The sequence below is a fragment of the Cognatundibacterium oligocarboniphilum genome, assembly GCF_013377855.1.
GTDB lineage: Bacteria > Pseudomonadota > Gammaproteobacteria > Burkholderiales > Burkholderiaceae_D > Undibacterium > Undibacterium oligocarboniphilum.
Genome location: NZ_JABXYJ010000001.1, coordinates 57,672 through 519,044, shown reverse-complemented (window position 1 = coordinate 519,044; position 461,373 = coordinate 57,672). Strand labels below are relative to the sequence as shown.

The following is a 461,373-nucleotide window of genomic DNA, read 5'->3' as shown; positions in this document are numbered from 1 at the left end:
GCCGGTGCAGCTGGATTGACAACAGAAGCCTTAACCACGGCTGCGTTGCTGCTGGCCGGCTTGACGAGTGCTTCGTTCAGTACGCGACCGTCGGCTTGCGGCATGGACTGGCCCAGAATGTAGGCAACAGTTGGCGCCACGTCGACGTTACCAGATGGATTGTTGATCACAGTCGATGTTTTGAAGGCAGGGCCGGCGGCAATCAGCGTATTGTGTACGTCGATCGGACTGAAGCTGCCGTGCATACCACGGTTGCCGCCAGTGCTTTCAAATTCAATGCCTGGCAGACCGTTAACCAGTTGTTGCGCATCCCAGTTGAAACTGACCACAATATCTGGTTGTCCCTTACCGGAGCGGACTGCATTTTCCAGATTGATCATTGACATTGGCAGTGTGCCGGGGATCACGCCATAACGGCTATCTACGAAAATCGCACCGTATTCTTCGCGTGACTGCAGGAAGCGTACAACGGAAGCAATTGTGCCAGCATCGTGATCAGGTACATACAGATAGTCTGAACCACCGTTAGCCGCAATCACGATACCCTTGGCAGGCAGCGTCGCAGGAACCTTGAAACTGGCAACAGGCGTTGGCAAGCTAGAGCTGATTGCCTGGTACTTAGCATTGGCTGAACCGCACAGCGTGCCGCTGGCATCTATGCCGACTGGCTGAACGTTGCTGCCATCTGCTTTAATCCCGTACATGGCGGAAGTGCTGCAGCCATTACCGTCATACGCATTGAAACCGGCATAGGTCAGCAAATCTGCAGTACGCACGTCACCCGATACCGAGAAACCATTGATGGCATCACGATTGCCCAGTGTAGCATTGGTGACGCCGTTGCTCACCGAGGTGCTGGCTGTGATGGCGCGCAGCGGATAGATGCTGGTTGGTCCAGAAACATTGCTGTGCGCATGATCAGAAACCACGATGATGTTGGTGATGGTGTCCATATTATTGGCCTTCAGCGCTGCCTGTAATTCGCCCAGTCGCGCGTCCTGCGAAGCCAGTGCCTTACGGTAGTTTGCTGAGCCCGGTCCATAGGCATGCTCGGTATTGTCCGGAGTACGGAACCAGATCAGCGACAGGTCAGGCAATTTTTTCGGCAGGATGAAATCGGTGTAGACCTTCATCATGTATTTGTTGGCAGCATCTTCAGGATTACCTTGCGTGGTATCGGTCGCATCTCTTGCCATCAGGCCGTTTGGCAATGCGAATGTCAGCGCGCCTGCACGGGCTGTCGGATCTCCATTAGTCGCAGTGAGGGTGACTGTTCCGGATGGATAGGCGTAAGTTGTATTTTTTGGCAATGCGAAATTAGCAGCCTGAAGATCGGTGACCAGTGAAGCGGGCAATACCGCATTTTCGTCAAGGAAAATTCCACCACGCCCCAGATCCTGGATGAACGCGGCACCGGATTTACCAATTGTCGCGGTTTTCAGACCTGCATCCTGAGCAGTTTTGAACAGCGACTTAACCAGCAGTAATTGGCTGCCGTAATAGTCGTTCAGTGTGGTGAGTACTGCGTAGTCTTCGGTAAATACCGGGGCGACATAATCCTGATTATTACCTGATGCAGTCTTGCCGACTGGAATAGGTTGGGTAACACCTGCTTGTGGCGGAGTCCAGAATGTATTGCCATAAAACCCGCTGGTCTTAGGGAATGAACCGGTGGCGAACGACGAACCATTCATCATCGTGAAGGTCGGATAAGTCGAATGGTTGTCGATAAAATGTACGCCAGCCTGACGCAATGCATACAGGTTTGGTGTATCGGTCGGATTCACGGAGTCAGGACGTAAACCATCCCAGACCATAATGATGGTGCGCTGGACTGGTGCTGCAGCCGGCGTTGATGCAGGGTTGCTTGAGCTGCCACATGCGGACAAAACTGCCAGTGCGGCAGCCATGCTCAGAAATAGTGGAGAAATGCGCATATTCATATCTCTTTTCATTAAAGTTAGCGGAATTCACGTGCGCGCTCACTATAAAAATTGAAAATGACATCGGGATGACCCGGCCCTGAAAGAGTTGTATCAGTATGTATAAAAAATTCTGGGGAATGAGAGTTTTAAAACTGGCGGGCAGTTTTCATCGGGCTCATCAGAACTGAATTTAACAAAAAGACGTGATGAGCAAGGAATTGCTTAATATGGAATTGGCAATAGCATTCATGAGAAAACTTGACACAGAACATGAATTATCGTGAAGCAAGGATGATCTTCATAAAAGTAGTGTATCCGCCTCATCTACACGATGCAAATTAGTTGACCAAGCGAGTCAACTTCCGCTGTAAATCGATGTTCATGCCTGCATAATAAGACTTGCATCATGAAACATGATGGGGGCAAGCTGCGATAACTCCTGTTTAAAAAAAAGGAACAGCGGATGAATAATAATTTTTCACAATATTGGAAAAACAATAGAAGGCTACTTATTCCTTTATTTATTTCTCTGCTGATTGTCCATATCCTTCCACCTTTTAATCTTTTTGAGGATAGATCTTCCTCTTTGCTGCAAGTGCATTTACTGCTTGAGTTATTTGCGGTGATTGTCGCGATTCTGATTGCAATTGTTTCCTGGTATGAGCATGAAATGCATGCGCATCCGGATTCCGCTATTTTGCTGATTGGTTTCAGCACGGTGGCGGTTGTGGATCTGCTGCATGCATTGACCTATGATGGAATGCCGAAACTGGTCACGGAAAATTCGACTCAGCGCGCTATTTTTTTCTGGCTTGCCGGGCGGACACTAGTGTTGCTGACATTGGCACTGCTGGCTTTTCAGATAAAAATCAAAATCAGTAACTGGCTTGGATTGCTGTTCGCAGGCAGCTGCGCCAGTTTGATTTTTTGGTTTGGAACTTTTGAAATTAGTAATATGCCGGTTCTGTACATTAAAGGTACAGGCGTAACTGGGTTCAAGTCAGTCTACGAATACATTTTATTTGGATTGAATGTTCTGCTGGCAGGTGTTTTTATCCGGAAGGCAGACTGGCGAGATCCGGTAAAAAATAGTGCATTTGCAACCTCATGCCTCATTATGGCGTTAGGTGAAATTGTTTTTTCAAATTATATCGCGCCATCTGACTTTCTGAATAATTTCGGGCACCTCTTTAAAGTGCTGTCTTATTATGTTTTATACCAGAGCGTTTTTGTCTCCGCGATCAGGCAACCTTACCAAAAAATTCGTGAAAGTGAAGAAAGATTCCGGACATTAACAGAATTATCTGCCGACTGGTTTTGGGAGCAGGATGCGCAGCTTCGTTTCAGTCAGATTTCGAAGGGTGTTTCTCCGGCATTTTATCAATTCCTGATCAGGATCCGGCCATGGGAAATTGATGCGCTGATTCCAGTAAATTTTGAGTGGAGTGACTACCGCATGAGGTCGTCACGAAGAGAACCTTTTAAGGATCTGATTTGTAAAATTGAGAAAAGTAACCAGATCTACTGGATTTCTTCCAGCGCTAGTCCTGTCTATGACGAACAGAGAAAATTTGCGGGATACCGTGGTGTAACCAGTGATATCACCAAACGAAAAATGTCTGAGCTGCAAATTGAATTTCTGGCATATCATGATTCGCTCACAGCACTCCCAAACCGGATTATGCTGCAAGACCGATTTGAGCAGTTCAAATCATATGCAATCCAGAAAAAAGTGAAACTTGCCTTGTTGTTTCTGGATCTTGATCACTTTAAAAAAATTAATGATTCGTCCGGACACGACATTGGTGATGCAATGTTGAAGGATGTTGCCAAGCGTCTCGAAGAATGTGTACGCAAGATCGACAGTGTCGCCAGGATTGGCGGAGATGAATTTTTAATCCTGATTCCTGACCTGACTAAAACAGAAGACGTTGTTCAGGTAGTCGAGAAGATTATTGAAAATCTGCAGAAACCTTTTTACGTAAATCATCGGGAGCTGACCACATCCGCATCTGTCGGGATTTCAATTTTTCCTGATGATGCCGAGAATTTTGAAAGTCTCAGGAAAAACGCAGATATCGCGATGTATCGCGCTAAAGATTCAGGGCGAAATATATACCGTTTCTTTGATGATGGTATGAATGCAGACGCAACAAATTATATGGTATTACGCAATGGTTTAAGACACGCTATCGAACGGCAGGAGCTGGTGCTGCATTATCAACCTCAGCTTAATCTGTATACCGGAGAAATCATTGGCGTAGAAGCGCTGATAAGATGGAATCACCCGGAAATGGGAATTGTTTCCCCTGCAAAATTTATTCCTATTGCTGAAGAGAGTGGCCTGATTATTCCGATTGGAGATTGGGTGTTGAAAGAGGCCTGCAGGCAAGCCGTAGCTTGGAACATGGGAACTGCATCCCGAATTCAGATGGCGGTGAATTTGTCCGGAGTCCAATTCAGACGCGGTGACGTAGAGCAATCTGTATTCGCTGCACTGGACGAGAGCGGACTTGACCCTTCTTTGCTGGAGCTTGAACTGACTGAGTCCATCCTGATACAGAATGCAGAACATGCACTTGCTTGCGTTAAACGCCTGAAGTCACGGGGTATCAAGTTATCTATTGATGATTTTGGTACAGGGTATTCGAGCCTTTCGTACTTAAAGCGTTTTGATATCGATAAACTGAAGATCGATCAATCGTTTGTACGGGAGTTGAATACGAACGAAAATGACGCCACCATTGTGCGGGCGATTATACAAATGGCTCATGGCTTGAATCTGGTGACAATTGCAGAGGGAGTGGAGATAACTGAAATCTTGGAGACTTTGCGCTCTTTCGGTTGTGATCAGGTTCAGGGATACCTGTTATCAAAACCATTGCCTGCTGCTGGACTTGAAAAATTCATGTCGGCATATACTGCCAATCCTCAGGGGGAGTTGGTCTCTGCAGCTGAAGTAGATTGACTCATATCAATAATCACTGATGGATTTTCGATAATATATCGACATACTGCATACTTATTTTGACATCATGATGGCAATGACTCTTCCTGAATGGCTGAGCAATTTATGGACTCCCGCCAAAAATAAGACAGAGAAAATCACTTGCTATCATTGCGGTGAGAGATCCTTTCCCAAAAAAACGCTTTATGTGGTTTTTAACGGGACAGAGCAACCTGTCTGCTGCCATGGTTGCCTTGCAGTTTTAAAGACCATCGAAAAAAATCACTTAATTCCTGAATATCTCCAGACAAGAGCAGAGCGGGAAATGGAATAGATTGTGGATGCTCAGGGTACTAATCAAATTAATCACCACATGCCGAATCGTCACGACGAAAAAGACTTTTTAGAACATGAAAAACTGAATTTGTCCGGTATGCATTGTGCAGCTTGTGTGCAGCTGATTGAATTCCGTCTAAAGCAACTTGCTGGTGTACATAGTTTCAGGATCAATGCTGCAAGTCACAAAGCTGACGTATCCTGGGAATCAGGCAAGACCAATCTCAAAAATATTCTGGAAGCCATTACACAGCTTGGCTATGGAGCATTTCCCCTGGCTCAGTCGGATAGCGAACAGGAGCGGCAGGAAAAGAAGCTGGCGTTATGGCGTTTGTTTGTTGCTGGTTTTGCGATGATGCAGGTGATGATGTATGCCTTTCCGGCCTATCTTGTACCGGTACCGCAGATTGATGGTGATCTGACTCCCGATCTGGATAAATTGTTGAAAATCGCCAGCATGGTGATCGCCGTCCCGGTAATGGGATTTTCTGCCATTCCTTTTTTTCAGTCCGCCTGGCGGGATATCCGCAACCATCATGTTGGAATGGATGTTCCGGTTTCTCTGGGTATTTTGCTGACGTTTTTTGCCAGCGTCTGGGCCACATTCCATGGTGGTGCTGTTTATTATGACTCTGTAATCATGTTTGTTTTTCTCCTGCTGGGAGCGAGACTGATTGAGAACCGGGTACAAAAAAAAACTACGGCTGCCTTGCGCATACTGACCGAATTGAGTCAGGTAAAGGCACAGCGATTGCCAGATTATCCCGCTTCAATGCAGATCGAAGAGGTTGATGCAGGCCAGTTAGCTGCCAATGATGTATTGCTCATCACTCCCGGGCAGAATATTCCTGCAGATGGCATTGTTCTGGAAGGCAGCAGCGACTGTGATGAAGCGCTCATGACGGGAGAGTCGCAGCCCGTTGCAAAGACTGCGGGTGATGAACTGATTGCCGGGGCGATGAATGTCGGTGGCAGGTTGATCATGCGGGCAGACAAAACAGGAAATCAGACCCGCTTGTCATCATTGATTGAGATGATGGAAACCGCTGCGACTGAAAAACCACCGATCGTCTTGCTGGCCGACCGACACGCGAGCAGATTCCTGACCTTGATTTTACTGATCGCTCTTATTACAGGTTTAGTCTGGGCATATATCGAGCCTGCACGCGCACTCTGGATTGCGATCAGTGTGATTGTCGTCACTTGTCCTTGTGCGTTGTCGCTGGCAACCCCTGGTGTTATGTCTGCTGCTATTGGATTAATGGCAAAAAATGGCGTACTGATTAAACATGGCAAGGCAATTCAGACCTTATCTAAAGCGACGCATATTATTTTCGATAAAACAGGTACGCTGACTGTTGGCAAGTTACGTTTGTCAGACACTATCCATCTCAGCACACAGGACGAATTGCTGGCGGAGAAATTGGCTTTTCTGCTGGCATCGGGTTCTTCGCACCCAGTGGCGCGGGCAATTGCGGATGGCTTTGCAAAACATGCTGGCGCTGTATCGGACATGGAAGTCACCGGATTACGGGAAATCGCAGGCGGTGGCGTGGAAGCTTGTGTGAATGGACGCCTCTATCGTCTGGGAAGTCTGGCATTTGCCGAAGAAATGAACCATCTTTCCGTCACACTTGCGGAAAATTTAAGGAATAGAACTATTTCTGTTTTGGCAGAAGTCAGCAGTAATTTATTATTGTTTGCTCTGGAAGATGTTCTACGGAATGATGCCGTCGACGCCGTTCATCAGCTTCAGCAATCGGGAAAAAAGGTGATGCTGATGTCTGGCGACCGTCGGGAAGCTGTTGCAGAGGTAGCCGAGCGTTGTGGTATCAACGATGTATGGGCTGAGCGTAGCCCGGCCGAAAAATTTGCCCAGATCAGACAACTTCAGGAAGCGGGAGCCATTGTCGCAATGGTTGGCGATGGCATGAATGATGGTCCTGCGCTGGCACTCGCCGACGTGGCCGTGGCGATGGGGCAGGGTGCTCCCATTTCTCAGACACGCAGTGATTTGCTGTTAGTGTCCAATCGTTTGAGTGATCTGGTTTTTGCCTTCCGCATAGGCCGTCAGTCATTTCGCCTTATCCGTGAAAATCTGGCATGGGCGATTCTTTATAATGTGCTTGCAATTCCTGCTGCAGTGGCTGGCTGGCTGGAACCATGGCATGCAGCTTTAGGAATGTCGCTCAGTTCATTAATTGTGGTACTCAATGCGCTGCGTTTATATCTTTTACCCCAGCCGGAATATGCAATGGCTGCTGATCAGACCTGAATATGGACATCTTGTATTTGCTTGTACCTTTAAGTTTATTGCTTGTTTTTGCTATCGGGGCAGTATTCTGGTGGGCCATCAGCCACCGCCAGTTCGATGAACTCGATCAGGAAGGACAGCGTATCGTGGACGATATTGATAGCTGATGCCTGATTTTTATTGATGAAGCTCAGGTGTTTTTACGGATAAAATCTGCAGCCTGTTGTAAATTTTCTTCCGTCAGACGCGCCAGGTTAATACACGTAGCATGGGGAAATTGAATAAAATTCCTCCTGATAGATTTGTTATAACCAGGGTCATAGTGGAGTTGAAGTAAATCGGTGACCAGCTTTTCGATGGTGCCGGCATGTGCCCATTCTTTCCATTGCTGGATTTTTTCTTTGCCATGCAAATGCGTCAGATAGTCGAGTTGCTGATTGAGTTTCTCAGGTTGCTGAATAAAGTGTGGGTAATCTTCCATCAAAAACTGAACACGATATTCAATCGATGGTTCAAGTGAAATACAGGCAGCTTTCCTGATATTTGTCATGATGGATTCCGGAACGCGAAGATTACCCACCTTTTTACTTTCGGCTTCGACATAAACTTTTTTTGTTTTATCGAAGGTTCTGAGCTTTTCCCATAGCAGCGTTTCAAAATATTTTTGAGATGGCTGCTTTTGACTTGGAATATCTCCCAACACTGAACCTTTATGGCAAGCCAGTCCTTCCAGATCAAGTACCTGTTCTCCCATTTGTTCCAGACAATTCAGTAAACGGCTTTTTCCACTACCTGTTGGGCCGCATAAAACACGCCACTGAATACCGTCCACCAACTCTGTTAACTGTTGATTGACCAGATTCCGGTATGCTTTGTAACCACCGTCAAGCTGCGTTACTGGCCAGCCAATTTTCGCCAGTATGTGTGCCATGGAACCGCTGCGGTTGCCACCTCGCCAGCAATAAATCAGGGGGCGCCATTGACGCGGTTGCTGCGCTAGTGTCGTAGCAAGATGTTTACTGATATTCATTGCAACTAGGCCGGCACCGAGCCTTTTCGCTTCAAAGGAGCCTACCTGTTTATAAAGCGTTCCAACCCGAACCCGTTCCTCATCGTTCAAAACTGGGCAATTGATTGCACCGGGCAAATGATCTTCGGCGTATTCAGAGGGACTCCTGACATCTATGATGGTATCAAAATGCGCCAATTCGGAGATGACCTGGTCGATAGTGGAAATTGCAGGATATTTCATAACTTATTTCTTGAGTAAGGGGTGCAGCTGATCCCATATGTTTTGCAAAATAATTGGATGTGCTGCTGCAACAGGGTGAATTCTGTCAGATTGGAATAGTTGATTATTATTTGCAACACCTTCGAGCAAAAATGGCACCAGCCGGATTTTCTGTTCCTGCGCAAGCTTCTGATACATCGAGAAAAATTGTTGGGTATATGTTTTTCCGTAATTTGGCGGAACCTGCATTCCGGCAAGCAGCACTTTTGCGTTCTGATGTTTTGCGCTGACAATTATGGTGCGGAAATTGTCTTCAGAATTATTCAGCGGTAATCCTCTCAATGCATCATTTCCACCCAGTTCGATAATCACAATATCGGGATGATGCTGATTTAACAGATCCGGTAAGCGATTTTTACCACCAATCGATGTTTCACCGCTGATGCTGGCATTAATGACTCTGGCAGGTATTTTTTCTTCGGCCAGTTTTTTTTCTAGCAAGCTGACCCAACCTTGTCCTCGTGCAAGACCGTATTCGGCAGATAAACTATCTCCCAGCACCAGAATTGTTTTTGATGCAGAATAAGCGTCAGTGACCAGTAAGAATGAAAAAAGCAAAAACGACACTTTGAACAAGTTCAGAGTTATCCAGCGAACAGGCAAAAAAGAATTCATGGAACATCCTATGCAAGCAGCAATTACAGTGAGTGGCCTGACCAAGCAGGTTGAGGACGCATCGGGACATCTCACTATTTTGAATGGTATCGATTTTACAGTGCAGCCGGGAGAAACGCTTGCAATCGTTGGTGCATCGGGATCAGGTAAATCCACTTTACTGGGCATACTTGCAGGCCTGGATACGCCCAGCAAGGGGACTGTTCTGCTGGATGGTGTCGATATTTTTACCCTGAACGAAGATCAGCGTGCAAAATTTCGCAAGGATAAACTGGGTTTCGTTTTCCAGTCCTTTCAATTATTGGCGCATCTGAATGCTCTGGAAAATGTGATGCTTCCTTTGGAATTAAAAGGAGATAAATCCGCAAAAGAAAAGGCTGAACAAATGTTGACACATGTCGGCCTTTCTTCCAGGTTGCGTCATTACCCTAAATTTTTATCTGGCGGCGAGCAGCAACGAGTGGCATTGGCGCGTGCATTTGTCACTGAGCCGCCTTTACTGTTCGCTGATGAGCCGACCGGCAGTCTTGATGCCACAACGGGGGAGGCTATTATTCAACTGATGTTTGCACTGAACCGTGAACGCAATTCCACATTGGTTTTAGTCACGCATGATATGTCTATCGCTGAGCGTTGTGGCAGAATACTCACGATTACTGCAGGTCATTTATCCGAAAGTGATTCCGGTAGCAGAGGATAAGCGATACTCAGGCTGAATTAGAGGATAGAAGACTGGTCCAGCGTACAGGGGATTAGTTTACCGTCGTCATACAGCTCAAGCCAGCCACCTCTTGGATTTGCGGAGTCATAATCCCAATCCGGCAATACCAGTCTGCGGTAATTGTCCCCGATGTGTTCAGCTGGTCTGTGTGTGTGACCGTGGATCACCAAGTCTGCTCCGGCAGAGCGAACGAGCCGTGCTATCGCGTCCTGATTCACATCCATGATGTGCATACTTTTTTTCTGTTGCTCAGCCTGACTGCTTGCGCGCATTCCTTGTACCATAGATTTTCTTTGCTCCAATGGCAGCGCTAAAAAATTGTTCTGCCATTGAGCATGGCGAACCTGCTGACGGAAAACCATATAATCAGTGTCATCAGTACACTGGGCATCACCATGACATAAAACGATTTTATGTCCTGCTGCCTGTAGCAGATATGGTTCCTGGAGAATTTCTGCGCCAGTTACTTTTGCGAATTTATCTGAAATCAGAAAATCCCTGTTTCCTGCTATAAAATAAATGTCAGTACCGCTGTTTTTTAATTCTCGCAGTGTTTCAACAATGCGCTGATGATACGGATCGCCAATATCATCGTCGCCGATCCAATATTCGAACAGATCTCCAAGAATAAACAGCATTGATGCCTTGGGCGCATGTTGGCGGAGGAAATCCAAAAAAGCAGCAGTTGTTAGGGGCAGGGTGGGGTTGAGATGAATATCAGAAACAAATAACGCAACCGGCGCCGGTTGCGTTATGTCCAGGGAAGAATGCAGAGGTGTTGCCATCAAAAATAATCAGACAATTTCTGCTTTTTCGATGACGACATCTTCGACTGGCACATCCTGGAACATGCCGGAACGGGATGTTTTAACGCTTTTAATTTTATCGACAATTTCGGTACCTTCGCTTACACGGCCAAATACGCAATATCCCCAGCCGTCTTGTCCAGGATAGTCTAGGAAACTGTTGTTAGCAGTATTGATGAAGAACTGAGCGGTTGCCGAGTGTGGCGCACCTGTACGAGCCATTGCAATAGAGTAGCGCTCATTTTTCAGGCCGTTATTGGCTTCATTGTCAATCGGTGCCTGAGTCTCTTTTTGATTCATGCCAGGCTCAAAGCCGCCACCCTGAATCATAAATCCATCAATCACGCGATGGAAAATCGTGCCTGCATAATGCCCCGCTTCCACATATGCCAGAAAATTGGCGACAGTTTTGGGAGCTTTTTCTGCGTTCAGCTCGATTTTGATGGTACCTAAATTGGTGGTCAGGATAACAGCCATGATAGTCCTTGTTGAGTAGTAGATAATTAAAGATAATTTATTTTATTACAGTCGCGGATTGAATAATGATCGGCTTTTGTGGGACGTTTTGCATCATATAAGCATCGCCTGTTGGGACGGACTTGATTTGCTCTACAACTTCCATTCCTCTGATCACTTTGCCGAAAGGTGTGTACCCCGCAGTGACAATTAATGCTTTGTTTCGCGGCGCTTTGACCATATTGCCACGATAATTAAATTCAACAGGATCCCCTTCTGGCAATACCTGATGATTCAGAAAGTCATTATCTCTCACATTAATAAAAAACTGTGCCGTTGCTGAATTGGGGTCTTCTGTTCTTGCCATCGAAATCGTACCCAGATCGTTCTTCAGGCCTTTTTCCAATGCTTGCGCTGCCTCCAGAGGAATCGGTTTGCGGGTTGGCTTTTCTTTCATGTTTTTATCGTAACCACCACCCTGAATCATAAAATTATCAATGACCCGGTGAAAAATGGTTCCTTTATATTGGCCTGCTTTGACGTAGGATAAAAAATTTTCCACTGTTTTTGGTGCAGCATCCGGGTATAACTCAACAACAATTTCCCCTAAATTCGTTTTGATTGAAACCTTCGGTAAGCTCTGTGCCATCGACTGTCCGGGAAGCAGTGTGATTGTCAATGCCAGAATAAGTCCGCTTAAAAAAGCTTGCATAAATAAACCTTTCAGACGTTAATTTCGTAAATGATGCGCCATTTAGAGGCTTCTTTGATCCAGTATTGACGTTTTCTATTACTTGATTTTATTTTTCCGCTCAAAACTTCCTGGGTAAATGTGCTGACAATCATTTCATCGTTGCCAGGGTAACGGAAATGCGTGACATCGCGCAATCTGATGACGGGCATCGTGCCGCCATCTAATCCCGTTTTCTGCTTTATGAACCAAGAGTTCAGGGTATCGCCTTGTATGGTCTTAAAGTTACGTGAATAGTTTGCCAGAATCCGGTTCATATTCTGGCTTTCCAGATCCAGACGCCAGTCTTCCAGCAATTTATTCGCTAATTGTTTTTCTGTATTTACTTTTGCTGCACTAATGAATTCAATCTGTTCCGCGATGATGACTGGAGTTTTGCCAATGTCAACGGAAGCGGCGATTTTCAAAAAATCCGGATTGGTTAACACTACGCAACCATCCGAAGCCAGGGGGGGGCGGCTAAAACTGGCAGATGGCACGCCGTGCAGCCAGATACCAGAGCCGCCGCGGTCATTCACTTTATCCCAATCATTGGGATAGTTCAGAGGAAGCGCCCCGGGGCCATAAAAATCTGGCAATTTGCTTCCGGATAAGTGACTGGTAATGTAATAAACTCCTATCGGTGTTTTTTGGTCGCCTTCTTTTAATTTGTTTATACCGAATTTCCCGTGACTGATGTAATGATCGCTCAGTAATTTCAATTGCCCCGCATCATTCTTATACAAATATAAGCGGGATTTTTTGGTATCTATCAGAATGACTTGTTTTTGATCATCGCGAAGCTGGAGTACGGGACGCGGAATCAATCCAGGAACTGGTTTTTCTCTGAACGCATGAATTCTGGCTGCAGCTTCGTCACGCAACTCTTTTAATTTTTCACCTTGTGTCGCGCCGAGCCCTGCACCGAAACTGGTAACAGGGCGCGTATGCATTAATAGCAAGTCTCCTTTAATGAGCTGGGCTAACTGAAAGTTTGGATAAGCCTCGATTAGCTCATCAATTTTCGTCTGTGCTAATTGTAATTTGTTCTCAGAGAGATTTTGATAAACCTCAATCAGCAGCGAATCGGGATTCACAGATACAGCGCCAGATTCAGCAGGAATAATTCTGGATGAGCGCATCTTCGTCGCAGCATTGGCAACGGATATGATGAAAGGAAAAATAGTCAGGCACAAAAAAAGGAATAAAGCACCTGCCTGCCTCGAGTTCTTTCTGAGACCCGAAGTCATCATAAGCACGGCGAAAAACATCAGCTACCCGCGCGCTCCTGTTTGATGAGCCACTTTCCATCCTGTTTAATCATGAGGATAGTTTTGCGGCTATTCGCAGTTAACTGGTCGGAAGTATAAATCTGACGAAATTTCACGGTGGCACTATTTCCATCCAGGTTTACTTTCGGCGTTTCTATTTTTACGCTGATTCTGCCTTTGCCTTCAATCCGGTTTCGGCGTTCTTCTGCCCATGCTTTTCTGGATTCGCCTTTGGGTGTTTGGAAATCTTTTGCGTAATGAGCGAGATACGTATTGGTGTCTTTGTTGCTCCAGGCTTTTGCCCAGTTTTCGATTGCTTTGATTACCTCGTCATCTTCTTTATCCTGAGTTTGCTGGACCTTAGATTTAGAAGGGTTGGTTGTTTCAATTGATTTTGCGGTTTCCGGTTCAATCTTCTCTATTTTGCTGGTGGCAGCAGGTTTTGGCTGCGCAGAAAGCTGGGCGACTTGTGTTGCAGGAGAAGGATTGTTTTTTGGATTTGTTCCACCGGTAGTATTTCCAACCAGATTGCGAACCAATGTCAATTTCAGCTTGGCGTTAGTATTTCCTGAATCAAGCTGTAATGCTTTGTCGTACGCCTGGCTGGCTAATTTTGCGTATACGTCACCCAGATTTTCGTGCGCTGTCCCGTAAGTAGGATTGGTGCGGATTGCCATTTCCAATGACGCGCGTGCCTTATCATATTGTCCGGAAGACGCATACAACACCGCAAGGTTGTTATATGGTTCGGGCAACTCCGGATAATCGTCTGTCAGCTTCATAAAAATATTAATCGCTTCAGTCGTTTTGTTCTGCTCAGTCAGAATTAACCCTTTCAGAAAACGCATCTGAGCGTCTTTTGGACGAATTGCCAACGCAGCATCTACTTTTTGCAAAGCTTCAGAAGTTTGGCCGGATCGCAGTAATTTTCCAATGTCCGCAGCATCGTCAGCATATGCAGCCATTGATAAAAAAGCAAAAGAGAGGCTGGAAATGATAATAATTTTTTTAAAAGTCTGGCGCATGGTGTTCGAGCTTAGAATTATCTGAGGTTGACTGAACAGGAAGGCAGCAATGGTATACTAAAACTGGTACGGCATCATCTTATCAAAGATGTGTTCATTTTGGTTTCGTTATCCGAGATAACATATCTGCTTTCAGTAGTTTTATCAGACAGAAAATATCCGTAATTGGCGACATATACCGATGAGTGTTGTTTCGACAGGTAATTAAAAATAATCAGTCGTGCTTTTCTTGACTGTGAATAAAAATTCTGCTTTGGATTCTGGGAAAAATAATACTAAAACTGGACAGAGTGACTGGTTTTGATATTTAATCTGCCCCGTTCTGATATTTTTCCGGAAATTTGCACACGTAGTCGGAATTTTTATCTGGTGATGTCTTGCTTTGCATTCTTGTCATACGTATCGCGCCGCCATGGCGGCAGCAAATACTCTGCATTGGCAATGGCGAGGCAGGAATATTTTAAACTCGTGTGGACTTAAGGAGGCACGATGACTAAAACGACATTTTTGAGCTTTGAGCAACCAATTGCCGAGCTTGAATCCAAAATTGAAGAATTACGCTTTGTCCAGGATGATTCAGCGGTTGATATTTCAGAAGAAATAGACCGACTCTCCAAAAAGAGTCAGATGCTGACAAAAGATATTTACACAAAGCTGACTCCCTGGCAGGTTTCACAAATATCGCGACACCCACAGCGACCGTATACACTGGATTATATTAACCAGATTTTTACTGATTTCCATGAGTTGCATGGTGATCGTAGTTTTGCTGATGACTTGTCTATTGTGGGCGGTCTGGCTCGGTTTAATGGGCAATCCTGCATGGTGATTGGTCATCAGAAAGGACGCGACACCAAAGAACGTGCTATGCGTAATTTCGGTATGCCAAAACCGGAAGGCTATCGTAAAGCGATGCGTCTGATGAAGCTGGCTGAGAAATTTGATATTCCGGTATTTACCTTCATCGATACAACTGGTGCATGGCCAGGTATTGATGCTGAAGAACGAGGACAGTCCGAAGCAATCGGTCATAATCTCTATGTCATGGCAGAGCTGAAGGTACCTTTGATTGCTACAATTATCGGTGAAGGCGGCTCTGGCGGAGCGCTGGCATTGGCTGTCGGAGATGCTGTTCTGATGTTACAATATGCAACGTATTCCGTGATTTCGCCGGAAGGTTGCGCATCCATTCTTTGGAAGACTTCGGATCGCGCTGCTGATGCAGCAGAGGCTCTGGGATTGACTGCGCACCGCCTCAAGGCAATGGGGCTGATCGATAAAATTATCAATGAGCCTTTAGGGGGGGCACATCGTGATCCGAAACAGATGTGCGCACTGGTTAAGCGCGCATTGGCAGATACCCTTCGCCAATTTCAAGGTGTTAAGACCAGGGATCTGCTCAGTGCCCGTCATGAGAAACTCATGAGCTATGGTAAATTCAAGGAAACCAAGATTGCCGAATGAAATCGGATCCTTATCGCAGTCATTTGTTCCAGCGTTTTACCAAAGAACTGGACCTTTATTTTGATCAATTGAAAGTCCAGTCCCTTCAGCAGGGCATAGCGATCGCTTATAGCGGTGGTCTTGATTCAACAGCATTGCTGCTTCTAAGTAAGGCTTATTGCCAGCAACGCCATATTCCCCTACATGCAATTCATATCCATCATGGTTTGAGTCCCAATGCAGATGCTTGGCTGACACATTGTCAGTCAATGTGCAATGACTATGGGATTCATTTCCATTCCAGGAAAGTTAATCCGGAAAATATTGCCACCACTGGTCTCGAAGCAAGTGCAAGAGAGGCGCGCTATCGGGCGTTGGGAGATGTTTGCGATTCACTCCAGATACGCCATGTAATGACTGCGCATCATCAGGATGATCAGGCAGAAACTTTGCTGATGCAGCTGCTCAGGGGATCCGGTGTGGCTGGAATGTCGGGCATGGACTGCTTTAATTTCGCCCCATCTTTGCTGGGGACACCGGACTTGATGCTGATGAGACCACTGCTTGCCGAAATAAGGGAAAGCCTTGAAGAGTGGGTCCGAGCAACCGGTGTTTCCTACATAAGTGATGAGTCAAATTCGGATACGCGTTTTTTGCGTAACGCACTGAGACATCAGGTGATGCCTGTTTTAGAGAAAATTTCCCCTGGCTTCCCCAAACGAATTGCAAGAACAGCTTTGCACATGCGTTCAGCGCGAAAGTTAATTGATGATTTGGCAGAGAAAGATTTTCAATGTTGCTATACTGAAAATGTTTTGCTTGTTCCAAAACTTGAATCCTTGAGTGTTGAGAGAGCAAATAACGTATTCCGGTTCTGGTTGGCGCGATTGGATTCAAAAATGCCGACAACATCTCGGTTGAATGAAATTCGCAAGCAATTGTTTGAAGCACGTTGTGATGCAAAAATTACTGTATATCACGACAATCTCGCATTTCACCGTTATCAGGACAGGATTTATATTGTTGCCTCGATCTCCCGGGCGGAAAAAGAGGAAATCCCTCAGTTTCATTTTCGATGGTCAGGGGAGTCTTCACTGGATTTTGATCAATTCGGCGGTACTCTTTTTTTCAACAAGACAGATTATGGGCTGGAGCCTGACTGGCTCAGCCAACAAATGCTGACATTGCATTTGCGACGTGGTGGCGAAAAACTGAAGCTGGCTGAAAATCGTCCAACCCGCGACATTAAAAATCATTACCAGTCAATGAAAATTCCATTTTGGATCAGGGAAAAGTTACCCTTCGTTTCTTTTGGGGGAGGGCTGTTATTTGCTGCTAACGTTGGAATGCAGTCGAGTTACTGTCATTTTTCTGAAGGTAACCAGATTCAATTAGAATGGGTCGAATACAAAACGACCGAAAGAACAATGAGCAATGGATAAAATATTAAGACAGATCGTACTTGATACTGAAACAACAGGTTTGAGTCCCAGAGATGGAAATCGTATTATTGAAATTGGGTGTGTTGAGCTAATCAATCGAAAGCTAACTGGAAATAATTTCCACCAATACATTAATCCTGAGCGTGATTCTGAGGAGGGAGCGTTGGCTGTTCATGGGCTGACGACAGAGTTTCTGCGTGATAAGCCTAAATTCAGTGAGATTGCGATCGAATTTCTGGCATATGTCAAAGGTGCTGAGGTCATTATCCACAATGCCCCTTTTGATCTTTCATTTCTGAATGCAGAATTGAATTTACTAGGGCTAGGCAGTTTTTCTGATCACATTGACACTGTTACGGATACCTTGGTTCAGGCGAAAGAACTTCATCCTGGGAAGCGTAATTCCCTTGATGCTTTATGTGATCGTTACGATGTTTCTAATTCTCATCGCAAATTACACGGAGCGTTGCTGGATGCGGAATTACTGGCAGATGTATTTCTGGCGATGTCGCGAGGGCAGAATAGTTTTGAAATTGAGTTGCCGGAAGACGAGCCTAAAATTGTTGAAGAAACTGTAATCATTGATGTTGATTTGTCGGACATTATTGTTCAATCAGCTACTGCTGAAGAGATCCTTGAGCATAATACGGCATTAAACGGACTTGATAAACAATTAAAAGAAAGTTGCATTTGGAGAAGTAAGCAAATATCTCCGGTTTAATCAGATCCAGTCAATTTACCCCCTTCGTAAATAGCGATACGCAAGTTTACACAATTTTCTTCTTGGTAATTTTTATGAACTTGTGCGTTGTCGCTTTTCCACACCAAAGCTAAAAAACTTAAATTCCAAAATAAAAAATTAAAGTTTTTTGAGACTTTGCCGTTACGAAATGTAGGAAAAATATTTTTAAAAATATTTTCCGAAAACCCTAAAGTTCTGAATTTTCGTGCCGTTAATAGTTACGAAGTAGATAAAAATCAATAGGATTTTTTACCTAACCTATTGATTTTAAGTGGTTTTTAAATTTGAAGCGCAAGTCTTTAAATTATTTAAGTCGCAAGTTGTTTCTTTTGCGATTTTCAATACTTATTGTCTCGTAAGATTTTGTCTTACGAGGCGCTTAGTATTTTTCTGAATTAAAATCCCTCGTCCCGCCTATATCGACCAATTTTGTGCTCACTCACAATCTGTCTCATCGGCAACAAACGTTGCTTGGGAAATAGACTGGAGGGTACAAACATGACACAAAATGACATGATGGCTGAAATCCGCGATGCTAATTTGAGCTATCTGATGCTGGCTCAACAAATGATTCGTGCGGATAAAGCAACCGCTATTTTCCGACTTGGGATCGGTAAAGAAATTGCCGATCTGATCGAGGGGCTGAATAATTCGCAAATTCTTAAACTGGCAGGATCAAATATGATGCTGGCCCGGTTTCGTTTCGAGGATAGCTCAATTCTGTGTATGTTAACCAACTACAATAAAGAACGTGCACTCGCTCATTCTCATGCTGCCATTTTAATGGCCGGTCAGCCTGTTGAAGAAATCCATTAATTAAACGTTTAATGATTGAGTGACAGGAGTTAAATATGGCTGGCAAAAGTGTTGTTAATGAAGCAAATGAAATTCAATTGGCGATTGAGCTGGTCAATCTCGGAGCCAGATTGCAACTGCTTGAGTCTGAAACATCCCTGTCTCGCGAACGATTACTGAAGATCTACAAAGAATTAAAAGGAGTCTCGCCGCCAAAAGGAATGTTGCCATTTTCAGCGGACTGGTTCACCACTTGGCAACCCAATATTCATTCTTCTTTATTTATGAATATTTATAAATATCTGAATGATCACGCTGGAATATCTGGAATTGACGCGATAATTAAAGCTTATCGTCTTTATCTTGAGCAGGTAGGCTGCTCGCAACCTGATGAGGCTGTCTTATCTTTGACGCGCGCATGGACTTTAGTGCGGTTTTTTGAAGGCAAAATGCTAACTTTTGCAAAATGTTCTGAGTGTGGTGGGCATTTTGTTGCGCATTCACTCGATTTGAATAATCATTATCAATGTGGTCTTTGTCATATGCCGTCCAGGGCGGGGAAGACCAAAAAAATTAAAGAAATTGCTACTGAATTAGAAATGGTGGCTTGATATGTAGCGGAGGTTTGTTTGAGTTTGTTGTTTGTTGATGATCGTAACGAAAAAGAAGCTCGATTTCCAGATGTTGCCTGTTTCGTTGTTCTTAAAGCCATGATTATACAGATCATGGCTTTTTTATTTACGTTCTTTCTGCTCTTTCTTTTAAAGCATCAATTTACTCAGATATTCATCACGTACCCGATTTTTTTTCTTCCATCATTATCAGCTTTATGGCTTTCTATTCGATTTAAACTCGAATGGTGGTGGCATGTATTGAATTTTGCTTTTCCGGCTGCGTTGATCTTTGCACTTTATATGGATTTCCCACCCCTTCTTAGCTTAGGTATTTTCTTTGCTCTGTTTTTAGTTTTTGGGACTACTTTGATGACAAGAGTTCCATTTTTCCCTTCCAGTAAATTTTTGCCATACGAAATTGTGAATATCGTTTCAGATGAGAGAGATATTTGTTTTCTTGATGTCGGGAGTGGATTTGGTGGGTTGAATTTTCAACTGAGTATCTTAAGAGAAGGGTGGAGATTTTATGGCGTTGAGATTGCCATTTTACCTTGGCTGTATAGTGTCATTAAATCAAAATTTTACCTAAATAGAAATTTTGTATTTCATTTTGGGAGATATGAAAATTTAAATTTTGAAAAATTTAATGTTGTTTTTGCCTATTTGTCTCCGATTGTGATGCCCCAAATTTGGAAAAAGGTGCAAGATGAGATGCAACCGGGGAGCATATTTATGAGCTACGAATTTGCGGTAGACGGGTTTGCTCCGGACGTTAAAATAAAGTTTAAAAATGACGATCGTATTTTGCATGTCTGGTATTTGTAAATATGTTGTGGCTTCAGATATTTTTTAAAAGAAATATATATCAGTCTCTCGATTTACATCAATTTGTAATGAATCCTATGAAATGGGCTGATATGATTGGCGTAAGATATTCAAATATGATTTTCCAATCAAGGAGTGTAATTCCGTGTTAGTCATCGTCGGCTATATCGTAGTACTTGGCTCAGTATTTGGTGGCTTTATCATGTCGGGCGGTCACTTGGCTGTTCTGATTCAGCCATTGGAATTGCTGATGATCGGTGGTGCTGCCATTGGTGCCTCATTGGTTGGGAATAACGCCAAAAGTTTAAAGGCCACGCTCAAAGCAATTCCTGCTGTCTTTAAGGGCTCTAAGTACAACAAAGCCCTGTATATGGAATTGATGACGATGTTGTTTGATGTGCTGACGAAAGTCAGAAAAGAAGGTTTAATGTCTATTGAGGGTGATATTGAAAAGCCTGAAGAAAGCCCTTTGTTCAGTAAATACCCTGCCATCGTTCATGATCACCATTTGATGGAGTTTCTTTGTGATTATTTGCGTCTGATGGTATCTGGCAATATGGACGCATTTCAAATCGAAAATCTGATGGATAACGAACTCGACACTCATCACCATGAAGGTGCTGTTCCTTCGCACTTTATTGCAAAGCTAGGCGATGGTTTGCCTGCGTTTGGTATTGTTGCCGCAGTGATGGGAGTCGTTCATACGATGGAGTCAGTTGGCATCCCACCTGCGGAGTTGGGGATATTGATTGCACATGCGCTGGTGGGGACCTTCCTTGGTATTTTGCTGGCTTACGGTTTTGTTGGTCCCTTGGCCGGTTTACTTGAACAGCAACTGGACGAGTCCTCAAAAACTTTTCAATGCATCAAAGTGACCTTGCTGGCTAGCCTCAATGGTTATGCGCCTGCGTTAGCCGTAGAGTTTGGACGCAAGGTTTTGTACTCTACGGAGCGCCCGGCTTTTGCTGAACTGGAAGAACATATTAAACAATCAAAATCTAAATAATTGAATTGTTAGGTTTTCAAATGGCAAATGAAGAATTACGGCCGATCATCGTTAAGCGGATAAAAAAAGTAGCTGGCGGCCATCATGGCGGTGCCTGGAAAATCGCTTATGCTGATTTTGTCACTGCAATGATGGCATTTTTTTTGCTGATGTGGCTCTTGGGCTCCACTGCAAAAGGAAATCTTCAAGGGATTGCGGAGTATTTTCAAACTCCCCTCAAGGTTGCTATGGCAGGCGGAGATGGTAGTGGAGATAGTTCCAGTGTCATTAAAGGCGGAGGCAAAGATTTGAGTTTGCGTGAGGGACAAAATCGTAAAGGCGACATTGAAGCACAGCGGAAATCCTATAATTTGCAGGCTGCAGAGGCCGCCCTAGCTAAGGCTGATGCTGAGAGGTTGAAAGGGTTAAAAAGTAAAATTGAAGCTGCAATTGAGTCGAATCCAACATTAAAACTCTATAAAAAACAATTATTGCTCGATATTACAACAGAGGGGTTGAGAATTCAGATGGTTGATGAGCAAAATCGACCTATGTTCGCTTCCGCGAAAGCAGACTTGCAGCCATATACGAAAGAAATTCTCCATGAAATCGGAAAAGCATTAAACGAAGTTCCTAACAAGATCAGTTTATCTGGACATACTGATTCTGCTCCCTATGGCATGGGGGAAAAGGGATATAGTAATTGGGAGCTATCTGCTGACCGTGCGAACGCATCAAGAAGAGAGCTCATTTACGGTGGTATGGATGAGGCTAAAGTGCTGCGTGTCGTCGGATTGTCGTCGTCTGTTCTGTTTGACAAGCAGGATCCGCTTAATCCTATTAATCGACGCATCAGTATTATTGTTATGAATAAGAAGGCAGAGGAATCTGCATCTCAGGATGGCGGCTCTGTCGAGGTAACAAGCCAGACGAATGCTGAGACTGAGGTTTCTGTTAAACAGTCAGGTAAGTAGCGCATGATGAATGGCGTCAGTGATAAAACTGAACAAATAGGATACTGAGATGTCCCCCAAAAAAATGCTAGGGTCTCATGTAAAGCAGTTGTTATCAGGAGTCTCTGACCACGGAAATGCGCATTTGTCTGAAGTAGAAACTGATTTGGCTCAGACAGCTCTTTTGTTGGGAGAAGCGATTGAGAAATTGGGGGTCAGTTTTCTCTCATTACATTCTGCCGTATTGAAGGAGCAGGATGAAATTAATCTGATTATTGACACGGGATTAATTCCTCCTGAGAGCATTGGCCGAATCAGAGCGATCCAGGCCGAGATTTCTCAGCATGTCAATGCAGCAGTGACTTCTCTGCAATTCCAGGACCTAACCAGTCAGTTAATTTCAAGAACACTAGAAAGATGCAATGGCCTGAGGGAGGTTTTGACTACGCTCGGTGTCGTCGGAAACGATATTTCACATGATGCGCCAAGCGATGATATTGAATCCCTTCTGAAAGAGACAATTCTCCGTCTTGAAAAGCAAAGTATTGACTTGCAAAACTTGCTCAGGAAGGCGGTTCATCAAAAGCATTTAGATAGTGGTGATATTGAATTATTTTAGTCTGTAACAGTGTTATGAATGTATTGCGTTTTATTCGGAAAACGGGGTAATTATGGCTAAAACAATTTTAGCGGTGGATGATTCTGGTTCTTTGAGGCAGATGGTCGCGTTCAGTCTGAAAGCTGCTGGATATCAGGTCATTGAGGCGGTTGATGGGCAGGACGGTCTGGAAAAAGCCAGGATGCAGGTTGTTGATCTGGTGCTGACTGACCAAAATATGCCACGAATGGATGGGCTGACTTTGATCAAGTCGTTGAGAGGTCTTGCGACTTATCAGCGTGTACCTATTTTGATGCTGACGACTGAGTCCAGTGATGATATGAAGGCCAAGGGGCGGGCTGCGGGGGCGAATGGTTGGTTGGTGAAACCCTTTGATCCACAAAAATTAACTGAAGTCGTAAAAAAAGTTATTGGTTGAGTTGGGAAGTTGCCAGTTATTGCTTGTGCTAATTATGTAAATGCCGGAGTTAAATAATGACGATTGACATGAGTCAGTTTTTCCAGGTTTTTTTTGATGAGGCAGATGAACTTCTTGCCGAGATGGAAAAATTGCTGCTTGCAGTCGATGTTTCTGCACCTGACGCGGAAGATTTAAATGCGATTTTCCGTTCCGCGCATTCTATTAAAGGTGGTGCATCTACGTTTGGCCTGAACGATATGACTGAAGTCACTCATGTACTTGAGTCATTGTTGGACAAAATCAGAAAAGGCGAGATGTCGCTGACATCGGAGCATGTCGACGCATTTTTGAGCGCTAAAGATATTCTCAAAATGCAGCTTGACGGACATCGTCTGGGAAGCGTGGTTGATCAGGACGCAGTAGGTGACGTACGGATGCTCTTGCAGTCGCTGTCGGATGAATCTGATCACACGGCCAGATCGGCAGACCCGGTTGTGGTTGATCATAGTGATACACATTTTCAGCAGACATTTAAAGTTGAGATTGCAGCGATCAACGATGCTGATACCAGTGCTTTAATGTCGGAGCTGGGATTGCTTGGCTTGATTTTCAAGGAAAATTGCGATCCAGGAAAAGCGATTTTTCATCTCCAGACAAATGAATCTAAAGACGATATTATTTCAATTTGCTCCTTCATTCTGGATCCGGATAATCTGAACATCACGCTTGAGTCATCCGTTCCTCGTTTAGTTGCAAAAAAGACGCAGAATCAGACCGAGGAAGATCTTGGGTACGGTTTTTTTGAGCCTCTTGATGCCATGTTTCCACCTTTGGATGCAGCTACAGAGGCGAACACTAAAACAGAAGCACCCGCGCCGATGCCGGTATTGACACAAGAAGGTGCTGTCGATAAAAAAAATCCAGCAACGAAAAAAGAAACAGAAAAACATGTCGCATCCCAGGAGTCGTCCACTATCCGGGTCGGTATTGAAAAAGTTGACCAATTGATTAACCTGATAGGTGAACTGGTCATTACACAGGCAATGCTTGAACAGCGGACTCGTGATTTAGACCCCATTCTCAATGAGCGTCTGTTAGGTAGTGTTGCTCATCTCACGCGCAATACACGCGACTTGCAAGAGGCGGTTATGTCCATCAGGATGATGCCGATGGACTATGTATTCTCCCGTTTTCCAAGGATGGTTCGGGATCTTGCTACCAAATTGGGAAAACGCGTCGAGCTAATTACTTACGGTGCCTCCACAGAGTTAGATAAAGGGTTAATTGAGCGGATTGTAGATCCATTGACGCATCTGGTTCGGAATAGTATTGATCACGGCATTGAGTTGCCTGCCACTCGCGTGCAGGCGGGCAAAAGTGAAGTCGGTAAATTGTCGCTCTCCGCAGTTCATCAAGGCGGCAATATTGTCATCGAAGTCAGTGACGATGGCGGTGGGTTGAACAGAGAAAAAATTCTTACCAAGGCGCGTCAAAATGGATTGACTGCCCCAGATTCAATGCAAGATGCCGAAGTCTGGCAACTGATTTTTGCACCTGGTTTTTCTACAGCAGAAATTGTCACGGATGTTTCTGGTCGTGGTGTGGGTATGGATGTCGTTAAGCGAAACATCACGGCCATGGGTGGGGTGGTTGATATCCGTTCTGCTATGGGATTTGGAACGACGATCACGATTTCATTGCCGTTAACTTTGGCTATCTTGGACGGTATGTCCATCAAACTTGGCGATGAAATCTATATCTTGCCGCTTGGTTTTGTAATGGAGTCATTGCAGCCAGCACGATCCGATGTAAAAGAGGTGCATGGCAAGGGAACTGTCATTAAAGTCAGGGATGAATACCTGTCTCTGATTCCGCTTTACCAACGTTTTGATCTGGAACCCAAATTTACCCATCCTTCAGAAGGTATTGTTGTGATTGTTGAGGTCGATGGAAAAAAAGCAGCCTTATTTGTGGATGATTTGGTTGGGCAGCAGCAGGTTGTCGTAAAAAATATTGAATCCAATTATAAAAAAGTCCCTGGAATTTCAGGCGCAACTATTTTAGGCGATGGTAGTGTCGCCTTGATTTTGGATGTGTCCGCATTACTTCGCTCAAATAAATAATTCGTTAAAAATAGATATTAAGGATCATATATGGCACAACTACTCCAATCATTGAATGATCAGACTTCCAATATAGAAAATGGGAACGCAGATATTGCCGGGCATGAGTTTCTTGCTTTTACGCTTGGCAATGAAGAATATGGAATTGATATCCTGAAAGTACAGGAAATTCGTGGTTATGAAGCGGTGACCAGAATCGCCAATGCGCCTGATTTCCTAAAAGGAGTCATTAATCTGCGGGGTATTATTGTTCCCGTCGTTGATATGCGTATCAAGTTTAATCTGGGAACACCTACCTACGATCAGTTCACCGTTGTGATTATTCTCAACATTGAAGGAAGAATCGTTGGTATGGTGGTTGATAGCGTTTCCGATGTCACGACATTGACTCCTGATCAGGTACGCCCTGCTCCAGAGATGGGAACAACATTCAGCACAGATTTTTTGATTGGTTTAGGAACTTTAGAGGACAGGATGCTGATTTTGGTTGATATTGACAAACTGATGTCCAGCCCGGAAATGGGATTGGTGGATGAGTTAGCTTAAATGAATTACCAGAAATTATCATAATAAAAAGGTAATGATTCACTGTAGTGAGGAGATATATCTATGAATTTGCGTAATTTTAAAATCGGAACCCGTTTAGCTATTGGATTTGCTTTAATCCTGCTTGGTCTAGTCATTGTTTTGTTATTGGTAAATAGCCTGAGTGCCGGCGCCCGCAAAGAGTTAGCTGATAATTCCGGGTTGGCAAATCAAAAGCAGATCTTAGCGAACACAATGAAAAGCTCTCTTTATGAAGGTGGCATTTCAATGCGCAATATTGGCATTCAATCCGATGTGAGCGAGATGCAGAAAGAGGAAGGTAAAGTTAAATCGCAACGGCAGCTTTATGAGGATTCTAAAAATAAGTTGATCGCTTTAGGATTGACCGAGGATGAAAAAAAGGTTCTCGCAGAAATTGCGAAACTTGATAAGGACATGGAGCAGCCGTTTAAAGATGCTGTAGGGCAGGCGCTGGCGTTTAACGGAGAAGGCGCCGTTAAAATCATCTCCACCGTCCTTGAGCCAATCAACAAAAAGCAGATTTCTGAGATTAATAAACTGGTTGATTTGCAGACGCTCACTTCCAAGAATATTTTTGATGCGGCGGCGGCGGCAGGAAAGCGGCTTTCTTATATTTTGTACGGCATATTGACTTTAGCGGTTGCCATTGCAGCATTATTTGCATGGCTGCTCACCAATAGCATTACCAGACCATTGTCTGAGGCACTGGGGGTGGCTGAATCAGTTGCTAGCGGTGATTTGCGCAGTGATATTGTAGTTAGTGGTAACGATGAGGTTACTTCGCTTTTGTCCGCCTTGAAGAATATGAATAGCAATCTGGCTGCCACGGTGGGACGAGTCAGGGAAGGCACCGAGACTATCACAGTTGCGGCTCAGGAGATCGCTTCCGGCAATGCTGATTTGTCGAGAAGGACGGAGTCACAGGCAAGTTCCCTGGAGGAAACTGCGAGTTCTATCGAAGAGTTAACTGGGACTGTCCGGCAAAATGCTGATAATGCACGTCAGGCTAATCAACTGGTTGTTTCTGCAACCAATGTTGCGGTGAAGGGCGGTGCTGTGGTGGGGCAGGTTGTTGAAACTATGGGATCGATTAAGGAAAGCTCCCGGAAAATCGTGGATATCATTGGCGTGATTGACGGTATTGCATTTCAGACCAATATTTTGGCTTTGAATGCGGCAGTTGAGGCCGCGCGTGCTGGAGAGCAGGGACGTGGTTTTGCCGTGGTGGCTGCCGAAGTGCGAAATCTGGCACAACGTAGCGCCAGCGCAGCGAAAGAAATCAAATCATTGATTGGTGATTCAGTTGACAAAGTTGATCAGGGTAGCAAACTAGTCGACGAAGCTGGCAAAACAATGGATGAAATTGTTACCAGTGTTCAGCATGTCGCAGACATTATGAGTGAAATTACAGCCGCAAGCCAAGAGCAAAGTGCAGGTATTGAGCAGGTGAATCAGGCGATTAATCAGATGGATGAGATGACTCAGCAAAACGCAGCTTTAGTTGAGCAAGCTGCGGCAGCAGCGGAAAGCATGGAGGAGCAATCAATTGTCCTTGCGGAGGCAGTTAGCGTTTTCAAACTGAGTCAGCAGTTTTCAACTGGTCTGGATCAGCAAAGATTCGAAAAGCCGAAAAACGTTCTCAGAATTGAAAAGGTGACTTCAATTGCTCCAAAAACAGCTGCTTCAGATAAAAAGCAAACTCCGAAAATTGCAAACAAACAATCTGTTGCATCTGCTGAGACTGACGACTCCTGGGAGGAATTTTAAAATCCTGACGCTCTTATAAAGTACGGTCAACCTAACCTGGACATCTTGATGAGGCAACCTGGTTCAAGCGATAAATCGGAAACGTCGAAAGAATTTGAATTTAACTCACAAGATTTCGATCGGGTCAGAAGCATGATATACCAACGTGCCGGTATATCTCTGGCTGACAGCAAGCAAGAAATGGTTTACAGCCGGTTGGCACGGCGTTTACGTGCAACGGGAATTAATTCATTTTCAGATTATCTGAATACTCTGGAAAAAGAGCAGGATAGCGATGAGTGGGAGGCGTTTACAAATGCTTTGACTACCAACCTGACTTCGTTTTTCAGGGAAGAGCATCATTTTCCGATTCTTGCTGAGCATGCCAGAAAATGCCAGCCGCCAATTCAGGTATGGTGTTCAGCCAGTTCGACAGGTGAAGAGCCCTACTCAATTGCGATGACACTTTGTGAAGTATTTGGGACGCTAAGGCCACCTGTACATATTATTGCTACCGATATTGATACGAATGTCCTGAATACCGCATCAAAAGGAATTTATAACATTGAGCGAATTGAAAAACTATCTCCGGAACGGGTTAAAAAGTTTTTTCTTAAAGGTAAAGGGAATCAAGAGGGGCTGGTCCGGATCAGACAGGAATTGCGCGATCTGATCACATTTAAACAGTTGAATTTATTGGCTAATAATTGGCCACTATCCGGTGAGTTTGATGCCATATTTTGCCGTAATGTGATGATTTATTTTGATAAGCCGACGCAAGGCAAAATACTGAAAAAATTTGTCCCTTTGATGAAACATGATGCCTTATTGTTTGCCGGGCATTCGGAAAATTTCTTGTATGTAACAGACGATTTTAAGCTAAAGGGAAAGACAGTTTATGAATTGTCGCAAAATAATGCTGCCAGGCACAAAGGCATGACGAATCATCTGCACAAAGGTGGCTTATGAGTCAATTAAGTGAAGAGCATTTTGCAACCAACGTCTATTTTGACCGAATGTTTGATTGTGATGCCGCAAAAATTTTGCCCGGCGAGTTTTATTTCACTAATAAAGACATGCTGATTGTCACGGTACTTGGTTCTTGTGTGTCCGCATGCATTCGGGACAGGGTTTCCGGTGTTGGAGGAATGAATCATTTCATGCTGCCTGATACAGGGGGAGATGCGGATAATCCTGTGTCAGCATCCATGCGATATGGCACGTACGCCATGGAAGTACTGATTAATGAGTTGCTCAAGGCCGGTGCGAAAAGGGAAAATCTGGAGGCAAAGGTTTTTGGTGGTGGGAATGTGCTCAGAGGATTTACTGCGATCAATGTTGGTGAAAGAAACGCAAAATTTGTTCTTGATTATTTAAAGGCAGAACGCATGCGGGTCATTGCGGAAGACCTCAATGATATTTATCCAAGAAAAGTTTACTTTTTTCCTAAAACAGGAAAAGTGTTGGTGAAAAAACTCAAAGTCGAACATAACGATACATTGAGAAAACGTGAGCAGGATTATGCAAGTCGTTTAAAAACAACATCAGTGGGTGGAGAGGTCGATCTGTTCTGAGACGTGCGAGGCATGGATCTAAGATTGATGGATATGAGGTTTTTGAATGAAAATTAAAGTTTTAGTGGTAGATGATTCTGCGTTGATACGCAGTGTGATGAGTGAAATTATCGGTAGCCAACCTGATATGGAGGTGGTTGGCGTCGCACCTGACCCGCTTGTTGCCAGAGAAATGATTAAGCAACTCAATCCTGATGTGTTAACACTGGATGTAGAGATGCCGAAAATGGATGGTCTGGACTTTCTGGAGCGCTTAATGCGGTTGCGGCCTATGCCGGTCATCATGGTTTCCTCGTTAACGGAACGTGGTTCTGAAATCACGATGCGTGCACTCGAACTTGGTGCGGTTGATTTTGTAGCTAAACCGAAATTGTCTATTCAGAGTGGAATGCTGGAGTATTCTGATTTGATTGCAGACAAAATCAGAATTGCATCGAAAGCCAAAATTCGGCCGCGCCATATCGCATCTGCGGAACATAATAAAATATCAGCAGAAATATTGCCTCTTGTGCGGAATCCTTTAACCAGTAGTGAGAAACTGATTATTATCGGTGCATCTACCGGTGGAACAGAGGCAATTAAAAATTTCCTGGCTCAGATGCCATCGGACTGTCCAGGTATTTTGATTACTCAACACATGCCGGAAGGATTTACCCGGTCATTTGCAAAACGTCTGGACGGATTGTGCAAAATCTCTGTTTCCGAAGCAGTGGGTGGTGAGCGGGTATTACCCGGCCATGCTTACATTGCTCCGGGGCATTCTCATTTATTGCTGGCCCGAAGTGGTGCTAATTATGTAACCCAGCTTGATGCGGGTGAACCTGTTAATCGCCACAGACCTTCGGTTGACGTGTTATTCCGTTCAGCCGCAAATAATGCAGGTAAAAATGCAGTTGGCGTTATATTGACTGGAATGGGGAAGGATGGCGCTGCGGGAATGCTGGAAATGAAGAATGCCGGTGCTTATAATTTTGCGCAAGATGAAGCAAGTTGTGTAGTATTTGGAATGCCTAGGGAAGCTATTGCCATTGGTGCGACCCATGAAGTTGCACCACTCAATGAACTGCCGGCAAAAGTGTTGCATTATTTGACAACACATGGCAGCAGGGCATTGAGGGTTTGATTACCAAATCGTGCTTTATTGCAATTTTAGTCCCCTTTGTTCTTAATTTGACCGATAATATTAACAACTGTATTTGAAGAAATAATGGAGTGATTTATGGCCGATCAGAATCTTAAATTTTTAGTTGTTGATGATTTTTCCACGATGCGTCGTATTGTCAGAAATCTGTTGAAAGAATTAGGCTACTCCAATGTTGATGAGGCAGAAGATGGTGCAATGGGACTGGCAAAATTAAAAAATGGTGATTTTGATTTTGTGATTTCTGACTGGAATATGCCGAACATGGATGGTTTAACCATGTTGCAACACATCAGGGCTGATCCAGAGCTGTCAAAAATGCCAGTGCTGATGGTGACCGCGGAGGCCAAAAAAGAGAATATTATTGCTGCTGCCCAGGCTGGTGCAAACGGATACGTGGTCAAGCCTTTTACAGCAGCAACTTTGGACGAAAAACTGTCCAAAATTTTTGAAAAGTTGGGTAAAAGCGCATAACAACTGTATGTCGATTATATAACCGACTGAACACATGACAGATCAATCTATTCACCAACATATGCAACAAGACGAACTCATCTCGAGAGTTGGACATATGACGCGTCTGTTGCATGATAGTCTACGTGGGCTGGGCCTCGATAAGCTGTTAGAGCGAGCCGCGGAAGATATACCTGATGCCAGAGATCGCTTGGATTATGTCGCTAAAATGTCTGAGCAAGCTGCGCAAAGAGTATTAAACGCGACAGATATTGCAATTCCATTGCAGGAGAAGCTGGATTCGGAAGCTAAAAAAATTCGTGAGTCTGTTGCCTTGATTAGCCAAGGTGCTGTCAGTATTGAACAATATAAGCAGGTCATGAATGACATCTCAAATTATCTGACGATGGTGAGCAATCATAGTATGGAAACCAAGTCGCACCTGATGGACATAATGATGGCTCAGGATTTTCAGGATTTGACCGGACAGGTTATTAAAAAGGTGACATCGCTGGCTCAGAATCTGGAGCAACAACTGGTTCAGTTACTGATCGATTATTCTCCGAATGATCTCAAAAAGGAAGTTGTTGACGGTCTTCTCAATGGGCCTCAGATTAATCCCGAAGGCAAGACTGATGTTGTTGCCAATCAAAGTCAAGTAGACGATTTGTTGGATAGCCTCGGCTTCTGAGTATTTCGATCTCGGCAATCAAATAAACAAAAAAGTCGTATGATTGAAAATAATTTTATCTTAAGAGAGCCTTTGCTTGATCCTAAGCAAAAAGTAATCGGCTTTCAATTCTCCTGGCAACAAACCAATTCTGAATCTAAGCTGGATGCTGAAAATCTAGACTATTTATTAGAATTTGTTGCGGGTCATCTCAATGATGAAGATGGTTTTTTAATCGGAAACAGTCTCGTTTTTTTGGAGGCATTACCAGAGTTATTGCATTCCGAAAGCCTGAAGTTATTTCCAGCAAAAAATACTGTTCTTATCCTGCATAAGAAATATTTCGCCGATGAGTCCGTTTTAAACGCAGTCAAGCAATTGCGGGCCGATGGCTTTGGTATTTGTCTGAGAGGAGCAGAGGTAAGCACGTTAGAGCGTTCTTTTTTCACCTTTGTTTCTCATATAGAAGTCAAACTGAATGCATCTAATTTTGCTTCTCAGGCAAAAATCTATGGCGCACTAAAACAGTCGTCAATTCGGATGGTCGCGCGTGATGTTGCAACGTGGCAGGACTTTGATGCCTGCTCTGCTTTGGGGCTGGAAAGCTTTGTTGGAAAACTGCATTTGACCCCCCGACCAGGTTCTGCACAGAAAAGTCTGAATCCATCTCAAACAACGATCTTGCAATTAATGGAGATGGTCAGGAAAAATGCAGATATCCAGCAGCTTGAGCTGGTTGTGAAGCGCGACGCTACCCTTGCTTATAAGTTGCTGCGGTATATCAATTCTGCCGGATTCGGTTTGCGCACTGAAATACAGTCTTTAAAACATGCGGTTCAGATGTTGGGATATAGTCCGCTTTACCGTTGGCTGACTGTGTTACTGGCGTCGGCAAATACGGGCGGATATTCGCCGGTATTACTTGAAACCGCAATTGTCAGAGGGCGTTTTGCTGAGTTGCTGGGGCAAATGCAAATGCCTAAAGCAGAAGCAGAGAACCTCTTTGTCGCTGGTATGTTTTCGCTGCTGGATCGTCTGTTGGGATTGCCAATGGAAGAGGTTCTGGAGACGATACAGCTTCCGGATGTAGTTACAGAAGCTTTGCTGACAAGAGGCGGTATTTATGGTCCCTATCTTGCCTTGTCCGAAGCGTGTGAGTTGAATAGTATGTTGGTCGGTTCTCTCGCCGAGTCCCTGAAAATTGCAGCTGAAGATGTTAATGCAGCACATCTGGCAGCGCTGGTTTGGGCAAAAAATGTTGCTGATGCAGCCTAAATAATGCTCCGAAAAAAACGGCAAGCAGTGATTGCTTGCCGTTTTTTTATATGTTTTTATCAAAAAAATACTCAAATGCAACAACGACATATCGCACAACTTCCAGCTATTCCTTTGTGGCTGGTTTGGATCGCCGCCATCTATTTTGTCGGATATCGATTGGGTGCGTATCCTGTTCTGAATAATAATGAAGGTCTTTATTCAGAAATTCCGAGAGAAATGTTGCTGGCAACCAACTGGAAAGGTTGGGCCATCCCCCATCTGAATGGTCTTGCCTACATGGAGAAGCCCCCCTTGCTGTATTGGCTGACAGCACTTTTCTTCGTCATTTTCGGAGAACAGGAGTGGGTTGTCAGACTGGTGCCGGCGCTATCTGCACTTGGCTGTGTCGGTCTGATTTTATGGTTTTCCACACGTTTGCAGCGATTTGAAGCTGGCCGCCTGGCAGCGCTTATGTTCGTCAGTTCTTTGGGGGTGACGCTCATGTCGAGAACTTTAATGTTCGATATGTTGCTGACTTTTTTTCTCGCTGCTGCCCTGATGAATGGTTACCTTTTTGTTGAATACAACGACAGACGGGCGCATCATCAGTCTATGGTTATGTTGGCATTCGCGTTATTGGCGAAAGGCTTTGTTGCGTTGATATTGTTTGCGATTGTTATGTTTTCCTATATCGCATTGCGATCAGTTTCGGTAAGAGATTTTTTTACAAAGATTCGTGCCTGGTTTTATTGGAAAGCTGTATTGCTCTTCCTGCTGATTGCTGCCCCATGGCATATTGCAGCCATGATCGCAGAGCCTATTTTTACCTGGTTTTATTTCATCAACGAACATATTTTACGTTTTCTGGGTAAGCGGGAACCGCACGATTATTATGCCGGGACTTGGTGGTATTACTTGCCACGGGCACTTCTGTTTTTATTTCCATGGTCTTTCTTCTTACCTCTGTTGCTTGTGCGGCGACTTAAGATAATGTTGAATGAGAAATTCCAGTTATTTCTCTTTGTTGCATGGCTCATGCCGTTATTGTTTTTTTCTGTGTCGAGTGCGAAGGCAAATTATTATCTGGTGACTATCATGCCATTTGCAGTTCTCCAAATGGCTTTTATATTGGACGAGATGCAATTTGTGCGGCGTTGGGTGTTGGCAATACCTGGAGTTTTAATTGCATGTGTCTCTGTCTTTGCTTTATGGTGGCTGGTGGGGAATACCACTCTTCCTGAGTGGATAATACTTGGATTGCCGCTTAAAAAATTTGCGCTTTATGCGACATTGATTCTCTTGATAACGACATTAATCGTATCTCTGATGTCAATCCGTGCTTCTGGGGCGAGATTTGTCAGCTACTTATTAATCCCGGCTGTATGTTTGCCACTGTTATTGGAAACTGTAATTGCTCGAGGCAATTCGATTTCAACAAAAGTGCTTTCTCAAATTCTGGTGAGAGATTTTCCTGAAAGAAACGTATTTACATATCGTTTTTTTGAGCAACAATCTTCGCTTCCATTTTATTTAAAAAAAACCGTTCAAATTATTGATAGTCGCAGCAGTGATTTATTCTGGGGAAATAAATTACATCAAAATCAGATTGTTATAGATGATGCCGAATTTATTGAATTGACTAGGACTTCCAAAATATCTTTACTTGTTTTATCAGATGATTTATCTGACTTTTACCAAAAAAAGTATGCCTCCGCTTTTCAATTGATAAAGCAATCTGGAGAGGTTTCGATTTTCAATAATTGACGTGCACGCGTTTCAAATTGTCAGAAATTCGCCACAGTACAAAATACTGATTGTATGTACAGTATTTTGTGTTAAAGTACTCTCATCAAATGCATATTAAATGAAGTACCTTGATACCTGACTAGGAGATTTTAAAATGGCATACCTTGAACAATCTTTCGATACCCGCTTTAGTCTTCAGTTTTCCCCCAGGTCTTTTTTAGTGCGCCTTGGCCGTCGAGAAATGTTTGTCTGCCGAGATTTTCGCCAGCGAGCGTATCGAGTTAATCCTATTCTGGATTGCTCTACAGGTGTTCAGGCTGGTCACCTGGAAATGTTGGTATTGAAAAAATGGCTGATTATTTTGTCCAAGGCAAGTTGGTAATCAATTGAGCCTATTCTAATTCTGGGAATAGCGGCTGATCGGTAATTTTCTTGAATGAGAAAAACCCTTGATGACTTAAGGGCTTTTCTAAATTAAAACAATGGGTATCGCTAGTCGCGCAATATTTGTTCGATCACCTTCAGCCTTGCCCCCGACTTCCTGAGCGATGAGTCAGGGCTGGTTTCATGGACTGCCGATTAGTGCCTTGACGAGGATTTCCAGTATGCGTCTTGTTGGCTGCCAGTTGTGCGGGTTTGTTTCCGGATTGTGCTCGTGGCGGACGTTTACCTGAAGAAGGTGGGCGTCCTTCAAAACTGCGGAGTTGTATTGGTTGAGCTTTGGCGTTTGGATCCGGAATAAATCCATCGACAATTTCTTTCGGAATCTGGCGTTTGATGAATTTTTCAATATCGGCAAGCAATTTAAATTCATCAACACATACCAAGGATACCGCTTCTCCGGTGGAGCCCGCACGGCCAGTGCGACCTATGCGATGGACATAGTCTTCCGGTACATTCGGCAGGTCATAATTCACAACGTGCGGTAACTGATCAATGTCAATGCCGCGTGCCGCAATGTCTGTGGCGACCAATACAGGCAGGCTGCCGTCCTTGAATTCAGTGAGTGCCTTGGTGCGGGCTGACTGACTTTTATTCCCATGGATTGCCATGGCGCCAATGCCATCTTTACCCAATTGCTCTACCAGCTTATTGGCACCGTGCTTGGTCCGGGTAAATACCAATACCTGGGACCATTGGTGTGTTTTGATCAGGTAGGCCAGCAGCGGATGTTTTTTGTCCCTGTCCACTGGATGAATTTTCTGTCCGATCACTTCCACCGTTGAATTGCGTCGGGCAACCTCGATCATCGCAGGATTGTTTAATAAGCGATCTGCCAGTGCTTTGATGTCATCGGAGAACGTTGCGGAAAATAACAGATTCTGGCGTTTGGTCGGCAGAATGGCGAGAATTTTCTTGATGTCGTGAATGAAACCCATATCGAGCATACGGTCAGCTTCATCCAGCACCAGTATTTCAATATGACGCAAATCAATGGTACCTTGCTGATGATGATCCAGCAAACGTCCTGGAGTGGCGACCAGAATATCCACGCCATGTTTTAATAATTTGATCTGCGGATTAATTCCGACACCGCCAAATATGACACCGGAATTCAGCGGCAGATATTTACTGTACAAAGCAATATTTTCCTGTACCTGTGCCGCCAGCTCCCTGGTAGGCGTCAACACCAGAACGCGAATGACGCGTCGGGTAACTTTGTCCTTGGATGTGGTAGTGCTGGCTAAACGCTGCAGGATAGGCAGTGTAAAACCCGCTGTTTTGCCGGTTCCGGTTTGTGCTCCAGCCAATAAATCTCCGCCACGAATGACGGCAGGAATTGCCTGTTGCTGGATTGGGGTGGGGGAGATATAACCCTGTTCGCTGACTGCGCGAACAATATCCTCGGACAAACCGAGTTCGCTAAATGATGACATGGATTTCTACTGGATTACTGAAAACACGGATTCATTTTTCGTGAATCCGGAAAGGAGCCTGCATGCCAGAGCATGGCAGGCCATTATGTTTATTTTGGTGCTGCTGCAAAGGGTTGGAGTACATTCACCATTTGCGCAAATACTTTAGGCGTCCCAGCCAAGATATCACCCTTATACAGGTAATCGGCATCGCCAGAGAAGTTGCCCACGATCCCACCTGCTTCTGTAATTAATAAAGAGCCTGCTGCGATATCCCATGGTGCCAGGCCTTTTTCAAAAAAGCCATCGAGGCGTCCTGTCGCCACGTAAGCCAGATCCAGTGCTGCAGAGCCTGGTCTTCTGAGTCCCTGGCACTTACCGGTCATGACTTTAAACATTTCCAGGTATTGATCGAGTGCCGACAGGTCTCTGGACGGAAAGCCGGTTCCGATCAAAGAGTCGGCCAGTTTATCGCAGCGAGTGACACGAATCCGTTTTTCGTTCAGAAATGCACCGGCTCCTTTGGTGGCAGTAAACATTTCATTACGAGTAGGATCATAAACTACGGCTTGGGTAATGACACCGCGGTGCTGCAAAGCAATGGAGACGCAATATTGCGGGAAACCGTGAATGAAGTTAGTGGTACCATCGAGCGGATCAATAATCCAGACATAATCATTTTGGTCATGCAGATTAGCGGATGCACCAGATTCTTCAGCCAGAATCGCATGATCTGGGTAAGCGGTTTTTAGCACCTCAATAATGGCAGCTTCTGCGGCCTGATCGACCTCAGTCACAAAGTCATTGAAATGTTTTTCTGTGATGCTCACGCGATCGAGATCAAAAGAAGCACGATTAATCAGTGTCGCGCCACGACGAGCGGCTTTTACCGCAGTATTCAGCATTGGGTGCATAAGGTTTCCGATAAAATGACGGCAAACAGATCATCATGCCTCTGGGATGAAGGATCATATTGCTGGACAAAAATGATAAAGAGCGTGCGCTGCTGTTTTTCAGGAATCGCACTTAGCAGAAAAAAACAACGCAAATTTATGGCTATTTTAAATGAACTTGACACAAACTGACACATCTCTTTTTAATCGCTTGCGGTTTGTTCTGGTGGAAACCAGCCACCCGGGAAATGTCGGTGCGGCTGCACGGGCGTTAAAAACCATGGGATTTTCCCAGCTTTATCTGGTGCGGCCGCGGTTTGCAGATGTACTCAAGCATCCTGAGGCAATCGCCTTTGCCAGCGGAGCTCAGGATATTCTGGATAACGCCCGTATTGTTGATACCGTGGAGGAGGCTCTGATAGGTTGTGATCTGGTGGCTGCGGTCAGCGCCAGGCTGCGTGAATTCTCTCCGCCATTGATCACTCCGCGGGAGCTGGCGAATCAGGCAGCAGGGAATCTGGTCAATGCGGCACTGGTATTCGGTAGTGAGCGTTATGGCTTACCTAACGAAGTAGTGATGAATTGTCAATGGTTGATTCATATACCAGCCAATCCTGAGTATTCATCGTTAAATCTGGCGCAGGCAGTTCAGTTGCTGGCTTACGAAGGACGTATGGCTGCAGGGCAGAATCCAATATCTGATGCTGAAAAAAATGTTCAGATTGGATTCCGCGGACAGTTGGCAACCAGTGATATGCTCGATGGCATGTATGCGCATCTGGAGCAGGCCTTGATCAAAATTGATTTTTTGCACCCGGATCAGCCGAAGAAGTTGATGCCTCGATTAAAACGTTTATTTTCCCGCACTCAGCTGGAAACTGAGGAGGTCAATATATTGCGTGGAATCGCAAAAAAAATCATGGACATGCCGAGCAAGTAATATCAAAACGGGTTTGTCGATAATAAATCCTTCGGAATTGTTGTTTAAATTGATAAATATGATGAAATCGATTGTATTGCAATTAATTTATTTCTCTTTTGGCATTTTCAGTGACATCCTATTTGTTGTAACCTCAGTAAGATTGCAATGTGGACACATTGCTTATTCAAAATAATTCTGACAATTAAGAAGGTGTCATTATTTCTGCTTTATTCAGACGATCTGTTATTTCCCGTTTCTGTGCAGGCTTGTTTGCCATCTGCCTGGCGGGTCCCGTTGCCGCATTGGGCGTTGGCGGGCTGCGTATGCAGTCATCACTTGGTCAGCCTCTGAAGGCACAGTTGGAAGTCACCGGCGCGGAGGCTTTTGATATCGATCTGAATTGTTTCAAAGCTTCAGTGGAGGCTGCAGATGGCACCTTGCTGGCGCCTGTTGCATTAAATTTTATCTCACAGGGTGACAGGCGCTTCCTGAAGCTGGGAACACGAAAAAGTCTGCTGGAGCCGGCTGTTAAAGTCGTGCTGAAGGTGAACTGTGAAATTCAGTTTCATCGCGAGTATCTGGTGTTATTGGATCCGCCCGAATTATCGACTGCTTCTCCAATAGAGCAACCTCGTACTCAACCTGAAAGTGAAACATTCAAAGCAAATATTTCTACTTCTGAAAGACTGGCAAAGAAAGATCAGGGGCGGCAAGTAATCAGTTCGGTCACATTGACGCGTCAAGTGTCAGAGGAGCCTGTCGCACATAAGAGAAAAAATACGCCACAGCAAAAAATGTCGCCTGAACTGTTTTTGCCGAGACCTGCCAATACCGGAAAAGATACGCTTAAATTGTCCAGGGATGGGGAAAATCTAGTTTTTGGCTTAAGGTCGTCCGACACATTGTCACTCCCTGATCAAGGAGGTACTTCTGCCGACGTAGATATCGAAGCAATCCGGCTGGCCCAGACGCAGTTCGCGGCAATGCTGCGTGATGAAAAATTACCAATAGCGAATACAGAAAAAAACAATGCAGAACAACAAAAAATACAGAGCCTGCAACATGAAGCTATCCAGCTGAAACGCCAGATTCAACTCGATAAAGCTGCTGTCGAAGAGCTGAAAGACACTTCAGTCGCTAAAAACTGGTTATACCTTCTGCTGGTTCTGATGTTGGGTAGTGTAGCGGTATTGCTGACACTGCTCGCTTACGTCCGGCGGCTACATAAAAAAACTGCATCCACCTGGTGGGAGCAAAAAGAATCGAAGACGGCGGAAACCAGACGCAGTGTCGAAGAACTGGTTGATCATGTTCAGGCTTCTTATGGACCAGCCACGACTGCAGGTGAGCATTCTCAGTTGATGGAAAAAACGTTTGTTACCAGTGACCTGGCGCATGTATCAATTGTGCCGAAAAATAATCGAGGGGAATCGGCTTCACTGGGAAACCTGGAAGCCAATTCCGTGTTTAGTCGCAGCTACACGCCATCACTGGAAGATACCAACAGCAGCACTTTTAACTTTTTCTCTTCACGAGGACATTCCCTCAAGGTCGAAGAGATTTCAGATGTGACTCAGGAAGCTGAATTCTGGATGTCGGTGAATGATCCTGAGCGGGCAATTGAAATTCTTGAGCCGCAGGCCGATCAGACGCAGCCGGAATCTCCCGTGCCCTGGCTGTATTTACTTGATCTGTATCGTATGACTGGCAACAAGGGAAAATACGATGCACTCAGAGATCGTTTTGTCGTGTATTTCAATGCGAATGTGCCTGAGTTTGAGGTTGATCCTGCTAGTCTGACGGTGCGTCATCTGGACGATTTCGAACATCTGATCCAAAAAATATGCGGCCTCTGGCAGACCAATGATATTTTGCCTTTCCTGGAAAGTTTGCTGATTGATGATCGTGATGGTAAGCGTATAGGCTTTGATTTACCGGTCTATCGGGATATCCTGTTGCTGATTTCGATTGCCAATGAGCTCGACAGATTAAAGTCAATGGGTGAACAGATCAGTGGCTGGAAAGCGGCAACGGATATTCCTGTGGCAGAGTCAGGGGAGGATTCAGCAGATCAGTCTCACGTTATTAATTTTGAAGCTATCGACTTTCACACCAAACCCTGAAAGATGGCCCCGATACTCCGATCAAATCAAATGCCATCATTTTTACGCCTGTATCTCAATTTAGCGGAAGGTAGTCACTGATGATTAAGCTTTGTGGTTTTGCCGTAAGCAATTATTACAACAAGGTCAAACTGGCTTTGCTGGAAAAGCAGATTCCGTTTGAAGAGATTCTGATATGGACTGACCGTTCGCCGGAGCTGATCGCGAGATCGCCGCTTGGTAAGATACCGTATATTGAAACTCCGCATGGTGCTTTATGCGAGTCGCAAGTGATTCTGGAATATCTGGAGCAGGTTTATCCTGATCGCCCCTTACTTCCTGAGGATGCTTTTGCGGCAGCCAAGGTTCGTGAATTGATTGTGTTTCTGGAATTGCATCTGGAACTGGTTGCACGCGAATTGTATGGGCAGGCATTTTTTGGTGGCAGTATTTCGGATGAGATCAAAAACCGTACGGAAAAGCAACTGACCCGCAATATTGCAGCTTTTGCGAAGCTGGCGAAGTTTGATGTATTTATCGCAGGCGCTGAATTCAGCATGGCGGATTGCGCAGCAGTTGTGCATTTGCCTTTGATCACACTTGCGACAAAGATTATTTATGGCCGCGATTTTCTGGCAGAGTTGCCAGTGAAGGAATATCTGGAACGTCTAGCTACGAGACCCCATGTCCAGAAAGTGAATGCCGACCGGAAAGAAAATCAGGTGCTGATGATGAGTCGTAAAAAATAAGATCAGGACAGCGTACGATATTCATAAAAATGGGGAGCTGTGCTTCCCATTTTTCATACTGCCCGGCGCATTTTCTGTACGGTATAATTTTTGATTTCTTTCGGCGGCTCAACCAGTTTCACGATGGCGAATGTACAGTTGTCGCCGCGCGGAGCACCCCGGTCCCGTGCTTTCCGGATCAGCAATTCAGATGCCTGTCGTGGTGAATTCGCGGCGACCGCGGCAGATAATTCAGCATCATCAAAGTAATGCCAGAGTCCATCGGAGCACAATAAGAAACAGTCGTTGACCTGAAGATTATCGCGTTGTCCGAATTCAATATAGGGCGGGGAAGTCGTTGAACCAAGCACGTTCACGAGAATATTGGCTAATTTGTGGGTTTTGGCTTCTTCCGACTGGATTTTTCCTTCATCAACCAGTTTCTCAACATAAGAGTGATCCCGGGTTCTTTCGGCAAAATTAGGTCCGCTGAAGCGATAAAGGCGAGAGTCGCCTGCATGTGCCCAGATTGCCTGCTGCTGAGGGGTGATCACCATAGCGACTAATGTACTGTGTGGCTCTTTTTCTGCCGAGACTGCGGTCAGCTTGATCACAGTGTGCGCTTCCTGCAGGATGGATTCGAGCAGGTGACGAACATCATTGCCAGGATAAAAGTCATCAAACAATTGTTTTGCCGTACGTACTACCTGTTCTGCAGCCAGTGCGCCACCGCTTTTTCCGCCCATGCCGTCAGCCACCACAGCCATCATATAGCCAGGTGCATTGGGGGCGGCAAAAAGTCCGACCCTATCCTGTTGTTCTTGCCTGTCGCCGATATGTTGTCCGGTGCCGGCTTCGATCTTATATTGGCTCATACGTCTCGGTAGATTACACTAATGAAAAGTCAGCCTCGTAAGACTTTCCCGAAATTAATACTATTCTACTGTAAGCTGAAGGCTATGAGCCATCCTGAACAAGTACGACAACGAATAATTGAGTTGGAAGTGGAACACCGGGATCTTGATGTCGTGATTAACACACTACTCAAGGACCCTGCTCATGATGAGCTGCAATTGCGTAGATTGAAAAAGCGTAAATTACAGCTCAAAGATCATATCACTTTACTCAAAATGCAGCTGACTCCCGATGTACCAGCCTGAGATCATCCTGCAGAGAAAGACTGCTTTTTGCCTTTGAATGACCAATTTTGACTGATATATCTCCCCCGAATACGACGATTGCCCCTGATCAACACGATACTGAAATCGCACATCTGTTTGGCTCTGACGGTCCTTTAAGTCAGGCTATCCCCGGGTATCGTCCGCGGTCGCCGCAGATTGAAATGGCAAAAACCATCGCCAGTGCAATTGCCGGACACGGCACTTTGCTGGCGGAAGCGGGCACCGGAACCGGGAAAACTTACGCTTACCTGATCCCTGCATTGCTGTGGGGCGGGAAAACGATTGTTTCAACTGGTACAAAAAATTTACAAGATCAGTTGTTTTTACGTGACATTCCAACGATCCGGAAAGTGCTGAAAGCCCCTGTATCCGTCGCTTTGCTGAAAGGGCGTGCGAATTATCTGTGCCATTACCATCTGGAACGTACTCTGCAAAATGGCCGTCTCACTTCGCGTGAGGATGTCGGCTATCTGCGGGATATTTCCCGCTTCATCAAAACGACTGCTAGCGGTGATAAGGCGGAATTATCGCGTGTGCCAGAAGGTGCATCGGTCTGGAGTCTGGTGACATCGACCAAGGAAAACTGCGTTGGTTCTGAATGCCAGTATTATCAGGATTGTTTCGTGATGAAAGCGCGCAAAGAGGCGCAGCAAGCCGATGTGGTGGTGGTGAATCATCATTTGTTTTTTGCCGATGTTGCGCTGAAAGATACGGGCATTGCCGAGTTGCTGCCTTCGGCCAATACGGTCATTTTTGATGAGGCGCATCAATTACCGGAAACGGCGACTTTGTTTTTTGGTGAGACGGTTTCCACATCCCAGGTGCTGGAATTATGTCGTGATGTGCTGGCAGAAGGTCTGTCGCATGCACGAGATGGCGCGGAGTGGGCCAAACTGGTTGCCCCGGTCGAACGGGCAGCGCGTGATTTGCGACTGGCCTTTCCGCAGGATATTGTGCGTTTGTCGCTGGATCAGATCGCGCCATCGAGCCCATTTTTTGAGGCGCTGGAAGCGCTGAAGCGCGGTCTGGATGACATGATAGCCGTACTGGAAAAACAGGCGGAGCGTGCGGAGACACTGGAGCAATGCCGCGCTCGGGCCATCCTGTTGCTGGACCAGATTGAGAAATGGAATGCGGCCCTCGATCTTAAAGCCAATGATGGCGAATATGTACTCTGGGTGGAAGCATTTTCCGTATCTTTGCAATTGCACCGCACGCCCTTGTCGATTGCGCCTATTTTCAATAAACAGCGCGAAGGAACGCCAAGAGCCTGGATTTTCACTTCAGCAACGATGGCGGTGAAAAATGATTTCACCCATTACGTCTCTCAGATGGGCTTATGGAATGAACCGGCACACACCTGGCCCAGCCCCTTTAATTATCAGGAGCAGGGATATCTGTATGTGCCGGACCGGATGCCCGACCCAAATTCGCGCGATTACACAGATGCAGTGATTGACGCCGCCTTGCCGGTGATTACTGCTGCCGGTGGTAGGACATTTTTACTGTGCACAACCTTAAAGGCCGTCAGGCATTGTGCTGAACGTCTGAAGTCGGAGTTTGAGCAGCGTGGTCTGGATTTTCCCTTGTTTGTGCAGGGTACCGCCGGACGGACAGAATTGCTGGATCGTTTCCGTGCCGCAGGAAATGGTGTGCTGATCGGTAGTCAGAGTTTTTGGGAGGGGGTCGATGTCCGTGGCGAGGCATTGTCATTGGTCATTATCGATAAACTGCCTTTTTCGCCGCCGGATGACCCGGTGCTGGCTGCGCGTATCAGCGCCATGGAAAAAAAGGGATTGAATGGTTTTGTACATCACCAGCTTCCCGAGGCTATCATCAATCTGAAACAGGGGGCGGGGCGTCTGATTCGTGATGAAACGGATCGCGGAGTGCTGATGATTTGTGATCCGCGTCTTATTTCTAAGCCATATGGCAAGCGTATCTGGCAAAGCCTGCCTGGTTTCGCCAGAACGCGTGTGGAAGCAGACGTGGTGGCATTTTTCGGGCAACTGAAACAAAATAATGCTGCGTCTGCGGAATGAGGATTTTGTATCCACTCCCAGCTGATTTTTTTGGGGGAGTATCTGGCATTTTCGCCTTATCCCCCCTTAAATATAAAGGACGTTAAAATATACTCCCCTCAGTATAAAAAAGATGAATAATCATGGAAAGGCTTCTCTGCGTCTTTGAGCTCGGTGGCGACGGTCCGGAAACGCCGGCGAAATGAAAAAAAGCTGAATATCCTGCGATATTCAGCTTTTGGTTACGTACCGGAAATGATTCCGGATGCGTTGATTACCAGATGGAAACCCGTTCCGATGTTGGCAGATACATTTTGTCGCCGGCTTTCACACCGAAAGACTCGTAGAACGGCGTCATGTTGCGCAAAGACCCATTGGCCCGGAACTCGCCAGGAGAATGCGGGTCTGTTTTGATGCGGACAATCGCTTCCTGTTCACGCATTTTTCCGCGCCACACCTGGCCAAAGCCGGTGAAGAAGCGCTGCTCACCAGTCAGTCCGCCAATGACCGGCGCGGGTTTGCCACCCAGCGACAGACGATAAGCTTTGTAGGCAATTGCCAGACCTGAGTTGTCTGCAATGTTTTCACCCAGTGTCAGCTCACCGTTCACGTTATAGCCCGGAACCGGGCTGAAGGCATTATATTGTTTGACCAGCGCTGCCGTCTTGGCGGCGAATTTCTCATGATCTGCCTTGGTCCACCAGTCGCGCAGATTGCCGGCACCGTCATATTGCGAGCCTTGGTCATCAAAGCCGTGACTGATTTCGTGGCCGATCACAGCGCCGATACCGCCATAGTTCACGGCATCGTCAGCTTTTGGATTAAAGAAGGGCGGCTGCAAAATCGCTGCAGGGAACACAATCTCATTCATTTCAGGATTGTAGTAGGCGTTAACCGTCTGCGGCGTCATCCCCCATTCTTCACGGTCGATTGGCTTGCCCAGTTTGTTCAGTTCGGTTTGCGCTGCAAAACTGCGTATTGCCCGTAGATTGGCAACGGCATCCCCCTTGGTGATCTGTAATGCGGAGTAGTCTTTCCACTTGTTCGGATAACCGATCTTTGGCATGAATGTGGAAAGTTTTGCCTGCGCTTCCTTTTTCGTTTCCGGACTCATCCAGTCTAGTGTATCGATGCTTTTCTGATAGGCGAGCAGCAGATTTGCTACCAGTTTTTCCATCCGTGCTTTGCTGTCAGCCGGAAAATATTTTGCAACATACAGTTTCCCCAGACTTTCGCCCATACCGGCATCGACCAGACGTACGCCGCGTTTCCAGCGGATTTCCTGTTCCGGCACACCACGCAGCGTTTTACCAAAAAATGCAAAGCTTTCCTCGCTGAATTGCTTTGGAAGTTGACCAGCAGCAGAGCTCAGCACATGCCATCTGAAATAGGCTTTGATCGTATCAAGCGGCGTTGCCTGCAGGATGCTGTTCATGCTGGTCAGGTAACTGGGCTGTGCAACAATCAGGTAGCTGATTTTACCGGTCACGCCCAATGAATTCAGATAGGCGTCCCAGTCATAGCCGGGCATGAGATCGGCCAGTTTGCTTAGTTCAATTTTGTTGTAGGCTTTGACCGGATCACGCAACTCGACTTTGGTCCACTGGACTTTCGCCAGTTCCGTTTCAAATGCCAGAATGGCCGCTGCATTTTTGACAGCCTCTTTGTCGCCCGCCATACTTAGCATGGTTTCGATATGTTTCAGATAAGCGACGCGGATGTTTTTCAGCTTGGCATCGTCATCTTTCAGGTAATAATCGCGGTCTGGCAATCCCAGGCCGGACTGACCGATATCGAGCACGTATTTGGTGGAGTCTTTATTGTCCTGATGCACCTGAATATCATACGGTGCCGTCACGCTGATGCGGTTGACCCAGGCCATGAACGCTGGCAGCTGTTTTTTATCCGTGAGGCTGTCTACTTTAGCAAAGTCCGCCTGCAGCGGTTTTAAGCCCTGTGTCTCAATGTTTTTAGTATCCATAAAACTGGAATACAGGTCGCTGATTTTTTGAGCATCACTGTCAGCAGCATTTTTATTTTTTGCCAGACCCTCGATAATCGCATGCAGGCGCGGAACCACCGCTTCACGCAGATCCATAAATGCGCCAGCAGAGGAGCGATCGGATGGAATCTGTGCGGTTTTCATCCAGGTGCCGTTAACGTGACGATAGAAATCTTCCTGAGGTTTGACGGATTTATCGGCGTACTGCGTGTCAATTCCGGATAACAAAACGCCGCTGGCGGCAGCTTTGGCTGGTTCCGCAGCATAAACCTGGGCGGCGCCGGTGGTTCCGGCGATCATCAGCGCAATGGCGCTTAAAACGGTGGCTTTCACTTGTTGGGGTCTCCTGAGTGTGAAATACTTGGTTAACATGCCGTCTGATTGAGGTGGCACGACGGGACAAACGGAATGGACGGGATTCGCCATTCTGAAAATAGAAGCGGCAAATCGCTCATAATAAATTAAATAATTTTTTCATTTTATCAAGCATTGTCCTGTTAGTGAATGGAGGCGATGCAGGTTTTTTTGACAAGATCATTGTGTGCCGCACTTTCATTTCAATGGCGTCAGGATTCCCTGCAAGCGGTCCGGCATGCCTTCAATGCGCTGCAGGCGTGGATAGTGAACGTATCGCTGGTGCTGATAGGACAGGTGGGATTGCCTATGCTGTATGCGGGCAGGGATAACAGGAGAAGGCTCAGCAGGGTGGTGCCGAAAAAGAGTCGTGCAAAGCTTGATTTCATCCGTGATTATCTCGTTATATCATCGAAAATTGCTTATTTAGGATGATAGACAATCTGACTGGCATTAAGTTGCACCAATCCGGATGAAAGTCTGCCAACTACGCTTACTGGTTCTCGATATGTTCAATCAGCATCTGCACACGGGTCACGCCGTTGTATTCGTTGGCGTCGAGCCTGAAGGCAACCCGGCAGCGGGCTGATAGCTGATCGGTATGCCCAAACCAGATCGCGTCGTATCGGACGCCTTGTTTTTCCAGCACCAGCTTGAGATGGCGCTCCTTGAGAATACGCTGGGAAATAACCATAAATTCATCACAAAATACGGGGGGAGGAAAACCCTGACCCCAGACCTGGCTATCGATTAGTTGAATGAAGTCAGTGGTGAAATAACTGTTTTCCAGTTCACCATCGGTTTCAATCACCCGCTCGAGCTGCTTCTTTTGTAGCCATGCCTGTCCGACAGTTTCAAATGCCTGCTGAAACGCAGGAAAATTTTCTTCACGGATCGTCAGTCCGGCTGCCATGGCATGTCCGCCAAACTTTTCGATCAGCTGCGGTGCGTGTTTTGACACCAGATCCAGCGCATCCCGTAAATGAAATCCTGGAATGGAGCGACCTGAGCCTTTGAGTGTGCCATCTCCGGCTGGCGCAAATGTGATGGTAGGTCGGTAGAATTGATCCTTCAGGCGCGATGCGACGATGCCAATGACGCCTTGATGCCAGCTTTCGTCGGAAACGGTAATCGTGTGGCTGGACTCCGGCTGAAACTGATCCAGATGCAGTAAGGCGACATCCTGCATGTCACGTTCGATGTCTTTGCGGTCGGCGTTAATACTGTGCAGCTCCTGAGCAATCTGCCAGGCTCTCCCTGCATCATCCGTTGTCAGACATTCGATGCCCAAGCGCATATCCGCCAGCCGGCCGGCAGCATTCAGACGTGGACCGACAGCAAAGCCAAGATCGAAAGGGCTGGCAAGCCGCAATTCCCGCCCGGCTACCTGAAACAGGGCAGTAATTCCGGCGCAGGCCCGGCCAGCCCGCATTCGTTTAAGTCCCTGTGCCACCAGGATACGGTTATTGACATCGAGCCGGACAACGTCGGCAACCGTCCCCAGTGCAACCAGATCAAGCAGATTGTCCAGTTTCGGTTGCGTTTCCAGACTGAAAACATTCCGTTGCCGGAGTTCGGCCCGCAATGCCAGCAGGACATAAAACATCACGCCGACTCCGGCCAGATGTTTGCTGGGAAATCCACAGCCAGGCTGATTCGGGTTCACAATGGCGACGGCAGCAGGCAGTTGTTCGCCCGGTAAATGATGGTCTGTAATCAGGACCTCAATACCTTGTGCTGCGGCAGCTGCCACACCATCAACACTGGCGATGCCATTGTCAACCGTGACAATGATATCCGGTGCTTTTTCACGCACAGTCAGTGCGACAATTTCCGGGGTCAGACCGTATCCATACTCAAAACGGTTGGGCACAATATAATCCACATCCGCACCAAGCATACGCAGCCCACGTAAGCCAACAGCGCAAGCTGTGGCGCCATCGCAATCATAATCGGCTACGATCACGATTTTTTTGTGTGCGGCGATGGCCTCCGCCAGAAACTGCGCGGCTTCGCGCATCTGATGCATCCCGGAAGGCGGTAGCAGGGCATGCAGCCCGGTTTGCAGTTCGCCGTCATGTTTGATGCCGCGCGCTGCATACAGGCGTGCGAGCACCGGGTGCATACCGCTTTGCCGCAGCATTTCTGATTCTCTCAGTGAGTAGGGGCGGGTACTGATGCGCGTCATGGCTGAACAGATGGAAATAATTTTTGCAGATGTGGGCGGCGCCAGAACTGATAGAGCGACCACGGGCTGAGGCGATAGCCGAGCAGTTGCCTGTGATCGGAACAGATCAGGGTGACTTGTTTCAACTGACGCTGCCGGAGTGCGCTGTAAAGAGGCGCAAACCAGTTTTCTTCCAGACGGATGATTTCCTGCAGCCAGGTACCCCAGTCATTATTCAGCGCAGACTCAATCAGTATATCTGCCAGGACGCAGGCTGTCTGATCGCTGGTGGCGGAAAGCTGGCTGAATCGCTCTTTTTTTTGCACTACTTTGAAACTGTTTGCTTTACTGTCGCTGCCACCGGACAGCCAGACCGAATTCACGCTTTTTTTTCCGATGCTCTCCCGTTGTTGATTGATATCGTGGGTGAACCACAGCATCTGGATTTCATTCTGGAATTTTCTCCAGGCACGGGCTTCCTGTCCTTTCGGCATCCAGATATCAATATTGTGACCGCAGGCCGCATCAGGTGTCGCTGTCCGCAACCCTGACCAGCTGTCGGCCCGTAAAAACCAGTGCTGTGCGTCGCCATATACCAACGAAAAACCAGATTCTGTCGCGACGGTTCTGGCGATATCAAACAATTCCCTGGATTCCTGGTCGCTGAGATCCAGTCTGCGCTGATCAGTCAGCACCAGATGGTCGCGGGCGATATGGATATGTACCGGTTGCAGCAAAAACCAATATCCGTCATCAGCTGACAAATTGTACGTCCTCATTTTGTGCAGGCTGATTGCCGGACTGTTCGCTGGATTAGCTGGAGCCGGATATCCTGCCAGCCAGTATTCATGCGGAAGCGCGCTGGAAAATCCATCCGCAGCTTTTGATTGTACCGTGGTGCTGGCCGCCAGCAGGTTTGCTAATGCCGGAGCCTGTATGGCCTTGATCAGGTCGTTTCTGAGTTCTGCGGGGGGGAGGCTGAATGGCAGCAGGAGTTCTAAATTCTTCATAGATGTCATTGTATGGCAAATGTGTGGCAAACTTCTGGCTGCCTTATTTACTTGAAATGAATTTGCGGTGAAAAATCTCTCTTTTGAATGGTTGGTCGGTCTGCGCTATACGCGGGCCGGGCGTCGCAGCGGCAGAAACAGTTTTATTTCTTTTATCTCCATGATTTCTATGGCAGGTATCGCACTCGGGGTCGCTGCATTGATTATTGTTCTGTCAGTCATGAACGGTTTTCAGAAAGAAGTCCGGGATCGCATGCTTTCCGTGCTGGCACATATAGAAGTGTTTGATCCCAGCGGCACACTGGTCGAGTGGCAGAAAACAGCCCTGGAGGCAAAGAAAAATCCCGCCGTGACAGGTACCGCTCCGTATGTGGATGGCCAGGCGATGATTATCCGGGACGATGTGATGCACGGTGTCATTGTGCGCGGCGTATTGCCGGATCAGGAGCGTTATGTGTCGGAGGTATCCGAAAAAATTAAAGCAGGCAGATGGGTTGATCTGCGTCCGGGTGAGTTTAATATTATTCTCGGGTCTGCACTGGCGGCCAATCTCCATGTGCATGTCGGCGACAAAGTCACACTGGCGGCGCCGGAAGGGCAGATGACACCGGCAGGTGTCGTTCCCCGGCTCAAGGCATTTACAGTGGCGGGCATTTTTGATGCCGGGCATTATGAATTTGACTCTGGCATGGCATTCATGCACATTGCCGATGCCCAGAAATTTTTCCGCTTGAGCGGACCCTCAGGATTGCGGCTGCGGATTAAGGAGATGCTGAAAGCGCCGCAGGTTGCGCTTGAATTATCGCGCACCTTATCTGGCGATCTGCTGATTCGTGACTGGTCGCAGCAAAACCGGAATTATTTTTCAGCCGTCAAGACAGAAAAAACCATGATGTTCATCATCCTGGCGCTGATTGTTGCCGTGGCTGCGTTTAATCTGGTCTCGACTCTGGTTATGACTGTCACGGATAAACAGGCGGATATTGCGATTCTCCGCACACTCGGAGCATCGCCCGCTTCAATCATGAAAATTTTTATGATTCAGGGCGGTATCGTCGGTCTGATCGGAACCGGGCTGGGTGTGGCAGGTGGCGTCGTGGTCGCTTTGAATATTGACGTGATCGTTCCTTTCATTGAGCGCTTGCTGGGAGTCGATTTTTTACCGAAGGATCTGTATTTCATCAGTGCATTACCGTCTGATCTGCGGTGGCCCGATGTGTGGCAGATCAGTGTCATGGCGCTGGTTCTGGCGTTCGCAGCAACGATTTACCCCAGCTGGCATGCCGCCCGCGTGAAACCAGCGGAGGCATTGCGCTATGAGTGATGAGATGAATGTACAGACAAACGAACGGGAAGTGATCCTGAGCTGTCAGAATCTTGGAAAGACCTTTAACGAAGGTGCGGAAGCCGTTTCAGTTCTGAAAGGTATTACGCTGAATGTCAATAAAGGAGAGCGGCTTGCCATTATCGGCGCTTCCGGTTCCGGTAAATCCACCTTGCTGCACTTACTCGGAGGGCTGGATACGCCGACCACGGGCACAGTCTGTTTGCAGGGCGAGGATATCAGCAACATGAGCGAATCTGCCAGAGGAGCGATGCGCAATCGCTCCTTGGGTTTCGTTTATCAGTTTCATCATTTGCTGCCTGAATTTTCTGCGCTGGATAATGTGGCCATGCCATTGCTGATCCGTCGTGTGCCCCGTTCAGAGGCGCAGCAAGCGGCACAGCAAATACTGCAAAGGGTCGGGCTGGGACACAGAGTCAGACACGTTCCAGGAGAATTGTCTGGTGGCGAGCGTCAGCGTGTCGCCCTGGCGCGTGCGTTGGTGACCCAGCCGGCTTGCGTTCTGGCGGATGAGCCGACTGGAAATCTGGATGGTGGCACCGCCCAGCAGGTATTTGCGCTAATGCTGGAATTATCCAGAACGCTTGGCACCGCCTTTGTAATCGTGACGCATGATGCGGAGCTGGCCAGCCGTTGCGATCGGATATTCAGACTCTCTGATCAGGGTCTGTTGCAGCAATAGGCGGCGCATGACTGACCGGCATTTTCCTCCGTTTTTGATACCTGCATTCCGGCAGATGATGTTGCTGGGAGGGGTGGCCTGTTGTGCTGCTACTGCCAGCGCCAGCAATGATCTGGCTTTGCAGCTCGAAACATCTTTGCTGACTGACAGCAATCCCTTTCGGTTTTATGACCATCAGACAGATGCACGGCGCCTTGAAATCCAGCGCCTGACAGAGGTGATCAATGCCGCCGATGTGCGGGGCGGTGCGATCATCCCGCTGTTTTCAGAACAGACCAGACTGATCCTGGCCGGGTCATTGGGAAACCGGCATTATAAAGACTATCGCCAGCTCGATCATCAGCAGGCCGCTGGCGATGCGGTGCTGGAGTGGCATGCTGGCAAAGTGCTCGACGGCAGGGTGACGGCAGGTAAAGACAAACGCTTATTTCAATACATTAACGGTACGCTGACCGAGCGTGATCTGGCACACCAGACGACCGGAAGCGCCGATATCAATCTCAAAATCAGTGATGAATGGCAGCTACGGAGCCGCTGGTTCCGCTCTGAATTGGCGTATGATCTGCCGGTCAATCAGCTGTATAACTTTACAGAACGCGGACAGCAGGCGGGCGCGCTATACCTGTCGCCAACGGGTTCCAGTATCGGTGCGGGAGTACGCCATTCCGATGTGTATTATCCGGACCGTACACCGCAACAGATCGCCGATCTGGACCGGCATTATCAGGAGAATGAATTTTTTCTGGACGCAGAATGGCAATACAGTGTCAAAACCGCCACCAGCGCGCATCTGGGCATGATTCGTCGCCGTTATACCGTTTTGGATGAACGTAACAGTAATTTATTCAATGCAATCTGGCGTGGTGTGTATCGTTATTCTCCTAAACTCAGACTGGATATGCAGTTATATAACCGGCCATTTTCAATTGTCGATCCGGCCGTGCTGTATGTGACGAGCAAGGGTGTGCGTTTTGATGCGCTCTGGCATTGGTCAGATAAAACCAGATTTAATTTCTCGACACTCTGGCAGACCAGTGATCAGCAATTGATTCCGCGCCTGACGCTGCCCGGGAATACATCACGGAAGGAAAACCTGCAACGGATCGGTGTCGGTGCGAGTTATCAGCTGGAGCGGGGCTTCAGAGTTTTTTTCGACAGCTTTTACGAAAAGACCACCCGGAAAGCGGATGACCAGCAGTTAAAGCAGGCGGTCATGAAGTTAGGGCTGGAATACACTTTTGAAAATCTGCCGGGAAGCGCAACGAAAGTCGGATTGCTGCGTTATCAGCAATCGCTTAGTGCTTCCGATCCTATACGGGAATAATGAGCCCATGTCTTTAATCCGGAAAATCAGCCGCTTGTCCGCCCGCCATCTGGCCTGTCACTGGATTCCATTACAGCAGGAGCGCGGCGTCATCAGTTTTTCATTCGATGATGTACCTGCCAGTGCCTGCCATCAAGGAGCTGCCTTGCTTGAGCAATATCAGGCTCGCGGTACATTCTATGTCTGCGGTGGTTTAACGGATGGTATTGAGCAATCTCAGCCATGTCACAGCGTACAGGATTTGCAAAGACTGGCGTGCAACGGACATGAAATCGCCTGCCATACGTATGCGCACCGAAACTGCGCTGATACAGCAATCCCTGTCCTGCAGACAGACTGGGAGCGTAATCAGGCATTTTTTAAGACGCATCAGTTGCCGAGCACTGGCTTTGCATTCCCTTTTGGCGCTTACGGCTTACTCAGCAAAATTGCTGCATCGCGCCGGTTTGCATACAGTCGCATCACTGGCGGCGGATTACAAACCGGACGTGCCGATCTGGCTGCATTGCGGGCACAGGCCTTGTATGCCAACACCATGACTACGGAACAGATTGCCGCGTTGATCCGGCGGGCAGATCAGCAGCGTGGCTGGCTGATTTTCTATTCTCATGAAGTCAGTGCGCAGCCCGGACCATGGGGAACCAGTCCGCAACAGTTGGAGACCGCATTGCGTCTGGCTTCGGAGTCCCGCTGTCGTTTGCTTACGGTACAGAAGGCGATTCATTATTTTCAGCATGGAGACGAGGGCGACTGATACTTGCCAGATTTCACAGCAGATTTTTGCCGGGTGACTTCAGTTATAATTTTCGCCATACTTTTTGATTTTCGAGATCGGATACGATTTATGGGCCAGCACAGCCAGTTCGGACTGTTGAAACAACATCGCTTCGCACCGTTTTTCTGGACGCAGTTTTTAGGGGCATTCAATGACAACGTCTTTAAAACTGCATTGCTGACGATTCTGACTTACAACACGCTGGAGTGGACCAAGTTGGATATCGGTTTGCTGAATAATCTGATTCCCGGATTATTCATTCTGCCTTTTGTCCTGTTTTCTGCCACAGCAGGTCAGTTGGCCGATAAGTTTGAAAAAGGGGTGATGGCACGCAGGGTCAAATTGCTGGAAATTTTCATCATGCTGATTGCCGCATATGGCTGGTGGAATCATCAGCTCTGGCTCTTGATCGCCGCAGTGGCTGGCATGGGGATTCATTCGACATTATTCGGACCGGTGAAATACGCATATTTACCTCAACATCTGCAAAAAGATGAATTGATCGGTGGCAATGGCCTGATTGAAATGGGGACTTTTGTCGGCATTCTGGCGGGCGAAATTCTCGGAGCGATGCTGGTGGTACACCAGCCATGGGGATTGCAGCTTGTCGCTACCGGAACCATCATCGTCGCGGTTCTGGGTTACATTGCCAGCTTGCGTATTCCTTATTCACCGGCACCAGAACCAGCATTGCCGGTTAGCTGGAATCCCTTGAGTGAGACGGTGCGAAATATCCGTTTCAGCAAAAAAAACCGTCCGGTGTTTTTATCACTTATGGGAAATTCCTGGTTCTGGTTTTATGGCGCCATCATTCTGGCTCAGTTCCCTCAGTACGCAAAAAATTATCTGCACGGTGACCACAGTGTTTTTGTATTGCTGCTGACGTTTTTTTCTTTTGGCATTGGTACTGGTTCACTGGCGTGTGAAAAATTATCGGGGCATAAAATTGAAATCGGTCTGGTGCCATTCGGTGCGATCGGTTTATCGGTCTTTGGTTTTGATCTGTATTTGTCCAGCAATACTTATATGAACACGCAGATAGTCGATCTGTGGGGTTTCCTGCAACAGGCTGGCGCTGTGCATATCCTGGCTGATATCGTGATGATCGGTGTTTTTGGTGGCTTGTACATCGTGCCTTTATTCGCCCTGATTCAGACGCGCTGCGATCCTGCCCATTTATCCCGCACTATCGCCGGCATGAATATTCTCAATGCTTTATTCATGGTGGTGGCATCACTCGCTGCCATGCTGATGCTGAAACAGGGTTTTACCATTCCGCAGATATTTATGGCCACCGCGATGTTGAATGCAGTCGTGGCGCTTTATATTTTCAGCCTGGTTCCTGAATTCTTAATGCGCTTCATCGCCTGGCTGCTGATTCATACCGTGCATCAGGTCAGGACTGTCAATGCTGAACGTATTCCAGCGGAGGGAGCAGGTATATTGGTCTGCAATCATGTCAGCTACATGGATGCTATCGTCATCATGGCCTGCAGTCCACGTCCTATCCGCTTTGTGATGGATCACCAGATTTTTAAAATTCCGTTTTTGTCCTGGATTTTCCGCACAGCCAAAGCGATTCCGATTGCGCCTGCCAAAGAGGATCCGTGGCTGACAGAAAAATCGTATGTCGATATTGCGCAGGCTCTGCATGAAGGCGAGCTGGTTTGTATCTTCCCTGAAGGCAAACTGACCAGCACCGGCGATATCAATCAGTTTCGCGGCGGTGTGATGAAAATACTGGAGCGCTCGCCGGTTCCGGTTTATCCGATGGCATTGCGGGGGTTATGGGGCAGTTTTTTTACCCGCGATCAGGGAAATCCGTTTGAACGGGCATTCCGGCGCGGACCTTTTTCCAGACTGGAACTAGTCGTTGGAGAAGTTATGCAGCCATCGCAGGTATCCCCAATCGTATTGCAGGAAAAAGTAACGCAGTTACGCGGTAACTGGCGTTAAAAAAAGGCCAGCTCTTATGTAACGCAAGACTGGCCTGATTGGATTCAAAAGGGAGATGGGGTCAGTGCGCACCGCCGGCATCAACCGGGATGGATGATTTTTTCGGTTTAGTCAGCCAGACCAGGCCAATCAGTCCGAGGAACATAAAGGCTGCCATATAAAACAGATCGGTTGCAGCCATCGTGCTGGCCTGTACGCTGATGATTCTGTCGATGAGCGCGTAAGCTCCTGCATCAGGAATACCTTGCTGGTTCAGTCCCTGAACGGTCTGCACGAATAACTGGGAACTACTGCCTGTGTGCTCCGTAATGTGTGCGTGATGCATAGTGCTACGGCTATCCCACATGGTGGTCATGATAGATGCCCCCATACCGCCACACATGATCCTGACGAAATTCGACAAACCGGATGCCGCGGGAATCTTATCGGGTGGTTGACCAGATAAGATGATGGATGTCAATGGAATAAAGAACATCGACATCGCAGCGCCTTGCAGCAGGGTCGGTATCAGCAGGGTGATCGTATCGACTTCGGTGGTAAATCCCGCACGTAAAAAGAACACCAGCGCAAAACCAAGAAAAGCCACAGAGGCAACCTTGCGGGCGTCGACTTTCGGTAAAATCTTACCGATCACGGGCGACAGTAAAATCGCAAAAATACCTACTGGCGCCATGACTTTTCCGGCCTCTGTCGCAGTATAAGACAGCTGAGTCTGCAGCCATAAAGGCATGATGACCAGACTGCCAAAAAACAGCCCGTAACCAATCGAAATGGCAACGACGCCAGCAGAAAAATTACGGCCTTTAAACAAGGACAGATCAACGACCGGATGGTCTTGTCCTGTTTCCCAGATCACGAAATAAATAAATCCGATCACTGCAACGACGGTCAGCAGGATGATCTCCCCGGAACTGAACCAGTCAAGTTCTTTACCTTTGTCTAGCATTAACTGCAACGCACCAACCCAGACTACCAGCAAAAATAAGCCGACTTTATCAATAGGCAGTGCCTTGATCGCAGATTCACGCTTCCGGTAAATCGACCAGGTCGCCCATGCCGTAAATAATCCGACCGGAATGTTGATGTAAAAAATCCAGGGCCAGGAATAATTATCCGAAATCCAGCCACCAAGCAGTGGGCCCATGATGGGAGCAACCAGCGTCGTCATCCCCCATAAAGCCAGCGCCATCGAGCTTTTTGCGGGTGGATAACTCCCGAGCAGCAGGGCTTGCGAAAGCGGAATCATCGGGCCGGCAACAGCTCCCTGCAAAATGCGGGCAGCGATCAACATTTCGATATTCGGCGCCATCCCGCACAGCCATGATGAAATGACGAACAGCAGAATGGATGCCATAAATAAACGGACCTGGCCAAACTGCGTGGTAAGCCAGCCAGTCAGAGGCACAGAAATCGCATTGGCTACTGCAAACGATGTAATGACCCAGGTACCCTGTTGCGGAGAAACACCCAGATTTCCCGAAATCGCCGGAATCGAAACGTTGGCAATCGAGGAATCCAGGACATTCATAAATACCGCCAGCGATAAGGCCAGCGTGCCCATAGCCAGTTGCGATCCCTTTAATGGCGCATACGGAGCGCGGGAAGCTGTGCTCATTATTTTGCTTTCGTATCCGCGGTATTTTTTACGGTTGCTGGAGTACTGTTCTGAGCATTGGATAAGTTGATCTGAATAATCTGGGCAATACGCTGGTCGGCATCCTTGGCAGCCTGTTCAAATACCTGCGTTTGATATGCCGGCGTTACTCTTGCTGGCTGACTGGCCGTGACAGGTGCACCCTGTTGCTGAGAGATATTCACCTGTACCTGCATCGATACGCCGATACGCAAAGGATGGCTTTCGAGTTCTTTCGGATCAAGGGAAATACGCACTGGAACACGTTGTACAACCTTGATCCAGTTACCGCTGGCATTCTGTGCCGGCAGCAGCGCGAATGCGGCACCTGTACCGGCAGACAAACCGACAATTTTTCCGTGGTATTCGACGTCGCTGCCATACAGATCGGCGTGCAGTGTTACGTCCTGACCGATGCGCATGTGCGCCAGTTGTACTTCCTTGAAATTGGCATCCACCCACAGCGAATTGAGCGGTACGATCGATAGCAAAGGCGCACCTGGAGCGACTCGCTGACCGACCTGAACGGCGCGCTTGGCCACATAGCCGGTTGCTGGTGCAGGTAAGGAGGCACGGCTGTATGCCAGCATCGCTTCGCGTAATTTTGCGGCTGCGCGTAATACATTCGGGTGCTGGCTGACGCTGGTATTGTCTGTCAGCGCCCGGTTGGCGCCGAGTTGTTCACGTGCCGCAAGCTGGGCAGCCTCTGCTGTTTTGAGTGCATTCTTAGCATGTTCCAGTTCTTCAGCAGAAATGGCGCCGGTACTCAGCAATTGCTGACGTCGTGCCAGATCGGACTTGGCACGCTCAACGTCACTGTTACGGACATCGATATTAGCCTGCAAACTGGCATTGTTAGCGAACAGAACACGGACTTCGCGTACCGTCTGCGCCAGTTGCGCCTCGGCCTGCTCCAGAGCGACTTTGGCGTCAGTTTTATCCAGATCAATCAACGGCTTGCCAGACTGCACCAGATCTGTATCGTCCGCATGAATGGCGACGACTGTACCTGCAATCTGTGGCGTGACCTGAATCACATTGCCGGCGGCGTAGGCATCATCGGTATGTTCATAGTTACGGGCGACCAGCGCCCACCATGCGCCATAGGCGATGCCCGCCAGCAGAATGATGCCGGAGACAATCAGCAACAGTCCCCGACGTTTGCTGTTGTCGGAAGCAGGTTCATTAGGAGTAGATGGCGTGGAATTTTGTACTGGAGCGTTCATTACGCTACCTCCGGAATGTTGGATACTGAATGATTTTTTGTTGTGAGTCTGGATGTGCTGCTGTCTGGCACAGCATGGCTGTCATAGCCGCCACCGAGAGCCTTGATCAGATTGATCTGACTGTCTATGTGCCGCAAATGGATGTCCAGCGATAATTTTTGCTGGGAGAGCAGGGCGCTTTCGGCCATCAGCACAGGTAATACGTTGGCTGTACCTGCCAGCTGACGTTGTTGAGCGAGCTTCAGGGCAGTCCAGGCTGCCTGTTCGGCTTGCTGCTGCTGCTTTGATTGTTCATTGCATACCTGAATAATCTGAATCTGATCTGCTACTTCGTGCAAGGCATCGGTCAGGCTTTGATTGTAGGTGGCGACTGCGACATCATAGCCGGCAACCCGGTTTTTTAATTGCGAGCGTAAGCGGCCGCCTTCGAATACAGGGAGATGTATTGCAGGACCAATGCCGTTGATCATGCTGCCCGATCGAAGTAAATGATCCAGTCCGAGACTTGAAAGACCAACGAAACCGGAAATATTCACGTTCGGATAAAATTGAGTTTTGGATAATTCAATCTCACTTTGCCCCGCTTCCACACGCCAGCGTGCGGCAGTGATATCTGGCCGACGGCTGATCAGCTCTAGAGGGAGGCTGGCAGGTGCTGTGATGTCGCCAGGCGGCTGATATTGTGGAACAGGAATTTGCTGACCGCGTTCAGGTCCGGCACCGATCAAAGCAGCCAGCTGATTTCGGGTCAGCATAATATTTTCTTTCCAGTTGCTGATTTCATTTTTGAGATTGGAAATCTGAATCAGACTTTGCTGAATCTCGGATTTGGTATCCAACCCGGCTTTGACGCGCTGGCTGGTCAACACATCCAGCTTTTCCCGGATAGCCAGTTGCTGTTCACTGATGGCCAGTTGCTGATAGCCACGAATCAGTTGTATCCAGCTGCGGGCAATCGCGTTGCTGAGCATTAAGCGTGCACTCTGCTGTTCTGCTTCTGCAATTTTTTCCTGAGACAGAACAGCGCGCATTTCAGTACGATGTTTGCCCCAGAAATCCAGTTCGTAAGAGGCACTCAGTGCCAGCTGATTATCGGTGTCGTAAGTGCCGGCCAGCGGAGGAGGGATGAGACCATGCTCGGTAAAACGTTGGTAGGTCGTACTGTAATTACCGTTCACAGAAGGCAGGGTGTTCGCTTTGGTAATCCCTGTTGCTGCCTGCGCTGCCTGAATACGGGCTGCCGCCGCTTGCAGACCAGGGTTATCACGTAGGCCGGTTTGAATCAAGGTTTGCAAATCGCCGCCGCCGATTTGCTGCGCCCAGTCGGCTGCCGGCCATTGCCCGTGTTGATTGGCAAAGATGCCGGAATTAGCCTGATCAGCGATGGTTTTTAATTGCGCCTGGCTTTGTATGCCGTCGTAACTCACACAGGCAGACAGCATCGTGACAGCACTGGCTATCAAACTGGCTGACATTAAGCGCCTGAACAACCGCTGGGAGCTGTTGTGTTTTTTAGATATGGATTTCATGGGGGCGATATCTTTAAAATGGGATGAAACAAGATAAATTAATTGTCTCAGCAATGATTATTTTTTTCTTCAAGCAAGGGCCGGTTAGCTAATAACTTTCGCAACAGGCTTTTCAGAAAACCGATTTCTTCCTGAGTGAATCCGGTAAATCCGACATTCAGCACTTCCCGGTAAAGCGGAGGCAATTGTTCTGCAAGATGTTTCCCTGTCTCTGTCAGCTCCAGCTTAAACAAGCGTTTATCGGCAGGATCAGCGATGCGCCGGATAAAGTTTTTCGCTTCCAGCCGGTCTACCGTGCGCTTCATTGCTGCGGAATCGATGAACAGATCTCTTGCCAGTTCTGCCGCCGTGCTGCATTTTCCAACGTTAATCAGCAGGAAAACACTGGCCTGAGCATGCGTCAGACCCAGCGAGCGCAAGGAGTCATCCACCGATCTGGACAGCATAGTCCGCGCTCTGGCAAGTAAATAGCCGACACTATCCTCCAGATGGGAAACATCGAACTTCAGTGAGGAATCTTGAGTATTCATGATCATAAAAAATCATTGACTAGGCAATATTTTATATCAAGTCATAAATTTTTGCAGACCATAAAAAAGGCGCTGCAACGCAGCGCCTTTATCTGTGAAATAAGTTATCAATTACAAAATTTCACTCGCATGATCTGCCAGACGAGAGCGTTCGCCGCGCGCCAGCGTCACGTGACCGCTATGTGCCCAGCCTTTGAAACGGTCAACTACGTAAGTCAGACCACTGGAGCCCTCAGTCAGGTAAGGCGTGTCAATCTGGGCAATATTGCCAAGACAGACAATTTTTGTTCCCGGACCAGCACGGGTGACTAGTGTTTTCATTTGTTTGGGCGTCAGATTTTGTGCCTCATCAATAATCAGGAATTTATTGACGAATGTCCGCCCCCGCATGAAGTTCAGAGATTTGATCTTGATTTTTGACCGGATCAAATCCTGTGTTGCAGCTCGCCCCCAGTCGCCGGCATCGTTATCAGACTTATTCAGTACTTCCAGATTGTCGTCAAACGCTCCCATCCATGGTGACATTTTTTCTTCTTCCGTACCCGGGAGGAAGCCGATATCTTCACCAACAGGAACGGTGACGCGCGTTACGATAATCTCGTTATAGGTCTTGCTTTCGAGAACCTGGGCAAGACCAGCTGCCAGTGCCAGCAAGGTTTTTCCGGTACCGGCCTGACCCAGCAGGGTGACGAAATCACATTCAGGATCCATCAATAAGTTCAGTGCAAAGTTTTGTTCGCGGTTGCGCGAGGTAATGCCCCAGACGCTGTGCTTGACATGCCCGTAATCCCTCAGTGTTTGTAAAACAGCTGTTTTACCGTTGATTTGTCTGACTTGTCCATAAAATGAGGCTTCCCCATTTTTAGGCTCCAGATACACGAACTGATTGACCAGTAAAGAAGGGATAACCGGACCGGTAATCCGGTAAAACGTGGAGCTGAGACCATTTTTATTCTCTTGCCAGGTTTCAATTCCCTTGCCGTGCCGGTTCCAGAAGTCATCAGGTAATTGGACAATTCCGGAATACAGCAGATCAGAGTCTTCGAGGACGTGATCATTGAAATAATCCTCTGCAGGCAGCCCCAGGGCACGTGCCTTGATACGCATATTGATGTCTTTGGACACCAGTACAACCGGTCTGCCGGGAAATTCCTGCTCCAGTGCTTGCACTACGCCCAGAATCTGATTGTCAGCCTTGCCCTGAGGTAAGCCGCGTGGCAATTCATTGACATGCAGCTTGGTCTGGAAATAGAGATGGCCTTTCGCATCTTTATTACCTAATTTTGATAAAGGAATCCCTTTTTCAATCGCGTGATGATCAATGTCTCCGACCAGTGCATCCAGAGAGCGCGATACCTGGCGTGCATTGCGCGCCACTTCTGACATTCCTTTTTTATGATCATCCAATTCTTCGAGTGTGATCATCGGCAGATAAATATCGTGTTCTTCAAAGCGGAACAAAGAGGTCGGATCATGCATCAGCACATTGGTGTCCAGCACAAACAGCTTGGTCGTACCGGATTCATCTGCTGCTTTGCTGGTGCTGGATTTGGCGCGATGTTCCGGCACCTTTTTTTCTGTCGCAGCAGCAGGAGTCGCCTTGGCAGACTTTTCAGAGTTTGCTCTGGCAATCACTACTGGTGTCTTATCCGCTGCAACTGGCATTTTTCTTCTGGCGGGAATAACGCTGCCGGCAGAAGGTGTTTTCATGTGCTCCGGGGGCGTCGCTTTGACTGTTTTTGCAGCCGTTTTGGTGTTCTTTACTGTTTCTGTTTTTGGATAGTCTTTGGGAGACAGTAAGGCGGCTGGTTTTGCCGGCATTTTAGGCAATGGCATGAATACCTCAGTAAAAAGTGAGAGCTGGAAAATTAAAAAGCCGCTGTGGCTTACCCGGCATTAATGCTGGATTGACCATCTGCGGCTTTGAAAAATAAAAAATCGTTTGAGTCCAATTATGTTTGTGCGCTCACAAATTCAAGTACTTCATCAACGTGACCTGCGACTTTGACGCCTCTCCATTCTTTCACCAATTTACCTTTGGCGTCAATCAAAAATGTGCTTCGTTCTATGCCGCGGACTTGCTTGCCATACATATTTTTCATTTTCATCACATTAAACAGCTGGCACAAGGTTTCGTCAGGGTCGGAAATCAGATCAAACGGCAATGCCAGCTTGGTTTTAAACCCTTCATGAGAACGCAGACTATCGCGACTGATACCAAAAATTTCAGTATTCGCTGCCGAAAATCGGGGATGGAGATCACGGAAGGCTATTCCTTCCGTGGTGCAGCCAGGGGTGTTGTCTTTTGGGTAAAAATACAGAACGATATTTTTACCCGCGAAATTGCTGAGTTGAAAGGTATTGCCGCCCGTCATGGGAGCGGAAAATTCGGGAACCTGGCAGTTAAGTGCGGAAGGGGTTTCAGCCACTACAATCTCCTTGATGTGTGAAGGGAGAAAATGCTGCTGCCACAGGTTTACATCAGCGCAACCAGTTCTCCCGAGCGTCCTGGCAGGCTTGCCCATGTTAGCGGTGCAACAGGCAATGACTGGTCTTTGATGGACGCATAAAAATCAGCCATCGAAATACAATCGTATCCCTGCCCGATCCAGCCAATCAGCAATTCCTCGAATATGGGGGCGAGTTTTTGCCCTTCAAGCTCTGCGTGCAGGGTAAATACATGGTCTCTGTGTGTCTGCGTCAAAGTCAGAATATGTGCAGCGATGTTACCGGTCGTAATTTCCTGTCCATTGATCTGTCGCCCAAGCAATTCGTCCAGCGTTGGCAATGTTGTCGGCATCTGTATGCATGCACCATCCTGCAGGCGGTAAGGACCTGCCCCCGGATTCGTCAGGCTGCCATCTTCATTCAGCATTGCCCGGCCATCAGAAGCATAACGCATACCGAACTCATTCAATTGCTGAAAGGCATATTTATTCATTTGCCAGCCGGCAGCGCCATGTGTATTTGGCGGAGCACCAAAAATCTGCTGAAAACGCTGATATGCCTGTTGCAGTTGATGGCGAGTCCATTTTTCGCCGCGCTGGCGGACATTGTCCTGCCAGACTACATGATCCCAGGTGTGAATGCCGCACTCAAAGCCCGCTGCCTGAACCGCCCGCATTTCACTGGTACAGCTGCCAATATCCGGAGCAGGCAAAAAAACACCATACATCAGTGTTTTAATGCCGTAATGCTTGACAACTGAAGTACGGGACACTTTCTGAAAAAAACCCGGCCGAAAAGCCCTGCGCAAGGCCCAGCCAGTGTGATCTTTTCCGAGTGAAAACAGAAAAGTTGCACCGGCACCATGTTTTTTCAGCAGCCTGACGAGATTCGGGACACCCTCGCGTGTTCCCCGATAAGTGTCAACGTCGATCTTCAGAACAATGGATGACATGGATTGACTTAATCCATCAACGCGCGGGCTTCGGCAACCTGAGAGCGATATGCGTCAAAAATATTACGCATGGTGTCTTTCATGGTGGTCACCGGTTTCCAGCCCAGCTCTTCGCAGGTATTGGTAATTTTCGGCACGCGGTTTTGCACATCCTGATAACCTTTTCCGTAATAAGCGGCAGATGTGGTCTCGGTCAGCTGAACTTTTTTTGCTGTTTCCGCATATTCAGGATATTCGGCTGCCAGATCCAGCATCATGTGGGCGAGTTCGCGGATCGAATAATTATTGGTTGGATTACCGATGTTATAAATTTTTCCGGAAGCAACGCCGTTCTTGTTATCGATGATGCGCATCAATGCGTCGATACCATCGTCGATATAAGTGAAGGCACGTTTCTGCGCACCGCCGTCGACCAGTGAAATGTTTTCACCGCGCACGATATGGCCAAAGAACTGCGTCACCACACGGGAAGAGCCTTCTTTTGGCGTGTGAATATTGTCCAGACCCGCACCGATCCAGTTAAACGGACGGAACAGGGTAAAGTTCAGGCCTTCCATGCCGTAGCCCCAGATCACGCGATCCATCAATTGCTTCGCGCACGAGTAAATCCAGCGCGGCTTATTGATCGGGCCGCAGATCAACTCGGATTCTTCCGGATCGAATTCTTCGTCGTGGCACATGCCGTAGACTTCGGATGTGGATGGGAATACCAGATGTTTGCCGTACTTGGCGGCAGAGCGCACGATGGGCAGATTGGCTTCGAAATCGAGTTCAAATACACGCAACGGTTGTTTCACGTAAGTCGAAGGTGTTGCGATCGCGACCAGCGGCAGGATCACATCACATTTTTTAACGTGGTATTCGACCCATTCTTTATTGATGGTGATGTCACCTTCAAAGAAATGCATGCGCGGATGGTTGATCAGTTCGCCCAGACGTTCTGTCTGCATATCCATGCCATAGACTTCCCAGTCGGTTGTTTCCAGAATGCGTTTAGACAGATGGTGGCCGATAAAACCGTTCACGCCGAGAATGAGGACTTTTTTCATAATGAGTTCTTCTTAAAAATTAGGATTGCAGTTTGAATGAGCGGCAGAAATATCCGTGATTCAATGCAGGCTGTGCAAATCGCTCGCTGTGACAGTCTTGCCGTCACGATTCAGTTCAATGATACGCAATGCGCTGCCATCTCCGCATACGCCAAATAGCGCATTATCCACTACATGCAAGCCTGGCGGCAAATCTGAAAACGACAAATCTGATAAGCGTGCTTTTATGATAATAAAGTGATGCCCGGATTGTTCGAAAAAAGCGCCCGGATAAGGTGGTGCGACGGCACGATGCAAATTGTAAACTTGCTGCGCAGGTTGCGACCAGTCAATCCGGCCGTCTTCCGGTTTGCGTCCGCCAAAATAACTGCCGGCAGCCAGATTATTAGGTTGTACCTGAATTTTTCCGGCGATCAGGTCGGGCAGGGCACGCCACAAAGTCTGCTCTGCAGCCACGGCCAGTTTACCAAAAACTTCATAAGCAGTGTCGTCAGGCAGGATTGGCACGCTGGTCTGCCCGACGATGCCGCCTGCATCAGGCTTGGCAGCCATTTCATGCAATGTTGCACCAGTCTCAGTTTCTCCGTGCAGCACAGCCCAGTTTACCGGAACGCGACCACGGTATTTGGGAAGCAGCGACCCATGTAAATTATAAGCACCACGTTTTGCCAGTGCCAGCAATGTGACTGGCAGCATATGACGGTAATAAAAACTGAAAATGAAATCGGGAGCAACAGATGCCACTCGCTGATACAGCTCTTCCGATTTAGGGTCGGCTGGCGTAAGCGTTTCTATGCCATGCTCTTTGCACAGGTCGGCAACCGATTCAAACCAGATCGTTTCGGCAGGATTATCCTGATGTGTTACCACCAGGGAGATATGGATTCCCCTGGCCAGCAAGGTCTTAATGCTGCGGACGCCGACGTTGTGATAGGCGAATACAACGGCGACAGGTTTTTCAGAAATCATCTTAGTTACTTTCCGGTGCGTCGCTGGAATGATTTTCCAGAATGGTTTGCACCACATAACGCGGTCTTCCCCGGACTTGCTGATAAATGCGGCCGACATATTCTCCCAGCAAGCCAATACCAAACAGGATCACGCCCATCAAAAAGAATGCGATCGCAAACAAGGTAAACAGTCCTTCGGCTTCCGCACCGAATATAAAACGCCGCACCAGCAGAAGGCTGACGAGTCCGCCTGACAGGATGGACAACATCATGCCCAGCATCGAGAACCATTGCAAAGGCATGATGGAAAATCCGGTCATCAGGTCGAAATTGAGGCGGATCAGACTATAAATAGAATATTTGGACTCGCCGGCAGAGCGTTCTTCATGTTCGACGATGATTTCAGTAGGCTTGCGTGAAAAGGTGTAGGCCAGTGCCGGAACGAAAGTGTTGACCTCGCTGCACTGATTGATCAGATCAATCACGTTACGACCATAAGCACGCAGCATATTTCCCTGATCGGTGATTTTGATGCGGGTGATTTTTTCACGCAGGCGGTTCATCGCCTTGGAGGCATAGGTTCGCCAGGCAGAATCCTGGCGTTTGCGGCGGATGGAGCCCACATAGTCATACCCCTCACGCATTTTGTCTACCAATGCGCCGATTTCCTCTGGCGGATTTTGTAAATCAGCATCCAAAGTGACCACGATATTGCCGTGGGTGGCATGGAATCCGGCCAGAATCGCCATGTGCTGTCCATAATTGCCGTTGAACAGCACAACGCGCGTCACATCTGGCCGCAAACGGAACTGATCAGACAGGATCAGCGCAGTATTATCCCGGCTGCCATCGTTGACAAACACAATTTCATAGCTGATGCCGCGCCCGGCTAATGCATCCAGTGCTGGATACAGGCGGGCGAACAGTTTGGCCAGACCGGCTTCTTCGTTATATACAGGAATGACGACAGAGAGTTCGGGTTTCATCATTTTTAATTGACCGGTTTCAGAGAAGGCGGGATTTTACCGCAGACACGATGCGTTCGACATCTGCTTTTGTCATTGTCGGGAACAACGGTAAGGTCACGATTTGTTTGCCGATGCGTTCGGCAACCGGGAACATGCCTTCCTTGAAACCGCGATTACGGTAATAGGTGAACAAATGAATCGCGCGGTAGTGATAACCCAGGCCGATCTGGACGTCTAACATCTGCTGCATGAATACAGCGCGGTTGATCCGTTCCGGCAGAACCAGATGGAACATGTGCCAGTTAGAATTTTCAAAATCCGCCACTGGCAGCTCCGCACCTGTCCGGGTTTCAAAGTCACTGCCAAACTGCTCGAAATAATACTGCGCCAGTTCCAACCGTTTGGCGTTGAATTCGGTCAAGCGTTTCATCTGACCCAGGCCGATAGCGGCAGCGATATCGGTCATATTGTATTTGCCGCCCAACACATCGACATCAATGCCATCGAGACCGTTGCGGGTGACGCCTTGTAAACGATATTTTTCCGCCAGACGCGCTTCTTCCGCGTTATTCAGTACCAGGCAGCCGCCTTCACCAGTCATGATGTTTTTATTGACCTGAAAACTGAATGACACGAAGTCACCGAATGCACCGATACGCTTTCCCTTCCAGCTGGAGCCGATTGCCTGAGCCGCATCTTCAATCACTCGCAGTTTGTATTTGCTGGCAATTTCGTACAGGTTATCCATGTCGCATGGCAGTCCGCACATGTGCACGGGAATGATGGCCTTGGTGCGTGGAGTGATGGCCGCCTCCACTTTATCCAGATCAATATTGTGCGTTTTGGGATCGATGTCGGCGAAGACCGGAGTTGCACCTGTTTCGATAATGACGTTGGCAGTTGCCACCCATGAATTGGGGGTTGTGATGACTTCGTCACCTGCACCGATGCCAGCGATACGCAAGGCGATTTCCATGGTGCAGGTTCCTGAATTGAAAGTACGTACCGGACGGCCGCCAAAATACTCAGACAACTGCGCTTCGAGCGCCTGCACTTTCGGGCCGCTGGTCAGCCAGCCAGACCGCAGTACATCCGCTACCGCTGCGATGGTTTCCTCGTCGATAGTCGGTTTGGTGAATGGCAGGAAGTTTAAAGACTCACTCATGGTCATCTTTCATTAACAGTTAATAGGTCGGGGTTGGTTACCCCATATACTCTGGGAGAGTATTTAAAACTCACCTTTTAAATTAGAGGAAAATAGGGAATTTTTTATCTATACTCCCCCAACTTTCCGGATTTAGCGTTCTAGCTTTTTACCAGCAGGGCGACGCCGATGATGATAATGCCGATCGCCAGCAAGCGCTGTAATGACATGACCTCGCCCAGAAAGTACCAGGCGCCGAGTGCGTTCACGATATAGCCGATCGAGAGCATCGGGTATGCGATCGATACATCAACGCGGGATAAACCGATAATCCAGACCACCACCGAAATCACATAGCACGAGAGGCCGCCGATAATCGGCAACTGGGTTGCCAGCTGCACGCCGGTGTGGAACCAATTTTCAGCATTCAGGTGAATGGCGCCGACTGCATTGGTACCTTTTTTCAGCAGTAACTGCGCCAGCGCATTGAGCAAAATACCGGTAATAATAAAACCAAAAGTATTCAGATTCATAAAAATTTCAGGCCAAAAGTGGTTATTGTGTGACTGCGGGCAGGGCGATGATGACCCGTTTGGGGTCTTCGCCGATGACGCGCATCGGGAGGTGCTGATTTTGAAAGTCGTGATAAATATCCGTGCGCAAAATAGCCACCGCTGCTTCCCCATTTTGCTGATGCTTCAGCCAGCGGGTAACGAAGTCCTCCCGTTTGGGAATCCATAATTCCGGTTGTTGCTGGAGGCCAAATTCCATTTCGTCAGGAAATTCAACCAGAATCAACTGATGCCGCAGATAAAACGGCAGCGCCTGTTCGTAGCGACCTACCGCATAAACCGGCGTATCCGGATTTTTCAGCTCAGCCTGTATGGCTGGGATATACGCCGTTCCGGCAATATACTTTCCCCATGGATCGTGGCCGAGAAAGGTAATTTGACCAGCCAGAAAGCCACTTGTCGCCAACAGGACGACGGCCCAGTCTTTACCCGCCTGCCTGCTGGCAGCCACTCTCCATGCAGCGAGACCGCCTGCGAGTGTCAGTCCGCTGGCAGCCAGCAGCCACGGTAGATACTGCTGATACAGCGGAACTTCGATTGCAGGTTTGTTCTGAACCAGCTTTGTCATCAGAGAAGGCAGCCCCAGCAATCCGGTCAGGCCAATTGCTGCGAACAGAATTGCGGCCAGCCTGATGTGACGTACCGTGCTGTTTTCAATCGCAACCGCAATCAGCAGAGCCAGTGCGGGGAAAATCGGCAAAATATAACCTGGCAGTTTGGAGCCGGAAATGCTGAAAAAGAAGAAAAAGAAAACAGACCAGATCAACAGCAGTTTCAGAGGCTGAAAACCTTGTGATTTTTCACTGACGCCCGCCCACAATCCTTGCAGCAGTAAACCCAGCCATGGAACGATGCCCAGCAACAGGAAAGGGAAAAAATAGTACCAGGCGCCGCCCCGTTTATGAACTCCGCTGGTGAAGCGGTCGAAATGCTCGTGGATGAAGAAAAAATGTGGATGCTCAGGGTTTCGCAGGGCAATCAGTATGAACCACGGGGCAGTGATGATCAGGAATAGGGCCAGGCCCTTCCAAAAATGCAGGCGTGTCCACAATTTCCAGTCGCGCATCAGCAGGGTGTAAATCACCAGCACAGCACCGGGCAGCACAAAACCAATCAATCCTTTAGACAGGGTGGCAAGTGCCATGCCTGCCCAGCACAGCAGCATGAAATTACGCTGTTCATGTTCACTGGCGTCGTTGCGCTGGCCCAGCAACAGGCCGCACATGGAGATGGTCATCATACCTGACAACCCCATATCCAGTGAGTTCACATGCCCCATTCCGGCCCAGTAAAAGCTGGAGCCCAGTACCAGGCCTGCCATGATACCAGTGCGTCGACTGAAAATACGCGTTCCGGTGAACACGATCGACGCGATACCGATCAGGCCGCACAAGCCGGTCCATAGTCTGGCCTGCCAGTTGCCGAGTCCGAAAACGGCAAAGGTCAGCGCATTCATCCAGTTTTGCAGCGGCGGTTTTTCAAAATATTTAATGCCATTCAGACGCAGGGTGATCCAGTCCCCGCTGGCAAGCATTTCACGCGCCATTTCGGCATAGCGACCTTCATCTGTCGGAACCAGGGTCCTGGCTCCCAACATCGCCATCCAGACGATTAAAAAGCCGATACTCAGCACCCACAGCGTGCGGGTTGACTCAAAAGGGGAGCGTGCATTCATCGTCAGGCGATTTCCATGATGAGTGCCAGAGCGACTTTGCGGCCTTCTGCCATCAGAATATTGTAAGTGCGGCAGGCAGCCTGGTTATCCATGCATTCAACGCCGATCCTTTGAGACGTCAGGCTGCTGATCAGTTTAGGATGAATGAAGCGCTGACGATTTCCCGTCCCGAGGATCACTACATCCGGGCGGGTTGCTTCAATTTGTGCAAAATCTGCTGCATTCAGATTGTCAAAGCGCTCTACCGGCCAGAGGACGGGCTTTGTTTCGGGCAGCACGATCAGGCTGTGCCGGAAAGGGATGGCATTAATTTCAACGCTGTCAGCATCGTAAGCCGTGATGGTCTGATATTGCTGGGTGGGTGTGGAGTGCAACTTCATGTAGGTATTTTATGCAAAGGAGTATCTTTGACGGAGAACTTTCAGTGCGGCATTGTAACTTTTTTTTCATGAATGTCATGCCCGCTCTGGCATTGGTATGAAATTATTCTGTTGAGCGAATCGCCATGATCATAAAAAAGGCTCCCGCAGGAGCCTTGAAGGAAGGATTGCCTGCGATGCGCATCTCAGAATTCTTCCCATTGGTCTTCTGTTTTTTGTTGAGGTTTGGCATCGATTTTCCTGATTTTGACAGGTAAGGCTTTTTTAGGAGCTGCCTGCATGGTCCGCTTGCCGTGAACGGCAGTCGTAGCGGCAGTCCGTACCGGGGTCAGGGTTTTCTTCTCAGAGGTTCTAGCCTGCGGCAGGTCATTCTCTTTGAGCTTAAATACACTGACTGTTTTCAGTAAATGTTCCGTCTGATCTTGCATTGCCGCTGCGGCTGCCGCTGCTTCTTCGACCAGTGCGGCGTTTTGCTGGGTCACATTATCCATTTCGGTGATGGCCAGATTGATCTGACCAATGCCATGGCTTTGCTCCGTGGTTGCCGCAGTAATTTCAGCGATTACATCGGTCACGCGGCGTACGCTGTCTGATATCTCGGTCATGGTCTGTCCGGCTTTGTCCACCAGCTTACTGCCGTGATCGACGCTCTCTACGGAATCATTAATCAGAACCTTGATCTCTTTGGCAGCAGTCGCAGAGCGTTGCGCCAGATTGCGCACCTCTGAAGCTACCACGGCAAATCCGCGCCCCTGCTCCCCGGCGCGTGCTGCCTCAACAGCCGCATTCAGCGCCAGGATATTGGTCTGGAATGCAATCCCGTCAATGACGCTGATAATGTCGACAATTTTTTGGGAAGATGCATTAATCAGGGTCATGGTCGAAATGACTTCAGATACCACGGCGCCGCCTTTGACTGCCACATCCGTTGCCGACGCCGCGAGCTGATTGGCTTGCCGTGTATTGTCTGCATTATGTTGGACGGTGCTGGTCAACTCCTCCATTGAAGAAGCGGTTTCTTCCAGTGAGCTGGCCTGGGATTCGGTACGGCTGGATAAATCCATGTTGCCGGAGGCGATTTCCTTTGATGCGCCGGAAATGGCATCGGTGCTGGTTTTCACCTCTCCGATCAGGTGAGCGATGCTGTCACGCATGGTTTTGATCGAAAACAACAGGCTGGAATTGTCTTTGTCGCGTAAAACAATGTCCTCTGTCAGGTTGCCTGCGGCAATGTGGCGCGTCATGGTTGCCGCATAATCAGGTTCTCCACCGAGCTGCCGTATCAGCCCCCGGACAATGAACAGGGACACGGCGACCAGCAATGCCGTCAGAATAGCGGCTCCTGCGGTTGCTTCCATTAGCCGCTCGTAAAATGTGGCATTGATTGAGTCGATGTAAACGCCGGATCCGATGACCCACCCCCACGGGGCAAAGCCTTTGACAAAGGAGACCTTTTGCACAGGCTCTGCATTTCCAGGCTTGGGCCACATGTAGTAGACATAGCCTTCGCCATCTTTTTTGACGATGTCGACCATTTCAGAAAATAAATGTTTTCCGGTCGGATCCTGCGTCGCGGATTGATTTTTCCCTTCCAGCTCCGGTTTAATCGGATGCATGACCATCACAGTCTGCATATCATTGATCCAGAAGTATTCCTTCTGACCGTAACGCAATACCCGTAACGCATCTTTGGCGGCCTGTTGTGCGTCAACCTCGGTCAGTTTTCCACTCTTGAACTGGCCATAATAAAACTCAACCAGTTTTTCGGTGGTTTCTACGGTTTGCCGGACGTTGCTCTGCCTTTCCTGCAGAATCAGCCCTTTTTCTGAAGTCAGGAAAGTGGCTGTCAGCAAAAAAATACCAATCACTGCGCCAATGATGAGAATACCAAGACGCCGGCTGATGCTGAGCCTCTGGAGTGCGAGAAAAGCAGACATGATTGCCCCTAGTTTATATTTTATGGATGAATTTTTACTTAATATCCTCGCATATAAGTATTTGCTTGAATAGTGAAATATTTCCATGTGGAAAATTATTTGCTTGCGCTAAATTATTTTTTGTATTTGTTTCTTTCCATACTAGTCTTTTTTTCTCTTAAGTAAAATTCCCCCGAACTGTGCGAATCGGCAAACAAATCCGCCATAAATCCGATAATTACGGAAAACGAATTGATTAAACACAATTCCTTGTGCAAAATACTTTGTTCGGCAGTGCAGCAAATAGAGGTGGTATTTCATTTGCTGACCGTTTTCAGGCGATCGTTTAAGGGAATTTGCTGGTGCGTCCAATACTCAAATCACAGAAATTAGCTGACGTCTGTTATGACATCCGTGGGCCTGTTATGGAAAAGGCTAAACAGATGGAGGACGAAGGGCATAAGATCATTAAATTAAACATCGGCAACCTGGCTGTATTTAACTTTGATCCGCCTGATGAAATTGTCCAGGACATGATCCGGAACATGCAGAACGCGGCCGGGTACACTGACTCCAAAGGCATGTTCGCGCCGCGCAAGGCAATCATGCACTACACCCAGGAAAAGCATATCCATGGCGTGACGATTGAAGATGTGTACATCGGCAATGGCGCTTCCGAGCTGATCGTGATGGGAATGAATGCGTTGCTCAACGGCGGTGATGAAGTGCTGGTGCCAGCTCCGGATTATCCTTTGTGGACTGCGGCAGTCAGTTTGTCCGGCGGTAAGCCAGTGCATTATATTTGCGATGAGACAGCCGACTGGATGCCGGACATTGATGACATCAAGAGCAAAATCACGCCGAATACCAAAGCCATCGTCGTGATCAATCCAAATAATCCGACCGGGGCGCTGTATCCGGTTGAAGTGTTGCAACAGATTGTTGAGGTTGCACGTCAGCATCAGTTGATTGTCTTTGCCGATGAGATTTACGACAAAACCCTGTATGACGAAGCCGAACACACCTCGATTGCGTCGCTGGCGGATGATGTACTGTTCCTGACCCTGAATGGTCTGTCAAAAAATTACCGCTCCTGCGGTTATCGTGCCGGCTGGATGGTCGTCTCCGGTGAAAAGCGGCATGCTAAAGATTATATTGAAGGTCTGAATATGCTGGCATCCATGCGTCTGTGCGCTAATGCGCCGGGACAGTTTGCGATTCAGACCGCGCTGGGAGGCTATCAGAGTATTCAGGATCTGGTCGGTCCCGGCGGGCGCTTGCTGAAACAGCGCAATCTGGCCCATCAGCTGCTGACCGAGATACCCGGGGTAACTTGCGTCAAACCCAAAGCAGCACTGTACATGTTTCCGAAGCTGGATCCCAAGATTTATCCGATCGCGGACGATCAGCAATTTATTCACGAGCTGCTGACCGAGCAGCGCGTTTTGTTAGTGCAGGGGACTGGTTTTAACTGGATCAGACCTGACCATTTTCGCGTGGTGTTCCTGCCTAATACGGATGATTTAACCGAAGCATTCGGACGGATTTCGCGTTTCCTAGAAGCGTACCGAAAACGTCACGGCACCAATTAATCCAATTACTGTTAGAAATCATATGAAACCCATCAAAGTAGGTCTGTTAGGCATAGGTACTGTCGGTTCCGGCACTTTCAATGTATTAAAGCGCAATCAGGAAGAGATTACGCGCCGTGCGGGCCGCTCTATTGAAATTGCCATGGTGGCAGATCTGAATGTTGAGCGGGCGCGTGAATTGACGCATGGCGAAGTAGAAGTCGTCAGCGATGCGAACCTGGTGGTGAGTCATCCGGACATCGACATCGTGATTGAACTGATTGGCGGTTATGGTATTGCCAGGGAATTGGTTTTAAAAGCGATTGCTAATGGCAAGCATGTCGTTACGGCAAACAAGGCGTTGCTCGCGACGCATGGAAATGAAATCTTCAAAGCGGCACAGGAAAAAGGCGTGATGGTGGCGTTTGAAGCGGCTGTTGCTGGCGGCATTCCGATTATCAAGGCACTGCGTGAAGGTCTGACTGCTAACCGGATTCAATGGATCGCCGGCATCATCAACGGCACAACGAATTTCATTTTGTCGGAAATGCGTGACAAGGGATTGGACTTCAGTACTGTGTTGAAACAGGCGCAGGAATTGGGTTATGCCGAAGCCGATCCGACCTTTGATATTGAAGGTGTGGATGCGGCGCATAAAGCGACGATCATGGCATCGATTGCCTATGGTATCCCCATGCAGTTCGACAAAGCCTATGTCGAGGGAATTACCCGCCTGGAAGCCAGTGACATCCGCTATGCAGAAGAGTTGGGTTACAGAATCAAATTACTGGGCATTACCAAGCGCACCCCTGAAGGCATTGAGCTGCGCGTACACCCGACCCTGATTCCCGAAAAACGCCTGATCGCGAACGTTGAAGGTGCCATGAATGCGGTACTGGTGCAAGGTGATGCGGTAGGTGCAACGCTATATTATGGAAAAGGCGCGGGTTCCGAGCCGACGGCGTCTGCCGTGATTGCCGATCTGGTTGATATTACACGGCTGGCGACAGCGGATCCTGAACACCGTGTGCCACATCTGGCTTTCCAGCCCGGTTCTATCAGCAACCTGCCGATTCTGCCGATGACAGAGATCGTGACCAGCTATTATCTGCGTATGCATGTCGAAGACAAGCCGGGCGTACTGGCTGATGTCACCCGGATTCTGGCTGATTTCTCGATCTCCATTGATGCGATGTTGCAAAAAGAGCCTGGTGAGGGCGAAACCCAGACGGATATCATCATCCTGACCCATCAGACGAAAGAAAAAAATATTGTTGCTGCAATCCAAAAAATTGAGGCACTTAATGCGGTATCTGGCGATGTCACCAAATTGCGCCTGGAAGATCTGAACTGAACGACATGTTGTCATCTGACATTTCGATGCCGGATGATCAGTGAGGAATATAAAAACGCGATCATTGATTGATCGCGTTTTTTATTTTAGCTATTTGGGGGATGAGAACTGGCGAAAGATTGAGGGTACACATTCTGAATATAGAAACAGCTACCATTCCGGAGAATTTTGGAAATTGACTAACGCAATATTTTCTCTTTCAATTCTGCCGCATGATGCTGATGTACTTTGACCAGCGTTGAAACTCTTGTCCCGTAATCGCTGGAGACAATGCACGGCGATGACAGCAGCCGTTCCATTTCAAAAGAAACACCGGTATCGGGCAAGCGGCAATCTGGCGCCTGATTCGTATTGGCCAGCATTTCAAAAAAAGCGTCTTCAGGCGCAAGTTGACACAGCAGGCTGGCAAATTCCGCCTTGGTTTTCACGACTTTATGCCAGCAAGTATCGAGTGCGGCATTCGATAGCCCATAAATTCCGGCCGGAAGCGAGACGCCATTGAGTGGATTATCCTGATGTCGGTTAGAAAACCAGATCAAATCCTGCTGATCCCCCACCAGCAGATTAAAGCCATTGTAATCACCGACAGTATCCCGCAAATCAGCAATGTAATCCTGAGCAGATACATTGCTTTGCAGATAATTTGCAACCAGCTCACCACGTGAGGGTGCTGCATCACGCTTGTCAGCTGGAGCGCGGACATTGGTGATTGCCGCAAATTTCCTGGCTGGCGCGTCAGTATTTTCTCCTGCCTGAATACCGAGCCAGGTGCCGCCAGACTGCAAATCCCGTCCGGCATACACGCTGGGAGCTTCAGGCCACCAGCTGGCTGGAGCGGCTGGCCGGTCATAAAATTCGTCTCGGTTAGCGGCCGCCAGCAAAGGTGTTCCGGGGATCAGCTTCCAGGCAAAAACAATCAGGCACATACATCCACATCCAGAAAATATTCAATATGCCTTTCACTGTACTGCAAATCGGCAAACAGCGTTTGCTCAAGCACCCGATTCAGCAGGTTATCAAAACCGACAGGGACGTCATGATAAACCTCCATCCAGGTGTGCGGCTCACCTGTCGCGGCCGGACGGCGCTGCACCCTGCTACGGATCTGATGCTGCGACATCAGCAATTGCTGCAGTTGCTTTTCTGCTTTCAGGATATCCGCTTCCAGGCTTGAGTCTGCTTTAAAATAAATATAACAATTCATCATTTAAGTAAGAAAAACATGCTCTTTTTCAGTCTGTATGACCATGATCAGTCACAGCAAAAGATACGCCAAAGCACATACATCCGTAAATCCATCAGGGATCGGATATCTGATCATCAGGCAGTAATGTCGGTGATCGGGTAGGGCAACGACAGTAGTTGTGCGACCGGTCCGTCAGGCGCTCCACAATGAATGACGCCATGCTCCTGATCGGCAATGGTCATTTCGATCAACGCCAGACTGCTGGCAGCGTTGACGGGTTCTGCATTCACGATTACTCCGCATGGCTGTGCCTGATCGTCTGCACGATAGACATCCATGCCTGCCTCCATTCCCGTTGCAGGAATAGATGCCAGAAAAGTACGGCGCTTCAGTTTCCCCAGATACTGGCTGCGTGCGACGATTTCCTGACCGGGATAGCAACCTTTTTTGAAATTGACTCCTCCGATCAGTTCAAAATTGATCATTTGCGGTACAAATTTTTCCTGTGTTGCAAGATGAATATGCGCGATGCCGGCTTCGATTTCACCCAGATTCCAGTCTGCCGTATTCGTCAGCTGCAACTGTTCACTGAGGACAGACCATGCCTGAACTGCGAGCTCCTGCGGGCAGACCCACTGATAGCGGGGAGATGAACGCACATCGCTGCAACGGATTAACGTCCCCGCTGCATTGCTGATCTGGGTTCCGGCTGCTGCAGGCAACTCCGGGAACCAGGTGGTGAGCGCCTTTCCAGCCTGTTGCCCACCAAGACCAAATACGACAAATTGTGAGGTCACATCATGCAATTTAGCTTTGGCGCGCAAAATAAACATACTGAGTCGCTTCAGTACCGTTGTCTGAATCGAACCGGACATCATCAGGTAAATTCCTGCGTCCGCCCTCCAGTATTCAAGGCTTGCCAGCATACGGCCTTTTGGGGTGCAGTACGCAGCACGCCTGACCTCGCTGGCATTCAGATTTTCAACGTCATTGCTGAGCTGATTGTGCAGAAAATGAGCAGCATCCTCACCATCCGCAAGCGCCAGCCCGGTATCCGGCAATAGTGTGAGGTAACCGTTTTTCCAGGCAACGTTGTTCCAGGCTGAGTGGTAGCCACTGAGTTTATGGTGGATGACCGTAAGTTTCTGTTGCTCTGCAAATTGTTGCCACATAATTCTGACTTTCTGTTGGTTCAGTTAATCCGGATGATCATGGGAAGCGTATTTCATTCCACGCCGGATATGCGTCCTTTGGAATGGCTTCTGAATGGCTGAGAATTATAGTAGTCTCTGAAGATTCTGGTGTGGAACAGGTTTTCTGCCCAACATGGCATGTCAGGAACGGAGCGACTTGCGCTACACTACGTCTTTTTCGGCCGATGTGACGCTCGCATTATTGACTGATTTTTTATTTGTTGCATTATGAGACTCATCCGATTGTTATTCATCCTGCTGGTTTTTGCAGCAGTTGCTGCCAGCGCAGGGTTTCAATTCTGGACCGGGCAGGTGATTGAAGTCGGGGAGACTCCGGTTGAATTTACCATTCGCCCTGGCAGCAGCGTCAGAAGCGCCACGAGACAGATGCATGATGCCGGACTTCCGGTGCAGCCTTTACTCATGGAATTATTGGCCCGTCTGTCCGGTAAAGCCAATCAAATTAAGGCAGGTTCCTACGCACTGGAGCAGGGGAAAACACCCCTGCAGTTGCTGGATAAAATAGTCAATGGCGAATTCTCGATGGGATCGGTAGTTATCATCGAAGGGTGGAATTTTTCCCAGATGCGCAAGGCAATTGATGCACAACCCGCGTTGAAACACGACAGCCAGAATCTCAGTAATGCAGCGCTGATGAAAAAAATCGGCTCAGATTACAGCAATCCCGAAGGCCTGTTTTTCCCTGATACGTATCTGTTCCCTAAAGGCAGCAGCGATCTGCTGATCTATCAGCAAGCGCATGCTGTGCAACTGAAGCGTCTGCAGGATAGCTGGAGCGGTCGCGCTGAACACCTCCCGTATAAGAATCCGTATGAAGCACTGATTATGGCATCTATCATTGAAAAGGAAACCGGCCAGAAATCAGAACGACCGCTGATTGCCGCAGTATTTGTGAATCGTCTGAAAGCCGGCATGCTGCTGCAGACAGACCCGACGGTAATTTATGGAATGGGCGAGCAGTATCAGGGGAAAATTCACAAACGCGACCTTCAGACAGATACGCCTTACAACACATATACCCGTGCAGGCTTGCCACCAACCCCGATTGCTTTGCCTGGACAGGCGTCCCTGTCTGCTGCTTTAAATCCGGCACAAAGCGATGCCTTGTATTTTGTTGCAAAGGGGGATGGTACCAGCCATTTTTCTGACAATCTCGATGCGCATAACCGTGCCGTCAATCAATTCCAGCGCTAAAACGGCCAGATCAGAACACAATGACATTTTCAGGAAAATTAATCAGCTTTGAGGGTATCGACGGTGCCGGAAAGTCGACCCATATCCACTATGTTGCAGACCGTTTGCAGGCGGCACTGGCATCGCAAAACAAACAAGTAATCTGCTCCCGCGAACCGGGAGGAACCCCGCTGGGAGAAACTTTACGTCAGATTTTACTGCAACAAAAGATGCACCTGGAAACCGAGGCATTGCTGATGTTTGCTGTTCGCCGCGAGCATATTGCACAAGTGATTGAGCCTGCCTTAAAGCGAGGTGACTGGGTGATTTCAGACCGTTTCACCGACGCCAGTTTTGCTTATCAGGGCGGAGGACGTCATCTGTCGCTGGAAAAGCTGAATGTGCTGGAGCAATGGGTGCATCCGCACTTGCAGCCAGATCTCACGCTGCTATTCGACGTACCGTTGGAAGTTGCGCGAGCCCGGCTGAATGCAACTCGTGATCTCGATAAATTCGAACAGGAAAAAGCAACTTTTTTTGCAGATACCCGTAACGAATACCTGCGTCGCGCCGCTGAATTTCCACAACGTTTCCGCATCATTGACTCCACCCGTTCTATAGACGAAATACGCGTGCAGATTGATGTGCTGATTGATACCTTACTCGGTAACGGCGGAGTATCTGCTCAATGATACATCCTTTGTTCGACTGGCAGGATCAGGCATGGCAGGCATTCCGCGCGCTGCGTACACGCATGCCACATGCATTCCTGATCCACGGTCCGCGCGGCATCGGAAAAACAGTGTTTGCAGAACACATGGCGCAGTCACTGTTATGCGAGCAGCCGGATGCGCATGGTCACGCTTGTCAGCAATGCGCTTCATGCGGATGGTTTATCCAGTACAGTCACCCTGACTATCGTCGCGTCAGACCCGAACTGATGGATGAAGAAAATGCCACCACAGAAGCAGACGGCAATGCCCCTGACGTAATTGCAGGTACTGGAAAATCATCGAAAGCGAGTAAGGCACCATCGAAAGAAATCGTGATTCAGCAGATCCGTGCCTTGTCTGACTTCATGAATATTTCAACACACCGGCAAGGCAAAAGAGTCATTGTGTTATATCCGGCAGAAGCCCTGAATATTCCTGCAGCCAATGCCTTGTTGAAGTCGCTGGAGGAGCCTGCCGCGGATACGGTTTTTATTCTCGTGTCTGACAGTCTGGACCGGTTGTTGCCGACTATCCTGTCGCGGTGCCATAAATTCCCACTCGGAATGCCGGAATACCGGATTGCTCTGGATTGGCTGAAAAAACATGGCATCCGCGATGCAGAAACCTGGCTGGCACAACAAGGCGGAGCACCATTAGCAGCATTGATGATGGCTCAATCAGATACACATGCTGATCTGGAGGATTTCCTCCGGCACCTCAGCATGCCAGGAGTCGATGGCAGTCTGAAACTGGCTGACAAAATGCAGAAAATGGAAATGTCTGTCTTAATTGGCTGGATGCAGCGCTGGTTATACGATATATTCTCTTATAAACAAAGTCAGAGAATCCGGTATTATCCCCGCTACGAAAAAGAGATAAAGAGTCTGGCCGCACGCATCGGAACAGATATCTTGCTGAATTTGCTGAAAAATATGAATGAACGCCAGGCAATCGCGAGCCATCCTTTATCGCCAAAATTATTCTTAGAAGATATGTTGCTTGAGTATGCTGCCGTCTTCGCCTGAACCAGCGAAAGCATGACTATGTCAGATTTATCAACTGAATCCGGTATTCCTGCCGTACCCAATCGTCCTTCAGTCCTGTCGCTGGCGATTAAAGAAAAAGCATCTTTATTTGCGGCGTACATGCCATTCTTACGAAATGGCGGAATTTTTGTTCCTACGAATAAAAATTATCGTCTTGGAGAGGAAATTTATCTGATCCTGACATTGCTGGATGATCCCGCCAAATATCCTGTTGCCGGGAAAGTCGCATGGATTACGCCTCCGGGGGCCGGCAATAACAAATCCCAGGGTATCGGGGTTCATTTTCCCGATGATGAAAGCGGCACTCGTATCCGCTTACGGATTGAGGAAGCGCTGGGGGCTGCCATCCGCTCTAACCGGGCAACTCACACTATTTAATTTATGTCAGAAAATTTTTCATACCGGTTTGCACGCTTTGAAGATTTGCCACAGATTGTGGCCATTTACAATTCGACCATTGCGTCACGCCAGGTCACCGCTGATACTGAACCGGTCAGTGTTGAATCACGTCATTCCTGGTTTCACGAACACAGGCCTGATCGTCGTCCTTTATGGGTCAGCGAACAGGATGGTGAAATCACTGGCTGGCTTTCCTTTTCCAATTTTTACGGACGTCCGGCATATGCAGGAACAGCCGAGTTGTCGATTTATCTGCATGAAAATGCCCGAGGCAAGGGATTGGGCAAGCAGTTTCTGAGGCTGGCAATGGTACATGCGCCGGCAATTCAGGTGCATACATTGTTGGGCTTTATTTTTGGGCACAATGTGCCAAGCCTGAAATTATTCGAGCATTTCGGTTTTGAAACCTGGGCCAATCTGCCCAGAGTTGCAACGCTGGACGATATAGAGCGCGATCTGATTATTCTCGGCAAACGCGTCGCCTGAATCCTGCAAACAGTCCGGTATCAGATCTACATGGCAACCTGCTTAAACAGGTTGCCTTTCATTTTTTAGGAATTTCATTATGCTGAGTTACCGTCACGGTTTTCACGCGGGCAATCACGCCGATGTATTAAAACATTTTGTCCTGGTTCAACTGCTCCAGTACCTGAACCAGAAGGATACCGCCTACACCTACATTGATACGCATGCCGGTGCCGGTTTGTATGCCCTTGACAGCGGTTATGCCACCAAAAACGCCGAATTTGAAACCGGGATTGGGCCGCTCTGGGAAAAGAAAGACTTGCCACCAGCTCTGGCTGATTATATGGCGCTGGTCAAAGAGCTTAATCCCAGTGGAAAGATGCGCTATTACCCTGGTTCGCCATACTGCGCCAGCAAAATCATGCGTGAGCAGGATCGTTTACGTCTGTTTGAATTGCATCCCAGTGAAATTAAAGTATTGAGTGAAAATTTCCGGAAAATGGATGCCCATGCGGCTGAACAGGGGCACCGACCGGCGGTAAGGGGAAAACGCATCATCATTTCTGATGCTGACGGTTTTGAAAGCCTGAAGGCCTTATTGCCGCCACCTTCACGTCGTGGCATCGTACTGATCGATCCACCATTCGAGGTGAAAGATGATTATCGCCGTGTCAGGGTGGCGCTGGAAGACGCAGTCAAACGTTTTTCTACAGGAACCTATGCAATCTGGTATCCGGTATTGCAACGCCCCGAATCACGCCAACTGCCGGAAAAGTTGAAACGCATTGACTGTAAAGACTGGCTGAATGTCACCTTATCAATCAGCGGACCGTCACCAGACGGATTCGGTTTGCACAGCAGCGGCATGTTCATCCTGAATCCTCCCTGGACACTGGCTGCGACACTGAAAGAAGTCATGCCTTATCTGGTCGCCACGCTGGGCAGGGACAAGGGTGCGCATTTTGAGCTGGAAACCGGAATACCGGTTTCCTCCGGAGGAAGTCGGCCGCTAAGGACTTAATCCCGGAGCCTTTCTTATAGTCGGTTATTCTTCAATTCTTCAATAACGGAAATCGGGCAGTAATCGCGCTGTCGGTTTCCGTTTTTTTCGCTTGCTGTTGCTTCATCTATAGCGTCATTTTTGCGCATTGCAATAATATTTTTTTTCTCGATCATTCTACATATATGGAGTAAAAATCACATTTTCGAACACATTATGCTGCATCGCATTAGAAATAGTGATTGACGGATTAGTACGGTCGTACAAAAATCGTTCAAGAATAAAATTCAGCAAACTCTGAAAAAAACAAATAAACCACCAGGCAGTTAATTTCAGGAGAACAAATGTCAGCTTACCCGATGAGTCCGTTAATGGGCCAAATGATGCATAAGCCTTTGCTGATCTCCAGCATTATTCAGCATGCGGATCGTTATTTCGGAAAAAATGAAATTGTTTCGCGACGTGTTGAGGGCGATATTCACCGCTACAACTACACCGAGTGCCACCGGCGCGCCAAAAAACTGGCCAATGCATTTGCTGGTTTTGGTATTCAGATCGGTGACCGGATTGCAACGCTGGCATGGAACGGTTATCGTCATCTGGAAGCTTATTACGCCGTATCGGGTTCCGGGGCGGTTCTGCACACCATCAACCCCAGGTTACATCCCGAGCAAATCAGCTATATCGTCAATCACGCAGAAGACCAGTACCTGCTGTTCGATATCACTTTCCTGCCAATTATCCAGGCGATCGCAACACATTGTCCGACCGTCAAAGCATTCATCATGATGTGCGGCCGCGATCATTTTCCTGCTGATTCCGGCATTCCGAATCTGCTATGCTATGAAGATCTGATTGAGGATAATTCCGATCAGTTTATCTGGCCTGAATTCGATGAAAATTCCGCCTCCAGCCTGTGCTACACATCCGGAACGACCGGACATCCGAAAGGCGCCCTGTACTCCCATCGATCTACGATTCTTCATTCTTATGCTTCGGCTATGCCGGACGGATTAAATGTTTCTGCCCGTGATTCAGTGCTTCCGGTGGTGCCCATGTTCCATGTGAATGCCTGGGGATTACCGTATTCCGCACCACTGACTGGCGCAAAGCTGGTTTTCCCCGGCCCTCATCTGGATGGCAAATCCTTGTACGAATTATTTGAACAGGAACAGGTAACTTTTTCAGCCGGAGTCCCAACCGTCTGGCTCGGTCTGCTGACCTATGTAGGACAGAACAATCTGAAGTTTTCCAGTTTCAAACGCACGGTGATTGGCGGTTCTGCCTGCCCGCCAGCAATGATGCGCAACTTCCGTCATAACTATAACGTCGAGGTTGTGCATGCCTGGGGAATGACCGAAATGTCGCCGCTGGGCACGGCCTGTACATTGTTATCTCGGCACAGTGCGTTAAGTGAAGAAGATCGGGAAAAAATCCTGACCAAGCAAGGCCATGTGCTATACGGTGTTGACATGAAAATTGTAGATGATGCCGGCAAAGAATTGCCTTGGGATGGCACCACCTATGGGAATTTATTGGTCAAAGGACCGTGGATCATTAACTCCTACTTTAAAGATGAGGGTGGCGATGTACTGGAAGACGGTTGGTTCCCAACCGGGGATGTAGCGACGATAGATGCTGATGGCTATATGCAGATCACTGATCGTAGCAAAGACGTGATTAAGTCAGGCGGTGAATGGATCGGCACGATTGATCTGGAGAATGTCGCGGTATCGCATCCAGCCGTGCTGCAGGCGGCGTGTATCGGCATTTACCATCCGAAATGGGATGAGCGCCCGTTGTTATTGATTGTCAAAAAACAGGGCGCAGAAGTCACAAAAGAAGAGCTTTTACATTTTTTTGAAGGTAAAGTAGCTAAGTGGTGGCTGCCCGATGATGTAGTGTTTATCGACGCTTTACCATTAGGGGCGACAGGTAAAATTTTAAAAAACAAACTCAGAGAACAATTTAAGGAGCACAAACTGCCAACAGCCCAGCGCTAAAAATTCAGCAAGATCATGATGAAGACCGCATTAGACGGTCAATGCCAGACAAGTTCGCAGGGTACATAATTTCCAACTCAAAAAATGGAGAGAGACAAATGAAATTTCAATCATCCCCACTACGTGCATCTTTCGTCGCAGCCGCATTATCCGCCATTCCATTCGCGTTGACAGCTCAGGTATCCATGGCGGATACGATCAAAATTGCTTATATTGACCCGTTGTCTGGGCCATTCGCCCCGGTTGGGCAAAATATTCTGAATTCATTTCAATATATTGCCGAAAAAGCAAATAATGAAAAGTGGGCAGGCAATAATACATTTGAAGTTGTGGGGTTCGACAATAAGGGCAGTCCGCAGGAATCGCTGAATGTATTGAAAACCGTGATTGATAAAGGATTCCGTTACATCACCCAAGGGAATGGGTCCGGCGTCGGCTTGGCATTGTTGGATGCGGTAAATAAACACAATGAGCGCAACCCCGGTAAAGAAATTATTTATCTGAATCACGCTGCCGTAGATCCTGATATGACCAACAGCAAATGCAGCTACTGGCATTTCCGGTTTGACTCCAATTCGGATATGAAAATGGAAGCGCTGACCACCTACATGGCAGCAGATAAGAATATCAAGAAGGTCTACATCATTGGTCAGAATTATTCCTTTGGCCATCAGGTAACCCGCGCGGCTAAAGAATATCTGGCACGCAAACGTCCTGATATCCAGATCGTGGGCGATGATTTGCATCCTATCGGGCAGGTTAAAGATTTCTCCCCATACATTGCGAAAATCAAATCTTCCGGAGCGGATACGGTCATCACCGGCAATTGGGGCGCAGACCTTGCTTTATTAATTAAGGCAGCCAAAGATGCCGATCTGAAAGCCAATTTCTACACTTACTATGGTTCGACAACCGGTGTTCCTACGGCAATGGGGGCGGCTGGTATGGATCACGTAAAGTATGTCGGTTATTGGAATGTTAATAACGAAGCCTTTACCGGAAAAGATATCGTCGAAGGATTTAAAGCCAAATATAAAGACGATTATTATTCGATGGCGACTTACTCCATCATTACTGCCATGTCACAGGCAGTCAAAAAAGCGCAATCTACAGACCCAGTGAAAGTGGCACCGGTACTTGAAGGCGCCACCTTCAAGAGTCTGAACGGTGAGGTCGTCATGCGTAAACTTGATCACCAGTTGCAGCAACCTTTATATATTGCAACCTGGGTCAAGGTGAATGGCAAAGATGTGAAATACGATCAGGAAAATACAGGTCTGGGCTGGAAAACAAATCAAAAAATTGATGCGTTTGTCGCTTCTCAGCCATCTTCATGTCAGATGAAACGCCCTGGTTAATCGGCATTCCAGAAGAGAGTCAATCCGCACTGACTCTCTTTTTTTGCCTGAAAATAGTACGGTCGTTCATAGGAAAACGCTGAAAAGGATCACGCTGTGGAATTTACCCTCATTACCCTGTTGAATGGCGTCAGCTACGGGTTGCTGCTGTTTATGCTGTCATCGGGACTTACCTTGATTTTTAGCATGATGGGCGTACTCAATTTTGCTCATGCCAGTTTTTATATGCTGGGTGCTTATTTCGCCTATATGCTGAGCAGTGTTTTAGGTTTCTGGGCAGCTCTTTTCCTGGCGCCGCTGCTGGTTGGCATACTGGGCGCACTGGTCGAGCGATATGGTCTGCGTTCGGTGCATAAATACGGACATATTCCAGAACTGCTTTTCACATTCGGGTTGTCATATGTGATTGTGGAAGTGGTTCAACTGATCTGGGGGCGCGCCGGCGTACCTTATGCCATACCTGCCTCGCTGGATGGGCCGCTGTTCACACTCTATACAACGACCTTTCCGATTTACCGGGGATTCATGATGCTGGTGGCATTGATCATGCTCCTGTCAATTTATCTGGTATTGACCCGCACGCGTATTGGATTGGTGATTCAGGCTGCACTCACGCATCCGGATGCCGTAGAAGCGCTGGGGCACAATGTCCCGAGGGTCTTCATGCTGGTGTTTGGCGGCGGCTGCGCTCTCGCGGGTCTGGCTGGTGTCGTCGGGGGAAACGCGTTTGTTACTGAGCCGGGTATGGCAGCAACATTAGGCAGCATTATTTTTGTCGTCGTCGTTGTCGGAGGAATGGGGTCTCTGGCCGGTGCTTTCGTCGCTTCGCTTTTGATCGGTGTTTTACAGACATTTGCGGTTGCGCTGGATTATTCGTTTGCCAGCCTGCTGTCGAAATTCGGGGTGCTGGTCAGTGCCACGTCACCGCTATACGCACTCTTGACGCTGACCATCGCGCAAATTGCGCCAGTCATGCCATATTTGCTACTGGTTCTGATCCTGATTTTCAGACCTCGTGGTTTACTCGGAACACGTGAGGGCTAAACAATGAATAATACGCTTCACTATAAACCTCTTTATCTTGGCCGCTGGTTAGTCTGGAGCAGCTTTGCTCTGGTGTTGGTCCTGGCTCCGGTTATTTTTCATGAAGGTGCAGCGCTATCTCTGTTGTCGCAAATGGGTACGCTGATGATATTCGGACTATCGTTCAATATGCTGCTCGGACAAGGGGGGATGCTGTCTTTCGGTCATGCGGTCTATTCAGGTCTGGGAGCCTTTTTTGCAATTCATGCGATGAATCTGGCAGCAGATGGTAGTCTTCCGATTCCTGTAACGCTGATTCCGCTGATTGGCGGAATCGCAGGTATGGGTTTTGGCATTCTGTTTGGTTATGTCACTACCAAAAAGTCAGGTACAACCTTCTCAATGATTACGTTGGGGATGGTGGAACTGGTGTTTGCCTGCTCACTGATGTTTCCGAAATTTTTCGGAGGGGAGGGGGGCATATCGACCAATCGCGTGATCGGGAACGCTGTCATTGGCATTACCTATGGTCCGCAGATTCAGGTTTATTACCTGATCGCATTCTGGCTTTTTATCAGTGCGGTTGCCATGTTTGCGTTTACCCAGACTCCGTTGGGTCGCATGATTAATGCGGTACGCGACAATCCGGAACGTGCTGAATTTGTCGGTTATGACACGCAATGGGTACGTTATCTGACGTTGATTCTGTCTGCGTTTTTTGCCGGTATTTCCGGCGGATTATCGGCGATTAACTTTGAGATTGTGACCGCCGAAAATGTCAGTGCAATTCGTTCAGGAGCCGTATTACTATTCACCTTTATCGGTGGAGTCGGGTTCTTTTTTGGCCCACTGATCGGTGCGGTGCTCGGTGTTTTCCTGACCGTGATGCTGTCCGATTTTACGAAGGCCTGGCAACTTTATCTGGGAATCTTTTTCATCCTGATCGTCATGTATGCGCCGGGCGGTATTGCCAGTATCCTGATGTTGAATGTGCGGTTGGTTAAATTTTCTAAATTTGGTCGTGTCTGGCCAACACTCTGGAAATTGTTGCTGTCGACGTTGATTGCTCTGGCGGGATTGATTATGTCGATAGAAATGTTGTACCAACTCTCTCTCGAATCAATGCAGAACCCGGTGATTGCCTTGTTTGGCTTTCAGGTAAATTCAGCTGCGCCGGCATCGTGGGGTATTGCCCTTTTGTGTATTTTGGTTGGAGCGATTGGTTTCATCCGGTTTAAAGCACCATTTCAAAAAGTATCCGGTGAAGTCAATACGGAAATTGAGGAAGCAATGCGGAGGGCGCAGGTATGAGTGACTTTTCTCTCGAGTTAAAAGACGTGCGAAAAAATTTTGGCAGTGCTGAAATTATTCGCGGCGCCAATCTGCAAGTTCCGAAAGGCGAGCGCTTTGCGATCATTGGTCCGAACGGCGCTGGAAAATCCACTTTGTTCAATCTGATCTCGGGAAGATTCGGCATCAGTTCCGGCGATATCCTGCTGAATGGCGCAAGTATCAGAAATCTTCCTCCCTATGTAATTAATCGTCGTGGATTATCGCGCAGCTTTCAGATTACGAATATTTTCCACCGCCTCAGCGTCTATGAAAATCTGCGTTGTGCCGTACTCTGGTCTCTCGGATATAAATATTCCTTCTGGCAAAGACTCAATGGGCTAAAGGATGCGCACGAACGCGCAGAAGCAGTATTGGAGCAAATCGGGTTGAAACGTCGCCGGGATGTTATAGCAGGGCTGCTGACTTATGCGGAACAACGGGCATTGGAAATTGGCATCACGATCGCTGGCGGTGCAGATGTGATTTTGCTGGATGAACCGACCGCCGGTATGAGCAGGTCGGAATCCGATGCGGCCGTTGAACTGATCCGCAAAGTGACTGTGGGAAAAACCTTACTGATGGTAGAGCATGATATGAGTGTGGTTTTTGGGCTCGCCGATAAAATTGCTGTGGTCGTGTATGGAGAGGTCATTGCTTGCGACACGCCACAAAACATACGGAACAATCAAAAAGTGAAAGACGCTTATCTGGGCGGCCATGCGCCGGTGGAGGTGAACGCATGACCGCATTACTCGAGATTAAAGATTTAAATGCTTTTTACGGCAAGAGCCACGTGCTGCACGGTGTCGATTTGCACGTCAATCAGAGTGAGATAGTCAGTCTGCTCGGACGCAATGGTGTCGGTCGCTCCACCACGGTCAAGGCAACAATGGGGCAAGTACATGCAACAGGCTCTGTCTTATTCAAAGGCGAGCAAATGATCGGCCTGAAGGCGTTTCAGATCGCCCATAAAGGACTGGGTTATGTACCTGAAAACAGGGATATTTTCCCCACGTTGACTGTGGAACAAAATCTGATTCTCGGAGAAAAGTCAGGTCAGAACAGAACGCCACGCTGGAGTATGGAGGATATGTATCAGATGTTTCCGAGACTGAAAGAGCGGCGGAATACTCCGGCAGGAGTGATGTCCGGAGGCGAACAGCAAATGCTGACGCTGTGCAGGACGCTGATGGGGGATCCTGATCTGATCATGATTGACGAGCCGACTGAAGGGCTTGCACCAAAAATTGTCGAGCTGGTTGGCGAGTATCTGAAAGAGCTGAAAAACCGGGGTGTTTCGGTTTTGCTCGTAGAGCAGAAACTGGCGATTGCACTTGAAATTTCTCAGCGCGTCTATGTGATGGGACATGGAAGTATCGTATTTGAAGGTACGCCGGACGATTTGCGCGCCAACGAAAAAATCCGACAGGAATGGCTGGAGGTTTAGAGCGGTTGTGGGGTTTTTCAAGAAAATTCAAAAAAATAACACGATCGTACTATTTTTGAGTTATAGTCAGGTTCGTGTGTGACATCGCCCACTCGGCTGACGCCTGGCGTCAGACAATCATTCCATCCGTATTTCAACCTTAGGAAGAGACATGAGCGCAGAATACAAAGTTGATGGCAGTATCGCCATCATTACCATGAATAACCCTCCCGTGAACGGTCTGGGTCACGTCACAAGACATGCCATCGTTGAAGGTGTCAGGCAGGCATTGAATGATCCGGCAGTTAAAGCGATTGTCATCACTGGCGCAGGGAAAGCGTTTTCCGGTGGTGCTGATATCAAAGAATTCAATTCTCCAAAAGCTTTTGCGGAACCAAGTCTGCACACGGTGATTAATGTGATTGAATCGGCAGACAAACCAGTCATTGCGGCGATTCACACTGTCTGTATGGGTGGTGGACTTGAGCTGGCACTCGGCTGCCATTACCGCATTGCCAGTCCAGGCGCCCAAATCGCTTTGCCTGAAGTGAAACTTGGAATCCTTCCTGGTGCCGGTGGTACACAGCGCCTGCCTCGTGTCGTCGGACTGGAACTGGCGCTCAATATGATCGTTTCCGGCACGCCGGTGGCATCAGAGAAACTCGCTAAAACGGCTCTGTTCAACACCGTTGCAGAAGGTGACCTGATGACAGCTGCCACTGCGTTTGCACATCAGGTCGCAGATGTCCGGCCTTTGCCTAAAGTACGCGATATCAAAATTGATTATCCAAATTACGAAGCTTTCCTCCAGTTCAGCCGCAATACAGTCACAGCAATGGCTGGTCCGTTCCCGGCGCCGTTGAAATGCGTAGAAGCAGTTGCAGCAGCAGTCACCAGAAAATTTGACGATGGCATCCGTTTTGAGCGAGATCTGTTTTTAAATCTGGTGCAAACCACTGAATCAAAAGCATTGCGTCACGCCTTCTTTGGAGAGCGTGCAGCCAGCAAGTTGCCGGATGTCCCGGAAGATACGCCAATTCGTCCGATTAAATCTGTTGCCGTGATCGGTGCTGGTACGATGGGTGGTGGTATTGCGATGAATTTTGCCAATGCTGGGATTCCCGTCAAAATCCTTGAAATGAAACAGGAGGCGCTGGATAAAGGGCTCGCAACCATTCGTAAAAATTACGAGAATACCTTCAGAAAAGGCAAACTCACGCAGGAGAAATTCGATCAGCGGGTCAGCCTGATTACAGGCTCCCTGAGCTATGATGATATTGCCCAGGCGGATCTGGTGATAGAAGCAGTTTTTGAAGATATGGGCGTTAAAGAACAGGTATTTAAAAAACTGGACTCCGTGATGAAGCAGGGCGCGATCCTTGCATCGAACACGTCAACACTGGATGTCGACAAAATTGCTGCATTTACTCAACGGCCGCAGGATGTTGTCGGGATGCACTTCTTCAGCCCGGCAAATGTGATGAAATTACTGGAAATCGTTCGCGGTAAAAAAACTGCCAAGGATGTGCTGGCAACAGTATTAGCGATTTCTAAAAAAATCAAAAAAACCGGCGTGGTTTCCGGAGTGTGTGATGGATTCATCGGTAACAGGATGATTGAACAATACAGCCGCCAGGCAGGTTTCCTGCTGGAAGAGGGCTGCACACCGGAACAAGTAGATAAAGCAGTAGAAAAACTCGGCTTCGCCATGGGTCCATTCCGCATGGGTGATCTGGCAGGTAATGACATTGGCTGGTATATCCGTAAGCGTCGCTATGTTGAAAAACCACATATTACCTACTCCAAAACAGCCGATTTATTGTGCGAAATGGGGCGTTTTGGTCAGAAAACCGGCGCAGGCTGGTACGACTATAAACCAGGTGATCGTAAGGCTTATCCATCTGATGTGGTAAACGAGATGATCGTGAAGCATTCAGCAGATCTCGGAATCACACGTCGCAAAATTTCTGATCAGGAAATCGTTGAACGTTTGATCTATGCATTGGTCAACGAAGCGGCTTATATCCTGGAAGAAGGAATTGCAACCCGGGCTTCGGATATCGATATGGTCTATCTGACTGGCTACGGATTCCCACTGCACACTGGCGGTCCGATGTTCTATGCCGATACTGTCGGGCTTCCTAACGTTGTCATGGCAATGGAAAAATATGCTAAAGGTCGTCATGGCGACGCTTGGAAACCTGCGCCATTGCTAGCCAAACTGGCAGCAGAAGGAAAAACGTTTAACTAACAGGGTTCGTAAAACGGAATGGACAAGGCAATATTCCGTTACTGATAAGCTATGATCATCAGTGGCGGAATGTTTGCTTAGTCTGATAAGATCGTTACGCAAAAAATAAAAAAACGCGCAGTCAATAAGCGCAATTGGGAATTGCGTTTTTTTATTTTCACAACGATGCAATCTGATTCCTGCCCGTTTGCTTTGCCTTGTACAAGTACTGATCGGCCTGTTTGACTGCCATTTCAGCATCTGACTGATCCAGTGCTGCAACTGAAACACCAATACTGACTGTGACCTTTCCGACCGGATCAACAGGACTCGATTCAATATGAGCACGCACTTTCTCCGCAATACTCATTGCGCCGGCATGATTTGTCATAGGGAGGATCACCAGAAATTCCTCTCCGCCGATGCGCCCGACGAAGTCTGTTTTCCGAAGCGATGCCTGGACCTGCGTTGCGACATGCGTCAGCACGGTATCGCCGGCCGCATGTCCGTAAGTATCATTCACCCGCTTAAAGAAATCGATATCCATCATCAGAACAGCGTAAGGTTCCTGACTGCGCATCATCCGGTTAAATTCATGCAAAAGCTGCTCTTTTGCGGCAAGGCGGTTGGGTAAACCAGTCAGTGTATCGCGCCGGGCTAGTTGCCTCAGCTCATTGTTAGCAGCTTCCAGTTCTGCCGTTCGTTCTGCAACAGTTGACATCAGATCGTGATTCGCGTCTTCCAGGGCATGCTTCCGTGCCAGGAGCGTGACGGCCATATTTTCAATGGCAGAATTTAATTCCTTCAGTTCACGACTGTTTACAGAAACATTGAACTGAATTTTTTCATCGCCTCCAGATACTTGCTTAGCTATTTTTGCCAACTGAATAATTGGACGGCTGATGAAATGGCCAAGTAACCAAGCTAGTGAAACGAATATCAACCCAACGGCAACAAGACCCAGAGTGATATCTTTTTCCAGGTTATCCACTTCAGACAATACCTGGCTCCGTGGTTGACGCACCACGACTTTCCAACCAAGTGGCCATTTTCCATCGACTACTGGCTCACCGACGGTTGCAACAGTCGTCAGATAACTGTCTTTTCCGCCCCAGTTATCAAAGGTGGAGTCGTCACCTTTCAGTTCTTTGGGTGCCATTGGATTGCCAGGCATTTTTTCAGGATGGTCTGGATAGATGATTTCGTTATTACCATTGACGATGAAGATCTCTATTTTCCGCTTGGCGGCACCCTCTGGCATAACTTCACTGATGGCTTCGGCGGTCCAGCGCCAATGTGCATGAGCCCCCAATACTGCCCGCAATTTACCACCCTCATCGTAAACCGGAGAAGCAAAGTCAATGAAACGAACAGGCCACTCATGGGTTTTATTAGGTAGCAAGCCTGCAAGCAGCTTTGCTTCATGTAAATCACCCACATAAACCTCCTGGCTGGCATGCTGAAACCAGGGTCGGGCGCTCACATCCGCGCCCAGCAAATTATCATTTGTCGCATGCAAGACTTTGCCTTGCGTATCAGTCAGTCCGATCCATGAGTAATGGGCGTAAGAACGATGTAACCGCGCCAGACTGGTATCAAACTCCTTACTGTCCAGTGGTGCATGCACAAACAACGGAGTTTGGGCCAATAGTTCGACCTCCCTGCGTCGTTCTTTCATGTTTTTTGCCAGCACAGTAGCCGTACCTTTGGCCAACGTGCGTAAAACTGCGCCACGATCACTGATCAGTTGATCGGTATGAATTTTGTTGATATAGAGATAGGCCGAAAAGCCTAGCAACAAAACCAAGGCAATAAACGAACCGACAATGATAGTATGTAAAGGATACGGCTTCAGTTTCACCAGATTTCTCCTGATGTTTTTCTCACATTATGATAATCGAAAAATTTAATTTAAATTTCACTACATTAATATTTTGCAGCAAATTAATGGGGCGGACTGAATAGTCGGTTCTCGTTTTTACTTATAAATATCTTTCGGTTATTTTTTAAAAAACACATTGTTTGCTGCCGAACTGATTTTTTTATCACTCTCCTGATTACAATACTTAGGTTATCTGCCTGGGCGACTGAGCAAGTCATTTTTCAGTTTGTGCTGAATGGTATAATGTCCGGTTAATTATTCATTTCTCTTCACAAAAGGTTCACAGTGTTATCGACCGCAAATATCACCATGCAGTTCGGCCCCAAGCCGCTGTTTGAAAACATCTCTGTCAAGTTTGGCGAAGGCAATCGTTATGGCCTGATTGGTGCTAATGGTTGCGGCAAATCGACCTTCATGAAAATCCTGGGTGGCGATCTGGAACAATCATCCGGTACCGTGATGCTGGATCAGAATGAACGGCTCGGTAAATTACGCCAGGATCAGTTTGCCTATGAAGACATGCGTGTACTTGACGTTGTCATGATGGGACATACAGAGATGTGGGCAGCGATGTCTGAGCGCGATGCTATTTATGCCAATCCGGAAGCGACCGACGAAGATTATATGAAGGCTGCAGATCTGGAAGCCCGGTTTGCAGAATATGATGGTTATACTGCAGAGGCCCGGGCTGGTGAACTCTTGTTGGGTGTCGGCATTCCTATTGATCAGCATCAGGGAACGATGAGTGCTGTCGCACCAGGCTGGAAACTGCGTGTTCTCCTGGCGCAGGCATTGTTCTCGAATCCGGATATTTTGCTGCTGGATGAGCCGACGAATAACCTCGATATTAATACCATTCGCTGGTTGGAAGATATTCTGAATCAGCGAAATTCAACCATGATCATCATTTCCCATGACCGCCATTTCCTGAATCAGGTATGCACCCACATGGCAGATATGGATTATGGAACGCTGAAAATTTATCCGGGCAACTATGACGACTATATGTTGGCATCATCTCAGGCCCGGGCTCAGCAAATGGCGAATAATGCTAAAGCAAAGGAAAAAGTAGCTGAGTTGCAGGACTTTGTGCGCCGCTTTTCTGCCAATAAATCCAAAGCACGTCAGGCCACGTCCCGTGCGAAGCAGATCGATAAAATCAAGATTGAGGAATTCAAACCATCAAGCCGGCAGAATCCGTTCATCCGTTTTGATGGTGAGAAAAAGTTGCATCGTCTTGCCGTCGAAGTGCAGGGGTTGACCAAAGCCTATGATCGTACTTTGTTCAAGAATATCGATCTGATGGTGGAAGCCGGTGAAAAAATTGCGATTATCGGTGCAAACGGTATTGGTAAAACTACCTTGCTGCGCTGTATTGGCGGTAATGAACTCTGTCATCTGCAGGCTGATCACGGCGTAGTTAAATGGGCTGAAAATGCGAATGTCGGTTACATGCCGCAAGATCCGACGGAAGAATTTTCCGCCGATAAAAATCTGACCGACTGGATGGGACAATGGACGCAGGAAGGGGATGACGATCAGGCAGTGCGTTCGATTCTGGGGCGTTTATTGTTTGGCGGCGACGATGTGAAAAAATCGGTGAAAGTCCTGTCGGGTGGTGAAAAAGGACGCATGATGTACGGCAAACTGATGCTGGGGCGACATAATGTGCTGCTGATGGATGAGCCAACAAATCATATGGATATGGAATCGATTGAATCACTGAACATTGCCCTCGAAAAGTATGCCGGTACCTTGATTTTCGTATCTCATGACCGGGAATTTGTTTCTTCGCTGGCGACCCGTGTGCTGGAGATCAAAGAAAATGAAATTATTGATTTCCATGGTAGTTACGAAGAGTATCTGACCAGTCAGGGTATCGAATAAAATCAGGCCACATAATGAAAAAGCCAGGAAATTTCCTGGCTTTTTTTATAAAATGATTGCAATGCTCTATGCCTTACTAACTCAGATTGAGATCACTGTTATTGAGCAATGTGTCCGTTTGCTGTTTGCCCTCATAGAGTAAAAAATCCAGCCGGTCGCGCAAACTGCGCGCCATTTCACGCCCTTTGTGTTTCAGTATCGCCTCAACATACCCTTGCCTGAGATTTTTGAAATCATCCAATGTGGTAGCGCGCTCTACTTTCATCTGAAGTGCAAAGCCGCGTAATCCCAATGTGCTTTTGATGGTCTCGTTAAAGAAGTGATATATCGCTTGAAATTTCTCTGCATCAGATGCAGATGCACCTAGACTGGTGCGGGCAGCAAAGACTGTATCGTCGGTGGGTGTGACGGAGGCTGAGGCGTCTGCTGCCAGCGTATCGATCAACGGAGCAGGGGAGAGCTCTGTGCTGACGGTTACACCGATTAATTCCTGATCGATTAGATCCTGAATACTATTTTCATCGAGCCCCAGAGTGGCTACTTTTTTCAGCAGATCTGCTGCCGTCTGCTTTCCATCCACCATCACCAGTAAGCTGCGCAATCGGCTGGGCAAATGATATTTGCGGGTTGCTATTTCTTCCCGACCTTTATCCGTTTTATCATAAATACTATTCAACATATTGCGCGTGAGTCTCCGGATGATTTTAGACGTCAATAAAACCGACTATTCTTTTTCTGAAGGATACCTCACCGTTACCTGACTGCCTAGAGTTATTCACAGGAAGCGTTGCGCTGTTATTGATTTATTTTATTTTCCTGATAAATATTACGGGCTTCTGGTCTATTGTCTGCCCGGATGTTTTTTGCGCATCGCAGCCATGGCATGATGAAGAACATGAGCTGTCACACGCTTTGGTCGCGCTGACCAGATGAGCTGCGATTACCGGGTATTTTTGTTCCACCCTGCGTATGATGCCCTGCTGAACAGACGACGGCATCCACTTCAGTAAGAGGTAGCAAGCTGCTATGAGCAACAACATCAGGGTTAAAACCGTTTGCATAACTAATTCCCTATAAAATAGCTTGCCAGATGATAGGTCAGCAACGAAGCCAGATAAGCAAGGCTGAACAGATATCCCGCCATCAGCAGAGGATAACGGAAGGTGTTGGTTTCGCGCCGGACTACACTAAGCGTTGCAATACACTGTGGTGCAAACACATACCAGGCCAGCAGGGACAATGCAGTCGGCAAACTCCAGGACTGCGCAATCAATGGTTCCAGCGCGCGATTAAGCTCTTCTCCTGATTGTGATAACGCGTAGACAGTGCCAAGCGCCGCCACAGCAACTTCCCGTGCTGCCAGCCCTGGCACCAGTGCAATACAGATCTGCCAGTTAAAGCCGATAGGTGCAAAAATCACCTCCAATAAACGCCCCAGTCTGCCAGCAATGCTGTAATAGATTGCAGGTTGTGTCGCGTTGTCCGGGGCGCCCGGAAAACTGCTGAGGAACCAAAGTAAGACCATCAGCGCCAAAATAATGGTGCCAACGCGTGTTGTAAAAATCTTGACCCGCTCCCATAACCCCAGCACTAAATTTCTGGAATTCGGCAGGCGATAATCAGGCAATTCGAGCATTAACGGATGCTGTTCCGCTTTTCCCCATTTTTGTTTGAAAACCAGTGCTACCAGCATCGCAGCAACGATCCCGGCAATGTATAAAGCGAACAGCACCAGTCCTTGCAGGCTAAGTATGCCGAGCACAGTTTTTTCGGGAATAAATGCCGCAATAATCAGCGCATACACGGGTAATCTGGCGGAACAGGTCATCAAAGGTGCAATCATGATCGTCACCAGACGATCCCGGGGATTCTGTATCGTCCGCGTTGCCATAATGCCGGGAATGGCGCAGGCGAAACTGGATAACAGGGGAATAAAAGCTCGCCCGGATAAACCTACTTTCCCCATGATGCGGTCAAGCAGAAAAGCTGCGCGCGGTAAATAACCGGAATCTTCCATCACGAGGATAAAGAAGAATAAAATCACGATCTGAGGCAAAAATACCAGTACACTGCCAGCGCCTCCAATCACGCCCTTCACCAGCAATCCCTGGAGCATGCCTTCTGGCATATTCGCCTCCACTAAACTGCCTAACTGCTCCATCGAGGATTTGATGATTTCCATCGGGAGTTGGGCCCAGGCAAAAACAGCCTGAAATACCAAAAACATGAGTGCTGCAAAAATAGCAGGGCCTGACAAGGGATGCAAAATCCAGCGATCAATCCGGTAGCTTAGTGGAAGCGTTTCCTCAGTCGTCTGAGTTTCAGTTTTAACACAAACCTCCAGAACCTCATTTACAGCAGTTTGTATTTCTTCCGGAGATTGCACCGGCAACCGCTTTTGCGGCTCTGCAGAGACTGTCAGCGATTGCGCCAGGCTTTCCAGTTGCACCAGCAGAGCATCAACACCTTTGTTGTCCACAGCAATCGTCTCAACAACCGGAATACCTAACAGGCGATGCAAGGCGGTGATATCAATATGAATATGGCGCTTCCTGGCAACATCCATCATATTTACGGCCAGGATCACAGGTAAATCAAGCTGTTTCAACTCGAAGACCAGACGCAGACCACGCTTCAGGTTGGTGGCATCAACCACGCACAAGACGGCATCTGGCAGGGATTCATCAGCACGCTGTCCGGTAATAACTTCTTCGGTAATTTTTTCATCAGGGGTAATCGCATGCAGGCTATAGGTTCCAGGCAAATCAAGAACATGCCAGTGACGTCCATTCGGCGCGGTAAATTTTCCTTCTTTGCGCTCAATGGTGACACCGGCATAATTCGCAACTTTCTGCCTTGCCCCTGTCAGACGATTAAATAGTGCCGTTTTCCCGCAGTTTGGATTGCCAACCAGCGCGATTCTTGGGGATACTGATAAAAGCGAAGTCATCTGATACGTCCGTGCCTGATTACACCTACGAGTGCGGCTTCAAAATTTCTGAGTGCAAAAGTGGATTGCCCGACCCGCACTGCGACCGGTTCGCCGCCAAAGTAACCTTTGTGCAGTATTTTAATTTTCTCGCCATGTACAAATCCGAGCTCCTTCAGGCGACGTGTGATATCTGCCATGGCGCCGGGAACCGATTGCCCGCGCCCGGATACGTCAGTCACCTCGGCAGAGTCCCCGACCTGAAGGCGATCCAGCGTAGTGCATCCGTCGGCATGATTGGATAGATCTGTCATGGTATATGAAAGCGTGAAGATAAAAATCTTGAATGATAATGAGAATATATATCAATATCGATTGTGATTCAATCATTACCGGCAATGCCCATGGGTAAGGAAGGAGGATCCCTGATCTCGATTAAACTATCAGAACTGAAAAATAATATTCATGTTCCTGGTGTAATTCTTGCTTATGCTTGCCTTCGTCTGTGCATTGTAATCTCAGTGACTGTCGCCAACATGAAACCACCACCAAACGGGACGCCATCATCTTCACCAGGCCTGAGGATTGTCGTCGTCAATACGCTGCCACCGCAACAGGATGAGCATGATGTCGGCGTTCAGGAGCAACTGGCTCGTTCACGGACGCTACGCATTGGTTTGCTGGAAGCCGGATACAACATCGTTGCCTCGATTCCCGGAGATATTTATCTGATAGACCGAATCGCACAATTGCAGCCTGACATGATCATTATTGATGCAGAATCCGATGCGCGGGATGTGCTTGAGCATATGGTGGTGATTACCAGCGAAGCGCCACGTCCTATTGTTTTATTTACCGAAGATGGCAATCCATCACAACTGGCTGCTGCCATGCGGGTCGGGGTTTCTGCATATGTGGTTGCAGGCTTGCAGTCTGAGCGCATTAAACCGGTACTGGACGTTGCAATCGCCCGCTTTGAGGCAGAGCAGAAGCTGCGTAACGAATTATCGGATACCAAAGCGCGTCTTGCTGAGCGTAAAACCATTGAGCGCGCCAAGGGCTATCTGATGGAGCGCCATCAACTTTCAGAAAATGAAGCTTATCAGCGGCTTCGCAAACAAGCTATGGAGAAAAATCTGAAATTGATCCAGGTAGCTGAAAGAATTCTGGATATTGCCGACTTACTCGGTTGATTCGTTTATCTAATTAAATTCCCACCATTTTTGGGCTAACTCTGAACGCATGCGATTTAATACGCCGCACAATTCCGGTGCGCATTACCGAATCGATCCTCGCAAAATACGGTATGTCAGCCTCCGAATTCACGTCCCGAAGCTGGCACGCCAATTGCTGTAATCGGATTGATCCTAATAATGATCAGTGCGTAGCACGACTAACGGTGGCAGCCTGATTCAGACGAACGTGTCTCTTTACTGGTGATGTCGGGCAAACAAATACATTTTTGTATTTCGAAAGCATATCCACATGGAGTACAGAAATGAAAAACCCCCAGTTATCTCCACAGCACCCTATTCAGAGTGATATGCAGTCAAATCTGTCGGATATTGATCAGCAGCGTCGCAGCATAATTCATAGCACAGGAGTACTGGCAGGAGCAGGCGCCATGGGATTACCGAGTGGTGGCGCCTGGGTAGCCGGCTCTGATAAACCTGAAAAAGAAGAGATAAAGATCGGTTTTATTCCATTGACTGATTGTGCCCCCGTGGTGATGGCTTCCGTTCTGGGATTGGATAAAAAATACGGTATTAAAATCATCCCGACCAAAGAATCATCCTGGGCCAGTGTCCGCGACAAACTAATTAACGGGGAACTGGATGCAGCTCATGTGCTGTACGGTTTGCTGTATGGTGTGCAAATGGGTGTGAGTGGTACAAAAAAAGATATGTCGGTACTGATGACGCTCAATAACAACGGACAAGCCATTACCTTATCCCGGCAACTGGCAGAGCAGGGGGCGACCGATGGCGCCGGGCTGGCAAAATTGATGGCCCGTGAGAAACGGGAATACACTTTTGCCCAGACTTTTCCGACCGGTACACATGCGATGTGGTTGTACTACTGGCTGGCTGCACATGGAATTCATCCTATGATAGAAACCAAAGTCATCACCATCCCGCCGCCACAGATGGTCGCCAATATGCGCGTCGGCAATATAGATGGCTACTGCGCGGGGGAACCCTGGAATCATCGTGCGATTGTTGATGGTATCGGTATTACTGCGACAACATCTCAGAAAATCTGGAGAGATCATCCGGAAAAAGTGCTCGGCACCACTGCCGATTTTGTCCACAAATATCCCCATGCTGCACGTGCTGTTACCGCTGCGGTTCTCGAAGCCGGGCGCTGGATTGATGCTTCCTTTTCCAATAAGACCAAAATGGCTGAGACGATTGCCGATAAAACCTATGTCAATACCTCGGTGGATGTGATTAAGCAAGGCATTATGGGCAATTATCAGAATGCCCTGGGTAAAACCTGGGATGATCCGGATTGCATGAAATTTTTTAATGATGGAGCCGTAAATTTCCCTTACCTGTCTGATGGCATGTGGTTTCTGACTCAGCATAAGCGCTGGGGTTTATTGAAAACTGATCCGGATTATCTGGCCATTGCCAAATCAGTTAACAGGATCGATATCTATAAAGATGCCGCAGCGATGGCGAAAGTGGATGTGCCAAAAGACGCAATGCGCAGCAGTAAACTAATGGATGGCTCGATATGGGACGGCAAAAATCCAACAGACTATGCAGCTTCTTTCAAAATCAGAGCCGGATAATCTTCACCCAAAAAACACGATCTATTGAACTGATCGTCGGTCTTCTATGACCAACTATAGAATCAAATGATCAGCGGACTTGATGCTTGGTGCGGCAGCTCCTCCGGCTACTGTCTGCTTTGCTTTACCCAAATCAAAGTGTGAGTATCAAAGCCAGCTTGTCTGGCTTGGCTGAGCAGATGGTCTATGGTGGTCTGCGGCAGTTGTTTGTCGCGCGCCAGAATCCACAAATAGCTGCGGTCATTACCGGCCACCAGCGCCCAGCGATAATCCGGGTCAAGTGCAATTACATGATAGCCACCGTAAAACGGTCCAAAGAAGGATACTTTGAGCGAGGCGATATCGGGGGTGCTGTTGAATAAGGCGCGCCCGATCGCTTCCTTCCATTTTGATTCAGATTCCTGGTAGCCGCGATTCAGAACCTGAACACTGCCGTCCTGTTGCAAGGTATAGGTCGCACTGACATCGTTCATGCCGCGTTCAAAGCTATGATCCAGCCTCGCAATTTCATACCAGCGTCCGGCATAACGCTGGACATCGAAATGATCGACGATTTGCAGACCGGGCGACGGGTTGGTCGAGCAGGCGCTAAGCCAGAACAGCAGACTAAGGCAAAACAGACGGCGTAGTATCGGCATTTGATTTCTCCTTTTAATCCCGTCATCAGAATAGATGGCGCCGGATGCGGCCTGGCAAACATGCTGCTTCATAGCGTATTCAGATTCTGTTTCAGATAGCCTGCACGTTCTTTTATCGCGTCCAGCTCGGTTTGGCTGAATTGCTTGAGTTGCTTATAGACGAAAGCCAATCTTGGATTATGTTCAAAACGCTCAAGGTGGCGCGCAAAAAAATCCCAGTAAAGTGCATTGAACGGACAGGCATGCTCGCCGGTACGCTGTTTGGGTTGGTAGGAGCAATCACTACAGTAATTGCTCATGCGCTGCAAATAGGCCGCCGAGGACACATAAGGCTTGCTGGCCAGCTTGCCGCCATCGGCGAACTGACTCATGCCGAGCGTATTGGGTAACTCGACCCATTCGAAGGCATCAATATAGATACCCAGATACCATTCGTGGAGTTGTTGCGGATCAAGTCCGGCCAGCAGCGCAAAATTCCCGGTGACCATCAGACGCTGGATATGATGTGCGTAGGCGGTTTGCAGCGATTGTCCGATCACCGCCGACAGGCAGCGCATACGGGTTTGGCCGCTCCAGAACCAGAGCGGCAGTGGTAACTGGTGTTGCAAGCTATTTTGACTGACGTATTCCGGCATGCTGGCCCAGTAAATGCCGCGTATATATTCGCGCCAGCCCAGGATCTGGCGGATGAATCCTTCTGCTGCTGCCAGCGGCACCCGTCCGGCATGCCATGCCGCGGCAGCCGCCTGTACGACTTCGGCCGGATCAAGCATTTTAAGATTCAAGCCGAAGGACAACAGGGAATGAAACAGAAACGGCTCACCGCTATGCATTGCATCCTGATAATCACCAAAAAACGGTAGTTGGCGTTCGATAAAATAGTCGAGCTGCTGCAGTGCTTCAGCACGGTTCAATGGCCAGCGAAAATCATCTGCGCAGGCCTCACCGAAACTCGTCACACCGGCATCGCAAATGGTTCGCCATAATGCGCTATGGTCATGCCGGAGACGCTGATCGATAGCCGGCAGCGGCTGGCCCTTCCATACCCGGCGATTATCGGCATCAAAATTCCACTGACCACCAGCAGGCTTATTATCGGCAGTTATCAGTACGGCATGTTTTTTGCGCATCGCACGGTAAAAATATTCCATCCGCCATTGCTGTTTGCCTTTGAAAAATTCCGCCGCATCTTGCCTTTGAGTAAAAAAATGCTCGCTATCGACCGCAACGGCAGGAATGCTCAGTTGGCTGGCCCACTGGCGCAAAGCCTGATCCAACCGGAACTCGTCAGGCTCCTGCCAGAGCAGACGATCTGCCTGATAGTGCGTAATCAGGGCATCCAGATTAGCGCATAAGTCAGGCCGGTTGCTGACCTCATCGATTTTTACGTAACGTACCCGGTGTCCGGCCTGACGTAGTTGCGCTGCGAAATCGCGCATGGCGGCAAAAATACCGAGAATCTTTTGTGCATGATGCAGCACATAGCTGGTTTCCTGGTGCAGTTCCAGCAGAAGATAGACCACATCCGGCCGGACTTCGGTAAACCAGCTATGCCGCGGGTTTAGCTGGTCACCCAGGATCAAACGCAATTCCGTCATTGCCCAGACTCCGTTAAAGAACGGCCGGGCAGTGCGCATGGCGGACGCAGTATCAGCATGCGATCCAGACATGAGAACAGCCGGTATCCGGCCGCTGCCGCATTATGCTGAGTGAGGTAATGATCAATTTTCATTGCTTGCGCTCTCTTTGCTGACGACACCGGTTGGAACAGAATTTCACCTGGGTCCAATTCCCCGCCCACTTCTTGCGCCAGCTCATTGGCCTGCCGCAAGCCTGACAAGGTTTGAACGGCAAATAAGATTTATTGCCCTTAAATTCACTGCGCACGTTTACCTCCTGAAAATGCCTCAGTCTGGCACCTGCACGGCAGGGCATTTCGCTTTACGAGACAAACCGGCAGACATCACCACCAAAATTGACTTTGGAGTACTTAAAATGACCAGCCGGTCATATTTTAAATCAATCTGCTGCTTTTGTATTGTGAAGATGGGGTAATTCAGGCATGAAATTACGATCATGGCGACATCGCGTTTATTCACTGGATTGCTTTTGACTCGGATTTATCGCTCGACAGAGCGTGTGCTGATTCGGCGCGATTTATCACTTATATTTCATTGCTTATGGATGTTGTTTAAGCGATGGGACGCTTAAGGCATCATGACCGACGGCTGGGTGACGAGACTATTTGTCAATGCGTTGTGCGAAATCGAAGCAGGCTTTTGTTTGCCAATCATCCGGATCGCGGCAGTGGTAATATTTTGATAAAAATACGTTGGCTATTTCTTCCCATTCCCAACCTGCCATTGATGAACGCTATCGCGGTCATCAATGGCACATTAAGCAGCGGTTAAGATGCTCAATGCCCAACAGATGCGGTATCGTGAACTTGAACTGAGCCGCGCGGCCGCCGCATCAGCCGATATGCCGCCGGAATCACGAACATCGACAGCAACGGAGCGGTGATCATGCCGCCCACCATCGGCGCGGCGATACGACTCATCACCTCGGAGCCGGTGCCGCTACCAAACAGGATAGGCAGCAAACCAGCCAGGATCACTGCCACTGTCATCGCCTTGGGTCGCACGCGCAGTACCGCACCCTGACGGATTGCCTGATCGAGTACATGTTCGCTCATTTCCATACCGTGCTCCTGCCGCTCGGTCATTGCCTGTTTGAGATACAGCAGCATCACCACGCCGAATTCCGCTGAAACGCCTGCCAGCGCGATGAAGCCTACTCCGGTCGCCACTGACAGATTGTAGCCAGCAAGGTAAAGGAACCATACCCCGCCCACCATTGCGAACGGCAGGGTTGCCATGATGAGCAGCGCGTCATCGAAGCGGCGGAAGGTCAGATAGAGCAGGATGAAGATGATTAGCAGGGTCGCTGGCACCACCAGCTTCAGCCGTGCATTTGCGCGCTCCAGGTACTCGAACTGGCCTGAGTAGGCGAGACTCATTCCCACTTCCAGCTTCACCTTGGAGGCAACGGCAGAGCGCAGGTCGGCTACTACCGAAGCCAGATCGCGCCCGCGTACATCGACATACACCCAGCCGGAAGGTCGCGCGTTTTCGCTCTTGAGCATTGGCGGGCCATCGCTGATCTTGATGCTGGCGACGGTGCCTAACGTGATCTGCTGACCAGTATCCGTCAGAATCGGCAGATTGCGCAGGCCATCGAGCGAATCGCGCAGCTCGCGCGGGTAGCGTACGCTGATCGGATAACGCGCCAACCCTTCAACTGTCTCGCCGACGTTCTCGCCGCCGATGGCGGACGAGACGATGGACTGCACGTCGGCGATGTTGAGGCCATAGCGCGCGGCAATCCCCCGATTGATGTTGACATCGACATAGCGCCCGCCGGTCAACCGTTCGGCCAGCACCGAGCTGACGCCGGGCACGGTCTTAGCGACTTGCTCGACCTGCAGGGCCACCCGATCGATTTCAGCCAGGTCGGTGCCGGACACCTTGACCCCAATCGGACTCTTGATGCCGGTCGCCAGCATGTCAATACGGTTGCGGATCGGCGGTACCCAGATGTTGGCCAGTCCAGGCACCTTGACCACGCGGTCAAGCTCATCGACCAACTTGACCGGTGTCATGCCGGGCCGCCATTGATCGCGAGGCTTGAACTGGATTGTAGTTTCAAACATTTCCATCGGTGCCGGGTCGGTCGCGCTCTCAGCCCGTCCCGCCTTGCCGAACACGCTGGCGACTTCGGGCACGGTCTTGATGAGCCGGTCGGTCTGCTGCAATAGTTCACCGGCCTTGGCTGCCGACAATCCCGGCAGCGCGGAAGGCATGTACAGCAGATCGCCTTCATCGAGCGGAGGCATGAATTCGCCGCCGAGCTGGCTGATCGGCCAGACTGTGGTCAGCAAGGCCAGCGCAGCGAGTGCGAGCGTCGCTTTCGGAGCTTTGAGTACGTGGTTGAGCCAGGGACTGTAGCGGCGGATCAGCCAGCGATTGAGCGGATTCTTGTGCTCGTCCGGAATACGCCCGCGTATCCAGTAGCCCATCAACACCGGAATCAGTGTCACTGACAGGCCGGCGGCGGCAGCCATCGCGTAGGTCTTGGTCAGCGCCAATGGTCCGAACAGGCGACCTTCCTGCGCTTGCAAGGTAAACACCGGAATGAAGGAGAGGGTGATGATGAGCAACGAGAAGAACAGCGCCGGGCCGACTTCGGCTGCCGCTTCACCTATCACCCGCCAATGCGCCTCGCCGTGCAGGTGCTCGCCCGGATGGTGGTGCCGCCAGGCTTCGATGCGCTTGTGGGCGTTCTCGATCATCACCACTGCTGCATCGACCATCGCGCCTATAGCGATGGCAATGCCGCCCAGCGACATGATGTTGGCGTTGACGCCCTGGTAGCGCATCACGATGAAGGCCATCGTCACGCCCAGCGGCAGCGACACGATGGCGACCAGCGCCGAGCGCAGATGCCACAGAAACACGCCGCAGACCACGGCAACGACGATGAATTCCTCAAGCAGCTTGTGCGAAAGGTTGTCAATCGCGCGGTCAATCAACTGGCTGCGGTCGTAGGTCGGCACGATCTCGACGCCGGCTGGCAGGCTTTTTTTCAGCTCGGTGAGTTTGCTCCTGACCGCCGCGATGGTTTCGCGCGCATTCTTACCGCTACGCAAAATCACCACGCCGCCGCCTACTTCTCCTTGTCCATTCAATTCTGCGATGCCCCGTCGCATTTCCGGTCCGAGCTGGATCGTCGCCACGTCGCCCAGCGTGACCGGCACGCCGCCTTGTGCGGTAGCGAGCGGAATGGTCCGGAAGTCGTCCAGCGTCTTCAGATAGCCAGCTGCCCGCACCATGAACTCAGTTTCCGCCAGTTCCAGTACCGAGCCACCGGTCTCCTGGTTGGCCTTCTGGATCGCGGCTATCACCCTGGCCTGCGGGATGTGGTAGGCGGCCAGTTTCACCGGATCGAGCACGACCTGATACTGTCTGACCATGCCGCCGATGGAGGCGACCTCCGATACATTGGGCAGGCTCTTCAGTTCGTACTTCAGGAACCAGTCCTGCAAGCTTCGTAGTTGCGACAAGTCATGCTTGCCCGTCTTGTCGATCAGTGCGTACTCGTAAACCCAGCCGACGCCCGTCGCATCCGGTCCGAGCGATGCGCGCGCACCGGCCGGCAGGCGGCCTTGCACCTGGTTCAGGTATTCGAGCACGCGCGAGCGTGCCCAATACAGATCGGTACCATCCTCGAACAGGACATAGACGAAGGAGTCGCCAAAGAACGAGTAGCCGCGCACCGTCTTCGCTCCCGGCACCGACAGCATGGTGGTCGCCAACGGGTAAGTGACCTGGCTCTCGACGATTTGTGGTGCCTGACCGGGGTAGCTGGTGCGGATGATGACTTGCACGTCCGACAGATCCGGTAACGCATCGACGGGTGTGCTCTGTACCGCCCAGATCCCCCAGGCCGCGAAGAACAACGTTGCGAGCAGGATCAGGAAGCGGTTGGCAATCGACCAGTGAATGAGTTTTTTTATCATGGCGCGCTCCCGGTCTTGCTGAGCTGCTCGATGACATAGTCGCCATCTGCTTTCCGGAAACCAAAATGCACGCGGTCGCCTGGTTTCACGCCGGCCGCCAGATCGGAGTTCGCAAGCTGGAACGGCATCGTCATCGCGCTCCAGCCCAGCGACTTGACCGGGCCATGCGACAGCGTGATTTCCTTGTCCGAGACTGATTCCACCTTGCCGTCAGCTTCATTGAGGGCGGCGGCGCTCTCTGTTGCAGGTGGCGCGACCGACGGTCCGCTAGCGTCCCCTGACAAACGAGCCAAGACACCTTTCAGACTGGCTTCCGAGTCGATCAGGAACTGCCCGGAGGCGACCACACTTTGCCCCTCGTGCAAACCGTCGAGCACCGCGATCTTGTCTCCTGTTTCCTGGCCGAGCTTGACCTCGACGGGTTGATAGCGTCCGCCATCCAGCGACAGTAGAACAAGGCTGCGCATGCCAGTGCGAATTACGGCTTCACTGGGCACCAACAACGCTTGTGCGTTGCTGGCAGTCGTCAAGCTGATTTGCGCGAACATGCCCGCCCGCAGACTTCCGTCATGGTTGGGGAGCTCCACGCGCACCCGCACGGTGCGGCTGTCCTGGTTGGTTTCCGGCAGGATCGCAGTCACTTTGCCGGAGAGTTGCCGGCCCGGATAAGCCATGAGTGTGATGCTGACCGGATTCCCGATGGCAATGTTACCCGCCTGGGATTCGGGTACAGCTGCTTCGATCCAGACAGGATCGAAGCCATTGATCTTGGCTAACGACATACCCGCTGCGAGTGACATACCGGCACGCACAGCCAGCATCTGGATGACGCCGCCTATAGGAGCCGAGATCGTGACCACCGGGTGCGTTTTGCCCGTCGATTCGACTTGCGCAATCAGCGCGACTGGCATCCCCAAGAGCATCAGGCGTTCCCGTGCCGCTTCCATCAACCCGGCATCTCCAGCGTGCAGCAGCGCCAGGAATTCAGTCTGTGCCCCGGCCCACTCTGGAACCAACAGATCGGCCAGCGGTGCGCCCTTGGCGACGACATCGCCCGGCGCACGGGCATAGACGCGCTCGACGAATCCGGCTGTGCGAGTCTGCACCACGGCGACCTGACGCTCGTTCCACTGCACGTTGCCAACTGCGGTCACAGGCGCAGTCAATGCCCCGCGTTCTACCTTTGCCAGTCTCAGACCGAGGTTTTGCGCGATGGACGGGTCGATTGTGATGCCGGCCGCATCATCGCCTTCATTGGCATACTTGGCGACCAGTTGCATGTCCATGAAGGGCGATTTGCCCGGCTTGTCGAAGTGCTGGTTCGGCACCATCGGATCGTACCAGTACAGCGCCTTACGGCCATCCGACGTGCTGGCTGCGACGTCGTTGGTCAAGTCGTCACCGGTTGCCGGTACGTGGTGCGAAGCAAGCCAGTAGCCTACACCACATCCAATACTGACAAACAGTGCCGCCACAATGGCGAGCACGACTGTCGATCGGTTTTTTTCGTTCATTGCCAGTCCTCCCCATAAGCGTAGTGAAGTCGCGCTGCAGTGCGTGTTAGGCCGGCTTCCAACTCGACGATACGCATGCGCTGCTCAATACGTTCACGGCGTGCGGCCAGCACGGCCGAGAGATCGCTTTTGCCGGCTTGATAACTGGCGGTTTGCAGCGATACCTTTTGCTCGGCCAACGGCAGAGCGGTTTGCCGGGCACGCTCCAACTGGCGGGTGAGTGTCGCGTATTCGGCGAGCAGACTTTCCAGCTCGGCGGTGTGGCCGCGCACCATGCTATCCCGCTCGGCATCAATACGATCCAGCTCACGTTGCTTAGCTGCAATCAACGGGTCTTGCCGCGTGGCAGGCGACACGGGCAGATCAAAGGTGAACTGGATCGACACCATGTTGCCGAACTGCGGCGCACGACGCTGGTAGGCCAGTTCGACACCCCAGTCGGACTTTTTCATGGACTGGGCTTCCGCGACTTCGGCTTCGGTCTTACGTGTCTCGGCGGCAAAAGCCATCAGCTCCGGATGTTGGTGCAAATGTCCGCGCAGGTGCTGCGCATCAATGTCGAAAGTTGGTGGATCATCGGACAGGCCGTCGTCAGCAACTACGCCGATGAACTGTCTTAGTCTTGAGCGGGCTTGCTCCTCGTCACGCGCGAGGTCGTCGCGCCGGTCAGCGAGTTGTACAGCCTCTTGCTTTGGCGCTAACGCGTCAGCTACCTGAGCCCGACCATTGGCGATCTGCGCCTGTACGACTTGACCTAATAAAATGTTTTCGTGATCTAGCTCGATGAACAGCGCTTTCTTGCGTTGCAGGTAGTACAGATTAAGCCAGGCCAAAGCGGTCTCTCGGCGCACACTGAGGTGATCTACTCGCTGCTGGGCGGCGGCTACGCCCACGCCAGCTGCCGCTACCGCCTCGCGGGCATGGCGTTTATCCGCGTTGGGCACCTCTTGTATCACGCCGATCTTCTGCATGGTCATGAAGTCGGCTTGCAAACGCCCGGCATCGGGGCCGGATACAGGAAAATTATCGATGCCGGCGAATACCTTGGGATCAGGCAATGTACCGGCGGGGACGACCGCTGAACGGGCGGCGGCCATCATGGCGGTGCTGGCCGCCAGCCGGGGGGAATGGCGCTCGGCAAGATCGAGCGCTGTGGCGAAACTCAAAGGGGCGGCCTGTACAAGGTTCGCCAGTCCTGCCAGTATGGTCAGGACGGTTCTTCGTATCAAAGGGGACATACGTCAACTCCATGAAGGATCGATGCGCAACAAACGCACGCATACCCTGTCGGCCCAAGCCGCAGGGCTACCAAATCAAGAAATCAGAGCGAACGCGGAGGTCGCCACAACCCGCGCAGGTCGTGGGATGGGAGTCCCGAGTCGGGCAACGCAACAACGAATTGGGATGCAGGCGGGAGGTAATGCGCATCCGATATCGCAGGAACCAAAGCACAGACATTGCATACCTTGCATTCCTGACCCGGTTTGCAGGCGTGAGGCTTGGCGTTTCCCGACGAGCCATGCGTCATATGTTTCGTGTCGCAACAGTCATGCATGGTCATCGCTTTCATGCTGTCGCCACTGGTCTGCATCGGGCATTTCTCGACAATCTGGGACGCAATAATTCCTGCCGTTGCCACGAAGGGCAGGGCAAAGGACAGAAACACGACCAGGATAAGCCGAAAAAGAGTCATATCCAAGTATTATAGAGGCGGAGTTCCATATTCGGAAATTTGTCTGAAAATGAAATCACGAATCGACGTGAAATCCAGCAAATTTTTCAGATCATACCTTGAGTGGCAGCTGACGCCAGCTTGATGCAAATTACCCTCCGGCAAGATATGCCAGTACAAGATTCACCTTGTGGTACCAAGCTCTTTGTACAGTATTCCTACCCCAACAGATCCTGTATTTGATTCTTCTGTTGAGAAGTCAGGTCTTGTAGTGACATCAATCGCTGAAGATGCCACTTACGTTTACGAAAAAATTCGATCATTTCGGATTGGAATGCTACTGCTTTTTCATGAATATAAGTCCATGGATCGCGCTGAATTTGTTGCCAGATGCCAAATGGCACGTGACAATCTATTAAAGGCATCTAGTCGCGGAGAATTATTAATTGAAAAATTAAGATTACGAGCAAATCAAAAACCATTTTGGAAATTTGGGATGCGCTAACCGATGCCATTAAGAGGGCACCAGCGAAATATTGCGTCGGACGCTGCGATTTCGACATTTGCCCCAATTCCTTCTGGAATTGGGGCGATAGTTGTAGCCCCCATTCCCACGATAAGGTAAAAGTTTGCCGAAAGGACGAATGGCGAGCGTACAAATGACATGCAATGTCGAGCCAAACAAGAATGAATGTCACTTCGTGAGATTGAAAAATAACAACGAAGCAGGTTACTTCAAGAAACTTTTACCTTATCGGGGGATGGACAGAAATAGCTAAAATAGATCTCAAAACGTGGTGTTAAGGATCTGAATCATGCGTTCAAACAAACACTGTTTAATGACGTTTCAGCCGAAGTGCATTCCCAATGACGGAGGCAGAACTGAAACTCATCGCCAGCGCGGCTATCATGGGTGATAACAACCAGCCGGTCAGTGGATATAACACGCCGGCGGCAACCGGAATGCCTAAGGCGTTGTAGAGGAAGGCGAACATCAGGTTTTGCTTCATATTGCGTATGGTGTCTTCGGACAGAGCACGCGCAATCGCAATACCACGTAAATCACCCTTGACCAGGGTAAGTTGGGCGCTATTCATCGCGACATCCGTGCCCGTTCCCATGGCGATACCCACGTCGGCCTTAGCCAGAGCCGGTGCATCATTGATGCCGTCACCCGCCATCGCAACAATTTTTCCCTGATTTTGTAGTTGCTGTACCAGATTGAGCTTATCGGCTGGCTTGACTTCGCCATGCACTTCGTCGATGCCCAGTCGGGTGCCAACCGCACGCGCTGTAGTCAGGCCGTCACCGGTTGCCATGATAATGTGAAGACCTGTTGCTTTGAGCGCAGCTAATGCTTCAGCGGTGCTGGATTTGATGGGATCGGAGACTGCGAGAAGCCCAATAAGCTGCCCATTCAGCGCCAAATGCATGACGCTGGCCCCTTCAGAGCGCAAAGTCTCGGCTTGTGCCGCCAGTGATTGAACGGATATGCCGAGCTGATTCATCAGAGAGGTATTGCCAAGCGCGAGCCGACGCCCACCAACTAAGCCTTGTACCCCGATTCCCGAACCAGACTCAAAATTTTCTGCTTTCTCCAGCTGCAACCCACGTTCGCGGGCCGCGTGCACTATGGCGTCCGCTAGCGGATGCTCGCTCCCCTGATCCAGGCTGGCAGCCAGGCGCAGTATTTCGTCAGCCTCATACCCCTGCACCGGTACAGAACGGTGGAAGCTGGGTCGTCCCTCCGTCAGCGTGCCGGTTTTATCGATGATCAGCGTGTCGATTTTGCGCAGATTTTCGATGGCGGCCGCGTCGCGGAATAGAACACCATGCGTGGCGCCGCGCCCGGTAGCAACCATAATCGACATGGGGGTTGCGAGGCCTAAAGCGCAAGGACAGGCGATGATCAAAACGGCTACCGCATTAATCAGACCGTAAACCCAGCTGGGTTCGGGACCAAACCAACCCCACCCAAAGAACGTCAGCAGGGCGATGGAGACGACTGCCATCACAAAATAGCCGGCAACCTGATCAGCCATGCGTTGCATGGGGGCTTTGGAGCGCTGAGCCTGAGCGACCATCTGCACGATTTGTGCCAGCATGGTAGCGGAACCGACGCGCTCGGAACGCATCACCAGGGCGCCATTGGTATTGAGCGTTGCGCCAATTATGGTATCGCCTGTGCGTTTGCTGACCGGTAACGGCTCACCCGTCAACATGGACTCATCCACGGCGCTGCTGCCCTCAATAACGATGCCGTCTACTGGTACTTTTTCTCCGGGACGGATGCGCAGCAGATCGCCAATATGCACATGCGTCAGCGGCACATCTTCCTCTCGACCGTCGTCGAGAATGCGTCGCGCTGTCTTAGGCGCCAGTCCGAGCAGGGATTTAATGGCTGCGGATGTTTGCGAGCGCGCCTTCAATTCCAGTATCTGGCCGAGCAGGGTGAGCGAAATGATGACCGCCGTGGCTTCAAAATAAACACCTATTCGCCCCATCGATCTGAATGAGTCAGGAAATACTTGCGGAGCCATTGTTGCAACCACACTGTAGATAAAGGACGCTCCGGTACCTAGTCCGATCAATGTCCACATATTGGGACTGCGATGAACTACCGATAACCAGCCCCGTGCAAAGAAGGGCCAACCGGCCCACAACACAACAGGCACAGACAAAAGCAGTTCAATCCAGCTTTGCGTCGACATATCGAACCAGGCAAGCCGATGGCCTGCCATCGCCAATACCGTCACAATCACCGTCAGCGGCAATGTCCACCAGAATCGTCGACGAAAATCGGTCAACTCGGGGGCGTCGTTCTCATCCAGTTCCGGCAGCACGGCTTCCAGTGTCATGCCGCACTTGGGACAGGAGCCCGGATGATCCTGCCGGATCTCGGGATGCATCGGACAAGTGTAGACGGCTCCATCCGAACGTGCAGGTTCAATTGCAGCATGATCATGCAAGTCCAGGTGAGCTGCATGTTCGGGCACCGCGGTTTTATTTACGTATACATACTGCGTCGGATTAGTCACAAATTTTGTCCGGCATTTGTCGCTGCAGAAGTAATAGACAGCTCCGTTGAATTCTTCATGATGATTTGAATTTTCTGTCACAGACATGCCGCAGACCGGATCTTTCAACATCCCCGGCATGTCTGTATGGTGTTCCGCATGTTGTCGATGTTCCATAGATGGTCTGCCTGTCTATTCCTATGTCGGACTACCTGTTTTAATGATGTGCGGAATAAATCTTGGTGTTCGCTGCGCGTAGCTGTCATAGGCTGCACCGAATTCCTTGCGCATTTGGTTTTCCTCGGTAACGGCCAGTCGCCCATACATGAATAGCAGGACAGGAAACATCAACAAGGTCAGCAGTGTAGGCCATTGCAGAAGGAAACCCAGCAGTATCAATACGAAAGCAATGTACTGTGGATGGCGAACACGTTCATAGGGGCCGCTGGTCGCCAGCGTATGACGCCTTTGAGCGTGGTACAAGATATTCCATGCTGCGGACAATAAATAGAAGCCATATCCGAGGAAGATGTAGCTGGCAATATGCAGCGGTGAGAAATGCGGATCTCCTTTTTCACCTAATAACGTTGACCACAGGTGCCCAGTGTTATGAGACATAAGATCAAGTCCGGGGTACCGTGTTTGAAGCCAGCCGGATAACAGATAGATCGTCAGCGGAAAGCCATACATTTCAACAAACAGAGCCACTACAAACGCCGCAAAGGCTCCAAATGTCCGCCAATCCCTTGCGCTTGCCGGTTTGAAAAAACTGAAGGCAAACATGATGAAGATCGCCGAATTGATTATCACCAGCGACCAAAGCCCGTAAGCTGCTTCCCCGTGATTCATGACGGATCTCCTGGTTTACGAGGATTACTGTCATCCGCATTGTCGTGCTTACTCTGATGATGATGCCCATGTCCTCCATGACCGCCGTGCATGAAAACATGCATCAGCGGGCAAGCGAGCAGCAACAGATAGGGGAGCGCGCCAACTACATGCGCCAGATGTTCGGTCAGCAGAAAGTAGACTGCTACAGCGCCGATGATGAGCAGACCTATGGCGTAGCGCGAAGACCAGAAACTGGGCGGGCCGTCATGCCCTTCATGTTGATGATTCATGATAACGCTCCATTGCTAGTGACTATTTGGCTGGCGTAGCAGGCATTTGATCCATCATCATCTGCATCATGGACTCCATCATTTCCATGCGCTTTTCCATCATTTTATGATGATCGGCCATATTCATACTCATGTCTTTGGTTTTTTTTGCGGGCATGGAGGCCATGTCAGGCATTCCAGACATGCCTTCCATCCGCTTCATCATCGCCATACCCTCCTGCATCACCTTTCTATGCTCGACCATCAGTGCCTGCCGTTCTTCCGGAGTTGTTGCCGAAGCCATTTTTTCGTGCATGGCCTGCATAGCCTTCATTTGCTGCTCCATTTCCCTCATCTTGTCGGTTCCTGCTGAGAGAGAGGTTTTTTGATTTGTCACAGCGGGTGGCGCGACAGTTGCCGGATGGTGTGTATCGTCCGCAAGGGCGGGCATAGCCAGTACAAAAGTGGTAGCAAGTACAACAAAACGCATGGTTTTCATTTCAAACTCCCTATCGTAGAAGTAAATGTAGTACAGGTTTGCGTATTTCTGTTTCACTGTAGGCCTTGATACTTAACAGTAACATGACTCAAAAATGACAATTTTGTTATCTTCGCTTAATGTTCCATGTGAGCGGCGTACTCATCCGATTTAGCTCAGGTATTTGACAGTGGCGTAAAGCGCGCCTGTTCTGTAGCTTTACCGGCCAGCGTGACAGAAACGACCGCTTTCATCTCCGGTGCTGAGGCATAATTGCCGCTGGCTTTGAGCGCATTTTCACCATCTGGTGTCAGGTTAAGCGTTGTTTTGGTTTTACCAACGAGTAGTGTAACTGTTCCTGTAGCACCCGCAGTAGAGATTTTGGCCCCGGCATGATCTGTCACATACACAACGACCGGATTGCCTTTCGATTGCTTGCTGTCTTTGGCGACGACCAGCTCAAAATGATATATCCCAGCCATGCGGAGCTGCCCGCCATGGGGCGCTTTTTGAGTATCCAGGTATTCGTCCGTATGTGCGTAAGCGCCGCCCGCTACCAGCACGCTGGCGAATGCGAAGAACTGGATCAGGATTTTGCGTAGTTGCATGGTTTTCTCCAATGTTGAAAAGCGTGGTTGGTTAAAAGCTTTCGTTACTATGTTCGGCGAGTAGTTGCCGCAGGGGTTTCTCTCCCCAAAGCCAAAACATCAGTGGTGTCAGCATGGTATCGAGCAAGGTAGAGCTGATCAGGCCACCGAAGATCACTACGGCGACCGGATGCAGGACCTCTTTGCCGGGCGCATCGGCTGACAGTAAGAGGGGCAGCAGTGCGAAGGCTGCAACCAGAGCCGTCATGAGTACCGGCGTCAGGCGTTCGAGCGAGCCGCGCACGATCATGGACTGACCAAAGGTTTCACCTTCAAGGGAGCACAAATTGATGTAATGGCTGATCTTCAGGATACCGTTGCGCGTCGCGATGCCAGTGAGGGTGATGAAGCCTACCAGCGCGGCCACCGATAAGGGCTGACCTGAAATCCAGAGCGCAAGTACGCTGCCGACCAGTGCCAGAGGAATATTGCCCATGATGATCAACACGAGTCTGGTGGAGTGATAGCGGCTGTAGAGCACCATGAAGATCATCGTAAGAGATATGAGTGCCAGTACCGTAATGAGTCTGGCCGCTTGCTCCTGAGCCTGAAATTGCCCTTCGAGTGCGGTGAAGTAGCCTTGCGGCAGCGGTTTGGCGGATAGTTCGGTACGAATATCCGAGATAACGCCGGCCAGGTCGCGGCCATCGGTATTGGCTGACAGCACAATACGCCGCCGCGAATTTTCCCGGGCAACCTGATTCGGGCCTTCGCTTTCTTCAACGTTAGCGATCTTCGACAGGGGAATGAAACCAGTCGGTGTTTCAATCAGCAAGTCGGCCAGCGCTTGCGGTCCACGAGCGTTTTCGGGCAAACGCACTAACAGATCGAAGCGCCGGTTTCCTTCAACGATCTGCGTAATTTTTTCACCGTCGATCATTTGTTCTAGGCTGCGTAAGAGGCTGCCGGGCGCTGCGCCATAGCGCGCTGCTTCGGCATAATCCAGATGAATCTTGACCTGTGGGATCAGCACCTGCTTTTCGATCTGCAGATCGGTGATACCCGGAATTTTTGCCAGACGTTCGCGTAATTCAGCCGCCAGTCCGCGCAAGGTATCAAGGTCATCACCGTAAACCTTCAATGCAATCTGCGCCCGCACACCGGAGAGCAGATGGTCGAGACGATGCGAAATCGGCTGGCCGATATTCGACACCGCCGACAGCGTGGAAAGACGTGCGCGAATATCGGTAATAATGGCTTCGCGACTGCGACCGGATGGCTTTAAATCGACATCCATTTCGCTGGAATGTACACCTTCGGCATGTTCATCAAGTTCCGCACGCCCAGTGCGACGACCGACCTGAGTGACCTCTGGCACCTGTCTGATGAGTTCCTCGGCCAGAGTGCCAATGCGGTTGGATTCGGTCAATGACGTGCCTGGATTGAGCATCAATCCGATGGTCAGCGTGCCCTCGTTGAACGACGGTAGAAAAGCACGCGGAAAGAATGGTACGCTGGCCCCTACCAGGATCACGATCAGCAATGCGCCGGCCAGAAGCGGGCGCGCATGGGCGAATGACCATTTGAGAAGTTTTGCATCCTGACGTTTGAGCCAGCTGACCAGCGGGCTGTCCTTCGCATGCAATTGCTTTATCCGGGGCAGCAGGTAATATGCCATAACGGGAGTCAGCGTGACCGAAACCATCATGCTGGCGAGGATGGAAACGATATAGGCCACACCCAACGGCGTGAACAATTTACCTTCGATACCTGGCAATACAAACAGCGGTACGAATACCAATACGATGATGACAGTGGCGTAGACGATGGCGGAACGCACTTCCAGCGTGGCGGCGGCAATGACTTCAATAAGCGGTTTCGGGGCGCTGTCGGACCGGTTTGCTTTGAGGCGGCGCAGTACGTTTTCAACGCCGACCACGGCATCGTCCACCAGTTCGCCGATAGCAATGGCTAATCCCCCCAATGTCATGGTATTGATCGATAAACCGAAGTAACGAAACACCAGTGCCGTCACCAGCAGCGATACAGGAATCGCCATCAGTGAAATAATCGTGGTACGTACGTTGAGTAAAAAAAGGAACAGAATCACCGCCACCATGATTGCGCCGTCACGCAGCGCTTCTTCAACGTTGCTGACCGAGTGTTCGATAAAATCCGCCTGCTTGAACAGAAAAGCCGGTTCTGCCACCCCGGCAGGGCGGTTTTTGGCAAGATCGGCGACCGCTTTCTCAACTTCGCGGGTCAGCGTGACGCTGTCCGCCGTAGGCTGCTTTTGCACGGACAAAATCACCGCAGGCTTACCTTGATAGCTGCCATCTCCGCGTTTGACGGCTGCTGCCAGCGTCACGTTGGCAAGCTGTTTGAGCAGTACCGCCTGGCCGTTCTTGACTGTGACAACCAGGTTCTGCAAATCCTCAATGCGACTGGTGCGCCCGATCGCACGAATCAGGTATTCACGCCCCTGAGCCTCAAGAAAGCCGCCGCTGGTATTGGTGCCAAAGTCACGCAATGCGGCATCGAGTTTGTCCCGCTCTATACCCAATGCCTGCAATTGGGCGGGCAGCGGCTCTACGCGGTATTGGCGTACCTCGCCACCGATGGGAATGACTTGCGCTACACCGGGGATGGTGAGCAGACGCGGCCGCATGACCCAGTCCGCATACTCGCGAACGGCCATGGGGCTGACAGCGCTTGACCCGACTGCCTTATTTACCGATGAGTCGATAGGGAGGGCAATCAACAGGATTTCTCCCATGATCGACGAGATGGGTCCCATCTGCGGTACCACGCCAGCCGGCAGTTGTTCGCGCACCAGATTCAGGCGTTCGGCAATTTGCTGGCGATTGCGATAAATATCCGAGCCCCATTCGAATTCGACATAGACGACAGACAAACCAACTCCGGAAACCGAACGTACGCGACTGACGCCCGGCATCACGTTCATGCTGGTCTCGATAGGCAAGGTGACGAGCTGCTCGACTTCTTCGGGGGCCATGCCGCCAGTCTCCGTCATCAGTGTGACGGTGAGCTTGTTCAGATCGGGGAACACATCGACAGGCATATCGCGCAGAGTGAATATGCCGTAGATCATTAACAGTAAAGACGCGCCTAATACCAAAAGACGCTGTTTCAGGCTGGTGTGAATGATGAAATCGAACATGATCAGCGCACCTGTGAAAGCAGGCTTGCGCCATCGGTAACCACACGCTCGCCGTCATGCAAACCGTCGACGACGGCGATATTGACGGCATCCAGTGCTTGCGTACGAATTTTGCGCACAGCAAAGCGCTCGGGGCCGGTGTGCACCCATACGGCAGTTTCTCCGGAACTCAATCTGGTGACCGCTTGCAGCGGCACCGCTGCTCCCTGGATTCCGTGCGAGGTGCGCACGATCACTTTCACCGGTTGTCCGATGACCAGCGTTGCATCAGGCCTGGTTACGCGAAACAGCAAGGGGAGCGCCTGCTCCCGCAACTGGCGGCCGCCGCCGACGAAATTCAATTCAACGGCGATGTCGCCCGCCCGGGCGCTGGCGGATTGCAGTGTGCCGACAATGCCGGGGTCATAGGCCAGCGCTTCCACTGCCAGACGGTTAGGATCGACGATTTCAAACAATACTTCACGGGCATCGACGATTTGGCCGGCTTGCAAACGATTCGATGCGCTCAGTATGCCGCTGACTGGCGCACGCAAAGGGAGGGCACTGTTTACACTGGTCGCCACGAAGCTGCGCCGCTGGCGTAAAGCGTCGCGTTCTATACGGGCACTATCGATTTCCTTTTGAGGGACTGCCCCTTCGAGTTGTTCGTAGCGCTTGAGCTTGCGTTCAGCAATAGCGAGTTGCGCCTCAATTTCCGCCAGCTGTGCTTTTTGGTTACCCTGTTCGATCGCGCTGGCAACGGGTTGCAGATAGGCCAGTACTTCACCTTTGACGACTTTCCGACCGTCGACGGGCATACCCTTGGGGCCCGGTTGAACACTACCGGAAAACGGCGCCTGAATACGGCCGCTGGTTTCAGGATCGGCGATAAGCGTGCCGTTGAGTTCGATGCCGGCTGTCAGCTTACTGGTCTGAATCTGGACGGTGCGAATACCAAGGCGGCGTTGAACCGATTTCGGCACAAACAGGCTCGCATCGGCCAGACGTTGCGGCGCTTCCTGAACGATATTTATCGCTGCAGTTGTCCCTTTTTTTGATATGGCTGACGGTGTTTGTTCATCGTGGTCGTCGTCTCCATGCGCGAACACCCCGGCGCTGCTGATGCTCATCAGGGAAAACAGGATGAGTGCCATGGGTTTAACGGTGAGCTTCAACATCATTGCGCTCCTTTTTTGGGATGGCGGCGACGAGCGATTAATACGATGATTGCTGCCAGTATGAACGCGGCGCCGACACCCCACGCGGCATATCCCGTATTGCGATGACGAGACTCGGCTTCATTGAGTGGGGCGGCAGGAATTTCCAGGTCTGCACTCAGCAGGTCGGAGGTGTCGTTTGTTTCGAGCGAGATCGTCAGCGGCAATTTGCTTCCTGCCGTCAGCTTGTTCAATGCCGCGAAACTCGCTACATACACACCGGGATTGTCTTCTGTGGCGGAAGTATTCTGTCCTCCGGCATCGATCTCCAGTTTGGCGCCGGACACCGGTTCATTGGTTTTGAAGCGATCCACGGTAATGAGCAAGCGGCGATTCTTCGGCTGGCTTTCATCCAGCACGGCCACTAACTCGAAATCTTCACTTTGCGCCGTTGCTCTGGGAGTGATAGCGATGGCTGGCGGCGGAGTCTTTCCTGCATCGCCGTGGTCTTCACCACCGTGAGCGTAGACTGACGCGCCAGAAAGCAAACCGATACCCAGCATGCTGAGCATAATGAAAGAACGATGTATCCAGGTATTCACGGCAAAATTCCCTTTGCTTGATTGAGTTGAGCTCGCGCCGCGCCCAAAGCGACTTTTGCCCGCAGTAATTCCAGACGTACCTCGTTGACGCTGGCCCGTACCCGCATGAATTCAGTCAGACTCAGTTCGCCGAGCGAGAACGCTTTTTCTTGCAGCGCCAATCGTTCGTCGGCCAATGCGGCACGTGTTTGCGCGATTTGACTGATCGACTCAGCGTTGTCGAGTGCTACCTGCGCCTCGCCTTGTTCTGCCGCGATTTCAGCCGTCGTTTGCCTGAGTTCTGCTTCGGCCTTTACCCATGCGGAATTTGCTGTTGCCAGTTTGGGCGCGTTCCTGGCTTCGCTGCCAAACGGGATACGGATGCCGACACGCAGGGTGCTGTAAGCGGGAGTCGCGTAGGCGTCGCGCGTTTGCACCACGCCGACAGACAGCTCGGGCGGATTACGCCTGTCTTCGCGTATCATCTGCATGTCGGCGCGCGCACGTTCCATAGCGGTTTCGGCAAGCGCTATGCGTGGATGGTGAGCAGGGGCAGGAAGGAGCATGGACTCGTCGACGGCGTCGGGTATATCGTCAAGCCCGGTCAGCAGGTGTAAGCGTGCCAGCGCCTGCCGTTCGCGTGTTTGTGTTTCGGCCAGGGCGTTTTTGGCTGCGAAGGTTTCTTCTTGAGCGAGCAGCAGATCGGTGCGGGCGAGCTCTCCTGCTTGCTGCCGACGACGAACATCAGCTTCGAGTTTTCCGGCGGTGCTCAGGCGTTCCACGGCGATACGGGTGTCCGCCCGTGTTGCCGCCACGTTCCAGACGGCGGTACGCAACTCTCCGGCCAGTACGAGGCGGGCCGCTGGTAGCATGGCTTTTGCATCTGCTGCATCTCTGAGAGCAAATGCTTCGCGCGCGGCACGCTGGCCGGGCAGTAAAAGCGGCAGTACCAAGTCGAATTCGCGTTCTCTGACGCCCAGTCTATCGTTGAAGCGATCATTCTTTTCGGATACGCCAATACTTGGCGGTTCGGCCAGCCAGCTATCTGCTACGGCACGACTGGCCTGAGCCTCGCTCTGTCGCGATTCAGCTACCCGCGCTTGTACTGCGCGGTCCCACGCTTTATCGAGCGCTTCGTGCAAGCTGGTATCTGCCCGCACCTGTGTGCTCAGCAAACTCAGCGTCAGCACACAAAGGCTATATTGCAAAGGACGGTACATATACGCTTCCTTAGCGATAGGACTGAAAAACGACAGCCTGACTGTCCTTTTTGACCAGGAATACATCGAACGGATCTTTCCGGCCTTGATATTCCGGCCCGTCCATACCGGGCGATCCCATTGGCATGGCTGGAACGGCAAGTCCGATAGCATCGGGGCGTTCTTTCAGCAGGCGCTGGATATCCCGGGCCGGTACGTGGCCCTCAATAGCGTAGTTACCGACTTTTGCCGTATGACAGGAGCCGAAGCGTATCGGCATACCCAACTTTGTCCGGATATCAGAATTCCCTATATCAAATGTTTTAACGGTGAAGCCATTGGCTTCCAGGTGACGTATCCAGTCTTTGCAACATCCGCAATTGGGGCCTTTCCATACTTCGATAGCGGTTGACGTATTGGCTGCAACGGCATATGGAACGGCGGTGACCAGAAGAAGCAATCCGAGTAGCAGGGGGCGGCGGCGGTCAGTGGATGTCATGTCGGGCTCTCATTCTGGATTGAATTGAATGAGTCGATTGTGCGGTATGCTGCCTGACGACAATCTGTCTGCCAGATTACATTCTTGTTATCTGCGTGCCAGACTCGCCGAAAACCGTCACACTATCGGCAGACATCAATCTAACGAAAGCACGATCATGAAAATTCTCATCGTCGAAGATGAACCCAAGACCGGCGAATACCTTCGTCAGGGGCTCAGCGAGGGCGGTTTCGTCGTTGACCTGGCGCAGGATGGTAACGATGGATTGCATCTTGCATTGCAAGGCGGCTATGACCTGATGGTGCTGGACGTGATGTTGCCCGGTTTGAACGGCTGGCAGGTACTGCAATCTTTGCGTCGGCGCGGGGTGGAAATGCCGGTGCTGTTTCTGACTGCGCGAGATCAGATTGAGGATAGGGTGAAAGGGCTGGAACTGGGGGCTGACGACTATCTGGTCAAACCTTTTTCATTTGCCGAATTGCTGGCACGTATTCGTACTATCCTGCGCAGAGGCCGCAACGGACCTGAAATCACGACACTCAGTGTGGCCGACCTGGAAATGGATTTGTTGCGCAGGCGTGTATCGCGTGCTGGCAAGCGTATCGATCTGACGGCGAAAGAATTTGGTCTGCTGGAATTGCTGATGAGGCGCCAGGGCGAGGTGCTGCCCAGATCTTTGATCGCTTCTCAGGTATGGGATATGAATTTCGATAGCGATACGAATGTGATTGAAGTAGCCGTGCGCCGATTACGTACCAAGATTGATGAAGGACAAGACGTCAAACTGATACAGACGGTGCGGGGTATGGGCTACGTTCTGGAAAATCCGGAGGAAGCCTGAAATGATGCGAGACTTTTCATTGACGAGTCGCCTGACTTTTTACTTCACTGGGTTGGCCGCGGCTGTGGTGTTAGGATTCGGCTGGCTGTTTATGGCAGCGGCGGATCAGCATTTCATCGAACTCGATCAGGCAGCGCTATCGGACAAGAAGCATCTGATTGAAGATGTGCTGGCGAATGCGAATTCTGCAGACGATACTCGCTGGCGACTCGAAGAGGCACTGAGTCATCATCACGGGCTCTTTGCCGCTGTAACGAATAGGAAAGGCATTCCATTGTTCCAGTCTGCAGGGTTCTCCATGCCGCTCAGTAGCGTACCGGCTTCCGTCGATAGTCAGACACCGGTCTGGCAGGTCTGGTCGGTGGATGGACGAGAGCAGCGCGTACTCCGCTTCCAGACCAAACCCGGATATGCCCCGGCGGAGGAGCTTACCGTCACTATCGCGATGGATACAGCGCATCATGCGCAGTTTCTGGCGAGTTTGCGCCACAGTCTGATCATCTACGCGATTGCCGCTACGCTGGTCAGTGGTTTGTTAGGCTGGTTTGCAGCGCATCAGGGGCTGGCTCCGCTGCGCGCCATGAAAACGCGCGCGGCCGGCGTCTCCGGGCAGCAGCTTGATGAGCGCATGCCGGTCGACGCAGTACCGGTAGAAATGGCGGAATTAGCGAAAGAATTGAATCGCATGCTCGACAGGTTGCAAAGCGATTTCAGCCGCTTGCAGGAGTTTTCTTCGGATCTGGCACATGAATTACGGACGCCGATCAGTAATTTGCTGACGCAAACACAGGTAACACTCTCCGCTGCACGGGATGAGGCAACCTATTGCGACGTACTCGCTTCCAATGCTGAAGAATTGCAGCGTCTGGCCCGTATGGTGTCCGATATGCTGTTTCTGGCGAAGACCGAACGCGGCGTCGATTTACCAGGTAAGGAATGCTTTCCGGCCATTCTTGAAGTACAGGCGCTATTAGAGTTCTACGAGGCCGTCGCCGACGAAAAGCATATCAAATTGCGTGTCGACGGGGAGGGCGATATACATGGCGATCGACTGATGTTTCGTCGTGCAGTGAGTAACTTACTCTCTAATGCATTACGACACGCGCCAGAGGGGGGAGATGTTCATGTAGTGATCTCAGATTCACCCCATTTCACCGAAGTCACGGTGGAAAATACCGGCGAAGACATAGCCCCACAAGTTTTACCACGCTTGTTTGATCGTTTCTTCCGTGCAGACCCTGCCAGATTGCATGCCATGTCCACTGGAGCGGGCTTAGGACTCTCCATTACTAAAGCCATCGTAGAAGCTCATAGCGGTACAGCTCAGGTTCGGTCTGAGCACGGTAAAACGAGTTTTACCCTGATGTTCCCCCATTAAAAAACGCATTATTTTAAGTAATAACGGGTCAGCGAGGAGCGCGATATCTACAGAGCCGCTTTAAAAAAAGCCTCCACGTACTTCGCCAAACTGTCCGGGTGAAGTACGCGTTCGTGCAAGCACAGCAGTCTGACTATCCAGTGCGCCGTCTGTGCAAAGTGATGGAAATTCACCCAGCGGTTATTACGCCTGGCTGCACACGCCAGAGTCAGAGCGACACATAGAAGACCAGCGCTTGCTTGGACAAGTAAAACAATCCTGGCTGGAAAGCGGCTCTGTCTATGGCTATCGCAAAGTCTGGCAAGACTTGCGTGAGCTGGGTGAAGTCTGCGGTGTTAATCGTGTGCACCGGCTGATGCGTCAGGCACATCTGAGTTCGCAGACTGGCTACCATCGCCGGCCACGCGCCCGTAGCGGCCCAGTTTCGGTGCATGCGCCCAATCATCTGCAAAGACAGTTTGCACCGACCGAACCGAATCGCGTGTGGGTCACCGACATCACCTATATTCGCACCCATGAAGGCTGGCTGTATCTTTCGTTGGTAGCCTTGATGCCGCGGTTGCCTGTCAAGATGTTTTCAGGACGGACATATTCGCTCTTCCTTGTTCACTAACGGCTAGATAACCTGGCCCGCCAGCTTTTTAATTCGATGTCCTTTTTGACATTTTTCGTAGTTCATCCTTAACACGCTTGGCAACCTCACCGCGCCAGCCTCTTGCATGTGAAAGAAACTGCCCAATCACCCCATAGCCATTACGATCAAGATAGTACGGGTTGTCGGGATCATCAATCTCGTCCATGCAATCAAGTGCTTCTATAGCAGCACGATTGGGAATGTTTTTCCAGTCGTCCCTGATTTTTTAACGTAAATGTGGCGTAGAAAAAAAGTACATTCAGATAATTATGTAAAGGTAGCGGCGAAAGGCAGAAAGNGTCGCGGGTTCGAGCCCCGTCCGCTCCGCCAGTGTTAGAAGGTCTTATAATTCAATGAATTATAAGACCTTTGTCTTTTTGGCTGGTAGCAATCTATGCTCAATTTGCCAGTTTATTTTCGAAATTCCTTCTATTATTTCCATAGCCAATCGCGCTGTGCGGTCGTTGTTCATTATAATTCTGATGCCATTCGTCGATGACTGCCTTGGCGTAGTGCATCAATATCAACCAATGCTCATTTAAGCATTCGTCCCTGAATTTACCGTTGAAACTCTCAATGTAGGCATTTTGCTGTGGCTTGCCCGGCTCGATAAAATGGAGCTTTACACCTTTTTCATAGACCCATGCCTCTAGGGCTTTACCGGCAAACTCAGGGTCGTTATCGACTGTAATTGATTGCGGCAAACCTCGGTTTTTCGCCCCCCCCCCTTTCCAGTACGCGAACTACCCGTTGCCTTGGCAGCGAACGATCGATTTCTATCGCCAGACATTGTTTCGTAAAATCATCGACGATATTCAGGTAGCGAATTCGTCTGCCATTCACCAGACCATCTGAGACGAAATCCATCGACCAGCTTTGATTGGGCGCGGCAGCAGGCGCTTTCTTTTCGCGTTCGATACCAGCGATGCGTTTGCGTTTTCTCCTGCGCACCAGTAATACTTACTTTCCAGATAAACGAATTGCAACGCTAATAATCAGAGCTATTATTCCAACAATAGCGGAATAGCGTTTAAACAGACCTATTGTTTTTATATTTTTAAAATCTATTGATATAACTGTCAATAATATTCCAAGAAACATAAATAGATCCGCAAAAAAAACCTCATCGGCCACAAAATTCATAAAAACATCCTAAGTAAAATCTCACACAAATTTAATTAAATTATCAAATTTGTGTGACGTGGATTTTATTTCTTTTGAGAGAATAATTAATTAAAAATATCTTGTATTGCGTTATTCCTTCAGCAAAACAGAGACAGCGCGATTCACAATGAAGAATATCAAGAGAACACAAACTTATCTGAATGACTTAATAAAATTAAAGCACACATCATTGCGAGAGGTGAAACAGTAGAAATTGCGCTGATACAGCCGGGCATAATAATCCCAGCCGTATTCTGAAAGCCGGTGTCGCGTCTTATGCAGCTTGCTGGCTTTCCAGTTCTCCATCCAGCGCGTAGACCACGTCGTTCAGCATTTTGCTCAACTCTGCCGTCATCAGGGAAAAGTCGGCATCAAAACGTTCTTCTTCGTTTGTTCCTTGATCCTTGCCTTCGTCCAGAATATCCAGAGGCTTGATACGCTTGATAGTCAGGGTGTCTGTCAGCACAAAACTGATTCTGTCATCCCAGGTCAATGCGAGCTTGGTGCATTGTTTGCCTGCCGCGATATGCTTTTGTACGTCGTCCGGATCAATCGTATGCCGGACGTAGCGCACGGTAGCTTTGTCTTCAGTGGACGACTTTAACTCGGTATCCTGATCGATGGTGAAGCTCTTGGGAGCCTCATTGGCAGCCAGCCAGCCGGTCATTGCAGCCTGAGGAGAGGATTTCACGCGCAAGCCCTCCAGCGGCAGCTTGTCGCAACATTTCAGCAACAGTTTGATCACCTCGTCTGCCCGCGCGGGACTGGACGCATCAATCACCAGCCAGCGATTTTGCGGATCAATCCAGACCAGGGTGTTGCGTCTGACGCCAAATGCGCGTGGTGTCAACTCATCAATGACACGTTCTTTGAGGTCTTTCATTGCTTTGCGACCAGGTGCAAAGCCTTGCTGTTCTTCGATTTCTGCGGCGCGTGCCTTGGTAACCTGATTCACGACGCTGGATGGCAACAGTTTTTTCTCGGTAGCCAGAGCAATCAGAAACTGATGATTGACACTGTGTACCAGTAAATCGTTGTTCCGTGGTGAAGTCCAGCCCTGACTTTGCATTTCATTTGATGCACATTGTGAAAAGGCAATTTTTGATAATTGCGCATGTAATTCCTCTGCACTGATTTTCCATGGTGTTGCAAGGCGGAAGATCTGTAAATTCTTAAACCACATAAGCTATCCCGACGACGAAAACTGCCTATTCTACACGTCAGCTGCGAGCGGTTCGCGTCCAGATTCGAGGTATTCACGCCATCGTCCTGCAGTTTGTCGCAAACGCCTCGTCACTGCTCCTGACCGGTTCCATACTGCATACATTGCAGTCGCCAACCAACGAAAGGAGGCACCATGTTGCAACAAATTCTGACACACACGCCCGTCTGGGTCTGGGTCTTGCTTGGATTTCTAATCTACCGCGGCATCAAGGCGAGCCAGGATCGCGAGATGAGTTTCTGGGCGCTGACTATTATTCCGGTAGTGATGTTGCTGCTGTCTTTGCAGGGGCTGATACAACATTTTGGCCTGCAGCTGCAGTTATTGGGGCCGTGGATGCTGAGTTTGTTGCTGACGGGGGCGCTGGCTATGAAATACAGTACACCGGACAGCATCCGGATCTTGCCAGCCAAAATAGTGTTCCTGAAAGGCAGCTGGCTGCCGCTGATTCTGATGCTCAGTATTTTTACACTGAAATATGCAGAAAACATCCTCATCATCATGCAGCCGGCGTTACGCGGCGATTTGATATTCACTCTGGTATGCAGCATCGTGTTTGGCATCACGAATGGATTATTTTTTGGAAAAGTTTTTGCAGCATTCTACTTGCTGTCACAAAAGGACGGCATGCAGGCCGCATAAAATCGGTGATCTGCTCGGTAGCACGGACATGGCGCAGGGGAGACAGTATAATGACCGCTGTCCATATTTAGTATTCTTGCCAAGATGCAAGAAAAATCCGCGCCATGTTAGCTGAACAAAAACAAGAAATCCTGAATCTGATCGAAAAAGCAGTTGCACCTTTGCTGGCAGGCAGTGAGCTGCAGACTACGGTCTTGCTGGAACGGCCACGTGACCCGTCTCACGGGGACATTGCCTGCAATATTGCGATGCAGATTGCTAAACCAATGCGTAAAAACCCACGTGAACTGGCTCAGGCAATTGTGGCTGATCTGCAGGCGCAAAATCATCCGCTGATCGCATCGGTCGAAATCGCCGGGCCGGGATTTATCAATATCCGCATTGCCACTGCCGCCAAACAAGCCGTTGTGCAGACCGTGTTGCATCAGGGCGAGCAGTTCGGTAGAAGCCAGCGTGGCGTCGGGCAGAAAGTGGTGGTGGAATTTGTATCTGCCAACCCGACCGGACCATTGCATGTCGGCCACGGACGGCAGGGCGCACTGGGCGATGCGCTGGCAGCGTTATTGGATGCACAAGGCTATGCGGTGAGCCGTGAGTTTTATTATAACGACGCCGGAGTCCAGATCGGGAACCTGGCGTTGTCTGTGCAGGCACGGGCGAAAGGCTATGCGCCGGGCGATGCTGACTGGCCAGAGTCTGCCTACAATGGTGACTACATTGCTGAGATTGCACGTGATTTTCTCGATAAAAAGACGGTCGCTGCCAGTGACGGCGTGCCTGCCACAGGCAGTGGCGATGCTGAGGATATCGCATCCATCCGCCAGTTTGCGGTCGCTTACCTGCGCCGGGAGCAGGACACCGATTTGCAGGCGTTCGGAGTGAAGTTCGATAACTATTATCTGGAAACTTCCTTATACACCGATGGCAAGGTCGAAGCGACCGTGGCTGCCCTGAAGGCTGCCGGTAAAACTTATGAGCAGGATGGCGCGCTCTGGCTGCGTACCACGGAATACGGTGACGATAAAGACCGTGTCATGAAAAAGTCGGACGGTACTTACACTTATTTTGTCCCCGATGTCGCCTACCATGTGACCAAATGGGAGCGTGGTTATCGCAAAGCCATCAACATTCAGGGCAGTGATCACCACGGTACGATCGCGCGGGTGCGGGCAGGTTTGCAGGCACTGAATGTCGGGATTCCGCAAGGCTATCCGGACTACGTACTGCACAAAATGGTGACCGTCATGAAAGACGGCGCCGAAGTCAAAATTTCCAAACGTGCCGGTTCCTATGTCACTGTGCGTGATCTGATCGAATGGTCAGGAAACGGGGATGTCGTCAAAGGGCGCGATGCCGTGCGTTTTTTCCTGATTTCACGCAAGGCGGATACCGAATTTGTCTTTGATGTCGATGTGGCACTGGCCCAGTCGGATGAAAATCCTGTGTATTACGTCCAGTATGCGCATGCCCGGATCTGCTCCGTGCTGGCACAATATGCGACAGACGAGGCGGCTTTCGCGCCGCTGGCCAACGTTGATCTGTCACCACTGACCGCGCCGCGCGAAGCCAGTCTGCTGGCAAAAATTGCGGAATACCCGGAAGCGCTGGAAAAAGCGCTGGATGAACTGGGACCGCATCAGGTCGCTTTTTATCTGCGCGATCTGGCAGCAGAGCTGCACAGCTATTACAACGCCGAACGCGTGCTGGTCGATGATGAGGCAACGAAACTGGCGCGTCTGGCATTGATGTTGGCAACCCGGCAGGTGTTGCGCAATGGCCTGACACTGATTGGTGTTTCCGCGCCAAACAAGATGTAAGCGGAAACGGTTTCTGCCATATTCCATGGCTGCAGAAACCGTATTGTGTGAGACAGTGAGATTATTTTTTGCCGGAGACGCATGAAAACACCTTCTACGACATTGCAGCATCAGCGCGGCAACACGCTGACCGGAATCATTATCGGACTGGTCATCGGACTGGGAATCGCGGTAGCGGTTGCCTTGCTGATTACCAAATCATCTACGCCGTTTACCAACAAGGGTGGTAAAAGCGATAAATCTGATCAGCCCGTGACGCAGTTGCAGGATCCGAATAAACCTTTGTACGGCAACAAGGATGCGGTGAAGGAAGCCGCGAAAGACGTTGCCAAAGCGCCTGAAACGGTTACACCGGCGAACAGCGCCGCACCCGTGAAAACCGCAGAAGTTAAAACAGAGAGCAAACCTGCGGCGGATAAGCTGGCAGACAGCGCCAAGGCCGACAGCGCTGACGACAAATACATTTACTTCCTGCAGGCCGGAGCATTCAAGGAGCAGGCCGATGCAGAAAGCGCGCGGGCCCGACTGGCACTGATCGGCTTTGAAGCGAAAGTCAGCGAAAAAACTTCTGATACCGGCACCATGTATCGTGTACGGATCGGCCCTTTCAGCAATATTGAAACAATGAACCGAATCCGTTCCAAGCTGTCAGAAAACAGTATCGACGTGGCAGTGGTCCGTACCGCGAAGTAATGGCTGACAGGAATTTTTCAGTAACCAACATACAGAGAGAAAAAAGATGCGTGGATTGGCTCAGGTAATACGGGGCGTGTTATTCGTCGGTTTGGGATTGCTGGCCAGCGGTGCCGGTGCTTCGCCCGCGATGCCGCAAAATGGCACCGAGTATCGCGTGCTGGGGCGGCCACAGCCGACCGAAAGCGGCAAGAAAGTGGAAGTCGTTGAATTTTTCGCCTACTTCTGCCCGCATTGCAATGCGCTGGAGCCTTTGATCGCCGAATGGGTAAAGAAACAGGGTGACAATATCGTCTTCAAACGGGTGCATGTGAATTTCCATAATCTGGTGACGCAGCAAAAGCTGTATTTCACACTGGAAGCGATGAACAAGACTGATGAGTTCCATGTCAAGGCTTTTAACGCTTACCACATTGACCGCAACCGTCTGGCAACCGATGCCGATGTGATGAATTTTGTTGCCAAGTCCGGTCTGGATAAGCAGAAATTCAGCGATGTTTATAATTCCTTCACGATTCAGAGTAAACTGGCCCGTGCCAATCAGATGATGGAAGCCTATCAGATTGACGGCGTACCGACGATTGCGATTGATGGTCGCTACGTGACTTCACCGGCTCAGGCCGTGGCAACGCTTGGACGTTCGACCGAAGACATGCAGAACCGCGCGGTATTGCAGGTGATGGATTTTCTGGTAGCCAAGGCGCAGAAAGAAAAAACAGCCGGTGGCGCGCCGGCTGAGCCAGGCAAGAAAAAATAAACGCACACGTGCATCATTCAGTCCGCCTTCGGGCGGACTTTTTTTATGGGCAGATAACGGATGGAAAATGTGTTTATCACCGGCGCATCGTCCGGTATCGGCGCGGCGCTGGCACGGGTGTATGCCGGACGGGGAGCAACACTGGCACTGGTGGCGCGGCGGCAGGCGCAGCTGGAGCAATTGCGCCACAGTCTGCCCAATCCGCAGCAGCACCACATCTATGCATTGGATGTGACCGATCATGCCGCTCTGGCGCAGGCGGCGGCTGATTTTTTGCAAAAGACGGGTACAGTGCATACCGTGATTGCAAATGCCGGTATCTCGGTCGGCACCCTGACCGAATGCGAAGGTGATCTGCCCGTGTTTGAGCGCGTGCTGCAGACGAACCTGATCGCTACCGCAGCGACATTTGCACCGTTTATTCCGGCAATGAAAACCTGCGCCCGCCAGCAGAAGTGCCAGCTGGTCGGCATCGCCAGCGTAGCGGGGATACGGGGATTGCCAGGAGCCGAAGCCTACAGCGCGTCGAAAGCGGCCGTCATCAGTTATTGTGAATCCCTGCGGGTGGAGCTGCGTTCCAGCGGTATTCGCGTGGTAACAATTGCACCAGGTTATATCGATACGCCGATGACGCAGGTGAATACCTATCCTATGCCGTTTCTGATGCCGGTGCCGGATTTTGCGCGCAAAGCTGTGCAGACGATTGATGCCGGGCGTTCCTACCGCGTGATTCCTTGGCAGATGGGCATCGTCGCCAAGATGCTGCGCCTGCTGCCGGACTGGTTGTACGACCGGGTATTTTCCCGCGTTCCGCACAAGGCACGCACACCGGGCCACGATCAATGAACAGCATGATGTCTGCTTCTCGGGTGCTGACGGATGCCGCTGGATGTGTGCATCAGCCGGTGCCGGCGGCAGAGGCGCGCATCGTCAGTCTGGTACCATCGATTACGGAGTTGATCTGTGATCTGGGATTGTCGTCCCGTCTGGTCGGTCGTACCGGTTTTTGTATTCATCCCGCTGCGCAGGTGCAGCGCATTCCCAAAGTCGGCGGTACCAAGGATGTGAATCTGGAAAAAATCCGGCAGCTGGCGCCGACTCATCTGGTGGTCAACATCGACGAAAATGAAAAGCCGGTAGTGGATCAACTGGCAGCGTGGATTCCGCATGTGATCGTGACGCATCCGCTGGCACCGGACGATAATCTGGTGCTGTACCGTCTGCTCGGCGGCATTTTCCAGGTGCCGCAGGCGGCAGAGCAATGGTGCGCGGCGTATCTGGAGGCACGCACCGCGCTGACACCGGTCACGCGGCGGCAGCGGGTGCTGTACTGTATCTGGCAAGATCCGTGGATGACCGTCTCGGCACCGACCTACATCGCAGCGATGTTGCAGCTGGCAGGCTGGGATTGCTGGAGCCCGGACGGGAATCTGGCACGCTACCCGGCTTTTGACTGGACGCCCGCCATGCTGGAGCAGATTGACCTGATCCTGCTTTCCACTGAACCTTATCGTTTCACGGAGCAGCATGTGGACGCATTGGAACGCCAGACCGGAAAACCGGTCATGCTGGTGGATGGGGAAATGATCAGCTGGTATGGCAGCCGTGCTGTTGCTGGATTGAAATATTTAGAATCATTGCGTCATTGGGCGTGAAAAAATATTTCCATTTTTATGTAATTACGCATAAATGACACACTCGTGACATAAAGATGTCACTCACCGATTGACACCCCTTCCTACTCGCACGGATACTGAAATTCCTTGGAATCTGTCTGACAGCCACATACCGCATGCACCATTTTGTTCTGTTGATAGTATGGTCTGGTTGTCGGGAATGATGGATTTCTGACCCCATTCAACGCAAAAATTCATAGGAATTTCATTCATGCCAATCATGCGCAGGGCAGTGTTGCTCGCTCTTTATGGTGCCAGTGGTATGGCCGCCATGTTTCCCGCCGTTGTTTCCGCACAGACAGCCGGTGCCGACAAAGCACAGGATGCTCCGATGCAGACCATGACGATTGTCGGTTCACGCCGCGTGAATTCGTCAGCGACCGAAACTCCGTTGCCGGTTGACTTCATTGCCGTGAATAAGGCAGCCGAGCAGGGTGGCCAGTTCGATCTGGCGCAGACGCTGGCGAATATCTCACCTTCTTTCAATTCTACCCGCCAGACCGGTGCCGATGGCGCTGATCTGGTGGATTCGGCGGCATTGCGTGGTCTGGGTTCTGACCAGACGCTGGTGCTGGTGAATGGCAAACGTCGTCATACCGTGTCACTGGTCAATCTGTTTGGTGCGCGCAACCGCGGCAATACCGGCACCGACATGAATGCGATTCCGGTGATGGCGATTTCAAATGTGCAGGTATTGCGCGATGGTGCAGCGGCACAGTACGGTTCCGATGCGATTGCCGGTGTGATTGATATCACGCTGAAAAAGACGCTCGGTTGCGAAGCGACATTCGGCTATAGCCAGTACTCTGCTGGTGATGGTAAAAACTACGCGCCTGCTGCGTATTGTGGTGTGAAAATTGGTGAAAGCGGCGTGCTGGGCATCACCGCCGAATACACCGACCGCGGCCGCTCCAACCGTGCCGATCCGGGCAATCCGCGCACGATTGGCGATACCAAAGTGACCGGCCCGACGGTATACTTGAACGGCGAAGTGCCGAATGGCGGCACCGACAAGTTCTATTTCACGCTCGGCAACCAGCAGCGCCACGCCTCTTCCGCTGCCTGGGCGCGCGGCGGCATCGGCTCTGACGACATTCCTTCCCGCAATTCGGCAGCGATGTATCCGAACGGTTTTGTGCCGTATATCAACGGCGATATCAACGATATCTACGGCACTGCGGGATACCGCTGGAGCATCGGCGAATGGCGTGCCGATCTGTCCCAGACCTACGGTTATAACGAGCTGAAATACAACATCAGCAATACGCTGAATGCTTCGATTGCCAATAAGGATTTACTGGCTGGCGGCAAGGGCATCAGCCCGACCAGTTTCGATGCCGGTGGATTTTCTTTTTCGCAGGCGACCACCAATCTGGATTTCAGCCGCTTCTTTGACGGCTTCATGCAGGGTGTGAACGTGGCATTCGGCGGCGAATACCGGCGTGAAAATTACAAGATTTTTGCCGGCGAACCCGGCTCCTATATCGATGCCGATGGCGTTGGTTTTGGCGGCAATGCCGGAAGCCAGGGTTTCCCGGGTTTTCAGCCTGGCGACCGGACTGATCGCAGCCGCAGCAGCGTTGCGGCGTATCTGGATATTGAAACCGATGTCACTAACCGCCTCAAAGTGCAGACCGCAGTACGCGGCGAGCATTACAGCGATTTCGGCTCCACCCTGACCGGTAAGCTGGCCGGCAGCTACAAGGCGACAGATACCGTGAATCTGCGCGGCTCGCTGAGCACCGGCTTCCGCGCACCGTCGTTGCAGCAGGTGTATTTCTCTTCCACCTTCACCGATTTTATCAGCGGCGTGCCGATGGATGTGGTGCTGGCACCGAATGGCGGTGCGGTGGCGAACGCCGCAGGCATTCCTAAGCTGAAGGAAGAAAAATCGAAAAACTACACGTTCGGTCTGACCTATAAACCGAATAACGTGTTCTCTATGACGGCCGACCTGTACCGCATCGATATCTCCGACCGCATCGTGCTGTCGGGTCGTTTCGACGCCACCAACTATCCTGCACTGGGTGCAACCCTGTCGGCGCTGGGCGTGGGGCAGGCGCAATTTTTTGTGAATTCGATCAATACCAAGACTCAGGGTCTGGATCTGACGGCATCGCATAAAACCGCGCTTGGCGCAGGCAAGCTGACGACTTATCTGGGCTTCAATTACAGCAAAACCGAAGTCACCAAGGTGCAGGCGCCGCCTTCATTGCGGGGTTATGAAGATGTGTTGCTGTCTGAGCGTGAACGGCTGTTTATCGAGCAGGGTGGTCCGCGCATGAAGGGCACGCTGACTTTCGATTACGAGCAGGGTCCATGGACGAATGAATTCAAGATCATTCACTACGGCTCCCAGACGCTGGGTACTTTCTCCGGCACGGCAGCCGGTGTGCCGAATGCGTATTATTCGCCAAAGACTTCGGCGGATTTTGCGATCACATACGCGTTTAACGACACCACCAAGCTGACTGTCGGCGGCAATAATATTTTCAATGTGAAGCCGACCCGTCAGGATCCGAACGAAACCGATAACGGTTTTTACTACGACAGTGTGCAGTTCGGGCTGAACGGCGCGTCTTACTTCGTGAAACTGTGGAAGAAGTTCTGATGTCCGTTAGTGTCTGACGCCGGCGACATGACGATTGACAGCGCCTGCTGTCAGAAAGAAAGGGAGGCTGCGGCCTCCCTTTTTATTTGCTGATGGCTGGCGGTGTTCAGCGATTGGTCAGCGAAACGCCTGCGATCACCAGCAGGCCGCCCACCAGCATCGACCACAGCACCGGCTCACCCAGCAGCAACGCACCGAGGCTGATGCCGAATACCGGCACCAGATTGTTGAAAACGGCGGTGCGCGCCGGGCCGATGGCTTTGACGCCTTCGTAATACCAGATAAAGCCGATGACGGTGCCGAATGCGCCGAGATAAATCAGCGCGGTGCCGGTTTGCCAGCCCAGTTGCTGCCAGTGAAATTGGGGCAGTTCCAGCAGCGCGCCGCAGCTCAGTAACAGCAGTCCCCAGAGCGCCGCATAAGTGGTGGCGGCGATCGGCGACAAGCCTTTGAGCGCGTGTTTGCCGATGATGGTATAGGCCGCCCAGGCGCAGACGGCGCACAGCATGAATAGCTCGCCCCGGCCGACTGACTGGGAAATATCGTGCAGCGCTCCGGCCAGATCCCCACGGGTAATCACGATCGCGGCACCGGTAAACGCCAGTGCGATACCGGCCCAGCGGCGCGCACCCAGCCGTTCACCGAACAGGGCGGCCAGCGCCAGCGCGGTGACGATGGGGTTGAGTGCCACGAACAGCGCCGTGCGCCCCGCCGGCATGCGTTCCAGCGCTGAAAAAAAGCAGATGTTGTACAGAAAAATCCCGGTCGCACCGAGCGCAAAAGTCGCCTGCATCTGCGACCGGGTCAGTTTTGGCAGGCCGCCTTCCAGCTTCCATGCCAGCGGCAGCAGCAGCGCGCAGGCCACGGCAAAGCGCAGGGCGGCGGCGATCATATGCGGGATTTGCTGCGCCACCAGTCGGCCAGCGATAAACGTGCCACCCCAGAACAGCGCGACGGCAACCAGTTTCAGATAAGTAGAATAAGGAGGACGGTTCACAATCGGGATTCCATGCAGAAAGCCTGCAAGGGTACACCAAAAGCGAAATGCCGTTCCGTCACTGGCCATATAGCCTCGGGAATTTTAAAAAATAAGGGGAGTATCTGCCATTTTAGACCTGATCACCATACATTCAAAGGGCTATAAAATATACCAGGGGGGAGTATATGGAAGGAGAAATATCCTTTGCATGTGCCGGAACGCTCGCCCCGACAAGCGCTGCCGGATTGCAAAACTGTCACGGCTTGCGTATGGTTACAGCATGATTAATGATATCCGCTGTGCAGCGGCTTCATGCCATGTCTTCTTTTGAGCATTTGCAACTGGAAACGGCACGCTTGCTTTTGCGGCCATTGGAAAGCACAGATGTGCCTGTACTGTATGCGATTTTTTCCGATCCTGAAGTGATGCGTTACTGGAGCACGCCGCCGTGGACGTCGGCGGAAGCGGCGCGCGAGCTGGTCGTCCGCGACCAGGCAGCGATGGCAAAACAGGATTACCTGCGTCTGGGGCTGGTGCGTAAAGAAGATCAGCAGCTGATTGGCCATTGCTGCCTGTTTCAATGGTCGCATACCTGCCGCCGTGCCGAGATCGGTTACGGCATGGCGCGCGCAGCATGGGGGTGCGGCTATATGCACGAGGCTTTGCAGGCGATGGTTGACTATGGATTCACGGCGCATCATCTGAACCGCATCGAGGCCGATATCGATCCGCGCAATACCGCTTCGGCCCGCAGCCTGGAACGGCTGGGATTTATTAAGGAAGGCTACCTGCGGCAACGCTGGATCGTCGCTGAAGAAGTATCGGATTCAGCCTTATACGGATTGCTGCGCAGCGACTGGCTGGCGCAGTCCGTGCGTACCGGATCAGCCTGAACAATACTCAGAAATTCAGAACCGCCAGAACCCGGAGGAAAACCCACCATGCATCCAGCCAAAGTCCGGCGCGATCAGTTGCATCAGCTGACAGACCTGCCGAATATCGGCTCTGCCTGCGCAGCCGATCTGGCCTTGCTCGGCATACAGACACCGCAGCAGTTGATCGGCGCCTGCCCGTTCACGCTGTATCGTCAGTTGTGCGACATCACCGGCATGCGCCACGACCCTTGCATGATCGATGTACTGATGTCCGTCACCGATTTCATGAACGGCGCACCAGCCAGATCCTGGTGGGATTACACGGCAGCGCGCAAGGTCTGGCAGGCGGCGCAGCATGAGGATGCTGCCGGCAGCCTGCCGCTTACCGCGCCGGTGCGCTGATCTGCAGAATCAGCGCTGAACGGGGCGGCACGGTGAGCTGCTGGCGCAGATCATATTGCTGGCCGTTCAGTACATCCGTACCCCGCGCACCGGCTGGCAGAATCTCGGCAAAGCGCGCGGTGGGCAGCGTGGTGGCGCTGCGGTTTTTGTTCAGCACCACCATGACCTGTTCCATGTCGTGCGCGGTTTCCTGATAGCGAAAATAGGTGTAGGTTCCCTGATCCGGTGCGAAGTGCATCAGTTTGCCGTGATGAATCACCGGCTGGGTTTTGCGCCAGTTCAGCAGGCGGCGCATGAATTGCTGCATGGTGCGCTGCTCTGCCGTCAGCCCTGCGCCGGTAAATGCATTCACTTTGTCGCCCGTCCAGCCACCGGGGAAATCGCGCCGTGCCGCACCGTCGTCGCGCTGTTTCCGGCTTTGCATCAGCACCTCGGTACCGTAATAAAACTGCGGCGTGCGCGGCATGGTGGCGATGTAGGCCAGCGCCATTTTCACCAGCGCCGGGTCGTTATTGAGCGCTGTGTACAGGCGGCTCATGTCATGATTGCCTTCAAACAGCACCATCGCTGATGGATCGGGGTAAAACTGGTCGTTCACCAGCATTTCATACAAAGCCGTGAGGCCGCCGTTCCATGAGTCTTCCGCCACCAGCGCCTGCCGCAGTGCGTCCTGCAGAGGGAAATCCATCATGGCCGGCATCGATGAGACATAGCCATCCGGATTGTGTTTGCCGCGCAGCCAGCGGGCGACCACATTCGGATTGGTGCTCCATTCTTCCCCGACCATGCTGAAATGCGGATATTCCTCCAGAATCCGGCGCGACCAGGCGGCGAGGAAAGCCGGTTCCGAATAGCTGTAGGTATCTGCCCGGATGCCGGACAGGCCGGCGTATTCAATCCACCAGATGCTATTTTGAATTTGATAGGTGGCAACCAGCGGATTGGCCTGGTTCATATCGGGCATGTGCTCACTGAACCAGCCTTCGGTGAAATTCCGGTGGTCGGTGCGCGACGCATAAGGATCGCTGACGGTGGTGCGGGCATGGCGGGTCGGCACAAATTGTCCGTTGAACGTGATCCAGTCGGCAGACGGCAGATCGCGCATCCACCAGTGATGATCGCCGATATGATTTAACACGATATCCTGAATCACGCCCACACCTTTGCTGCGCGCTTGTGCCACCAACTGGCGATAATCTTCATTGCTGCCGAAACGGGCATCGATTTTGTAATGATCGGTGGTGGCGTAGCCGTGGTAGGAATAAGCTGGCTGGTTGTTTTCGATCAGCGGGGTTGGCCAGACCATGGTGTAGCCCATGCCGGCAATGTAATCCAGATGATCTGCTATACCGCGGATATCGCCACCGTGCCGGCCGGCGCTGTCGTCGCCGCGATTGAGCCGGTCAGGAAATCCGGTCACCGTGTCGTTGCTTTGATCGCCATTGGCAAAGCGGTCCGGCACCAGATTCAGGATCGCATCCGCAGAGCTGAAGCCGCGTCGCTCGGCGGAGTCTTTGTCTCTGGCCTGCAGGCGGTAGCGGTAATGCAGGGTGGCGCTGGCCGGCGCGGCTGTGCCAGCATCATGCAGCGGTGAAAAAACAAGATCCAGTTCGCCCGGCTGCGTGTCATCGGCAATGTCGAGATCGACGAACAGATAATTCGGATTGCTGACGCGGCGGATTGCCGTAATGCGGACACCGGGGTAATCCAGCTGCGGACTGCTGGTACCGATGGCCGGACCATGTACCATCAGTTGCAGGCTGTGTTGCCGCATGCCGACCCACCAGAACGGCGGCTCGATGCGTTCGATGCCTTCCCGGGCTTTTGGGTTGATACTGGCGGCGGTATGGTTCTGTGCGCAGGCCACAGTGCTGATGACCAGCAGAGGCGACAGGAAAAACGAGAAAGGGCGAGAAAACATCAGATCTCCAAATTAGAGTAGTTTGACTACATCGATTGGATCATTTTCCATTCTATATTTCAATGCCAAATCACATCATATTCTGGTTAACGCAACGACTCTGCGCCGGACGGCGCCCGTCGTACCGGCTGTACGCCTGTTCAGATACGTCGGAGATGTCAAGCCGGGCATTTGTATGCGGATGTTTCACCGCTTGACCGCACAGGATTGGAATTGTAGATTCTTTATTCTTCTGAATATACCGGTCTGCGCTGGCACGGTTAAATGAGGAATCCGATCGTGGAAACAAGAGGGGGATTATGTCATCGTCTTTGACTGTTGAAAAAATACCCGCCGGGGAAGCCCGCCATATCAAAGATCTGCTGCAACACATACAGGCAAAGCTCCGGCAACGCTACAGCAAAGGCGTGATGCTGCGCCATGATCACCCGAAAATGCATGGACTGGTACGCGCCTATCTGATCGTTGAACCAGGCTTGCCGGCAGAATTGCAGACACCGGTTTTTCAGCCGCACCGGCGCTATCGCAGCTGGGTCCGTTTTTCCAATCTGCATCCGGTGCCGCGGTCTGATCTGCACGGTGATCTGCGTGGTATGGCGATCAAGCTGACCGGTATTGCCGGAGACAAGCTGAGTGCAGATGACAGCGTGGAACAGACTCAGGATTTCCTGCTGCAAAGCGCGGAAACCTGTGTTGCGCCGGATGTCGCGCATTATGCGCGCTGGCACCGTGCAATGAGCGGTGGTACCTGGAGCGCCTTCTGGTATTGCCTGCGACACTGGAAAACAGCATTTCGCGGCTGGCAGATGATGCTCAAATGCGCCAATCCATTACATATTGCCTATTTCAGCGTCACGCCCTTTTTGTTCGGCAGGGAGGTGGTGAAATTTGCCGTGGTGCCGGCAATCCGTACTCTGGACAGTCTGCCGGATCATCCTGCCGATGATTTTTTGCGCAGCGCCATGCTGGAGCAACTGGGGCAGGAAGACGTGGTATTTGATTTCATGGTGCAGGTGCAGACCGACCCGGTACGGATGCCGGTGGAAGATGCCAGTGTGTTATGGCCGGAATCGCTGTCGCCGTTCCGCAAGGTGGCGACAATCCGTATTCCGCGCCAGGAATTCGACAGCGAAGAGCACGCGATTATGGCGAGCAGATGATGTTCAATCCCTGGAATGTGATTGCCGAACACCGGCCTGTGGGGGGCATCAACCGGGCACGGAAAGCGATGTATGAAACCCTGGGGGCGTTACGCCGCCAACATAATCACACCAGTCAGCGCGCTGTCGTGACCTGGGATATTCCCGGTCAGGAGCAGGACAGGCCGCAGAACAGTCGCCTGCAATGGGGCAATACTACCCAGTTCCGGCAATAACCAGATTAGCGGGCAGTATTTACTGACCGCTAATCGTTCCTGCACAGGTCATATCAGGACGCGATTCTGACGAAACGGAATACGCCGTCTTCACCGGCGATGCGTTGCAGCTGACCGTCAAACCACAGCTTGTGCAGATGCGCCAGCGCTTCGCCGATAGCAAAGGTCAGCTGATGCGCATCCAGCGGACGCCGGAACATGACCGGTACGATGTCGCAGGCAGATTGCGGAGTGCTGCAGACCGCCAGTACCTCTGCCAGCCGCTCGGCGTGATGCTCCTGTAGCTGAGTGACCCGGGTATGCAGACCCTGAAACGGTTTGCCATGCGACGGCAGGATCAGTACGTCCGCCGGCAGCGGCAGATATTTTTGCAGCGAATCAAGGTATTGCTGCACTGGATTGGCTTCCGGTTCGATCGCAAACACCGACACATTGGTCGAAATGCGCGGCAGCAGCATGTCGCCGGAAATCAGCAGATTTTTTTCCGCGCAGTACAGCGAGGCATGTTCCGGTGAATGACCAAAGCCGGTAATGACCTGCCAGCACTGGCCACAGATTTCCAGACCAACGCCTTCCTGTATGCGGCGATAGGCAACCGGTACCGTCGGCACCAGCCGGGTGTAATGCGATTTGCGTTCCTGAATCTGCTCTTGCATCGCCGGATCGGTCAGACCGTGACGGCGGAAATGCGGGAACATCGCCGTGCCGTCGGCACCCGGCAAGCCGGCCGACATCATGCGGGCAAACGCATATTCGCCCGCCGTCATCCAGAGCGGCACATTCCACAGCGTGCACAGCCAGTCCGCCAGCCCGATGTGGTCGGGGTGGCAGTGCGTGGCAATCACCCGCACCACCGGCAGGCCGCGCAGATGGTTGCTGAGGTCGCCGAATAATACTTCCCAGGCATCGCGCGTGGCATCGCTGGCAATGCCGCAATCGACCACTGTCCAGCCATGCACCCGTCCCTGTGCTGTCTCGACCTCGTCTTCCAGCAGCCACAGGTTGATATGGTTCAGCGCAAACGGCAAGCCCATACGCACCCACAGCACACCCGGCGCAATTTCGAAGGTCTTGCCGGTATCCGGCAGGGTGTCGGCGAAAGGATAGTGCAACTGCTGTTCCAGAGAATTCATGCTTGTCCCGATTAGTTTGTTGTTCTGTATTTGCTGCACTGTTCAAAAATTTATCACTCCGGAATAACAGGTCGCCCGGAATAGCCTACAATGCCCTGATATTCAGTTGACGTTAACGTTAACTGCGAATTGTAATCAGAAAATCGTTTTTGTGTTTGATAAAGACCATGGCTACTTACACCATCACAGAACTGGCACGCGAATTTGACATCACCCCGCGGGCAATCCGTTTTTATGAGGATCAGGGTCTGCTGAACCCGACCCGTGAAGGACCCAGCGGGCGCAACCGGGTGTACACCGCGCGCGAACGCACGCACCTGAAGCTGACGCTGCGCGGCAAGCGCCTGGGCCTGAGTCTGTCGGATATCAAAAGTCTGGTCGATATGTACCGTTCCCCGAAAGACACCACGGTCCAGCTGCAAAGCTTTCTGGAGGTGCTGGCGCGTCACCGGGCGGCGCTGGAACAACAGCGGGAAGACATTGAAGTCATGCTGGCAGAGATCAGCGCACATGAAGAAGAAAGTCGCCGCCTGCTGGCGTCCGATATCCTCCGGATCTCTGACGCTACACCGTAAAACTACGGGGCTGTCGGCAAAAAACAGAATTGACGTTTACGTAAACGTCAATTAGACGTATTATTTCTGTCGCATAAAACAGGCTCAGGATACAGAATTACCAGGACGGGGCAGGGTCTTATGAACGATCACGCGATATTGGATCACAAGCTGGCGCTGATGCTGCTGGAGAGTTTTAATGCTCAGGGCGCATTGATGGCATGGGATGCCCGTCTGACCAGCATCACCCCCGGTGCCTGCGAGATCAGCCTGCCATTCAGTGCCGCTGTCAGCCAGCAGCACGGTTATTTTCACGGTGGAGTGATTGGCACCATCGCCGATGCTGCCGGAGGCTATGCCTCGAATACGCTGCTGATGCCGGTCAGTGAGTGCTTAACTGCGGAGTATAAGATCAACATCGTCGCACCCGGCATCGGCGATACCCTGATTGCACGAGGGAAAGTATTAAAAACCGGAAAAACGCTGGTGGTGTCCAGCGCTGAAGTCTTTGCAGTACAACACGGCAAGGAACAACTCTGCGCCATCATGCAACAAACTTTATTTGTCATCGATAAAAAATAAACTATCCATAAGATAGTCATTTTGCAAACAAAGGTATTTTACTAATTCAGTGAGGACGACATGCTGCATCTCCCAGGTTTAACTTTCAATCATGGCGACGATATCGCCGCTTTGCGTGAAGCCGTACAACAATTTGCTGCTGCCGAAATCGCACCGCGTGCGGCAGAAATCGACCGCAACGACCAGTTCCCGATGGATCTGTGGCGCAAGATGGGCGATCTCGGCATCCTCGGCGTCACCGTCAGCGAAGAATACGGCGGCGCGAATATGGGTTACCTCGCCCACATCATTGCGATGGAGGAGATCTCGCGCGCTTCCGCCTCCGTGGGTCTGTCCTACGGTGCTCACTCGAATCTGTGCGTGAACCAGATCAAACGCAACGGCACTGAAGAGCAAAAACAAAAATACCTGCCGAAACTGATTTCCGGCGAACACATCGGTGCGCTCGCTATGTCCGAGCCGAATGCCGGTTCCGACGTTGTCAGCATGAAGCTGCGTGCCGATTTCAAAGGTGACCGCTGGGTGTTGAACGGTACCAAGATGTGGATCACCAATGGCCCCGATGCCGATGTGCTGGTGGTATATGCCAAAAATGATCTGGAAGCGGGACCACGCGGCATGACTGCTTTCCTGATTGAAAAAGGATTCAAAGGCTTCAGCATTGCCCAAAAGCTCGACAAACTCGGCATGCGCGGTTCCCATACGGGCGAATTGGTGTTTGAAGACTGCGAAGTGCCTGCTGAAAACGTGCTCGGCGGCCTTGGCAAGGGCGTCAATGTACTGATGTCCGGCCTTGATTTCGAGCGCACCGTTTTGTCCGGCGGCCCGCTGGGTATCATGCAGGCTTGTATGGATGTGGTCGTGCCGTATGTGCATGACCGCAAACAATTCGGCCAGCCGATTGGTGAATTCCAGCTGATGCAAGGCAAGCTGGCGGATATGTATTCGACCATGATGGCCTGCAAAGCCTATGTGTATGCGGTGGGGCAGGCTTGCGACCGCGCTACCAATCCGGAACAGGTACGCGCCTTGCGTAAAGATGCAGCTGGCGCGATTTTGTACTCGGCAGAAAAAGCGACCTGGATGGCAGGCGAAGCGATACAAACGCTGGGTGGCAATGGTTACATCAACGAATACCCGGTTGGTCGCCTGTGGCGCGACGCCAAGTTGTACGAAATCGGCGCTGGCACCAGCGAAATTCGCCGCATGCTGATTGGCCGTGAACTGTTTGCCGAGACGAAATAAGCAAACAGAGAAGGTAATGGGCTGTCATTGTACCGATGACACAGATGTCTGCTCAGTCAGGTCTCTGGCGTAGGATCAGGTGTACTTTTCGCAGGGCTGTTTCCGTATCTGATGTCAGGATTCAACACGATGTCGCATTTACATATCACGACCTCCTTGTTGCAGCATCGCCGCCTGTCGGCGCAGCTGGGACAGGCCGTGTGGCTGAAAATGGAAAACTGCCAACCGTCCGGCTCCTTCAAGCTGCGTGGTATCGGCCTGATGTGCCAGCGTGCCGCAGAGCGCGGCGCCCGGCAGTTCGTCTGCCCTTCCGGCGGCAATGCCGGTTTTGCTGCCGCTGTGGCGGGCGTAGCGCTCGGTATTCCGACCACGATTCTGGTGCCGCAGACTACGCATGAGAGCGTGCGTGTGGCGATCCGCGCTATCGGTGCCACGCTGGTCGTGGAAGGCTGCGTCTGGGATGAAGCCAACCAGGCAGCGTTGCGCCTGTGCGAGCAGCCGGGCGCTGTGTATATCCCACCATTCGATCATCCGGATATCTGGGACGGCAACGCAACGCTGATCGATGAAGTTGCCGGACGACATGATTTTGACGTTGTGCTGTGCTCGGTTGGTGGCGGTGGTCTGCTCAGTGGTGTGGTGCTCGGTCTGCAGCGCAACGGTCTGGCGCATATCCCGGTGATTGCGGCAGAAACAGAAGGGGCGGCGTCTTACGATGCGGCGATCCGGGCGGGCGGCCCTGTCAGTCTGCCTGCCATTACCTCGATTGCCAGTTCGCTCGGCGCACGCCGGGTGGCGGATCATGCTTTTGCACTCAGTCGTGAGCACGATATCCGTCCGGTGGTGGTGACGGACGCACAGGCCGTGCAGTCCTGCCTGCGGCTGGCGGACGAGATGCGGGTGCTGGTCGAGCCGGCATGCGGCGCGACGCTGGCCGTGGCTGAACAGCAACTTCCTGTGCTGGCGCAATTTAAGCGTCCTTTGATTGTGGTTTGTGGGGGAATCGGCGTAGATTTAGATAAACTGGCAGTCTGGAAAAATCAGTTTCATCTGACCTGAGACGCTTACCATTATGCCCCACACCTATTTTCCGAAATTACTGTCTTCCCAGATCGCATTTGACATTGCGCGCATGATCCTGGATGGCTTCGACAAGCACTACCTGCTGTTCCGGGTGTCAAGTCAGCGTGCGAAGCAGTTTTTTGAAACCGGTGACTGGAAAGCGGCGCAGCTGGCAGCACGGGAACGTATCCAGTTTTACGACATGCGGGTGCGCGAATGCGTGCAGGCGCTGGAAGACGAGTATGGTGAGGACGATCTGACCGATGAAGTCTGGCGCGAGGTCAAATTGCACTACATGGGATTGCTGACTGATCATCTGCGCCCAGAACTGGCGGAGACGTTTTTTAACACGGTCTGCACCAAACTTCTGCACCGCACGTATTTTAACAATGACTTTATTTTTGTACGTCCGGCGACATCGACCGAATACATCGAGCGTGACGACACCCCGCCGACTTACCGCGTGTATTACCCGCTGACAGACGGCCTGAATTACACCATCAAGCGCATTGTCACCAATTTCCGGCTGAATGCCGTGTTTGAAGATCTGGATCGCGATGTGGCGCTGGTTGAGGCACGCCTGAAAAAAAATTTCGGCGGCGAAAAGCTGGAGCCTAACCACCAGATCCAGGTACTGGCTAATTTGTTTTACCGCAACAAATCGGCCTATATCATCGGCAAAGGCATTAACGGCAACCGTGAATATCCCTTCGTGATCCCGATCATGCACAAGCGCAAAGGCACGCTGATGCTTGACACGATACTGTTCGACTCCATGCAGATCACGGTGCTGTTTTCGTTTACCCGTGCGTATTTTCAGGTCGATATGGAGGTGCCGTCGGCGTATGTGCAGTTCATCCGCAGCATTCTGCCGAAAAAACCGCGTAGTGAAATATACACCATGATCGGCTTGCAAAAGCATGGCAAAAATCTGTTCTACCGCGATTTCCTGCAGCATTTGCGCTACTCGTCCGACCGTATTGAAACTGCGCCGGGTATCCGTGGTCTGGTGATGCTGGTATTTGCGCTGCCATCGTTTCCTTATGTGTTTAAACTGATTAAAGACAGCTTTCCGCCGCCCAAAGAAACTACCAAGGCACTGATCAAGGAAAAATACCTGCTGGTGAAAAACCATGACCGTGTGGGGCGCATGGCGGACACGCTGGAATACTCCGATGTGGCATTTCCGCGCGCCCGTTTTTCCGAGGCACTGCTGGCAGAAATCCGGCAGTTTGCGCCGTCGCTGCTGGAGGTCAATGACGAAGAAGTCGTCATCAAGCACCTTTACATTGAACGTCGTATGACGCCATTGAACATCTGGCTGACCGAAGCCGAACAGTGCGGTGACATGGCCGCGATGGAGCACGGCGTGCGCGAATACGGCAACGCGATCAAAGACCTGGTAGCCGCTAATATTTTTCCTGGCGACATGCTGTATAAAAATTTTGGCGTCACCCGTCATGGACGGGTCGTGTTTTACGACTACGATGAAATTGAATACATCACTGATTGCAACTTCCGCCGGATACCCGCGCCGCGCAATGAAGAAGACGAAATGGCTGCCGAACCCTGGTATCCGATTGCAAAAAACGATGTATTCCCGGAACAGTTCGGCACTTTCCTGCTGGGAAACCAGAAAGTCCGCGAATTTTTTATGAAATACCACGCCGACCTGCTGACCGCAGAATACTGGCAGGCCCGCAAGCAGCGCATTGCGGCTGGCAAAGTCGACGATGTCTTTCCGTATCCGCAAGAGATACGGTTTAGTTACCACCCATCCGCAACATAATTTCTAACTGGAGAATCCCATGACAGATCCTATCGTAATTGTTGGCGCAGCCCGTACCCCTATGGGGGCATTTCAGAGCGATTTCGCGTCTCTGACGGCAAGTCAGCTCGGTGCTGTGGCAATCAAGGCCGCGGTTGAACGCGCTGGCGTCAAGCCGGAACTGGTGGAAGAAGTCCTGTTTGGTAACTGCCTGATGGCAGGTCAGGGTCAGGCACCTGCGCGTCAGGCATTGCTGGCGGCAGGTTTGCCGATGTCCACTGGTGCAGTGACCTTGTCCAAAATGTGCGGTTCCGCGATGAAGGCGACGATGATGGCATTTGATTCCATCAGCGCAGGCAGCAATGAAGTGATGGTGACCGGCGGTATGGAGTCCATGACCAACGCGCCTTACATTATTCCTAAAGCACGTGGCGGCTACCGTATCGGCCACGGCATGATTTACGATCACATGATGCTCGACGGTCTCGAAGACGCGTATGACAAAGGTCGTTCCATGGGTACTTTTGCCGAAGATTGTTCCGACAAATACCAGTTCAGCCGCGAAGATCAGGATGCATTTGCGATTGCTTCCGTCAAGCGTGCGCAGGCAGCAACTGCAGACGGTTCGTTCGCGTGGGAAATTGCACCGGTTACCATTTCTGGTCGCGGTGGTGACGTTGTGATTGATAAAGATGAAGGTCCGCTGAAAGCCAAGCTCGACAAAATCCCGGCATTGAAACCAGCCTTCAAAAAAGACGGCACAATTACTGCTGCATCTTCTTCTTCCATCAACGATGGCGCTGCAGCACTGGTGCTGATGCGCGAGTCCAAAGCCAAAGAACTTGGTCTGACACCGATCGCCAAAATCATTGCTCACGCATCGCATGCACAGGAGCCAGGCTGGTTCACCACAGCACCGATCGGTGCGATTCAAAAGCTGTACAAAAAAACCGGCTGGACCACAGATACAGTTGACCTGTTTGAAATCAACGAAGCGTTCGCCGCCGTACCGATGGCTGCGATGAAAGACCTTGGCATTTCACACGACAAAGTCAACGTCCACGGTGGCGCCTGCGCGCTGGGCCACCCTATCGGTGCTTCCGGTGCCCGTATCATCATCACGCTGATCGGCGCGCTGAAAAAACAAGGTAAGAAGCGCGGTGTGGCATCCTTGTGTATTGGTGGTGGTGAAGGCACCGCGATGGCCATCGAACTTTTTTAACACTGATTAAGCTACTGCGCGGCGCACTCTTGAGCCTGTGATGCTCGTCGTACTCAAGTACGACTGCGCTTCTCAACTCAATATTGCGTCGCTCGCTACGCTTACTCAGCGTTAAAACTATAGGTACAAAATTTTATTTTCATCAGGACGCCCTTGCAGGCAACACCGCTGTGGGGCATTTTGAAATGCAATCTGACATACGCAGAACTGACAACAAGGAAGCAAGATGCCCACAGCATTGATTATCGGCGCGTCACGCGGTATCGGTCACGAGCTGGCCTTGCAATATAAGGCGGCTGGCTGGCGTGTGATTGCCACGGCGCGTAAGGCCGTTGACCTGACGACGTTACAAGCGCAGGATTGTGAAGCTATCCCTTTGGATGTCACGAACATCAACGATTGCGGTGGTCTTGGCTGGCGATTGGATGATGAAAAAATCGATGTCGCTATTCTGAATGCCGGTGTGTATGGCCCGCGCACAACAGGATTGCAGACGCCGCATGACAAGCAGTTTGATGAGGTGATGCACACTAATGTGCTGGCAGCGATGCGGATCTTACCCATCGTGTTGCCATTGGTCGAAAACGCTCATGGACGTCTTGCTGTCATATCGTCGATGATGGGCTCCATCAGTGAACGTAACGGCAGTCACGGCTGGTTATATCGTGCCAGCAAAGCCGCGTTGAATTCTGTACTCAAGGATGTGTCTTTGCAGACGCAAAAGGCCATTTGCGTGGCACTGCATCCGGGTTGGGTCAAAACAGAAATGGGCGGTGTCGGTGCTGAACTTCCGGTGGCAGACAGTGCGCATGGCATACGCAAAACACTGGCTGGTCTGCGTGCTGACGACAATGGCCAGTTTTTCAATTACAACGGCACCAGCCTGAACTGGTAATCAGACAAAACAATCGACAAAACAACCGACAAGATAACATCAAGACGAGACCAAACATGTTGCTCACAGCAGAACACGAAATGATCCGCGATGCGATTCGCGCATTTGCACAGGAAAAACTGGTGCCGCATGCGGCACGCTGGGACAAAGAACACCATTTTCCGGCAGCAGAATTAAAAGAACTGGCGCAGATGGGCGCGTATGGCGTTGCGGTGCCGGAAGAATTCGGCGGTGCCGGGATGGATTACCTGTCGCTGGCGCTGGTGCTGGAAGAAATCGCTGCTGGCGATGGCGGTACATCGACCGTCGTGTCCGTAAATAACTGCCCGGTGTGCAGTATCGCGATGATGTATGCCAATGATGCGCAGAAACAGCAATGGCTGCGGCCGCTCGCACAAGGTGAGATGCTGGGTGCATTCTGCCTGACCGAGCCGCATGCAGGCAGCGATGCGTCTGATCTGAAAACCACAGCACGTCGCGAAGGCAATGATTATGTACTGAATGGCGTCAAACAATTCATCACCAGTGGTAAACACGCGGATGTCGCAATCGTCATGGCCGTGACCGATAAAGCAGCAGGAAAAAAAGGGATCAGCGCATTCTGGGTGCCGACCAAAACCCCGGGTTACATCGTCGCCGGGCTTGAAAACAAAATGGGCCAGCATTCTTCTGATACCGCGCAAATCCTGTTTGAAAATTGCCGTATCCCGGCTGAAAACCTGATCGGCGAAGAAGGCATGGGCTACAAGATCGCGCTGTCCGGACTCGAAGGCGGCCGCATCGGTATTGCCTCGCAATCGGTAGGCATGGCGCGCGCAGCGTTTGAAGCGGCGCTGGCGTATGCCAAAGATCGCAGCAGCTTCGGAAAATCGATTTATGAACATCAGGCGGTGCAATTCAAACTGGCTGACATGGCAACTCAGATCGAAGCTGCACGTCAGCTGATATGGCATGCAGCGAGCATGAAAGACGCTGGTAAGCCTTGCCTGAAAGAAGCCGCGATGGCGAAATTATTTGCCTCAGAAATGGCAGAAAAAGTTTGTTCCGATGCGATACAGATACACGGTGGTTACGGCTACGTCAGCGATTTTCTGGTGGAAAGGATTTATCGCGATGTGCGCGTGTGCCAGATTTACGAAGGCACCTCAGAGATACAGAAAATCCTGATCAGCCGCGCGCTGGCCTGATGTAAAGTGCTTGCCACATTGCTCTTTAATGAGATTCTGATTACCGATATCACCTACAAAAGGACGCCGTGATGAAAGCACCTGTCGAATTCTGGTTTGATTTTGTTTCACCGTATGCGTATATCGCTGCGCAATCCATAGAACAGCTGGCGGCCCGGCATGGGCGTGAAGTGAGCTGGAAACCGATGTTGCTGGGTGCCGTATTCAAAGTGACCGGCTCCAGTCCGCTGACCATGCGACCGCCGGTGATGGCAGATTATTTCAAGCATGATTTTTTGCGCTCTGCGCGTTATGCAGGGGTACCGTTTGTTTTGCCGGAACCATTTCCTATTGCAACACAAAATACCGCACGGGTGTGTTTGTGGCTGCAAGATATCGCGCCGCAACGCACTGGTGAATTTGTGCGCCAGGTCACACGCGCGTATTTTTCCGGACCGGCAGCATTGAATGACACTGACTGGCTGGCGGCGCAGATAAGCGCGATCGGGCTGGATGGTGCCGCAGCAGCGGCTGCCTGCGAAGATCCGCATTATAAGCAGGCGTTGAAAGCGCAATGTGAACAGGCGATAGAAAAAGGTATCTTTGGTGCACCCTGGATCATCGTTGACGGTGAATCGTTCTGGGGCAATGACCGCCTGCCGCAAGTCGAGCAATGGTTGAAGCAGGGTGGTTTTTAATCAGCACCGCATGGTAAAAATCTTGAATCCATCAAAAAATAATCGAGGAGCAAACGCAGAATTTTTCTGCGTTATCAGGGGAACAGCATGTTAAAAAAAGGCTATCAGCAGTTGGTAGACGAAGCGTATGCGCAGATCAAGACTTATAGCGTTGCAGAAGCGCTGACCAAGCTGGATAAAGGCGACGTGCAATTCATTGATGTGCGCGACATCCGTGAACTCGAGCGCGAAGGCGTGATCGCTGGCGCATTCCACGCACCACGCGGCATGATCGAATTCTGGGTCGATCCGGATTCGCCTTACTTCCGTCCTGTCTTCGGTGAGAAAAAAGAATTCATTTTATTTTGCGCCGCAGGCTGGCGCAGCGCCCTGACCACCAAGACTTTGATGGATATGGGACTGGATAACGTGGCCCATATCGAAGGTGGTTTCACTGCCTGGAAAGCCGCGGGAGCGCCTACTGTCGCTAAGGAAATCAAGAAAGTTGTATGAGTCGTCAAGAGCAAAAAAATCTCAGTCTGTGTCCCTGTGGTTCAGCAAAAAAGTATGAACAATGCTGTGGCGTGTATATCAGCGGAGCTGCTGTAGCACCAACCGCAGAAGCGCTGATGCGCTCGCGTTACAGCGCTTACACGCTGAATGACGAAGCTTATCTGCGCGCAACCTGGGATGAACGCACCTGTCCGTCAGAGCCGATTACACATGATGAGCCGACTAACTGGCTGGGGCTGGACGTCAGGAAACATCAGCAGGGCGGCGACCAAGCCATCGTGGAATTTGTCGCCCGCTACAAAATTGCAGGTAAGGCGCATCGCCTGCACGAAGTCAGCCGTTTTGTGAAATATGACGGCAAATGGTTGTATGTCGATGGCAGCTTTCCTCAAAAATAAATCAATACCGGAATCCAAATAATGACAATCCTAGAATCCAAACTGAACCCACGTTCCGATGATTTCAAAACCAATGCCGCTGCGATGCAGGCAGTGGTGGATGATCTGAAAGCCAAAATAGAGAAAATTGCGCTGGGTGGCGGAGATGAAGCACGCAGTAAACATCTGGCTCGCGGCAAACTATTGCCACGCGATCGTGTGCAAATGCTGCTGGATGCCGGCACGCCGTTTCTGGAATTTTCCCAGCTTGCGGCCTACGGTATGTACAAAGAAAAAAACGGCAATGATGCGGCGCCATCGGCGGGCGTGATTACGGGCATCGGCCGTGTGGCCGGGCAGGAATGCGTGATCGTCTGTAACGATGCGACCGTCAAGGGTGGTACTTATTATCCGATGACCGTCAAAAAACATCTGCGTGCACAGGAAATCGCCGAACAGAATAATCTGCCCTGCATTTATCTGGTCGACAGTGGTGGCGCGAATCTGCCGAATCAGGACGATGTGTTCCCCGACCGCGATCACTTCGGCCGCATTTTTTACAATCAGGCGACAATGTCGGCCAAAGGTATACCGCAGATCGCGGTGGTGATGGGTTCCTGTACTGCTGGTGGCGCGTATGTACCGGCGATGAGTGATGAATCCATCATCGTTAAAAATCAGGGCACGATTTTCCTCGGCGGCCCGCCATTGGTGAAAGCGGCGACTGGCGAAGTCGTCAGCGCCGAAGATCTTGGCGGCGGTGACGTGCATACGCGTTTGTCAGGTGTGGTCGATCATCTGGCGCAGAACGATACGCATGCGCTGTCGCTGGCGCGTACCATCGTCTCGAATCTGAATCGCCAAAAACCACAGACTGTGGTGCTGAAAGAAGTTGCAGAACCAAAATATCCGGCCAGTGAATTGTATGGTGTGATTCCGGTCGATACGCGTAAGCCATTTGATGTACGCGAAGTGATTGCGCGGATAGTCGATGGCAGTCATTTCGACGAATTCAAAGCACGCTACGGCACGACTTTAGTCTGCGGTTTCGCGCATATTCACGGCATGCCGGTGGGCATTATTGCGAATAACGGTATTTTGTTTTCTGAGTCCGCGTTAAAAGGCACGCACTTCATCGAACTGTGCTGCCAGCGCAAAATCCCGCTGGTCTTTTTGCAGAACATCACCGGCTTCATGGTCGGACGCAAATATGAAAACGAAGGCATTGCACGTAACGGCGCGAAGATGGTGACGGCCGTAGCGACTGCGAATGTACCGAAGTTCACCGTGATTATCCGTGGTAGTTTTGGTGCTGGCAATTATGGTATGTGTGGCCGCGCTTTCTCGCCACGTTTTATGTGGATGTGGCCGAACGCGCGTATCAGCGTGATGGGTGGCGAACAGGCCGCCAGCGTGCTGGCCACCGTGAAACGCGATGGTATAGAAGGTAAAGGCGGCAGCTGGAGTGCGGAAGAAGAAGCCGCATTCAAACAACCGGTCAAAGAGCAATATGAACATCAGGGGCATCCGTATTACGCCTCTGCCCGCTTGTGGGATGACGGTGTGATCGACCCTGCCGATACCCGTATGGTGCTGGGGCTGGGCTTGAGCGCCGCGCTGAATGCGCCGATTCCGGATGTGAAGTTCGGTTTGTTCAGAATGTAATCACCCTTCTCCTGCGAAAACCCGGAACGGATCGCGTGGCCACATCATGCGCAGTTCCGGATTGAATCTGGCAACAGAAATAGAAACAGAAGTAAAAGGAATACCATGTTTGAAACTTTGTCTGTCGAACGTCGCGGTCTGAGCACCACCGTGACTCTGAATCGTCCCGATGTGCGCAATGCGTTCAATGAAACCATGATTGCTGAAATCACCCAGATGTTTCAGAAATTGGATGCCGATGCGACGGTACGTGCCATTGTGCTGGCGGCAAACGGTCCGGCGTTTTGTGCCGGTGCCGATCTGAACTGGATGAAAAAGATGGCGGATTACACGCATGCCGAAAATCTTGCTGATGCCGGGCAACTGGCGGCGATGCTGGCCGCGATTTATCGTTGCAGCAAGCCGGTGGTCGCTAAAGTGCAGGGAGATTGCTATGCCGGTGGCATGGGACTGGTGGCTGCGTGCGATATCGCAGTGAGTGTCGATAGTGCGAATTACTGCCTCAGTGAAGTGAAGCTGGGCCTGATTCCGGCGACGATTTCGCCCTATGTGATCAAGGCGATGGGTGAGAGCGCGGCGCGGCGCTACTTCATCACAGCCGAGCGTTTCAGCGCGGCAGAGGCACAGCGCATCGGTTTTGTGCATGAAGTAGCAACGGCAGAGGCGCTGGACGACACGGTGGCAGGGATCGTCAAGGCGCTGGTATCGAACAGTCCGAATGCCGTACGTCAGGCGAAACAGTTGGTGCAGGACGTTGCCAGCCGTCAGCTGACGCCGGAACTGATCACCGCCACCGTGGAAGGTATTGCACAAATACGCGCTTCCAGCGAAGGGCGTGAGGGTGTGCGTTCTTTCCTGGAAAAACGTAAGCCAGCGTGGTTAAACTGAAACCGGTCCGGTGCCGATTTGCTGATGGCATGTGCTTTTGCTGGTGGCGTTCGGTAGCCTTGCAACCGGGAGTCTGTGAAAAGTCGCATAAAATAGGCGCCTTCGTCAGTAGTCTGGAGTTAATTTGAATACAAAAAATGACTGGGTTACACGCAGCCTGCAACATGTCTGGCATCCGTGTACTCAGATGCAGCATCATGAGACGGTACCTCTGATTCCGGTCAGTCACGGGTGCGGTGCATGGCTGTACGATATGGATGGCAAACGTTATCTGGATGCCATCAGCTCATGGTGGGTGAATCTGTTTGGTCACGCCAATCCACGTATCAATGCCGCATTGAAGGATCAGCTCGATCAGCTGGAACACGCGATGCTGGCGGGCTTTACGCATACGCCTGTCATTGAATTATCAGAAAAATTAACCGCGCTGACCAGTCATCAGCTCGGCCATTGTTTTTATGCGTCTGATGGCGCGTCGGCTGTCGAAATTGCGCTGAAGATGAGTTTTCATTCGTGGCGTAATCTTGGAAAAACTGACAAGCAGGAATTCATCTGCATACAAGGCAGCTACCACGGTGAAACCGTCGGTGCGCTGGCCGTCACGGATGTCAGCCTGTTTCGCGAAGCCTATGGCCCCATGTTGCAAAAAGCGCATGTGGTTGCTTCACCGGATGCACGTCTGGCGCAGGAAGGCGAAACGGCTGCCGATGTTGCCTTGCGTGCTGCCGCTGATCTGGAACGTGTATTGCAGCAACGCGAAGGTAAAGTGGCCGCTGTCATCATCGAACCACTGGTGCAATGCGCGACCGGCATGGCGATGCATGATCCTGTGTATCTGCGCCGTCTGCGCGAGTTGTGCGATCAATACCATGTGCATCTGATCGCCGATGAAATTGCGGTCGGCTGCGGCCGCACCGGCACTTTTTTTGCCTGTGAATCGGCACAGATCTGGCCTGATTTTTTATGTCTGTCGAAAGGTATCAGCGGCGGTTATCTGCCCTTAAGTCTGGTAATGACGACTGATGCGATCTATCAGTCGTTTTACGACGCAGACGTGCGGCGCGGCTTTTTGCATTCGCATTCTTACACTGGCAATCCGCTGGCCTGCCGTGCAGCGCTGGCGACGCTGGCGATTTTTACAGAGGATGATGTGCTAGTGCAGAACCGCCGTAAAGCACAGATGTTTGCCGATGTTTTTGCATCATTGCGCGATGATCCGCGGGTACGGCATGTGCGCCAGCAGGGAATGATTTTTGCGTTTGATGCGATCGTCGCTGACGCTGAAAAAGCCGCGACATTTTCACGCCGTTTTTTCAGCGCCGCCTTGCAGCAGGAATTATTGATGCGCCCGATCGGGCGCAGTGTCTATCTGATGCCGCCGTATATCTTGAACGATGATGAAATCGCTCTGCTGGCACAGAAGACCATGAAAGTATTTGAACAGGTGATGGCATGAGTAGCATGCGTGATATGAAAGAAAATAGTAACAACCATTTCTCGACTGTAGACAAGCCGATGCAGCGGATGCCTTTATTACAGGCTCTGCAGGATGAATTAAGCGAACTCGATCAGCAGCACCTGATTCGTCGTCGTCGTACTGTGGACAACGCGCATGGCGCGAATCTGTGTGCTGATGGTAAAGACCTTATTGCGTTTTGCAGCAATGATTATCTGGGACTGGCGACACATCCGCAGGTCGTACAGGCATTGCAAAAAGGTGCCAGTCTGTACGGCGCAGGCAGCGGTGCTTCGCATCTGATCAGTGGTCACAGTCGTGCCCATGCACAATTGGAGCAACGTCTGGCGGAATTCATGGCGCCGGATATTGCCAATGCGCGTGCGCTGTATTTCTGCACCGGCTACATGGCGAATCAGGCCGTGATCACTGCACTCGCGGGCAAAGATGCTGCCGTGTTTTCAGAGGCACTCAATCATGCTTCGATTATTGATGGCGTGCGTCTTGCCCGTGGCACGACGAAAGTATTTCCACACAAGGATTATGCCGCGCTGGAAACCATGCTGAAAGAATGTACTGCGCCAAAACGTGTGGTCGTGACTGACAGCGTATTCAGCATGGATGGCAATATCGCCGATCTGCCGCCCTTGCTGGCGCTGTGCGAACAATACGATGCCTGGCTGATTGTGGATGATGCCCACGGTTTTGGCGTGCTCGGCGAACACGGTCGAGGCGTGCTCGAACACTTTGGTTTGCAATCGTCGAATCTGGTCTACATGGGGACGCTGGGTAAGGCAGCGGGCGTTGGCGGTGCGTTTGTCGCCGCGCATGAAACCGTGATCGAATGGCTGATCCAGAAAGCACGCGCCTACATTTACACTACAGCCGCTGCACCGGCGCTGGCACACGCGCTGCTGACCAGCATCGACATCATTAGCGGTAATGAAGGACGCGAACGTCGTGCGCATCTGAACAAGCTGATCAAGATGTTCAGCCACGGTCTGAATCTGCAAATGTGGGAGCTGATGCCCTCTGTCACTGCGGTGCAGCCGGTTGTGATCGGTGGGAATGCCGCGATGTTAAACATCGCCGGTAACCTGCTCGATCAGGGTTACTGGGTCGGTGCGATTCGTCCGCCGACGGTTGCCCCCGGAACAGCACGTCTGCGCGTGACATTGTCGGCAGCGCACAGCGACCTCCAGGTACATCAACTCACGCAGGCAATTAACCGGCTTGACCAGATGAGCCATGTCGCTCAATGTTTTGCGGAGGTGGCCTGATGACGATGACAGCATCGGCACGTCCGCATGATTTTTTTGTTACCGGCACCGATACCGAAATCGGTAAGACCTTGTGCAGCAGCGCCTTGCTGCACGCGCTGGCGCAGCAGAGTTTGCGCAGCCTTGGTCTGAAGCCGATTGCCTCGGGCGCTGAACTGCGCGACGGCATCTGGCACAACGACGATGTGGACAGTCTGATTACCGCTTCCAGCGTGCAGGCAGAGCGCAGTCTGGTGTGCCCATATCTGATGCAGACACCCGCAGCCCCGCATATCGTCGCCCGTAATGAACACGTCACGATTTCCTTACCGCAGATTGTGGCTAACTATCAGCAGGCGACGACGCTGAGCGATGCCGTGATCGTGGAAGGCGTGGGCGGATTTTGCGTGCCGCTCAACGACGATTGCGATACTGCCGACATGGCACAACAACTGGCATTACCCGTGATTCTGGTGGTGGGTTTGCGTCTGGGCTGCATCAGCCATACGCTGCTGACCGCCGAAGCAATCCGCAGCCGTGGCCTGCGCATTGCAGGCTGGATTGCCAATACCGTTAACCCCGATATGCTGTACCTGCAAGACAACGTCGCCGCGCTGGAACAACGGCTAGGCGCGCCACTGCTGGGCCAGATACCGCGTCTGACAGGTAGCGCGACAGAGCAGGTCGCTGCTGCGGCCGCCTGTCTTGACCTGACAATTTTGAAGTAAAGGAAGATATATGCAAGCCAATGACACTCAGCAACACGCCGTACAGTTTCAAGCGTCCGTCAAAAAAATCGAAGCCGAAACCTGGCCGGTCGACGATGTACTGGCGCTGTTTGATCTGCCATTCAACGATCTGATGTTCAAAGCACAGACCGCCCATCGTGCCAATTTCCCGGACGGTGATGTCGAGCTGGCGACGCTGCTGTCGATCAAGACCGGTGGCTGCGAAGAAGATTGTGGCTACTGTCCGCAAGCCGCGCGTTACGACACCGGCGTCGAGGCAAAAAAAATGCTGGATGTGCGCGAAGTGCTGGATGCGGCCAAAGCCGCCCGTGAAAACGGCGCGACCCGTTTCTGCATGGGCGCAGCATGGCGCTCGCCAAAAGACCGCGACATGGAAAAAGTTGAAACCATGGTGCGCGAAGTCAAAGCCATGGGGCTGGAAACCTGCGCCACGCTCGGTATGCTGAAAGAAGAACAGGCGCAGCGTCTGGCTGCTGCCGGTCTCGATTACTACAACCATAATCTCGATACCGCGCCGGAGTTTTACAGCAATGTGATTTCCACCCGCGAATATCAGGATCGCCTCGATACGCTGGGTCATGTGCGCACTGCTGGTCTGAAAGTCTGCTGCGGCGGCATCGTCGGCATGGGCGAATCACGCCGTCAGCGTGCTGGCCTGATCGCGCAATTGGCGAATCTGAATCCGTATCCTGAATCGGTGCCGGTCAATCATCTGGTGCAGGTTGAAGGCACGCCTTTGCACGGGCTTGATCCGCTTGACCCGCTGGAATTCGTCCGCACGATTGCGGTGGCCCGCATCACCATGCCGAAAGCGCGTGTCCGTTTGTCCGCAGGCCGCCGTCAGATGGGCGAAGCGGTACAGGCGATGTGTTTCCTCGCAGGTGCGAATTCGATTTTCTACGGTGATAAATTGCTGACGACAGAAAATCCGGAAGCCGCGGATGACCGCGTTCTACTCGATAAATTAGGTTTGAAAACCCGTGGCAAAGTCGAAGCAAAAGCGGGCAGTTGCAGTTAATGCAGGTTTAAGAATGCGGATGTTCATTACGCGATGCCAAACGATCAAAAATCATGCGGCTCGCGTTCATTCTTGCAAATAAATAGGACTTACGCAAAACCGTCCCAGCGGCGTTATGGTTCCTAGTCGTACTATTCGTATTGTCTTCGTCGCCATGTCTTGCCGGAGCAACTTTGCGTAATTCCTAATAAAGAACGCTATTTCCAATTCACTATAACTAAGAGCGAAGAGACATGTTCACCAAAATCCTGATCGCCAATCGTGGCGAAATCGCTTGCCGTGTCGCTGCTACCGCACGCCGCATGGGTATCAAAACCGTCGCTGTGTATTCCGCAGCAGACGCCAATGCGAAGCATGTTGCTGTCTGCGATGAAGCTGTCCTGATCGGACCGGCTCCTGCCAAAGAAAGCTATCTGCGCGCTGACAAGATCATCCAAGTCGCACTGGCGACGGGTGCCCAGGCGATCCATCCGGGTTATGGTTTCTTGTCTGAAAACAGCGAGTTTGCTGATGCCTGTGCCAAAAACGGTATCGCTTTTATCGGTCCGCCAGCCTCTGCAATTCAAGCGATGGGCAGCAAATCGGCCGCCAAATCGCTGATGGAAAAAGCCAATGTGCCGCTGGTGCCTGGCTATCACGGCGACAATCAGGATGCCGATTTTCTGCAGAACGAAGCCGACCGCATCGGTTATCCGGTTTTGCTGAAAGCCAGCGCCGGCGGCGGTGGCAAAGGCATGCGCGTGATCGGACACAGCAAGGATTTCAAAGAGGCGCTGGCGTCCTGCAAACGCGAAGCGATCAATTCTTTTGGCGACGATAAAGTACTGGCAGAAAAATATCTGCAACGTCCGCGCCATATCGAGATTCAGGTGTTTGCCGACACTCACGGCAATTGTGTGTATCTGTTTGAACGCGATTGCTCGGTACAGCGTCGCCATCAAAAAGTATTGGAAGAAGCACCGGCACCCGGCATGACGCCAGAGCGCCGCGCAGCGATGGGCGAAGCAGCCGTCGCCGCAGCCAAAGCGGTTGGCTATGTCGGCGCCGGTACGGTTGAGTTCATTGCGAATCAAGATGGCACTTTCTATTTCATGGAAATGAATACGCGCTTGCAGGTGGAGCATCCGGTCACAGAAATGATTACCGGCACCGATCTGGTCGAATGGCAGTTGCGCGTCGCAGCAGGGGAAGCCTTGCCACTGCAACAGGAACAATTACAGATACACGGCCATGCGATTGAAGCCCGCGTATATGCTGAAAATCCTGAAAAAGGTTTCCTGCCGTCGATCGGCACTTTGCGCCATGCGCGCACTCCGGCAGCGGTGAATTTTGAACTCGGCGGCAGCGCAGAGCCTGCCGCATTCCGCATTGACAGCGGCGTGCGCGAAGGCGATACGATTTCTCCTTTTTACGACCCGATGATCGCCAAAATGATCGTCTGGGGCAAAGACCGCACCGAAGCACTGGCACGCATGGCACAGGCATTGTCGCAATATCAGATCGTTGGTTTGTCGTCGAATATTGCTTTCCTGTCGCGCCTGATTGCCAGCGATGCCTTTGCCAATGCCGATCTCGATACCGGTCTGATTGCACGTAACGAAGCACAGTTATTTCCAACTGAGCAACCTGCAGTAGTGGATGTGATTGCATTGGCGGCGGTGTCGCTGTTGCTGTCTGAAAAATCCGCTGGCAGCGACCCGTGGCAAAGCAGCCACGGCTGGCGCATGAATAGCCTGATGCAGCGCGCCTTGCAGTTCGCGGAAGAACATCACCAGCATAAGGTGCAGGTCACGTATTTGGCCGATGGCTGGACATTACGCACCGACGCTGGCGCGGTTGGGATCAGACTCGCGTCTGTCAGTGGTAGCGGCGGCAACGATCTGGTACTGAAAATCGCAGACCGCACCGTCAGCGGTACCGTGGTGCGCGATGGTGAACACTTCCATGTTTTCAGCCAGGGTATGCATACTGATCTGCATTACAGCGATGCACTCGCCCATGCCGGTGAAACCGAAGCCGAAGGCGGTCGTCTGACCGCACCGATGCCGGGCAAGATTGTCGCGGTGTTGGTCACCAAAGCGCAGGAAGTCAAAAAAGGTGACGCGCTGCTGATCATGGAAGCCATGAAAATGGAACACACCATTTCTGCGCCGCACGATGGCGTGATTGATGATGTGCTGTATGCGATCGGCGATCAGGTCACCGAAGGCGCGCAGTTACTTGCGTTCGCGCAGTAAGTCAATCCAGCCGGAGCTTTTTTCGTATCTCGCGGAATAGACCGGCCGGAGCATTGAGTATGTAAATTTTTTACAGGTGAAGTGATGACCCTGCTCTCGATCAATATTAACAAAATTGCCTTGCTCAGAAATTCGCGCGGCCGCAATTATCCTGATGTCGATGCGTTTGCCGCGCGTTTTCTCGATCTCGGCGCAGCAGGTATCACGCTGCATCCGCGTCAGGATCAACGCCACGCACGTTATTCGGATGTCGAAAGTCTGGGGCAGTTATGCCAGCAGCGCGGTGCAGAATTAAATGTTGAAGGTTACCCGGCACCGGAATTTATGGACGTCGTGTATCGCTACCGCCCCGCGCAATGCACATTGGTGCCGGATGCGCCGGATCAGCTGACCTCCGATCATGGCTGGGACATGCGCAAAGACACCGCCTTATTGCAGCCAGTGTTGGCGGGCTTGAAAGCCGCTGGCATACGCAGCAGCCTGTTTGTTGATGCCGGTATCGGCGATGCCGATCTGGCGCTGGCAAAACAAATGGGTGCCGACCGCGTTGAGTTATATACCGAGCCGTATGCAGAAACCTATGGCACACCGCAAAATGATGCCGTGCTGCAGACCTTTGCCGACACCGCTTTGCGCGCGCAACGCGCCGGTCTGGGGGTGAATGCAGGGCATGATCTGAATCTGCAAAACCTCGGCAAATTTTTGCAGATCAAAGACATACTCGAAGTCTCCATCGGCCACGCCGTGATCGTTGAAAGCCTGGAACAAGGTATGGACAATATCACGCGCCAGTATCTCGACATCATCCGTCGCGCAGTACAGGCATAAGCCAGCCGCCATCCACAGACTATGCAGGCAAAAGGAAAACAGATGACTACATCACTACCGCAACAAGTCAAGATCGTCGAAGTCGGCCCGCGTGACGGCTTGCAAAACGAAAAAGAAAACATCCCCGCCGACATCAAAATCGACCTCGTCAATCGCCTCACTGCGGCTGGTTTTGCGAACATCGAAGCCGCCTCTTTTGTGTCGCCCAAATGGGTGCCGCAGATGGCGACTTCGGCCGAAGTCATGGCAGGCATCAGCCGCAAACCCGGCGTGATTTATTCGGTGCTGACGCCCAATATGAAAGGCTTTGAAGCCGCACTCGCTGCCGGTGCTGACGAAGTCGTGATTTTCAGTTCTGCCTCCGAAGCCTTTGCACAAAAAAATATCAATTGCTCGATAGAAGAATCGATAGAACGTTTCCGCGATGTCGCGCTGGCAGCCAAACAAAATAACATCCGCCTGCGAGGCTCCATCAGTTGCGCTTTCGGTTGCCCGTATCAGGGCGAAGTCGCACCTGCCAGCGTGGCCGATGTCGTGCGCCGTCTGCGCGATCTGGGCTGCGATGAAATCGACATCGCCGACACCATCGGCGTCGGCACTGCAAGACAAGTGCAACACGTGATGCAACTCGTCGTGCAGGAATTCCCGCTGCAGAGTTTATCCGGCCATTTTCATGACACCTACGGCCAGGCGCTGGCGAATATCTACGCCAGTCTGGAAGTCGGCATCAGCATCTTCCATTCCAGCGTCGCCGGCCTCGGCGGCTGCCCGTACGCCAAAGGCGCGACCGGCAACGTCGCCACCGAAGACGTGTTGTTCCTGATGCAGGGATTAGGCATCCACACCGGCATTGACCTTGATGCCGTGGTCGACGCTGGACAATTCATCTCCACCCACCTCGGCCGCAAAGCCGTCAGCCGCGCAGGTAATGCGATTGCGGCGAAACGGGCGAGGTGACTAAGCTAAAACTTAATCTGTGCTTTATGTGTCTTGTTCTCGGGATAGGTTATGGAACATGGTGGCATAGGTGATTTTTAATCTGGTCTGGCATGTAAATGACAAGTCAATAAATCTGACACTGGATCCAGGACGATTTCTGGAAAAGACTCTGCTATACAAGTTTTGATTAATACACTAGCTTCCGGGTCTACAGACGGGGCATTAAATGCGAGTGTTCGTGCTTCGGCATCAGGCCATTGGGCATAGCTGTACCAGATACCATCAGACCCTCGATGCAATCTTGAGCCTAACGAACCGTGGTGAAGGTAAAAAAGTTCGGATATTCGTGTCCAGGCTGTAACGAATTCATGTTCTTTACCTTTATGCAATCTCCATCTGTAGATGACGGCGAAATGGGCCTGTTTGTGATTGTCGTCGCTGAATAGCGTGTTTTTCGATGTATGCACTATAACTCCTTGATGAAAAATGTTTGATTGAGAATGTAATGTATGGTTTTGAAATGACAATTTCTCTCCCTTTTTAATAACACCTGAGTTCCAGATTTTCTACTTGTCCCGATCCTGAAGCGCAGTTGCATCCATGTTTGCACTTTCTCCTGTTTTTGCTATAACGAACTCAGAGGCTTTGTGTTTGCAGCCAGCTGGTCTGTCAAACATTGATCTGGCATTTCTTTGGTAAGTCGTCTGCAATGACAAAACCTCCGGTGGAATTTTTTGCTGACAGAACAGGGGGTTATCATGCGGCAACGTCTCTATTTCATGCTTCCCGATATTCCACAGGCTCGCGCGACGCTGGATGAGCTATTGCTGGCGAGAATAGAGGAACGCCATATTCATTTCATCGCGAAAGACAATCTTTTGCTGCCGGATATGCCAGGAGCGAATCTGTTTCAGCGCACCGATCTTCTGCATGGACTGGAACTGGGAGCATTGATCGGTGCTGTTTCCGGTGTGCTGGCCGGTAGTTTGTTGCTGATTTTTCCTCCGGAAAATCCAGAGTTGAAAATGATGGCATTACTGGGATCGGGACTTGGCGGTGCATTGCTGGGCTCCTGGTTGTCCGGGCGGGCGGCCAAGTCGATACCGAGCTCGCGGCTGGAAGCCTATTTTCCTGAAATCGATGCCGGTAAAGTTTTGCTGATCGTGGATGTACCATTGCATAAAGTCCTGTCGGTAAAACAGATGCTGTGCGAAAAACATCCGGATCTGCGTTTTGCGGGGCTGAGTGTGTCGTATGCGCTGAATTGAGCGGCACACAGTTTCAGGTGTGGGGCGAACGCGCCAGCCGCAGGCCGGTCAGCTGCCAGCGGGTGCTAGCGGGGAAGAAGTTGCGGTAGGTGGCGCGGCTGTGTCCTGCCGGGGTGAAGGCGGAGGAGCCGCGCAGTACGTACTGGTTGATCATGAATTTGCCGTTGTATTCGCCGACCGCGCCGGCGGCGGGGGCAAAGCCGGGGTAGGGGGCGTAGGCGCTGCTGGTCCATTGCCAGCGGGCGCCATAGAGGTCGTGCAGCAGCGCGGCCTGTTCCGAGGTGGCGGCGTATTCCCATTCGGCTTCAGTCGGCAGGCGGGCGTCGCACCAGCAGGCAAAGGCGGCGGCTTCAAACAGGGACAGGTGGGCGACGGGTTGCTCCGGCGCCAGCGGCTGTCTGCCATGCAGCGTGAAGGTGGACCAGCTGCCGTCTGGTTCGGGCAGCCAGTACAGCGGGTGGCGGATCTGCTGCGTGCGGATCCAGTCCCAGCCTTCGGCCAGCCAGAGCCGGTGATCCCGGTAGCCGCCGTCTGTAATGAATTCAAGGTATTCGCGGTTGCTGATCAGGCGGTCGGCCAGCGCAAAGGCTTCGGTGAACTGGCGGTGGCGCGGGGTTTCGTTGTCAAAACAAAATCCGTCGCCGTGATAGCCGGTTTCGGACAATGCGGCTTCGTAGCTGATCCACTTCAGCGGCGCAGGGTCGGGTGTGGATGCGGGTGCCGTTGCTGTTGTTACATACAGCGCCGGGGACAGCGGGTTGCAGGACAGCAGGTGCTGGATGTCGGTCAGCATCAGTTCGTGGTGCTGCTGCTCATGCTGGATGCCGAGTTCCAGCAGTTGCCGCAGGCGTGCTGCGGTGGCTTCTGAGGTGGCTGACATGGCGCTGATGCAGCGCCGGATGCGGGCATCGACCTGAGCCCGGTAGTCGAGCATGGTGTCGAATGCCGGTCGTGTCAGCAGGCCGCGTTGCGGACGCGGATGTTTGTCGCCGATGTCGTTGTAGTACGAATTGAACAGCATGCGGAAGGCCGGGTGATACGCCTGAAACTGCTGCTCGTATTGTTCCAGAATAAAGGTTTCAAAAAACCAGGTGGTATGCGCCAGATGCCATTTCACCGGGCTGGCATCAGGCATCGATTGCACGCAGCAGTCTTCGGCAGACAAGGGGGCGATCAGGTCCAGCGAGTGCTGCCTGACAGCCGCCCAGCGTTGCAGTAAGTCTGTGCTTGTCATGCCTTGTCCCCGTGCTTAATCAGGTGGTTTGCGCGTAGATCACGGCAAACCATTCGTTGCTGTCGGTCCAGTGATGAGCAGCGGTGAAGCCAGCCTGTTCCAGCAGTGCGGTAAAGTCGGGAATGCTGTACTTGTAGCTGTTTTCGGTGTGGATGCTTTCGCCCTGCCGGAAATCGCGCCCGCCGCCGGTCCAGCGCACCTGCAGATCCTGCCGCGCTTCGAGATGCATTTCAATGCGCGACTGGCCGGTGTTGAAAAATGCCCGGTGCCGCCACTGGCCGAGTGTAAAGTCGCTGCCCAGCAGACGGTTGATATGACGCAGCAGATTCAGGTTAAATGCCGCTGTCACGCCGAGATGATCGTCATACGCGGTCGCCAGAATCTGCGCATCCTTGATCAGATCGACCCCGATCAGGATGCCGCCGTCGCTGCCGCAACACAGTCGCAGATGCCGCAGAAAATCCAGCGCCTGCGCCGGTTCAAAATTCCCGATCGACGAGCCGGGATAAAAAAACAGCCGGCGTTCATGGCGCACTTCCGGCGGCAGCTGCCAGTCCTGTGCCAGATCGAGACTCAGCGCCGTCATTTCGATGTGTGGAAAGCGCTGTTGCAGGCGGCCGACGGCATCGTTCAGATGATCAGCAGAAATATCGATCGGCACATACTGATGCGGATGCAGCAGCGGAAACAGGCGCGCGGCCTTGGCGCAGTTACCGGCACCCAGATCGATGATGGTGCCGCCGGTGCCGATCACCTCTGCCATCTGCGGCAGGTGGGTGCTGAAAATTGCGGCTTCGGTGCGGGTCGGATAATACTCCGGCAACACGCAGATTGCCTCAAACAGCACCGAACCCATGGCATCGTAAAAATACTTGGGCGAGGTATGAGCGCGGCTGGCGAGCAAACCGTTGCGCAGCTCGCCATGTTCAGCGGAGTGCGGCAGAAGCGGGACAGGATGCAAGGTGGTGCCGGCAACACCGGTATGGTGCGTTGGCAAGGACGAACTGGCGATGACAGACATAAGTGCTTACTCCCCAGAATACGGCGGCCGTCAGGCCGTGATCCGCTGGTGTGACTGCAATGCTGCTGGCGTTAAGTCGTGTGGCTGGTACGTATTTCCTGATGCAGATTAACTGATATGATGCTGCAACAGCATCGCTGATCCGGCAGAACCGGACTGGTAAATGCCGCGATAGTGTACAACGCTTCGGAGATGTGTGTTGGTTGTTGAACCGGAACGATGGTTCACCCCAGCGTCTGCCGTATCACCCAGTCAGGATCATCCAGCGGCAGGTCGTGACCGGCGTCGGGATGGATGCGCAATTCAGTTTGCCAGCGGGTGGCGAGGGTGGTGGAGCATTGCGGATTCACCAGTGCATCTTTGGCACCGGCCAGCATCAGCAGCGGCACTTGTGGTGCCTGTGCGGGTGCACGGTAGCGCATCGCGGCGACCAGCTGGCGCAGGATGTTGTGGCGGCGGATAGGATATTGCTGCGCGTAGCTGATCCAGTCGTCGAGCAGACGTTCGGCATTTGCTGTGTCGCTCTGGTGGCTGGTCAGACGCAGGATCAGCTGTTCGCGCTGGCGCTGTGTGCCGGTCAACATGGTGCTGATGATGGTGGGATAGTTGGCAGGGCGCAGCCGTTGATAAAAAGGGTTGTGCGGCGCGAGGCTGGTGTTGATCAGCACCAGGCGTTGCAGCTCATGCGGATAGCGTTCTGCCCATGCCACTGCGACCATGCCGCCGAGCGAGATGGCGAGCAGTTTGATGTTGCCTTCGATTTGCTTCTGTTGAAGTTGCCCGCGCGCCTGTTCGACCATCGCACCGATACTGGTGGCGCTGGCTTGCTGATATAAAGCGCCATTGCCGGCGAAGTCGAGGGTGATGATGCGTTCGTGCGGATGGGCTTGCGCGAACTGTTGGGTGAAGCTACCCCAATGCCGCTGTTCGCGCATCAGGCCGCGCAGCAGCACCCAGGTCATGGGCGGTACCAGCGTTGTACGGCGCGCTCCTGCAAGCGCAGCCGGGTTGGTCCCTGCGCCAGCCATTCCTGATAGCCGCAGGTGGCACGCATCAGAAAATCCAACCAGGAATTATGTCGCCGCAGCACGCGGTGCAGGCGATGTTCCGCCACCGGATTGAACATGCCGTGGCGTGAAAATAATTGACGCGGATTTTTTTTAACCCACAGCCAGGAACCCATTTCCAGCGTCAGCGGCAGGAAAGTTTTTCCGGATTGTTGCTGCGCCTGCAGATACAGGTAATCCCAGATGTCGCCATGCGTGCGGTATTGCAGACTTTGCGGTTCAAACAGGTAGCGATGGTTAGGATGAGTTTGCTGGAACAATTCTTCCAGCGACAGGATATCGGCCAGATGCGGAATCGGATGCACGCTGTGGGCATGCGGAAACCAGACCCGGTCGCGCAGGCCGAAACCGGAATGGCAGTCGATCGCGATGCTGAACCGGCGCGGCAGTAATTCTTCCTGTACGGTGCGGCACAGGGCGAGATTTTCGGCTTCCATTTCGGTGTCGGCCGGGCCGCGGTACCACGGCAGGTAGCGGCTGATGCGGTGCCCGCCAAGCAGGAAAGGCACCTGATCGGTGGCTTCCACCGGCGCATTGCGCATCAGGTCAACGCCACGCGGATTGCTGCGCGTGGCCTGCCACATGCCGCCCGGATTAATCAGCGGCATGAATACCAGACGCACTTCCTGCAGCATGTGCTGCAGGCTTTTATCCCATGAGAGACGGGTCAGCAGGCCGCGCAGGAAAGACAGCAGCACTTGCGAGCCGATGCGCTCGAGCCCGTGAATGCCGCCGAAAAAGCCGATCGCCGGCAATGCCGGATCGGGATTGCCGAGCGCGAGCCGGTACACCGGAAAGCGTTTATGCTGGACATCGACTTCGCATAACACATCGACTTCAAGATATTTCTGGCCGAGCTGGATGATGCGTTCGAGTTCTTTTAATTCAGGCAAGGCGGGCATGGCGTTCTGCTTGGAAAACGATGCGGCAATGCTATTGGAGCTATGCGCAGAAAGCAAGCATTCCTGCTATCGTGCCACCGCCGGAATGGCGGTGGCACCGGAAACATACGACCGTGCCGGTTTTCCGTATCAGTTTTCGCAACAGAGCTGGCTGGAAGTGCGGGAACGGTAGTCGGTGATGAATTCATCGAAACTGCCGGTCTGGGTATTTTCCATGTGTTGCTGTTCGGCGATGGATTGCTGTGCCATGTCGCGGAAACTGCGCAGTTCTTCCGCACCCGGTGGACGGGCGCGAAACTGTGCGGCCAGCTGCTGGCTTTGTTTCAGCGCAAAGCGGGTGAACGATCCGCCTTCGGTATGGATGGCCTGCATGACCTGCGCGGAAGGTGTTTTTTCTGCATCCAGCAGTCTGGCGCGCTGCGTTTGCAGCGCATCATGGTGAACGGTGTCGCCGCGCTGACGGTCGAGCAGGGCGGCGACCGGGGCGATTTTGTCGAGTAATTCCAGCCCCCAGTCTTGCAGTGCAACCGGCTGGCTGTGATGCTGCAGCATCAGACCCGGGCGGCGGCCTTCTTTTACGGTCAGGGCGAAATTCTGCCCGTTTTCCTCGCCTTCTTCAGGATTGGTCAGCGGGCTGTCTTCCAGCGCGCAGTACATCAGGAAGGCATCGAGGAAACGCGAGGTTTCCAGGTTGATGCCGAGCGGGTCAAACGGATTGACATCCATGCAGCGCACTTCGACATACTGCACGCCGCGTGAACACAGGGCTTCGATCGGACGTTCGCCGCTGCGGATCACGCGCTTGGGCCGGATGGTGGCGTAAAACTCGTTCTCGATCTGCAGCACGTTGGTGTTGATCTGTACCCATTCGCCGTTGATCTTCGTGCCTAGTTTTTCATATGGCGGATACGGTTTGCGGACTGCCAGCGACAGGCTGCGCATGTAGTCGAGCAGGCTGTTGTAGGGCGGCACCAGTCCGTCCTGGGCATTGTTCTGATAACCCAGATCGCTCATGCGCAGGCTGGTGGCATACGGCAGGTACAGCGTGTCGGCAGACAGCACATCGAGCTGGTGCGGACGGTCGCGCAGGAAGGTGGTCGCCAGTGCCGGCGAGGCACCGAACAGGTACATCAGCAGCCAGCTGTAACGGCGGAAATTGCGGATCATCGCAATATAGCTTTCCGATTGCACATACATGGCGTCGCCCGGCGTCTGCTCGGCCCGGTGCAGGATTTTCCAGAGGTCTTCCGCCACTGAAAAATTGTAATGAATGCCGGCGATACATTGCATGCTTTTGCCATAGCGCAGTGCGAGTCCGCGCCGGTACACATGCTTGATCATGCCGATGTGCGAAGTGCCGTACCAGGCGATCGCGATGTCTTTTTCGTCAGGCAGCGGGCATGGCATGGACTGGTTCCACAGCATTTCGTCGCCCAGCTCGGTGTAGGCAAAGCGGTGAATCCGGTCAAGCTGCTCTAAGGCCTGTGCGATGTCCGGTAACGCAGGGGTGATGAATTCGAGCAAGGCTTCGGCGTAATCGGTGGTGATCTGCGGATGTGTGAGGGTTGCGCCCAGCGCGGCCGGATGCGGGCGCTGCGACAGATGTCCCTGCTGATCGACGCGCAGGGTTTCCCGCTCGATGCCGCGTAAGCCCTGAGCCAGCAGGGGTCTGGTGGTCTCTTGATCAAGCAGTGCAAGACGCCGGTTCAGTAAATCGCTCACAGGTTTTCCTTCAAAAATGATGTCAGCACAAAAACAAATGCGTGAAAAGTCGAGCAAGCATAGCCGAAATTTGAAACAGGCACCGGCAGCTGCATCAAACCGGAGTCAGTTAAAAAAAGCAGCGGCAAAAACACTGTTAATATTGTTTTTTAGGTAATATTCGCATCAGTGCATACGCAGCCAGTGTAAAGTGCCACTGTGTCAGGCGTATTTTCGGGAGTTTTACTATGCAATTTGCTTACACCATCATTTATGTCCCCGATGTGGCGGCGTCGCTCCGTTTTTTCGAGGCCGCATTTGGCCTGACGACCCGTTTCCTGGATGACTCCGGCATGTATGGCGAACTCGATACCGGCGCTACTACGCTGGCATTCGCCGCGCATGAAATGGGTGACTTCAACTACCGTACCGGTCATGTGGCGGCGCACAGTTCACCCAAACCGCTCGGGTTTGAAATTGCGCTGGTGACTGACGATGTGCCAGCTGCCCATGCGCATGCCCTGCACACCGGCGCGGCCGAGCTGGCGGCACCGGCGCAGAAACCCTGGGGCCAGACGGTGTCTTATCTGCGTTGCCCGGACGGCATCATGGTCGAACTCTGCACGGCCATGCCGGCATGAGCGAAGGCGATCAGCTGCGCCGGGTTCTGTCAATAGCGGCGGAGACAGGCTGAATCGGCTGGTTCTGTGAAAACGGAGAATCTGGCATGAGCAAGATCGTGGTGAAATGGCTGCTGTCCGGAATCTGGCTGGCGGTGGCGACGATGACAGCACAGGCGGCGGATCAGCCGGGCGACGCGCTGTGGAGAAATGTGCGAGTGGTGACCGAAGATCTGGCGCCGCTGGCTTATCTTGATCCGCGCGATCATACCCTGAAAGGCAGCACCGCCGTGCAGGTACAGGCCGCAATGAAGCAACTGGGAATGACTTCTGCGATCGAAGTGCTGCCCTGGGCGCGGGCGCTGAAAACGGTTCAGGATTTTCCCGATGTGTTCATTTTTAACCTGAGCCGCACTGCCGGACGCGAAAATACCTTTAAGTGGGTGTACAAAACCGCCAGCAAGCGGGTCGGAGTATTTGCCCTGCGCAGCCGCAGCGATATCCGCATCACCGCGCAGGCAGACCTGAAAAAATACCGCATCGTCGTGCTGAACCAGAATATCGTGCATCTGACCTTGCTGGAGCGCGGCTTTGTACAGACCGGCAATCCGGATTTTTATCCGATGAGCTATGAAAAAAACATCCTGCCGTTTTTGCTGGCAGGGCGCGCTGATGCCTGGGTCCGCACCTATCTGAATGAACACGATCTTGATGAACAGATGCGGGTGCTCGGTGAAGACCCGCAGCGCATCATGAAAGTAGCGGATCTGGACGACATCCGCATCGACTTGTATCTCGCCACCGGCCTGCAGACCAGCGATGAAAAAGTCCTGCGCTTCCGGGAAGCCATGCAGGCAGCACACTGAACAGACACCGTTACTGGCATCAGTCAGGAAAATGGGGAGTATCTTTCATTATCGCCAGTTTATCTAAATAAAATAAAGGATATTTTTTTATACTCCCTCTCAGTATATTTCATGACTGCTGATTTCGGTAACGCTATGCTCCCGCAGCGTCGGTTTAGCGCAGAAAAACTTGCACATCTGCCGGTTTAGTACAAAATACAGTGTTGCCCCCTGTCATTCCTGCCGCTAATCCGGCGAAGGAGCCTGCCATGATCAGCGTACCGGTTGTGATTGATTTTGAAGCCTCAGGTTTTGGCCGGGGCAGTTATCCGATCGAAGTCGGATTTTCTCATCGCCACGGCGAAGGCTGGTGCACCCTGATCCGGCCGGAAGACGACTGGGAGCACTGGGATGAACGCGCTGTCGGCGCGCACCGGATTCAGCGCGAAATGCTGATCGCCCGCGGGCGGGCCGTGAATCAGGTGGCCGACCAGCTGAACCAGCTGCTCGGCGGGCAGACGGTGTACACCGATGGCTGGGCGCATGATTACGTGTGGCTGGCGCGCTTGTTTGATGCGGCGCAGCGCTCGCCGCAATTCCGGCTGGCGGATTTGCGGGAAATCATATCGCCGCGCCAGGAAGCCGTCTGGCATGCCACCAAGATACAGGTGGAAGACGATCTGAATCTCACCCGCCACCGTGCCAGTAACGATGCGCGCATCCTGCAGCTGACCTGGCTGCGCACCTACGACGCCAGCAAAATCCTGCATTAATGTGATGCAGAATCATCATGCAGATTGGCTGGCCCGGATGCGTGCCGAAGTGTGATGACGGCAACCTGCGATTGCACAACTGCCGGGGTGTTTGTTGTTTCTCATCTGGTCTGCCTCAGGTCTGAGGCCACCAACTCCCCGGCGCACTTGCGTTGGCACACCTTGCCGTCTTGCGTCGTCCGCAGTGTTTTCGCTTACCGGAACAACTTGGCGCAAGCCTTGCCAGTATGCGAAGATGCTTCTGTATTAACATTTTCAGGAGCGTAGCGGCGGCGCGCCGTCGTTATCCGCTTTCCGGACAGGCAGACACAACAAGGAGACTGACGTGCTGAAAACATGGTGCTGGCGCATTCTGGGCGGTTTGCTGTTATTGCTGACACTGCTGGTGGCGTATCTGCTGCTGGCGCCGGTACCGGTGAATCCGGTTGCCTGGCAGGCCACGCCGTTCACCGGCTATGCGCCGCCGCATGCGCGCAACGAGCAACTGGCGGCATTGCAGCTGATCGACATTGGTGCAGAAACCGGCCCGGAACACATCGCGCTGGGTCCCGATGGCTGGTTATATGCCGCGGTCAGTTCCGGCGCAATTTTACGCATGCAGCCCGATGGCAGCCAGCAGGAAACCTGGGTCAATACCGGTGGCCGGGTGCTCGGTTTTGCGTTTGATGCGCATGGTAACCTGATTGCCGCCGATGCCTATCGCGGTTTGCTGCAGATCAGTCCGCAGCGCCAGATCAGCGTGTTGCTGGATCAGGCCGAAGGCACGCCCTTGCTGTATGCCGATGCCGTGGTGGTGGCGCGGGACGGCAAAATCTATTTGTCCGATGCCAGTCAGCGTTTCGGCGCGCGCGAGTACGGCGGTACTTTTCAGGCCAGTGTACTCGACATTCTGGAACACTCATCGACCGGCCGCATCATTGAATACGATCCCGCCAGCCGGCAGGCGTATGTGATTGCCGACCAGATCTGCTTTGCCAACGGCATTGCACTGAGCCAGGATGAGCAGTCACTGTTCGTCGCTGAAACAGGGGAATACCGGGTCTGGAAAATTGCCCTGCATGCACCCGTGCTGCACCTGAAAAACAAGGCCGATCGAAAACGGGCGCAGCTGGTGTTGCGCGATCTGCCCGGTTATCCCGATAACCTGATGCGCGGTCTCGATGGCCGGATCTGGGTCGGCCTTGCCAAACCGCGCGGTGCGGCGATTGACAACATGGCAGACAAGCCCTGGCTGCGCAGCATCACGCTGCGTCTGCCGCGGTTTTTGTGGCCGGTGCCGCCGGCTTACGGTCATGTGCTGGCGTTTGATGAAAACGGCAAAATACAGCGGGACCTGCAGGACCCGGGCGGCAAATATCCGGAAACCACCGGCGTGACCGAAACGCCGGAGCGTTTATACATCCAGAGCCTGCATGCACAAGGCATCGGCTGGATGCCGAATCTGGTGCGCCGGCGATGAATGGGATCGCCGGTTCTGCGCCATCCGCCATCCGTACCGGCGACCTATCGAACGCTGGTACCGGGCGCAATGCCGGTCAGTCGGTGGACGTGGCGGTGATCGGCGGCGGCATTAACGGCGTCAGCATTGCGCGTGATGCTGCCGGGCGCGGCCTGAGCGTGCTGCTATGCGAACAAGACGACCTGGCCGCACATACCTCATCGGCCTCCAGCAAGATGATTCACGGCGGTTTGCGTTATCTGGAATACGGCGAATTCGGACTGGTGCGCAAAGCCCTGCAGGAACGCGAAATTCTGATGTCTTGCGCCGCGCACCTGATCCATCCGCTGCGCCTGATCATGCCGCATACGGCAGATCAGCGTCCGGCCTGGCTGATCCGGCTCGGCCTGTTGCTGTACGACCATCTGGCGTCACGCCGGATACTGCCGGCCAGCGCTGCCGTCGATCTGCGTACCCATGTGGCAGGGCAGGCATTGCAGGCCAGGTACCGCCGCGGTTTTGCCTATTCGGACGGCTGGGTCAACGATGCGCGGCTGGTCGTGCTGAATGCGCTGGATGCCGCAGAGCGCGGGGCGCAGATTCTGACCCGCACCCGTTGCGTATCGGCGCAAGCAGAGGCCGGCATCTGGCGGCTGGAGCTGGAAACGCGCAGCGGCAGACGACAAAGCGTCACGGCGCGCAGTCTGGTCAATGCCAGCGGACCGTGGGTGGCGCAGACTGCCCGTAGTGTGCTGCAGCAGCCAGCGGCGACGATTCCTCCGTTGCGGCTGGTCAGGGGCAGTCATATCGTGGTGCCCGCGCTGTTTGCGCATGATTGTGCTTACCTGTTGCAGCATAGTGATGGCCGGGTGGTGTTTGCCCTGCCGTATGAACAGCATTTCACCCTGATCGGCACCACCGATGTCGACCAGCACGCCGACCCGGGGCAGGCGCAGATCAGCGCGACAGAGATTGCTTATTTATGCGATCTGGCTTCTTCCTACTTTGCCCGCCCGGTACGGCCTGTCGATGTGGTGCACAGCTTTTCCGGCGTCCGGCCATTGCTGGCGGGTGAAGCCACCGGGGCGAAGGCAGCTGCGCTGAGCCGCGATTACCGCTTGTTGCTGGAGTCCCGGCCCGCACCTCTGTTGCAGGTCTGGGGCGGAAAAATCACTACCTGCCGCAAGCTGGCGGAGGAAGCGCTGGACCAGCTGGCCCCGCTGCTGGGCAACCGGCATGGCGCCTGGACAGCGCACGTCTGCCTGCCGGGTGGCGATATCGCGGCAACCGTGCCCGACGTGCGTTCGGTCACCGGGCTGGCGGATTTTGTTGCCAGTTGCCAGCAGCATTACCACTGGCTGCCGCCGGCGCTGGTGCAGCGCTATGTGTACGCCTATGGCACAAGGCTGCATCGTCTGCTGGAAGGCTGCCGCCAGATGGCCGATATGGGCGAATGGCTGGCGCCCGGTTTGTGTACCCGCGAAGTTCGCTATCTGATGCAATACGAATGGGCGCAGCAGGCCGGCGATGTGCTGTGGCGGCGTTCTCATCTGGGCTTGCAGTTGCCTGCCGCAGCGGTGGAACGGCTGTCTGCCTGGATGCAGGCCCGGTACCAGGATCATCCGCACGTATCGCAGTCATAGCACAGTGCACGAACAACCGCCCTCAGACAGCATTGCCGTGTTGCGCCGGTTCTGAGCTCCTCGCAGTATCTGCCGTCCAATCGGCGATTTGTGCATTTGATGCCGGTGATTCAGCGCACTGTCGCATCGCGCTGGCCTTCTTGTTTCCGGCTCCGTATTCTGTCTTCAGCTTTTCACCGACCTTGAAATGGCGAGATGGAGTGTGTGATGGACAAGATGGAATACATGAATACCCTGAAACTTGCCCTGCAGGATTTCCCCGGGCCGGTACAGGAAGAAATCCTGTGGGATTACGAGGGCCAGTTTGTCGATGGCATGATGGCGGGCGAGAGCGAGCAGGAAATCATCAGCCGCCTGCCCAAGCCTCAGCTGATCGTGGCGCAGAAGCGCACCCGCCTGCATTACCAGGCGCTGCGACAGCGTTTCAGCATCAGTCGTCTCGGACACCTGGTGGTGGCGCTGTTCGGGCTGGCCCTATTCAACCTGCTGATGGCGATACCGGCGCTGGTGTATTGCTCGGCGTTGTGCGCAACTTACATCGCAGCGCTGGTGCTTTACTTGTCCGGCGTGCTGATCACGGGCGTCGCGCTTTCCGGCGCAGAGCACGTGACGATTGAGTTTCCACAGGGATTGAACCTGCCAGCCAAACACCATTCCGTGAGCGTTCTACAGCGGGAGATCGAAGTCAATATCGATGCGGCAGGCGTTGTGGCTGACGGTAAAGCGGTGCCGGAGCCGTCCGCTGCCGCGCCGCATCCGGCTCCCACAGACAGCATTTCCATTTTTCTGGGCAGACAATTCGGCGCTGCCGAAGCGTTCAAGGGCAGCGGCATGATCGCTGCAGGCATCCTGCTGCTGATGTCCTGCATGTGGCTCACGCGCTCTACCTGGCGCGGATTCAGGACTTATCTGGAATGGAATCTGAACCTGCTCAGAGCCGGCAGCGTCGCCTGACGCAGCCCGCTTCGGAGAAAAATTTATCTGAATGAAAGGATGACATCATGAAACATATTTTGCGCACCGGCGTTACCTTGCTGGCTTTATCGGTCGTTCTCACGGCGGCATCTGCCCTGGTGATCCGCGCCCACGCAGCAACGGTTGCAGCCAGCGCTGCGGGGCCATCCGCCAGCGGTAATGCAGTCAGCAGCGCGCTTGCCAGCGAGCGGCGCGAAGTGGAAGCACGGATCGTGAATGTGGTGATGAGCGGCCCGCTGGATCTGCTGCTGCGGGCAGGCGCTACGCCGGAGCTGTTCATCAAGGGCGACCCGAAACTGGTGGCGCGCGTAACCACCCGCATGGAAGGTAATACGCTCTACGTGGCGACCCGCGGCATTTTCATCTCGCTTGGCAAGAGTGAGGCGACCCGGGTCGAGCTGACATTGCCGGCGATTGAAAAACTGCAGTTCAGCGGCAGCGGCGACGGCAATATCAAAGGGTTCAAAGGCAGCAAACTCGATCTGCGGATGCACGGTTCCGGTGACGTCATGCTGGAAGGTGAATTCACGCAGTTGCAGGCGAATATGAGCGGCAGCGGCGATCTGCAATTGCAACTGGACCGCAACGACATGCTGGAGCTGAATATGCTCGGTTCGGGCGACGCCCTGCTGAACGGTCAGGGCAAGGCGCTGAGTGCCAGATTGTCCGGTTCCGGCAATCTGAATGCGGCGGCATTCCGGCTGGCAACGCTCAACGTGCAGTCGATGGGTTCCGGTGACGCCAGGGTCAGCGTCAGCGAAGAGGTAAACGGGCGTCTGCTGGGTAGCGGCGACTTGTTTATTCAGGGAAATCCGGTGCGCCGCCAACTGGAAAAACACGGTTCCGGGGACATTATCTGGAAATAAAACGACTTAACAACGGAAGGAAATGTTGTAAATAGTAATCAGACCACTCAATGTTGCTGTACGGAACAAAATTTTGAATGGCTATATTTATTTTATATAGTTCAAAATATTGTTCAGATTCAATTGGGTTGAATTAAATTCCATATCGTTAATCCTGGTACATAAACTCTATTTACTTGGAAAAATTTTCTGCAATAATCAAGGCAAATGTAAATATTTGTTGCAAGTTAGATTGGCGCGGAACATTTCTGAAAAGTACCTGTCGTCGTAGCGTGTGACAGGATCAGGCTCAATGCCGGTGTCAGTCTGGAAAAGATGAAATAGTACCTGCGTGTTTCACGCAGGTTTTTTTTAACCTGACTGACCGAGAACCATGATCGTGATTCCTAGTAATATTCCTAGTAAGACTCTGACTGTGTTGCTGCTGGCGTTAAGTTTCATCTCCGGCGCCGCCACAGCCCAGGAAAATCCCATGCAATTCATGAGCCGCGCGAATGCCAAGGTCGCCCGTGCTGCTGCATTGAAAAACAAATGGGAAGGGCCGGTCGAAGGACCGAAAATCCAGAAGAAAAAGAAAATCATCTTCATTGCCGGTGATATGAGCGATGCCGGTATCGCCGGTGTGTTTCACGGCGTACGTGAAGCCGGTGCCGCAGGTTCGTGGGAAACCCTGCCGATTGATTGCCGCGGCCGCTGCAACCAGGGGGCGGCCATCATCACTCAGGCACTGGACATGAAGGCTGACGGCATCATCCTCGCCGGTGTCGATGTCACCACGCAGGCCAAGGGCATGGCAGCGGCGGCCAAGGCCAAGGTTCCGGTTGTCGGCTGGCATGCTTCTGTCAGGAATGGCCCGACCGACGGTCTGTTTACCAACATCACCTCCAATCCTAAAGAGGTGGCGCAGGTCGCGGCGCTTTATACGGTGGTCGATTCCAACAGCAAGGCGGGAATCGTCGTTTTCACCGACTCCACCAATTCTTATATGGCAGCCAAATCAGCAGCGATGATCGAAACGCTGAAACAGTGCGAAGGCTGCCGTATCCTGAGCGTGGAAGACGTGCCGCTGAATGACGCCTACCTGAAAATGAAAAGTGTGGTCGAAGTGCTGGTGAAACGCCACGGCACCAAATGGACGCATACCATCGCCGTCAATGATTTTTACTTCGATCTGCTTGATTCCCCCTCGGTGGCGCCGCTGGTGGCGGCGAACAAGCTCACAGGCATTTCTGCCGGCGACGGTTCACCGGCGGCCTATCGCCGCATTCGCGCCAACGGCATCCAGACTGGTACCGTGCCCGAGCCACTGGCGATGCACGCCTGGCAACTGGTGGATGAATTGAACCGCGCGATGTCCGGTGACCAGCCCAGCGGTTATGTGACACCGGTACATCTGGTGACGGCACAGAATATTGCGTACGACGGTGGTGCACGCAACACGTTTGATCCGGCAAACGATTACCGCAGCCATTACCAGCAGGCATGGTCCCGTTAAACCGGTACCCATCCGGCGCCGGGCTTTTGCACGGCGTACGGAATACATACTGAATACAGACTAAGTTTTCCTCAAAAAAAAGGCAGCCATGCGCTGCCTTTTTTTGTTCTTTTTGAGGGTTTCAAGAACTGCACATATGCCAGAATCTGTTCAGTCCACCGTCCATAGCCGGTGTGCATCCAGCTCCAGCCTGGCATGCGCCTGCAGTGCGTCGAGCTGTGCCGTGGCGGCCGTCAGACTGGCTTCGAGCGCCATACGGCGCGTCTGCAGGGTGTCGCTGAAGGCGGCTTCACCCAGCTGATATGCCCGCATCATGGTCGCCGCCTGTGCCTGACTTTGCTGCTCCACTTGCTGCTGGCTTTGCCAGATACTGTACAGATGCCCGGCTTCCCGCGTGACGCGCTGTGCATCGCGCAGGACTTTCATGCGGGTCAGGCTGTGTTTTTCCGCCGAGATACGTGCTCTGACCTGCGCCATGTTGCTGTCGGCCGTCCGTCCGCTGCCGGACAGCGGAATTGAAATACTGATGCCTAGTAAGCGTTCCTGGCCATCGCGTTCGCGTGAGGCGCGGACGCCGATCGTCGGGTCAGGCATGGCGTCGCTGGCGGACCGGCTGGCCTGCATGCGGGACAAGGCTGCTTCTTCCTCCGCCAGCTCCAGTTCATGGTTGTCGTCCATGATCAGATCGATCCAGGCATTCTGGCTGAGACCGGCCGGTAACGGTGCGGGCAGTGTCTGTAGCGGCACCGGCTGTAAACCGGGATAGGTGGCGCTGAATAATTGCAGCTGTTGTTCTTCCCGCATCTGCGCCTGTTGCCATTGTGCCGCCAACCGTTGGAGTTCGGTGTCTGCCTGCACCAGTTCAATCTGTGCCGCATCACCGGCCCTGACCCGTTTTTCAGTCAGCTGCCGCAGCTGGCGCGACAGTTCCAGCTGTTCTTCCATTTTTTGCCGGTAGACACTGGCGCGCAGCGTGTCGAACCAGTCGTTGAGCAGCGTCCGGCCTGCTTCGTGCCAGGTATCGGCATAGGCGAGCTGCGCCAGACTGATCTGCTTGTCGCCGATGGCGGCGTCTTTTCCGGCTTTGCCGAACCAGCGTACCGGCCGTTCCAGTGCGATTTCCTGATCCTTCAGCGACTGGCCGCTGGCTTCGGTGCGCCGCGTCTGGCCTGCGCGCAGCACCCATTCATAACTTCCCGATTCCAGTTTCTGACGGCTGGCCGCTGCCATGTCCTGCTGCAGACGGGCGGTACGCAGGGTCTGCAGGTTTTCCAGCGTCTGCTGCACCGCTTGTCGTGGCGGCAGAATGGCGGACAGATCGGCCGGTATCTCGGCGGGTGGGGTTGCCTGTGCACCGAATGCAAGTGTTCCCAGCAGTGCTGCCAGCAAAAAACAGGTGTACAGCTTCATGCCAGCCTCCCGAACGCCAGCAATGGCGTGATCCAGTAGGCGACGTCCGGACTGGGAAGCTCTTTTTTCAACAGCTCCAGCAAATGCAGCAATTGCGGCTGGGTGCCTGCCACCAGGATCAGCTTGCGTTTACAACGACCCTGTACTTTTTCGATTGCGCTCAGCAGGCTGACCCCTTGTCCCATGCCTTGCGCATCGATCATGGTAAAGCCGCTTGCCAGCGCCGGATGCAGTAGCAGAAAGTCAGCGACTTCTTCTTCCAGCGTGCGGGGAATCGCCAGATGCAGCAGCGAATCTTTGACGGCGACAGAGTGTGTTTCAGTGTGTGTCATAGGTATTCATTCCGGTAAGTGGAGCGCCGAGTGATTTTTCCGTTAAGGCGTTTTGCTGTCAGCCGCCGCGCCGGTGACAGGCGGAATGCCGAAGCGCTGGAACAGGATAGGCAGCAGGATCAGCGTCAGCAGCGTGGCGGAGACCAGTCCGCCGATGACGACGATCGCCAGCGGTTTCTGGATTTCCGAACCGGGGCCGGTCGCCATCAGCAGTGGTATCAGACCAAAGGCAGTGATGCTGGCCGTCATCATCACCGGCCGGAAACGGCGCAAGGCGCCTTCCGAAACAACTTCCGGCAGCGGAATACCGCGTGCCACCAGTTGATTGAAATAACTGATCATCACCAGGCCATTCAGTACCGCAATCCCCATCAGTGCGATGAAACCGACCGATGCCGGCACCGACAGGTATTCGCCGGTGACCGCCAGTGCGATCACGCCGCCCACCAGCGCGAACGGAATATTCACAAACACCAGCAATGCCTGCCGGATGCTGTGCAGGGTGGTGAACAGCAACAGGAAAATCAGCGCCAGCGCCACCGGGATCACAATCGCCAGCCGTGCCGCTGCACGTTGCTGGTTTTCAAATTGTCCGCCCCAGCTCAGGCGGTAACCGGCAGGCAGTCTAACCTGTTGCGCGACTTTGATTTTTGCTTCCTCGACAAAGCTGACCAGATCGCGGTCGCGCACATTGGCACGTACCACGGTGAGCCGGGATGAATTTTCACGTTCGACTTTGACCGGCCCTTCGAGGGTTCGCAGATCGGCAATCTGCGATAGCGGAATTGCCTGGCCATCGGCCATCGGCAGCCGCAGCTGACGGAACAGTTCCGGCGACATCTGGATCTGGTCGCTGCCGCGGATCAGCAGCGGCAGGCGCTGTCCTTCCTGAATCACCACCCCGCTGATCCGTCCTTCCACCAGCGTGCGCAGATCGTTCTGAATCTGCTCCACACTGAGGCCGAGGCGGCCTGCGGCTTCGCGCCGGATATCGATCTGCAGATACTGCACGCCGTCATTGTTGACGGTCAGCACGTCCTGACTGCCGCTGATGCCGGATACGATCTTCACAATCTGTTCCGCCAGAATGCCCAGAGTCCTGGTGTCCGGGCCGTATATCTTGATGGCCAGATCGCCGCGCACGCCGGACAGCATTTCCGATGTCCGCATTTCAATCGGCTGGGTGAAACTGAAATTGAGGCCGGGAAATTCGGCGGTCACATGGCGCAGCTGGACGATCAGTGCTTCTTTATCGGCCACTTTCCATTCGTTGCGCGGTTTCAGCACCAGAAAGGTATCAGTTTCATTGAGCCCCATCGGGTCCAGTCCCAGTTCATCCGAGCCGGCACGCGCCACGATGCTGGTGACTTCCGGCACCTGTTCCAGAATCCGCCGCTGGATCGCCTGATCAATGCGGGCCGATTCCTGCAGATTGACTGAAGGCAGTTTTTCTATCTGCATGATGATGTCGCCCTCATCCAGCACCGGCATGAAAGATTTACCGATAAAGGGAAACAGGCAGGCGGTCAGCACCAGCACGGTCATCGCGGCGATGCTGACCAGGCGGCTGTGCCGCAGCGCACGGTTCAGCAGGGCGCGGTAGGCGGCTTCCATGCGTTGCACCAGACGCGGCGAACCACCATGTTCATGCTGCAGGAAAAAGGAGGACAGCACCGGAATCACCGTCAGCGACAGCAGCAGCGACGAGGCCAGCGCGAAGATGACGGTCAGCGCGACCGGGATGAACAGTTTTCCTTCCAGTCCCTGCAAAGACAGCAAAGGCAGAAATACGATCATGATGACCAGCATGCCTGCCGTGACCGGAACCGCGACTTCCCTGACGGCCCGGTAAATCACATGCAGCCTCGGCAGCACCGGCTGGCCGTGGTTTTCACTGTGCGCTTCCACGTTTTCCACCACCACCACCGCCGCATCAACCAGCATGCCAATCGCGATCGCCAGCCCGCCCAGCGACATCAGGTTGGCCGACAAGCCGAAACTGTCCATCAGCAGGAATGTGCCCAGCGCAGACAGCGGCAGGATGCAGGCCACCACCAGCGCTGAACGGACATTGCCGAGGAACAGATACAGCAGTACCACGACCAGCACAGTCGCTTCCGCCAGCGCTTTCTGCACCGTATTGACGGCGCGTTCGACCAGATTGCCGCGGTCGTAAAACGGCTTGATGACGGTGCCTTTCGGTAAAGACTGATTGATCGTGATCAGCCGTTCGCGCAATTGATTGACCAACTGCTGTGCATTGGCGCCGCGCATCGCCAGTACCAGCGCTTCCACCGCTTCACCCTTGCCATCTTTGGTGACCGTGCCGTAGCGGGTCAGCTGACCGATGCGGACCGTGGCGACGTCGCCGACGCGAATGGCATTACCGTCGCGCTGGGTGATGGCAATTGCCCGTACATCATCGAGCGTGCGGATATTGCCGTCACTGCGTACCAGCAATGATTCTTCGCCGCTGGCGAGACGGCCGGCGCCATCGTTGCGGTTATTGCTTTCCAGCGCCGCCTGCAACTGACTCAGTGACAATTGCCGCGCCGCCAGCGCATCGGGATCGGGTACCACCTCGAAACTTCTGACCATGCCGCCGAGCGAGTTCACATCGGCCACGCCGGGAATGTTGCGCAGCTGCGGCCGTATCGTCCATTCCAGCAGGCTGCGTTTTTCCATCAGCGATAGCGGTCCCTCGATCGTGAACATGAACACTTCGCCCAGCGGCGTGGTGATCGGCGCCAGGCCGCCGCTGACGACAGCAGGCAGGTCTTTCATCACATTGCCCAGCCGTTCGCTGACCTGCTGGCGCGCCCAGAACACATCGGTGCCATCCTGAAAATCGAGCGTGATGTCGGCAATCGCATATTTGGACTGGGAGCGCAGGATCACTTGCCGAGGGATGCCCAGCAATTCCTGTTCAATCGGTGCGACGATGCGTGCTTCGACTTCTTCCGGCGTCATGCCGGGCGCTTTCATGATGATCTTGACCTGCGTGGTTGATACATCCGGAAACGCATCAATCGGCAATCCGCGGAAAGCCTGGTAGCCGGCGGCAATCATCATCAGCGTGGCGACCACCACCAGCAGACGCTGTGCCAGGGAAAAAGCAATCAGACGTGACAGCATTATTGTCCCCCGCCTTCTTCAGCGCCCAATCCTGCCAGCGCGCCTTTGAGCTGCACGATGCCCTGGGTGGCGACCTGGCTGCCGGGCTGCAGCTGTTTGCCGGGCGCGCTCACCCAGGCATGGCTGGCATCCTGGCCCAACAGATTGACTCTGACGGCTTCAAAACCTTGTGCATTTTTGAGAAACACATAATGAACTCTGGCACTCTGAAACAGCGCGCGTAGCGGAACACCGAGACTGCCGGGAGCCTGTTGTGCCGACTGATGCACGGCTTCAACAAACTGATTCAGCTTCAGACACTGGCTATTTTGCGTGACTTGCGCCCGGATCAGGATAGTCTGGTTACTGCTCTGGACATGCGCTGCCACGGCATTCACCTTTGCTGTGGCGCAGTTGCTGACCTGCAGCAAGTCTCCCGGACGGATTTGTGCTGCCTGCTGGGCTGAAGCCTGCAATTCCAGCCACCACGGCGCGTCTTTGCTGACGCTGGCGACCGGCATGCCTGCTTCGATGCGCTGCCCCGGCCTGACCTGTATTTCACTCAACGTGCCGCCAGCGGACGCAGCCAGCACCAGCACCGGGCTCAATTGCTGCTGCGTCAGCAGATTCTGGATGGCGGTTTCGCTCATGCCGGCGCTGCGCAGGCTCTGGTAGCGTTCTTTAGCGGCAATCTCAGTCTGCAGCGCCGCTGCCCGGCTATCCTGCAGACGGCTCTGGGCAATGATGCCTTCCTTCAGCAATGCTTCGTCCCGTTCCCGTTTTTCCCGCGCCAGTTTTGCCTGTGTCGCCAGTTGCAAATATTCGCGCTGCATTTCCATCAGTGGCTGGCTGAACAGGCTGATCAGCGCTTGCCCGCTGCGCACAGGCTGCAGGGCGCTGGCATGAATTTCCCGTACCACGCCACCCACCATGCTGCTGACCACATTTACCGCGTTGGCCGAGGCAATTACCGTGCCGGACAAATGCAACCCACCCTGATTGGCGACTCCATTCGCCGCCGGAGCGCTGATTACGGCTTCGGTTTTCACACCTGCGTGCAGCAGCTGCTCAGCGTTCAGGCTGACCTGATGGCTGCCTGCGGCAAACGTCTGGGTGCACAGCACAGCCGAGGCCAGCGCGGCAAGACGCAGGATGGGCATCATGGCATTCTGGAAAGAGGATGGTGAAGGAGGGAAAAAGATGTGTTTGTTCGTCATCATGCAAAGCTCCACTTTGGAATGGGGGCTATTCTGAGCGGAAGAACTTAAGAACTTCTTAACAACCGGCAGTTACAATGCATTGCATTCGTAAAAGCCATATCAGGAGAAAAGTCCGTGCGTGTATTACTGGTCGAAGATGATCCGCAACTGGGACGCGCCACGCAGATGGGGCTGGATCTGTCCGGCTATGCCACCGATTGGGTGCAGACCGCCGATAGCGCACGGTCTGCGCTCAGGTCGCATGACTATGCCTGCGTGCTGCTCGATCTCGGCCTGCCGCAAGCGGACGGCATGGTTTTGCTACGCGAATTACGCCAGAGCGGATTTGCCGATCCGGTGCTGATCGTGACCGCGCGCGACCAGATTCCCGACCGCATTGCCGGGCTGGATGCCGGTGCTGACGACTTCATTATCAAGCCGTTTGATCTGGATGAACTCACGGCGCGCATCCGCTCGGCCTGCCGGCGTGCGCACGGGCGCGTGCATGAAGTGTTGCGGCATGGTGCGCTGGCGGTGAACATGGCGGCCCGGCAGGTCAGCCTGCATGGTCAGTCTGTAACCCTGACGGTCAAGGAATTCGGTATCTTACGGATGCTGCTGGAACACGCAGGTCAGGTTCTGACCCGCGAACAGCTGGAAGAAACGCTGTACAGCTGGGGAGAAGAAATTGAGAGCAATGCGATTCAGGTGCATATCCATCACCTGCGGAAAAAACTCGGCAAGGAACTGATCCGTACTATTCACGCCGTCGGTTATGTGATCGACAAAACCCCGGCTGGCGAGGTACAGGCATGATGCGCGCTGAAGCGGCAGGCTGGTCCCTGCGCCGCACCCTGCTCGGGCTGGTGCTGTCACTGACGGTCACAGTCTGGTGTTTCAGCGCCGTGGTGGTGTACCTGGATGCCGATACCGAAAGCCGCGAGCTGTTTGACCAGTCGCTGGCCGAAACCGCACATCTGCTGCTGTCGCTGGCGAACCATGAACTTTCCGAACATGCCGGACGCACCGCTCCGGCGCTGGCGGAATCGAATAATCAGAAACATAACCAGTACCTGCTGTTTCAGGTCTGGGACGGGCAGCATCATCTGATCTATAAAAACAGTGGTACGCCGGAAACGCCTTTCGTCACGGACGCAGAGGGCAGTGAAGGTTTCGGCTGGATCAGGATGAATAACCAGCCATGGCGCAGCTATACCAGCTGGGACAGCGCGCATCATCTGCAGATTCAGGTGGTGGAGCCGAGCAGCCACCGCAAAGAAATCAGCGGTCGTTTTGCCTACAAGCTGTTGCTGTTTTTGCTGCTGATCGTACCGCTGCTGGTTGCCGGCCTGTGGTGGCTGGTGAATCGGGTATTTCGCAGTCTGCGGCAGGTTACGGACGATGTGGCGCAGCGCATGCCGAACGATCTGCGGCAATTGCCCCTGGCAGATGCGCCAGATGAAGTGCAGCCCCTGCTGCATGCGCTGAACCGCCTGTTTGAACGCGTCACCCAGAGCCGCGACCGCGAGCAGCGTTTTACTTCGGACGCAGCCCATGAATTACGTACTCCGCTGGCGGCCATCAAGGCCAATCTGCAGGTGATCCAGAAAACCCATAACCAGCATGACCGCGAAGAAGCGCTCGCCGGTCTGACTGCCAGTATCGACCGCGCCACCCGTCTGGTTGGCCAGCTGATGACGCTGGCGCGGCTGGAGCCGCCCTACGACAAGCATTTGCCGATGCTGCCGCAGGATCTGGCGAATTTGCTGCGCGATGAATTGCCAGTATGGCAGCAGCAGGCAGACAAAGCAGGCATCCGGCTCGACGTCAGCCTGCAGACGGGGCTGGTGCGGATGGACCGCGACAGCCTGCTGATCCTGTTCCGCAACCTGATGGACAACGCATTGCGTTACACCCCAGCCGGCGGACAGGTGCAGCTTTCCTGCAGCAGGCAGGGCGATCAGGTCTGTCTGCAGATTGCCGACGACGGTATCGGGATTCCGGAAGAGATGCGCGAACGGGTCTTTGAACGGTTTTTCCGCTTATCTGATGCCAATACGCCGGGCAGCGGACTGGGCCTGTCGATTGTAAAAAACATCGCCGACACCCATCAGGCCAGCCTGTTATTGCAACAGGGACTGCACGGGCGCGGCCTGTCGGTGTGTGTGCTGTTTGGCGCATACATCCAGCAAAGCTGAGTGCCACAGCAGTCCGTCGCCTCTGCCGGACTGCTGTGGCTGCAAAAAATCACCCGGAATCACTCACTCGATTTTGTAATCAGCAAAACGGTCATCGACCTGTGTTCCAAAAGCATGGTTGGAATAGTTGCTCAACACTTTGACGGCAATTGCCAGAATAATATAAAGGATGTGCTGCTCTTGGTAACCTGCATCCAGAAATGCTGTAACCTTTTCATCAGCAGGGCGACCGTTGGTACGCACCATTTCCTGAGTCAGTGCATAGAGCGCGGACAACTTGTGATTCGGAATCGGGGTGCCTTGACGGATGGCGCTGAGCACATCACCCGGAACACCGGATACTTTGTCCGCGATCATGCTGTGTGCTGCGGTACAGTAGCTGCAGCCATTGACCTGGCTGACCGCCAGAAACACGGTTTCCTGCTCGGCAGGTGTAAAACCTGATTCCCCCCGGAACAGGCCATAACCGTGCAGGTACGTACTCAGTACGGCTGGGGCATTGACCATATTGGCATACATGTTTGGAATGAAGCCGACTTGCTGACGCGCAGTATCCAGCATTTGTTTTTGCTGGCCTTGTGCTAAAGCGTGATCAACGGCAGTAAGGGTTTGAAGATATGACATGGGCGGTTCCTTGATATGGGATGAGTAATGACGTAACAGCTGATCTGACATCGTTATTGATCAGCTTCACTGCATAGTAATGAGTCAGGGTGCTGTCAGGATGTTTCAGCGTCTCAGAATCTTGTCCGTGTGTCTCAGTTTTACTTGCCGTATCATTTTTTATTTTTATGTATGTCAGATTGTGCTGTCAGCCAATCTGACGGCGAGATGCCGATTTTTCGCACAAAGGCATGGTGTAATGCGCTTGAACTGCCGTACCCGACGTCCAGTGCCACCGCTTTGACCGGGCGACCACGAGCCAGCAGACGTTGTGCCAGCATGATACGAAAAGATGTCAGATAGTCGGCGGGTGGTTTCCCGACAACCTGATGGAAACGATCGGCAAAGCGTGCGCGTGACATACCCGCTCTGGTTGCCAGAACGGCGACTGTCCAGTCCAGTTCTGGGTTCTGGTGGATCGCTTCGAGTGCTTTCGATAACTGAGGGTCTGCCAGCCCGGCAAGCGTGCCGCCAGCGATCACACCTTGTTCCAGGCAGTAACGCAGCATCCTGATGATCAGGATTTCGCAGAGTTTGTCGAGGATAGCTTGCCGCCCGCTACGGTTTTCAAAAGCTTCTTCAAACATCCATGCCAGAATAGCGTCGATACCGGCTATCTGGTCCAGTGCAATCAGCACTCGGTCGGGTAGCGAGTCTGAGATCGGTTGATGAACACTGTTGCCCAGCACAATGCTGGCACAGACTACATCGGCACCTGTACGGTCATTCGCCAGTAATCTGTGTTTTTCGGGTCTGGGTAAAAATAGCAGGGTAGGCTGAAGAATCGTGATGGCAGGCTGACCGGATTCAAGTAACTGAACCGGGCCATTTTTGATCAGATGCAGATGCCCATGTGTGTGATCACGTTCAAAATCATGCAAACCGCAGATATTGCCAGTGTAAAAAACACCGGCCCGCAATGAAAAATAATTCAGCAGATGATCTAAGGATTCATGCACGGTGCGCAATGTCTCCTGTGAGTTGAACGGAATGTTGAGATTTTCCCATGCGGTCATGTTTTTTCTGCTGCGGGATGACAACATGATTCCCTGTTCTGCACCGGCGGGCACTTGATGCTGCCAAAACTACAGAATACGCAGCAGTCGCCGGACAGGGGGCGCAGCACCGTATGGCAGGCGCTGCATTCATGGAAAAACTGGCAGGATGCGGCGGGCATTTCAAGTAATTCGGCATGGCCGCACACCGGGCAGGTCAGAAGGGAGTGGGTCTGCATCTGGGGCGATGTCATGATGTTTTGCCTTATGGTTGGCGGGCGGTGCTGATTTCGCCATCCAGAATAAAGACGCGGTCAGTCGGGTTGACTGATTTAATGTGCAGGGTACCGGCGCCTTTGAGTCCTTTGAAATTGCCGGTACCGGAAACCACTTCCCAGAAGCCGTTATCATGGATTTCCGGTTTGCCGTCCTTACCGGGCAGGAACACGGCACGTACCGTCCATTTAAGATAAGCGACATTGCCTTCACCTTTCGTCACGACCAGATAGCCGCTGGGGTCGCCGGCAACGCCTGGCACGATGTCGTGGCGGCCATATTCAACCATCTGTGCACCATCCAGCAGGCCGGTGCCGCTGGTCTGTCCCTCACGGCGCACCATCAGTACGAAGTGACCGGAGCCGTCTTTAAAATCCAGCCTGATCTGTTCTTTCGGAATCATGGTGGCCTGCACATTCAGCGATTCCGCTGCCGCAGTACCTACAGCCAGTGCCGCGATAGACAGGATCAGGGCGTGGAGACCGGAAAAACGGAGTATATTTTTCATGAAAATCTTTTTTGTGGGTGAATAAAAAATGAACCAGAATATAGCTTGGCGAGCCTGTTGCTCACAATATAGACGGTAAATCAGGCCGGCGTATGACTGCTGCATGACCAGTGTCTGAACATCGTCAATCAGCACGGCCGACTTGGAAATGCCGGTTCGAGCTTGTTGTGCATAAGAGGTGGCATGAAGGTAAAACGGTTCGCGGACTGAGAAAAATATTCTCATCGGGTAGACTGTCACCTGTCCGGCGGTGGGACAGATACAGGCATCAATATGGAATAATTGCGCTGAATTCTGCCTGTCCATCATCGATCCGTCGTATGATGATGCCCCGATTTCTTTTCAACCGCGACCTGTTCAGTCTGAGACTGAATCTGTCACAACGACACCGCCTGCCGCTATGCCTATATTGCCTGTTCCTGCCGGTCACCACGCTTCTGCGCCGTCTGCTGCGCACGTGATGATCATCGGCGGCGGTCCGGCAGGTCTGATGGCGGCGGAAGTCTTGTCGGCTGCCGGGTTGAGCGTGAATCTGTATGATGCCATGGCCTCCGTCGGGCGCAAGTTTTTACTGGCAGGAAAAGGCGGTATGAATCTCACGCATTCCGAGCCGTTTCCTGTCTTTATGACGCGTTATGGCGAACGGGCGGAGCAATTGCGCGGCATGATTGAAGCGTTTGATGCAGATGCGTTGCGCGCCTGGGCGCAAGGACTGGGCGTCGCAACTTTTGTCGGCAGCTCGGGGCGCGTCTTTCCGACTGATATGAAAGCGGCTCCGCTGCTGCGCGCCTGGCTGCACCGGCTGCGTACGCAGGGTGTCCGTTTTCATATGCGGCATTGCTGGCAGGGGTGGGATCCGTCGGGGGAGTTTCTCCGTTTTACCACACCCGAAGGTGAACAATTGTTGCAAGCCGATGCGGTTGTGTTGGCGCTTGGTGGCGGCAGCTGGGCACGGCTGGGTTCCGATGGCGCCTGGGTTCCGTGGCTGCGCCAGCGTGGCGTGGCGGTGGCGCAGCTGCAGCCGGCGAATTGCGGTTTTGAGCGGCCATGGAGTGATTTTTTCCGTCACCGCTTCGCCGGACATCCGGTGCCGACGGTGGCAGCGCGGGTGCAGGGCGGTGCTGCATCGGCACCGATGCGGCAGGGGCAATTTGTGGTCACGGAGAGCGGTGTGGAAGGCAGCCTGATTTATGCGCTGTCTTCAGCCTTGCGGAAGCAGATTCATGCCAGCGGTGAAGCGGTGCTGGAACTGGATCTGCTGCCTGACCGCAGTGCTGGCTGGGTGGCTCAGGCGCTGGCCAGCGGCCGCGGATCGCGTTCCTGGACCAGTTTCCTGCAGAGCCGGCTGGGGCTCGATCCACTCAAAGCGGCGCTGCTCCACGAGGTGCTGGGAAAATTCCAGCAGCAGTCACCGGCAATGGATGCGCTGGCGCGACACATCAAGCACCTGCCGCTGTCTTTGCAGGCGACGCGACCGATTGATGAAGCCATCAGCAGTGCCGGCGGTGTGCAGTTTTCCGCAATGCACCCGGACGGGATGCTGCAAGCCTGCCCTGGTGTGTTCTGTGCCGGCGAAATGCTGGATTGGGAAGCGCCGACCGGCGGTTACTTGCTGACAGCCTGTTTTGCCAGCGGCAGAATGGCGGCCGGATCGGTGATCGCTTATTTGCAGAACCGGCAATCTGGCGGGGCATGACGACCTGTCGGGATGCCTGAGTTTTTTCTGTTTCATTGTTACAATCTGATGTTGGTTCTGATGTCTGCTTATTTTTGTTGTGATGATTGTGTTTTATGAGTGATTCCCGCATTAATCCGCGCCTTGCTGTCTCTTGGCGATCCGCTGTTCAGGTTGTTCCCGGCAGAATTGTTCCTTCCAAAATCGTTAATTTTTCTGCCGCCGGAATTCAGATGCAGATAGGGGTCATGCTGAAGGAAAAACAGGATTATCAGATGATGATGGAGGTACCCAGTCCGCGCGATGCGTCGGTCCGCACCTAGGTGGTATGCAAGGTGACCTGTATCTATACGATACTGAGCGGCAGCGAATACCGTGCCGGCCTGAAATGCCTGTATTTTCCGCCCGAACATGCAGAATTGCTGGCAAGCTGGGGCGGCTGACTGCAGGCTGCCCGGTGCTGTGTTATAAGGTTCTGCAGAACCAGAGCCGGACAGGGTCTTACCTGTCCTTCATTCAGGAAAAAACAGACATGCCAGAACAAATATCTGTCGGACAATCACTTCCGGAAACCGCCCGCCGTGTGGCGGATTTACTGCAGGCAATGGGCCATGAATATCCGGTCGTGATGCTGCCGGAAACCGGTCGTACCTCTGCCGAGGCGGCTGCCGGACTCGGTTGCAGCGTGGCGGAAATCGCGAAATCTATCGTGTTCCGCCGGACCGGCGATGACGCTGCCGTGATGGTGGTGGCAAGTGGTGCAAACCGGGTCGATGAACAGAAAGTCGCTGCACTGGTCGGCCCTTTGTCCAAGGCAGACGCCAGATTCGTACGTGAAAAAATTGGCTATGCGATCGGTGGCGTATGCCCGGTTGGTCATGTCGGTAATACGATCATGCTGATCGATCAGGATTTGCTGCAATTTGAAAAAGTATGGGCTGCTGCCGGTCATCCGCACGCGGTATTCAGCCTGACGCCGCAACAGCTGGTCGCCATGACCGGTGCGCCGGTGGCCGATGTGGCAAGTCACTGAAGACAGGATGATGGATGAGTATTTTGGCTGAATTCGATCCGGATGCGCCTGCAGAAGGCATGCCCGTACCCTCACCTTGCGTCGGCATCTGCCGCATGGATCAGGAAAAAGCCTGGTGTGCCGGCTGTTTCCGCACGATAGAAGAAATCACCTGCTGGAGTACTGCGGCTGATCAGGAAAAATTGCGGATCTGGCGGTTGATCCGCCAGCGCATGTTTTAATTTTTCGCCGAATATCATGACTACTCCGGATACTGCCTTCGCTCTTCCTGCCAGCATGCGAGTATTTGAACGGGGCTGGCTGTCTTCCAATAACATCCTGTTTCTGGGCAGGGACGACACCGCGCTGGTCGATTCCGGTTATCTGAGCCATGCACAGCAGACGCTGGCGCTGGTGCAGCATGCGCTGCAGGGGCGGCCGCTGGACTTGTTGATCAATACCCATCTGCATTCCGATCATTGTGGCGGCAACGCCTTGCTGCAGCGGCATTACGCCTGTCGCACGCTGGTTCCCGTACAGGAAGCCAGTGCCGTGGCGGATTGGGACGAAGACCGTCTGCCGTATGCCTCCACCGGGCAGCAGTGCGAACGTTTCCGGCATGATGGCTGCATCGCGCATGGTGATGTGCTCAGGCTGGGTGATCTGACGTGGGAGGTGCTCAGCGCACCGGGACACGATCCGCATTCCATGATTTTGTATTGTCCCGGACAGGCATTGCTGATTTCCGCCGACGCATTGTGGGAAAACGGATTCGGCGTGATTTTTCCTGAGCTGGAAGGGGAATCGGGTTTTGCAGAGCAGGCCGCGATTTTGCAGACGATCCGTGAGCTGGATGTGCGGTTGGTGATTCCCGGTCACGGGGCGCCTTTTACCGACGTGCAGGGCGCGCTGGCAAGAGCTCAGAGCCGGGTCGATTTCCTGGCGGCAGATACCCGGCGCAATGCCCGTAATGCCATCAAGGTGCTGCTGGCATTTCTGTTGCTGGAGCAACGTGCCATCAGTTTTGACGCAGTCCGGCAGCAGCTGAGGCAAAGCCGCCTGATGCAGGCCGCTGCCCGGCAGCTGGATTTACCGGAACACGATCTGATCGAGCAGATCGCTGCCGAACTGGTGCGTGCCGGCGCGGCGCGGCTGGAATCCGGCGTTTTGATCAGCCAGCGCTGAAGCTGGCCGCCCCGTATTCTCTGCCACTTTCCCACAGCGTTTTATCTGATGTCCTATTTGAGCTGATAAGGCGCTTCGTTGAACGGGTGCAATGTCGCCAGATCGGCAAACTGCGGCGCGCGCCCCTGTTGTTTGGCCATGAAGGCTTCCATCAGGTTGGCGCTCTGCCAGATACCCGATTGCAGCCAGCCCATTTGCTGTAAGGCGTCCTGCGTGGAATGGTCGCGCGCATAGTGAATCGCCTGCTTGCTGCCCCAGATGGCAACCGGCGGCTTTTCCGTGATTTCTTTGGCCATCTGGATGGCGGCATCCAGCATTGCCTGCTGCGTTTCAAATACTTCGTTGATCAGCCCCACCGCCTGGGCCCGGGCTGCCGGCAGGCGGCGTCCGGTATAAGCCATTTCATGCACGATGCCTTCCGGGATCAGCTTTGGCAGTCGTTGCAGCGTGCCCAGATCGGCGGTCATGCCGATATTGATTTCCTGAATGCAGAAAAATGCATCCTGGCTCGCCAGCCGGATATCCGCCGCGCAGATCAGATCGACGCCGCCACCGATGCAGCCGCCGTGGATTGCTGTAATAACAGGCATCCGCAACTGCTCGATCAGATTGAAAGACTGGTGCATCTCCTGCAGCGCCAGCGCGATATTGGCGCGGCCAACCGCCTGTTGATCATCCAGCGTGATGCCGCCGCCTGCGGCAAACACATCGAGCGCCATCCCGGCCGTGAAATGCTTGCCGGTGGAAGAAATCACCAGCACCCGCGCACTGGCTTCACGCTGCAACTGTTGCAGGATATTGACCAGCTCACGGAAAAATACCGGCTGCATCGTATTCATGGCATCCGGGCGGTTAAAGCGCAGATGGGCAATTTTCTGATCGATGCTGAAATCGAAACATTGATAACGCATGGAAGATTCCTTGATGGGATGAAATGTGGCCGCCACAGGGAACAGCGCCTGCTGCGGAAGTGTGGTCAGGCTATCCGGAACAGTGATGCATCAAATTCCGAACAATCGTGCTTTTTCTGATAAGATCATAGCAGACCCTTGTACCGTTAATCCAGCACAGACCTCCGCCGGATGTTCCGGTGTTGCGTGCCTGAAAGGAGCATTGATGCAGAATTCCTCCCATTTACCTGCCGTATTGCAGAACCTGGCACTGCCGGTGATTGCTTCGCCGATGTTTATCGCCAGCGGCCCCCGACTGGTGGCTGCTCAATGCAAAGCCGGCATTGTCGGCTCCTTCCCGGCGTTGAATGCCCGGCCCGCCGAACTGCTCGACACCTGGCTGACGGATTTGCAGCATGAGTTGGCTGAATTCCAGCGCGCTCATCCTGCACAGCGGGTCGGACCGATTGCCGTGAACCAGATCGTGCATCAGTCGAATGACCGGCTGGCGCATGATGTCGAGGTCTGCGTTAAACATCGGGTTCCGATGATCATTTCTTCTCTGCGCGCGCCGCCGCATGAGATGCTGGACGCCATTCACAGTTACGGCGGCATCGTGCTGCATGACGTGATTTCGATCCGCCATGCAGAAAAAGCGCTGGAAGCCGGTGTGGATGGCCTGATCCTGGTTGCCGCCGGTGCCGGTGGCCATGCTGGCGGTCTGTCGCCTTTTGCGCTGGTGGGCGAAGTACGCCGCTTCTTCGATGGGCCGATCGCTTTGTCCGGTGCGATTGCGACAGGCGACGCGATTCTGGCGGCGCAGGCCATGGGCGCAGACTTTGCCTATATCGGCTCGCGCTGGCTGGCGACCCAGGAATCAAATATTGACGAGGCTTACCGCCAGACGATCATCGAATCTGCCGCTGCCGACATTGTGTATACCAATCTGTTTACCGGAGTGCATGGCAATTATCTGAAAAAATCTATCATTGCCGCCGGACTGGATCCGGACAATCTGCCTGTCGCTGACAAATCAAAAATGAATTTCAGTTCGGGCAGCGGCAGCAAAGCCAAAGCCTGGCGCGATATCTGGGGCGCTGGTCAGGGCGTGGGCCTGATGCAGGATGCGCCTTCTGTGGCCGAGGTGGTGCGTCGTCTGACTGCCGAATATCAGGCCGCCAGGGCAAGGCTGGGGTTGGCTGTCTGAGCGCAGGGATGTTGAAAATTGCTGTGCGGAACTCAAGTTTGCGGCAGGCGCTGCCGTAACCGGAATATCCTCTGCTTATCTCCGTCCCATCATGTCTTCATTACCGCGCCGTTTTCCTGTTCTTTTGCTATCGCTGATGCTGGCATTCCCCGCCGCACAGGCCAGCGACAGCACATCCACCTCCTCCAAGCCGATTAAACAGGTAGCGGCCAAGGATGACAGCGCATCGTCGAAAGAGAAGGACAGTAAAGACAGCAAAGAGGGTAAGGATAACAAGGACAGTAAAGACAAAGATAACAAGGACAGCAAAGACAAAGACAGCAAGGACGCGCGTAAATCATCGAAAGACAGCAAGGACACTAAAGATTCCGGTAAAGAGTCCATCAGTCCGGATGAACTGGCTGTGCGCATTGCGGAACGGCTTGCGACTTTGCGTAAAGACAAAGAAGACCTGGCCAAGGCATCGCAACGCTCCGTCGCACGTAGTGCCCCTTATGTGGCACCGACCAGAAAAGCAGAGCCACTGAAAGTCAAGGCCGACGCCGAGCGTGGCCCGGCTGCTGTCGCGGCGGCGCTGAATCCGCCGAACCCGGCACACTGGAGCTATCAGGGCGAGGGTGGGCCGCAGAACTGGGGCAAGCTGAGTCCCGCCAACGCCAAATGCGACAATGGCGAACGCCAGTCGCCGATTGATATCCGCGATGGCATTCGCGTCGATCTTGATCCTATCGGCTTTGATTATCAGGCTTCCGGCTTCAGCGTGATCGATAACGGTCATACGATACGGGTGAATATCGCCGCCGGAAATTACATCACCGTGCTGGGACATCGTTATGAACTGGTGCAATTCCATTTCCACAAGCCGTCCGAAGAAAGGGTCAATGGCAAGAGTTTTGAAATGGTCGCGCATCTGGTGCATCAGGATACCGAAGGCAAGCTGGCCGTGGTTGCCGTATTACTGGAGCGCGGCAAGCCACACAGTCTGGTGCAACAGGTATGGAACAATCTGCCGCTGGAAAAAAATGAAGCGCAGCAGGCATTGGTCGCGATGGATATGAACCAGCTGTTGCCGGTGAAGCGTGATTACTATACCTACATGGGGTCGCTGACAGCACCGCCATGTACAGAAGGCGTGCTGTGGTTGGTCATGAAAGAGCCGGTAGAAATTTCAGCGGAACAGCTCGCCATCTTCAGTCGTTTGTATCCGATGAATGCGCGGCCAATCCAGAAAACGTCAGGACGCCTGATCAAGGAATCCAACTGAGCAACAGGCACGACACCGCTGCTCAACGACAGTTATTCAGCATCAGCACACATGTGAAAAAGGGGCGCAGTCTGCGCCCCTTTTTGGTATTTTGCTGACCTTATTTGTAGATGCCGCAGGCGAAAATCAGATCGCCGGATTTTTCAAAATAAGTTGATTTCGCTTCAATCGCTTTAGTGACCGGATTCGGCCATTTATAATCGACCCAGCCTTTTCCCTTGCTGTTTGCCATCGTCATAATTTCTTCGATGAAGGCTTTGTTGTCGACATCGCGCAAGGTGCGCAGGTCTTTACCGACCAGACGCTGATTGGCGCCGTGAGCGATAGCCTTGCCGTTGTTTTCTGCCACCCAGACATACAGATCGCGGTCGACGAAACTTCCTTTCGGATTATTAAATTCGGTCAGCGCTTTTTCCTGTCCGTTAGTCTTCATATAGGCGATGGCTTTTTTCACCATCGCTTCCGCTTCCTGTGCAGTGCCATGCTCAGCCGCAGTCGCCGCTGTGCTCAGGATGAGAGAGAAAAAGAACAGGCTGAATATTTTGAATATGCTGCGCATCATGAAGTCTCCGTAGTGATGATAAAGGGTGGAACAATATTTTCCTTGGTGGAATTTTTTTAGGGATAACGATACTCCAGCCATGGTCCGGCGGCAATCATCATGCAACGCCATGTTGCGCTAAATCATGGCAGTCATCATATTGAATACGCGATGAAAAAAGGGATGCCGTCAGGCACCCCGTGGAAGCGACCTACAGTAAAAGGGTTTATTCATATTTGCGGATGTCATCAATGACTTTACCGTCGTTCGGCAGACTACCGGCCGGCACCAGCTGCACTTCGGCGCGCAGCTTGGTGATGTCGCGCAGCGTGGTGATCAGCACAGATTCAAAATCTGCGCTCACCGCGCCGGTTTCGCAATGCAAGGTCATCACATCGTTGGCCATCTCGCCGTTGACTACCAGACGGGCTTTATGGATTTCCGGATGACGCCTGAGCACTTCTGCAATCTGGGACGGATGAACAAACATGCCCTTGACCTTGGTGGTCTGGTCGGCGCGCCCCATCCAGCCTTTGATACGCTGGTTGGTACGGCCGCAAGGAGAAATACCGGGCAGGATGGCGGACATGTCGCCGGTGGCAAAACGGATCAACGGATAGTCCGGATTAAACGAAGTGATGACGATTTCCCCGACTTCACCCTCAGGCACCGGATCGCCGGTACCGGGGCGGACGATTTCAAGGATCAGGTCTTCGTCCAGCACCATACCGGGATTCAGCTGCCCATCGCTCATGGTTTCATAAGCAATATTGCCGATATCCGCACTGGCATACATCTGCAATACCTGGGGCACGCCATTGGCCTGCAGCCACTGGCGCAGCGATGGTGGCAGCGCTTCGGCACCGACCACGGCCCGTCGCACGCTGGAGATATCCACACCGCTGTCGGCTGCTTTTTCCAGTATGATTTTCAGAAAACTGGGCGTGCCGACGTAGGCATCCGGCTTGAGATTGGCCATCGCCTGAATCTGCATTTCGGTTTGCCCTATTCCCGCCGGAATCACGGTGCAGCCCAGCCGTTGCGCTGCGCTTTCGACCATGAAGGCAGCCGGAGTGAAGTGATACGAAAAACAGTTCTGGATCAGGTCGCCGGCACGCACCCCAGCGGCATGCAGCGGCCGTGCAAAGCGCCACCAGTCAGCGCTTTTACCTTCCGGATCAAATATCGGGCCGGGCGACATGAATATTCTCCCCAGCCGGCGGCTCTCCGTAGTGGTCAGGCCACCAAAAGGCAACTGCTGCTGTTGTAAGGTCTTGAGGTCGGATTTTCTGGTCACCGGCAATTGCGCCAGTGCCTGCCGGCTGCGGATATCAGTCGCCTGCACGCCGTGCAGGATGTGCGCCCAGCCGGGGGCAGTCTGCGCGTGGGCGACCAGTTGCGGCAGGCGCGTCATCAATGCCTGCTCCCGGCTTTGCGGATTGCGGGTTTCCAGTGCGTCCAGATAATCGGTCATGGCGGAACTCATCAGGTAAATGCGAAACCGTTAGTTATTAAGTAGCATTAATCAGCATTAAGCCAGCCAGCGTTTGCGGCGGCGGTAAAATTTCATGTCGCGGAAACTCTTGCGCCCGGCACCGGAAACGCCAAGATAAAATTCCTTGACGTCTTCATTGCTGGACAAGTCTTTGGCATCACCCTCCATGACCACGCGACCATTTTCCAGAATATAGCCAAAGTCAGCGTAACGCAGCGCGATATTGGTGTTCTGTTCGGCCAGCAGGAAAGAAACGTTTTCCTGCACATTGAGGCTTTTCACGATTTCGAAAATTTCCTCCACCAGTTGCGGTGCAATCCCCATCGACGGCTCGTCCAGCAGGATCATCGACGGTTTTGCCATCAGTGCCCTGCCAATGGCGCACATCTGCTGTTCGCCGCCGGAGGTATAGCCGGCCTGCGATTGCCGGCGCTCACGCAGACGGGGAAAATAGTGATACACCTTTTCCAGCGCCTCCTTCAGTCCGGCACGGGACAGATTGCGGGTGTAGGCGCCGGTGAGCAGGTTTTCTTCCACCGACAGATGGCCGAAACAATGTCGTCCCTCCATGACTTGTGACAGGCCGCGTCTGACCAGCTCGTTCGGTGTTAAGTGATCAACACGCTGACCCTGAAAGGTGATGTCGCCTTTGGTGATATCGCCGCGCTCGTTTTTGAGCAAGGTGGAAATCGCTTTTAATGTGGTCGATTTACCGGCGCCATTCGCCCCCAGCAATGCCACAATTTTTCCTTGCGGTACCTGAAGCGAAATACCTTTCAGAACCAGGATCACGTGGTCGTAAATAACTTCGATATTATTGACGCTGAGATAGGCCGGGTTGCAGAGGGCGCTCTCAGCCGGATTGGCATGCAGACTCATGATGAATATCTTTTCAGCTCTTTCAGCATTGACGAAACCGGAGGCTGTCCGACTGGCAGCCAGTCCCCGGTGCCGGTAAGCGTTACTTCAGGCAGGCAGGTGTGATTTTCTTTTCCGCTGCATATTTATTGGACGACTCTTCCAGCATGGCGCGGGTCAGCGCTTTATCACCCACAACCCAGTTCGGCGTGATGGCTTTCCATTTATCGCCGGTCCATTGCTGTACCTTGACGGCACCGGAACCTTCGTGATCTTCACAGGATGTTTTGACTGGCGGGAACATGCCGAACGCACCCAGCGCCTTCTGGCGGGCTTCGTCCACATTCAGGTTTTCAAAACCCCAGCGGATCTGTTCGGAAGTCATCAGTTTACCCTTGCCGAATTTTTCCTGCGCTTTCAGAATGGCTTCCGACCACAGGATCGCTGCAGTCACGCCGCGCATGTGATAAACCGAGCCGATACGGGATTTGTCGCTGAGATTGCCTTTGCCAGCCGCATATACTTTGCTGCGGATTTCGTCGAGCACCGGATAATTGCCGGGCGTGTTGAAGGTCATCGCGGTGTAGCCTTTCGCTGCATCGCCAGCAGGAATCGCATCCTCTTCCGAACCGGCCCACCAGACGCCCAGCATTTTTTCGCGGGAATAACCATTGCGTTGCGCTGTCTTGATCGCCACCGCATTCATCACGCCCCAGCCCCAGAGAATCACGAAGTCCGGATTCGCCTGACGGATCTGCAGCCATTGCGATTGCTGTTCATTGCCGGGATGCGCGACCGGAATTTTGATCAGTTCAAAACCGTATTGCTTTGCCTGCGCTTCCAGTACCGGGATCGGCTCTTTACCGAACGCCGAATCGTGATACAGATGCACGATTTTTTTGCCTTTCAGCTTATCCATGCCGCCGGCTTTATCGCCGAGGTATTTGGTCATCGCAGCAGCCTGATTCCAGTAGCTGGTGATCAGCGGAAAAATGTAAGGAAATACCTTGCCATTGGCGGCATCCGAACGTCCGTAGCCGAGGGTGGTCATCGGGATTTTGTCTTCAGCGACGCGGTCCAGGACACCATAGGCAATACCGGTGGACAGCGGCTCGACCAGAGAAGCGCCGCCCTGCGCTTTTTTCAGGCGCTCATAGCATTCGACGCCGCGTGATGCGTTGTATTCGGTCTCGCATTCTTCCCACGAAATCTTGACGCCATTCAGGCCGCCTTTTGCATTGATGAGGTTGAAGTAGTCGATGGCGCCGCCAAAGAAGCCGGAGCCGCCCGCAGCGTAAGGGCCGACGCGGTACGACAGAATCGGGATAAACTGGTCTTCCGCCTGCGCCAGATTGGCAGCGCCAATCAATGCGGATGCCAGCATGAGAGATTTCATCAGCTTCATATTGTCTCCTGTAGGTTGTCGATGAATTGCCACGTCTTATGAAAAGGACGCTGTTGTTATGATTGCTCGGTGCTGCGTTGAAAACTTAATGCGGGAACGGCCACAAACGTAATTTTTCCTTCGCGATCTGCCAAAGGCGCGCCAGTCCGTGTGGTTCCACAATCAGGAAAAAGATGATCAGCGCGCCAAACACCATCAGCTCCAGGTTGGACGCCACATTGGTCGGCAATGCCAGACCGTGGGCGACCAGATTCAGGAAAATCGGCAACAGCACAATAAAGGCTGAACCCAGAAATGATCCGAGAATGGAACCGACACCGCCGATAATGATCATGAACAGAATCTTGAAGGATAAATCCAGGTTGTAGGCTTCCGGCTCCACGGTGCCCAGATACGCATAGGCATACAGTGCTCCGGCAATACCGCAATAAAAAGATGACACTGCGAACGCCAGCAGCTTAGTGCGCATCAGCCGGAAACCGATGACTTCAGCGGCCACATCCATGTCCCGCACAGCCATCCAGGAACGGCCGACATTAGAGCGCACCATGTTTTTGGCAAGCAGAGCCATCAGGCAGACGACGACTAAGGTCAGCAGATATTTTTTAACCGGCGTATTAAACGCCTGCCCCAGAATCACAATTTCCTGTGCCGTAATGACGCCGGAAGAACTGTAATTGGTGAACCACTGAATTTTAGTGAGACACCAGACCACAAAAAACTGGGTTGCCAGCGTAGCCGCCGCCAGATAGAAACCGCGGATCCGCAATGACGGCAACCCGAACGCAATGCCGACCAGGGCCGCAGAAATGCCGCCCAGCACAAACGCCAGCAATACCGGAATACCCGGCAGGCGCAGCATGAAGTTATACGAAGCAAATGCGCCGACTGCCATGAACGCGGCAGAGCCCAGCGATAACTGGCCGGCATAGCCAGTCAGGATATTGAGCCCCAGTGCTGCGAGAGAAAAAATCAGGAATGGGATGAAGATCGCGGAAAAAGCATAGTCAGATGCCAGCAGTGGTACGGCAATAAAAGCCGCCGCCAGCAATACGGATACGCCTATTCTGTCCTGACGTAACGGAAAAATCTGGTTGTCCGCCTGGTAGCTGGTTTTGAATTGTCCTGCTTCACGATAAAACATAAAAATTCCTTCTCTCAATCAGTCTGCGTTTCATTTGACAGACACAGTACAGTGATGCCGGCCAAACCGCTGTATCAGATGCTCAGATGCGGCGAATGATTTTTTCACCGAACAGACCTTCCGGCCTGACCAGCAGGAACAACAGTGCCAGCACATACGGAAACCAGCCTTCGATACCGCCGCCGACCAGTGGTCCGATATACACTTCAGCCAGTTTTTCCGAGGCGCCGATAATCAGTCCGCCGACGATCGCGCCAGGAACGGAGGTGAAGCCTCCCAGAATCAGTACCGGCAGCGCTTTGAGCGCAACAAAAGTCAGCGCGAACTGCACGCCATTGCGCGCGCCCCACAATAAACCGGCAACCAGCGCGACAAATCCGGCAACAGTCCAGACGATGCCCCAGATCTGCTGCAAAGGAATGCCGACGGCCAGCGCTGCCTGATGATCGTCGGCGACAGCGCGCAGGGCGCGGCCGATTTTTGTTTTGGAGAACAGCAACGCCAGTCCTGTCACCAGAATCGCGCAAATCAGTGCCGCGATCACATCGAACTGAGACACCAGGATATTGAATTTTTCCATGATGAATTCAATCGGCACATCCTCAATCGGCAGGCTCAGCTTATGTGGCTGCGACCCCCACAACAGCTGCGCCAGTCCTTCGATAAAGAAGGTCAGGCCGATAGTCGCCATGAACAGGGTGATTTCCGGCTGATTGACCAGCGGGCGCAACACGATTTTTTCGATCGCCAGCCCCAGCACTACCATGACGGCCATCGTCAGCGGAATCGCCAGCCAGATCGACAGATCAAATTTTTCACTCAGGCCGACGCAGGTCAGCGCTGCAAAAAACACCATCGCGCCCTGAGCAAAATTGAAGACGCCGGATGCTTTGTAGATCAGGACAAAACCCAGCGCTACCAGCGCATACATCACACCTGACAGCAAACCGCCGATCAGCACTTCAAAGAAAAAATTCAGACTCATTTTGCATTCCTCATACTATGCGGTATCAGTGTGCTACGCCGAGATAGGCATTGATGACTTCCTGATTGGCGAGCACTTCCGCCGGACTGCCGTCACCGATTTTCTTACCGTAATCGAGCACCACAACCCGGTCGGAAATATCCATGACCACACCCATGTCGTGTTCAATCAGGACGATAGTGGTGCCGAACTGATCGTTCACATCCAGGATGAAACGGCTCATATCCTGTTTTTCTTCCACATTCATCCCTGCCATCGGTTCGTCGAGCAGCAGGATTTCCGGTTCGGCAGCCAGTGCGCGGCCCAGTTCGACCCGTTTTTGCAGACCATAAGACAGGCGGCCCACCGGAGTTTTGCGGATATGTTGAATCTCAAGGAAATCGATGATTTCTTCCACCTTCTGCCGGTGCGCGATTTCTTCTTTCTGCGCCGGCCCCCAGTAAAGCGCTTGCAGCAGGAAATGGCTCTTCATTTTCAGATTGCGGCCCGTCATGATGTTGTCGAGCACGCTCATGCCCTTGAACAGCGCGATATTCTGAAATGTGCGTGCAATGCCGCTTTTGGCTGCGGCATAGGTGTTCATGTCTTTACGTTGCTGACCGTGATAGGTGATCTGCCCTTGCTGTGGGCGGTACACGCCATTGATCACGTTCAGCATGGAGCTTTTACCCGCGCCATTGGGGCCGATGATGGCGCGGATTTCATGTTCTCTGACGTTGAAGGAGATATTAGTCAACGCTTTCACTCCACCGAACGACAGTGAAATGTTCTGCAGGTCGAGAATGACATCGCCGGTTTTTCTGTTTGCTGTCATACGGATCCCTTATGCGGCCTGCTGTCGCGGTGCGAAGGTCTTGACGTCGCTGATATGCAGATCAGCGCTGACGGTGCCTTGCCGGCCATCTTCAAATTTGACCTGCGTCTCGATGTACTGGGAGCGTTTTCCGGAATACAGTGCATCGATCAGCACTGCATATTTCTGGGAAATGAAATTACGCCGGACTTTGCGGGTGCGGGTCAGTTCGTCATCGTCAGGGTCAAGTTCCTTATGCAGAATCAGGAAGCGGTGGATCTGGGTTCCGGACATCAGTGCTTCACCGGCCAGATCGGCATTCACTTTTTCAATACAGGATATGATCAGTTGATAGGTTTCCGGCTTGGCTGCCAGATCGGTATAGCCGGAGTAAGCGATTCCGCGCCGCTCAGACCAGTTGCCGACGGCTTCCATATCGATGTTGATGAAGGCGCAGACGTAATCGCGCCCATTACCGAAAGCTACCGCTTCCTTGATGAATGGGAAGAACTTCAGTTTGTTTTCAATATAGTTCGGCGCAAACATATCGCCATGATTGAGCTTGCCGACATCGGCCGCCCGGTCGATGATTTTGAGGTGCCCTTCCTGGTCAAACAGCCCTGCATCACCGGTATGAAAATAACCCTTGTCGTCCATGACTTCTGCGGTGGCATCCGGCCGTTTGTAATAGCCGGTCAGCATGGCGGCGGATTTGACCAGCACTTCGCCATTGTCTGCCAGCCGCACTTCCACGCCCGGCGCAGCTTCACCCACGCTGTCGAATTTGATTTTTCCATCAGGCTGCAGACAGACATAGGCGCAGGTTTCCGTGGAGCCGTACAACTGCTTCAGGTTGACGCCGATGGAACGGTAAAAACGGAACAGGTCGGGACCGATCGCGGCGCCTGCGGTATAGGCAACCCGGACACGGGATAAGCCCAGCACGTTTTTCAGCGGACCGTAAATCAGGATTTCACCCAGCCAGTATTGCAGCCGGTCGCTGAGCGGCACTTTCTTGTCATCGAGAATATCGGCACCGGCGCGACGCGCCACTTCCATGTAGTGATGGAACAAACCGCGTTTGATGGCACCGGCGTCTTCCATGCGGATCATGACATTGGTCAGAATATTTTCAAATACGCGGGGCGGTGCGAAATAATAGGTCGGACCGACTTCGCGCAGATCAGTCATCACGGTCTCGCTGGATTCCGGGCAGTTCACGGTGAATCCGGCAACCAGTGCCTGGGCGAATGAGAACAGATGATCGCCGACCCATGCCATCGGCAGATACGACAGGATGTCTTCCTGCTGTTGCAGCTTGTCGAAATGCACGCCGCCCTGTCCGGCAGTCATGAACGAGCGATGACTCTGGCAAACGCCTTTCGGTTTGCCGGTAGTGCCGGAGGTGTACAGCATCACAGCTGTGTCTTCGGGTTGTCCCAGTTCTATTTGCTGCAGGAAAAAATCAGGGTGCTCACGATCATAAGTGCGCCCCAGTTCCTGCAGGGCGGCATAGGAGCTCAGCTCGGGCTGGTGATAATGGCGCATGCCGCGTTCATCTTCAAAGCAGATATGCTGTATTCCGGCATAGTGCTGTTTGATGTCGAGCAGTTTATCCACCTGCTCCTGATTTTCGGCAACAGCAAAAGCGATTTCGGCGTTTTCCAGCACATAGGCCATATCTGCAGCCGGCGCATCCTGATACAGCGGAACCGGAATCCCGCCCAGGCATTGCGCTGCCATCATCGCCCAGTACAGGCGCGGGCGGTTATCGCCGATGATCGCCAGATGCATGCCGCGCTGAAAGCCTTGCGCAACAAGGCCGCAGGCGAGCGCGCGGACTTCCGCGTTGACCTGTTGCCAGTTCCAGGTTTGCCAGATTCCCAGATCTTTCTCGCGGAACGCGGGATGATCGGGGTGTGCTGTTCCGTGTTCCAGGAGTAACCTGGGGAACGTGCTGTTCGCATTGATTGTCATGTCTCCACCATCAGCCTGATTATGTTGGGCTTGCCGGGAATGCTGTGTGTTCCTGGGAACAAGGTTCTCTGACCTTGCACAGCTTGCCCTTTTTCTGGGTTGCTTTACGGAGTTTCCTCACCCTGCCTTACGTTAGACTTACGGCCTGCTGTGGCGGAAACGGTGAAACTTCCGGCAGATATTGTGATTGTGCCGCTGGCTGATTCCGCTGGCGTCACGGCTCGCTTACAATGTCCGCTTACATCTTTATGGATCAGATACTAGAGGCTTGCATTTCTGATGGCTGTCGTTTGACTGACAATCTGACGGAATGCCTGAACTTTCGGTGGTGCATCGCACAATATGACAAATAACAGGAATGATTCCCGGCAACGATTTGCAAAGACCATGTGGGCCGGCATGCTGGCTCCTGAGCATATGCAGAAAGTGGAAGATGAAGTGGTGGAGCGCTTTATCCCGGCGGGCGGGTATGTCTGCCGCAAGGGCGATCCGGTCGATCACTGGATGGGCGTGATGGAAGGTTTCCTGAAAATGAGCAGTATTTCGCCGGACGGAAAAACCGTGACCTTCAGCTGTATGCTGGCAGGCGGATGGTTTGGCGAAGGCTCGCTGCTCAAGACCGAGCCACGGCGTTACGACGTTGTCGCGCTGCGCGATACCCGCGTTGCCTACATGCCGCGCAGCACGTTCAATTTTTTGCTGGACCACAGCATTGCCTTTAACCGTTTCCTGTTGCATCAGTTAAATGAGCGGCTGGGTCTGTTTATTTCGCTGGTCGAATATGACCGTATGCTGGACCCTGATACCCGCGTTGCGCGTTGTCTGGCTTCCATGTTCAATCCCTATCTGAATCCGGGCAGCAGCATGCAGTTACAGATTTCCCAGGAAGAAATCGGCTATATCTCCAGCGTGTCGCGCCAAAGAGCGAATCAGGCTTTGCAATTGCTGGAAAAGAAAAAACTGCTGACGGTTGATTACGGCGGCATCACGATTCTGAATCTCGATGGTTTGCGCCGTTTTCCGGACGAGGCAGACGCATGAAGCGCTTTTCTGTCATCGGAGCCGGTAAAGTCGGCCGGGTGCTGGCGCAGCGCTTTCATGTCAGCGCTGCGTTTCAGATGCAGCAGATACTGAATCGTACTTTGCCTAGCGCGCAGCAGGCGTGTGCCTTTGCCGGTGCCGGCACAGCGGTCGCAGACTGGGCGCAACTGACGCCGGCAGATGTCTGGATGCTGGCCGTCGGGGACGATCATCTGGCGGCCGTTTGTCAGCAGTTAGTGAAACAGGATGTGCTGCAACCGGGGAATGTGGTTTTTCATTGCAGCGGTTCCAAAGCCTCCACCGAATTGCAGGCTGCCACAGCTGCCGGTGTTGCTGTGGCCAGCGTGCATCCGGTGCGCAGCTTCGCCAATCCGGCGTTGGTGGCAGCAGACTTCAGCGGTACGATCTGCAGCATCGAAGGTGACGCGCTTGCGCTGGACGTCCTCTCGCCTGCATTGCAGAGCGCCGGCGCCACGCTGGTGCAGATCAGTGCCGCCAATAAGCTGCTGTATCACGCGGGTTCCGTCTTTGCGAGTAATTATCTGGTGACACTGATTGAGGTGGCGCTGCAAACCTATGCGGCTGCTGGCATTCCGCCGCAGCAGGCGCTGGCAATGGCTGCGCCGCTGGCGCGGCAGTCACTAGAAAATGCATTGACGATGGGATGCGCCGCTGCCCTGACCGGGCCGATCGCACGCGGCGATCTGGAGACTGTCAGCCGGCAGCAGGCCGCCGTGCAGTGCTGGAACCGGGATACCGGCGAACTGTATCGCAGCTTTATCCCACTGACACGCCAGCTGGCGTCAAAGCGGCATCACTCGGAAAAATAAACGCTGTTGCGGCCATTGGTTTTGGCCTGATACAAAGCCTGGTCTGCACGTTCAAACACACTGTCTTCCGTTTCGTGGTTTTTGCATTCAGCAACGCCCATACTGACGGTGACAGTCAGCTTTTGCTTTAGCAGATCGGTGGTGCGTGAGAAGTCATTGCTGGCGATGGTGTTGCGCAGATTTTCTGCAATCGATGTCGCTTTTTCCAGTGTGCAGTTTTTCAGCAGCACCAGAAATTCTTCGCCGCCCCAACGGCACAGGATATCGCTTTCCCGCAGTGAGCGGCGGCAGATGGCGGCAATTTCACGCAGCACATGGTCGCCGACCAGATGCCCATGCTTGTCGTTGATTTTTTTGAAGAAATCAATATCAATCAGTGCAGCGCATATCGGCTGCCTTGATCGTTCGCTGTCGAGCAGTGCCTGCTGAAAGACGAAATCAAAGGCATGACGATTCAGCAGTTTGGTCAGAGCATCGGTTTCGGCGGAGGTCTCCAGTTTTTTCTGGTAACGCCGGATACTCCGCCAGGCGATGGCGATCACCAGCAGCATTACCGCAGTGCTGATACCGAGATTAATCAGAAACACATTCTGCAAGGGCTGGATATCGCTGCCGGTGTCCTGCTCGGCCAGCAGATGCCAGCCCAGTTCAGGCAGGAAGCGGGTGCTGAGCTGCACGTTGCCGGCATCAGAACTGTATTCCAGGTGCAGGGGTTCATTTTTGCGGTTTGCCAGAATCCGTGGCGCCAGTGCTTGCAAGCCGTCAATGCCGGTCAGATTACCGCGTAGATTTCCGGCATTGCTGCCTGTCAGCAGGATGTTGCCTTTGGTGTCGGCCAGATAAATTTTGCGGTGAAACCGGTTCTGGTACTGATCGATCAGATTTCTGACAGTATCGGATGCAAACCCGATGCCAGCGACGCCGATAAAATTCTTATTCTCGTCAATGGCCCGGTGTCTGACAGAAATCATCATGCTGTCGTGATTGGCCGCATCGGCATCGACGCTGGTTTCGTAAGGTGTTTTCTGATTTCGCATCCTTGCAAACCATGCGTCCCGTGCATCGGTTTCACTGAGGGTTTTTGGTGTGCCGCTGGCATTGTACTGACGGTGTGTCAGGCCGGAGGTAAGAAAAACGGAAACCGCATTATTTTTTGCCTTGATTTCTTTCAGATAACGGGTGATTTGCGTCTGATCTTCCTCGCCAGCGTTCATCCAGTCGCGGACAAACGTGTTGCTCGCCATCTGCGACGCAATCAGCACCGGACGCAGGATTTCTTTCTGGATTTCCGCAACGACAGCATCGCTGGTGACCGGCAAGCTCTGCTCAGCAATTTGTTGCTGTAGCAGATTGCGGGATGCGATGAACCCGGTAAACAGCGTGATCATGAACCCGGTTAAGAGGATGAGCGATAGCCATACCAGCAGACCGTATTTTTTTAAGATGTTTTTCATGGACTGGAGACGGAGCGGAAGCATTAAGTTTGCCGCAAGATCATACTATAAACAGTCGCTGTTGCTGCTCAATAGAGAGGCAGTTAATGTTGGTTTGTGGAAATATTTATGAAAAATGCCGCTGAGTGCGGCATTTTGTTGAAGGAATGGCACAGTGCTGTGCCGGATGTACTTATGGACGCGGTGTCAGCGACACATGCAGGCGCAGGCGTGAACCGGGATCGTAAGGCATTACCGAAGTATAGGTGCGGCCATTGTATTCATAGGTCACGGCATACCCGTTGGTGCGTGTCTGCCAGCTGTCCACGGTGCGGCACTGGCGTATCGGACGGCTGTCGTAACCGCCTTGCTGATTGTTATTGTCCATGCGGTCGCCGACGATGGCTCCGGTCAGCGCACCGGCTGCTGCAGCTGCGATCCGGCCGTTGCCGCCGCCGACCTGGCTGCCGAGCAGACCGCCCGCAATACCGCCGATGATGCCGCCGGAGTTACTGCGTTCCTGCGGCCGCTGTATCGTTTCATATTCGGTACGGCATTCCTGGCGCGGCATATTGATTTGCTCGACTTGTGGCTGGACGTTGATGACGCGGGCATAATCCTCAAAATCGGCTGCCTGTGCGGCAGGCAGGGCGCATGCGAGCGCCAGCAGTGAAGTACCAAGGGAAAATTGTTTTAGTGTGAAATTCATATAATTACCTCGCTGCAAATTGCAAATGATCATCAGTCTGTCTGGGGTTAGTGTCTGTTTAACGCCGGAAGTTCTGATTCCGTGGACAGAAGAGATGTAAATCTATGTTTCAATGATGGATGAAATAGACAGGTTGCGCCTTGTTTGTATCTTGTGATCACGATAGTTACTCACATATAGATGCAGGTGATCGTGAGTAATTCAATCGGTTTTTTCTTTCTGATGTATTCAGCCGGAGTGTGTTTATGTCTTTTTTCTGGACTTCCTGGGTCAGTATTGCTGCTTTACTCGTTTATTTCTGGACCGCCGCAGAAGCAGGCAGGGCGCGTGGGCGTTATCAGGTAAAAGCGCCGGCGGTGGATGGGCCGCCCGAATTCCTGCGCGCTTTACGGGTGCAGATGAATACGCTGGAACAGCTGGCTTTTTTCCTGCCTTCTTTATGGCTGTGTGCATTCTGGTTCAGTGACCGATGGGCGGCGCTGACCGGTGCAGTCTGGGTGGTGAGCCGTATCTGGTATGCGCTTGCCTATTTCCGGAACCCGGCCAAGCGTGCGTCCGGCTTTGTCTTGTCTGTAACCAGTGCTTTTATCCTGCTGTTGCTGGCTGTGGCGGGACTGTCTGGCTTGATTCGTTAAGGAGAGACCATGCTCGTGCAAAAGGATTTCCGTCAGACTGCCTCGGCTTACGCTTCTTATCTCGTTGCCGGCATCAGCTTGCTGCTGGTGCTGAAAGCCGGATTACTGGTCGCCCTGTTTTCCGGACTGCTGGTGTATTCGCTGGTGCACATGCTGGCGCCGGCGATTGCAAGACGGTTCCGCCATCGTCAGTCGCGTCTGATTGCGGTGGCCTTGTTGTCGGCAGTGTTGATGCTGGTGTTGGTACTGGGGATCTGGGGCGGGCATGTTTTCCTGCGCAGCGATGCCGGCAACCTGCATAATCTGCTGCAGCGACTGGCCGATATTCTGGAAGCCAGCCGTAGCCAGATGCCGGAATGGGTGAGCACTAACATCCCGGAAGATGTCGACGCCTTGCAGACAATGATTGCACATTGGCTGCGTGAGCATGCCGGTGAAGCAAAATTGCTGGTGCCGGAGGCGGGACACCTGATCGTGCACCTGCTGCTGGGGATGGTGATCGGTAGCCTGGTGGCATTGCGCAGTACAGCGGCCGCGGCAAACCGCAAACCTTTCGCTGCCGCTTTGCAGCAGCGCGCCAGACAGTTTGCCAGGATTTTCCGCAAGATCGTGTTTGCCCAGGTGCAGATTTCGCTGATTAATACCTTGCTGGCGGCGGTTTATCTGGTGCTGATCCTGCCGCTGGCCGGGGTGCATCTGCCGCTGACCAAAACCATGATTGCGATTACGTTTATTGCCGGGCTGATTCCGGTGGCGGGCAACATTATCTCCAATTCGGTGCTGGTCATTGTCGCTTTGTCACATTCCCTGAATATTGCCCTGGTTTCGCTGGTTTTCATGGTAGTGATTCATAAAGCCGAATATTTCCTGAATGCCCGTATCATCGGGGCTCAGATCAATGCGCGCGCCTGGGAGCTGCTGACTGCGATTCTGGTCATGGAAACGCTGTTTGGCATTCCCGGCGTGGTGGCAGCACCGGTGTTTTACGCCTATCTCAAAAAGGAGCTGGCCGATCAGGGGCTGGTCTGAGGCAGATTGTGGCGCCGTCGATAATCGGAGCGCCAATTAATGCCATAATGTGAGACTGATCCGCAATTTGTTCCAACACCATTTTCTGTCAAAGAGCCCATCATGATTCTCGAACTTGCCGATATCCGTATTCATCCCGGTCAGCAGACCGAATTCGACGCCGCCATCCAGCGTGGCCTGGCAGAAGTGATTTCCCACGCCAAGGGATTCTGCGGCTTTAAAGTCAACAAAGGTATCGAATCGCCGGAACGCTATGCCCTGATGATTTTCTGGGAAACGCTGGAAAACCACACCATTGATTTCCGCGAATCTCCGGCATTTACGCAGTGGCGTGCGATCGTCGGCCCGTATTTTGCGGCCCCGCCGGTGGTGGAGCATTTCAGCCTGCTGGCCAAATCGTCCTGAAGTTGGTAGGGGTATCTGCGGAAGTGACTTGATTCCTGTCATTTCACCCCAAGCTAGCAAAGTCACCATGCCCCCGGTCCCGACCCATTGCAGCGATGACTGCGCCGGTACCGGCGGGTAGCAAGCACTTCAACAAAGGTTACTATGGTTCCGCACCTCGTCACGGCCTTAAACGGCCCCCTGCTCGATTTAGAAAAGAAAATACTCGAAGCCACACCGGCGATTGAGCGCTGGTTCCGGCTGGAATGGCAGGAACATACGCCGCCCTTCTACTGTTCGGTGGATTTGCGTAATGCAGGCTTCAAGCTTGCGCCGGTCGATACCAACCTGTTTCCCGGCGGATTTAATAATCTGGCGTCTGAAATGCTGCCGCTGGCAGTGCAGGCAGCGATGGCGGCGATCGAAAAATATTGCCCTGATGCAAAAAATCTGTTGTTGATTCCCGAAAGCCATACCCGTAACATTTTCTATCTGCAAAACGTTGCGCGGATGATGCAGATTTTCCGCCAGACCGGCCTGAATGTGCGGCTGGGTTCGCTCTCGCCGGAGATTACCGCGCCGACGCCGCTGACGCTGCCGGACGGTAGTCAGCTGATTCTGGAGCCGCTGGAGCGTTCAGCCAACGGACGCCGGCTGGGGCTGAAAGATTTTGACCCTTGCACTATCCTGCTGAACAACGATCTGTCGGCGGGCATCCCGGCTATTCTGGAAGATATCAATGAACAGACGCTGTTGCCGCCGGTGCATGCCGGCTGGGCAATGCGGCGCAAGAGTAATCACTTCGCTTCTTACGATGAGGTGGTCAAAAAATTTGCCAAGCTGGTCGATATCGACCCGTGGATGCTGAACCCGTATTTCGCCAGGGTGAATAACATCAATTTTCAGGATGGCACCGGCGAAGATGCGCTGGCCACGGCAGTCGATACCGTGCTGGCGAAAATCCGTAAAAAATACAAGGAATACGGCATTAAGGACAAACCGTTTGTTGTCGTCAAGGCCGATGCCGGCACCTATGGCATGGGCATCATGACCGTGCACAGTTCCGATGAAGTCCGCGACCTGAACCGTAAGCAGCGTAACAAAATGGCAGTCGTGAAAGACGGCCTGGAAGTGTCGGATGTGATCGTGCAGGAAGGCGTGTATACCTTCGAGCAGATCAACGAATCGGTGGCGGAGCCGGTGGTGTATATGATCGACCGCTACGTGGTCGGTGGTTTCTACCGCGTTCATGAAGGCCGTGGCGTGGATGAAAACCTCAATACGCCAGGCATGCACTTCGTGCCGCTGGCCTTTGCGCAACAGCATGCGGTACCGGATATGAAAGCCAAGCCGGGTACTGCGGCGCCGAACCGTTTTTATCTGTACGGTGTGGTTGCAAGGCTGGCTTTGCTGGCGGCTTCGCTGGAACTGGAAAAAACCGACCCCAATCCGGAAATTTATTAATCTGACCGGTATTCCCGGTGCGAAAGTAGGGCTATGAAAATTGCTTTCCTGACTGATCCTTTATCGCAGTTCAAAACCTACAAAGACTCGACCTTCGCGATGATGCGCGAAGCGGTCAGGCGCGGCCATAGTATTTACGCCATGGAGCCGCAGGATATCGCGCTGGAAAATGGCGTGGTGACGGCAGCGGCCCGCCAGATTCATCTGACCGGCACAGCGGACGACTGGTATCGCGCCGATGCAGCCACCGACGTGGCGCTGAAGGCGTTTGACGTGGTCTTGCAGCGCAAGGACCCGCCCTTCGACATGGAATACATTTACGCCACTTATCTGCTGGAGCTGGCAGAACAGCAGGGTGCGCGGGTGTTCAACAAACCGACGGCGATCCGGAATCACAACGAAAAACTCAGCATTGCGCAATTCAGCCAGTTCACTGCGCCGACGCTGGTGACGCGCGATGCAGAGCGCATCCGCGCATTTCACCGCGAACACCGGGACGTGATCCTGAAACCGCTGGACGGCATGGGCGGCATGGGTATTTTCCGCATCGGTGCCGACGGCATGAATCTGGGTTCCGTCATCGAAACCCTGACCGACAACGGCAGCCGCACCATCATGGTTCAGCGTTATATCCCCGAGATTGTTCAGGGTGACAAGCGCATACTGCTGATTGGCGGTAAGGTGGTGCCGTTCGCGCTGGCGCGGATTCCCCAGCATGGCGAAATACGCGGCAATCTGGCGGCGGGCGGCGTTGGCGTGGCGCAAGCCTTGTCGGAAAGAGATCTTGAGATTGCACAGACTTTGGCGCCGCAGCTTTATCAAAGAGGTCTGTTGCTGGTAGGATTAGACGTCATCGGCAGTTGCCTGACCGAAGTGAATGTCACCAGCCCGACCTGTTTTCAGGAAATCACTCAGCAGACCGGGTTTGATGTGGCGGCGATGTTTATCGATGCGCTCGAATCGGCGCTGGCGGGAAATTAATATACTCAGGGGAGTATATTTAAAGAGCCTTGTTTTATTTGGGCAAATAATGGAAATTGACACATACTCCCCAAATTTTTGAAAAATTATGATTGGAATACTGTTATTGACACATGCACCGCTCGGATCGGCTTTCGTCCAGGCAGCGGCGCATGTTTTCCGCGGTATGCCTGAGCGTCTGGAGGCGATTGATGTGGTTGCCGACCAGAATCCGGAAGAGGTGAATCATCTGGCGCGCGCTGCCGTGCAGCGTCTGAACGACGGTTCCGGGGTGCTGGTCATGACCGACATCATGGGCGGTACGCCATCGAACTGCTGCCGCCAGCTGGGCGAGGCAGACCAGGTGGCCACGATTGCCGGTATCAGCCTGCCGATGCTGTTGCGCGCTATCACATACCGTAACGACGCACTGGATGTGGTGGTCGAAATGGCGCTGGCGGGCGGTCAGAACGGTGCCTTGCGTATTGATAACCGTATTCGCCTGTCGCCCAATTAATCCGAGATCTGAAAGTTCAGCATGATTCAACAAGAAATTGAAATCGTTAACAAACTGGGTTTGCATGCACGCGCTTCCGCCAAGTTCACACAATTGGCGAGTAAATACAAAAGCGAAGTCTGGGTAGCGCGCAATGGCCGCCGGGTGAACGGAAAATCGATTATGGGCGTGATGATGCTGGCGGCGGGCAAGGGCAGCAAGATCATGCTGGAAACCGAAGGGGCTGACGAACAGGATTGCTTTAACGCCATCGTGGCAATGATCAACGATAAATTCGGCGAAGGCGAATAAGTCTCCTGCTACAGGCGTTGCACGGATAGCCGCAACCTGCGCGCTGTCATCATCAACCGCCGGTGTGCTGCATGACAGCCACCGGTAACGAGACCGGAGAACCGGGAATAGTCCCGCTTTTTGGGAGACAAGGCATGGCATCATTCACATTGCAGGGTATTCCGGTATCGCGTGGCATCGCTATCGGCAGAGCGCATCTGCTGCGGCCTGCCGCGCTGGACGTGAGGCATTACCTGGTCGCGCAGGAACTGGTCGAGGCCGAAGTACTGCGATTGCAAAATGCGATCACTCAGGTGCATAAAGAATTGCAGACAATCTGGGCCGATCTGCCGCAGGATGCGCCGACCGAGCTGGGCGCATTTCTCGATGTACACGCTCTGATCCTGTCCGATCCCATGGTGTCGGAAGCGCCGCTGGATATCATCCGCACACGCCATTACAACGCTGAATGGGCGCTGGTGACCCAGGTCGACGAATTATCCGCCCAGTTCGATGAAATCGAGGATGACTACCTGCGCGAACGCAAGGCCGATATCCAGCAGGTTGCCGAACGGGTGCTGAAGGTGCTGACCGACAGCGCCGATACCGTGCCCCGTTCCGACAGCATCGACGAACGCAGCGCCAACATGATCGTGGTGGCGCGCGATATCTCTCCGGCGGACATGATGCAGTTCCGTGACGTTGCCTTTTCCGGATTTGTAACCGATGAAGGCGGGCAGAATTCGCATACCGCGATTGTGTCGCGCAGCCTCGGGATTCCGGCAGTGGTCGGCATGGGCAATGCGTCCCAGCTGATCGAACAGGACGACTGGCTGATTATCGACAGCGACGCCGGCGTCGTGATCGTGGCGCCGCCGACGCTGGTGCTGGAACAATATCGTGAACGCCAGTCCCTGCTGCAGAAACAGCGCAAAAAACTCGGAAAACTGAAAAAAACACCGGCCGTCACGCAAGACGGCGTGGAAATCACCCTGCTGGCGAATATCGAATTGCCCGCCGATACCACGCAGGCGATGGAAGCCGGTGCCAGCGGCGTTGGTTTATTCCGTTCCGAATTCCTGTTCATGGAAAGAAGCGGCCAGGCGCACAGACTGCCGAGCGAGGAAGAACAGTTCCTTGCTTACCGTGCTGCAGTGCAGGGGATGAAAGGGCGCCCCGTCACCATCCGTACCCTGGATGTCGGTGCTGATAAGCCGCTCGATACTACCGAGCACAATATCCTTAATCCGGCGCTGGGTTTGCGCGCAATCCGTTACTGCCTGTCCGAGCCGCAGTTGTTCCTGACCCAGTTGCGCGCCATGTTGCGTGCTTCTGCTTTTGGCCCGGTCAAGATTCTGGTACCGATGATGGCGCATAATTTTGAAATCGAGCAGACGCTGGCGATGATTGCACAGGCCAAGCAGGAACTGAGCGCCGAAGGCAAGGAATTTGATCCCGAAGTGCCGGTCGGTGCCATGATCGAAGTACCGGCCGCTGCGCTGGCATTGCCGATGTTCGTGAAAAAACTGGATTTCCTCTCGATTGGCACCAACGACCTGATCCAGTACACGCTGGCGATTGACCGGACCGACCATGAAGTCGCACACCTGTACGACGACCTGCATCCGGCGATTTTGCAGCTGTTGCAGATGGTGATCAGTGCCGCTGAGAAGGCGGAGATCCCGGTCTCGATCTGCGGCGGCATGGCTGGCGACCTGCGCCTGACCCGCCTGCTGACCGGAATGGGATTCCGTGAGCTGTCGATGCCGGCAGCCTTATTGCCGGAGGTGAAGCAAGCCATTCTGAATACCCGGATTGATGCTTTGCAGCCCCACATCAAAAAAATTCTGCGCAGTTATGATCCCGTCGTTATCCGCGAGACGCTGGCGGCGATGGAGTCCGCCGGACAGACCTTGCATTAAGCGTATTGTACCGATAGCAAGTCCGCCGGCTGGTTTGACGTCTGCGCCGGACTTGGTTATGCTTATTCCGTGGCGCCGATTTGAATAATCAGCTTGCGGGCGCGGTCTGGAATCTCCGGACAATAAATACGGCTAAAGCGAGCTTGAATGCAGCTTTCCATTTCCCCATTCAGCCCATCTTTTAGCCTTCCCGAGTTTTTTGAACGAGAGTTTTCTCGATGGAAGAGTGTATGTCTACTTCAGCAGGATCCGTCGGCGCTGTCACGCCGCAAGCCCTCTGTTTCGATGAGCCGCTGGCGCTGCAGAGCGGTGCCAGTATCGCCGGTTACACCTTGATGATAGAAACCTATGGCACCCTGAATTCGGATAAATCGAACGCCGTCCTGATCTGCCACGCGCTGAATGCCTCGCATCACGTCGCCGGCTATTATGCTGATCAGCCTAAAAATATCGGCTGGTGGGACAACATGGTCGGACCGGGCAAACCGGTCGATACCAAGCGTTTTTTCGTCATCGGGATCAATAATCTTGGCTCCTGTTTTGGCTCTACCGGACCGATGCATCCCAATCCGGCTACCGGCAAGCCGTATGGTGCGGATTTTCCGGTGGTGACGGTGGAAGACTGGGTCAATGCCCAGGCCCGCGTGGCTGACCGGCTCGGTATCCGCCAGTTTGCCGCCGTGATGGGTGGTTCGCTGGGCGGCATGCAGGCGCTGGCATGGAGCATCCTGTATCCAGACCGGCTGCAACACTGCGTCGTCATTGCATCGACCCCCAAATTATCGGCGCAGAACATCGCATTTAACGATGTGGCCAGACAGGCGATTCTGACTGACCCGGATTTCCACGGCGGCGACTTCTATGCGCATGGCGTGGTGCCGCGCCGCGGCCTGCGGGTGGCGCGCATGATCGGCCACATCACCTACCTGTCCGATGACGATATGGCGGAAAAATTTGGCCGCGATCTGAAAGCCGGCGATTACCAGTTCGGCTACGGGGTCGATTTTGAAATCGAATCCTATCTGCGTTATCAGGGCGATAAATTTTCCGATTATTTCGATGCCAACACCTATCTGCTGATTACCAAGGCGCTCGATTATTTCGACCCGGCACGGCATACCGGCGGCGATCTGGCAGCTGCGCTGGCACACACCCAAGCCAGTTTTCTGCTGGCATCGTTCACCACCGACTGGCGGTTTTCTCCGGAACGCAGCCGCGAGATTGTGCAGGCGCTGATCAGTAACCGCCGTACCGTATCGTATGCCGAAATCGATGCACCGCACGGGCATGATGCTTTCCTGCTCGACGATGCGCGTTACCTGAATCTGGTGGCGGCCTATTTCAACCGGATTGATGCCGGATTGCAGGGAGGGACAGCATGAATTTCGCAGAATTGAATCAGCTTCGCCCGGATCTCGCGTTTATTGCTGACTGGATCCGGCCACAGTCCGAGGTGCTGGACGTCGGTTGCGGTGACGGTGTGATGCTGGATTACCTGCAGACCGACAAGCAGTGCCACGGTTATGGCATCGAGATCGCGGACGACAAAGTGCTGGCCTGCGCAAAACGCCGTATCAGCGTCATTCAACAGGACATGGAAAACGGTTTGCAAATGTTTGGTGATAATTCGTTTGACACGGTGCTGTGCCTGTCATCGCTGCAGATGATGAAACATGTCGAACCCTTGCTGCGGGATATTGCCCGGGTTGGACGCGAAGCCATCGTTTCTTTTCCGAATTTTGGTTACTGGCCACACCGCACGGCCTTGCTGCGGGGGAAAATGCCGGTCTCCAAATCGCTGCCTTACCAGTGGTACGATACGCCCAACGTGCGCTGTGCAACGATTTATGATTTTTCCGATCTGGCGCATGAAGTCGGTCTGGAGGTCATGGAATGCGTCGCCCTGCATGAGGGCAAGCCCGTCCATGTATTGCCGAACTGGCGTGGCAGTCTGGCGGTATTCCGTCTGCGTAAGCGTGATGCCTGATTGATGACCGTGACTTGTTTTTCCCGATATTTTGCCTCTTTCCTGTCAGAGTGAAATGATGAAACATTCCCTCATCGTATTGATCATCTCCGGCCTGTTTGGCGGAATGCCTGCATTGGCGCAAAGCCCGCAACAGGACGGCGTCAAAGTCGGAGGCATGTCGCCGATGCGGATTTTTGCCCCTACCGGCGCACTGGAGAAGCAGGCTGCGCTGCAATATGCACAAACCCTTCAGCTCGCAGAAAACCAGCATGCGCTCGGACCGGACAATCATCCGCAGGTCATCCGCCTGCGCGCGATCGCCAACCGCCTGATTCCTTATACTTACCGCTGGAACGAGCGTTCGCGCAGCTGGAAATGGGAAATCAACTTACTGGGATCAAAACAGATCAATGCGTATTGCATGCCGGGTGGAAAAATCGCGTTTTACACCGGCATACTGGATACGCTGAAACTGACTGATGATGAAGTGGCAATCGTCATGGGACATGAAATTGCCCATGCCCTGCGCGAACACGGCGCTGAGCGTGCTGGCAAGGCGGCAGTCGCTAATTTTGGGGTAAAGCTGGCAGAAATTATCGCTGGTGCCAAAGGGTACGACCCGAATCTGGCAGGTACCGTGGCGGGCGGGGTGGCAAATGTCAGTATGCTAGCATTTTCCCGCGAAGATGAAACTGAGGCGGATATTGTCGGCCTCGATATTGCGGCCCGTGCCGGTTACGACCCACGTGCCGGCATTGCCTTGTGGCAGAAAATGGGAATGGTGAACAAAAATTCACCACCACAATGGCTGTCCACTCACCCTGCTGGCAATAGCCGGATTGCAGAAATACGCCGGCATCTGCCGGAGGTCATGCCTTTGTATGCCAGAGCAAAAGATGTCGATCTGGCCAGTCTGCCTGCTTACCGGACGAATGCAGGTAACATCGCACCCGTCACTTATCCCTGATTCTGTTGCCTGCATCAGTCGTTAAAATGACATATTAATTTTCATGGAAATGACTGGTGATTCCAAAAAATAGATTTTCTTTCATCACAACACTCTTTTTCATTACACTGTCTGGAAACGGAATTTGTGGTTGGAAGAACAAAAAAACCATATGAAAACTGTGTAAATAATTGTTTTAAAAATATTTTTGTGGTTTGTTTGTGACAGTTTTTAGCCATTTCCAAATCGATGTCATCATCCTTTCACAAAGTCGTGTAACACTTTGTAATGTAAAAAAATTTTCTGTGATAGACTATTTTCGTATATTAATAGCACGACATCACAGAATTGCTTCACTGAGTTTAGTATTTTTTTACAAATACCTTGAACTGGTGGCGTCACCTAAAAAAATAAGCACAGAAAGTCAGTCTTCATTTTTTTGCATTCATTGGCAATCGTTTGCGCAGCGTAAATGCTTCTTACTTTCCGCGTAGCAAACGATTGCGCTGCCAGATCAGGAAAGAAAACACTCTGTACCACGCAATGTGAATAGTGAATTGAAAAACTATAAAGCGCCGCATCAGCAGGCGGACAAAGTGTGTGATGGAGATGTCATCAAGCGGTGTTAATGGCTTGAGATGATCAACAAGGTTCATGCAATTTTTATTTTTCTGTAATCTGATCAGGAGCAGTCAATGAAACAAACTAAGCAATCGTCTGCGTTTCCATCGCGTTTGTCGATGGTCGCTGTAGCGTGCCAGATCGCCTGCCTGGGCATGTCTTCCGCTTACGCACAACAAGCCGCGACCAGCAATGATCCGGTAGATTCCAAGCAGGTCACCATCACCGGCAAGAAAGTCGGTATGGGTCTGATGGTGCAGGAAAATGCACCAAAGGCACGCAGCACGATCACTGCTGAAGAGCTGGCAAAACAGCGTCCTACCGGTAATGCGTATGAGGCGCTGGAGCTGATGCCTGCGGTCAATAGCTACAATTACGACGCAACCGGCCTGTTCGGCGGTGGTCTGACTCTGCGCGGCTTCAACAGCGACCAGATCGGTGCTACGATCAACGGCGTACCAGTCAATGACTCCGGTAATTTCGCTGTTTATCCGCAGGAATTCGTCGATCAGGAAAACACCTGCACCCAGTTTGTGACGCAGGGTTCGACGGACGTTGACTCCCCACAGATCGGCGCAACCGGCGGTAACTTCGGTATCACTACCTGCGATCCATCCAAAGAAAAACGCTTCCGCGTGATGCAGACCCTGGGTGGTCTGAACTTGTCCAAGACTTACATGCGTTACGACACAGGTCTGTGGTCTGACGGAAAATCCCGTTTCTTCATTTCCGCATCGCATGCCCAGGCAGACAAATGGAAAGGCGAAGGCGGCGCAAAGCGTGATCACGTTGATATCGGTTTCCGCACGGATTTTGATAAATTCAATTCGATCAACGGTACCATTTTGTATAACCGCGCAATCAATCAGAACATCAGCACATTCAACCTGGCTGATCTGAACAAAAACGGTTACTACTACGATTATTCCACGACATTCATCGGCCACGCAGCGCCGACACCGGGCAAAGCAGGCAGCGATCCTAGCCAGGCGAACGCAGATTCTTTCTACAAGCTGACACAAAATCCGTTTGAAAACGTGATTGCTTCTGCGACGGCAAAATTCCGTATCGGTCAGGATACTGATGTCAAGATCATTCCTTACTATTGGTATGGCTACGGTAACGGTGGCGTACAGCAAAAACTGGTTTCTGAAAGCAGCTTCCTGAATCAGGCAACCGGCAAGAACACCGCAAGCGTTGATCTGAATGGCGATGGTGACACACTGGATAAAGTGATTGTTGCGAATGCCAGCGTGACGCGTACCAACCGTCCTGGTGTGACCGCCTCTGTCACCCACAACTTTGAAAACCATCAGGTTCTGGCTGGTTTCTGGTACGAGCGTGCAACGCACGAGCAATTTGGCCCGATGGTGCTGGTCGATGCAAACGGTAACGCCGCAGACATCTGGCTGAAAGAAGGCCGTGTCCTGCGTCCGGACGGTACGCCGTATCAGTCTCGTGACTGGAAAACAATCAGCACCGGCTACCAGTTCTTCCTGCAAGATACGATCAGTATGTTGAACGACAAGTTCACACTGAACGTTGGCCTGCGCGCGCCAACTATGAAGCGAGACTTCACCAATAAGCCGAACGAAGGTGCAGGTATAGGCTACAACATCAGCAAATCTTACTCAGAACTGCTGCCCCAACTGGGTGCCCGCTACCAGATCGACAACAACAACCAGTTGTTTGCCAGCCTGGCGAAAAACATGAAGGCGCCACCTAATTTTGTTTATGCCACGACAAGCAACGTCGTGATCGTGAATGGTCAGGCAACCATGCCCGTCGATGTGAAAGCAGAAACATCGTACAACCTCGACGTTGGCTATCGTCATCAGAGTGACAAGCTGACCGGTCAGTTCACGGTCTATGCAGTAGATTTCCGTGATCGTCAGGCAACTGCTTATGATCCGATCAGCAATACCAGCAGCCTGACCAGTGTCGGTAAAGTTAAAACCAAAGGTTTTGAAGTTGAACTGGGTAATACGCCGGTCAATGGTTGGTCCTTCTACAGTTCAGTCGGCTATGCCAAGAGCGAAATCCAGGACGATCTGGTCGTCAGCAAGACAGCAACTCTGCCAACTGCTGGCAAGCAGATGACACTGACACCAACCTGGAAGGCGGGTCTCAGCGCCCAGTATGAAACAGCGGTCTGGTACACACGTCTGAAAGCAAAATACACAGGCAGCCAGTGGGCAACGATGACCAATGATGAACTGGTTCCGGGTTACACCCTCCTGGGTCTGGATGCAGGTTACCAGTTCCCAAATACCACCTGGTTTAAAAAGCCAACGGTTCGTCTGAGCATCAGCAATCTGACAAACGAGAAATACCGCAATCCGTCCAGTTTCAACGTGACCAATGCGCTGCCTTACGGCACCGCAGCTGCAAAGGGCGTGTTTTACTACCTCGGCGCACCACGCTTTACTTCTGTGACATTCTCCGCAGATTTCTAATCGGCAGTCTGATGTTGCCGTGTGATATCTGCACAGCAACGCAGGAGTACTAGTTCGGGTCTGCAACACATGCTGTTGCAGACCTTTTTCTTTGGATACCATGAAATGCAACGTTCATTTAAATTCGCCGGGCTGCTGGCCCTGAGCATATTGGCTGCCTGCACGGCACCTGCCAATCAGCAGCCGACAACGACGATCACGATATTCAGCATCAATGATTTTCACGGCAATCTTCAGGCCGAGCAACCGGTTCCTTATTTTTCCAGCGAACCGGACCCGGCTCATCCGGGTCAGCTGCGGAAGATTCCTGCCGGAGGTTACGCTTATCTGGTGGCAAAACTGAAAGAACGCAGAGCGGTGGTGTCCTCCAGCATTCTGGTCGGTGGCGGCGACCTGATCGGCGCCTCTCCGATGGGATCAGCTTTGCTCAAAGATGAACCGGTGATTGAGGCGTTGAACCAGATGCAGCTATCGGTGACCGCAGTGGGTAACCATGAATTCGATTCCGGTACGGCAGACCTGATGCGGAAAATCCAGGGTGAATGTCCGGCAACGGGTTGCGCGTATGCCGGCTTTCACGGGGCGGATTATGCCTATCTGGGCGCCAATGTATTTGAACAAGGCAAGTCTGTGCCGTGGCTGACGCCGTATGTGATTCGTCAGGTAGGCAGTATCAAAGTTGGCTTTGTCGGCGTGGTCACCTCAGATGTGCCGAACCTGGTTGCCGGCGATGCGGTCAGGCAGTTGCATTTCGCGGATGAAGTAGAGTCGATCAACCGTTATGTGCCAGAACTGAAACAACAGGGAGTTCAGGCGATTGTGGCGTTGATCCACGAAGGCGCTGTTTACAAGGGGCCGGAAAATGATCCGACTTATCATTGTGACGGTTTGCAGGGACCGATTATCCCGATTGTCAAAAAGCTGGATAAAGCAGTCAGCCTGGTGATTTCAGGGCATTCTCATCAGGGGTATACCTGCAAGATTGACGGTCGTCTGGTAGTACAGGGGCGCAGTTATGGCGCGTTTCTGACAGAGTCCACGCTGACGCTGGATCGTCGCAGCGGCGCAGTAGTGCGTGCGGAAGCGGTCAACCACCTGATTAATCAGCAGCAGATCGCCCCCGATGCTGTCGCGCAAAGACTGGTCAGTCAGGTCAATACACAGACCGCGGCATTGCGGCAGCGCGAAGTCCTTACCATGTCCAGACCACTCAGGCGCTCTTCGGAGGGCGACCGCTTCGACAGCGAGCTTGGTAATCTGATTGCGGACGCGCAGTTGCATGCGGCACGGCATCAGGGCCATGCGGATCTGTCTTTGATGAATGAAGGTGGAATCCACAACGACCTGCCATCGGGTCAGCAAGTAGCGCCATTGCACATCAGTTTCGGCGACATTTATGCGGTGCAGCCTTTTGGTAATCAGATTGTCAGCATGCAGCTGACCGGTGCGCAGATCATGCAGGTATTGCAGCAGCAATGGGCTGGTGGCCGTTTGGCGGAAGACCCGAAGAAACTCTATGTTTCTCATGGCGTGACATACACCGTGCAGCTGACGCAGCCGGTGGCGCAACGTATCACGGAAGTCAGAATTGCAGGAAAAACGCTCGATCTGGAACAGCGTTACACCGTGGTCATGAACAGTTTTCTGGCTGATGGCGGCGATGGTTTCAGCATCCTGAAACAGGGGACGGCGCGTCAGCTGTTCGGGCGTGACCTGGATGCCTTTGCATCCTATCTCCGCGAACGTGGCCAGAACGTCAGCGACATTGATCTGAACCGGGTACAGGTGCAGCGATAAATGCTCAGGATGACCTGATCCGGAGACATAAGGCAGCGCCGGCCAGCAAGCCGGCGCCAGCCACCAGCAGGGAGCCAGAAAAAGAGTGCTGGTACTGGTACAGCGCATTGGCAACCAGAGGTCCGGCAATCTGTCCTAGCCCATAGACTGCCGTCATGATGGCAAGCATCGGCATCTGCACCGTATGCGCAACATGCCGTGCTGCGGGCATCGCGATGGTGACGGTACCCATAAACGTACCGCCTACCAGCAGCGCACTGGCAATATAGCCAGCCGGGGACGGATAAATTACCGGCAGGACGACTCCCGTTGCCTGCACCAGCAGATTCAGGAATAGCGCCTGGCGTGTACCCAGCCGCACATGCACTGCATGCCACAGAAAGCAGGACGGCGCGGCACCCAGTCCGAACAGAGCCCAGACCTGCAGAGGGCTCACCTGTTTGAGTGCGTCGTGTACCAAAAGTGGCAGATAGGTCGCCGTGATGATGTAGCCAAAACCCGCCAGGCCATACAGCAGAATCAGTCTGGCAGGCGTCGGCATCTGATGTGCCGCCGCTGTGTCTGACCCCGCTGCCGGTAACGGCGTGCTGTCATGCGCGGAGTCCATGCCACGCCAGATCAGAATGCATAATATGCAGGCAGTTCCTGCCAGCAGCGCCCATAATTGCCCGCTGTGCCATCCTGAAAACTGACCCAGCGCGAGAATCTCCGCCGACAACGCAATGCCTGTGCCGACACCCGCATACAGTACTGGTGCGCCGCGTACATGGCCACGGTGCTGCAACAGCCATTGAGATGCGCCGACCATTGCCAGCGCACTGGCAATGCCTGCAGCACCGCGGATACCGATGATCAGCCACGGCGCACGTACGAAAGCGAGCAACAGCAGGCAGAGTACTGTCGACATCACCGCCCACATACATAACTGACGCGCATGCACCGGGCGGGAACGCATGGCTGCCAGTGCCCCGAGCAGATAGCCGGCATAATTGGCCGAGGCAGCCAGCGTGCCATCGGTGATGCTCAGAACGCCATCCTGCACCATCACCGGATAAATGCCGGTGAACGCAAAGCGGCCAAAACCCATGCCGGTCACCAGCACCAGCGCAGCGGTCAGTGCCGCGCTGTGCCCTGCAACATGCGGGGCTTCCTGTGCATTCGCGCTCTGTCCGACGGTCATTTCATCTGTTCCTTTATCGCTGCTCCATGCGCCGGTATTTATACGCTGTGATCGTAAATAATCGTCAGCGGCGCATGATCGCTGAAGCGCGAGCTTTTATGGATGGCAGCAGATTGCGCTTTGGCGGCAATGCCGGATGTCGCGACATGGTAATCAATCCGCCACCCCACATTGTTGGCCCATGCCTGTCCGCGGTTGCTCCACCAGGTGTAGGCCTCTCCTGTTGTATCCGGGTATAGGCGGCGGTACACATCCACCCAGCCCAGTTCTTCAAATAAACGCCCCATCCATTGACGCTCTTCTGGCAAAAAACCAGAGTTTTTCTGATTACTTTTCCAGTTTTTCAGATCGATTTCCTGATGCGCGATATTCCAGTCGCCGCAAATCACCAGTTCTCGACCTTCCGTGATTAAGGCAGCGAGATGCGGGAAAAAAACATCCATGAACCGGAATTTGGCTTCCTGTCTTTCCGGTGAAGAAGATCCGGACGGGCAGTACACCGAAATGATGGACAGGTTGCCGAAATCGCAGCGTACATAACGTCCTTCGGCATCGAATTCTTCGTTGCCAAAACCGGTCTGCACCGCATCTGGCTTGTGTTTGCTGTACACGCCAGCACCCGAATAGCCTTTCTTTTCAGCATAATGAAAATGACCGTGATAACCGTGCGGACGCAAAAAATCTTCCGTCATATCCGGTGCCTGCGCTTTCAGTTCCTGTACACAGACAAAGTCAGGCTGCTCCTGCCCCATCCATTCAAAAAAACCTTTTTTGGCGGCGGAGCGAATTCCGTTCAGATTGGCAGAAATAATTTTAGTCATGGGAATCAGGGCAGATTTATCAGGTGATCAAAAATAACCGGAATGGTGGCATACCGGTGTGTCAGCAATCAATGATGAGCAACAGGTAGTCTGTCAGGTCAATGGGTTCCTGATTGTAATGAAAATTACGAAGATGTGCCGCCTGATCGTGGCTTTTGTCCTGCATCGCCCGGTTGGCCTGGGCGAACTGTCTTCATGACGGGACTTTGAACGCAATTCAGGCCGTTGCCAGAGATGGTCAGGTAAAATGTCGTCCATCCAAAAAAACGCCGATTCCCCGGAATCACACCGGGGCAGGTCAGTACAGCGTTCACCTTTATCAGGAGTGCAGTATATGTTGAAAAATTTAAGGCAGGAATTTATTGAGTTTTCGGTCAATGCCGGCGTGATCCGTTTTGGCAGTTTTATCACTAAAGCCGGGCGCGATTCTCCTTATTTTTTTAATGCCGGCTTATTTACGGATGGCGCCCATCTCGGCAGACTGGCTGATTTTTATGCCCAGACATTGCTCAATTCCGGTGTCGGGTTTGACATGCTGTTCGGTCCTGCATACAAAGGCATCACTCTCGCATCCGCCACGGCGGTTGCACTGGCGGCGCGGGGCAGAAACGTTCCGTTTGCTTACAACCGCAAAGAGAAAAAAGACCACGGTGAGGGCGGCACGATTGTCGGCGGTCCGTTAAAGGGTAAAGTGGTCATTATTGATGATGTGATTTCCGCTGGCACCTCGGTGCGCGAATCGGTCGAGCTGATCCGCGCCGCTGGTGCCACCCCTGCCGCCGTGCTGATTGCACTCGATCGCATGGAACGTGCCGGTAAAGACGGTGTCTTGTCGCCGTTGTCTGCGGTGCAGGAGGTGGTGCAGGAATATGAAATTCCGGTGATTTCCATCGGCAATCTGGACGATTTGTTCGATTACCTGTCAGCTGGCAGCGGAGACCGGAAACTGGAAGAATACAAAACCGCAGTGGCCGCCTACCGCACACGTTACGGCATTTCGGCGTAATACTGCGGCGAGTCAGTCCCGGCTGGCTGACGCCAGTCCCAGCCAGGCAGGAATATCTCTAAAACGCTGTTCCCAGTCATGACTATCCCGGAATGACTGGATGTGCTGCATATCCGGATTGGTGGCCGGCAAGGACGTCCAGAGTTTCTGCCAATCGGTACCGCTGTGAATATGACTGACTCCCTGCTCCTGCAGCCGGTTTTTCATGCTGCCGAATGCGGTGGACCAGACCGGTACCCCGAGCGCCCGTAATTCATAATATTTGATCGGGTCAACGGATTCGGTCAGCTGGTTATTCAGGAAAGGAATCAGGCCGACCCTGAATTCCTGGCTGTGCCGGATCGCGTCTGCCACCAGGCAGGGTGGCAGCAGCTCTATGTTCGCGGGCAAATGCAGAGGAACATGGCCGACACGCGGGCCGATCAGCCGGATATTCACTTGCGGCAAGGCTCTGGCCATTTCAATCACAATCTTCCAGTCAAACCAGCCGGCGATGGTACCGACAAAGCCGATGGTATTGCTTTTCGGGCTGCTGCTGATGGCTGGCAACCTTTGCATGTCATAACCGTTGGGAACCAGATTGACCGGTTTGCGCAGGCCGGATTGCTGTAGTTTACCGATCAGGGATTGCTCACTGCAAAAGAAATAATCGCACTGTGCCAGTAAGGCATTTTCAGTACGCTTCATCGAAGCACGGGACAGTCCCTGATAAAAGGCAGGAAAATCATCCATCACATCCATGAAGGCAGCGCGCACCGGCAGCGAGCGAACCGCCCACAGCGCGAGCCGACTGGGCCGCCCGATACCGATATCCCATGTCTGATCGACGTTCAGCGCCCGGAGCTGGGATTTGATCTGTCGCCAGGAAAAATAATCGTTGACCAGATTGATGCCGGGTAAGGGTTCTATCGGTAATCCGCCGGGCTTCAGGACATGCAGTCCCTTGAGCAGCGGTTCTGCTGCCAGATGTTCTTTTTTTGCTTCTGGACGGCGCAGATCCGACCATCTGGGAAGACGGGTGATCGTCGGATCAATCCAGTAGATTTCCCGATAAGTCCTGCCCAGCAGTGACCGGATCATAAAGTGCGGTCGCTGCCAGTAACTCATGTAAGGAACCGGAGCAAAGTAAATTAAACGCATGACTAGCTCAGCAAACTGTTTTTCAGTGTCCGGGCAATCCGGTCGCTGGCAAGGCCATCGCCATAAGGAGAGACGCCGCGTGCGATCTGTCGGTAATACTGTGGATCATCCAGTAGCTGTTGCGCTTCCCGGACGATGGTATCGAAATCCGTGCCCACCAGCTTCACGACGCCTTCAGTCACTGCTTCCGGTCTTTCTGTTTCGCTGCGCAGAACCAGCACCGGTTTGGCAAGCGCCGGCGCTTCTTCCTGCACACCGCCGGAGTCGCTCAGAATCAGATAAGCCTGCTGCATGGCATTTACAAATGGCAGATACTCCAGCGGCTCGCATAGCCGTATCTGCGGATGTTGCCCCAGCAATTCATAGGCCTTGTCTTTGACATTGGGGTTCGGGTGCACCGGATACAGGATATCCACATCCGGATTGTGCCGGACCAGATGCAGAATGGCTCTGCAGATTTCTTCAAATGGCTGGCCAAAATTTTCACGCCGGTGCGAGGTAACCAGTATCATGCGGCGCCCACTGGTATCCTGATCAGCAGGTGGCTGTGGATTTTTCTTTACTGTATCGAGTAGCGCATCAATCACCGTATTGCCGGTGACGATAATGTCGGACTCCGGAATGCCTTCGCGCAGCAGATTGGCTTTGGCGCTGCCGGTCGGCGCAAAGTGCCACTTCGCCAGGCGGCTGGCAACCACCCGGTTCATTTCTTCCGGAAACGGATTCCAGATATCGCCGGTACGCAGGCCGGCTTCCACATGACCGAAAGGAATGTGGTGATAAAAACAGCTGAGTGCCACGCTCATGACTGTTGTGGTGTCTCCCTGTGCCAGCACAGCATCCGGACGCTCCTGCTGAAATACGGTATCGAGTTCGGAAATCAGTTTTGCCGTCAGCGATGACAGCGTCTGATTCGGCTGCATGATATTCAGATCGCGGTCGGGTGTAATACCGAACAGTGTCAGCACCTGATCCATCATCTGACGGTGTTGTGCAGTTGCCAGAACCTGAATGTCTGCCCACGACTCCTGGCGCAAACGCTGGATGACCGGCGCCATTTTGATGGCTTCCGGCCGGGTTCCCACAACACAGATAATCTTTTTTTTCATATATACAAAATCAACGAGCCGGCAGACTGCCGGATGCCAGATGATACGTTAATTGTCTGCTGCAAAGCCTGAGGCTGTTTTACAGCACAGCTGGCAGTGTTTCAGGTACGGTAGCTATGGGGAATCCACTTTCCCCATTTTGCTTCATAAATTGCTTTGTTTTTCAGGAACAATTCCTGTTTACGCTCTTGCCCCAGCTTGTTGAAAGAAGCGGAAAGATTGTGATGCACAAAGACATCGTCAGCGCAGACAACGCGGAATTTCGCTGCTTCCGCACGGCGGCAATAATCATCATCCTCAAAGAATCCTAGGCCGAACGCCTCATCCAGTCCGCCGATCTGATCGTAGGTTGTACGGGTAATCATGACGCAGAAAAATGCCAGGGTACGGATATCAAACGACTGTCCCAGGTGGGTTAACGTATATTCCCGCGCTTTGGTTGGCATCTCGTCCAGAGAATCATACGTAATATCGATTTTTGCCTCATTGCCGATATTATTGGTGACTGGCCCGATCAGGCCAATCTCCGGATTTTTCCGGCAATGACGAATCAGGCTGCTGGCCCAGCCACGCGTGACGACCGTGTCATTATTCAGGACGACCAGATAGTCACCTTTTGCCTTTGCCAGACCCTGATTGTTTGCTTTGGAAAAACCGGTATTGTCATCATTCAGTATCAGCGACACATGCGCTTTGCCTGCCGCGAATTGTTGCAGGTAATCCTGGGTGCCGTCACTGGAGGCATTGTCAACGACAATGATTTCATACCGGATGTGTGTCGTTTCTGCTTCAATACTGGCGAGACACAGCTGGGTCAGGTTCAGGTTGTTATAGGTAACCACGACGATGCTGACCAGCGGTGAGCGACTTTGCTCCAGCGCGCTTTCCAGCTCTTCCGCACGGTGCACCCAGGTCTGTTCACTGGCGTAAGTGATGCGTTGCTGACGTTGCGGTGCATCAGGCGCTTCCTGCAAAGCCAGTTCGCAATGCGCGATAAACTGACTGCTGTCGTCGGCCAGATAAACCATTTGTTTCATGCTGGCCAGTTCCGGCAGCTGTACGCTGACCACCGGCTTGCCGGAACACATGTATTCATACACCTTGACCGGGTTCGTTGCCAGTGTCAGATCAATAATCTGGAATGGCAGGATGCAGACATCAAATGCATACAGATAGTGCGGCAACTGCTGATACGCCACTTCACCTGTCAGTTTGACGTTGCCGTATTTTGCCAGTTTCTTGGCAGCACCGCAGGTATCCGCCCCGACCAGCAGAATCAGGCATTCCGGAAAGTGTTCTGCCAGCTTGGCGACGATGCCGCAGTCAAACCAGTCTGAAATGGCGCCGAAATAGCCGAGGATTTTTCTTTGCCTCGGATCGTGATACACATCTGCCGGACGCTGGCTGAAATGCCTGAATTCGCAGGCATTCCTGACGATAAAGGTATTCGGATTCTTATCTTTGGCAATGTTGTACAGCCAGTCCGACGTGACGATCAGAGTATCTGCTTCTGCCATCAGTGCACGCTCACCGGCAATCACGTCCGGTGGACAATTTCCAAATCCTTCGTGATGATCCATGCAGTCGTACACCAGACGGCTGGACGGTGCACTGTGCGCCATCGGCAGCCAGAACGGGTGCTGAACGATGGAAATCAGATCTTTGATTTCTGCGTCCTGTAACAGCATCGCAAAGCCAGTCTGCAACTGACGCAACAGGTTACTGTCCGCACTATGGTGATAGATCGGCGGCGCTGAATTTGCGTACAGGCGAATCTGAAACACATTGTGCATGTCTGGAATCGGTTCAACCTGGTAGCCAGGTTCAGCCCGGTTAACGAGTTCGGAACTGATGTAGAAAACCCGGTGATGGCGCTGATGAAAGCCGATCGCCAGTTGTTGCGGACGCTGGAAGCGGAAATGCCAGTCAATCACGCCCCAGAAAAATACATCTTCTATTCCATCCGGTGCGCTGCTACTGAGCAGTCCGTCAAACGGGTTGGTGCCGGCAGCCGTGCCGACGGCACAGACCCAGCTCTGGCCGGACTCAGCTGCAGGCAGATTATTTCTGAGTGTTGCCGTAATCCCGCTGTGATTCAGCACAGACTGGACCGGTGCAGGCATCACGCGGTAAGCATTGCGTAGCTGTGTGCGGATGGAGACACCGCCAAACAATCGCCTCAGGGCGCGGATCGGTTTGGTGATTTTCCAGGAGGTTGAATTCCAGAGTTCTTCAATCCTGGCATCGGCCTGCCGTAGTTGCTGCTGAAGATCCATCACCACATGACCAGTTTTCTCAATTTCCTGTTCCAGGATCAGTTGTTGATTTTTTTCATGCCCGATCTGGCTGGATAAGGCATGTTGCTGCTCAATCGCTACATGAAACTCCTGCGTCAGTGCCGCATAAGACTGGTCTTTTTCACTGATCAGTTGCAGGTAATGGCGATCTTGTAATTCAAATTGCCGAACCAGTTCAGCAATTTTCTGATGCGAATTTTCCAAAGATTGCTGACGATTTTCGAGTAACACCGACAGGCGTTCATTTTCCTGCTGCTGCCGGACATTGATGGCATGTGTATCGTCCATCAGCACTTGCGTTTTGGCGACATGGCCCGCTTCGTTGCTGACATAGGCCCGCACGACATACTGATAGTCGTTACCGTAAGGGTTGGCATTGAGCATTTGCTGCTGCATCGGATTCAGGGTCGTCCAGTGATGCCCCAGTTCTGCTTCGGCAGCGGGTTTCTGAATGGCAAACCAGTGACTGGGCAACAAGCCGCATTCAAACAATACCTGCTCAAAATCATGGCGGGTAAAAAAACGCAAATGTGTTTGATCCAGCAATCCTCGGGACTGGTAAGGAAAACGCCCTGTCATCAGCGATGCCAGCACCGAATTATGGCCAACATTCGGGATAGAAATTACTGCATAACCATCCGGTGTCAGCAGGCTGCGCATATCCCGCAGACATTGCCACGGATTTTGCAGATGCTCCAGCACATCGGCGGCAATGATGACATCGAAGCGCTGTCCGGCAAATGCCTGCAGCCAGTCTGACTGATTGAGATCACCCTGCACCACGGTCTGGCAAACATCCCGTAATGCATCGGCACAGGCCTCATCCAGCTCTACTGCACTGACGGTGCATTGCTGATGCTGCGCCAGATAACGCAGGATCGTGCCTGGCCCGGGGCCGAGTTCCAGTACCGATTTCCGCTCACCGGTCAACCGGATAACCTGTGTCGCAGCCGTGTTGGCAGAAAGATCAATGTCGTACTGATAGCGTTCAGCAACCGGAATCGCCGTATTACTTTTTGATGTATTCATAATGTGGACAACAAATGATGACGCATTCTGTCGACAGGAATTTCCAGCATGCCACTCTGAACTGTCAGCGTTGAATGCAGGGCGTAGGCATCATGGATCCAGTGATGCATCAGATGATTTCTGGCATTCCCTTCCCCGACTGCAACGCTGATCATGTAATCGCCGAGCGTCAGACCGGGGACGGTGAGATCAAATTCCACCTGCAATGATTGCCCTGCCTGGAGGGCAGGTAAATGGCCTTGTGCATCGGCGGAGTTGCCGCCAAACATGACCTGCCCCAGTCTGTCTTTCAGAGAGAAACCGACCAGCGGATGTGCTGTGTCCTGATGCGCCATAATCTGTATGTTCAGGCATAAAGACGTCGCGCCGTGCAGCTGAAATACCGGTTCCCCTGCGCTGTCCAGAACGCTGACTGTCTGCACGGATAATCCCTTCAGCCCGAATTCTCCCTGATTTACCGCAGAATCGCCAGTTTTTACCGGTGCCTGCTCCGTTTGCGGTTGCTGATGGAAATATTGTTTTTGCAAGTAATATTCGGTGATGGTTTTTGGGTCGCCATCGGCCAGCAGCATTCCGTGCTCCAGCAAAATCGCGCGGTTGCACAGGCTGACGACGCTGGCGCTGTCATGGCTGACAAACAGGATGGTGCCTTTTTCCGCAAAAGACTGCAGAAAACGCATGCATTTCTGGGTAAAAAAGACATCACCGACAGCCAGTGCTTCGTCAATCACCAGAATATCCGCATCAATATTGGCAATCACGGCAAACGCCAGCCGTACAAACATGCCGCTGGAATAAGTCTTGACTGGTTTGTCTATAAAATCCCCGATATCCGCAAAAGCCGCGATCGCCCCGATTTTTTGTTCGGTTTCTGCGTGACTCAGGCCATACAGGGCGGCACTTAAACGGATATTTTCCCAGCCGGTAAAATCCAGGTTGAATCCGGCCCCAAGTTCGAGCAATGCCGCCAGCCGGCCATTGACCTGTACCTTACCGCAACTGGGGTTCAGCGTATTGCATAAAAGCTGCAACAAAGTTGATTTTCCCGAACCATTCTGCCCGATCACGCCGATCACTTCACCCCGCCGCACGGTCAGGTCTAATGGCCTGAGCGCCCAGAAATCATCTGTTCTCCGGGCTGGCCGGAATTGCGCCAGCATCTGACGCAAGGGGCTGGCGTTCAAGGCATAGGCCTTGCCAATACCTTGAGCGGAAATCATGACATCAGAGGACATCACTGAACCCCCGGCGCAAGACGGTGAAGCACGAATAACCCAGATAAAACAGCAGCAGTGCAAAGCCATACAGTGCGAGAAGCACGGTGAATGCAGGTAGCTGCTGCCAGAACAGCAGATCGCGCAAAGTTTCAATCATCAGCGTCATTGGATTAGCCATCAGCCAGGGACGGATAAATTCCGGTAGCACCTGTACTGAATAAAACACCGGACTCAGGAACATCAGCGCACTGGTCAGTGCCGGCATCATCTGCTCCATATCGCGGAAATACACGCCAATCGCGCTGAGCAGCCAGCTCATGCCTGTGAGGCAAAAAACAAACGGCAGCAGTAATAACGGAGTCAGCAGCCAGTGCCATGTAACGGCTACGGGCGACGCCAAAGTGAAGCCCGCCAGCACCAGACCGCTGATGAGGAAATGAAATCCACCGATGACGACCGGAATGACCGGGAGAATATCCAGGGGGAAAATCACGCGCTTGACGAAATTCACATGTTGCAGAATCGTGACCGGTGCTTTGGAAAGACATTCTGCAAACCAGTTAAACGTCATCAGACCGGCATACAGAATCAGGGCAAAACTCAGTCTTTCCGACCAGGTCTGTGGCGGCGGTGCATTGCCCCAGCGTGATTTGAATATTTCGCCAAAAACGAAAGCGTAAATTGCCAGCATGGTCAGTGGCAGCAGCACAGACCAGGCCAGGCCCAGTGCTGAGGCCTTATATTTGGCACTGATATCGCGTTTGCAAAGCTGATACAGCAATTCCCGGTTGATCCACAAACTGACCCATGGCGCCCGCAAAAAGCACAGGAGAGATTTAAATATACGCATTGCTGGGGCAGGGGGGCACGAGGCTTGTTGTAGAGAAGTAATTGATCGGAGCAGCGATAATTATTTGATTTTATAATCGCAGCCCGCATTCTACTATATAGGGCTGTGCGATTGACCAGTAAAACAAATTGTTGCATAAATGCAGGAATTTACACAAAACGTGATCAAAACTCATCAAGATGATTTCTGGGATTTTCCCTTATTGCCAGCTCAATAACAGGTAAAATCCCGATATTTCGCCAGCTCAACAGAAAACGGTCACCTGCGCCCAAATAACCCGGCGCGACTACCAGGGTTTTGTCCCTGCCTGTGGTCGGATGGCGGATGACTCACAGAAATGTTTTAAATTATATTTATTGAAAGACAGGTTTGTATGTTGAATAAGTTGCGACGCTTATCCCTGGTGTCCGGACTGACCATGATCGCGGCGGCCATGTTGCCACAGACGGTATTGGCGGCCTTGAGCCGTAAGCTGTTTGAAGCCAATACCGTGCCTGAAGCGCTCAGAAACCTGACCGAGAAAGAAGCGCCGGAGCCGAGTAACCGGTTGCTGATTGAGATGCCGGAAGTCAGCCTGGATCCGGAGCGGATTCCGGTTCGTATCCGCAGCGAGCTGCCTGGAACAGAAATGATGTTGCTGATGGCGGCAACGGCGGTGCCGCCGGCCATTGCGCAGTTCACCATACCGGTCGGTACCGAAGCCGAGATTCAGACGCAGATCCGCCTGAAAGGAACGACCACGGTGCAACTGATCGTGCGGGCTGGAGGCAAGCTTTACACGGCGCAAAAAGAAGTCAAAATTGCGGTTCCGTTTGATAACAAACTTTTATCCGAATAACTATGATCGCATTAACATGCAAACGTCAGAATGATTTCGTGGAAATGACTTTGCTGATAGATAATCCCTTCCGCGATGACAGTGCCTTGCAGGCCAAATCCGGTAAAGTCAGTTACCGCAATTTCATTCAGGAACTCAGCATTACCAGCAATGACCGCGTGTTGCTGACAGCACAGTTCAATCCGGCCATGGCGGCACATCCCAAGCTGGTGTGCCGTGCCAGGCATTTGTTGAAAAACGATATCGTCAAAGTAGAATGGCTGGATAATCTTGGCAAAACCGCTGTTGAAACTTTCCGCGTCACCGTATAGAGAACCGCATGTCCATGAATCTGACACCGATCGGTGAGTTATTAATTCAGAAGCAACTGGTTTCCGGCGTTGACGTAGAGCGGGCGCTGCAGTTGCAACCCCAGCTTGGTGCGCGGCTGGGGCAGATACTGATCCGTATCGGTGCTATTTCCGAAGACAATCTGCTGCCGGTGTTGGCCGGGCAGCTGGAAATACCGGTGCTGGATGAAGCTTTGCTGCCCACTTCAGCGGCAGTGATCGAGCAGGCTGCGCAGCTCGGCGGGATCAGCACGGGCTGGCTGGCCGAGCAGGGTGTCGTGATCTGGGAAGGGGCGGAAGGTGCTATCGAATGTGCTTCCGCCAATCCGCTCAACAGTTTTGTGAATGAAACCCTGAGCAGCAGTTTTACGCAGCACCGGCTGCAATGGCATTTCATCCGTTCCCGCGACGTGGAGCGGATGTTCAACCTGCTGCGTGCCGATAATCTGGCCAGCGCCTTTTCCGATGAAGTCGCGCATTTGCGCGAGCTGGCCGAAGAAGCGCCGGTCATCGAGCTGGTCAATAACACCTGGGCACAGGCGATTGATCTGGGGGCATCGGATATTCACATCGAACCGGAAGAGCATGGGTTTGAAATCCGTTTCCGGGTGGATGGCATCCTGACCACCAAGATGCGTTTCGGCAGAGACCGCTTCGACGCCGTGGTGTCGCGCATCAAGCTGATTTCGGGGCTGGATATTGCCGAACGTCGCCTGCCGCAGGATGGCCGCATCAGCATTCGTGCCAGCGGCATCGACATCGACATCCGGGTATCGGTGATTCCTGGTGTGCATGGCGAATCAATCGTGTTGCGTTTGCTACCTAAGGAGCGCAAGGATTTCAGCCTCAAAAAACTGGGTATGGAAGCCGATCATCTGGAAAAATTCCGGCAATGGATCAAGGAGCCGCACGGCATCGTGCTGGTGACCGGGCCGACCGGTTCCGGAAAAAGCACCAGCTTATATGCTGCGCTGGCCGAAGCGAACGATCGTGAAAAGAAAATCATCACGGTCGAAGATCCGGTGGAATACAAGATGGACGGCATCACCCAGATCCAGACGCACGCAGAAATCGAGTACACCTTTGCCCGTGCGCTCAGGGCGATCCTGCGGCATGACCCCGATATCATCATGATCGGTGAAATCCGTGACCTGGAAACTGCAGAAATCGCGGTGCAGTCGGCGCTCACCGGGCACATGGTGTTTTCCACCCTGCATACCAATGATGCGCTGGGCGCGTTCAACCGTCTGATCGACATGGGGCTGGAACCTTTTCTGGTGGCTTCCTCCCTGCGTGCGGTGCAGGCGCAGCGACTGGTGCGCCGCCTGTGCCAGCACTGTGCCAGACCAGTCACGGAAGACGAAATGCTGCAGTCGGCGCCGGCCGAATTCAGCAGCCAGATGCAGGATTTGCAGCAGCGTTTCCCGGCATTGCTGGCGTCCCCGGCGCAATGGCATCACGCTGCCGGTTGCCCGCAATGCCAGCAGACCGGCTATCGTGGCCGGGTCGGTATTTATGAATTTGTTGAAGTCACAACTGCATTGCAGGCGGCGATTGTGCAACGCATGCCCGCGCATGAGTTGAATCAGCTGGCAAGGCGCGATGGTTATCGCAATTTGCGGGAAGACGGATTGATCAAGGCGAGAAATGGCATGACAACGATCGATGAAGTCATGCGGGTCACCGGTTTAAGTAATCAGGTGGCAGGCTGATGGCATATCAATACGAAGCCAGCACCGCAGACGGGCGCATGGTGAAAGGCCAGATCGAAGCGGGCAATGAGGCAGATGCCATACGCCTGCTGCGGCAGCAGGGACTGACGCCTGTCTCACTGCGTCCGATCAGCTTGCAGGCAGCCAGTCAGCCGGCCAGCAGACGGATCGTCAGCGCGCAGGACAAAATGCTGATGGTGCGGGAACTGGCAACCTTGCTGGCAGCAGGAGTATCGTTGGTGGAAGCCATCCAGTCCATGAGCGAGGCCTCTGGCGCCACGCCCGTCGGCCAGGCTGCACAACAGATTGCCCAGACTCTGCGTGGCGGCGGCAAACTCACGGATGCCCTGGCAACCTGCGGCATTGATTTTCCTGATTATCTGATGCAACTGGTTGCCGCTGGTGAAATGACCGGCAAACTCGCCCATTCCCTGCATCATGCGGCGAATCAGATGGAGTATGAAGAGAAAGTCCGTCAGGATATGCGCAATGCGCTGACCTATCCGGCGGTGCTGGCGGTTTCCGGGGTACTCGCGACTCTGCTGATTTTTATCGTCGTGGTGCCCAAATTTGCCGGACTGCTCAAAAACAACAAAGGCAAGTTACCCGATATCTCCGTCTGGGTGCTGCAGACCGGCATGTTTGTGAAAGAGCATTTGCTGATTCTGGGCGTCGGAGCCGGATTGGCGGTATTTTTCCTGGCAGGGATATTTTCTCGCCCTCAGGTCAGGCAGAAATTCTGGGATGCGCTGGCGCACATGCCCCTGATCGGCGCATGGCTGATCGAAACGGAAATCGGCCGCTGGGCCGGCATGTTGTCCACCCTGCTGGAAAACCGCGTGCCCATCGTGAAGGCGATGGAACTGGCGCAGGGGGGAGTGCAGATCAGCCTGTTGAAACAGCAGCTGGCGCTGGCAGTGCGCGATCTTAAAGGCGGTACTTCGCTGGCCGAGTCGCTGGGTGTGCACCGCACACTGAACCCGATGGGCCTGAATCTGGTCAGAGTAGGGGAGCGCACCGGCGAATTGTCCACTACCCTGAAAACCTTGTCCGTGCTGCATACCAATGCCGGGCAGGAGAGGATGAAAAAATTTTTGATCATGCTCGAACCCATCACGATTTTGCTGATTGGTTCCGTCATCGGTCTGATCATGGCTGCTATCATGATGGCGATCACCAGCCTGAGCGATATCGCAGTCTAGGTGCAATGAATTAAATCATGGAATCACGTACTTTCAGAAATCCGGAACCGAAATGAAAAACACACGTCAATTACTCCGCCAGGCCGGCTTTACGCTGATCGAAATGCTGGTCACGCTGGTGATTATCGGCTTGCTGGCAAGTCTGGTCGGCCCCAAGCTGTTTGGCAAGCTCGACTCATCCAAAGTCCAGACTGCGCAAACCCAGGTCAAGATGCTCAAGGGTGCGCTCGAAACCATGCGGCTCGACATTGGCCGTTTTCCCACGCAGTCAGAAGGTCTGGCAATCCTGAATACGCCGCCTGCCGATGAAAAAATCAAAAACAAATGGAAAGGCCCGTATCTGGATGAGGAGCTGCCGACCGATCCGTGGGGTGCGCCTTACGTGTATGCCGTGCCGGGACCGGCAGGCAAGCCGTTTGCCCTGTACTCACTGGGCCCGGACGGTAATCAGAATGGCGAGGGTGCCATCGGTATCGTTCCTGCTGGCGATCATGCCAACAAGCAGCCATAAAAAAAAGCATTCCGGGCAATACGGTTTCACCTTGCTGGAGTTATTGATTGTCCTGGCGATGTTAGGCCTGTTGGGGTCGCTGGCGATGCCGGCGCTGGGCAAGCTGATTGACAGCGTGCGCTATCGCAGCGAACGGTCCGGAGTGCTGGCGCAGATTAATGCGCTCAGTTACCGCCATTACCTGCTGGCACAGGATTCTGTGCTGAAAACGGATAATCTGGCCGATGTGCTGAAAGACGGCAAGCCTGCGCTCGATTTGCCTGTGGGATGGTCGGTGCGCATACCGGTGCCGCTGCATTACCAGTTTAATGGCTATTGTGATGGCGGCGTGCTGGAGCTCCGGATTCCTGAACATCCGCCGGAAGTGATACGTCTGTCTGCGCCACGATGCGGGGTCAGTGATGCGCAATAAATACCCGGATATCTGCCGTCGTCAGCGCGGCTTTACCCTGCTCGAAGCGATCGTTGCATTTGCGCTCATCGGCACCATCGGCATGACCCTGTTTGCCTGGATCAACACCAGCATCATTTCACTGGGGAAAGTGCAGACCATCAATGCGCGTAATGATGCGATCGCCAATGTAGTCAGCTATATGCAGGCGGTCAATCCCATGCAAAATCCGGACGGCAAGGCAGAATTCGGCGCTTACCGTATCGAGTGGAAATCCAGAGTGTCCGGGCCGGTGGCGGATAATCGTGCCTATCCGTCCGGCATCGGCCTGTATCAGGTCGGTTTGTATGAGGTGGATGTGACTGGGCGCACGGTGGAAGATCCGGCCTGGTTCACCCTGCATCTGAAACTGGCAGGTTTTAAGAAAGTGCGTGCGCTCAATGGCATCTTCTGATAAACCCGCCGCCGGATTCACAATTCTGGAAATGCTGGTCGTGATTGCCATGTCCGGTATGATCGTCATGATCCTGCTGCAGGCATTGCAACACACCATGAGCCTGCACCAGCGTTTCGGCACCGAACTCGACCGCAACAGCAATCAGGCGATGGCGCAGTCGTGGCTGACTCAGCTGCTGGAAGGCGTGCAGCCGGACGATGAAGACGGCAAGCAGCAATTCAAAGGTCGGCCATTGCAGATCAGCGCTATCAGCACCTCCGTCTTTACCGGCCAGTTTGGCGTACCGACCGCATTTCAATTGCGCCTGCGGTTTGATGTCGCTGAAAAACGCATGGTGCTGGAATACAGCGATACACAGTATCAGGATAAGCCCCTGCGTTTGCTGAGTTGGGAAGGACGGCGCGGCCGGTTTATCTATCTCGATACCAAACAGCAGGAGCATGAAAGCTGGCCGCCGGAATTTGACCGCAGCCGCCAGATACCGGAAAGCATCCGCATCGAGACTGAGCGTGATGGTCAGCCGTGGGTGCTGGCGTTCAAACCGGCTGGACCCGTCAATCCCTTGCCGGATATCCGGAAAAAATTTAACGAGGTGATGCGGTGAAGTCGCGCGGATTCATTCTGGTGGCAACGCTGTGGATACTGGCCGGCATTACGATTGCCGCTACCTATTTCGCCCAGCGGATTGCCGCCTCGATCGAACTGGCCAAGCAATACGACGCCCACATCCAGACCCAGATTGCCTGCAGCGACAGCAAGGCAGAAATCGCCTACCTGCTGGCGACCCAGGGATTCAGCATGTATGGCCTGGGGGATCCGGCGACGCATATCAAGCTCAATAACCAGCCTTACCGCATGGAGGGCGATTGCATTGCCCGGTTTCAGGATACTCGCGGTTTGTATGCCATCAATGGCGCCAGCCGGGATACGCTGGGGGTCCTGCTGAACCGTAAAGGAGTGCCGGAAGCCGAGCACGACCGGTTATTTGATACCCTGATGGATTACATGGACCCGACGCCGAATATGCACCGTCTGAATGGCGTCCAGAAAGAGGACTACAAGACTCACGGTCTGCCTGCCCCGACCGGGCAATTGCTGGTGACGCCGGATCAGCTGCGTCAGGTTTATGGCTGGAAAGAGCAGGACAGCCTCTGGTCGGGCAGCGAACCGATCACCGACTGGGTGACCACTGCCAGAGTCATAGCCGTGAATCCGAATACCGCCATACCGGCGGTTCTGATGACTTTGCCGGGGATTACCGCAGAAGCGGTACCCAGAATTTTGCAATACCGGGATATCGAACCGATTCTGAATGAAGGGCAACTGGCAAATCTGCTTGGCATTGACGTGCAACAGCTGTATTTTAAAGTGATTGCCTTCCCGGCAGATACGATCCGGGTCAGTCTGGGCGCAGACAGTCAGCAGACATCTATCAGATATAATGTGGCGCTTACTCCGATCGCTCCCGAGGCACCCTGGCGTATCGACTACTACTACCGTATTCCTCAACGAATAATACAAAAAAATAATGACGCCATTCCGTCAATTCCTTTCGACCTTACGGCAACGCCTGCCAGCGCCGCGACGGCTCCTTTTATCCTCCAGGGCGCCTCTCAGTAAGCCCGGTACCGCGCTGCTGCCAGCGCAACTGGTGATCGCCCGCGGATTTTGCCGTTTTTCCCGCTTTGACCTGAAAAATATTCCGGCCAAACGCAGGCTGCAGGCGCTGCAATTGCAGTTGCGGCAATGGTCACCGTTTGCACAACCGGAATTTGCGATTGTGCTGGAATCTGATGCTGCGCTGGTCTGGTGCTGGGATGCCGCCTGGCTGAGTGCGCGGCGTGCCGAATTGCCCGCAACGTGGCAAAACGCCGAGGCAATTCCGGAGACCGTGCTGCAAGCGCCGCATACCGATGGCATGCGTCTGGTCACCTGTCCGGATGGCGTCGAAGCCCAATACTGGAAACAGGGCGAATTGCACGGCAGCCGCTGGTGGCCGCAAACACCGGAGCTGCAGGATTACATCGGATTTTGCCGTGAAGCCGGCAGCCCGCTTCCTGTTTCAGCGCAATTACCGACAGCGCAGCAACCCGCCATCCGCATCCAGCCGTGGCTGCCCGTCATCACCAGCGCCGGATTGTCGCAATCTCACCACCGTCTGGAACAGTGGTTTTATGCCCTGCTGTTTTTGTGTCTGGTGCTGCCTTATGGCTGGTACAGCCTGCGCGAGCAGCAACTCAACCGTGGGCTGAATCAGATCCGCACCGACATGGCACAGCTGACCGGACAGGCCAACAATCTGGTACAGGCCAGAGAAACCGCATTGCGTGCTGTGGATGAAATTGCGGCGCGCCAGCGTCTCGACCCTTATCCGGGTCAGCTTGACCTGATGACCGCAGTCGCAGAAGCCCTGCCGTCTGACTCCACCATCCGCGAATGGGAATTTCAGGAAAATAAACTCCGCATCGTGATTGCCGGTGGGCTGGAAACGCCATCCCGCGCCGACATTACCAAAAACCTCATCGCCAGCGGTTATTTTGCACAAGTGCAGAACCTGTTGGCACGCGACACCAAAGCGCTGTCATTCCGCATGACGGTGCTGCCGCGCAAAGGCGTGAGCATGACGACAGACAATCCTGCAGGAGGAAAAGAATAAAATGGCTGACAGTCTCCGTGCACAACTCAGCAACAACATCCGGCTGCGTATCGGCCTGGCATTGATTGTGGCAACGCTGGGCACTTACCTGACCCTGGATCAATCGGAACGGGTCGTCAAAAAACAGAAAGAATACCGTCGTCTCAGCGTCCAGCTGGCGCAGGCACGGCAGCAGGCAACCGATACATCATGGCTGGTACGCAGCAAGGAAGCTGGTAAGGCGCTCGATGAATTGCGTACCAAAGACTGGACCGACAGCAATCACGGTCTGATCCAGTCCAAGTGGAACGATTACCTGCAAAATCTGCTGTTGCAGGAAAAAGCCGTCAATGCAACCGTCGCGCTGTCCGAAGCACTGGCAGACGACGGTGCAAAGACCAGAGAGGACGAAGCTGCGACGGTCCCGGGCGTCAGCGTCATGCGTGCCAAGCTGCGCTTCGAGGCATTGCCGCGTACGTTGTATAGTCTGTTGCAGATCATCGACACCAACAAGCAAACGATGGTCGTCGACAGCCTGACCTATAACTGGGTCGGCACCACAGGGCGGGCTGAAATGAATCTGAAAGCATTAACCCGTTTGTCCGGGCAGTCCGGCGGGCAGGGCGCAGCCGGTGCCGCAGACAGCGCCACAAATAGCGCCACAAATAGCGCCAATGAAGCATCACCTGCGAAAGGACAATCCTGATGTGGCTCCGGATTCGTTTCACCGCCATGGTCACCAGCCTGCTGGCAATATCCGGAATCGGCATCATGGCAATTGCCATGCCGCCTTTGCCCGTCGTAAAGCTCGCACCCAGCGGTGCTTCTCAATGGGAAATTCCGACAGTCTATAAGGCCGATCCCAAAATGAAAGTGGAGCAGCTCAGTAGCCGGACCTTATGGAAGGAACCAGCCGCTGAACTCCGGCTGGCCGAAGATAAACCGCTGACGCCGCCGGACTGGCGTATCGTGGCGGTAGTGAAGACAGGCGGCAGCAATCAGTTGGTGATCAGTTTCAAAGATAATCCCGCCAACTTGCAGACACTCAGCGCAGGCGATAAATTGCCCGGCGGTTTTCCGGTGATGCGGATAGAACAAAACTGGGTCGTTATTTCTGTCAACGGCAAAAAGGCCATGCTCGCAGTCGGGCGTAACTAATATGAATGCTATGCAAAAAAACTCAGGAAACATCCATTCTCCCATGCACACACTGAATGCCCGCAAGCCACCTTTTGCCCTGCAGACGTTGCCGCTGATGATCGCTTTGCTGCTGTCCGGCTGCGCGCAATATGATCCGTTGCTGAATCTGAACAAACCGGGCCCCTTGCCAACCACCCTGCAGCTGACCACCGCCAGCGATGACGCTGCCGCAGGTAGCACCGGCAGTGCCGCCAATGAGACCGCAACCAGCGACGAACCCCGCGTGACGGTCAGAAAAACGCCGCGTCCGCCAGCCGCGGCCGCGGCCAGCGCCAGCAAGCCGCAGGAATTGCCCGCCAATGAAAAAGCCGATATTTCGCTGGTGTTTGACCAGATCGCCCTGCCTGCATTTATTAACACCGTGTACGGCGTGGTACTGAAAGCCAATTTCAGCGTTGATCCGCGTGTGCTGGAGCGCAAAGACCTCGTGACCCTGCGCACTTCCAGACCGCAGACGCCTTCCGAAGTATTGCGTGCAGCACAGATGCTGCTGAAAAGCTATGGCGTGACAGTGAATGATGTCGGCGGCTTTTACCGCATCGTGCCCGACAATGCCCAGCTGGGTTATTCACCCGAAATCCGTCGTGGTCGCGCCTTGCCCGAGGTACCGATCGCATTACGCCCTATCTATCAGTATGTGGAAATGAATGCTTTGCGATCGGTGGAAATGCGGCAGTGGCTATCCCAGATGTTTGCCAACCGCCTGCAACTGACCGAAAGCGCGCAATACAATGCCCTGATGATCTCTGGCGAAACAGAAGACGTTCGTGCGGCGCTGGAAGTGGTGCGTATACTGGATCAGCCGACCATGCGCGGCCGCACCAGCCAGCGCATTAATCCGGTGTACTGGACAGTTGACGATCTGGCGAAAAAACTCACCGAAATTCTTGCCGCCGAAGGTTATACCTCACAGGTTGGCATGGGGCCGGGCGCGACCAGTATGCCGATCATGTTGCTGCCGATTTCAGCCAATAACAGCCTGATCGTTTTTGCCGGAGACGACGCCATCCTGAAGCACGTGACGGAATGGGTGAACGACCTCGACCAACCGACCAAGGCACGGGGGAATAATGGCTACTTCACCTACGCCGTGCTGAATCTCGATGCCGAAGACCTCGCCAAAACCGTCAGCGACCTGATCGGCGCTGGCGCACCCGCAACGGCGACCGTTGGCAATACGCCGGCGAGTGCGGCAAAAAATGCCCGGGTGGTGGTGCACAAGGCCACCAACACCCTGATCATTCAGGGTACCGCAGACCAGTATTCGCAATGGATAGGATTGCTGCGCGAGCTCGACAAACCTGCGCGCTCGGCGCTGATCGAAATGACGGTCGCAGAAGTCGCGCTGACCGACAGCATGAACCTCGGCGTCGAATGGGCGCTGAACAATGGCAGCACCACTTCTAACGTCGTCGGCGGCACGCTCGGCAACCTCGGCCTGAAGTCTGGCGGTATGACCTTCAGCCTCGTCAATGGCAATATCAAGGCCGCCATCAACGCGCTGGCTGGCAACAAGCGCGCCCAGATCCTGTCCAGCCCACGCATCATGGCACGCAATGGCGAAAGCGCCACGATCTCCGTCGGACAACAGGTGCCGATCCTGACCAGCCAGCAGACCACCGCATCGATTACGCCGGGCGTCGCCGGAGTCACCCAGACCATCCAGTACAAGGACACCGGCATCATCCTGAAGGTAAAGCCCGTGATTCATGCCGGCGGCAGAATTGATGTCGATGTTTCGCAGGAGGTCAGCTCTGCCGGCGTGACCGATACCGGCGTCAGCAGCTCCCCCACTTTCAGCAACCGCAAGATTGAAACCAAGCTCTCGATTCAGGATGGTGCCACCGTCATGCTGGCAGGGTTGATTTCCGGCAACAATCAGCGCAATAACACCGGCGTGCCGCTGGCAAAAGACATCCCCATCCTCGGTTCCTTATTCCGCTCCCAGACCGATACCAATGACAAGACCGAGCTGATCGTCCTGATCACCCCTTATATAGTGGATGACGATCAGACCGCTCAGTCAATCACCCAGGCTTTCCGGAATCAGTTAGGCAGCTGGGCTGCGGCGGCTCCGGTGAATCAGCTAGTATTACCAGCTAAAAAAACACCGGTCAGCAAGGAAAGTAGCAAAAAAGAGACACAAGCCGGTGAAAAGCAGAAGGATTACTCTTCTGCTATTGACGAGGCAGGTCAGCAAGAAAAGGCATCGGAAAATGCATCTGATGTTGCTACAAAAGTAACTTCAGAAAAAACGCCTGCAACCGCACAAAAAACGGAGAATATTGTGACTGATTCAAAGATTATTGAGCAGATCCGCGCTTTACAGAAAGGGGTGAAATAATAATTTGTGACATGTTTGATGTGGGCACACAGGTATACATTGATTTTTATCTGGAAACTGAGTTAAATTCCGCTTTGAAGGCAGCAGTACGCCATCGCCAAAGGGGGTAATTCTTTCTGAGAACCTGTTTGTCATCGTTCCGTCATAATGAATTACTTTGACATAACAATATTTTTTGATATGCTACGTCGGTCTTTAAAGAAAGACGCAATTGCAATTGCAAATTAACTTTTGTATACAAGGAAATAAAAATATGAAACATTCTATGATGCGTGTTGCTGTTGCTGCTACGCTGGGTTTGTCAGCGCTGGCTGCAAACGCCGGTACACTGGCTGTAAACATCGGTTCGACTTTGGCTGCTGAATATGTTACAGCTGCAGCAGTTGTTGCTCAGCCAAACCTGACTTTTGCAACGTCTTCTCTGCTGGTATCGAACACTGCAGTGACATTCCACGTACGCCCAAGCGCCGGTACGATGGTTGCTGTTCCTGCAGCTGCCAACATCGTTGTTGCTAGCAGTAATGGCACCATCTACTCTGCTACTAATGCTAATGGTAGTATTGCTAGTGCTGCGACAGCTGATGCAGACGGCAAAGGCTACTACTTCACAGTCACTGCGCCATCATCTGGCCTGCCTGCTGGTACAACAGTTTCGATTAACCAGCCAGCTGCTCCAGCTGCGCCGGCAACTACGCTGACTGGCCTGAATGTTGCACTGGCTGCTGGCGGTTCTGTAACTGCTGCTGTCGGTTACACATCGACACCTGGCGATTATGCTGGCGTTTCCACATGGATCGAGGCACCTGTATCTGCAACTATCCTGAACTCTGCTGTTACTCTGTCTGAAAAAGTGACATCTTCTGCTGCTTTCGCTACAGCAGAAACAAAAGTTGTTGACGTTTCGACCGGTACTCTGACAACGTTCAAAAACGTTTCCACTTCCAATACAACTGGTACAGCAATTATCAACCTGGGTTCCGTTGCACTGACAGTTAATGGCGCTCTGAAGACACCATCTGGCGGTACTCCTGCTGTTGCTGACTTTGGTGCAGTGACTGTGTCTGCTGCTGGTGATTTCTCTGCCGGTACGCCATCTCTGACTAGCGATGCAGCATGTGCGACAGCAATCGCCGGCGTGACAACAACCGTGTCTACTGACAAGAAATCTGTCGTATTCAGCACAATCCCAGTTGCCAATATCGCTGCTATGAGTGGCACTCCTGCTGTTCCAGCTTACCTGTGCTACACAACAGCAGGTGCTAAACAGATCCAGTTCCCAGTTCAGTACACAATTGGCAATGCTTCTACTGTTGCAAACGTAGCTGGTGCTGGTGCGGTAGCATCCGTTTCCTCCGGTGGCAATGCATACAACCTGACTTCTAACGGTTCTAAAGTATTCGTACCTAGCTTCGTACCACAAACTGGTGCTCTGGGCACAGGCTACAATACTTACCTGCGCATCATCAACACTGGTATTGTAGCAGCGGATATTTCTGCTGTTGCTTACGATCAGAATACCGGTGCTCAAGGTACACCAGCAGTTGTTGCTCCAGCTCTGAAACCTAATGCATCTGTTATCGTTTCTACTTCTGACGTGACAACTAAGCTGGGTCTGCCAGCTGGCTGGTCTAGCCTGCAGGTAAATGGTCCAACCAATGCTCTGGCTGTTCAGCCTCTGCTGGTTAACCCACAAGGCGTTATCACTAACATCGGTGGTGTGAACGGTTACACATCCAACGTTGGTGCTGCAACTGGCTCTAACTAATCTGATTAGTTAATGCTGATAAAAAAGGCGGCGCAAGCCGCCTTTTTTTATTGTGCTGACCGGAATTCCGGCAACAGGCTGATGCGTTCAAGCATTCTCAGTCTGTGCAGGTTGCGGGAACGGGCGATGGCAGCAGGCAATAAAAAAAGCGGCATCAGCCGCTTTTTTTTATTGATGGTTTCTGACGGTTAACGTCCTTTCCACCATGCGCTCAAGTGTTGCCAGAGCGAGGTGGGCGCTGCCATAGCTGCGGACTCCTGCCAGCCTGCCGGGGCATGATGCTGCCGGTAGCGCAGCAGCCGTGCCGGATTACCGACGGCAATGGCGAAATCCGGCACGTCTTCCGTGACGATACTACCCGCTCCGACAACCGCGCCACGTCCTATCGTCACGCCGGGCAGGATGGTGGCGCCGCCGCCTATCCATGCGCCATCCCCGATGTCTACGCCAGCATACGTCAGTGGATTGAGGTAGATCGATGCCTCGCCGCCGTGAATCGCATGACCGGCGCTGAAGATGCGCACATGCGGTCCGATCAGCACTTCCTTGCCGATGCGCAACCCTCCCTCGCCGGATAAATAGCCGCCGACATTGACGATGCTGCGGTCGCCAATCTCGATGCAGGCATCGGTATTGATCGAGACGTCGCCGACCACCAGACGGTTGTGGTCAAACAGGCTGACACCGTCGCCAAGCCGGATCAGACAACCGGAGCGGCTGCCATGCCGCAGCAGGGTCACGCCCGGTGACACTCTGCAGTCCCTGCCGAGCTGATCAATGCCGCCAACGGTATCCACTACCGGTGGCAGACCGAATACAGGAGGAGCTTCAGCAGACATGAGTAGATTCCGTTTAGCCCGCCAGCTTTTTCTTCAGCAATTCATTCACCTGGGCCGGATTGCCTTTGCCCCTGGTGGCTTTCATCGCCTGTCCGACCAGTGAGTTGAATGCTTTTTCTTTGCCGGCGCGATATTCCTCTACGGATTGCTGGTTGGCAGCCATGACTTCATCGATGATTTTTTCCAGCGCGCCCACATCGGAAATCTGTTTCAGCCCCTTGGCTTCAATGACCTGGTCGGCCAGATTGTCGGCAGCGGCTGGCGCTTCCCACATGCCGGCAAACACTTCTTTGGCGATCTTGTTGGAAATGGTGCCATCGGCAATCCGCTGTAACAGCAACGCCAGTTGTGCCGCGGTAACCGGAATGGCGCTGATGTCGATGGCTTCGCGGTTCAGCGTGGAGGCGACATCGCCCATCATGAAGTTGGCGGCAGGCTTCGCCAGCGCAGCACCTGCGGCACTGACCACCGCTTCATAATAAGTCGCCATACCTTTGGATTGTGTCAGCACGGCCGCATCGTATTCCGGCAAGCCGAACTGTTCGACGAAACGGCTGCGCATCGCAGCCGGCAGTTCGGGCATCGTGCGGCGTACCTGTTCCACCCATTCCGGCGAGATGCGCAGCGGTGGCAAGTCAGGGTCGGGGAAGTAGCGGTAATCCTGCGAATCTTCCTTGCTGCGCATGGAGCGGGTGACTTTTTTGTCCGGGTCGTACAGGCGGGTTTCCTGCACGACTTTGCCACCGTCTTCGATCAGCTCGATCTGACGCCGGACTTCGTAGTTAATCGCTTCTTCGAGGAAGCGGAAGGAGTTCAGGTTTTTGATTTCGCAGCGGGTGCCGAATTCCTGCTGCCCGACAGGGCGCACGGAAACGTTAGCGTCGCAGCGGAAAGAGCCTTCCTGCATATTGCCGTCGCAGATATCGAGCCACATCACCAGCGAGTGCAGCGCTTTGGCATAGGCGACCGCCTCCGTGGCGCTGCGCATGACCGGTTCGGTGACGATTTCCAGCAACGGCGTGCCGGCGCGGTTCAGGTCGATGCCGGTCATGCCCTGGTAGTCTTCATGCAGCGATTTACCGGCATCTTCTTCCAGATGGGCACGGGTCAGCTGGATCTGGCGCAGTTCAGGCTGGCCGTCTTTTTCGACGATGCAGGGCACATGGCCACCTTGCACCACCGGGATTTCAAACTGGCTGATCTGATAGCCTTTCGGCAGATCGGGATAAAAATAATTTTTACGCGCAAAGATCGATTCCGGTGCGATATGCGCACCGACTGCCAGACCGAACTGGATGGCTTTTTCAACTGCGCCTTTGTTCATCACCGGCAGCACGCCGGGCAGCGCCAGATCGACCGGGCTGGCCTGGGTGTTTGGTTCGGCGCCGAACCGGGTGGATGAACCGCTGAAAATTTTGGAGTGTGTTTTGAGCTGCACATGCGTCTCAAAACCGATAACGACTTCCCATTGCATAGTTATTCCTTTGTGATTGACTGTCGCTGACCCGGGTTCAGATGGTATCCGGCGTGCGCTGGTGCCAGTCGGTCACCTGCTGATACTGATGCGCGATATTGAGCAATCTGGCTTCAGTGAAATAATTACCGATCAGTTGCAGACCCACCGGACGCCTGGCATTTTTATCACCCTGGCCAAAGCCGCAGGGAATCGACATGCCCGGCAATCCGGCGAGGCTGGTGGACAGCGTGAAGATGTCGGCCAGATAGTTGGCAACGGGGTCATCCGATTGCGCACCGAGATCCCAGGCCACTGTCGGTGCGACCGGCCCCATGATGACGTCGCACTTCTCGAACGCGGCAGCAAAATCCTGCGCGATCAGGCGGCGGATTTTCTGTGCTTGCAGATAGTAAGCGTCGTAGTAGCCGTGCGACAGAACATAAGCACCGACCAGGATGCGACGCTTCACTTCCGCGCCGAAACCTTCCGTACGGGACTGGCGGTACATGTCGTTCAGATCGGTATAGCTGGCTGCGCGGTGTCCGTAGCGCACGGCGTCGAAGCGGGACAGGTTGGAAGAGGCTTCGGCAGGAGCGATCACGTAATACACGGGGATTGATAATTCGGTTTTCGGCAGGGAAATCTCTACCAGCGTGGCCCCCAGTTTCACATATTGGTCCAGCGCGGCACGTACCGCCTGCTCCACATCCTTTGCCAGTCCGTCACCGAAAAATTCTTTCGGCACGCCAATGCGCAAGCCTTGCAGTGACTGGTTCAGAGTGCGGTTGAAATCTTCCGGCGGACGCTCCAGCGAGGTGGAATCTTTTTCGTCAAAGCCGACCATAGCCTTGAGCAGCAGGCCGCAGTCTTCTGCTGTTTGCGCCATCGGTCCGCCCTGGTCCAGCGAAGAGGCAAAGGCAATCATACCGTAACGGGAGACGCTGCCATAAGTCGGCTTGATGCCGGTCACGCCGCAGAAAGAGGCAGGCTGCCGGATCGAGCCGCCGGTATCGGTGCCGGTGACGGCAGGTGCCAGGCGGGCGGCAATCGCCGCTGCCGAGCCGCCCGATGAGCCGCCGGGCACGGCAATTTTATCCCACGGATTTTTCACAGCGCCGAAATACGAGTTTTCATTGGAAGAACCCATGGCGAATTCATCGCAATTGAGCTTGCCCAGCGTGACCATGCCAGCCTGCGCCAGTTTGTCGACTACGGTGGCATCGAATGGACTGACATAATTTTCCAGCATGTGCGAGCCGGCGGTGGAGCGCAGGTGCCGGGTCACGAAAATATCCTTGTGCGCTACCGGAATGCCGGTCAGCGCAGTCGCTGTACCTGCAGCGATGCTGGCATCGGCAGCCGCAGCCTGTTTCAGCGTGAGGGCAGGGTCAACATGCAGAAAGGCATTCAGATCACTGCCCTGAATACGGTTGAGAAAGTGCTGAGCGAGTTCTGTGGCAGAAACCTGCTTGCTTTGCAGCATGGCAGATAATTGGGCGAGAGTTTTGGTATGCATAATCAAATTCCGGATGGCTTATTCGATGACCTTGGGGACCAGATACAGGCCGTCCTGAGTGGCGGGAGCGGGCTGCTGGTAGGCATCGCGTTGATTGGTTTCGGTCACGATGTCTTCGCGCAGGCGCAACGCCAGCTCCGGCAACAGTGCTGCGATAGGGTGGCTGAGCGGCGCGACGCCGGTCGTATCGACCGCTTTCAGTTGTTCGGCCAGTGCGAAAATGCCATTGAGCTTATCCAGTGTGGAATCGGCCTCGGCAGCGGAAATATTCAGCTTTGCCAGGTTGGCAATGCGATTAACATCGTTGAGAGTCAGTGACATAGTGAGGGTGCGTGGAAACGCAAAAGTAAATGCAACAATAAACGCAAAAATGTGTCAAAAAGAATATGAAAATACCAAATAACCGGCACGATACTTTTAGGTATCGGTATCAAATAAATTTAAGAAGATTATAAGGTAGAATGACGGGTTAATGCCCTAAAACCGGTAGTAAATCCCTTCAGCAGGGATTTGCTGACGAAGCTCGGCACTGTGCTGGCAGGGCGAAAAAATTCAGTGACACAGCGGTCGGCCGACAGTTGAGCCGCTGTACACATTCATAAGACAGATACAGGACAATACATGTTTGGTTTTTTACGCAGTTATTTTTCAAATGATCTCGCCATTGATCTGGGTACAGCAAATACGCTGATTTATGTCCGCAGTCAGGGCATCGTACTGGATGAGCCTTCGGTCGTGGCAATCCGTCAGGAAGGCGGCCCGAATGGCAAGAAAACCATTCAGGCTGTCGGTAAGGAAGCGAAGCAGATGCTCGGTAAAGTACCGGGCAATATCGAGGCGATCCGCCCGATGAAAGACGGCGTGATCGCCGACTTCACCGTTACCGAACAGATGCTCAAGCAATTCATCCGCATGGTGCACGACACCAAATTCTTCAAACCTTCCCCGCGTATCATCATCTGCGTTCCCTGCGGTTCCACCCAGGTTGAGCGTCGTGCGATCCGCGAATCCGCGCTGGGCGCAGGCGCTTCGCAGGTGTACCTGATCGAAGAACCGATGGCTGCTGCCATCGGCGCCGGCCTGCCGGTGTCTGATGCAACCGGCTCGATGGTGGTCGATATCGGTGGCGGTACCACCGAAGTCGGCATCATCTCGCTGGGCGGTATGGTGTACAAAGGTTCCGTTCGCGTCGGCGGCGATAAATTCGACGAAGCCATCGTCAATTACATTCGTCGCAACTATGGCATGCTGATCGGCGAACAGACTGCCGAAGCGATCAAGAAAGCCATCGGTTCGGCTTTCCCGGGTTCCGAGGTGAAAGAAATGGAAGTCAAGGGACGCAACCTGTCGGAAGGCATTCCGCGCTCCTTCACCATCTCCAGCAATGAAATTCTGGAAGCGCTGACTGATCCGCTGAACAACATCGTTTCTGCCGTGAAGAATGCGCTGGAACAGACGCCGCCTGAGCTTGGTGCAGACATCGCCGAAAAAGGTATGATGCTGACCGGCGGTGGCGCACTGCTGCGTGATCTGGATCGTTTGCTGATGGAAGAAACCGGTTTGCCGGTCATTGTGGCGGAAGACCCGCTGACCTGCGTGGTACGTGGTTCCGGCATGGCGCTGGAACGCATGGACAAACTGGGTTCGATTTTCTCTTACGAATAAAACTGGCGGAAAAGGCGGGGGCAGGTATGTCACGATTCCCGCCTGTTTTGCATGTGCTTGTTGGAGAGCCGGCTGCTGTCGGCTTTTTGCTTTTCGGGCGACCGGGTGAGCTGTCCTGATGACGGATCAGCAGCCGTTTCTGACGATAAATTGATATGGATTACAGTCCGCCACCACTCTTCAAGCAAGGCGCTTCAGCACGTGCCAGGGCGATCTTTTTCACCATTCTGGCGATCTTCCTGCTGGTGGTGGATGCGCGCCTGAAATCACTGACCCTGGTGCGCCAGGTGCTGGGGACAGTGTTGTATCCGGTACAGATGCTGGCCGTGATGCCGGGGGATGCAGTCCGGCAGGCGTCGCATTATTTCGTGGCCTTGTCCGATCTGGAAAAAGAAAATACCCGCTTAAAGCGGCAGCAGACGCAAAACGCCACCCTGTTGCAGCAGACCGGGCAACTGCAGTCGGAAAATACCCATTTACGCAATCTGCTGAATGCCCGCGAACGCTTACCGGTGAAGTCGGTGCTGGCAGAAATTATTTACGATGCGCGCGACCCTTCAACGCGGAAAGTCATTGTTGACCGCGGACTGAAAGATGGCATCGTCCAAGGACAGCCGGTGATTGACGACTTTGGCGTGACAGGTCAGGTTACGCGGGTGTTTCCGCTGACGGCGGAAGTGACTTTGCTGACCGATAAGAGTCAGGCGATTCCGGTGCAGATTTTGCGCAATGGCCTGCGCAGTGTGGCGTATGGACGGGGCCAGTCCGCTTACCTGGACATGCGCATGACCAGCAATGCCGATGTCCAGGCTGGCGATCAGCTAGTGACGTCGGGAATTGACGGTATATATCCGCCGGGGCTGGCGGTTGCGAAAGTCGTGCAGGTGGAAAACAAAGCCACCACCACGTTTGAAAATATCCTGTGTGTTCCCGCTGCCGGTATCGATAAAAACCGTCAGGTGCTGATCCTGCAGGTGTCGACTGCAAATTTGCCGCGTCCTGATACCGAAGACATTCGCGCCAAAAAAGAAAAGATCAACCGCAAAGTCACCCGTGATGCGGCATTGCCATCGGCTGAAGTCAGACCGGCAGAGCCGCCTGCCGCACCGTCTGCTGATCCGAAAGCAACAGGCAGCAACGCTGAACAAAAACAGGATGTCAAAGAAACCGGAAAAGATAGTCCAGGCCCGGCGGTGAAGGAACCAGCGAAATGAACCAGCCACATTACATCTTATTGCCGGTTAATCCGCTGTTTATTGCGCTGAGTTTTGCGGTGGCATTCCTGCTCAATTTCCTGCCCTGGGGTGGTTATGTGATCGTGCCTGATTTTGTGGCGCTGGTGATTGTGTTCTGGAGCATTCACCAGCCGCGTAAAGTCGGTATCGGTATCGCCTTTGCAATGGGATTGCTGATGGACGTGCATGATGCGATTCATCTGGGCGAGAATGCGCTGGCATATACCCTGTTGTCATATTTTGCGATCACCATTCATCGCCGGGTATTGTGGTTTCATCCGCTGACGCAGTCGCTGCATGTATTCCCCCTGTTCCTGTTTGTGCAGGGGCTGCAGATCGTGGTACGGCTGCTGGTTGCACCGGATGCGCACTTTCCCGGCTGGCTGTATTTTTCCGAGAGTGTGGTGACGACCCTGTTATGGCCAGTAGCAACAGCGATTTTACTGGCGCCACAAAAACGTGCGATCGATAAAGACCATACCCGGCCGATCTGAATTGCTGAAGCAAACCGACATGCAAACTCGTGCACATTATGCCCGTCGTGACCTCTGCCTGAACCGACTGATCCATCATGAATGAACTGAAGAACACGGAACGCGAATTATATTTTTTCCGTATGCGGCTGATTTTCATCGGCATTTTTGTGTTCGCCTGTTTTATCGCGCTGGTCTCCCGCTTTGTCTGGCTGCAGATTGTGAAACATGATGACTATGTCCTGCTGGCAGATGAAAACCGGATTGATATCGTTCCCGTTGTGCCTAACCGCGGTCTGATTCTGGATCGTCATGGCGTGATTCTGGCGAGGAATTATTCTGCCTATACACTCGAAATCACACCGTCCAAGATTACGCAGGACATGGATGTGCTGATCGATCAGCTGGCGGATCTGGTGGATATTCAGCCCAAGCACCGCAAGCGTTTTCGCAAATTGCTGGAAGACTCCAAGAGCTTTGAAAGCCTGCCGATCCGTACCCGCCTGACTGATGAGGAAGTGGCGCGTTTTACGGCGCAGCGTTTCCGTTTTCCCGGCGTCGATATTCAGGCGCGCTTATTCCGTCAGTATCCGCAAGGGGATATCGCTTCCCATGTGATTGGCTATATCGGCCGCATCAGTCAGAAAGACGCAGAAATGATTGATGACATGGAAGACGCTGCCAATTACAACGGCACTGACTATATCGGTAAGGAAGGGCTGGAAAAGAGTTACGAAAAAATATTGCATGGCAATACCGGTTTTGAAGAGGTGGAAGTGTCAGCCGGTGGCCGCGCTGTCCGTACCTTGTCGAGAACGCCGCCGACTTCCGGTAAAAACCTGATCCTGTCCATCGACATCGAATTGCAGAAAGTGATTGAAGAGGCGTTTGGCGAACGCCGGGGCGCCCTGGTGGCGATTGAGCCGGAAACCGGTGATGTGCTGGCGTTTGTCTCCAAGCCGACCTATGATCCGAATCTGTTTGTGGAGGGTATTGACCAGCAAAGCTGGACCGAACTCAATACTTCGGAAGACCGCCCCCTGCTGAACCGTCCTTTGTCCGGCAGCTACCCGCCGGGCTCGACCTATAAGCCTTACATGGCACTGGCAGCGCTGGAACTGGGTAAGCGCACACCGCAACAGGCCATCGCCGATCAGGGCTTCTTCATGTTTGGCGGCCACCGTTTTAACGATGACAAACCCGGCGGGCATGGTATGGTCGATATGTACAAGTCGATCGTGGTGTCCTGCGACCCTTACTACTATATTCTGGCCAACGATCTGGGTGTCGATGCGATCCATGATTTCATGAAACCGTTTGGCTTTGGGCAAAAAACCGGTATTGATCTGGAGCATGAGAAACAGGGCGTGCTACCTTCCACTGCCTGGAAACGCAGCGTGTATAAAAAAGCGGCGCAACAGAAATGGTATGCCGGTGAAACCATTTCCCTGGGGATCGGACAAGGCTATAACACCTTCACGCCGCTGCAGATGGCGCATGCGATGGCGACACTGGCGAATAACGGTATCGTAATGAAGCCGCATCTGGTCAAATCCACCGAAGACCCGCAGACCAGAGCCCGCACGCTGACGGTGCCGAAAGAGAGTTATCGTATCCCGCTGAAACAGGAAAATATAGATTTCATCAAAAATGCGATGATCGGTGTGACTTCGGTGGCGGGCGGCACCGGCGTGCGTGCCTTTGCCGGAGCCGAATATGTTTCCGGCGGCAAGACCGGAACCGCGCAGGTGGTCGGCCTGAATGGCGGTAAATACGATGCCAGGCATACCTTGGAAAAACATCGTGATAACGCGTTGTATATTGCTTTTGCGCCGGCAGACAAGCCAAAAATTGCGCTGGCGCTGGTGGTGGAAAACGTGGGTTTCGGCTCTGAGTTTGCCGCACCGATCGCCAGGAAAGCGCTGGATTACTATCTGCTTGGCAAGCGACCTGCCGAAAAAGATAAAAGCCCGGCACCAAAAAGCGATGTGCTGGCAACCAAGGCCGAATCCGAAGTCCGCGCCGATGCTGATTCAGAAGGCGGTCCCAAACCCGGTGAACAGACCAAAGGGAATAAGGATTAATCATGCAAAACCGATCGTTTAACTGGCGTGCAATCCGCTCTCACATCATGGTGTTTGACGCACCGCTGGCGATACTGATTTTCCTGATCCTGTCGCTGGGAATTGTGACGCTGTATTCGGCGGGCATTGATTTTCCGGGACGTGTCGAAGACCAGCTGCGTAATATCCTGGTCTCGTTTGTCATCATGTGGATTTTTGCCAATATCCCGCCGCAGACGCTGATGCGCTTTGCGATCCCCATCTACAGTTTCGGCGTGGCGCTGCTGATTGCGGTGGCGGCTTTCGGCATGGTGAAAAAAGGTGCCCGCCGCTGGCTGAATGTCGGCACCCCGATTCAGCCTTCTGAAATCATGAAAATTGCGACGCCGCTGATGCTGGCCTGGTATTTCCAGAAGCGGGAGGGCGCCTTGCGGGTAAAGGATTTTGTGATTGCGACGGTGATTCTCGCCATCCCGGTCGGACTGATTGCCAAACAGCCGGATCTGGGCACGGCTTTGCTGGTGGTGGCAGCCGGTTTTACGGTGATTTTTCTGGCAGGTCTGTCATGGAAGGTATTGTTGACGCTGATTTCTTTTGTCGCGATTGTCACGCCGACGCTGATCTGGCCCTACATGCTGCATGATTATCAGCGCGACCGGGTGCTGACCATGCTGGACCCGACCCGTGATCCGCTGGGTAAAGGATTTCACATCATTCAGTCAACGATCGCTGTCGGCTCTGGCGGGCTGCATGGCAAGGGCTGGCTCAAGGGGACGCAGGCGCATCTGGAGTTTATTCCGGAGCGCACCACGGATTTTATTTTTGCCGTATTTTCGGAAGAATTCGGATTTATTGGTAATCTGCTGCTGGTCAGCCTATATTTCCTGTTGATTATCCGTTGCCTGATGATTGCCGCGAACGCTCCTACCTTGTTTGCGCGCCTGATGGCAGGGTCGGTGACCATGATATTCTTTACCTATGCATTTGTGAACATGGGGATGGTCAGCGGCATTTTGCCGGTAGTTGGTGTGCCGCTGCCGTTTTTAAGTTATGGCGGCACGGCGCTGGTGACGCTGGGGATGGCAACCGGCATCATGATGAGTGTGCAGCGGAATCGTAAACTGGTGCAAACATGAGCAAAAAACATTCAGTATCTCTGAAATGGCTGTTGCTGCCGCTGCCTGCGGCATTGCTGGTGGCTTGCGGTACGGTGCAGAAATCGCCACCTACCATCATTGCTGATACGGTCAGAACCGTGCCTGCCAGCAAACCTACACCCAGTACACCTGTTTTACCGAAAGCCAGTTCCGGCAAAGGTGGTTATTATCAGGACGATGGCCCGGGTGATCATCCGCCGGAGGGGCTGGAATTCACGGTTGACCCGATCCCGGTGCAGGAAGCGTTTTCCCGTTCTGGCAATAAACCTTATGTAGTGTTCGGTAAGACCTATACCCCGATTGCTGATAACACCACACCGCTGGTTCAGCGCGGAATCGGCAGCTGGTACGGCAAGAAATTTCATGGCCAGAAAACCTCTTCCGGCGAACTGTACGATATGTACAAAATTACCGCTGCGCATCCGACTCTGCCGATTCCTTCGTATGCCAGGGTCACTAACCTGACGAACGGCAAACAGATTATCGTCCGCATTAACGACCGCGGACCATTCCATTCCAATCGCATCATCGATTTGTCTTATACCGCGGCGCTGAAACTCGATATTCTGGGCAAAGGCAGCAGTCAGATTGAGGTGGAGCGCCTGTTACCGGCAGATATAGAACGTATGGCGGAAAATCGTCAGAATCAATCTCCGGTCAGTGTTCCTGTGGTAGTCGCAGTCAAGACGGAAGCGCCACCGGCAAGTGGTACGACAGTACGTCCGGAGCACGCCAGCATGACATTGGACGAGCTGCTGACTTCGCAGGGGTATCTGGGGCAACCGACAGTGAAAGCAAACACGCCAGCGACATCAGTTCCGGTAACCGCTGCAACCTCATTGGCTCCGGACACTGTTGCCAGCGCAGCGCCTCCGTCAGCCGTTCAGGCGCAGTCAGCGCTTACGACGGCAGTCAGCGCCGGAAATTATTATCTGCAGTTCGGCGCTTATGCGATCCGGTCAAACGCTGAATCCATCCTGTCTTACCTGAAAAGCCGGGCCGAAAGCCGTTTGCCTGATCTCAATATCGTCCAGCAGGGCAGCTTGTACCGTCTGGTCAGCGGACCGTTTGGCAGCCGTTCGGATGCGATGTCGGCGCTGTCTCAGGCTGGCGAGCTTGGTATCGGTCGCCCGCTGATTGTGCAGCGCTGATCAGTCTTCTTCTTTTTCTTCCCTCATGCTGAGCGCCAGCTGATACAGCGTATTTTTTTTCATCCCCGTCAGCTGTGCTGCCAGTGCTGCTGCCTGTTTGACCGAACACGCTTCCAGCAAGATGCCAAGCACCCTGCGGGCTTCGGTGTCATCTGCAGCCAGCTCCGGCGCAGCATCCACCAGGATCACGTATTCCCCTTTTTCACGGTGTGCATCTGCCTGAACCCAGATCAGCGCTTCCTGCAAAGGGCAACGGTGAATTTCCTCGAATAATTTACTGATTTCCCGCGCCAGCACCACGGTACGGCTGTGACCGAATACCTCTGCCATGGTTTTGAGGGTGTCAGTAATGCGGTGCGGCGCTTCGTAGAAAATCAGTGTGGCTGGAATTTGTGTCAGACTTCGTAATGCAGTTTCGCGCTGGCTGTTTTTAACGGGAAGAAAGCCGATGAAATAAAAATGGTCATGCAGCAAACCGCTGGCGGACAAAGCGCTGATCGCTGCGGAGGCTCCGGGTAACGGCGTCACCGGAATACCGGACTGGCTCAGCAGGTCGACAATACGCGCGCCGGGATCGGAAATGCCGGGTGTGCCGGCATCGGACACCAGGGCAATACGTTCACCTGCTTGCAGCCGTGTCCGGATTTTTTCGGCCGCTTCCCGTTCATTGTGCTGATGCGCTGCAATCAGCGGTTTATTTAACCCGTAGCGGCCCAGCAATTGCGCGGTGTTACGGGTGTCTTCGCAGGCGATCGCATCTGCCAGCGACAGCACATGCAGAGCCCGTAGTGAAATATCGGCGATATTTCCAATCGGTGTGGCGACTACATATAATGTGCCTGCAGGATAATGCTGCCGGGTCACCGCATCCATGATAGCGCTGTTGTTTAACAGGGTGAATTCACTGGTGCTCATGCCTGGCCATCTTAATGTAAGGAAACCGAGATTGTACGCTATGCGACATGAACCGATGCAGCCCCCGGAACCACCTGATCGCCGTACCAGCCAGCGCCGTCGCGGCGATGCCGCCGAGCAGCAGGCACTGGAATATCTGCAGCAGGCAGGGTTGACGCTGGTGCAGAAAAATTTTTTATGCCGGGGCGGGGAAATCGATCTGGTCATGCGTGATGGCAATACCCTGGTTTTTGTCGAGGTCAGGGCACGTGCTTCAATGCAGTTTGGCGGCGCGCTGGCGAGCATTACTATTGCCAAACAGCGCAAGTGGCTGCACGCTGCGCAGGTTTTTCTGCAGACCCTGCAACACCAGCCGCCATGCCGTTTTGACGTGATTGCGATCGAAGCAGGTACAATCCACTGGTTACAAAACGTCATGACAGGCTGAGTCCTGCCATATAATCTGACACACTATGACAAATCAACGTATTCAGGCGCACTTCCATGAAAGTGCCGAATTAAAAATGCGCGCGGCCGAAGCACTGGCGCAACCAATTGCAGAAGCGGTGGAACTCATGTTCCTTGCGCTGTCTAACGGTAACAAGATACTTGCCTGCGGTAATGGCGGATCGGCAGCTGACTGTCAGCATTTTGCTGCCGAACTGGTTGGCCGGTTTGAACGCGAGCGCCTGCCTTTGCCTGCCATGGCCCTGACGACAGACAGCTCGATCATGACAGCCGTGGCGAACGACTACAGCTTTCAGGAGGTGTTTTCCAAGCAGGTGCAGGCGTTTGGCCAGTCGGGCGATATCTTGCTGGCGATTTCCACATCGGGAAATTCCTCCAGCGTGATCAATGCGATCAATGCCGCAGCAGAACGTGATATGCGGGTGATTGCGCTGACGGGGAAAGGCGGTGGTGAAATCGAAAAATTGTTGACGGAAGCCGATGTGCATATCTGTGTGCCGCATGACCGTACCGCGCGGATTCAGGAGGTGCATTTGCTGACTATCCATTGTCTGTGCGACGGCATTGATGCCGCACTATTCGGAGGTGATACCGATGTTTAAAGCAGGTCAGAAAAAAATTATCCGCAGTTGCCTCATGGCCGGTCTGTGCTGTACAGCCTTGCTGAGTCTGCAGGGCTGCGTTGAACTGGCAGTCGGTAGTGCCGTGGTCGGCACGTTTGCCGCAACCGATCGCCGCACTCTCGGCGCGCAGACCGAAGACAAGGCCATCATGGTGAAAGGCGAGGTCAGGCTGGCCAATGCGCTGGGAGATGGCGCGCATGTCAATGTCAATGCATTCAACCGTCGCGCCCTGCTGACGGGTGAAGTTCCTGATGAGCAGACCAAAGCCGCAGCAGAGCGCGAAGTGAAGGCAATCGAAGGCGTGGTGTCGGTCATGAATGAAATCCAGATTGCCGGGGCATCAAATTTCACCGCGCGCTCGAACGATGCTTACATCACCACCAAGGTCAAAGCGACGTTTGTCGATACCAAGGATCTGTATGCCAGCGCATTTAAAGTCACCACCGAAGCCGGAGTCGTTTATCTGATGGGACGCGTGACGCAGCGGGAAGGCGCGCAGGCTGCGGATGTCGCCGCTGGCATCAGCGGTGTGCGCAAAGTAGTCAAAGTGCTGGAATATATCAGCGAAGACGATTTGAAAGCGATGCTGGTGCAGCCGAACAAGGCAGATAAAGCACCGGTCAATAACTGATTCACTGCATGCAATTCACCGGTGCGCCGCACCGGTTTTTTTCCGGAGTAATTATGATAGCCATGATAATTTTGTTAGTCGTGATTGCATTGATCGTGTTCTGGGTGATTGGTGTGTATAACCGTCTGGTCAGCTTGCGCAACCGCTTCCGCAACGGATTTTCCCAGATTGATGTGCAGCTGAAACGGCGTTACGACCTGATTCCGAATCTGGTCGAAGTGGCCAAAGGCTATATGAAGCACGAACGGGAAACCCTGGAAGCGGTGATTGCGGCACGCAACCAGGCAGTGACTGCCAGCAGCAATGCCGGCAACGCTCAGGCGGATGCGGCGTCGGTGCAGCAGCTGGCTGCAGCCGAAGGTACGCTCAATGCTTCATTAGGCCGCCTGTTTGCGCTGTCTGAGGCGTATCCTGACCTGAAAGCGAATCAGAACATGATCCAGCTGACAGAAGAACTGACGGCAACCGAAAACAAAATTGCGTTTGCACGTCAGGCCTATAACGACAGCGTGATGCAATATAACACCGGCATTGAGCAGTTTCCGGGTTCACTGATCGCCAATACCTTCGGATTCAAGGCCGGAGAGTTGTTGCAGGCGACCGAATCGGCAGAAGAGCGCAAGGCCGTCAAAGTGTCATTCTGAACAACTGATCACGGCATCCGGCTTCCATGAACTTTTTTGAACAGCAGGATCAGGCGCACAGGCAGAGCAAGAAGCTGTTGTTTCTGTTTTTCCTGGCGGTGGTGGCGATTGTCGTCACAGTCGATTTTTCTATCGCTTTTGTATGGCACTGGAGCCAGGGAAGCCGGACCGACTTAGCGCAGGGATATCCGCCGGGATTTTTTCTGTTGTCGTCATTGCTGACACTGGCAGTAATCGCTGGCGGTACGCTGTTTGAAATCTATCAGTTGCGCGACGGCGGTGATGCCGTGGCACAAATGGCAGGCGGCAGGCTGGTATTGCCGGCTTCCGAAGATATCCATGAACGGCGTTTGCTCAATATCGTGGAGGAAATGGCGCTGGCCTCCGGTATCGCCTGTCCGCGGGTTTATGTGCTGGATAATGAAGATGCGATCAATGCCTTTGCTGCCGGCTACCACCAGAACGAAGCGGTGGTGGCGGTGACCAGAGGCACGCTGATGCGCCTGAACCGGGATGAGTTGCAAGGTGTGGTGGGACATGAATTCAGCCATATTTTGAACGGCGACATGCGTATGAATATCCGCCTGATCGGTGTCCTGTTTGGCATCCAGATGATTGCCGGACTCGGGCAGGAGCTGATGTACTGGGGATCGCGTCTTGGAAGTTCGCGCAGCCGTGATGAAAAAGGCCCGCCGATACAGCTGGTTTTGCTGGCGCTGGGCGTTATCCTGTTTGTAGTGGGGTATGTCGGTATTTTTTTTGGTCGCCTGATCAAGTCTGCCGTATCGCGTCAGCGAGAATTTTTAGCCGATGCCAGCTCGGTGCAGTTCACCCGTAATCCGGATGGAATCGGCGGGGCGTTAAGGAAAATCGGCGGTCTGACCCGGACGAATGAATGCGGCTCCCGTATTGATAACCCACGGGCAGAACAGCTTTCGCACCTGTTTCTGGGGGCTGCACGGCCGAATCTGCTGTCCGGATTATTCGCGACCCATCCGCCGCTGGAAGAGCGCTTACAGCGCGTTTATGGCAAGAACGTGGCATTTCTGGAGCCGGTCGATGAACAGGAAGGTATGGAGGCTGAATCAGCCGCTATATCCGCCGTTGCATCTGCGCCATTCAATGCTGCCGGCACCGCACGGGATATTGCCGGTTTCGGCGCGCATTCTGCTGCTTTACCGGAAATGGCGATGGCAGGACTTGCGCTGGCTACCGCCGTCCCGGCCAAGGCTGCAGCGTCCTCCCGGCCAAATCCTTACAACAGCACTTTACTGGAGGCTGCCCGCGCACCGCAGTCCGCGTTTGCGCTGGTTCTGGCCATGCTGATGGACAGGCGTAATCCGGATGCATACCGCGTCCAGCAACAATTGCTGGCGCAATCCGCTGCCGGCAGCGTGACGCAGGCGGAACAACTTTTGCTGCAACTGGAAGCATTGCAAAACAATGCACGCCTGCCTTTGCTTGATCTGGCGATGCCTGCGTTGAAATTGCTGTCCCCCGCCCAGCGCGGAGAATTGCTGGCGCTGAGTGCCAGACTGATTACGGCCGACCAGCAGATGACGCAGGCCGAGTTTGTGATCCAGAGCGTCCTGGAGCGCCGCCTTGGCCCCGATGCTGGGAGAGCGATTCCTGTGCGTTACGGTCAGATCGGGCAGCTGCGGAGTGAGGTCTGCCTGTTGGGATCACTGGTGGCGCGTAGTTTTGCGCGTCAGGACGAAGTCGGGGCCGCATGGCTGAGGCTGGCCGGGGTATTGCCAGAGCTGCAGCTGCAGCCCAGCGATTTACAGAACACGGCAGAAATGGATTTTTTTGATGTGCGGATTGCATTGCAGAAGTGCAATCAGCTGGCGCCGCTGGCAAAACCATTCCTGATCAAGGCATTGTTTGCGGCTGCGACGCCCGGCACTGGTTCGGCAGAACATGAAACAATTGATCTGCTGCGGGCGGTGTGCGCGGCGATTGATGCGCCTGTGCCGGAGCTTGCCAGTCTGCGCTGAGTGTCAGGATAGCAGGATGGTGTCCTGACACTCAGGTTCAGGTGCGGCCGACAATCGAAGCTGTGGCCATCAGTTCATCAATCAGCGAGAGCAGGGTCTTACCCGGCATCTCATGGGGATTGAGTTCCGGCAGCGGTGAATATTTCAACAAGATGGACGGGTTGATTTTATTCATATTCGCCTGTCCCATGGTCCATCCGGCATAGCGGCGTTCGCCGATTTCCTCGTAATCCAGCAAGATCACGTCCGTATGCCGCGGGTCGCGCAGGATGTGGCTGTATAGCGTATTGACTGCCTTGCGCCCGCCTTCGAGTACCTGCATGAAAACTGCATCGGTATGGCACAGCACGCCGGTGATGCCATGCGGTGGATTATGCTGGCGGGATTGTTGCATGATGGATTGGACGATATCGCACATGTTTCCATCGGAGACGCGACTGGCATACAGCAAGCGGACTAACATGATGTTTTCCTGTTCAGGTTAACGTTTAATCAGGGATAGAAATTCACGGCGCAGGTTCGGATCTTTCAGGAAGGAGCCATGCATCACGCTGTTAATCATTTTAGCCTCGGTATCCTTGACGCCGCGCCAGTGCATGCAGAAATGGTCCGCTTCCATGACGACTGCGAGTCCGTCCGGCTGCATTTTTTCCTGTAAAGCATCTGCCAGCTGTACCACGGCTTCTTCCTGAATCTGCGGCCGGCTCATGATCCATTCAGCAATCCGGGCGTACTTGGACAAGCCGATCAGATTGGAATGTTCGTTTGGCATGACGCCGATCCAGACTTTACCGATGATCGGACATAAATGATGCGAACAGGCGCTGCGCACCGTGATCGGACCGATGATCATGAGTTCGTTGAGATGCGAGGCATTCGGAAATTCAGTAACCTGCGGCATCGGCACGTAGCGTCCGCCAAATACTTCGTTGATAAACATCTTGGCGACCCGCCGCCCGGTATCCTGGGTATTGTGGTCGCTGTCGGTATCGATCACCAGGCTTTGCAGCACTGCCCGCATTTTTTCCTCGACTTCCGCCTGCAGTTCGTCGAGTTCACCGGCTTCAATGAAGCGGGAAATATTGTCGTTTGCGTGAAAGCGGGTATGACTCGCCTGTATCCGCTCACGAATTCGCTGTGAAACCGGAATCTGGACGGCTTTGTAATTGACGGGGGTATCATTCGGCATACTGATTTCCTATCAGAAAGGCTGATTATCAGGTCGCGTATGGTAACCGAAATTACTCCGGCTTGTTGCGACTGGCTTCTAGGCTGGCTTTCCATGTGGGCAGACAGGCCGGGCAAAAACAGCTTGCATCCATATCCAGCTTTCCTTTCGGTAATAAAGAAAAATCGACCGGTGGCAATGCCGTGCACCAGCATGGCTTGCCGGTCTGGTCGGCCATTGCACACAGAAACTCGGTTTGACAGCGCGGGCAGCGGCTCATATCGATGACTCCGGCCGGGTCTGTTCATCCATTTCTGCGGGCAGACTGGAAATCTGTTGCATGGAATGGCGCAACAGCTGCATTTGCTGCCGGAACCGGGAGCAGGCATCGCACAGCGACAGGTGCAGCTTCAGATGCACGTGTTCGCTGAAACTCAGCGGCCGGTCCAGGTTTTCTGATATTTTCTGATGTGCCTGTTTGCACGTGTATAAGAATCGCATAAGTCATTTCCCAGGCTGACGGTGAACAAACCAGTGGATATCGAGACATTCCCGCAAACGCAGGCGGGCACGGTACAGGATCACCCATAGATTAGACGCGCTGACCCCGAGTTCCTTACAGATATCTTCAGCGTCGAGTTCCAGCCATTCCCGCATCATGAAAACCTGAGCGGTTTTTTCCGGCAGATTTTCCAGACATAACTGCAGGATACGGAAAAAATCTTTTTGCTGCAAAACAGATTCCGGCTCGCCCCAGGTGGCGGGCGGGCTGATGGTGTGACCATCGGCAGTGAATAAATGATCGATCAGCTCGGTTTCGGAATCGCCGTCGTTCACAGTCAGCGGAGTTTCGCGTTTCTGCGCACGCAGGTGATCGATGATCTTGTATTTCAGAATGCCGGTGACATAGGTGCGGAAACTGGATTGCCCTGCGAAACTGTCCGGTTTTTCAAGGATTGCCAGCAGGGTTTCCTGCACGGCATCTTCCGCAGCAGTTTTGTTCCGCAATTGCAGCAGGGCAAAGCGCAGCAGAAGCGGTTGCATGATTTCCAGTTGCCGGTGCAGATCGGTCGGTGATGTCATAAATTTAAGGCAGAATTGACAAAGGCGCTCAGGAAAGTTTCCTGTAAAATCCGGCTTATCGAAAAAACTTCATGATACCTTCAGGATACCGTCATTATGAGCGATTTGAACATCCATACAGCAGTGAGCGAAGATAAATTGGCGGGTGTCGAACCTGTCATCAAAGCAGAGATTCTGGCACAGGCATTGCCCTACATCCGTAAATTCCACGGCAAGACCATCGTCGTCAAATACGGCGGTAATGCCATGACGGAAGAAAGCCTGAAACATGGTTTTGCCCGTGACGTGATTTTGCTGAAACTGGTTGGTATGAATCCTGTCGTGGTGCACGGCGGCGGCCCGCAGATTGATAATGCGCTCAAGAAAATGGGCAAGCAGGGCACGTTTGTGCAGGGAATGCGCATCACGGACGACGAAACCATGGAAGTCGTCGAATGGGTGCTGGGCGGCGAAGTCCAGCAGGACATTGTGATGCTGATCAATCACTATGGCGGTCAGGCAGTGGGTCTGACCGGCAAAGACGGTGGCCTGATCCGTGCCCGTAAAATGATGATGCCGGACCGCGAAAATCCGGGTGAAATGCTCGACATCGGCTTTGTCGGTGAAATCGATGCGATCAATCCGGCGGTGGTCAAGGCATTGCAGGACGATGCCTTCATCCCGATTATTTCCCCGATCGGTTTCGGTGAAGATGGTCAGGCCTATAACATCAATGCCGATCTGGTGGCGGGCAAGATTGCTGAAATCCTGAAGGCTGAAAAACTGATCATGATGACCAATATTCCCGGCGTGCTCGACAAGCAGGGCAATCTGGTCACGGATCTGTCGGCGCGCGAAATCGATGAAATGTTTGCCGACGGTACGATTTCCGGCGGTATGCTGCCGAAGATTTCTTCTGCGCTGGACGCTGCCAAGTCCGGCGTCAATACGGTGCACATCATTGATGGCCGCATCGAACATTCGCTGTTGCTGGAAGTGCTCACCGAACAGGCATTCGGCACAATGATCCGCAGCCATTAAACCTGCTTATCCCGGAGCAGATTATGCCGTATCAGCAACACAGCGGTCAGATTCTGGTGATTGCTGATGCGTAAAACCGCAACACCAGTCTGGCTGTTCGATCTGGACAACACGCTGCACAATGCGTCGCATGCGATTTTTCCCGCAATCAACCGCAACATGAATGCGTATATCGCGCGCATTCTCGGTGACGGCAACACACCGGCAGATGAAGCCACGGTGAACGCAGTGCGACAGGAATATTACCTGCGCTACGGCGTGACGATGATTGGCATGGTCAGGCATCATGGTGTGAAGGCGGAAGAGTTTTTACAGCAGGCGCATGCCTTTGATGACCTGCCTGCGATGATCCGCGCCGAACGCGGCTTATCGCATATCCTGCGCCGTCTGCCCGGAAAAAAAATTCTGCTGACCAATGCGCCGCGCCATTATTCCCACCGCGTATTGCGGTACCTGAATCTGCACCGGCATTTTGACGATCATATTCCGGTTGAGGAGATGCGGGTGCATGGCCGGTTGCAACCGAAGCCTTCGCGTCTGTTTTTGCGTAAATGGCTGTCGCAGCATCACGTTGCGGCCAGCCGCTGCATTCTGGTGGAAGACAGTCTCGACAATTTGCGCGCTGCCCGACATGAAGGCTTGCGTACCGTCTGGGTCCGGGGCTATCTGCCGCTGAGCCAGCGCGGGCGCGGAACGGCCAGTGTCGATGTCCGAGTCAGATCAGTATCGGCGCTGGTACGGCGTTATCGCAGTCTGGCGTAAACCGATTGCTTTCCAGTCTGTCAAGTCTTTGTGTGAAATATAAAGTTCACTGAAGCGCTTCACATCCTGCCGGGGTTTCACATAGAATCGAAATTCAGGGAGATGGCTGGCGATATGGGTCCGCCGTTTTTCAGGAGATGTTTTCAGACTGACCTGCGCTGGTCGTCACGTCTTACTTCACATCCCTCATCAACCGAATACTGCAGAATACAGAACATGGCTAGTACCAAACCCGGTGAACGTAAATTACAGATATTGCAGACTCTTGCCGCGATGCTGGAAAATCCCAAAGGGGAAAAAATCACGACCGCTGCGCTGGCTGCCAGACTCGAGGTATCTGAAGCCGCGCTGTATCGCCATTTCGCCAGCAAGGCACAGATGTTTGAGGGTTTGATCGAGTTCATCGAATCTTCGGTATTCGGTCTGATTAACCAGATCAGCGAACAGCAGACGGATGGTCTGCTGCAGGCGCAGGCGATTGCCCAGATGCTGCTGAATTTTGCGGAAAAAAACCCGGGTATGACCCGGGTGCTGACGGGCGATGCGCTGGTGAATGAGGATGAACGTCTGCAACTGCGCATGAACCAGCTGGCGGAACGTTTAGAAATGGCTTTCCGGCAATCTTTACGGCTGGCGGCGAGCCAGGGAAATTTTCCGGAAAATGAAGCAGCAGCCAGAGCCTCTTTGCTGTGCAGCTTCATTCTGGGGCGTTGGTTGCGTTTTGCCAAGACCGGTTTTAAATACCTGCCAGGCGATCAGGCGCAACTGCAGATCGCCATCCTGTTGCGCTGAGTCTTTCCTTGGTATTCCCTGGTTTCCAAAGTATGATAATTGTCGCTGCCCGGCTTCTGACAACAGGGCGGTACATTCATTATAAAAAAATCATCGCGTTATCTGCCTGACCGGAAACGATGTCATCCCGGTCAGCCCGGATGCAGCGATACCGGAGACAGTATGGAACAGATTCAGACGCATCAACGACGTCGGCAAATCGACGTTTTACTGAGCAGATATGCGGAAAGTCATCAGCACCCGGTCAATGAGATCATCCATTGTGTCTGTGTGCCTGCAATTGTCTTTTCTTTTCTGGGGCTGATCTGGAGTGCTCATCCACTGGCCGCCTATGCTGCCGTGATGACCAGCCTGATTTATTATTTTTTCCTGTCACCCAGATTTGCAGCCGGAATGCTGCTGATGTCGGCCGCGATGCTGGCAGTATTTCCGCTGCTGCCGCAAGCGCATATCTGGCAGATTGCGCTTGTGGTATTTGTCGTGGCATGGATCGGACAGTTTATCGGTCACAAAATCGAAGGAAAGAAGCCTTCATTTTTTGATGACATTCGTTTTCTTCTGATCGGCCCGTTGTTTGTACTGGGTTTTTTGTACCGGCGCCTGAATCTGGCTTACTGAATGACTGAATACGGATTAAGTACTGTGCCGGCCGGGATGTCAGCCTGATTGCCGTACCCGGCTCATCTGGTTCGGATCGTACAGACGCCAGACATTGCGTCCTGCCAGTTTGGCGGCTTTCAGCGCCTGATCTGCATGTTGCAGCAGCAGACGCTGTTCGTGGGTGTGCAGCGGGCAGCAGGCGATGCCGATGCTGCAGGTGATGGCATGCTGTCTGCCATTGACAATCAAGGGCTGCTGCATTGCCACGATCAGGCGCTCAGCGAGTTTTCTGACCGTATCGAGATGATCGATATCGGGTAATACTGCTGCGAATTCATCGGCACCGACCCGGCATAAAGTATCCGTGCTGCGCAGGATCTCGCACAGACGCTGCGCCAGACTGGCCAGCAACTGATCACAGACATCGTAGCCGTAGTGATCGCTGACCCGCCGGAAATGGTCCAGATCAATGAACATCAGCGCCATCAGCTCTTGCCGTTCGACCGCATCTTCGACACTGTTCGTGATGAGACGATGGAAGTAATGCCGGTTCGGGAGCTTGGTCACGCTGTCATGGTTGTCCAGAATGCTGAGGCGGCTTTCGGTGGCGCGCTGCTCGACCGATTCGTTGCGCATGTCGTTTTCCCATGCTTCCATGCGCGCCAGCATCAGATTGAAGTGCATGGTCAGATTGCCCAGCTGTTTTTCATTGTCTGCTGCGGCGCGCAGGCTGTAATCACCGAGTGTTGCTACCTGCTCAGCCACTGTTGCCAGTTTCAGAACCGGGGCTATGATTGCCATGCTTTTGCGGGTTAGTGCAATTGCCGTGGGCAGTGCGATCAACATGGCCGCCAGCATTCCCAGCATCAATTCCAGCAGCAGACGATCATGCAGCGGAGTAAGTGATTCACGCAGTATGATCTCTCCCTTCAGTGTTTTTTTGTCCAGAATCGGGACGCTGGTTTCCAGGCTGTTCGGAAGGAATAGCTGCCGGGTACCTGGCGTCGGCACGACCGGGGCGATATGCTCTGTATTAATCAGGTTACCTTTCTCCCAGGCGTAAATAGGATTGCCCTGCTGGTCGAAGACAGTCAGCGAGCGCAGACTTTTATTCAGGCCGCTGTTGAGAATCATATTCTGCATGGTGCGCTGGTCACCGCTGAGCAGGCTGTCGGACAGATTGCGTGCCAGTATGCTTGTTCTCTCGATTGCCTCACGTGCGACACTGATACGTGACAGTATGTAAGAGGCCGTCAGTGCCAGCAGCAGACTTGCTGCCAGGCCAAGACTGATAAGGCGCAGATGCCCCAAAAAAACAGGTCTGGTTTGCGGCTGTTTAAGAAAACGAAAACGGAAATCCATGTGTCGGGAAAAGTAATCGTGTTGATCGGAAAACGCTGTCAGGATTGCGCCATTTTCAGTGCGGTCCTGCCAGTCTGATATACAGATGCTATTGTACGCATCTCATTAAGATGATGCTTGTTTAGCATCTATTTAATGTTCTTTTTACTCTGGATCAGGCATGGTGCGCCACTGTTGTTACATTTTGCTGTATCTGCAGGGAAATATGTAGTAGTGGTGCTGGCTGCAAAATCTGGTGTCCGGGGGTAAACTCCGGATCTCTCCGATGTCCTCGTTACCTCTACCAATATGGCTGCTGTTTCCTTGTCACTTACTGAAATATGGCATTCCGGTCAGGCATTTGCATTGCTGGACGATGCTCATGCCGCGACGGCGCAATCCAGACTTTATCTGGACTTGCAGGAAATACGGGTCTGCCGCAGTGCCGCGGAGTGGTCTGACTGGATGGCTGGATTGGAGCGCGCCGTGCAGGATGGGCTGTATGCGCTGATTCTGCTGTCTTATGAAAGCGGAGCGCAAAGTCAGGGTATCGCTGTGGAAGCTGGGACGGCGGTTTCGCGGGTCGCGCTGTTTCGCAGTTGTCATCATCTGACTGCAACAGAGGTGGCCGCATTGCTGGCCGGTGCAGACAGCCACGCGACCGGTGAGCTGCCACCAGCCGGCGTTGCCGGATTGCGCAGCAGTGTGGATGCGCAGCAGTTTCACAGCGCTATCGCCCGCATTCAGTCTTACATCACCGCCGGCGATACCTATCAGGTGAATTACACCTACCGCCTGCATTTTGATGCCTACGGCGATCCGGTGGCGCTGTACCGTCGCCTGCGCGCCCGCCAGCCGGTGCCGTACGGTGCGCTGATCTGCCTCGACAGCAATGAAGCTGTGCTGTCCATGTCGCCGGAACTGTTCATCCGCCACCATGCCGGTCAGTTGCAGGCCAGACCGATGAAGGGGACGGCTGCTGCCAGCGGTGACGCCGGGCGTGACCGTGAAACGGCGCGGCAACTCGCGGCCGATCCTAAAAACCGGGCTGAAAATCTGATGATCGTTGATCTGTTGCGCAACGATCTTGGCCGCATTGCTGAAACCGGCAGCGTACAGGTGCCGCAGCTGTTTGAGGTCAGCCGTTTTTCCAGCGTGCTGCAGATGACTTCCACGATTCACGCCCGTTTGCGCAGTGGGCTGGGGCTGGGAGAAATCCTGACAGCCTTGTTTCCCTGCGGTTCGATTACCGGCGCACCGAAGCGGCGAACGATGGAAATTATCCATGAAGTGGAGAGCAGTCCGCGCGGCCTGTATACCGGTGCGATCGGCTGGTTTGATCCGCCGCAGCAGGTGGATGTGCCGGGAGATTTTTGTCTGTCGGTGCCGATACGCACTCTGCAGCTGCAACGGGCTTTCTCATCAGCGCCGGCGCTGCCTTTCTGGCAGGGGGTTATGGGTGTTGGGGCTGGCATCGTATATGACAGTGTTGCTGCAGACGAACTGGCGGAATGCCGTTTAAAGGCAGGATTTTTGACCGGGCTGGCGGCCGGATTTGAACTGTTTGAAACGATGTATGCAACACGGGAACAAGGGTGCCGCCACTGGTCGCGTCACTTGCAGCGTTTGCGGGCTTCGGCCCTGTATTTTGGTTTTTGCTGGGATGAAGCAGCGCTGCACGATGAAGTGCAGCGCGCCTGTAACGGGTTGCCGGCTGCAACGCCGTGCCGTCTGCGGCTGGCATTGCAGCCATCGGGCAGCGTCCAGATCAGCAGCGCTGTTCTCAGTCCTTTAGCCGGTTTGCCGTCAGTCGTGCTGGCACCGGAAACAACTTGCAGCACAGATCTGTTTTTGCAGCACAAGACCAGCATCCGCCAGCGTTACGATGCAGCCTGGAAAGCGGCAGAAGTGCAGGGTGCATTTGACATGCTGTTTTTTAATGAGCAGGGACATCTGACCGAAGGTGGACGCAGCAATGTGTTGATCCGCCGGCACGGGCGCTGGCTGACGCCGCCGCTGACGGATGGCGTGCTGCCGGGGGTGATGCGGTCGGTGTTGCTGGACGACGCCGGATGGCAGGTGCAGGAGCAATCGCTGACACGCGCAGATCTGCTGCAGGCCGAACAGATCATGTTGTGCAATGCCTTGCGCGGCGCCTTCAGCGTGCGTCTGCTGCCGCATGCGGCGTGACCGGATACAACAGCGTCACTTGAAAGTGGTGTGTGCGTTGTGCAATTCACAGTGCACGGGTTACACTCGGTGATCTGCAGTAGTCATGCGCCGGAATCTGTCAGCGTGCCATGCCCGCATCAGGGCAGCCTTGTCCGATACAGATCCAATACCCGGAAACAGCGTTTCACCAGAAAGCGCCGCAGACGGCTGCCAGCAGGATTGACTGACCGATACAGGAGACTATCTGATGAAAAAGAACTACACCCTTGCTGTTTTACCCGCCTTGCTGTCATTGCTGCTGAGTGCGCCGGTGCTGGCGCAGATCAAGGTCGGGGTGAACGTATCGGCCACCGGTGCCGGTGCTTCCATGGGGATACCTGAAAAAAACACCTTCGCCTTGCTGCCGAAAGAAATTGGTGGCAAAAAAGTCGAGTACATCATCCTCGATGATGCTTCGGACACCACGACAGCCGTCAAAAATGCCCGCAAACTGGTGTCCGAAGACAAGGTCGATATCCTGATCGGCTCCACCATCACTCCGCCATCGCTGGCCATGATTGATGTGGCCGCAGAAACCGAAACGCCGATGATTTCGATGGCCGCCTCGGCATCTATCATCTCGCCGCCGGATGCGCGCCGCCAGTGGGTGTTCAAAACCCCGCAAAATGATTCACATATGTCAACCGCGATTATCAGCCATATGAGCGATGCCGGCATCAGGACAGTTGGCTTTATCGGATTCAATGATGCGTATGGTGAAGGCTGGTACAAGGAATTTTCCAAACTGGCGGAATTACGAAAAATCAGAATTGTTGCCAATGAGCGCTTTGCCCGACCCGATACATCTGTGACCGGACAGATCCTGAAAATCATGGCAGCCAATCCGGATGCAGTTTTGATTGCCGGTGCCGGAACACCTGCGGCGCTGCCTCAGAAAACCCTGAAAGAGCGCGGCTATAAAGGCAAGATTTATCAGACGCACGGCGTTGCCAATAATGATTTCCTGCGCGTATGCGGCAGGGATTGCGAAGGCACCTGGCTGCCCGCCGGACCTTTGCTGGTGGCTGAGCAGCTGCCTGCAGATAATCCGGTGAAAAAATCGGCACTGCGTTATGCCGCAGCCTATGAAAAAGCCTATGGCGCCGGTACGGTATCCACATTCGGCGGTCATGCATGGGATGCCGGTCTGTTGCTTGAAAATGCAGCAGCAACAGCGTTGAAAAAAGCGCAACCGGGCACCAGGGAATTTCGTGCAGCACTGCGCAGCGCGCTGGAAGGCGTCACGAATCTGCCGGTCTCGCACGGTATCGTGAACATGAGCGCCAATGACCATCTGGGACTGGATCAGCGTTCGCGTGTGATGGTGCAGATCGTTGGTGGAAAATGGAAATGGGCCGGGCAGGCAAACTGAGTATGTCTGAAGTGTGAAAAGGGAGCGCAGGCTCCCTTTTTTATTCGCTTTTTTCCTGAGGGCTGAATCCCGCGCCTGCTGACCCTGTTTGCCGTTGTGTCGCGGCGGACTGCCGGCGCGGCGAACCGGGAATGGTTGCGATTTTCTGAAAGTGAGATGGCATGGATTTTTCGATTGCGGCCATTCTGGCGCAGGACGGCATGACCAACGGCGCCATGTATGCGCTGCTGGCGCTGGCACTGGTACTGGTGTTTTCTGTAACACGGATTATTTTCATTCCCCAGGGCGAGTTTGTCGCCTTTGCCGCACTGAGCCTGGCGAATATCCAGACCGGACAATTTCCTCCGGTGGCGATGCTGTTGCTGATTGCCGGAGCCCTGTGTCTGTTGAAAGAATTGCTGGCGTTCTGGCGGGCATCGCAGCATACGGCTGTCGCATGGCGAAAACTGTTGTCCGATGCCGCCCGGCTGGTGTTATTTCCGGTTTGCCTGATCCTGCTGTGCCGCTGGCTGCCGTTACAGGCGCTTGCATTGCCGCTGCAGGTATTACTGGCGCTTTGTCTCATCATTCCGCTCGGGCCGATGCTGTACCGGCTGGCATATCAGCCGCTGGCGGAAGCCAGTACGCTGGTGCTGCTGATTGTGTCGGTCGGAGTGCATCTGGCAATGAGCGGAATCGGTCTGCTGATGTTTGGCGCGGAAGGCGTGCGTACGCGTGCGTACAGCGAGGCGCAATGGCAGGTCACCGACGGACTGATGATTTCCGGACAGAGTCTGGTGGTGATCCTGGTGGCTTTGTTGCTGATCGTGGGATTGTCGCTGTATTTTGAGCGCAGCCTGCAGGGCAAGGCATTACGCGCCACCGCAGTGAACCGGCTGGGGGCGCAACTGGTCGGCATCGGCACCCGCCAGGCAGGGCGGCTGGCTTTGACGCTGGCTGCCGCACTGGGGGCATTATGCGGCATCCTGATTGCGCCGATGACGACCGTGTATTACGACAGCGGGTTTCTGATCGGACTCAAAGGCTTTGTCGGCGCGATTGTCGGCGGGCTGGTCAGTTATCCGCTGGCTGCCGGTGGTGCGTTGCTGGTCGGATGGCTGGAATCGTATTCGTCGTTCTGGGCCAGTGCGTATAAGGAAGTGATCGTCTTTACGCTGATCATTCCGGTGTTGTTGTGGCGTTCACTGCATACCACGGCACATGATGAGGAGGAAGAAGCATGAAGCGCCTGCACCTTGTTGCAGGGAGCCTGTTACTGGCGGCGGTGCTGGCATTTCCTGTGCTGCCGGTACCGGAATTCTGGGTGACGCTGAGTAATTACATCGGCTTGTCAGCGATGGTCGCGCTCGGACTGGTGCTGCTGACCGGTATTGGCGGGATGACTTCGTTCGGGCAGGCCGCTTTTGTCGGCATCGGTGCGTATGCCACGGCGTATCTGAGCACCGCGCAAGGCTGCTCGCCGTGGACCGGCCTGTTCGCCGGTATGCTGCTGACGATGCTGGCGGCGTGGGCGATCGGCATGATCACCATGCGTTTGTCCGGACATTATCTGCCGCTGGGAACGATTGCCTGGGGTTTGTCGCTGTTTTTCCTGTTCGGTAATCTGGAGTTGCTCGGTAAATACGACGGCATGAATGGCATTCCACCGATCCGCATCGGGCACTTCAGCCTGGATAGCGCCCGCAGCATCTATGTCCTGATCTGGGGCTGGCTGCTGCTGATGGTGGCCGCGCTCGGCGCCTTGCTGCACTCCCGTCCGGGACGCGCCATCCGCGCGCTCAAAGGTGGTGTGGTGATGGCGGAAGCTATGGGGGTACACACCGTCAGGATGAAAGTGATTATTTTCGTCATCGCCGCCATGCTCGCCAGCATTTCCGGCTGGCTGTATGCACACATGCAACGCTCGGTGAATCCGACACCGTTCGGGTTGAATGCCGGGATTGAATATCTGTTCATGGCCGTCGTCGGCGGGGTGGCGCATACCTGGGGTGCTTTGCTGGGGGCCGCGTTGCTGACCCTGCTGAAAGACCAGCTGCAGACACTGTTGCCCGCATTGTTGGGCAGCAATGGGAATTTCGAGGTGATCGTGTTCGGTGTGCTGCTGGTGTTGCTGCTCCAGACCAGCCGTAACGGCGTCTGGCCGCTGCTGAGCGGGATACTGAAGCCTGTGCTGCCCGCATTCCATCCTGCTGCCCATACGGTACAGCTGGCAGATGTCCTGCCGCTGGAGCAGCGCAGCCAGCCAGCGGCAGGCACACTGGTGTTACAGGTGCAGCAGGCGCGCAAACAGTTTGGCGGGCTGGTGGCAGTCAACGATATGGCGTTCAGCGTGCATGCCGCGCAGATCGTTGGTCTGATTGGCCCGAACGGTGCAGGTAAATCGACGATGTTCAATTTGCTGACCGGCGTACTGCCGCTGACTGCCGGCAGCGTGCATTTTCATCATCAGGGACAGATGCGCGCGATCAGCGGTTTATCGTCGCGGGACATTGCCGCATTGGGTATGGCACGCACTTTTCAGCATGTCCGTTTGCTGTCCGGGATGAACGTACTGGAAAATGTGGCGATCGGCGCGCATTTACGGCACAAGGGCAACGATGTTCAGGCCGTGCTGGCAGGGTTGCTGCATCTGGACCGGAGCATCGAAACGCGCCTGCTGGCAGAGGCATACCGGCAACTGCAACGTGTTGGTCTGGCGGACATGGCCTATGCTGAGGCTGGCAGTCTGTCGCTGGGGCAGCAGCGCATCGTGGAGATTGCCCGTGCCCTGTGCGCGGATCCGGTACTGCTGCTGCTCGATGAGCCGGCTGCCGGTCTGCGTTATCAGGAAAAGCAGCAGCTGGCATCGCTGCTGCGGCAATTGCGGGCGGAAGGAATGAGCATCTTATTGGTGGAACACGATATGGATTTCGTCATGAATCTGACCGACCATCTGGTTGTGATGGAGTTCGGCACCAAAATTGCCGAAGGTTTGCCGCAATATATCCGGCAGCATCCGGCAGTGCTGGAGGCCTATCTGGGCGGGATCGAGGCATGAACCAGACCAATTTCAATCACCACATGAATGAACAAACTGCCGTTTTGCTGGATGTGCAGGGATTGCAGGTTCTGTACGGCAAAGTAGAGGCTGTGCAGAGCGTGGCGATGCAGGTGCGCGTCGGACAAATTGTGACGGTGATCGGCCCGAACGGTGCTGGTAAATCCACCATGCTCAATGCGCTTGCCGGCGCTTTGCCGCCGGTTGGCAGGCAGCACGGCAGCGTGATGCTGGCAGGGCAGGATATCAGCATCCTGAGTGTGGAACAAAGAGTGGCGCTGGGCATGTCGCTGGTTCCGGAAAAGCGGGAGTTGTTTGCCTCCATGAAGGTGGAGGATAACCTGCTGCTGGGCAGTTACCGTCGCTATCAGGCTGGCGAGCGTCAGTATGCCGATCAGCTCAGTATCGTTTTTGATCTGTTTCCGCGCCTGAAGCAACGCCGTACCCAGCTGGCCGGGACTTTGTCAGGCGGCGAACGTCAGATGCTGGCGCTGGGAAGAGCGCTGATGGCAAAGCCCGCATTGCTGATGCTGGATGAGCCCAGCCTCGGACTGGCACCGCTGATTGTGAAAGAGATTTTCCACATCATCCAGCGACTGCAGCAGACCGGCGTTGCGATTTTACTGGTGGAGCAAAATGCCCGCGCGGCGCTGCAGGTGGCGACCTATGCCTATGTGCTGGAAGGCGGGCTGGTCACGCTGGAAGGTGCGGCAGCAGAGCTGGCGCATGACCAGCGCGTCATCGATACTTATCTCGGCCTCAGCCGAACCCATGCTGAGTAAGGCGCCGGCACAGTGATTTCACATATTTTTATCGGCGTGAATGATTTTTCGCGTGCCTTCGGTTTTTATGCAGCGGTGCTGCAGGAACTCGGTCTGCAGCTGAAATTTGTGGATCAGAATAAACCCTGGGCTGGCTGGGTGCAGCCTGAGCAGCCGCGCCCCCTGTTACTGATCGGCGCTCCTTACGATAATGGCCCTGCAAGCGCAGGTAATGGCCAGATGACCGCATTACTGGCAGAAAACCGCGCTACCGTGCGCAGGGTGCATGCCCGCGCGCTGGCGGCTGGCGCCCTGTGCGAAGGCGCACCCGGCCTGCGAGCGCATTATCACGAACATTATTACGGCGCCTATTTCCGGGATCCGGACGGCAACAAACTCTGCATCTGCTGCCATCAGCCGGAATCGGAATGACACTTTTTCCGTCGGATACTATTCGTTGTGTTGGCATTGATGCTGAGATCAGCACTGCTGTAGCATCCACGCTTTCAGCCCTTTGACCCATTTGGCGGCTGGTAATTTCATTTGCAGCCGGATGTCCGTTGCACGCTGATACAGCACGTCAAAATCCACTACCGGCGCCTGCTTGAATGCCATCGCCACCGTATTCGCATCATGCACCAGCGGCAGCCATACTACCGCATCAAAAGCGTCCTGCAGCGCTTCCAGATTAGCATCGCAGTTGGCTGCATAATTCTGTGCGTTTCCGAACAGATTCACGGTCAGTATGCCCTCCGCCGTCAGGCAGTCTGCGCAAGCCTGATAAAAAGCGCGGCTGCTCAACGCCGGTGCCTCCGCCGCGGCATCGTATAAATCCACCTGCATCACATCGATACTGCCTTGCTGTGCCGTATCGTGCACAAAATCCAGAGCATCCATATTCAGTACCTGCAAGCGTTCGTCATTGTCTGGCAACCGGAAATGCTGATGACAAGCGTGGATTACGTGCGGATTAAGCTCCACCGCAGTGACCCGGCTGCGCGGAAACTGGCGGTAACAGAATTTGGTCAGCGCCGCCGCACCCAGGCCGAGTTGCACCACATGCCGGGGCTCTTGCCGAAACAGCAGCCACATCATCATTTGTTGCACATATTCCAGCTCAATCTGATCCGGCATCGCCATCCGCATCGATCCCTGGATGGCGTCGGACGACAGATGCAGCGACCGCACGCCCAGATGTTCCGAAATCGTGACTTCAGGCAGCGTGTCAGCCTGCATCTGCAAATAAGGTGTGAGGTGGCTATTCATGCCGGATGATGCCGGTGGCACCGGCAGGATTGAAGCCTTGAATGCAGCTGCATTGCCTTGTCCGGCTGATTCAGTGATGCGCGGTGCCGCATACACTGCACTTTGGATTACGCTGAATGCCGATCTGATGCCATTCCATGGTCATGGCATCCAGAATCAGCAGACGTCCCTGCAATGTGCGGCCAGTCTGCATCAGCAGCTTCAGCGCTTCTGCTGCCTGCATGGTGCCGATGATGCCGACCAGCGGTGCAAATACACCCATGGTGGAGCACAGGACTTCTTCCATTTTTTGTTCCGGAGGAAACAGGCAGGCATAGCAAGGTGAATGCGGATCATGGGTATTGAACACGCTGATCTGGCCGTCAAAACCAATGGCTGCGCCTGAGACCAGCGGCACTTTGTGGCGGACGCAGGCCGCATTGACGGCGTGCCGGGTGGCAAAATTATCACAACAATCCAACACCACATCCGCCCCGGCGACCAGCTGGTCCAGCAGTGCATCATCGGCCTTTTCCTGCACGGTGATAATCCTGATTTCAGGATTGATCTGCTGTAATGCCACCTGTGCCGACAGCACTTTTGGCATGCCCACCCGTTCTGTGGTGTGCAGTATCTGACGCTGCAGATTGGTCAGGTCAACCTGATCGTGATCCACCAGCGTGATCTGGCCTGCACCGGCGCTTGCCAGATACAGCGCTGCGGGAGAACCCAGACCGCCGGCACCGATGATCAGCACACGGGCCTCAGTGACTTGTTGCTGGCCTTCGATGCCGATCTGGTCCAGCAGGATATGGCGGGAATAACGGAGAAGCTGTTGATCATTCATGAGGAGAAAAAAGGCCGCGGGAAGCGGCCTTGGTGTGTTATTTTTTCTTGGATTCGGATTTGCCGTCTTTATCGGACTTATCGGATTTGTCTGATTTATCCGTTTTTTCAGTTTTGTCAGCCTTATCCTTATTGTCGCCGTCTTTGCTGTCTTTCGGATCGGTGACTTTGACTGGCAGACCTTTCAGATGATTCAGCGCCTGGGCTAACTGAAAATCTTCCTTGCTGCCGTATTCCAACGGTTTGCTTTTCTTTGCCAGTGCCAGCAGGCGCTGCTCTTCTTCCAGTTCATCGACCTTAGGGCGGACCGGCTCTTTTTCCTTGTCATTGACCAGATGTTTTTGCAAGTCGGATTCACGGGCGCGGAAGCTGTTGAAGCCGTCGCCATCGGCTGTTTCTTCGACATTCAGATCAGGCACGATGCCTTTTGCCTGGATGGAGCGGCCATTTGGCGTGTAGTAACGCGCCGTGGTGAGCTTGACGGCGGTGTCGGCAGAAATCTGGCGGATGGTTTGTACTGAGCCTTTGCCGAAACTCTGGGTGCCGATGATCGTGGCTCGCTTGTAGTCCTGCAAGGCGCCAGCCACGATTTCAGAAGCCGATGCCGAACCGGTATTGATCAGCACGACCATCGGTACGTTTTTGATGGCTTCCGGCAGCTTGGCCAGCGGGTCGCCAGAAGTGCGGCCTGCATAGAATTCGCGCTTGGCATAGAACGTCGCCTTGGAGTCAGCCAGCTGGCCATTGGTCGAAACCACTGCCACGTCCTTAGGCAGGAAAGCCGCCGACACGCCAATCGCACCGGGCAGGACACCGCCCGGATCATTGCGCAAATCCAGCACCAGGCCTTTGATGTTCGGATCTTGTGCATACAATGTCTGCACTTTTTTCGCCATGTCTTCCACAGTCGGCTCCTGGAACTGGGAAATGCGCAGCCAGGCATAACCCGGCTCGACGATTTTTGCCTTCACGCTCTGCTGTTTGATCAGCTCACGGGTAATGGTGACGATGATGGGTTTGTCTTCGTTTTTACGGGCAATCGTCAGCGTGATTTTAGTATTCGGCTCACCGCGCATTTTTTTCACGGCTTCATCCAGCGTCATACCTTTTACCGGCTGGGAATCAAGCCGCGTGATCAGGTCACCAGGTTTCAGGCCGGCGCGGTAGGCCGGTGAATCTTCAATCGGAGAGACGATTTTGACGTAGCCGTCTTCCATGCCGACCTCGATACCCAGTCCGACAAATTTGCCCTGGGTGCCTTCTTTGAGTTCTTTAAACGCTTTTTTATCCAGATAAGCGGAGTGCGGATCGAGCGATGCCACCATGCCGGAAATGGCTTCGGTCAGCAGCTTGCTGTCTTCGACTGGTTCGACGTAGTCGGATTTGATGAGGCCGAAGACATCGGCCAGCTGACGTAATTCTTCGACGGGTAGCGGGCTGCCGGCATTTTTCTGCGCCAGTGCCGAAAACTGCATGGATGCGGCAATGCCTGCCACCATGCCGAGGCCGATCAAACCAAAATTCTTGAATTTACTACCCATGATTCACCTAAAGCCTATTTAACAAGGATCCAGTTTAAAGGATCAAATGCCCGTCCCTGATGACGGATTTCAAAGTATAAACCTGATTCTTCATTGCCGCCGCTGTTCCCGGCACTGGCAATCACATCGCCGGCTTTCACGTTATCGCCGACATGTTTCAATACTGCCTGATTATTACCGTAAATGCTCATGTACTGATCGCCATGACCGACAATAATCATATTTCCGTAGCCTTTATACCAATCCGCGAAGATGACCCGGCCTGGCGCAACCGCCTTCACCTCGGCACCTTCGGCGGCTTTGATGAACAGGCCTTTCCAGCTGGGGCCGTCCCCGCGGCGGGTGCCAAAGCGAGCCAGGATTTCACCTTTGACCGGTAAGCGCAGCTGTCCTTTGAGTTTGTCGAACTCACCGGGCGGCGGGATTTCCGCTCTGGCCTGCTTCGGCGGTTCGTCATCGTCAATCGCATTCGGGTTCGGTTTTTTCCCGGCTTTTTTGTCCAGCGCTGCCTGTCTGGCTTTTTCCTTTTGCGCGGCGATTCTTTCCTGCCGCTGCTTTTCTTCCTGTTCCGCGCGCAGCTTGTCTGCCCTGATCTGTTCTTCAATCAGCTGATTCAGACGTGAGACCAGATTGGTCAGCCTTTGTTCATCTTTTTGAAGATTATCCGCCTGTTTTTTTTGTGCATATAATTTATCTGACAACTGGCTGACCAGGGTCGCATGTTTTTTCTTCTCTTTTTCCAGCGCGACCTTGTGATCTTTTTCCTCGGCCGCGATATCGTCGAGTTCGTCTTTGGCTTCCTGGGCTTCCCGGGTGTTTTGTTCCACGGCACGCAGACTGCTGCGCAGGCTTTCTATCATTTTTGCCTGAGTCTGGGAGACGTAGCCCATGTACTGCAGATCGCGGTTGATCCGGTTGGGATTATCACCTGACAGCAGTAACTTGATGCGGTCGCTGTCACCGTGCATATACTGCCGCTGCAAAAATTTCGAAAGCTGCGCTTTCTGCTGCTCGACTTTGCTGCGCAGGGCTTCCTGCTGTGCCAGCAGTTGTCGCAGCTTCTCTTCGGTTTGTGCCTGCTCTTGCTGCAAGTCGCGTAAAGAACGGTTGGCCTCGGAAATCGCTTTTTCCGATTCAGCCAGAGCGTCACTGGCCTGATCCTTGGCATTTTCGGTTTTACTGATATCGGTTTTCAGGGCTTTGAGCTTTTGTTGCAACTCCGCCCGTTCTGCTTCTGCTTTGGATTTTTGCTGTATGCGGGTGTTGCTGGCAGCCGTCACCAGCCCTGCTGTACCTGCCAGAGACAGGCACAGCAGCGGTGTCAGTAAAAGACGGAGACGACGCGGCATCCGGGCTTACTTGGCTTTACCCTGGCTGGCGACCGCTTTCAGCGCCGCTTCAATCGCAGACTGGTCACCGAGATAGTAGTGACGGATCGGCTTGAGATCGGCATCCAGCTCATACACCAGTGGTTGGCCGTTCGGAATATTCAGGTTCACGATGTCGTCGTCGCTGATGCCGTCGAGCATTTTGATCAGCGCGCGCAGGCTGTTGCCGTGGGCGGAGATCAGGATGCGTTTGCCGGAGCGGATCGCCGGTGCAATCGAGTCTTCCCAGGCTGGGACGACGCGGGCAACGGTGTCTTTCAGGCATTCGGTCAGCGGAATCTGCTTGCGGTCCAGTGCGGCATAACGCGGGTCATTGAAAGAGGTGCGATCGTCGTCTTCAGCCAGCGGATTAGGCGGTGTGTCATAGCTGCGGCGCCAGACCAGTACCTGCTCATCGCCATATTTGGCGGCAGTTTCTGCTTTATTCAGGCCTTGCAGCGCACCGTAGTGACGCTCGTTCAGACGCCAGTCATGAATCACCGGCAGCCACATCAGGTCCATGGTATCAAGCGTGCCCCACAAGGTGCGGATCGCGCGCTTCAGCACGGAGGTGTAGGCGAGGTCGAAAGTGAAGCCGGCTTCTTTCAGCAACTGGCCTGCCTGTGCCGCTTCCGCCACGCCTTTCGGGGTCAGATCGACGTCAGTCCAGCCAGTGAAGCGGTTGTCCAGATTCCAGGTAGATTCGCCGTGGCGCATTAAAACGATTTTGTACATGATGATGATTCAGAGTCGTGGTTAATCAGAAATGGCGAAAAATCACTCTCCGGCGCCTTCCTGCATTTGGGCGGGTAAGCCGGAATGGTCTGTCGTCAGTTCTGATCAGGCATAATATGGAACAACGGCATCTATTTTATAATGACCCGCTTCCGATAACCATTTTTACTACTGGAAACCTGTGAAATTCATTTTAGATAATATTTTTCTCATCGCGATTGCCCTGATTTCTGGCGGTGCCCTGTTGTTCCCGATGTTGCAGCGGCGCGGAGCAAAAGTCTCCCAGTTGCAGGCAACGCAGTACATGAATCAGGGCAAGACGCTGGTTCTGGATGTGCGCAGTCCTGAGGAATTTGCGACCGGCCATTTGCCGAATGCGAAGAATATTCCTCTGGCCGACCTGAATTCGCGTCTGAAGGAAATCGAAAAGTCCAAAGCCGGCGTGGTGCTGGCGGTATGTGCAAAAGGGGTGCGCTCTGCCAGTGCGGTGTCCCTGCTGAACAAAGCCGGTTTTGCACAGGCGTTCAGCCTGGATGGCGGCATGGATGCCTGGAAAACGCAGGGCATGCCCGTTATCAAGTAAGCAGGAGCCGTTATGAAACCTCAAGTCACGATGTACAGCACAGCAGTATGTCCTTACTGCACCATGGCAGAACGTTTGCTGAAATCCAAAGGTGTGGATGAGATAGAAAAAATCCGTGTTGATCTCGACCCGGCGATACGGGAAGCGATGATGCAGAAAACCGGCCGCCGCACCGTGCCGCAGATTTACATCGGCGAGACGCATGTAGGCGGCTTTGATGATTTATCCGCCTTAGATCGTGCTGGCAAGCTGGATGGTTTGTTGAATCCGGACGCTTAAAAATCTGGTTTTGCCGGATTTTATACGGGTTTGCTGCAAAAATGAGGATTTTTGCAGTGTCCTTGCTACAATATGACCGCACGATCTTGAAAAGACCGGAAACGGCCCTATCTGGCGTGTGTTGTGGCGCCAATCGGAGCGTTGGCCCAGAGCAGACGCTGATCGTCTTGCTGTTCATTATTAATCTTTTAGAAATTAAGAAAGCCTCACATGTCTGACGAAAATCTGCAGCCCGTATTCCAAATTCAACGCGTTTATCTGAAAGATTTGTCGCTTGAACAGCCAAATTCCCCGGCGATCTTCCTGGAACAGCAAGCTCCTGCGATCGAAGTTTCTCTCGATGTTGGTTCCGAAAAATTGGCTGACGGTATTTTCGAAGCAACCGTGACAGTTACCGTGACTGCAAAAATCGCTGACAAAGTGGCATTCCTGGTCGAAGGCAAACAGGCAGGTATTTTCGAGGCGCGCAATATTCCGGAAGACCAGATCGATCCGCTGCTCGGCATCGGCTGCCCGAACATCATTTATCCTTACCTGCGTTCGAACGTGGCAGATGCCATTACCCGCGCCGGTTTCCCACCGATTCATCTGTCTGAAATCAATTTTGAAGCGTTCTACGCACAGCGTCTGCAACTCGCTGCGGAACAGGCAAAAACAGCAGAAGCAACTGCTGAAGCACCTGCCACGATTCAGTAATTGATCGTCCTTTGACGATATTCAGCGGGTGCAATAGTCTGCCGCTGAATACAACATCCCAACTGCCTACTATGCGTACACTGATTTCTGCCTGCATTCTGAGCGTAACGGCGCTGGTCGTTGTCGTACCGGCGCAGGCGCTGGAATTCCGCGCCGTTGGTGCCAATCCGGTCATCATGTACGACGCGCCCTCGCTCAAAGGTGGCAAGTTGTATATCGCCCCGCGCGGTATGCCGGTCGAGGTGGTGTTTACCTCGGGCGCCTGGAGCAAGGTGCGGGATATGACGGGCGATCTGAGCTGGGTCGAGTCGAAAGACCTGATTACCCGGCGCACACTGATCGTCCGGGTTGCCGGTGCCAGAATCCGCGCTTCTGCCGATGACAGTGCGGCACTGGTCTTCAGTGCCGACAAATTCGTGTTGCTGGACATGGCGGAACCTGCAGCGGGCGGCTGGGTCAAGGTCAGGCACCGTGACGGTCAGCTGGGGTATGTGAAGGCGAATGAAGTCTGGGGATTGTGACGGTATGCTGCTCCGGAGTGCATGGAGCGAGATTTGCCAGAGACAGAGGACAGCATGCTGTCCTCTTGTTGTATGTGGATACTCCTCCCTGAAAACTAGAAAAAAGCCTGATTGTCCCGATCAATACAGGGTTTTTTAATATACTGGGGGGAGTATATGGAATGCCAAAAATCAGGAAAGTAAAATCAATATGAATGTCAGCATATTGGGCGCAGGCGCCTGGGGAACCGCAGTGGCAATCGCACTGGCTGCCAAAAATCATGTCCTGATATGGGGCCGGAATCAGGCCGCGATCGCCGACATGCAGCTGCAGCGGCAAAATACCGTCTACCTGCCGGGTATCAGATTGCCTGAAAACCTGCAACTGACCTCCGATTTCTCTGAAGCCATGCATCACGTGGCGGCGGACGACAGCCTGCTGATCATTGCGACTTCGGTGTCGGGTTTGCGTCCGACTTTGCAGGCCTGCCTGCCGTATCAGCCGCATCGGGTGATCTGGCTGTGCAAAGGATTTGAAGAAGGCACGCAGTTGTTGCCGCATCAGGTCGCACGCAACATTCTGGGACAGGGTGCGGCGATCGGTGCTTTGTCCGGCCCGTCTTTTGCGCTGGAAGTGGCGCAAGGCTTACCTTGTGCGCTGACAATCGCCTCGGCATCGCCGGAACTCTGTCAGCGTGTGGTGCAGGCGCTGCACGGCAATGCGATCCGGGTGTATTCCAGTGACGATGTGGTCGGTGTGGAGGTGGGCGGTGCAGTCAAAAATATTCTGGCGATTGCGACCGGTGTGGCCGATGGTCTGGGTCTGGGACTGAATGCCCGTGCGGCACTGATGACCCGCGGTCTGGCGGAAATCAGCCGGCTCGGTGTGGCGCTGGGTGCGCGGGTGGAAACCCTGATGGGACTGACCGGCGTGGGCGATCTGATTCTGACCTGTACCGGAGATTTATCCCGCAACCGCAAGGTAGGTCTGGCGCTGGCGCAGGGTAAAAATCTGGACACCATTGTCAGCGAACTCGGTCATGTCGCAGAAGGTGTGCGCTGCGCGCAGGCCGTACGGACGCTGGCCGCCACACTGGGCGTGGATATGCCGATCACCAATGCTGTGGCTGGTGTCCTGTTTGACGGCGTGCCGGCGCGGGACATGATTGCGCGCCTGCTGGCACGCGATTCCAAACAGGAAAACCATTAAAAATCATTAACAGGTCGCCGGCAGTATCCGATAGATGTGCCGGATACTGTCATCAAAAAAACAGAGTGCTGTTTCCGTCGGTAGCAGAAAGCCTGCTTCAGAAATCGGTGGCAGCCATCAGAATCTGCAACAACGATTCCAGACCTTGCTGGTCTTCCGCGCTGAAACGATTGAGCTGAGGGCTGTCAATATCGAGTACGCCGAGCACCGCGCCGTCTTTCAGCAGCGGGATCACGATTTCCGAATTAGAAGCGCTGTCGCAGGCAATATGTCCCGGAAAAGCATGCACATCCGGCACCACCACAGTCCGTTTTTCGGCTGCTGCCGTGCCGCAGACGCCGCGTCCGAAAGGGATGCGGGTGCAGGCGACTTTACCCTGAAACGGGCCCAGCAATAACTCTTGCACCGGATTGCCGCCAGACTGGTTGCCTGGCACGGTCAGATAAAACCCCGCCCAGTTCAGATGGCTGAGACTGTGATAAATCAGGGCAGAAAACTGTGCCGTGTTGACGATCAGTCCCCGCTCATTGCCCAGAATGCTGCTGAGCTGCTTTCCCAGCAGGGCGTAATCAGGATGCGTGCTGGCGCTGGTCGTATCAAACATGATGCTTTTTACTCCGAAGTGAGGATGTGGCGGACGGAAAGGATTGCCCGGTTTCTGTTTCAGCAACCGGCGGCTCCGCCTGTACCGATGCCGTCGCAGTGCGGACAGTTGCGGAACGGAATAAGGGCGGGACGGTGATCCGTTTATTGCCCTGATTCCGGTTTGCCGGTATCTGCGATGGTTCAGTACGGAACTGCATGCGCTGCCGGGTTGCCAATGCCTTGTTTGCCATGATGCTTGTGCGGTTCCGGGAAAATCGTTACGTTGTTTTACAGCACATAACGCGACAAGTCTTCGTTCACCGACAAGGCGCCGAGCCGGGCATCGACATAAGCGGCATCAATGGTAACGGTATGGCCGCTGTTCTGATGCGCATCGAACGAGATTTCCTCCAGCAATTTTTCCATCACTGTGTACAGTCTGCGGGCGCCGATATTTTCGGTGGTTTCATTGACCGAAAACGCAATGCCAGCCAGTTTCTCTATGCCTTCCGGCGTAAAATCGATAGCGACCCCTTCAGTTGCCAGCAAGGCCTGGTATTGACGTGTCAGGCAAGCATCGGTGCTGGTCAGAATGCGCTCAAAGTCTGCGATGGACAGCGATTCCAGTTCCACGCGGATCGGAAAGCGGCCTTGCAGTTCCGGAATCAGGTCTGACGGTTTCGCCAGATGGAAAGCGCCGGAAGCAATAAACAGGATGTGATCGGTTTTGATCATGCCGTATTTTGTGTTCACGGTCGTGCCTTCCACCAGTGGCAGCAGGTCGCGTTGTACGCCGGCGCGGGATACTTCACCGCCGCCAACTTCGGAACGTGAGGCAATCTTGTCGATTTCATCCAGAAACACAATCCCGTTCTGTTCGACATTGCGGATCGCTTCCTGTTTCAGATCTTCCTCATTCACCAGTTTGGTGGCTTCTTCCTCGACCAGCAGTTTGAAGGCTTCGCGAATTTTCATCTTGCGCGATTTTTTGCGCCCGCTGCCCATACCGCTGAACATGGATTTGATCTGTTCGGTCATTTCTTCCATACCCGGCGGCGCCATGATTTCCATCTGCGGCAATGCTTCGGCGACTTCGATCTCGATTTCCTTGTCGTCCAGCGCGCCTTCGCGCAGGCGTTTGCGGAATGTCTGGCGGGTGGCATTGTCAGCTGCCGGCGGGGTTTCGCCTTCCGGGTGAATGCCAAAATCACGCGCCGGCGGCAGCAGGATGTCGAGGATGCGGTCTTCGGCGGCATCTTCGGCACGCAGACGGACCTTGCGGGTGGCGACTTCCCGGGTTTGTTTGATGCCGATGTCGATCAGGTCGCGGATAATCGTATCGACATCGCGGCCGACATAACCGACTTCTGTGAATTTAGTGGCTTCGATTTTGATGAATGGTGCGTCAGCCAGCTTGGCCAGCCGGCGCGCAATCTCAGTTTTGCCAACGCCGGTCGGGCCGATCATCAGAATGTTTTTCGGTGTGATTTCATGGCGCAACGGTTCCTGCACCTGCTGGCGTCGCCAGCGGTTACGCAAGGCAATAGCGACAGCGCGCTTGGCTTTGTCCTGACCGACAACATGTTTATCCAGTTCGGAAACGATTTCCTGTGGGGTCATATTCATCATATTCTTTCTACTTTGCTTCATCGCTATCCTGCTGAATGCGGCGACGAATTACCTTTATTCCAGTGTTTCTATTGTGTGGGACAGATTGGTATAAATGCACAGTTCACCGGCGATAGTCAGCGATTTTTTCACAATCTCGACCGCGGATAAATCCGTGTTTTCAAACAGGGCAATCGCAGCGGATTGCGCATAAGTCCCACCGGAGCCGATCGCACCGATGCCCTGATTCGGTTCCAGCACATCGCCATTGCCAGTAATGATGAGCGTACTGTCTTTATCGGCAACCAGCAGCATGGCTTCGAGGCGACGCAGCATGCGGTCAGTGCGCCAGTCCTTGGCCAGCTCGACCGATGCACGCATCAGATGTCCCTGATGTTTTTCGAGTTTGGATTCGAAGCGTTCAATCAGCGTGAAGGCATCTGCTGTCCCGCCGGCAAAACCGGCCAGCACTTTGTTGTGATACAGCTTGCGCACTTTGCGGGCCGTGCCTTTCATAACAATATTGCCAAGCGTGACCTGACCATCTCCGCCCAGCGCGACGCTGTTGCCGCGGCGAACGGTCAGAATGGTGGTGCCGTGAAATTGTTCCATAGAGTATCCCGTATTAAATTGAAGGATGTCCTGAGTTCTGTGCGGTCGTCGCGATGGTCTGGATGACAGGCATCTGCAGAAGATTTATGTTGGTGCTTACTAGCATTTAAATATTTGAAAAATAAAGAAGTATGGATTCGATTTTGCAAAACTAGAAGCTGAACGGGCAGATATGGACTCAGGTTGAATCCGGATGGCATAGAAAGTGGGGTGTGTTCCCGGATTTACAAGCAGGTTTGGGTAAGAGTCTGCAATGAAAGTGATTTATCTGACGACTGTGCAAGCTGTTAAGATGTGGATCATGCCGATTCAGAATTGGCGTCTGGCGTTGAATCGCTTTATGATTAAATTAAGTGAGCGAATTCAGAAATTCGCTCACTGATGAACCCCGTGACATTTAATGCAGAAACTTTTACAGGTTCATCAATTCAAACCCACCCACTTTGACAGATACACTTGTTTATTGTTCTGAAAAATAGAGATTTTTAATACCAATATTATTCTTTGAAAATCTTCAGTAAGGTCACAGCCGGAGATGCTGCACCAATTTTCCGGTCCGTTTTAGCTGCTTCAATCACTTCAATTAGCTGTTCATATTTGTCCGCTTGCCTGTCTTCCAAATTGGTCATATTCATACTCCATCGGGTAAAAGTCCGGAACTTTGCTGGCTCGTTGTAGAGAATTCGAGAATTTTTATGGCGTGGATCTTTTTCAATTTTCTTATAGAGAGCATTGAGCGTATCCAGCGGACCTTCTAATACCTGTAAAAACCAACCACCGTTATAAAATAGGCTACCCGTAACATCCATCGTTTGATTGTTATTTTTTGCTACTCTTAGTATTTCGTTCAACTCTATACTGGACATTTTTCTGGTTGCTTGACTGACGTAGACTAATTGATTGATAGACATTGCTTTCCTTCCTTAGTTGTTGAATTTTCTACCGTCCCGATGCTGCCAGGCCAATACAGGATACACCAATAACTTTCATCACGTTGTGCTCCGCGCGGCACTATCGATGAGCCTGATTTAGCGCCTCAGATAATTGCGATGTCCTAGCTATATCACTCGGGTGTGCAGGAATAATAACGGTTCCTGTCAGGACGCTGATTGTTACTTTCCAGCCGGTCAGGTGCTGATCGTGAGCGTTATCGCCGCCGTCATTATTTGCAGATATGTGGTAGATTGGTGAAGTATTGGATTGTTGGTGTCTGGAAATAACTATATGTCATGAAACTTAGCAGATGTGAATGACGGTTGCGCTGTATGGGAGCAAGTTATTTTATCCAAGCGCTTGTCTGGCTGAAATCAAATCGCGAATTGATTGCCGCCCTGCCGTTTTGATCGAAAAATAGGTCTCATATGAATTCGACGTTTCTTACTCGTAACAACCCGCCGTTTGCGGGCTGTCAAAAATGCAAAGATGATCAACCTCTCGGTTTTGATATTGCGTTCGCTTACCAACCAATCGTTGATCTGGATACGCGTTCCATCTACGCGCACGAAGCTTTGGTGCGTGGACCGAATGGCGAGTCTGCTTTTTCGGTTCTGTCCCAGGTAACGGACGCCAATCGTTATTTGTTCGACCAGGCATGCCGTGTACAAGCAATCCGAGGGGCTGCTGAACTGGGATTAAAGGAATTGCTGTCAATTAATTTTCTGCCCAACGCGGTCTATCAACCGGCGGCTTGTATTCGCAGCACTTTTGAAGCGGCGCAACGCTACCAATTTCCAATCGAGCGCATCATCTTCGAAGTAACCGAAGGGGAGCAGATTCAGGATCGGGCGCATCTGGTCAATATCTTTCGTGAATATAACCGCTTTGGTTTCCATACTGCGATTGACGACTTCGGCGCTGGTTATGCTGGTTTGGATCTGCTCGCGGAGTATCAGCCGGATATTATTAAAATCGATATGGAGTTGGTACGCGGCATCGATACCAGCAAACCCAGACAGGCAATCGTCAGTGGTATTGTTGCCATCTGTGCCGCGTTAAATGTACGCCTCTTGGCCGAAGGCATTGAGACCATTGCTGAGCGTGACTTCCTGCGCGATGCTGGTGTCAAATTAATGCAAGGGTATTTGTTTTGCAGACCGGCGTTTCGGGCGATCGGCGTCATTGATCCGATTGCTTGGAATTAAGCATCAATGACCATATTGTCGGTGGTTTGCAGACAATTTCCGAATTGATAAATTTTATTTTAAAGCAATATAGTTTGGCAGGTATGCACGCTGGAGTATGATATGAAATCAACTGCTATACCTAAGATTTTTTCCGATTTTCAAAGTGCCGGAGACTATGTTTTAGATTTTTTAAAGCAGCGTATAGATTTCGGGATTTGGATGATCACTCGTGCCGAAGGTGACGATTGGATCATTTTGCGAACTTCCGGCGAAGGCATCAATCCTGGTACGGTGTTGCGCTGGAGTGATTCAATATGCTCCGAAATGATAAAGGACAATGGGCCTCACATCGCTCCAGATATCTCTGCAGTAGCAGCTTATGCGGATAAACCGATAATACGTCAGTTTCCGATACAAGCATACATTGGCGTGCCGCTTACGCTCGCTGACGGCAGTACATTCGGAACCCTGTGCGCGATAGATTCACGTCCTCAATCCTCCGAAATTGTGAACGAAACTCCCTTGATCGAATTAATGGGAGCTTTTCTCAGTACGATTTTGACCGACGAGCTCAAACTAGCGGAACAGAAGCGTCAAAGTGAGCGATTACAATTGGAAGCCTACACAGATGCGCTGACAGGATTAGCGAACCGACGAGCTTGGAATCAGTTTTTGCTCGGCGAAGAAGATCGCTGTAAACGATATGGTCATTCGGCCGCCGTTTTTTCTATAGACCTCGATGATCTGAAGCGCGTCAACGACATCGATGGGCATGCTAACGGCGATATCTTGTTGCAATCGACGGCGCAAGCGTTACGATCGGCAACACGCGAGGTAGACATGATTGCCCGGTTGGGGGGAGATGAGTTCGGGATAATCGCGATTGAATGTGATCAGACCGGTGCTCTTTTACTACGGCAACGCTTGCTCACAAGCTTAGCGGAACGAGGGGTACGAGCCTCTGTGGGAATGGCAATGCGTAACCATTTGCACGGCTTGACTGAGGCTTGGGAGCTCGCAGATCAAAATATGTATAGTTTCAAGCGGAGCCGATCCAGCGCTACGCTGGTCGATGCAAAGGCAAAGTAACCTTACCTCTTGTCGCATCAAGCATTTTCTGAGAGTCGCGAAGAAATATAAAGAACTGTACAGAAAGTTCCTGTCGTATATCCATCGCGTTTTTACTTATTTCTGGCTAGCTTAAATATTAACTGCTCTCAGTGCTTGCGCAGGGAAATGCTGGCGATATTTTTCAGACCCATCGCGTTAAACAGCATCATCACCAGATAATTTACTTCTTCAAAACGGATGGATTTACCCGGTTTGCTGACTATCGGCGCCAGGCCGCTCAGTAATTCCGCGGATGCACTGAATTCAACCCGCTTCAATTTGCTGCAGTCGATGATCAGCATCGACTGATGTGCTGCTTTTTCTGCAATATCTTTGATCAGCGGATCAACACCGGATTCGACTACCGCCGGCATCATAAACCGGTCTGAAGGTAAGTCGTCGTCTGCATTGAGCAGTTCCGGGAATGCGCTGGTCACATTCATTTTCGGTGCTTCAAACGAAGGGGGTGACACTTCGAAGGTAATACAGTAATCGATGCTGGCTTCTTCAAATGCATTCTGGAAATGCAGCAATTGCAGGATTTCCAGCAGTAGCAGCCAGGGTGCCTCGGTTTCATCGCGGCGGCCGACTTGCAGTATGGCGCGGATTTTTTCTGCCAGATCCTGAGCGCCCACCAGCATCAGGTCGTGCCGGGTTTTTCTCAGATTTTTCAGAGAGCGCAACAGCAGTCCGCAACCGACCGGATCAACCTCTTTGACACGGGAAAAGTCGAGCCGCAACGTATCGGTTTTTGTGCTGGCTTCGCGCATTTTCGCTAAAACCTTGACGATGCCATTGTCGAGCTTGTTGGGAAAAATAATACTGGGCGTTGCGACATTACCGGCAACTTTTTCCTGCTGTTCATCATTCTGGTCTTCCGGCCAGAGCGGTGGCGAAGTCTCAAATTTATTGGCGTAATCCAGCGACAGACTTTCAAATTTATACTGGTTATTGGTAATACGGTATAAATCGAATAACATCTGCCAGCCAATCTCAGTTGCCAGTCCCAGTTGCTGATGATGTACTGCCGCGTCCAGCATCTGTTCGGCGACTTCTGTCTGACCGCTTGCAAACAGGATCGCGGCTTCTTCCAGCACCGGCACCGATTCGCTGTAGGCCAGCGCAGCTTTGGGAATTTCCGTATTCTGACCCAGCAGATAATCTGCCGGCATGGTCATTGGCATCGTAGAGGCGAAGGCCGGTACATCCGCATGTACATTTAGCGGCTGCGTGTCGGCTGATAGTCCTTGCTGAGTGTTTGCTGCGGTATCCGGTTTATTCCGGACAGGTACCCGGGTCTTGACAATATCGCGCGACATCTCGAACTCGATCGCGTCAATCTTACGCTCGGTGGCACGTGCGACATGGCGCTGGGCAATAACAGAATTACTGAAAACCTCGCTGTTTTGGAAGCCAGTGATGACGGTATTTCCGGATTGCGAACGAGTTTTCTTAGAAGAAGATTTCTCTGTGGAATGATCTTCTTTTTTGCCACCTTTTTTGTTGAAAAGAGAGAAAATCCCCACGCTATTCCCAAGAAATTACATTAATGCGCAAACAAACACTGATGGGTTTTAAGTATATTCTGAATTCAGGGTGAATGGGGAGCCTGTCCGCAGAATGTAATACGGATTTTACTTAAAATAAAAACAAATTGAATGCTGATGCCAGAAAAAGGGTGGAACTTTTGATCAGATCAATGAAAATGGGAGGAGTTGCTCCTCCCACTGTGAATTGTAAATATTTCTTTCCAGTTCGTTATTACATTTAGTAACAACTTTGCCGCTTTAAAACCCGACCCTGACCCCGGCAATCACGTTTCTTCCGGGCTGCGGGACCGTTTCTCTGAGGATTGATGTGGAGAGCCGGATATCCTGATTCAACAGGTTTTTGGCCATCAGGAACCAGGTCACCTGGCTGCGCGCGTATGGATGCGAGTAGCTGAGGCTGGCATCGACCCTGGTGTAAGACGGGGTGACGAAACTCTCAAAACTGGCGAGCCGGTCCTGCTGGCTGGCATGCAGGATATTCAGGCCGGTACGCCAGCCATTCATTTTATAGCCGAGGTCGATACCGGTGCGCACTGCCGGTTGCAGCGGCAGATTGCCGATGTCTGTCAGCGTGCCGCGTGACAGGTCGGCAAAGACGCGGGCAGAAAAACCTTCCCCGGTATGGTTATAGCTGATTTCCGCTTCACCGCCGTGAATCTGTGCCGAGGCCTGCGACCAGTAACGCTGGGTAAATTCACCGTCTGCTACCGCCATACCTTCGGCATTGACCTTGGTGCCATCGGTATGACCGTAGGTATAATTATTAATCTGATTCAGGAATGCATTGATCTTCCAGCGCAGCAGGCCGTTTGTTTTTTGCAGGCTGAATTCGAGATTGTGCGAACTCTCTTTTTTCATATTTGGATTACCGATATCGAAGGTCGCGGTTGATTCATGCGGACCTTCGGAATACAGTTCTTCCGTTGCCGGGGCGCGTTGCGCCAGCGACAGGCTGAGTCCGGCGCTGTAGCCGGGAGTAAATTCCCACAAACCACCGGCAGAAGCAGAATACAGGCTAAAACTCCTGCCCGGCAGATTGCTGGCAGCGTCCGGCGTGCGGCTCATATTTTCCAGCCGCAGGCCTGCGCTGCCAAGAACAGAACCAAACTGGCGCTGTTCCAGTACAAACGCGGCAACTGAACTGGACCGGGTTTGCGGCACGGTATCTGCGCGACCGGTGGCTGCCGACAAAGCGGAAAAGCGTACCTGCTCTGTCTGTAATCCCCAGCTGCCCTGCCAGCCTGCCCATGCAGGGTGATTCAGTACCAGGCGGCTTTCCAGCATTTTATTTTTGAAATAAGTGGCCGGTGTGCCATTTTCGGCATTTTCGGTGTGTTGATAATCTGTGCCGCTGAGTTTTAATTGCAGGCTGTCAAATCCCGCCAGCGGCGATTTCAGCAGACCTTCCAGATCCAGCCGGTTTTGTTTCAGGTCGATATACGATTTTTCCGCGGTGGGAATACCGTAATGGTCATTCAGATTTTGTACTGCTGCACCCAGATAACCCCATTGCTCGATGAGGGATGCGCCCAAGCTCAGGCTATGTTCACGGGTAAAACTGGATGGCAATCTGCCGGTGGCAGAGGTGCTGTCGTTCAGGCTGGCATTACCCGGAATCTGGTAGTTGCCAGTTTCCCGGTTGTTGCCATCGACATGCAGACCAATGTTACCGCTGGAGCCGTCGATCGAAAAAGAAGCTCCTTTTTCCTGATTGACGCTGCCGCTGCGCAATTCGGCTTCACCGCTCCATTGCTTGTTCAGCACGGTCGGGATCCGGTTATCAATCACATTCACCAGTCCGCCGATGGCGCCACTGCCATACAGCAGTGCTGCCGGACCGCGCAGGATTTCGATTTGCTGCGCAGTCGCACTTTCGCTGGCGACCGCATGATCATTGGACAGGCTGGAAATATCCGCCACGCTCATGCCGTTTTGCAGGATTTTGACGCGCGGCCCTTCCAGGCCGCGGATAATCGGTCGGGACGCACCAGCTCCGAAGCCGGAAGCGGAGACACCCAGCTCACCTCCCAGTGTGTCCCCCAGAGATGTGCCGATTTTGGCGCGCAGCTCGGGGCCTGCCAGAATTTTTGCCGGTGTTAATACCTGCATATCTTCATCATTTCCCAATGGATTGGAAGAGACGGTCACAGTGCTGATTGCCTGCGCAAACGTGGAGGAGTGGGCGCAGGTCAGCGCCGAAAGGATGGCCATCGCCATCGCAGTACGTTGAAAAGACATAAGAATTCCTGAAACACAAAAAATAACAAACACGGATGACGATGACCGGCTGTTGCACAGTCATCGATACCAGAAAGCGCCAGCCGTGCCGGCGATGATTGCAGTTCAGGAAAGTGGTGGTGCGCGCGGAGAAAAGGCCGGAATCAGTTCTGCCAGCCAGACCAGGAAGGATTCGGGGATGGCGTCAAACCGTGCTTTGGAAACGGCTGGCAGCGAAGGGATGACTGCCTGCAGATAATCTGCGCTGACAGTGGCATCAAACAGTGCGCATGAGTGCAGCACGCTTTCGTCATTGTCTGCCTGACCGGATTGCCAGAACGAAAAAACCGGATTCTCGGTACTGATGCTGATCCGGGTTTTACCACCAGCCCAGCCGACGTGAGACAGTTTGTGCGATAAGCCGACCCACTGTGCCAGCAGCAGCGCAGGCAGCAGCAAACAAAGCAGCCAGTGGCGTGCCTGTTTGGAGCGGAGCGGGGCGGACAGTTTCATGTAGTCGGTAATCTCAGGAATAATCGTTTTTATATCGCAAACCAGGTGCCGCCATTGATGCTGGTTGATTCACCATAATGTGTGAAAAACTGTGGTGAAAAGCCAACGTCTGCCTGATTGTAATCAGAACAGCATGGCAGGGCACAGGCGCATCTGACCGGAATGATCGTGGTAAAGTTCCATCAATTGCAACAAAATTGCAGTTTTCAGCGTGAAAAAAGCGTGCAGATCATGAGCACGCTTTTTCAGTGTAACGCGTCGATATGACAGCCGGATTAATCGCCGTAGAGTTTCTGTTTCATTTCACGCCGTTGCTGCGCTTCCAGTGACAGCGTGGCTGTCGGGCGAGCCAGGAGGCGTGGTACGCCGATCGGTTCCCCGGTTTCTTCACACCAGCCGTAGTCGCCTTCATCAATACTGATAATGGCTTGCTGTACTTTCTTCAGCAATTTCCGTTCACGATCACGGGTACGTAATTCGAGCGCATGCTCTTCCTCAATCGTCGCACGGTCTGCGGGATCGGGCACCAGCACGGTTTCACGGAGATGCTCGGTTGTTTCGTCGGCATTCTTCAGCAAATCTTTTTCAAGCTGCTGCAAACGGGCTTTGAAAAAAGCCAGTTGGGCAGCGTTCATATAGTCCTTCTCACTCATGGCAAGGATTTGTTCCTCGGTGAGCAGAGCTTCGGGGGCGCTGACTGTAGCAGTCGATTTAGGTGATTTAGTTGCCACTTCGCTTACTTTCGATACAACGGGTTAATACGTAGAAAATATCCGTCACGGTTTGGTGCGCAGATGATGATCCTCCCCTTACTTATACCGGCTGATCTGTGGCGTGTTGCCTGACGGATCAACCTGATATCAGTAGCCCGATAGTTTATACCAAACAATGCTCCAAACCTTGAATAAATATGTCTTTTGGTAAATTTTTGCCAATAAACACCATTTTGCTTTCTCTAGTTTCGTTTTCTGCCCACGCAACGCCGATATCCGTACCCATAATCTGGTGAACACCCTGAAAAATTACCTTGCGGTCGGCGCCCTCCATATACAGCACACCTTTATAGCGCAACATGCGCGGACCGAATACCTGCACCAGCCCGCCAAGGAATTCATCCAGCTGCCCGGTGTTGAACGGGCGTGTGCTTTTAAACGTGAATGCGGCGATCTCATCGGAATGGTGCGGATGGTGATGGTCGTGTGCGTGATCGTGGGTGTGATGTGCTTGATCACAGTGTTCGTCACAGTGTTCGTCATGCTCGTGGGATGCCTGTTCCTGTTGTTCCGCCTGCAGGAAATCCGGGTCCAGCTCCAGTTTGGCATTCAGGTGAAAGCCTTTCAGATCCAGCACTTCAGCAATTGCAATCTTGCCGAAATCGGCGATGGCCACCGGCGCTCTGGGATTGATGCGACTTAAGCGGGTGCGTAATGCCGCCACCTCGGCAGGCATCACCAGATCGGTTTTGGACAGCAGGATTTTATCGGCGAAACCGACCTGACGTTGCGCTTCTTCATGGGCATCCAGCTGTTGCATGGCATGTCGCGCATCTACCACGGTGACGACGGCATCCAGCATGTAATGCAAGCCGATTTCTTCATCCACAAAAAAGGTCTGGGCTACCGGGCCGGGGTTGGCCAGGCCGGTGGTCTCAATCACGATGCGGTCAAAATGAATTTTCCCTTCATTTTTTTGCTGGATCAGCCGGCTCAGGGCGATGATCAGGTCGCCGCGCACGGTGCAGCAGATACAGCCGTTATTCATTTCGACGATTTGCTCGTTACTGTCCTGCACCAGGATTTCATTATCGATGTTTTCCTGGCCGAATTCATTTTCAATCACCGCAATCTGATAGCCATGATTTTCCTGCAGGATGCGGTTAAGTAATGTGGTTTTTCCTGCGCCGAGAAAGCCGGTGAGGATGGTGGTAGGTATCAATGCCATAACGATCTGTGAAAAATTAATGGGAACAATCCGGGCACCAGCCCTTGATGGTCAGCTCAATGTCGTGACTCTGGAAACCCTGCCCGAGTGCGCTTTCCAGGTTGATCTGCAATTGCCGGCGCAGCGCTGCCGGCTGCTGCGTATCCTGCATGCAGAATACTTTGGCGCAGCGTGTGCATTTGAAATGCCCGTGCTGATGCTGGCTGCTGCTGTGCTTGTTGCCGTTAATCTGTTCGTGGCCGATGCTGTAACGGAATACCCTGTCATCGCCGGAAATTTTGTGTGCCAGGCGGGCATCGGTCAGACAGTCAAGCGCCCGGTACAGCGTGACGCGATCCATGTCCGGCAGGGCATCCTGCACGTCCAGATGCGTTAAGGCGCGCTGGCTGTACAGCAGGACACCCAGCACTTTTTGCCGGGCTCCGGTTGGGCGCACGCCGGCGTCGCGCAGCAGGTCAGCGGCAGATAACAGGTGTAAATCAGCAGGCATGAATCATTCACAGACAAGTCGCTGGAATGGCTATTATGCCTGAAAATGCAATTCAGTTGCAAAACTATGTATTGCCTAGGTACTGAGGCAGCCGGTTATCGGCGAACCGGTGAATTCCGGTTCTGAAAAAAAAAGCGTCTTTGCAGGCTGGCGGATATTTGGTGTGCCAGCCATTTCCGTGTGAGATTCCGTGCAGCAGCTTGTCCGCCTGTGATGGCAGACTTGTTTCTGAGCACCGGCAGAGCGCCGTCAATCTAAAAAGTCGGCGTATTCCTTCTGCGCATAGCCTTTGGTATTCAGCCACGGCAGGTCGCCGCGTAGTGTATTTTGCAGGCGGACTTCCATGCGCCGGAAAAAAGTTCCGGCCTTGTCGCCGCTTTCGACGATCAGCGGAATCTGCTTTTGCTCATCCCATAAAATACGCTGGAAATTGGCATTGTTTTCACGTTCACGCCAGCGTGCGCCGGGAACGGCAGATGTACGTGAAGAAAGCGGGATGCTTTTCACCAGTTGCGGATCCAGCAGGTAAAACGCATTTTCCCAGGAACCATCGAAATTCACATTGCTGTATTCCGAAGCAGGAATGGCGATGACTTCTTTATGTGCGGTGTCAATGAATTCAATCCGTGTTTTCTGGTTATCCAGAAAAATATGGCGTGGGATCAATACATGATTGAAGTGTTTGTGTTGCGTGCCCTTGGCATCGTCGTCGTGGATATCGCTGACGTTTTTGGGCAGCACGCGGGCGATCAGGACATGGCGCGGGCGGCGCGACAAGGTTTCTTCATAGCTTGCTTCGCGCGTGACACCTTCAGGGGTCAGCACCTTGTTGTAGTAATGTACACGCAGATCGAGGTCAGGTGCTGCGCTGGCTGTAGCCGCACTCTGTATAGGTGCGGCCATGCCGCTGGTTTGGACGATGGCGGTCAGTAAAATCAGGACAGAAAAAATTTTCATTGGAAACAGGGGGGAGGCGCCAAAAAATCAGAGTTTAAAAAACGGAAAAAATAAACCAGAGGATGCCCTCTGGTTTATCCGGACAGGTGTACTCAGCCGTCAGTGCTTCAGAAACCGAAGGCAGTTTTCAGCAGACCGAAGACTTTGGTATTGTCGAGTGTGCCTTTGAATATCTTGGCACCGGCACCGGTGGCGAACAGTTTGACGTCACCGCCACCGTGAGTCTCACTATTCAGACGTACGCCGGTTTCCTGCTGGTAGTTATCGGCCAGCACGGCGGTGCTGTCCAGATTGGCGCGCAGGTTAGGACGATTCGGGCCGTTACCGAATACCAGTGTGGTGTAGGTATTGCCGTCGGCATCCAGACTTGGTTTGCCGTCGCGGTAGCTGCGGTTGATATCCAGAATCGGGTTGCCGCGTTTGCCGTAACCGTTGAAGGCCAGCGTGTGATCATGGTCGGCGGTAACCACGATCAGGGTGTTTGCCAGGGTCGGATCTGTCGTTCTCGCCTTGTCCAGCGCGGCTTTGACGGCATCATCAAAGGCAATGGTGTCGGTCAGTGCGCGCTTGGCGTTGGTGCCGTGTAGTGCATGGTCAATGCGGCCGCCTTCGACCATCAGAAAATAGCCATTGCTGTTTTGCGACAGGATATCCATGGCCTTGGTCGTCATTTCAGCCAGGCTGGGCTGGGTCGCGCCTTCGCCGGCAGGTGGCGTCGCGGTACGGTCCAGCTCGTATTCCAGATGGCTCTTGCTGCTGTACAGGCCGATGAATTTTTTGTTCAGCGGCGCTGCCAGCATGTCTGCGCGGGTGGCGGCGACGACATAGCCTTTGGCCGTCATTTCGGCCAGCAGGTTGCGGCCATCGGCGCGACCAAACTTACCGATGCTGGTGGTGGCATCGTAAGGCAGGAAGTGATTGCGGCCGCCGCCCATCAGGACATCGACGCCATCGTTCAGCGCACTGTTATAACCGGCGCCACCCGGCACGATCTGCGCTGCAATCGCATACTGCGCATTGCGGTTGCAGATGTGCGAGAAGGTGGCTGCCGGCGTGGCATGGGTCAGCTCGGTGGTGGTGATGGAGCCGACTGCCTTGCCTTTGGCCTTGGCGAGTTCGAGAATCGTCGGCACGCTGCTGCCGTTGCCTGCTGCGCAGTTGTTGATGCCGAGATTGCCGTTGGCATCTTTACTCGGATTGGTCGCGACGGTGTCGGAAGACATGGAGATGACTTCATTGTTCATCTTGACGCCGGTCATGTAGGCGGCCATGGAGGGTGCGCTGTCGGTGGTCTGGGCATCGTTGGAGTAAGTCTTGATGCGGGCCGTGCGTTCCAGCTTGTCCATGTTCAGGCTGCCGTCTTCACCGTATTTGTAAATACGGGAAGCGGTGACGGTGGAAGGGCCCATGCCATCGCCCAGGAAGAAAATAATATTTTTGGCTTCGCCTGCTGCATTGGCAGCCTGGGCGAAAGACAGTGCCATTGCGGCAGCTAACAGTGTACGTTTCATCATCATTTATCCGTTTTCAGCAAGATTGAACAATCACAGGCCGGCAGCTGTTTTGACCAGACCGAATACTTGGGTGTTATCGATCGTGCCGAGAAAGGTTTCCGAACCTTTGCCGATCGCACCGAGGAACACGTCGGTGCCGCCATGGGTTTCGCTGCCAGCAGCTACCCGCACCACAGCTTCCTGATGATAGGTGTTGGCGCTGGTGGTGTTTTCGTCGAGGCTGGCCATGCTGCTGCGGTTACCCTGTGTGCGGTTTTCGCCGGTACCGAAACCGATAATGGAATACGGTGCGCCGTCCAGATCTTTTTCCACTGCACCGGTGACATAGTTTTTGACGACGCCGAGCACGCCCGGATTGCCTGCTGCTGTTTTACCGGTGCGCTTGGCATAGCCGTTCAGCACCAGCGTATGGTCGTGGTCGGCCGTAACGACGATCAGGGTGTTTTTCAGGTCAGGGTCGCTGATGCGCGCCTTGGCAATGGCTGCCTTGATCGCATTATCGAAGGCGAGCGTATCCTGCAGCGCTTTTTTAGCGGTGGTTTCATGCAGCGCGTGATCTATGCGGCCGCCTTCAACCATCAGGAAATAGCCTTTGGAATTTTTGGACAGCACATCCATTGCCTTGGTCGTCATGTCGGCCAGGCTGGGTTCTTTGGCCGGGTCGCGGTCGAGGTCGTAACTCATGTGGCTGGAGGTGAACAGACCGAGCAGGCGGTCGGTTTTGGTGCCGTCAATCGCATTGAATTCAGTCGCGTTGCTGGCGTAAGCGTAGTTCTTTGCCTTCATTTCCGCGATCAGATCGCGGCCATCGGAGCGCTTGCCGCCATTCTGGAATGGTGTGAAAAACTGTCGGCCGCCACCCATCAGTACATCAAGACCGGTGCTGCCGAGTGCGCTGTTATAACCGTTACCGCCGGGAACGGCTGCTGCAGCGATGTCGTTTTCCAGGTCACGATGGCAGAAGTGGGAATAGGTGGCTGCCGGCGTCGCATGGGTGACGCGGGTGGTGGTGACCACGCCGGTCGCGAGGCCCTTGACTTTGGCCAGTTCCAGCAGAGTCGGTGTGCTGCTACCGTTTTTGCTGCCGCAGTTATTGACCAGTTTGTTGCCGTTGGCGTCTGTGCCCGGATCAATCGCCTGGGTGTCGGAAGTCATGGAAATGACTTCGTTATTCATCTTGACGCCGGTCATGTAGGCCGACATGGAGGGCGCGCTGTCGGTGACCTGCGCATCGTTGGAAAAGGTTTTGACAAAGGCGGTTTCCGGCAGCGTATCCATGGTCAGATCGCCATCTTCGCCGACGGCGTAGATGCGGGCTGCGGTCATGGTAGTCATGCCCATGCCGTCACCGAGGAAAAAAATGACGTTTTGCGGAGTATCGGCAACCACGCCTGGAGTGCTGATATTGCTGCACCCGGCAACAGTCAGGGAGAGGGCGGCGCCGAACACAGCGACGCAGAGGGAAGTATGTTTCATTGTCATCCATCCAGCTTGTTGAAAGTATCGTAATGTAACAATGGTTTATGACGGCTAAGTGACGTCTCTTGGTGGAGCAAAAAAATCCTTAGATGCCGGAAATAAAATATCACCGGATGCGCAACGGGAATGAAATAACTGGCCGGGCGGCATCGGGCGTAATATGCTTTCGCCGGTGATTAAAATATACTAGGGGGGAGTATATTTTAAAGCCCTTTATTTTTGCAGGGAATCAGAAGGTAAATGAAAAAAATGGGGGAGTGTGTTATTTTTTTGCGCGGGGATGGGTCTGATCGTAGACTTTGGCCAGATGCTGGAAATCGAGCGCGGTGTAGACCTGGGTAGCGGAGACTGAACTGTGCCCCAGCATTTCCTGCACCGCCCGCAGATCGCCGGAAGACTGCAGCACATGCGATGCAAAGGAGTGACGCAGCATGTGGGGATGCACATTGGCCGGGATATCGAGGCTCAGGGCATGCGCTTTCAGGCGCAGTTGCACCAGCCGGGCAGAAATCCGGCTGCCGCGTGCGCTCAGGAACAAGGGATGCGGATCGGCTTTCACCAGACTGCCGCGTACCGCCAGCCAGTCGCGCAATGCCGCCATTGCATGACGACCGACCGGCACAATCCGCTGCTTGTTACCTTTGCCGGTGACGTGGACTTCGTTCTGTTCCAGATCCACCCAGCCGCCGGATTCATACCCGCTTTCCCTGACCGGCAGCAGATCCAGTCCGACCAGTTCAGAGATCCGCAAGCCGCTGGAATACAGCAGCTCAAACATCGCGCGGTCAGCCCGTAATGCCGGTTCGGCAGACGTCTCGCCGCTGCTCTGTGCCACCAGCCGGACGGCATCGTCGATGCTGAGCGCTTTCGGCAGGGGTTTGGATTTTTTCGGTGCGCGGATGCCTTCCACCGGATTAGTGTCCAGTCCGTGCATTTCTGCCAGCCAGCGATAAAAGCCGCGCCAGCTCGACAATTTACGGGCGATGCTGCGCGGGTTGAGTCCCTGCCCGTGCAGCTGCGAAGTCAGGCGGCGGATATGCTGGAAATTCAACTGTGCCAGCGATGGCGAGCCGGATTGCGCGGCGGCAAATTTTTGCAATTCCTGCAGATCCTGCGCATAGCCAATGACTGTGTGTTCCGATAGGCGGCGCAGGTGGCGCAGATACGCCAGATAGGCTTCCGGCGTAGCTGGATCATCAATTGACGTGCCTGCTGATGCGGCGAGCGGCGCGGATGGTGCAGAAGAGCTGTCGGACTGCGCCATGGCGGTGGCGTGCTTACTGATCAATCAGGCAGCTCAGGGCTGCGCTGCTGGTATCGGCAATCTGCACCAGGAAGTCGGTTGCCATGTCCTTGGTGTAGCGCGCCGGATCGGGAGAACCCAGCACCAGCAGGCCGAAGGTCATGGCACCCGGCGCCTGCCGCAACGGCAGCATGGCAATGGATTGCAGCGGTTCGGCAGCTTCGATCCAGCCCGCCGCCTCAAAGTCCTGATTCGGGCCGCAAAACGGCGCACTGAGTCCTTTGGCGAACAGCATGGCGTCTTCGCTGACAGCGCTGGAAAACCAGGTGTGCGAAAAATCTGCAGCGACATTCCAGAGCCGCAGCGTGGCGTGTGGCAGATCGAAAATATCCTGCAAACCCTGCGTCAGGATATGCGGCAGATCGACATCATTGCGCGCCAGCAGCAGGGATCGGGTCCAGCTCTGGAAGCGGCGTGTGATGATGTGGTTATCTTCGGCGATACGCATCAGCTCGGCCAGCCGCAGTTCCAGCGCACGGTATTTTTCCCGCACCACTTCCATCTGCCTTTCCTGCAGAGAAATGGCGCGTCCCATCACCGGACTGGTCAGTTTGATGGAGCTCAGTAATTCAGCATGCTCTTCAAAAAAATGCGGATGCTGAACCAGATAAGTTGCGATGTCTGTGGAATTCATTACTTTGATCAGAGGTTAATTTCGCCTTCGAAGACGGTGACGGCCGGGCCGGTCAGCATCACGGACTGGCCTTCGCCCTGCCACGTGATGGATAATTCACCGCCGTGCGTGCTGACCTGCACCGGGCTGTCGAGCAGGCCGCGCCGGATGCCGGCCACAACGGCAGCGCAGGCGCCGGTGCCACAGGCCAGTGTTTCGCCGGCGCCGCGTTCAAACACGCGCAGGCGGATGTGTCCGCGATCGACAATTTGCATGAAACCGGCATTCACCCGTTTCGGAAAACGCGGATGATGTTCAATCACCGGACCGTCTGCCAGCACCGGAAAGGCTTCTGTATCCGGCACCACCTGAACAGCATGGGGATTACCCATTGAGACCACGGAAAACAGGCTTTGCCTGCCGTGGATGGCCAGCGGCCACAACTGGTCGCGACCCTCTGCGACGGCTTGCAGACCATCTGCATCAAACGGCACGCGGGCAGGTTCCAGCACCGGTGCGCCCATGTCCACTGTGATGCTGCCATCGGTTTCCATGCGCGGTTCAATGATGCCGGACATCGTCTCGACCCGGATGGCGGTTTTGTCGGTCAGTTTTTTTTCCGTCACAAAGCGGACAAAAGCGCGCGAACCGTTGCCGCATTGCTCGACTTCGCCGCCATCGGCGTTGTAGATGCGGTAACGGAAATCAACGCCGGCAGTCCCGGATGGCTCGACCACCAGAATCTGGTCAGCGCCGACGCCGAAGCGGCGGTCGGCAATCCGCTGCCATTGCGCGGGAGTCAGCTGCACATGCTGATGTATGCCGTCGATGACGACAAAATCATTGCCGGCGCCATGCATTTTGGTGAATTTGAGTTTCATCTGGCCATTATATCGCGGGAAACAGAAACCGCAGTGAACAGGATGGCTTCAGGTGCAGGCCGCGTATCGCTGCCGCCTGCGATCCCAAAGCCAGCGGCTCAGGCGCCTTCGAGCCGGTACACACCGCAGCCGAGCACGATGTCTTCCGTCACCGCCTCAATGTAGGACGTTTTGTTTTCCACTTTATGCGATACCGGATTGACGATCGAATAATTTATCCAGCCGCCGGACGCCGGCAGTGCAAATGCATCGTTGATCAGTTGGCGACCATTGAGTCCGCTGACCTGCAGCAGATTCACTTTCAGCTTGTCTGCATTACCGCCGAACGCCAGATACTGACCTTGCCGGTTAAAGGCAAACACATACATGTCCTTTTTGCTGAAGCGGTGCTCACGGTCGGCGGTGATGGCTGACAGCGCGCTGCGGCCGGAGGTGCGGAACAGCGCCACCGCCTGTTTGACCATCGCATGTGCTTCGTCGGCAGTACCCTGGCGCAGGTTAAAGCTCGACACCGCCCTGGTCAGATGGCTGGCGCGCTCTTCCAGATTGACTGATGTGATGCGAGCCTGGTCGGCCATCTGGCCGTTGCTCTGGGTGATCTGGTCCAGATGATGAATCGCCTCCGAAATCTGTGCCAGCCCGTTACTCTGCTCATCGGAGGCGGTGGAAATGGCGTGGATGCTGGTTGCCAGTTCACGGATACCGCTGACGATCTGATCGAGCGTCTGATTCACGTCGTTGATTTGTCCGACGCCATGCCGGACCTGCGTGACCGAGTTGTCGATCAGTGCGCGGATCTGGTGTGCTGATTCGGCGCTACGCTGCGCCAGATTTCTGACCTCGGTGGCGACCACGGCAAAGCCGCGCCCCTGCTCGCCGGCACGTGCTGCTTCCACCGCCGCATTCAACGCCAGAATATTGGTCTGGAACGCAATGCCGTCGATGATGCCGATGATTTCCTGTACCTTCAGCGCACCCTGCTGGATACCCTGCATAGAATCCACCGCCGCGTGCATGGTGACGCCGCCGGATTCGGCGATCTGACTCAGGCTGCCTGCGAGCGTGCTGACGCTGCGGGCACTATCGGCATTTTTGCGGACGGTATCAGCGAGGTCCTCGACGCTGGCCGATGTTTGTTCCAGACTGGATGCCTGCTGTTCGGTCCGCTCGGATAAGTCGCTGATGCCGCTGGCCAGGCTCTCTCCCAGTTGCGACACCATGCTGGCATTGGTGCGCACATTCGCAACCAGTTTCGACAGATTCAGATTCATCTGTTCCAGCGTGTTGCCGGTTTCGGCCAGCTCATCGCTGCCGTTCAGGTGGATCTGGCGTGTCAGGTCGCCGGCGGCGACCGCCACGGCGGATTCGCGTACCGACATCAGGGATTGCATGAAGCCGCGGTAAAAACCCAGCAGCAGATAAGCACTGACGATAAACAACAGCGACATGACGGCGACGATCAGATTGCGTTGCCAGCTCTGGTTGCTGAGACGCTGTTCGAGGATATCGGTCAGACGCTGATGCAAGCGTTTTTGCAATGCCACGGTTTTTTCGATGGCCTGCGTGCCTTCTGCAAAATAGCTGGCCGCATCACCGCTGATGGCATCACCCAGCAGATTTTGCCGTGCCAGCGTGACAAACTGCTGCGTGGCCTGCAGCGCTTCTGTTTCCTGGCCTTGCAGCTGTTCGCCGGCACGTTGCAACGCATCGGCAGTTTGTACAAAAGCACCAACGCTGGCTTGCAGAATTTCTATGCGGGCCAGAATCGCTGCCTTGTCTTCTGCGCTGATCGTGCCGGAGCGGATCAGGCCGGCACCGGCGCCGCGCAATTGGGCGATCTGTTCGGTCCAGTGCGGGATGCGGGAAATCGAGGCATCCATCAGGAAATAGGTGGAGGCTTCCGGGTCCAGCAGTAATCCGGTTTTCTCACTGGAATATTGCGAAAAACGGAGCAGGCGGGCGATCAATGCATTGTGCTGCTGCATATTGGCTGCTGCGGTGGCGGCAATCTGTCCGGCGGTCAGCTGCTGCAAATCGGCTTCCAAAGCTTTCCAGTCCTGCTCCAGCCCAAATTCGCTGTTGGTCTGAATATTCTGCCTCAGCAGACTGAGATGAGTGGTCAGTGCTTTCCGCGTTTGTTCCAGCGCACTGTCGTTGTTTTCGCCCGAGAGTTTCAGATTTACCTGACCGCGGTGTTTTTGTGTCTGCAACAGCACATCCATGACCTGGCGGTTGATCTGGATGCCGCGCAATTCATGGTCGGCAATGGTGACATCGGCCTGCATGCGGGAAACCATGTACAGCACGAGCAGCAATGTCGGCAGCATCAGGGTCACGAACATCGCCAGCAACTTGGTGCGCAGCCCGAGCCGGTTCATCAGGGCAGCGCTGGGCGACAGCAGTTTTTTTATGATGGTATCCGTGGAAACAGACATCATGGTTCCTGTCTTGGTAACGGTGGAAAAGGAAATATCAGTAGCGATTTTCCCAGAAAAGCAGCGTACTTTCCTGAATGAAATGAGAAAACAACAATTTTCCAAATTTTGTTCCAAGTTAGCACCGGCGTAAGCCTCCTGCAAGTTTGTTTCCTGTCGGTAATCAACTAAATTGCTTTCTGTTCTGCCGGATGGATGGAACTGTGTGGGAGTTGCAGATTTTTAAAAGATATTGGCAAATGTACCAGTACACTTTGAATGGGTGCTAGTCATACTGTACTGGTAATTTTATGAAACCCTGTACATGGGGCAGGGCCATACCGCATGTTAATGTGCGGCCAGAATGAAAAAGTATATGATTCACCCACAAGGTGATTCTGTTTTACAGCGAATATCCTTGCTGTACAAATAAAAACACGGAGACTTCATGAACGCACCCCTCACACCCGGGCAGCATGCGCTGATCAACACATCTGTCACGCTCGACGACAAATTCACACTGGAACGCGGTCGCGCCTTTATGACCGGCACCCAGGCACTGATTCGCCTGATGATGCTGCAACGTCAGGCCGATGAAAAAGCAGGCCTGAATACCGCTGGTTTCATCAGCGGCTACCGCGGTTCCCCGTTGGGCAATGTCGATCTGACTGCTGCCAAAGCCAAAAAACATCTGGAAAAACACCACGTCAAATTTCACCCCGGCGTGAATGAAGACTTGGCGGCCACCTCGGTCTGGGGTACGCAACAGGTCAATATGTTTCCCGGTGCGAAATACGATGGCGTGTTTGCGATGTGGTACGGCAAAGGGCCGGGTGTGGATCGCTGCGGCGACGTGTTTAAACACGCCAATCTGGCCGGGACTTCGGCACATGGCGGTGTACTGGTGGTGGCGGGTGACGATCATGCGGCAAAATCATCGACCGCGGCGCATCAGTCCGAACACATTCTGAAAGCCTGCGGTATTCCGGTCTTATATCCGTCTACCGTGCAGGAATATCTGGATTACGGCCTGCATGGCATCGCGTTGTCACGTTATACCGGCCTGTGGGTGTCGATGAAATGCGTGACTGATATCGTCGAATCCGGTGCCGTGGTCGAGATTGACCCGGATCGTGTGAAGCCGGTGATTCCTGAAGACTTTGTGTTGCCTGCTGATGGCGTCAGCATTCGCACGCCAGACCCGGTGCTGGCGCAGGAAACACGGATGAACAACTACAAATGGTATGCAGCACTGGCCTATGTGCGCGCCAACAAGCTGAACCAGATTATCTGGGATAGTCCGCATGCCAAAATCGGCATCATCACCGCCGGCAAATCCTATCTCGATACCCGTCAGGCGCTGGCTGATCTCGGCATTGACGAACAAGTGGCGAAAGACATCGGTATCCGTCTGTACAAAATTGGCATGACCTGGCCGCTGGAATCAGAAGGCGTGCGCGAATTTGCGACTGGCCTGGAAGAAATTCTGGTCGTCGAAGAAAAGCGCCAGATTCTGGAATACGCACTGAAAGAAGAGTTGTACAACTGGGAAGATAGCGTGCGTCCGCGCGTGGTCGGTAAGTTTGATGATTCTGGTGAATGGAGCAACCTGCATGGCTCCGGTCACGGCGAATGGTTGCTGCCTGCCACCTATGAATTGAGCCCGGCGCAGATTGCGCGCGCCATTGCTTCCCGCATCACCCGCTATTTCGCCGGACATCCGGTCGAGCAGCGCGTCAAAGAGCGTGTCGCCTATCTGGAAGCCAAAGAAAATGCCTTGTTGAATGTCGGCAAACCTGATCCGAACAAAGACCGGATTCCGCATTTCTGCTCAGGTTGTCCGCACAATACGTCCACCAAAGTACCGCAGGGCAGCCGCGCGCTGGCCGGTATCGGTTGCCACTACATGGTGACCTGGATGGACCGCGAAACCTCGACTTTTACTCACATGGGTGCCGAAGGCGTGACCTGGGTCGGTGCTGCACCGTTCACCAATGAAAAGCATGTATTCTGTAATCTGGGCGATGGGACTTATTATCATTCTGGCTTGCTGGCAATCCGCGCTGCCGTATCCGGCGATGTGAATATCACTTACAAGATTCTGTTTAACGATGCAGTCGCGATGACTGGCGGTCAGGAATTCGACGGCCCGCTCGATCCCGGCATGATTTCGCGTCAGATTGCGGCTGAAGGCGTGAATCCGATTATCGTGGTTACCGACGAACCGGAAAAGTACGGTGCTGCTTATCCGTGGGCGCCGGGTGTCACGGTGCGTCACCGTTCCGAGCTCGACGCGGTACAGCGTGAGCTACGCGAATGCAAAGGCGTGTCTGCCATGATTTATGACCAGACCTGTGCTTCTGAAAAACGCCGCCGCCGTAAAAAAATCGACAAAGACGGCAAACCGGGTTTCCCCGACCCCGCCAAGCGGGCCGTGATCAATGAAGCGGTCTGCGAAGGCTGTGGCGATTGCTCAGTGCAGTCGAATTGCTTGTCGGTCGAGCCACTGGAAACCGAATTTGGCCGTAAGCGCCAGATCAATCAATCGTCTTGCAATAAGGATTTTTCTTGCGTGACGGGCTTCTGCCCGAGCTTTGTGACGGTCGAAGGCGGCAAACTGAAAAAGCCGGCAAAGATGAAAATCGAAGCAGGCAATGCGCTTGATGTGGATACCCTGCCGTATCCAGCACTGCCAGATACCAAAGTACCATTCGGCGTGCTGGTGACCGGCGTCGGTGGTACCGGTGTGATCACCATCGGCCAGATCATGGCGATGGCGGCCCATTTGCAAGGCAAGGCTTGCTCAGTGCTGGACATGACCGGTCTCGCGCAAAAGGGCGGCGCGGTCATGTCGCATGTGCGTCTGGCGGACAAGGCAGAAGATATCCAGTCCACCCGCGTTGGCACTGGCATGGCTGATCTGGTGATTGGCTGCGACCTGATCGTGACCGCAGGTAAAGATGCGTTGTCACGCATGGGTGAGGGTCGTACTCACGCAGCGATCAATGCGAACGGTACGCCAACCTCGACATTCATCAAAAATCCGGACTGGCAATTCCCTGGCTCTTCGGCTGAACAGGATATCCGCAAAGCCTGTGGCGAAGGTCGTGTTGATATGGTGGATGCCGCATCGATTGCGACGGCACTGATGGGCGACAATATTGCGACCAATATGTTCATCCTCGGCTATGCGTGGCAAAAAGGCTGGGTGCCGCTGGAAGAAGCAGCGCTGATGCGGGCGATTGAATTGAATGCGGTGTCGATCGACTTTAATAAGCAGGCATTCAACTGGGGGCGTCTGGCAGCACACGATCTGGCCGCGGTCAAACGGCTGGCGGCACCGGCGCAGGTGGTGGAACTGAAACGCGCACCGACGCTGGAAGAAACGATTAACCGCCGCGTCAGTTTCCTGACCGATTATCAGAACGCCGCTTATGCGCAGCAGTATCTGGATTTTGTGAATCAGGTCAGGGCGGCGGAGACCCGCATTGCCGATGGTAAGACTTTACGCCTGACAGAAGCGGTGGCGAAATATCTGTTCAAGCTGATGGCGTACAAGGACGAGTACGAAGTCGCGCGCTTGTACAGCAATGGTAAATTCCAGAAAAAGATCGCTGATATGTTCGAAGGTGATTATGCGATTCATTTCTATCTGGCACCGCCATTATTTGCCAAGCGTGATACCCAGGGTCATCTGGTCAAAAAACAGTACGGCCCGTGGATGATGAAAGCATTTGGCTTGCTGGCGAGCATGAAATCCTTGCGTGGCACAGCATTCGATATTTTTGGCTATACCGAAGAGCGCAAGACCGAGCGTGCCTTGCCGGTGGAATATCAGCAGACTATCAGCCGCCTGCTGCCTGCGCTGCACGCAGAAAATCTGGCAAAGGCAGTGGCGATTGCTGCCATTCCGGAAGATATCCGTGGTTACGGGCATGTGAAGGAACGTTATCTGGCTGCTGCTAAAAACAAGGAGGCGAGTCTGATTGCTGAATTCAATACCCAGCAGCCTGCCCCGCAGAAACCACCGACACAGCAGGCAGCGTAATCCCTGCCTGCTGCATCCTGAAAATGACCGGCATTGCCGGTCATTTTTTATCCCCGTATTCCAATGCGCGTGCGCCAGGTTTTGCCGTACCATGCCGTTTTGCACTGCAGTACATAAAGACACAGTGCCGGCAGGTCTGTGCTTTACAATGCACGCCACATTAACAGGAGTTCATTGTGTCCAGTTTAAAAGAAAAAATCGCTCATATCCCGGAAGGTTCGGCAGCCTTGTTTTTTATCCAGATATTTGCCACCCTCGGTTTTGCCGTGCTGTATTCCACACTGGTGCTGTACGCCACGAAAAAACTGCATTTCAGCGTTGCCGATGCGACGGCGATCATGGGCGTCTTCGGCGCGTTCAACTACGGCTTGCATTTGTTCGGCGGCTATCTCGGCGGCCGTTTCATCAGCAACCGCAATCTGTTTGTCGGCGGCATGGTATTGCAGGTGCTTGGCTGCGGCATCATTTCGCTTGGCGGCACCGAGCAGCTGTACTGGGGACTGGGCCTGTTCCTGACCGGTAGTGGTCTGAATGTGACTTGCCTCAATATGATGCTGACCCAGCGTTTCAAACCGGAAGATGAAAGACGCGAAAGCGCATTTTTGTGGAATTACGCAGGCATGAATCTCGGCTTTTTCATCGGCTTTACCGTAGCAGGTCATTTTCAGTTGCAGCAGAATTATCCGGGCCTGTTTATCTTTGCGACGATCGGGAATTTCATGGCAATCGTGCTGGCAGTGTTTAACTGGAAGCGTATTTCTGATCTCAACACACCTTTGCTGCAGGCTGGCCCTGCTGAGTTCAGGAAGCGACTGGCGGTGGGGCTGGCGATTCTGGTGGGATTGGTGCCGGTGGTGTATTTCATGCTGCATCAGGCGGGTACTACAGGCAGTCTGGTGCTGATTATCAGTGTACTGGTCGGGATTGTGCTGCTGTCGCTGACCCTGATGCATCAGGATCGGCGCGAACGGCGCAATATGACGGCGTATCTGATGCTGACGCTGGGTTCGCTGGTGTTCTGGACCCTGTATCAGATGGCGCCGATGGGCTTGCAATTATTCGCAGTGAATAATGTCGACCGCATTGTCTGGGGGGCCGAAATCGCGCCGCAATGGATACAGAACATCAACAGTTTTGTGATCATGATCGGCGGTCCGCTGATGACTTTTGTATTCGCCGCATTGCGCAAGCGCGGCCTGAATTTTGATATTCCGGTGCAGTTCTCTGCCGCGTTGATCCTGATTGCGCTTGGATTTCTGGTACTGCCGCTGGGAATCGGTTTCGCGGCGCAAAATGGTCTGGTTGCATTCAAATGGATTTTCATCAGCTATATTCTGCAAAGTATCGGTGAGTTGCTGATCTCTCCGGTCGGCTACGCCATGATCGGCAAGCTGGCGCCGGCCAAATACCAGGGCATTATGATGGGCAGCTGGATGCTGATGACCGGCACTGCATCCATTTTAGCCAGCTATTTTTCCGGCATGATTCCGGAAGCGACTGAGGGCATGGCGAGCGCCACGAATCCGACTTACCATCATATTTTTTCGATGCTGGGCTGGGGCAGCATGGCGGTCGGCATCGTGCTGGTGGTGATGATTCCTTTCCTGCGTAAGCTCATTACCAACGGAGCGGAACAGGAGCAGGCGGCATGAAAGCGGCCAGCCTGATTGCGACCAGTGCGCTCAATATGCTGGTGGCCGTCGCTGCCGGTGCGTTCGGCGCGCATACTTTGAAAACCGTGCTGGACGCCGATATGCTGACAGTCTGGCAGACCGCTGTGCATTATCAGATGGTGCACGGTCTGGCGTTGCTGGCCCTGGGAATCTTAATGCAGCAATGGAACGATGCACTGTTGAGAAAATCGGCATATGCGATGTTGTCAGGCATCGTGGTATTCAGCGGCAGCCTGTATGCGCTGGCGCTGACCGGTGTCCGGCTGCTCGGCGCAATCACCCCGCTTGGCGGCCTCGCCTTTTTGCTGGGCTGGGCCTTGCTGGCGTGGTGCGCTTACCGGCAGCGCCGATAAGACCATCCCGGCTGCGATGCCGGGTTGGTGATGCACTGCGCAAGGCTGAGGAAAAACTTATTCGCCACTTCTCTGCACGGCACGCTGGTAGGCCGGACGTGCTTCTATCATATCGGTAAAACGGGTCAGGTTCGGGAAAGTGTCGCGTCCGATATTGCGCACACCAGCCTGGATCACAAACGACAGCTGTACGTCTGCGCCAGTCAGTTCGTTACCAACGAAATAATCCCGCCCGTTCAGTTCGGCATTCAGATAGCCGAGATGATTGGCGATTTCGCTGTTGATCCGCGGGTGCAGCGGCGCGCCTGCCTCGCCAAGGCGTCCGACATACAGCCGCAGCAGCAGCGGCAGCATGGCTGAGCCTTCGGCATAGTGCATGAATTGCAGATAACGGTAGTAATCTGCGGTGCCGTGCGCAGGAATGAACTTACCCTGACCGTATTCGGCAATCAGATATTCCACGATAGCGCCGGACTCGATCAGCACCAGATCCTTGTCTTTCAGTACCGGTGCTTTGCCGAGCGGATGGATTTTTTTTAATTCGGGCGGCGCCAGCCGGGTGGTGGCATCGCGGTCATAGCTGACGACGTGGTATTGCTGTCCCAGCTCTTCCAGCATCCAGGTGATGCGGCGTGAGCGGGATTCTTTCAGGTGGTGGACTTCTATCATCGCGGGCCTCGTAACAGTCAACAATCGGATTCATGGGGGAAAAGGAAACCCGATTATGCCCACTTTTTACGGTTTGTGTTGAGGGCCCTGTGCTGACCTGCGACGGCCGTGATGACGCTATGAAAAAAGGCCATCAGGCAGATCACCTGATGGCCAGCAGCATGCCGTCGCTCAACGGCATGCTGAAGACATTCGCCGGAATGTCACATCCCCTTTTCTACAAATTGCGCAGGCCGCCATTTGAGCAGGCGGTTCTCTGCGGCTGTCAGCAGATATTCTGCCGCCAGTGCCACGACTGCCAGCACGATCATCGCCGCAAACACGCCCGCCGCATTGAAGGTGCCCTGAGCAGTGGCGATCAGCAGGCCAATACCGTGCCGTGCGCCAAGAAATTCACCGACCACCGCGCCGACCAGTGCGAAGCCGAAGCTGACATGCAGGCTGGCCAGAATCCAGCTCAGCGCCGACGGGAAGACTACGGAAAAAGTGACCTGACGTTTGCTGGCGCCCAGGATGTAGGCATTCGCAATCAGATTTTTATCGGCTTCGCGCACACCCTGAAAAGCGTTGCCGAAGACGACGAAAAACACCATGACCACAGCCAGCGCAATCTTGGAACCCATGCCCAGACCGAACATGATGATGAAAATCGACCCCAGTACTACGCGCGGAATAGCGTTAGCGATTTTGATGTAAATGCTGAAAACATCGGAAGCCAGTTTATTCCTGCCAAGCGCAATGCCGCAGATAATGCCGAGCACGCTGCCGATCAGAAAGCCGAGCACGGTTTCTTCCATGGTGACCAGCAATTCGCTCCACAGCGGACCTTGTGCAGTGCCTTCCACGATCCAGATTCTGAGCTGTTCATAGATGGCAGACGGACGTGAAAAGAAAAAGGCATCGATCCAGCCGATTTCGACTGCCGTTTCCCACGCCACCAGCATCACGACTGCCAGTGCGATGCGTAAGAAAATTACCAGATAATGATGCCGTTGGGCCGCGCTCATCGCCTTGCGCTCTTCGTCGCTGATGGCGATGGGCGGGGTATGTTGATGTGTTGTGCTGTTCATACTTCATTCCAGATTAAATTTGAACTTCATCTTTCAGATCTGACCAGATCTGCTTGGACAGATGAACGAATTCATCGCTGTAGCGCGCTTCAGAAATATCTCGTGGCCGTGCCAGCGGAATTTCATAACTGCTCTTGACGGAGCCAGGACCTTTGGAAAGGACAATCACGCGATCAGCCAGCGCAATGGCTTCTTCAATGTCGTGGGTGACAAAAATCACTGAGGCTTTCTTTTCCGACCATAGTCCCAGCAGTTCTTCCTGCATCAGCGCACGGGTCTGCACGTCCAGTGCTGAAAAAGGTTCGTCCATCAGCAGAATTTTTGGTTCGTTGATGAAGGTTTGCGCCAGCGCCACCCGCTTTCGCATACCGCCGGACAGCTGATGCGGATAGTGATGTTCAAAGCCTGACAGCCCGACCCGGCGAATCCAGTCTGCCGCCATGTCATTGGCGATTTTCGGGTCCGTGCCGCGAAATATCGGGCCGATGGCGACATTGTCGATGACGCTTTTCCACGGAAAAACCGCATCCGCCTGAAACACGAAACCGATGTTCGGATCAATGCCCTGCACCGATTTTCCAAATACCTTTACGCTGCCGGAGGAAGGCGGATTGAGCCCGGTAATCATGCCCAGCGTGGTGGACTTGCCGCAGCCTGTCGGGCCGACGATGGCGATAAAATCGCCTTCGTGCACCGTCAGGCTGAAGTCACGCAATGCCAGGGTAATCTTGCCAGTCGGACTCACAAATTTCCGACTGACATGTTTCATTTCAATCGCAACATTTTTCATTATTTCACTGCTTTCACAAACTCGGTCGTATAGGTGTTGGTCAGATTGATGGATTTACCCTGCACCGCCTTATCAAAACCATTTAATACTTTCAGCACAGTCGCCGGGCCGTTTTCCGGCATCACACCATCCGCAGTAAACATCTGTTTGCTGCCGTCGAGGGCGTCGATGTACATCTGCTTGTTGGACGCATAATAGTCAGCCGGCATTTTGTCGGCGATCTCTTTTGCGCTGTGGGTCTTGATATAACGCAGGGTTTTGACAAACGCCGTGACGATTTTCTGAACCTGTTCCTTGTGCGAATTCACCCAGGCAGTCGGCATGTACAGACAGGCAGCAGGATAGGCGCCGCCCAGTGCCGCCTCGGTGCTTTTGACGGAGCGCAGATCGACCAGGATCGATGCCGCACCGCTGCTGGTGAGGCGGGAGATGGTCGGCTCAGTCGTCATGCCGGCGTCGATTTTCCCCTGTGCCATTGCTGCAATGAAGGTGGAACCGGCGCCAACCGGCAGGGTGGTGAATTCGCTGTTTTTGACACCGGCTTTGGCAGCCAGATATTGCGTCAGGAAGTTGGTGGACGAACCCAGGCCGGTGACGCCCAGCGTCTTACCTTTGAAATCAGCCGGAGACTGGATATTTTTTGCGGTCTTGGATACCAGGATGACTTCGCCGGGTGCTTCGCTGAATTGGACGACAGACTGTACCAGTTTGCCGCGTGCCTGCAGGTCGATGGTGTGATCGTAAAATCCGACCACGCCCTGCGCTGCGCCGGACAGCATTTCTGTTTCAGCATTGACGCCGGCGGGTTCGCTGAGCAGTTCAATATCGAGTCCGGTTTCTTTCAGATAGCCTAATTGTTCAGCCAGTTTCGCCGGCAGGTAAATCTGTTTTTCGATACCGCCGACCATGATGGTGATCTTGTCGGCCGCAGCGGCATGCACGCTGGCTGTCAGCAACAGTGCCGCAGCGATGGATTGGAACATGGGGCGCAGCAATGGTTTGATCGTGGATTGCATGAGGGTCTCCGTATGGTGTGAGTGGTCTGTACCAGACAATGTCCGCGTGCGGGCCGGCATGAAGGGACAGAGGCTGCAAAGAGCAGGTTGCAAATAGCAGCTTCTATCTTAATGCCGATATGCCGGCTTGTTCAGGTCAGATCAGGATTTTCTCAGAATTTGAAACGCATCCCTGCGGCCAGCTCATTCTGCGAGGTGAATCCGTTGGCCTGTGCTGCCAGGTACGTACCATCTGTGCTCAGACGGTCAAATGCGAGATACAGTTCGGTGCGTTTGTCGAAATGGTAGAACACCGAGCCGTACCAGGTTTTGCGCTTGCCGGTTGCCGTCGCGGTGGCATTGCCGGTATTGGCAAACGCATTCAGCACGTAATGACTGCCGTTGACCGCCGCATTCGTGGCATTCATGGTTTGCCAGCCGAGTTCGTAATCAAATGCGCCGCCCGGTGCAAAACGGGCAGATACGGTGTAGGCCTTGTCGCTGCGGTTACCCAGTGCCAGCGGCTGATCGGCGGTGTAGTTGAAGTAACCGGCATTCAGGCGCACCATGCCCACTGTGACGTTGCCGCCGAGCGAGTAGGAGGTGTGGGTGTAGCCATTCACATTGGCTGTGTTATAGAAGGCGGAAACATTGGTCATACCGCCGTTATAGGCGACACCAACAGCTTTCGTGGTGCCGGTGGAATTGTCACCGGGATTGCCGCCGACCTGATAGCCGACACCAGCCACGAACTCGCCGATTTTTTTCTTCCAGACAATGCCTTTATCATAGCGTGTGCCGGTAGCGCTGCCGGAGTAGAAGATCAGTTGTTTGAAGTCGTTGTTATTGGTATAGCCGCCTTCTTCCAGCGTCACACCGGCTGAGCCATACGGATCGCCATATATTTTGGAAAATTCGCGTGCCAGCGTGTTCTGGCGGCCAAATGTCAGCTTGCCGAGCGATTCGCTTTCCACACCCAGCCAGGCATCGCGGTTAAACAACACACCTGGCGTATCCATGCTGCCGGTAGGCAGTTCATATTCGCTTTCGAGTTTGAAAATCGCTTTCAGGCCATCGGTGCCTTTCAGACCGTGTTCCCCCTCGATACCCCAGCGGTTGCCGCTGAACCAGGCGACCGACATATCTTTTTGTGTACTGCCAGCTTTGTCGGCATTGGATTTATTGCTCATGCTGAGATCGATCAGGCCATACAGACGGACGCTGTCGTCGCCGTGTTTATACACCAGACCTTCACCGGCATTCTGCGATACTTCACCTTTGATTTTTTCAGCTTCGGCGACTTTTTGTCTGGCTTCGGCGGTCGCCTGCTGAATTTGCATGAGGGCATCTTGTGCCTGTTGTGCTGCTTTCTGGGCTTCGGCGGCGGCTTTTTGTGCCTGAATCAAAGCCTGTTGCAATTCCTGCACCGATTGCGCCTGCGCTGCAGAGCCGAACACGGCCATAATGGCCAATGCCACTAATTTCTTTTTCATTGCTTTGTCTCCATGATTGTAGAAAGTGTATGCAGCACTGTTTGGTGTTTTTTATGTGTGCACCAGCGCACTGTAATCAGGTGAAACCTTCAATCAGCCTACAGTCCGGCATGTGTTGGAGAAATGTAACGCGGCGCCGCTTCTTGTTTTGCCGCGCCTGAAAATCCTTTAGCCTTCGGCGTATGAAGATACTTTTAGTTGAAGACAACCGCGAACTATCCTCCTGGCTGACGCGCCTGTTAACGCAGTCAGGCTATGCGATCGAGCAGGCCCAGAGCGGAGAAGATGCGATTCATCTGCTGCGGACGCAGACCTATGATGCAATTTTGCTGGATCTGACCTTGCCGGGCATTCAGGGGCAGGCCGTGCTGAAAAACCTGCGCTCCAAAAATAACGCAGTGCCGGTGCTGATTATCAGTGCACTCGATTCCCTGGCTGATGTGATTGAACATCTGAACCTGGGCGCGGATGACTACCTTGCCAAGCCCTTTGATATTCAGGAGTTAGAAGCCAGATTACGCTCATTGCTACGCCGTTCCAGCGGCCAGATCAATCCGGTGATGACATGCGGCGGCATCATGTACGACAGCAATTCCAAGCAGTTTTTCAGCTACGGTCATGTACTGAGCCTGACGCCGCGTGAACATGCAGTGCTCGAAGCGCTGATCCGTAAGGCAGGAAAAACCGTTTCCAAAAAAGAGCTGACCGATGGCCTGTTCACCCTGAACGATACTGTGACGCCGAAGGCGCTGGAAATCTACATTTTGCGGCTCAGAAAAAAAATTGAAACTTCCGGAGCGCAGATCATCACCCTGCGCGGCCTAGGATACATGCTGACTTATGTTGCCCCTGAATAAAAGCCTGAAAAGCAGACTGATCCTGTGGGTGTTTTTACCGACTTTACTGATCTCTGCCATCGACCTGTATTTCACTTACCGGGCAACCGGACATATTGCCACGCTGGTGCAGGAACAATTGCTCAAAGGCTCTGCGCGTATCATTGCTGAACAGCTGGTGGCACAGGAAGATGGCTATGAAATCAGTATTCCGCCCGCTGCATTTGAACTGTTTGCAAACCAGTATCAGGATCACGTTTTTTATTCCGTGCGCAGTAAAAGCGGGCAGCTGATCGCGGGTGACGAAGAGCTCGGTAATCAGGCTCCGACGCTGGGTGTCGAACAGGAACGTTATTTCCTCGCCACAGTACGCGGCGAACCGGTGCGGGTGATTGCCTATGCCCATGCGATTCCGAGTGCCAACCCCAGTGAGTTTGCCGTGACGCAGGTGGCGCAGACGCTGCAGGGACATCATGCGTTCAGGGAGCAGCTGTTTTTTCTGGCGATCCGCGAAAAATTCATTCTGGTTGTGATCGTCACCGTTGGTCTGTTCATCGCATTTGGCTGGACGCTTGCCCCGCTGATCCGCTTCGGAGAGAGCCTGTCGCGCCGTCAGCCGGGTCTGCTGGAGCAGGTGGATGAAAATCAGGCGCCCAGCGAGTTGCGTCCGGTGATTGCCGCGTTGAATAATTATGTGTTTCGTCTGAATCAGACGCTGGTATCGTACGAAACCTTTGTCGCCAATACCGCGCACCAGCTCAGGACTTCCTTTGCCATCATTACTTCACAGATTAATTTCGGTATGCGTCAGCCGGAAATGGATGCACAGCAAAAAGATTTGCTGCAGGCGATTCAGAAAACGGTAGTCCGCTCTACCAAAGTGATTAACCAAATGCTGATTCTGGCTGCTGTGGAGCAGAACCGGCAGGTGCAGCAGAATTTTGTGGCGGTCGGTTTTGCTGAAATTATCCAGACTGCGATAGAAGAACTGGCTCCGCTGGCGCACCAGAAAAATATTGATCTCGGTATCGATGTGCTGGATGAACATCTCCTGATCCAGGGCTCCGCCACGCTGCTGCGTGAACTGGTGTTCAATCTGATCGATAACGCCATCGAACATATGCAGGCCGCGGGAAGCGTGACCGTGAATCTGCTGTCAGACAATGGGGACTCCGTGTTGCAGGTGGAAGATACCGGGCCTGGGATTCCCGAAGCGGAACGTGAAAAAGTTTTTGGGCGCTTTTATCGTCTGAATCCTGCCAAACCCAACAGTTCCGGGCTGGGGCTGGCGATTGTCAGGGAAATCTGCGAAGTGCTGGGTGCCGCAATTATCCTCAAGACACCGGCAGGTGGTCAGGGATTGCTGGTCGAAGTGCGTTTTCCTGCTGCGTAAACCTGAGCGGCCGGCATCGCCATTTCCCGCACCAGGATGTCGTTTGATCTGCATCAGACAAGATACGGACACGCGTTGCAAATGTCATTTGCATGACTGCGCTTTTGCTGCTCTGGCCTTACCATCTGAGTGAAATGTTGATTTGCCTGTATTCATTTGTATGGAAGAACAATAATCATGATGTCCGCCCAGGAACTGTACCGCCAGAAACTCCGTACAGCGGAGGAAGCTTTGCAAGAAATCCGGAATGGTGATTTCATCATTGTACCTACCGGCGTCGGCGAACCGCCGGCTTTACTGACGGCCTTATCGGAGCAGCGCCGGCAGTTTCAGGATGTCAAGGTCGCGCAGATTCTGGCAGTCCGGAAATACGGCTATTTCGATCCGGATACCGCAGCCCATGTGCGGCATGTGGCTTTCTTTTTTGGCGCTGCTTCCCGTGCCGGTGGCCAGTGTGGACAGACCGATTTCATCCCGAGTTATTTTTCCGAAATGCCGATGCTGATTGAGCGCGGCCTGATTCCTTCCGATGTGGTGTTTGCGCTGGCCTCGCCGATGGATGAGCACGGCTATTTTGCACTCAGCCTGGCCGCAGATTACACCATGGCAGCGATTGCCAGGGCACGTGCCGTGATCCTCGAAGTCAATCCGAATGTACCGTTCGCCAACGGTCAGTGCCATGTGCATATTTCTCAGGTCAGCGCTCTGATTGAAAACAGTGACGCCGTTGCGGAAGTGGGCTTGCCGGTCATCGGCCCGGTACAGGAGGCAATTGGCAAATACGTGGCGGATATGATTGATGATGGTTCTACGTTGCAGATCGGATATGGCGGTATTCCCGATGCCGTCGTCATGCAACTGACCAATAAGCACGACCTTGGCGTGCATACCGAAATGATCGGCGATGGCATCCTGACTCTGGTGGAAAGCGGCACAGTCACCAATCGCAAGAAAAATTATTTGCCCGGCAAAATGATCGCAACGTTTGCGCTCGGCTCCAGAAAACTGTACCAGTTCATGCACAGAAATCCTGCACTGGAAATGCACCCGGTTGATTTCACCAATGACCCCTGCCTGGCAGCCAGAAACGATAAGCTGGTCGCGATTAATGCCACGTTGCAGATTGATCTGCTCGGTCAGTGCGGCTCGGAAAGTCTGGGGCATCTGCCGTATTCCGGCACTGGCGGACAGGTGGATTTTGTGCGGGCCGCCAACCGTTCCCGGGACGGCAAGGCATTTATCGTGTTGCCTTCCACAGCCAGGAATGACAGCATCAGCCGCATCGTGCCAACCCTGACGCCAGGCACTCACGTGACGACCGGAAAAAACGATATCAATTACGTCGTGACCGAATACGGTGTGGCGCAGCTGCGCGGAAAATCTGCCAAACAGCGGGTTCAGGAATTGATTGCCATTGCGCACCCGGATTTCAGGGCGGAGTTGACGGCAGAGGCAAAACGGCTGCAACTGATGTAAAACAATCCGGCCGGGCTGGCCGGATTTTTCTACAAAATTAAGGCGGCACCATGAGTAAGCTCATGTTGTTTCATCGCGCATGTATGCTATCGGCTCTTTGGGCGAGTCTTCCTATGATGTTCTATCGCCAGGAATTTAGAATTGGTATGCAGATAAAAAATGAGCAAAATTTCATTAAAACTCATCTGATAGTGCCATAATGGCATTTTAAATTGCCAATAAAATGCTTATGAAATTTTCATGTACACTGGCAGCCCTGCTGCTGTTGCCATTGCTGGTTGCAGCACAGACTCCGGTATTTAAATGTGAAGTGGATGGCCGCACCGTCTGGTCAGACAGTCCATGCAAAGGAGCTGGTAAAGTTGTTACTGTGAAAGCCTTATCCGGGCAGAAAAAAGAGGGAGCCGACCCGCAGGACAAGAAATTGCCTCCTGCTGCGGGTAACCGGAGATAAGCCGAAGATTCGCAGTGGGATAATGTTGAAGCCCAATTAAAAATGGCCTGCTTGCACAGGCCATTTTTTGTGAGCTGCTGTTCGTCTCTGCTAAGCAGGAGTAAAACAAGCTGCCGGATTACTTGATTTTCGCTGCATCATGATTACGTTCTTTAACGTCGGCATTGCGTTCGTGACGGTCATGGCGTAAATCTTTGCGGTCTTTGTTCAGATCGCGTTTTTCCTTGTTGATTTCGCGCTGTTCGTGTTCGCGGCGTTTTTCCATTTTTTGCGCATCGGTCATGTCGCCTTTTTTGATATCGGCATCTTCAGCGCGTTGATCGGCATTGCGTGCTTTGCGGTCTTGTCCGATTTCTTTTTTGTCCTGAGAAATGTCGCGTTTATCGTGACGGATTTCACGGTTTTCCTGACGGATTTCCTTGTTGTCCTGTTTTACCTGATTCACGGCAGTGCTGCTGGCCGGAGTCTGGGCGAATGCACCAACCGAAAAAACGGTAGCGATAGCAGCGAGAATAAATTTGGTTTTCATGATCTGGTCCTTTGTTTCAGCGGGTAGGTTGGAATCGGTGATTTTTTTTTGAGACATCATGTTGTCTCTGTGTCTGATAACGCGGTACCTGAGCATCACGATGACAGGCAGTACAGCGGATGTGTAACGCTGTGTAGAAGCGTAACTATGTTTGTAACAAGTGTTAAAACGCAGTAGCTGCCCGTGAGGAGGAACCCGAAGTGCGACTGCCGGGTAGCATAGCGCCGCCCGGCAGTCGCGATTGAGCAGTGTTCAATCGGTGATACCGCGCCGTTGCAGGGCGGCTCTGACTCCTGCGGCGTAGGCCGGATCAGCTTGCTCAAACAAGTTCAGTTGGCGCTGGCGGACGTCCCGGCTGACCTGTGACAAGGGCGCTGCCAGATTGTCGAACAGGTTCTGCTTACTCTGTGCGGACAGCAGACGGAACAGGTTACCGGCTTGTGTGAAATCGTCTTCCTTTCCACGTCCGTCATAACGTCCGGTTTGTCCGTGCAGGGGCCAGCCGGAGTCGCCATGCCCCAGTCCGGCAGGGGCGCTGCCCTGTGCCTCCACGGTGGCGTAGTTGGACGCCGCGCCGTCATTGTGTATCGCCATACTGCCATCGCGTTGCTGGTTGTGAAATGGGCAGCGTGGCGCATTCACCGGCAGGTGCTGGTGATTTGTGCCAACCCGGTACAACTGCGCATCGTGATAAGCGAACAGGCGGCCTTGCAGCATTTTGTCCGGTGAATAGCCCATGCCGGGAACCACGTTGGCAGGTGAAAATGCGACCTGTTCGACTTCAGCATGGTAATTGTCCGGATTGCGATTCAGCTCCAGGATGCCGACGGGATGCAGTGGAAAATCTGCATGTGGCCAGACCTTGGTCAGATCAAAAGGATTCCATCCGGTGCGCGCTTCCCAGTCTTTCAATTGTTGTTCTGTCGCGACTTGGATCCGCATTTCCCAGCGCGGGAAATCTTTTTTGGCAATCGCCTGGAATAAGTCGCGCTGCGCATAGTCCGGATCGCTGCCTGCAATCCGGACGGCATCTGCCGCCGACAGGTTTTTAATCCCTTGCAGGGTTCGCAGATGCCATTTGACGAATACTTTGTCGCCATTGGCATTGATCAGGCTGAAGGTATGGCTGCCAAAACCATCCATGTGACGATAGCCGTCAGGTGTGCCGCGATCAGAAAACAGCATGGTGACCTGGTGCAGGCTTTCCGGTGCCTTGCTCCAGAAATCAAACATCATTTCAGGGGATTTCAGATTGGTTTGCGGATCGCGTTTTTGAGTGTGTACAAAATCAGGAAACTTGATCGGGTCTTTGATGAAGAACATCGGGGTGTTGTTACCGACCAGATCCCAGTTGCCTTCTTCCGTATAAAATTTCACGGCAAAGCCGCGCGGATCGCGCTCGGTATCGGCGCTGCCGCGTTCTCCGCCGACGGTGGAAAAACGTACGAAAACTTCAGTGTGTTTGCCGATCTGGCTGAATAATTTTGCCTTGGTATAGCGGCTGATATCGTGTGTGACGGTGAAACTGCCATAAGCACCCGAGCCTTTTGCATGGACTACCCGTTCTGGGATCCGTTCCCGGTTGAAGTGTTGAAGTTTTTCAATCAGATGAAAATCTTGCAGCAAGAGTGGCCCGCGTTCGCCGGCACTGATGGAATTCTGGTTGTCTGCAACAGGAATGCCGGAAGCGGTAGTGAGTGTGGGTGTCATACGGTTTCCTTTCGATATCAGAAGTGATGTGGGGGAAAAACGGTAGTGTGACACAGTATAGGACAAGAAAAATTATTGATCAATTTGATTGAATTTATATTGTCGATAGTTATTTCTAAATAACAATAAACGCTGCAGCAGCGGTGCATTTCATGATTCGTGCAGCAATCAGGGCACAGGCGGAAATTTAATCGGCATTTGTTGCCCACAAGCCGTGACGCCTTGTTACACTCCGCATATCTTATATCCTTGCAGAGTGTGTCATGTTGCCTACCCTGATCCGTCCTGTCTGCCTCAGTTGTGTGTTACTGATGATGTCCAGCGCTCCGGCACAAGCTGGCTGGTTTGATTTTTTCGGCAGGGTGAAAACGGTAGCCGGATCGGGCAAGCTGCAAAAGAAGAGTAAGAATCTGGATGCTTTTAATGAAGTCGATATCAGCCTGCCGGCACAGATCGAACTGCGGCAGGGAGACAGCGAACATGCCGAGATCGAGGCCGATGACAATCTGCTTAACCTGATCGAAGTGGTGGTGGATCACGGAACCTTGCAGATTCGTCCGGCCCTGAAAAACAGTATTCCGTACAGCAAACAGCTGCGCATTACGGTGTACCTGAAAAATCTGGCAGAGCTGAAGATTTCGGGTTGGGGCAAAGTACATGCCGAGCACCTGCAGACACCGGGGCTGCATGTGGCGATCAGCGGTTCCGGTAACGTGCAACTGCCGGAGCTGCATGCCGAAGCGCTGGACATTGATATCGGCGGCAGCGGCCATTTCGATGCATCCGGTACGGTGCCGGTGATCCACGGAAAAATCGGCGGCTCCGGTGCACTGCAAATGGGGCGGCTGGAAGCCAGCGACGTCAGTCTGCGGATCGGTGGTTCGGGCTATGTGCAGACCTGGGCTAAAAACCGGCTGGACGTGACGATCGGTGGTTCGGGCGAGGTGCAGTATTACGGTGACCCGAAAATCAGTAAAACCATCGGCGGCTCCGGAAAATTCCAGTCGCTGGGCATTGCGCCGCAGTAAATCTCCGGCAAGGACAGCGCTGTTCCGGCAGAAAATTGTCCGCAGGCGCTGTCTCCACCCTATAATTCTGGCTTTCCCAAGATTCACCTGTGTTTCTGAACCATGCGTTTGCGTCCAAGACTTTCCCTGATCCTGCTGTGTTTGCTGATGTTGCTGATGGGGGGGCTGTTCCTGACGCTGGCGCTGGTCTGGGCGCCGGACAAAAGTGTGGAAGAGCTGAAGCCGAAATGGGCGCCGCCGCCTTCACAATTCATCCAGCTGCAGGGGCAATCCGTGCATGTGCGGGACGAAGGCTGGCAGCAGGATCCGGTGCCGGTGCTGCTGATCCACGGCACATCATCGAGCCTGCATACCTGGGAACCCTGGGTAGCCGGACTCAAAAGCGAGCACCGCGTCATTACGATGGATTTGCCGGGCTTTGGTTTGACCGGGCCGAATGCCGATGGCGATTACAGCGATACAGTCTATACCCGTTTCATTCTGAGCCTGATGGATGCGCTGCATCTGAAGCGGGTGATTCTGGGCGGTAATTCGCTTGGTGGTGAGATTGCCTGGCAGGTGGCTGCCGCTGCCCCGCAACGGGTGGAAAAACTGATTCTGGTCGATGCCGCAGGCTATCCGTTGACCCCGCTATCGGTGCCGCCGGGATTCCGTATTGCCCGTATACCGGCGCTGGCCTGGCTGATGGATTACTGTCTGCCGCGCGTAGTCATTGAGCGCAGTGTGCGCGATGTGTTTGGCAACCCGGAAAAAGTCACATCTGCGCTGGTCGACCGTTACGAAGCAATGTTGCTGCGTGCCGGCAATCGCCGGGCTTTGCGCCAGCGCCTCAGTCAGCTCAATACCGGCGGTGATGTGGAGCAGATCCGGCAGATTCATGTCCCTACCCTGATTCTGTGGGGCGGCAAAGACAGGCTGATTCCACCGGACAATGCGCTGCGATTTCAGCAGGAAATCAGCGGCAGCAAGCTGATTATGTTCGATGAACTTGGACACGTGCCGCAAGAGGAGGGCCCGGTGGTCACGCTGGCGGCGGTCAGGATTTTCCTGCAATGAATTCCGGCTGAATGACGCCTGCTGTGGCATGCCAGAAACACATGCCGGCGTCTGAAGATTGACAATGGGCATGCGGTGCTGCGTTTTTGCACTGTCACCTGCCGCTTGCTTTGCTTCTTTTTCTGTATTTTTCCCTCTGTGCTTCGCTGTTGTTTCCTCTGGTACAAGCTGGATCGTTTTTTTTATATACAATTTTTGATATGTATTTAGGTAAAAAACTTCGTTGTTACCGCAGGAAGTCTCCACGTATGATGATTTTCCATTAAGCCGTTCCTGGCGCAGAATTTGCGTAATCCGCTTTGCCGGCATCTGTCCGGGTGCTGGTTTGCAGAAGATAGCAACACAGTCAGCACACTGAAGACATCAATAAGGGAAATCTATGACCATGCATGTGACTCCGTTCAGCACACTTTCCGCCACATTCTCCACGCCGCCCGCGGTGCTGTTTCCCCGCCCCTTGCTGGGGATGTTAGTAGCGGCGCTGCTGGCCGGGGAAACTTTAACTACCCCGGTTCAGGCTCAGACTCAGGCCGATACGACATTACCTGAAGCACAGAATGTGATTGTGACCGGCACCCGCAGTACCCGCCGCACAGTATCCGATTCGGAGGCGCCGATTGATGTCCTGAGCAGTAAGGACCTGCAGGCAACCGGCAGCAGCGAACTGGGTACGGCGCTGAGCCGCCTGCTGCCGTCGCTGAATTTTCCGCGCCCGGCGATTGCCGACGGCACTTCATCGGCGCGTCCCGCGCAGCTGCGCGGGCTCTCGCCCGATCAGACGCTGGTACTGGTGAATGGCAAACGCTGGCACACCAGTGCGGTGGTGAACGTGAATGGCACGGCCGGCCGCGGATCTGCTCCGGCTGATCTGAACACGATCCCGGTATCGGCGATTGAACGTATCGAAGTCCTGCGTGACGGTGCCGCTGCGCAATACGGTTCGGATGCGATTGCCGGTGTGATTAACATCATCCTGAAAAGAGGAGCGGAGGGTAGTGAGATACAGCTGGGCGGCGGCCAGTACAGCAAGGGAGACGGCCGGCAGGAAACGTTCAGCGTCAATACCGGCACGGTACTGGACAACGGCGGCTGGGTACGTTTGACGGCAGAGCAGAAGCATCAGGGTGAGACTAACCGCGCCGGTGCGGATTTCCGTAATCCGGCAGAGCCCTTGTACGGTCGTGTGAATCAGAAGCAGGGTGATCCGGAATTACGCCAGACCAATCTGGGATTGAACGCGGCGCTGCCGATTTCCGGTGCGCTGGAGTTGTATGGCTTTGCCCAGTTCAGCCGCCGCAATACTGATGCCGCGGCAACCTGGCGCACCGCCTATACCAGCAGTACCAAGCTGCGCACGCCTTTGTATCCGCAAGGGTTTTTACCGAACGAAGCTGCTATGAATACCGATGTGTCCACCGTGGTCGGTATCCGTGGAAAGAGCGACAGCTGGCGCTGGGATGCCAGCCTGAATTACGGTTCCAGCGAATTCAGTCTCGATGTCAACAACAGCGTGAACCTGAGCCTGGGCGCTGCGAGTCCGACCCGTTTTTATGCAGGCAAGCTGAAAAACACCTTGACGGTTGCTAACCTGGATCTGGCGCGAGAGCTCGACGTGGCCGGTCTGACGAATCCGCTGACGCTGGCGCTGGGGGCGGAATACCGGCGCGATCAGTATGACATCGGTGCCGGTGAGCCGAATTCCTATTTCGGCAGCGGCGCACAGGGTTTTGCCGGGTTTCAGCCGTCGAATGCCGGCAGCAGCCAGCGTCACAGCGCATCGGTGTATGCCAATGTGGAAGCGGAATTCAGTCGCCAGTTCAGCAGTTCATTTGCTTTGCGGCATGAAAACTACAGCGATTTCGGTAGTGTGACGGCGGGTAAATTATCCGCCCGCTATGCGCTGTCGGAACAGTTCGCCCTGCGTGCAGCCGCGTCCAACGGCTTCCGCGCACCGTCGCTGGCGCAGCAAGGCTATACAATTTCCACCACCAATCTGATTACCATTAACGGTACCTCGCAACTGGTTGATACCGGTACATTCGGTGTCGCCACGGCTGCCGCCAAAGCGTTGGGCGCCAAGCCGCTGGAAGCGGAAAAATCACGTAACTATAGCATTGGCGCGGTCTGGCAGCCTCGCCAGAACCTGTCATTCAGCGTTGATACCTATCAGATCGATATCGATAACCGGATTCTGTACTCCGGTAACCTGATTTTGCCAGCCAGCCTGCAAAGCGTGCTGGCGCAGCAGGGCGTGCTGGTCGGTGCCGCCCGTTACTTCACCAATGCGCTTGATACCAGCACCCGCGGCGTTGATGTTGTCGGCACTTATCAGCTGAATCTGTCCGGCGGCGGCAAGCTTGGTCTTACGCTCGGCTATAACCACAATGACACGTCGGTCAGCCACGTAACAGCAAATCCGGTGGTGCTGGCGCAGAATAACCTGCTTCTGATTGATCGTCAGACGATTCTGCGCACCACCGTTGCCAGTCCCAAAGACAAGCTGACGCTGGGGAGCGATTACAGTAGCGGCTCATGGCTGACACATCTGCAGGCGACGCGTTACGGCAGTTTTGTTTCGCCGCAGAATAACCCTGCACTGGATCAGACCTACGGCGCGAATATAGTGTTTGACGCGGCGGTCAGCTACCGTACCGGGCGCTGGACTTTGTCAGCCGGTGTGGATAATCTGACCGACCAGTACCCTGATCAGGTTACCTCCAGCGGCAATCTGAATACCGGTGGCACGCTGCCTTACAGTACCTTCTCACCTTATGGTTTCAATGGCCGCTATGTCTATGCCAGAGCCGCCTACGCCTGGTAATGGCGTGACCGGCGCAACCGGAAAAACCGGCTGTATTACCCGGTTTTTTCGGAGTGAAATAAAAAATCTGGGGAGTATGTGTAAAAAGAGGCTGATTGTCAGCGTAAAAAAAGGCGTTTAAATATACTCCCTCCCAGTATATTTAGATGAATTCAGGCCGTAAAAAAGCCTGCAGCAGTTGCAACAGCTGTACGGGCTGCTCCAGCGGCGACATGTGGCCGCAATCGTCGATGATGTGCAGCCTGCCGTTGGGTAAGGCTGCGAGTATGTTGTCTGCTTCCTGCAGACTGCGCATCTGATCGTCGCGGCTGGCAATCACCAGCACCGGGCAGGTAATGCGACGCAGCTCGTCGTGTCCGTCGGCGCGCACGATGCTGAGCTGGCGCATGAATACCTCCGCTCCCAGTGACCGCGACATTTGCTGCAAATGTTGCAGCAGGGCGGCATCTGGTCGTTGCGGATGCATCGCCCGCATCAGCGCGCTGCGGGTCTGGCCGCGGAAGGGAAACGTTTGCAGCATCCGGATTTGCTGCTGGTTGGCAGCCAGTTCAGCGACCGTGCTGGCGCGTGCCGACGTGTTCAGCAGCACCAGCCGCCGCACCCGTTCCGGCGCCAGCACCGCGATGCGGCGCGCCACATAGCCGCCCAGTGAAAATCCGATCAGGTCGCAACGGGCCGGCAATTGCGGCAGGATGCGTTCCGCCATGGCGTTGATATCGCTGTCTTGCGTGATGCCGGCGAGCTGCAGCGCCCCCCATTGCTGCAGTTCCGGCTGTATGGCTTGCCACAGCGTGTGGTCGCACATGAACCCGGGGATCAGGACGATATGTGTTGGCGCCGGTGCGACAGTGGGAGGGTGTTCAGGAATCATGGTTCAGCGTTCACAGGTGGCGCGGGTTCTCCCGCAGCAGGAGCGCCGATTGTAGGCGCCGCTGACTGCCACGACAAGCAGTGAACCGCCAGCTGCGTTCAGTCCGGCAGGAACGGGTAGCGCCGGATCAGCTCAAAGGGCGCACCGGGCGTTGTTTCCACAAACAGCGCCAGATCCTGTATCAGCAAGGGCGCGTCAATTGCAAAATAAGCCTGTGCGGCTGCGGCAATGGCGGCCGCGGAATCGGAGTTGTGCAGACCATCGGTCAGCGTCATGTGAAAACGGAATTCCTCCGCCGTGTAGGGATAGCCCCAGTGCTGCAACAGGCGCAACTGACGCGCACTGAGTTGCTGTTGCTGGCGGCGTGCCAGTTCTTCGGGACGCAGCGGTGCCCGCAGATGATCAAATTCGCTCACGCACTGCATTGCCAGCCGGTCAATCTCGCTGCTGTCGCCGCCCGGGCGCAATGCCAGAAAGGAACCCAGCCATTCCACGCGCGGCACAGGAATCGTAATCACCTGTTGCCGGCGGCAGAAGTCTTTGAGCGCCGTATCCAGCTGATCGGCATCGCAGCCATCTGCCAACCGGAACGGCGCTTTCAACGTGGCATGAAAACCGTAACGGCGTGCATCTGCCGTCAGTGTATGCAGGACGCGCGGTGCGATATCCGCGATCTGCACCTGCTCTAGTTCCTGTCCGGACGATGGATCGCGTCCCAGCCAGCGGCAGCCGGCTTGCCACCAGAGGCTGTCTGCAGCAGGCGCAAAATACAGGGCGTAACGTGTCATGGACTGCGTCGGTGGACTGGAGACTGGAACGGTCACACGGGGCGTCCGCAGCCGCACCGGACTGGCAGCGGGCGGCAGGATGCCGGGAATAGTATTGGACGGATTATGCAGCATTCAAAGACTTTAACAGTCTGTACTCAATACAAAAGACGGAGTATCTGCATATTTCGGAAGAATATTCCGTTTGATTTGCTTCACAGTGCGTCTCAGAAGATTGATGCAGTACAAACCGGTGGCAGATTCAGGATTGTTTATTTTACAAATAAGCGGTCTGCCCGCTATCTGATGGTAAGCTGTTGCCTGTGTCGGTGCAGATGCTGCAAACCGATTGTTTTTTTCCCGTATTGCGACCACGATGTTATCTATTCATTCACCTGCTTCCACCGGATTTTCCATCGGCAATGCCCGTATCGTCACTGCAGATCAGGTGTTGCATGGCACACTCAGCGTGCGTGACGGCCTGTTTGCGGAGCTTTCGTCCGCGGCAAATGGCAGCAGCGCCGATGACTGGCAGGGTGATTATCTGTTGCCGGGCATGGTGGAGTTGCATACCGATAATCTGGAAAAACATCTGATGCCGCGCCCGAAAGTGCAATGGCCGGTACTGCCGGCGATTCTGGCGCATGATGCGCAGATTGTGGCGGCAGGCATTACCACGGTGCTCGATGCGATCGGGGTCGGTGATATCGATCCGGAAAGCGTGCGCACCCAGACGCTGCATGCCTGCGTGCAGGGACTGCGCTCAGCACAACAGGCAGGATTGCTACGCGCCGATCATTATCTGCATCTGCGGCTGGAGCTGGCTGAGGCCGACCTGCTCAGCCTGTTTACCCCGTTTTTACAGGACGACCGGCTGCGGCTGGTATCGCTGATGGATCATACGCCGGGGCAGCGGCAATGGGCCGACCTGGAACATTACCGCACCTATGTAACCGGCAAGCGTGGCTGGAGCGAGCAGAAGGTCGAACAGATGCTCGGTGTGCTGTATGAGCGGCAACAGCAACATGCTTCGCACAACCGCCGCGCCGTGGTGCGCCTGTGTCGCCAGCAGCCATATCCGGTGCCGCTGGCCGCGCATGACGACACGACGTCTGACCATGTGCTCGAAGGGGTACGGGACGGCGTCTGCATGTCCGAATTTCCGACCACTCTGCAGGCGGCTCGTTCTGCGCGTGAACACGGACTGGCGATCGTGATGGGGGCGCCGAACCGGGTGCGCGGCGGTTCGCATTCCGGTAATGTTTCGGCCAGCGAACTTGCCAGACATGGGCTGCTGGACATGCTGTCGTCCGATTATGTGCCTTCGAGTCTGCTGCACGGCGCATTTCTGTTGCAACAGGACGGCTACACGCTGCCACAGGCGATAGCTGCCGTCAGCCGCACTCCGGCGCGCCAGATCGGTCTGCATGATCGCGGTGAAATCGCCACTGGCCTGCGGGCAGATTTTCTGCGGGTTCGTTGTATCGACGAGGTTCCGGTAGTGCTCGGTGTCTGGAAACAGGGACGTCAGATCGCCTGATGAGGTTTTCAGTGTGGCAGACAGCTACCGGCTGGCTTGCCATACCTCGTGAATCGCCTGTAATGCGGCCGCTGCCGGGGCCGCAATGCTGGTATCGGACTCCCGTTCTACGGATGCTTCGCGCAGATTAATACGCAACAGATGCCCATGGTGCCGCTGCATGGTCTGCAGGCTGAAATGTTCGTGCATCTGCTGTTCCTCAAAGCCTGCTTTCTGAAACTGACCATCGACATTGCTGGTGAACACCGAACATGCACCGGGCATCTGAGCCGCCCATTCCCTGAGTATCCCGAAGCCCGCATGCGGCCTGGTGTTACGGTACAGTTGCCGACGATGGCCGTAAAATCCTCAGGCCAGCTCCGGCACTTGCCGTAACGCTTGTGGCGAGGCAATCGCATAAAACGGTATCTGTTATCGTCCGAGTGCCGGATAATGGGTCCAGAAACCCGGGTCGCCACGGAAATCCGGCAAGCCTGAATCAACGCCCATATCGGCCCCGGCAGCAATCACCAGCGTATCTGCTTGCAGCAGCCGGACTGCCCGTTGCAGCTGTATTTCCGGAATCATGGACACGGCTTACTCGTAGTAGTGTGTGATTACAACACTTTGCTACCCTTTCCTGCCACTGGCAATCGGATGACAGGGCGCTGCATGGAATGCCCGTTTTTTGTGCCTGATGATGCCCGCGCGTGGTGCATTGCACGATTTTCTTGCCAGTCAGGATATTTTTTGCCTGAAATCAAAAGGGTGAAATATTTTTTAATGATCATTTCCAATTGACAACACTATGGGGCGCGGTTAGCTTACTCTGGCATTTGAGCTGGTATGGCATCGAAAAAAAACATATCGCCACTGACCGGACAGAAAACAGGATTCATTCAAATTGAGAGGGAGATACCCATGCGCAAGCGAGTTTTGATGTCGGTGGCGGGAGCGGCAACCTTGTCCGCTATGCTGTGGAGCCCGCTGAATGCGGCGCGGGCGGAAGAGGCGACGATCCGTATCGGTGTGATCGGCCCTTTCACCGGGAAGTCGTCCACTGACATGGGTGAGAGTCTGCGCGGCGGTGCGCGGGTATTCCAGAGCGATCTGAACCAGATCGGCGGCGTACTGGGCCGGAAAATTGAATTGATCGAGCGTGATGATCAGGCCAAGCCGGAAGTCGGCGTGGCGATGGCGAAGGAGTTGATCGAAAAAGAAAAAGTTGTGGCGGTTGTCGGCTTTGCCAACACCGGCGTGGCGCTGCCTGCCGCCAAAGTTTTTCAGGAGGCGCATATCCCGTTGATTATCAGCGTGGCGACCGGCGCTGCAATTACCAGACAATTCATGCCGCCTGCCGTGCCGGACAGCTATATTTTCCGGCTCGCGGCCAGCGATAACCTGCAACCGGTAGCGATGCTGAATGATGCGATTGACAAGCGTAAGCTGACCCAGATCGCTATCCTGCATGATGACAGCCCTTACGGTCAGTTCGGCAAAGACAGCCTGGTGGCGGAAATGCAGAAACGTAAAATGACGCCGGTCAGCATCGGCAGTTTCAAGGTCGGTGATCAGGATATGACGACGCAGGTCATGCATGCCAAACAGTCCGGTGCGCAGATCATCATGCTGTATTGCCTGTCCACGGAAGCAGCAATGGTGGCCAACAGCATGAGCAAGGCCAAAGTCAGCCTGCCACTGGCGGGATCATGGACGCTGTCGCAGCGCAGCTTTGCCGAAATGGCCAGCACTAACGTCGATGGCGCACGCATGCCGGTGACATTCATTGAAAATGATTCCAGCCGCAGCAGCAGTTTTTCGTTGTCTTATCTGCGGCTCAATAATGTCAAACATATTCCGTCTGCCGTATCGGCGGCGCAGACTTACGATGCGCTGCGTATCTTAAGTCTCGCCATCATGCAGGCGAACTCCACCGAGCCGGACAAGATCCGGGATGCGCTGGAGGATATGAAATACGAAGCCACTTCCACCGTGATTTCCCGCTACAAAAAGCCATTTTCCAAAAATGACCATGAAGCGATTGCGCAGAATATGGTGTTTACCGGAGAAATCCGTAAAGGCCGGGTCTCTTTCGCTTACCGCGAAGATGCCAACAGCAGCCTGATGGTCAGAACTAAGTAAGCGTTTCCGGTGCAGGAGCAGTTATTTATTTATCGCTGCTCTTGACCACCGTGACCGTGCAGCTGGCTTCTGCCACCACCTGCGCCGATACACTCCCGAGATAGCGACGCAGCGCCGAGGTGCCGCGTGAACCGATGATGATGTGATCGACGTCGTTGTTATGCGCGTATTCGATGATGGCCGTTGCCGGATCAGACGCCTCCAGCACATGGAAGGTGATTTTGTCGGAACTCATGTTCAATGGCCGTGCCCAGTGTTTCAGATCCACCAGCTGTTTCACATGAATATTTTCGCCCTGCTGGATCAGACTTTCATCCATGCCGATGCGGCTGACCTTGCGGATGGTCAGACATGCCAGACGTGCACCTGGCTCGGTCTGCAACATGCGGCGGGTAATGTTGCGCAGATTTTCCGCCAGCGATTCTGAGCCGCGCGTCAGATCCAGCGCTGCCACGATGATCGGTGCTTTCGCCAGCTGCTCTGACACACTGTGCTGCGCGACAGGTTCAATTCCGGAAGCCTTCAGCCTTCTTTTGATGACGGACAGATAGCCGTCCTGCTGGCTTTTTTCAGCCCGTGCGGTCAATGTCAGCTGATCAGGATGCTGCAACAAAAACGCCAGCTGAGCCGCCGTATCGAAGCGTGCTGCGGGTTCCACTTCCAGACAACGCAGGATAATTTCCTGCAGCCAGCCCGGCAGATCGGGGCGATGACTGCGTGGCGGCACCGGGTCGCGGTACAGACGTTTTTTCAGACCGGAGACCGACGTCGGATGACCGAAAGGCCGTTCGCCGGTGGCGAGGTGGTACAGCAATACGCCGAGCGAAAACAGATCGCTGCGCGGCTCATTGCGCACTCCGAGCACTTGTTCCGGCGAAATATACGGGCCAGTGCCCATCGGCAGGCGGAATTCCTCATCCAGTAAATCCGGCAGGCGGTCGTGGCGCGACAGACCGAAATCAATCAACACGGCCAGTCCGTCGCGGAACATGATATTGCTGGGTTTGATATCGAGATGAATCACATGCTGGCGGTGCAGATCCTGCAGCGCATTGGCAACCTTGATACCGATACTGACGACTTCGCTGACCGGCAGCGGCGCATGCTCAAAACGGCTGCGCAGCGATTCTCCGGCAATCTGCTCCATCACGATATACGGTTGCGCATCGAAATCGCCGGAGCCGAAGTAGCGCGGCACATGCGGTCCTTTGAGCTTGGGCATGATCATCTGTTCGACTTCAAATGCCACGATCGCGGTCGGATCGTCCGTTGAGTACAGCAACGGCACTTTCATGATCAGCGGCGGGACGCCGTTTTCCAGACCCGGCTTGCCGATATGCCGCTGGCGCAGATCGGTGACCAGCCATAGAGCAGCCATGCCGCCGGTATGCAGTTTTTCTTCCAGCCGGTAGCCGTCGAATTCCATCCCGGTTTGCAGGCTGTGCGGACTCATGCTAATTCCCTGTCAGTAAGCGCGATGCCAGTGCTGCCGGCAGACCGGCATCCAGAATTTTTTTTGCAGCAGCTTCATGGTCGTAAGGTACACGGAAGTAGGTCAGGTCTTGTGTCTCGGTGTCGAACGTGGCATAGCAGGCTGCCGGATTACCGTCGCGCGGCTGACCGGCAGAGCCGGGGATGACCAGCCAGCGTCGTTGCTTACTGAGCGGAATGCTGTTTTCCGGGGTCGGCAGGAATTCGCCGGTTTTGCCGGTCAGCGTCATGTGGTACAGCGTCGGCAGATGCACATGGCCGCAAAAAGTGATGGCTGCCCTGGTGGCGTGCATACTGCGCATGGCTTCCATCACGCCATCGATGTATTCCCATTTGTCCGGCGCCCAGGCATTGGCATGAACAAACAGCAGGTCCTGCCATTCGATGCGGTAAGGCAGCTTGCGGATGAAATCGAGCTGATCGGTATTGAGCTGGTCGCGCGTCCATTCGACCACCTGGCGGGCGACCGGATTCATGTTTTGCCGGTCTTCCTGCAAGACGGCGATGTCGTGGTTGCCCATGATCGCCCAGCTGCCCTGGGTAACATGGTCCATCACGGTCTGCAGCACCCAGCCTGGATCGGCGCCATAACCGATCAGGTCTCCCAAAAACACATAGCGGGACACATTTTGCTGCTGCGCATGTGCCAGGCAGGCTGAAACAGCCTCCCGGTTGGCGTGCAGATCGGTCATCAGGGCAAGCAACATGGTTAATCCGTGAACAAAATCGTTTACATGAATCCTAAGCCATCAGCCTAACACAGGGCTTACAGGGCGCAACAGATTAAAAAATCCGGAAAAATCATCCGTGCTGCTGCCGGTATTGCAGATAGCCGCGCGCCCGCAATTCACAGGCCGGGCAACTGCCACAGCCATAGCCCCAGTCATGCAGCTGGCCGCGTTCGCCCAGATAACAGGTATGCGTGCCGGCACGGATCAGGTCGATCAGGACGTTGCCGCCGAGTTGCGCTGCCAGCTCCCAGGTCTGGGTTTTGTCTATCCACATCAGTGGTGTTTCCAGCTTTAGCCGGGTTGCCATGCCCAGATTCAGCGCCACCTGCAATGCTTTCATGGTGTCGTCGCGGCAATCCGGATAGCCTGAAAAATCGGTTTCGCACATGCCGCCGACCAGTACATTCAGGCCGCGCCGGTAAGCCAGCGTCGCCGCCACCATCATGAACATCAGGTTGCGGCCCGGTACAAATGTATTTGGCAAGCCGTTTTCCTGCATTTCAATCGCGATGTTTTCCGTCATGGCGGTATGGGACAGCTGCGAAATCAGGGACAGGTCGATCATGTGGTCTTCGCCCAGCCGCGCCTGCCATTCAGGAAAAAAACTGCGCATTTTTTCCAGTAGCGCAGGCCGCACCGTCAGCTCGATGGCATGGCGCTGCCCATAATCAAAACCTATGGTCTCGACCCGCGCATAGCGCGATAGCGCCCAGGCCAGGCAGGTAGTGGAATCTTGTCCGCCGCTGAAAAGTACCAGGGCGCGGTCTTGCTGATTTGAAAGGGTCATAGTTGAAAATGTCATCAAAAGATCAGGAATGCAGGCGATGAAAGTCTTTGTGCATTCTGCGGTCAGGATGGTAATGTTCGGTTGAGATGAATGTTAACGCAAGCCCATGAGTTTTTCTAAAAAATTTCTGTCCTCATCCCTGCTGTCGGTGATTGACCAGGCGATGTTAAGCGCCCTCAATTTTGCAATCGGCGCTTTGCTGATTCGCATGGTGGACAAAGATGTCTATGGCCTGTATGGCCAATTGTACGCGGGCGGCCTGTTGGCGGGACTGGTGGTGGATTCATGGATTTCCGGGCCGCTGACCACGGTGGCCAGCGCGGTGCATGACAACACGCGGAAAATCCTGCTGCGCCGTTATTGGCAGCGGCAGATATTCTGGACGCTGATGTCCGGCGCACTGGCATTCTTTGTTGTCAAATGGGTGCCGGCAGCCACCCATCTGCAGGAACGCAGCTGGCTGCTAGCCGGCGCATTCGGCGCGTATGTGATCGGTAATGGCCTGCGCGAATATGGCCGTACCGTCGGTTTCATCCAGTCTGATCTCGTCAGTGTGTTACGCCAGGATGCCATTTACGTGGCGACCGTGCTGGCAGGGCTGATCGCTCTTTACTCGCGGCAGCAGATTGCGCTTGAATATCTGTTTCTGCTGCTGTCTGCGGCTTCCGTCCTGTGTACGCTGGCGGGGCGCCCGCGCCTGCTGGCAAGAACAGTCGCCGACACCCGGATGGAGGCAGGCGATGCCGAAGTGCTGCAGGCGCATCAGGAAACCATCCGCGGACATGGTCAGTGGGCGGTGCTGGGCGTGGTGGTGGGCTGGCTGTCCAATTACAGCTATGTGTATCTGTCCGGAGCCTGGCTGGGTTTGGCGGCAATTGCCGATCTGAATGCCTCGCGCCTGCTGCTGATGCCGATTCCGCTGGCGGTGTCGGCCTGGTCGCGGGTGGCACGACCCGAAGCCAGCCGCCTGATGGCAGAACACAACTGGAGCGGCCTGCGCAAGCTGACGCTGGCGTCGATTGCCGGAATTGAATTGGTGGTGCTGGCGTACGTGGTGCTGTTGCTGCTGACCCTGCCGTGGCTGGAAGCGCAGGTCATCGGCAGCAAATACAGCGGCCTGGATCCGCTGATCCTGCTGTGGGGTATTTACTTCGCCACCAATGCGGTGCGGATTATCGGCACCTCGTGGCTGATGAGCGGCGGCGCTTTCCGCGCCATGTTTTTCCTGGGCAGCGTGACGCTGGTATTGGTGATAGCGATTACTTACGCAGCGATTCCGTACTGGGCAGCGGCGGGTGCCATCATGGCACTGATTGCGGTCGAGTTATTCGAAATGGTCGTGGTTTGGCGTTTTATTCTGCCGCGCCTGCAGCGCCAGCGCCAACACGCTCGACAGATGATGTGACGTATACGTTGTGTCACATCATACTGTGCGTTCTGACGAGTCGATTTCGTCGGTTTTGCCAGAACCGATGGTCAGGATCTTTTGAGGCTCTCAATGAGCTGATCCACAAATTCACCGTTGGCATCGCTGAATTTCAGTCTGACCGGATACCAGTCCAGCGACGGCGCCAGCCAGATATCGAGCTGCTGGTCTTTGGAATCCGGCGGCGGCGCTTTGGTGATATGCACCGTGCTGAAGTCGCCGAGCGCCGTAGTCAGATTTTCGGTGGCGATCACTTTGAAGCTCCACGGCTCGGCATCACGTCGTCCGGCGACAAACATTTTCCATTCGCTACCGGGACGGAATTTGTCGCCTGCTGCGCGTGCCTGAGCGACCAGTTGCCAGGTGGCGCTGGTGCGGTCCTGCTCTCCGCCCTTTAACACATAGCTGGCTTCCGAAGCCGAGAAACGCAGGGTTTTGCTGTCCCGTCCAAAGCTGGTGGTGGTGGGTGGTTTTCCTAGCCGTTTTTCGATAAATTTTTCAGGCGCCAGCCCGTATTCGTCGATGGTGCCCTGGCTGCTGGCATCCAGGATTTTTCCCAGCAACATGGCGCGTGTCTCGGTCTGGATCAGGTAGCTTTTGTCCTGCCATTGCCATTTCACGGTGGCAGAACCGCTGAGTGGAATTCCGCTTTGCCGGGCGCGGATGCTGTATTGCAGTTCAACCGGAGGCGGCAGACTGAAGGCCGATTTGGCGGTGACGCTGGCCGCATGGTCGGCACAGAATGCGCTCTGAGAAAGCAGCGATAGCAGCGACACCAAGATGGCGGGCAGAAGGGAATGCATGCGAGGAGAGAATGTCATTTTGATTCCGTGGTGGTGAAGTGAATCCGGGTCGCGGTCTGGGTGGTGACCGCACCGTTGGTTTCTGTATTGCGTATCTGAACCGGATACCAGTGCATGGCTGGTGCAAACCAGAGTTCCAGTATCGAATTATAAAAGCCGGGTCGTGGCGGACGGATCACATGCCAGGTCATGAGCTTGCCGAGCGGTGTCGTGACTTCTTCCTGACCGGTAATAACAAAGGTGAACTGATTTGCTTCCCGGTCTTCGGCGACCTGCACGGTCAGTTGTTTTCCCGTCTGAAACTGGTTTTCTGCGGCCAGTCCCAGCCCTGCCAGCTGCATGAATATACTCGCTCTGTCCTGCGCACCATTTTCCAGCGTCGCTGTCTTGGTGGTGGCTGAAAAAATTACGGTCAGGCTGTTGTAGTCAAAATGGGTCGCGGTCTCACTGCGACCGCGCCGTGTTTCGCTCATGATGCGCGGCTGTATGCCGTGTTCACCGATGCTGCCCTCACTGCGCAGGGTGTACAGATTCAGGCTGGTCAGCAATAAATCGAGTGAAGCGCTGACTTGCATCTGATATTGCTGATCCTGCACTGTCCATTTGATTTCACCGATACCGTACACCGGGTTGCGGTCAGGTGTGGTGCGGATCACTTTCATCTGCATTGTCCCCGAAGGTGGTGGCAGGGTGCTGAGTTCAGTGAGCGGGGTCGGGACGTTTGCCGCCGGCGCGGTGCTGGCGCTATCAGGGGCTGCTTTGGCAGAGCTGGTGTCAGCGGGATTATCAGTCACATCTGGCATAGCAATCGCTGCGGCAGGTAATTCTTGTAACAGCGTGGCGACCGGAGCAGCGGCTGGCTCCCCGTTTTGCAGCGCCGAGGTTTCCAGCGAGGGACGCGATGGCCGCCGGACTACGCTGGCAACGGTTTTTGTCGTGGTTTTGGAAACAGCTGCCGGCGCTGGCCGGACTGCTGCGGGGGAGGTGGCTGGCGGCGCAGTTTTCAGGCGGACTTGCATTTCACGCGGCGTCAGCGGTGCCGGTACCGTTTTGAGTAGCGGTACTTCGGCCCATTTCCAGACACCGGCGTGTAACAGCAGCGCCAGACCGGCAAACAGCAGATAGCGGTAAGCCGGTATCCGGGCTGAGGCTGGCCGTATGGTGTGTCTGTGCGCAATCTGGAGAGCAGGTGTGGTCATGGCATCAGTGTAAACGCAGTCATGGCTGGCTGCGCTGACAGGCAGAAAAAATCTGTTACCGGCAACCGGCGTACAATGCCGCACACCGGCAACAGCTGACATCGGTAGCGCCGGCCGGACCACATCATTTTTTATTTTATGAAACAACGAATCCCGATATTACTTGCGGCGGCATCTGCCGTCATGTGCATGACGCTGGCAACAGCGGCGCATGCAACACAGGATACGGCGCCAGCGCCGGTCAGGATTGCCATGATCGACGGCATGAGCGCGGCCTTTACCAATGCCGGAGAAGCGGTGCAGCGCAATCTGCAATTCGCCGTTGAGCATATCAATGCGCGCGGCGGCGTTCATCTGCCAGATGGCAACCATCTGCTGAGTCTGACCGTACTGGACAATAAGCAAGGTGTGGAAGAGTCACTGTTGCTGCTGAAACAGGTGACCGATCAACATATCCCTTTCGTCGTGCAAGGTAACAGCTCCGCCGTGGCGCTGGCGCTGACTGAAGCGATCAACCGTCATAACCAGCGGGTTCCTGAACATCGCGTCCTGTTTCTGAATTATGCGGCAGTTGACCCGGCGCTGACCAATGAGAAATGCAGTTTCTGGCATTTCCGTTTCGATGCCCATGCTGACATGCGCATGCAGGTGCTGACCGACGTGATCCGTGACGATACCCGCGCCAGCAAAGTGTATCTGATCGGACAGGACTATAGTTTCGGACGGCAGGTTGCGCATTCCGCGCGGACGATGCTGGCGGCCAAACGGCCGGATATCCAGATTGTCGGCGATGATCTGCATCCGGTCGGCAAGGTCAAGGATTTTTCCCCGTATCTCGCCAAGATCAAGGCCAGCGGTGCCGATACCGTCATCACCGGCAACTGGGGTAATGACCTGACTTTGCTGATCAAGGCCGCCCGGGACGCCGGTATGCAGCTCAAATTTTATACTTTCTATGCCAACGCGCTGGGCGCGCCCGCAGCAATCGGAGACGCCGGCGTCGGCAGGGTCCGGGCTGTGGCGGAATGGCATCCGAATGTCGGCGGCGAGGCCAGTGATGCTTTTTACCGCGCGTTTCGCCAGCGTTATCCGCAGGTGCGCGACGACTATGTGCATCTGCGCATGCATCTGATGCTGGAGATGCTCGTGACGGCCATCGAAAAAGCCGGTACCACGGATGCCGTCCGGGTGGCGCATGCATTGGAAAATGCCCGCTTTTCAAACGGCTTTCACGAGGCATGGATGCGACCTCAGGATCACCAGCTGATACAGCCTCTGTATGTTTCGGTGATGCAGAAAAAAGGAGAGCCTGGAACGCAGTTTGATAATGAAGGCAGCGGATACGGTTTTCGTACCGAGCGCTTTTTTGCGGGCGGATTGACGGCATTACCCAGCTCATGCAAGATGGAGCGCAAATAGCCGCTGGTGCACGGACTGCACGCATCAGTCATCACACTACTGATCTCATGAGGAGTTGCAAGGATGAGTAATCCCTTCGGAACGGAAATCCCTGGCATGAATTCCATCGGCGATCCGCTGGCGTTCATCAAAAAACTCTGGGGCAGCATGAATGTGCCAGGCATGGTGGCGCCACCGATGACGGTCGATGAACTGGATAAAAAAATCCAGGATCTGAAAACAGTCGAATCCTGGCTGAGTGTGAATATGAATATGCTGCGCGGTACGATACAGGCACTGGAAGTCCAGCGAGCCACCATTGCCGCTTTGCAGTCGATCGGCGAGAGTTTTTCCCAGCATGTGCAGCAGGCCGGAAAAGCGCCGGACAGCACGGCGGAACCATCACCGAGCCAGCACGCAGACTGGCCGATGCCGTCAACCGGCAAGACCGCCAGCGCGGCTGCTCCCGGAGATGCCGCAACACCAGAAGTCTCTCCCGCTGAACCGGAAGCCATTAAGGCGGTGCCTGAGTCTGCCTCTGCTGCCAGCACCGCCTCCGCAGAGAAACCGGAAGCAGCTACCGGCGGCGCATTTGCCAATCCGGCTGCATGGTGGAATTTGCTGCAGGATCAGTTCAAGCAGGCTGTCAGCAAGGCGATGGAAAATGAACCGGTCTTTATGGCTGGCAGCAAGCCGGAATCCGCCGGAACCGATCAGCCGGCAGCCCAAACAACCGCCCGTAAACCGGCTGGCGCCGCCAGAACTGCAGCCCGTCCGGCTGAACCGGCGTCTGCCGGCGCCGCCCGCAAGACCGCAGCAAAAGCGCCTGCAAAGACAAACGCAAAGACCGCCACAAAGACAGCCGCCGGAGACGGCAAACCAGTACCTAAAAAAACCAGCCGGTAACATCGGTGACATCAGCCGGGCAGGCTGTCTGTATCAGGTATAGTCGGGATTGCACGTCCGGGCAGACAAGCATCTGTCCCGCGCTGCACGGGCGGCAAGCTGTCTTGCGCCGCCCTGTTCCCCGCGTTAATTGCTGGCGGCGCTCAGCGCAGCCTTCACATCGGCATCACTCCAGTTCGCCGTGCGCGACTCATTCGTCGCACTGCAACTGATCTGCACCTGGTTATTTGCCAGCATCTGCACACCTACATTCACACAGGCGGTGGTGCCGCCGACGGCGACGTTGTAAGTGCCGCTGGCCGGACGGTTCGTCATGCCGCTGCTGTCGCTGGTGAAGACCAGATTCTGGGTGGTGACGACGCGGTTCGCCGTTGCCTTGTTTTTGCTGTAGAAAAATCCGGCATTGCTGGTCAGGCTGCTGCCGGTATTGATGACTGTGCTACCGATACTGGTCGTGCCGTAACTGGTGGCGGCACTCATGGTGAAGGTGGCGCTGCCGTTGCCGATCTGGGTGGTTTCGCTGCTGCCGCCATCGCTGTCGGTACTGTTGAAACTGGTGTTGCTCATCACGTATTCGGTCACTGCAGGGTTATTGCCGACATTCACGCTCAGATTGCCGGAACTCTGAAAATTCAGGGTTTTGATGCTTCCGGTTTGTACCGGCGCGCCGCTGAAGCTGCCCAGATAAGCGTTATCTGCCGGAAAGCGGCGCACGCAGTTATTGGCGGTGGTGGTGGCGCCGGTAAAACTGACGCTGCCGCCCTTTGGACAGTTACCGCTGTTACCCGCGATGACGACCAGATCATGCAGATTCAACACGGTTTGTACGTTGATCCAGCTCTCTGCAAAGACTTTCAGCGCTTCTGTCATGCCGGATGAGCTGCTTCCGGTGCTGCCTGTTCCGCCGGTTCCACCCGTGCCGCCGGTGCCCGTATTCCCTGAATTTCCTGTGCTGCCTGTCGTTGAGCCACCACCACCGCAAGCGCTGAGTGCAGCGATCAGGCTGATCGCCAGAAGATGTTTTTTCATACTGAATCCTTATCCGTAAAATTGAGAAATTTCACCGCCAGCCAGGTTGTGGCAGTAAGCACTGGAGTGCTTCCCCGGTTCAAACGAAATCGGAGGCGGGAAAGCGCCACCGGTAAAATTATTTTTTTGACGGTTCAGGAAAAACAGGTCGTGGCAGAGTATTCAGGGGCGCTTGATGCGATGGTTGGCAGGGCGAGACATCGCCTCCCATTGGCAAGAGGGATACTGGCGGCAGATACCGGCGGCCCGTTGTCTCAGCTGCCTGGCCCGCTGCGGATCATCAGGTTCCAGACTGCGGGCGAGGCTGTCCAACGTCAGCGCATACCACAGGCCATAGCGTGTATCGTCGGCTTTTTCCCGGATGGCGAGTGCGGTTTCCAGCTCGGTTCGCGCAGTCTGCATTTCACCGCGCGCCAGATACACATTGCCCAGTGCTTCGCGCATGTTGGCTTCAAAGCCGGCCCAGTATTCACGCTGACCGGGTAGCAGAAAGGCTTTTAGTTCGTTTTGCATCTGTTCTACTGGCAGCAGTGTCTGGTCTGCTCCGGCGAGCCGTGCCAGCCCAAGCCAGGCTTCGGTCTGGGCATAGTGATTTTTTTGTCCTGCGCTGTACAGTGCCTGCTGGTATTCCCGGATAGCTTCCGCATAATGTTGCCCGGCGCGGGCAATTTCAGCCTTCAGCAGATAAATGCCGCTGGCGCGGCTGGGCTGGTTTGGCCAGTGTTGCTGCCAGAGCCGGAGATTGTCATCTGCAAAGCGGCGTGCGGTGTCGATATCGCCAAAATGCAGGTATGCGGTACCGCAATGATTCAGCAGGATATTGCGCAGGATCGGATAACTGACCGGCGTTTTCCAGGGAAACTGATCGCAGACCTTGTGCGCTTCAGCCAGGCTGCCGCTGCGGATCAGGATTTTCAGATAACTGGCGCTGGCATTTTCCAGATAATCGAGTTTCTGATGGCGCCAGTCCGGCAGCAGCATGATGTCATAAGCGGAACGTGCGTAAGCCAGACCTTCGGGGCGGCGTGCAGCATCGACCAGCATATCTGCCAGATAGGCTTTACTTTCCGACACAAAGTAGTGATTTTTACCCCAGATATCCTGCATGCTTTGCAGCGCTTGCAGTCGTGCTGCTTCAGACTCTCCGGTTCTTCCCAGGCTGTCCAGGCTGATCGCCACGCTTTGTTGTGATTCTGCCGTTTGCCAGGCATGCGGACCGTACAGGCGCTGCCGCAACGTCAGAGATTCGCTGAAAGTCTGCAAAGCGGCATCGGGCCGGTCTGAGTTCAGATAAGCCAGTCCCAGATTTTCCAGTGCGGTGGAGAGTTCGGCCTGATCTGCGACAGAACGTGCCAGCTGCACCGCCATTTCCAGATAATGAATATCCCGCGGAAAGCCGGCGGGATGCAGATTGACGCCGCAATGGCCGGCCTTGCGGTAAGCGACTGCCAGTTTTTCAGCTGCTGCCTGATTGCGCTGATAAATAGCCAGTGCCTGATCAGCATACTGACAGGCTTCGCGGCTGCGGTTATTGCCGCTCAGCCATTCGACGGCATCCAGCAGCACCGACGCATATTCGTTACTGCCGGAGCCGTAATTTTGCTCTGCCTGCTGCAGACTGACGGTATAGATGCGCGCGGCTTCTTCCTGCAGTCCGAGTTGTACCGACAACTGCCCCAGGTCGTGCAGCAGTCTGGCGCGTTCGTCGGGATGCTCATACAGTTCATTCATGAGCTGATCGACGCCGTGACTGACCAGCTCTTTCAGGGTCATCTGGCGTCGCGCCAGATCGAGATCCGGTTTCTGGTCCGGATTGAACAGGCTGACGACAAACTGGTACATTGCTTTGGCTTTGATGGTTTCAGTCTGCGCGATACGCGCCTGATGCAGCGACACGGCGGTGGCGATGAACAGCGACAGGGTGAACAGCAGACTACCGGCAGTGATCCAGCGGTGCTTGCGCAGCAGGCGGCTGCTGCGGTACCACAGACTGCCTGGTCTTGCGCGAACCGGGTCGCCGCTCAGATAGCGTTTCAGGTCATCGGCAAAGGCATCGACGGTGGCATAGCGCTCTGGCGGAGTTTTTTTGAGCGCTTTTTGTATGATGGCATCCAGATCGCCACGCAGTACCTGATGCTGTTTTTTGTCCGTGAGCCGTGATGACGGAGCCGCGACCGGCTCATTCAGAATGGCCCGTTCCAGTGCTGCCCGCGAACGGTCAACAGGTTGATACGGTGCAGTGGCGGTCAGTAATTCATACAGAACGACCCCGAGTGAATAGACATCGCTGGTAATGCCCAGCGGCTCGCCACGGATTTGTTCAGGTGAGGCATAGCGCCAGGTGACGGGATGCGTGCCGCCTTCCATACTGGCTGTATCGTGGTGGAGGCTATGACGGTGATCGCCCTGCAGAATCTGAGCAATTCCGAAATCGAGCAGGCGCACATCGCCTTCTTCGGTGACCAGAATATTACTGGGCTTTAAATCACGGTGCACGACCAGATGCGAATGGGCATATTGCACCGCCGAGCAGACTTGTATCATCAGTTGCAATCTTGCCCGCAGGCCAAGTTGTCTGTGTTGACACCAGTCGATGATGTGCTGACCTTTGACATACTCCAGTGCCAGCCAGGCCTGTTGTTCGCTGCTGATGCCGGCGTCATACAGCCGTGCAATGTAGGGATGGGTCAGTTGTGACAGGATGTCTCGTTCACGTATAAAGCGCGATACGATGGTGCCATTGAGCGTGTCCGGATAAGGCAGTTTTAATGCGATTTCACGATTGAATTCGCCATTTTTCCGGACTGCCAGCCAGACGCTGGCCATACCGCCTTTACCTAACTCCCTGCGCAGTTCCCACGGCCCGACACACATGCCTGTGAGGTATGCAGGCCGGTTCGGGTTGTGTTGACTGTCATCAATCGTGATCTTGGGTGTGGTCAGCAGAAAATTGTGTGCATCAGCGCTGACATGTGCTGCCAGCAGTTCCGACAGCCGGGGATGCAGCGTTGGCCGGGTGAGAGCCAGTTCTGATAGCCAGGCCTGCTGTTGTGCCGGTGACAGCTCGATGGCTTCATCGAGCAAATAGGAAATGGTTTGCCAGTCGTCACTGGAAAATTGCACAGCGTATCTCCGTTATGAGGAAAATTCAATGGGAATTCAATGCAGAACGAAAAATCCGGAGTGAAAGCGCCATGCCATCGTTTTCTGCAGTTCAGCGCAAGGCAGCAAACAGCAATGCCCGCGCCTTGAGCCAGTCGCGTTGTACCGTGCGTCTGGCGACGCCGAGAAAATCGGCAGTCTGTTCTTCGCTCAGTCCTGCAAAGTAACGCAGTTCCACCACTTGCGCCAGACGCGGATCGAGCTGCTCCAGTTCGTTCAGCGCATCGTGCACCCGCAACAGTTCAGACTCATCCGGATTTGACAGATCCAGCTGTGATTCGAGTTCCACATGTTCGGCATCGCCGCCGTGGCGTTCCGCTTTGCGACGGCGTGCATAGTCGATCACGATAGAACGCATGGCGCGCGCCGCATAACCGAGGAAATAATGTTTATCAGCAGCCTGCATGTGCGTGACGGCATTCAGGCGCAACCACATTTCATTGATCAATGCGGTGGTGTCGAGCAGGGTCAGATGCCCGCTGTGACGCAGGCGTGAGCGTGCCATCTGGCGTAATTCAGGATAAATCCTCTGCATCAGCTGCTCTGCCGCATGTGCATCACCTGCGCGTGCCTGCATACACAAGGAGGAAAAATCATCCATAGGAGGGGGTTATCAATAAGTCCGGAAAAGCAGGTATTTTAATGGAGCAGGGAGGGGGATGCTGAAAAACAGATCAGTCACTGTATGGTGTCCATTTCTGACACATCGGAAAACAACATTCCAGGGTATATGCTGCAATAAGAAGCATCATGCGGTGGCAGGGGAATTTTTCTGCAGTATCGCCAGCGCTTCTCTGGTCCATTGCACACGGCCTTCTTCAAAGCTGATTCCTGCTTTCAGAATCAGGTAATGAATTTCCGCTTCCCGCGACAATGGTCGATGGTTGAAATCGCGCTGTTCGATGGCGCGGTAGGTTTGCAGTTCTTGTTCGTGCAGTGCCAGGCGGCGTTCCAGTTCTCTGGTCAGACCCAATGGTCCGACGGCGGCATCGGCGCGCAGGCGCACCAGCATGTCGTCGCGCAGGCGCATTGGTGCGGCGCTCTCAGCTGCCCAGCGCTGTAGTTCCGCCCGCCCTGCAGGTAAAATATCAAAACGTTTTTTCCCCGCACGGCCACCTTCCACTTCGCTGGAGCTGACCCAGCCCTGTTGTTCCATGCGCGCCAGTTCACGATAGATCTGCTGATGCGTGGCATGCCAGAAATAACCGATAGATTTATCAAAACGCCGCGCCAGATCGTAACCGGAGCAGGGTTTTTCAACGATGGAAGTCAGCAGGGCATGTTGTAAAGACATAACTAGAAGAGATGTTCAGAAAAATATGTCTCAATTTTATATGCAACTGGTTGCATAAATAAAGGCATTTCATTATCCTGATATGCACTTAGTTGCATAATTCAGCTGTCGCATTCCATCATTCAGTCAGCTGAGCTGTTGATAAAAACGGGTCTGCGCCGTTGTGTGCATACCTTCCCTTGATTTGTCCCGATTCTCAAAAAAGGAAATTGCGATGTCTTTTTATCCTCATCTGACTCAGCCGCTTGATCTCGGCTTCACCACCTTGCCAAACCGTTTACTGATGGGCTCGATGCACGTCGGTCTGGAAGAGGTCGATCACGGTTTTGAGCGGATGGCGGCTTTCTATGCGGAACGTGCACGCGGTGGCGTGGCGCTGATCGTGACGGGTGGGATTGCGCCGAATGAGCGTGCGCGCCCTATGCATGGTGGCGCGATGCTGACGACCGAGGAAGAAGCAGCGCATCATCGTATCGTGACGGATGCCGTCCATCGTGAAGGCGGCAAGATCGCGATGCAGATTCTGCATTTTGGACGTTACTCCTATCAACCAACGCTGGTGGCACCAAGTGCGATCAAAGCGCCGATCAATCCGTTCAAACCACATGCGCTGACGACAGAAGAAGTCGGCCAGACGATTGACGACTTCGTGCGCTGTGCCGCTCTGGCGCAGTCTGCGGGTTATGACGGCGTGGAAGTCATGGGCTCGGAAGGCTATCTGATCAATGAGTTCATCGCTGCGCGCACCAATCAGCGTGACGACGAATGGGGCGGCGTGTATGAAAACCGGATCCGTTTCCCGGTCGAGATCGTGCGCCGCATCCGCGAAAAAGTCGGCACCAATTTCATCATCATCTATCGTCTGTCGATGCTCGATCTGGTGGAAGGCGGCTCGACCCTGGACGAGGTGATCCAGCTCGCCAAAGCGATTGAAGCTGCGGGTGCGACCATCATCAATACCGGCATCGGCTGGCATGAAGCGCGCATTCCGACCATTGCAACCAAGGTGCCGCGTGCTGCATTTGCCTGGGTCACGCAAAAACTCAAAGGCCATGTGAACATCCCGCTGGTGGCGACCAACCGGATCAACACGCCGGAAGTGGCGGAACAATTGTTGGCCGATAATTTTTGCGACATGGTGTCGATGGCGCGTCCTTTGCTGGCCGATCCGCTGTTTATGCGCAAGGCAGAACAGGGTAAGGCAGAGCTGATCAATACCTGCATCGGCTGTAATCAGGCTTGTCTCGATCATACTTTCGGCGGCAAGATCACGTCCTGCCTGGTGAATCCGCGTGCCTGCCACGAAACCGAGTTGGTCAATGCTCCGCTCATTCAATCCAAGCGGATTGCCGTTGTCGGTGCGGGGCCTGCAGGCCTGAGCTTCGCCACCACCGCCGCCCAGCGTGGTCATGCCGTGACCCTGTTTGATGCAGCAGCTGAAATCGGCGGCCAGTTCAACATCGCCAAACAAGTGCCGGGTAAAGAAGAATTTTATGAAACGCTGCGTTATTTTGACCGCCAGTTGCCATTAAGCGGCGTGACGCTGAAACTCAACAGCAAGGTCAGCGCGGCCGATCTGCAAGACTTCGACGAAGTGGTGTTGGCAACCGGTATCACTCCGCGTGTGCCGGAGATCGAAGGCGTCAGTCATCCGAAGGTGTTGAACTATCTCGATGTGCTACGTGATAAAAAACCAGTGGGTAAAACTGTCGCCATCATCGGCGCTGGCGGTATCGGTTTTGACGTGGCCGAATACCTGAGCCACAGCGGTACCAGCCCAAGTCTGGATCCGGAAAAATTCTTTGCCGAGTGGGGCGTAGATACGCAGTATCAGGGTGTTGGTGGCTTGACGGAAGCGAAGGTAGAAACGCCAGCACGTGAAATTTTCCTGTTACAGCGCAAGACTTCCAAAGTCGGTGATGGTCTGGGAAAAACAACCGGCTGGATTCATCGTACTGGTCTGAAAAACCGCGGTGTGCAGATGATTGCCGGTGTGACGTACAACAAAGTTGACGATGCCGGTTTGCATGTGACGATAGATGGTCAGCAAAAAACGCTGCCAGTAGATAACGTGATTTTGTGCGCGGGTCAGGAGCCGCGTCGTGATTTGCAGGCAGCGCTGGAAGCCGCAGGAAAAACCGTACACCTGATCGGCGGCGCCGATGTGGCCGCAGAGCTGGATGCCAAACGCGCGATTAATCAGGGAACCCGTCTGGCTGCCATCATCTGATGGGGCGGTTCTGGCACTTACCGTAAAAAGGAATCATCATATGAAGACACTGCATCCACAGGTGGCTGCTTCGCTCGGACACTGGCACAACATGATCGCCAGCCGTGATCTGACGGAATTGCCGGGACTAGTGCATCCTGCTGCAGTATTCCGTTCGCCGATGGCGCATCAGCCGTATGCCAGTTCGCAGGCAGTCGTGTTGATTCTGTCAACGGTGATCAATGTATTTGAAGATTTCACCTACCATCGTGAATTTGCCAGTGATGACGGACTCAATGTTGTGCTGGAGTTCAGCGCCCGGGTTGGCGACAAGCAACTCAAGGGCATCGATATGATCCGTTTTGATGAGACAGGAAAAATCGTCGAATTTGAAGTCATGGTCAGACCGATGAGCGGCTTGCAGGCGCTGGGACAGGAAATGGGTACGCGGCTGGCGCAGTATTTGCCAGCTTATAAAACTCCCGGCCCGGCCTGACCCGGATCAGAACACATTTCATCCCTGTTGATGAAATGTGTTCTACTTGTTTGCAGTCCGTTTCAGGAAGCGCATCAGACTGCCGAGCAGCGGTAATTTTTCATACAGCTCCTCGGCGGCATCCCAGTAATCCCTATGCATCATGACCCGTCCATCCGTCGCAAAACGGATATGGGTTGCGCCGCGTATGCATTGTTCATCCGAATGAAAGCGTTTCATAGTGAACAGGAAGTCCCAGCACAGAAACGCCGTATCACCTTGCAGCACGGTTGAGGTAATCACGAAGCGCGGTTGTCCGACCTGCACAAACATATGCTCGAAAATACGCCGGATATGGTGAATGCCGTGCACTTCATTGAACGGGTCTTTGAAATACGCATCCTCGGTATAAACATGATGAATTTTTTCCACGCTGGCAAGGCTGACGGATTCAAAAAAACTGGTCAGTTTATCCAGACTGGCCTGATGATTCAGTGTGCTCATGCTTTATAGTCCTGTGATTTTATGTACCAGGTAAAAATAACTGCGATACGGCAGAAGGCGTGCCAGTCGCAGCCAATTGGTAAACCGTTTAGGGAAGTGGATATGAAACTGTCCCTGCTCCATACCCTTGATCAATACCTGTGCGGCAGCCGCTGCCGTCATCAGAGCGGGCATCCTGAAATCATTATTTGCTGTCATCGGCGTGGCGACAAAACCGGGATTAATCATATACACCGCAATATTTCGCGGACGAAGATCTAAGTACAGTGATTCGCACAGATTGACGACAGCGGCTTTACTCGGGCCGTATGCCAGTGCCTCTGGCAAGCCAGAAAAACCGGCAACCGAGCCGACGATCCCAATCCCGCCCGCACCTTGCCTCAGCAAAGTTGGCAGAATCACAGCCAGACATTGATACACACCGCGTACGTTGACATCCAGCACATGATTGGCATCGGCCAGATTAAAACTGGTGGCACGCATCGCATTATAGGTTCCGGCAACCACCAGAACCAGGTCAAACTGTCCCCAGTGTTGTAATAGCTGGTCGTGTGCGGCTTGCACACTGGGGTGATCGGTGATGTCCAGCGGCAGCGTGAGTGCATGTGGGTAGGATTGTGCGATCTGAGACAGTTGCTGTTGATTGCGGGCGGACAATGCGACGAGCGCTCCTTGCTCCAGTAATTGTCGTGCAACTTCAGCACCGATGCCTGTCGATGCGCCGATAATCCAGATGCGCTTTCCATGCCAGTCGCGAATTTGCGGATTCATGCTATTCACCCGCCTGCTCGCTGCGTCTGGCGAACGACAGGGTCACGCTGCCAAGTTCAACGCCAAATTTGCGCATGATCGCCCGGTTCAGCATCACTTTACCGTTCATCAGTACCATGACGTCATCAAAATCAACGTGATACACGCTATCGTCAACCGGTAAGGCGAGTACGTATTTCCAGTGCAGGGTATTGCCCGAGACGATACCCTGCGCCTCACCGATAACGTCGCCGGCCTTGCCGGTAAAATGGTCCGGCGCCACTTTGGTCAATGTCCAGATGCGCTTTTGTTTACTGCCATCGGCATAGGTAAAATTTTCATCCAGTGTACCGACATCGCCGTTCCATTGACACTGAATGACAACGGTGAAGCGCTTGACGATTTTGCCGGAACGGTCCTGAAACATACCCCAGGCGTCCAGCGTGCCGTTGAAGTAGCGCTGTAAATCGAGCCGAGGCATTTCATGAGCATATAACGCCGGGTCATCCGTACTGGCGCAGGAAGCCATTAGCAGACAGATGATCAGCATCATCGTCTTTTTGAAAACAGGCAGTAGTTTCATGATACCGTCCGCAGAGAAGAAGTCAGGAAGGATGTTTTGCCAATCAGCTTGTTGCGCAGATCCGGTGCCGATGTGTTTTCATCCAGCCAGATGGAAAAGAAAGAGCGCGCAAACTCCGGATCCCGTATTTCGCCGAGAAATTTGTCGTTCAGATAAAAGCGTATTGCTTCACCCGGGATATGAACGCCGGTAATCCGGCTGCCTTCCTTGACATCCGGAAAAATCGCTTTCATTTGCGTCAGCCATCGCTCCTGTTTTGCCGCTGTTCCCAGTTTCAGTTTGCGGATTTCCTCTATGCTCGCTTCGGCAATTTTTCTGCCTTGCAGGTCACGTGCATACGTGAGTTCGAGTGCAAAAGGGTGGTTGAAATCACTTCCACTATCCGGCAGGGTCCACAGAACGGCGCCATAAATCACCATACCAAACCAGCGATAGGTGCCCGAGCCCCGCAGCACGGCTTGCGGAATTTCTTCCCTTACCGGTGACGGTGCATTGCCGGCGAATGCACCATCCAGACAGAGCAGCACGGCAACTGCTAATGCGATACGCCGGATAGGGCCTGAGACTCGTGATTTCATTTTTTGACCAGTGTGAATTGCGCCACGTCGATATTAGCGGCACGGAACCCGGCTTCGCAGTACGCGAGATAAAATTCCCAGGTGCGTAAAAATTCTTCGTCAAATCCCTGAGCACTGATTTCGGGTAATTTTTCCATAAATGCTTTGCGCCATTCGAGCAAGGTACGTGCGTAATCCAGGCCGAAGGTAAAAGTATCGATAACCTGCAGACCATGTGCTTCGGCAAGCTGATGGAATTTTTCTATTGACGGAAGCATGCCGCCAGGGAAGATGTATTGCTGGATAAAATCGGTACCTTTGCGGTAACGTTCGAACAAGGCATCTGCAATCACGATGCTTTGTACGCAGGCGCGGCCGCCGGACTTCAGATTGCGCTGCAGACAGGCGAAGTAGCCGGGCCAGTATTCTTCACCAACAGCCTCGAACATTTCTATCGAGGCGATCGCATCATAATCGCCATGCGCATCGCGATAATCCTGAATCTGAAAATTGCTGCGCGTCTGCAGCCCCGCACGCTGCAGCCGGTCACGCGCGAAATGCAGCTGTTCGGATGACAACGTCAATCCCGTCACATGCGCCTGTGCATCGCGTGTGGCCATCTCTGCAAAACCACCCCAGCCACATCCGATTTCCAGCACTTTTGCTTCCGCTGGCAAATTGAGTTGCTGTAGAATCCGGCGATATTTCATTAACTGTGCCTCATGCAGGTTTTCGACCTGATCTGAGCAAAAAAGTGCGCTGGAATATGTCATTGAGGGATCCAGCCACAGGCGGTAAAAATCGTTGCCGATATCGTAGTGAGCATGGATATTTTTTTTACTGCCAGATCTGGAATTACGGTTCAGCAGATGTTTGATGCGGTACAGGAGATTGCCCCACCATGTTCCATAGATCACCGATTCCAGTTGAAGCCGGTTGCGGGTAATCAGTTCAATCAGCCCCGCGAGATGCGTTGTCGTCCAGTGACCGGCAATATAGCTTTCAGCAAAACCGATGTCCCCGGATTTGAGCGTGGCACGGCATAACTGCCAGTTCCTCAGGTTCAGCGCCACATGCCGATTGCCATCATCCGCCCTGCCAAAACACGCGACCTGTCCATCCGGGAAATGTATCGTCAGACTGCCATGTTCCAGCTTATGCAGCAGACCGATGACAAAGCGTGCTTCGGCAGGAAAATGCCTGATATCGAGTTGCCTGGCCTGACTGCTATCGGTGGACAACGTAGGGTGGAAAGTGCTCATCGGCTAACCTCTTGGGAAGGTGGAGTGGGCTTGGAAAAAAAAGGAACACGTTTCAGCCACAGGCGTAATGCCTGAAAATGTATGCGGAAGACAACGGCGATGGTCATCAACGGATAACGGAACATCACTTGCCATATCCGTTGATCTGTCATGTCCTGTTCCAGACCAGAGATCGACGTCATTAGTACGATGCCCTGCTCGTCCGCGTAATCAATTCTGGCGATGTGGCGTTTGTGCGTGCTGGTGCTGATGGTTTGCTGATGCTGCAGAAAGCGGAAGCGGTAAGTCCCGCTGACCTGGCAGAACGGTGAAACATGGAAAATTTTCCGGGCATATAATTCCTGTCCGTTTTCCAGCGTATCACCGTGTTCCAGTAGATAAAGATGCTTCTCACCGAAGGTATTACACACTTCGCAGACGATAGCCCGCAGACTGCCGTCGTTGCGGTGGCAGAACCAAAAAGACACAGGATTAAACACATAGCCCAATACGCGGGGAAAACACTGAAGCCAGATTTCACCGCAGGCATCATTGATCCCCTCGCTACGCAACAATCTGTCTAGCCAGGCTGTCAGAGTCTGCTGGCCATCGCCATGGTCGCTGTCAAAAAATGACAGCAGATTGAAACGGTTATGCGAAAAAAAGCGGCTGGATACCACCGGTTGCCGGTTCATCAGCGAGCGTATGGGGATCCGTATAAAAAACACTCCATAGCGGAAAGTATTTTTGGCTGGCCGGATTCTGCGGTGCATGACCTCGCCAGTACATAACTGTATTGATGCCGCTGTCGGGCTTGCTGTCGATTCCGTGGCAGGTTGCCGATTGATCGGGTTCATGTTGCAGGCTTTATGCGGCAAGAACAGCGGGCTCAGTCAGTGCCGTGCTGGCGATGATGCCGTGGGCGGCTTGCAGACCGGATTTCAGACCATCTTCATGGAAGCCATATCCAGTCCATGCCCCGGCAAACCAGATATGACGCTTCCCCTGAATCTGATGCAACATGGTTTGTGCTTTGACTGCCGCGGTGTCAAACACAGGATGGGCATAGTCAAAACTGGCAATGATCTTTTCAGTAGCCGGTTCATCGATGGGATTCAGACTGACGATAACGGGCGTCTTAAATGGCAGGGGCTGCAACTGATTGATCAGATAATGTACGCAGACTCGTGGCTCTTTGCCATCGGCGCTCTGGTAATTCCATGCGGACCAGGCCTTAGGTTTATCGGGAAGGAAGCTGGAATCAGTGTGCAATACTGCACGGTTAGGCTGGTAGTTGATGGCTGTCAGAATTTCTCGTTCCGAGGCGGTGATATCGCTCAGCATCTTCAGCGTTTGATCACTGTGCGTGGCCATGACGACATGGTCAAATTCTTCCGTACCTCTTGCGGAGCTGACACTGACCCGCCCTGTGGGGTTGCTGTGCACGGCGCTGACAGGAGTGTTTAAGAAAGTGTGGGTAATGTATGGCAGCAGTTTTTCAACATAGTGTTTTGCGCCGCCCTTGACGGTGTGCCATTGCGGGCGGTTGTTGATTTGCAGTAAACCGTGGTTATGACAGAAACGCACAAATGACGACAAGGGAAATGCCAGCATGGTCTGCGTCGGACAAGACCAGATGCAGGCGGCCATCGGTAGTAAATACCAGTGGATGAATTCTTCGCCGTAGCGGTGCTGTTGCAGGAAAATACCGAGTGGGGTGTGAAAGTCCTGCGCTGTTTCCGCATGGGCCAGCGCGGTGGTTTGCTGATTGAACCGCAGGATGTCCCGCAACATGCGTAAAAAGCGCGGATTGAACAGATTACGCCGCTGTGTAAAGACCGTATCGAGATTGGCGCCAGCCCATTCCAGGGTTCGCCCCGCGACGGGCATTTTGACGGAAAACGACATGTCTGTCGCAACGGTGTCAATCTGCAGATCCTGAAACAGCCTGACCAGGTTCGGATAGGTTTTGTGATTGAACACCAGAAAACCGGTATCGACACCGTAAGTTTGTCCTTCCAGCGTGACATCCACCGTATGCGTATGTCCGCCGAAATAACTGCCAGCCTCAAACAGCGTGACTTCGTGCCGGGCGCGCGACAGTTCGTAAGCACAGGAGAGACCGGAGATGCCGGAACCGATCACCGCAATTTTCATGATTGTTGATTCATCAGGGTTAAGTGTGGATGCCAGAAACAGTTTTCACAGCGCCGCAGGATTATGGGTACAGCATGATATGCCCCTAAATATGCTGAACTGCCGCGATGTCTCTGGTGTATACGCGGGCGGACAGCATTTGGATTCACTGGCGATTGCTTCCCGTACATTGCCGTCCTCACAAAAAAAATGACCAATAAATATATTTTGTGACTTATCAGTCATGAAATATACTACAAAGTCTGATTTTGTACAGAAAAAGATCATGAAATTTAAAATCCCCTTCAAGAAGCAACAGTTTGATGCCCGTGAAGAAGCGATCATCGATGCCGTCAATCACCTTCTGTCCGAGAAAGGCTATGACCTGATGACCATGGATGATGTGGCGGATGCTGTCGGTATTGCAAAAGGCAGCCTGTACAAGCATTTTTCGTCCAAGGACAAGCTGGCCGCCGCTGCATTGACGCGTTTGCTGAAGGCGACCGAGGAAGAGCTGGACACGCTGTCGCAAGACATGCCCGCGATTGACCAGATCCGGCATATCCTGATCTGGTCGTTACGCTTGCGCTTGCAAGGCGGCGTGCCGCATCTGCCGTCGACCAGCCGGACTTTGCAGCGCAGTCTGATGCTGAACCTGGACTATGTGATGGTGGCCTTGCGTGTCAATAAACGGTTTTATGCGCTGGTGGCAAAAGCACGTGAGCAGGGGGCGCTGACGGCATCGGTGCCGGATGATGTGGTGGTCTACACGCTGTATTCACGAGCCTGTGATCCCACCATGGAATTTTTATTGAGAGATCAGCGACTCAGTCATGAGCAGATTGTCGATGCGATGGTGCATGCGACCATGGGCGGTTTTTTATCGGCACCAAATCCCATCCCGGCATAAATTTTTCATGCAGATGCCGGAATGGTCACAGGCTGGAAACCCAATTCAGATCAGGGTTTCCAGCTACTTTCAGGTAGTGGACGCATTGATTCCGTCCTTATTCAGCCTTTTCCGCCAGCGCTTTTTCGACGTCGGCCACCAGCTTTTTACTATCCGGTGTGGTGAGGCTGGAATACGCAGCAACCACGTTGCCTTTACGGTCGATCAGGTATTTGTAGAAATTCCATTTCGGCGTGGTGCCGGTGGCTTTCACCAGTTCCGCATGCAGCGGATTGATGTCTTTGCCTGACACTGAAGATTTGGCAAACATCGGAAATTTCACACCGTAAGTATTGAAGCAGAAATCGGCAATTTCCTTGCTGCTGCCTGGCTCCTGCTGTCCGAAATCATTCGATGGAAAGCCGAGCACGACCAGCCCCTTGCTGCTGTATTTGGCATACATTTTTTCCAGACCTTCGTACTGACTGGTAAAACCGCAGTAGCTTGCGGTATTCACCACCAGCGCGACTTTGCCTTTGTACTGGCAGAGATTTTGCGGCGCATCATCCTGCAGACGGTTGAACTGGTGATTCAGGATTGCGGGGCAGGCTTCCGGTGACTCTGCAAAAGCAGGCACGCTGCACAATACAGAAACGGCAGCAAACATGGCAGAAATAAAGACAGAACGTAGCAGCATGGCAGGCTCCTTCAAGAAAGGAATACATAGTATCCCAGCTGCAGAAAAACTGCAGAGCAGGCGATCCGTAGTCTCCTTTATATGAAAAATGAATATTGATCGTAAAATTTATTAGTTTTCAAATATAAAGGATCGACTTAATCTGTAATCCTCATAAAACAAGACTCTGAGAATTCCAGATGAAAGCAAAAAAAATCCTGCTCTTTGCAGTGCTGACCGGTGTATTTCATGCTGTTGTACAAGCTGCGGATATCACGCTGCTCAATGTTTCTTATGATCCGACGCGTGAACTGTATCAGGATGTGAATCGTGCGTTTGCAAAGCAATGGCAGGCAAAAACCGGCGACAAGGTCACGATTAAGCAGTCGCATGGTGGTTCCGGCAAACAGGCACGCTCAGTGATTGATGGCCTGGATGCTGATGTGGTCACGCTGGCGCTGGCGTATGACATTGATGCGATTGCGAATGCCGGCTTACTTTCAAAAGCCTGGCAAAAACGTCTGACACACAATGCTTCGCCATATACCTCCACGATTGTTTTTCTGGTGCGCAAAGGCAATCCTAAAGGGATTAAAGACTGGGCAGATCTGATCAAACCCGGTGTGTCTGTGATTACTGCCAATCCGAAAACTTCCGGTGGTGCGCGCTGGTCGTATCTGGCAGCCTATGGCTACGCATTGAAATTGCCGGGCGGCAGCGATGCGTCGGCAAAAGAATATGTGCACAAACTGTTTAAAAATGTGCCGGTACTCGATTCCGGTGCGCGCGGTTCAACGGTGACATTTACCGAGCGCGGTATCGGCGACGTACTGTTGTCGTGGGAAAACGAAGCCTATCTGGGACTCAAAGAATTCGGTGCGGATAAATTTGAAATCATCACGCCATCCGTCAGCATTCTGGCTGAACCGCCATTGTCCGTAGTCGATAAAGTGGTGGATAAACGTGGCACACGCAAAGTGGCAGAGGCGTATCTGAATTATCTCTACACCGACGAGGCGCAGGATATCATCGGTAAAAATTTCTATCGTCCTATCAGCGAAAAGGCAGCGAAAAAATACGCAGCGCAATTCTCGCAAATCAAGCTATTCAATATTGATGACACCTTCGGCGGCTGGACTGACGCCCAGAAAACCCATTTTGCCGATGGCGGTGTATTTGATCAGATTTATCAGCCGAATAAAAAATAATAATATTCAACAGCGCATTGAAGGAATCACTATGACTATTCTCTTGCTTTCAGGTAGCCCGTCTTTGCCGTCGCGCTCCACTCGTTTGCTGCAGTATGCCGGTGAGAAACTCAATGCGCTCGGCCAGCGTACCGTCAGCCTGCATGTGCGCGATTTGCCGGCCGAAGCGCTGATGAATGCGGATTTTTCCGATACCGAACTGAATGTCGCCAGATTACTGATTGAGCGTGCCGATGCACTGGTGATTGCCACGCCGATTTACAAAGCAGCTTATAGCGGCTTGTTAAAAGCATTTTTAGACATACTGCCGCAAGACGGTCTGGATGGAAAAATCGTATTACCACTCGCTACTGCAGGCAGTCAGTCGCATATGCTGGCGCTCGATTATGCACTGCGCCCTGTACTGACATCGTTGTCGGCACGTCATGTACTGCCGGGTGTTTATGCAACCGATGCGCAGGTTCAGTGGCACGAACAGCAAGGTTTGCAGTTGGATGCCGCAATAGCGCAGCGGGTTGGTGCTGGCGTGGAGCTGCTGGCCGAGAGTCTGTTGTCTTTACGGCATATATACGCATCGAAACCGGCGGTCGCGGAACTGTTGTGCTGTCGTGCCTGAATTGTGCCTGACTGGCACCTGAACTCCATGTCAGTTCCGGTAATGACAGGTCTATAAGTCGTGGTTTTCTGAACCGCTGTAACACCGGATATTTATCCGCAATCCCGTAAGCGTTACCGCAATGCCAGATTTCCGGCAGGGGTAAGTCTTGCCTTCTCAGTCAAGGAAATGAAATGAATGAACATCCGAACACCAATTTACATCGCCGCCAGACGCGTTACGCTGAACAGGTGAAAAAAAACAGTGAGTTGCGCCGTCGTCTGCTGACAGGCTTACTGACATTGGTGGCATGCGTTGTCGCTGGCGGTCAGAACATCGCCCATGCGCAGAACAGCGCCGCGAAAAGTGTGTTGCGCATCGGTTACCAGAAGTACGGCACGCTGACTGTGCTGAAAGGGAATGCCAGCCTCGAAAAACGCCTGGCACCGCTGGGCGTGGACGTGAAATGGATAGAGTTTCCCGCGGGGCCGCAATTGCTGGAGGGCCTGAATGTCGGCAGTATCGATTTCGGCACGACTGGCGAAGCACCACCGATTTTCGCGCAGGCGGCCGGTGCCGATCTGCTGTATGTCGGTAATGAACCTGCGGCTCCTGCGGGTGAAGCGATTGTTGTGCCAAAAGGGTCTGCACTCAAATCGGTCGCAGATCTGAAGGGCAAGAAAATTGTGCTCAACAAAGGCTCTAACGTGCATTATCTGCTGGTGAAGTTGCTGGAAAAAGCCGGGCTTGCCTACAAGGATGTGGAAGTTGTGTTTCTTGCTCCGGCCGATGCGCGTGCTGCGTTTGAGCGCGGCAGCGTCGATGCCTGGGCGATCTGGGACCCATTTCTGGCGGCCGCTGAAAAACAACTTGGCGCTCGCGTGCTGGCCGATGGCAAAGGTGCTGTAAGCAACCATCAGTTCTATCTCGCTTCACGTTTATATGCACAAAAACATCCCGCTATCATCAGCCTGATTCTGGAAGAGATTGCCAAGACCGGCGACTGGAGCGCCAAGAACATCAGAGAAAATGCCGCGATTCTTTCTGTGCAGATCGGGCTGGAACCATCGATCGTTGAATTGTCGGTCGGCCGTTTTTCTTACGGCGTGAAACCTTTGTCTGAAGCTGTGATTCATGAGCAGCAAAGTATTGCAGATACCTTTGCTGATCTGAAGCTGATTCCGAAACGCATCCATGTGCGCGATGCGGTCTGGCTGCCATCCGGCGCTAAAACAGCTGCTGTGAAATAAGGGGAGATATTCGATGAGCTTGAATATTTTCTGGTTTATTCCTACCCACGGCGATACGCGTTATCTCGGCACCAGCCACGGTGCACGCGACATCAATTACGACTATCTGCGGCAAATTGCGGTGGCGGCTGACACGCAGGGTTACGACGGCGTATTACTGCCGACAGGCCGCTCTTGCGAAGATGCCTGGGTTGTTGCATCCAGCCTGATCAGTGCGACCAAAAAACTGAAATTTCTGGTCGCAGTTCGCCCGGGACTGAGCAGCCCGGGTCTGGCAGTGCGTATGGCGTCCACCTTTGATCGTTTGTCGAGCGGGCGCTTACTGGTCAATATCGTTACCGGTGGCGATCAGAGTGAACTCGAAGCCGACGGTGTGTTTGCTGATCATGAAAAACGCTATGAAATCACAGAAGAATTTCTACGCATCTGGCGCGCATCGCTGGCCGGTGAAGGTGGTGATGCCGGTTTTGATTTCAGCGGAAAACACCTGACCGTGAAAGGCGCAAAGACCTTGTATCCACCGGTGCAAAAGCCGCATCCGCCTTTGTATTTTGGCGGCTCGTCTGCACCCGCGCACGAGCTTGCAGCAGAACAGATTGACGTTTATCTGACCTGGGGCGAACCGCCTGCGGCTGTCGCTGAAAAAATCGCCGACATGCGCGCACGCGCCGCCAAGCATGGCCGCACTTTGCGCTTTGGTATCCGCCTGCATGTGATTGTGCGCGAAACCAATGAAGAAGCGTGGGCCGCGGCGAATGATCTGATCCGTTATGTGGATGATGAGGTGATTGCGCGGGCGCAGAAAGCGTTTGCGAAGATGGATTCAGTCGGTCAGCAAAGGATGACGGCGCTGCATGGCGGCAAGCGCGACAAACTCGAAGTCTCGCCAAATCTGTGGGCGGGCGTCGGACTTGTGCGCGGCGGTGCCGGAACAGCGTTGGTCGGTGATCCGGAAACCGTAGCGGCGCGCATTAAAGAATATGCGGCGCTCGGCATCGAGACCTTTATTTTTTCCGGCTATCCGCATCTGGAAGAATCGTATCGATTTGCTGAACTGGTTTTCCCGCTGATAGGAAAAGCCTTGCCGCGTGTGACGAGTTCGCTCACGGGACCGTTTGGCGAGGTGATTGCCAATTCCATCGTACCGCAGGTTTCGCAAAGCTAGGAGCACAGTATGGCGTCGTCGCTTATTACGGAGATCAATGAGTTCAATGAGTTCGCTACGCTGGCAGGCGACTTGTCGCAGACCTTCCCGGGTCGCGAACCGGCGCGTCCAGCCACACCGTGGCGTTATCATATCGTGCGCTTTTTGCAGGCGTTCGCACCGTGGGTGTTGCCGCTGTTATTGCTGGTGATCTGGCAGGTATCGGCGCAACAGGGCTGGTTATCCAACCGGATTTTGCCTGAGCCGCTGGCAGTCGCCAAAGCGTTCTGGAATCTGAGTATCTCCGGTGAAATTTTTATTCACGCGAAAACCAGCTTGTGGCGTGCAGGATCGGGTTTTGTGATTGGCGGTGGTCTGGGCTTGTTGCTCGGTCTGCTGACCGGCACTTTCCGTAGCGCGGAAACCCTGCTTGATACCAGCCTGCAGATGATACGCAATATCCCGGCGCTGGCGCTGATACCGCTGGTGATTTTATGGTTTGGTATCGATGAAACGGCGAAACTGTTTCTGGTGTCGGTCGGCGTGTTTTTTCCGGTGTACCTGAATACGTTTCACGGTATACGTGCTGTCGATCATGGCCTGATAGAAATGGCGCGCAGCTATGGCTTGTCGGGCTGGGCTTTATACCGCGACGTAATATTCCCCGGCGCTTTGCCATCGATACTGGTCGGCGTGCGTTTTGCGCTTGGGCTGGTGTGGGTCCTGCTGATCGTCGCTGAAACCATTTCAGCACAGGCGGGTATCGGTTACATGACCATGAATGCGCGTGAATTTCTGCAGACCGATGTCGTGCTGGTAGGCATCTTGCTGTACGCCTTGCTGGGGAAAATCGCTGACATCTTGTCACGCGCACTGGAACATTACTGGCTGCGCTGGCATCCGGGTTATCAGAGAAAGCTTGCATGATGACGGACATTTTATATACACCCTCGCCGGTGGTGGCACGTATCGCTGCGCTGAGACAAGAGCTGGACGATGGTATTAGTCAGGTCAGTGAATATGCGGCAGCGCTGGCATCGGACACTGGTATCAGCAGCGTGGATGGCGGGCAAGAACGGAATACTGCGCATTTGCCGCACCGAAGGCCGCAGGCTGGTACGGCTATTCATGCCCGGCATTTACAAAAATCATATAACGGTCGGGGTGTCCTGAAGTCATTGCAGCTCGATGTTCAAGCTGGAGAATTTGTGGCGGTGATCGGTCGCAGCGGCTGCGGTAAAAGCACCTTGTTGCGCCTGATTGCCGGTCTGGAAAAAGCCGACAGCGGCAGCCTGAATTTTGCGCAGAACGGGCAGAAAAATGCGCGTCCGGAAACCCGCGTGATGTTTCAGGATTCACGCTTGCTACCGTGGAAATCTGTGCTTGATAACGTCGGACTTGGTTTAAGCGATCGTCGCAATGATGCGCTGGCAGCGCTGAGTAAGGTCGCGCTGGCCGAACGCGCCGGTGACTGGCCATCGGTATTGTCCGGTGGTCAGCGTCAGCGCGTTGCGCTGGCCAGAGCATTGGTACACGAGCCGACCTTGCTGCTGCTGGATGAGCCGCTGGGCGCACTGGATGCCTTGACGCGCATCGAGATGCAACGTCTGATTGAACAACTCTGGCAACAGCGCGGTTTCACTGCTTTGCTGGTCACGCATGATGTGCAGGAAGCGATTGCGCTGGCTGACCGGGTGATTCTGATTGAAGACGGTCAGATCACGCTGGATCAGATAGTGGATCTGCCGCGACCACGGGCGCGTGGCAACCCGGTCTTTGCCGCGCTGGAAGAACAGATACTGGCGCGGGTGTTACAGCATCCGGCGCAGCAGCCGGATGCGGCGTTCGGTGATGTGTCGCTGATGCGTAGCGTCGGGCAGGTGACTTGGGCGATTTAAGTCTCAGCCGCGCTGAAAGCGGCAAACGGGCATCAAATCAACATCAAATTAGTATCAAAATACTCTGGGGGAGTATGTTTGGGAGCCCAATGAATTTAAGGACACCAGCGGTGTTTTATTAAAAAAGCGGGGGAGTATTTGTTTTTTGGGGATATTTCTCGTATCACAAAGGAAGAAAAATGACGATTCAGGCGATTAATGTACGTAACCAGTTCCGTGGCAAAATCAAAGCGATTATCGAAGGCGATGTCGTCTCCGAAGTCGATGTTCAAACCCCGGCCGGCATCGTGACGTCGGTGATCACGACGCGCTCTATCCGTGATTTGAATCTGGTGGTCGGTAGTGAGGTGGTGGCGCTGGTGAAAGCGACCGAAGTCTCGATCGCGAAACTGTAACTGACGGCGTCCGGCGCATTACACTGCGTCGCGGCTGAAAGGAGGAAATATGCATCATCTGAATTTACACAATTATCTGAGCCGCCTGCGTCACTCCACGGCCAACAGCCATTTGTGGCTGGACGAGCAGGGACGTGCGCGCGGGCGCTATTTCAACGCCAGCCTGACCAGCGCGTTTCAGGCGATACGTTCGGGCGAGGATCATCAGGTTGTTGCGTATGAAGCCTACGCCCGCAGTTATGATCCGGGTGATCAGGGGCTGAATATCTGGAAGCTGCTCGAATATGTCGCAAATGATGATGAATCGGTGGAACTGGATCGCCTGTGCCGTTTGCTGCACACGCTCAATTTTTATCGGCAGGTGCAAGAGCCGGGACTGGATTTGTATCTGAGCGTGCACAGCCGTTTGCTGGCTGCGGTCGAAGGCAATCACGGCATGGCTTTCCGGCGGATACTCGATGTGCTGGAAATACCGCATGTACAGATTATTCTGCAACTGCCGCTGATCACGCCAAGTCAGCGCTGGGTACTGACGCATGTCGCTGAAAATTATCGTCGTAATGGTTTTCGCATCGGCGTCAATGCCAGCAGCCTGGAACAAGCCGGTGATTTGCTCGACCGTATCCGGCCTGATGCGATCAAGCTCGATATCAGCGCCGCCAATCATGCGTCTGCGCAAATCAGTCTGTTGCAACGTGCCGATCAGGCGCAGTGCCACATCATTTTCCGGCGCATAGAAAACGAAGCGCGCTTTCTGTCGCTGCAACAGGCAAACGACACAGCGAGCCCGTATCTGGTGCAGGGATTTTTGTTTGACTTGCCGAGTGCAACGCTGGTCGGACAAGCGACGGAGCTGCCAACCGCCGCATCCCATACAACCTCGACGATTGCGGCGACCGCGGCTGAACTGCCGGGCTGATCCGCATTTTCGGTTGCTGCAGTCGTCGCAGTCGCCACGCTGACCGACAGCGGCGACCTTACTATATGTGTTTATCGTCTAAGAACATAACAAAAAATTCGTTTTTCTTATATCAAAATCCTGCCAATATTTGTCATCTTTAGTTGAATCAGTAATAAAGGCTGACTATGGCATCTGCTGCAATTGCAACAGGCGGTCAACCGACCAGTAAACGTGTGCTTCCCGGTTTTCATCTGTCGCTGGGATTTACCTTGTTTTACCTCGCGTTGATTGTCTTAATTCCACTTTCTGCGGTCTTTCTCAAAACCTTCACTATGACCTGGCCGGCATTCTGGGAAACCGTGACATCCGATCGCGTACTGGCCTCGTATCGCCTGACTTTCGGAGCATCTTTTCTGGCAGCGCTGATCAACGTGCTGTTTGGCGGCATTGTGGCGTGGGTGCTGGTGCGTTATCAATTTCCCGGCAAGCGTCTGATTGATGCATTGGTGGATTTACCGTTCGCGTTGCCGACGGCCGTTGCCGGTATCACGCTGGCGACCTTGTATGCACCGAATGGCTGGATCGGCAAATTACTGACCCCGCTGGGCATCAAGGTGGCGTTCACGCCGCTGGGTATTCTGATTGCACTGACATTCATCGGGCTGCCTTTTGTGGTGCGTACGGTGCAACCGGTACTGGAAGAAGCGGAGAAAGAACTTGAAGAAGCTGCACTCAGCCTGGGGGCGAATCACTGGCAAGTGTTTGCGCGGGTGATTTTCCCGGCCATGCTGCCCGCTGTTCTGACCGGCTTTGCACTGGCTTTTGCACGCGCTACCGGTGAATATGGTTCCGTGATTTTTATCGCTGGCAATATGCCGATGATTTCAGAAATCACGCCGTTGTTCATGATTACCAAACTGGAACAGTACGATTACACCGGAGCGACTGCAATCGCCGTGGTCATGCTGATTCTGTCATTCATCCTGCTGCTGACGATTAATGCTTTGCAGGCCTGGATGCGCAGCCGGCAGGGAGGAAAATAATGGACACCATTACGATCGATCCTGCTCCGGCATCTGTCGCATCTCCGGTAAAGGCAAACCGGGCTGAGCCGCCCCTCATTCCTGCTGCCACGATAGAGCCGCTCTGGGTGCGTGTGACGCTGACGCTGGTCGCGCTGGTTTTTCTGACGCTATTCCTGTTTGTACCGCTGGCAGCGGTGTTTTCCGAAGCGCTCAGAAAAGGCTGGCAGGCGTATCTGGAGGCGATCACCGAGCCGGATGCCTTGTCGGCGATTCGATTAACCCTGATTTCGGCCGGCATTGCGGTGCCGCTGAATCTGGTGTTTGGTGTTGCCGCTGCCTGGGCTATTGCGAAATTTGAATTCCGTGGCAAAAGTGTGTTGCTGACGCTGATTGATCTGCCGTTTTCGGTTTCTCCTGTCATTTCCGGTCTGGTATACGTGCTGCTGTTCGGCGCGCAGGGCTGGTTTGGTGAATGGCTGCGCGATCACGATATCAAGATTCTGTTCGCGGTTCCCGGCATCGTGCTGGCAACCATATTTGTCACCTTTCCGTTTGTGGCGCGCGAGCTGATTCCCTTAATGCAGGCGCAGGGCAGCGAGGAAGAAGAGGCCGCGCTGGTGCTGGGCGCATCAGGCTGGCAGACCTTCTGGCATGTGACTTTACCGAATATTAAATGGGGTTTGCTGTATGGCGTGATCCTGTGTAACGCGCGGGCGATGGGGGAATTCGGCGCGGTGTCGGTGGTGTCCGGCCATATTCGCGGCGAGACCAACACGATGCCTTTGCAGGTCGAGATTTTATATAACGAATACAACTTCGTGGCGGCATTTGCGGTGGCTTCGCTGCTGACCCTGCTGGCCTTGCTGACACTGGTATTGAAAACCATCGTCGAATGGCGCACCGATGAGAGTCGCGCCCCTATTTCTGAAGAATAAGCCGGAGCGAAAAACATGAGTATCGCCGTTCATCAATTAAATAAACGTTTTGGTCAGTTCACCGCGCTGAATAATGTTTCGCTGGATTTTCCCGATGGCGAACTGACGGCATTGTTAGGGCCTTCCGGCTGCGGCAAGACAACTTTGCTGCGCATCATCGCCGGTCTGGAATTTGCCGACAGCGGCCAGGTGCTGCTGGATGGTCAGGACGCATCACAACAGCATGTACGCGATCGTCAGGTCGGTTTCGTGTTCCAGCACTATGCCTTGTTCAAACACATGACGATTTTTGAAAACATTGCGTTTGGTCTGCGGGTCAAGCCAAAGCATATCCGTCCATCCGAGGCGCAGATCAAAGAAAAAGTCACCAGTCTGCTGGAGCTGGTGCAGCTCGACTGGCTGGCCGACCGTTATCCGCCGCAGTTATCCGGTGGTCAGCGGCAGCGCATCGCACTGGCACGCGCACTGGCAGTGGAGCCGCGTGTGCTGTTGCTGGATGAACCATTTGGAGCGCTCGATGCCAAGGTGCGCAAAGAATTGCGTCGCTGGTTGCGCCGTCTGCATGATGAATTGCATGTGACCAGTATTTTCGTCACGCATGATCAGGAAGAGGCACTCGAAGTCGCCGATCAGATCGTGCTGATGAATCACGGTACCGTCGAGCAGGTCGGCGCTCCTGCCGACATCTACCAGCATCCGGCGACACCATTTGTATATGGTTTTCTGGGCAATGTGAATCTGTTTCACGGGCGCGTGCATGAGGGCGTGCTGGATGCCGGCGGTGTGACGTTTGCCGCACCGGCTCACAGCGATATCCGCGATGCGACCGGCACCGGTTATGTCCGTCCTCACGAATTTGATATTGACCGTTATTCCCCCGGTGCCGAAGGCCTGCTGGTGCAGTTGCGCCGCGCGCACAGTATCGGCCCGCTGGCGCAACTGGAGCTGGAGCGGGACGATAACGGCGATCTGCTGGAAGCCATCATTCCGAGCGAACGTTACCAGCAGCTGAAGCTGAAGGTTGGTGAAGTGCTGGTGCTGCGCCCGCGGCGGCTGCATGTGTTTGTCGATACCCATTAGATACCCATTAAACGATTCCCGGCTCCGGAACAGCCCGGACCAGATTCCCACCGTGATGACAGTGAAAGAAGTGAGAGATGAATTTTCAGCAATTACGATCCATCCGCGAGGCATCCCGTCGCGGTTTCAATCTGACGGAAGTGGCACAGGTGCTGTTCACGTCGCAACCGGGTGTCAGTCGCCAGATCCGTGAGCTGGAAGACGAGCTGGGCGTGGATATTTTTGAGCGCAACGGAAAGCGGCTGACTGGCCTGACTGAACCCGGTAAAGGCATTCTGCCGATCATTGAACGTCTGTTGCTGGAAGCCGAAAATCTGCAGCAGGCCGGCAATGATTATTCCGACCAGACCCGGGGAACACTTGCCATCGCCACCACGCACACTCAGGCGCGCTATGTGCTGCCGCGTATTGTGCAGCAATTCCGTCAGACTTTTCCGGAAGTGCGGATTGCCCTGCAACAAAGTTCGCCGGATCATATTGCCGAGTGGGTATTATCCGGCAAAGCGGACATCGGTATTGCCACTGAGGGACTGTCGCAGTTCAAGGATCTGGTGTCATTTGCCTGCTATCAATGGAATCATGTGATCGTGTTGCCGGAAGACCATCCTTTACTCCATAAAAAGGTGATCACACTGGAAGATTTATCCAACTATCCACTGATTACCTACGATGTCGGTTTTACGGGACGCAGTCATATCGATGCGGCTTTTACTGATGCCGGTCTGTCCACGGATATTGTTCTGACAGCGATGGATTCAGATGTGATTCAGCAATATGTGGCGCTGGGGCTGGGTGTTGGTATTGTTGCATCAATGGCGATTGAGCCGAATCGCAGCAACGGATTAAGAGCGCTTTCTGCCGACCATCTGTTTAGCCCGAATGTAACCCGGCTGGCAGTGCGACGTGGCGCTTATCTGCGCAGCTACACATTTGATTTTATCCGTCAGTTTGCACCGGAACTGAGTCGTGAGCATATCCGGCGCGCTATCATTGAACCCAGTCCTTGAGCCGCGCCGGGGCTGTCGTGAAGGAGTCATACACCTCTGCTACAATCAATGCATATTCTGTGAGTTGAACTGATGCCGAGGTGAGCCATGCTTTATCCTGAATTGTTTAAGTCTCTGGAACAGGTGCGCTGGAATATGGATACCGATATTCCCTGGGAGCAATATGACGCCTCCCGACTGACTCCGGAACAGGCGCAGACCATCAAAATGAATGCCATCACCGAATGGTCTGCCTTGCCGGCGACGGAGATGTTCTTGCGCGATAACCGCGACGACAGTGATTTTTCTGCTTTCATGTCGATCTGGTTTTTTGAAGAACAAAAGCATTCGCTGGTGTTGATGGAATATCTGCGCCGCTTTCATCCTGAGCTGGTGCCGACCGAAGCGGAACTTGATCAGGTCCGGTTTGAATTCGATCCGGCACCGCGGCTGGAAACCCTGATGCTGCATTTCTGCGGCGAAATCCGCCTGAATCACTGGTACCGCTGCGCGTCCGAGTGGCATACCGAGCCGGTGATCAAGCATATTTATAAAATCATCAGCCAGGATGAAGCGCGTCATGGCGGTGCCTATCTGCGTTATATGAAAAAATCTCTGGCGGAAGTCGGCGATGTGGCACGGGCGGCATTTTCTAAAATCGGCGTGCTCATGGCATCGGCCAGGCGCACTGAAAAGCCTTTGCATCCGACCAATCTGCATGTGAATCAATCTTTGTTTCCGAATGACACAGTACAAAGCCGTCTGCCTGATCCGGACTGGCTGGAGCGCTGGCTGGACGGGCAGATCAGGTTTGACGGTGTGTGGGAAAAGAAAGTGGTGGACCGGATTCTGCACAATATGTCCCTGTTGTTTGAGCGCAGCTTTGAAACCGTGCAGGATCTGAACCGTTATCGTAAGGAAGTCACGCAGCGCTTGTCTGCTGCTGGTCAGGCGGCACTCTGAGGAAAACGCCAACCGTTGTACAATCCGGCTGCCTGCCGCGATGATCAGCGGCATTTTCAATCGTTGACCATGCCTGACTTCGAAAAAAAAATCTGTTCCCGCGCTGAACTGGCGCAACGTGTTGCTACATTACCCCATCCGGTTGTGATGACGAATGGCGTCTTTGATATTCTGCATCGCGGACACGTGAGCTATCTGGCGCAGGCCAGGGAGCACGGTGCTTCCCTGGTTGTGGCGGTCAATACCGATGCTTCGGTCAGACGTCTCGGTAAAGGAGACGACCGTCCCGTCAATACCTGTGCTGATCGCATGGCGGTATTGGCGGCGCTGGAGTCGGTCAGTCTGGTGGTGGAGTTTGACGAGGATACGGCTCTGCAGGCGGTGCTGATGGCGAAGCCGGATGTGTATGTCAAAGGTGGAGATTACGATATGCATGCCATACCGGAAGGACAGGCGGTGCTGGCGTATGGCGGCAAAGTGGCGGCGATTGCATTTGAACACGACCGTTCCACCACACAATTATTGACGAAAGTCAGAGCCCGGGGCTGACAATTCTGCAAACCGGATCGCGTCAGCCGGTGTGACTGCTGGCTTCTTGTGCCAGCAGCAGCGCTTCAAATTCCTCTGGCGGCAATGGCTTGGAAAAAAGATAGCCCTGTGCGAAATCACAACCGGCCTGGCGCAGCAGGTCGCGTTGTAACGTGGTTTCCACACCTTCTGCAATCACACTTAAGCCCAGCTTGTGCGCCATCATAATGATCGCCTCCGGTAGAGCGAGATCGTTCAAAGACGGTGTCAGATTCCGTGTGAACGACTGATCAATCTTGAGATAATCAATATCAAATTTCTGCAGATACGATAGCGAGGAATAGCCGGTACCGAAATCATCAATCGCGACCTGTATCCCCGCATCGCGAAATTCCAGCAGTCGAGTGGCGACCTTGGTGCTGGCATCCAGCAGCAGTCCCTCGGTAATTTCAATCGTGATGGCTTGTCCTGGCAACTGATGCCGGCGCAAATGCTGGAGCCAGTCTGCGTAACGTCCCTGATCGTTTTGAAATTCCAGCGGCGACTGATTGATGCTGATCTGGAAATCAGGATGTGCCAGATCGCGCCATCGCCTGACCCAGTACGTAGCGACCTTGAATACCTGTTCCCCGATGTGATAGATCAGTCCGGTGCTTTCTGCAATCGGGATGAATTCCAGCGGACTGATATAGCCCAGCTGTGCATGCGGCCAGCGAATAAGGGCTTCCGCTTTGAGGATGCGCCCGCTGGCCAGATCGACGACCGGCTGAAAAAATACTTCCAGCTGCTGCTCATTCACCGCCAGCCGCAGATCATTGCTGAGCCGCAGCCTTGACTGGGCGGCGATCTGCAGGTTAGGAGTGAAATAACTGAAGCGGTTGCGTCCCTGATCCTTGGCAGCGTACATCGCCTGGTCGGCATGTTTGATCAGGTCAGACAGCGTGTTGGCATCGCGCGGATAAATCGTGATGCCGACGCTGGCCGACAGATAAATTTCCTGCTCCGCGATCATGAATGGCGAGGACAGTGCACTGATGATATTGCGCGCGATCTGTTCCACATGCAGGGTATCGTGCTGATCGGGCATGGCGATCGTGAACTCATCACCGCCCAGCCGCGCCACAGTATCGCTTTCGCGCACGCAGCGTCGCAGCCTCTCGGCGGCTTCCATCAGCAGGGCGTCGCCACTGGCATGCCCGAGCGTGTCGTTGACTTCTTTGAAAAAATCCAGATCGATGAATAAGACTGCCAGCGGCAGATGGCTGCGCCGGCTGCGTCGCATATCCTGTTCTAGCCGGTCGTAAAACATACGACGATTGGGCAGATTTGTCAGGGGGTCAATATTGGCCTGGATCCAGATCAGAGCTTCCGATTGTTTGCGCTCGGTAATATCAAGCACCGTTCCCAACATTCGCAAGGGATTACCGTTTTCATCCCACTCCACCAGTGCGCCGACTGATAGCATCCATATCCAGGAGCCATTGGCATGCCGCTGCCGGAATTCGACACGGTATTCTTCAGTTTTTCCGTTCAGATAATCGGTATAGGCCCGGTCTGCCCTTTCCAGATCGTCCGGATGCAGGCCGTTATACCAGCGGACCCGACTCTCCTGAAAATCCGGCAGGGTATAACCGAGCATGTGAGCGTATTCTGCATTCACCACCGCGATTCCGCTATGCAGATTCAGATCAAACAGACCCTGGTGCGTGGCAGAAAGCGCCATCCGTAGTCGCTCTTCGCTTTCGAGCAGGGCGACTTCCGCATGTTTACGTTCAGAGATATCGGTATGGGTGCCGATAACCCGCAACGGCTGGCCTTTGCTGTCGCGCTCGATGACCATACCGCGCGTGAGTATCCATTTCCAACTGCCATCTTTGCATTGCACACGGTGTTCGTTGATGTAGCCGGGTGTTCTGCCTTCGAAATGGTCGAGCCGGTCGAGTTCCATTTGTAATCTGTCGTCCGGATGGGTGCGACTGTCGAGTTCTTCCGGCAGATTACTGATGTCTTCCGGCGCGTAACCGTAAATTGCTTTCAGGTTCTCGGATAAATATTCGATGCCGCTTTGTGGATACCAGTCCCAGGTGCCGTCGCCGGAGCTTTCCAGCGCCATTTGCCAACGCTTTTCATTTTCGTGCAATTGCGAGATGGTCTGATGATAGGTGGTGACGTCGGTGGCAGTGATCAGGCAGCCCGTGACTGGGGGGGGAGATTGTGGTGATGTGTGCTGATTGTCCTGCACCGGAGTCAGTTCCAGTGCCAGCAAGCGCTCGCTGCCGTCCGGTTGCGAAAAGGCCTGAGTCAGGGAAGCTGGCGTTCCCTGAAAGACATCTTCAATGATGCCCAGCAAAGGCGCATCGAAAAGATGTATCGTCTGCAAAGCGGTTTTGACGGGTTGCTGCGGCAGTTGCAGCCAGTCGCAAAACAATGGATTAATCCACGCCAATCGTTGTGGCGAAGACAGCATCAGGACACCGAACGGCAGCGCCGCAGCCACGGCAGGCAGGGAGTCTGGTATGGCGGCGGCCTGTCCCGACAGAGGAGATATTTCCTCGGCAAAGCCCTGTAATTGCGACTGCGTTGATGATGCCGAAAATTCGCCGCAAAAACGGATGCAGCGTACCGGCAGCAGCGTCTTTCGCAAGCTGCAGACCAGTTCAAACCGATCTCTGGATTGACTGGCCTGCTGCAAGGCTGTCTGCAGGTTGTGCGCGGAATCTGGTGTCAGGCAAGCGCATACTTCCTGTAGCGGGATGCGGTGGGAATCATCCGCGCGCTTGAATAAAGCACACAAACCCGATGACCAGTGAAATTCACCGGTTTCTTCAAACCAGGTCCATGTTCCGAATTGATTCATTGACTCAATTGACAGTACTCATCACAGGAAAGAGTATTGATTACGGCTGATCTGATGGTGTAGCGCAAGCAGCAATTCCTGTCTGCGCATTTGTCATCAGCCGTCATACTGCTTTATATTTTTTACATCCTGCGGTTCATTCTGAACTAATTTCCGGAACAAGAAAAGAACTGCGGGCTACTTTGTCTGTGCTTATGCACCGCCAGCGTAGCCATGTTGTCGCCATGCCTCATAAACCACAATGGCGACGGTGTTGGAGAGATTCAGGCTGCGGTTATCCGGTCGCATCGGCAGGCGGATACGCTGCGCTGGCGGGAACGATTCTCTGAGTTGCGGCGCCAGGCCGCGGGTTTCTGCGCCGAAGATAAAATAATCTCCCGGCTCAAAACACACGCTGGCAAATGGAGCAGATCCGTGCGTGGTCATGGCAAACATCCGGTGCGGATCTGGTTGCTCGCTGGCGCAGAATGCTTCCCAGTTTTTATGCACCTTCATGGTCGCATAGTCATGGTAATCCAGTCCGGCGCGCTTCATTTTGCTGTCATCCAATGGAAAACCCAGGGGTTCGATCAGATGCAGCTGAACGCCTGTATTGGCACACAGACGGATAATGTTACCGGTATTCGGCGGGATTTCCGGTTCCACCAGGACGACATGAAACAAAATATTTCCTTACGATGAGTGATATTGGGTGCGTGCAAACACATAGTTGCTGACCGTGGCTGCACCGAAACGTTTCAGCATTGTAGCGATTTCATGCAGGGTCATGCCAGTGGTGATCACGTCGTCGACAATGCCGATATGCTTTCCCCGCAGGCTGCCGGTAATCCGTTCATCGAGCATGAACGCATTGCGCATATTGCGAATCCGGGCGTCCGGTGTCAGGCTGGTTTGCGGCAAGGTTTCCCGGATCCGCTGCAATCCTCGCGGATACAGTGCAATCCCGAGCTGATGCGCCAGCGGTCTGGTGATCTCCAGCGCCTGATTAAAACCACGGTCTTGTAAACGCTGGCGTCCCAGCGGCACTGCCAGCAGCATGTCCGGCAAATGCTGGTCAGCTTGCCGCAAAATAGCATCGCGCAGCAAACCGGCAAACACTGGTGCCAATGCCAGCTGATGCGCAAATTTCAGCGACAGCACCAGTTGATCCTGTGGCGGCGCATAATCGCAGACCGCAACGGTACGATCAAATGCCGGCGGACTCCGGAGGCAGTCACCGCAACGCTGCGCCGGTTTTTGCCCGGACTCTTGTCCGGATAAATGCAGACCACATTGCGGGCAATGGGATGAGCCAGGCGGAAAATAAGTATGCTGGCAGGCGTCGCATAAAATTCCGGCGCTTTCCTGCCGGCACAGCGCGCAGGTGCAGGGCAGCCAGTGTGTCAGCAAACGCTGCAGGGATTTTTCAGCCAGAGATCGGAATGCGGGCATCGTTGAATTCTGCGGACAGTATCGCAAGCGTGTAAACTCTTGGCATTATCTCATTCCTCCGGCATCCGGCTGCTTTTTCTATGCTCAGCGCACCTATTGATATCCAACTCGTCAGAAGATTGTTCTCAAGGCCAGCCAAAATGGCTGATGCGGAATTCTTGCGCCGGGAAGTAGCTTCCCGAATGCGGGAAAAACTGGAGCTGGTCAGGATAAAACCACAGCGGGTGCTGGATGCCGGTTGCGGTAGCGGTGCCGACTTGCCGGAATTGCAGCGCTGTTATCCCGATGCGCTGCTGCTGGGACTGGATGCGGCGCCTGCCATGCTCGGCATGATCCGGCAGCAACAGCAGAGCAGCATGAATGCCGTGAGTAAATTGCTGGCGCGCTGGACGCCCGCTGTGTTGAAGCCGGAGCAGGGAAATCCGCTGATTGGCGGGGACTTTTCCAGAGCACCGCTGGCGGCACAGGCGGTGGACATGATCTGGTCGAATCTCGCGCTGCACTGGCATCCCCAGCCGGATCAGGTTTTTGCCGAATGGCGCCGCATATTACGGACTGAAGGTTTGCTGATGTTTTCCTGTTTTGGGCCGGATACGCTGATCGAATTGCGTCAGGCATATGCAGCAGCAGACCAATTCCCCCACACACTGCCATTTGTTGATATGCATGATTTCGGCGATATGCTGGTGAATGCCGGCTTTTCAACACCGGTCATGGATATGGAAAAAATCACTCTGACTTATCACGACACAAAAAAATTACTGGACGACGTCCGGGCATTGGGTGGCAATCCGTTGTTGAGTCGCCGTCCCGGACTGATGGGCAGGCTGGCGCATGGAAAAATGCTGGCAGCGCTGGAGCGGCAGCGTAATGCAGAGGGACGGATTGCGTTGACTTTTGAAGTGATTTACGGCCATGCATTCCGGCCTGTCAGCAGAAAGACGTCTGCCGGCGAATCGATTATCCGCTTCGATCTGCCTAAAAAATCGCCATGATGTCACGTTTAATCTGGATCAAAGAAATATCGGAAAACCCACAGAAATCCGCAATAAGCGATGTTTCATTTGCGCCAGATCATTGATTTCTGATTTGTATTCTGCTTGATATCCCGCTTCATTACGCCTTATACTCACGAGGTTGTAGAAGCTGCCAGCACGCACTTTGTAACAATGATTCCGCGTCCTGGTGCACAGTTCAAAAGAATTCTAATCGGGGTTTTGGGGATATCATGAAATATGCAAAGCGATTCAAATCGTTCATGCTGGGCGCCTCGCTCCTGGCTGCCAACCTGCCAGCCTGGGCGGTGGTGGATAGTCAGGGTGGTCCGGCTGTACGTCAGTTAAATTTGCAAACGCCAGTCACACAGATTGCCGAGCAGATTTATTCCATTCATAACCTCATGCTGGTTATCTGCCTGGTGATTTTTATTGCAGTATTCGGGGTCATGTTTTACTCCATACTCAAACACCGCAAATCAGTGGGGCATGAAGCTGCTACTTTTCATGAAAGCACTGCCGTCGAGATCGCATGGACTGTCGTCCCCTTTCTGATTGTGATCGGTATGGCACTGCCAGCCACAAAAACAGTCGTTGCCATGAAGGACACCTCGAATGCCGATCTGACGATCAAAGTCACCGGCATGCAATGGAAATGGGGCTATGACTATCTGAAAGGGGAAGGCGAAGGTATTTCCTTCCTCTCTACACTGGCAACGCCACGCACACAGGTTGGCGCGCCGGGCGTCGCCCCGACAGAAGCCCGCAGTGATAATTACCTGCTTGAAGTGGATAATCAGGTTGTCGTGCCTGTCAATAAAAAAGTTCGTATGATCACGACCGCAAATGACGTTATTCACTCCTGGACCATTCCTGCTTTCGGCGTCAAGCAGGATGCGATTCCCGGCTTTGTCCGCGATACCTGGTTCAAAGCAGAAAAAATTGGTACTTACCGCGGCCAGTGTGTGGAACTGTGCGGCAAGGAACATGCCTTCATGCCGATCGTCGTTAATGTTGTGTCCGACGAAGACTACAAAAAATGGGTAGAGACCAAAAAGAAAGAAATGGCGGCCAAGGCAGATGATCCGAACAAGGTCTGGACTGTCGATGAACTCAAGCAGCGTGGTGAAAAAGTATATGCTGCAAATTGCGTCGCCTGCCATCAGGCTTCCGGTAAAGGTGTTCCCGGTGCTTTCCCTGCGCTGGATGGCTCTGCCGTGGTCGCTGGCGGAAAGGCAGGACAAATAGCAATTGTGATGAACGGTAAGAATGGCATGCCATCCTGGAAGGCGACTTTGTCTGATACGGAGATTGCTGCGGTGATTACTTATACCCGCAACAACTGGTCCAACAAGTCGGCCGAAAACATCGTTCAACCAGCCGAAGTTCTGGCTGCGCGTAAGTAATAACAGGAAGAACAGGAGAAAAGATGAGCTCTACTACCGTTGATCACGCTCACGATCACTCTCACGATCACTCTCACGACCACGCGCATGACCATCCGCATGGTTTCCGTCGCTGGTTGTTTGCGACCAATCATAAAGACATCGGCAGCTTGTATTTGTGGTTTGCCTTCACGATGCTGCTGTCAGGCGGTGTGCTGGCGCTGATGATCCGTGCTGAATTATTCCAGCCCGGCCTGCAACTGGTGCAGCCGGAATTCTTCAACCAGCTGACAACCATGCACGGTCTGATCATGGTGTTCGGTGCGATCATGCCAGCCTTCGTCGGTTTCGCGAACTGGATGATTCCACTGCAGATCGGTGCATCGGATATGGCGTTTGCCCGTATGAATAATTTTTCATTCTGGCTGATGCCACCAGCGGCGATTCTGCTGGTTGCTTCCTTCTGGGTTCCAGGCGGCGCAACGGCTGCCGGCTGGACGCTGTATGCGCCGTTATCGACGCAAATGGGTCCAGGCATGGACATGGCGATTTTTGCTGTGCACATCATGGGTGCCTCTTCCATCATGGGTTCGATCAACATCATCACCACCATCCTGAACATGCGCGCACCTGGCATGACACTGATGAAAATGCCGATGTTCTGCTGGACCTGGCTGATCACTGCCTATCTGCTGATTGCCGTGATGCCTGTGCTGGCCGGTGCGATCACGATGACGCTGACTGACCGTCATTTTGGTACATCCTTCTTTAATGCAGCCGGTGGCGGCGATCCGGTGATGTACCAGCACATTTTCTGGTTCTTCGGACATCCGGAGGTGTACATCATGATTCTGCCTGCTTTTGGTATCGTCTCGCAGATCGTTCCTGCGTTTGCCCGCAAGCCTTTGTTCGGCTATGCATCGATGGTATACGCAACGGCTTCCATCGCGATTCTGTCGTTCATCGTCTGGGCGCACCACATGTTCACGACCGGTATGCCTGTGACTGCGCAGCTGTTCTTCATGTATGCCACCATGCTGATTTCGGTTCCGACCGGCGTAAAAGTATTCAACTGGGTGGCAACGATGTGGAAAGGTTCGATGACCTTTGAAACACCGATGCTGTTTGCAGTGGGCTTTATTTTCGTCTTCACCATGGGTGGTTTCACCGGACTGATTCTGGCTGTGACACCGATTGATATCCAGTTGCAGGATACCTATTACGTTGTAGCCCACTTCCACTATGTACTGGTGGCAGGTTCCCTGTTTGCCCTGTTTGCCGGCTATTACTACTGGAGTCCGAAGTGGACCGGTTTTATGTATAACGAAACCCGCGGCAAGATTCACTTCTGGGGTTCCCTGATCGCGTTTAACGTCACATTCTTCCCTATGCATTTCCTGGGACTTGCAGGGATGCCACGCCGTTATGCAGATTATCCGGCACAGTTCACAGACTTCAATCAGGTAGCGACGATTGGCGCTTTCTGGTTTGGCCTGATGCAGGTGTATTTCATCCTGGCCGTCGTCATTCCTTCTATCAAGGGCGGCAAGCCTGCGCCTGCCAAGCCATGGGACGGAGCGGAAGGTCTGGAGTGGACTGTACCAAGTCCTGCGCCGTTCCATACATTTGAAGAACCGCCTGTCGTTAAATAAATCCGGAAACGCTTGTCCGAAATCATTGTTCCGGACAAGCGCATGACTATGAAAAACGATAAAAAACCTGATAACACCAGAACAGCATTGATACTGGCATCGATTGCCCTGATTTTTTTCATTGGTGTGTTTGTCAAGCAGACGTTGCTGCGTTGAACTGAGAATCTGATGTCGGAAAATAAGCGGAACACAGGAAATTTTATTCAGAAGCTCAATGCCAGGCTGCTGTCTAAATTAGTACTCATTGCTGTGATGATGTTCGGCTTTGGCTACGCATTGGTGCCGGTGTACAAGCAGATTTGTGAAATTACAGGCATTAATATCCTGACGCCGAAAGACATTTCAGCGAAAGAGATTTCGAATACGCAGATAGACCGCAGCCGTGAAGTCACCATTGAATTTGATGCCAATACTCAGGGACCATGGCGTTTTCGTCCGGTGGTGTCCAGCATGAAAGTGCATCCCGGCGAGATGACGCAGATCGTGTATGAGGTCGTTAATAAGCAGGCTTACAAAATGGATGCACAGGCAATACCAAGCTATGCACCGCAGCAAGCCAGCAGTTACTTCAAAAAGATGGAATGTTTTTGCTTCAAGCAGCAAACGCTGGAGGCCAATGAGGCCAGGCAAATGCCGGTTGTGTTTTATATTGATCCTGCGTTACCGAAAGACGTGAAAACTATTACCTTATCGTACACATTTTTTGAAGTAGGCAATAAGGCCGGGGTTGCGCAGTCCGGACAGCAGGGTAAAACATGAGTGAATTGAAAAATGCGGTAAAACGCAAGGCTTCTTTTATCGCAACAGTCAAAGCCGTGTTCTGGTCGTTTCTGGGAATACGTAAGAAAAATGACTATGAGCAGGATGCAGCCGAGCTGAATCCGGTTCATGTCATTATTGCCGGTATCATCGGTGCGTTGATTTTTGTCTCAACCCTGGTGCTTATCGTGAAGTATGTCGTCGCAAAATAACAATTTGAGCAGTACATTAAAATGCATCGGGAGATGGAAATGAGTTCTTCGCACGCTAAAGCGCCGTATTATTTTGTACCAGGACCTTCTAAGTGGCCGGTTCTGGCAGGCTCTTCCTTATTGCTGACTATGCTGGGTGCATCTGCCTGGGTGAATGGTCTGAGTTGGGGAAGTTACGCAAATCTGGCCGGTGTGTTTCTGACGCTGGTGGTGTTGTATAACTGGTTTGGTGATGCGATTGCAGAATCTGAAAGCGGTAAGTACAGCGCACGGATTGACGTGTCCTACCGCTGGAGCATGAGCTGGTTTATTTTTTCTGAAGTCATGTTTTTCGCGGCATTTTTCGGCGCACTGTTTTATGCGCGCAGTATCACCATGCCCTGGCTGGCTGATCTGGATCACAAAGTGCTCTGGCCGGATTTTTCCGGACAGTGGGGCAATGCTGGTCCGGCAGGCACGATTGAAGCGTTCAAGACCATGGGGCCATTCCCTATTCCGACGATCAATACGGCATTGTTGCTGACTTCCGGCGTCACGCTGACAATTGCGCATCATGCACTGCGTGCCGGCCAGCGCGGCAAGACGGCATTCTGGCTGTTTGCCACGATCGTCCTGGGCGCCGTATTCATGGGCTTCCAGGCCTATGAGTATATCCATGCTTATCATGAGCTGAATCTGAAACTGACTTCCGGTATTTATGGTTCCACATTCTTCATGCTGACCGGCTTCCATGGTTTTCATGTCACGATGGGGGCGATTATGCTGTCAGTCGTGCTGTTCCGTGTGTTGAAAGGCCATTTCACTCCGGATCATCATTTTGCTTTTGAAGGTGCTGCATGGTACTGGCACTTTGTGGACGTTGTTTGGCTGGGCCTGTATGTTGTCGTTTACTGGCTGTAAGATCTCGCTAAACTGACGAATAAAAAAGCCGCACGTCAGTGCGGCTTTTTCTTATGACCTGAATCAGTAGTGGCATCGGCAGCCGCAGATGTAGCGGAAGTCACTGGATGACTGGGCGGTATCTCACAGTACTAGTACAATCACTTGCCCGTTAAATGGGGCTTGTACCGTATCTATATCAGTTGATTCAGTGAGTTCAGCGGATACCGGTCGGTTGTATCAGGCCAAAGTGATTGGCAAGCAGTATCAGGATAAATAAAGTGATGGAAAAACCGACCCGGAACGCCAGCGCCTTTACCGTCCGGTTACTGCGCCCCTTATCTTTCATCAGATAGACCAGTGCTGACCCCATGCTGAAAATAATGAGGAAAAATGCAATCGCAACAAAAATTTTCATGCTGACCCTGTCTCCCCGGTAAACGATCGATAATTGACCCATTGTAATACGGTAATCCGCGAATGCCCATGCTCCAACGCTTCCGACTGCTTCCCCTGATTCTGACTCTGGTGCTGACTGCGGCGGGTATTTTGCTGGGACAATGGCAAACTGGCCGCGCACTGGAAAAAGAAGCAATCACCCGTCAGATGACGTTGCGCCAGCAGATGCCGGCGCTCAGAGTACAGCAATGGGCGGAGCTGGCTCAGCTGCCGCAGTTCAGTAAGGTATTGTTGCGCGGTCAATTTATAACCCAATGGTCGTTGTATCTGGATAACCGTCCGTTGAATGGTGTATCCGGCCGCTATGTACTGATGCCGTTCCGGCCCGAAGGGAGTCAGCAGGCTGTCGTGGTGATGCGGGGTTGGCAGCCGCGCGATCCGCAGGATCGTAACCGCGTGTTGCCGTTGCGAACCCCGGAAGGGGTGGTGGAAATTGAAGGCAGCATACGGACGCAGCCAGATCATGTGATGCAGCTAGGGCAGCCTGATGCGATCCGCCCGGGTGTATTGTTGCAGAATCTTGATTTATCAGCGCTGGCAGCCGCATCCGGTCTGACATTATCTCCGGTCCTGGTGATGCAGACATCCGTGGCCGATGACGGATTGGAGCGCGCCTGGCCGCGACCTGATGCCGGTGCCGGCAAACATCGGGCGTATGCATTACAGTGGTATGCGCTGTCAGTGATGACGGTGATTTTTTTTGTGGTGACAGGAATCCGACGTGGAAGAAAACAGCAAACAAAAACTTAACGGACGCAGGAAATTGTTTCTGGTGCTGGCGATTTGCGCCGCACCCATGATTTGTTCCTATCTCGCTTATTACATTATCAAGCCTGCCGGACGCACCAATTACGGCACCATACTGGATCCGCGTCTGTATCCGATGCCGGTCATGCAGACCACGCCGCTTGGTAATGCGAGGGCAGAGAAGGGGCTGAGTGCCTATCAGGGCAAGTGGATCATGCTGACTGTCGATACAGGCGATTGTGCGGCAGCTTGTCAGAAAAGACTGTACGACATGCGACAGCTACGTCTGGCGCAGGGAAAGGAAATGGATCGCATTGAGCGCGTCTGGATGGTGACGGATGAGCAGCCGGTCAGCACCAGTCTGCTGCGCGAATACGACGGCATGCATATTCTGAAAACTGCCCCTGCTGAATTGCAGCACTGGTTGCCAGCGGATGCCGGCACGCAGATCAGCGATCATATTTATCTGATTGACCCGTTGGGTAATCTGATGATGCGTTTTCCGAAGGATGCCGATCCGAATAAGATCAAAAAAGATCTGGTCAAATTACTCCGTGCTTCTGCGATAGGCTGATGATGCTGCTGCAACTTGCTCTGATTGGAATCGGCGTTGCCCTGCTGCCATTGTCCATGGTTTATTTTTCCCGTGAGCCCAGCAAACATCGCAAGCTGGCTGCCGTCACTGTCGCCCTGACGTTTGAATTAATCATGTTCGGGGCATTTACCCGGCTTACCGATTCCGGACTGGGTTGTCCCGACTGGCCGGGCTGCTACGGGCAGGCCAATCCGCTGCAATCACATGCCGACATCCGGGCCGCTGAAATAGCGATGCCGACCGGGCCGGTCACTGTCCAGAAAGCATGGATAGAAATGATCCATCGTTACCTGGCCATGAGTGTCGGGCTGCTGATTATTGCGCAGGTCGTGCTGGCATGGAAAAAAAGACGTGAAACCGGAATCTCGCCGTGGCTACCGACTTTCCTGCTCTTTTTTGTCTGCCTGCAAGGAGCATTTGGCAAATGGACGGTCACGATGAAATTGCAACCCATCATCGTAACCTCTCATCTGCTGTTGGCAATGGGTTTGCTGGCATTGCTGGCTGCTGCGCTTGAACAGCAACGTCCCAGAACAATGATTACTACAGCGAAGGCCGTGTCGCTGGTCTGGCCGGCACGAATCGCGCTGATTCTGGTATTCATGCAAATTGCCCTTGGCGGGTGGGTCAGCACCAACTATGCAGCACTCGCCTGTCACGATTATCCTTTGTGTCAGGGTAGTTGGATGCCAGCCATGGATTTCGGACATGGCTTCAGTCTTTGGCGGCAACTCGGACAAACGGTCAGTGGGGAATATTTGCCGTTTGCCGCACTCGTGGCTATACACTGGGTACACCGGAATTTCGCCTTACTGGTGATGGTTGCCGTGTTGTATACCACCTGGAATGCCGCACGTGTGGCTGAATTCAGTCGTCTTGCCCGTTATCTGGCGATAGCGATCGGACTTCAGCTGGCAATCGGTATTTCCACCGTTTTTTTTGCGTGGCCGCTGTTGCTGGCGGTTTTGCACAATGGCGGAGCCGCTGCACTGGTGCTGCTGCTGAGCATGTTAAACTACCGTGTCCAGCAGGCACGCCGTGCCGTTGATGACTGATACTATGACTACTACTCTTCGTTTGCCTTCCAACCGTTTCGCGCAGTACTGGGCGCTGACCAAGCCACGTGTGACGCAGCTGGCGGTATTCTGCGCCGTGATCGGCATGTTTCTGGCGACGCCCGACTTACCCGACTGGCGCATTCTGATCGCGGCGACGATTGGCATCTGGCTGCTTGCCAGCGCCGCCTTTGCAGTGAATTGCCTGGTGGAGCGCGAAATCGACTCCCGCATGGCGCGCACGGCTCGCCGCGCCACTGCAGCCGGTGAAATCAGTGCCTTGCAGACACTGGTGTTTTCCGGCGTGCTTGGCGGCATGGGAATGCTGGTGTTGTACACGCTGGTCAATCCCCTGACCATGTGGCTGACCTTTGTAACGTTTGTCGGCTATGCCGTGATTTATACCGTGCTCCTGAAGCCGGCCACGCCGCAAAATATCGTGATTGGCGGTTTGTCCGGTGCAATGCCGCCGGCACTGGGTTGGGCGGCGGTCGCCAATGATGTGCCGATGCAGGCCTGGCTGCTGGTATTGATTATTTTTGTCTGGACTCCCCCGCATTTCTGGGCGCTGGCGATGTACCGGCGCGATGACTATGCCCGTTCCGGTTTGCCGATGCTGCCGGTGACGCATGGTCCGGAATTCACCCGCTTCCATATCTGGCTGTATACGATCGCCCTGGTGGCGACGACCATGCTGCCTTACGCGGTGCATATGAGTGGACTGATTTACCTGATCAGTGCCCTGATTCTGGGAGGGATTTTCCTGTGGTACGCCTGGCAGATGTACCGTCACTATAACGATATCCTGGCCCGCAAGACTTTTACTTATTCGATTATTTACCTGTCGCTGCTGTTTGCTGCGCTGTTGGTCGACCATTATTTAAAATGATGAAATTTCTCACAACACTCCTGATTGCCGTACTCGCAGTGATGCTGACAGCCTGTGGCAAACCGGCTGAAAAGTGGAATAACACCGACCTGACCGGTCTGGATTATGCCAAAGACTTTGCCCTCACCGACCACAATGGAAAACTGCGTACCTTGCAGGATTTTCGCGGCAAGCTGGTCGTGATCTTTTTTGGTTACACCCAATGCCCCGACGTCTGCCCGACTACTATGGCGGAAATGGCCACTGTGATGCAGCAGATGGGCGATCAGGCTGATAAAGTCCAGGTACTGTTCGTGACTCTTGATCCTGAGCGTGATACGCAGGCTTTGCTGGCTTCTTACGTTCCGAATTTTGATCGCCGTTTCCTCGGACTGTATGGCGATGCGGCAGCCACGGCCAAGGTAGCGAAAGATTTTAAAGTGTATTATCAGAAAGTTCCGGGTAAAACACCGACCAGCTATACGATGGATCACACGGCCGGGAGCTATGTGTTTGACACCGAAGGACGAATCCGCCTGTTCCTGCGTCACGGGCAGGGCGCAGAACCAATCGTGCACGATCTGAAATTATTGCTGAAATAAATAGCAGTTTTACGGCATGGATCGGGATGCGAATGAAACATGCACGTTGAACCCCAAAAAAAATACCAGGGGGAGTATGTCGAAAGCCCGTTTGTTGATGCGGACGATCAGCGTAAAATGGCAGATACTCCCCGGATAATGCATTTTTCAGATGTTGAGAAACAAAAAAAGGCACTCCAGGGAGTGCCCTTTTATCGTTGTCTGCCGAACTCAGGAAAATGCGCTCAATGCGCCTTTCATTTTTTTCAGGGCAGCACTCTCGATCTGGCGGATGCGCTCTGCAGATACGCCATATTCATCGGCCAGTTCATGCAAGGTCGCACCGGAGCCATCATCATTTTTGAGCCAGCGTGCTTCAATGATGTGACGTGAACGGGCATCCAGTTTTGCCAGCGCAGATTCCAGACCTTCGCTCTGCAGACGATCGTACTGCCGGGTTTCCAGCACTCGGGTTGGTTCCTCTGACTCGGTTTTCAGATACGCAATCGGTGCAAATTTGTCGTCATCATCGTCGTTTGATGCATCCAGAGCGATGTCATGTCCAGACAGGCGCATTTCCATCTCGATGACTTCTTCCCGTTTAACATCCAGCGTCTTGGCCAGCGCATCAATCTGCTTGGGCGACATGGTTTCCAGACCTTCTTTGTGGCTGCGCAGATTAAAGAACAGCTTGCGCTGTGCTTTTGTCGTCGCCACTTTCACCAGACGCCAGTTTTTCAGGATGTATTCATGCATCTCAGCTTTGATCCAGTGCATGGCATAAGACACCAGACGGACACCCTGATCCGGGTCGAAGCGTTTGACGGCTTTCATCAGACCGATGTTGCCTTCCTGAATCAGATCGGCATGCGGCAGACCGTAACCCAGATAACCGCGGGCAATCGAAACAACCAGCCGCAGATGGGACAGTACCAGTGTCTGCGCCGCTGCGAGATCATGATGATCGCGCAGCTTGGTGGCAAGATCCACTTCTTCATCGTGGGTCAGCATAGGCAGCCGGTTAACAGCAGAGATATAGGCGTCAATATTTCCGAGCGTACCACTGAAACCCAAGGTCAGCGCGGTGCTGTCTGTTGCCGGGATAAGTTGTGTCGAAGTCATTGCGGTAGTTCCTCCTCATTGCTGCCGGTCTGCTGAAAGAGATGCAGACCCAGCTTCTTAAACCCTATATTAGCACTCTCTTGAGAAGAGTGCTAATTTTGCTGAAAAATGATCTTTTTTGCAAAAAATTGATGAAAATTTCACATTCCCACCATTTTTTGCTTTGGATCATCACTGCATGAAAGGGGCTTCTTGTATCTTAGAGTCAGGAAACCGGAGAAAGTTTCGTATGATAAATGCAATGAATATCAGATTGCCCGGGCCAGTTGCCGGCGCACTGACAGATAGGCGCCCGTCAGTCCCAGCAGCATGCTGATCCCGAGTAATGCAAGGCTGGGAATGATGCCCAGCGGAACCAGGCGAAATTCTGAAGCATACAGTCTGGCAAATTCGGCAATGCTCTGGTTTAAGGGTTGCAATGCTGCCGCGATCACGCCCAGCGCCAGTAAACCTGCCAGCAAACCCAGCATAGCGCCGGTGTAGTAGTACGGGCGGTGAATGAAGCTGTTGGTTGCGCCCAGCAAACGGGTGACGGAAATTTCTGCCTGATGCGAAATGACTTGCAGCCGCGTGGCATTGAACACCACGACAATCACAACCATTCCCAGTGTCACGGCAAGGAACAGTAAACCCATTTCCAGAATCTGAACCAGTGCCGCCAGGCGTTTAACCCAGGCCGAATCCACCTGCACCACATCCACATCCGGCAAGGCCCTGAGTTGTTCTGTCAGGCTATCGAGCTTACCCGCATCGCTATTGGAGAGCGATAGTACATAGGCGTCCGGCAAGGGGTTGCCGCCGAGCGTTGATAAGACTTCAGCGAGGCTGGAAGAATCCTGCATGGCAGCCAGCGCTTTGTCTTTCGGAATGAAATTCAGTTTGCCGCTGATACTGCGTTCCTTCAGCAGCTTTTTGATCGGAACAGACAAGGCGGTTGCGCTCTCACGTGGTGTGTCGGTATTAAGGAAAATACTGATTTCAGGTTCAATCGACAATTGCGAAGAGACTGGCCGCACGTTTTCAATCAGCGTCAGACCAGCGATCGGCAATGCCAGCGCAATCGCGACCACCAGCACATTGAACAGGAAATTCCCGGTGCCTGCGCGCAAATGAGTGAATGCGCTGCGCAGTGCAAACAGGTGTTCACGAAACCAGATCGTCATACGAGTATCCTTAAAAATCCGGGGTCAGGCGGCCACTGCCGCATTCCAGGTATCGGTGACCTGCCCATGGCTCAGATAAATAACGCGGTTGGCCTGGTCGAGAAATTGCTCGTCATGACTGGAGATCAGGCAGGTAACACCGGCGCTCTGAAAGGCTTTCAGCGCACTGAGTACCTTATTGGCATTGTCCCGGTCAAGAAAAGCAGTCGGTTCATCGGCCAGAATAATTTTGGGCCGGTTGACAATCGCGCGGGCGATTGCCACGCGCTGCTGTTCTCCGCCGGACAGGCTTAATGGCAACGCTGATGCTTTGTCGATCAGACCGACTTTTTCCAGCGCCACGCGGGCCCGCGCTTCGGCTTCGCTGCTGGCTGCGCCGGTAACGATGAGGGGCAGCATCACATTGGACAAAACGCTGCGGTCATTCAGCAGTTTCTGATCCTGCAGGATCAGTCCCAGTTTGCGGCGCAGGTAGGGCAGGCTGCCGGATTTTAATTTGCTGATATCCTGGCCATTCACGATTACCCGGCCATGGCTTGGTTTTTCTATTCCCGCAATCATTTTGAGCAGGGTGGATTTGCCGGCTCCGGACGGGCCTGCCAGAAACACCAGTTCACCATCCGGAATCGATAAGAAAATATCACGCAAAGCATAAGCGTCACGCGAATACTGCTTGGAAACGTTATCAAATTCGATCATGGCGATGGATGAAGTCAGTAAATGTTATTGCGCATTATTGCAGCAGTGCGTCGACAAATTCCTGTGCATTGAAAGGTTGTAAATCCTCAATCTGTTCTCCGACACCAATGAAATACACCGGTACAGGGCGGGTTTTCGCAATCGCCGCCAGCACGCCACCTTTTGCTGTGCCATCGAGTTTGGTGATGATCAGACCGGTGAGTTGCAGGGCATCGTCAAATGCTCTGACCTGAGCCAGGGCATTTTGTCCGGTATTCCCATCAATCACCAGCAAGACCTCTTGTGGTGCGCCATCCATGCCTTTGGCAATTACCCGCTTGATTTTTCTGAGTTCTTCCATCAGGTGTAACTGCGTTGGCAAACGACCTGCCGTGTCCACCATGACGACATCGGTGCCGCGCGCGCGCGCAGAAGCGACGGCATCAAACGCCACTGCAGCCGGATCGCCGGATTCCTGCGCAATCACGGTCACATCATTGCGTTCGCCCCAGATTGCAAGCTGCTCTCTGGCCGCTGCACGGAAAGTGTCTCCAGCAGCGAGGATGACGGATTGCTGATGCACCTGCAAATGTTTGGCCAGTTTGCCGATGGTGGTGGTTTTTCCGGCGCCGTTGACCCCGGTAATCATCATGACCAGTGGCTGGTATCGTCCCAGCTCCAGCGGTTTTTGCAATGGCGTCAGCAGTTCCAGTAACAAGGCTTTGAGCGCGGTCTTGACCTGTTCTGCTTCGGTCAGTTTTTCATCTTTGACTTTTTTCTTCAGTGTATTCAGCAGAAACAGCGTGGCTTCCACGCCGGCATCGGCAGTCAGCAGCGCAGCTTCCAACTCGTCATACAGATCATCATCAATCCGGGCGCCAACGAATAAGGTGGTCAGGCTGGAGGAAGTTTTTGCCAGTCCGGATTTCAGCCGGCTGATCCAGGAGCGTTTTTGTTCTGGTACGGTATCGGAAAGCACGGGCTGGTTGTCCGCAGATGCCGTTTCAGGGAGCAAAGCAGGCGTTACTGCGGCAGCCGTTAATGCTGCTGCGGCTGGCTGTGCCGGTGCGGTCGCTGCTTCTTCTTTGGGCTTGCGTTTAAAAAAACTGAACATCGGTGGCGATTTTGTAGGAAGATCGGAAGCTGCAGGGGCGCAGTCCTAGTATTAGAATGCTGCCATTTTAACAGAGCATACCGGGTAATTCGATTGAAGCGCCTGAATCACAACATGAAAAATAAGAACAGAAAGCCAGCTACGACATCACACGCCAACCATCAGATCCGCATCATTGGCGGACAGTGGAAACGCAGTCTGCTAAGTGTGATTGAAGCCGAAGGATTGCGCCCGACACCCGACCGCGTGCGTGAAACGGCGTTTAACTGGCTGACCCATCTGCTGGACGCCGACTGGTCGCAGGTCAGCTGTCTCGATCTGTTTGCCGGCAGCGGCGCACTCGGGCTGGAGGCTGCCAGCCGCGGCGCCCGCCAGGTGACGTTGGTGGAAGCTTATGCTCCGGCGTTTCAGCAGTTACTGCAAGTGCGGGATAAATTGCAGGCCAGTCAGTGCAACATGCTCAAAGCGGATGCTATGCGATTTATTGAGCAGGCAGTGGCGAGAGGGGAAAAATACGGGGTGATCTTCCTCGATCCGCCATTTTCCATGGGCTGGCTGGAAAAAATCCTGACCGCCTGTCAATCCATGTTGCAGCCATCCGGATACCTTTACGTTGAGGCGGAGTTTTCGCTGGCGCCGCAAGCAGAAAATCCGGTGGATGATGAAAAAATACGACAATTATTAGCAGGATGGCAGGTAATACGTGCGGATAAAGCAGGCAGCGTGTATTTCCATATACTGCAACGCAGCATTCTGCAGCATGAAACGCACGAAAATCAGGCATAATGCCAGATCAATTCAGTGCATAACGTGATGCTGTCAGCAAACAAAGGGAGTGAAGATGGTCACAGCCGTTTATCCGGGAACATTTGATCCACTGACCCGTGGTCATGAGGATCTGGTGCGTCGCGCCTCGGGTCTGTTTGATACGCTGGTGGTTGGCGTGGCAGACAGCAAAAGCAAGCGGCCGTTTTTCTCTCTGGATGAACGCCTGAGCATTGCCAATGAAGTCCTGGGGCATTATCCCAACGTCCGGGTGGAGAGTTTCTCGGGTCTGCTGAAAGACTTTGTCCGCAAAAATGACGCCCGCGTTATCGTCCGTGGTCTGCGCGCTGTGTCGGACTTTGAATACGAATTTCAGATGGCGGGGATGAACCGCTATCTGTTGCCCGATGTCGAGACTTTGTTCCTGACGCCTTCCGACCAGTATCAGTTTATTTCTGGCACGATTGTGCGGGAGATCGCGATGTTTGGCGGTGATGTGTCCAAGTTTGTATTCCCTTCCGTGGACCGCTGGCTCAAGCAGAAGGTCGCGGCGCTGAATGAGTCGAAATAAGAAACAGTAATCCGCTGATTGGCGCACCAGTCTTGATTTTGAGCCTGGTGTCAGACGAGAGCGTTGCAGTGAAAGCGAAGTGTGTATGGCCTTAATGATTACAGACGATTGCATCAATTGTGATGTCTGCGAACCCGAATGCCCGAATGATGCCATTTTCATGGGGCCGGAAATTTACGAGATCGATCCGCATAAATGCACGGAGTGTGTCGGTCATTATAAAGAGCCGCAATGCAAACAGGTTTGCCCGGTGAACTGTATTCCGTTCAACCCGGAATGGCGTGAGACGCCTGCGCAATTGCAGGCAAAATACGAACAGCTGCAGGCTGCGCAGCAGAAAACCTGATTCTCCGCTTTATTCGCAACGCACCTGATTGCGCCCGTTGCGTTTGGCATCATATAGTGCACGGTCAGCCCGCAGCAGCATATCGCGTGCGACCAGTGTGGCCTCTCCCAGATTATGCCGTTCGGAGACGGTCGTTAGTCCGATAGAAATCGTGGTGTTGCAGTTTCCCGTGGCAGACAGGGTAAACGCAGTGTTGGCAATGCTGCGGCGGATGCGTTCAGCGACCAGCATGGCATCCTGTAAATTCGCATTGACCAGCAGTACGACAAATTCTTCCCCGCCAAAACGACCCAGTGTGTCGCTGAGCCGCAGCTCTGCCTTAATCCGTCTGGCAACCTCACACAGCACATCGTCACCGCCTTGATGGCCGTAACGGTCATTAATCTGCTTGAAATGATCGATATCCAGATACAGACAGGCAATGCCATAACGCTGACGCCGGGCACGGCCAATTTCCTCGCGGATGCGCTGTTCCACATAACGGCGGTTGCTGACATTCGTGAGCGGATCTGTCAGGCCGATATAGGTAAGCCGTTCATTGTTGATGACATTTTCAAGACAAACGGCAATGATCAGTCCCAGACGTTCAATAAAATCCGTTGCCATCGTCGGCAGAAACCGCTCCGGTGAAAAGCTGCCGATATTCAGATAGCCGATCAGCTTGTTCTGGCGTCGCAAAGGAATGATGGCGATGCTCTGCGGTTTGTGTGTGCAGCTTTGAAACAGGAACTGATGCAGTGGTGGTTGATAACGTCCCAGCGCCGGTTTCTGCGTGGGTAATCCTGCCGTCTGCAATTCGTTTTCATGGCGAATAAAATGCAAATGCGGAAATTCATTCAGATCAATCCGGAGATCGCTCAGCATTTGCTGCAAATCCTGACGGGGATCAATCAGATGCAGGGTAACGATATCGAGTTCGGACATGATGGCCAGCGAACTGAATATGCAGGAAATCAGTTCACGGAACTGGCTGGCGCCAATGATTTTCAGATCAAAACTTTGATGGCGCGCCATAATGTTCTGATTTCTGTGCGCCTGTTCCAGTAAATCATCGAGACGGGCGCGCAACAGCTGATTTTCCATACGCAGTTCCGCCATCGCTTGATCGGCGGCTGACGCGGTATGAGGAGCGGTAGTCTGGCGCATGGGGTCAGGGATTGTTCAATAACAGCCGTGTGCAGAGGCTTTTCACAAGGCGTCAAAAGCGAGGGGCATGTCCAGCACGTCCCCGACACGGAGAATTTTTCCTTCGCCCTGCTCCAGAATCACATTCATACCGAACGTGATTTCGCCATCCACAATCGGATTGGCGCGGTAACTCTGCAGGATATCGACCGGATTGTCTCCCACTGTGCCGTCAGACTGGTCAACTGCGGGAATCGGACAGCGCGGGCAAGGCTTGACGGGACGCAACTGTATGCCATTGTCCAGCAGATAGCTGGCGGCGTAATCTTCTTCAAAAGCCTCAATGCCGCTGATGACAATATTCGGGCGAAAACGGTTCATCGGCACAGCGGTACGTCCCTGAGCGATCGCCCGGTGATTCAGATCCTCCAGTGAAGCTTCGCTGATCAGCAGCATCGGATAACCGTCGGCAAAGCGTGTCGGGGCCAGGGTGTCACCGGTCCACTTGGTATTGGCAAAACGTTTCCCCTGTGCCGGAAAGCGCACCAGCCGGCAAGTTGTTTCCAGCGCGGTGCTGAACCATGCAGCGGCGCTGTCACCGGCATCTTCTGCCTGCATTTCAAAATCCCAGACTCTGACTGCGATCATCTTCACATCCGTCGCAGCTTGCAGCGGAATACGCAATGTTGCCATCTGCACCGTATCCACACATAGCACATCCTCTACAACCGTCACGCGCAGGCTTGCCATGCGCGGATATTGGCGTTGTGTGAGAAACAGCCCGTCGGTATCGACCAGCATCCATTCGCGATCGCTGACCCCGGCATGACGCAATCCGCTTGCGGTCATGACTGCCTCACTCAAGGATATCCCGGCACAGGATTTGATTGGGTAAATCGTCAATTCGGAAATAGCAGGCATGCAGATAGTCCGTCAGCAGTGAAGTGGGTAATTAAGAGGGCAGGGGCTGCTATTTTAATGCGTTCCGGTTAAACGGTGGATCTTAGGGCGTGTCCTCATTTCAATTTAACCCAGATAAAAAGTATAAGTGATGAAAAGCATGGCTTTGAAATTACGCGCTAATTTTTTAAAACGAGTCGCGATGCTGCGGAAATGCTTCAGTATGGCAGGCAGATCCGCGGTTAAATGACGTTGTTTGTATAAATGCGAATCGAATTCCGGATTGACTTTGTTCCTGTTGGATTTTCTGGGAATCATCGGATTCGCTCCTGCCTGTCTGACGTGCTCACGAATCACCTAGGCATCATAGCCCTTGTCAGTATGATATGTCGTGTTGCTGTTCTCCTGTCGATAAGGCACGGTGCAGCTTTGGCGTCGTGGATTTTACCCTCAGGGATTTCAAAATCAAGTGGATTTCCATACGCGTCAGCTGCCATGTGAATCCTGATCGTGACGTTTCGGCGCGGTGTGTTGGCGTGCCTGTATCAATTCAAGCAATGGATCTGACATGGTTGATTCGTTAGAAATTTTTATGGGCTGCATAGCTTGGGAAGGCTTTAGGAATGGTATCGATTTGCCCGCATCGACTTGCATCATAGCCGGGAAGTTGGTTAACGGCTTTTTTATACTCTGGGTCATTGAGAATTTTTAGCACTGCTTGTAATTGCGGTTGTGCTAAAAACGCGTCGTTGCATAGTAGAAAATATCGTTCTGAACAGATGGGGAAAAAGTCGAGCTTAAAGCGCCGTGCTGGCGTTTCTAAACCAAAGCCGACATCTGCCATGCCGCTGGCAACATAGGCGGCAACCGCTGCATGGGTGAATTCGCCCTGTTCAAACCCGGCAATGCGTTTGGAGTCGATACCTTCCTTGCTTAACAGGCACTCTAATAAAAAACGCGTACCAGAACCATTTTGACGATTTACAAAGCGTACATCTTTGCGTATTAAATCTGCCACATCATAAATTTTTAGAGGATTGCCGGGTGCAACCATGAGCCCTTGACGACGCGTGGTGATATGGATGATGCGGCTGTGGCGTACATTAAGCCAACGAGTGTAGTGGTGATAGGCGCGTGCTTCGAGATCGCCGATAGGAAGATGGAAACCCGCTAAATCACAATTTCCTTGATGTAGCGAAGCCGCAGCTTCCTGGCTACTGACATATTTGCGTTCTACAGAAACATTGTCTTTCTGTAGCGAGGCCAAGAGTTTTTCAATCGCAAAGCCGTGGCTGGCGTGCACACGAATGGTTTCTGTCCCCGCTGCGAGTACGCGACCGATTTCAATTTCCAATTCCGATGCGAGGGTTTCAAGTATTGGAGTGAGCCGTGCGGTAATACGATGCCCTGCCCAGACAAATTTTTCCCCCAGGGGGGTGAGAGTAGAACCTTTCCCTCGCTCCATTTTAAGCAGAGGTGCGTCGATTTGCTGTTCGCCTTGGCGAATCAAATTCCATGCATGGCGATAAGACGCCCCCGATGCTTTGCAAGCGCCCGATAAGCTGCCGTGATCATGCACCTGCCTCAATAGTTCCAGCACTTTGACGGGCAGATCTTGTCCTTCTGCATCGCTGATCGTCCATTGCGGCTTGATTGATACTTTATGCATCATTGCTCTCCATAATTACAGTAATGGCGCTTATTAAATAAGTGTTTTATAGCATATTTAATGTAATAAATTTCTGATTTAATTTGTACATAGCCGCATATTGCCAATCTTTAGTAAATAAAGGTAGAGTTAGTTGTGCTGTAAAAGCATATGTTGCGTAGTTTAAGCAATACATTAAAAAAATATATTACCTATTCACTTAGGAGACATCCAGCATGGCCACCCCCCCAGACGATGGAAATGGTTTTCTTTCCAAAGAACGCATTATTGCAGCTCCCGGTTTTAATCGTTGGCTCGTTCCACCCGCAGCCTTAGCGATACATTTGTGTATCGGTATGGCGTATGGCTTTTCCGTGTTTTGGCTACCCCTCTCCAAAGCATTGGGCATTAAAGAGCCTATTAAATGCGCTGCGGATGTGGGTTTTTTACAAGAGTTATTTACCACCACATGCGACTGGAAGGTTTCTACCCTGGGTTGGATGTACACCTTATTTTTCGTCTTGCTTGGTAGTTCTGCTGCATTGTGGGGTGGTTGGTTGGAACGCGCAGGCCCACGCAAAGCAGGTGTGATCAGCGCCTTGTGTTGGTGTGGCGGGATGTTGATTTCTGCCCTGGGCGTGTATCTGCACCAATTTTGGATGCTTTTAGTTGGTTCTGGATTTATTGGTGGCATTGGCTTGGGCCTGGGCTACATCTCCCCTGTGAGTACGCTGATAAAGTGGTTTCCAGATAAGCGTGGTATGGCAACCGGTATGGCGATTATGGGTTTTGGTGGCGGTGCGATGATTGGCTCCCCGCTTGCTGCCGAGTTAATGAAAATATTTGCCAGCGATACCAATGTGGGGGTGATGCAAACCTTCGTCTCTATGGCGTTGGTTTATTTCGTCTTTATGATGGGTGGGGCCTTGTCTTACCGTGTACCGCCTTCGGGGTGGACGCCAGATGATTGGACGCCACCTCCAGCGCAAGCGAATAACACCATGATTACGCAAGATCATGTACATGTCAGCAAAGTCTGGGGTATCCCGCAGTTTTGGCTGGTGTGGTTGGTGTTGTGTATGAATGTGTCAGCCGGAATTGGTGTGATCGGTATGTCGAGTCCAATGTTACAAGAGGTGTTTGGCGGTAATTTGATTGGCGTCGCTAAGAAATTTACTGAGCTCGATAAAACACAATTGAGCGCGATTGCTGGCGTCGCAGCCGGTTTCACAGCCTTGTTGAGTTTGTTCAATATCGGTGGGCGGTTTTTTTGGGCGAGTCTGTCAGATAAACTGGGTCGCAAGCTCACTTATGTCGTGTTTTTCGTCTTGGGTGGAATTTTGTATTTCAGTATTCCGGCCAGCGCATCTGCCGGAAGCAAAACGCTATTTGTTGCGTCCTTCTGCATTATTTTAAGTATGTATGGTGGCGGCTTTGCGACCGTTCCCGCCTATTTAGCTGATTTGTTCGGTACGCAAATGGTGGGAGCGATTCATGGCCGCTTACTGACTGCTTGGGCGACTGCCGGGATATTAGGGCCAGTGGTGGTGAACTATATGCGTGATTACCAAATCGGCTTAGGCATTCCGCGAGATCAGGTTTATAACCAAACGATGTATATCCTGGTGGGCATGTTGGTAATTGGCTTAATTTGTAATTTTTTGATCCGTCCTGTCGATAAAAAATACTTCATGACACCTGCCGAGCTCGCAGAAGAAAAACGTTTAGCGCACGATAAAGCCGTCGCTTCGGATGTGGGCATCGGTACGATGACCATGCATGAAACCAATCCTGCTTTAGTGTGGATGGCTTGGGCGGCGGTTGGTATTCCACTAGCTTGGGGGGTGTACCGAACCATGTTAAGCGTTGCAAAATTTTTCTAACTTTTAAAAATCATAATAAACGATATGCCGATACTCTCCTTTTCTGATTGGAAAACCCGATTATCTGGCGAGGGTATGGCATTGCCTGTAAGGCCTTCCAATTCTGCTATAACGAAAGCAGGTATTGGTGGTTTCCTGGCGATTGCTACTGTCGCTTTAATTGGATATTTTGGTGGTAATCCCTTGGTGTTAGGTTCGTTTGGCGCAAGTTGTGTGCTGGTGTTTGGATATCCCGATTCGCCATTTTCACAACCGCGTAATGTGTTCTTTGGGCATGTGATCTCGAGTGCAATTGGTTTGTTGTGTTTAACATTGTTGGGTCCTGCATGGTGGGCAATGGCCTTGGCGGTTGCCTTGGCGATTATGGCAATGATGGCTTTACGCATCGTGCATCCGCCAGCGGGGTCGAATCCTGTCATTGTTTTTTTATCTATGCCGGGTTGGGGATTTTTAGTTTTTCCAACGCTGTGTGGTGCACTGCTGATTTGTGTCGTTGCATTGGTTTATAACAACCTGAGTCGTACGAGTCCTTATCCAAAATATTGGTGATGTTGTAGAAAAATCCTTTACCAAAAAATACTTAATGCGAAGAGTCTAAGATGTCTAAGCTACGCTATATCCCTCTCCACACCGAGACGACAGTGCAATTGAAAACGTTGATTGCGCAGCATGAAAATCAACCTGGCGCTTTATTACCTTTGCTACACGCAGTACAGGCAAAGTTTGGTTATATTCCCAGTGATGTTGTGGCGCCGATTGCACGTGCGCTCAATTTATCGCGTGCAGAAGTGCATGGTGTGGTGACGTATTATCATCATTTCCATGAACACAAACCCGGTAAACATGTGATTCAAATTTGTCTTGCCGAAGCTTGTCAGTCCTGCGGTAGTGAAGCGCTGCTAAAACAAGCAGAAACCGAATTAGGTTGCACCGTGCATAGCACCCGTGCTGACCAGGCTGTAACCTTAGAAGCGGTGTACTGCTTAGGTTTATGCGCTTCATCTCCTGCCATGCAAGTGGGCGAACGCTTGTTTGGTCGGATGGATAACCAAAAACTCCGCAGCTTACTGAATCAATTGGAGCTGAGCGCATGACAAGCACACAAACTTCCGTAAAGGTTTATGTTCCCTGCGATTCCGCCGCGTTGGCGGTCGGCGCAGATGAAGTTGCCTCTGCCTTATTACTCGCCTGCGCGCAACAAGGGCTGGCGGTAAAGATTATTCGTAACGGATCACGCGGTCTCTTCTGGTTAGAACCCATGGTGGAAGTTGAAACTGCTGCGGGTCGTGTGGCATATGGGCCTGTCGCACCGGAAGATGTGCATAGCCTATTAGAATCCGGTTTCTTGCAAGGTAAACCGCATGCACTGTGCCAAGGGTTAACCGAACAGATCCCTTATTTAGCGAAGCAAGAGCGCCTCACCTTTGCACGCATGGGTGTGACCGATCCGCTTTCCTTAGAGGATTACGCGGCACATGGCGGCTGGCAAGGCTTACAAGCAGCTTTGGCAATCAGTGGCGATGCCGTTGTGCAAACAGTATTGGACTCAGGCTTACGTGGACGTGGTGGCGCCGCCTTCCCCACAGGGATTAAATGGAAGACTGTAGCAGTCACGCAGGCTGCGCAAAAATACGTCGTGTGTAATGCTGACGAGGGCGACTCTGGTACTTACTCAGATCGCATGACGATGGAAGGCGATCCCTTTATGCTGATTGAAGGGATGACTATCGCTGCTGTGGCGGTGGGTGCAACCCAGGGTTATGTGTATATCCGTTCTGAATATCCCCATGCTTTTGCGACGATGCAGCGTGCTATTCAAATCGCAGAACAAGCAGGCTATTTAGGCAGCAATATTCAAGGTAGTGGTCAAGCCTTTCACCTCGAAGCACGCATGGGTGCGGGTTCGTATGTGTGCGGTGAAGAAACAGCCATGTTGGAGTCGTTAGAAGGTAAGCGCGGTATCGTGCGTGCTAAACCGCCACTCCCCGCAATCCAGGGTTTATTTGGTCAACCTAGCGTGATCAATAATGTGATTACCTTCGCTAGTGTGCCGTTGATTTTAGCGAAAGGTGCGGACTTTTATCGCCATTATGGCATAGGTCGTTCGCAAGGGACCTTGCCATTTCAACTCGCGGGAAATATTAAATTTGGCGGCTTGGTCGAAAAAGCCTTTGGCTTAACGCTGCGCGAATTGCTTTACGATTTTGGCGGTGGCAGCCGGAGTGGTCGCCCCATCAAGGCTGTGCAGGTTGGCGGGCCTTTAGGTGCCTATGTGCCGGAAAGCGATTGGGATGTGATGATGGATTATGAGTCCTATACCGCAAAAGGCGCGGTACTTGGGCACGGTGGCATTGTGGTGCATGACGATACCGCCAATATGAAAAAGCTTGCCCGTTATGCCATGGAATTTTGTGCGATTGAAAGCTGCGGGAAATGTACGCCTTGTCGCATCGGTTCAACCCGCGGCGTGGAAGTGATTGATCGCATGACGCAGCAACCTGAAATCCAGGGTGCATTGCTACGCGACCTCTGCGATACCATGTTAAACGGCAGCCTTTGTGCCATGGGTGGTATGACTCCTTTTCCGGTTTTATCTGCCTTAAATTATTATCCCGCTGACTTTGGTTTGCCGGCGCATCAGAATGTGCAGAACAACGCGCAAGCTAAATAAGGAACCATTATGAACTGTCATCACGAAATCGATTACGGTACGCCCGCTAGTACCTCCAGCGAAACAGTTGAATTAAGTATAGATGGCTTTAGCGTCAGCGTCCCTAAGGGAACTTCGCTGATGCGTGCTGCGATCGATGCAGGTATTCATGTCCCCAAACTTTGCGCCACCGATTCGCTTGAGCCTTTTGGTTCTTGTCGTCTTTGCCTGGTAGAAATTGAAGGCCGACGTGGCTATCCGGCCTCTTGCACGACACCTGCCGAAGCGGGTATGGTGGTGCGTACGCAAACAGCGAAATTACAAGATTTACGTAAGGGAGTGATGGAACTGTATATCAGCGATCACCCCCTTGATTGCTTAACTTGCAGCGCCAACGGTGATTGCGAATTACAAGATATGGCAGGCGTCACGGGTTTGCGTAATGTGCGCTATGGAGTAGCAGGGCAAGACGTGGCAGGTGTGGAGGGTGCACACCATTGCGATGCCAAGCAAGATGTTTCCAATCCATATTTTACCTACGATGCCAGTAAATGTATTGTGTGTAATCGCTGTGTACGCGCCTGTGAGGAAACCCAGGGTACCTTTGCATTAACCATTAGCGGCCGCGGTTTTGAGTCACGCGTTTCGCCTGGGCAAGATCAAGCCTTTATGGATAGCGAATGCGTTTCCTGTGGTGCCTGTGTACAAGCTTGCCCCACAGCTACCTTACAAGAAAAAACGGTGATCGAACTCGGCCAACCAGAGCACAGTATTCTCACTACCTGCGCTTATTGCGGCGTGGGTTGTGGCTTTAAAGCAGAAATGAAGGGCAGTACAGTAGTGCGTATGGTGCCGTGGAAAGATGGTAAAGCTAATGAAGGCCACTCTTGCATTAAAGGACGTTTCGCTTGGGGCTATGCAACCCATAAAGATCGCATGACCAAGCCGATGATACGTAAGGCGATTACCGATCCTTGGCAAGAAGTCAGTTGGGAAGAGGCATTGAACTACGCCGCTTCCGAATTTAAACGTATTCAACACAAATACGGTAAAGATTCTGTCGGCGGCATTACCTCTTCACGCTGTACCAATGAAGAAACTTATTTAGTGCAAAAATTGGTGCGTGCTGCCTTGGGCAATAATAATGTTGATACTTGTGCAAGGGTGTGTCATTCCCCCACAGGTTATGGTCTTGGGCAAACCTTTGGAACTTCTGCGGGTACGCAAACTTTTAAATCGGTAGAACATGCAGATGTGATTTTGGTAATGGGTGCCAATCCAAGCGATGCACATCCTGTGTTTGCTTCGCGTATGAAAAAACGTTTACGTCAGGGTGCGAAGTTAATCGTGATTGACCCGCGTAAAATTGATTTGGTAAGTGCACCCCATGTGAAAGCGCAACATCACCTGGCATTAAAGCCCGGCACCAATGTGGCAATGATTACTGCTATGGCGCATGTGGTCGTGACAGAAAAATTATATGCGGCTGACTATGTGCAAGAGCGTTGTGACAATAAGAGTTTTGCAGAGTGGAGTGAATTTGTCTCACGCCCTGAAAATTCTCCCGAAGCGTTCGAAGCAGTTACGGGTGTGCCCGCAGCCGAGGTCCGCGCCGCAGCACGCACCTTTGCAAGCGGACCTAACTCCGCGATTTATTACGGTTTGGGTGTGACCGAACACGCTCAAGGTTCCACTACCGTGATCGGCATCGCGAATCTGGCAATGGCTTGTGGAATGGTGGGGCGTGAGGGTGTCGGTGTCAATCCACTACGCGGGCAAAACAATGTGCAAGGTTCTTGCGATATGGGGAGCTTCCCGCACGAATTACCTGGTTATCGTCATATTTCTGATTCCATCACGCGTAATCAATTCGATGCGGCATGGGGTGTGCACCTAGATCCAGAACCGGGTTTACGCATTCCAAATATGTTTGATGCTGCGCTTGATGGTAGCTTTAAAGCGCTGTATTGTCATGGTGAAGATATTGCGCAGTCTGACCCAAATACCCAACATGTTTCAGCAGCGCTATCGGCAATGGAATGTATCGTTGTACAAGATATTTTCTTAAACGAAACCGCGAAGTTTGCCCATGTATTTTTACCGGGTAGCTCCTTTTTAGAAAAAGACGGTACGTTCACCAATGCAGAGCGTCGTATCTCGCGCGTCAATCAGGTCATGCCACCTTTGGCAGGTTATGCAGATTGGCAAACCACATTGCTCTTTGCGAAGGCTTTAGGCTATGAGATGCATTACGATCATCCTTCACAAATTATGGATGAGATCGCTGCATTGACACCAAGCTTCCACGGTGTGAGTTATGAGAAAATTGAGCAGTTCGGCAGCGTGCAATGGCCTTGTAATGAAAACACTGCCCTAGCAGGCACAGACATCATGCATGTTGATCATTTTGTCCGTGGCAAAGGACGTTTTCTGCCTACGCAGTATGTGGCAAGCGAAGAGAAAATCACACAACGTTTTCCGCTTTTACTCACTACTGGTCGTATTTTGTCGCAATATAATGTGGGCGCACAAACTCGCCGTACGGAAAATAATCAATGGCATGATGAGGATGTTTTAGAAATTCATCCACATGATGCTCAAGAACGTGGCATTGAAACCGGTATGCAAGTCGGTATCGAAAGTCGTGTCGGCCGCACGGTGATGACCGCTGTCGTCAGCGAAAGAATGCAGCCGGGCGTGGTGTATACCACTTTCCATTTTCCTGAATCGGGTGCGAATGTGATTACCACAGAAAACTCTGACTGGGCAACCAATTGCCCAGAATACAAAGTTACTGCGGTGCAGGTGATTACCGTGACTCATGCTTCTGAATGGCAGGAACGTTATCAACAATTTAATCGTCGTCAATTAGACTTATTAACAAAACGTCGTACTGAAAAGGGGCGCGCGCTTGCTTCTGACGAAGCAGTAGCAGTTATGCGAAACTAAAATGAACGCCGCACATCCAATACTGACCCCGCAAGGCGTACGCCGTACCACGGTGTATGAGTGGGAAGATGCGCGTGAACATGGCATACGCACCAGTTCTGCGCAAGAATGTTTTACGCGGCACGATTGGGTGGCGGAAGAAGTTCCTGTTGCATTAGTCATCAACGGCATTACCTTTGCAGTAATGATGGCAAGCCCTGTAGATTTAGCGGATTTTGCTTTAGGTTTCGCGTTAACCGAAGGCATTATTGAACAAGCCAGCGATCTTTATAGCGTAGAAGTGGAACCTGCACCATTTGAATCAGGGCAAAGCGGGCAGGGTGGCATTGTTTTACATTTAGATATAGCAAGTGAACGCGCTTGGCGTTTAAAAGAACGCCGGCGTAATTTAGCCGGGCGTACCGGTTGTGGCTTATGTGGCGCGGAAAGCCTGAACCAGGTACAACGTGCGCTCCCTCAAGCGCCTACGGTATTAATCAACCCCGAAGCGTTACTTCACGCACAACAAGTTTTACGAGAAAGCCAGACAACACAGCAGCTCACTGGGGCGAGCCATGCTGCCGCGTGGTGTAATGCACAAGGGGAAATTCTCTTATGTCGTGAAGATGTCGGGCGACACAATGCCCTTGACAAATTAATTGGTGCGCAACGTTATTTAATTAAAAAACAAAATGACGCCACGTTTCATTTGGCAAGTGATTTTATTTTAATTACCAGTCGCGCTAGTTTTGAAATGGTACAAAAAACCTTACTCGCTGGCGTGGGTGCATTAGCAGCCGTTTCTGCGCCTACAGACTTGGCAGTCAACACCGCACGGCAACACAATCTCGCCTTGGCGGGTTTTGTGCGCCAACATCGTTTGGTAAGTTACAGCTTCCCAGAACGCTTCGGCTTTCTACACCCTCAACTTGATTAATACAATTATATGAACACCGAACATCTCGTACATATGGCGAATCAAATCGGGGCTTTTTTTGAAAGCTTCCCTGATCGTCAAGAAGCGAAAAAGGGCATTGCAGACCATATCCACAAATTTTGGGAGCCGCGTATGCGTCTGGGTTTGTTAAATATGTTAAACAAACCAGATACACATAATTTAGCAGAGCTGGTGCGTGAAGCACTTCTTGAACACCAAACTAGCCTGCAAGCGATACGGCACTAACGCTTATTTAGCGGTGGTACTTTCATAGATTCAGGGTGCAGAACAGACGATGCAGATCGCCTTCGGGCTTTGCAATTTTACAGTGGGCATGCTGTCAGCATGACGGAAATGAATGAGGGAAATTTAGAGGTGATTGACCTGTTCCCCGAAAATAATACGGTGTTGATCTGGAAAAAATTTGTACCCACTTTTATATCCACTTTTTCAATGAATGCAATTGAAATCAAATAAAACAAGTGGAAACAAAAGAGCCACGGAAATCGCGGCTCTTATAGAGAGATTTTCGGAAAATCCGATCTGCATGAAACAGATTGAATTCGCCTGAAACCTCTGTCTGCAATCAGACATTGAACAGGAAATTCAACACGTCACCGTCTTTGACGACGTATTCTTTGCCTTCGGCGCGCATCTTGCCGGCTTCTTTGGCACCGGCTTCGCCTTTGTAGGCGATGAAGTCTTCAAATGCAATGGTCTGGGCGCGAATGAAGCCGCGTTCGAAATCGGTGTGGATCACGCCTGCTGCCTGTGGCGCAGTGTCGCCGACGTGGATGGTCCAGGCACGGACTTCCTTGACGCCGGCGGTGAAATAAGTTTGCAGACCGAGCAGCTTGAAACCGGCGCGGATCAGGCGATCAAGGCCCGGCTCTTCCATGCCCATGTCGGCCAGGAAGTCTGCCTTGTCTGCATCATCCAGATCGGCGATTTCGGCTTCGATGGCTGCGCAGATCGAGACGATCGGCGCGTTTTGCGATTTGGCGAATTCGGTCAGCTGGTCCAGCAGAGGGTTATTGGTGAAGCCGTCGTCGGCCACGTTGGCGACATACATCGCCGGTTTTGCCGTGATCAGGCACAGTGGTTTGAGCAGCGCCATTTCTTCGGCGTCGAGACCGAGTGCGCGTACTGGCTTGGCGTCGTTCAGCGCCGGCATGATGCGCTCCAGCAGTGCGACCAGCTTGGCGGCATCCTTGTCGCCGGAACGGGCTTTTTTATTTTCACGGTGGATCGCTTTTTCCACACTGCCCATGTCGGCCAGCGCCAGCTCGGTCTGAATCACTTCGATGTCGTCGAGCGGGCTGACTTTGCCGGCAACGTGGATCACATTGTCATCTTCAAAGCAGCGCACCACGTTAACGATGGCATCGGTTTCGCGGATGTGGGCGAGGAACTGGTTGCCGAGGCCCTCACCTTTGGATGCGCCTGCCACCAGACCGGCGATATCCACAAATTCGACGATGGCGTTCTGGATGCGTTCCGGCTTGACGATTTCTGCCAGCTGTTTCAGGCGGGGATCAGGCACTTCCACCACGCCGACATTCGGCTCAATCGTACAGAACGGATAGTTTTCTGCCGGAATGCCCGCTTTGGTCAGTGCATTGAACAGAGTGGATTTGCCGACGTTAGGCAGGCCGACGATGCCGCATTTGAGACTCATGATGTTTTGCCGATCAGGTTTGAATTAACCCGCTATTTTACCGGATTTGACTGCCATTCTGACCCGGTTCCCGCTGATGCGGTGCAAATAAGCAAGCAGCAGCGCCCCGGCAATGGTCAGACCGATGACCAGTCCGGTCCAGAAACCTTGTGCCGCCATCGGGGTGGCGGGCTTCCACGGCATCCAGTCCGGCGCGAGGCCAAGTACCGAGCCCAGCGGCAGGGCGAAGCCATAAAACGCCATCAGGTGAATCAGCATGGGCGTACGCGTGACTTTGTAACCACGTACTGCGCAGGATGCTGTGACCTGTGCTGCATCTGACAATTGAAACACGGCAGCGAAAATCAGCAGTTCTGCCGTCAGTCGCCGGACTTCGGCGTCCGAGGTGTAGGCGGCCGTGATCTGGTCGCGGAAAATAGTAATCAGTGTGGCGGATATCACGGCAAACAGCAGGGAAATACTGACACCGAGCCATGACACAAAGCGCGCTTTCTGGACATCGCCTTCCCCCAGTGCTTGTCCGACGCGGGTAGTGAGGGCGATGCCGATGCTCAGTGGCACCATGAATACCAGCGATGAAAAATTCAGCGCGATCTGGTTGGCTGAAACAGGCACCACGCCAAAGCGGGCAACCAGCAGCCCGACTGCAGAAAAGGCGGATACCTCGGCAAAATAGGTGATGCCGATCGGCAGGCCGAGTCGCAGCATGGAACGAATTTCCGGCCAGCTGGGCGCTTCCCTTTGCGTAAACGGGTTTGTGCGGCGGTAGACCGGAGCATGCCGGATCCACAGCACCATGGCGCCGAGCATCAGCCACAAACCAGTGCCGGTAGCGACGGCACAGCCGGTTGCGCCGAGTGCCGGTAAGCCAAAGTGGCCGTAGATCAGCAGCCAGTTGATCGTGATATTAAAGGCCAGCCCGCCCAGTGCAATCAGCATCACCGGTTTGGTCTGATTCAGGCTGGTGGTGTAGCCATACAATGCGCGGTACATAGCAAAAGCGGGCATGCCAATACTGATCACATGCACAAAACGCGCAGCTTTGCGGTGGACTTCCGGCGCTAACTGCAGGTAATCAAATACCAGAGTCGAGACATTCAGCATGAGGCAGGCAATCAGGCCTGTGCCCAGCCCCATCCACAGCGACTGGCGCATGATGTGAGGAACCCGCTGGAATGATTCGGCGCCGACTTCGTGAGCAATCACGGCATTCACTGCCATCATGATTCCCATCACACTGACCAGAACGATGGCCCAGAGCGAGGCGCCCAGCGCGACAGCCGCCAGTTCTTCAGCGTTCAGATGGCCGGTCATGGCGACATCAGAGACACCCATGCCAACAGTGGCCAGCTGGCCGATCAGAACCGGCCAGGCAATTTGCCAGAGCGCGGCAGCTTCAGTACGGATACGGGTTTTCATGTCAATCGGGATTGGAATTCGGATTTATCGTGCTGCCCCAGCGGGGCAAGGGACAGGCATCTTACCTGAACTCTGTGTGTCTAGCGATCAATGTGGTGCTGTACCTCCGGCTGATGCTTGTGCAGTCAGCTACTGTTTGGTCATCGCAGCGGGGAATTAGTTCATCGCTGTTGGCGCAGGATTGATACGCGCTGTTTGATGTTTGACCGTGTTTGAAAGGTCAGTGCTGGCTGACCGACGGTTAAAAAAAAAGATCAAAAATAAAAAATCACCTTGAATTTATTTTTTACTCAACTAAAGTGATATCACTTTGATTTCATCGTGAAATCGTACAGGAGAATCTATGAATGCATCGAATCAGTTGCAAAGTCAGAAAAAACAATTGCAGGAACGCCGTATTCAGTCATCCGATGGCTACATCATGATTGCGCTGGCCTGTTTGCTGATTGTGGCGGGCATTTACTCTCTGGTCACGCTTCCACCCGCAGAAGGTCTGATTGCCATCGGCTGGCGGCTCGGGCTTCTGGTGGCCGGGCTGTTTGTTTTTAGCGGCTTATATATGCTGCAGCCGAATGAGGCGGCGCTGCTGTCTCTGTTTGGTCAATACAAGGGAACCGACCGCAGCGAAGGCTTGCGCTGGGTGAATCCGTTTTACAGCAAGCGCAAGCTGAGCCTGCGTGCGCGCACGCTCAATACCGCACCGCTGAAAGTCAATGACAAACGTGGCAATCCGGTGGAAATCGGTGCTGCCATTGTCTGGCGGGTGCAGGATAGCGCGCTGGCGATTTACAACGTGGATGACTTTGAAGGGTTTGTGAATGTGCAGGCCGAAGCTGCGTTGCGCCATCTGGCATCGCTGTATGCCTACGATGATGGCGAGGATCTGGCCGAAGGCGAAACCACCTTGCGGGCTGGCATGGACGTGGTAGCCAGTGCGATGCGTGCGGAATTGCATAATCGCTTCAGCGCCGCAGGAATTGACGTGGAAGATGCCAAACTGACGCATCTGGCATATGCCGCCGAAATCGCGCAGGTCATGCTGCGCCGCCAGCAGGCAGAAGCCATCATCAGCGCCCGTAAAAAAATTGTTCAGGGCGCGGTCAGTATGGTGGAAGCTGCATTGCAGGGTCTGTCCGAACGGCAGATTGTGGAGTTGGATGATGAGCGCAAGGCGGCGATGGTCAGCAATCTGCTGGTCGTGCTGTGTTCCGATCGCGAGACTCAGCCTGTGGTGAATACCGGCACGCTGTACAACTGAGCCCGGGAACGATCATGTCTTATCCTGTCTACCAAGAAAAACAATGGAATTACCCTGTGTTTGGTATTCTGTTAATCATGACCTTCGGTGTCTCGATGGTGCTGCGGGAGCGTACGCCGGGCGTGTGGCTGGGGCCGTCCGTCCTGAGTCTGGTCGCGCTGTGTTTTGCTAATCTGACGACGACGCTGACGGCGGATCACCTGAGCTGGCATTTCATGCTGATCCGCCTGCCCGGCTGGCGGATTGCTCTGCGGGATATCATCAGTGCCGAAGTCAGTCAGTCTGGTTGTCTGGAAGGCTGGGGTATCCGGTTCACCCGCAGCGGCATGCTGTATAACGTCAGCGGTACCGGCGCTATCCGTCTTTATCTCAAAAACGGTAAAACGCTGCGGCTGGGAACGCGTGATCCGCAACGCTGGATGTCTTATCTGCAGCCGCGTCTGGCGGATCTCCAGCGCTGACCATCATGAAAGTAGCGTATGGCAAGCCCGGGTAAAAAATCTTTTCCTTTGCGTATTGATCCGGTGTTGTGGAGCGAGATCGAGCGTCTGGCTGCGCAGGAATTGCGTAGTGCCAATGCGCAGGTGGAATACCTGTTGCGGCAGGCGCTGCAGCAGCGCGGACGTTCTCTGCCACTACCGGATATGGGGGAAGGAAAACCGGAAAATGACTCACCCGAGTGAACCCGGCGCTGAGTCGTGGCAAGTTCTGCAGCGCCCGGAAGGCGGACAGTAAAGTGCATCAGAAATTCAGGCCGCGCACCAGCGTCATATCCGGCCTGACGAGGAACTCTGCCAGATCATCCCGCATGCGGCAGCTTTCTGCGATAGCGGTGCGCCATGCATCAATCCGCTGCTGATGGCGGATGCCGTAATGAAAAAAATCCTTGCGGTCAGGCAGTTTCCCGCGCGGCAGGCTGCGCACAAAGGCATCAGATGGGGCAATCATCACCACATTATCGACCCAGTGCTTATCCCGCCCCAGTCCTGCGCGGCGCCAGGGCAGCGTTTTATCCAGCCAGCCCGGCACGATCTGGCGGGTGAAGTGGGGATACAGCACCAGTTCCGTTTTATTTTGTGTCTCCAGGCGCGCATAAGGCAGTGCCAGATGATAGTCGATGATGCCGCCATCCCAGTATGTACCGGTAGGTGTGTGAGGAATCGCGGTGACCGGTTCCATGATCAGCGGCAAGGTGCCGGATGCCAGCAGGGCGGGTGCCAGATTGTCTTTATCCAGCGTGCAGAAATGGGTGGTGAAACGGTCAAATGGCGTTTGCAGCCAGGGCAGCGTATCCCGTGCATCGCCGATAATCACCCGTTCCAGATGCCGTGCCAAATGTGCCCGTGAACTCAGATTGGAAAATGTGGCGGCAGCAAATCCGGCTTTCGCCGCCAGGTCTGATTGCGGGGCACGCAGCAGGCCGCGTCCGCGGTTTGTCAGCAAATGCAGGCGGTGCTGCGGCTGATGAACGATTTCTTCTTCATATCCACCGATAAAAGCCTGCAGCAATTGTCCGATTTCCTGCGAAACATCATGCGGGCTGGGCTTTTCCGGATACTGTTGTTCGCAGTACAGATTACCCAGACGTTCAAACGCAGCCACCGGGTTAGCGCAGCTGGCAGCCGCCATACGCCATGCGCCGATGGAGGCACCCAGCAGGCTGCGTTCGCGTGGTGCAGAAGGCAGCCATTCCCCAAACAGCCATTGATCTATCGCCTGCAGGATCAGGCCTTTCGGGCCGCCTGCCGCTGCCGGAATCACGGCAATATCCGCTGCTTGCAGGCCGTGTCGCTGCAAATGGTGAAAGGCTGTTTTGCCGGCAAAAATCTGGATCGAAGAGGAAGGCATTGTCATTCCGGTACGGATTACTTCGCGCTGGTATGCAGACGGGTCATGGCTTCGGCGAATTCGCCAGCGACCAGCAGCGGCAGCACATCCATGCTTTTGGCAATCGCTTCATCGATCAGCGGCTGTTCTTCCTTGCGCGGCCGGTGCAATACAAAATCTGCCACGCCCTGATTCAGATTCAGCGTACGCGGATGGCCGATGCCGATACGTAGCCGCCAGTAATCCTGAGTGCCGAGCGCTGAGGTGATGTCTTTAAGACCGTTATGGCCGCCAGAGGAGCCGCCTTTTTTGAGCTTGGCAACACCGGGCAGCATATCCAGCTCATCATGCACCACCAGTATCTGATCCGGTGTGATCTTATAAAAGCGGCAGATCGCACCGACTGACTGACCGGAACGGTTCATGAAAGTCTGTGGTTCCAGCAACCAGACCTCCTCTCCGGCGATCCGGGTTTTTCCTACCAGCGCATTAAAATTTTTGTCGCGCTGGAGACTGACCGGAAACTGGTCAACCAGCCAGAATCCCGCATTATGGCGGGTTTGTTCATACTCCGGCCCCGGATTACCGAGGCCGACAATCAGACGGATAGACATACCAATTCAACAGAAGAGAAAAGATTTATTTTTTACGTTTTTTCAGCAGAGGTAACAGGTATTTGCCGGTTACGCTGTCGGGGTTGGCCGCCACTTGTTCCGGTGTGCCGGTCGCGATAATTCTGCCGCCGCCCGCACCGCCTTCCGGTCCCAGATCAATCAGCCAGTCGGCGGTCTTGATCACATCCAGATTGTGTTCGATGATGACCAGCGTATTGCCCTGATCGCGCAGACGGTGTATCACTTTCAGCAGCAGCGCGATATCGTGGAAGTGCAGGCCGGTGGTCGGCTCATCCAGAATATACAGGGTGCGGCCGGTATCGCGTTTCGATAATTCCAGCGACAGTTTTACCCTTTGTGCCTCACCGCCGGACAGCGTGGTGGCGCTCTGACCCAGACGGATATAGCCAAGGCCGACATCCAGCAGAGTTTGCAGCTTGCGGGCAATGACCGGTACCGGCTTGAAGAATTCGTGGGCATCCTCGACCGTCATTTCCAGCACTTCGTGGATATTTTTTCCCTTGTACTGGACTTCCAGGGTTTCGCGGTTGTAGCGTTTTCCGTGACAGACATCGCAAGGCACATACACATCCGGCAGAAAGTGCATTTCGACTTTAATCACGCCATCGCCCTGACAGGCTTCGCAGCGACCGCCTTTGACGTTGAACGAAAAACGGCCAGCGCTGTAGCCGCGTTCTTTAGCGGTCGGTACCGTAGAAAACAGATCGCGGATAGGGGTGAATAAGCCGGTATACGTGGCCGGGTTAGAGCGTGGTGTACGGCCTATCGGAGCCTGATCGACAGAAATGACTTTATCGAAATGTTCAAGTCCGCTGACGTGGTCAAATGGCGCTGGTTCCGTCTGCGAACCATACAGATGGCGGGCCGCGACATGGTACAGCGTGTCATTCACCAGCGTGGATTTACCCGAGCCGGACACGCCGGTCACGCAGGTCAGCAAACCGACCGGCAGCGTCATATCCTGATTTTTCAGATTATTGCCACGGGCACCGGCAATCAGTAATTGCTTGTCGGGATCGGACGCAGTACGTTTGGCGGGGACGCTGATTTCCAGTTCGCCGCTCAGGTATTTCGCAGTCAGTGAGCGCGGATTCTGCAGGATGTCATCGAGAGCGCCATGAGCGATCACTTCACCGCCATGTACGCCAGCGCCAATGCCCATATCAACCACGAAGTCGGCGCAGCGGATTGCGTCTTCATCATGCTCGACCACCAGCACGCTGTTGCCGATATCGCGCAAATGCTTGAGCGTGTCGATCAACCTGTCGTTATCGCGCTGGTGCAGACCGATCGACGGTTCATCCAGCACGTACATCACGCCGGTCAGCCCCGATCCTATCTGGGAAGCGAGGCGGATACGCTGGGCTTCGCCGCCGGACAGGGTATCGGCACTGCGTTCCAGGGACAGGTAATCGAGCCCGACGTTATTGAGGAAGGTCAGGCGCGCCGTGATTTCCTTGATGATGCGGTCGGCAATATCGCGTTTTGCGCCGTGCAGTTGCAGATGCTCGAAGAAATGCAGGGTATCGCGCAAAGGCATGGCGCTGATATCGAAAATGGCTTTTTCCTGTTGGCCGGTGCCGACCTTCACGTAACGTGCTTCAATCCGCAGGCGGGCACCGTGACAGGACGGGCATTGTTTTTCGTTGATGAATTTCGCCAGCTCTTCCTTCACCGCCATCGAATCCGTTTCGCGGTAGCGGCGCTGCAGATTCGTCACGACGCCTTCAAACGCATGTTCCTTGATAACGGTGCGTCCTTTTTCGTTGATGTAAGTGAACGGGATTTGCTGTTTGCCCGAGCCATACAGAATGACTTGCTGGGCCGATTCCGGCAATTGCTCGAATGGCGTATCGATATCGAACTCATAAAAAGCCGCCAGATTTGACAGCATCTGGAAGTAGAACTGATTGCGGCGGTCCCAGCCTTTGACGGCACCACTGGCCAGCGACAGGTTAGGGAAAGCGACGATCCGTTTCGGATCAAAGAATTCGATATGGCCGAGCCCGTCGCATTCCGGGCAGGCGCCCATTGGATTATTGAATGAAAACAGACGCGGCTCCAGTTCCTGCAACGAATAGCCGCAGGTCGGACAGGCAAATTTGTTGGAAAACAGTTGTTCATGGCCCGTGCCCATATTCACTACCAGTGCACGGCCATTGGCGATGCGCAGGCAGGTTTCAAAGGATTCCGCCAGCCGCTGCTTGATGTCTTCGCGTACTTTGACGCGATCGACCACCACGTCGATGGTATGTTTTTCGGTTTTTTTCAACTTCGGCAGATCATCGGCTTCCACAATTTTGGCGTCATGCGTGCCGCTTTGCACCCGGAAGCGTACAAAGCCCTGCGCCTGCATCTGCTCAAACAGATCCACATGCTCACCTTTGCGGTTCGACACCACCGGCGCCAGGATCATCAGCTTGCTGTCTTCCGGCATGGCCAGTACGGCATCCACCATCTGCGATACCGATTGTGCTGCCAGCGGGTTTTCCGGATGATCAGGGCAATACGGTGTGCCTACACGGGCGTACAGCAGACGCAGGTAATCGTGGATTTCAGTGACGGTGCCGACGGTGGAGCGTGGATTGTGCGAGGTTGCCTTTTGCTCGATTGAGATCGCCGGTGACAGTCCCTCAATCAGATCGACATCGGGTTTTTCCATCAGTTGCAGAAATTGACGCGCATAGGCGGATAAGGATTCGACATAGCGGCGTTGTCCTTCGGCATACAAGGTGTCAAACGCCAGCGAGGATTTACCCGAACCGGACAAGCCGGTAATCACCACCAGCTTGTTGCGCGGCAGATCCAGATTGATGTTCTTCAGGTTATGGGTCCGGGCTCCCCTGACGCGGATCAGCTCACGTTTCTGCATGAGCGCGATGTCATCGGCGTCGAATGCGATTTCGGCGGGTTTAGGGGCTTTTGCAGCTTTTGATCGTGTCGTCATGGTATTTGAGCTCAATTTTGGCAGAGGCAAGCAACCTGCTACTATAACGGGTTTTTGAAATTTACCGTTGGCTCGTCTTCTTGTTCCGTAAAATCCGCCGTCAGGATGGATATTTAATATGACTATTGCAACAAATTCTGATTGTAAAGCCCATCAAGCGAACAATCCGCCTGTCGCATCGCGCATGACGCGGATGGAAATCCGCTCCAGCGCATCGCTGGCTTCGATTTTTGCCTTGCGGATGCTGGGGCTGTTTCTGATTTTGCCGGTATTTGCCATTCATGCCAAAACCCTGCCGGATGGTGACAATAGTCTGCTGGTTGGTATGGCGATGGGTATTTATGGCCTGAGTCAGGCGTTCGGCCAGATTCCGTTCGGCATCGCTTCGGATAAATTTGGTCGCAAACGCATTATCGTGATCGGTTTGCTGCTGTTTGCTGCCGGTGCTTTTGTCGCTGCGATGGCCACTTCCGTGCTGGGTGTGCTGATCGGACGGGCGATTCAGGGAGCCGGGGCGATCTCGGCAGCGATTACTGCGCTGATCGCCGACTCCACCCGCGAAGAGCACCGGACTAAGGCCATGGCGATGGTCGGCGGCTCGATCGGACTGACCTTTGCCCTGTCGCTGGTCGCTGCGCCTTTGCTGTATCAGGTCATCGGAATGGGCGGAATTTTCGCCATGACCGGCATCCTCTCGCTGGCTGCGATTGGCGTGGTGCTGTTCATTACACCCGATGCGCCTGCGGTTCAGTTGGCGCCGGTTCCGTTGTCTGAGGTGCTGAAAAACCGTGAACTGATGCGGCTGAACTACGGCGTCTTCGTGCTGCATTTGTCGCAAATGGCCATGTTTGTAGTGGTGCCGACGGCGCTGGTGCAGTACGCCGGCATTGCCGTGACATCCCACTGGAAAATCTATCTGCCGATCATGTTTGCTTCTTTCGTGGCAATGCTGCCAGCGATTTTTGTCGGCGAAAAATACGGCAAAATGAAACAGGTTTTTGTCGGTGCCATCGCCTTGCTGCTGCTGGTTCAGCTCGGTTTGTGGCAAGGTCTGCAGCAGCCGGTATTGCTGATTAGCTTATTGTTTGCATTTTTTATTGCGTTCAATATTCTGGAGGCCAGCCAGCCCTCGCTGGTATCGCGCATTGCCCCACCAGCCGCAAAAGGGGCGGCGCTCGGCGTGTATAACACCATGCAGGCAATCGGACTGTTTTGCGGCGGGGCGCTGGGCGGATGGCTGAAACAGCATACCGGCGCTTCTTCCGTCTTTATTGTCTGCGCAGTCACCAGCCTGCTGTGGCTTATAATGGCTGCCAAGATGCCGGAAATCGCGAAGCGCGGCAAATCAGCCCCATCCGTTCAGGTTGAATAATATTGATTGAAATACAGAAAAACAGGAGAAATACATGGCATCCGTGAATAAAGTCATTATCGTCGGCAATCTGGGTCGTGACCCGGAAACACGTTATATGCCAAGTGGTGACGCCATGACCAGCATTACTGTCGCAACGACGGATAACTGGAAAGACCGGGCGACAGGCGAGAAAAAAGAGCAGACCGAATGGCACCGGATTACCTTTTTCGGCAAGCTCGCTGAAATCGCAGGTCAGTACCTGAAAAAAGGCTCTCAGGTTTATGTAGAAGGCAGTCTGCGCACCCGTAAATACACCGACAAGGATGGCGTCGAGAAATATGCGACCGACATCCGTGCCGACAGCATGCAGATGCTCGGTAGCCGGCAGGGCATGGGTGGCGGTGCCGCCATGGACGACAGCGGTTACGGCAGTCCGGCACCTGCGCCGACGCAGCGTCAGCAGGGAGCACCCGCTTCACGCCCAGCACCGGCATCCCGTCCGGCACCGAATTTTTCGGATATGGATGACGATATCCCGTTTTAAAAATCCAGTACCACCGATTTTAACGAAAAAACCGGTAAGACTAGCTCTGCCGGTTTTTTGTTTGTTGCAGGAAAATAATCAAGATTAGAAAGATTATTAAGGTTTTTATGGATGTCACTACAGTGTTGTCGGGTAATTGATTGAGACTATTGTTCATAGAACCAATGAAGTACCTAAGCCCGGCTAAGTCCCAGCCGCGCATTGAATAAAATAATAAAATATAATTAAATACTTAATTTTTACCAGTTCTGACCCGATTTTTTGAATAAAAATCGAATCAAGTATAAATTTTTTGAGGTTCTGTAACTTTTTATGTCAACGCAAGTGATGGCAGGCTCGTTTGGGGAATATGAATCCTGGGCTGTAATGTGTACGGCAACGATTCTCCCTCAAGGAGTTTGAAAATGATTTACGAAATTGCGGTGCGTCCTTCTGCAAACCAAAAGATGACATCTGATCATCTGATCTGGGTTGAGACTGATATGCCAACACGTTCTTTTGAAAAATGGATGCGTGATCGTGCATTGTTGGATGGAACCGGGCAGGCACCAATCGTTCGCTGGAGTATTGTTCAGACTCAGCGTCCGGCACATTTCAAACTGGCGACACAGGCAAAAGCACTGAAAAGCCGCATTTCCGAATTGATGAGCGGTCTGCCGGAAGTGACTGCTGTACAGGACGCCTCCAAGGCGCTCAGTGCTTTCCGCCTGAAAGCGAAAACACCTGAACTGGTCAGCGCTTACCACTGATTTTTTCAGTTCAGCGATTCTCTGAAGTACAAAAGCACGACGAACTGGTTTCGTCGTGCTTTTATGCTTTCTGCCTGAATTTTTGCCTGAGTATATTTTTCCGTCAGCAAGATGGATCGCCTGACGGAAGCCAGTCAGGTCGCAGAATTCTTCCCACTCTGTTTTTTTTTGCGTCACTTTATTCATCTGATGGGTGCTCGCCCGGGTTGCCTGTTTAATGTCCGCGTTCTGTTCCTGGCTGACAGGACTGATTTCTTGCTGATATCCATCGTGCGTTGCATGCTGCTGATGATTTTCTGGATCGTCTTACTCATCTAACCATGCCACTTTACTGGTGGAATTCTCAATCAATTGCTTGATTTCCCCGGCTTTATCAGCATTGCAGGTATTTTAGAGGGAACCGGTGCTGTTCCTGAGTATACTGAGGCATTCGACTATCTGATTTTAGAATGTACAGTGAATTTATGGCAAGACTACCGCGTTTGGTAATTCCGCAGATGTTGCATCATCTGGTGCAGCGCACCCACGAGGGTACACAGCTCTTTCGCGACAGCGAGGATTACACGATGTTTCTCGGCTGGCTGACGCAAGGTGCAAAACAATTCCATATTGCGATACACGCCTACGTGCTGATGCCGGAACATTTACATTTACTGGTGACGCCGGAAGATGCGGAAGGATTGAGCAAGCTTTTGCAATGGCTGGGCCGTTACTATGTCCCTTATTTCAATCGCAAATATCGGCGTTCAGGGAGCTTGTGGCAGGGACGTTATAAGGCAACTGTGCTGGAGGCGCAGGCTTTTTTCCTGCCATGCAGTTTGTATGTGGAAAGCCATCCTTTACGCGCCGGGCTGGTAGCGGATTTGCTCGATTATCCCTGGTCAAGCTATCAGCACCATATTGGTCTGCGCGCTGATCCGCTGGTATCGGACCATCCTATTTTCTGGGCACTGGGAAACACACCTTTCCAGCGCGAGGCAAACTATAAGGAAATGATGCAGCAGTCGCTATCCGCCGCAGAACTGGCGCGCCTGACTGAGGCAACGCACAAGGGGTGGTTGCTTGGTTCTCCGGTGTTTGAGGCGGAAATGGCAAAGCTGACCGAGCGCCGGGTATCGCCGGCAAAGCGTGGACGCCCGCGGAAGATAGTGCCTGCAGGACAGGGATAATCTGGTGGGGAAAAGAGATTTATTATTTGAAATAACTCTGACCCTATTAAAACAATTAATAGAAATCGTAATATAATATATGTCTCTGACCCCTTTTATTTAGATTGAACTTTCTTTTGCGCTGCACTATTCTCCATCTCAGTCATTCAATTTTGCCTTCCGGAGATAGCTATGCAAGCTCAAGGTTTGTACGATCCAACCAATGAACATGATGCCTGTGGTGTGGGATTTGTTGCCCATATCAAGGGTAAAAAATCCCACGCGATTGTTGATCAGGGCTTGCTGATCCTGAAAAATCTGGATCACCGCGGTGCGGTGGGTGCTGACCCGCTGATGGGGGACGGTGCCGGCATCCTGATTCAGATTCCGGATCAGTATTACCGTGAAGAAATGGCAAAACAGGGTATTGAGTTGCCGCCCCCGGGGGAATATGGCGTTGGTATGATTTTCCTGCCGAAAGAGCATGCTTCCCGCCTTGCCTGTGAGCAGGAAATTGAGCGTGCAGTTCGTGCCGAAGGTCAGGTCGTGCTGGGCTGGCGTGACGTGCCGGTCGATGCCGAGATGCCGATGTCGCCGACTGTGCGTGACAAAGAGCCGGTTATCCGCCAGATTTTCATTGGCCGTGGTCCTGACATCATGGTGACCGATGCGCTGGAACGCAAGCTGTACGTGATCCGTAAATCGGCAGTCCATGCGATTGAAGCGCTGAAGCTGCTGCATGGTAAGGAGTATTTCGTGCCTTCCATGTCGGCGCGCACCGTGGTGTACAAAGGCTTGCTGCTGGCAGACCAGGTCGGTGTCTACTACAAGGACTTGCAGGATGAGCGCTGCGTCTCTGCGCTGGCGCTGGTGCATCAGCGTTTTTCCACCAATACCTTCCCGGAATGGCCGTTGGCACACCCTTATCGCATGATTGCGCACAACGGTGAAATCAATACTGTCAAAGGCAACTTTAACTGGATGCGCGCCCGTGAAGGCGTGATGAAGTCCGCCGTACTGGGTGACGATTTGCAAAAATTGTATCCGCTGATTTTTGAAGGTCAGTCCGACACGGCAAGTTTTGATAATGCGCTGGAATTGTTGGTGATGGCGGGTTATCCGATTGCGCAGGCCATGATGATGATGATCCCGGAAGCCTGGGAAAATCATGGCATGATGGATGATAACCGTCGTGCGTTTTACGAATACCACGCTGCAATGATGGAACCGTGGGATGGCCCGGCAGCCATGGCTTTCACCGATGGTCGCCAGATCGGCGGTACGCTGGATCGTAACGGCTTGCGTCCTGCACGTTACATCGTGACTGACGACGATCTGGTGGTGATGGCATCCGAATCGGGCGTGTTGCCGATTCCTGAATCGAAGATTATCAAAAAATGGCGTTTGCAACCCGGCAAAATGTTCCTGATCGATCTGGAAGCTGGTCGCATCATCGATGATAAAGAAATCAAGGACACCTATGCCAATGCCAAGCCGTATAAGCAATGGATCAAGTCCGTCCGCATCAAACTGAATGAACTCAAAGGTGAGGTAAAACAGGGGGCCGAAGCAGCCACGCTGCTCGATCGCCAGCAGGCATTCGGATATACTCAGGAAGACATTAAATTTCTGATGGCGCCGATGGCGGTGGCTGGTGAAGAGGCCATTGGCTCTATGGGGAATGATTCCTCGTTGGCAGTCATGTCCAACAAACTCAAACCGCTGTACAACTACTTCAAGCAGTTGTTTGCGCAAGTCACCAATCCGCCGATCGATCCTATCCGCGAAGCGATGGTGATGTCGCTGGTCTCATTCATCGGCCCGAAACCGAATCTGCTCGATACCAACAACATCAATCCGCCGATGCGTCTTGAAGTGTCGCAACCGGTACTGGATTTTGCCGATATCGCCAAACTGCGCAATATCAGTGCCAACACCGGCGGCAAGTTCAAGTCGTATGAGCTCGATATCTGCTATCCGGTATCCTGGGGTAAGGAAGGGATTGAAGCGCGTCTGGCCTCGATCTGCGCAGAGGTGGTGGATGCGGTCAAGTCTGGTCACAATATTATGATCATCACCGACCGCAAGATGGATGGCAACAATGTCGCTATTCCTGCCTTGCTTGCCACATCGACGGTGCATCAGCATCTGGTCAGCAAAGGGCTGCGCACGACAACCGGGCTGGTCGTCGAAACCGGTTCTGCGCGCGAAACGCATCACTTCGCACTGCTGGCAGGTTATGGTGCGGAAGCTGTGCATCCTTATCTCGCCATGCAGACACTGGCTGATATGGCGAAAGATCTGCCGGGTGATCTGAGCGCAGAAAAAGCGATCTACAATTACACCAAGGCGATTGGTAAAGGACTCATGAAAGTCATGTCCAAAATGGGCATTTCGACTTATATGTCCTATTGCGGCGCGCAGATTTTTGAAGCGATCGGTCTGAATAAATCGCTGGTCGACAAATATTTTAAAGGCACCGCATCCAACGTTGAGGGGATCGGTGTGTTTGAAGTGGCAGAAGAGGCGCTGCGCCTGCACAAGCTGGCTTTCGGTCAGGACCCGGTGCTGGCAAACGCGCTTGATGCCGGCGGCGAATATGCTTTCCGTGTCCGTGGCGAAGACCATATGTGGACACCGGATGCGATCGCCAAATTGCAGCATTCCACCCGTGCCAACAACTACAACTCCTACAAGGAATACGCACAGATCATCAACGATCAGTCCAAGCGTCATATGACCTTGCGCGGGCTGTTCGAGTTTAAGATTGATCCGTCCAAAGCCATTCCACTGGAGCAGGTTGAACCCGCCAAAGAAATCGTCAAACGGTTTGCGACCGGTGCGATGTCTCTGGGCTCCATCAGTACCGAAGCGCACGCCACACTGGCAATTGCGATGAACCGGATTGGCGGCAAATCGAATACCGGTGAGGGTGGCGAGGATCCGGCGCGTTATCAGCAGGAACTGAAGGGTATTCCTATCAAGCAAGGCGCCACATTGGCTTCTGTGATTGGCAAGGAACAGATCGAAGCAGATATCCCACTGATTGAAGGTGATTCGCTGCGCTCGAAAATCAAGCAGGTTGCTTCTGGCCGTTTTGGTGTAACAGCCGAGTATCTGACATCTGCCGACCAGATTCAGATCAAGATGGCGCAAGGCGCAAAACCTGGCGAAGGTGGTCAGCTGCCTGGCCATAAAGTATCGGAATATATTGCTAAACTGCGTTTTTCCGTACCGGGTGTAGGTCTGATTTCTCCGCCACCGCACCACGATATTTATTCGATTGAAGATCTGGCGCAATTGATTCATGACCTGAAAAATGTGAATCCGAATGCATCGATTTCCGTCAAGCTGGTATCTGAAGTCGGTGTTGGTACCATTGCTGCGGGTGTTTCCAAGGCAAAGGCCGATCACGTGGTGATTGCAGGCCATGACGGTGGTACCGGGGCTTCACCTTTGTCGTCGATTAAACATGCTGGTACGCCGTGGGAATTGGGATTGGCTGAAACACAGCAGACGCTGGTATTGAACGGTTTGCGTGGCCGTGTGCGGGTACAGGCTGATGGTCAGATGAAGACCGGTCGCGACGTGGCGATTGCTGCCATGCTGGGTGCCGATGAGATTGGTTTTGCGACTGCACCGCTGGTGGTGGAAGGTTGCATCATGATGCGTAAATGCCACCTGAATACCTGCCCGGTCGGTGTGGCGACGCAAGACCCGGTATTGCGCGCCAAATTCTCCGGCAAGCCGGAATATATCGTGAACTATTTCTTCTTCGTTGCCGAAGAAGTTCGTCAGATCATGGCGCAACTGGGCGTGCGCACCTATGACGAATTAATTGGCCGGGTTGATCTGCTGGATAAATCCAAAGCCATCTCGCACTGGAAAGCCAAGGGTCTGGATTTTGCAAAAATTTTCTACCAGCCGCAAGCCGGTGCCGATGCGGCGATCCGCCATGTCGATGTGCAGGATCATGGTCTCGACAAGGCACTGGACAACAAGCTCATCGCTCAGGCAAAGACTGCATTGGAAACTGGCGAGAAAGTCTCTTTCATTTCGCCGATTAAAAACCTGAATCGCACCGTTGGCACGATGTTGTCTGGTGAAGTGGCGAAGAAATACGGTCATGCAGGTTTGCCGGATGACACGATCCACATTCAGCTGCAAGGTACGGCCGGCCAGTCTGCCGGCGCATTCCTGGCGCATGGCGTGACGCTGGATCTGGTGGGTGAAGGTAACGATTACGTCGGTAAAGGTTTGTCCGGCGGCCGCATTATCATCCGCCCCAATACCGAATTCCGCGGCTGGGCGGTGGACAACATCATTTGCGGTAACACGGTTTTGTACGGTGCGATTTCCGGTGAGGCATTCATCAATGGTGTGGCAGGCGAACGTTTTGCCGTGCGTAATTCCGGCGCTGTCGCGGTGGTTGAAGGTACTGGTGACCACGGTTGCGAATACATGACAGGCGGTACGGTCATCGTGCTGGGTAACACCGGTCGTAACTTTGCCGCCGGTATGTCCGGTGGTATCGCCTATGTTTATGATCCGGACGGGGAATTTGAAGCGAAATGCAATATGTCCATGGTCACGCTGGAGCCAGTGCTGGCAGGCGATGTACAGACTGCAACCGTCGATAAATCAATCTGGCACAGCCGTCTGCGTGGCGGTGAGGGTGAGACCGATGAAGCGATTCTGCGTAACCTGATTGAGCGCCACTTCAAACATACAGGCAGTACCCGCGCCCGCAATCTGCTGGATGACTGGGCCCGCAGCCGCGCTAAATTCGTCAAAGTATTTCCGACCGAATACAAGCGTGCGTTGGCGGAAATGTCTGCGGCGAAGCCGGCTGCCAGGAAGGAAAAAGTTGCTGCCTAGTTTCATCGGATGCGCCAGCCGGCGCACCTGATGCTGCGCAATTCAAGACTGACAGGGCAGAGTAGCCCACAATCATATTGAGGATAAAAATGGGTAAAGTTACCGGTTTCATGGAATATCAGCGACTGCAGGAAGCTTCTGAAGCACCGTTGTCGCGTAAAAAGCATTACAAGGAATTTTTGGTGCATCTGGATGATGCGCAGGCAAAAACACAGGCGGCACGCTGTATGGATTGCGGTATTCCGTTTTGCAATAACGGTTGCCCTGTCAATAACATCATCCCTGACTGGAATGATCTGGTATACAACGGACAAGTGAAGCAGGCGCTCGATACCCTGCATTCGACAAACAATTTCCCAGAATTCACCGGCCGCATCTGTCCGGCACCCTGCGAAGCAGCTTGTACGCTGGGAATCAATAATGATGCAGTCGGCATCAAGTCGATTGAGCATTACATTATCGATAAAGGTTGGGAAAACGGTTGGGTTGCGCCGGAAATTCCTGCTATTAAAACCGGCAAGAAAATCGCTGTTGTCGGTTCTGGTCCTGCGGGGCTGGCAGCAGCGCAGCAACTGGCGCGTGTTGGCCATGATGTGACAGTATTCGAAAAGAATGACCGTGTTGGCGGCTTGCTGCGTTATGGCATTCCCGACTTCAAAATGGAAAAATCCCATATCGACCGCCGCGTTGATCAGATGCAGGCAGAAGGTGTGACATTCCGTACTGGCGTATTTGTCGGCAAGGATTTTCCTGCCACGGTCACAAACTGGTCCAAAGAAACGATTTCCCCGGAACAGCTGCAAAAGGATTTTGATGCAGTCATCATCGCCGGTGGTGCAGAAACGCCGCGTGATTTGCCGGTCCCTGGCCGCGAACTCAAAGGCGTGCATTTCGCTATGGATTTCTTGCCGGTGCAGAACAAGGTGAATGCCGGTGATAAGGTCAAAGACCAGATCATGGCGACGGGCAAGCATGTTGTGGTGATCGGTGGTGGTGATACCGGCTCTGATTGCGTGGGCACCTCGAATCGTCACGGCGCCAAATCCGTGGCTCAGTTTGAATTGTTGCCACAGCCGCCTGAGCAGGAAAACAAACCGTTGGTCTGGCCTTACTGGCCGACTAAGTTGCGCACTTCTTCCTCGCATGAAGAAGGTTGCGAACGTGACTGGTCCGTTGCAACGAAACGTCTGGAAGGCAAGGGCGGCAAAGTGGAAAAGCTGATCGCCTGCCGTGTTGAATGGAAAGACGGCAAGATGCAGGAAGTGCCGGATTCCGAATTTGAGATGAAAGCCGATCTGGTTTTGCTGGCTATGGGTTTTGTTTCTCCGGTACAACATGTGCTGGATGCATTTGGCGTGGACAAAGATGCTCGCGGCAATGCTAAAGCGACAACCGAGGGTATCGGTTGCTACAAGACTAATGCGGAAAAGGTCTTTGCAGCAGGCGACATGCGTCGTGGTCAGTCACTGGTGGTCTGGGCGATTCGCGAAGGACGTCAGTGCGCCCGTGAAGTGGATGCTTTCCTGATGGGCGACTCAGTTTTGCCTCGTTAATCCGTGTGACGGATTGCAGTCTGAGGGCTGGAATCCGTCAAATTTTTTGAAGAGAACAGACAAAATCCAATAATTACTGACTGAAAATTCATTAATTTTTTGAGGCAAAACAATCTGTTTTTAATAAAATTTTTAAATTTAAATGAAAATTGAATTTAAATTTAAAAAATGCAAAATAATCAGAATATAATTCAAATCATTGTTTTTTGTTACAGTTTCTGAAGCAGCTGTAATTCCCGTTCTGCATTACAATCTAGTTTTTGCAAAACTTCATTTCTTGCTGTGTCTAATCTCGTCGAAATTCGTGATCTTCAATTCGGGTATGGGCAGCGCACCATTCTGTCGGGGCTGCGCATGGATTTTCCGCGCGGCAAAGTGATTGCTGTCATGGGCGGCTCAGGATCCGGCAAGACGACGATATTGCGCCTGATTGGCGGCCAGATCAGGCCTCAGCAAGGTACGGTCGCTGTCGATGGCCAGCAGATCCAGCAGATGGATAATGCCGGTCTGTATCAGATGCGGCGCAAAATGGGTATGCTGTTTCAGCATGGCGCCCTGTTTACCGATTTAAGTGTATTTGATAATGTCGCGTTTCCGATGCGCGAACATACTGATCTCAGTGAAGCCATGATTCGCGATCTGGTGATGCTGAAATTACATGCTGTTGGCCTGCGCAATGCTGCGCAGCTGATGCCCTCCGAAATTTCCGGCGGTATGGCGCGCAGGGTGGCGTTGGCGCGCGCGGTGGCGCTCGACCCCCAGTTAATGATGTATGACGAGCCGTTTGCCGGACTGGATCCGATTTCGATGGGTGTGACTGCCAATCTGATCCGGAACTTGAACAATGCGCTGGGGTCTACCACGATACTGGTGTCGCACGATGTGCATGAATCTTTTGCCATCGCTGATTATATTTATTTTCTGTCGCAAGGAAAAATTGTGGCTGAGGGCACGCCGCAACAAATGCAGGCATCCGAAGACCCCTATGTCAAACAATTTGTCCATGCTGAGGCAGATGGTCCGGTTCCTTTCCATTATCCGGGGCAGTCTCTGAGAGACGGTCTGGGACTGAAGGAGCGCGTATCATGATTGAGCGTATTGGTGCCTGGGTGCGTGAAACAGCCAGTAATCTGGGGTATGCCGCCCGCTGCTTTTTCGCTATTTTATGGAGTGCTGGCGGACTATGGCGCCGCCCCCGTCTGGTGACGGATCAGATTCATTTTATCGGCAATTATTCTCTGGTCATTATTGCTGTTTCCGGATTGTTTGTCGGATTTGTGCTGGGTTATCAGGGGTATTACACTCTGAACCGTTATGGTTCGGAAGAAGCGTTGGGCCTGCTGGTGGCCTTATCTTTAACCCGCGAACTGGGGCCGGTTGTTACTGCATTGCTGTTTGCCGGGCGGGCAGGGACTTCGCTGACGGCGGAAATTGGCCTGATGAAAGCCGGTGAACAGTTGGCGGCTATGGAAATGATGGCTGTGAATCCGGTTCAGCGGGTTCTTGCTCCACGGTTTCTGGCAGGTCTGATTGCCATGCCGGTATTGACCGCTATCTTCAATGCGATGGGTATCATCGGCGGCTATGTGGTCGGAGTTAAATTGATCGGGGTTGATAACGGCGCATTCTGGTCGCAGATGCAGGCCGGTGTTGAAATCTGGCAGGATATTGGCAACGGTGTCGTGAAAAGTATCGTCTTTGGTTTTGCCGTGACTTTTGTGGCGCTGTTTCAGGGGTATGAGGCGCAGCCGACACCGGAAGGCGTCGCCAGGGCGACTACCAGGACGGTCGTGGTGTCTTCGTTGCTGGTGTTGTGGCTGGATTTCCTGCTGACTGCCTGGATGTTTCAATAATCAGTCATAAAGCGCAACAAAAACTGGCGAAGTTGTCCGTATCCTTCAATGACCGGCATTGAAGCGCCCGAAAAGATTCAATTGGATGTCCCCGTGGTGCCGGGGACCCTAAGGTAAGGATAGATAATGCAAAAAAAATCACTGGATTTCTGGGTTGGCCTGTTTGTCGTGCTGGGTGCGGCAGCGCTGCTGTTTCTCGCATTAAAAGCCGGCAACATGAGTTCATTTTCCCTGGAAAAAAACTACGAAGTTGCGGCGCGCTTCGATAATATCGGCGGCCTGAAGCCGCGGGCTGCGGTCAAAAGTGCCGGTGTGGTCGTAGGACGTGTGTCTGAAATCAAGTTCGATGATAAAACCTTTCAGGCCACCGTCGTCATGCAGCTGGAGACACGTTACAAATTTCCCAAAGACAGTTCGGCTAAAATTCTGACGGCTGGATTGCTGGGAGAGCAATATATCGGCCTGGAACCCGGTGGTGATACGAATAATCTGGCAGCGGGTGACCGGATTAAAATGACGCAGTCGGCAGTGGTGCTGGAAAATCTGATCAGTCAGTTTTTGTTCAGCAAAGCCGCTGACAGCAGTGCGGAAAACAAAAAATGACACAATTTTTGACACGATCCAATGCACACTGGTTTGCCCCACTGATGATTGTGGCGAGTCTGCTGTTGAGCGGATGCAGTACCGTGACGGTGGAAAAAATCCGTGACAAGGCTGACCAGACGCTGGATGCCATCAGCACCAAGACAAATATCGGTAATAATCCACGCGACCCTCTGGAGGGGTTTAACCGGGTGATGTTCAGCTTCAATGACACGCTGGATCAGGCGGTGCTGAAGCCTGTGGCACAGGTTTATCGAAACATCACTCCCGGATTCGCTCAGACTGGTATTGGTAATTTCTTCAGCAATATTGGCGATGTCTGGAACGCAGTGAATAATTTATTGCAGGGCAAAGTGGCTGATGGCACATCCGATGTGATGCGTTTCGCCGTGAACAGTACGTTTGGCTTAGGTGGTTTGCTGGATATCGGCACGCCGGCCGGTTTGCCGAAACACGCTGAAGATTTCGGACAGACGCTGGGGCGCTGGGGCGTGCGTTCCGGGCCTTATCTGGTATTACCGATTCTGGGACCTTCCACCTTGCGGGATGCACTGGCGACGCCGGTTGATCTGAAAGGGGACTTGTGGTCTTACAAACAGCCAATATATATCCGCAATACCGGAACGGTTGTGCGTCTGGTCGATAAGCGGGCATCGGTGCTGGATGCCGGTTCCCTGATCGAAGAAGCCGCACTGGATAAATATGTCTTTTTCCGCGATGCTTACCTGCAACGCCGGGCGGGTCAGATCAACCCGGATGACGATTAAACGATCGCAGCAGACGTGACAGAATGTGATGCATTTGTAAAAAATGGTTTTGTCCGTCAACCGTAACCAGGTCGGGCCGGTTAAGGAATGGCAGATGTGCCATTTTCAAAGAAACACCAAAGGAATCCCTATGAAAGCACTTGTTACACGATTTTTCACTCTGATGTTCGCCGGACTGATGCTGGGCAGCACAGGTCTGGCACTGGCTGCTGACGAAGCGCCGGATCAGCTGGTGAAGCGCCTGAGCCAGGAAATTCTGGATACGGCAAAAAATGATAAAGATATCCAGGCGGGCAATCAGAAACGCGTATTCGATATGGTGGACAGCAAGATTTTGCCGTACATCGATTTTCCCCGCATGACATCGCTGGCAGCAGGAAAAAACTGGCGTGACGCGACACCGGAACAGCAAAAGCAACTGATCAGTGAATTTCGCACTTTGCTGGTTTTTACCTACTCCGGTGCGATTTCCCAAATCAAGGACCAGCGCGTTGAGTTCAAGCCAATGCGTGCTGCGCCGGAAGATACCGAAGTCGAAGTACGTTCGCAGGTGATTCAGGCCAGAGGCGAGCCGATTCAGCTGAATTACCGGCTTGAAAAATTGCCGGGTGGCTGGAAGATCTACGACATCAATGTTCTCGGCGCCTGGCTGGTTGAAACATATAAAGGCAGCTTTGCCGCTGAAATCAGTAAATCCGGTATCGATGGCCTGATTAAAACGCTGTCTGAAAAAAATAAAAAACTTGCTTCTGCTCCGGCAAAAACTGCTTCCAAATAATATTCAGGAATATTCAGGACTGGCCGTGTATAAACTCACCGGTGAATTTTCACAAAACACTGCCCGCGCTGTTGAAGCTGCGGGCAGCAGCATGATTGCTCAAGGCCAGTTCAGCTTTGATTTATCCGGACTGGAACGAATTGATTCTGCCGCAGTTGCTGTCATGATTGAATGGCAGCGACAGGCCGACAAGCAGAATCGGGCGATGGAATTTCACGATGCGCCCGCAGGTCTGCTGAGTCTGATCCGGTTGTATGGTCTGACCGAACAGTTTCAACTCACCGCCTCTGCCGGACGACATTGATTCCCGTTTGCCGGGAAATGTACAGCACCAGTCTGCACATGCTTTCAGTTGTTCTGCTGAAAATCCCCTATAATCAAAGGTTTCGCCCTGAGGGTGAAACCGCTGAATTTTCCAAATTGTCTGATTCTTCAAGAGCACGCAAGTGCAGCATGCCCGATGGCCGCGATACAAATTAGCAATATACAAAAACGTTTCCAGTCTTTACAGGCACTGGGAGGCATTTCCCTGACGATTGAAGAAGGGGAGTTTTTTGGTCTGCTCGGACCAAATGGCGCCGGTAAAACGACATTGATTTCGATCCTGGCGGGATTAAGCCGGGCAGATGCCGGGCAGATCAGCGTGCAGGGGCATGATGTCGTGCGCGATTATCGCGAAGCCCGCCGTAATCTGGGCGTTGTGCCGCAGGAGCTGGTGTTTGACCCGTTCTTTACGGTGCGTGAAACACTGCGCATGCAGTCTGGTTATTTTGGCATCCGGAATAATGACCGCTGGATTGATGAGATCATGGAAAATCTGGATCTCACCAATAAGGCTGACACCAATATGCGTGCTTTGTCCGGCGGTATGAAGCGCCGTGTGCTGGTGGCGCAGGCGCTGGTGCACAAGCCGCCGGTCATTGTGCTGGATGAGCCGACAGCGGGTGTGGACGTGGAATTGCGGCAGACTTTATGGCAGTTTATTGCCCGTCTTAACCGTGAAGGCCATACGATTGTGCTGACCACGCATTATCTGGAAGAGGCTCAGGCACTGTGCAACCGGATTGCCATGCTGAAGTCGGGGAAAATTGTGGCACTGGACAGCACTGCTGCGCTGATTAAGCGCATCTCCGGCTCACAGCTGCGGGTGACGCTGGCTGCCCATGCGAACACCGTTTTGCCGGATGCCTTGCGCAGTCAGATCATCACACACGAACGTTCTGCCGACCCGCGTCAGTTTGCCTTGCGCGTAACGGATTCGGCGCAGGTGGAAACGATGTTGCGCGAGCTGCGGGTCGCTGGTTGTGTCATTGAGGACTTGCAGTTATTGCAGGCCGACCTGGAGGAAGTATTTTTGCAGATTATGGAGGGCGCGAAATGAGCCAGATGACGGGCTTTAACACCTTGCTGTACAAGGAAGTGCTGCGTTTCTGGAAAGTGGCGACCCAGACCATCACCGCGCCGATCATGACGGCTTTGCTGTATCTGCTGATTTTTGGTCATGTGCTCGATGAGCATGTGCAGGTTTATCCGGGCGTAAGGTATACCGCCTTTCTGGTGCCGGGTCTGGTCATGATGAGCGTCTTGCAGAATGCGTTTGCCAATGCTTCTTCTTCCCTGATTCAGTCAAAGATCACCGGCAATCTGGTGTTTGTATTGTTGCCGCCGCTGTCGCACTGGGAACTGTTTAGCGCTTACGTGCTGGCGGCGATTCTGCGCGGGCTGGCAGTCGGGGCGGGTGTGTTTGTGGTGACGGCCTGGTTTGCCGATCTGCATTTTGTCGCGCCGTGGTGGATTGGCATTTTCGCTTTACTGGGTGCCGCGATGCTGGGAACGATGGGGCTGATTGCAGGAATCTGGGCTGAAAAATTCGATCAGCTGGCAGCGTTTCAGAATTTCCTGATCATGCCGGCAACCTTCCTGTCAGGTGTGTTTTACTCTATCCATTCTCTGCCGGTTTTCTGGCAGAGCTTATCCCGGTTTAATCCGTTTTTTTATATGATCGACGGATTCCGTTTCGGTTTCTTTGGCCAGTCTGATGTGGCGCCGCTGCACAGCCTGGCTGTCGTGTCCGTTTTCTTTTTATTGCTGGCGACGATTGCCGTGCAGATGCTGAAACGTGGCTACAAGCTGCGCCACTGAAATCAGGTGATGCCAGTCCTTATTTTATTCAGAAAGATGAATCGTGTTCCCTACTCCTGAACAAATCAAATCCTATATCGCCGCCGGGCTGGAATGCAGTCATCTGGAGGTGGAGGGCGATGGTCAGCATTTCAACGCTGTGATCGTATCCGCCGCTTTTGCCGGAAAGCGCCCTATTCAGCGTCATCAGTTGGTGTACGCCGCCCTGGGCGACCGCATGCGTGAGGAAATCCATGCCCTGTCGATGAAAACCCTGACACCTGAAGAGTACCGGGCATAATGGATAAGTTACTCATCAAAGGCGGTTACCGGTTAAATGGCGATATCCGTATTGCCGGAGCCAAAAATGCCGCATTACCGATTTTATGTGCCGGCTTACTGACAGCCGGTGATGTCAGCCTGCATAACGTGCCATCCTTGCAGGATGTGAACACAATGCTGAAACTGTTGCGCCAGATGGGGTTGCAGGTCACGCAGGAAAACGGTGTCACGGTGTTGAATGGCAGCCAGATAGACCGCCTGGAAGCGCCGTATGATCTGGTGAAAACCATGCGTGCATCGATTCTGGTACTGGGACCTTTACTGGCACGCTTTGGTGAAGCGAAGGTTTCTCTGCCGGGCGGTTGCGCCATTGGTTCGCGTCCGGTGGATCAGCATATCAAAGGCCTGCAGGCGATGGGTGCTGACATTACCATTGAAGCCGGTTATATCCATGCCAGGGCCAAGCGTTTGAGGGGTGCCAGGATCGTCACCGATATGATTACCGTCACCGGCACGGAAAATCTACTGATGGCGGCAACGCTGGCAGACGGCGAAACCGTGCTGGAAAACGCTGCGCGGGAGCCGGAAGTCACGGATCTGGCCAATCTGCTGGTGGCGATGGGGGCGAGGATCGAAGGCATCGGTACCGACCGCCTGGTGATTCAGGGTGTCGCCAGTCTGCATGGCGCGCAACATACTGTGATTGCCGACCGTATCGAGACAGCGACATTCCTGTGTGCTGTTGCCGCGACCGGCGGGGACATCACGCTGAAAAATACCCGTAGTGATATTCTCGATGTGGCACTTGATAAATTACGTGATGCCGGCGTGGTGCTGACTACCGGCCCGGACTGGATTCGCGCGCAGATGAGCAGCCGTCCGAAAGCGGTCAGTTTCCGCACCACGGAATATCCGGGTTTTCCAACCGATATGCAGGCGCAGTTCATGGCGATGAACTGTATCGCGCAAGGTACCAGCCGCGTGACGGAAACGATTTTTGAAAACCGTTTTATGCATGTGCAGGAAATGAACCGGCTTGGCGCAAAAATAGAAATTGACGGACACACTGCGATAGTCAATGGTGTGGAACGATTGATTGGTGCGCCGGTGATGGCAACGGATCTGCGGGCATCGGCTTCACTGGTGATCGCGGGCATGGTCGCTGAAGGTGAAACCCTGATTGACCGGATTTACCATCTGGACCGCGGTTATGACCGCATGGAAGTAAAATTGTCCGCTGTCGGCGCCCACATTCAGAGGATTAAATCATGACTGCACAATTAACACTGGCGCTGTCCAAGGGACGTATTTTTGAAGAGACGCTGCCTTTGCTGGAAGCAGCAGGAATCCGCGTCACAGAAGACCCGGAAAAATCCCGCAAGCTGATCCTTGCCACAAATGATCCCGGTGTGCGCGTGATCATTGTCCGCGCTTCCGATGTGCCGACTTATGTTCAGTATGGCGCAGCAGATTTTGGTGTGGCAGGAAAAGATGTGTTGTATGAGCACGGTGGTGAAGGTTTGTATCAACCGATTGACCTGAATATCGCCAAATGCCGGGTTTCCGTCGCGGTGTCTGCCGGGTTTGATTATGAAAATGCCGTACGCCAGGGCGCGCGCCTGCGGGTGGCGACCAAATACACAGAAACAGCGCGTCAGCATTTCGCCAGCAAAGGTGTACACGTTGATCTGATCAAACTGTATGGCTCAATGGAGCTGGCGCCGCTGGTGGGATTGTCTGATGCCATTGTTGATCTGGTCAGCACCGGCAATACCCTGCGTGCCAATAACCTGGTGGAAGTCGAACATATCATGGACATTTCATCGCGCCTCGTGGTGAACCAGGCTGCGCTCAAACTCAAGCGTGAACGCCTGCAGCCGATTATGGATGCGTTTGAACGCGCTTCCAGACTAAAAGCATCCACTTAAAGAGAATACGTATGGTCTCCCTGATTACCAGACTGGATTCGGACGAAGCGGATTTTTCCCGCAGACTCTCCTCTTTGCTGGCCTTTGAAGCCGCTGAAGATGAAGCGATCGATCGCGCTGCAGCGCATATCCTGGCCAGCGTGAAAGCAAGCGGGGACAATGCTGTGCTGGAAGCGACCAACCGCTTTGACCGGCTGAATGCCAGCAGCATTGCTGAACTTGAATTATCCCGCGAAGAAATGCAGGCGGCGCTGAATGCTTTGCCTGCCGCCCGCCGCAGTGCGCTGGAAACCGCGGCGCAGCGTGTACGTGCCTATCATGAGCGGCAAAAGGTGGAATGCGGTTCGGCAGGCTTCAGTTATTGTGAGCCGGACGGTACAGTCCTGGGGCAGAAAGTCACGCCGCTCGATCGCGTAGGTATTTATGTGCCCGGCGGGAAAGCTGCCTATCCTTCCTCGGTATTGATGAACGCCATTCCAGCCAAAGTTGCTGGCGTACAGGAAATCATCATGGTCGTACCGACCCCGGATGGCGTGAAAAATCCGCTGGTACTGGCGGCTGCGGCAATTGCCGGTGTTGACCGGGTATTTACGATTGGCGGAGCGCAGGCGGTGGGTGCGCTGGCATATGGCACAGCGACGATTCCGCAGGTGGATAAGATTGTCGGTCCGGGTAATGCCTACGTGGCTGCGGCCAAGCGCCGGGTATTCGGCACGGTCGGCATCGATATGATTGCCGGGCCATCAGAAATTCTTGTTCTCAGTGACGGCACTACCGATCCGGATTGGGTGGCAATGGATTTATTTTCACAGGCAGAACACGATGAGCTGGCGCAGTCTATTTTGCTCTGCCCTGATGAAGCGTATCTCAATGCGGTAGAGGACAGCATTCGCCGGTTGTTGCCGCAGATGCCACGTCAGGAAGTGATCCGGACATCGCTCGCCAACCGCGGTGCGCTGATCAAGGTGCGCGATATGCAACAGGCTTGTGAGATCGCAAACAGTATCGCGGCGGAGCATCTGGAAATTTCCGCCAATAACCCACAGCAATGGGCGGATCAGATTCGCCATGCCGGAGCGATGTTCCTTGGCCGCTTTTCTTCGGAAGCGCTCGGTGATTACTGCGCCGGCCCGAATCACGTGTTGCCCACTTCGCGCACTGCCCGTTTTTCTTCGCCGCTCGGTGTGTATGATTTTCAGAAACGCTCATCCATGATTTTTGTCAGCGAGCAGGGTGCCCAGACCTTAGGACGTGTCGCTGCCGAACTGGCGTATGGCGAGGGCTTGCAGGCACATGCCCGCAGTGCTGAGCTGCGGCTGAAGTCATGATTCAGGGATTCAGATAATATGGCAGACAGCTGGCGGAATCAGGTTTTTTGCGAAGATGCGCTGCAAGGGCTGACACGCTTGCCGGATGGCAGTATCGATTTATTGCTGGCCGACCCACCTTACGGACTCGGCAAGGATTACGGGAATGATTCCGACAAACTGGATGCTACCGCTTATCTGGACTGGATGACGCAATGGGTTGATCTCGCCTTGCCGAAGCTGAAACCGAACGGCAGCCTGTATATTTTTTTGACCTGGCGCTATTCCCCGGAAGTGTTTGTGATACTCAAACAGCGCATGAGTATGATGAATGAAATTATCTGGGACCGGAGGGTACCTTCCATGGGGGGCAGTGTGCGCAAGTATTCCTCGGTGCACGACACGATCGGTTTTTTTGTGAAAGCCCGCGATTACTACTTTGATCTTGACGCGATTCGCATTCCCTACGATGCGGCGACGAAGAAGGCACGCAGCCGCAAGATTTTTGAAGGGGCAAAGTGGCTGGAGCTCGGTTTTAATCCCAAGGATGTATGGAGCGTGTCGCGTCTGCATCGGGAGCATGCTGAGCGCGAACCGCATCCTACCCAGAAACCGCTGGAAATCATTGAGCGTATGATCAAGGCATCCTGCCCGCCCGGCGGTGTGGTGCTTGACCCGTTTATGGGCAGTGGCACGACGGCTGTCGCCGCAAAGCGCTGTGGTCGTGATTTTGTTGGTTTTGAACTGAATCCCGATTACTGCGCGATGATACAAAAACGTCTCGCAGAACAACCTGAACAGGCGCTGGCAGCCTGCGTCTGAGCCATTCAGCACGATGTCCTGATGTGTTCTGAGGCGTATCAGTTAACGAGCCGGCTGTTTTGAACAGCTATACCGCATGGAGTGTGACAGTGAGTATTTCAACCCTGACCCAGGTAATCCGTCCGGAAATCGCCGGTCTCGTGAGTTACCATGTACCGGATGCCAGTGGTTTCCTGAAGCTGGATGCGATGGAAAATCCCTATACTTTACCTGAGACGTTGCAGCAGGAGCTGGCGCAGCATCTGTCGAAGGTTGCGATGAACCGGTATCCGGTGCCGTCCTATACCCATCTGAAACAATTGATTGCCACGCGCTTCGGCGTACCCGCCGGGTATGACATCGTGCTGGGTAACGGATCCGATGAACTGATCTCCATGATGTCGGTGGCTTGCGCCCGTCCTGGCGCCAAGGTGCTGGCACCCGTGCCGGGATTTGTCATGTATGCGCTGTCGGCAAAATTAGCAGGCATGGAATTTGTCGGTGTTCCGCTGCTGGCGGATTTCACGCTCGATTTGCCTGCTATGCTGGCGGCGATAGAGGAACATCGCCCTGCCATCACGTATCTTGCTTACCCCAATAATCCGACTGGCAACCTGTATGATACCGATGCGATGCTGCAGATTCTGCGAACGATTGGCGATAGCGGGATTGTCGTGGTGGATGAGGCTTATCAGCCGTTTGCGCAGGCCAGCCTGATGTCCCGGCTGCCTGAATTTGGTCAGCTGGTGGTGATGCGTACCGTATCCAAACTGGGGCTGGCTGGAATACGTCTGGGGTACATGACCGGCAGTCATGCGCTGATGCAGGAATTTGAAAAAGTGCGGCCGCCATACAATATCAATGTGCTGAGTCAGGCGGCGGCAGAATTTATGCTGCAGCATGTAGATGTGCTGGAGCAGCAGGCCGCCATGTTGCGTGAGCAGCGTACCTGGCTCAGTCATCAGCTCGATGGCTTGCCCGGCGTACATGTGTATCCATCAGCAGCAAATTTCCTGCTGATTCGTGTTGCGAATGCCGAACAAGTCTTTGCAAAATTAGTTGAACAAAAAATTTTAGTCAAAAATGTAGGTAAAATGCATAAGCTGCTGGAGAATTGCCTGCGTATCACGGTCAGTACTCCGGAAGAGAATGCTCTTTTTCTTGCTGCTTTTGCGGCATCTTTGTCATCACCATGAATAACTCAATTGAACGCATTGCGGCGGTAACCCGCAATACCAATGAAACGCAAATCCGCGTCGCCATCAATCTCGATGGCAGCGGTCAGCAAAAACTTAATACAGGCGTGCCTTTTCTGGACCACATGCTGGATCAGATCGCGCGTCATGGCCTGATTGATCTGGATATTGAGGCCCATGGCGACCTGCATATCGACGCTCACCATACGGTTGAAGACGTGGGGATTACGCTGGGACAGGCATTTGCGCAGGCAATTGGCGACAAAAAAGGTATCCGTCGTTATGGCCATGCGTATGTGCCGCTGGATGAGGCCTTATCCCGGGTTGTCGTGGATTTCTCCGGCCGTCCGGGACTCAGTTACCACATTCCGTTTACCCGCGCCATGATCGGTAATTTTGATGTCGATCTGGCCAGGGAATTTTTCCAGGGCTTTGTCAATCATGCGCTGATTACGCTGCATATTGACAATCTGAAAGGCGATAACTCTCATCATCAGTGCGAAACGGTTTTCAAGGCATTTGGCCGTGCCTTGCGCATGGCTGTTGAGCTTGACCCGCGTGCTGCGGGAACTATCCCTTCCACCAAAGGTTGTCTCTGATTACCGATACCAGTCAGATAGGGCAGTTCAAACTGGTCAGTCATTATGAATAAAATTGTTGTCGTTGATTATGGTATGGGCAACTTGCGCTCAGTGGCGCAAGCGCTGCAGGCAGTGGCGCCTGAAGCAGAAGTCCTGATTTCAGGTGCGGTGGCAGATATCCGCAGTGCAGACCGTATTGTGCTGCCCGGGCAGGGCGCCATGCCGGATTGCATGCAGAGCCTGCGCGACTCCGGTGTGCAGGATGCAGTACTGGAAGCCAGCCGCAGCAAACCGTTGTTTGGCGTCTGTGTCGGTGAGCAGATGCTGTTCGACGTGAGTGAAGAGGGCGACACGCCAGGTCTGGGTTTATTGCCCGGCAAGGTGGTACGCTTTGCGATGGAGGGGCGCCTGCAGGCCGATGGTTCCCGCTTCAAGGTGCCGCAAATGGGCTGGAACCGGGTGCAGCAGTCACAGCCGCATGTGTTGTGGCAAGGTATACCGGACGCTGCCTATTTTTATTTTGTGCACAGTTATTACGCGCAGCCGGAAAATCCGCAGCACACAGTGGGCATGACCGATTATGGCGATTGGTTTGCCTGTGCCGTGGCGCGTGATAATATTTTTGCGACCCAGTTCCATCCGGAAAAGAGTGCGGCAGCAGGTTTGCAACTGTATAAGAATTTTGTACACTGGAATCCCTGATCACCCGCTGTTATCCAAATCACTTTAAACTGTTTTTTACTGTCTTTCAGACATCTACTTTTTACCATCATGTTGCTCATTCCTGCTATCGACCTGAAAGATGGTCACTGCGTGCGCCTGAAACAAGGCGATATGGACCAGGCCACCGTGTTTTCCGAAGACCCTGCTGAGATGGCCCGGCACTGGCTGAAACAGGGCGCCCGCCGCCTGCATCTGGTGGACCTGAATGGCGCATTTGCCGGCAAGCCGAAAAATGAGGCGGCAGTCAAGGCAATCATTCAGGCGGTGCGCGATTACGCAGAAGAAACCGATACCGAAGAGATTCCCGTGCAACTCGGCGGTGGCATCCGCGATCTCGATACGATTGAGCGTTATCTGGACGATGGCTTGTCGTACATCATCATCGGGACTGCTGCTGTGAAAAACCCCGGATTTCTGGCGGATGCCTGCAGCGCTTTTCCAGGTCAGATTATTGTCGGCATCGACGCTAAGGATGGCAAAGTGGCGACCGATGGCTGGAGCAAACTATCTGGCCATGAAGTGATTGATCTGGCAAGGAAATTTGAAGATTACGGCGTTGAGGCCATCATTTATACCGACATCGGCCGCGATGGCATGATGGGTGGGGTAAATATTGATGCAACAGTCAAACTTGCCCAGGCGGTCAGTATTCCGGTGATCGCCTCCGGTGGCGTGCACAACCTGTCGGACGTCGAAGCTTTGTGCGCAGTTCAGGATGAGGGAATTGACGGCGTGATTTGCGGCCGCTCTATCTATGAAGGAACTCTGGATTTGCTGACAGCACAGGAACGCGCAGATGCGCTGAGCGGTGATCTGGTTGACGATGAAGAAGATGCCGAATGACATTAGCTAAACGTATTATTCCCTGTCTGGATGTGACGGCGGGCCGTGTTGTCAAAGGAATTAATTTTCAGGAGCTGCGCGATGCCGGTGATCCGGTGGAGATTGCGCGCCGTTACGATGAGCAGGGTGCGGACGAAATCACCTTTCTCGATATCACGGCTTCTTCCGATGGTCGTGATTTGATTTTGCCGATTATCGAAGCTGTCGCATCCCAGGTGTTCATTCCTCTGACAGTCGGTGGCGGTGTGCGTACCGTGGCAGATGTGCGCCGCCTGCTCAATGCCGGTGCCGACAAGGTCGGTATGAATACTTCCGCGGTCACCAATCCGCAACTGGTGGCAGATGCCGCGCACAAATACGGTTCGCAATGCATTGTGGTTGCGATCGATGCAAAGCAGGTGGCGTCAGGAAAATGGGAGGTGTTCACGCACGGTGGCCGGAATGCCACCGGACTGGATGCGGTTGAGTGGGCGCAAAAAATGGCGCAGCTTGGTGCTGGCGAGATACTGCTTACCAGCATGGATAAAGACGGAACCCGTTCTGGTTTCGATCTGGGACTGACCCGTGCAGTTTCTGATGCAGTGCCGGTGCCGGTGATTGCATCGGGTGGCGTGGGTGGTTTGCAGGATCTGGCCGATGGCATCAAAATCGGCGGCGCTGACGCTGTACTGGCGGCCAGCATTTTCCATTACGGGCATCATACAGTCGGTGAGGCAAAGCGCTTTATGGCTGCGCAGAATATCCCGGTGAGGCTGACATGAGCGCTGCAAAATGGCTCAACAAGATCAAATGGGACGACCAGGGACTGGTGCCAGTGATTGCTCAGGAAGCCGGTAGTAATGATGTGCTGATGTTTGCATGGATGAATCGTGAGGCTTTATCCCGCACGGTAGAATTGGGGGAGGCGGTGTACTGGAGCCGTTCCCGTAAAAAATTATGGCATAAGGGTGAAGAATCGGGCCATGTGCAGAAGGTCAGGGATATTCGTCTGGATTGTGATGAGGACGTGATTTTGCTGAAGGTTGAGCAGGCTGATGGCATTGCCTGTCATACCGGACGTCATTCCTGCTTTTTCCAGAAATTCGAAGGCGGTCTGAATGATGGTGACTGGCTGGCTGTCGATCCCGTCCTGAAAGATCCGGAAAGTATCTATAAATGAGTACACAGCAGCTCCAGATTCTGGAACACCTTGCGCAGATCATCGAGAGCCGTAAGCCGGCCAATGGTGGTAATCCTGAGCAATCCTATGTTGCACGCCTGTTCGTCAAAGGCGACGATGCCATTTTGAAAAAAATTGGCGAAGAAGCGACCGAAACCGTGATGGCAGCCAAAGATGCACGGGTTTCCGGCAATACGGAAAAAGTATTGTACGAGTGCGCTGACCTGTGGTTTCACTCGCTTGTCATGCTGGCACAGTATGATCTGCACCCGCAACAGGTGCTGGATGAGCTGGCCAGACGGGAAGGTATTTCCGGTCTGGTGGAAAAAGCATCGCGTCAGGATAACTGACCTCTGAGATACATCAGAGTCATCGATTTCTTCATGTATTTTTTCAGTTAACTTGATCGGATACAAAGTGAATAACTGTATTTTCTGTAAAATTGCAGCTAAGCAAATTCCTGCCGCCACGGTTTACGAAGATGAGGATCTGCTGGTATTTAAAGATATCAACCCGGCTGCTCCGGTGCATTTGCTGATTATTCCTAAATTACATCTGGATACTTTGTCAGCTGCACAGGAAGAACATGCCGGTTTGTTGGGGAAAATGCTGGCGCTGGCGCCGCGGATAGCCGATGAGTATGGTTGCGCCCCGGTTGCTAATGCCGACGGAGAGTTGAGCGGCGGATACAAAACCCTGATCAATACGGGACCGGATGGCGGGCAGGAGGTGTATCATTTGCACATGCATGTGATAGGCGGCCCGAAGCCTTGGCGTGGACAACGTTAATTTAAATTTTAAGAAAGAGCATTGCTCTTTGCAGGAGTCAACATGGGTTCATTGAGCATCTGGCATTGGTTAATTGTGCTGGTCGTGGTCGTGCTGGTATTCGGCACTAAAAAACTGGGTAATGTCGGTTCCGATCTGGGCAAGGCTGTCAAAGGCTTTAAAGACGGAATGAAAGGCGAAGAAGAGAAACCTGCGGCTGCACAGCAGGTTGCCGACAAAAGTACGATCGACGTCGACGCCAGAGAAAAAAGCAAACAGTGATGATCTGTTTGATGTCCAGCAGCGGGTTACTGCATGATTGATCTCGGAATCAGTAAACTTGCCCTGATCGGTGTGGTTGCACTGATCGTGATTGGTCCGGAAAAGTTACCCAAGGTCGCCCGTATGGCAGGTACCCTGCTGGGGCGCGCGCAGCGCTATATCAATGACGTCAAAGCAGAAGTCAGCAAAGAGATTGAGCTTGAAGAGCTGCGTAAAGTCCAGAAAGACATGCAGGAGGCCGCTCGCAACGTAGAGCAGTCTGTTGCTGCGTCGCTGGCAGAGGCAGAAAATGAACTGCGCACAGTCGGACAGGAATTTCGTTCAGATTCGCTTGAAAACCATGCAGCCCCGGCTATTTTTGCGACAGAACAGCTGGCGGTAAAGGCCAAAGAGTTTCGCCGCAAAAAACTGACGAAGACAACAGCAATTCCCTCCTGGTATAAAAACCGCCATGGTCAGCGCAGCCATGTGGTTTCTGGATCTGCACGCATGGCGCGTCATCGTACGCGGGTGCGTGCACCGGCCAGTTTTTTCTAATCCATCAGCATGTTTTTGCGATCTTTATTCTGGCGGTATTCGCATGAGTGATTCTACTGAGCACGGTGCTGAGGAAACCTTCATTTCCCATTTAATCGAATTGCGGGATCGTCTGGTGAAGGCTGTGTATGGGCTGGCTGCAGCCTGTGTTGTCCTGATGCTGTGGCCGGGACCATCGGCGATTTATGACTTTCTGGCGCAGCCGATGCTGGCATCCCTACCTGCCGGTGCGAAAATGATCGCTACCGGAGTCATTTCCCCATTTCTGGTGCCGATGAAAGTCACGTTATTGCTGGCTTTTCTGCTGTCCCTGCCGTGGATACTGTATCAGGCGTGGGCATTTATCGCGCCAGGGCTCTACACCCACGAAAAGCGCCTGATTGCACCTTTGGTTGTATCGTCTTCCCTATTGTTTCTGGGCGGGGTTGCGTTTTGCTATTTCCTGGTATTCGGCCGCGTGTTTAAGTTTATTAATGAGTTTGCGCCGGCTTCCATCAGCGTTGCCCCTGATATCGAGAATTATCTCGACTTCATCATGTCCATGTGTCTTGCATTTGGCGTCACATTTGAGGTGCCGGTGGTGGTGGTGGTTCTGGTGCGGATGGGGCTGGTTTCGACGGATAAACTGAAAGCGATTCGCCCTTACGTAATTGTCGGTGCGTTTGTGATCGCGGCGATTGTCACTCCGCCGGATATCGTGAGCCAGTTTTCTCTGGCTTTGCCAATGTGGTTGCTTTACGAGATCGGCTTACTGGTAGCGCCTATGTTTGTTCGCGTCACTCAGGCTCCGGAGAGCGAGCAATAACGCTGCTCCCCGAATCAAGAGTATTTCAGCCTGTACGTAACCACTGAACCAGTGGCAAAGCGCTTTTAAAGGCCGTGAGCAGTGTGGCGATGACCTGTTTACTATCCATGGTCTTGAGATCGCTTTCTGTCCAGACCATGAAGTTTTTCAATTTGATGTATTCAATATGCCGTGCGTCCGCAGCAAAACCTTTGGGCGGGCGTGTCAACTTACCTTCTTCCTGCAGCGCGCCGAATTGTTGCTGCAATTTTTTGTTCTTCAGTACCAGATCGAAACCCTCCGGGTCGTGCAAAATATGTTGCCGGATAGCGAACAGGCGATCTGATGGCGGCATATATTCGCCACAGGCAAAAAACAGACGTCCTTCAGCATCGATCTGGAAATAATAGGCTGGTCCCCCGCCTTCACTGGGTTTTTTTCTGCCACTGGGAAGAATGGATGCTGAAAACGTCGTTTTATACGGAGATTTGTCTGCTGCAAAACGCACGTCACGGTTAATCCGGAAAAGGGATTTTTTAGGATCGCAGCCGGTTACTGCCGGATCGAATTTTTGTATCCCCTGGATCAGTTCTGCGACCAACAGCAGAAACTCTGCCCGCAAAATATCGTAACGCGGTTTGTTCATGACAAACCAGGCGCGGTTATTGTTGTCAGACAGCTCGGACAGAAAGGCTTTGAGATCAATCAGGTGCATAGCGCTTACTCTTCAGGTCGGGTTGGCGGACGTTTGCCGATCAGTACATCCAGCATCGGTTCCTGATTATTTCTGAGCACCTGTATCCGGGCTTTATTGCCAGGTTTTAGCTGGGCGACCAGATTGAGCATTTCGGTCGTACCGGAAACGGGTTTGCCATCGATTGAAATCAGAATATCACCCGGCTTCATACCTGCCTTGTCGGCCGGTCCGCCGCGGATGACGCCCGCAATGATGGTGCCTGATTTTTGTTTCAGGCCAAAACTTTCCGCCAGTTCCGGCGTGATGTCCTGCGGCTCCACGCCCATCCAGCCACGCACAACCTGACCTTGAGTGATAATGGCATCCATGACCATTTTTACTGTCGAGATCGGTGTCGCAAAACCGATGCCGACCGACCCACCGGATTGCGAATAGATGGCCGTGTTGATGCCAAGCAGATTGCCATTGACATCGACCAGCGCCCCGCCGGAGTTGCCCGGGTTAATGGCGGCATCGGTCTGGATGAAATTTTGGAATGCATTGTCTGTCAGGTTATTTCTGCCGAGCGCCGAAATAATACCCATCGTGACCGTTTGTCCGACACCGAATGGGTTGCCGATCGCCAGGACAACGTCACCGACCTGTGCATCTTCCGAGCGTCCCAGCGTGATGACAGGTAAATTTGGTAAATTGATTTTAATGACCGCCAGATCAGTTTCCGGATCGGTACCAACCACCCGTGCTGCTGCCGTGCGGCCATCCGCCAGGGCAATGTCAATTTCGCTCGCAGATTCGACGACATGGTTGTTCGTCAGGATGTAGCCTTCGGCTGAAACGATCACACCTGATCCAAGACTGGACTGTCGTTCCGTGCGCTGATTTTGCTGATCGCCGAAGAAGCGGCGTAAAAACGGGTCATTCAGCAAAGGATTGCGCTGATGCTGAATTTCTTTGGACGTATAGATATTCACAACCGAAGCCATAGCTTTACGGGCAGCGCCGCGATAAGAGTTGGCCGGAGGTGCCGAACTGGCAGGTGCTTCCCTGATGCTCTGGAGCGCCGCCGATCCGGTGACGTTCTTATTCACCCAGTCGGGTTTCAGGGTCGTTACAATAAACCAAATGGCCAGGCCAACTGTCACAGTCTGTGCAAACAATAACCAAAGACGTCGCATAAGGTAAGAAAATTAAAATGAATACAATTGGTAGGGATCAACTGGCCCAATTCTTAGAGACAGAATTGCAAGTAAGCCGTGTTCGTGATTATTGCCCAAATGGCCTTCAGGTGGAAGGGCGGGATACAATTCGTCGCATCATTACCGGGGTGACTGCCAGTCTGGCGCTGCTTGAGCAGTCCATAGCGCTTCAGGCGGATGCGGTTCTGGTGCATCATGGATATTTCTGGCGTGGCGAGGATATGCGGGTGATCCGTCAGAAGCAGAAAAGATTGAAACTGTTATTGGAAAACGGTATTTCTTTATTTGCTTACCATTTGCCGCTCGATATGCATCCGGAGGTCGGAAATAATGCCCAGCTCGCACGTCAGCTGGGATTTTTACCGCAAGCCCGATTCGGCGAGAACGATCTGGGTTGGATCGGTGAAATGCCGGCAGCAGAACCAATGACCGTTGGCGCACTTGCTGTGCATGTGGAAAAAACACTGGGACGTCAGCCCTTGCTCATTGGAGATGCGTTGCAACCGCTGGGCAAGATCGCATGGTGTACCGGCGCCGCGCAAAACATGATGGAGCAGGCGATTGAAGCGGGCGCCAGTGTATATCTGAGCGGTGAAATCTCTGAGCCGACTGTACATTTGGCACGAGAATCCGGCATTGCCTACCTGTCATGCGGTCATCATGCAACGGAACGCTATGGGATCGCGGCCTTGGGTGAAATGATTGCCGCCCGTTTCGGTGTGGAACATCATTTCGTCGATATCGATAACCCGGTCTGATGCCCGAGGCGGAATGCCGGAATGGATTCCGGCGTTCCGCGTTATCCGGAAATGCTTATTTTTTCAAAGAATCGCGGATTTCCCTGAGCAACAGGACATCCTCTGGCGTCACCGCAGGAGCTGGTGCCGGTTCTGATTTGGCTTCGGCTTGCTTGAGTTTATTAAACAACCTGACCATCTGGAAAATGATGAAGGCCAGAATCAGGAAATTCACGGAGACCGTGATAAAACTGCCGTAAGCCAGTACTCCGCCTGCTTTTTTGGCTTCGATCAGCGTCATGCTGGTACTCTGACCGTTCAGTGGCAGGTAGTAATTGGAGAAATCCAGGCCGCCAAAGATGCGTCCGATTATCGGCATGACGACGTCGCCCACCAGTGATTCCACGATTTTTCCAAATGCGCCGCCGATAATCACACCGACGGCCAGATCGACAACATTTCCTTTGCTGGCGAAAGCCTTAAATTCCTGCATCATGCTCATATATCTTCTCCTTAGTGAGGCCTATTTGACTGACAGGGAGCCGGTCAGCATTCAGGTTTTTAAACAATACTTGAAAGAAGTAAATTGTCAATTCGAAAGAAAAAAATTGTTTTGCCTCAAAAAAAGCCGGGCATGCTGAAATAAATCAAAAAATATCGATATTGTTGAAAAAAAGCCTGTAAGTTAGCATTCCGGATATCTTTTGCTTCAAAAGCATATTGAGCTACTTTATAATTTAATGTTGCTAGAAGTAGTTCGGATGGCTTCATCGGGTTTTGATTTTTGACAGATTGGGGTTGGTATGAGTAATGAAAAGCAGGTCGATTCCGGCCGTCGCGGGTTGCTCGTCGCCACTTGCGCGGCGGGTGGTGTGGCAGGTTTGGCAACGGCAGGAGCACTGGTCAGCACTTTCCAGCCATCTGAGCGTGCCAAAGCAGCTGGTGCTCCGGTGGAAATTGATATTTCCGCTTTGAAACCGGGGGAAATGACGACCGTTGAATGGCGCGGCAAACCGGTCTGGATCCTGAAACGTACTCCTGAAATGCTGGCCAGCCTGGCAAAAACGGAAGATAAAGTTGCTGATCCTGTATCTAAAAAACCTTACACCATGGATTTGCCTGAGTACTGTGATAAGCAAACCCGCTCACGTAAAGAGCATCAGGAAATTCTGATTACAGTTGGTATCTGCTCACATCTGGGTTGCTCACCAAGTTCCAAATTTCAGGCAGGTGCGCAGCCTTCTTTGCCGGATGACTGGCAGGGCGGCTTCCTCTGCCCATGCCATGGTTCTACTTTTGACTTGGCGGGTCGCGTATATAAAAACAAACCGGCACCTCAGAATCTGGATGTGCCTCGTCACATGTTTTTGTCGGATACCAAAATTGTCATCGGTAAAGATGAGAAAGGCGAGGCGTAATCATGGCATTTGTTGAAAAAAAGCTTCCTGCAGATGCACCGGTTGTTGACAAAGCGCTCAATTGGGTGGATTCGCGTTTTCCATTGACCAAATTGTGGAACGATCAGTGGGGTAAGTACTACGCACCTAAAAATTTCAATTTCTGGTACATCTTTGGTTCGCTGGCGATGCTGGTCTTGGTAATCCAGATCGTGACCGGTATTTTCCTGGTAATGCATTACAAGCCCGATGCCAATCTGGCATTTGCCTCGGTGGAATACATCATGCGCGATGTGCCTTGGGGCTGGCTGGTGCGCTATATGCATTCGACCGGCGCTTCAGCTTTCTTCATCGTGGTGTATCTGCACATGGCCCGCGCCCTGATGTATGGTTCCTACCGCAAGCCACGTGAGTTGATCTGGCTGTTTGGTTTTGCAATTTTCCTGTGCCTGATGGCCGAGGCCTTCTTCGGTTACCTGCTGCCATGGGGTCAGATGTCCTACTGGGGGGCGCAGGTAATTGTGAACCTGTTTGGTGCAATTCCATTTATTGGCCCTGATCTGTCGCTGTGGATCCGTGGTGATTACGTGGTGTCGGATGCCACCCTGAACCGTTTCTTCTCATTCCATGTGATTGCGATTCCCCTGGTATTGCTGGGACTGGTTGCTGCTCACCTGATTGCGTTGCACGAAGTTGGTTCCAATAATCCTGATGGTATCGAGATTAAGGACAATATCGGTCCGAACGGCCACCCTGTCGATGGTATTCCTTCGCACCCCTACTATTCTTCCAAGGATATTTTCGGTGTGACGGTTTTCCTCACCCTGTTCAGCGCGGTAATTTTCTTTGCGCCGGAGATGGGTGGATATTTCCTGGAGTACAACAACTTCATTCCTGCCGATTCGCTCAAAACGCCTCCGCATATTGCGCCGACATGGTATTTCACGCCGTTTTATTCGATTCTGCGAGCGACCACTTCCGAGTTCCTGTACGTTGTTCAGGCTGGTATCGCTGCCTATGTTGCGTTGATTTACATGACCACCAAATTGCCGCAGATGATCAAGATGGCGATTGCCGGTATCGCTTTGCTGGCGATTGTCGGTATGATGCCTTTTGGCCTGGATGCTAAATTCTGGGGCGTGGTTTTGTTTGGTGGTTCAGTCGTGATTCTGGCTTTCTTGCCTTGGTTGGACGTATCACCTGCAAAATCGATCCGCTATCGTCCTGACTGGCATAAATCTGTTTATATCGTTTTCGGTATTGCTTTCGTGACGCTGGGCTATCTAGGTGTGCAGCCACCTTCTCCGACTGGTGAGCGTATTTCTCAGGTTTGTGCAATCATTTACTTCGGCTTCTTCCTGTTGATGCCATGGTGGAGTGCGATGGGTACATTCAAACCGGTACCGAAGCGCGTAACATTTGTAGCTCATTGAGCGGACTCTGCGAGGAAGAATAAGTATGAAATTACTGAAAAAACTGATTGCCGCTGCATCCTTGGTTCCTGCTCTCGCGTTGGCAAGCGGAGGCACCTTCCCACTGGACCACGCCCCAGACCGGACGACGGATATGGCCGCTTTGCAGAATGGCGCAAAATTGTTCGTCAATTATTGCCTGAATTGTCACTCTGCATCCGCCATGCGTTACAACCGCCTGAGAGATATCGGACTGACTGAGGATCAGATCAAACAGAACCTGTTGTTCACAGGGGAAAAGGTCGGTGATCTGATGAAGAACACCATGTCTCCAAAAGATGCTAAGGCCTGGTTTGGTGCGGTTCCTCCCGATCTGTCGGTAATCGCACGGGCAAAAGCATCTGAGGCTGGTTCCGGTGCTGACTGGTTGTATACTTATCTGCGTACTTATTACAAGGATGATTCACGGCCAACTGGTTGGAATAACCTGGTATTTCCAAATGTCGGGATGCCGCATGTTTTGTGGCAGTTGCAAGGTGTGCGGAATGCCAAATTCGTTGAAAAGAAAGATCCGCACGACGAGTCCAAATCGGTTCACCAGTTCGATGGCTTTGAAAAAGTTACTGCGGGCAGCATGACTGCCGCTGAATATGACAACGCTGTTGGTGATCTGGTTGCTTATCTGCAGTGGATGGGCGAGCCAGCTCAGAATACCCGTAAACGTCTTGGCGTCGTGGTTCTGATCTTTATGGCCGGACTGGCAACTTTGGCCTGGCGTTTGAATGCATCTTTCTGGAAAGAAGTAAAATAACGCATTGTTTCCTGTTGTGTTCTGTCTTTGATAAACGCAACAGGAATTTTTAAGATCGTCCGTTTCTTTCCGTCGTAAACGGACGAGTAATCCCTGGGGTGAGGCGCGCAAAATTGGCTCCTCGCCCTGATTGTTTCTAAGGAACTATAAAAATGATGGTTCTCTATTCGGGTACAACCTGTCCATTTTCTCAACGTTGCCGCCTGGTGCTGTTCGAAAAAGGTATGGATTTTGAAATCCGCGATGTTGATTTATTCAATAAACCAGAAGATATCTCGACCATGAATCCCTATGGACAGGTACCGATTCTGGTTGAGCGTGAATTGATTTTGTATGAATCCAATATCATCAATGAATATATTGATGAGCGTTTTCCGCATCCGCAACTGATGCCGGCTGACCCGCTGCAGCGTGCCCGTGCGCGGTTAATGCTGTTTAACTTTGAAAAAGAATTATTTGTACACGTTCATACACTGGAAAATGACAAAAGCTCCAGCTCCGCCAAGGTGCAGGATAAGGCACGTGCAGAAATTCGCGATCGTCTGACTCAGCTCGCTCCTTTATTTGTGAAAAACAAATATATGCTGGGTGATGAGTTTTCTATGCTGGATGTTGCCGTGGCGCCGTTGTTATGGCGTCTGGATCATTACGGCATTGAACTGTCAAAAACAGCTGCGCCGATCATGAAATATGCGGAGCGGATTTTTTCCCGTCCTGCGTATATTGAGGCATTGACACCATCGGAAAAAGTCATGCGCCGTTAAATCGCGCATTGCATTGATTCAGATGTACTGCAAGGCTGACTTCCCGTAAGTCAGCCTTGTTGTTTTTGTTTGACCGATCTATTCTTAACTTTGTCGTTTTGTCCGGGAAGCCAATATGGAAGCAACCTCTACCAAGCCTTATTTCATGCGCGCCATCTATGAATGGTGTACAGATAACGGTTATACGCCGTATATGGCGGTGAAAGCCGCCGGTGCCGCCCAAGTCCCGATGGAATTTGTCCGGAATGGCGAAATTGTCCTGAACATCAGTTTTGGCGCGACCAGTGGCTTGAAAATGGATAATGATGCAGTGACTTTCAAAGCACGGTTTGGCGGGGTTTCACGCGACATCTATGTTCCTGTTGCCAATGTGATTGCGATCTATGCGAGTGAAAATGGTCAGGGTATGGCATTTGAAGTGGATTTATCGCAGACCTTGTCAGAGCCTCCGGAAGCAGTTCAGGATACATCCGCAAAGAAAATTGGTCTCGCTGCCGTGAGCACACAGGCCGAAGTGAATGAAAGTCCGTCCGTTGCCGGGGATCACAAAAAAACAGAAAAAAAATCAGAAAAACCCTCGCTAAAAATAATAAAGTAGCCTATAATCTTGGTCTTCGGGAATGCGCGTGTTTCGCATAACTGAAAAAATTTTCGCCGGCTTAGCTCACTTGGTAGAGCAGTTGACTTGTAATCATCAGGTAGCCAGTTCGATTCCGGCAGCCGGCACCAATAAAAACCCATCGTTAGCAATAACGGTGGGTTTTTTCTTTTGTTCTTCTCCATGACAAACACCATTTAGCATGCCCTCCTCTCCGGTACTTCTGTACTGAAAATCAATGAACTGATAATTGCGAGACGGGTCATAGGCTTTGTCTGCAATGGTCAGACGGCTTCGTTGCAACGGATAACAAAAACACAGAGGGTTACGAATGAAAAAAATCATCGGATGGGGAGTGCTGGTCATTTCGTTATTTCAGGCGGGAGGGACATTGGCCAGTGACGGGAAACTGAGTCTGGAAATGCTGTATCACCCAACGCAGAAGGAGCGTTTTGAAAGTAAACCGCTGACCCGTTTATTCTGGGATCAGCAAAATCGGTTAATCGAATCGCAACTACAGGATGGCATCGTCCGTTTGTCGGAAGTCACACCAGAAACATGGAAAAAACAGGCCCTGCCTGTGGATGGTAATCTTTTGCGGATTCTCACATCGGCAAAGATAGAGGAAAAGGAAGCGCGTCGCCTGGCAGAAATGCTGGGGGGGCAGATTCAGCCAGGGTTGTATGCTTACTTGTTCAGTTACCGGAATGATTTATGGTTGCTGGACCTGAAATCTGCCCAGGCAAAAGAGCTGACGCATACGCCGGATCAGAATAAAGATGAGGCGCTGCTGTCTCCTGATGCAAAAACAGTGGCTTATTTAAAAGGGAATGATCTGTATGTGACGGATGTCGCCAGCGCGACAGAAAAACGTCTGACTCTGGATGGCAGTGAAACGAATCTGAATGGCCGTCTGGACTGGGTATATATGGAGGAAATTTATGGACGGGGTAAATTACACGCTTTCTGGTGGTCGCCGGATTCCCAGAAACTGGCGTTCCTGAATTTTGATGAAACCAGGGTTCCGCTATATACCCTGAGTGGCGATTATGCCCAGCCGGCAAAAACAGAGCGTACCCGTTATCCGAAAGCGGGTGATCCGAATCCAATCGTCAAGCTGGGTATCATCGATAAAAACGGTCAGTTATCATGGACTCAGAATCCTTATCCTGATCAGGAAACCTTGCTGGTTCAGATCGGATGGACGCCCGATGGGCATCTGCTGGCAGCCTGGCAAGATCGTGTCCAGACCTGGCTGGATCTGCGTTTGTATGATGCCTTTTCCAGTGCAAGCAAAGTCATTGTCAGGGAAACGAGCCCGGCATGGACTGAGCGTTTGCCTTTCCCGATCTTTTTTAAAGATGGCAGCTTCTTATGGGAATCCGATCGCTCCGGGCACCGGCATCTGTATCACTACGATAAAAATTATCAGTTGGTGAAAACGGTCACCAGTGGCAATTGGGATGTCCGTCAGGTGTATGGCATTGACGAGACCGGTAACCGCATCCTGTTTTCTGCGAATGAACGTAACCCTATCGGCAATGATGTGTATGCCGTGAATGTGGACGGCAGCCATTTACAGCGTTTGACTGCCGAATCTGGTACGCATCAGGTTCAGTGGAACAAAACGATGACGCAATTCCTTGACACCTGGAGTAGTCTGAAACAGACACCAAAACAGGCATTGTTCAGCGCTTCGGGACAACAGCTGAAACTGATTGATGACCCTGGCTTGCCGGAAAAAATGAAAGGTCTGCAATTAGCACAGGTCATTCAACAGCAGATTCAGGCGCGTGACGGATTTCCGCTGGAAAGCCTGCTATTCCTGCCGCCTGACTTTGATCCGAAGAAAAAATATCCGGTCTTTCACCATCTTTATGCCGGCCCTATGGCATCGCAGGTGAATGATCGCTGGAGCCATAACCTGTATTACCACTTCCTGGCACAACAGGGATATATCGTCTGGATACTGGACAACCGCAGCGCCAGTAATAAAGGTGTCGCCAGCGCCTGGCCGATTCATAAAAAACTGGGGCAGCTGGAATTGCAGGATCAACTCGATGGTCTGGAATGGCTACGTCGGCAGGGCTGGGCTGATATGGAGCGGATTGCGCTGGATGGATGGAGTTTTGGTGGTTATTTCACGTCCTACGGCATGACCCACAGCCAAGCGTGGAAAATCGGCTTTGTCGGCGCTCCCGTAACAGACTGGCGTTTATACGACAGCGTATATACCGAACGGTATATGGGATTGCCGCAGGAAAATCCCGATGGCTATGACCGGGGCAGCGTGTTGAAAGCAGCGGGGAATCTGCATGGTAAAATCCTCATCATGCATGGTACGATGGACGACAATGTGCATCCTCAGAATACGGTGATGCTGATTGATGAGCTGATCAAGGCCGGTAAGGATTACAGTCTGCAGCTCTATCCGGGTCAGGGACATGGCCCGCGTGGCGATGCAATGATCTGGTCACTGCAAAAAGCGCGTTGGGAGTTTTTGAAAAATAATCTGTAAGTTGTTTGTTAAGTCCGACAGGATGCGGAAACGCCTGTCGGGTGTAATTGCCTGGATCAAAGAGCGCTTATTTCTCGCCCAGACCTTGCCAGCGAGGCGTGAGTGCGTGAGGAATGTTAAACAGGTCGAGTACCCTTCCGGTAGTGTGATCGACCATGTCGGCAATTGACTGCGGACGATGGTAAAAACCGGGAAGCGGCGGAAAGATGATGCCGCCCATTTCGGTGACTGCCGTCATATTGCGCAGATGAGCCAGATTGAACGGTGTTTCGCGCACCATCAGCACCAGCCGGCGACGCTCTTTCAGCACCACATCTGCCGCACGGGTAATCAGGTTGTCTGAGAGCCCATGCGCAATGGCTGCCAGGGTTTTCATGGAGCATGGGGCAATGATCATGCCATCCGACTGAAAAGACCCGCTTGCAATGCTGGCGCCGACATTTTTGACATGATGAACCACATCTGCCAGCGCCTCGACCTCTTTACGGCTCAGATCCAGTTCCTGTCGCAGATTTAAGAGCCCGGCTTCGGAAATCAGCAGATGTGTTTCCACTTGCGACAGGCTATGCAGCACTTCCAGCAAGCGCACACCATACACAGCACCGGTGGCACCGGTGACGGCAATGATCAGACGCTGAGGCGCAATACTGGCTGACATCTGTTACCTTGTTGTGGTCAGTCTTTCAGCAGCGTCTGCAATTCGCCGCTTTCAAACATTTCATTCATGATATCGGAGCCGCCGATAAATTCGCCCTTGACATACAGTTGTGGAATCGTCGGCCAGTTGGAAAAATCCTTAATCCCCTGGCGAACTTCGGCATCTTCCAGTACGTTGATGGTCACCAGATTCTGCACGCCGCATGCTTTGAGCACTTGTACTGCGCGACCCGAAAAACCGCATTGCGGGAATTGCGCTGTACCCTTCATAAACAAGACGACAGGGTTTTGCGTTACGGTTTCTTTGATCCAGCTTTGAACGTCACTCATGGCAATATCCTTTATTTCCTGATAAATCGAATCAGTCATTATCCCAGATTTTATGCATACCTGCCTTGATGTAAGATCAGGCAGCGTGATCTCGGTGTGCTGGGGAATCAGGAAAGCCAGTTGCCAGATGGTAAAAATAAAAAAAACATAAAAATCTTCGGAAACAACCTGCATTCATGTTTGTTTATCCTGGGGCAGAATCACTGGGAAAAATTATGCAAATTAATTTGTGACTGGGCGAACAGTGTTACAGTCATCGTTCAATCGAAGCCCTGGCATAAGGGGCAGAATTGCATAAGGAGACAACCATGCATGAACTGGTGAACACGACCACGCCGGGCAGTGCGGGCAACGCTTATCAGGGACATTTTTCATCTGCTGTTGCTGGCATGGATGACTGGAATGTGATTGTACTGGCCCATGAACGTTCAGCTGCCTATGGTGTAGCGCGAAGCGCAGCCCCCGATTACGATCCATTGAGCCGTACCGAACTGTCCGGCGTTCTCGAACGCAATCATATCCTGCACAGCCATGCGGTGCCGGTGATGGAGACGCTGTATGAGCAGATCATCAACACGCATCACATGGTGGTGCTCACGGATACTCAGGGCTGCATCCTGCATACGTTGGGCGATGCGGATTTTCTGGCCAAGGCAGACCGGGTGGCATTGAGCCCGGGCGTATTGTGGTCGGAGCAAAGCAAGGGCACCAATGCCATCGGCACTGCCATTGCCGGGCAAAGCCCGACCATCGTGCATGCGGATCAGCATTATCTGCTGGCCAATAATTTTCTGACTTGTTCCGCCTCGCCGATTTTTGATGGGCAGGGAAAAATGCTGGGAGTGCTGGATGTGACTGGCGATCAGCATCATTTTCACCGCCACACGCTGGCGTTGGTGCGGATGTCGGCGCAGATGATCGAGAACCAGCTGATGGCAGCGACTTATCCGGATGCCCTGAAGCTGCACTTCCACAGCCGTCCCGAATTCCTGGGAACGCTGATGGAGGGAATGGTCTGCTTCACGCCGGACGGCCGCGTTCTCTGCGCCAGCCGCAGTGGTCTGTTTCAGTTTGGACTAAGCCCTGCGGCCATGCAGACGCATACGTTCAGTTCCCTGTTTGGCTTGCCTATCTCATCGCTGATGGATCATTACCGGACAGCTGCGCCTGGCCTGTTGCGTCTGTGCCTGCCGAACGGTGTCAGGGTATTTGCCAAATGCAGCGACATGCATCTGGCAGGTTCATCGTTCCATCATGCCTCGCAGCAGACACGGGCTGCCAGTACGCATGACAGGGCTGCGATGCCAGTACACAAGGAACGGACGGGGCGGATGCCGCTGTCTGATCTGAACATGCTCAATACGGGTGACCCGCAACTGGCGGCAACGATTGCAAAACTCAGAAAAGTGATTGGCCGCGGTATTTCGATATTGATCACCGGCGAAACCGGCACTGGAAAAGAATTACTGGCCCAGGCAATTCATAATGATTCGCCCCGTCATGCGGCGCCGTTTATCGCACTGAACTGTGCGTCGATTCCGGAGTCGTTAATCGAGTCGGAGTTGTTTGGCTATGAAGACGGTGCGTTTACCGGTGCCAGAAAAAAAGGTAATACCGGCAAAATTTTACAGGCGAACGGCGGCACGCTTTTTCTCGATGAAATCGGAGATATGCCTTTACATTTGCAGGCTCGGCTGTTGCGTGTGCTGCAGGACCGGATGGTGACCCCGCTGGGCGGGACCAAATCCATCCCGGTCAACATCGACCTCATTTGCGCCACGAACCGTCAGTTGCGCGACATGATTGCCCGCGCTGAATTCAGGGATGATCTGTATTACCGGCTGAATGGACTGGTTGTGCGTTTGCCTGCTTTACGCGAGCGCACAGACCTGGATATCGTGGTGCAGCGAATTCTGCAGCATGAAAACGAGGCGCTGGAGCAAGTATATACCGTTGATCCTGAGGTGATGGCGTTGTTTCGCCATCATTCCTGGCCTGGTAATTTCAGGCAACTCAATAATCTGTTGCGCACGGCGATCCTGATGACCGGTGAAGACCACGTGATCCGTCAGGAGCATTTACCGGATGACTTTCTGGAGGATGCCCGTGTCCGGCTGGCACAGGCTGCTGATCCGGCGACGGGGCTGGCTGAGGAAACACGCCATCCAGCGACGATGGAAGCCATCGAATCGGAAGTGATCAGGAAAACCCTGGCTGCGCATCAGGGTAATGTATCGGCTGCTGCGCGGACCCTGGGCGTTTCGCGCAACACCATTTACCGGAAAATACAAAACTGACGTTTGCGTCCTGCCGTCCTGTGCTCAGGATGACGGACGGACCGGCAGCCCTTGCTGTTCGAGCTGCGCATTTTCCTCGTCCGTAAACAGGTGCGAGCGGGTCAGAAACCGTTTCCCTGTCCCGTTATCCAGAGAAAACATGCCACCCATGCCATCCACTACATCAATGATGAGCTGGGTATGCTGCCAGTAAGCAAACTGTTCCTGTCCCATGTAAAAGGGCACTTCGCCGATTTGTCCCAGATAGACATCGGTATCGCTGATCTGGAAGTCGCCCTGTGCATAGCACAGCGGTGAGCTGCCGTCACAACAGCCGCCTGACTGAAAAAACAGCAGCGCGCCGTGACGACGTTGCAGCTGCCCGAGAAACGCCAGCGCTGTATCCGTCGCCAGCACCCGTTGAATGTCTGAAGTTGCCATGATGATTTCCTGAAAAAAACCGGAGCATATCCGATGCGTGACATCGGACGGCTCCGGTAAAGCACTGATACATCAAGGGGTCAAACGGAGGACATCAGAAGAAACCGAGTGCATTCGGGCTGTAGCTGACCAGCAGATTCTTGGTTTGCTGATAGTGATCCAGCATCATCTTGTGCGTTTCGCGCCCGATACCGGATTGCTTGTAACCGCCGAATGCGGCATGCGCCGGATACAGATGGTAGCAATTGGTCCAGACGCGACCTGCCTGGATGCCGCGCCCGACGCGGAATGCACGTGAGCCATCGCGTGTCCAGACACCCGCCCCGAGGCCGTACAGGGTGTCATTGGCAATCGCAAGTGCTTCGGCTTCATCCTTGAATGTTGTGACCGAAACCACCGGGCCGAAGATCTCTTCCTGAAAAATCCGCATCTTGTTATGGCCTTTGAAGATGGTCGGCTGAACATAGTAACCAGTGGCCAGATCACCTTCATGCTGCTTGCGTGCGCCGCCGAGCAGCAGTTCCGCGCCTTCCTGTTTGCCGATATCGAGATAGGACAGGATTTTTTCCAGCTGTTCCTGCGATGCCTGGGCCCCGATCATGGTGCTGCTGTCGAGCGGACTGCCTTGTTTGATGGCGGCGACCCGGGCAATCGCACGTTCAATAAAACGCTCATAAATCGATTCCTGAATCAGCACGCGGGAAGGGCAGGTGCAGACTTCACCCTGATTCAGGGCAAACATAGCGAAACCTTCCAGACACTTGTCGAAGAACGCATCATCTTTATCCATGACGTCTTCAAAAAAGATATTTGGTGACTTGCCGCCGAGTTCCAGTGTCACCGGAATCAGATTCTGAGAGGCGTACTGCATGATCAGGCGGCCAGTGCCAGTTTCACCTGTGAAGGCAATCTTCGCAATCCGCTTGCTGGAAGCGAGTGGCTTACCGGCTTCCAGACCAAAACCATTGACGACATTCAGTACGCCTGGCGGCAGCAGATCCTGAATCAGCTCAATCAGCACCATGATGGAAGCAGGAGTCTGCTCTGCCGGTTTCAGAACAATGCAGTTTCCT

440 protein-coding genes, 1 tRNA gene and 1 pseudogene (2 of these 442 running past the window's edge) are annotated in these 461,373 nt (G+C 52.9%); 264 read left to right on the top strand and 178 right to left on the bottom strand.

Annotation, left to right across the window (positions count from 1 at the left end):
* Positions 1-1,943: the 5' portion of an alkaline phosphatase family protein gene (locus HV832_RS02455; protein ID WP_223827113.1), read on the bottom strand. It extends 160 nt beyond the left edge of the window; 1,943 of the gene's 2,103 nt are visible here — the first part of the coding sequence; its start codon is at positions 1,941-1,943; the stop codon falls past the left edge of the window.
* A 445-nt stretch (positions 1,944-2,388) separates the two neighbouring features.
* On the opposite strand from HV832_RS02455, the gene HV832_RS02450 reads away from it, so the two are divergent.
* The 4 genes from HV832_RS02450 (at position 2,389) to ccoS (ending at position 7,629) form a co-directional block, all read left to right on the top strand.
* On the top strand, positions 2,389-4,893 hold the full coding sequence (locus HV832_RS02450; protein ID WP_176801940.1) for a bifunctional diguanylate cyclase/phosphodiesterase: 2,505 nt from the start codon (positions 2,389-2,391) through the stop codon (positions 4,891-4,893).
* A gap of 67 nt (positions 4,894-4,960) precedes the next feature.
* On the top strand, positions 4,961-5,206 hold the full coding sequence (locus HV832_RS02445; RefSeq protein WP_176801939.1) for a heavy metal translocating P-type ATPase metal-binding domain-containing protein: 246 nt from the start codon (positions 4,961-4,963) through the stop codon (positions 5,204-5,206).
* A 39-nt stretch (positions 5,207-5,245) separates the two neighbouring features.
* Positions 5,246-7,483 (top strand): heavy metal translocating P-type ATPase, encoded by a 2,238-nt coding sequence (locus tag HV832_RS02440; RefSeq protein WP_176801938.1) that lies wholly within the window; start codon positions 5,246-5,248, stop codon positions 7,481-7,483.
* A gap of 2 nt (positions 7,484-7,485) precedes the next feature.
* Positions 7,486-7,629 carry a cbb3-type cytochrome oxidase assembly protein CcoS gene (gene ccoS, locus HV832_RS02435; protein ID WP_176801937.1) on the top strand — a complete coding sequence of 48 codons (144 nt, stop codon included), beginning with the start codon at positions 7,486-7,488 and terminating at the stop codon, positions 7,627-7,629.
* A 23-nt stretch (positions 7,630-7,652) separates the two neighbouring features.
* Here the strand turns inward: ccoS and mnmH are convergent, their stop codons facing one another.
* Positions 7,653-8,714 (bottom strand): tRNA 2-selenouridine(34) synthase MnmH, encoded by a 1,062-nt coding sequence (mnmH, locus tag HV832_RS02430; protein ID WP_176801936.1) that lies wholly within the window; start codon positions 8,712-8,714, stop codon positions 7,653-7,655.
* Positions 8,715-8,717: 3 nt separating this feature from the next.
* Positions 8,718-9,311, bottom strand: a complete 594-nt coding sequence (locus tag HV832_RS02425; protein ID WP_223827112.1) for an arylesterase — start codon at positions 9,309-9,311, stop codon at positions 8,718-8,720.
* Positions 9,312-9,378: 67 nt separating this feature from the next.
* On the opposite strand from HV832_RS02425, the gene HV832_RS02420 reads away from it, so the two are divergent.
* Entirely contained in the window at positions 9,379-10,068 is a 690-nt protein-coding gene (locus HV832_RS02420; RefSeq protein WP_176802101.1) for an ABC transporter ATP-binding protein, read from the top strand.
* Between the two features lie 17 nt (positions 10,069-10,085).
* On the opposite strand, the gene HV832_RS02415 is transcribed toward HV832_RS02420, so the two are convergent.
* From HV832_RS02415 to HV832_RS02395, 5 genes are read right to left on the bottom strand one after another with little or no spacing between them, the layout of a single operon-like run.
* Positions 10,086-10,874: a UDP-2,3-diacylglucosamine diphosphatase gene (locus tag HV832_RS02415; RefSeq protein ID WP_176801934.1), complete on the bottom strand. Its 789-nt coding sequence runs from the start codon at positions 10,872-10,874 to the stop codon at positions 10,086-10,088.
* Between the two features lie 9 nt (positions 10,875-10,883).
* Complete coding sequence (locus tag HV832_RS02410) at positions 10,884-11,372, bottom strand: peptidylprolyl isomerase (RefSeq protein WP_176801933.1); 489 nt, start codon at positions 11,370-11,372, stop codon at positions 10,884-10,886.
* A gap of 37 nt (positions 11,373-11,409) precedes the next feature.
* Positions 11,410-12,063: a peptidylprolyl isomerase gene (locus HV832_RS02405; protein WP_176801932.1), complete on the bottom strand. Its 654-nt coding sequence runs from the start codon at positions 12,061-12,063 to the stop codon at positions 11,410-11,412.
* 11 nt (positions 12,064-12,074) lie between these two features.
* Positions 12,075-13,352 (bottom strand): L,D-transpeptidase family protein, encoded by a 1,278-nt coding sequence (locus tag HV832_RS02400; RefSeq protein WP_223827111.1) that lies wholly within the window; start codon positions 13,350-13,352, stop codon positions 12,075-12,077.
* Positions 13,352-14,377, bottom strand: coding sequence for a nuclear transport factor 2 family protein (locus HV832_RS02395; protein WP_176801931.1), 1,026 nt, complete (start codon positions 14,375-14,377; stop codon positions 13,352-13,354). The genes HV832_RS02400 and HV832_RS02395 overlap by 1 nt, the downstream gene beginning before the upstream one ends.
* Positions 14,378-14,866: 489 nt before the next feature.
* Between HV832_RS02395 and HV832_RS02390 the strand changes: the two genes are divergently transcribed.
* From HV832_RS02390 to HV832_RS02290, 21 genes are all read left to right on the top strand, one after another.
* Positions 14,867-15,841 carry an acetyl-CoA carboxylase carboxyltransferase subunit alpha gene (locus HV832_RS02390; protein ID WP_176801930.1) on the top strand — a complete coding sequence of 325 codons (975 nt, stop codon included), beginning with the start codon at positions 14,867-14,869 and terminating at the stop codon, positions 15,839-15,841.
* Positions 15,838-17,262, top strand: a complete 1,425-nt coding sequence (gene tilS, locus HV832_RS02385; RefSeq protein WP_176801929.1) for a tRNA lysidine(34) synthetase TilS — start codon at positions 15,838-15,840, stop codon at positions 17,260-17,262. Before HV832_RS02390 ends, tilS begins: the two co-directional genes overlap by 4 nt.
* Positions 17,255-17,983, top strand: a complete 729-nt coding sequence (gene dnaQ / locus HV832_RS02380) for a DNA polymerase III subunit epsilon (RefSeq protein WP_176801928.1) — start codon at positions 17,255-17,257, stop codon at positions 17,981-17,983. Before tilS ends, dnaQ begins: the two co-directional genes overlap by 8 nt.
* 519 nt (positions 17,984-18,502) lie before the next feature.
* Positions 18,503-18,820, top strand: coding sequence for a flagellar transcriptional regulator FlhD (flhD, locus tag HV832_RS02375; RefSeq protein ID WP_176801927.1), 318 nt, complete (start codon positions 18,503-18,505; stop codon positions 18,818-18,820).
* Between the two features lie 35 nt (positions 18,821-18,855).
* Positions 18,856-19,410, top strand: a complete 555-nt coding sequence (gene flhC, locus HV832_RS02370; protein ID WP_176801926.1) for a flagellar transcriptional regulator FlhC — start codon at positions 18,856-18,858, stop codon at positions 19,408-19,410.
* An 18-nt stretch (positions 19,411-19,428) separates the two neighbouring features.
* Positions 19,429-20,238 (top strand): hypothetical protein, encoded by an 810-nt coding sequence (locus HV832_RS02365; RefSeq protein WP_176801925.1) that lies wholly within the window; start codon positions 19,429-19,431, stop codon positions 20,236-20,238.
* 145 nt (positions 20,239-20,383) lie between these two features.
* A complete protein-coding gene (gene motA, locus HV832_RS02360) occupies positions 20,384-21,244 on the top strand; it encodes a flagellar motor stator protein MotA (RefSeq protein ID WP_176801924.1) in 861 nt (286 codons plus the stop codon).
* A gap of 20 nt (positions 21,245-21,264) precedes the next feature.
* Positions 21,265-22,197, top strand: coding sequence for a flagellar motor protein MotB (gene motB / locus HV832_RS02355; RefSeq protein ID WP_176801923.1), 933 nt, complete (start codon positions 21,265-21,267; stop codon positions 22,195-22,197).
* A gap of 49 nt (positions 22,198-22,246) precedes the next feature.
* Complete coding sequence (locus HV832_RS02350) at positions 22,247-22,795, top strand: chemotaxis protein (protein WP_176801922.1); 549 nt, start codon at positions 22,247-22,249, stop codon at positions 22,793-22,795.
* A gap of 52 nt (positions 22,796-22,847) precedes the next feature.
* A complete protein-coding gene (locus HV832_RS02345; RefSeq protein WP_176801921.1) occupies positions 22,848-23,213 on the top strand; it encodes a response regulator in 366 nt (121 codons plus the stop codon).
* A 56-nt stretch (positions 23,214-23,269) separates the two neighbouring features.
* On the top strand, positions 23,270-25,318 hold the full coding sequence (cheA, locus tag HV832_RS02340) for a chemotaxis protein CheA (RefSeq protein ID WP_176801920.1): 2,049 nt from the start codon (positions 23,270-23,272) through the stop codon (positions 25,316-25,318).
* A 30-nt stretch (positions 25,319-25,348) separates the two neighbouring features.
* On the top strand, positions 25,349-25,864 hold the full coding sequence (locus tag HV832_RS02335) for a chemotaxis protein CheW (protein ID WP_176801919.1): 516 nt from the start codon (positions 25,349-25,351) through the stop codon (positions 25,862-25,864).
* Positions 25,865-25,927: 63 nt separating this feature from the next.
* Positions 25,928-27,652, top strand: coding sequence for a methyl-accepting chemotaxis protein (locus tag HV832_RS02330; RefSeq protein ID WP_176801918.1), 1,725 nt, complete (start codon positions 25,928-25,930; stop codon positions 27,650-27,652).
* A 48-nt stretch (positions 27,653-27,700) separates the two neighbouring features.
* Complete coding sequence (locus HV832_RS02325; RefSeq protein WP_176801917.1) at positions 27,701-28,600, top strand: CheR family methyltransferase; 900 nt, start codon at positions 27,701-27,703, stop codon at positions 28,598-28,600.
* Positions 28,597-29,205, top strand: coding sequence for a chemoreceptor glutamine deamidase CheD (gene cheD, locus HV832_RS02320; protein ID WP_176801916.1), 609 nt, complete (start codon positions 28,597-28,599; stop codon positions 29,203-29,205). Before HV832_RS02325 ends, cheD begins: the two co-directional genes overlap by 4 nt.
* Before the next feature lie 46 nt (positions 29,206-29,251).
* Positions 29,252-30,328 (top strand): protein-glutamate methylesterase/protein-glutamine glutaminase, encoded by a 1,077-nt coding sequence (locus HV832_RS02315; RefSeq protein WP_176801915.1) that lies wholly within the window; start codon positions 29,252-29,254, stop codon positions 30,326-30,328.
* Between the two features lie 96 nt (positions 30,329-30,424).
* Positions 30,425-30,820: a chemotaxis response regulator CheY gene (cheY, locus tag HV832_RS02310; protein ID WP_176801914.1), complete on the top strand. Its 396-nt coding sequence runs from the start codon at positions 30,425-30,427 to the stop codon at positions 30,818-30,820.
* Positions 30,821-30,854: 34 nt separating this feature from the next.
* Entirely contained in the window at positions 30,855-31,490 is a 636-nt protein-coding gene (cheZ, locus tag HV832_RS02305) for a protein phosphatase CheZ (RefSeq protein ID WP_176801913.1), read from the top strand.
* A gap of 39 nt (positions 31,491-31,529) precedes the next feature.
* Positions 31,530-32,744 (top strand): EAL and HDOD domain-containing protein, encoded by a 1,215-nt coding sequence (locus HV832_RS02300; RefSeq protein ID WP_176801912.1) that lies wholly within the window; start codon positions 31,530-31,532, stop codon positions 32,742-32,744.
* Positions 32,745-32,747: 3 nt separating this feature from the next.
* The gene (locus HV832_RS02295) at positions 32,748-34,490 is read left to right on the top strand and encodes a glycosyltransferase family 39 protein (RefSeq protein WP_176801911.1); all 1,743 of its coding nucleotides are present in this window, start codon (positions 32,748-32,750) and stop codon (positions 34,488-34,490) included.
* Between the two features lie 136 nt (positions 34,491-34,626).
* The gene (locus HV832_RS02290) at positions 34,627-34,854 is read left to right on the top strand and encodes a hypothetical protein (protein ID WP_176801910.1); all 228 of its coding nucleotides are present in this window, start codon (positions 34,627-34,629) and stop codon (positions 34,852-34,854) included.
* Positions 34,855-34,993: 139 nt separating this feature from the next.
* Here the strand turns inward: HV832_RS02290 and HV832_RS02285 are convergent, their stop codons facing one another.
* Both HV832_RS02285 and HV832_RS02280 read right to left on the bottom strand, forming a co-directional pair.
* Positions 34,994-36,349 (bottom strand): DEAD/DEAH box helicase, encoded by a 1,356-nt coding sequence (locus tag HV832_RS02285; RefSeq protein WP_176801909.1) that lies wholly within the window; start codon positions 36,347-36,349, stop codon positions 34,994-34,996.
* Between the two features lie 89 nt (positions 36,350-36,438).
* Entirely contained in the window at positions 36,439-37,233 is a 795-nt protein-coding gene (locus HV832_RS02280) for an inositol monophosphatase family protein (protein ID WP_176802099.1), read from the bottom strand.
* Positions 37,234-37,393: 160 nt separating this feature from the next.
* Between HV832_RS02280 and HV832_RS02275 the strand changes: the two genes are divergently transcribed.
* From HV832_RS02275 to HV832_RS02265, 3 genes are all read left to right on the top strand, one after another.
* Positions 37,394-38,161, top strand: a complete 768-nt coding sequence (locus HV832_RS02275; RefSeq protein ID WP_176801908.1) for an RNA methyltransferase — start codon at positions 37,394-37,396, stop codon at positions 38,159-38,161.
* Between the two features lie 248 nt (positions 38,162-38,409).
* A complete protein-coding gene (locus tag HV832_RS02270; RefSeq protein WP_176801907.1) occupies positions 38,410-40,266 on the top strand; it encodes a type IV pilus assembly protein FimV in 1,857 nt (618 codons plus the stop codon).
* A gap of 80 nt (positions 40,267-40,346) precedes the next feature.
* Entirely contained in the window at positions 40,347-40,994 is a 648-nt protein-coding gene (locus HV832_RS02265; protein WP_176801906.1) for a glutathione S-transferase family protein, read from the top strand.
* Positions 40,995-41,047: 53 nt separating this feature from the next.
* Here the strand turns inward: HV832_RS02265 and HV832_RS02260 are convergent, their stop codons facing one another.
* Positions 41,048-41,848 carry a PP2C family protein-serine/threonine phosphatase gene (locus HV832_RS02260; protein ID WP_176801905.1) on the bottom strand — a complete coding sequence of 267 codons (801 nt, stop codon included), beginning with the start codon at positions 41,846-41,848 and terminating at the stop codon, positions 41,048-41,050.
* An 84-nt stretch (positions 41,849-41,932) separates the two neighbouring features.
* On the opposite strand from HV832_RS02260, the gene HV832_RS02255 reads away from it, so the two are divergent.
* Both HV832_RS02255 and yoaA read left to right on the top strand, forming a co-directional pair.
* Positions 41,933-42,133 carry a YdcH family protein gene (locus HV832_RS02255; protein WP_176801904.1) on the top strand — a complete coding sequence of 67 codons (201 nt, stop codon included), beginning with the start codon at positions 41,933-41,935 and terminating at the stop codon, positions 42,131-42,133.
* 47 nt (positions 42,134-42,180) lie between these two features.
* Entirely contained in the window at positions 42,181-44,196 is a 2,016-nt protein-coding gene (gene yoaA / locus HV832_RS02250; RefSeq protein WP_218131928.1) for a DNA repair helicase YoaA, read from the top strand.
* A 253-nt stretch (positions 44,197-44,449) separates the two neighbouring features.
* Here yoaA and HV832_RS02245 read toward each other — a convergent pair whose 3' ends face one another.
* A complete protein-coding gene (locus HV832_RS02245) occupies positions 44,450-46,510 on the bottom strand; it encodes a M13 family metallopeptidase (RefSeq protein WP_399309710.1) in 2,061 nt (686 codons plus the stop codon).
* A gap of 171 nt (positions 46,511-46,681) precedes the next feature.
* Between HV832_RS02245 and HV832_RS02240 the strand changes: the two genes are divergently transcribed.
* The gene (locus HV832_RS02240) at positions 46,682-46,966 is read left to right on the top strand and encodes a hypothetical protein (RefSeq protein WP_176801903.1); all 285 of its coding nucleotides are present in this window, start codon (positions 46,682-46,684) and stop codon (positions 46,964-46,966) included.
* Between the two features lie 58 nt (positions 46,967-47,024).
* Here HV832_RS02240 and recJ read toward each other — a convergent pair whose 3' ends face one another.
* The gene (recJ, locus tag HV832_RS02235) at positions 47,025-48,719 is read right to left on the bottom strand and encodes a single-stranded-DNA-specific exonuclease RecJ (protein WP_176801902.1); all 1,695 of its coding nucleotides are present in this window, start codon (positions 48,717-48,719) and stop codon (positions 47,025-47,027) included.
* Positions 48,716-49,708 (bottom strand): hypothetical protein, encoded by a 993-nt coding sequence (locus HV832_RS02230; protein ID WP_176801901.1) that lies wholly within the window; start codon positions 49,706-49,708, stop codon positions 48,716-48,718. The genes recJ and HV832_RS02230 overlap by 4 nt, the downstream gene beginning before the upstream one ends.
* A gap of 67 nt (positions 49,709-49,775) precedes the next feature.
* On the opposite strand from HV832_RS02230, the gene HV832_RS02225 reads away from it, so the two are divergent.
* From HV832_RS02225 to HV832_RS02205, 5 genes are all read left to right on the top strand, one after another.
* Complete coding sequence (locus HV832_RS02225; RefSeq protein ID WP_176801900.1) at positions 49,776-51,032, top strand: lipoprotein-releasing ABC transporter permease subunit; 1,257 nt, start codon at positions 49,776-49,778, stop codon at positions 51,030-51,032.
* Positions 51,033-51,036: 4 nt separating this feature from the next.
* Positions 51,037-51,735 (top strand): lipoprotein-releasing ABC transporter ATP-binding protein LolD, encoded by a 699-nt coding sequence (gene lolD, locus HV832_RS02220; RefSeq protein WP_176801899.1) that lies wholly within the window; start codon positions 51,037-51,039, stop codon positions 51,733-51,735.
* A gap of 7 nt (positions 51,736-51,742) precedes the next feature.
* Complete coding sequence (locus HV832_RS02215; protein WP_176801898.1) at positions 51,743-53,059, top strand: hypothetical protein; 1,317 nt, start codon at positions 51,743-51,745, stop codon at positions 53,057-53,059.
* Positions 53,060-53,066: 7 nt separating this feature from the next.
* On the top strand, positions 53,067-53,813 hold the full coding sequence (locus HV832_RS02210) for a polysaccharide deacetylase family protein (protein ID WP_176801897.1): 747 nt from the start codon (positions 53,067-53,069) through the stop codon (positions 53,811-53,813).
* Between the two features lie 90 nt (positions 53,814-53,903).
* A complete protein-coding gene (locus HV832_RS02205) occupies positions 53,904-55,790 on the top strand; it encodes an MFS transporter (RefSeq protein ID WP_176801896.1) in 1,887 nt (628 codons plus the stop codon).
* A 61-nt stretch (positions 55,791-55,851) separates the two neighbouring features.
* Here the strand turns inward: HV832_RS02205 and HV832_RS02200 are convergent, their stop codons facing one another.
* From HV832_RS02200 to HV832_RS02130, 15 genes are all read right to left on the bottom strand, one after another.
* A complete protein-coding gene (locus tag HV832_RS02200) occupies positions 55,852-57,405 on the bottom strand; it encodes a DHA2 family efflux MFS transporter permease subunit (protein WP_176801895.1) in 1,554 nt (517 codons plus the stop codon).
* Positions 57,405-58,649, bottom strand: coding sequence for an HlyD/EmrA/EmrK family protein (locus HV832_RS02195; RefSeq protein ID WP_176801894.1), 1,245 nt, complete (start codon positions 58,647-58,649; stop codon positions 57,405-57,407). Before HV832_RS02195 ends, HV832_RS02200 begins: the two co-directional genes overlap by 1 nt.
* Entirely contained in the window at positions 58,649-60,124 is a 1,476-nt protein-coding gene (locus HV832_RS02190) for an efflux transporter outer membrane subunit (RefSeq protein WP_176801893.1), read from the bottom strand. The genes HV832_RS02195 and HV832_RS02190 overlap by 1 nt, the downstream gene beginning before the upstream one ends.
* Before the next feature lie 101 nt (positions 60,125-60,225).
* Complete coding sequence (locus tag HV832_RS02185; RefSeq protein ID WP_176801892.1) at positions 60,226-60,708, bottom strand: MarR family winged helix-turn-helix transcriptional regulator; 483 nt, start codon at positions 60,706-60,708, stop codon at positions 60,226-60,228.
* Between the two features lie 111 nt (positions 60,709-60,819).
* On the bottom strand, positions 60,820-62,544 hold the full coding sequence (locus HV832_RS02180; RefSeq protein WP_176801891.1) for a PhoH family protein: 1,725 nt from the start codon (positions 62,542-62,544) through the stop codon (positions 60,820-60,822).
* Between the two features lie 116 nt (positions 62,545-62,660).
* Positions 62,661-63,137 (bottom strand): peroxiredoxin, encoded by a 477-nt coding sequence (locus HV832_RS02175; protein ID WP_317889296.1) that lies wholly within the window; start codon positions 63,135-63,137, stop codon positions 62,661-62,663.
* A gap of 47 nt (positions 63,138-63,184) precedes the next feature.
* A complete protein-coding gene (locus HV832_RS02170; RefSeq protein WP_176801889.1) occupies positions 63,185-64,108 on the bottom strand; it encodes a polysaccharide deacetylase family protein in 924 nt (307 codons plus the stop codon).
* Between the two features lie 8 nt (positions 64,109-64,116).
* Entirely contained in the window at positions 64,117-65,157 is a 1,041-nt protein-coding gene (locus HV832_RS02165; RefSeq protein WP_176801888.1) for a bifunctional UDP-4-keto-pentose/UDP-xylose synthase, read from the bottom strand.
* Positions 65,158-65,217: 60 nt separating this feature from the next.
* A complete protein-coding gene (locus HV832_RS02160; protein WP_176801887.1) occupies positions 65,218-66,126 on the bottom strand; it encodes a formyltransferase in 909 nt (302 codons plus the stop codon).
* A 1-nt stretch (position 66,127) separates the two neighbouring features.
* Positions 66,128-67,093 carry a glycosyltransferase gene (locus tag HV832_RS02155; protein WP_176802096.1) on the bottom strand — a complete coding sequence of 322 codons (966 nt, stop codon included), beginning with the start codon at positions 67,091-67,093 and terminating at the stop codon, positions 66,128-66,130.
* A 19-nt stretch (positions 67,094-67,112) separates the two neighbouring features.
* A complete protein-coding gene (locus tag HV832_RS02150; RefSeq protein WP_176801886.1) occupies positions 67,113-68,240 on the bottom strand; it encodes a DegT/DnrJ/EryC1/StrS family aminotransferase in 1,128 nt (375 codons plus the stop codon).
* Between the two features lie 140 nt (positions 68,241-68,380).
* Positions 68,381-68,752 carry an EamA family transporter gene (locus HV832_RS02145; RefSeq protein ID WP_176801885.1) on the bottom strand — a complete coding sequence of 124 codons (372 nt, stop codon included), beginning with the start codon at positions 68,750-68,752 and terminating at the stop codon, positions 68,381-68,383.
* A gap of 22 nt (positions 68,753-68,774) precedes the next feature.
* Complete coding sequence (locus tag HV832_RS02140; protein ID WP_176801884.1) at positions 68,775-70,466, bottom strand: glycosyltransferase family 39 protein; 1,692 nt, start codon at positions 70,464-70,466, stop codon at positions 68,775-68,777.
* A gap of 2 nt (positions 70,467-70,468) precedes the next feature.
* Positions 70,469-70,846, bottom strand: a complete 378-nt coding sequence (locus HV832_RS02135) for an Mth938-like domain-containing protein (RefSeq protein ID WP_176801883.1) — start codon at positions 70,844-70,846, stop codon at positions 70,469-70,471.
* A 185-nt stretch (positions 70,847-71,031) separates the two neighbouring features.
* The gene (locus HV832_RS02130; protein ID WP_176801882.1) at positions 71,032-72,783 is read right to left on the bottom strand and encodes a methyl-accepting chemotaxis protein; all 1,752 of its coding nucleotides are present in this window, start codon (positions 72,781-72,783) and stop codon (positions 71,032-71,034) included.
* Between the two features lie 341 nt (positions 72,784-73,124).
* Here HV832_RS02130 and HV832_RS02125 point away from each other — a divergent pair, with 341 nt between their 5' ends.
* Together HV832_RS02125 and HV832_RS02120 are read left to right on the top strand one after the other, a co-directional pair.
* A complete protein-coding gene (locus tag HV832_RS02125; RefSeq protein ID WP_176801881.1) occupies positions 73,125-74,354 on the top strand; it encodes a pyridoxal phosphate-dependent aminotransferase in 1,230 nt (409 codons plus the stop codon).
* Between the two features lie 22 nt (positions 74,355-74,376).
* Positions 74,377-75,687, top strand: a complete 1,311-nt coding sequence (locus HV832_RS02120) for a homoserine dehydrogenase (protein ID WP_176801880.1) — start codon at positions 74,377-74,379, stop codon at positions 75,685-75,687.
* 179 nt (positions 75,688-75,866) lie between these two features.
* On the opposite strand, the gene HV832_RS02115 is transcribed toward HV832_RS02120, so the two are convergent.
* From HV832_RS02115 to ygfZ, 3 genes are all read right to left on the bottom strand, one after another.
* Positions 75,867-76,613, bottom strand: coding sequence for an NRDE family protein (locus tag HV832_RS02115; protein WP_176801879.1), 747 nt, complete (start codon positions 76,611-76,613; stop codon positions 75,867-75,869).
* Complete coding sequence (locus HV832_RS02110) at positions 76,604-76,894, bottom strand: DUF4936 family protein (RefSeq protein ID WP_176801878.1); 291 nt, start codon at positions 76,892-76,894, stop codon at positions 76,604-76,606. The genes HV832_RS02115 and HV832_RS02110 overlap by 10 nt, the downstream gene beginning before the upstream one ends.
* Before the next feature lie 113 nt (positions 76,895-77,007).
* Positions 77,008-78,045, bottom strand: coding sequence for a CAF17-like 4Fe-4S cluster assembly/insertion protein YgfZ (gene ygfZ / locus HV832_RS02105; protein WP_176801877.1), 1,038 nt, complete (start codon positions 78,043-78,045; stop codon positions 77,008-77,010).
* Between the two features lie 249 nt (positions 78,046-78,294).
* Here ygfZ and mltG point away from each other — a divergent pair, with 249 nt between their 5' ends.
* From mltG to HV832_RS02040, 13 genes are all read left to right on the top strand, one after another.
* On the top strand, positions 78,295-79,281 hold the full coding sequence (gene mltG / locus HV832_RS02100) for an endolytic transglycosylase MltG (protein ID WP_176801876.1): 987 nt from the start codon (positions 78,295-78,297) through the stop codon (positions 79,279-79,281).
* Between the two features lie 20 nt (positions 79,282-79,301).
* Positions 79,302-79,952, top strand: coding sequence for a dTMP kinase (gene tmk / locus HV832_RS02095; protein WP_176801875.1), 651 nt, complete (start codon positions 79,302-79,304; stop codon positions 79,950-79,952).
* Positions 79,949-80,998 carry a DNA polymerase III subunit delta' gene (gene holB, locus HV832_RS02090; protein ID WP_176801874.1) on the top strand — a complete coding sequence of 350 codons (1,050 nt, stop codon included), beginning with the start codon at positions 79,949-79,951 and terminating at the stop codon, positions 80,996-80,998. Before tmk ends, holB begins: the two co-directional genes overlap by 4 nt.
* A 12-nt stretch (positions 80,999-81,010) precedes the next feature.
* A complete protein-coding gene (locus HV832_RS02085) occupies positions 81,011-81,397 on the top strand; it encodes a PilZ domain-containing protein (protein WP_223827109.1) in 387 nt (128 codons plus the stop codon).
* A 3-nt stretch (positions 81,398-81,400) separates the two neighbouring features.
* Entirely contained in the window at positions 81,401-81,904 is a 504-nt protein-coding gene (locus HV832_RS02080; protein ID WP_176801873.1) for a GNAT family N-acetyltransferase, read from the top strand.
* Positions 81,905-81,983: 79 nt separating this feature from the next.
* On the top strand, positions 81,984-82,904 hold the full coding sequence (locus HV832_RS02075) for a 23S rRNA (adenine(2030)-N(6))-methyltransferase RlmJ (protein WP_176801872.1): 921 nt from the start codon (positions 81,984-81,986) through the stop codon (positions 82,902-82,904).
* 323 nt (positions 82,905-83,227) lie between these two features.
* The gene (locus HV832_RS02070) at positions 83,228-84,886 is read left to right on the top strand and encodes a 3-(methylthio)propionyl-CoA ligase (protein ID WP_176801871.1); all 1,659 of its coding nucleotides are present in this window, start codon (positions 83,228-83,230) and stop codon (positions 84,884-84,886) included.
* 98 nt (positions 84,887-84,984) lie between these two features.
* Positions 84,985-86,244, top strand: coding sequence for a branched-chain amino acid ABC transporter substrate-binding protein (locus HV832_RS02065; RefSeq protein ID WP_176801870.1), 1,260 nt, complete (start codon positions 84,985-84,987; stop codon positions 86,242-86,244).
* Positions 86,245-86,340: 96 nt separating this feature from the next.
* A complete protein-coding gene (locus tag HV832_RS02060) occupies positions 86,341-87,288 on the top strand; it encodes a branched-chain amino acid ABC transporter permease (protein ID WP_176801869.1) in 948 nt (315 codons plus the stop codon).
* 3 nt (positions 87,289-87,291) lie between these two features.
* Positions 87,292-88,578 (top strand): branched-chain amino acid ABC transporter permease, encoded by a 1,287-nt coding sequence (locus tag HV832_RS02055; RefSeq protein ID WP_176801868.1) that lies wholly within the window; start codon positions 87,292-87,294, stop codon positions 88,576-88,578.
* Positions 88,575-89,342, top strand: a complete 768-nt coding sequence (locus HV832_RS02050; protein ID WP_176801867.1) for an ABC transporter ATP-binding protein — start codon at positions 88,575-88,577, stop codon at positions 89,340-89,342. The genes HV832_RS02055 and HV832_RS02050 overlap by 4 nt, the downstream gene beginning before the upstream one ends.
* Complete coding sequence (locus HV832_RS02045) at positions 89,339-90,046, top strand: ABC transporter ATP-binding protein (protein ID WP_176801866.1); 708 nt, start codon at positions 89,339-89,341, stop codon at positions 90,044-90,046. Before HV832_RS02050 ends, HV832_RS02045 begins: the two co-directional genes overlap by 4 nt.
* Before the next feature lie 151 nt (positions 90,047-90,197).
* Complete coding sequence (locus HV832_RS02040; protein WP_176801865.1) at positions 90,198-92,276, top strand: 3-hydroxyacyl-CoA dehydrogenase NAD-binding domain-containing protein; 2,079 nt, start codon at positions 90,198-90,200, stop codon at positions 92,274-92,276.
* A 157-nt stretch (positions 92,277-92,433) separates the two neighbouring features.
* Here HV832_RS02040 and HV832_RS02035 read toward each other — a convergent pair whose 3' ends face one another.
* The gene (locus HV832_RS02035; protein WP_176801864.1) at positions 92,434-94,116 is read right to left on the bottom strand and encodes a diguanylate cyclase; all 1,683 of its coding nucleotides are present in this window, start codon (positions 94,114-94,116) and stop codon (positions 92,434-92,436) included.
* A gap of 306 nt (positions 94,117-94,422) precedes the next feature.
* On the opposite strand from HV832_RS02035, the gene HV832_RS02030 reads away from it, so the two are divergent.
* Positions 94,423-96,024: an ABC-F family ATPase gene (locus HV832_RS02030; RefSeq protein WP_176801863.1), complete on the top strand. Its 1,602-nt coding sequence runs from the start codon at positions 94,423-94,425 to the stop codon at positions 96,022-96,024.
* A 76-nt stretch (positions 96,025-96,100) separates the two neighbouring features.
* On the opposite strand, the gene HV832_RS02025 is transcribed toward HV832_RS02030, so the two are convergent.
* The 3 genes from HV832_RS02025 to HV832_RS02015 form a co-directional block, all read right to left on the bottom strand.
* Positions 96,101-96,703, bottom strand: coding sequence for a hypothetical protein (locus HV832_RS02025; protein WP_176801862.1), 603 nt, complete (start codon positions 96,701-96,703; stop codon positions 96,101-96,103).
* 384 nt (positions 96,704-97,087) lie between these two features.
* Positions 97,088-98,974, bottom strand: coding sequence for a ferrous iron transport protein B (gene feoB / locus HV832_RS02020; protein WP_176801861.1), 1,887 nt, complete (start codon positions 98,972-98,974; stop codon positions 97,088-97,090).
* A complete protein-coding gene (locus HV832_RS02015) occupies positions 98,971-99,267 on the bottom strand; it encodes a FeoA family protein (RefSeq protein ID WP_176801860.1) in 297 nt (98 codons plus the stop codon). Before HV832_RS02015 ends, feoB begins: the two co-directional genes overlap by 4 nt.
* Positions 99,268-99,489: 222 nt before the next feature.
* Here HV832_RS02015 and HV832_RS02010 point away from each other — a divergent pair, with 222 nt between their 5' ends.
* Together HV832_RS02010 and HV832_RS02005 are read left to right on the top strand one after the other, a co-directional pair.
* Complete coding sequence (locus tag HV832_RS02010) at positions 99,490-100,146, top strand: ANTAR domain-containing response regulator (protein WP_176801859.1); 657 nt, start codon at positions 99,490-99,492, stop codon at positions 100,144-100,146.
* 431 nt (positions 100,147-100,577) lie between these two features.
* Entirely contained in the window at positions 100,578-101,750 is a 1,173-nt protein-coding gene (locus tag HV832_RS02005) for a CmpA/NrtA family ABC transporter substrate-binding protein (RefSeq protein WP_399310044.1), read from the top strand.
* A gap of 107 nt (positions 101,751-101,857) precedes the next feature.
* Here HV832_RS02005 and HV832_RS02000 read toward each other — a convergent pair whose 3' ends face one another.
* The 7 genes from HV832_RS02000 to HV832_RS01970 all read right to left on the bottom strand — a co-directional run bounded on the left by HV832_RS02000 (position 101,858) and on the right by HV832_RS01970 (position 110,718).
* Positions 101,858-102,388 (bottom strand): lipocalin family protein, encoded by a 531-nt coding sequence (locus HV832_RS02000; RefSeq protein WP_176801857.1) that lies wholly within the window; start codon positions 102,386-102,388, stop codon positions 101,858-101,860.
* Positions 102,389-102,456: 68 nt separating this feature from the next.
* Positions 102,457-103,986, bottom strand: a complete 1,530-nt coding sequence (locus HV832_RS01995) for a cryptochrome/photolyase family protein (RefSeq protein ID WP_176802094.1) — start codon at positions 103,984-103,986, stop codon at positions 102,457-102,459.
* Positions 103,987-104,116: 130 nt separating this feature from the next.
* A complete protein-coding gene (locus tag HV832_RS01990; RefSeq protein ID WP_176801856.1) occupies positions 104,117-104,323 on the bottom strand; it encodes a DUF2256 domain-containing protein in 207 nt (68 codons plus the stop codon).
* The gene (locus tag HV832_RS01985; protein WP_176801508.1) at positions 104,296-104,487 is read right to left on the bottom strand and encodes a hypothetical protein; all 192 of its coding nucleotides are present in this window, start codon (positions 104,485-104,487) and stop codon (positions 104,296-104,298) included. The genes HV832_RS01990 and HV832_RS01985 overlap by 28 nt, the downstream gene beginning before the upstream one ends.
* 317 nt (positions 104,488-104,804) lie before the next feature.
* Positions 104,805-107,966, bottom strand: coding sequence for an efflux RND transporter permease subunit (locus tag HV832_RS01980; RefSeq protein WP_176801855.1), 3,162 nt, complete (start codon positions 107,964-107,966; stop codon positions 104,805-104,807).
* On the bottom strand, positions 107,963-109,480 hold the full coding sequence (locus tag HV832_RS01975; RefSeq protein ID WP_176801854.1) for an efflux RND transporter periplasmic adaptor subunit: 1,518 nt from the start codon (positions 109,478-109,480) through the stop codon (positions 107,963-107,965). Before HV832_RS01975 ends, HV832_RS01980 begins: the two co-directional genes overlap by 4 nt.
* Positions 109,477-110,718 carry a TolC family protein gene (locus tag HV832_RS01970; protein ID WP_176801853.1) on the bottom strand — a complete coding sequence of 414 codons (1,242 nt, stop codon included), beginning with the start codon at positions 110,716-110,718 and terminating at the stop codon, positions 109,477-109,479. Before HV832_RS01970 ends, HV832_RS01975 begins: the two co-directional genes overlap by 4 nt.
* A 281-nt stretch (positions 110,719-110,999) precedes the next feature.
* Between HV832_RS01970 and HV832_RS01965 the strand changes: the two genes are divergently transcribed.
* Positions 111,000-111,188, top strand: a complete 189-nt coding sequence (locus tag HV832_RS01965; RefSeq protein WP_176801852.1) for a hypothetical protein — start codon at positions 111,000-111,002, stop codon at positions 111,186-111,188.
* Positions 111,189-111,342: 154 nt separating this feature from the next.
* The gene (locus HV832_RS01960) at positions 111,343-111,657 is read left to right on the top strand and encodes a hypothetical protein (RefSeq protein ID WP_176801851.1); all 315 of its coding nucleotides are present in this window, start codon (positions 111,343-111,345) and stop codon (positions 111,655-111,657) included.
* A 331-nt stretch (positions 111,658-111,988) separates the two neighbouring features.
* Here HV832_RS01960 and HV832_RS01955 read toward each other — a convergent pair whose 3' ends face one another.
* The 10 genes from HV832_RS01955 to HV832_RS01910 form a co-directional block, all read right to left on the bottom strand.
* Entirely contained in the window at positions 111,989-114,346 is a 2,358-nt protein-coding gene (locus HV832_RS01955; protein ID WP_176801850.1) for a heavy metal translocating P-type ATPase, read from the bottom strand.
* Positions 114,347-114,367: 21 nt separating this feature from the next.
* Positions 114,368-115,018 carry a methyltransferase family protein gene (locus HV832_RS01950; protein WP_176801849.1) on the bottom strand — a complete coding sequence of 217 codons (651 nt, stop codon included), beginning with the start codon at positions 115,016-115,018 and terminating at the stop codon, positions 114,368-114,370.
* Complete coding sequence (locus HV832_RS01945; RefSeq protein ID WP_176801848.1) at positions 115,015-115,290, bottom strand: DUF2933 domain-containing protein; 276 nt, start codon at positions 115,288-115,290, stop codon at positions 115,015-115,017. Before HV832_RS01945 ends, HV832_RS01950 begins: the two co-directional genes overlap by 4 nt.
* Positions 115,291-115,312: 22 nt before the next feature.
* Complete coding sequence (locus HV832_RS01940) at positions 115,313-115,768, bottom strand: hypothetical protein (RefSeq protein ID WP_176801847.1); 456 nt, start codon at positions 115,766-115,768, stop codon at positions 115,313-115,315.
* Positions 115,769-115,923: 155 nt separating this feature from the next.
* Positions 115,924-116,355, bottom strand: coding sequence for a hypothetical protein (locus HV832_RS01935; protein ID WP_176801846.1), 432 nt, complete (start codon positions 116,353-116,355; stop codon positions 115,924-115,926).
* A 31-nt stretch (positions 116,356-116,386) separates the two neighbouring features.
* Complete coding sequence (locus HV832_RS01930; protein ID WP_176801845.1) at positions 116,387-119,515, bottom strand: efflux RND transporter permease subunit; 3,129 nt, start codon at positions 119,513-119,515, stop codon at positions 116,387-116,389.
* A 2-nt stretch (positions 119,516-119,517) separates the two neighbouring features.
* The gene (locus tag HV832_RS01925) at positions 119,518-120,675 is read right to left on the bottom strand and encodes an efflux RND transporter periplasmic adaptor subunit (protein WP_218131924.1); all 1,158 of its coding nucleotides are present in this window, start codon (positions 120,673-120,675) and stop codon (positions 119,518-119,520) included.
* Positions 120,672-121,253 carry a hypothetical protein gene (locus HV832_RS01920; protein WP_176801844.1) on the bottom strand — a complete coding sequence of 194 codons (582 nt, stop codon included), beginning with the start codon at positions 121,251-121,253 and terminating at the stop codon, positions 120,672-120,674. Before HV832_RS01920 ends, HV832_RS01925 begins: the two co-directional genes overlap by 4 nt.
* Positions 121,250-122,452, bottom strand: a complete 1,203-nt coding sequence (locus HV832_RS01915) for a TolC family protein (protein WP_176801843.1) — start codon at positions 122,450-122,452, stop codon at positions 121,250-121,252. Before HV832_RS01915 ends, HV832_RS01920 begins: the two co-directional genes overlap by 4 nt.
* A 10-nt stretch (positions 122,453-122,462) precedes the next feature.
* Entirely contained in the window at positions 122,463-122,930 is a 468-nt protein-coding gene (locus HV832_RS01910) for a DUF411 domain-containing protein (protein WP_176801842.1), read from the bottom strand.
* Between the two features lie 157 nt (positions 122,931-123,087).
* Between HV832_RS01910 and HV832_RS01905 the strand changes: the two genes are divergently transcribed.
* The 3 genes and pseudogenes from HV832_RS01905 to HV832_RS01895 all read left to right on the top strand — a co-directional run.
* A complete protein-coding gene (locus HV832_RS01905; protein WP_176802092.1) occupies positions 123,088-123,771 on the top strand; it encodes a heavy metal response regulator transcription factor in 684 nt (227 codons plus the stop codon).
* Position 123,772: 1 nt separating this feature from the next.
* On the top strand, positions 123,773-125,149 hold the full coding sequence (locus HV832_RS01900; protein ID WP_176801841.1) for a heavy metal sensor histidine kinase: 1,377 nt from the start codon (positions 123,773-123,775) through the stop codon (positions 125,147-125,149).
* Between the two features lie 24 nt (positions 125,150-125,173).
* Positions 125,174-125,693 (top strand): annotated as a pseudogene (locus HV832_RS01895) (IS3 family transposase); the annotation flags it as partial.
* Positions 125,694-126,181: 488 nt separating this feature from the next.
* Here HV832_RS01895 and HV832_RS17570 read toward each other — a convergent pair.
* The 4 genes from HV832_RS17570 to HV832_RS01875 all read right to left on the bottom strand — a co-directional run bounded on the left by HV832_RS17570 (position 126,182) and on the right by HV832_RS01875 (position 128,130).
* A complete protein-coding gene (locus HV832_RS17570) occupies positions 126,182-126,487 on the bottom strand; it encodes an integrase core domain-containing protein (RefSeq protein ID WP_176801839.1) in 306 nt (101 codons plus the stop codon).
* A complete protein-coding gene (locus tag HV832_RS17565; RefSeq protein ID WP_176801838.1) occupies positions 126,462-126,734 on the bottom strand; it encodes a DDE-type integrase/transposase/recombinase in 273 nt (90 codons plus the stop codon). Before HV832_RS17565 ends, HV832_RS17570 begins: the two co-directional genes overlap by 26 nt.
* A gap of 9 nt (positions 126,735-126,743) precedes the next feature.
* Entirely contained in the window at positions 126,744-126,926 is a 183-nt protein-coding gene (locus tag HV832_RS01880) for a hypothetical protein (RefSeq protein ID WP_176801837.1), read from the bottom strand.
* A gap of 295 nt (positions 126,927-127,221) precedes the next feature.
* The gene (locus tag HV832_RS01875) at positions 127,222-128,130 is read right to left on the bottom strand and encodes a recombination-associated protein RdgC (protein WP_176801836.1); all 909 of its coding nucleotides are present in this window, start codon (positions 128,128-128,130) and stop codon (positions 127,222-127,224) included.
* Positions 128,131-128,268: 138 nt separating this feature from the next.
* Between HV832_RS01875 and HV832_RS01870 the strand changes: the two genes are divergently transcribed.
* From HV832_RS01870 to HV832_RS01840, 7 genes are all read left to right on the top strand, one after another.
* Positions 128,269-128,811, top strand: a complete 543-nt coding sequence (locus HV832_RS01870; protein ID WP_399311120.1) for a DUF6622 family protein — start codon at positions 128,269-128,271, stop codon at positions 128,809-128,811.
* 104 nt (positions 128,812-128,915) lie between these two features.
* Complete coding sequence (gene argS / locus HV832_RS01865; RefSeq protein WP_176801834.1) at positions 128,916-130,628, top strand: arginine--tRNA ligase; 1,713 nt, start codon at positions 128,916-128,918, stop codon at positions 130,626-130,628.
* 81 nt (positions 130,629-130,709) lie between these two features.
* Positions 130,710-131,321 carry an SPOR domain-containing protein gene (locus HV832_RS01860; RefSeq protein WP_176801833.1) on the top strand — a complete coding sequence of 204 codons (612 nt, stop codon included), beginning with the start codon at positions 130,710-130,712 and terminating at the stop codon, positions 131,319-131,321.
* A gap of 46 nt (positions 131,322-131,367) precedes the next feature.
* On the top strand, positions 131,368-132,078 hold the full coding sequence (locus tag HV832_RS01855) for a thiol:disulfide interchange protein DsbA/DsbL (RefSeq protein ID WP_176801832.1): 711 nt from the start codon (positions 131,368-131,370) through the stop codon (positions 132,076-132,078).
* A 60-nt stretch (positions 132,079-132,138) separates the two neighbouring features.
* Positions 132,139-132,924 (top strand): SDR family oxidoreductase, encoded by a 786-nt coding sequence (locus HV832_RS01850; protein ID WP_176801831.1) that lies wholly within the window; start codon positions 132,139-132,141, stop codon positions 132,922-132,924.
* A gap of 5 nt (positions 132,925-132,929) precedes the next feature.
* Positions 132,930-133,733, top strand: coding sequence for a helical backbone metal receptor (locus HV832_RS01845; RefSeq protein ID WP_176801830.1), 804 nt, complete (start codon positions 132,930-132,932; stop codon positions 133,731-133,733).
* A 232-nt stretch (positions 133,734-133,965) separates the two neighbouring features.
* The gene (locus HV832_RS01840) at positions 133,966-136,365 is read left to right on the top strand and encodes a TonB-dependent receptor plug domain-containing protein (RefSeq protein ID WP_317889324.1); all 2,400 of its coding nucleotides are present in this window, start codon (positions 133,966-133,968) and stop codon (positions 136,363-136,365) included.
* Between the two features lie 106 nt (positions 136,366-136,471).
* Here HV832_RS01840 and HV832_RS01835 read toward each other — a convergent pair whose 3' ends face one another.
* A complete protein-coding gene (locus HV832_RS01835) occupies positions 136,472-137,362 on the bottom strand; it encodes a DMT family transporter (protein ID WP_317889325.1) in 891 nt (296 codons plus the stop codon).
* A gap of 299 nt (positions 137,363-137,661) precedes the next feature.
* On the opposite strand from HV832_RS01835, the gene HV832_RS01830 reads away from it, so the two are divergent.
* Together HV832_RS01830 and HV832_RS01825 are read left to right on the top strand one after the other, a co-directional pair.
* Positions 137,662-138,237 carry a GNAT family N-acetyltransferase gene (locus tag HV832_RS01830; RefSeq protein ID WP_176801828.1) on the top strand — a complete coding sequence of 192 codons (576 nt, stop codon included), beginning with the start codon at positions 137,662-137,664 and terminating at the stop codon, positions 138,235-138,237.
* 48 nt (positions 138,238-138,285) lie between these two features.
* Positions 138,286-138,621, top strand: a complete 336-nt coding sequence (locus HV832_RS01825) for a helix-hairpin-helix domain-containing protein (RefSeq protein ID WP_176801827.1) — start codon at positions 138,286-138,288, stop codon at positions 138,619-138,621.
* Here the strand turns inward: HV832_RS01825 and HV832_RS01820 are convergent.
* Positions 138,602-140,542: a glycoside hydrolase family 13 protein gene (locus tag HV832_RS01820; protein WP_176801826.1), complete on the bottom strand. Its 1,941-nt coding sequence runs from the start codon at positions 140,540-140,542 to the stop codon at positions 138,602-138,604. The two genes, HV832_RS01825 and HV832_RS01820, sit on opposite strands and share 20 nt — an antisense overlap.
* A 299-nt stretch (positions 140,543-140,841) precedes the next feature.
* Between HV832_RS01820 and HV832_RS01815 the strand changes: the two genes are divergently transcribed.
* On the top strand, positions 140,842-141,702 hold the full coding sequence (locus HV832_RS01815; RefSeq protein ID WP_176801825.1) for a catalase family protein: 861 nt from the start codon (positions 140,842-140,844) through the stop codon (positions 141,700-141,702).
* Positions 141,699-141,917 carry a hypothetical protein gene (locus HV832_RS01810; protein WP_176801824.1) on the top strand — a complete coding sequence of 73 codons (219 nt, stop codon included), beginning with the start codon at positions 141,699-141,701 and terminating at the stop codon, positions 141,915-141,917. The genes HV832_RS01815 and HV832_RS01810 overlap by 4 nt, the downstream gene beginning before the upstream one ends.
* A gap of 53 nt (positions 141,918-141,970) precedes the next feature.
* Here HV832_RS01810 and HV832_RS01805 read toward each other — a convergent pair whose 3' ends face one another.
* Entirely contained in the window at positions 141,971-143,050 is a 1,080-nt protein-coding gene (locus tag HV832_RS01805; RefSeq protein WP_176801823.1) for an MBL fold metallo-hydrolase, read from the bottom strand.
* A 167-nt stretch (positions 143,051-143,217) separates the two neighbouring features.
* On the opposite strand from HV832_RS01805, the gene HV832_RS01800 reads away from it, so the two are divergent.
* The 21 genes from HV832_RS01800 to HV832_RS01695 all read left to right on the top strand — a co-directional run bounded on the left by HV832_RS01800 (position 143,218) and on the right by HV832_RS01695 (position 165,418).
* The gene (locus HV832_RS01800) at positions 143,218-143,625 is read left to right on the top strand and encodes a MerR family transcriptional regulator (RefSeq protein WP_176801822.1); all 408 of its coding nucleotides are present in this window, start codon (positions 143,218-143,220) and stop codon (positions 143,623-143,625) included.
* Positions 143,626-143,745: 120 nt separating this feature from the next.
* The gene (locus tag HV832_RS01795) at positions 143,746-144,186 is read left to right on the top strand and encodes a PaaI family thioesterase (RefSeq protein WP_218131923.1); all 441 of its coding nucleotides are present in this window, start codon (positions 143,746-143,748) and stop codon (positions 144,184-144,186) included.
* 60 nt (positions 144,187-144,246) lie between these two features.
* The gene (locus HV832_RS01790) at positions 144,247-145,431 is read left to right on the top strand and encodes an isovaleryl-CoA dehydrogenase (protein WP_176801821.1); all 1,185 of its coding nucleotides are present in this window, start codon (positions 144,247-144,249) and stop codon (positions 145,429-145,431) included.
* Positions 145,432-145,560: 129 nt separating this feature from the next.
* Entirely contained in the window at positions 145,561-146,490 is a 930-nt protein-coding gene (locus HV832_RS01785; RefSeq protein WP_176801820.1) for a pyridoxal-phosphate dependent enzyme, read from the top strand.
* Positions 146,491-146,503: 13 nt separating this feature from the next.
* Positions 146,504-148,282, top strand: coding sequence for a bifunctional isocitrate dehydrogenase kinase/phosphatase (gene aceK / locus HV832_RS01780; RefSeq protein WP_176801819.1), 1,779 nt, complete (start codon positions 146,504-146,506; stop codon positions 148,280-148,282).
* Positions 148,283-148,301: 19 nt separating this feature from the next.
* On the top strand, positions 148,302-149,483 hold the full coding sequence (locus HV832_RS01775; RefSeq protein ID WP_176801818.1) for an acetyl-CoA C-acetyltransferase: 1,182 nt from the start codon (positions 148,302-148,304) through the stop codon (positions 149,481-149,483).
* 226 nt (positions 149,484-149,709) lie between these two features.
* Entirely contained in the window at positions 149,710-150,378 is a 669-nt protein-coding gene (locus tag HV832_RS01770) for an SDR family oxidoreductase (RefSeq protein WP_176801817.1), read from the top strand.
* 56 nt (positions 150,379-150,434) lie between these two features.
* Complete coding sequence (locus HV832_RS01765) at positions 150,435-151,565, top strand: acyl-CoA dehydrogenase family protein (protein WP_176801816.1); 1,131 nt, start codon at positions 150,435-150,437, stop codon at positions 151,563-151,565.
* Between the two features lie 71 nt (positions 151,566-151,636).
* Positions 151,637-152,242, top strand: coding sequence for a 2-hydroxychromene-2-carboxylate isomerase (locus HV832_RS01760; RefSeq protein WP_176801815.1), 606 nt, complete (start codon positions 151,637-151,639; stop codon positions 152,240-152,242).
* Between the two features lie 87 nt (positions 152,243-152,329).
* Complete coding sequence (locus HV832_RS01755) at positions 152,330-152,734, top strand: rhodanese-like domain-containing protein (protein ID WP_176801814.1); 405 nt, start codon at positions 152,330-152,332, stop codon at positions 152,732-152,734.
* Positions 152,731-153,132: a YchJ family protein gene (locus tag HV832_RS01750; protein WP_176801813.1), complete on the top strand. Its 402-nt coding sequence runs from the start codon at positions 152,731-152,733 to the stop codon at positions 153,130-153,132. Before HV832_RS01755 ends, HV832_RS01750 begins: the two co-directional genes overlap by 4 nt.
* Positions 153,133-153,153: 21 nt before the next feature.
* Positions 153,154-154,776 (top strand): carboxyl transferase domain-containing protein, encoded by a 1,623-nt coding sequence (locus HV832_RS01745; RefSeq protein WP_176801812.1) that lies wholly within the window; start codon positions 153,154-153,156, stop codon positions 154,774-154,776.
* A gap of 105 nt (positions 154,777-154,881) precedes the next feature.
* Positions 154,882-155,664, top strand: a complete 783-nt coding sequence (locus HV832_RS01740) for an enoyl-CoA hydratase/isomerase family protein (protein WP_176801811.1) — start codon at positions 154,882-154,884, stop codon at positions 155,662-155,664.
* A 124-nt stretch (positions 155,665-155,788) separates the two neighbouring features.
* The gene (gene bioA / locus HV832_RS01735; protein WP_176801810.1) at positions 155,789-157,120 is read left to right on the top strand and encodes an adenosylmethionine--8-amino-7-oxononanoate transaminase; all 1,332 of its coding nucleotides are present in this window, start codon (positions 155,789-155,791) and stop codon (positions 157,118-157,120) included.
* Positions 157,121-157,188: 68 nt separating this feature from the next.
* Positions 157,189-158,400 (top strand): 8-amino-7-oxononanoate synthase, encoded by a 1,212-nt coding sequence (gene bioF / locus HV832_RS01730; protein ID WP_176802089.1) that lies wholly within the window; start codon positions 157,189-157,191, stop codon positions 158,398-158,400.
* On the top strand, positions 158,400-159,107 hold the full coding sequence (gene bioD, locus HV832_RS01725) for a dethiobiotin synthase (protein WP_223827291.1): 708 nt from the start codon (positions 158,400-158,402) through the stop codon (positions 159,105-159,107). The genes bioF and bioD overlap by 1 nt, the downstream gene beginning before the upstream one ends.
* A 10-nt stretch (positions 159,108-159,117) precedes the next feature.
* Positions 159,118-160,146, top strand: a complete 1,029-nt coding sequence (gene bioB / locus HV832_RS01720) for a biotin synthase BioB (RefSeq protein WP_176801808.1) — start codon at positions 159,118-159,120, stop codon at positions 160,144-160,146.
* Positions 160,147-160,379: 233 nt separating this feature from the next.
* Positions 160,380-162,383: an acetyl/propionyl/methylcrotonyl-CoA carboxylase subunit alpha gene (locus HV832_RS01715; protein WP_176801807.1), complete on the top strand. Its 2,004-nt coding sequence runs from the start codon at positions 160,380-160,382 to the stop codon at positions 162,381-162,383.
* Between the two features lie 84 nt (positions 162,384-162,467).
* The gene (locus tag HV832_RS01710) at positions 162,468-163,211 is read left to right on the top strand and encodes a pyridoxine 5'-phosphate synthase (protein ID WP_176801806.1); all 744 of its coding nucleotides are present in this window, start codon (positions 162,468-162,470) and stop codon (positions 163,209-163,211) included.
* A 42-nt stretch (positions 163,212-163,253) separates the two neighbouring features.
* Positions 163,254-164,168, top strand: coding sequence for a hydroxymethylglutaryl-CoA lyase (locus HV832_RS01705; RefSeq protein ID WP_176801805.1), 915 nt, complete (start codon positions 163,254-163,256; stop codon positions 164,166-164,168).
* A 740-nt stretch (positions 164,169-164,908) separates the two neighbouring features.
* Positions 164,909-165,418 carry a DUF1269 domain-containing protein gene (locus HV832_RS01695; RefSeq protein ID WP_223827293.1) on the top strand — a complete coding sequence of 170 codons (510 nt, stop codon included), beginning with the start codon at positions 164,909-164,911 and terminating at the stop codon, positions 165,416-165,418.
* Positions 165,419-165,431: 13 nt separating this feature from the next.
* On the opposite strand, the gene egtB is transcribed toward HV832_RS01695, so the two are convergent.
* From egtB to gshA (HV832_RS01670), 5 genes are all read right to left on the bottom strand, one after another.
* Complete coding sequence (gene egtB / locus HV832_RS01690; protein ID WP_176801803.1) at positions 165,432-166,652, bottom strand: ergothioneine biosynthesis protein EgtB; 1,221 nt, start codon at positions 166,650-166,652, stop codon at positions 165,432-165,434.
* A gap of 19 nt (positions 166,653-166,671) precedes the next feature.
* Positions 166,672-167,673, bottom strand: coding sequence for an L-histidine N(alpha)-methyltransferase (gene egtD, locus HV832_RS01685; RefSeq protein WP_176801802.1), 1,002 nt, complete (start codon positions 167,671-167,673; stop codon positions 166,672-166,674).
* Between the two features lie 224 nt (positions 167,674-167,897).
* Complete coding sequence (locus HV832_RS01680; RefSeq protein WP_176801801.1) at positions 167,898-168,635, bottom strand: alpha/beta fold hydrolase; 738 nt, start codon at positions 168,633-168,635, stop codon at positions 167,898-167,900.
* A complete protein-coding gene (locus HV832_RS01675) occupies positions 168,632-169,642 on the bottom strand; it encodes a M14 family zinc carboxypeptidase (protein ID WP_176801800.1) in 1,011 nt (336 codons plus the stop codon). The genes HV832_RS01680 and HV832_RS01675 overlap by 4 nt, the downstream gene beginning before the upstream one ends.
* 129 nt (positions 169,643-169,771) lie before the next feature.
* Positions 169,772-171,364 carry a glutamate--cysteine ligase gene (gene gshA, locus HV832_RS01670; protein WP_176801799.1) on the bottom strand — a complete coding sequence of 531 codons (1,593 nt, stop codon included), beginning with the start codon at positions 171,362-171,364 and terminating at the stop codon, positions 169,772-169,774.
* A gap of 227 nt (positions 171,365-171,591) precedes the next feature.
* Here gshA (HV832_RS01670) and HV832_RS01665 point away from each other — a divergent pair, with 227 nt between their 5' ends.
* From HV832_RS01665 to HV832_RS01630, 8 genes are all read left to right on the top strand, one after another.
* Positions 171,592-171,984, top strand: a complete 393-nt coding sequence (locus HV832_RS01665; protein ID WP_176801798.1) for a VOC family protein — start codon at positions 171,592-171,594, stop codon at positions 171,982-171,984.
* Positions 171,985-172,070: 86 nt separating this feature from the next.
* Positions 172,071-172,829, top strand: coding sequence for a transporter substrate-binding domain-containing protein (locus HV832_RS01660; protein WP_176801797.1), 759 nt, complete (start codon positions 172,071-172,073; stop codon positions 172,827-172,829).
* Positions 172,830-173,077: 248 nt separating this feature from the next.
* Positions 173,078-173,581 carry a 3'-5' exonuclease family protein gene (locus HV832_RS01655; RefSeq protein ID WP_176801796.1) on the top strand — a complete coding sequence of 168 codons (504 nt, stop codon included), beginning with the start codon at positions 173,078-173,080 and terminating at the stop codon, positions 173,579-173,581.
* A gap of 325 nt (positions 173,582-173,906) precedes the next feature.
* Positions 173,907-175,040, top strand: coding sequence for an SMP-30/gluconolactonase/LRE family protein (locus HV832_RS01650; protein ID WP_317889326.1), 1,134 nt, complete (start codon positions 173,907-173,909; stop codon positions 175,038-175,040).
* Positions 175,037-176,662, top strand: coding sequence for a glycerol-3-phosphate dehydrogenase (gene glpD, locus HV832_RS01645; protein ID WP_176801795.1), 1,626 nt, complete (start codon positions 175,037-175,039; stop codon positions 176,660-176,662). The genes HV832_RS01650 and glpD overlap by 4 nt, the downstream gene beginning before the upstream one ends.
* Positions 176,663-176,869: 207 nt before the next feature.
* Positions 176,870-177,616: a DUF1700 domain-containing protein gene (locus tag HV832_RS01640; protein ID WP_176801794.1), complete on the top strand. Its 747-nt coding sequence runs from the start codon at positions 176,870-176,872 to the stop codon at positions 177,614-177,616.
* A gap of 47 nt (positions 177,617-177,663) precedes the next feature.
* Positions 177,664-178,503, top strand: coding sequence for a head GIN domain-containing protein (locus HV832_RS01635; RefSeq protein WP_176801793.1), 840 nt, complete (start codon positions 177,664-177,666; stop codon positions 178,501-178,503).
* Positions 178,504-178,876: 373 nt separating this feature from the next.
* On the top strand, positions 178,877-179,998 hold the full coding sequence (locus HV832_RS01630) for a substrate-binding domain-containing protein (RefSeq protein ID WP_176801792.1): 1,122 nt from the start codon (positions 178,877-178,879) through the stop codon (positions 179,996-179,998).
* A 150-nt stretch (positions 179,999-180,148) separates the two neighbouring features.
* Here HV832_RS01630 and HV832_RS01625 read toward each other — a convergent pair whose 3' ends face one another.
* The 4 genes from HV832_RS01625 to HV832_RS01610 are packed head-to-tail and all read right to left on the bottom strand — an operon-like array spanning position 180,149 to position 186,074.
* Positions 180,149-181,408, bottom strand: coding sequence for a TolC family protein (locus HV832_RS01625; RefSeq protein WP_176801791.1), 1,260 nt, complete (start codon positions 181,406-181,408; stop codon positions 180,149-180,151).
* A complete protein-coding gene (locus HV832_RS01620; RefSeq protein ID WP_176801790.1) occupies positions 181,405-181,740 on the bottom strand; it encodes a DUF3240 family protein in 336 nt (111 codons plus the stop codon). Before HV832_RS01620 ends, HV832_RS01625 begins: the two co-directional genes overlap by 4 nt.
* A gap of 42 nt (positions 181,741-181,782) precedes the next feature.
* On the bottom strand, positions 181,783-184,875 hold the full coding sequence (locus HV832_RS01615) for an efflux RND transporter permease subunit (protein ID WP_176801789.1): 3,093 nt from the start codon (positions 184,873-184,875) through the stop codon (positions 181,783-181,785).
* Positions 184,875-186,074, bottom strand: coding sequence for an efflux RND transporter periplasmic adaptor subunit (locus HV832_RS01610; protein WP_176801788.1), 1,200 nt, complete (start codon positions 186,072-186,074; stop codon positions 184,875-184,877). The genes HV832_RS01615 and HV832_RS01610 overlap by 1 nt, the downstream gene beginning before the upstream one ends.
* A 114-nt stretch (positions 186,075-186,188) precedes the next feature.
* On the opposite strand from HV832_RS01610, the gene HV832_RS01605 reads away from it, so the two are divergent.
* Positions 186,189-186,869, top strand: coding sequence for a response regulator (locus tag HV832_RS01605; RefSeq protein ID WP_176801787.1), 681 nt, complete (start codon positions 186,189-186,191; stop codon positions 186,867-186,869).
* A complete protein-coding gene (locus tag HV832_RS01600) occupies positions 186,866-188,251 on the top strand; it encodes an ATP-binding protein (RefSeq protein WP_176801786.1) in 1,386 nt (461 codons plus the stop codon). The genes HV832_RS01605 and HV832_RS01600 overlap by 4 nt, the downstream gene beginning before the upstream one ends.
* Before the next feature lie 63 nt (positions 188,252-188,314).
* On the opposite strand, the gene HV832_RS01595 is transcribed toward HV832_RS01600, so the two are convergent.
* The 4 genes from HV832_RS01595 to HV832_RS01585 all read right to left on the bottom strand — a co-directional run bounded on the left by HV832_RS01595 (position 188,315) and on the right by HV832_RS01585 (position 190,693).
* On the bottom strand, positions 188,315-188,875 hold the full coding sequence (locus tag HV832_RS01595) for a carboxymuconolactone decarboxylase family protein (RefSeq protein WP_176801785.1): 561 nt from the start codon (positions 188,873-188,875) through the stop codon (positions 188,315-188,317).
* Between the two features lie 152 nt (positions 188,876-189,027).
* Positions 189,028-189,930: an AraC family transcriptional regulator gene (locus HV832_RS01590; protein WP_176801784.1), complete on the bottom strand. Its 903-nt coding sequence runs from the start codon at positions 189,928-189,930 to the stop codon at positions 189,028-189,030.
* Positions 189,927-190,148 (bottom strand): GDCCVxC domain-containing (seleno)protein, encoded by a 222-nt coding sequence (locus HV832_RS17195; protein WP_223827313.1) that lies wholly within the window; start codon positions 190,146-190,148, stop codon positions 189,927-189,929. The genes HV832_RS01590 and HV832_RS17195 overlap by 4 nt, the downstream gene beginning before the upstream one ends.
* Positions 190,149-190,174: 26 nt before the next feature.
* A complete protein-coding gene (locus tag HV832_RS01585; RefSeq protein ID WP_223827294.1) occupies positions 190,175-190,693 on the bottom strand; it encodes a hypothetical protein in 519 nt (172 codons plus the stop codon).
* A 400-nt stretch (positions 190,694-191,093) separates the two neighbouring features.
* On the opposite strand from HV832_RS01585, the gene HV832_RS01580 reads away from it, so the two are divergent.
* From HV832_RS01580 to HV832_RS01560, 5 genes are all read left to right on the top strand, one after another.
* The gene (locus HV832_RS01580; protein ID WP_176801783.1) at positions 191,094-192,389 is read left to right on the top strand and encodes a BaiN/RdsA family NAD(P)/FAD-dependent oxidoreductase; all 1,296 of its coding nucleotides are present in this window, start codon (positions 191,094-191,096) and stop codon (positions 192,387-192,389) included.
* Positions 192,390-192,484: 95 nt separating this feature from the next.
* The gene (locus HV832_RS01575; protein WP_176801782.1) at positions 192,485-192,691 is read left to right on the top strand and encodes a hypothetical protein; all 207 of its coding nucleotides are present in this window, start codon (positions 192,485-192,487) and stop codon (positions 192,689-192,691) included.
* 209 nt (positions 192,692-192,900) lie between these two features.
* A complete protein-coding gene (locus HV832_RS01570; RefSeq protein WP_176801781.1) occupies positions 192,901-193,401 on the top strand; it encodes a YbaK/EbsC family protein in 501 nt (166 codons plus the stop codon).
* A gap of 14 nt (positions 193,402-193,415) precedes the next feature.
* The gene (locus tag HV832_RS01565; RefSeq protein ID WP_176801780.1) at positions 193,416-193,622 is read left to right on the top strand and encodes a DUF1289 domain-containing protein; all 207 of its coding nucleotides are present in this window, start codon (positions 193,416-193,418) and stop codon (positions 193,620-193,622) included.
* Positions 193,623-193,638: 16 nt separating this feature from the next.
* Complete coding sequence (locus tag HV832_RS01560; protein ID WP_223827295.1) at positions 193,639-194,565, top strand: MBL fold metallo-hydrolase; 927 nt, start codon at positions 193,639-193,641, stop codon at positions 194,563-194,565.
* Between the two features lie 53 nt (positions 194,566-194,618).
* Here the strand turns inward: HV832_RS01560 and HV832_RS01555 are convergent, their stop codons facing one another.
* On the bottom strand, positions 194,619-195,476 hold the full coding sequence (locus tag HV832_RS01555) for an enoyl-CoA hydratase-related protein (protein ID WP_176801779.1): 858 nt from the start codon (positions 195,474-195,476) through the stop codon (positions 194,619-194,621).
* A 205-nt stretch (positions 195,477-195,681) separates the two neighbouring features.
* On the opposite strand from HV832_RS01555, the gene HV832_RS01550 reads away from it, so the two are divergent.
* Both HV832_RS01550 and HV832_RS01545 read left to right on the top strand, forming a co-directional pair.
* Complete coding sequence (locus tag HV832_RS01550) at positions 195,682-196,662, top strand: NAD(P)H-dependent flavin oxidoreductase (RefSeq protein ID WP_176801778.1); 981 nt, start codon at positions 195,682-195,684, stop codon at positions 196,660-196,662.
* A gap of 91 nt (positions 196,663-196,753) precedes the next feature.
* Complete coding sequence (locus tag HV832_RS01545) at positions 196,754-197,926, top strand: carbonic anhydrase (RefSeq protein WP_223827296.1); 1,173 nt, start codon at positions 196,754-196,756, stop codon at positions 197,924-197,926.
* 100 nt (positions 197,927-198,026) lie between these two features.
* On the opposite strand, the gene HV832_RS01540 is transcribed toward HV832_RS01545, so the two are convergent.
* The 8 genes from HV832_RS01540 to HV832_RS01505 form a co-directional block, all read right to left on the bottom strand.
* Positions 198,027-198,488, bottom strand: a complete 462-nt coding sequence (locus HV832_RS01540; protein ID WP_317889327.1) for a cache domain-containing protein — start codon at positions 198,486-198,488, stop codon at positions 198,027-198,029.
* A 205-nt stretch (positions 198,489-198,693) separates the two neighbouring features.
* Entirely contained in the window at positions 198,694-199,941 is a 1,248-nt protein-coding gene (locus tag HV832_RS01535) for a phenylacetate--CoA ligase family protein (RefSeq protein ID WP_176801777.1), read from the bottom strand.
* A 57-nt stretch (positions 199,942-199,998) separates the two neighbouring features.
* Positions 199,999-200,841: an ABC transporter ATP-binding protein gene (locus tag HV832_RS01530; RefSeq protein ID WP_176801776.1), complete on the bottom strand. Its 843-nt coding sequence runs from the start codon at positions 200,839-200,841 to the stop codon at positions 199,999-200,001.
* Between the two features lie 82 nt (positions 200,842-200,923).
* Positions 200,924-202,225, bottom strand: a complete 1,302-nt coding sequence (locus HV832_RS01525) for an ABC transporter substrate-binding protein (protein ID WP_176801775.1) — start codon at positions 202,223-202,225, stop codon at positions 200,924-200,926.
* Between the two features lie 85 nt (positions 202,226-202,310).
* On the bottom strand, positions 202,311-203,369 hold the full coding sequence (locus HV832_RS01520) for a branched-chain amino acid ABC transporter permease (RefSeq protein ID WP_176801774.1): 1,059 nt from the start codon (positions 203,367-203,369) through the stop codon (positions 202,311-202,313).
* A gap of 82 nt (positions 203,370-203,451) precedes the next feature.
* Positions 203,452-204,348, bottom strand: a complete 897-nt coding sequence (locus HV832_RS01515; protein ID WP_176802082.1) for a branched-chain amino acid ABC transporter permease — start codon at positions 204,346-204,348, stop codon at positions 203,452-203,454.
* Positions 204,349-204,379: 31 nt separating this feature from the next.
* The gene (locus HV832_RS01510; protein ID WP_176801773.1) at positions 204,380-205,168 is read right to left on the bottom strand and encodes an ABC transporter ATP-binding protein; all 789 of its coding nucleotides are present in this window, start codon (positions 205,166-205,168) and stop codon (positions 204,380-204,382) included.
* A gap of 9 nt (positions 205,169-205,177) precedes the next feature.
* Complete coding sequence (locus HV832_RS01505) at positions 205,178-207,124, bottom strand: AMP-binding protein (protein ID WP_176801772.1); 1,947 nt, start codon at positions 207,122-207,124, stop codon at positions 205,178-205,180.
* A gap of 342 nt (positions 207,125-207,466) precedes the next feature.
* Here HV832_RS01505 and HV832_RS01500 point away from each other — a divergent pair, with 342 nt between their 5' ends.
* Positions 207,467-208,165, top strand: coding sequence for a Crp/Fnr family transcriptional regulator (locus HV832_RS01500; RefSeq protein WP_176801771.1), 699 nt, complete (start codon positions 207,467-207,469; stop codon positions 208,163-208,165).
* On the top strand, positions 208,162-208,995 hold the full coding sequence (locus HV832_RS01495; protein WP_176801770.1) for a Rossmann-like and DUF2520 domain-containing protein: 834 nt from the start codon (positions 208,162-208,164) through the stop codon (positions 208,993-208,995). Before HV832_RS01500 ends, HV832_RS01495 begins: the two co-directional genes overlap by 4 nt.
* Here the strand turns inward: HV832_RS01495 and HV832_RS01490 are convergent.
* Positions 208,980-210,449, bottom strand: a complete 1,470-nt coding sequence (locus HV832_RS01490) for a sensor domain-containing diguanylate cyclase (RefSeq protein ID WP_176801769.1) — start codon at positions 210,447-210,449, stop codon at positions 208,980-208,982. The two genes, HV832_RS01495 and HV832_RS01490, sit on opposite strands and share 16 nt — an antisense overlap.
* Positions 210,450-210,621: 172 nt before the next feature.
* The gene (locus tag HV832_RS01485) at positions 210,622-211,137 is read right to left on the bottom strand and encodes a glycine zipper 2TM domain-containing protein (protein WP_176801768.1); all 516 of its coding nucleotides are present in this window, start codon (positions 211,135-211,137) and stop codon (positions 210,622-210,624) included.
* 245 nt (positions 211,138-211,382) lie between these two features.
* Between HV832_RS01485 and HV832_RS01480 the strand changes: the two genes are divergently transcribed.
* The 13 genes from HV832_RS01480 (at position 211,383) to HV832_RS01420 (ending at position 226,107) form a co-directional block, all read left to right on the top strand.
* A complete protein-coding gene (locus HV832_RS01480) occupies positions 211,383-211,772 on the top strand; it encodes an MAPEG family protein (protein WP_176801767.1) in 390 nt (129 codons plus the stop codon).
* Positions 211,773-211,781: 9 nt separating this feature from the next.
* The gene (locus HV832_RS01475; protein ID WP_176801766.1) at positions 211,782-212,801 is read left to right on the top strand and encodes an AI-2E family transporter; all 1,020 of its coding nucleotides are present in this window, start codon (positions 211,782-211,784) and stop codon (positions 212,799-212,801) included.
* A gap of 102 nt (positions 212,802-212,903) precedes the next feature.
* Entirely contained in the window at positions 212,904-213,206 is a 303-nt protein-coding gene (locus HV832_RS01470) for an antibiotic biosynthesis monooxygenase family protein (RefSeq protein WP_176801765.1), read from the top strand.
* 144 nt (positions 213,207-213,350) lie between these two features.
* Positions 213,351-214,649: a glutamate--cysteine ligase gene (gene gshA, locus HV832_RS01465; RefSeq protein ID WP_176801764.1), complete on the top strand. Its 1,299-nt coding sequence runs from the start codon at positions 213,351-213,353 to the stop codon at positions 214,647-214,649.
* 33 nt (positions 214,650-214,682) lie between these two features.
* The gene (gene gshB / locus HV832_RS01460) at positions 214,683-215,630 is read left to right on the top strand and encodes a glutathione synthase (protein WP_176801763.1); all 948 of its coding nucleotides are present in this window, start codon (positions 214,683-214,685) and stop codon (positions 215,628-215,630) included.
* A gap of 88 nt (positions 215,631-215,718) precedes the next feature.
* Positions 215,719-216,126, top strand: coding sequence for a PTS sugar transporter subunit IIA (locus tag HV832_RS01455; protein WP_176801762.1), 408 nt, complete (start codon positions 215,719-215,721; stop codon positions 216,124-216,126).
* Between the two features lie 21 nt (positions 216,127-216,147).
* On the top strand, positions 216,148-216,417 hold the full coding sequence (locus HV832_RS01450) for an HPr family phosphocarrier protein (protein WP_176801761.1): 270 nt from the start codon (positions 216,148-216,150) through the stop codon (positions 216,415-216,417).
* A 134-nt stretch (positions 216,418-216,551) separates the two neighbouring features.
* A complete protein-coding gene (ptsP, locus tag HV832_RS01445; protein WP_176801760.1) occupies positions 216,552-218,318 on the top strand; it encodes a phosphoenolpyruvate--protein phosphotransferase in 1,767 nt (588 codons plus the stop codon).
* Between the two features lie 230 nt (positions 218,319-218,548).
* Positions 218,549-219,700, top strand: a complete 1,152-nt coding sequence (gene metX / locus HV832_RS01440; protein WP_176801759.1) for a homoserine O-succinyltransferase MetX — start codon at positions 218,549-218,551, stop codon at positions 219,698-219,700.
* Positions 219,697-220,305, top strand: a complete 609-nt coding sequence (gene metW, locus HV832_RS01435) for a methionine biosynthesis protein MetW (RefSeq protein WP_176801758.1) — start codon at positions 219,697-219,699, stop codon at positions 220,303-220,305. The genes metX and metW overlap by 4 nt, the downstream gene beginning before the upstream one ends.
* Positions 220,306-220,360: 55 nt before the next feature.
* The gene (locus HV832_RS01430; RefSeq protein ID WP_317889328.1) at positions 220,361-221,254 is read left to right on the top strand and encodes a M48 family metallopeptidase; all 894 of its coding nucleotides are present in this window, start codon (positions 220,361-220,363) and stop codon (positions 221,252-221,254) included.
* A 674-nt stretch (positions 221,255-221,928) separates the two neighbouring features.
* Positions 221,929-224,310, top strand: a complete 2,382-nt coding sequence (locus HV832_RS01425; protein WP_176801757.1) for a TonB-dependent receptor — start codon at positions 221,929-221,931, stop codon at positions 224,308-224,310.
* A gap of 105 nt (positions 224,311-224,415) precedes the next feature.
* Positions 224,416-226,107 (top strand): bifunctional metallophosphatase/5'-nucleotidase, encoded by a 1,692-nt coding sequence (locus HV832_RS01420; RefSeq protein ID WP_176801756.1) that lies wholly within the window; start codon positions 224,416-224,418, stop codon positions 226,105-226,107.
* 4 nt (positions 226,108-226,111) lie between these two features.
* Here the strand turns inward: HV832_RS01420 and HV832_RS01415 are convergent, their stop codons facing one another.
* Positions 226,112-227,287: a YbfB/YjiJ family MFS transporter gene (locus tag HV832_RS01415; protein ID WP_176801755.1), complete on the bottom strand. Its 1,176-nt coding sequence runs from the start codon at positions 227,285-227,287 to the stop codon at positions 226,112-226,114.
* Between the two features lie 38 nt (positions 227,288-227,325).
* Positions 227,326-228,108: an exodeoxyribonuclease III gene (locus HV832_RS01410; RefSeq protein ID WP_176801754.1), complete on the bottom strand. Its 783-nt coding sequence runs from the start codon at positions 228,106-228,108 to the stop codon at positions 227,326-227,328.
* A gap of 337 nt (positions 228,109-228,445) precedes the next feature.
* Here HV832_RS01410 and pyrE point away from each other — a divergent pair, with 337 nt between their 5' ends.
* Positions 228,446-229,114 (top strand): orotate phosphoribosyltransferase, encoded by a 669-nt coding sequence (pyrE, locus tag HV832_RS01405; protein WP_176802080.1) that lies wholly within the window; start codon positions 228,446-228,448, stop codon positions 229,112-229,114.
* Between the two features lie 12 nt (positions 229,115-229,126).
* Here pyrE and HV832_RS01400 read toward each other — a convergent pair whose 3' ends face one another.
* The 5 genes from HV832_RS01400 to HV832_RS01380 form a co-directional block, all read right to left on the bottom strand.
* On the bottom strand, positions 229,127-230,254 hold the full coding sequence (locus HV832_RS01400; RefSeq protein WP_176801753.1) for a glycosyltransferase family protein: 1,128 nt from the start codon (positions 230,252-230,254) through the stop codon (positions 229,127-229,129).
* 2 nt (positions 230,255-230,256) lie between these two features.
* The gene (gene wecB, locus HV832_RS01395) at positions 230,257-231,363 is read right to left on the bottom strand and encodes a non-hydrolyzing UDP-N-acetylglucosamine 2-epimerase (RefSeq protein ID WP_176801752.1); all 1,107 of its coding nucleotides are present in this window, start codon (positions 231,361-231,363) and stop codon (positions 230,257-230,259) included.
* Between the two features lie 101 nt (positions 231,364-231,464).
* Positions 231,465-234,689: a glycosyltransferase gene (locus tag HV832_RS01390; RefSeq protein ID WP_176801751.1), complete on the bottom strand. Its 3,225-nt coding sequence runs from the start codon at positions 234,687-234,689 to the stop codon at positions 231,465-231,467.
* On the bottom strand, positions 234,686-235,909 hold the full coding sequence (locus HV832_RS01385) for an ABC transporter ATP-binding protein (protein ID WP_244954588.1): 1,224 nt from the start codon (positions 235,907-235,909) through the stop codon (positions 234,686-234,688). Before HV832_RS01385 ends, HV832_RS01390 begins: the two co-directional genes overlap by 4 nt.
* Positions 235,910-235,913: 4 nt before the next feature.
* Positions 235,914-236,756 (bottom strand): ABC transporter permease, encoded by an 843-nt coding sequence (locus HV832_RS01380; protein ID WP_176801749.1) that lies wholly within the window; start codon positions 236,754-236,756, stop codon positions 235,914-235,916.
* Positions 236,757-237,129: 373 nt separating this feature from the next.
* Here HV832_RS01380 and HV832_RS01375 point away from each other — a divergent pair, with 373 nt between their 5' ends.
* The 14 genes from HV832_RS01375 (at position 237,130) to HV832_RS01310 (ending at position 250,140) form a co-directional block, all read left to right on the top strand.
* Positions 237,130-237,594: a thiosulfate oxidation carrier protein SoxY gene (locus HV832_RS01375; RefSeq protein ID WP_176801748.1), complete on the top strand. Its 465-nt coding sequence runs from the start codon at positions 237,130-237,132 to the stop codon at positions 237,592-237,594.
* Positions 237,595-237,596: 2 nt separating this feature from the next.
* On the top strand, positions 237,597-237,905 hold the full coding sequence (locus HV832_RS01370; RefSeq protein WP_176801747.1) for a thiosulfate oxidation carrier complex protein SoxZ: 309 nt from the start codon (positions 237,597-237,599) through the stop codon (positions 237,903-237,905).
* A gap of 8 nt (positions 237,906-237,913) precedes the next feature.
* The gene (locus HV832_RS01365) at positions 237,914-239,635 is read left to right on the top strand and encodes a GspE/PulE family protein (RefSeq protein WP_176801746.1); all 1,722 of its coding nucleotides are present in this window, start codon (positions 237,914-237,916) and stop codon (positions 239,633-239,635) included.
* Positions 239,635-240,837: a type II secretion system F family protein gene (locus HV832_RS01360; protein ID WP_176801745.1), complete on the top strand. Its 1,203-nt coding sequence runs from the start codon at positions 239,635-239,637 to the stop codon at positions 240,835-240,837. Before HV832_RS01365 ends, HV832_RS01360 begins: the two co-directional genes overlap by 1 nt.
* A 52-nt stretch (positions 240,838-240,889) precedes the next feature.
* Positions 240,890-241,348 (top strand): type II secretion system major pseudopilin GspG, encoded by a 459-nt coding sequence (gspG, locus tag HV832_RS01355; protein ID WP_176801744.1) that lies wholly within the window; start codon positions 240,890-240,892, stop codon positions 241,346-241,348.
* On the top strand, positions 241,290-241,760 hold the full coding sequence (locus HV832_RS01350; RefSeq protein ID WP_176801743.1) for a pilus assembly FimT family protein: 471 nt from the start codon (positions 241,290-241,292) through the stop codon (positions 241,758-241,760). Before gspG ends, HV832_RS01350 begins: the two co-directional genes overlap by 59 nt.
* Positions 241,750-242,193, top strand: a complete 444-nt coding sequence (locus HV832_RS01345) for a PulJ/GspJ family protein (RefSeq protein ID WP_176801742.1) — start codon at positions 241,750-241,752, stop codon at positions 242,191-242,193. The genes HV832_RS01350 and HV832_RS01345 overlap by 11 nt, the downstream gene beginning before the upstream one ends.
* Positions 242,180-242,800, top strand: coding sequence for a prepilin-type N-terminal cleavage/methylation domain-containing protein (locus HV832_RS01340; RefSeq protein WP_176801741.1), 621 nt, complete (start codon positions 242,180-242,182; stop codon positions 242,798-242,800). Before HV832_RS01345 ends, HV832_RS01340 begins: the two co-directional genes overlap by 14 nt.
* The gene (locus HV832_RS01335; RefSeq protein WP_176801740.1) at positions 242,797-243,816 is read left to right on the top strand and encodes a type II secretion system protein GspK; all 1,020 of its coding nucleotides are present in this window, start codon (positions 242,797-242,799) and stop codon (positions 243,814-243,816) included. Before HV832_RS01340 ends, HV832_RS01335 begins: the two co-directional genes overlap by 4 nt.
* Entirely contained in the window at positions 243,725-244,852 is a 1,128-nt protein-coding gene (locus HV832_RS01330) for a hypothetical protein (protein WP_176801739.1), read from the top strand. The genes HV832_RS01335 and HV832_RS01330 overlap by 92 nt, the downstream gene beginning before the upstream one ends.
* A gap of 1 nt (position 244,853) precedes the next feature.
* On the top strand, positions 244,854-245,537 hold the full coding sequence (locus HV832_RS01325; RefSeq protein WP_176801738.1) for a hypothetical protein: 684 nt from the start codon (positions 244,854-244,856) through the stop codon (positions 245,535-245,537).
* Complete coding sequence (locus tag HV832_RS01320; protein WP_176801737.1) at positions 245,537-245,989, top strand: hypothetical protein; 453 nt, start codon at positions 245,537-245,539, stop codon at positions 245,987-245,989. Before HV832_RS01325 ends, HV832_RS01320 begins: the two co-directional genes overlap by 1 nt.
* A 43-nt stretch (positions 245,990-246,032) precedes the next feature.
* Positions 246,033-248,375 carry a secretin N-terminal domain-containing protein gene (locus tag HV832_RS01315; RefSeq protein ID WP_176801736.1) on the top strand — a complete coding sequence of 781 codons (2,343 nt, stop codon included), beginning with the start codon at positions 246,033-246,035 and terminating at the stop codon, positions 248,373-248,375.
* Positions 248,376-248,628: 253 nt separating this feature from the next.
* Complete coding sequence (locus tag HV832_RS01310) at positions 248,629-250,140, top strand: hypothetical protein (protein ID WP_176801735.1); 1,512 nt, start codon at positions 248,629-248,631, stop codon at positions 250,138-250,140.
* Positions 250,141-250,328: 188 nt separating this feature from the next.
* On the opposite strand, the gene HV832_RS17460 is transcribed toward HV832_RS01310, so the two are convergent.
* From HV832_RS17460 to gatC, 4 genes are read right to left on the bottom strand one after another with little or no spacing between them, the layout of a single operon-like run.
* Complete coding sequence (locus HV832_RS17460; RefSeq protein WP_176801734.1) at positions 250,329-250,979, bottom strand: acyltransferase; 651 nt, start codon at positions 250,977-250,979, stop codon at positions 250,329-250,331.
* A 13-nt stretch (positions 250,980-250,992) separates the two neighbouring features.
* A complete protein-coding gene (gatB, locus tag HV832_RS01300; protein ID WP_176801733.1) occupies positions 250,993-252,453 on the bottom strand; it encodes an Asp-tRNA(Asn)/Glu-tRNA(Gln) amidotransferase subunit GatB in 1,461 nt (486 codons plus the stop codon).
* Positions 252,454-252,490: 37 nt separating this feature from the next.
* A complete protein-coding gene (gene gatA / locus HV832_RS01295) occupies positions 252,491-253,951 on the bottom strand; it encodes an Asp-tRNA(Asn)/Glu-tRNA(Gln) amidotransferase subunit GatA (RefSeq protein ID WP_176801732.1) in 1,461 nt (486 codons plus the stop codon).
* Between the two features lie 18 nt (positions 253,952-253,969).
* Entirely contained in the window at positions 253,970-254,272 is a 303-nt protein-coding gene (gene gatC, locus HV832_RS01290) for an Asp-tRNA(Asn)/Glu-tRNA(Gln) amidotransferase subunit GatC (protein ID WP_176801731.1), read from the bottom strand.
* Between the two features lie 300 nt (positions 254,273-254,572).
* Here gatC and HV832_RS01285 point away from each other — a divergent pair, with 300 nt between their 5' ends.
* The 6 genes from HV832_RS01285 (at position 254,573) to HV832_RS01260 (ending at position 261,695) form a co-directional block, all read left to right on the top strand.
* Positions 254,573-255,616, top strand: a complete 1,044-nt coding sequence (locus HV832_RS01285) for a rod shape-determining protein (protein ID WP_176801730.1) — start codon at positions 254,573-254,575, stop codon at positions 255,614-255,616.
* Positions 255,617-255,771: 155 nt separating this feature from the next.
* Complete coding sequence (gene mreC / locus HV832_RS01280) at positions 255,772-256,830, top strand: rod shape-determining protein MreC (RefSeq protein WP_176801729.1); 1,059 nt, start codon at positions 255,772-255,774, stop codon at positions 256,828-256,830.
* Positions 256,827-257,345 (top strand): rod shape-determining protein MreD, encoded by a 519-nt coding sequence (mreD, locus tag HV832_RS01275; RefSeq protein WP_176801728.1) that lies wholly within the window; start codon positions 256,827-256,829, stop codon positions 257,343-257,345. Before mreC ends, mreD begins: the two co-directional genes overlap by 4 nt.
* Before the next feature lie 77 nt (positions 257,346-257,422).
* Entirely contained in the window at positions 257,423-259,408 is a 1,986-nt protein-coding gene (mrdA, locus tag HV832_RS01270; RefSeq protein WP_176801727.1) for a penicillin-binding protein 2, read from the top strand.
* Positions 259,409-259,410: 2 nt separating this feature from the next.
* Positions 259,411-260,523, top strand: coding sequence for a rod shape-determining protein RodA (rodA, locus tag HV832_RS01265; protein ID WP_176801726.1), 1,113 nt, complete (start codon positions 259,411-259,413; stop codon positions 260,521-260,523).
* Entirely contained in the window at positions 260,520-261,695 is a 1,176-nt protein-coding gene (locus HV832_RS01260; protein WP_176801725.1) for a septal ring lytic transglycosylase RlpA family protein, read from the top strand. The genes rodA and HV832_RS01260 overlap by 4 nt, the downstream gene beginning before the upstream one ends.
* Here HV832_RS01260 and rsmI read toward each other — a convergent pair whose 3' ends face one another.
* Entirely contained in the window at positions 261,696-262,610 is a 915-nt protein-coding gene (gene rsmI, locus HV832_RS01255; RefSeq protein ID WP_399310982.1) for a 16S rRNA (cytidine(1402)-2'-O)-methyltransferase, read from the bottom strand.
* Between the two features lie 40 nt (positions 262,611-262,650).
* Here rsmI and HV832_RS01250 point away from each other — a divergent pair, with 40 nt between their 5' ends.
* The 5 genes from HV832_RS01250 to HV832_RS01230 are packed head-to-tail and all read left to right on the top strand — an operon-like array spanning position 262,651 to position 266,952.
* Positions 262,651-263,037 (top strand): YraN family protein, encoded by a 387-nt coding sequence (locus HV832_RS01250; protein WP_223827315.1) that lies wholly within the window; start codon positions 262,651-262,653, stop codon positions 263,035-263,037.
* Between the two features lie 25 nt (positions 263,038-263,062).
* Positions 263,063-263,659, top strand: coding sequence for a phosphoheptose isomerase (locus HV832_RS01245; RefSeq protein WP_176801724.1), 597 nt, complete (start codon positions 263,063-263,065; stop codon positions 263,657-263,659).
* Complete coding sequence (locus HV832_RS01240) at positions 263,652-264,311, top strand: BON domain-containing protein (RefSeq protein WP_399310985.1); 660 nt, start codon at positions 263,652-263,654, stop codon at positions 264,309-264,311. The genes HV832_RS01245 and HV832_RS01240 overlap by 8 nt, the downstream gene beginning before the upstream one ends.
* A gap of 53 nt (positions 264,312-264,364) precedes the next feature.
* On the top strand, positions 264,365-264,955 hold the full coding sequence (locus HV832_RS01235; protein WP_176801723.1) for a LemA family protein: 591 nt from the start codon (positions 264,365-264,367) through the stop codon (positions 264,953-264,955).
* Between the two features lie 26 nt (positions 264,956-264,981).
* Positions 264,982-266,952 carry a M48 family metallopeptidase gene (locus HV832_RS01230; protein ID WP_176801722.1) on the top strand — a complete coding sequence of 657 codons (1,971 nt, stop codon included), beginning with the start codon at positions 264,982-264,984 and terminating at the stop codon, positions 266,950-266,952.
* Positions 266,953-266,989: 37 nt separating this feature from the next.
* On the opposite strand, the gene HV832_RS01225 is transcribed toward HV832_RS01230, so the two are convergent.
* Genes HV832_RS01225 through HV832_RS01205 form a run of 5 tightly spaced genes read right to left on the bottom strand, consistent with a single transcriptional unit; the run spans position 266,990 to position 269,203 of the window.
* Entirely contained in the window at positions 266,990-267,415 is a 426-nt protein-coding gene (locus HV832_RS01225; RefSeq protein ID WP_176801721.1) for a BLUF domain-containing protein, read from the bottom strand.
* 18 nt (positions 267,416-267,433) lie between these two features.
* Positions 267,434-268,141, bottom strand: coding sequence for a GTP cyclohydrolase I (folE, locus tag HV832_RS01220; protein WP_176801720.1), 708 nt, complete (start codon positions 268,139-268,141; stop codon positions 267,434-267,436).
* Between the two features lie 52 nt (positions 268,142-268,193).
* Positions 268,194-268,400 (bottom strand): cysteine-rich CWC family protein, encoded by a 207-nt coding sequence (locus HV832_RS01215; protein ID WP_176801719.1) that lies wholly within the window; start codon positions 268,398-268,400, stop codon positions 268,194-268,196.
* Positions 268,397-268,621: a zf-HC2 domain-containing protein gene (locus HV832_RS01210; protein ID WP_176801718.1), complete on the bottom strand. Its 225-nt coding sequence runs from the start codon at positions 268,619-268,621 to the stop codon at positions 268,397-268,399. The genes HV832_RS01215 and HV832_RS01210 overlap by 4 nt, the downstream gene beginning before the upstream one ends.
* A 3-nt stretch (positions 268,622-268,624) precedes the next feature.
* Entirely contained in the window at positions 268,625-269,203 is a 579-nt protein-coding gene (locus tag HV832_RS01205) for a sigma-70 family RNA polymerase sigma factor (RefSeq protein ID WP_176801717.1), read from the bottom strand.
* Positions 269,204-269,299: 96 nt separating this feature from the next.
* On the opposite strand from HV832_RS01205, the gene argB reads away from it, so the two are divergent.
* From argB to HV832_RS01185, 4 genes are all read left to right on the top strand, one after another.
* Positions 269,300-270,223 (top strand): acetylglutamate kinase, encoded by a 924-nt coding sequence (argB, locus tag HV832_RS01200; RefSeq protein ID WP_223827297.1) that lies wholly within the window; start codon positions 269,300-269,302, stop codon positions 270,221-270,223.
* Between the two features lie 66 nt (positions 270,224-270,289).
* Entirely contained in the window at positions 270,290-270,985 is a 696-nt protein-coding gene (locus tag HV832_RS01195; protein ID WP_176801716.1) for a pyrimidine 5'-nucleotidase, read from the top strand.
* A gap of 216 nt (positions 270,986-271,201) precedes the next feature.
* Positions 271,202-271,777: a nucleoid occlusion factor SlmA gene (gene slmA, locus HV832_RS01190; RefSeq protein WP_176801715.1), complete on the top strand. Its 576-nt coding sequence runs from the start codon at positions 271,202-271,204 to the stop codon at positions 271,775-271,777.
* 162 nt (positions 271,778-271,939) lie between these two features.
* Positions 271,940-272,395, top strand: a complete 456-nt coding sequence (locus tag HV832_RS01185; protein WP_176801714.1) for an Mpo1 family 2-hydroxy fatty acid dioxygenase — start codon at positions 271,940-271,942, stop codon at positions 272,393-272,395.
* A 39-nt stretch (positions 272,396-272,434) separates the two neighbouring features.
* On the opposite strand, the gene HV832_RS01180 is transcribed toward HV832_RS01185, so the two are convergent.
* Entirely contained in the window at positions 272,435-273,739 is a 1,305-nt protein-coding gene (locus tag HV832_RS01180; RefSeq protein ID WP_176801713.1) for a sensor domain-containing diguanylate cyclase, read from the bottom strand.
* 303 nt (positions 273,740-274,042) lie between these two features.
* On the opposite strand from HV832_RS01180, the gene pabB reads away from it, so the two are divergent.
* The 6 genes from pabB to HV832_RS01150 all read left to right on the top strand — a co-directional run bounded on the left by pabB (position 274,043) and on the right by HV832_RS01150 (position 281,531).
* The gene (gene pabB, locus HV832_RS01175) at positions 274,043-275,908 is read left to right on the top strand and encodes an aminodeoxychorismate synthase component I (protein ID WP_223827298.1); all 1,866 of its coding nucleotides are present in this window, start codon (positions 274,043-274,045) and stop codon (positions 275,906-275,908) included.
* A 229-nt stretch (positions 275,909-276,137) separates the two neighbouring features.
* The gene (locus HV832_RS01170) at positions 276,138-277,301 is read left to right on the top strand and encodes an ABC transporter substrate-binding protein (protein WP_176801711.1); all 1,164 of its coding nucleotides are present in this window, start codon (positions 276,138-276,140) and stop codon (positions 277,299-277,301) included.
* 161 nt (positions 277,302-277,462) lie between these two features.
* Complete coding sequence (locus HV832_RS01165; protein ID WP_176801710.1) at positions 277,463-278,524, top strand: branched-chain amino acid ABC transporter permease; 1,062 nt, start codon at positions 277,463-277,465, stop codon at positions 278,522-278,524.
* Entirely contained in the window at positions 278,521-280,338 is a 1,818-nt protein-coding gene (locus HV832_RS01160; RefSeq protein WP_176801709.1) for a branched-chain amino acid ABC transporter ATP-binding protein/permease, read from the top strand. The genes HV832_RS01165 and HV832_RS01160 overlap by 4 nt, the downstream gene beginning before the upstream one ends.
* Positions 280,335-281,120 (top strand): ABC transporter ATP-binding protein, encoded by a 786-nt coding sequence (locus HV832_RS01155; RefSeq protein ID WP_399310995.1) that lies wholly within the window; start codon positions 280,335-280,337, stop codon positions 281,118-281,120. The genes HV832_RS01160 and HV832_RS01155 overlap by 4 nt, the downstream gene beginning before the upstream one ends.
* A gap of 12 nt (positions 281,121-281,132) precedes the next feature.
* Positions 281,133-281,531, top strand: a complete 399-nt coding sequence (locus HV832_RS01150) for a VOC family protein (protein ID WP_176801708.1) — start codon at positions 281,133-281,135, stop codon at positions 281,529-281,531.
* Between the two features lie 48 nt (positions 281,532-281,579).
* On the opposite strand, the gene HV832_RS01145 is transcribed toward HV832_RS01150, so the two are convergent.
* The 5 genes from HV832_RS01145 to gpmA all read right to left on the bottom strand — a co-directional run bounded on the left by HV832_RS01145 (position 281,580) and on the right by gpmA (position 286,833).
* Positions 281,580-282,365 (bottom strand): spermine/spermidine synthase domain-containing protein, encoded by a 786-nt coding sequence (locus HV832_RS01145; protein ID WP_176801707.1) that lies wholly within the window; start codon positions 282,363-282,365, stop codon positions 281,580-281,582.
* A 70-nt stretch (positions 282,366-282,435) separates the two neighbouring features.
* Entirely contained in the window at positions 282,436-283,191 is a 756-nt protein-coding gene (locus HV832_RS01140; protein WP_176801706.1) for a HesA/MoeB/ThiF family protein, read from the bottom strand.
* A gap of 37 nt (positions 283,192-283,228) precedes the next feature.
* Entirely contained in the window at positions 283,229-284,731 is a 1,503-nt protein-coding gene (locus tag HV832_RS01135) for a S41 family peptidase (protein WP_176801705.1), read from the bottom strand.
* Positions 284,732-284,745: 14 nt separating this feature from the next.
* Positions 284,746-286,080: a murein hydrolase activator EnvC family protein gene (locus tag HV832_RS01130; RefSeq protein ID WP_176801704.1), complete on the bottom strand. Its 1,335-nt coding sequence runs from the start codon at positions 286,078-286,080 to the stop codon at positions 284,746-284,748.
* A 6-nt stretch (positions 286,081-286,086) separates the two neighbouring features.
* Positions 286,087-286,833, bottom strand: coding sequence for a 2,3-diphosphoglycerate-dependent phosphoglycerate mutase (gene gpmA, locus HV832_RS01125; protein WP_176801703.1), 747 nt, complete (start codon positions 286,831-286,833; stop codon positions 286,087-286,089).
* Between the two features lie 181 nt (positions 286,834-287,014).
* On the opposite strand from gpmA, the gene HV832_RS01120 reads away from it, so the two are divergent.
* The 5 genes from HV832_RS01120 to HV832_RS01100 all read left to right on the top strand — a co-directional run bounded on the left by HV832_RS01120 (position 287,015) and on the right by HV832_RS01100 (position 290,101).
* Positions 287,015-287,416 carry a rhodanese-like domain-containing protein gene (locus tag HV832_RS01120; RefSeq protein WP_176801702.1) on the top strand — a complete coding sequence of 134 codons (402 nt, stop codon included), beginning with the start codon at positions 287,015-287,017 and terminating at the stop codon, positions 287,414-287,416.
* 12 nt (positions 287,417-287,428) lie between these two features.
* Positions 287,429-287,695, top strand: coding sequence for a glutaredoxin 3 (gene grxC / locus HV832_RS01115; RefSeq protein ID WP_176801701.1), 267 nt, complete (start codon positions 287,429-287,431; stop codon positions 287,693-287,695).
* Positions 287,696-287,905: 210 nt separating this feature from the next.
* Positions 287,906-288,391 carry a protein-export chaperone SecB gene (gene secB, locus HV832_RS01110; RefSeq protein WP_176801700.1) on the top strand — a complete coding sequence of 162 codons (486 nt, stop codon included), beginning with the start codon at positions 287,906-287,908 and terminating at the stop codon, positions 288,389-288,391.
* A 71-nt stretch (positions 288,392-288,462) separates the two neighbouring features.
* Entirely contained in the window at positions 288,463-288,912 is a 450-nt protein-coding gene (locus HV832_RS01105) for an SH3 domain-containing protein (protein ID WP_176801699.1), read from the top strand.
* 190 nt (positions 288,913-289,102) lie between these two features.
* A complete protein-coding gene (locus tag HV832_RS01100; RefSeq protein WP_176801698.1) occupies positions 289,103-290,101 on the top strand; it encodes an NAD(P)H-dependent glycerol-3-phosphate dehydrogenase in 999 nt (332 codons plus the stop codon).
* Positions 290,102-290,198: 97 nt separating this feature from the next.
* Here HV832_RS01100 and HV832_RS01095 read toward each other — a convergent pair whose 3' ends face one another.
* The 5 genes from HV832_RS01095 to HV832_RS01075 form a co-directional block, all read right to left on the bottom strand.
* Entirely contained in the window at positions 290,199-290,705 is a 507-nt protein-coding gene (locus HV832_RS01095; RefSeq protein ID WP_176801697.1) for a GAF domain-containing protein, read from the bottom strand.
* Positions 290,698-290,937, bottom strand: a complete 240-nt coding sequence (locus HV832_RS01090) for a hypothetical protein (protein WP_176801696.1) — start codon at positions 290,935-290,937, stop codon at positions 290,698-290,700. The genes HV832_RS01095 and HV832_RS01090 overlap by 8 nt, the downstream gene beginning before the upstream one ends.
* A gap of 37 nt (positions 290,938-290,974) precedes the next feature.
* Positions 290,975-292,312, bottom strand: a complete 1,338-nt coding sequence (gene hslU, locus HV832_RS01085) for an ATP-dependent protease ATPase subunit HslU (protein WP_176802074.1) — start codon at positions 292,310-292,312, stop codon at positions 290,975-290,977.
* Positions 292,313-292,369: 57 nt separating this feature from the next.
* Positions 292,370-292,906 (bottom strand): ATP-dependent protease subunit HslV, encoded by a 537-nt coding sequence (hslV, locus tag HV832_RS01080; RefSeq protein WP_176801695.1) that lies wholly within the window; start codon positions 292,904-292,906, stop codon positions 292,370-292,372.
* A gap of 497 nt (positions 292,907-293,403) precedes the next feature.
* Positions 293,404-293,817, bottom strand: coding sequence for a BLUF domain-containing protein (locus HV832_RS01075; protein ID WP_176801694.1), 414 nt, complete (start codon positions 293,815-293,817; stop codon positions 293,404-293,406).
* Positions 293,818-294,267: 450 nt separating this feature from the next.
* Here HV832_RS01075 and HV832_RS01070 point away from each other — a divergent pair, with 450 nt between their 5' ends.
* Both HV832_RS01070 and HV832_RS01065 read left to right on the top strand, forming a co-directional pair.
* A complete protein-coding gene (locus HV832_RS01070) occupies positions 294,268-295,047 on the top strand; it encodes an EAL domain-containing protein (protein ID WP_176801693.1) in 780 nt (259 codons plus the stop codon).
* A 102-nt stretch (positions 295,048-295,149) separates the two neighbouring features.
* Positions 295,150-296,118 (top strand): sensor domain-containing diguanylate cyclase, encoded by a 969-nt coding sequence (locus HV832_RS01065; RefSeq protein ID WP_176801692.1) that lies wholly within the window; start codon positions 295,150-295,152, stop codon positions 296,116-296,118.
* Between the two features lie 128 nt (positions 296,119-296,246).
* On the opposite strand, the gene HV832_RS01060 is transcribed toward HV832_RS01065, so the two are convergent.
* From HV832_RS01060 to HV832_RS01000, 13 genes are all read right to left on the bottom strand, one after another.
* The gene (locus tag HV832_RS01060) at positions 296,247-297,665 is read right to left on the bottom strand and encodes an STAS domain-containing protein (RefSeq protein WP_176801691.1); all 1,419 of its coding nucleotides are present in this window, start codon (positions 297,663-297,665) and stop codon (positions 296,247-296,249) included.
* 261 nt (positions 297,666-297,926) lie between these two features.
* Positions 297,927-299,927, bottom strand: coding sequence for a TonB-dependent receptor (locus HV832_RS01055; RefSeq protein WP_176801690.1), 2,001 nt, complete (start codon positions 299,925-299,927; stop codon positions 297,927-297,929).
* Between the two features lie 105 nt (positions 299,928-300,032).
* Complete coding sequence (locus tag HV832_RS01050; protein ID WP_176801689.1) at positions 300,033-300,419, bottom strand: hypothetical protein; 387 nt, start codon at positions 300,417-300,419, stop codon at positions 300,033-300,035.
* A gap of 275 nt (positions 300,420-300,694) precedes the next feature.
* Positions 300,695-301,099 carry an RNA polymerase-binding protein DksA gene (gene dksA, locus HV832_RS01045; protein WP_176802073.1) on the bottom strand — a complete coding sequence of 135 codons (405 nt, stop codon included), beginning with the start codon at positions 301,097-301,099 and terminating at the stop codon, positions 300,695-300,697.
* Positions 301,100-301,295: 196 nt separating this feature from the next.
* Positions 301,296-302,360, bottom strand: coding sequence for a CobW family GTP-binding protein (locus tag HV832_RS01040; protein ID WP_176801688.1), 1,065 nt, complete (start codon positions 302,358-302,360; stop codon positions 301,296-301,298).
* A gap of 16 nt (positions 302,361-302,376) precedes the next feature.
* Complete coding sequence (locus HV832_RS01035) at positions 302,377-302,850, bottom strand: Fur family transcriptional regulator (protein ID WP_176801687.1); 474 nt, start codon at positions 302,848-302,850, stop codon at positions 302,377-302,379.
* A gap of 249 nt (positions 302,851-303,099) precedes the next feature.
* A complete protein-coding gene (locus HV832_RS01030) occupies positions 303,100-303,807 on the bottom strand; it encodes a hypothetical protein (RefSeq protein ID WP_223827299.1) in 708 nt (235 codons plus the stop codon).
* A gap of 107 nt (positions 303,808-303,914) precedes the next feature.
* Positions 303,915-305,318, bottom strand: coding sequence for an alkaline phosphatase (locus tag HV832_RS01025; RefSeq protein WP_176802071.1), 1,404 nt, complete (start codon positions 305,316-305,318; stop codon positions 303,915-303,917).
* A gap of 33 nt (positions 305,319-305,351) precedes the next feature.
* Entirely contained in the window at positions 305,352-306,797 is a 1,446-nt protein-coding gene (locus HV832_RS01020; RefSeq protein WP_223827300.1) for an alkaline phosphatase, read from the bottom strand.
* A gap of 265 nt (positions 306,798-307,062) precedes the next feature.
* The gene (xerC, locus tag HV832_RS01015) at positions 307,063-308,088 is read right to left on the bottom strand and encodes a tyrosine recombinase XerC (RefSeq protein ID WP_223827301.1); all 1,026 of its coding nucleotides are present in this window, start codon (positions 308,086-308,088) and stop codon (positions 307,063-307,065) included.
* Positions 308,078-308,737: a DUF484 family protein gene (locus HV832_RS01010; protein WP_399311013.1), complete on the bottom strand. Its 660-nt coding sequence runs from the start codon at positions 308,735-308,737 to the stop codon at positions 308,078-308,080. The genes xerC and HV832_RS01010 overlap by 11 nt, the downstream gene beginning before the upstream one ends.
* A gap of 8 nt (positions 308,738-308,745) precedes the next feature.
* The gene (gene dapF / locus HV832_RS01005) at positions 308,746-309,597 is read right to left on the bottom strand and encodes a diaminopimelate epimerase (RefSeq protein WP_176801685.1); all 852 of its coding nucleotides are present in this window, start codon (positions 309,595-309,597) and stop codon (positions 308,746-308,748) included.
* A 98-nt stretch (positions 309,598-309,695) separates the two neighbouring features.
* Positions 309,696-312,035 (bottom strand): methyl-accepting chemotaxis protein, encoded by a 2,340-nt coding sequence (locus tag HV832_RS01000; RefSeq protein WP_176801684.1) that lies wholly within the window; start codon positions 312,033-312,035, stop codon positions 309,696-309,698.
* A 424-nt stretch (positions 312,036-312,459) separates the two neighbouring features.
* Between HV832_RS01000 and HV832_RS00995 the strand changes: the two genes are divergently transcribed.
* The 3 genes from HV832_RS00995 to HV832_RS00985 all read left to right on the top strand — a co-directional run bounded on the left by HV832_RS00995 (position 312,460) and on the right by HV832_RS00985 (position 318,085).
* The gene (locus HV832_RS00995; RefSeq protein ID WP_176801683.1) at positions 312,460-316,059 is read left to right on the top strand and encodes an indolepyruvate ferredoxin oxidoreductase family protein; all 3,600 of its coding nucleotides are present in this window, start codon (positions 312,460-312,462) and stop codon (positions 316,057-316,059) included.
* 176 nt (positions 316,060-316,235) lie between these two features.
* Positions 316,236-317,711, top strand: a complete 1,476-nt coding sequence (locus HV832_RS00990) for a peptide MFS transporter (RefSeq protein WP_176801682.1) — start codon at positions 316,236-316,238, stop codon at positions 317,709-317,711.
* The gene (locus HV832_RS00985; RefSeq protein WP_176801681.1) at positions 317,708-318,085 is read left to right on the top strand and encodes a DUF423 domain-containing protein; all 378 of its coding nucleotides are present in this window, start codon (positions 317,708-317,710) and stop codon (positions 318,083-318,085) included. Before HV832_RS00990 ends, HV832_RS00985 begins: the two co-directional genes overlap by 4 nt.
* Positions 318,086-318,142: 57 nt before the next feature.
* Here the strand turns inward: HV832_RS00985 and HV832_RS00980 are convergent, their stop codons facing one another.
* The 5 genes from HV832_RS00980 to HV832_RS00960 form a co-directional block, all read right to left on the bottom strand.
* A complete protein-coding gene (locus HV832_RS00980) occupies positions 318,143-318,754 on the bottom strand; it encodes a glutathione S-transferase family protein (RefSeq protein WP_176801680.1) in 612 nt (203 codons plus the stop codon).
* 203 nt (positions 318,755-318,957) lie between these two features.
* Positions 318,958-319,824 carry an ABC transporter permease gene (locus HV832_RS00975; protein ID WP_176801679.1) on the bottom strand — a complete coding sequence of 289 codons (867 nt, stop codon included), beginning with the start codon at positions 319,822-319,824 and terminating at the stop codon, positions 318,958-318,960.
* A 13-nt stretch (positions 319,825-319,837) separates the two neighbouring features.
* Positions 319,838-320,614: an ABC transporter ATP-binding protein gene (locus HV832_RS00970; protein ID WP_176801678.1), complete on the bottom strand. Its 777-nt coding sequence runs from the start codon at positions 320,612-320,614 to the stop codon at positions 319,838-319,840.
* Positions 320,614-321,630 carry an ABC transporter substrate-binding protein gene (locus HV832_RS00965; protein WP_176801677.1) on the bottom strand — a complete coding sequence of 339 codons (1,017 nt, stop codon included), beginning with the start codon at positions 321,628-321,630 and terminating at the stop codon, positions 320,614-320,616. The genes HV832_RS00970 and HV832_RS00965 overlap by 1 nt, the downstream gene beginning before the upstream one ends.
* A 152-nt stretch (positions 321,631-321,782) precedes the next feature.
* Positions 321,783-323,102, bottom strand: a complete 1,320-nt coding sequence (locus tag HV832_RS00960) for a porin (protein WP_223827302.1) — start codon at positions 323,100-323,102, stop codon at positions 321,783-321,785.
* Positions 323,103-323,284: 182 nt separating this feature from the next.
* Between HV832_RS00960 and HV832_RS00955 the strand changes: the two genes are divergently transcribed.
* The 4 genes from HV832_RS00955 to HV832_RS00940 all read left to right on the top strand — a co-directional run bounded on the left by HV832_RS00955 (position 323,285) and on the right by HV832_RS00940 (position 327,261).
* Positions 323,285-323,959, top strand: coding sequence for a response regulator (locus HV832_RS00955; protein ID WP_176801676.1), 675 nt, complete (start codon positions 323,285-323,287; stop codon positions 323,957-323,959).
* Positions 323,943-325,331: a sensor histidine kinase gene (locus HV832_RS00950; protein WP_176801675.1), complete on the top strand. Its 1,389-nt coding sequence runs from the start codon at positions 323,943-323,945 to the stop codon at positions 325,329-325,331. Before HV832_RS00955 ends, HV832_RS00950 begins: the two co-directional genes overlap by 17 nt.
* A 180-nt stretch (positions 325,332-325,511) precedes the next feature.
* Positions 325,512-326,807: an acetyl-CoA hydrolase/transferase family protein gene (locus tag HV832_RS00945; protein ID WP_176802067.1), complete on the top strand. Its 1,296-nt coding sequence runs from the start codon at positions 325,512-325,514 to the stop codon at positions 326,805-326,807.
* 229 nt (positions 326,808-327,036) lie between these two features.
* Positions 327,037-327,261, top strand: coding sequence for a hypothetical protein (locus HV832_RS00940; protein WP_176801674.1), 225 nt, complete (start codon positions 327,037-327,039; stop codon positions 327,259-327,261).
* Positions 327,262-327,379: 118 nt separating this feature from the next.
* Here the strand turns inward: HV832_RS00940 and HV832_RS00935 are convergent, their stop codons facing one another.
* The gene (locus HV832_RS00935; protein ID WP_176801673.1) at positions 327,380-327,790 is read right to left on the bottom strand and encodes a hypothetical protein; all 411 of its coding nucleotides are present in this window, start codon (positions 327,788-327,790) and stop codon (positions 327,380-327,382) included.
* 252 nt (positions 327,791-328,042) lie between these two features.
* The gene (locus tag HV832_RS00930; RefSeq protein ID WP_176801672.1) at positions 328,043-329,500 is read right to left on the bottom strand and encodes a catalase; all 1,458 of its coding nucleotides are present in this window, start codon (positions 329,498-329,500) and stop codon (positions 328,043-328,045) included.
* Between the two features lie 263 nt (positions 329,501-329,763).
* Between HV832_RS00930 and HV832_RS00925 the strand changes: the two genes are divergently transcribed.
* The 3 genes from HV832_RS00925 (at position 329,764) to HV832_RS00915 (ending at position 334,405) form a co-directional block, all read left to right on the top strand.
* Positions 329,764-330,528: a head GIN domain-containing protein gene (locus HV832_RS00925; protein WP_176801671.1), complete on the top strand. Its 765-nt coding sequence runs from the start codon at positions 329,764-329,766 to the stop codon at positions 330,526-330,528.
* Positions 330,529-330,630: 102 nt separating this feature from the next.
* Entirely contained in the window at positions 330,631-331,584 is a 954-nt protein-coding gene (locus tag HV832_RS00920; protein ID WP_176801670.1) for an alpha/beta fold hydrolase, read from the top strand.
* Between the two features lie 379 nt (positions 331,585-331,963).
* Positions 331,964-334,405, top strand: a complete 2,442-nt coding sequence (locus tag HV832_RS00915) for a TonB-dependent receptor plug domain-containing protein (RefSeq protein ID WP_223827303.1) — start codon at positions 331,964-331,966, stop codon at positions 334,403-334,405.
* Between the two features lie 142 nt (positions 334,406-334,547).
* Here HV832_RS00915 and HV832_RS00910 read toward each other — a convergent pair whose 3' ends face one another.
* The gene (locus HV832_RS00910) at positions 334,548-335,276 is read right to left on the bottom strand and encodes an alpha/beta fold hydrolase (protein ID WP_176801669.1); all 729 of its coding nucleotides are present in this window, start codon (positions 335,274-335,276) and stop codon (positions 334,548-334,550) included.
* A gap of 98 nt (positions 335,277-335,374) precedes the next feature.
* The gene (locus HV832_RS00905) at positions 335,375-336,178 is read right to left on the bottom strand and encodes a DUF1045 domain-containing protein (RefSeq protein WP_176801668.1); all 804 of its coding nucleotides are present in this window, start codon (positions 336,176-336,178) and stop codon (positions 335,375-335,377) included.
* A 241-nt stretch (positions 336,179-336,419) separates the two neighbouring features.
* Here HV832_RS00905 and HV832_RS00900 point away from each other — a divergent pair, with 241 nt between their 5' ends.
* Positions 336,420-337,583 carry an alpha-D-ribose 1-methylphosphonate 5-triphosphate diphosphatase gene (locus HV832_RS00900; protein ID WP_176801667.1) on the top strand — a complete coding sequence of 388 codons (1,164 nt, stop codon included), beginning with the start codon at positions 336,420-336,422 and terminating at the stop codon, positions 337,581-337,583.
* Between the two features lie 24 nt (positions 337,584-337,607).
* Here the strand turns inward: HV832_RS00900 and HV832_RS17550 are convergent, their stop codons facing one another.
* The 3 genes from HV832_RS17550 to HV832_RS00890 all read right to left on the bottom strand — a co-directional run bounded on the left by HV832_RS17550 (position 337,608) and on the right by HV832_RS00890 (position 338,353).
* Entirely contained in the window at positions 337,608-337,847 is a 240-nt protein-coding gene (locus tag HV832_RS17550; RefSeq protein WP_317889330.1) for a hypothetical protein, read from the bottom strand.
* Positions 337,848-337,994: 147 nt separating this feature from the next.
* Positions 337,995-338,156, bottom strand: a complete 162-nt coding sequence (locus HV832_RS17545) for a hypothetical protein (protein WP_317889331.1) — start codon at positions 338,154-338,156, stop codon at positions 337,995-337,997.
* A gap of 23 nt (positions 338,157-338,179) precedes the next feature.
* Positions 338,180-338,353: a hypothetical protein gene (locus HV832_RS00890; protein WP_176801666.1), complete on the bottom strand. Its 174-nt coding sequence runs from the start codon at positions 338,351-338,353 to the stop codon at positions 338,180-338,182.
* A gap of 130 nt (positions 338,354-338,483) precedes the next feature.
* Here HV832_RS00890 and HV832_RS00885 point away from each other — a divergent pair, with 130 nt between their 5' ends.
* Positions 338,484-339,704, top strand: coding sequence for an ABC transporter substrate-binding protein (locus HV832_RS00885; RefSeq protein WP_223827304.1), 1,221 nt, complete (start codon positions 338,484-338,486; stop codon positions 339,702-339,704).
* Between the two features lie 25 nt (positions 339,705-339,729).
* Here the strand turns inward: HV832_RS00885 and HV832_RS00880 are convergent, their stop codons facing one another.
* The 3 genes from HV832_RS00880 to queC all read right to left on the bottom strand — a co-directional run bounded on the left by HV832_RS00880 (position 339,730) and on the right by queC (position 342,713).
* Positions 339,730-341,157 (bottom strand): bifunctional serine/threonine-protein kinase/universal stress protein, encoded by a 1,428-nt coding sequence (locus HV832_RS00880; protein ID WP_176801665.1) that lies wholly within the window; start codon positions 341,155-341,157, stop codon positions 339,730-339,732.
* Position 341,158: 1 nt separating this feature from the next.
* A complete protein-coding gene (locus tag HV832_RS00875; protein WP_176801664.1) occupies positions 341,159-341,902 on the bottom strand; it encodes a metallophosphoesterase family protein in 744 nt (247 codons plus the stop codon).
* Positions 341,903-341,996: 94 nt separating this feature from the next.
* Positions 341,997-342,713 (bottom strand): 7-cyano-7-deazaguanine synthase QueC, encoded by a 717-nt coding sequence (gene queC / locus HV832_RS00870; RefSeq protein ID WP_176801663.1) that lies wholly within the window; start codon positions 342,711-342,713, stop codon positions 341,997-341,999.
* A gap of 106 nt (positions 342,714-342,819) precedes the next feature.
* Between queC and HV832_RS00865 the strand changes: the two genes are divergently transcribed.
* Positions 342,820-344,118, top strand: a complete 1,299-nt coding sequence (locus HV832_RS00865) for a lipopolysaccharide biosynthesis protein (RefSeq protein WP_176801662.1) — start codon at positions 342,820-342,822, stop codon at positions 344,116-344,118.
* Positions 344,119-344,189: 71 nt separating this feature from the next.
* Here the strand turns inward: HV832_RS00865 and HV832_RS00860 are convergent, their stop codons facing one another.
* Both HV832_RS00860 and HV832_RS00855 read right to left on the bottom strand, forming a co-directional pair.
* A complete protein-coding gene (locus HV832_RS00860) occupies positions 344,190-344,960 on the bottom strand; it encodes a DUF3108 domain-containing protein (protein ID WP_223827305.1) in 771 nt (256 codons plus the stop codon).
* Positions 344,957-346,243 (bottom strand): DUF3108 domain-containing protein, encoded by a 1,287-nt coding sequence (locus HV832_RS00855; RefSeq protein ID WP_176801661.1) that lies wholly within the window; start codon positions 346,241-346,243, stop codon positions 344,957-344,959. The genes HV832_RS00860 and HV832_RS00855 overlap by 4 nt, the downstream gene beginning before the upstream one ends.
* A gap of 36 nt (positions 346,244-346,279) precedes the next feature.
* Here HV832_RS00855 and HV832_RS00850 point away from each other — a divergent pair, with 36 nt between their 5' ends.
* Complete coding sequence (locus tag HV832_RS00850; RefSeq protein ID WP_176801660.1) at positions 346,280-347,560, top strand: branched-chain amino acid ABC transporter substrate-binding protein; 1,281 nt, start codon at positions 346,280-346,282, stop codon at positions 347,558-347,560.
* Positions 347,561-347,623: 63 nt separating this feature from the next.
* A complete protein-coding gene (locus HV832_RS00845) occupies positions 347,624-348,445 on the top strand; it encodes a PhaM family polyhydroxyalkanoate granule multifunctional regulatory protein (RefSeq protein WP_176801659.1) in 822 nt (273 codons plus the stop codon).
* A gap of 126 nt (positions 348,446-348,571) precedes the next feature.
* Here the strand turns inward: HV832_RS00845 and HV832_RS00840 are convergent, their stop codons facing one another.
* From HV832_RS00840 to HV832_RS00825, 4 genes are all read right to left on the bottom strand, one after another.
* Positions 348,572-349,474, bottom strand: a complete 903-nt coding sequence (locus HV832_RS00840; RefSeq protein WP_176801658.1) for a hypothetical protein — start codon at positions 349,472-349,474, stop codon at positions 348,572-348,574.
* 162 nt (positions 349,475-349,636) lie between these two features.
* On the bottom strand, positions 349,637-352,597 hold the full coding sequence (locus HV832_RS00835) for a serine/threonine protein kinase (RefSeq protein ID WP_176801657.1): 2,961 nt from the start codon (positions 352,595-352,597) through the stop codon (positions 349,637-349,639).
* 91 nt (positions 352,598-352,688) lie between these two features.
* A complete protein-coding gene (locus HV832_RS00830; protein WP_176801656.1) occupies positions 352,689-353,237 on the bottom strand; it encodes an ECF-type sigma factor in 549 nt (182 codons plus the stop codon).
* A 147-nt stretch (positions 353,238-353,384) separates the two neighbouring features.
* Positions 353,385-353,930 (bottom strand): PadR family transcriptional regulator, encoded by a 546-nt coding sequence (locus tag HV832_RS00825; RefSeq protein WP_176801655.1) that lies wholly within the window; start codon positions 353,928-353,930, stop codon positions 353,385-353,387.
* Positions 353,931-354,144: 214 nt separating this feature from the next.
* Between HV832_RS00825 and HV832_RS00820 the strand changes: the two genes are divergently transcribed.
* Both HV832_RS00820 and HV832_RS00815 read left to right on the top strand, forming a co-directional pair.
* Positions 354,145-356,160 (top strand): NADPH-dependent 2,4-dienoyl-CoA reductase, encoded by a 2,016-nt coding sequence (locus tag HV832_RS00820; RefSeq protein WP_176801654.1) that lies wholly within the window; start codon positions 354,145-354,147, stop codon positions 356,158-356,160.
* A 40-nt stretch (positions 356,161-356,200) separates the two neighbouring features.
* On the top strand, positions 356,201-356,635 hold the full coding sequence (locus tag HV832_RS00815; protein WP_176801653.1) for a nuclear transport factor 2 family protein: 435 nt from the start codon (positions 356,201-356,203) through the stop codon (positions 356,633-356,635).
* A gap of 42 nt (positions 356,636-356,677) precedes the next feature.
* Here the strand turns inward: HV832_RS00815 and HV832_RS00810 are convergent, their stop codons facing one another.
* From HV832_RS00810 to HV832_RS00780, 7 genes are read right to left on the bottom strand one after another with little or no spacing between them, the layout of a single operon-like run.
* Positions 356,678-357,118, bottom strand: a complete 441-nt coding sequence (locus tag HV832_RS00810) for a nuclear transport factor 2 family protein (RefSeq protein WP_176801652.1) — start codon at positions 357,116-357,118, stop codon at positions 356,678-356,680.
* Between the two features lie 3 nt (positions 357,119-357,121).
* Positions 357,122-357,889, bottom strand: a complete 768-nt coding sequence (locus HV832_RS00805; protein WP_176801651.1) for an SDR family NAD(P)-dependent oxidoreductase — start codon at positions 357,887-357,889, stop codon at positions 357,122-357,124.
* A gap of 1 nt (position 357,890) precedes the next feature.
* Positions 357,891-358,451 (bottom strand): DUF3833 domain-containing protein, encoded by a 561-nt coding sequence (locus HV832_RS00800; RefSeq protein ID WP_176801650.1) that lies wholly within the window; start codon positions 358,449-358,451, stop codon positions 357,891-357,893.
* Positions 358,448-359,029: a chalcone isomerase family protein gene (locus HV832_RS00795; RefSeq protein WP_176801649.1), complete on the bottom strand. Its 582-nt coding sequence runs from the start codon at positions 359,027-359,029 to the stop codon at positions 358,448-358,450. The genes HV832_RS00800 and HV832_RS00795 overlap by 4 nt, the downstream gene beginning before the upstream one ends.
* Entirely contained in the window at positions 359,026-360,270 is a 1,245-nt protein-coding gene (locus tag HV832_RS00790) for an SAM-dependent methyltransferase (RefSeq protein WP_176801648.1), read from the bottom strand. Before HV832_RS00790 ends, HV832_RS00795 begins: the two co-directional genes overlap by 4 nt.
* Positions 360,267-361,106 (bottom strand): DUF1365 domain-containing protein, encoded by an 840-nt coding sequence (locus tag HV832_RS00785; RefSeq protein WP_176801647.1) that lies wholly within the window; start codon positions 361,104-361,106, stop codon positions 360,267-360,269. The genes HV832_RS00790 and HV832_RS00785 overlap by 4 nt, the downstream gene beginning before the upstream one ends.
* 10 nt (positions 361,107-361,116) lie before the next feature.
* Positions 361,117-362,406: an NAD(P)/FAD-dependent oxidoreductase gene (locus tag HV832_RS00780; protein WP_176801646.1), complete on the bottom strand. Its 1,290-nt coding sequence runs from the start codon at positions 362,404-362,406 to the stop codon at positions 361,117-361,119.
* Here HV832_RS00780 and HV832_RS00775 point away from each other — a divergent pair.
* Together HV832_RS00775 and HV832_RS00770 are read left to right on the top strand one after the other, a co-directional pair.
* Positions 362,405-362,599: a hypothetical protein gene (locus tag HV832_RS00775; protein ID WP_176801645.1), complete on the top strand. Its 195-nt coding sequence runs from the start codon at positions 362,405-362,407 to the stop codon at positions 362,597-362,599. The two genes, HV832_RS00780 and HV832_RS00775, sit on opposite strands and share 2 nt — an antisense overlap.
* A 72-nt stretch (positions 362,600-362,671) precedes the next feature.
* On the top strand, positions 362,672-363,295 hold the full coding sequence (locus tag HV832_RS00770) for a TetR/AcrR family transcriptional regulator (protein ID WP_176801644.1): 624 nt from the start codon (positions 362,672-362,674) through the stop codon (positions 363,293-363,295).
* Between the two features lie 97 nt (positions 363,296-363,392).
* On the opposite strand, the gene HV832_RS00765 is transcribed toward HV832_RS00770, so the two are convergent.
* The gene (locus HV832_RS00765; RefSeq protein WP_176802063.1) at positions 363,393-363,941 is read right to left on the bottom strand and encodes a glutathione peroxidase; all 549 of its coding nucleotides are present in this window, start codon (positions 363,939-363,941) and stop codon (positions 363,393-363,395) included.
* Between the two features lie 209 nt (positions 363,942-364,150).
* Here HV832_RS00765 and HV832_RS00760 point away from each other — a divergent pair, with 209 nt between their 5' ends.
* From HV832_RS00760 to rfaE2, 14 genes are all read left to right on the top strand, one after another.
* On the top strand, positions 364,151-365,158 hold the full coding sequence (locus HV832_RS00760) for a sulfate ABC transporter substrate-binding protein (protein WP_176801643.1): 1,008 nt from the start codon (positions 364,151-364,153) through the stop codon (positions 365,156-365,158).
* A 31-nt stretch (positions 365,159-365,189) separates the two neighbouring features.
* Positions 365,190-365,774: an NADPH-dependent FMN reductase gene (gene ssuE / locus HV832_RS00755; protein WP_176801642.1), complete on the top strand. Its 585-nt coding sequence runs from the start codon at positions 365,190-365,192 to the stop codon at positions 365,772-365,774.
* A gap of 173 nt (positions 365,775-365,947) precedes the next feature.
* On the top strand, positions 365,948-367,003 hold the full coding sequence (locus HV832_RS00750; protein ID WP_176801641.1) for a sulfonate ABC transporter substrate-binding protein: 1,056 nt from the start codon (positions 365,948-365,950) through the stop codon (positions 367,001-367,003).
* A gap of 19 nt (positions 367,004-367,022) precedes the next feature.
* Positions 367,023-368,168, top strand: coding sequence for an FMNH2-dependent alkanesulfonate monooxygenase (ssuD, locus tag HV832_RS00745; RefSeq protein WP_176802062.1), 1,146 nt, complete (start codon positions 367,023-367,025; stop codon positions 368,166-368,168).
* 9 nt (positions 368,169-368,177) lie between these two features.
* Positions 368,178-369,074: an aliphatic sulfonate ABC transporter permease SsuC gene (gene ssuC, locus HV832_RS00740; protein WP_176801640.1), complete on the top strand. Its 897-nt coding sequence runs from the start codon at positions 368,178-368,180 to the stop codon at positions 369,072-369,074.
* Positions 369,071-370,045 carry an ATP-binding cassette domain-containing protein gene (locus tag HV832_RS00735; protein WP_223827306.1) on the top strand — a complete coding sequence of 325 codons (975 nt, stop codon included), beginning with the start codon at positions 369,071-369,073 and terminating at the stop codon, positions 370,043-370,045. Before ssuC ends, HV832_RS00735 begins: the two co-directional genes overlap by 4 nt.
* Positions 370,046-370,224: 179 nt before the next feature.
* The gene (locus HV832_RS00730) at positions 370,225-370,440 is read left to right on the top strand and encodes a TOBE domain-containing protein (protein WP_176801639.1); all 216 of its coding nucleotides are present in this window, start codon (positions 370,225-370,227) and stop codon (positions 370,438-370,440) included.
* A gap of 49 nt (positions 370,441-370,489) precedes the next feature.
* Positions 370,490-371,359 (top strand): EAL domain-containing protein, encoded by an 870-nt coding sequence (locus tag HV832_RS00725; protein ID WP_176801638.1) that lies wholly within the window; start codon positions 370,490-370,492, stop codon positions 371,357-371,359.
* Between the two features lie 167 nt (positions 371,360-371,526).
* Entirely contained in the window at positions 371,527-372,384 is an 858-nt protein-coding gene (cysT, locus tag HV832_RS00720; RefSeq protein ID WP_176801637.1) for a sulfate ABC transporter permease subunit CysT, read from the top strand.
* Positions 372,384-373,301: a sulfate ABC transporter permease subunit CysW gene (gene cysW / locus HV832_RS00715; RefSeq protein ID WP_176801636.1), complete on the top strand. Its 918-nt coding sequence runs from the start codon at positions 372,384-372,386 to the stop codon at positions 373,299-373,301. The genes cysT and cysW overlap by 1 nt, the downstream gene beginning before the upstream one ends.
* A gap of 15 nt (positions 373,302-373,316) precedes the next feature.
* Positions 373,317-374,381 (top strand): sulfate/molybdate ABC transporter ATP-binding protein, encoded by a 1,065-nt coding sequence (locus tag HV832_RS00710; RefSeq protein ID WP_176801635.1) that lies wholly within the window; start codon positions 373,317-373,319, stop codon positions 374,379-374,381.
* A gap of 77 nt (positions 374,382-374,458) precedes the next feature.
* Positions 374,459-375,388 carry a CysB family HTH-type transcriptional regulator gene (locus HV832_RS00705; protein WP_176801634.1) on the top strand — a complete coding sequence of 310 codons (930 nt, stop codon included), beginning with the start codon at positions 374,459-374,461 and terminating at the stop codon, positions 375,386-375,388.
* Between the two features lie 87 nt (positions 375,389-375,475).
* Positions 375,476-376,330, top strand: a complete 855-nt coding sequence (locus tag HV832_RS00700) for a ferritin-like domain-containing protein (protein WP_176801633.1) — start codon at positions 375,476-375,478, stop codon at positions 376,328-376,330.
* Between the two features lie 69 nt (positions 376,331-376,399).
* A complete protein-coding gene (gene rfaE2, locus HV832_RS00695; protein ID WP_176801632.1) occupies positions 376,400-376,879 on the top strand; it encodes a D-glycero-beta-D-manno-heptose 1-phosphate adenylyltransferase in 480 nt (159 codons plus the stop codon).
* 22 nt (positions 376,880-376,901) lie between these two features.
* On the opposite strand, the gene HV832_RS00690 is transcribed toward rfaE2, so the two are convergent.
* From HV832_RS00690 to HV832_RS00680, 3 genes are all read right to left on the bottom strand, one after another.
* Complete coding sequence (locus tag HV832_RS00690) at positions 376,902-379,715, bottom strand: sensor domain-containing protein (protein ID WP_176801631.1); 2,814 nt, start codon at positions 379,713-379,715, stop codon at positions 376,902-376,904.
* Positions 379,716-379,907: 192 nt separating this feature from the next.
* Complete coding sequence (gene trmL, locus HV832_RS00685; protein ID WP_176801630.1) at positions 379,908-380,378, bottom strand: tRNA (uridine(34)/cytosine(34)/5-carboxymethylaminomethyluridine(34)-2'-O)-methyltransferase TrmL; 471 nt, start codon at positions 380,376-380,378, stop codon at positions 379,908-379,910.
* Positions 380,379-380,387: 9 nt separating this feature from the next.
* Positions 380,388-381,146: a phosphoribosyltransferase family protein gene (locus HV832_RS00680; RefSeq protein ID WP_176801629.1), complete on the bottom strand. Its 759-nt coding sequence runs from the start codon at positions 381,144-381,146 to the stop codon at positions 380,388-380,390.
* An 80-nt stretch (positions 381,147-381,226) separates the two neighbouring features.
* On the opposite strand from HV832_RS00680, the gene HV832_RS00675 reads away from it, so the two are divergent.
* From HV832_RS00675 to HV832_RS00650, 7 genes are all read left to right on the top strand, one after another.
* Positions 381,227-382,141, top strand: coding sequence for a methyltransferase domain-containing protein (locus HV832_RS00675; protein WP_176801628.1), 915 nt, complete (start codon positions 381,227-381,229; stop codon positions 382,139-382,141).
* 233 nt (positions 382,142-382,374) lie between these two features.
* Entirely contained in the window at positions 382,375-383,547 is a 1,173-nt protein-coding gene (coxB, locus tag HV832_RS00670; protein ID WP_176801627.1) for a cytochrome c oxidase subunit II, read from the top strand.
* A gap of 23 nt (positions 383,548-383,570) precedes the next feature.
* The gene (gene ctaD, locus HV832_RS00665; RefSeq protein ID WP_176801626.1) at positions 383,571-385,178 is read left to right on the top strand and encodes a cytochrome c oxidase subunit I; all 1,608 of its coding nucleotides are present in this window, start codon (positions 383,571-383,573) and stop codon (positions 385,176-385,178) included.
* 42 nt (positions 385,179-385,220) lie between these two features.
* The gene (locus HV832_RS17145; protein ID WP_317889332.1) at positions 385,221-385,334 is read left to right on the top strand and encodes a cytochrome oxidase small assembly protein; all 114 of its coding nucleotides are present in this window, start codon (positions 385,221-385,223) and stop codon (positions 385,332-385,334) included.
* Positions 385,335-385,346: 12 nt separating this feature from the next.
* The gene (locus HV832_RS00660; RefSeq protein ID WP_176801625.1) at positions 385,347-385,937 is read left to right on the top strand and encodes a cytochrome c oxidase assembly protein; all 591 of its coding nucleotides are present in this window, start codon (positions 385,347-385,349) and stop codon (positions 385,935-385,937) included.
* Positions 385,934-386,149, top strand: coding sequence for a DUF2970 domain-containing protein (locus tag HV832_RS00655; protein ID WP_176801624.1), 216 nt, complete (start codon positions 385,934-385,936; stop codon positions 386,147-386,149). The genes HV832_RS00660 and HV832_RS00655 overlap by 4 nt, the downstream gene beginning before the upstream one ends.
* 39 nt (positions 386,150-386,188) lie before the next feature.
* The gene (locus HV832_RS00650; RefSeq protein ID WP_176801623.1) at positions 386,189-387,049 is read left to right on the top strand and encodes a cytochrome c oxidase subunit 3; all 861 of its coding nucleotides are present in this window, start codon (positions 386,189-386,191) and stop codon (positions 387,047-387,049) included.
* 196 nt (positions 387,050-387,245) lie between these two features.
* Here HV832_RS00650 and HV832_RS00645 read toward each other — a convergent pair whose 3' ends face one another.
* The gene (locus HV832_RS00645) at positions 387,246-387,446 is read right to left on the bottom strand and encodes a twin transmembrane helix small protein (RefSeq protein ID WP_176801622.1); all 201 of its coding nucleotides are present in this window, start codon (positions 387,444-387,446) and stop codon (positions 387,246-387,248) included.
* 62 nt (positions 387,447-387,508) lie between these two features.
* Here HV832_RS00645 and HV832_RS00640 point away from each other — a divergent pair, with 62 nt between their 5' ends.
* From HV832_RS00640 to HV832_RS00620, 5 genes are read left to right on the top strand one after another with little or no spacing between them, the layout of a single operon-like run.
* Positions 387,509-388,237 (top strand): SURF1 family protein, encoded by a 729-nt coding sequence (locus tag HV832_RS00640; protein ID WP_176801621.1) that lies wholly within the window; start codon positions 387,509-387,511, stop codon positions 388,235-388,237.
* On the top strand, positions 388,209-388,808 hold the full coding sequence (locus HV832_RS00635; RefSeq protein ID WP_176801620.1) for an SCO family protein: 600 nt from the start codon (positions 388,209-388,211) through the stop codon (positions 388,806-388,808). Before HV832_RS00640 ends, HV832_RS00635 begins: the two co-directional genes overlap by 29 nt.
* 2 nt (positions 388,809-388,810) lie before the next feature.
* Positions 388,811-389,884 carry a COX15/CtaA family protein gene (locus tag HV832_RS00630; RefSeq protein ID WP_176802060.1) on the top strand — a complete coding sequence of 358 codons (1,074 nt, stop codon included), beginning with the start codon at positions 388,811-388,813 and terminating at the stop codon, positions 389,882-389,884.
* Between the two features lie 4 nt (positions 389,885-389,888).
* Positions 389,889-390,773, top strand: coding sequence for a heme o synthase (cyoE, locus tag HV832_RS00625; protein ID WP_176801619.1), 885 nt, complete (start codon positions 389,889-389,891; stop codon positions 390,771-390,773).
* A complete protein-coding gene (locus HV832_RS00620) occupies positions 390,770-391,354 on the top strand; it encodes an SCO family protein (protein ID WP_176801618.1) in 585 nt (194 codons plus the stop codon). Before cyoE ends, HV832_RS00620 begins: the two co-directional genes overlap by 4 nt.
* A 210-nt stretch (positions 391,355-391,564) precedes the next feature.
* On the opposite strand, the gene rpoH is transcribed toward HV832_RS00620, so the two are convergent.
* The 4 genes from rpoH to ftsY all read right to left on the bottom strand — a co-directional run bounded on the left by rpoH (position 391,565) and on the right by ftsY (position 395,410).
* Complete coding sequence (rpoH, locus tag HV832_RS00615; protein WP_176801617.1) at positions 391,565-392,455, bottom strand: RNA polymerase sigma factor RpoH; 891 nt, start codon at positions 392,453-392,455, stop codon at positions 391,565-391,567.
* Between the two features lie 248 nt (positions 392,456-392,703).
* Positions 392,704-393,618, bottom strand: a complete 915-nt coding sequence (locus HV832_RS00610) for a cell division protein FtsX (RefSeq protein ID WP_176801616.1) — start codon at positions 393,616-393,618, stop codon at positions 392,704-392,706.
* A 24-nt stretch (positions 393,619-393,642) separates the two neighbouring features.
* On the bottom strand, positions 393,643-394,317 hold the full coding sequence (locus HV832_RS00605) for a cell division ATP-binding protein FtsE (protein WP_176801615.1): 675 nt from the start codon (positions 394,315-394,317) through the stop codon (positions 393,643-393,645).
* A gap of 34 nt (positions 394,318-394,351) precedes the next feature.
* Positions 394,352-395,410 carry a signal recognition particle-docking protein FtsY gene (gene ftsY, locus HV832_RS00600; RefSeq protein WP_176801614.1) on the bottom strand — a complete coding sequence of 353 codons (1,059 nt, stop codon included), beginning with the start codon at positions 395,408-395,410 and terminating at the stop codon, positions 394,352-394,354.
* Positions 395,411-395,524: 114 nt separating this feature from the next.
* On the opposite strand from ftsY, the gene rsmD reads away from it, so the two are divergent.
* The 3 genes from rsmD to HV832_RS00585 all read left to right on the top strand — a co-directional run bounded on the left by rsmD (position 395,525) and on the right by HV832_RS00585 (position 397,092).
* Positions 395,525-396,196 (top strand): 16S rRNA (guanine(966)-N(2))-methyltransferase RsmD, encoded by a 672-nt coding sequence (rsmD, locus tag HV832_RS00595; protein WP_176801613.1) that lies wholly within the window; start codon positions 395,525-395,527, stop codon positions 396,194-396,196.
* A 55-nt stretch (positions 396,197-396,251) separates the two neighbouring features.
* The gene (gene coaD, locus HV832_RS00590) at positions 396,252-396,746 is read left to right on the top strand and encodes a pantetheine-phosphate adenylyltransferase (protein WP_176801612.1); all 495 of its coding nucleotides are present in this window, start codon (positions 396,252-396,254) and stop codon (positions 396,744-396,746) included.
* An 85-nt stretch (positions 396,747-396,831) separates the two neighbouring features.
* Positions 396,832-397,092 carry a YfhL family 4Fe-4S dicluster ferredoxin gene (locus HV832_RS00585; RefSeq protein WP_176801611.1) on the top strand — a complete coding sequence of 87 codons (261 nt, stop codon included), beginning with the start codon at positions 396,832-396,834 and terminating at the stop codon, positions 397,090-397,092.
* 9 nt (positions 397,093-397,101) lie between these two features.
* Here the strand turns inward: HV832_RS00585 and HV832_RS00580 are convergent, their stop codons facing one another.
* The 3 genes from HV832_RS00580 to HV832_RS00570 form a co-directional block, all read right to left on the bottom strand.
* A complete protein-coding gene (locus HV832_RS00580) occupies positions 397,102-398,238 on the bottom strand; it encodes a GGDEF domain-containing protein (protein ID WP_176801610.1) in 1,137 nt (378 codons plus the stop codon).
* Positions 398,239-398,280: 42 nt separating this feature from the next.
* Positions 398,281-399,138 carry an MOSC domain-containing protein gene (locus tag HV832_RS00575; RefSeq protein WP_176801609.1) on the bottom strand — a complete coding sequence of 286 codons (858 nt, stop codon included), beginning with the start codon at positions 399,136-399,138 and terminating at the stop codon, positions 398,281-398,283.
* A 559-nt stretch (positions 399,139-399,697) separates the two neighbouring features.
* A complete protein-coding gene (locus HV832_RS00570; RefSeq protein ID WP_223827307.1) occupies positions 399,698-400,789 on the bottom strand; it encodes a substrate-binding domain-containing protein in 1,092 nt (363 codons plus the stop codon).
* 212 nt (positions 400,790-401,001) lie between these two features.
* On the opposite strand from HV832_RS00570, the gene HV832_RS00565 reads away from it, so the two are divergent.
* The 7 genes from HV832_RS00565 (at position 401,002) to HV832_RS00535 (ending at position 409,409) form a co-directional block, all read left to right on the top strand.
* Positions 401,002-402,648: an OFA family MFS transporter gene (locus tag HV832_RS00565; protein WP_176801608.1), complete on the top strand. Its 1,647-nt coding sequence runs from the start codon at positions 401,002-401,004 to the stop codon at positions 402,646-402,648.
* 75 nt (positions 402,649-402,723) lie between these two features.
* Complete coding sequence (locus HV832_RS00560; protein WP_218131922.1) at positions 402,724-403,197, top strand: HPP family protein; 474 nt, start codon at positions 402,724-402,726, stop codon at positions 403,195-403,197.
* A gap of 50 nt (positions 403,198-403,247) precedes the next feature.
* A complete protein-coding gene (locus tag HV832_RS00555) occupies positions 403,248-403,742 on the top strand; it encodes a formate dehydrogenase subunit gamma (RefSeq protein WP_176801606.1) in 495 nt (164 codons plus the stop codon).
* The gene (locus HV832_RS00550; RefSeq protein WP_176801605.1) at positions 403,739-405,319 is read left to right on the top strand and encodes a formate dehydrogenase beta subunit; all 1,581 of its coding nucleotides are present in this window, start codon (positions 403,739-403,741) and stop codon (positions 405,317-405,319) included. Before HV832_RS00555 ends, HV832_RS00550 begins: the two co-directional genes overlap by 4 nt.
* A 9-nt stretch (positions 405,320-405,328) precedes the next feature.
* Positions 405,329-408,247: a formate dehydrogenase subunit alpha gene (fdhF, locus tag HV832_RS00545; RefSeq protein WP_176801604.1), complete on the top strand. Its 2,919-nt coding sequence runs from the start codon at positions 405,329-405,331 to the stop codon at positions 408,245-408,247.
* Position 408,248: 1 nt separating this feature from the next.
* Complete coding sequence (gene fdhD, locus HV832_RS00540) at positions 408,249-409,163, top strand: formate dehydrogenase accessory sulfurtransferase FdhD (RefSeq protein WP_176801603.1); 915 nt, start codon at positions 408,249-408,251, stop codon at positions 409,161-409,163.
* Positions 409,164-409,172: 9 nt separating this feature from the next.
* Positions 409,173-409,409 (top strand): formate dehydrogenase subunit delta, encoded by a 237-nt coding sequence (locus HV832_RS00535; protein WP_176801602.1) that lies wholly within the window; start codon positions 409,173-409,175, stop codon positions 409,407-409,409.
* A 340-nt stretch (positions 409,410-409,749) separates the two neighbouring features.
* Here the strand turns inward: HV832_RS00535 and ychF are convergent, their stop codons facing one another.
* Positions 409,750-410,841 (bottom strand): redox-regulated ATPase YchF, encoded by a 1,092-nt coding sequence (gene ychF / locus HV832_RS00530; RefSeq protein ID WP_176801601.1) that lies wholly within the window; start codon positions 410,839-410,841, stop codon positions 409,750-409,752.
* A 24-nt stretch (positions 410,842-410,865) separates the two neighbouring features.
* Positions 410,866-412,260 (bottom strand): MATE family efflux transporter, encoded by a 1,395-nt coding sequence (locus HV832_RS00525; protein ID WP_176801600.1) that lies wholly within the window; start codon positions 412,258-412,260, stop codon positions 410,866-410,868.
* 343 nt (positions 412,261-412,603) lie between these two features.
* Between HV832_RS00525 and HV832_RS00520 the strand changes: the two genes are divergently transcribed.
* Genes HV832_RS00520 through HV832_RS00510 form a run of 3 tightly spaced genes read left to right on the top strand, consistent with a single transcriptional unit; the run spans position 412,604 to position 414,201 of the window.
* Positions 412,604-413,518 (top strand): SPFH domain-containing protein, encoded by a 915-nt coding sequence (locus HV832_RS00520; protein ID WP_176801599.1) that lies wholly within the window; start codon positions 412,604-412,606, stop codon positions 413,516-413,518.
* A 14-nt stretch (positions 413,519-413,532) separates the two neighbouring features.
* Positions 413,533-413,979 (top strand): hypothetical protein, encoded by a 447-nt coding sequence (locus HV832_RS00515; RefSeq protein ID WP_176801598.1) that lies wholly within the window; start codon positions 413,533-413,535, stop codon positions 413,977-413,979.
* An 18-nt stretch (positions 413,980-413,997) separates the two neighbouring features.
* Positions 413,998-414,201, top strand: coding sequence for a type II toxin-antitoxin system antitoxin (locus tag HV832_RS00510; RefSeq protein WP_176801597.1), 204 nt, complete (start codon positions 413,998-414,000; stop codon positions 414,199-414,201).
* 58 nt (positions 414,202-414,259) lie between these two features.
* Here the strand turns inward: HV832_RS00510 and HV832_RS00505 are convergent, their stop codons facing one another.
* The 3 genes from HV832_RS00505 to uvrA are packed head-to-tail and all read right to left on the bottom strand — an operon-like array spanning position 414,260 to position 418,852.
* Positions 414,260-415,366 carry a patatin-like phospholipase family protein gene (locus tag HV832_RS00505; protein ID WP_176801596.1) on the bottom strand — a complete coding sequence of 369 codons (1,107 nt, stop codon included), beginning with the start codon at positions 415,364-415,366 and terminating at the stop codon, positions 414,260-414,262.
* 17 nt (positions 415,367-415,383) lie between these two features.
* Positions 415,384-415,959 (bottom strand): aminoacyl-tRNA hydrolase, encoded by a 576-nt coding sequence (gene pth, locus HV832_RS00500; RefSeq protein WP_176801595.1) that lies wholly within the window; start codon positions 415,957-415,959, stop codon positions 415,384-415,386.
* 25 nt (positions 415,960-415,984) lie between these two features.
* Entirely contained in the window at positions 415,985-418,852 is a 2,868-nt protein-coding gene (gene uvrA, locus HV832_RS00495) for an excinuclease ABC subunit UvrA (protein ID WP_176802058.1), read from the bottom strand.
* Between the two features lie 259 nt (positions 418,853-419,111).
* Here uvrA and HV832_RS00490 point away from each other — a divergent pair, with 259 nt between their 5' ends.
* From HV832_RS00490 to tatC, 30 genes are all read left to right on the top strand, one after another.
* Positions 419,112-420,299 (top strand): MFS transporter, encoded by a 1,188-nt coding sequence (locus HV832_RS00490; protein ID WP_176802057.1) that lies wholly within the window; start codon positions 419,112-419,114, stop codon positions 420,297-420,299.
* Positions 420,300-420,333: 34 nt separating this feature from the next.
* Complete coding sequence (gene ssb / locus HV832_RS00485; RefSeq protein ID WP_176801594.1) at positions 420,334-420,825, top strand: single-stranded DNA-binding protein; 492 nt, start codon at positions 420,334-420,336, stop codon at positions 420,823-420,825.
* 404 nt (positions 420,826-421,229) lie between these two features.
* The gene (locus HV832_RS00480) at positions 421,230-421,574 is read left to right on the top strand and encodes a hypothetical protein (RefSeq protein ID WP_176801593.1); all 345 of its coding nucleotides are present in this window, start codon (positions 421,230-421,232) and stop codon (positions 421,572-421,574) included.
* 464 nt (positions 421,575-422,038) lie between these two features.
* A complete protein-coding gene (locus tag HV832_RS00475; RefSeq protein WP_176801592.1) occupies positions 422,039-422,743 on the top strand; it encodes a transposase in 705 nt (234 codons plus the stop codon).
* Between the two features lie 171 nt (positions 422,744-422,914).
* Positions 422,915-427,600: a glutamate synthase-related protein gene (locus tag HV832_RS00470; RefSeq protein ID WP_176801591.1), complete on the top strand. Its 4,686-nt coding sequence runs from the start codon at positions 422,915-422,917 to the stop codon at positions 427,598-427,600.
* A gap of 89 nt (positions 427,601-427,689) precedes the next feature.
* Complete coding sequence (locus HV832_RS00465; protein ID WP_176801590.1) at positions 427,690-429,153, top strand: glutamate synthase subunit beta; 1,464 nt, start codon at positions 427,690-427,692, stop codon at positions 429,151-429,153.
* 282 nt (positions 429,154-429,435) lie between these two features.
* Positions 429,436-430,242, top strand: a complete 807-nt coding sequence (locus HV832_RS00460) for an ABC transporter ATP-binding protein (protein ID WP_176801589.1) — start codon at positions 429,436-429,438, stop codon at positions 430,240-430,242.
* Complete coding sequence (gene mlaE, locus HV832_RS00455; RefSeq protein ID WP_176801588.1) at positions 430,239-431,006, top strand: lipid asymmetry maintenance ABC transporter permease subunit MlaE; 768 nt, start codon at positions 430,239-430,241, stop codon at positions 431,004-431,006. The genes HV832_RS00460 and mlaE overlap by 4 nt, the downstream gene beginning before the upstream one ends.
* Positions 431,007-431,132: 126 nt before the next feature.
* Positions 431,133-431,609, top strand: coding sequence for an outer membrane lipid asymmetry maintenance protein MlaD (gene mlaD, locus HV832_RS00450; protein ID WP_176801587.1), 477 nt, complete (start codon positions 431,133-431,135; stop codon positions 431,607-431,609).
* On the top strand, positions 431,606-432,376 hold the full coding sequence (locus HV832_RS00445) for an MlaA family lipoprotein (RefSeq protein WP_399311072.1): 771 nt from the start codon (positions 431,606-431,608) through the stop codon (positions 432,374-432,376). Before mlaD ends, HV832_RS00445 begins: the two co-directional genes overlap by 4 nt.
* 130 nt (positions 432,377-432,506) lie before the next feature.
* Complete coding sequence (locus HV832_RS00440; RefSeq protein ID WP_176801586.1) at positions 432,507-433,154, top strand: MlaC/ttg2D family ABC transporter substrate-binding protein; 648 nt, start codon at positions 432,507-432,509, stop codon at positions 433,152-433,154.
* A complete protein-coding gene (locus HV832_RS17455) occupies positions 433,120-433,458 on the top strand; it encodes an STAS domain-containing protein (RefSeq protein WP_223827308.1) in 339 nt (112 codons plus the stop codon). The genes HV832_RS00440 and HV832_RS17455 overlap by 35 nt, the downstream gene beginning before the upstream one ends.
* Before the next feature lie 156 nt (positions 433,459-433,614).
* Positions 433,615-434,535 carry an ABC transporter ATP-binding protein gene (locus tag HV832_RS00430; RefSeq protein ID WP_176801584.1) on the top strand — a complete coding sequence of 307 codons (921 nt, stop codon included), beginning with the start codon at positions 433,615-433,617 and terminating at the stop codon, positions 434,533-434,535.
* Positions 434,536-434,540: 5 nt separating this feature from the next.
* Positions 434,541-435,296, top strand: a complete 756-nt coding sequence (locus HV832_RS00425) for an ABC transporter permease (protein ID WP_176802055.1) — start codon at positions 434,541-434,543, stop codon at positions 435,294-435,296.
* 43 nt (positions 435,297-435,339) lie between these two features.
* Positions 435,340-435,576: a BolA family protein gene (locus HV832_RS00420; RefSeq protein ID WP_176801583.1), complete on the top strand. Its 237-nt coding sequence runs from the start codon at positions 435,340-435,342 to the stop codon at positions 435,574-435,576.
* The gene (murA, locus tag HV832_RS00415; RefSeq protein ID WP_176801582.1) at positions 435,576-436,829 is read left to right on the top strand and encodes a UDP-N-acetylglucosamine 1-carboxyvinyltransferase; all 1,254 of its coding nucleotides are present in this window, start codon (positions 435,576-435,578) and stop codon (positions 436,827-436,829) included. Before HV832_RS00420 ends, murA begins: the two co-directional genes overlap by 1 nt.
* The gene (gene hisG / locus HV832_RS00410) at positions 436,826-437,485 is read left to right on the top strand and encodes an ATP phosphoribosyltransferase (RefSeq protein ID WP_176801581.1); all 660 of its coding nucleotides are present in this window, start codon (positions 436,826-436,828) and stop codon (positions 437,483-437,485) included. The genes murA and hisG overlap by 4 nt, the downstream gene beginning before the upstream one ends.
* Positions 437,486-437,496: 11 nt before the next feature.
* Positions 437,497-438,813, top strand: a complete 1,317-nt coding sequence (gene hisD / locus HV832_RS00405; protein WP_176801580.1) for a histidinol dehydrogenase — start codon at positions 437,497-437,499, stop codon at positions 438,811-438,813.
* Positions 438,814-438,831: 18 nt separating this feature from the next.
* Positions 438,832-439,614: a DNA-methyltransferase gene (locus HV832_RS00400; protein ID WP_176801579.1), complete on the top strand. Its 783-nt coding sequence runs from the start codon at positions 438,832-438,834 to the stop codon at positions 439,612-439,614.
* A 95-nt stretch (positions 439,615-439,709) separates the two neighbouring features.
* Positions 439,710-440,789, top strand: coding sequence for a histidinol-phosphate transaminase (gene hisC / locus HV832_RS00395; RefSeq protein ID WP_176802054.1), 1,080 nt, complete (start codon positions 439,710-439,712; stop codon positions 440,787-440,789).
* A complete protein-coding gene (gene hisB, locus HV832_RS00390; protein WP_176801578.1) occupies positions 440,786-441,388 on the top strand; it encodes an imidazoleglycerol-phosphate dehydratase HisB in 603 nt (200 codons plus the stop codon). Before hisC ends, hisB begins: the two co-directional genes overlap by 4 nt.
* Before the next feature lie 45 nt (positions 441,389-441,433).
* The gene (hisH, locus tag HV832_RS00385) at positions 441,434-442,072 is read left to right on the top strand and encodes an imidazole glycerol phosphate synthase subunit HisH (protein WP_176801577.1); all 639 of its coding nucleotides are present in this window, start codon (positions 441,434-441,436) and stop codon (positions 442,070-442,072) included.
* Between the two features lie 69 nt (positions 442,073-442,141).
* The gene (gene hisA, locus HV832_RS00380) at positions 442,142-442,936 is read left to right on the top strand and encodes a 1-(5-phosphoribosyl)-5-[(5-phosphoribosylamino)methylideneamino]imidazole-4-carboxamide isomerase (protein WP_176801576.1); all 795 of its coding nucleotides are present in this window, start codon (positions 442,142-442,144) and stop codon (positions 442,934-442,936) included.
* Positions 442,933-443,697, top strand: coding sequence for an imidazole glycerol phosphate synthase subunit HisF (hisF, locus tag HV832_RS00375; RefSeq protein ID WP_176801575.1), 765 nt, complete (start codon positions 442,933-442,935; stop codon positions 443,695-443,697). The genes hisA and hisF overlap by 4 nt, the downstream gene beginning before the upstream one ends.
* Positions 443,694-444,095 carry a phosphoribosyl-AMP cyclohydrolase gene (hisI, locus tag HV832_RS00370; RefSeq protein ID WP_176801574.1) on the top strand — a complete coding sequence of 134 codons (402 nt, stop codon included), beginning with the start codon at positions 443,694-443,696 and terminating at the stop codon, positions 444,093-444,095. Before hisF ends, hisI begins: the two co-directional genes overlap by 4 nt.
* Positions 444,092-444,445: a phosphoribosyl-ATP diphosphatase gene (locus HV832_RS00365; protein ID WP_176801573.1), complete on the top strand. Its 354-nt coding sequence runs from the start codon at positions 444,092-444,094 to the stop codon at positions 444,443-444,445. Before hisI ends, HV832_RS00365 begins: the two co-directional genes overlap by 4 nt.
* Positions 444,446-444,512: 67 nt before the next feature.
* The gene (locus HV832_RS00360) at positions 444,513-444,884 is read left to right on the top strand and encodes a histidine triad nucleotide-binding protein (RefSeq protein ID WP_176801572.1); all 372 of its coding nucleotides are present in this window, start codon (positions 444,513-444,515) and stop codon (positions 444,882-444,884) included.
* Between the two features lie 42 nt (positions 444,885-444,926).
* A complete protein-coding gene (tatA, locus tag HV832_RS00355) occupies positions 444,927-445,145 on the top strand; it encodes a Sec-independent protein translocase subunit TatA (RefSeq protein WP_176801571.1) in 219 nt (72 codons plus the stop codon).
* A gap of 33 nt (positions 445,146-445,178) precedes the next feature.
* Positions 445,179-445,682: a Sec-independent protein translocase protein TatB gene (tatB, locus tag HV832_RS00350; protein WP_176801570.1), complete on the top strand. Its 504-nt coding sequence runs from the start codon at positions 445,179-445,181 to the stop codon at positions 445,680-445,682.
* Between the two features lie 43 nt (positions 445,683-445,725).
* The gene (tatC, locus tag HV832_RS00345; protein ID WP_176801569.1) at positions 445,726-446,487 is read left to right on the top strand and encodes a twin-arginine translocase subunit TatC; all 762 of its coding nucleotides are present in this window, start codon (positions 445,726-445,728) and stop codon (positions 446,485-446,487) included.
* A gap of 25 nt (positions 446,488-446,512) precedes the next feature.
* On the opposite strand, the gene HV832_RS00340 is transcribed toward tatC, so the two are convergent.
* Positions 446,513-447,181 (bottom strand): DUF2461 domain-containing protein, encoded by a 669-nt coding sequence (locus tag HV832_RS00340; protein WP_176801568.1) that lies wholly within the window; start codon positions 447,179-447,181, stop codon positions 446,513-446,515.
* A gap of 5 nt (positions 447,182-447,186) precedes the next feature.
* Positions 447,187-448,338: a Do family serine endopeptidase gene (locus tag HV832_RS00335; protein WP_176801567.1), complete on the bottom strand. Its 1,152-nt coding sequence runs from the start codon at positions 448,336-448,338 to the stop codon at positions 447,187-447,189.
* 17 nt (positions 448,339-448,355) lie between these two features.
* Here HV832_RS00335 and HV832_RS00330 point away from each other — a divergent pair, with 17 nt between their 5' ends.
* Positions 448,356-449,117: a Nif3-like dinuclear metal center hexameric protein gene (locus tag HV832_RS00330; protein WP_176801566.1), complete on the top strand. Its 762-nt coding sequence runs from the start codon at positions 448,356-448,358 to the stop codon at positions 449,115-449,117.
* A gap of 55 nt (positions 449,118-449,172) precedes the next feature.
* Here HV832_RS00330 and mscL read toward each other — a convergent pair whose 3' ends face one another.
* Complete coding sequence (gene mscL, locus HV832_RS00325; protein WP_280525078.1) at positions 449,173-449,598, bottom strand: large conductance mechanosensitive channel protein MscL; 426 nt, start codon at positions 449,596-449,598, stop codon at positions 449,173-449,175.
* 301 nt (positions 449,599-449,899) lie between these two features.
* Between mscL and petA the strand changes: the two genes are divergently transcribed.
* From petA to HV832_RS00295, 6 genes are all read left to right on the top strand, one after another.
* A complete protein-coding gene (gene petA, locus HV832_RS00320) occupies positions 449,900-450,514 on the top strand; it encodes a ubiquinol-cytochrome c reductase iron-sulfur subunit (protein ID WP_176801565.1) in 615 nt (204 codons plus the stop codon).
* The gene (locus tag HV832_RS00315) at positions 450,514-451,926 is read left to right on the top strand and encodes a cytochrome b (RefSeq protein WP_176802052.1); all 1,413 of its coding nucleotides are present in this window, start codon (positions 450,514-450,516) and stop codon (positions 451,924-451,926) included. Before petA ends, HV832_RS00315 begins: the two co-directional genes overlap by 1 nt.
* 25 nt (positions 451,927-451,951) lie before the next feature.
* Positions 451,952-452,716 carry a cytochrome c1 gene (locus HV832_RS00310; protein ID WP_176801564.1) on the top strand — a complete coding sequence of 255 codons (765 nt, stop codon included), beginning with the start codon at positions 451,952-451,954 and terminating at the stop codon, positions 452,714-452,716.
* 152 nt (positions 452,717-452,868) lie between these two features.
* Positions 452,869-453,480 carry a glutathione S-transferase N-terminal domain-containing protein gene (locus HV832_RS00305; protein ID WP_176801563.1) on the top strand — a complete coding sequence of 204 codons (612 nt, stop codon included), beginning with the start codon at positions 452,869-452,871 and terminating at the stop codon, positions 453,478-453,480.
* Positions 453,481-453,595: 115 nt separating this feature from the next.
* Positions 453,596-454,078 (top strand): ClpXP protease specificity-enhancing factor, encoded by a 483-nt coding sequence (locus HV832_RS00300; RefSeq protein ID WP_176801562.1) that lies wholly within the window; start codon positions 453,596-453,598, stop codon positions 454,076-454,078.
* Positions 454,079-454,133: 55 nt separating this feature from the next.
* A tRNA-Thr gene (locus tag HV832_RS00295) sits at positions 454,134-454,209 on the top strand.
* Here HV832_RS00295 and HV832_RS00290 read toward each other — a convergent pair.
* Positions 454,175-454,444 carry a hypothetical protein gene (locus HV832_RS00290; protein WP_176801561.1) on the bottom strand — a complete coding sequence of 90 codons (270 nt, stop codon included), beginning with the start codon at positions 454,442-454,444 and terminating at the stop codon, positions 454,175-454,177. The two genes, HV832_RS00295 and HV832_RS00290, sit on opposite strands and share 35 nt — an antisense overlap.
* Here HV832_RS00290 and HV832_RS00285 point away from each other — a divergent pair.
* The gene (locus HV832_RS00285) at positions 454,410-456,596 is read left to right on the top strand and encodes a S9 family peptidase (protein ID WP_176801560.1); all 2,187 of its coding nucleotides are present in this window, start codon (positions 454,410-454,412) and stop codon (positions 456,594-456,596) included. The genes HV832_RS00290 and HV832_RS00285 overlap by 35 nt on opposite strands.
* A 67-nt stretch (positions 456,597-456,663) precedes the next feature.
* Here HV832_RS00285 and HV832_RS00280 read toward each other — a convergent pair whose 3' ends face one another.
* Both HV832_RS00280 and grxD read right to left on the bottom strand, forming a co-directional pair.
* Entirely contained in the window at positions 456,664-457,254 is a 591-nt protein-coding gene (locus HV832_RS00280) for a UbiX family flavin prenyltransferase (RefSeq protein ID WP_176801559.1), read from the bottom strand.
* Positions 457,255-457,271: 17 nt separating this feature from the next.
* Positions 457,272-457,583 carry a Grx4 family monothiol glutaredoxin gene (gene grxD, locus HV832_RS00275; RefSeq protein WP_176801558.1) on the bottom strand — a complete coding sequence of 104 codons (312 nt, stop codon included), beginning with the start codon at positions 457,581-457,583 and terminating at the stop codon, positions 457,272-457,274.
* Between the two features lie 308 nt (positions 457,584-457,891).
* Here grxD and HV832_RS00270 point away from each other — a divergent pair, with 308 nt between their 5' ends.
* The gene (locus HV832_RS00270; protein WP_317889333.1) at positions 457,892-459,880 is read left to right on the top strand and encodes a sigma-54-dependent Fis family transcriptional regulator; all 1,989 of its coding nucleotides are present in this window, start codon (positions 457,892-457,894) and stop codon (positions 459,878-459,880) included.
* 24 nt (positions 459,881-459,904) lie between these two features.
* Here HV832_RS00270 and HV832_RS00265 read toward each other — a convergent pair whose 3' ends face one another.
* Together HV832_RS00265 and adh are read right to left on the bottom strand one after the other, a co-directional pair.
* Positions 459,905-460,300: a DUF779 domain-containing protein gene (locus HV832_RS00265; RefSeq protein ID WP_176801557.1), complete on the bottom strand. Its 396-nt coding sequence runs from the start codon at positions 460,298-460,300 to the stop codon at positions 459,905-459,907.
* A gap of 94 nt (positions 460,301-460,394) precedes the next feature.
* Positions 460,395-461,373: the 3' portion of an aldehyde dehydrogenase gene (gene adh, locus HV832_RS00260; RefSeq protein WP_176802050.1), read on the bottom strand. It continues 542 nt past the right edge of the window; the window shows 979 of its 1,521 coding nt (coding positions 543-1,521); its start codon lies off the right edge, out of view; its stop codon occupies positions 460,395-460,397.

Bases quoted from the DNA above. Each gene is read 5' to 3' on its own strand.
- HV832_RS02450 (WP_176801940.1), top strand. From the start codon at position 2,389: ATGAATAATAATTTTTCACAATATTGGAAAAACAATAGAAGGCTACTT.
- HV832_RS02445 (WP_176801939.1), top strand. From the start codon at position 4,961: ATGATGGCAATGACTCTTCCTGAATGGCTGAGCAATTTATGGACTCCC.
- HV832_RS02440 (WP_176801938.1), top strand. From the start codon at position 5,246: ATGCCGAATCGTCACGACGAAAAAGACTTTTTAGAACATGAAAAACTG.
- ccoS (WP_176801937.1), top strand. From the start codon at position 7,486: ATGGACATCTTGTATTTGCTTGTACCTTTAAGTTTATTGCTTGTTTTT.
- mnmH (WP_176801936.1), bottom strand. From the start codon at position 8,714: ATGAAATATCCTGCAATTTCCACTATCGACCAGGTCATCTCCGAATTG.
- HV832_RS02420 (WP_176802101.1), top strand. From the start codon at position 9,379: ATGCAAGCAGCAATTACAGTGAGTGGCCTGACCAAGCAGGTTGAGGAC.
- HV832_RS02415 (WP_176801934.1), bottom strand. From the start codon at position 10,874: ATGGCAACACCTCTGCATTCTTCCCTGGACATAACGCAACCGGCGCCG.
- HV832_RS02410 (WP_176801933.1), bottom strand. From the start codon at position 11,372: ATGGCTGTTATCCTGACCACCAATTTAGGTACCATCAAAATCGAGCTG.
- HV832_RS02405 (WP_176801932.1), bottom strand. From the start codon at position 12,063: ATGCAAGCTTTTTTAAGCGGACTTATTCTGGCATTGACAATCACACTG.
- HV832_RS02400 (WP_223827111.1), bottom strand. From the start codon at position 13,352: ATGTTTTTCGCCGTGCTTATGATGACTTCGGGTCTCAGAAAGAACTCG.
- HV832_RS02395 (WP_176801931.1), bottom strand. From the start codon at position 14,377: ATGCGCCAGACTTTTAAAAAAATTATTATCATTTCCAGCCTCTCTTTT.
- HV832_RS02390 (WP_176801930.1), top strand. From the start codon at position 14,867: ATGACTAAAACGACATTTTTGAGCTTTGAGCAACCAATTGCCGAGCTT.
- tilS (WP_176801929.1), top strand. From the start codon at position 15,838: ATGAAATCGGATCCTTATCGCAGTCATTTGTTCCAGCGTTTTACCAAA.
- dnaQ (WP_176801928.1), top strand. From the start codon at position 17,255: ATGGATAAAATATTAAGACAGATCGTACTTGATACTGAAACAACAGGT.
- flhD (WP_176801927.1), top strand. From the start codon at position 18,503: ATGACACAAAATGACATGATGGCTGAAATCCGCGATGCTAATTTGAGC.
- flhC (WP_176801926.1), top strand. From the start codon at position 18,856: ATGGCTGGCAAAAGTGTTGTTAATGAAGCAAATGAAATTCAATTGGCG.
- motB (WP_176801923.1), top strand. From the start codon at position 21,265: ATGGCAAATGAAGAATTACGGCCGATCATCGTTAAGCGGATAAAAAAA.
- HV832_RS02350 (WP_176801922.1), top strand. From the start codon at position 22,247: ATGTCCCCCAAAAAAATGCTAGGGTCTCATGTAAAGCAGTTGTTATCA.
- HV832_RS02345 (WP_176801921.1), top strand. From the start codon at position 22,848: ATGGCTAAAACAATTTTAGCGGTGGATGATTCTGGTTCTTTGAGGCAG.
- cheA (WP_176801920.1), top strand. From the start codon at position 23,270: ATGACGATTGACATGAGTCAGTTTTTCCAGGTTTTTTTTGATGAGGCA.
- HV832_RS02335 (WP_176801919.1), top strand. From the start codon at position 25,349: ATGGCACAACTACTCCAATCATTGAATGATCAGACTTCCAATATAGAA.
- HV832_RS02330 (WP_176801918.1), top strand. From the start codon at position 25,928: ATGAATTTGCGTAATTTTAAAATCGGAACCCGTTTAGCTATTGGATTT.
- HV832_RS02325 (WP_176801917.1), top strand. From the start codon at position 27,701: ATGAGGCAACCTGGTTCAAGCGATAAATCGGAAACGTCGAAAGAATTT.
- cheD (WP_176801916.1), top strand. From the start codon at position 28,597: ATGAGTCAATTAAGTGAAGAGCATTTTGCAACCAACGTCTATTTTGAC.
- HV832_RS02315 (WP_176801915.1), top strand. From the start codon at position 29,252: ATGAAAATTAAAGTTTTAGTGGTAGATGATTCTGCGTTGATACGCAGT.
- cheY (WP_176801914.1), top strand. From the start codon at position 30,425: ATGGCCGATCAGAATCTTAAATTTTTAGTTGTTGATGATTTTTCCACG.
- cheZ (WP_176801913.1), top strand. From the start codon at position 30,855: ATGACAGATCAATCTATTCACCAACATATGCAACAAGACGAACTCATC.
- HV832_RS02300 (WP_176801912.1), top strand. From the start codon at position 31,530: ATGATTGAAAATAATTTTATCTTAAGAGAGCCTTTGCTTGATCCTAAG.
- HV832_RS02295 (WP_176801911.1), top strand. From the start codon at position 32,748: ATGCTCCGAAAAAAACGGCAAGCAGTGATTGCTTGCCGTTTTTTTATA.
- HV832_RS02290 (WP_176801910.1), top strand. From the start codon at position 34,627: ATGGCATACCTTGAACAATCTTTCGATACCCGCTTTAGTCTTCAGTTT.
- HV832_RS02285 (WP_176801909.1), bottom strand. From the start codon at position 36,349: ATGTCATCATTTAGCGAACTCGGTTTGTCCGAGGATATTGTTCGCGCA.
- HV832_RS02280 (WP_176802099.1), bottom strand. From the start codon at position 37,233: ATGCTGAATACTGCGGTAAAAGCCGCTCGTCGTGGCGCGACACTGATT.
- HV832_RS02275 (WP_176801908.1), top strand. From the start codon at position 37,394: ATGAACTTGACACAAACTGACACATCTCTTTTTAATCGCTTGCGGTTT.
- HV832_RS02265 (WP_176801906.1), top strand. From the start codon at position 40,347: ATGATTAAGCTTTGTGGTTTTGCCGTAAGCAATTATTACAACAAGGTC.
- HV832_RS02260 (WP_176801905.1), bottom strand. From the start codon at position 41,848: ATGAGCCAATATAAGATCGAAGCCGGCACCGGACAACATATCGGCGAC.
- HV832_RS02255 (WP_176801904.1), top strand. From the start codon at position 41,933: ATGAGCCATCCTGAACAAGTACGACAACGAATAATTGAGTTGGAAGTG.
- HV832_RS02240 (WP_176801903.1), top strand. From the start codon at position 46,682: ATGGAGGCGATGCAGGTTTTTTTGACAAGATCATTGTGTGCCGCACTT.
- recJ (WP_176801902.1), bottom strand. From the start codon at position 48,719: ATGACGCGCATCAGTACCCGCCCCTACTCACTGAGAGAATCAGAAATG.
- HV832_RS02230 (WP_176801901.1), bottom strand. From the start codon at position 49,708: ATGAAGAATTTAGAACTCCTGCTGCCATTCAGCCTCCCCCCCGCAGAA.
- lolD (WP_176801899.1), top strand. From the start codon at position 51,037: ATGAATGTACAGACAAACGAACGGGAAGTGATCCTGAGCTGTCAGAAT.
- HV832_RS02215 (WP_176801898.1), top strand. From the start codon at position 51,743: ATGACTGACCGGCATTTTCCTCCGTTTTTGATACCTGCATTCCGGCAG.
- HV832_RS02210 (WP_176801897.1), top strand. From the start codon at position 53,067: ATGTCTTTAATCCGGAAAATCAGCCGCTTGTCCGCCCGCCATCTGGCC.
- HV832_RS02205 (WP_176801896.1), top strand. From the start codon at position 53,904: ATGGGCCAGCACAGCCAGTTCGGACTGTTGAAACAACATCGCTTCGCA.
- HV832_RS02200 (WP_176801895.1), bottom strand. From the start codon at position 57,405: ATGAGCACAGCTTCCCGCGCTCCGTATGCGCCATTAAAGGGATCGCAA.
- HV832_RS02195 (WP_176801894.1), bottom strand. From the start codon at position 58,649: ATGAACGCTCCAGTACAAAATTCCACGCCATCTACTCCTAATGAACCT.
- HV832_RS02190 (WP_176801893.1), bottom strand. From the start codon at position 60,124: ATGTCAGCCAGTTTGATAGCCAGTGCTGTCACGATGCTGTCTGCCTGT.
- HV832_RS02185 (WP_176801892.1), bottom strand. From the start codon at position 60,708: ATGAATACTCAAGATTCCTCACTGAAGTTCGATGTTTCCCATCTGGAG.
- HV832_RS02180 (WP_176801891.1), bottom strand. From the start codon at position 62,544: ATGCCATTGCCTAAAATGCCGGCAAAACCAGCCGCCTTACTGTCTCCC.
- HV832_RS02170 (WP_176801889.1), bottom strand. From the start codon at position 64,108: ATGTCATCCATTGTTCTGAAGATCGACGTTGACACTTATCGGGGAACA.
- HV832_RS02165 (WP_176801888.1), bottom strand. From the start codon at position 65,157: ATGAAAAAAGTCCTCATTCTCGGCGTGAACGGTTTTATCGGCCACCAT.
- HV832_RS02160 (WP_176801887.1), bottom strand. From the start codon at position 66,126: ATGATTTCTGAAAAACCTGTCGCCGTTGTATTCGCCTATCACAACGTC.
- HV832_RS02155 (WP_176802096.1), bottom strand. From the start codon at position 67,093: ATGAAACCCGAACTCTCTGTCGTCATTCCTGTATATAACGAAGAAGCC.
- HV832_RS02150 (WP_176801886.1), bottom strand. From the start codon at position 68,240: ATGAGTGAGTCTTTAAACTTCCTGCCATTCACCAAACCGACTATCGAC.
- HV832_RS02145 (WP_176801885.1), bottom strand. From the start codon at position 68,752: ATGAATCTGAATACTTTTGGTTTTATTATTACCGGTATTTTGCTCAAT.
- HV832_RS02140 (WP_176801884.1), bottom strand. From the start codon at position 70,466: ATGAATGCACGCTCCCCTTTTGAGTCAACCCGCACGCTGTGGGTGCTG.
- HV832_RS02135 (WP_176801883.1), bottom strand. From the start codon at position 70,846: ATGAAGTTGCACTCCACACCCACCCAGCAATATCAGACCATCACGGCT.
- HV832_RS02130 (WP_176801882.1), bottom strand. From the start codon at position 72,783: ATGTCTGCTTTTCTCGCACTCCAGAGGCTCAGCATCAGCCGGCGTCTT.
- HV832_RS02120 (WP_176801880.1), top strand. From the start codon at position 74,377: ATGAAACCCATCAAAGTAGGTCTGTTAGGCATAGGTACTGTCGGTTCC.
- HV832_RS02115 (WP_176801879.1), bottom strand. From the start codon at position 76,613: ATGTGCCTGATTGTTTTTGCCTGGAAGCTGATCCCCGGAACACCTTTG.
- HV832_RS02110 (WP_176801878.1), bottom strand. From the start codon at position 76,894: ATGATGAATTGTTATATTTATTTTAAAGCAGACTCAAGCCTGGAAGCG.
- ygfZ (WP_176801877.1), bottom strand. From the start codon at position 78,045: ATGTGGCAACAATTTGCAGAGCAACAGAAACTTACGGTCATCCACCAT.
- mltG (WP_176801876.1), top strand. From the start codon at position 78,295: ATGAGACTCATCCGATTGTTATTCATCCTGCTGGTTTTTGCAGCAGTT.
- tmk (WP_176801875.1), top strand. From the start codon at position 79,302: ATGACATTTTCAGGAAAATTAATCAGCTTTGAGGGTATCGACGGTGCC.
- holB (WP_176801874.1), top strand. From the start codon at position 79,949: ATGATACATCCTTTGTTCGACTGGCAGGATCAGGCATGGCAGGCATTC.
- HV832_RS02085 (WP_223827109.1), top strand. From the start codon at position 81,011: ATGACTATGTCAGATTTATCAACTGAATCCGGTATTCCTGCCGTACCC.
- HV832_RS02080 (WP_176801873.1), top strand. From the start codon at position 81,401: ATGTCAGAAAATTTTTCATACCGGTTTGCACGCTTTGAAGATTTGCCA.
- HV832_RS02075 (WP_176801872.1), top strand. From the start codon at position 81,984: ATGCTGAGTTACCGTCACGGTTTTCACGCGGGCAATCACGCCGATGTA.
- HV832_RS02070 (WP_176801871.1), top strand. From the start codon at position 83,228: ATGTCAGCTTACCCGATGAGTCCGTTAATGGGCCAAATGATGCATAAG.
- HV832_RS02065 (WP_176801870.1), top strand. From the start codon at position 84,985: ATGAAATTTCAATCATCCCCACTACGTGCATCTTTCGTCGCAGCCGCA.
- HV832_RS02055 (WP_176801868.1), top strand. From the start codon at position 87,292: ATGAATAATACGCTTCACTATAAACCTCTTTATCTTGGCCGCTGGTTA.
- HV832_RS02050 (WP_176801867.1), top strand. From the start codon at position 88,575: ATGAGTGACTTTTCTCTCGAGTTAAAAGACGTGCGAAAAAATTTTGGC.
- HV832_RS02045 (WP_176801866.1), top strand. From the start codon at position 89,339: ATGACCGCATTACTCGAGATTAAAGATTTAAATGCTTTTTACGGCAAG.
- HV832_RS02040 (WP_176801865.1), top strand. From the start codon at position 90,198: ATGAGCGCAGAATACAAAGTTGATGGCAGTATCGCCATCATTACCATG.
- HV832_RS02025 (WP_176801862.1), bottom strand. From the start codon at position 96,703: ATGTTGAATAGTATTTATGATAAAACGGATAAAGGTCGGGAAGAAATA.
- feoB (WP_176801861.1), bottom strand. From the start codon at position 98,974: ATGACTTCGCTTTTATCAGTATCCCCAAGAATCGCGCTGGTTGGCAAT.
- HV832_RS02015 (WP_176801860.1), bottom strand. From the start codon at position 99,267: ATGACAGATCTATCCAATCATGCCGACGGATGCACTACGCTGGATCGC.
- HV832_RS02010 (WP_176801859.1), top strand. From the start codon at position 99,490: ATGAAACCACCACCAAACGGGACGCCATCATCTTCACCAGGCCTGAGG.
- HV832_RS02005 (WP_399310044.1), top strand. From the start codon at position 100,578: ATGGGATTACCGAGTGGTGGCGCCTGGGTAGCCGGCTCTGATAAACCT.
- HV832_RS02000 (WP_176801857.1), bottom strand. From the start codon at position 102,388: ATGCCGATACTACGCCGTCTGTTTTGCCTTAGTCTGCTGTTCTGGCTT.
- HV832_RS01995 (WP_176802094.1), bottom strand. From the start codon at position 103,986: ATGACGGAATTGCGTTTGATCCTGGGTGACCAGCTAAACCCGCGGCAT.
- HV832_RS01990 (WP_176801856.1), bottom strand. From the start codon at position 104,323: ATGCCCTGCCGTGCAGGTGCCAGACTGAGGCATTTTCAGGAGGTAAAC.
- HV832_RS01980 (WP_176801855.1), bottom strand. From the start codon at position 107,966: ATGATAAAAAAACTCATTCACTGGTCGATTGCCAACCGCTTCCTGATC.
- HV832_RS01975 (WP_176801854.1), bottom strand. From the start codon at position 109,480: ATGAACGAAAAAAACCGATCGACAGTCGTGCTCGCCATTGTGGCGGCA.
- HV832_RS01970 (WP_176801853.1), bottom strand. From the start codon at position 110,718: ATGTCCCCTTTGATACGAAGAACCGTCCTGACCATACTGGCAGGACTG.
- HV832_RS01965 (WP_176801852.1), top strand. From the start codon at position 111,000: ATGCGTCATATGTTTCGTGTCGCAACAGTCATGCATGGTCATCGCTTT.
- HV832_RS01955 (WP_176801850.1), bottom strand. From the start codon at position 114,346: ATGGAACATCGACAACATGCGGAACACCATACAGACATGCCGGGGATG.
- HV832_RS01950 (WP_176801849.1), bottom strand. From the start codon at position 115,018: ATGAATCACGGGGAAGCAGCTTACGGGCTTTGGTCGCTGGTGATAATC.
- HV832_RS01945 (WP_176801848.1), bottom strand. From the start codon at position 115,290: ATGAATCATCAACATGAAGGGCATGACGGCCCGCCCAGTTTCTGGTCT.
- HV832_RS01940 (WP_176801847.1), bottom strand. From the start codon at position 115,768: ATGAAAACCATGCGTTTTGTTGTACTTGCTACCACTTTTGTACTGGCT.
- HV832_RS01935 (WP_176801846.1), bottom strand. From the start codon at position 116,355: ATGCAACTACGCAAAATCCTGATCCAGTTCTTCGCATTCGCCAGCGTG.
- HV832_RS01930 (WP_176801845.1), bottom strand. From the start codon at position 119,515: ATGTTCGATTTCATCATTCACACCAGCCTGAAACAGCGTCTTTTGGTA.
- HV832_RS01925 (WP_218131924.1), bottom strand. From the start codon at position 120,675: ATGATGTTGAAGCTCACCGTTAAACCCATGGCACTCATCCTGTTTTCC.
- HV832_RS01915 (WP_176801843.1), bottom strand. From the start codon at position 122,452: ATGTACCGTCCTTTGCAATATAGCCTTTGTGTGCTGACGCTGAGTTTG.
- HV832_RS01910 (WP_176801842.1), bottom strand. From the start codon at position 122,930: ATGACATCCACTGACCGCCGCCGCCCCCTGCTACTCGGATTGCTTCTT.
- HV832_RS01905 (WP_176802092.1), top strand. From the start codon at position 123,088: ATGAAAATTCTCATCGTCGAAGATGAACCCAAGACCGGCGAATACCTT.
- HV832_RS01900 (WP_176801841.1), top strand. From the start codon at position 123,773: ATGATGCGAGACTTTTCATTGACGAGTCGCCTGACTTTTTACTTCACT.
- HV832_RS01880 (WP_176801837.1), bottom strand. From the start codon at position 126,926: ATGAATTTTGTGGCCGATGAGGTTTTTTTTGCGGATCTATTTATGTTT.
- HV832_RS01875 (WP_176801836.1), bottom strand. From the start codon at position 128,130: ATGTGGTTTAAGAATTTACAGATCTTCCGCCTTGCAACACCATGGAAA.
- argS (WP_176801834.1), top strand. From the start codon at position 128,916: ATGTTAGCTGAACAAAAACAAGAAATCCTGAATCTGATCGAAAAAGCA.
- HV832_RS01860 (WP_176801833.1), top strand. From the start codon at position 130,710: ATGAAAACACCTTCTACGACATTGCAGCATCAGCGCGGCAACACGCTG.
- HV832_RS01855 (WP_176801832.1), top strand. From the start codon at position 131,368: ATGCGTGGATTGGCTCAGGTAATACGGGGCGTGTTATTCGTCGGTTTG.
- HV832_RS01850 (WP_176801831.1), top strand. From the start codon at position 132,139: ATGGAAAATGTGTTTATCACCGGCGCATCGTCCGGTATCGGCGCGGCG.
- HV832_RS01845 (WP_176801830.1), top strand. From the start codon at position 132,930: ATGATGTCTGCTTCTCGGGTGCTGACGGATGCCGCTGGATGTGTGCAT.
- HV832_RS01840 (WP_317889324.1), top strand. From the start codon at position 133,966: ATGCCAATCATGCGCAGGGCAGTGTTGCTCGCTCTTTATGGTGCCAGT.
- HV832_RS01830 (WP_176801828.1), top strand. From the start codon at position 137,662: ATGTCTTCTTTTGAGCATTTGCAACTGGAAACGGCACGCTTGCTTTTG.
- HV832_RS01825 (WP_176801827.1), top strand. From the start codon at position 138,286: ATGCATCCAGCCAAAGTCCGGCGCGATCAGTTGCATCAGCTGACAGAC.
- HV832_RS01820 (WP_176801826.1), bottom strand. From the start codon at position 140,542: ATGTTTTCTCGCCCTTTCTCGTTTTTCCTGTCGCCTCTGCTGGTCATC.
- HV832_RS01815 (WP_176801825.1), top strand. From the start codon at position 140,842: ATGTCATCGTCTTTGACTGTTGAAAAAATACCCGCCGGGGAAGCCCGC.
- HV832_RS01810 (WP_176801824.1), top strand. From the start codon at position 141,699: ATGATGTTCAATCCCTGGAATGTGATTGCCGAACACCGGCCTGTGGGG.
- HV832_RS01805 (WP_176801823.1), bottom strand. From the start codon at position 143,050: ATGAATTCTCTGGAACAGCAGTTGCACTATCCTTTCGCCGACACCCTG.
- HV832_RS01800 (WP_176801822.1), top strand. From the start codon at position 143,218: ATGGCTACTTACACCATCACAGAACTGGCACGCGAATTTGACATCACC.
- HV832_RS01795 (WP_218131923.1), top strand. From the start codon at position 143,746: ATGAACGATCACGCGATATTGGATCACAAGCTGGCGCTGATGCTGCTG.
- HV832_RS01790 (WP_176801821.1), top strand. From the start codon at position 144,247: ATGCTGCATCTCCCAGGTTTAACTTTCAATCATGGCGACGATATCGCC.
- HV832_RS01785 (WP_176801820.1), top strand. From the start codon at position 145,561: ATGTCGCATTTACATATCACGACCTCCTTGTTGCAGCATCGCCGCCTG.
- aceK (WP_176801819.1), top strand. From the start codon at position 146,504: ATGCCCCACACCTATTTTCCGAAATTACTGTCTTCCCAGATCGCATTT.
- HV832_RS01775 (WP_176801818.1), top strand. From the start codon at position 148,302: ATGACAGATCCTATCGTAATTGTTGGCGCAGCCCGTACCCCTATGGGG.
- HV832_RS01770 (WP_176801817.1), top strand. From the start codon at position 149,710: ATGCCCACAGCATTGATTATCGGCGCGTCACGCGGTATCGGTCACGAG.
- HV832_RS01765 (WP_176801816.1), top strand. From the start codon at position 150,435: ATGTTGCTCACAGCAGAACACGAAATGATCCGCGATGCGATTCGCGCA.
- HV832_RS01760 (WP_176801815.1), top strand. From the start codon at position 151,637: ATGAAAGCACCTGTCGAATTCTGGTTTGATTTTGTTTCACCGTATGCG.
- HV832_RS01755 (WP_176801814.1), top strand. From the start codon at position 152,330: ATGTTAAAAAAAGGCTATCAGCAGTTGGTAGACGAAGCGTATGCGCAG.
- HV832_RS01750 (WP_176801813.1), top strand. From the start codon at position 152,731: ATGAGTCGTCAAGAGCAAAAAAATCTCAGTCTGTGTCCCTGTGGTTCA.
- HV832_RS01745 (WP_176801812.1), top strand. From the start codon at position 153,154: ATGACAATCCTAGAATCCAAACTGAACCCACGTTCCGATGATTTCAAA.
- HV832_RS01740 (WP_176801811.1), top strand. From the start codon at position 154,882: ATGTTTGAAACTTTGTCTGTCGAACGTCGCGGTCTGAGCACCACCGTG.
- bioF (WP_176802089.1), top strand. From the start codon at position 157,189: ATGCCTTTATTACAGGCTCTGCAGGATGAATTAAGCGAACTCGATCAG.
- bioD (WP_223827291.1), top strand. From the start codon at position 158,400: ATGACGATGACAGCATCGGCACGTCCGCATGATTTTTTTGTTACCGGC.
- bioB (WP_176801808.1), top strand. From the start codon at position 159,118: ATGCAAGCCAATGACACTCAGCAACACGCCGTACAGTTTCAAGCGTCC.
- HV832_RS01715 (WP_176801807.1), top strand. From the start codon at position 160,380: ATGTTCACCAAAATCCTGATCGCCAATCGTGGCGAAATCGCTTGCCGT.
- HV832_RS01710 (WP_176801806.1), top strand. From the start codon at position 162,468: ATGACCCTGCTCTCGATCAATATTAACAAAATTGCCTTGCTCAGAAAT.
- HV832_RS01705 (WP_176801805.1), top strand. From the start codon at position 163,254: ATGACTACATCACTACCGCAACAAGTCAAGATCGTCGAAGTCGGCCCG.
- HV832_RS01695 (WP_223827293.1), top strand. From the start codon at position 164,909: ATGCGGCAACGTCTCTATTTCATGCTTCCCGATATTCCACAGGCTCGC.
- egtB (WP_176801803.1), bottom strand. From the start codon at position 166,652: ATGACAAGCACAGACTTACTGCAACGCTGGGCGGCTGTCAGGCAGCAC.
- egtD (WP_176801802.1), bottom strand. From the start codon at position 167,673: ATGTCTGTCATCGCCAGTTCGTCCTTGCCAACGCACCATACCGGTGTT.
- HV832_RS01680 (WP_176801801.1), bottom strand. From the start codon at position 168,635: ATGACCTGGGTGCTGCTGCGCGGCCTGATGCGCGAACAGCGGCATTGG.
- HV832_RS01675 (WP_176801800.1), bottom strand. From the start codon at position 169,642: ATGCCCGCCTTGCCTGAATTAAAAGAACTCGAACGCATCATCCAGCTC.
- HV832_RS01665 (WP_176801798.1), top strand. From the start codon at position 171,592: ATGCAATTTGCTTACACCATCATTTATGTCCCCGATGTGGCGGCGTCG.
- HV832_RS01660 (WP_176801797.1), top strand. From the start codon at position 172,071: ATGAGCAAGATCGTGGTGAAATGGCTGCTGTCCGGAATCTGGCTGGCG.
- HV832_RS01655 (WP_176801796.1), top strand. From the start codon at position 173,078: ATGATCAGCGTACCGGTTGTGATTGATTTTGAAGCCTCAGGTTTTGGC.
- glpD (WP_176801795.1), top strand. From the start codon at position 175,037: ATGAATGGGATCGCCGGTTCTGCGCCATCCGCCATCCGTACCGGCGAC.
- HV832_RS01640 (WP_176801794.1), top strand. From the start codon at position 176,870: ATGGACAAGATGGAATACATGAATACCCTGAAACTTGCCCTGCAGGAT.
- HV832_RS01635 (WP_176801793.1), top strand. From the start codon at position 177,664: ATGAAACATATTTTGCGCACCGGCGTTACCTTGCTGGCTTTATCGGTC.
- HV832_RS01630 (WP_176801792.1), top strand. From the start codon at position 178,877: ATGATCGTGATTCCTAGTAATATTCCTAGTAAGACTCTGACTGTGTTG.
- HV832_RS01625 (WP_176801791.1), bottom strand. From the start codon at position 181,408: ATGAAGCTGTACACCTGTTTTTTGCTGGCAGCACTGCTGGGAACACTT.
- HV832_RS01620 (WP_176801790.1), bottom strand. From the start codon at position 181,740: ATGACACACACTGAAACACACTCTGTCGCCGTCAAAGATTCGCTGCTG.
- HV832_RS01615 (WP_176801789.1), bottom strand. From the start codon at position 184,875: ATGCTGTCACGTCTGATTGCTTTTTCCCTGGCACAGCGTCTGCTGGTG.
- HV832_RS01610 (WP_176801788.1), bottom strand. From the start codon at position 186,074: ATGATGACGAACAAACACATCTTTTTCCCTCCTTCACCATCCTCTTTC.
- HV832_RS01600 (WP_176801786.1), top strand. From the start codon at position 186,866: ATGATGCGCGCTGAAGCGGCAGGCTGGTCCCTGCGCCGCACCCTGCTC.
- HV832_RS01595 (WP_176801785.1), bottom strand. From the start codon at position 188,875: ATGTCATATCTTCAAACCCTTACTGCCGTTGATCACGCTTTAGCACAA.
- HV832_RS01590 (WP_176801784.1), bottom strand. From the start codon at position 189,930: ATGACCGCATGGGAAAATCTCAACATTCCGTTCAACTCACAGGAGACA.
- HV832_RS17195 (WP_223827313.1), bottom strand. From the start codon at position 190,148: ATGCAGACCCACTCCCTTCTGACCTGCCCGGTGTGCGGCCATGCCGAA.
- HV832_RS01585 (WP_223827294.1), bottom strand. From the start codon at position 190,693: ATGAAAAATATACTCCGTTTTTCCGGTCTCCACGCCCTGATCCTGTCT.
- HV832_RS01580 (WP_176801783.1), top strand. From the start codon at position 191,094: ATGCCTATATTGCCTGTTCCTGCCGGTCACCACGCTTCTGCGCCGTCT.
- HV832_RS01575 (WP_176801782.1), top strand. From the start codon at position 192,485: ATGAGTGATTCCCGCATTAATCCGCGCCTTGCTGTCTCTTGGCGATCC.
- HV832_RS01570 (WP_176801781.1), top strand. From the start codon at position 192,901: ATGCCAGAACAAATATCTGTCGGACAATCACTTCCGGAAACCGCCCGC.
- HV832_RS01565 (WP_176801780.1), top strand. From the start codon at position 193,416: ATGAGTATTTTGGCTGAATTCGATCCGGATGCGCCTGCAGAAGGCATG.
- HV832_RS01560 (WP_223827295.1), top strand. From the start codon at position 193,639: ATGACTACTCCGGATACTGCCTTCGCTCTTCCTGCCAGCATGCGAGTA.
- HV832_RS01555 (WP_176801779.1), bottom strand. From the start codon at position 195,476: ATGCGTTATCAATGTTTCGATTTCAGCATCGATCAGAAAATTGCCCAT.
- HV832_RS01550 (WP_176801778.1), top strand. From the start codon at position 195,682: ATGCAGAATTCCTCCCATTTACCTGCCGTATTGCAGAACCTGGCACTG.
- HV832_RS01545 (WP_223827296.1), top strand. From the start codon at position 196,754: ATGTCTTCATTACCGCGCCGTTTTCCTGTTCTTTTGCTATCGCTGATG.
- HV832_RS01540 (WP_317889327.1), bottom strand. From the start codon at position 198,488: ATGATGCGCAGCATATTCAAAATATTCAGCCTGTTCTTTTTCTCTCTC.
- HV832_RS01535 (WP_176801777.1), bottom strand. From the start codon at position 199,941: ATGACCGATTATCTGGACGCACTGGAAACCCGCAATCCGCAAAGCCGG.
- HV832_RS01530 (WP_176801776.1), bottom strand. From the start codon at position 200,841: ATGAGTCTGCATGCCAATCCGGCTGAGAGCGCCCTCTGCAACCCGGCC.
- HV832_RS01525 (WP_176801775.1), bottom strand. From the start codon at position 202,225: ATGAAGCTGATGAAATCTCTCATGCTGGCATCCGCATTGATTGGCGCT.
- HV832_RS01520 (WP_176801774.1), bottom strand. From the start codon at position 203,369: ATGTTTTATCGTGAAGCAGGACAATTCAAAACCAGCTACCAGGCGGAC.
- HV832_RS01510 (WP_176801773.1), bottom strand. From the start codon at position 205,168: ATGACAGCAAACAGAAAAACCGGCGATGTCATTCTCGACCTGCAGAAC.
- HV832_RS01505 (WP_176801772.1), bottom strand. From the start codon at position 207,124: ATGACAATCAATGCGAACAGCACGTTCCCCAGGTTACTCCTGGAACAC.
- HV832_RS01500 (WP_176801771.1), top strand. From the start codon at position 207,467: ATGACAAATAACAGGAATGATTCCCGGCAACGATTTGCAAAGACCATG.
- HV832_RS01495 (WP_176801770.1), top strand. From the start codon at position 208,162: ATGAAGCGCTTTTCTGTCATCGGAGCCGGTAAAGTCGGCCGGGTGCTG.
- HV832_RS01490 (WP_176801769.1), bottom strand. From the start codon at position 210,449: ATGAAAAACATCTTAAAAAAATACGGTCTGCTGGTATGGCTATCGCTC.
- HV832_RS01485 (WP_176801768.1), bottom strand. From the start codon at position 211,137: ATGAATTTCACACTAAAACAATTTTCCCTTGGTACTTCACTGCTGGCG.
- HV832_RS01480 (WP_176801767.1), top strand. From the start codon at position 211,383: ATGTCTTTTTTCTGGACTTCCTGGGTCAGTATTGCTGCTTTACTCGTT.
- HV832_RS01475 (WP_176801766.1), top strand. From the start codon at position 211,782: ATGCTCGTGCAAAAGGATTTCCGTCAGACTGCCTCGGCTTACGCTTCT.
- HV832_RS01470 (WP_176801765.1), top strand. From the start codon at position 212,904: ATGATTCTCGAACTTGCCGATATCCGTATTCATCCCGGTCAGCAGACC.
- gshA (WP_176801764.1), top strand. From the start codon at position 213,351: ATGGTTCCGCACCTCGTCACGGCCTTAAACGGCCCCCTGCTCGATTTA.
- gshB (WP_176801763.1), top strand. From the start codon at position 214,683: ATGAAAATTGCTTTCCTGACTGATCCTTTATCGCAGTTCAAAACCTAC.
- HV832_RS01455 (WP_176801762.1), top strand. From the start codon at position 215,719: ATGATTGGAATACTGTTATTGACACATGCACCGCTCGGATCGGCTTTC.
- HV832_RS01450 (WP_176801761.1), top strand. From the start codon at position 216,148: ATGATTCAACAAGAAATTGAAATCGTTAACAAACTGGGTTTGCATGCA.
- ptsP (WP_176801760.1), top strand. From the start codon at position 216,552: ATGGCATCATTCACATTGCAGGGTATTCCGGTATCGCGTGGCATCGCT.
- metX (WP_176801759.1), top strand. From the start codon at position 218,549: ATGTCTACTTCAGCAGGATCCGTCGGCGCTGTCACGCCGCAAGCCCTC.
- metW (WP_176801758.1), top strand. From the start codon at position 219,697: ATGAATTTCGCAGAATTGAATCAGCTTCGCCCGGATCTCGCGTTTATT.
- HV832_RS01430 (WP_317889328.1), top strand. From the start codon at position 220,361: ATGATGAAACATTCCCTCATCGTATTGATCATCTCCGGCCTGTTTGGC.
- HV832_RS01425 (WP_176801757.1), top strand. From the start codon at position 221,929: ATGAAACAAACTAAGCAATCGTCTGCGTTTCCATCGCGTTTGTCGATG.
- HV832_RS01420 (WP_176801756.1), top strand. From the start codon at position 224,416: ATGCAACGTTCATTTAAATTCGCCGGGCTGCTGGCCCTGAGCATATTG.
- HV832_RS01415 (WP_176801755.1), bottom strand. From the start codon at position 227,287: ATGACCGTCGGACAGAGCGCGAATGCACAGGAAGCCCCGCATGTTGCA.
- HV832_RS01410 (WP_176801754.1), bottom strand. From the start codon at position 228,108: ATGACTAAAATTATTTCTGCCAATCTGAACGGAATTCGCTCCGCCGCC.
- HV832_RS01400 (WP_176801753.1), bottom strand. From the start codon at position 230,254: ATGCGTTTAATTTACTTTGCTCCGGTTCCTTACATGAGTTACTGGCAG.
- wecB (WP_176801752.1), bottom strand. From the start codon at position 231,363: ATGAAAAAAAAGATTATCTGTGTTGTGGGAACCCGGCCGGAAGCCATC.
- HV832_RS01390 (WP_176801751.1), bottom strand. From the start codon at position 234,689: ATGAATACATCAAAAAGTAATACGGCGATTCCGGTTGCTGAACGCTAT.
- HV832_RS01385 (WP_244954588.1), bottom strand. From the start codon at position 235,909: ATGATTTCCGCTCAAGGTATTGGCAAGGCCTATGCCTTGAACGCCAGC.
- HV832_RS01380 (WP_176801749.1), bottom strand. From the start codon at position 236,756: ATGCGTATATTTAAATCTCTCCTGTGCTTTTTGCGGGCGCCATGGGTC.
- HV832_RS01375 (WP_176801748.1), top strand. From the start codon at position 237,130: ATGTTGAATAAGTTGCGACGCTTATCCCTGGTGTCCGGACTGACCATG.
- HV832_RS01370 (WP_176801747.1), top strand. From the start codon at position 237,597: ATGATCGCATTAACATGCAAACGTCAGAATGATTTCGTGGAAATGACT.
- HV832_RS01365 (WP_176801746.1), top strand. From the start codon at position 237,914: ATGTCCATGAATCTGACACCGATCGGTGAGTTATTAATTCAGAAGCAA.
- HV832_RS01360 (WP_176801745.1), top strand. From the start codon at position 239,635: ATGGCATATCAATACGAAGCCAGCACCGCAGACGGGCGCATGGTGAAA.
- gspG (WP_176801744.1), top strand. From the start codon at position 240,890: ATGAAAAACACACGTCAATTACTCCGCCAGGCCGGCTTTACGCTGATC.
- HV832_RS01350 (WP_176801743.1), top strand. From the start codon at position 241,290: ATGGCGAGGGTGCCATCGGTATCGTTCCTGCTGGCGATCATGCCAACA.
- HV832_RS01345 (WP_176801742.1), top strand. From the start codon at position 241,750: ATGCGCAATAAATACCCGGATATCTGCCGTCGTCAGCGCGGCTTTACC.
- HV832_RS01340 (WP_176801741.1), top strand. From the start codon at position 242,180: ATGGCATCTTCTGATAAACCCGCCGCCGGATTCACAATTCTGGAAATG.
- HV832_RS01330 (WP_176801739.1), top strand. From the start codon at position 243,725: ATGACGCCATTCCGTCAATTCCTTTCGACCTTACGGCAACGCCTGCCA.
- HV832_RS01325 (WP_176801738.1), top strand. From the start codon at position 244,854: ATGGCTGACAGTCTCCGTGCACAACTCAGCAACAACATCCGGCTGCGT.
- HV832_RS01320 (WP_176801737.1), top strand. From the start codon at position 245,537: ATGTGGCTCCGGATTCGTTTCACCGCCATGGTCACCAGCCTGCTGGCA.
- HV832_RS01315 (WP_176801736.1), top strand. From the start codon at position 246,033: ATGCACACACTGAATGCCCGCAAGCCACCTTTTGCCCTGCAGACGTTG.
- HV832_RS01310 (WP_176801735.1), top strand. From the start codon at position 248,629: ATGAAACATTCTATGATGCGTGTTGCTGTTGCTGCTACGCTGGGTTTG.
- HV832_RS17460 (WP_176801734.1), bottom strand. From the start codon at position 250,979: ATGTCTGCTGAAGCTCCTCCTGTATTCGGTCTGCCACCGGTAGTGGAT.
- gatB (WP_176801733.1), bottom strand. From the start codon at position 252,453: ATGCAATGGGAAGTCGTTATCGGTTTTGAGACGCATGTGCAGCTCAAA.
- gatA (WP_176801732.1), bottom strand. From the start codon at position 253,951: ATGCATACCAAAACTCTCGCCCAATTATCTGCCATGCTGCAAAGCAAG.
- gatC (WP_176801731.1), bottom strand. From the start codon at position 254,272: ATGTCACTGACTCTCAACGATGTTAATCGCATTGCCAACCTGGCAAAG.
- HV832_RS01285 (WP_176801730.1), top strand. From the start codon at position 254,573: ATGTTTGGTTTTTTACGCAGTTATTTTTCAAATGATCTCGCCATTGAT.
- mreC (WP_176801729.1), top strand. From the start codon at position 255,772: ATGGATTACAGTCCGCCACCACTCTTCAAGCAAGGCGCTTCAGCACGT.
- mreD (WP_176801728.1), top strand. From the start codon at position 256,827: ATGAACCAGCCACATTACATCTTATTGCCGGTTAATCCGCTGTTTATT.
- mrdA (WP_176801727.1), top strand. From the start codon at position 257,423: ATGAATGAACTGAAGAACACGGAACGCGAATTATATTTTTTCCGTATG.
- rodA (WP_176801726.1), top strand. From the start codon at position 259,411: ATGCAAAACCGATCGTTTAACTGGCGTGCAATCCGCTCTCACATCATG.
- HV832_RS01260 (WP_176801725.1), top strand. From the start codon at position 260,520: ATGAGCAAAAAACATTCAGTATCTCTGAAATGGCTGTTGCTGCCGCTG.
- rsmI (WP_399310982.1), bottom strand. From the start codon at position 262,610: ATGAGCACCAGTGAATTCACCCTGTTAAACAACAGCGCTATCATGGAT.
- HV832_RS01250 (WP_223827315.1), top strand. From the start codon at position 262,651: ATGCGACATGAACCGATGCAGCCCCCGGAACCACCTGATCGCCGTACC.
- HV832_RS01245 (WP_176801724.1), top strand. From the start codon at position 263,063: ATGACAAATCAACGTATTCAGGCGCACTTCCATGAAAGTGCCGAATTA.
- HV832_RS01240 (WP_399310985.1), top strand. From the start codon at position 263,652: ATGTTTAAAGCAGGTCAGAAAAAAATTATCCGCAGTTGCCTCATGGCC.
- HV832_RS01235 (WP_176801723.1), top strand. From the start codon at position 264,365: ATGATAGCCATGATAATTTTGTTAGTCGTGATTGCATTGATCGTGTTC.
- HV832_RS01230 (WP_176801722.1), top strand. From the start codon at position 264,982: ATGAACTTTTTTGAACAGCAGGATCAGGCGCACAGGCAGAGCAAGAAG.
- HV832_RS01225 (WP_176801721.1), bottom strand. From the start codon at position 267,415: ATGTTAGTCCGCTTGCTGTATGCCAGTCGCGTCTCCGATGGAAACATG.
- folE (WP_176801720.1), bottom strand. From the start codon at position 268,141: ATGCCGAATGATACCCCCGTCAATTACAAAGCCGTCCAGATTCCGGTT.
- HV832_RS01215 (WP_176801719.1), bottom strand. From the start codon at position 268,400: ATGAGCCGCTGCCCGCGCTGTCAAACCGAGTTTCTGTGTGCAATGGCC.
- HV832_RS01210 (WP_176801718.1), bottom strand. From the start codon at position 268,621: ATGCGATTCTTATACACGTGCAAACAGGCACATCAGAAAATATCAGAA.
- HV832_RS01205 (WP_176801717.1), bottom strand. From the start codon at position 269,203: ATGACATCACCGACCGATCTGCACCGGCAACTGGAAATCATGCAACCG.
- argB (WP_223827297.1), top strand. From the start codon at position 269,300: ATGAGCGATTTGAACATCCATACAGCAGTGAGCGAAGATAAATTGGCG.
- HV832_RS01195 (WP_176801716.1), top strand. From the start codon at position 270,290: ATGCGTAAAACCGCAACACCAGTCTGGCTGTTCGATCTGGACAACACG.
- slmA (WP_176801715.1), top strand. From the start codon at position 271,202: ATGGCTAGTACCAAACCCGGTGAACGTAAATTACAGATATTGCAGACT.
- HV832_RS01185 (WP_176801714.1), top strand. From the start codon at position 271,940: ATGGAACAGATTCAGACGCATCAACGACGTCGGCAAATCGACGTTTTA.
- HV832_RS01180 (WP_176801713.1), bottom strand. From the start codon at position 273,739: ATGGATTTCCGTTTTCGTTTTCTTAAACAGCCGCAAACCAGACCTGTT.
- HV832_RS01170 (WP_176801711.1), top strand. From the start codon at position 276,138: ATGAAAAAGAACTACACCCTTGCTGTTTTACCCGCCTTGCTGTCATTG.
- HV832_RS01165 (WP_176801710.1), top strand. From the start codon at position 277,463: ATGGATTTTTCGATTGCGGCCATTCTGGCGCAGGACGGCATGACCAAC.
- HV832_RS01160 (WP_176801709.1), top strand. From the start codon at position 278,521: ATGAAGCGCCTGCACCTTGTTGCAGGGAGCCTGTTACTGGCGGCGGTG.
- HV832_RS01155 (WP_399310995.1), top strand. From the start codon at position 280,335: ATGAACCAGACCAATTTCAATCACCACATGAATGAACAAACTGCCGTT.
- HV832_RS01145 (WP_176801707.1), bottom strand. From the start codon at position 282,365: ATGAATAGCCACCTCACACCTTATTTGCAGATGCAGGCTGACACGCTG.
- HV832_RS01140 (WP_176801706.1), bottom strand. From the start codon at position 283,191: ATGAATGATCAACAGCTTCTCCGTTATTCCCGCCATATCCTGCTGGAC.
- HV832_RS01135 (WP_176801705.1), bottom strand. From the start codon at position 284,731: ATGGGTAGTAAATTCAAGAATTTTGGTTTGATCGGCCTCGGCATGGTG.
- HV832_RS01130 (WP_176801704.1), bottom strand. From the start codon at position 286,080: ATGCCGCGTCGTCTCCGTCTTTTACTGACACCGCTGCTGTGCCTGTCT.
- gpmA (WP_176801703.1), bottom strand. From the start codon at position 286,833: ATGTACAAAATCGTTTTAATGCGCCACGGCGAATCTACCTGGAATCTG.
- grxC (WP_176801701.1), top strand. From the start codon at position 287,429: ATGAAACCTCAAGTCACGATGTACAGCACAGCAGTATGTCCTTACTGC.
- secB (WP_176801700.1), top strand. From the start codon at position 287,906: ATGTCTGACGAAAATCTGCAGCCCGTATTCCAAATTCAACGCGTTTAT.
- HV832_RS01105 (WP_176801699.1), top strand. From the start codon at position 288,463: ATGCGTACACTGATTTCTGCCTGCATTCTGAGCGTAACGGCGCTGGTC.
- HV832_RS01100 (WP_176801698.1), top strand. From the start codon at position 289,103: ATGAATGTCAGCATATTGGGCGCAGGCGCCTGGGGAACCGCAGTGGCA.
- HV832_RS01095 (WP_176801697.1), bottom strand. From the start codon at position 290,705: ATGTTTGATACGACCAGCGCCAGCACGCATCCTGATTACGCCCTGCTG.
- HV832_RS01090 (WP_176801696.1), bottom strand. From the start codon at position 290,937: ATGGCAAACAAGGCATTGGCAACCCGGCAGCGCATGCAGTTCCGTACT.
- hslU (WP_176802074.1), bottom strand. From the start codon at position 292,312: ATGAATATGACCCCACAGGAAATCGTTTCCGAACTGGATAAACATGTT.
- hslV (WP_176801695.1), bottom strand. From the start codon at position 292,906: ATGGAACAATTTCACGGCACCACCATTCTGACCGTTCGCCGCGGCAAC.
- HV832_RS01075 (WP_176801694.1), bottom strand. From the start codon at position 293,817: ATGTCTATCAATCAATTAGTCTACGTCAGTCAAGCAACCAGAAAAATG.
- HV832_RS01070 (WP_176801693.1), top strand. From the start codon at position 294,268: ATGAATTCGACGTTTCTTACTCGTAACAACCCGCCGTTTGCGGGCTGT.
- HV832_RS01065 (WP_176801692.1), top strand. From the start codon at position 295,150: ATGAAATCAACTGCTATACCTAAGATTTTTTCCGATTTTCAAAGTGCC.
- HV832_RS01055 (WP_176801690.1), bottom strand. From the start codon at position 299,927: ATGTCTTTTCAACGTACTGCGATGGCGATGGCCATCCTTTCGGCGCTG.
- HV832_RS01050 (WP_176801689.1), bottom strand. From the start codon at position 300,419: ATGAAACTGTCCGCCCCGCTCCGCTCCAAACAGGCACGCCACTGGCTG.
- HV832_RS01040 (WP_176801688.1), bottom strand. From the start codon at position 302,360: ATGGCATTGATACCTACCACCATCCTCACCGGCTTTCTCGGCGCAGGA.
- HV832_RS01035 (WP_176801687.1), bottom strand. From the start codon at position 302,850: ATGCCTGCTGATTTACACCTGTTATCTGCCGCTGACCTGCTGCGCGAC.
- HV832_RS01030 (WP_223827299.1), bottom strand. From the start codon at position 303,807: ATGAAAATTTTTTCTGTCCTGATTTTACTGACCGCCATCGTCCAAACC.
- HV832_RS01025 (WP_176802071.1), bottom strand. From the start codon at position 305,318: ATGAAACGTACACTGTTAGCTGCCGCAATGGCACTGTCTTTCGCCCAG.
- HV832_RS01020 (WP_223827300.1), bottom strand. From the start codon at position 306,797: ATGAAACATACTTCCCTCTGCGTCGCTGTGTTCGGCGCCGCCCTCTCC.
- HV832_RS01010 (WP_399311013.1), bottom strand. From the start codon at position 308,737: ATGAATTCCACAGACATCGCAACTTATCTGGTTCAGCATCCGCATTTT.
- dapF (WP_176801685.1), bottom strand. From the start codon at position 309,597: ATGAAACTCAAATTCACCAAAATGCATGGCGCCGGCAATGATTTTGTC.
- HV832_RS01000 (WP_176801684.1), bottom strand. From the start codon at position 312,035: ATGATGTCTGTTTCCACGGATACCATCATAAAAAAACTGCTGTCGCCC.
- HV832_RS00995 (WP_176801683.1), top strand. From the start codon at position 312,460: ATGAACGCACCCCTCACACCCGGGCAGCATGCGCTGATCAACACATCT.
- HV832_RS00985 (WP_176801681.1), top strand. From the start codon at position 317,708: ATGAAAGCGGCCAGCCTGATTGCGACCAGTGCGCTCAATATGCTGGTG.
- HV832_RS00980 (WP_176801680.1), bottom strand. From the start codon at position 318,754: ATGATAGAAGTCCACCACCTGAAAGAATCCCGCTCACGCCGCATCACC.
- HV832_RS00975 (WP_176801679.1), bottom strand. From the start codon at position 319,824: ATGAACAGCACAACACATCAACATACCCCGCCCATCGCCATCAGCGAC.
- HV832_RS00970 (WP_176801678.1), bottom strand. From the start codon at position 320,614: ATGAAAAATGTTGCGATTGAAATGAAACATGTCAGTCGGAAATTTGTG.
- HV832_RS00965 (WP_176801677.1), bottom strand. From the start codon at position 321,630: ATGCAATCCACGATCAAACCATTGCTGCGCCCCATGTTCCAATCCATC.
- HV832_RS00960 (WP_223827302.1), bottom strand. From the start codon at position 323,102: ATGAAAAAGAAATTAGTGGCATTGGCCATTATGGCCGTGTTCGGCTCT.
- HV832_RS00955 (WP_176801676.1), top strand. From the start codon at position 323,285: ATGAAGATACTTTTAGTTGAAGACAACCGCGAACTATCCTCCTGGCTG.
- HV832_RS00950 (WP_176801675.1), top strand. From the start codon at position 323,943: ATGTTGCCCCTGAATAAAAGCCTGAAAAGCAGACTGATCCTGTGGGTG.
- HV832_RS00945 (WP_176802067.1), top strand. From the start codon at position 325,512: ATGTCCGCCCAGGAACTGTACCGCCAGAAACTCCGTACAGCGGAGGAA.
- HV832_RS00940 (WP_176801674.1), top strand. From the start codon at position 327,037: ATGAAATTTTCATGTACACTGGCAGCCCTGCTGCTGTTGCCATTGCTG.
- HV832_RS00935 (WP_176801673.1), bottom strand. From the start codon at position 327,790: ATGAAAACCAAATTTATTCTCGCTGCTATCGCTACCGTTTTTTCGGTT.
- HV832_RS00930 (WP_176801672.1), bottom strand. From the start codon at position 329,500: ATGACACCCACACTCACTACCGCTTCCGGCATTCCTGTTGCAGACAAC.
- HV832_RS00925 (WP_176801671.1), top strand. From the start codon at position 329,764: ATGTTGCCTACCCTGATCCGTCCTGTCTGCCTCAGTTGTGTGTTACTG.
- HV832_RS00920 (WP_176801670.1), top strand. From the start codon at position 330,631: ATGCGTTTGCGTCCAAGACTTTCCCTGATCCTGCTGTGTTTGCTGATG.
- HV832_RS00915 (WP_223827303.1), top strand. From the start codon at position 331,964: ATGACCATGCATGTGACTCCGTTCAGCACACTTTCCGCCACATTCTCC.
- HV832_RS00910 (WP_176801669.1), bottom strand. From the start codon at position 335,276: ATGATTCCTGAACACCCTCCCACTGTCGCACCGGCGCCAACACATATC.
- HV832_RS00905 (WP_176801668.1), bottom strand. From the start codon at position 336,178: ATGCTGCATAATCCGTCCAATACTATTCCCGGCATCCTGCCGCCCGCT.
- HV832_RS00900 (WP_176801667.1), top strand. From the start codon at position 336,420: ATGTTATCTATTCATTCACCTGCTTCCACCGGATTTTCCATCGGCAAT.
- HV832_RS17550 (WP_317889330.1), bottom strand. From the start codon at position 337,847: ATGCCCGGTGCATGTTCGGTGTTCACCAGCAATGTCGATGGTCAGTTT.
- HV832_RS00890 (WP_176801666.1), bottom strand. From the start codon at position 338,353: ATGATCATTAAAAAATATTTCACCCTTTTGATTTCAGGCAAAAAATAT.
- HV832_RS00885 (WP_223827304.1), top strand. From the start codon at position 338,484: ATGCGCAAGCGAGTTTTGATGTCGGTGGCGGGAGCGGCAACCTTGTCC.
- HV832_RS00880 (WP_176801665.1), bottom strand. From the start codon at position 341,157: ATGAGTCCGCACAGCCTGCAAACCGGGATGGAATTCGACGGCTACCGG.
- HV832_RS00875 (WP_176801664.1), bottom strand. From the start codon at position 341,902: ATGTTGCTTGCCCTGATGACCGATCTGCACGCCAACCGGGAGGCTGTT.
- queC (WP_176801663.1), bottom strand. From the start codon at position 342,713: ATGACCCTTTCAAATCAGCAAGACCGCGCCCTGGTACTTTTCAGCGGC.
- HV832_RS00865 (WP_176801662.1), top strand. From the start codon at position 342,820: ATGAGTTTTTCTAAAAAATTTCTGTCCTCATCCCTGCTGTCGGTGATT.
- HV832_RS00860 (WP_223827305.1), bottom strand. From the start codon at position 344,960: ATGACATTCTCTCCTCGCATGCATTCCCTTCTGCCCGCCATCTTGGTG.
- HV832_RS00855 (WP_176801661.1), bottom strand. From the start codon at position 346,243: ATGTCAGCTGTTGCCGGTGTGCGGCATTGTACGCCGGTTGCCGGTAAC.
- HV832_RS00850 (WP_176801660.1), top strand. From the start codon at position 346,280: ATGAAACAACGAATCCCGATATTACTTGCGGCGGCATCTGCCGTCATG.
- HV832_RS00845 (WP_176801659.1), top strand. From the start codon at position 347,624: ATGAGTAATCCCTTCGGAACGGAAATCCCTGGCATGAATTCCATCGGC.
- HV832_RS00840 (WP_176801658.1), bottom strand. From the start codon at position 349,474: ATGAAAAAACATCTTCTGGCGATCAGCCTGATCGCTGCACTCAGCGCT.
- HV832_RS00830 (WP_176801656.1), bottom strand. From the start codon at position 353,237: ATGGATGATTTTTCCTCCTTGTGTATGCAGGCACGCGCAGGTGATGCA.
- HV832_RS00825 (WP_176801655.1), bottom strand. From the start codon at position 353,930: ATGTCTTTACAACATGCCCTGCTGACTTCCATCGTTGAAAAACCCTGC.
- HV832_RS00820 (WP_176801654.1), top strand. From the start codon at position 354,145: ATGTCTTTTTATCCTCATCTGACTCAGCCGCTTGATCTCGGCTTCACC.
- HV832_RS00815 (WP_176801653.1), top strand. From the start codon at position 356,201: ATGAAGACACTGCATCCACAGGTGGCTGCTTCGCTCGGACACTGGCAC.
- HV832_RS00810 (WP_176801652.1), bottom strand. From the start codon at position 357,118: ATGAGCACACTGAATCATCAGGCCAGTCTGGATAAACTGACCAGTTTT.
- HV832_RS00805 (WP_176801651.1), bottom strand. From the start codon at position 357,889: ATGAATCCGCAAATTCGCGACTGGCATGGAAAGCGCATCTGGATTATC.
- HV832_RS00800 (WP_176801650.1), bottom strand. From the start codon at position 358,451: ATGAAACTACTGCCTGTTTTCAAAAAGACGATGATGCTGATCATCTGT.
- HV832_RS00795 (WP_176801649.1), bottom strand. From the start codon at position 359,029: ATGAAATCACGAGTCTCAGGCCCTATCCGGCGTATCGCATTAGCAGTT.
- HV832_RS00790 (WP_176801648.1), bottom strand. From the start codon at position 360,270: ATGAGCACTTTCCACCCTACGTTGTCCACCGATAGCAGTCAGGCCAGG.
- HV832_RS00785 (WP_176801647.1), bottom strand. From the start codon at position 361,106: ATGAACCCGATCAATCGGCAACCTGCCACGGAATCGACAGCAAGCCCG.
- HV832_RS00775 (WP_176801645.1), top strand. From the start codon at position 362,405: ATGATTGTTGATTCATCAGGGTTAAGTGTGGATGCCAGAAACAGTTTT.
- HV832_RS00780 (WP_176801646.1), bottom strand. From the start codon at position 362,406: ATGAAAATTGCGGTGATCGGTTCCGGCATCTCCGGTCTCTCCTGTGCT.
- HV832_RS00770 (WP_176801644.1), top strand. From the start codon at position 362,672: ATGAAATTTAAAATCCCCTTCAAGAAGCAACAGTTTGATGCCCGTGAA.
- HV832_RS00765 (WP_176802063.1), bottom strand. From the start codon at position 363,941: ATGTTTGCTGCCGTTTCTGTATTGTGCAGCGTGCCTGCTTTTGCAGAG.
- HV832_RS00760 (WP_176801643.1), top strand. From the start codon at position 364,151: ATGAAAGCAAAAAAAATCCTGCTCTTTGCAGTGCTGACCGGTGTATTT.
- ssuE (WP_176801642.1), top strand. From the start codon at position 365,190: ATGACTATTCTCTTGCTTTCAGGTAGCCCGTCTTTGCCGTCGCGCTCC.
- HV832_RS00750 (WP_176801641.1), top strand. From the start codon at position 365,948: ATGAATGAACATCCGAACACCAATTTACATCGCCGCCAGACGCGTTAC.
- ssuC (WP_176801640.1), top strand. From the start codon at position 368,178: ATGGCGTCGTCGCTTATTACGGAGATCAATGAGTTCAATGAGTTCGCT.
- HV832_RS00735 (WP_223827306.1), top strand. From the start codon at position 369,071: ATGATGACGGACATTTTATATACACCCTCGCCGGTGGTGGCACGTATC.
- HV832_RS00730 (WP_176801639.1), top strand. From the start codon at position 370,225: ATGACGATTCAGGCGATTAATGTACGTAACCAGTTCCGTGGCAAAATC.
- HV832_RS00725 (WP_176801638.1), top strand. From the start codon at position 370,490: ATGCATCATCTGAATTTACACAATTATCTGAGCCGCCTGCGTCACTCC.
- cysT (WP_176801637.1), top strand. From the start codon at position 371,527: ATGGCATCTGCTGCAATTGCAACAGGCGGTCAACCGACCAGTAAACGT.
- cysW (WP_176801636.1), top strand. From the start codon at position 372,384: ATGGACACCATTACGATCGATCCTGCTCCGGCATCTGTCGCATCTCCG.
- HV832_RS00710 (WP_176801635.1), top strand. From the start codon at position 373,317: ATGAGTATCGCCGTTCATCAATTAAATAAACGTTTTGGTCAGTTCACC.
- HV832_RS00705 (WP_176801634.1), top strand. From the start codon at position 374,459: ATGAATTTTCAGCAATTACGATCCATCCGCGAGGCATCCCGTCGCGGT.
- HV832_RS00700 (WP_176801633.1), top strand. From the start codon at position 375,476: ATGCTTTATCCTGAATTGTTTAAGTCTCTGGAACAGGTGCGCTGGAAT.
- rfaE2 (WP_176801632.1), top strand. From the start codon at position 376,400: ATGCCTGACTTCGAAAAAAAAATCTGTTCCCGCGCTGAACTGGCGCAA.
- HV832_RS00690 (WP_176801631.1), bottom strand. From the start codon at position 379,715: ATGAATCAATTCGGAACATGGACCTGGTTTGAAGAAACCGGTGAATTT.
- HV832_RS00680 (WP_176801629.1), bottom strand. From the start codon at position 381,146: ATGCCCGCATTCCGATCTCTGGCTGAAAAATCCCTGCAGCGTTTGCTG.
- HV832_RS00675 (WP_176801628.1), top strand. From the start codon at position 381,227: ATGCTCAGCGCACCTATTGATATCCAACTCGTCAGAAGATTGTTCTCA.
- coxB (WP_176801627.1), top strand. From the start codon at position 382,375: ATGAAATATGCAAAGCGATTCAAATCGTTCATGCTGGGCGCCTCGCTC.
- ctaD (WP_176801626.1), top strand. From the start codon at position 383,571: ATGAGCTCTACTACCGTTGATCACGCTCACGATCACTCTCACGATCAC.
- HV832_RS17145 (WP_317889332.1), top strand. From the start codon at position 385,221: ATGACTATGAAAAACGATAAAAAACCTGATAACACCAGAACAGCATTG.
- HV832_RS00660 (WP_176801625.1), top strand. From the start codon at position 385,347: ATGTCGGAAAATAAGCGGAACACAGGAAATTTTATTCAGAAGCTCAAT.
- HV832_RS00655 (WP_176801624.1), top strand. From the start codon at position 385,934: ATGAGTGAATTGAAAAATGCGGTAAAACGCAAGGCTTCTTTTATCGCA.
- HV832_RS00650 (WP_176801623.1), top strand. From the start codon at position 386,189: ATGAGTTCTTCGCACGCTAAAGCGCCGTATTATTTTGTACCAGGACCT.
- HV832_RS00645 (WP_176801622.1), bottom strand. From the start codon at position 387,446: ATGAAAATTTTTGTTGCGATTGCATTTTTCCTCATTATTTTCAGCATG.
- HV832_RS00640 (WP_176801621.1), top strand. From the start codon at position 387,509: ATGCCCATGCTCCAACGCTTCCGACTGCTTCCCCTGATTCTGACTCTG.
- HV832_RS00630 (WP_176802060.1), top strand. From the start codon at position 388,811: ATGCTGCTGCAACTTGCTCTGATTGGAATCGGCGTTGCCCTGCTGCCA.
- cyoE (WP_176801619.1), top strand. From the start codon at position 389,889: ATGACTACTACTCTTCGTTTGCCTTCCAACCGTTTCGCGCAGTACTGG.
- HV832_RS00620 (WP_176801618.1), top strand. From the start codon at position 390,770: ATGATGAAATTTCTCACAACACTCCTGATTGCCGTACTCGCAGTGATG.
- rpoH (WP_176801617.1), bottom strand. From the start codon at position 392,455: ATGACTTCGACACAACTTATCCCGGCAACAGACAGCACCGCGCTGACC.
- HV832_RS00610 (WP_176801616.1), bottom strand. From the start codon at position 393,618: ATGACGATCTGGTTTCGTGAACACCTGTTTGCACTGCGCAGCGCATTC.
- HV832_RS00605 (WP_176801615.1), bottom strand. From the start codon at position 394,317: ATGATCGAATTTGATAACGTTTCCAAGCAGTATTCGCGTGACGCTTAT.
- ftsY (WP_176801614.1), bottom strand. From the start codon at position 395,410: ATGTTCAGTTTTTTTAAACGCAAGCCCAAAGAAGAAGCAGCGACCGCA.
- rsmD (WP_176801613.1), top strand. From the start codon at position 395,525: ATGAAAAATAAGAACAGAAAGCCAGCTACGACATCACACGCCAACCAT.
- coaD (WP_176801612.1), top strand. From the start codon at position 396,252: ATGGTCACAGCCGTTTATCCGGGAACATTTGATCCACTGACCCGTGGT.
- HV832_RS00585 (WP_176801611.1), top strand. From the start codon at position 396,832: ATGGCCTTAATGATTACAGACGATTGCATCAATTGTGATGTCTGCGAA.
- HV832_RS00580 (WP_176801610.1), bottom strand. From the start codon at position 398,238: ATGCGCCAGACTACCGCTCCTCATACCGCGTCAGCCGCCGATCAAGCG.
- HV832_RS00575 (WP_176801609.1), bottom strand. From the start codon at position 399,138: ATGCCTGCTATTTCCGAATTGACGATTTACCCAATCAAATCCTGTGCC.
- HV832_RS00570 (WP_223827307.1), bottom strand. From the start codon at position 400,789: ATGATGCATAAAGTATCAATCAAGCCGCAATGGACGATCAGCGATGCA.
- HV832_RS00565 (WP_176801608.1), top strand. From the start codon at position 401,002: ATGGCCACCCCCCCAGACGATGGAAATGGTTTTCTTTCCAAAGAACGC.
- HV832_RS00560 (WP_218131922.1), top strand. From the start codon at position 402,724: ATGGCATTGCCTGTAAGGCCTTCCAATTCTGCTATAACGAAAGCAGGT.
- HV832_RS00555 (WP_176801606.1), top strand. From the start codon at position 403,248: ATGTCTAAGCTACGCTATATCCCTCTCCACACCGAGACGACAGTGCAA.
- HV832_RS00550 (WP_176801605.1), top strand. From the start codon at position 403,739: ATGACAAGCACACAAACTTCCGTAAAGGTTTATGTTCCCTGCGATTCC.
- fdhF (WP_176801604.1), top strand. From the start codon at position 405,329: ATGAACTGTCATCACGAAATCGATTACGGTACGCCCGCTAGTACCTCC.
- fdhD (WP_176801603.1), top strand. From the start codon at position 408,249: ATGAACGCCGCACATCCAATACTGACCCCGCAAGGCGTACGCCGTACC.
- HV832_RS00535 (WP_176801602.1), top strand. From the start codon at position 409,173: ATGAACACCGAACATCTCGTACATATGGCGAATCAAATCGGGGCTTTT.
- ychF (WP_176801601.1), bottom strand. From the start codon at position 410,841: ATGAGTCTCAAATGCGGCATCGTCGGCCTGCCTAACGTCGGCAAATCC.
- HV832_RS00525 (WP_176801600.1), bottom strand. From the start codon at position 412,260: ATGAAAACCCGTATCCGTACTGAAGCTGCCGCGCTCTGGCAAATTGCC.
- HV832_RS00520 (WP_176801599.1), top strand. From the start codon at position 412,604: ATGAATGCATCGAATCAGTTGCAAAGTCAGAAAAAACAATTGCAGGAA.
- HV832_RS00515 (WP_176801598.1), top strand. From the start codon at position 413,533: ATGTCTTATCCTGTCTACCAAGAAAAACAATGGAATTACCCTGTGTTT.
- HV832_RS00510 (WP_176801597.1), top strand. From the start codon at position 413,998: ATGGCAAGCCCGGGTAAAAAATCTTTTCCTTTGCGTATTGATCCGGTG.
- HV832_RS00505 (WP_176801596.1), bottom strand. From the start codon at position 415,366: ATGCCTTCCTCTTCGATCCAGATTTTTGCCGGCAAAACAGCCTTTCAC.
- pth (WP_176801595.1), bottom strand. From the start codon at position 415,959: ATGTCTATCCGTCTGATTGTCGGCCTCGGTAATCCGGGGCCGGAGTAT.
- uvrA (WP_176802058.1), bottom strand. From the start codon at position 418,852: ATGCAGAAACGTGAGCTGATCCGCGTCAGGGGAGCCCGGACCCATAAC.
- HV832_RS00490 (WP_176802057.1), top strand. From the start codon at position 419,112: ATGACGCGGATGGAAATCCGCTCCAGCGCATCGCTGGCTTCGATTTTT.
- ssb (WP_176801594.1), top strand. From the start codon at position 420,334: ATGGCATCCGTGAATAAAGTCATTATCGTCGGCAATCTGGGTCGTGAC.
- HV832_RS00480 (WP_176801593.1), top strand. From the start codon at position 421,230: ATGATTTACGAAATTGCGGTGCGTCCTTCTGCAAACCAAAAGATGACA.
- HV832_RS00475 (WP_176801592.1), top strand. From the start codon at position 422,039: ATGGCAAGACTACCGCGTTTGGTAATTCCGCAGATGTTGCATCATCTG.
- HV832_RS00470 (WP_176801591.1), top strand. From the start codon at position 422,915: ATGCAAGCTCAAGGTTTGTACGATCCAACCAATGAACATGATGCCTGT.
- HV832_RS00465 (WP_176801590.1), top strand. From the start codon at position 427,690: ATGGGTAAAGTTACCGGTTTCATGGAATATCAGCGACTGCAGGAAGCT.
- mlaE (WP_176801588.1), top strand. From the start codon at position 430,239: ATGATTGAGCGTATTGGTGCCTGGGTGCGTGAAACAGCCAGTAATCTG.
- mlaD (WP_176801587.1), top strand. From the start codon at position 431,133: ATGCAAAAAAAATCACTGGATTTCTGGGTTGGCCTGTTTGTCGTGCTG.
- HV832_RS00445 (WP_399311072.1), top strand. From the start codon at position 431,606: ATGACACAATTTTTGACACGATCCAATGCACACTGGTTTGCCCCACTG.
- HV832_RS00440 (WP_176801586.1), top strand. From the start codon at position 432,507: ATGAAAGCACTTGTTACACGATTTTTCACTCTGATGTTCGCCGGACTG.
- HV832_RS00430 (WP_176801584.1), top strand. From the start codon at position 433,615: ATGGCCGCGATACAAATTAGCAATATACAAAAACGTTTCCAGTCTTTA.
- HV832_RS00425 (WP_176802055.1), top strand. From the start codon at position 434,541: ATGACGGGCTTTAACACCTTGCTGTACAAGGAAGTGCTGCGTTTCTGG.
- murA (WP_176801582.1), top strand. From the start codon at position 435,576: ATGGATAAGTTACTCATCAAAGGCGGTTACCGGTTAAATGGCGATATC.
- hisG (WP_176801581.1), top strand. From the start codon at position 436,826: ATGACTGCACAATTAACACTGGCGCTGTCCAAGGGACGTATTTTTGAA.
- hisD (WP_176801580.1), top strand. From the start codon at position 437,497: ATGGTCTCCCTGATTACCAGACTGGATTCGGACGAAGCGGATTTTTCC.
- HV832_RS00400 (WP_176801579.1), top strand. From the start codon at position 438,832: ATGGCAGACAGCTGGCGGAATCAGGTTTTTTGCGAAGATGCGCTGCAA.
- hisB (WP_176801578.1), top strand. From the start codon at position 440,786: ATGAATAACTCAATTGAACGCATTGCGGCGGTAACCCGCAATACCAAT.
- hisH (WP_176801577.1), top strand. From the start codon at position 441,434: ATGAATAAAATTGTTGTCGTTGATTATGGTATGGGCAACTTGCGCTCA.
- hisA (WP_176801576.1), top strand. From the start codon at position 442,142: ATGTTGCTCATTCCTGCTATCGACCTGAAAGATGGTCACTGCGTGCGC.
- hisF (WP_176801575.1), top strand. From the start codon at position 442,933: ATGACATTAGCTAAACGTATTATTCCCTGTCTGGATGTGACGGCGGGC.
- hisI (WP_176801574.1), top strand. From the start codon at position 443,694: ATGAGCGCTGCAAAATGGCTCAACAAGATCAAATGGGACGACCAGGGA.
- HV832_RS00365 (WP_176801573.1), top strand. From the start codon at position 444,092: ATGAGTACACAGCAGCTCCAGATTCTGGAACACCTTGCGCAGATCATC.
- tatA (WP_176801571.1), top strand. From the start codon at position 444,927: ATGGGTTCATTGAGCATCTGGCATTGGTTAATTGTGCTGGTCGTGGTC.
- tatB (WP_176801570.1), top strand. From the start codon at position 445,179: ATGATTGATCTCGGAATCAGTAAACTTGCCCTGATCGGTGTGGTTGCA.
- tatC (WP_176801569.1), top strand. From the start codon at position 445,726: ATGAGTGATTCTACTGAGCACGGTGCTGAGGAAACCTTCATTTCCCAT.
- HV832_RS00340 (WP_176801568.1), bottom strand. From the start codon at position 447,181: ATGCACCTGATTGATCTCAAAGCCTTTCTGTCCGAGCTGTCTGACAAC.
- HV832_RS00335 (WP_176801567.1), bottom strand. From the start codon at position 448,338: ATGCGACGTCTTTGGTTATTGTTTGCACAGACTGTGACAGTTGGCCTG.
- HV832_RS00330 (WP_176801566.1), top strand. From the start codon at position 448,356: ATGAATACAATTGGTAGGGATCAACTGGCCCAATTCTTAGAGACAGAA.
- mscL (WP_280525078.1), bottom strand. From the start codon at position 449,598: ATGAGCATGATGCAGGAATTTAAGGCTTTCGCCAGCAAAGGAAATGTT.
- petA (WP_176801565.1), top strand. From the start codon at position 449,900: ATGAGTAATGAAAAGCAGGTCGATTCCGGCCGTCGCGGGTTGCTCGTC.
- HV832_RS00310 (WP_176801564.1), top strand. From the start codon at position 451,952: ATGAAATTACTGAAAAAACTGATTGCCGCTGCATCCTTGGTTCCTGCT.
- HV832_RS00305 (WP_176801563.1), top strand. From the start codon at position 452,869: ATGATGGTTCTCTATTCGGGTACAACCTGTCCATTTTCTCAACGTTGC.
- HV832_RS00300 (WP_176801562.1), top strand. From the start codon at position 453,596: ATGGAAGCAACCTCTACCAAGCCTTATTTCATGCGCGCCATCTATGAA.
- HV832_RS00285 (WP_176801560.1), top strand. From the start codon at position 454,410: ATGAAAAAAATCATCGGATGGGGAGTGCTGGTCATTTCGTTATTTCAG.
- HV832_RS00290 (WP_176801561.1), bottom strand. From the start codon at position 454,444: ATGACCAGCACTCCCCATCCGATGATTTTTTTCATTCGTAACCCTCTG.
- HV832_RS00280 (WP_176801559.1), bottom strand. From the start codon at position 457,254: ATGTCAGCCAGTATTGCGCCTCAGCGTCTGATCATTGCCGTCACCGGT.
- grxD (WP_176801558.1), bottom strand. From the start codon at position 457,583: ATGAGTGACGTTCAAAGCTGGATCAAAGAAACCGTAACGCAAAACCCT.
- HV832_RS00270 (WP_317889333.1), top strand. From the start codon at position 457,892: ATGCATGAACTGGTGAACACGACCACGCCGGGCAGTGCGGGCAACGCT.
- HV832_RS00265 (WP_176801557.1), bottom strand. From the start codon at position 460,300: ATGGCAACTTCAGACATTCAACGGGTGCTGGCGACGGATACAGCGCTG.